The organism is Roseomonas sp. WA12, assembly GCF_054165765.1.
In genome coordinates this window covers 712,501-1,160,600 of sequence record NZ_CM135108.1, presented here as the reverse complement: position 1 = coordinate 1,160,600, position 448,100 = coordinate 712,501, and the positions used below count along the sequence as shown (strand labels likewise).

The window sequence follows — 448,100 nt, the reverse complement described above, 5'->3', positions numbered from 1 at the left end:
AGGCGGCGGCGAGGCGCTCATCCTCGATGCCCGCGCCGCCGGCCGTTACGACGGCACCGCGCCGGAACCCCGCCCCGGCCTGCCCTCCGGCCACATGCCCGGCGCCGCCAACATCCCCTTCACCGAACTGCTTGCGCCCGACGGCACCATGCTGCCCCCCGAAGCCCTGCGCGCACGCTTCGAGCGCGCCGGAGTGGATGAGGATCGCCACGTCGTCCTCTCCTGCGGCTCGGGCGTGACCGCCTGCGTGCTCGCGCTCGGCCTGGTTCGCGCCGGGCTGCCGGAAGGCGCTGTTTACGACGGCTCCTGGACTGAATGGGCGCTTCGCCCCGAAACCCCCAAGACCTCCAAGGACGCTGCCTAGATGGCCCATCGCGCCGACAAGGATCTCGGCTTCGCCACCCGCATGTCGCATCACGGCCGGGCCGGCGCGCGCGCACATGGCTTCGTCAACCCGCCCGTCCATCGCGGCTCCACCGTGCTGTTCCCGGACTGCGAATCCCGCAAGGCGGCCGGCGCCCAGCGCTACGAGCAGGTGCTGACCTACGGCACCGCCGGTGGCCCCACCCACCACATGCTCGAGGACATGATCGCCGAGATCGAGGGCGGCACGCGCGCCGTCATCGTCGGCACCGGCCTCGCCGCCTGCATGGTGCCGCTGCTGGCCTACCTGAAGGCCGGCGACCACTGCCTGATGCCCGACAGCGTCTACGGCCCCGCCCGCAACCTCGCCGATGGGCTGATGAAGGGCTTCGGCATCGAGACGACCTATTATGACCCGTTGGTGGACGAGGCCGGGCTGCGCGCGCTCCTCCGCCCCAACACGAAGGTCGTCTATACCGAAAGCCCGGGCAGCCACACCTTCGAGGTGCAGGACATCCCCGCCATCGCCCGCGCGGCCCATGCCGCCGGCGCCAAGGTGCTGATGGACAACACCTGGGGCTTCTACAACTTCCAGCCTTTCGCCCATGGCGTGGACGTCTCGATTCAGGCGCTCACGAAGTATGCCGGCGGGCATTCCGACATCCTGCTCGGCAGCGTTGCGGTGAACACGCCCGAGGACTGGTCCATCGTGAAGGGCGCGGCCAGCCAGCTCGGCCAGTTCGCCAGCCCTGACGATTGCTGGCTGTGCCTGCGCGGCCTGCGCACCCTTCCCGTCCGCCTCAAGCAGCAGGCAGAGGCGGGGCTGGAGGTCGCACGCTGGCTGGAGACGCGGCCCGAGGTGCTGCGCCTGCTGCACCCCGCCCTGCCTTCCCACCCGCAGCACGCGCTCTACGCCCGCGACTTCGCCGGCCCTTGCAGCCTGTTCGGCGTCGTCCTGCTGCCGCGCTACTCCGAAGCGGATGCGGAGCGGGTGGTGGACGCGCTCTCGCTTTTCGGGATCGGCGCGTCCTGGGGTGGTTATGAAAGCCTGGCCCTGCCCACCGCGCCCTCAATCAGCCGAACCGCGAAGGACCCGGCCCTCGGTGGGCCGGCGATCCGCATCCATATCGGGCTGGAGGATACGACGGACCTGATCGCGGATCTGGCACAGTCGCTGGATCGGCTGCCGCGCTGAGACGCTGCAAGGGCGGCAGAGGGGGAGACCGCTTCCCCCTCCGCCGCCCGCTGCGTTTCATCCTCTTCGACCGGAAGGCTCGCGCCTCTCCGCACCGACATGCCTTATCAGCCCGCCGCACGCTCCGGCCGTGGCGCCGCCTCCGCGCTCTCGGCCTTGCGCCCCAGCATATGACCGGTGGCGGCCCAGATCACCGCAATGACAGCCCCCACCACCATCGCCGCCACCGGGCTGCTCGACAGCGCATCGACTCCCGTCTTGATCCAGGAGCTGATCGCGTCGCCTCCACGATAGACGACCGTGTCGATCGCGTTTTTTGCCTTGTACTTGGTCTCAGCATCGACGGTGGTGAACAGCATCTCCCGCCCAGGCCGCACGAGTGCGTACTCGCCAACGCGCCGCAGCACCATAACGACGACCAGCACTCCGAAGGTTGGCGCGAGCGCCAGCGCGCCAAAGCCAATGGCCATACCAATTGGCACCGCCGTCAGCAGCACGCCGACGCCGAGCTTGCGCGTCAGCCGCCCGGTCACGAAGACCTGGATCAGTATCGTCAGCGTCTGCACCACAGCGTCGATGGTTCCGAAGACCTGCGTCTGCTGAACCCGACTAGGAAACGTGGCCCGGACCAGCCGCGCCTGCTCGAAGTAGAGAAAGGTAGAGACCGAGGCGAGCAGGATGACGAAGAGCGCGATGCCCAGCATGTAGGGCGAGCGCAGAACCAGCGTCAGCCCGGCAATGACGCTGCCGCGCATGGCGCGGTCCGCGCCCTCGCCCGTCGGCGTCGTCTGCCATCCCTGCGCGTCGCGCCAGCGGAACAACCAGGCGGCGCAGAGCAGCGTGCCCAGCAGCATGGCCGCCGAGAGGAACAGCAGCCCCGCCAGCCCCAGCGGCGCCACCAGCGCCGTGCTCAGCAGCGGCCCTGCCAGCCCGCCCAGACTGGCGCCGGCCGCGATCTGGCCGAAGAGGCGCTTCGCCTGCTCCGGCTGGAACACATCCGCCATCACGCTCCAGGCCAGCGAGATCACGAACAGGTTGAACACCGATAGCCAGACATAGAAGGCGCGGCCCGCCCAGACCTCCTCGGGGTCCACCAGCAGCACGAAGCCGAAGCCGATCAGCGTCACGGCCGAGACGCCGTAGCACACGGCCAGCAACTTTCGCCGCGGGACACGGGTGCTCAACCAGCCATAGATCGGCAGCACCACCAGCGTCGCTAGGAAGGTGGCAAGGAACAGGTACTGCAGGTTGTTGATGCCGCCGGCAATGCCGAAGGTTTCGCGCACCGGGCGCAGCATAAAGTAGCTGGCAAAAAGCAGGAAGAAGAGCAGGAAGCCCATCAGCACCGGCGTCAGCTCGCCCGGCTCCGTGACCAGCAGCCTTCCGATCCAGCCGCGCCCTTCCGGGCGCCGCGGCTCAGAGGGCATCGATGAACCTCTCCATGCGGAGGCGCATCGCCGCATCCGGCATGCGGCCCCGCGCGGCGGCGAGGTTGTCGTCCACATAGCGGGCCTGGGCCATGCCGGGCACGGCGCAGGTCACACCCTCATGCGAGACAAGATACTTCAGCATGAACTGCGGCCAGGTCGTCACGTCGATCTCGGCCGCCCAGTCCGGTAGCGGCTTGCCTTGCGTGGCGCGGAACACGCTGCCACGGCCGAAAGGCAGGTTGATGAACACGGCCATCCCCCGCTCCTTCGCCAGGGGGATGATCCGCTCGGCCGCGTTGCGGTTGTCCAGCGCGTAGTCGATCTGGATGGAATCCAGCGTCTCCCGGCGCATCATCGCCTCGAAGGCCTCGTACTGCCGGTCGAAAGAGGTCGTGGCGCCGACATAGCGGATGCGCCCGCCCTGCTTCAGCTCCCGGAGATAGGCGAGCTCGTTGGTGATGTCGCGCAGGTTATGCACGGCGATCAGGTCGATCTTGTCGGTCCGCAGGTTGCGGAAGGACTGCTCGATCTGCGCCCGCCCCTGCTCGATGCTGTCCACCCCGACCTTGGTGCACACGAACAGGGAGGGCCGGATGCCCAGATCCCCCATCAGCCCACCCATGATCGCTTCCGCATTGCCATAGGAGGGCGCCGTGTCCACCACCGTGCCGCCGAGCTGCTGGAAGCGGCGCCAGGTGTCGAGAAGCGGGGTGAGGTCCTCGCCCGGCTTGATCTCTTCATAGCGGCGGGCGGAGCCCAGGCCGATCACCGGGATCATCTCGCCCGAGGAAGGGATAGGCTTGCGGATCAGCGGCGCCTGCTGGGCAGCGGCTGGGCGCCCGAGTGGGGAAAGCGCGGCACCCGCACCCAGGCTTGCTCCGAGACCGGCCCCGAGGCCAGCGAGAACGCTTCGGCGGTTGGCATTCATGGCGTTTTCTCCCCATGGGGCCCGCAACCGCAGAATGCGGGCGGGACGGCGTCTGGCCTGTCGGGAGAGGAGTGTTGCGCGATTGGAAAGGCGCGGGAATGGCCCATCGACACCGACGTTGGGCCTGCGCACCCAGCACCAGCCGGGGCCAGCCCGGCGACACCTAGCCCAGGAGGTTCGGTCGAATCCGGAAGAGTTCGGCGGCCCGAACCTCCGTCAGCTCAAGGCCGGCCCGGTTACGCGGGCCGGCGCCATCCCTGGCACCAGCTCCGCGCAGTTGCCGCAGGTCCCCTCCACCTCCACCGTGGCCCGGACGGGGCTGAATCCGGCCGCACGGGCCGCGGCGGCGACCGCGGCGGCCACCGAATCGTCCGAGAGCTCGGCGGTGCGGCCGCAGCTGCGGCAGATCAGGAACTGATGGGGATGCTCGTGCTCATGGCCATGAGACGCCTCCGTGCAGGGAATGAAGGCGTTCAGCCGCTCGATCCGATGAATCAGCCCCTGGGCGAGCAGGAAATCCAGCGCGCGATACACGGTGGGGGGCGCAGCGCCCGGCCGCTCGGCCCGTAGCCGGTCCAGCAGCGCATAGGCGCCCACGGGTTGCCCGGCCTCCAGCACCATCTCCAGAACGCGGCGGCGCAGAGGGGTGAGCTGGGCGCCGCGGCGCAGACAGGCCTCTTCCGCGTCGCGGAGTGCCTCCGCGGGTTCAGCCGGCGCGTGATGGTGCTCGCCATGGGGCATCGGTGTTCGGGCAGTCCTCGGGGCGCACGGAGGACGCCGGCGCCAGCAGTCCTTATATAGGCGCCATGGCCACGCCTCCCAACCACGCACCCGCCGGCGCTTCCGGCCCCACCCTTCGCGACAGCGGGCCCCACGCCCATTCGCCCGGCAACGGACGTCCGGCCGCCCTGCCGGTCTGGCAGCCCCCCTCTCCCGAGGCCCGCGCCCGCTTCCTCGCCGCCCTGCGTCCCGACGCAAACGGCCTCGTCGCCGCCATCGCGCAGGCCGAGGGAACGGGGGAGGTGCTGATGTTGGCCTGGATGAACGCCGAGGCGGTGGAGGAAACGCTCGCGACCGGCCGTGTCACCTACTACAGCCGCTCCCGCCGCGCCCTCTGGCGCAAGGGCGAGACCTCCGGCCAAGTGCAGCACCTGCTCGACCTCCGCCTGGACTGCGACGGTGACGCGCTGCTGGCCACCGTTCACCAGGACGGGGTCGCCTGCCATACCGGCCGCCGCTCCTGCTTCTCCTGGGGCCTGCAGGACGGGGCGGTGGCGCCGCTGGAACCGGTGCTGGCCGATCCCGCCGCGCTCTACGGAGCGGCACGCGGAACGACCGACGGCTCCGGCGCGGATTGACGCTGAGGCGGGGCCGGCGCTCTCTTCGCGGACCACACGGAATCGGGGTGCTCCATGCCGCTCACCATGCCGGAGGAGCTGCTGCTTCTCATGCTCGATGACCGCAGCGGACGGCTGAACGAAATGGCCGGGCCCGCCTCGGGCTATGCCATGGGCGGCGCCATCCTTGCCGAGCTCGCCCTGCACTCACGGATCGATACCGACACCACGCGCCTCTACGTGACCGACCCAACACCGACGGGCGACCCGCTGCTCGACCCCGTTCTCCTCCGGATCGAGGCGGACACTGGGCCCTTCGCGCGGGAGCCCGGCCGGGCTCATGACAGCCGTTGGTGGATCGAGACGCTGGGCCGCGAGGCCGACAGCTTCCGGGACGCGGTTTTCGCCCGGCTGGTGGCCCGCGGCATCCTGCGCCAAGAGCAGGGCCGCTTTCTCTGGATCTTCCCCGAGCGCCGTTACCCCATGGTCTCCGACAAGGAGGAGCGGGAGGTGAAGGCGCGGCTGACGGGCGTTATCTTTAACGACGACATCCCCGAGCCGCGCGACTCCCTCCTCATCGGCCTGTGCCGCGCCGCTGGCTTGCTGCCGCTGATCCTGGCCGCGGACTCGCTTGAAGCAGCCGAGCCGCGGATCGAGCAGGTGGCGAATCTGGAGGAGCTGAGCCGTTCGCTCGGCAATGCCGTGCGCGACATCTTCATGGAGATGGCGCGCTACACGCCGATGATCTGATCAGCCGAAGCGCAGCTTCATTGCCAGAATGTAGGCCGTGAGCATCATCGTGGCCGCATTGGCGAGGATGATGCCCTGGCTGCCGATCAGCAGCCCATAGACGAGCCACAGCGCCACCCCGGTGGTGAACAGCAGCAGCATCGGCGTGGAGAAGTCCCGCGCCGATCGGCTGCGATGCGTGCGCAGCACCTGCGGCACAAAGGCGAGGGTGGTCAGAACACCCGCCACCATGCCAAGCCACTCCACCTTATCCATCAGCCCCGCTCCCCTCGCCCACGCGGATCCCCTTCCGCCACGTGCCCTGGCCGCCTATGCAACAGCCCATGTCGGAAATCCATCACGGATCCGTGGGTAACGCCACGGGCCAGCCGCCGCTCCTCTACCTCGTAGCCGGCGAAGCCTCGGGCGACGTGTTGGGCGCCCGGCTGATCGCCCGGCTGCGCGAGAGACGACCGGATCTCGCCTTCGCCGGCATCGGCGGCGAGCGCATGGCTGAGCAAGGCGTGGACAGCCTCTTCCCCATGCGGGAACTCGCGCTGATGGGGATCCTGGAGGTGCTGCCCAACCTTCGGAGCCTGGCCCGCCGCATGGACGAAGCGGTTGCCGAGATCACCACCCGCCGACCCGCCGCCCTTATTACCATCGACAGCCCCGGTTTCGCGCTGCGCCTGGCCAGGCGCGTAAAGCCCATGGGCATCCCGGTGATCCACTACGTCGCCCCCCAGGTCTGGGCCTGGCGGCAGGGCCGGGTGAAGGAGATGGCGCACCGGCTGGACCGGATCCTCGCCCTGCTACCCTTCGAACCGCCCTTCTTCGAACGGGCCGGCATTCCCGTGACCTTCGTCGGCCACCCCGTGCTGGAAAGTGGCGCCGACCGCGGCAACGCCGCTCGCTTCCGCGCCACTCATGGCATCGGACCGGAGGAGCGCGTGGTGCTCGTCATGCCCGGCAGCCGTCGCACCGAGATCCGCCGCCTGCTGCCCATCTTCGGCGAGGCGCTGCGCCTCCTCTCGGCCCGTATCCCTGGCCTGCGCCCGGTCGTCCCCCTTGCCGGCCCGGTGGAGGCGTCCGTGCGGGAAGCGGCCTCAGGCTGGTCCCCTGCCCCCATCCTGCTGCGCGGGCTGGAGGAAAAGCACGATGCCTATGCCGCCGCGGCGGTGGGGCTGATCAAATCCGGCACCTCCTCGCTCGAGGTGGCAATGGCCGGGGTGCCAATGGCGGTGGCCTATCGCGTGAACCCGGTGACGGCCGCCATCGCCCGCCGCCTGGTAAAGGTGCGCTACGCCAGCATCGTCAACCTGCTGGCCGATGCGCCAGTCATTCCCGAATTCATCCAGCAGGACTGCCGCCCGGATCGGCTTGCGGCCGAACTGGAACGCCTCCTCGCCGACGGGCCAGAGGCAAAGGCTCAGCGCGAAGGCTTCGCCCGCGTCATGTCGCTGCTTCTGCCGCCGGGTGCGGGCAGCCCCAGCGAGGCTGCCGCTCTTGCCGTGTTGGACGCGGCGCGACTGGACCGGGCATAGAAACGGGGCCGCGGCATCACACCGCGGCCCCCATTCAAGCGACCAGTGGATCAGGCGCCGGCGGGGCGCGTCGGCGTGTTGGTGCCGCCGGCCACACGGTCGTCCTCGACCTCCACCTCGGTGTGGCGAACGGTGTCGGAAACAGTCTGGGTGCGCTCGCCCGCCTCCTTGCGGATGACCAGCTCCTCCTTCACCCGAGCCTCCTTCGAGACAACCGCCTCCTCCGAGTGCTCCACCGCCTCGATGGTGCGCTCGCGGAACGCGTCGTCGGCTGCGGAGAGAGGCAGGTCGACCGCGCGGCGCTCCACCTGCACATGCTCGTCGCGCAGAGTGACGGACTCGCTCACCGGCGTCTCGACCACATAGGAACGCACCCGTACCCGGCCGCGATCCGCCTCGCGCTTGCCGACCCGGAGCTGCTCCTCGACGATCGGGATGCGCTCCTCGTTCGTGGTTGCGCCGGTGGAGACGGCGTTCATGCCACCGCTCGCGGCGCCACCCGCCGTGGCCGTCGTGCCCATTGTATTCGTGGAGGAAGCACCGGTCATCGCGGACATCGGGCCGGCCACGGGGGCCGCGCCGCCTACCGCCGGGGTGGAAGTGCCGCCCATAGTCGCCGCACCGATGGCGGCCGAGGTGTTCATCGGCATGCCCGTGCCGGCAGAGTCGTCAGTGCCGCCAGCACCGCCCTGGTACCCGGCCCAGCCGGCCGAGCGCCACTCGGCCTCGCGGGAATCCAGGTCCACGGCGCCATGCTCCTCGAACACGTCGAGCGCGTGCTCGACCAGCCCGTCATCCACCTCGGCCGAGACCACATAGCCGCCGCGGCGGATGCCCTCGGAATAGGCGTAGCGGTCCTCGTCGGGGATGAAGAGGTCGCGCAGCGAGGCCCAGAAGCCGCGGTCCTCGGTTTCCGTAGCGGTGCCGTTGCTCCCATGGAGGGAGATGCGGTCCGTCTGGATTCCGTCATGGGCGCGCAGATGGTCGACTACGGCTTGCGCGTCGGCCTGGTTGTCGAAAAGTCCGGTGATCGTCCTGGTCATGCGAAATCCTCTTAGGGGGTGAGAAGCGGGTAGGAACACGCGGCGCCAAAGCCCTAAGGCAGGCGTTCAGCTCGCCGCGTCGGAGTCCTGCTGTTCAGGGCCGGGCGAAACCCGCTCGACCGTCGCGTGCTGCACCCGGCGCGTCGCCGGTTGCTCGATTTCGACCGTCTCACTCGTGAGGTGGAGAAGGATCTCCTCCTTCAGGACAAGACGCTTCTCGACGACGAGGACTTCCTCGACGACGGGGATAATGACGACATCGCCTTCCTGCCGGACGCGCGGAACCTCGGTTATGGTCCGCCCGACCGGCCTGCGTTCCACCTCGGCATGCCGGCGGAGAAGCGTCTCGCGCAGAACCTCTTCCTCCACCGAAGTGGAAAGGGAAACCCGTACGCGCCCGGTCTCAACCAAGCGTTTACCCAGATGGAGAGTCTCCTCCACGATGGGCAGCACCGTCTCGGCGTGGTCTTCGCCCGACATCGCAACCTCATCATGGGACTTGGCAAAAACGGCCGAGTCGCAAGGCAGTTGCGGTCTGTTCCGTGACGATGACGAGGGAAGCGGCCGCTAGCGCGCGTGCCGCTTCGGCCGAGCCTTGCGCCTGAGCTCCATCAGGTCTGCCTCCTCCCGCGCCGCGCTGCGGACCACCGCCTCCTGGCCCCAGCGGTATTGCGGCGGGCAGGCGGTGCGGACGCCGTAGCGGGCCGCCGCCTGCAGGGTGAAGGAGGGATCCACCAGATGCGGCCGGGCGAGTGCCACCAGATCAGCCCGGCCCGCGGCGAGGATGGTGTTGATCTGGTCGGGGCTGGTAATGCTGCCGACGCAGATCGTGGCAACCTTGGCCTCGTTGCGGATCATGTCGGACCAGGGCACCTGGAACATGCGCCCGTAATGCGGCGCGCTGTCCGCCACTGTCTGCCCGGTGGAGACATCCAGCAGGTCGCAGCCCTCCTCGGCAAAGGCGCGGGCAATGGCAAGCGTCTCCGCGTCTGTCACCCCGCCCTCGGCCCAGTCAGTGGCCGAGACCCGCACGCTCATCGGGCGGTCCGCCGGCCAGGCAGCCCGCAAGGCCCGATACACCTCCAGCGGGTAACGCAGCCGGTTCTCCAGGCTGCCGCCATAGGCATCCTTGCGGCGGTTGGTGAGCGGGGAAAGGAAGCTGGCCAACAGATATCCGTGGGCGCAGTGGAACTCGAGCATGTCGAAGCCCGCGCGCGCGCCGCGAACCGCCGCAGACACGAAGTCGTCCCGCACCTTGTCCATCTCGGACCGGGTGATCTCGCGGGGGACCTGGCTGTTCGGGAAGTAGGGCTGAGCGCTGGCCGAGACGATCGGCCAGGCGCCCTCCTGCAGCGGCTGGTCCATTCCCTCCCACATCAGCTTCGTCGCACCTTTCTGCCCGGCATGGCCGAGCTGCAGCGCGATGCGGCCAGCGCCATGGGCGTGCACGAAATCGACGATGCGCTTCCACCCGGCTTCCTGGGCATCGTTCCACAACCCTGTGCAGCCCGGCGTGATACGGGCCTCGGGCGAAACGCAGGTCATCTCGGTGAAGATCAGCCCGGCACCGCCCGTGGCGCGCGCGCCGTAATGCATGAGGTGCCAGTCATCCGGCATGCCATCCGTTGCCGAATACTGGCACATGGGCGAGACGACGACGCGGTTGGGCAGCTCCATCCCCCGCAGCCGGAAGGGCTGGAACATGGGCGGCGCACCCTTCACGGCGGGTAGCCCCTGGGCCGCCACCTCCCCCTCGAACAGCGCGCGCGATTCCTCCACGAACTCCGGCGCGCGCAGGGCCAGATTGTCCCAGGTGATGGCCTTGGACCGCGTCATCACGCCGAAGGCGAAGCGCGTCGCCGGCATGTGCCAGAACCGCTCAAGATGTTCGAACCACACCAGCGACACATCGGCCGCGTGCTGGATCTTCTCCACCTCCTCGCGCCGGCCGCCCTCGAACCGCGCCAGCGCCGCTCCCACCGTGCCGCCCTTCTGGAAGGCCCCGTGCAGCGCGATGGCATCCTCCATGGCCAGCTTGGTGCCGGACCCGATGGAATAGTGCGCCGTCGCCTTCGCGTCGCCGATGAGCACGAGGTTCCCCTTGGACCAGCGCTCGCATCGCAGCATCGGGAACTGCCGCCACAGGCTGCGATTGGTGATGAGCCGGTGGCCCTGCAACTCCTCGGCAAAGACCTCCTCCATGAAGGCCGCGCTCTCCGCCTCGCTCATCGCGCCGAGCCCGGCGCGCTCGAAAGTCTCGGGATCCGTCTCCAGCACCCAGGTGCTGGCGCCCTTCTCGTACTGGTAGCAATGAGCGATGAAGATGCCCTCGGGCCGCTCCTTGAAGAAGAAGGTGAAAGCGTCGAAAGGCCGCGTGCTGCCCATCCAGGCAAAGCGGTTGGGCCGCAAGTCCGTCTTCGGCGCGAAATGCGCGGCGTCCCGCTGGCGGATGGCGCTGTTGATGCCGTCGCAGGCCACGATCAGGTCGGCATCGGGGAAGTCCTCGGGCACGGCCTCCCGCCCGAACTCCAGCTCTACTCCCAGCTCACGCGCACGGTCCTGCAGCAGCATCAGCAGCGTCCGGCGCGAGCAGCCGCAGAAGCCATTGCCGCCGATACGGTGGACGGCGCCTTTTGCATGGATTTCGATGTCGTCCCAGTAGGCGAAGGCGTCGGTGATCGCCTGGTAGGAGGGGCGGTCCGCGCGCTCGAAGGCGTCCAGCGTCTGGTCGCTGAAGACCACGCCGAAGCCGAAGGTGTCGTCCGCCTGGTTGCGCTCCACCACGGTGATCCACGCCTCGGGCCGGTCGCGCTTCATCAGGATCGCGAAGTAGAGCCCCGCCGGGCCGCCGCCGATGACCGCGATCCGCATGGGGAAGCCTCCTGAATGCCCGAACTGGATTTAGTTTAGGCTTCAAGCTTTCGCGGTTTCAACAGGCTTGCGGCGGCGCACCGAACCCCTTTAGGCTTCAAGCATCACGGATGGCTTGGGGCGATGGGCTTGCAAGGGCGGCACGCAATGGTGACGGGGGGCGGATCGGGCATCGGCCTGGCGATCGCTGCCGCCCTCACCGCGTCGGGCGCCCACGTCACCGTGCTTGGCCGTCGCGAGACCCCGCTGCACGCCGCGGTCGAGGCCGGCCAGGCGAGCGACTTCGCGGTCGCCGACGTCACCGCCGAGGGCGCGTTTGCCGCGGCCCTCGCCCGCTGCGGCCACCCTTCCATCCTGGTCAACGCCGCCGGTGCGGCCGAGAGCGCCCCCTTTCTGAAGACCGACGCCGCGCTGTGGGACCGCATGCTGCGCGTGAACCTGCTCGGCGCAGCCTCCGCCACCCGCGCCGCCCTGCCGGCCATGCTGGAGTCCGGATGGGGCCGGGTGGTGAACATCGCGTCTACCGCCGCCCTGCGTGGCTATCCCTATGTCGCTGCCTACACCGCGGCCAAGCACGGGCTGCTCGGCCTGACACGCGCCCTGGCGCTGGAGGTGGCGGCCAAGGGCGTCACGGTGAACGCCGTCTGCCCCGGCTTCACGGAGACCGAGATCGTGGCCGAAAGCGTCGCCCGTATCATAGCCAAGACCGGCCGGACCGAGGCCGAGGCGCGCGCCGAGCTGTCCCGCCACAACCCCCAGGGCCGCATGGTGCGCCCGGAGGAGGTGGCCGCCACCGTCCTGTTCCTGTGCGGCGAGGCAGCCAGCGCCGTGAACGGCCGCGCCATCGCCGTCGATGGCGGCGAGGTGCCATGACACCGCCCGACACCCATGTGGATGCCGAGACCGCCCTGGACCACGCCCCGGCCGGCCACAAGGACGACCTCCGCCTCTGGCTTCGGATGCTCTCCTGCGCGCGGCTGATCGAGGCTGAGATCCGCCGCCGCCTGCGGGTCAACTTCGACACCACCCTCCCCCGCTTCGATTTCCTCGCCCAGCTCGAGCGCATGCCCGACGGCCTGACCCCCGGCGAGATCAGCCGGCGCATGATGGTCACGGGCGGCAACGTCACCGGCCTCGCCGCACGGCTGGAGGAGGAAGGGCTGATCGAGCGCCGCGCCGTGCAGGAGGACCGCCGCGCCGTCACCCTGCGTCTCACCCCGCAGGGCCGGCGCGAGTTCACGCGCCAGAGCGCAGCCCATGAGGACTGGGTGGCCGATCTTCTCGGCGGTCTCTCCACCACGGATCGCGCTTCGCTGCTCCGCTTGCTCGACCGCACGCGCCGCGGCGTCCGCGCAGCCATTTTGGAGGATGGGGCATGAGCCTCGGCACGTTCCAGGCCCGGCATGTCCGGCTGAGGGTGGAGGGCAAAGTCGCGCAACTCCTGCTCGACCGTCCCGAGCGCAAGAACCCGCTGACCTTCGAGTCCTACGCCGAACTCGTGCAGATCTTCCGCACTGCAGCGGCGGACGACACGGTCGGCGCCTTCGTCATCTCCGGCTCCGGCGGCAATTTCTGCAGCGGCGGCGACGTGCACGAGATCATCGGCCCGCTGCTCGACCGCGACACCAAGGGCTTGATGCAGTTCACCGCCATGACCGGTGACCTGGTGAAGGCCATGCGCGCCTGCCCGCAGCCTATCCTTGCCGCCGTGGACGGCATCGCAGCGGGCGCCGGTGCCATCATCGCCATGGCGTCGGACCTGCGCATCGCAACCCACCGCGCCAAGGTCGCCTTCCTCTTCAACCGCGTCGGCCTCGCGGGCTGCGACATGGGTGCCTGCGCCATGCTGCCCCGCATCATTGGCCAGGGTCGCGCCTCGGAGCTGCTCTTCACCGGCCGTTCCATGTCGGCGCAGGAGGGGCAGGACTGGGGTTTCTTCGCCCGCACTGTGGAGCCGGAAGCGCTGATGCAGTCGGCCGCCGAACTCGCGCGCCAGATCACCGAGGGTCCCGGCTTCGCCAACGCCATGACGAAGCGGATGCTGGCAATGGAATGGGCCATGTCCATCGAGCAGGCGATCGAGGCCGAGGCCGTCGCCCAGGCGCTGTGCATGACGACCAACGACTTCCGCCGCGCCTACGAGGCTTTCGCGGCCAAGCGCCGCCCCGTCTTCGAGGGCGACTGATGCCCGACCGCGACTTCCTCCTCTGGCCATTTTTTGAAGCCCGCCACCGCGACTGGGCGGCGGAGGTCGAGGCCTGGGCCGCGGAAGATGCCGAGCGCCTGTCGCAGGGCGACACCGACGAGGCCGTCCGCAACCTCACACGCGCCATGGGCGAGGCGGGCCTGCTGCGCGCCGCGGTACCCGAGGACGGAAGGCTGGATGTCCGCTCCCTCTGCATCGCTCGCGACATCCTCGCCCGCCATTCCGGCCTGGCCGATTTTGCCTTCGCCATGGCCGGCCTCGGCACCGGCTCCGTCACCCTCTTCGGTGACGACGCGCTGAAGGCAGGGTTCCTCCCCTCGGCCCGCGCCGGCACGTCGCTGGCCGCCTTCGCCCTCAGCGAGCCCGAGGCAGGTTCCGATGTCGCCGCCCTCGCCACGACCGCCACCCGCGACGGCAGTGCCCATTGGCGGATCGATGGCAGCAAGACCTGGATCAGCAATGGCGGTATCGCCGGCACCTATGTCGTCTTCGCCCGCACCGGCGAGGCGCCCGGCGCGCGTGGCCTGACCGCCTTCCTCGTCCCTGCCGACACGCCCGGCCTGCACATTGCCGAGCGCATCGAGGTCTCCGCCCCTCATCCCCTGGCGACGCTGCACTTCGATGCCATGCGCATCCCCGACGCGTACCGCCTCGGCCAACCCGGTGATGGCTTCAAGGTCGCGATGGCCACGCTCGACGTCTTCCGCGCAACGGTCGGCGCGGCCGCCCTCGGCTTCGCTCGCCACGCGCTCGATCTCACCTTAGGGCGCGCCAGCAACCGCCACCTTTTCGGCGGCCCACTTTTCGATCAGCAGATGACCCAGGCCGCCATCGCCGACAGCGCCGTGGATGTGGAGACGTCCGCGCTCCTCGTCTACCGCGCCGCCTGGCTCAAGGATTCCGGCACGCCCCGCGTCTCGCGCGAGGCGTCCATGGCCAAGCTCCACGCCACCGAGGCCGCGCAGCGCGCGGCCGATCGCTGCGTCCAAATCCACGGGGGGCACGGCGTCGTCCGCGACCACCCCGCGGAAAAACTCTACCGGGAGGTTCGCGCGCTGCGCGTCTACGAAGGCGCCAGCGAAGTGCAGCGGATCATCATCGCCCGCGCGGAGCGCGACCGGGCGAAGGAGACGGCACAATGCAAACCGAAGCCATGATCGCCGACTGGTCCGGCGCCACTCCGGACCTTGCCCCCAGCGCCCATCTCGACAGCTTCCCGCGCGACAACCTTCCACCGCGCGACCAGTGGCCCGAGCTCCTTTTCGATCTGCCGGACTACCGCTACCCCACCCGCCTGAACTGTGCGGTCGAACTGCTGGACCGCAACGTCGAGAACGGTCGCGGGGATCACCCCGCCCTCATCACGCCCGAAGAAACCCTCACCTACCGACAGCTGCAGGATCGGGTTGACCGTCTCTGCAACGTCCTCACCCGCGACCTCGGCATGGTGCCGGGAAACCGCGTCATGCTCCGCAGCGCCAACAACGCCTGGATGACGGCAGCGTATTTCGCGGTGCTGAAAGCGGGCGGCGTCGTCGTCGCCACCATGCCGCTCCTCCGCGCGAAGGAGTTGGGCCAGATGCTGGACAAGGCCCGCATCACCCACGCGCTCTGCGACGTGAAGCTGCGCGAGGAAATGGACAAGGCCGCGGCCGAAGCGGCTGACCTGCGCGAGCTCGCCTACTGGGGCAATGGCGACCTCGAATCCCGCTGCGGTGCGGCCTCCCCAGACTTCACTGCCTGCGACACCGCCGCCGACGATGTCTGCCTCATCGGCTTCACCTCCGGCACCACCGGCCTGCCCAAGGGCACCATGCATTTCCACCGGGACATGCTGGCCATCTGCGACGGCTATTCCCGCCACATCCTCCGCCCCACGCCGGAGGACCGGTTCATCGGCTCCGCTCCGCTCGCCTTCACCTTCGGCCTGGGCGGCCTCGTCCTTTTTCCGTTCCGCGTCGGCGCCACGGGAATCCTGCTCGAGAAGGCCGGGCCGGACGAGATCCTCCCTGCCATCGAGAAGCACCGCGCCACCATCCTCTTCACTGCCCCCACCGCCTATCGCGTGATGGCCGGCAAGGCAGATGGCTACGACCTATCCTCCCTGCGCAAATGCGTCTCCGCCGGCGAAACCCTTCCGCGCGCCATCTTCGATGCTTGGGAAGCCGCAACCGGCCTGCGCCTGATGGACGGGATCGGCGGAACCGAGATGCTGCACATCTTCGTCGCAGCCCCTGAGGAAGCGCTCCGCCCCGGCTGCACCGGCTTCCCCGTCCCCGGCTACAGCGCCGCTGTGCTCGACGATGACGGCCGTGAGGTCCCACGCGGCACGCCGGGCTGGCTCGCCATCCGCGGCCCGATCGGCTGCCGCTACCTCGACGACCCACGCCAGGCCAACTACGTCCGCCACGGCTGGAACATCACCGGCGATGTCTACATCCAGGACGAGGACGGCTACTTTCGCTACCAGGGCCGCGGTGACGACATGATCGTGGCCGCCGGCTACAACATCGCCGGCCCCGAGGTCGAGGGCGCCCTCCTCACCCACCCCGCCGTCCGCGAATGCGGCGTGGTCGGCGCGCCGGACGGAAAAGGCGGCATGCTCGTGAAGGCCTATGTCGCCCTGAAGTCCGACTACCTGCCCGGCGAGACCATCGCGAAGGCTCTGCAGGACCATGTGAAGGCCGAGATCGCCCCCTACAAATACCCAAGGGTCATCGAGTTTCTGGAAGCCATGCCACGCACGGAATCCGGCAAGCTCCAGCGCTTCGCCCTGCGCAAGATGGCCGGCGCGTGACGCGCCCCATCCCGTATCCCGCCTCCGTCCTTCCTCCTGCCGCCTTCCGCGCGCGGGCGAAGGTCCGCTTTGGCGATTGCGACCCGGCGGGCATCGTCTTCTTCCCGAACTGGTTCGCCATGGCCAACGCCGCCATCGAGGACCTGTTCGTGCAGCGCCTCGGCATCGACTTCCACGCCCTGCACAGCACGCGCGGCATCGGCACGGGCTTCGTCCACGCCGCCGGCACTTTCATGCGCCCGGGCGTGATGGGGGACGAGGTGCATCTCACCCCGATCATTCGCCGCGTAGGCGGCGCCTCCTACGCGCTCGATCTGCATATCCATCGCGGCGAGGAAGAGCTGGCCCGGCTCGACCTCGTCACCGCCACCACCCAGCTTGCCACCCGCACCAGCACGCCGGTGCCGCCAGACCTGCGCGACGCCCTCCTCCGTTACCAGACGGAGTGCAGCGTCGCCTCCGGCCAGGAGATCCCCGCATGAGCGGCCCACTCGACACTCTCCATCCCTCCGGCTGGCCCGCCCCGCGCGGATACTCCAACGGCATGGCCGGGCGCGGGCGCGTGGTGCTCGTCGGCGGGCAGGTCGGCTGGGACGAGACGGGCCGCTTCGCCCAGGGCTTCGTCGCGCAAACCGAGAGGGCGCTGCGCAACATCCTCGCCGTGCTGGCCGAGGCCGGTGCCGGTCCCGAACATATCGGCCGCCTCACCTGGTATGTCGTGAGCATGGAGGAGTACCGGGCCTGCCTGCCGGAGCTCGGCCGCGCTTATCGTGCCGTGATGGGCCGCAACTTCCCCGCCATGGCCCTGGTCGGCGTCGTGGCTCTCGCCGAAGCCGAGGCGCGGCTGGAAATCGAGGCGACCGCAATTATCCCGGACTGATTCCTCTCCGGCGTGCATCCCGGCCCGGTGTCGCCTAAACCTCTGTCCATCTTGTGAAGGGCTGGCCTGTGCGACGGGACCTCCTCATCGACAGTCCCGCTCGCTACGGGCTGGTCAGCCGCGTGTTGCACTGGGGCATGGCGGCGCTCTTCGCGTGGCAGTTCGCGGGCATGGCGATCAAGCTCGCCCTCGGCCGTCACCCGGTCTCCGCCTTCTTCGTCGGCAGCCATGCGAGCTTCGGCACGCTGCTCATGGTTCTCGTGCTGATCCGCGGCACCTGGGGCCTGCTGAACCTGCGGCGCCGCCCGCCGCATGGGACGGGTTGGCTCGGCCGGGCGGCACAATTCGGCCACCTCACGATTTACGGATTGATGCTCGCCGTCCCTCTTCTCGGGCTGTTGCGGCAGTACGGCTCCGGCCGCGCTTTCGCAGCCTTCAGCATCCCACTCTGGGGCGCAACGGGAGAAACTCACCCATCGCTTGTCGGCGCCGGCGACGCCGCCCATGGGGAACTGGGCTGGGTCCTCCTCGCCATCGTGGCCGGGCATGTGGCGATGGTGGCCTTCCACGGGTTGGTCCTCCGCCACGCTGTGCTGCCCCGCATGGCGGGCCCGCTGCGGGACGCCCGGCTGCGCTGACCTCTCGCCGGGTCACGGCCCGCTTGACTCAGTCGCGCGGTGCGGCGCTCGCACCGGCAGGGCGCGGCACCGGCAACTCCCGCTCGGCCGCGCAGGAACACACTACCTGCCCATCGGGCAGGCGGTTCGGCACGGTCGGTTCCCCGCAATGCGGGCATTCACGGATCGGCTCCACCCCGGTCCTCCTCCTGGCCCCTCTCATTTGGTGCGAAACCCGCCCCGCGCAGGGGGACATCGCCAGGAAGGTGCGGCCGGCCCATCCTGGCGCATCAAAGGAGCGCATCCGATGCACCTTCTCCGCCGTCACCTGCTGGCCGGTCTCGCCGGCACGTCGCTGCCCCGCCTCGTCCTCGGCCAGTCTCCCGGGACAAGCCAAAGCCCCCGCACCTACCGGTTCCGCCTGGGCGAGATGGGCGGCATCGTCGTCAGCGATGGGGGGCCGCTGGCCTTTCCCCCCAGCGTCCTTTTTCCCGATGCGCCGGAGGGCGGCGCCGCGCGCAATCTGGCCGCGGCCGGCCTGACGCCCGACCTTGTCTCCATGCAACTCAACGCCGTGGTGCTGGAGTCCGGTGGCCGGGTGGTACTGATCGATACGGGCGGGGGCGCCGACCCCGGCATGCCCAGCACCGGCCTGCTGCCCGCCTCCCTCGCCGCCGCGGGGATCGATCCGGCGCGGGTGGACCTCGTCCTGCTCACCCATTTGCACAGCGACCATGTCTCAGGCCTCGTCGATGCTGCGGGCAACCCGCGCTTTCTCCGGGCCCAGGTCGCCGTGACGGAGGCCGACCTTCGCTTCTGGACGGAGGAGACGAACCGCGCCGCCCTCGGCGTGTACGGATCGATGATCGACGGCGCCCGCAGGAATCTTGGCCCCTATCGCGACCGCCTGCTGATGCTGCGGGACGGACAGGAAGTGGCACCTGGCATCACCCCGGTTTTCACCCCCGGCCACACCGTCGGCCATGCGGGCTTCCTGCTCGCTTCAAGCGGCGAGACCCTGATGGTGCTAGGGGATCTGGTGCACAGTCCGGCCATTCAGCTCCGGAATCCGGACTGGCGGCTGGCCTTCGACACGGATTGCGCGCTCGGTGCCGCCACCCGCAGCCGGATGCTGGACCGCCTCGCGGCCGATCGGACCCGCGCCCTGGGCTACCACTTCCCCTGGCCGGGCCTCGGCCGCGTCGCCCGGTCCGGCGATGGTTACGCCTGGGAGGCCGAAACGGCCTGACCCCGCCTTGAACGGGCGGGGGCACGGTGCGAATGTCCGGCCCGTCGCCGGGGGTGCCCCCGGCCCAGCCTTTTTACCCGGCGGGATAGCCCGCCCGTGACAGAACGAGGATCGGAATGGCCAAGATCAAGGTGAAGACCCCTGTCGTGGAGATGGACGGGGACGAGATGACCCGGATCATCTGGGGCTTCATCAAGGAGAAGCTGATCCTCCCCTATCTCGACATCGACCTGAAGTACTACGACCTCGGCGTCGAGTACCGCGACCAGACCGATGACCAGGTGACGATCGACGCCGCCAACGCCACCAAGCAGTACGGCGTCGGCATCAAGTGCGCGACCATCACGCCGGACGAGGCCCGGGTGAAGGAGTTCAACCTGAAGAAGATGTGGAAGTCCCCGAACGGGACCATCCGCAACATCCTCGACGGCACGATCTTCCGTGAGCCCATCATCTGCCAGAACGTGCCTCGTCTGGTTCCGCACTGGTCCAAGCCGATCGTCGTCGGCCGCCATGCCTATGGCGACATCTACCGCTCGGTCGAGATGAAGGTGCCCGGCGCCGGCAAGGTCACCATGACCTACACGCCCGAGGGCGGCCAGCCGCAGGAGATCGGCGAGTTCGCCATGCCCGCCACTGGCGGCGTCGCGATGATGATCCACAACCTGAACAAGTCGATCGAGGGCTTCGCCCGCGCCTCGCTGAACTACGGGCTGGCCCGCAACTTCTCGGTCTACTTCAGCCACAAGAACACGATCCTGAAGGCCTATGACGGCACCTTCAAGGACATCTTCCGCAAGATCTACGACGAGGAGTTCAAGGCCGAGTACGAGAAGCGCGGCCTCACCTATGAGGACCGGCTGATCGACGACATGGTCGCTTCCGCCCTCAAGTGGGAAGGCGGCTATGTCTGGGCCTGCAAGAACTACGACGGCGACGTGGAGTCCGACATCGTGGCCCAGGGCTTCGGCTCCCTCGGCCTGATGACCTCCGTGCTGCTCTCCCCGGACGGCAACACGGTGGAGTCCGAGGCCGCGCACGGCACCGTCACGCGCCACTACCGCGAGCACCAGAAGGGCCGCGAGACGAGCACGAACCCGATCGCCTCCATCTTCGCCTGGACCCGCGGCCTCGCCTATCGCGGCAAGTTCGACAACACGCCGGACCTAGTGGAGTTCGCCAACACGCTGGAGCGCGTCTGCGTCGAGACGGTCGAGGCCGGCCACATGACCAAGGACCTCGCCATCCTCATCGGCAAGGACCAGCCCTGGCTCAACACCCAGGCCTTCCTGAACAAGCTGGACGAGAACATGCAGAAGGCGCGCGCCTGAACCCCGCGCCCAAGCACAGGGCTTGCTAAGCTAGCAGGGGCGGGTGCCGAGAGGCCCCGCCCCTTCCTTTTTCTCCGGCGGTCATCCCATGCCCGGGTTCCTCACCCCCTTCGACATCCTCGCCCTCGCGGTTTTCACCCTCTGCTGGGTCGGCTACGCGGCCGTGGTAGATCGCGTGCCCTCCATCCGTCGGCTGAGCGTGATCCACGCCATGGACGAGCACCGCCGCCGCTGGCTGGTCGCCTCCGTCCCGAAGGAGAACCGGATCGCCGACGTCGCCATCGTTGGCAATCTGATGTCCTCCACCTCCTTCCTCGCCAATACCTGCATCTTCATCATCGGCGGCGGCATGGCCCTGCTGGCCTCGCCCGAGATCGGCCAGCGCGTGCTGGGCGCCATGCCCTTCGCGGAAACCCCGAGCACCGGCGGCTGGGAAGCGCGCGTCCTGCTCCTGCTGGTCATCTTCGTCCGCGCCTTCTTCGAGCTGACCTGGGCGCTGCGCCAGTTCAATTACGGCTCCATCCTCATCGGCGGCCTCGGCCAGACCCAGGCCGCCATCCGCGGCGCCGAGATCGCGGCCGAGGTGGTCAACCGCGCCGCACGGCACTTCAACACCGGCCTGCGCGCCTACTATTTCGGCCTCGCCGTCCTCGCCTGGATGGTGCACCCCTTCGCCTTCGTCCTCGCCTCACTCTGGGTGGTGTCGGAGCTGCACCGGAGGGAGTTCCGCTCCGCAGTCCAGGCCGCGCTCGCCGCCAACGGCTGACCGCGCAAATCACCCTCGCCTCCCGCGTGGCGTGAGGGCATGCTGCCCGTCCGTGAAGCCAGCCTCTCCGACCCCCACAGCAACTCCCGATGCGCTGGCCATCAAACGCGAGCGCTCAATCCTCGTGGCCTGCCTGCTCGACCTGTCGCTCATCCTGCCGTTCCTCGTTGTCGGCCTGGTGGCGAACACCCTCACACTGGTGGCGGAGGCGCTGCGCGGATCCCTGATGGTCGCGCTTGAACTGGTCCTTTTCGTCATGCTGCGCCGGATCCATCGTGGCCGCATGACCGAGTACGACTACGGCGTCGGCAAGCTCGAACAGTTCGCCAATCTCGGTATCGGCATCGCGATGGGCGCATGCGGCCTGTGGCTGCTCGTCTCCTCCGTCACGCGCTGGTGGCACCCGCCGGAGAAGGCCGCGACGGGGCTGCTCTTCGCCACCGTGCTCGCCGCTCTGAATATCGGCCTCAACCTCCTGGCTCTGCGCGCCCTGTGGCTGGCCGGGCGGGATGGCACGTCGGCGATTATGACCGTGCAGATCCGCAGCCGCACGGTGAAGCTGCTCTCCTCGGCCCTCGTCGCCACGACCATCGCCGTGAATGCCGCGGCCGAGCTGATGGGCGGCGGCCCGGCCTGGCTGGCGCCCCTGGCGGAGGCGGTGGGCACCGGCTTCGTCGGGCTGGTGATGGTGCAGCTGGCTGTCGCTCTGTGGCGAGAGTCCGTGCCGCATCTGCTGGACCGCAGCCTGGACGAGGCGCGCCAGGCCTCGATCAACCGCGCTCTCGCCCTCCACTTCGTGGAATATGACGCGCTCTTGGGCGTGAAGTCCCGCATCGCCGGCAAGCAGGCCCAGGTGGACGTCGCCCTCGGCTTCGCCCGCGAACGCCAGATCGGGGACATTCAGCGCGTAACGGACGCAGTGGCCGCCGAGATCGGCACGCTCATCCCGGGCTCGGTCGTGACCATCACCCCGGTCGCCGTGCCAAGCTGACCCTCCGGCGTCTTTCCCGGCCCTTAGGCGTTAAAATAAGGCGCAACGGCGGGAGGATCGAATGGCGCTGCTGGTTCTCGGTTGGCTCCTGCCCCCCGAGGAGCGCGAGGCCCTCCTCGCCCTGGTGCCGCCCCACTACGAGTGCGTTGTCGCGCATCATGTCACCCTCAGGCCGGGAGTGAAAAGGAACCATCCCCTGCCCCACGAGACCAGCGGCCGCGTGATGGGCCTCGCCGATAATGGACAGGGCGTGCAGGCCCTGGTCGTCGAGATCGGCGGTACAACGAACCGCCCGGACGGTTCCACCTACCACATCACCTGGTCCCTCGGGCCCGGCCGCAAGCCCGTGGACAGCAACGGCGTCATTCGGGGGCACGGCTGGACGCCGCTGGAGACCCCTCACCCCGTCCGGCTGGAACCCGCCCTCTTCGGCTCCACGCAATAGGGGCGGTTAGCCCGCCGCGGGTCCCTGCCCGGTAAAGCCAAGCTTCCGCAGGGCCGCGATCGACCGCTCCGCCGAGACGTGATGGACGAACACGCCCCCCTTCGCCTCCCAGCCCTCCCGCGCGGAGGCACGGTCATCCACGAGCACATGCCCCGGCCCGGACCAGCGCGGCTTCTCCCGGCTCATGCAGGTGATCACCGGCACATGCGCCCCCAGCATTCGCGCGACCCACTGCTTTTTCTGCGCCGGGGCCCAGGCGCCGAGCGGGAGGCCGGTCAGGATGGTCGGGTGATGCGGCTCGCAGAAGCGCCACAGCGCCTCCGCGTCATGCATGAAATCGAGCGTAGCGAAGAAGGCCGGTGCCCTGGCCAACGACGCCCACATCCTTTTCAGCGGCAGCTCCTCGGGTCGTCGGCCCGTCACCGCCTTCACGCCGCGGTCGAAGTCCGCGAGCACCCCGTCCAGGTCGAGGAACAGGTTCACCCGATCCCCCGGCCCGCACGGGCATCAGGCCGCCTCGTGCTGCTCCCGCAGCTTGAGGAATTTGAGCATCGGCCACTCCTCTTCCGCCCGGTTCCGCCGCCAGTCGCTCGTGAAGAAGGCGACCAGCGCCCCGTCATGATCTTCCGCTGTGTCATGCGGCGCGGATTGCCGGAACTTCTCCATCGCCGCCTTATCGTCTGATACGACCCAGCGCATCATCCCCCAGGGCGTCGCCTCGTAGCGGCTGGGCACCGAGTATTCCGCCTTCAATCGCTCCGCGAGCACATCCAGCTGCAGCGCGCCGACCACGCCCACGACGGGCGGCGTGCCATCCAGCGGGCGGAACAGCTGCACCACCCCTTCCTCGGCCAGCTGCTCGAGCGCGGTGCGGAGCTTCTTGCCCACCATCGCGTCCTCGATCATCACCCTCCGCAGCAGCTCCGGCGCGAAGCTCGGCACGCCCCGGAAGTTCAGCACCTCGCCCTCGGTCAGCGTGTCGCCGATCCGCAGAATGCCGTGATTGGCGATCCCCACCACGTCGCCCGGCCAAGCCTCCTGCGCCACCTGGCGGTCCTGGGCGAAGAAGAACAGCGGCGCGTTGACCGGCACCTGCTTGCCCGTGCGGGTCTGCCGTAGCCGCATCCCCTTCTCCAGCCGTCCCGAGCAGATGCGCAGGAAAGCCACGCGGTCCCGGTGGTTCGGGTCCATATTCGCCTGGATCTTGAAGACGAAGCCCGTCAGCGCCGCCTCGTCCGGCTGCACCCGTCGTGTATCGGCAGGCCGAGCCCCCGGCTGAGGCGCGAAGCGCGCCAGCCCCGCCAGCAGATGCCCCACGCCGAAATCCCGCAGCGCCGAGCCGAAATAGACCGGCGTCATCGTCCCCTGGCGGAAAGCCTCCAGGTCGAAGCTCGGGAAAGCCCCGGCCAGCTCCGCGCCCTCGCGCAGCGCCGCCGCTTCGTCGGCCGGCACCAGCTCGTCCAGCCGCGGATCATCCAGCCCGGTCAGCTTCACCGGCGCCGAGCCATCGGCCATCAAATGCAGCGTCGGGTCCAGCACGTCATAGGTGCCGAGGAAACCGCGCCCCGCCCCCACCGGCCAGGCCGCCGGTGTCACGTCCAGGGCGAGCGTCTTTTCGATCTCGTCTAGCAGCTCAAAGACGTCCCGGCTCTCCCGATCCATCTTGTTGATGAAGGTGATGATCGGAATGTCGCGCAGCCGGCACACCTCGAACAGCTTGCGCGTCTGCGCCTCGATGCCCTTGGCCGCGTCGATCACCATCACGGCCGCGTCCACCGCCGTCAGCGTCCGGTAGGTATCCTCCGAGAAGTCCTCATGCCCCGGCGTGTCGAGAAGGTTGAACACCACCCCGTCCCGCTCAAAGGTCATCACCGAGGTCGCGACCGAGATGCCGCGGTCCTGCTCGATCTTCATCCAGTCCGACCGCGTCCGCCGCCGGTCGCCCTTGGCGCGCACCTGGCCGGCCATCTGAATGGCGCCTCCGCGCAACAGCAGCTTTTCCGTCAGCGTGGTCTTGCCGGCATCCGGATGGGCGATAATGGCGAAGGCGCGCCGCCGAGCTGCCTCGACGGCCACGATATTGGCCTCGGGCGCGCGGTTATGCCCGATCCCGGCAGGGGCCGCGTCGGCGCTGGGCGAAAGGGTCTGGTCCATGCCGCCTATCTGGCCGTCCGGCGCCGCCTGCGCAACACGCAGCCCTACCCGTAGCGTCGCCGCAGCGCGTTCAGCACCACCGTCATGAAGGCCCCGAACAGGATCACCCCGGCCACCGGGCGCGGGGAGCCATCCGCCAGCAGCCCCACGGCCATGCTGCCGAGCGCCGCAACCGCGAACTGCATCGTCCCCAACAGGGCGGAGGCCGTTCCCGCCCGCTGCCCGTGCCGCGCCATGGACCCCACGGCCGAGTTGGGCAGGACGAGGCTGCCCGCCGTCATCAGCAGCACGATGGGCGGGAACACCCCCCACATTCCGCCCAGCCCCGTCCAGGCCAGCACCGTCAGGATGATCGCCGCCAGCAGCACGACCGAGGACGCCACGCTCAGCACCCGCCCCGACCCGAAGCGCCCCACCAGCATCGGGTTGAGCTGCGCCCCGCCGATGAAGCCTAAGGCCGTGCAGCCGAAGATGATGGCAAAGCCGGAGGGCGAGATCCCGAAATGCTCGATGAAGATCGCCGGCGCGCCGCTGATATAGGCGAACATGCAGAACATCACCGCCGAGCCGAGCAGCGCATGGGTGATGAACACCGGCTCCGACAGCACCCGCCCGAAGCCGCGGAACAGCGCCGCCGGCCCCAGCACCAGCCGCTTCTCCGGCGGCAGCGTGTCCGGCAGCAGCCGCCAGACGAGGAAGCAGGACAACGCCCCATAGCCCGCCATCACCCAGAAGATGGCGCGCCACCCCGTCGCCCCCAGCATCAACCCGCCCAGCGAGGGCGCCAGGATCGGCGCCGCCCCCATCACCAGGATGAGGCGGGACATCAGCCGCGCCGCCTCCAGCCCCGTCGCCATGTCCCGCACGATGGCGCGCGGGATCACCGCGCTGGCCGAGGCCCCGAAGGCCTCCAGGAAGCGGAAGGCCGCCAGCCAGCCCATGCCAGGCGCCAGCGCGCAGCCGATCGAGGCGGCGGTATAGACCAGCGTGCCCACCATCAGCGGCCCGCGCCGCCCGAAGCGGTCCGACAGCGTCCCCTGCGTCACCTGCCCCAGCGCCAGTCCCACGAACCAGGTCGCCAGCGTCAGCTGCGCGCTGCCCGGACCGGTGCCGAAATCCCGCTCCATCGCCGGAAAGGCCGGCAGGTACATGTCGGTCGAGATCGGGTTGATGGCGGTCAGGAAGCCGAGCAGCAGGGGAAGCCAGACGGGCATGGTGTCCTTCGTCGCGGTGCTCCCCTTGCTGCGCCGCAGCAGCCCGCCTGGGAAGCGCTTTCTGCGCAGCCCCGCCCAGACCCCGCACCATCGGCCCGAATTATCTTGCGAACGATTATCATTACCGGCAACCTCTCCGGGCGCTTCACCCGGAGAATCCCATGGCCACTCGCGGCCTTCCCAACTGGCCCTGGACCGACGCCGCCCCGGACGACCTACCGCCCGCCGAGGCCGTGCTGCTCGATGCGACCCGCGGCTGGGTTGAGGCGACGCGCAACGGGACGCCCACGCTCGCAGCCCTGCGCCTGCCGCTCGTGACCGAGGGGATCGAAGAGGCCGACACGGCTCTGGATGCCACGCTCCGCGCGCTTGCCTGCCCAGGCTCCATGGGCTGCCGCCTCTGCCCCCGCATCACCTCCGCGGAAGGCCGGCTGCTGCTGGGCCTAGCCCTCGCCCAGCGCGCCACGCGGCGCGAGGCCCTGGCCGCCTTCCTCCAGCTCGCGCCCCCGGCGGCGGCCTATGCGGCGCTCGGGCCGGCCCTGGCGGCTGGGTTGGTCATGCGCCGCGCAGGCCTGCTAATGGCCTACCCGTTGCGGGCGACTTCGTAGGGAAGAAAGGCCGGGAGGAATTATCCCCCCGGCCCTCTTCCATTCCTGTCAGTAGCGCTGGAACGCAGGCAGAGATCGCCCCCGAACTACCAGCGGCGGGATTGTCCGCAGTCCAGGTGGACGAAGCCGTCACGGCGGTACAGGCCGACACCTCCCAGGCCCATGGTCGCAGCAAGCCGCGCCATCTCGTAGGAATTGCGCCCGGGCAGCCGCATGTCGCCGGCCATACCGGACATGTGCAACGACACCGTCGAGACTCGCCCAGTCAGCCGCGAATTCGTCTCGGGTGTGCGATATCCACTGATCACCTCGAAGGCGTCCGTCGCGTCCATCCGGTTGGCGACGGCATTCATCACATCGAACAGCCGCGGATCCATTGGCGTGACCTCCTCGCGCGAGAGGTCGCGGAACACCCAATCCAGCCGCCGCAGCGCCTCGGTGACGTAGCGGCCATCGGCGAAATAGACGCCCGAGAAGGCATCGCTCGTATAGGCGCGCTTCACGTTCAGTCGCCGGGACCCGCGCGACACCTGCGCCTCCACGCCGCCGGCGGATGCAAACAGCCCTACCCCGGCCGCGATCAGCGAGCGCCTCCCCAACCGCGCGCCCGCACAGCACGGGCATTCCGGCTCATGCGGCCGATTGCCGCCCAGCACGCGGATCACCGCCCCGCCCCCGCGATCCGGATTCCCGCGCGGTCCATCTCCCGGACATAGGCCGCGTCCAGCCCGTAGATATCCGGCCGCACGCGCACCCGCGTCCCCTCGACGGTCGCGGTGGAGTAGTGCAGCCGCACCGGCAGCGCCCGCCGCAGCCCCACAGATTGCGTCGCGCGGCTCTCAAAGGCGCGCTGAATGCGCGCCGCGTCCCAGCCCATGCCGTCGAGAACGACATTGAGCAGGGCGTCCGGTTGCGCCAGCCGAATGCAGCCGGAGGAGAAGGCACGGTCCGGCCGCGCGAACAAGCTGCGGTCGGGCGTATCGTGCAGGTAGATGTCGTCGGAATTGGGCATGATGAACTTGATCCGTCCGAGCGCGTTGCCGTCGCCGGCGTCCTGTCGGATGAGATAGGGAAAGCGGTCCACGCGGACAGTGGACCAGTCCACGGTGGCGGGATCGACCTCCACGCGCTCACCGCCCACCACGGAGTAGAGGCGGAAGCCCTTGGCGGTCATTCCCGCCGGGTCGCGGCGGAAGCGGGGCAGCAGGTCCTCGCGCGCGTTGCGCTCGGGCACGCCCCAGGTCGGATTGAACTGCACGGTGGTCATGCGTGCACGCATGGTCGGCGTGGCACGCACGGGCTTGCCGACGATGACGTCCATCCGCAGCAGAACCCGATCCCCCTCCTGCACCGTCAGCAGGTAGTCGGGGATGTTGACCTCGATGCGCCGCTCGTCGCCGGCGCGCACGGCGTTGCGCCGTGTGTCCAGCGCCGCGCGAAGCTGCCCGACACGCGCGCTCGCCGGGCGGTTCAGCAGCCCCTGGCTGATCGGGCCGACCTTGCCGTCCACCTCCAGCCCGCTCGCCGCCTGCCAGCGCCGCACTGCAGCCTCCAACGGCGCGTCAAAGGTTTCGCCGCCATCGCGCGCTGCGGCCAGCACGGGATCCTCGGCCCGCAGCCGGGCGCGCAACGCGGGGATGCGCGAGGCATCAACCATGCCGGGCTCGATCATCCCGCCTTGCGGGATCGACTGCCACCCGCCCGCGGTCACCACGGCCGCGGCCTTCGCGAGCTCCGCCCGCAACGCGGCGGCGCCCTCCGGCAGGTTCGCGGCGCGCTCGATCACCCCGGCCGGCTCGGCCGCACCCACCAGATCAGATTGCCAGCGCGCAAAGTCCGTGGTCGCGTCGCGCTGGATGTCGCCACGATTGGCAGGCTGTCGCACACGCCCGAGCACCAAATCCGCCATCGCAGCATTTGCCGCATGGTAGACGGCCGCATGGAACGTCGCCGGCTCCGCGCTTCCCATTGCATCGGGCGGGATCGCATAGGCCACGGGATCGAGCCCATCCCCCCGCAGCTTCCGCAGCCGCGCAGCCAGGCGGAACACCGCGTCCCAGCTTTGCGGTCCGGGGCCGGCCGCAGCGGGGGACGGCTCCGCGGCACTCGCGGGCAACTGGCCATGACTGATCGCGGGCAGCAGGCCCGCCATCAGTCCGGAGAGGGCGTCGCGTCGTCGCATGGGCGGAGGCATACCCCCCGCCGCCCCCCGCTGCAAAGCCGAAACCGGAGCCTCAGCCCGAGATCAGCCAGCCGATCAACATCACGACCGCCGCGCCGATAAGCACGGCCTTCATCAAGGACAACCACTCGCTGCGGCCGCCCGCCTCCCCTTCCTCCGCATGCATCACCGGGCGCGGCGACGGATGCCGCGCCTCGGCCATCCCGGCGGGCGCCACACTGTCGAACCGCGCGGCGTTCTCGTCGCGCAGCACAGCGTCGGGGGGACGGATCGGGTTGCTGGGCATGTCGGTTCCTCAGGATCGGTGCGGCGCTCGGAGGACGGAATCTCGAAATCGTTGCGGCCCCACGCGGCCCAGAGCGGGAGACGCAGTGCGGCGAGATTTTACGTCGCGGTCGATAACGAAACGTCACAGCCGCCAATGGTTTTCCGCACGCTCTAGCTGCAATCGCCGCTGAGATCACAGACCCGCCGACAACAACCGATGGTTGCATCATGCCGCATGTAGTTCGCGCAGCTGGGCAGGATCCGTGAATTGGCCCGCTTTTGGCACGGCGAAGGGCTGCCGCATGTCGAAATGACCAGCGCTTTGCGTCACCGATCATGTGCGCAACCGGAAGCAGCGTCCATCAATCGGCTGCACGCGCGAAAAACCGCCTACAACCCCGCTTGATCCCGGCGCCCAACGCCGCGACCCTGGCGCCATGCCGCAGACGCCTCCTGGCGAAGACCTCGCCGCCGACCCCGCCTGGACCGGCGCCGCCCGCTTTCTGGAGGGGCGCGTGCCGCCCGGAATGCGAGTCGTCGCGCCCGACGCCTTCGCACCGATCCTTGGCGCATCGAGCGATCCAGATCCCGCCATCCTGCCCGACTGGGCCGTGGTGCCCGCCCGCGGCGGTCCGCCCGCCGCCTTCATTCGCCGCCTGCTTGCCGAGACGACTCCGGTCTTCGCGAATGACGGCTACGTTGTCTTCGCCCGGCGCCCCACCTTCGGCCTCGCCGATATGCGCAACGCCGCGCCGGTGCGCGCCCTGGCCGAGCGCGCCGCATCGGAACCGCCACAACCGGCCGCTGCACCCACCCCTGCCACGGCACCCGCGAGCCCTCCGCCGCCGGCGCCCAGCTACAATGAGGCGAGCCCGCCACGTGCCATCCGCCTGCCCGAGGCCGCGATGGCCCCCATCCTGCCCATTCGATCACCCGATATCCCCCGCGCCACCCTGCCGCCCGAGGCCCGGGCTCTGCAGGTTCCCTCGCGTTCTCCCGAGCCGCCCCCTGCCATCCGCGCTGTGCCGCCGCCGCTGCCGACAGCAGCCGCGCCCGTAATCCTGCCGCGATCACTGCCCCCCGAAGCGATCCGGCCCATCGTTGCGGAAGCACCCCGGGCCGCTGCACCCATCGTGCCACCCCCTGTGCCGGAGCCACCCCGGCCGGTCCCTGCCGCCATGCCGGAACCCCAGGCCCCCTCGCCCGCCGCGACCAGCGGCACGCCATGGGGTACTCTCCCCGCCCGGGTCACCACCCTGCTCGGTGATTGCGCCGGGCGCCGGGTGGGCATCGGGGGCGACGCGGACGGCTTGGCGCGCGCATCACTCCCTCCCTCTGCCCTGCGGTCAGACCTCGCGACGGCCTTGCCGGATGGTGTCCTCGACGCTGCTCTACTCCACCCGGATCAGGCCTCCCTGGCCGATCAGCTGGCGGAGGCCGCCCGCGCGCTCCGCCCCGGCGGCCTGGCACTGGTTGTCGCGGAGAATGCTGAATCCCTCGGTCGCCGTCTCGCCGAGGCGCTTGGCCGCCCCGCCGCCCCGCCCGGCCTCTCAGCGGCTGCGATCCGCGGCGCCATGCACGCGATCGGGCTGATACCCTTGCGGCTGGATGGCCATTCCCTCGACACTTGGCGCGCAACGGCTGACGCGGCCCCGCCCGGCCTCACCTCCTCCGACCCTGCCGCAGCACTGCTGGACGAAGCCGGCGAGGCCGCGGGACCGCGCCACGCCGCCTGGATCCTTTTACTGGCCCGAAAGCCCTGATCCCGGGCCCGGCTGGCGCCGTGGCCGAGCGCGTAAAGTCTCCAGTTCCCCACGAAAGAGGGCACCCCGGCACATGACCTGGTCGATCGTGGCCCATGACCCCACAACCGGCGGCTTCGCCGTTGCAGTCACGACCTGCGCCTTCGCGGTCGGCGCCTCCTGCCCGCATGTCCGGGCCGGGGTGGGCGCGGTCTCCACGCAGTCTTTCACCAATCGCTATCTCGGGCCCGCAGTACTCGACGGCATGGCCCGCGGCCTTGCTCCCGCCGCCGCCATCGAGGGCGCTCTGGCCGGCGATGAGGGCCGCCACCTCCGCCAGATCCATGCGGTGGACCGTTTCGGTCGCAGCGCTGCCTTTACGGGCCAGAACTGCGTGGATTGGGCAGGAGACCGCGCAGCGCCCGGCTTCTCGGTGGCCGGCAACATGCTCGCCGGCCAGGCAGTGTTGCACGACACCGTTGCCTCCTTCGCTGCCCATGCTGACCGGCCCCTGCCCGAGCGCCTGCTTCTAGCGCTCGAGGCAGGTGAGGCCGCTGGCGGCGACCGCCGCGGTCGCCAATCGGCCGCCCTCCGCCTCGTCACCACGGAGGATTTCCCGGATCTCGACATCCGGGTGGACGATCACCAGGAGCCGCTGACCGAGCTCTCCCGCCTGCTCGCCATCTGGCGGCGGGACCGCGCCCCCTTCCTGGAACGCCAACCACGCAAGGCGAACCCCTCCGGTTTCATCGACATGGAGGCAACCGAGGCAGCCTGGAAGGCTGCCGGCCTGGACCTTCGCTTCCGACGATAAGCAGTCACCCGGGCGCGCCTCAGGCCGCCCGGCTGTCCTGTTCGCCCACCCGCGCCTGGAACTCCGCCGCCGACATCGGCCGGCCGAACAGGTAGCCCTGCGCCTCCTTGCAGCCCTCAGCTCGGAGCAGCGACAGCTGCCCCTCTTCCTCCACGCCCTCTGCATTTGTGGTCACGTCCAGCGCGCTGCCGAGAGCGATCACCGCCCGCAGCAGCGCAACGGCCTTCGCGTCCTTGGACAGGTGGCGGATGAAAGAGCGATCCACCTTGATCTTGTCGAAACGAAAGCGCTGCAGCGTGGCGAGCGAGGAGTAGCCCGTTCCGAAATCATCCATCGCCAGACGCACACCCAGCGAGCGGAGCCGCGAGAGGATGCCCAGGGTCTCCGCGCTGTTGGCCAGCATCGCCGCCTCTGTAATTTCGAGCTCAAGCCGCTCGGCCGGCAAGCCGGACCGGGCCAGGGCTCCCTCTACCGTTGCCACGAAACTAGCCTGGCGCACCTGCAAGGCCGAGACGTTCACCGCCAGGTGCAGCGTCCCCCAGCCGCGGGCGACATGACAGGCCTCCTCCAGCACCCAGGCGCCCATTGCGACGATCAGCCCGGTTTCCTCGGCTAGCGGGATAAAGACATCGGGCCCGATCAAGCCGCGCGTCGGGTGATGCCAGCGCAGCAGCGCCTCCGCCCCCTTGATGCGCCGCGTGGCGGTGGAGACCTGGGGCTGGAACAGGATGGTCAGCTCCTGCTGCTCCAGGGCATTGCGAAGGTCCGCCGCAAGGGCCCGTCGCGTCCGCAGCCGCTCATCCATCGCCGGCTCGAAGACCCGCAGGCAGGGCCCGCCCTCCGCCTTAGCTTGGTAAAGGGCCAGATCGGCATCCTGCAGCAGTGCTTCTGGCCGCCTGTCGAAGCTGTCATGCACCATGATCGAGGCACCGATCGACAGGCCGATGATGCGGTAGGCCGTGCCCACCTGGACTGGCTCCTCCATCACCCCCAGCAGCCGCGCGGCGAAGGCAGCTAGCGCCTCGGGTCCGTCCAGCCCCGGCGCGACGAGCACGAACTCGTCGCCGCCCGTCCGCGCCAGCGTGTCCGTTGATCGCAGGCAGCCCCGCAGCCGCGACGAAACCACCCGCAGCACCTCGTCCCCTGCCGCATGGCCGAGGGTGTCGTTCACCTCTTTGAAGTGGTCGAGATCCATGGCGAGCACGATCAGCCCCGTGCCGTCGCGCCGGGCCGCGGCATAGGCCAGTTCCAACCGGTCACCCAGCAGGGCGCGGTTGGGTAGGCCAGTCAGCCCGTCAAAGTTGGCGAGCCAGCGCAGTCGCTCAGAGAGCCGGCTCCGCTCCGTGGAGGCATCCCGGAACAGGATGCAGGCATCCGTCAGCTCGATCACCTCCTGCGGGGCGCCGGCGGGCGCAGGTGGGATCGAGACGGTCAGGTCACCTTTCCCGAGGCCGCGCAGCGCCTCAGTCAACGAAGAAAGCATTGCACCCAGTCGCCGCGCCGCCCCGGCCGCAAGGGCGATCCCGAGGGCAAGGATTGCCGCCACTGTCGGGATCAGGATCCCCAAGCTCCCGCCTATGGCCAGCATGCCCGCCCGGGCTGGTAGCAACAGCAGGACCGAGGGCCGCGTGCGGGAGAGGCCCTCGGGGCTAGCGTCGGGAACGGGCGCGACACGGACCAGCCAATTCCGCCCGTCGATCTCCATGGTGCCGCTCGCGACCCGGTCCTCGGCCAAGGCGGCGAGCAGCCAGTCCGGTGCCCAGGCCGTTACCCGTCCGAGAGGAAGTGGAAGGGTGCTGACCTGCACCTCTCCATCCGCGACAAGGACCAGCCCGCCCTTCTCGGTGGCCATCAGCGCCTCGGCCGCTTCCCGGCTCAGCGCAGCGGTTATCCGCAGGAGAACCTGCCCGCCGCCGGGCAGTCCAAGGGTGGCACCGCTCTGGACAGAGGCCCGGCCGGACCCGGTGCAGCGCGTGTCCTGCGTGCATTCCCCGGATGCCGGCTCCTCGGAGATGAGAGCAGCCCATTCTGCCCTCCCAGGGCGTTCGATACGAACCTCGAGGGAGTGGATCAGCGGCTCTGCGACCCGCAGTCGCGCGAGGACCTGGCGGAACACTGCCTCGTCGAGCGCGCCCTCCCCGGCGAGGGCCGTGGATAACACTACCCCGCCCGGAATCAGCAGAGCCAGCGCGTCGAGCCGGCCGCGCACCTCCGCCATCCGGATCTCGAACCGCGCCGCTGCCATCTGGAGGGCACGCTGGTCCGTGTCCCGGTTCAGGTCACAAATAAGCCAGGTCACGGACAGCGCGGTGACAACCAGGCAGAGCAGCGAGGGTGCGGCGGACAGCACGATCAGCCGCGACCGCAAACCCTGCCGCGGGAAGATCCGCCGTGCCATCCGCCGAAATCCCGCCCAGTTCAGGGCGGGATGATGCAGGAACCCTCTTGATCGAGGGTTAAGCGCGCCGGATCAGGACGCGCGCCGAACCGGCTCTGGCCCGGGCAGCTCAACGGCGATCGCCAGGGTGGACAGGTCCCCGCCCCGCTCCAGCGAGACATTCACCCGGCCCGGATCGATCGCCACATGCCGCGCCACCAGCTCGATGATCTCCTTCTGGAGCTTCGGCAGGAAGTCGTCGCCCTTTCGGGAGATGCGCTCATGCGCGAGCACGATCTGCAGACGTTCCTTGGCCTGAGACGCCGTCTGCGGCGCCTCCTCCTGCTTGCCGCGGAAGAGTTTCAGCCAGCTCATGCAGCCCTCCCGCCGAACAGGCGCGAAAGGAAACCCTTCTTCTCGAAATCCGTGAAGCGCATGGGCCGATCATCCCCCAGGAAGCGCGCCACCGCATCCCGGTAGGCCTGCCCGGCCGGTGACGGCTCGTCCAGGATCACCGGATTGCCGGTGTTCGACGCCTTGAGCACGCTTTCACTCTCCGGCACCACGCCGAGCAGCGGGATGCGCAGGATCTCCTGAATATCCTCCAGCTTCAGCATCTCGCCACGTTCAACGCGCACCGGATCGTAGCGCGTGACAAGGAGGTGCTCCTTCACCGGATCCCGCTTCTCTTCAGCGCGCTTGGACTTGGACTGGAGCACGCCCAGGATCCGGTCGCTGTCACGGACGGAGGAGACCTCGGGGTTAGTCACGACGATCGCCTGGTCGGCGAAGTACAGCGCCAGCAGGGCGCCTTTCTCGATACCCGCGGGGCTGTCGCAGAGGATGTAGTCGAAATCCTTCGACAGTTCCTCGATGATCGTCTGCACGCCTTCCTTGGTCAGCGCGTCCTTGTCCCGCGTCTGGCTGGCCGGAAGGATGGACAGGGACTCGACCCGCTTGTCCCGGATCAGCGCCTGGCTGAGCTTCGCCTCGCCCGAAATGACGTTGACGATGTCGAACACGACCCGCCGCTCGACCCCCATGATGAGGTCGAGGTTGCGCAGCCCCACATCGAAGTCGATCACGACGGTCTTCTTCCCGGCCTGGGCCAGCCCGGTCGCGAACGCGGCCGAGGAGGTGGTCTTGCCCACGCCTCCCTTGCCGGAAGTCACCACGATCACCTGCGCCATGCGCTCATCTCCAACCCCCTCGATCCCGCCACCCGCCCCAAATCCGGCCAGCGGTCCGGGCAGCAAGCCGAAACATTGTCTTCCATCGCATGGCCGGCGGCGCCCCTGCAAAGGAGATTCCGGCCCGGCCGCGCGCTACCCCAGCTTGTCGAACCGCATGCTCTCGCCAATCAGGCAGACCTGCACCGCCTTGCCAAGCGGAGCGTCGCCCAGCCCGTCCCGCACGGCATAGTAGCCGGCGATGGAGACAAGCTCCGGCTCGAAGTTCAGCGCGAAGATCCGGGCCGAGAGGTTCTCTGACCCGCCTGCGATCGCCCGGCCGCGAAGTGTGCCATAGACATGGACATTCCCGTCCGCGATCACCTCGGCGCCGGCATTGACAGTGCCCCGGATGATCAGGTCGGAGCCCTGGGCCCAGATGCGCTGCCCAGCCCGCACCGCCTGGTCCACCACCATCGTCGGCATCCAGCCCGAGGGCGGCGGCGGCTCGGGGACCGGCAGGGGCTCGGGGGCGGGAGGGGCCGGGATGGCGGATGGTCCGGGCCCCTCGGCCGCTGCAGCGCGCAGCGGCGGCAGCCCCGCCGCCTGGGCGGCCGCCCGCAGCTCCGGTCCGCCGCCCGTCGTCCCGATCGGGGCGATCTGCACCCCGCGCAGCTGGGTCGTCAGGTGATTGAAGTCGGGCGCCGCCGCAGGGTCCAGGTCGTCCAGCCCCAGCACAATCGGGGCGTTGCGCAGGAAACCCGGTGCGCGGCGGAACTGATCGGCCAGGGCGGGTACGACCACCTCCACCCGGGGATCCAGCAGGCGTAGCACCAGCAGGTTGAAGTTGGCCCCGCGCAGCCGGAACGGCTCCAGTCGGGCTTCTGACGCGGGGGAGGACATACGGGGGCGGGTGAACCTTGGGCTGGTGAGTGGTGCGGTCACATTACAGGGAAGTTCAGTGCAGGCGAAGCCTCGCGCATTGTCCCGTGCACTCCACCCCTGGAGCGCGGCTCTGCGGCAACATAGAGAGGCTGGCGCAACGATAGGAACACAGGGCGATGAGCGAACGGAGGCGCCCGGTCCGGGCGGAGTACCGACATTTCCTTGAGATCCCCACCCGCTGGGGCGACAACGACGCCTACGCTCACGTGAACAACACCGTGTACTACTCGTTCTTCGACACGGTCGTATCCCGCTTCCTCCTCGCCTCAGGTGCCATCGATCTGAAGACATCCGCTGTCATCGGCGTGGTGGTGGAGACGGGCTGCCGCTACCTCGCCCCCCTCTCCTTCCCGGATCTGGTAACCGTCGGACTGCGGGTCGCGCGCATCGGCAACACCTCGGTCCGCTACGAGATCGGCATATTCCGCAACGACGAGGACGACGCCAGCGCCGAAGGCCACTTCATCCATGTCTATGTGGACCGGGAGACTCAGACGCGCCCGACACCCTTGCCTCCGGCACTCCGGGAGGCCGTAGCACCGCTGGTCGTCAGCTAGGGCGTTTCAGGGCATTCCAGCGGGGGAGGAGATCCTTCCGGTCGAAGCCCCTCACCTCTTCAAACCGGGTCAGCTCCCAACAGCTTCCGCGCAGGCTAAATACCTAGCACCTAACCTGCGCAGTACCGCAAAAGCGGGACCAGCGCAGCGCCCGGTTAGGGCCGCTGCTCCGGCACGAAGCGCACGCCCGGCCGCGCCAGCCCTCCTCCGATGCCGATCGGCGTCCCGTCCGCGCGCCAACAGGCGGCGCCCGCCATCATGCCGTCCGCCCCGAAGGACACAGCCCCCATCCCGCCACCCACGGTCGGAACCCGCAGCACCCGGTGTCCGCGCGCGACGAGCGCCGCCTCGGTCTCCACCGAAATCCCGGGTTCCACTTCCAGCAGATGCCCCTGCGTCCAGACCCGCGGCGCCTCCACCGCCTCCTGCAGCGGCATCCCGTGGTCCAACAGATTGATGATCGCCTGCATGGCCGAACCGAAGATTCGAAGCCCCCCGGGCAGCCCGAGCGCCACCACAGGCACCCCGTCCCGCAGCACGATCATCGGTGCCATAGAGGTGAAGACCCGCTTGCCCGGCGCAACCGAAAGTGCCCGCCCGGGATGCGGATCGAAGTTGTACATGTAGTTGTTCGCGATCATCCCCGTGCCCGGCACAGTGAAGCGGGCGCCGAACAGGCTATTGATCGTCTGGGTGGTAGAGACGATGCCGCCCAGCCCATCGGCCACGGTCACATGGGTGGTGTTGGCGGATTCCAGCAGCCCCGGACCCGGCGCCCAATCGCGCGCGCGGACCATGTCGATCTCCGCCCGCCGGAGCGCCGCGTAATCGCGTGAGGTAAGCCGCTCCACCGGCACATCCACGAAGGCCGGATCGGCGGTCGCGACCGCCCGATCCGCGAAGGCCATTTTCAACACCTCGGCGAGCAGATGCACCCCATCCGGCGTGCCTGCGCCGAGAGCACGGAGGTCGAAGCCCTCCAGCACGCCCAGCATCTGCGCGATATGCACACCGGCCGAGGAGGGCGGTGGCGGGCCGATCACTTCATGCCCGCGATAGGTGGCGCGCACCGGATCGCGCTCCATGGGCGAGACCAGCCGCAAGTCCTCAGCGGTGATCAGCCCTCCGCTCGCCTGCATATGAGCAGCGAGCGCATCACCGAGTTGCCCATCATGCAGCGCCTCGGCACCCGTCGCGCCGATGAGCCGCAACGTATCCGCGTAATCCGCGCGCACCACGCGGTCGCCGGCACGGATCGGCGTGCCCTGTGGCAGGAAGGTGGCCGCAAGCCCGTCATCCCCCGCTAGTTCCGCCACGTTGTCCGCCACGCAATCCGCGAGATAGGGCGTCGCACGCCACCCACGTGAGGCGGCGCGGATCGCAGGCTCCAGCACCTCGGCCAGCCGCATCGTCCCGTATCGCTCGAGCGTGTGGCACCAGGCGCGCAGCGCGCCGGGCACCGCCATCGCGAGCGGCCCGAGATGGTTCGTCCGGCCCACCGTCTCCTGATAGTCCGGCAACACGTCGGACACCGTGCGGTACATGTCGGGCGTCGCCGCGAGTGGCGCGGTCGACAATCCGTCCACCACGACATGGCGGCCGTCAGGCAGGCGCAGATGCGCCACCCCGCCGCCGAGAATACCAACCATCATCGGCTCGACGACCGTCAGCGTGAATAGCGCCGCGATCGCGGCGTCGACGGCGTTGCCACCGGCCAGCAGGATGTCCGACCCGGCGCCCGAGGCGAGTGGGTGATTGGTCACAACCATGCCCTTTCGGGCAGTCACCGGATATTTTTCGGTCATCGATTGTCCCCCAACCGTACTATGCAGCAACGACCCTGCCGCGTCACGGATGCGCCGGACACCTACAACCCGATCCGAAAGGGATCTGGAGGACCGGGCCGCAGCACCGCCTGTGCGCCTTCTCAAGCTTGCCAGGCGCGCCAGGGACTGGCCCGCCTACTCGGTCCGCTGCCGTCGAAGCGCGAGATCTAGCAGGAGCAGCATGACCGTCATTCCCACCAGTAGCACAGCCACTGCCGCCATGGCTGGATCGAGATTCTCGTTGATCCCGTCCCAGATCTTGCGCGGTAAGGTGAAGACGCGGCGGGAAGCGATGAACAGCACCAGCACCAGCTCGTCCCAGGAATGGATGAACGCGAAGATCGCGCCGGAGACGATGCCCGGCACGATCCGCGGCAGTATCACCCAGCGCAGCGTCTGCCCGAGCGACGCGCCCATCCCGCGCGCCGCACTCTCCAGCCGCGGATCGAAAGCCGCGAGCGCGGTAGAGACGGTGATCACCACATAGGGCAACCCCGTCACCCCATGGGCAATGACCACCCCGGTGAAGCTATCCAACAGCCCGAGCTTCGCGAAATAGCGGTACAGCCCGATGGCGTAGGCGATGCTGGGGATAATGATCGGAAGCAGCATCAGCGCCCGCACGAGATCCGTGCTGCGCCGCGAGAGGCGCCAGCAGCCGATGGCGCAGAGCGTGCCCAGCACCACCGCGAGAAGGGTGGAGGCGGTCGCGATCAGCGCCGATTGCAGGATGGCGCCCGTCCAGGCCGGCGAGGTCAGCAGTCGCACGTAATGCTGGCCGGAGATCTCGTGATAGGGCAGCGAAAGAAACCGCTGATCCGTCATCGAGACCGGCAGGATGATGGTGATCGGCAGGATCAGGTAGATCACCGTCACCCAGGCGACAGTCCCGTTGAGCCAGCCCGGCCGATACCCGCCCATGCCCTTAGCCTCCAGCCCCGAAAAGCCGCCGCAGGTTCACCAGCCGCGAGAAGATCGCCAGGGTGGTCAGGATCGCCACCACCAGCAGCGTCGCCATCATCGCTCCCAGCCCCCAGCGGATAAGATCGAGGATCTGCAGCTTGATCCACTCCGCCGCCATCAGCGTCTTGCCGCCACCGAGGATTGCGGGGGTGATGTAGAATCCGAGCGAGAAGATGAAGACGAGCACTCCCGCCGCGATCAGCCCGGGCAGCGACAGCGGCAGGAACACCCGCAGGAAGGAGGTCGCCCGCCCGGCACCGAGGCCGCGCGCGGCCGAAAGCAGGCGCGGATCAATTTCCCGCATCGCCGAGAGCATCGGGAGCACCGCGTAGGGCACCATGTAGTGCACCATGCCGACGATAATGCCGAACTCGTTCCAGACCAGTGCCAGCGGCTCATCGATCACCCCCGCCGCCATCAGCCCCTGGTTCACCAGCCCCTGGCGCCGCAGCAGAGTCACCCAGGCGAAGGCGCGTACCAGCACGCTGATCCAAAGCGGCACGAGCACGGCCAGCAACCACCAGCGCTGCGCCTTCGGCCCGGCTAAGGCAATCCGGTAGGCGAGCGCATAACCCAGCAGCAGGGCGATCGCGGTCGTCACAACCCCAATGCGCAGCGTGGTGCCGATCACCCGCTGCACGCTCTCGCTTGTCAGCAGCCGCTCGTAATTGCCCAGCCCCGGCGTCGGCTCCGTCACGCTGATGGCCAGCACCTGCAGGATCGGCGCGACATAGAAGGCCGTCATCAGCAGGAAAGCCGGCAGGATCAGCGCCCACCAGCCCGCGGCGTGACGCCCGCTCGGGCTCACGCCGCCCGGTCCTGCGCCACCGCGTCCTCAATTACCGCCACAGCGGCCTCGCGCGACCAGCCCAGCCGCACGGGAAGCCCTTCCGCCGGTGCGATCGGCGAGCGCCAGGCCGGAAGATGCACGCGAAGGGCGCCGAGATCGGGCACGTCCACGACCACAGCATAGCCGGTGCCAAGATAGGACCAGGCGGCAATACGCCCCTCCACCACATTGTCTTCCGCCCGCCCCGAGGGCGCGCCCGCGGGCGAGAGCGCGATCTTCTCCGGCCGCAGCGAGAGCAGCGCACGCCCGGTCGGCCGCGTGCCATGCGCCAGCACGCGCGTGCCGCCCCGCCGCAGCACGATGCCGCCGGCATCCGGCTCCGCATCGCCCTCGATGAAGTTCGACTTGCCGAGGAAATCCGCCACGAAGCGCGTCTCCGGCCGTTCGTAGAGCATCTCCGGTGACCCGACCTGGATGAGCCGTCCATGATTAAGGATGGCGACCTGATCCGAGAGGCTCAGCGCCTCCTCCTGGTCGTGCGTCACGTTGATGAAGGTGCGTCCGACGCGCCTGTGCAGCGCCTTCAGCTCATCCTGCAACTCCGCCCGCAGCTTTTTATCGAGCGCCGAGAGTGGCTCGTCCAAAAGCAGGAGCGCCGGGTCGAAGACCAGCGCGCGGGCCAGCGCCACGCGCTGCTGCTGCCCACCCGAGAGCTGCGACGGCCGCCGATCCGCGAATCGGTCGAGCTGCACAAGGTCAAGCGCAGCCCGCACCTTCGCATCCCGATCGGCTCGCCCCATCCGGCGCACGCGAAGCGGAAAGGCCACGTTCTCCGCCACACTCATATGCGGGAACAGGGCGTAGCCCTGGAACACCATCCCGAAGTCACGCCGCTCCGGCGGAAGCGCCGTGATGTCGCGACCATCCAGCAGGATCCGCCCTGCGCTCGGCTCCACGAAGCCCGCGATCATCATTAGGATCGTGGTCTTGCCCGAACCGGAGGGCCCCAGCAGCGTCAGGAACTGCCCGCTCGCCACCTCGAGCGTTGCGCCCTCCACCGCCGTGAAGTCGCCGTATCGCTTCGCGACCCCCTGCAGCGACAGCGCGTGCCCGGCCGGGCCGCTCACTCGGCATAGTCCGGCTGCTCGCGGTCCATCTTCCGGCGCAGTGCCTGCCAGGGCAGCCAGCCCTTGGTCTTGCTCGGCGCAAATTGGTCGCGCGCGCGACGCACCACATCCACAGGCGGAATGTCCAACGGCGCACCGCTCGACTGCGCCGCGATTTGAATACGGCAGGACTGCTCCAGATAGTACATCCAGTAGAAGGCTTCGGCGACGGTGCGCCCGGTGGTCAGTAGCCCATGATGGCGCAGGATCATGCAGCGCTTGTCGCCCATATCCCGCACCAGCCGTTGCCGCTCGTCCAGATTGTCGTCGGCCGCGATCCCCTCGTACTCGTGGATGGCAACGCGTTCGTAGAACTCGGTGCTGATCTGGTTCAACGGCAGCACGCCCCCGGTCTGCGCCGCCACAGCCATGCCGGCCAGCGTGTGGGTGTGCATCACGCAGTGCGCGTCCGGAGCGCCCAGATGCAGCGCCGAATGGATCACGAACCCCGCCGGGTTCACTGGCCAGGCCGTCTCCTGCGCCGGCGCGCCTTCCGCATCCACGAGCACGAGGGAGGAGGCCGTGATCTCCTCGAACAAGAGCCCGTAGGGGTTCACAAGGAACCGATGCCCCTCGCCCGGCACGCGCACCGAGAGATGCGTGAACACCAGATCCGTCATCCCGAAATGCGCGATCAGCCGATAGGCGCAGGCAAGGTCCCGCCGAAGTTCGGCCTCCTCGGGCACGTGGTTCGGGTCGGGCCGGACGGGCGGCGGCGGAAGCGGCATGTCAGTAGCCCCGATCGGGATCGTAGAGATTGGGAAGCGGCCCACCGGCCTCGAAGGCCGCGATCGCCTCGGCAACGTAGCGCGCCCGTTCCCGCCGGCGCGCGACGCTCGCCACATGCGGCGTGACCGTCACCTTCGGATGCGCCCAGAGCGGGCTGGCGGCCTCCAACGGCTCGGGCTCGAACACGTCCAGCACCGCGCCCGAGAGCTGCCCGGAATCCAACGCCGCCAGAAGATCCGACGTGACCACATGCGCCCCGCGCGCGGCATTCACCAGCGAGGCCCCATGCGGCAGCTCTGCCAGCAACCGTGCATCCACGATGCCCGCCGTCTCCGCCGTTGAAGGCAGCAGGCACACAAGTACCTGGCTGCGCGCGAGGAAGGCGTCTAACTCGCCCTCGCCAGCGAAGCTCTCCGCGCCCTCGACATCCTTGCGGGACCGCGACCAGCCAACCACGCGATAGCCCAGCCCGCGCAGCATCGGCACCGCGGCCGCCCCAAGCGTGCCCAAGCCCATGATGCCGACCGTCAGGTCGCGTGCTGTGTCCTCGCCCACCTTGTAGGCCCAGTGCTCCGCGGCCTGGGCCAGCGCAAAGTCGCGCCCGTGTCGCAGCAGGTGCAGGCAGGCCCAGGCGATATATTCGCCCATGCGCTGCCCCGTCTCCTCGCCACCCATCCGCACTAGCGGCACGGCGCGCGGCCAGTTCGGGTCGCGCGTGATGTGGTCCACCCCTGCGCCGAGGGAGAAAATCACCCGCAGATTCGGCAGACTGGCCAACCAGCCCGGCTCCGGGTCCCAGGCAAGCGCGTAGCGCACCTCCTCGGGCCGCAAGGCCGGCTCGTCATAGGACCGGGCCACCAGGCCCGGCCGCATCTCGCTCAGCAACTCACACCAGTTCCGGCGCACATCGGCGCCTGCAGCCTTGACCAGAAGCATTGATCAGCCCGTGATGATGTCGATCACATCGGCATTCAGCTGGGTGTAGTTGTCACCCCACCAGTTGCCGTCGAGCGTCACCTGCTGGCTCGCGTTCTCGGGATCCGTAGGGTTGAACCGCTTGAACTCCGCCGGCACCAGCGCGGCGGCGCGCGGGTTGGTCGGCCCGTTGCCGAGGAACTTCAGCAGCTCCACTTGCGGCTCGGGATGCGCCAGCATGCTTGCCAGCAGCCGCTGTGTCGCCACCCCGCCCGGCGCTCCCCGCGGGATGACAAAGATGCCAGCCTGCAACAGACCCTGGTTCCAGATGAACTTGATGCGCCCGTTGGTCTCCTGCTCCAGAACCTTCGCGCGGGTGTGCCAGATTTGGCCCATCACCGCCTCGCCCGTCCGCATAAACTGCTCGCTCTCCGAGCCGCTATTCCAGAACACCGCGTTGCGGCGGATCTCCCGCAACTTTGCCAGGCAGGCGCGGGCATCGAGTGGATAAAGATTTTGCGGGTCTTTCCCCAGCGCCATCTGCGCCGCGTCCAGCACGGCAAGCGCGTCGCGCCGCATCAGCCGCGTACCCGGGAACTTCCTGGCGTCGTAGAAATCCGCCCAGTTCTGCGGCGCCCCGTTGGGGAACTTGCTGCTGTCATAGGCGAGCACGGAGGAAAAGGAGTAGGGCGCCGCCCCGTATTCCAGCGTGAAGGCCTCCGAGATCGCGTCGCTCTTCTTCACCACGTTGTAGTCGATCTTGGTGACCAGGTTTTGCGCACCGAGCACGCGCGACGAGGAGGAGGAACTGTCGCACAGGTCCCAGGTGACGGAACCGCTGTCCACCATGCTCTTGATGCGCCCGGCCGAGGGGCCGGTGCTGTTCATCGCCACCTTGTATCCGGGGTTCGCCGCCTCGAACGGCGCGCCATAGTTGCGGGCGAAGCCCTCATTGGCGATGCCGCCCCAGTTGACCATCACCAACTCCCGCGCAGCTTGCGCGCGCGCATCGCCGGCGGACGCCAACGGCGCCAGACCCAGCGCGCCGAGCGCGCGCAGCGCCGTGCGTCGGTCTACCTTGCCTGTTTTCACGGCACGGCGCGCCAGATCGACGCAATCTTCGTGGAAGCTCTGCAGCATCGGTGCTCTCCCCTAGCCTCCACCCCCTTGCCCCGAAGGCGAGGCGGGGCGACCCTGTCCCAGCGTGAGAACGTCGTCAGCAAGTTTGATACCAGCCATTCTGACCAGAGCACGGGCCCCGACGCAATGAGCCATCCCCTCTTCGCCGAAGGGTTCAAGACCACGCCCTGGTGGTGGGAAGCCGCCGAGCCTGCGCAACGCCCGGCCGACCTGCCCGATCACGCCGCCGTTGCCGTCATCGGCGGCGGCTATGCCGGCCTTTCCGCCGCGCTAACCCTCGCGCGGCTTGGTCATCGCCCCGTCGTGCTGGATGCGGAGCGGATTGGCTGGGGCGCTTCCTCCCGCAACGGCGGCATGGTCTCGGGCGGCCTCAAGCTCGCCTCCGCCGACCTGTCGAAGGCGCACGGAGCAGAACGCGCGGCTGCCATCGCCCGCGACGCCGCCGCTTCCTTTCCTTTCCTTGAGGATCTGATCGCGCGAGAGTCGATCGCCTGCGACTACATCCGCTGCGGCCGGTTCGCCGCCGCCTGGACCCCTGCCCATTACCGCGCCCAGGCCGAGAAGGCCTCCTTCATCGAGACGGCAACCGGCCTTCCCGCCTCCATGCTCCCGCGCGAGCGCCAGCGCGAGGCACTCGGCAGCGACCACTATCATGGTGGCATGCTCGCCGCCGCAACCGGCAGCCTGCACCCCGGCAAGTATGCGCGCGGCCTCGCCAACGCCGCTGCCGCCGCGGGCGCCACTCTCGTCGACAGCACACGTGTTGAGGGCATTGCCCAGAACGGCAGCGGCTATGTCGTGAAGACCTCGCGCGGCGCGCTCCGTGCCGACGCGGTGCTCGTCACCACCAACGGCTACTCGCTGGACGACAAGGGCCGCAGCGCCATGCCCTGGCTCGCCCGCCGCCTCATCCCCGTCGGCTCCTATATCATCGCCATAGAAGCACTGCCGACGGATACCATCGACCGCCTTTTTCCTGGCCGTCGTATGATCAGCGACACGAAGCGCGTGCTGAACTATTTCCGCCCTTCGCCGGACGGCACCCGCGTTCTCTGGGGCGGCCGCGCCTCCTTCGGCCCGACCACGCCCGAGCGCGCAGCCCCCGTGCTGCACGGCTTCATGACCGATGTCTTTCCCGAGCTAAAGAACACCCGCATTACCCATTCCTGGACAGGCAACGTCGCCTTTACCTTCGACTTCCTGCCGCATCTCGGCACGCAGGACGGCATCCACTACGCCGCGGGGTGCCAGGGTTCCGGCGTCGCCATGGCGAGCTGGCTCGGCCACCGCGCCGGTCTGCGGATCGCCGGCGCCGACAACGAGCCCTTTGCCCTCGCCGACCTGCCCTTCCCCACCGCCCCAACCTATGGCGGCCGCCCGTGGTTCCTGCCCGTCGTCGGCGGCTGGTACCGACTGCGCGACCGCATGGACAGGATCGCTGCCTGATGCACCCCGACCTCATCCTCCTCAATGGCCGCGTCGCGACGATGGACGAGGCAGGCGATTGCACCGCCTTCGCCGTGCTGGATGGCAAGTTCATCGCCACCGGCAACGATGCCTCAATCCGCGCCCTTGCCGGCCCTGATACTCGCGTGCTGGACGCCAAAGCCCGCCGGGTCATTCCCGGCATCATTGATGGCCACAACCATCCCGATGCCTATGCCGTCCGCCTCCTCGGCTGGACGCTCCTCTCGCCGGACCGCATCCGCACCCGCGTCGAACTGCTCGACACGATCCGGGCCCGCTGCGCCGAACTGCCCGATGGACGCTGGTTCGCTGGCTACCGCCTGAACGAGCGCGCCTCCGGCGGCTATCCCAGCCTCGCCGAGCTCGACGAAGCCACAGGAAACCGCCCCCTCTTCATCCTCCGGACCGACGGCCATCTCGGCCTTGCCAACACTGCCGCTTTCGCCGCCTGCGGCGTGACCCTGCAAACGGACGACCCGCCCTTCGGCCGTTTCGACCGCGCCGACGGCGCCTTCACCGGCCTGGTGCGCGAAACCGCCGCCCACGTCTTCCTCAACGCCGTCCACGGCCAGGACACGGAGGAGGACATCGCGGCCGGCATGGAGATGGTGCAGGACGAATGCCTCTCCTACGGCATCACCTCTATCGCCAACTCCCTCTGCCCCTCCAAGGCGATCCGCGCCTATCAGGCGATGAAGCGCGAAGGCCGCTGGCGCCTGCGCATGGGCATCATCGCCTCTGGCCGTGAGGAGGGGCTGATCGACGCTCTGATCGCCTCCGGCATCCAGTCCGGCTTCGGCGATTCCACCCTCCGCCTCATCGGCGTGGAGTGGTGCCCGGACTGCTCCACCTCCGGCCGCACCGCCGCCTACTACGCGCCTTATCGCGGCACTCCCATTCCCGGTGAGCCCGTGCCCAACACCGGCATGCTCCTCTACGGGCTGGAAGACCTCACCCGCCGCGCCACCGCCGCTCACAAGGCCGGCCTGCAACTCCTGATTGAAGGCGTGGGCGACCGCGGCATCGACTTCGCGCTCGACGTGATGGAGGCCGCCCTCGCTGCCCATCCCGTCATCGATCACCGCATGAGGGTCGAACACTGCTGCAACGTCACGCCCGAGATCCTGGCCCGCCTCAAGCGCGGCGGCTTCGTGGACAGCTCGGCAACCGGCTTCATGGACGAGCTGGGCGAGGCCTATGTCGCCCATCGCGGCCAGGAGGAGATGCGGAACATGTGGCCGCACCGCTCCCTCATCGATGCCGGCGTCCCCGCCCCCGGTCATTCCGACTTCGCCGTCTGCCGCGTGAACCCCTTCACCGCCATGGCCGCCATGGTGAACCGCCGCACCACCTCCGGCGCCGACCTCGATCCCCGCGAGGCGATCACCCCGCGCGAGGCTCTCGCCGCCTACACCACGACCGCTGCCTGGGCGCAGCGCGAGGAGCATGAGAAGGGCCGCATCGCCCCTGGCCTGCTCGCCGACTTTGCCATCCTTGCCACCGACATGCTGGAAGGCGATCCCGGCCGAATCGCGTCCACCCGCGTTCTCTCCACGCATGTCGGCGGCGTCGAACGTCACCGGGCCTGACCGTCACCCGTCTCTCAGCCGGGGGCGCGCCTCCGCCGCGGTGTATCGCCCGGCAAACCCGTAGGGATTAGATTATGCTTACCGTCGGCGACCATTTCCCCGCCTTCCGGCTGACCGCCGTGCAGCCCGGCCCGAAGGGGCTGGACCCGAGCACCGCCTTCACCACTGTCACCGAGGCCGACGATCCCAACAGATGGAAGATCATCTTCTTCTGGCCGAAGGACTTCAGCCTTCTCTGCCCGACCGAGATCGTCGCCTTCGGCCGGCTGACCCGTGAGTTCGACGACTGCGGCGCCACCATTCTCGGCGTCTCGATCGACAGCGAGGTCGTGCATCTAAACTGGCGCCTGCACCACCCGGATCTGCGTGATCTCCCCTTCCCCATGCTCTCTGACATCCGGCGCGAGCTGTCCCAGGCCTGTGGCGTGCTCGACCGCGCCGAGGGAGTGGCGATGCGTGCGACCTTCCTCGTCGACCCCGAGGGCATCATCCGCCATGTCGGGGTGAACGATCTTTCCATCGGCCGGAACCCGCAGGAGGTACTGCGCATCCTCGACGCGCTCCAGACCGACCAGCTGTGCCCCTCCAACTGGCAGAAAGGTCAGGAATTCCTCGGGGCGTCCTGACCCCTCCGCTCGAAACCGCTTTTGCCGAGGTGGGCGGCACCATCCCTCCTCCGGACTGCAACCCTCGCGCGATTGTCACGCCGGCGGTCCTTGCCGGAACGCGGCCGCGCGTCTCCATTCCCCGCGGCGCGAACCGGACCGCAAGGCGGCGGGCGTGCCGACCGGGAGAACGCGATGACCACACGGCGCAACACCCTCGGCCTCGCGGCCGCCCTCGCCGCCATGCCGGCGCTTGCCAAGGCCCAGGGCACGATCGGCCTGGCCGAGCGGCGAGCCATCGCGGCTTATCGGCAGGAAAAGTACCCGGCGATTGAGCAGGGCATTCAGCAGGCGGCGGGTTTCCCGGTGCCGGTCGAGGTGGAGTGGGACCAGCTCACCCTGCCCGGTGACGCCCAGTACTACGCGCGGGACGACTATTTCGGAAAAACCATCTTCGAGCCGCTGACCGCCGCGCTGCGCAGCATCACGGCGGACGCGATGGGCCGAGAGGCCCTGCGCGCCAAGCTGCAGCGCATCCTCATCCGCTACGACGAGCGCACGGCGCCCGCCTCAAACTATGCGAACGGCGTGGCCTTTCAGGGCGGCGCGCTCGACATCAACTGGCGCCCTTACGCCAACACGGGCGACGTGCAGGAGCGCACCCAGGCGATCACTCAGCTGCTCGAGAAGAACATCTGAGGCGGTCCGGAGCGGGAGGCCATCGCTCCCGCTCCGGACTGCGCTTGGGTGACGATCCTGCCCTGCTCAGGACCAGAAATCGCGCCCGAGCAGACGCCGAAGCCGCCCATGGATCGCGCGCAACCGGTCCCGCGCTGCAGCGGCCTGCCCGGCCAGGACTGCCGTATCAAGGCACCGGCCGGCATAGGCTGGCGGCGGCCCCTCGCCGTCCCACTCCACCAGCCGAACGGTCCCGCGCCCTGCGATCATCCGCAGTCGCCAACCCTGCTCCAGATCGTCCAAAACCACCGCGCCCGGCGCGGCGCCCTCAGTCCTGCACAGTACGTCCAGCACCGCGAGAGTGTCGGAAAGGGTGTCATTCCACGGCCAGGACGCCACTGCCTCCTCCCCTTCGAGAATGAACGGCCGAATCGCAAAGAGGGGGGAAGCCTTCTCCAGCGCCCTGTCCTTGCCATGCGCCCGGACCACGCGGATCACCCGCTCGTAATGCTCGGCCAGTACATCCTCGCGTCCCAGCACACCCGCGCTGGCCATCCCGAACCTCGGATGCAGCGGCAGGTCCGGCCTCGGCAGCGGAACGCGCTCGGCTTCCCACTGCGCCGCGGACATCCCGTTCTCCGGCCCGACATAGACGCTCTCCGCGATGACGAAGAAGGCGTCGCAGAGCGGTGCCGGGACCGGCAGCGCCGCAACGAGCCAGGGATCGTCCTCTGCCGAAGAAGTCTCCGTATCCATGCCCTGTTCATTGCCCGGCCCGTCCGCCATCGCACCCCACGATGCGGAGAGCAGGCCATGCAACATGCCGCCCCGATCACCGCCATGTCATTGCAGCGCCGGCTCGCCCGCCATCGACCCGCGCCTCCTGACGGACAAGAAAGGGCGTGCGGGCGAGCCGGGAGCAGGACGCGATGAGAATGGAGGGGGAGATTGCGTCGGCCGCAGGGCCGAGCCGGTACTCACTGCAGGTACCAGCCCTGAGCGAGAGAGATCATGCGCGCCTCCAAGCCGTTCTCCTTCGCGGCGCAGCCCAACGGCCGGACTGGCGCCGTCGCCTGGGCGGGCTTGCAGCGGGCAGCCTGGTCGGTGCCGCCGCGGGTTTCCTTGCTGCCCACTGGGATATTGCGGCCGAGCTCTGGATCACGAGCGGGCGGACAGGAGGGGTTTGGAGCCTGGAAGGCCCCGGTATCCTTCTCGCGGTTCTCGCCGTGGTGCTGGCGACGATGCTGGCGCTCACGGTGATCCTGACCTCTCGGCAGCGTCGCGCGATGCAGAGCCTGCACGCCGCGGGCGGGGAACTCTATGGCCCGCACGAGTTGGTACTGGGCGAGCACGGCCTGCTCTGGCGCAATCCCACTCGCACCCTCCTCGTCCCCTGGTCGCGCCTCACCGGTGCGGTGAGGACAGGCGGGCTGCTCCTTCTCATCGCCGACCGGATCAGCGCCTTCTGGCTGCCCGAGGCGCTCATCGCGTCTCATCCCGACCGTGCGGGGCTCGAAGCCCTGCTCCGACAGCACACGCAGCTGCCATGACCCGCACCCGCCTGCTCTCCACCACCTTCGCGCTCTTCCTCGCACTCGCCGCACCGGTCCGGGCCGCACAGACGCTGGAGGGGCAGTGGTGGATCGTGCTCGGCAGCTCTGCCGCGCCCGAGAGCCTGCCGCGCGACTTTCCGGAGGCGAACCGCGCCGCAGAGGCAGCCCGCCGCTGCGGGGTCGAGCCGATGAGCGACTATTCTGCCAAGTTCGAAAACTTCGCGCCCGAGCTCTACGTCACCGTCGTCGGCGGTTTCACCACGCGACGGGAGGCGGAGATGATGCTGGCCCGGCTGCAGCGCTGCGTGCCCGATGCCTATCTCCGCCGCGGCGGCTATGGCGGTGAGTGACGGCCGCCGCGCCGGACGCGCCCCATGATCCTCGCGGCGCGACCTGCGATCTGGCTCGCCCCGCTCGCGATCGCGGCCTACATCCTCCGTTTCCTGTCGTCCTGGTTGCTGCTGGAGCGCGTGGGCGCGGACCGCTTCGACCCGCACGCCTTCGGGCTGCTGGGCGACGGCATGCTGCTTCTCGCGCTGACCCTGCCGCTCCTCCTCCTGCTGTGGTGGATCCTGGGGCGCCGCCGTCCTTGGCGTGGCCTCTTCGCCCACGGGCGTAGCGGGGGATGGACCGTGCTGTCCGTCCTCCTCCTGCTGCTCGTCGGCAGTCCCACGCCCGGCCAGGCCTGGGCCTTCATCATGCTGCCCTTCCGGGACCACTGGCCCGTGCTGCTGGCTGCCCTTCTCTGGTTCGCCACCTGCGCCGTGCTTCGCGCCCTGGCGGTTACGCCGCCGGAGGCCTCCCGATGACGCACGAGCAGCTGCATGGACCGACCGAGAGAGATCGTCGCGCCGCCCATGCCGCCGCGGCCCGCCACCGCCGCAATGGGCCGGCACCTCCCTGGTGGGCCGAGGACGAGGCCCTCGCCCTCGCCGCCTCAGACCCCCGCAACGGCCCCCTCACGCGTGCAGCCACCTGGCTTGCATGGGCCTACAACCGCTCACCGCTCCGCGTGTTCCTGGATTTGCCGAGCATGCCGCTCCTCATCGCCGAAGGCATACTTCCACCGGTCTGGCGCCGCCTCGCCTTCCTGCTCCTGCCGACCGACCGCGCCGCTGCCTACCGACGGGCAGCGAAGGCCGTACCGGAGCGCAATTCGGGCTGGATCGGCTGCCTCGTCGTCCTGCCGGTCTGGGTGAGCCTGGCCGCCCTCACTTTGTGGGCCCTGCTCGCCACGCTCTGACCCGTCACTGGGGCGCCAGCAAACCGCGCAACGCCCCCGGCGCCAGCAGCGAGAGCGCGTCCACCGCGAAATCCGGGTCGTCCATCTTCCCCGTCACCCGGAAGTTCGCCGCGAACAGCCCGCCATTGCGCTCCGCCGTGAACAGCCGCCCAATCCCGGGGATGCGGCCCAGCGCGCTGTTTACTGCATAGGACGGCACCACTGTTCCGCGCAGGTCCAGCCGCTCCGCCTGGCGCAGCACCCGCCCCTCGAGCGTGATCCCAAGCGAGGCCGAGACCGCCCGCGCCTCCGTCAGCGTCAACGCCTGGGGCGTGAGGGTGAAGGGCGCGCTGGCCACGGTGAATCGAAGGCCTGGCCCGCGCACCGCCTCGGCGATGCCGTAGATCGACAGCGCCTGCAGCAGCTTCCCGATGGAGGCCGCCTCCCGAACCCCGAACTCGCGCAGCTCGGCCACTCCCGTCAGCGGCGAGTCCGGCGCGTTGCCGGCCCAGGTGCCGGAAACATGCAGCGCCCCACCATCCACGGCATCGAACAGGCCGAGGTCACGCAGCAGCGTGCCGAACCCTTCCGCCCGCGCCTCCATGGCGCGCCCGGCCCCACGTGGTACGACCGCCGCCTCGAATCCGCCGCCTCCCACCCCGCGCCCGCTCGCGCCAAGTTCGCGCAGCACGCCCCGCCGGTCGATGAACACCACCGCCCGAAGCGGCGCCAGTTCCCGCCCTTCCTCCAGCCGCACGCGGTCGAAGGCGGCGTCCACGCGCAGCGGCGTGGACTCGCCGGAGCCGCCACCCTCCCCGCCCAGGTCGCGCAGCAGCCCCCGCGCATCCAGCATCGTGCCCCGCACCCGAATATCCCAGGGCTCGCCGGTCGAACCCGGAGACACCACGCGTCCCGAAAGTCGGCTCGGCCCGATCCGCGCCTCCAGCACATCCGCCGCCGCAAGCGCACCGCCACGGCCGAAGGACACCCCGCCGCGCACCGAGAGATCCGGTCCCTCGATCCGCAGCCCCTCCACCGCGACAAGCGCGTCGCCCCTCAGCCGCACCACCGCCTCCGCGCTTGCTGGCGCACCGGCGGGCTTTGCGTAGTCGAATGGCTTCAGGGCCAGCCGTGCCTCGCGCAAATCCGCCCGCAGCGCCGCCCGCGCCTCACCTGAGCGGCGACGCTCCGCCTGCACGGAGAAGCCAAGCGCTCCGCCGAGATAGGGCGCCGCATCCACCCCCAACCGCGCTAGGTCGGCCGCGGTCGCCCGCCCCTCCACCTGCACGCGTTCCGTCACCTGGCTCTGCGGTCCCGAGCGGAAATCCAGTTCCGCCTGCACCCGCCCGGGGATCGCCCCGAGCCGCGCCGTGCCGCCGACCTTCATCCCGTTCACGTCCACCGCGACGTCCAACTGCGCCCGGTCCACATCCTGCCCGGCCACTACATCGGCAATGCGCCCGTTGATGACCCGGCCCTGCACGCTGATTCGCAGCTGGTCGATCGGCAGGTCGCTGATCAGGGGTAGCCCGATCGAGAGCCGCGCATCCACCGTGCCCCCTGCCTGGCCGAGTTCCAGCGGCCGCTTCTCGAACAGATGCAGCCGCGGATGGCGCACGAGGTTGAGCACGTCGTTCAGTGGCCCCGTCACCCGCCCGTCGATCTCGGCCTTCTCGGCATCCGGCAGCGCCACGCCCAGGTCATAGATCCGGATTCGCGCCTCCGGCACCGCCAGCGCCGTGCCCTGCTGGCGCGCGGCCCGGGCCTGGATCACCACGTCCTTCTCCGAGAAGGTGACCGTCCCATCCACCCCCTCGAGCGGCGGGATCGGGCGCAGCCAATGCACCGTCAGCCCCTCCGCCCGCAGTGTGCCGCCCGCGCCGGTCAGCCGCCCGCCGGAGAAGTCGGCCGCGGCTTCCCCTTCCGCGAACCACTTGCCGTCGCGCGCCACGCCCGCCGTCAGGTTCTCGGTGATCCAGACCCGCGCCCCCTCCGCCACACCCGGCGGCCAGTACAGGCTGAGATCCGCCACGGCGATCGCGTCCAGCCCCAGATCCATCCGCCCCTGCCATAGGGCACCGCGCCGGTCGGCCCGCGCCTGGGCAGTCACACGCGGCGCGGGCCGCCCCGGCGCGCCGGCAGGCAGCGTCAACTCCAACCGCTCCAGCGCGATCTGCTGCCCATCTCCCGTCAACACCACGGTAGCCGCGTTGAACGCCGTGCGCCGGTCGCCCGAGATGATCCGCCCGGGCTCTGCGCGCAGTTCGGCGCGGCCGGAGAAGCCGTCATTCCCGAAATCGTACCGCCCGGTGAAGCGCGCCCCGAGCGCGGAATCCAGCATGGCCAGAGGCGCCAGCGAGGGCAGCGCGCCCGCAAGCGCGGGCGGGCTGACGGAATCGATCTCGACCGAAACCTCGGCCACCGGCGGCTCGCCCGAGGACCGCCCGTTGATGCGGACGGGGATCTCCTGGCCCGTCAGCCGCAGCGCACCCGACCCCGCCAGCGCCGTCTCGCCGCCCTCGCCCCGCGTGACCGTGAGATCGGCACGGTGGATCGCCCAGGCCAACCGCAGCGGTTCGTCCCGCACCTGCACCAGCGCGCCCTGCACCCGCAGCTCGCGCAACGCGACCAGGGGCGAACCTGGGTCTGGGGCGCGAAGCAGCCGCGCGATCGTCTCCGTTGTCGCCTCGGGATCCGAATCAGCCTCGTTCGCCGCCTCGGGAGCCTTCCCCGGATCCGGTACCGCACCTGGAACCGGCCCCGACGATACGCCAAGGTCGATCGACAGCGCGCCCGCCATGTCCCGCCGCAGCAGCGCCACGGGCTCTCGCAGCAGCACGGTTTCCGGTGCCACCACCCCGCGCAGCAGCGGCGGCACCGCTACCGTCACCTCCGCCCCGGCCAGGGAGGCGCGCGTCGCGCCGGCCCCGTCCACGGCCCGCAGGCCGTCCAGCCGAAGGAAAACCGGCCGCGGGGCTCCATCCTTCCAGCCCTCCCAGGCCACCCAGGCCTGCCCGAAACCGAAGCCGAGCCCAGGAGCCAGCACGCCCAGCCGCTCCGCGAGCGCCGCGTTCACCGCAGGGATGGAAGGAATAGCCAGCGGCCCCTGGGCCAGCCGCCATCCCAGCGCCGCCAGGCCCAGGCCGGCGAGGATCACCGCGAGCATCGCCAGCCGAATCACGAAGGAGACCGCCTGGATCAGCAGCCCCCCCACTTGACCGAGCAGGCGTGTCACGCGTTGCCTCTGCGCGCATGTCCGATGCCCAGCCAACCCGCCGTCGCCCGCCCACACCCCATGATCCGGCCGCCGCCGCCCGGCTGGCCGAGGATTTCACCGCCAAGGGAACGGCCGAAGCCGCCTACGCCGCCTCGCCGGCCGGCGCCGCCCTGCTCGCAGCCTTTGGCGGCAACAGCCCGTTCCTCGCTGATCTCGCGCTGCGGGAGGCCACCGCCCTGTTGCGCTTGGCCGAACGCGGCGCGGATGCCGCCTTCACGGCTGCACTCGACCCGCTCGGCCGCGCCGATCCCAGCGCCAGCTTCGCCCAGCTCGGCGCCGCGCTGCGACAGGCCAAGCGCCAGGCCGCGCTGATCGTCGCTGCCGCCGACCTCTCGGGGGAATGGGGGCTGGACGAGGTGACGGGTGCCCTCTCCACCCTTGCAGAGACCTGCATCGACCTGGCCTGCGCGCATCTGCTGCGCGAATCGGCAGGGCGCGGCGAGATCCACCTGCCCAATGCCGCGAAGCGCGACGCGCGGGCGGTGGCCAAGGGCTCCGGCCTCGTCGTGCTGAGCATGGGCAAGCTCGGCGGACGCGAGCTGAACTACTCCTCGGATGTGGATCTGATGGTCCTCTTCGATCCGGCGGCGGCCACCGACCCCGACCGCGCCCAGTCCGCCTATGTGCGTCTGGCGCGCGATCTCGTGCGGCTGCTGGAGGAACGCACGGCAGAGGGATACGTCTTCCGTACCGATCTCCGCTTGCGCCCGGACCCGGCGGCGACCCCTCTGGCCGTCTCGATCCCCGCGGCCATCGGCTACTACGAGAGCTTCGGCCAGAACTGGGAACGGGCCGCCATGCTTAAGGCCCGGCCCATCGCCGGGGACCGTGCCCTGGGCGAATCCTTCCTGGCGGAGATCCGCCCCTTCGTCTGGCGCCGCCATCTCGACTTCGCGATGATCGCGGACATTCATTCCATCAAGCGCCAGATCCACGCCGTCCACGGAAGCAAGCGCGGCGCCGGTGCCGAAATTGCGGTGGCCGGCCACGACGTGAAGCTCGGCCGCGGCGGCATACGCGAGATCGAGTTCACCGCCCAGGTGGCCCAGCTCATCTGGGGCGGCCGCGACCCCGGCCTGCGGGACCCCACCACCCTCGGCGCCCTGGCGGCCCTTGCTGCCGCCTGCCGCATGGACCGCCGCGCCGCGGCCGAGCTGGCCGATGCCTATGTCTTCCTTCGTGATGTCGAGCACCGGCTGCAGATGGTGGCGGATCGCCAGACGCACAGGTTGCCCGAGGACCCGGACGGCCTGGCCCGCATCGCATCCTTCATGGGCTACGCCGACACGGAATCCTTCTCCACCGCGTTGACCACCCATCTCCGCCGCGTAGCCAACCACTACTCCCGCCAGTTCGAGGCCACCCCTACCCTTTCCCTCCCCGACGACGAATCCCCCAACCTCGTCCTCGACACGGCGGAGGCGGACCCGGCCACGCTCGATGTTCTGAAAGGGCTGGGCTACGCCAATCCGGAGGGCGTCTCGGACCAGCTGCGCGCGTGGTACCAGGGCGCCCGGCGCGCCACCCGCAGCGAGCGCGCGCGGGAACTGCTGGCGGCCCTGATGCCCAGCATCCTCGCCGCCTTCGCCCGCCAGCGTGAGCCGGACGCCGCGCTGACCCGCTTCGACAGCCTGCTCGATCGCCTTCCCGCCGGGGTGCAGGTGCTGAGCCTGTTCCAGCGCAACCCGGTGCTGCTGGACCGCGTGGCCGGCGTTCTCGGCGCCGCGCCGGCCCTTGCTGACCACCTGGCGCGCGAGCCCTCCGCGCTGGAAGGCCTGCTGGCCGGCGGCGCCGGCACCGCGGCCGGCGCCCTTCCCGCCCTCGTCGGCGCCGCCCGCCACTACGAGGAGGTGCTAGAATCCGTCCGTCGCATCGTCACCGAGGGCCGGTTCGAGGTGGATGTCGCGGCGCTCGAAGGCAAGCTCGACGTGGACGCGGCCGGCATCGCCCGCAGCGACCTGGCCGATGCCGCCATCACCACCCTCCTCCCCCAGGTCTCGAAGGACTTCGCGACGCGCCACGGCAAGGTGGCCGGCGGCGCCATGGCGGTGGTGGCGATGGGCAAGCTCGGCGGCCGGGAAATGCTTCCCGGCTCAGACCTCGACCTCGTCCTCATCTACGACCACGCCGAGGACGCGACCGAGAGCGACGGGCCCAAACCCCTGGCCGTCGCCACCTACTTCTCACGCCTTGCCGCGCAGTTCGTCGCGGCGCTGACCGCGCCGGGCGCCGAGGGCAAACCGTATGAGGTGGACATGCGCCTCCGCCCCTCCGGCAGCAAAGGGCCCGTCGCCACCAGCATCTCGGCCTTCGAGCGCTATCACGGCCCGAAGCTTGGAGAGGGCGGACAGGCCTGGACCTGGGAGCGCATGGCCCTCACCCGTGCCCGCCCCGTCGCCGGTCCCGCCCCGCTCCGCCGGCGCATTGCCGAGTGCTGCCGCAACGCGCTGGCCACCCATGCCGGCCCGGCCGCCATCGCCGACGCACTGGCTATGCGCGCCCGCATGCTGCGCGACCTGCCGCCCGACGGCCCCTGGGACGTGAAGGCCATGCCCGGCGGGCTGGTCGAGGTCGAGTTCATCGCCCAGGCTCTGCAATGCGCCCATGCCGCCGAGCACCCGCGCATCCTCGCCTCCAGCACGCGAGACGCGCTCTCTAACCTCGCCCGCGCTGGCCTGCTGGAAACTGAGGAAGCGGCCATGCTGGTCACCGCCGAGCGGTTCTGGCGAACCCTGCAGTCCCTGCTCCGCCTCACCGTCGGACGCGTGCGGAGCGACGAACTGCCGCAGGCCTCTATCCACGCGCTCCTGCACGGCCTTGCCCCGCTCTGCTCGGCTGGCCCGATTGACCTCCCCGCCCTGCGCGCGCAGATGCGCGACACCGCGGCCGGGGTCCGACTCGCCTTCGAGCGACATATCGGCACCCTGCCGCAGAAGGGCGCTGGCTGAGGCGCCCGATGTCGTGGAGGACGGCACCGCGTGATGCGGGCCGGTGGCGTTGAAGGGGGCGAGATGATCGCGGTCGGGGACAAGGCGCCGGAGTTCGACCTGCCTGGCGCGGGCGGCAAGCGTATTAGCGCCGCCCTGCTGCGCGGCCAGCGTTATACGCTGTATTTCTACCCGAAGGCCGACACCTCCGGCTGCACCGTGCAGGCCCAGGGCGTGCAGGAAAACCTGGCAGCCCTGCAGAAGGCCGGTCTGACCGTGATCGGCGTTTCACCCGACCCGGTGAAGAAGCTGGACGCCTTCGCGGCGAAGTTCGGCCTGACCTTCCCGCTCGCCTCCGATGCCGACCAGTCGCTTGCCGGGGCCTATGACGCCTGGGTCGAAAAATCCATGTACGGCCGGAAATACATGGGAATGGAGCGCAGCACCTTCCTCATCTCCGCCGAGGGCACAGTCGAGGCGATCTGGCGGAAGGTGAAGCCGGCCGAACACGTGTCCCTTCTGCTCGGCGCCGCCTGAGGCGCCATGGACCGCCCAGCCCGCCCCGGCTAGCCTCCCACCAAACGAGTGCGGGAGCGCAGGTCATGCAAGGTAGGCCACTCGCGCTGCTGGTGACGCTCGCGGTTCTTTGCGCCGCCCTCGCCATGGGGTTGCGCCAGTCCTTCGGCCTCTATCTCGCGCCGATGACCACCTCGCTCGGCTGGTCCACCAGCGGCTTCGCCCTCGCCATCGCCATCCAGGTGCTGGTGAATGGCTTCAGCCAGCCCCTCGTCGGCCAGCTCGCGGACCGCTACGGCGGGCGCGTCGTCATCATGGGCGGCGCGTTGCTCTATGCCGCCGGCATCGCCGGCATGGCCCTCGCGCCCAGCCTGGGGATCTTCACCCTCTTCGCGGGCTTCGTCATGGGCGTGGCCGTCTCGGCAGCGGGCATGCCCGTCATCGTTGCCTCCCTCACCCGCCAGCTTCCGGATACGATGCGCGGCCGGGCGGCGGCGCTGGGTACGGCGGGCTCCTCCCTCGGTCAGTTCCTCGTCGTGCCGCTTTCCGGCGCCGCGCTGTCGGGCTTCGGCTGGCAGGTGGCACTGCTTGCCATGGCCGGGGCGGCCCTGTTGATCCTGCCCCTCGCCCTCCCCCTCGCCGGCCGGCCGCTGCCCAGGGCCGCTAGCGCCGAGCCGGAGGAGACCGCCCGCGCCGCCCTATCCCGCGCGCTGTCCTCGCGCATGTTCTGGTGCCTGTTCTTCGGCTTCTTCGTCTGCGGCCTCCACGTCTCCTTCCTTGCCGTGCACATGCCGGGCTTTGTCGCCCTCTGCCATCTGCCCCTGGCGGTTGGCGCCTGGTCCATCTCGCTGATCGGCTTGTTCAACATCATCGGCTCCCTCGGCGCGGGGGAGCTGACGCAGCGCTGGCGCCGGAGGGAACTGCTGGTTGCGATCTACGCGTTCCGCGCCCTGCTCATGGCGGTGTTCTTCATGGCGGAGAAGACCACCACCTCCGTCCTCGTCTTCTCCGCGCTGATGGGCATCCTCTGGCTCTCCACCGTCCCTCCCACGGTTGCCCTCTGCGCCCGGCTCTTCGGCACGCGCTGGCTGGCCACCATCTTCGGCCTCGTCTTCCTCGGCCATCAGGTCGGCGGCTTCCTCGGGGCCTGGCTGCCCGGTCTCCTTTTCGACCGCACCGGCAATTACGACACGATGTGGCTCATCTCGATCGCCGCTGGCGTCTTCGCCGCCCTGATCCACCTGCCGCTCCGCGAGCCTGCACCCATCCCCCGCCCCGTCCCGGCCTGACCGCTTCGCGTGAAACGATCCGCCATCGGGGTGGACAGGCGCCGCATCCTCCCCTTTCCTGCGGCCGATCGATCGGCGAGGAACTGGCACATGCGGCATGTCTGGGCGAAATGGATGCTGGTGGCGGCCCTGGCCGCCCCGCTCGCTGCGGCGGACGCGCAGCAGCCCCAGGCGCAGGCCCAGGCCGCACCGCATGCCTGGCTCTTCGGCTCCTGGACCGGCGGCATCTTCCCGGCCACGGAGACCGAGGGGGCTGACTGCGCTGCCCAGCCCACCGTCATCTTCACCCGGGATGTGGTGATGCGCGTCTCGGTGCTCGAGGTGCCCTACCGCCAGCGCCTGATCGAGACAGTGGCCGGCGGCGCCGATGCGGTCGAGTTCCGTCTCGCTCCCGCCTCCGCCTCCGTCGCCCCGCTCGGCGGCCGCCTGCCGCCCGACACCGCCTTCGGCTGCGCCAACCCGAACAATCTGCGGGTGGAGCGGCGCGGGCCGAACGAGATCTTCTTCCCCAACTGCGCCGAGTTCCCCAGCCCCCTCAAGCGCTGCACCGCGCGCTGACGCCATGCCCGGGGGTACCGGATCGGGGAATGCGCCACCCAGCGCTTCGCAGGACGACGCGCCCCCGATCCGGCTGACGGCCCACACCCTCAGCACCCCGCCGCCCGGCTTGCGCCCCGCCCCCACGCGGCGGGACTGGATGGACGCGACCCCGCAAGGCTTCGCAAACCGTTGCCTGCCGCTGACCATCGCCAATGCCCATGGCTGGGAGGTGGTCGGCGAGGCGGGGTTCGAGGCGTGGTGGAACGGCGGCCCCAACCCTGCCGACATCACAATCCGAACCGAGCGTACGGGCCGCCCCGCCCCCACCAGCCATTTCGGTGCTGGCGTCCTCACCTTCCATATCGACCTGCTGTTCCGGACCGACCCTGGCATCAGCCTCTGGGTCTCAGGCTCGCCCAATGCACCCAAGGACGGCATCGCGCCCCTCACCGGCGTGGTGGAGACCGACTGGTCGCCCGCCACCTTCACCATGAACTGGCGCTTCACCCGCCCGAACCACCCCGTCCGCTTCGCCCCGGGCGAACCCGTCTGCTTCCTCTTCCCCATCCCGCGGGACCTGGTCGCGCGCGTGGAACCCCGCATCCGGCCCCTCGCGGCCGAACCGGAACTGGACGCCGCCCATCGTGCCTGGAGCGCCTCGCGCGATGCCTTCAACGCCGCTCTGAAGCAGCCCGGCAGCGCCGCTCGCACCGAGGGCTGGCAGCGTGGCTATCACCGGGGACGCATTGCCGGTCGGGAAGCCGACGACCACCTGACCCGCCTCCGCCCCCGGGATTTCGAGCCGGGCTGAGGCCCGCGTTGCCGCCCATGCCCCTGCCCGACCTCCCGCCGGGTCCCGCCCTGGCCTTCACCCTCGCCACTGCGGCCGTCGCGGGGCTGGCTCGCGGCTTCTCCGGCTTCGGCGCGGCGCTGATCTTCATCCCGCTGGCCAGCGCCACCCTCGGCCCGCGCGTGGCCGCGCCTCTGCTGATGCTGGTGGACAACCTCACCGCGCTGCCGCTGGTCCCCGATGCCTGGCGCCGGGCCGATCGCGGCGAAGTCGCCTCCCTCAGCGCCGGCGCCCTTCTCGGCGCGCCTGCCGGCGCCTGGTTGCTGCTGCACCTGGATCCGCTTGCGCTTCGCTGGACGATGTGCGCGCTCGCCATCGCGATGCTGGCCTTGCTCGCCTCCGGCTGGCGCTACCATGGCCGCCCGGCGCTCCCGCTCTCGGTCGGGGTCGGCGCCAGCTCCGGCCTGCTTTCCGGCGCGGCCCAGATGGGCGGACCGCCCGTCGTTGCCTACTGGCTCGGCGGCGCCATCCCGGCCACGCGGGTGCGCGCCAACATTGTGTTGTTCTTCGCCGCCAGCGGACTGATCAGCGCCGCCACCTACCTTCTCGGCGGGCTGCTGACGGCCGAGGTGCTGCTCCTCTCCGCGCTGCTTGCGCCGGTTTACGGCATCGGCCTGTGGTGCGGCAGTCGCCTGTTCGGACGTGCAAGCGAGGCGGGCTTTCGGCGCGCCTGCTTCCTGCTCATCGCCCTTGCGGCCGTGATCGGGTTGCCAGTCTGGGGGTAAAGGTGACCTTGCAGAGGCTCAGCGTCCGACGCGCCGACACCCGTCACGCCGGCAAGGTCACCTCCGCCGAAAGCCCGCCCTCCGGCCGGTTCCGCAGCACCACGTCCCCGCCATGCGCCCGAAGGATGTTCCGCGCGATCGGCAGCCCGAGCCCCACACCCCCTGTCTCGCGGTTGCGGCTCGCCTCCAGCCGGCGGAAGGGCTGGAACACCGCTTCCTGGCTCTCCTCGGGGATACCCGGCCCGTCGTCCTCCACGCTCAGATGGATCTGCCCTCCCTGCGGCGGCTCCATCACCACTCGCGCAACCCCGCCATAATTCGCGGCATTGGCGACGAGGTTCGCCAGCGCCCGCTTCAGCGCGATCGGCCGCGCGCGGATCGTCAACCGCTCCGGCCCCTTGTAGCAGAAGCCATCCGCGTCCTCTTCCGGCCGCGCATCCGCCGCCTCGTCCAGCACGGTGCGACACAGCGCCGCGAGATCCAGCGGCACGGACGGCTCGGCCGCCGCATCATCCCGCGCGAAGGCGAGCGTGGCATTCACCATCCCCTCCATCTCCGCGAGGTCGGAGAGCATCTTCGCGCGCTGCTCCTCGTCGTCCATGAACTCGGCGCGCAACTTCAGCCGGGTGATTGGCGTGCGCAGGTCGTGTCCGATCGCGGCCAGCATCTGCGTGCGGTCGCCCACGAAGCGGCGGATGCGCTCGGCCATGGTGTTGAAGGCGTGCGCTGCGGTCGCAACCTCCAGCGGCCCATCCTCGGGCATGGGAGGCGCGTTCACGTCACGCCCGAGCGCATTCGCCGCCCGTGCCAGGTCCCGCACCGGCCGCGTCAGCCGCCGTGTCGCCCAGACGATCAGCGCGGCGGCCGCTGCCGTCATCAGCAGAAAGGCGATCAGGAAGGTCTCAGAATGCCAGGGCCGCAACGGCGGCATGTGGATCGTCACGTTCAGCCACTGCGTGCCATCGGGAAGCAGCATGGCCAGGTAAAGCGTCCCGAAGCGCATCCCGGCCTGCACCTCACGCGGGCGCAGCCGCGGCGGCCCGCCCAGCAGGAATTCCGGCCGCACCATCCGCAGCATCGGCGGCGGCGCCGGCAGCATTCCCATCCGCACAACCGGCTGGTCGTCGATGGCTGCGTCCAACCCCGTCGGCAGGTCCATCTCGGAAAGGAGTGAGGCCCGCCGCTCCGGCAGCGCGACGACCAGGGCGCGCCACAGCCCGAAGATGCGCGCCGACACCTCCCGCTCCGTCGCCGCGCGCTGCAGGTCCACCCGGTCCAGCGCGTGAATGGTCAGGCCCGCCGCCTGGACCGCCATCAACGCCACCAGAAGGAACACCGCCGTCCGCGCTGCCAGGGTGCACGGCAGGAACCGGCGCGCGAGCGCCTTCACGAGCCGCGCCTGCTCAAGAAGCCCGTTCCACATCCGCCGCCAGCACATAGCCCCCGCCACGCACCGTCTTGATCAGGCTTGGGTTCCGCCCGTCATCCTCCAGCTTGCGGCGCAGGCGCGAGACGGCGACGTCGATCGCGCGGTCGAAAGGCCCGGCCTGCCGCCCGCGCAGCAGGTCCATCAGCATGTCGCGCGTCAGCACCCGGTTCGGCCGTTCCACCAGCACCGTCAGCAACTCGTACTCGCCCCCGGTCAGCGACACCTCCGCCCCGTCCGGGTTCAGCAGACGCCGCCGCTGCGGCTCCAGCGTCCAGCCTCCGAAATGGATCGCACTCGGCAGCGGATCGCGTCGCGGTCCCTCGCCATGTGCACGCCGCATCACCGCACGGATGCGCGCCAGCAACTCGCGCGGGTTGAATGGCTTCGCCACATAGTCGTCCGCGCCCAGTTCCAGCCCGACGATCCGATCCGTCTCCTCGCCCATGGCGGTGAGCATGACGATCGGCACGTCCGACTGACTCCGCAGCCAGCGCGCGAAATCCAGCCCGGACTCGCCGGGCATCATCAGGTCCAGCACCACGATGTGGTACCGACCCAGCGGCCAGGCGCGCCGCGCCTCCCGCGCTTCCCGCGCCGTGGTCACGCGGAATCCCTGCTTCTCGAGGAAGCGGGCCAGCAGCTCGCGAATCTCACGGTCGTCATCGACGACCAGGATGTGGGGGGCGGGTTCCATACCCTGTTACATAGCGCGCCCCGTCCCCGTGTCGCGGGTCGCGTTGTTACAATCCATGTCGGAATGGCCCGCCGTTGCCGGGTGTTTCACCATCACGGGATCGCGGCTTGGATCGGCAGGGGTTTGCGCCCAGATGGGGGTCAACGGCGTCACCCTTCCCCCCCAAATCCGGGGCGGCGCCGCAGGAACGGCGGTGGGCGGACCCGCATCCCCCCTTGCAGCGGACCCCGCCGCCGTTCACCTCCCTACTCATGTCGCATCCGCCGGAATGGGCCCAGGCCGGCCTCCTCGCCCTCGCGCGGACTGATCCCGCTCTGGCTGCAATCCCCGACCGCTGCGGCCCCCTCCCCTGGCGCTATCGCCCGTCCGGCTTTCCCGGCCTTCTCCGTGCCATCTGTGGCCAGCAGATCAGCAACCAGGCCGCCGGCGCCATCTGGACGCGCCTGCGCAGCCTGCCCGGCGCGCTGGACCCGGCTGGGCTGTTGTTGCTGGATGACGCTTCGCTCTGCGGCCAAGCCGGCCTGTCTCGCCCCAAGGCGGCCCATGCCCGCAGCCTCGCCACCGCCATCGCCGAGGGGCAGCTACGCCTCCATGAGCTCCCGGGCATGTCGGATGAGGAGGCGGTGGCGCATCTCTGCGCCATCCGCGGCCTCGGCCGCTGGACCGCCCAGGTCCATCTTCTCTTCGCCGAGGACCGGCCGGACATCTTCCCGGAGGGTGACCTCGCCCTCGCAGCCTCCCTCACCCTGCTCCGCGGTCTGCCCGCGCGTCCCACGCCGCGTGCCCTGGCGGCAGCCGCTGCGGAATGGGTGCCGTTCCGATCCCTGGCGGCCCGGCTGCTCTGGCACAACTGGCGCCACGCCACAGGCCACCCCGGGGCAGACCCGGATGATGACGTTTAGAGGCCCAGGGCCACCACGACCTCACCCAGAGCCCAGAAGGCCGGAAAAGCAACGACGAAGGCCAGCATGGCTTCGCGCAGAGCGTCGTTCGGGACGATCGGGCGGGTTGCCGCGTGAAGGTATCTCATGAGCAGGAGTGAACAAAACATGAACGACCGAAGCAAGCAATGAGTCGCGCAGTCCTGCCCTTCGCGTATTGCAGCCCGAAACCCCTTCCCCTTCCCGCGCGTCTACAAAGGGAGTTCCGGCCAAGGTGAGCTGCCCCCCCTCGCCCGGCACGCGACTTGCTGCAACCATGGCGCGGCAGCCCATCCAGGCTGCGCCACACGGAGGACAGGGTGCCGGCCTTCGACGAAATGAATGACGGGGGCGGAATCCGCCCGGCTTACGCAGGCATCGCCCGCTATCTCGCCAGCGCCGGTGGGGCTGCCTTGGAGGCGAAACGGCGGGAGGCGGAGGTTCTGTTCCGCCGGATCGGCGTCACCTTCGCGGTCTACACCCAGGGCGGCGACCCCGAGCGCCTGATTCCCTTCGACGTGATCCCGCGCGTGATCGCCCGCCAGGAATGGGACAGCCTGCGCCGCGGGCTGGAACAGCGTGTCCGCGCCCTCAACGCTTTTCTGGCAGATATTTACGGTCCGCGCCGGATCCTCAAGGAAGGCCTGGTGCCCGCGGAACTGGTCCTCAAGAACGAGGGCTACCGCGAGATCATGGAAGGCTTCACCCCTCCAGGCGGCGTCTACACCGTCATCTCCGGCATCGACCTCGTCCGCACCGGCCCGGAGGAGTTCTTCGTGCTGGAGGACAACTGCCGCGTCCCTTCCGGAGTCTCCTATATGCTGGAGAACCGCGAGGCGATGATGCGCCTCCTCCCCAATCTCTGCTCGGCCCACCGCATCGCGCCCGTCAGCCACTACCCCGAGGAGTTGCTGGAAACCCTGAAGTCCCTCGCCCCGCCAGCTTGCATGGGCGATCCGACCGTCGTCGTGATGACGCCGGGGCCCTTCAACTCCGCCTATTACGAGCACTCCTTCTTGGCCGACGAGATGGGCGTCGAACTGGTAGAGGGCGCGGACCTCTTCGTGCGCGACGAAACGGTGTTCATGCGCACGACGGCAGGCCCTCGCCGCGTCGACGTCATCTACCGCCGCATCGACGACGAGTTCCTAGACCCCCAGGCCTTCCGTCCGGACTCCGCTCTTGGCGTGCCCGGCCTCATGGCCGCCTACCGCGCCGGCCGCGTGACGCTGGCCAACGCTCCCGGAGCCGGCGTCGCCGACGACAAGGCAGTCTATCCCTTCGTGCCCGACATGATCCGCTTCTACCTGTCGGAGGAACCCATCCTCCGCAACGTTCCAACCTACATGTGCGAGCGCGACGATGAGCGCGCCTATGTGCTGGAACATATGCATGAGCTGGTGGTGAAGCTGGCCCGCGGGTCCGGCGGATATGGCATGCTCGTCGGCCCGCACAGCACGGCGGAACAGCGCGCCGATTTCGCAGCCCGTATTCGCGAGAAGCCGGGCGACTACATCGCCCAGCCCACACTCGCCCTTTCCACCGTGCCCACGCTCTGCGACACCGGCCTGGCGCCACGCCATGTAGACCTCCGCCCTTTCATCCTCTTCGGGCGCGATCAGATCCGCAGCGTTCCCGGCGGCCTCACCCGCGTCGCCCTGCGCGAGGGCTCACTCGTCGTGAACTCCTCCCAGGGCGGCGGTACGAAGGACACCTGGGTGCTGGAACAGGACCCACCGCCGATGACGCAGTCCATGGGCCAGGGCGGGATGACGCAGAGCCTCGGCGGCATGACCCAGAGCCTGGAACCACTACAGCCTCTGAAGCCGCTTTTCGGCGAGGAGCGTGGCTGATGCTCGCACGCACCGCCGATAGTCTCTTTTGGCTCGGCCGCTACATGGAGCGCGCCGGCAACATCGCCCGCGCACTCAACGCGACGCTGCGCATGGCGTCCCTCACCGCCCCGCGCGGCACGGAACTGGCCGAATGGTCCGGCCTGCTCAGCGCGACCGGAACGGCCGAGCACTACGCGCAGCTCTATGGCGAGCCTACCCCTCCACAAGCCGTGCGCTGGCTGACGCTGGACACGCTCAATCCTTCCTCGGTCGCCGCCTGCTTTGAATCCGCGCGCCGCAACGCCCGCGCAGTTCGTACCGCCCTCACCGTCGATATGTGGGAGGCCGTGAACGACACCTGGATCGACCTCCGCAAGCTTGACCCCGGCGAGGCCGATGGCGACCGCGTCATGGGCTTTCTCGATTGGGTGATGGCCCGCACTGTCCTCTTCAACGGCGCCGCCATGGACACCATGCTGCGCGACGACGCATGGCGCTTCGTTCGCCTCGGCACGATGCTGGAGCGTGCGGACAACACCGCCCGCCTCCTCGCCGCCCGCGGTGATGCCTTCGCACCGGGCGCGGAGGAGGACGCAGCCAACTACGCACAATGGCAGGCGATGCTGCGCTCCGTCGCCGCACTGCGCGCCTATCAGCACCTGTTCCGTGAGCGCCTGCGCCCGGCCCGAGTGGTCGAGCTGCTGCTGATGCGCCCCGAACACCCGCGCTCCGTCACCGCTTGCTACGAGGAGGTGAACGACATCCTCAGCGTCCTTGCGATGCATGAGGGCGAGGATCGCGTCGCCTGTCGCCGCCTCGCCGCCGCGCTGCGCGGCCGCTGCGTCGCCCACAGCCCGGCACGGTTGATGGAGAACGGGCTCACCCCGCTGCTGACCGAGATCGTCGATGGGAATGGGCAGCTCGGCGTCTCGATCGGAAAGTGCTTCCTGGTAGGGTGATGAACGACAAGCGCGCCGTCTGAGGTGCAGAGCCTCAAATGTTGCAGCAATGGAGGTGGGGCCAAGGGAACACGTCCCCTTGCCCCACCACCATTTCGCTAGACCGCCTTCTCCCGTCGCACCCGCACAGGGATGGCCTTCGCCGCCGGAACTTTGCTGCTCTCTGCATAGTGCCAGACCGGCATCAGCGGATTGCACTCCGGGTAGTACCCTCCGATCGCGCCGCGCGGGATGTCGTAGAACACCACCTGCAGCCCGCCGACGCGACGCGGCACGTTGTCGTCCACCGCCGTTTCCAGCGCGATCGTGTCGCCCTCGCGCAACCCGAATGCCGCTGCGTCCTCGCGGTTCATCAGCACGACATCGCGCGTGCCGCTGATACCGCGGAAGCGGTCCTCGTAGCCGTAGACAGTGGTGTTGAACTGGTCGTTCGACCGCAGCGTGACGAGTTGCAGAATCTCCGGGTCATCGAGATCCGTCTGCAGGTCGGTTCGGAAGCCGGCGGGGATGTGGAAGTTTGCCTTGCCTGTCTCCGTCTTCCAGTCGCGCTGCCGCGCCGGAAGTGGCCGCGGGAATCCGCCGGGTTGGTGCACGCGAACATTGAAGTCCTTGAAGATCGAGGGATAGCTCACCTCGATCGCGTCGCGTACCCGTCCGTAATCCGCCACCCACTCGTCCCAGGGCACGCGCGCGTTGGGCGCCAGCGTCGCCTTTGCGATGCCGGCAACGATCGCAGGCTCGGACAGCAGATCGGACGAGGCAGGCGGCACCATGCCGTGCGAGCCGTGGATGTTGGTCATGGTGTCCTCGCAGGTCACCATCTGCGGCCCACTCGCCTGCTCATCGATCTCAATGCGCCCGAGGCAGGGTAGCAGATACGCCACCTCGCCGTTGATCAGGTGATTGCGGTTCAGCTTCGTCGCGATCTGCACCGTCAGCCGGATCCTCGGCCAGGCCGCCTCCATCAGCACCGTCTCCGGCACTGCGCGCACGAAGTTGCCACCGAGCGCGACGAAGGCCTGGATCCGGCCCTCCAGGATCGCCTCGCAGGCCTCCACCGTGTTCATGCCGGTGTCGCGCGGCGGCTCGAAACCGTACTGCGCGGCCAGCTCGTCCATCGGCACCAGCTCCGGCTTCTCGGTGATGCCGACAGTGCGCTGGCCCTGCACGTTCGAATGCCCGCGAACCGGAAGAATACCCGCGCCGGGCTTGCCGATATTGCCGCGCAGCAGCAGCAGGTTCACCAGCATGCGAATGCTGTCGACGCCCTTCTTGTGCTGCGTCAGCCCCATCCCGTAGATGCCCATGGCCGATTTCGCCGCGCCATAGACGCTCGCGGTGTCCAGCAGCGCCTGACGCGGCAGGCCCGACCAGCGCTCGATCTCCGCCCAATCCTGGGCTCGGCACCAGGCCGCGAAGGAGTCAAAGCCGTGGGTGTGGGCCTGGATGAAAGCATGGTCGAGCAGCGGCTGCCGCCCCGCAGCCATCGCCACATCGTCCGCCTCGATCAGCGCCTTGCAAACGCCCGCGATGGCCGCGATGTCCCCGCCCGCGCGCACCTGATGGTACTGCGAGGAGATCTTCGTCTCCTTGCGCGTCAGCATCTCGGTCGGCGACTGCGGATTGGTGAAGCGCTCCCAGCCACGCTCCTTCAGCGGGTTGAAGGTGACGATCGGCACACCGCGACGCGCCGCTTCCTGCAGCGGATGCAGCATGCGCGGCGAGTTCGTACCAACGTTCTGCCCGAAGGAGAGGATGCACTCCGTCTTCGCGAAGTCGTCGAGCTCGACGGTGCCGACCGGCGCGCCGATCGCCTGCGGCAGTGCGACGGATGTGGTCTCATGGCACATGTTCGAGCTGTCGGGCAGATTGTTGTGCCCGTACAGCCGCGCGAACAGCCCGTACATGTAGCTGGTCTCGAGCGAGGCGCGTCCCGATGCGTAGAAGACCGTGCGCTTCGGATCCATGCCACGCAGCTCGGCCCCGATCTCGCGGAAGGCGTCGTCCCAGGCCACCGGCACCCAGCGGTCTCGCGCGCGGTCGAGGCGCATGGGATGCGTCAGGCGGCCGATCTTCTCGAGGTCGTGGTCCGACCAGGATAGCAGGTCGGTGATGGTGTGCTGCTCGAAGAACTCCACCGGCACACGCTTTCGGGTGATCTCCCAGGCCGTCGCCTTGGCGCCGTTCTCGCAATACTCAAAGGGCAGCGGGTCGCGCGGCTTGGCCCAGGAGCAGGAGACGCAGGAATAGCCGGCCGGCTTGTTCTGCCGGAGCAGCACGGCATTCCCTGTCGCGATCCGCTCCTCGCGCAGCAGCCGCGTCTCGACAGAGCGGACAGAGCCCCAGCCGCCGGCCGGCCCACTATAGGGTTTGGTGCTGACCGGCCGGCTCATGCCACGGTCTCCCCCGTGTGGATCAGGATGTCCTCGGCCGCGCGCGGCTCGTGCATCGGGCAGCCGCTGCGCTCCGCCCGGAAGGAGGAGGACATTTCGTAGGCGGGCCTGCGGGCCCGGTTGATGGAACCGAGCGGCCGGTGTGCCGCCAACCCGTGCCAGGGGCTGAATGCCATGCCGAGATCGACCGCCCGTGACCGCTCCTCGTCCCAGGACGGCTGCGAGCCAACCTTGATGCGCGCCAGCGTAACGTAGGGGCTGCTCTCCTCCGGCCACTCGACCGAAGCATCCTCGATCGGCATGGCCTCAAGATCGGTGCAGAGCTGCGCCCGCAACTCCCACTCGCCCTCTCCGGTGGCGAAGAACGCCGAAATCTCTTCGCGCAGCGCTTCCGGGCGACCAGACACCGGGACCTTCGTCCCTGTGAGCGCACGAAGCGCGGAGGAGACTGGGACGACGGAGAACTTCGCCATGTAGGGGCCAAAGAGGAATGGCGTCTGGGTGAAGAAGCTGTCGCCCAGGATATGCGTGTTCGGGTGCCCGCCGAGTTGGGTGAGCGTCGCGCTCTTGCCACCCACAGCCTCGATGGCCGCTTCGGTGTTCCGCAGCACGGCGGAAATGGCCTTTTTGAAGCCCTGCGGAATGTCGGTGGTCTTGGCCAGCAGCTTTGCATTGCCGAGGAAGGCCTTGGCGGTCGGCGCGGCGAAGGCCGGGGCGTTGGCCATGACGAAGTCCTGGGTGGAGTGGCCGGCCGAGCCGGGCAGCCGCTCGCCCTCTACGCCGACGACCTTGATCGCCAGGCCGCGGGGGACGGAAACGCTGTCATCAAGCAGGTCACCGGGATTGGTGGAGAAGCGCATCACGACCGGGTACCGGCCGGGCCTGGAGAACAAGCCCTGGCGATAGACTGGGGGCATGGTGCCGAGGACATTGATCTCGCCGCGGAGCAGGCCGTGGCTCTTCGCGTGGACGCTGCGGACGGGGTAGCCGTAATCCTTGAAGGTTGTCTCGGCGATGCTGCGCATCGTCTCGACCAGCTCGCTCGTCGTTGCCCCTTCCTCCGGCTCGGCCTTCTCGAAGGCGGGTTCGTAGCGGATGGGGTCGGCTGTCATGCGTTGCACTCCTGACTGGGGGGTCAACGCAGTGGGCAGGACGGGCGTTTCGGGGCGCGCGACGCTCTGTGGCCGTGCTGCAACAGAGATCGCGGGAGTTATCACGGGGCTGTGAAGAGCCCGTGAAGTTTGGCTAGCCTTTTCGTCATGAGCACAATCCGAGCCCAGGCCATCGCTGGCCGTGTCGTTCTGGTTCATGACATGTCGGACCAGGTCGTCGTTTCCGAGTTCGACGCCGTGGAGGCTTCGACCCTGCTGCGGCAGATCGAGGACGCATTGCAGGAGGTGGTGCGCGGCCTCGCCCTTCGAGCGGGCGGGCCGCTGGCGCCGGAGGTGGTCGGCTAGGCCAGCCTCCATCCGGGCCGCGCGGGTCAGGCGGCCAAGGCGCCACGGATTGCGGCGAGGGCCTCGGCCGCCTTGTCACCCTCCGGGCCGCCGGCCTGGGCCATGTCGGGGCGGCCACCGCCGCCCTTGCCGCCGACCGCGGCCGAGGCGGCGCGGACGAGGGTGACGGCGTCGGCCTTGCCCTTCGCGGCTTCGCCGACAGCGACGACGATGCTGGCCTTGCCCTCGGCGCTGGAAACGAGGGCGACGACGTCCGCGGTGCCGCCCTTGAGGATGGCTTCGGCGAGGCCCTTCAGGTCGCGCGGGGGGACTTCGCCGAGGTCGCGGAGGGCGATGCGGAGGTCTCCGATCGTTTCCACTTCGGCGGCGCTGCCGCCGGTGGCGAGCTTGCGGCGGAGGTCAGCGACCTCGCGCTCGAGCTTGCGGCGGTCCTCCAGCAGGGCTGCGATGCGGGACGGGATCTCGCTCGCGGGGACCTTCAGGGCGGAGGCGGTGTCGCGGAGCAGGCGCTCCTCCTCCTCGATGATGCCGAGGGCGGCGGGGCCGGTGACGGCCTCGATGCGGCGGACGCCGGCGGCGACGGCGCTTTCCCCGACGATCTTGAAGAGGCCGATGTCGCCGGTGCGGGCGACATGGGTGCCGCCGCAGAGTTCCAGCGAATAGACGCCGTGCTTTGAGGTGGCCTCGGGGTCGTGGCCCATGCCGACGACGCGGACCTCGTCTCCGTACTTCTCGCCGAAGAGAGCCATGGCGCCGGCCTTCACGGCCTCATCCGGGGTCATGAGGCGGGTGGTGACCTCGCCGTTCTGGCGGATGCGGGCGTTCACCTCCTGCTCGACCCAGAGGAGGTCCTCGGGGGACATCGGGGTGGGCTGGGAGACGTCGAAGCGGAGGCGGTCGGGGGCGTTGAGGCTGCCCTTCTGGGCGACGTGGTCGCCCATGCGGCGGCGGAGGGCCTCGTGCAGGAGGTGGGTGGCGCTGTGGTGGGCACGGATGGCGCTGCGGCGGTGGTGGGCGACCTCGGCGAGGACGGGGGTGCCGGTATTGGCGGTGCCGTGCTGGACGATGCCGATATGGACGAAGAGGCCGAGCTTCTTCTGGGTGTCGCGGACGGCGATCTGCAGGTTGTCGGGGCCGGTGATGAGGCCGGCGTCGCCGACCTGGCCGCCGGACTCTGCGTAGAAGGGGGTTTGGTTGAGGATGACGGCGACTTCGGTGCCTTCGGGGGCCGACTGGACTTCCTGGCCGTTGGCGACGAGGGCCTGGATGGAGGCCTCGGCGCGCTCTGTCGTGTAGCCCTGGAATTCGGTGCCGGTGCCGAGCTTTTCCTTCAGGTCGAACCAGACGATGTCGGTGGCGGCCTCGCCGGTGCCGGACCAGGCGGCGCGGGCGCGACGGCGCTGTTCCTGCATGGCGGTTTCGAAGCCGGCGGTGTCCACCGGGCGGCCCTCGGCGCGGAGGGCGTCCTGCGTAAGGTCGAGCGGGAAGCCGTAGGTGTCGTAGAGGCGGAAGGCGATGTCGCCCGGGAGGGGCTGGCGGTCGCCGAGCTTCGCTGTCTCCTCCGCGAGGAGGCCGAGGCCGCGTTCCAGGAGTGACCGGAAGCGGGTTTCCTCCAGGCGCAGGGTCTCGGTGATCAGGGATTCGGCCTGGACCAGCTCGGGGTAGGCGGCGCCCATCTGGCGGATGAGGACGGGGACCAGGCGGGGGAGCAGCGGGTCCTTCGCGCCCATCATGTGGGCGTGGCGCATGGCGCGGCGGAGGATGCGGCGGAGGACGTAGCCGCGGCCCTCGTTGGAGGGGAGGACGCCTTCGGCGAGGAGGAAGGCGCCCGACCGGAGGTGGTCGGCGACGACGCGGTGGCTGGCCTTGAAGGGGCCGTCGGCGGGTTGCGCGGTGAGCTCGGCGGAGGCGGCGATGATCGCGCGGAAGATGTCGATGTCGTAGTTGTCGTGGACGCCCTGGAGGATGGCGGCGAAGCGCTCCATGCCCATGCCGGTGTCAATCGAGGGGCGCGGGAGGGGGTTGCGGGTCCCGGCCGGCTGCTCGAGGTACTGCATGAAGACGAGATTCCAGATCTCGATGAAGCGGTCGCCATCCTCCTCCGGGGAGCCGGGGGGGCCGCCGGGGATCGCCTCGCCGTGGTCGTAGAAGATTTCGCTGCAGGGGCCGCAGGGGCCGGTGTCGCCCATGCGCCAGAAGTTATCCGACGTGGCGATGCGGATGATCTTGCTGTCGGGGAGGCCGGCGATCTTCTTCCAGAGGTTCGCTGCGTCGTCGTCCTCATGGAAGACGGTGACGAGGAGCTTTTCCTTGGGGAGGGCGAAATCCTTCGTCAGCAGGGTCCAGGCATGGGTGATGGCCTGTTCCTTGAAATAGTCGCCGAAGGAGAAGTTCCCGAGCATCTCGAAGAAGGTGTGGTGGCGGGCGGTGTAGCCGACGTTGTCGAGGTCGTTGTGCTTGCCGCCGGCGCGGACGCATTTCTGGGCGGTGGTGGCGCGGTTGTAGGGGCGGCGCTCGGCGCCGGTGAAGACGTTCTTGAACTGCACCATGCCGGAGTTGGTGAAGAGCAGCGTGGGGTCGTTGCGGGGCACCAGCGGGCTGCTGTCCACCACGGCGTGGCCGGTGCGGGCGAAGTAGTCCAGGAAGGTGGCGCGGACGTCGTTGCTGCTGGTCATGGTGGCGCTTTTGATTCCGATTCCTCGCGGGAACGCGACCGGGGCGTTTAGCGCGCGGGAGGCGGGGGAGCCAAGCCCGCAAGGCGGCGCCTTGCGGGCTTGGATGCCCTGCCTCCCGCCAGCGGGGCGCGAAGCGCCTTCGCCCGGACGGATGCGGCGGCCGACGTCAGGGCAACGCGCAGCGTTGTCCCGCCCCGCCCGCGGTGCAGGGGATGCGGGGCGGTTGACGGGGTGGTGCTGCCCCCTGCCCTGCTCATGGCCAGCCGTACCGGACGACGCGGGGGATGGATTTGCGGCCGAGGGCGGCTTTGGCGAGCCAGGTTAGGCTTCTCAGGTGCTTCCTAGCGGCTTCGATGGCCGGTTCTGTTGCTGCGACGCGGGGTGGCGGCTCGGGTGAGCATTTCGGACAAAAGGGGGTCCGGAAGGAGCCAGGGGGGGCCGTTCAGGGCGGTGCGGAGGCCGAGTTTACGGATGAGGAGAAGGAGGGGCATGCCGCCGAGGCGCGCGGCGCGCGGCGCGCCGGGTGGCGCGGCAGATGGCGTATTCGATCTGGCGAAGGGGTGGTTGGGGGCGCAGTCGGCGAGCGCTTCGAGGAGGCGGTGCCAGAGGCCGGCATGGGTGAGGCGGCGGAAGAAGCGGGAGACGGTGTCGGGGCGGCCGTATTGAGCGGGGAGGTTCTTCCAGGGGTCTCCGGGGATGGAGGCGAGGTGGAAGATGGCGTTCATGCGGGCGCGGAGGTCGCCGATGCGGCGGCCCTGGGGGGAGCGCGTGCCACTGGAGGTCGGTTACGGGAGTGAAGAGGCGCGGGGGAGTGAGGCAGGAGGTGGTGCGGTGCATACGTAACCTCCCTAAGCGAGAGAGTGCACCCTAAAGGAATTTAGTCCTTTCGTCAAGCGTTATGTCTAGTTCAGTGGCGCTGCCCCGAACCGCTGAAAGGTGTAGATCAGGCTTGCTCTAATGGCGGTCCAGTCAGTCACGTGGTTCGCACCGAAGATTACCTCAGCCTCTAATTTATCCCCCAAAGCAATGACCATACGGCAGAATGTCCGCGAGCGGGCTAAGAGGGCATGTACCCCGTCCCGTGTTGACTGCCAGTCGGCCGGAATGGAAGGCGGCCAATCGCGAAAGCGGCACGACCCGGCCACTGCTGCCCCGTCGGCTGCTCGTCCCTGGAAAATCGCTTCGGGCCGCTCTCTCCAGTTCCGATAAACGGACCATTGCACGCCATGAAGTTCACCGGGCACTCGAATCTTGTTCCCAGGGCTTAGTTGCTGCCGCACTTCTTCTGCGTGGGTGCCCGGTGCAACAAGAGTGACGTGAACAGCATCAGGACAGTCTTGCAGCCTCAAGGCGGGACATGATCGCATAACAGCCGACATGCGATCCTGAAGTCCTGGCCAGCCGAAATAGAGGGCAGGCAGATTCTGCACATCCAGGAACGGGAAGTCTTGCCACACCGACGGTCCCAGGTATCGCAGAGGTATTCTCAGCACGGTTCCGAATGCCCGCGCGGTAACGAGGCGGTTGGGATCAGCCGGTATTTGTTGAGACAAGTGTGCTTCGCTGGAGAGACCGCATACCGTAATGACTACGGAGAGTTCAACGGGAGCATTGTTGATTGCGCTTGCACTCATATTGCGGCGGGCGAGGCCCGATCGTTCAAGGTCTTCCATGACCGCGAGCAAACGACCACCTCGACCTGAAGAACCTCCTTCTGCAACGTAAGGGGCGGCAATGGTGACTGTGCGCGCGCCTCGACGCTGTGCCTCCGCCACCGCCTGTTCGATAATACGATGTGCGTCGTCGGAGATCGCGGTGCTGTCCGGGCTGAAGCCAACTTCGAAGCGGCAGGCGGAGAGCCGCCGAGACGCCGGGGCTGCATCACTGGCGGGCGGATAGAATGGTTGGGGGGGTGTCTGGCAGGCTGCGAGTATCAGAAGCGCCGCCAGCCTCAGCAGCACCGAAGCCTTGCGCTTCTGTGGGCACCTTACCGTCGGACGACCCACCAGCGACCTCATGCCACTCCGATGCGGGTCCAGGGGCCTCAGGCTCCTGGCGGAAGGGGGTATCGGGGGAAGGCAGAGCCTTCCCCCGGGCAGTCTAGTAAGACGTTACTCCGCCGCAGCGGCGGCCTCCTCGGCGTCCGGAGCGACCATCATGGCGTTGGCGACTTGGTTGGACTGGTCGCGGATGCGCTTCTCGATGGACTCCGCCATGGCGGGGTTGTCGCGGAGGAACTGCTTGGCGTTCTCGCGGCCCTGACCGATGCGCTGGCTGTCGCAGGAGAACCAGGCACCCGACTTCTCGACGACGCCGGCCTTCACGCCGAGGTCGATGAGCTCGCCGACCTTGGAGACGCCTTCGCCGTACATGATGTCGAACTCGACCTGCCGGAACGGCGGGGCCATCTTGTTCTTCACCACCTTCACGCGGGTCTGGTTACCGACGACCTCTTCCCGATCCTTGATCTGGCCGATGCGGCGGATTTCCATGCGGATGGAGGCGTAGAACTTCAGCGCGTTGCCGCCCGTGGTCGTCTCCGGGTTGCCGAACATGACGCCGATCTTCAACCGGATCTGGTTGAGGAAGATCATCATGCAGTTGGAGCGGGCGATGGAGCCGGTCAGCTTGCGCAGCGCCTGGGACATCAGGCGGGCGTGCAGGCCGACGTGGCTGTCGCCCATCTCGCCCTCGAGCTCAGCGCGGGGGACGAGGGCGGCAACGGAGTCGATCACCAGCACGTCGATCGCGCCGGAGCGGACGAGGGTGTCGGCGATTTCCAGCGCCTGCTCACCGGCGTCAGGCTGGGAGATGAGGAGGTTGTCCACGTCCACGCCGAGTTTGCGGGCGTAGCCGGGGTCGAGCGCGTGCTCGGCGTCGATGAAGGCGCAGGTGCCGCCCTTCTTCTGGGCTTCGGCGACGCACTGGAGGGCAAGGGTGGTCTTGCCCGAGGATTCCGGGCCGTAGATCTCGATGACGCGGCCCTTGGGGAGGCCGCCGATGCCGAGCGCGAGGTCGAGGCCGAGGGAGCCGGTGGAGATGACCTCCACATCCTCATTAATCTGCTTGCCGCCCATCCGCATGATGGAGCCCTTCCCGAAGGAGCGCTCGATCTGGGAGAGAGCGGCTTCGAGAGCCTTGTTCTTTTCCATTGTGGAAGTAGCCCCTTGGCGTTCGGCGGACGCGATTTCTGCGTACCGCCGGCGGATGATTCGGTGGGTCTGGGACCCACGCCCTCACGCGCTTGTTAAACGGCCGGGGCGGTTGCGCACAAGCGCGAGCGCCGCCCTGGTCCGTGCTGTTCATATTATGTTCACCCCCGCGAAAAGCAAGACGTTTCGGGGTTCGCGGGGTGGATTTCGGGCCGGTTACGGGAGGGTGGCGACGAGGTCCACGAGCTCGGCCGGGCGGTAGGGTTTGGGGAGGAAGGTGATGCTGTCGCGGCCGAGTTCGGTGCCGAGTGCCGCTTCGGCGTAGCCGCTGACGAGGACGATGGGGAGGGTTGGGCGGTGGGTGCGGACGGCGTGGGCGAGGGCTACGCCGTCGAGGCCCGGCATGGCGATGTCGGAGACCATGGCGTCGGGGGTGAGGCCGGCTTCGATGAGTTCGAGGGCGGTGTCGCCGTCCTCGGCCTGGGTGACCCTGTGGCCGGCGCGTTCGAGGGCGACGGCGGCGAGGCGGCGAAGGGGGGCTTCGTCGTCCACGAGGAGGATGTGGCGGCCAGTGGAGATGGTGGCCGGGGATGGAGGGGGTGGGGCGGGAGTTTGTTCGGGCTCGCCCTCGTGGCGCGGGAGGTTGATGCGGAAGCGGGTGAGGCCGGGGCGGCTCTCGATCTGCATGGCGCCGCCGGACTGGCGGACGACGCCGTGGACGGTGGCGAGGCCGAGGCCGGTGCCGCCCTGGGTGGCGCGGGTGGTGAAGAAGGGTTCGAAGATGCGGGGGAGGATGTCCGCGGAGATGCCGGGACCGGTGTCGGCGATCTCGAGGACGGCGTAGCGGCCGGGGGGGAGCGGGTCGGGGGTGCCGGGCTCTTCGCGCAGGGCGACGGCGGTGTCGGTGGAGATGGTGAGGCGCCCCTCCCCTTCCCCACCGTTCAGCATGGCGTCGCGGGCGTTGGTGGCGAGGTTGAGGAGGACCTGGTCGAGCTGGACGGGGTCAACACGGACGCGGCGGCCGAGGGCGGCCTGGCGGAGTTCGAGGGTGATGCGGGGGCCGAGAAGGCTGCGGAGCATCGGGAGGGCGGCGGAGACCGCTTCGTCGAGGTCCAGCACGCGGGGTTCGAGCTGCTGGCGGCGGGCGAAGGCGAGGAGGCGGCGGACGAGGGCAGCGCCGCGGGCGGCTGCGTCCTGGGCGGGGCGGAGGTCTTCGCGGGTGGTGGGGGCGGCGAGGACGGCCGCATCCATGGCGCCGAGGATGATGGCGAGGAGGTTGTTGATGTCGTGCGCGATGCCACCGGCGAGTTGGCCGATGGCGCGGAGCTGTTCGCCGGCTTCGGCTTCCTCGCGCCGGCGGGTGCGCTCGGTGAGGTCCTCGGCGAGGAGGGCGCGGCGGCCTTCGGGGAGTGGCGCAATGCGGAGGCGGGCGAGGATGGGGCTCTGGCCTTCGGGGGCGGCGAGTTCGGCTTCCAGCGGAGCGGGGCCGCCTTCGGCGAGCCAGGCGCGGATGGCGGGCTGGGAGGCTGAGCCGAAGAGGGAGAGGACGGAGGTGGTGGCGCGGAGCGGGAGGGAGGGGCCGAGCATCTCGCGGAGCGCCGTGTTGGCGCGGAGCACGCTATCGGTTGAATCGAGGAGTGCGGCGCCGTCGGGCAGGGCGTCGAGGAGGGCGAGCAGGCCCGCGTCCAGCGCGGGTTCTTCCGCGCGGGTTCGAGACAATCCCAGGGCTCGCCGGATGCTTTCCGCCATGGTGTGCAGCGTAACGCGGTGGGTGGGCGCGTCCATCATGCCCGGATCTGTCGCGCCGGGATCTGTCATGCCGGGGGACGGGCGGTGCGGGCGCGCCAGACGAAGGCGATGATCTCCGCCACGGCCTGGTAGTGCTCGGCGGGGATTTCTGTGTCGAGTTCAAGCTTGAAGAGGGCGCGGGCGAGGGGCGGGTTGGAGACGAGGGGGACGCCGGCTTCGCGGGCCTTCTCGCGGATGCGGGCGGCGACCTCGTCGGCGCCCTTGGCGAGGATCTTCGGGGCGGCGGAGGAGCCCTCCTCGTAGCCGAGGGCGACGGCGAAGTGGGTGGGGTTGGTGATGATGACGGCGGCCTTCGGGATGGCTGCCATCATGCGCTGACGGGAGCGCTGGCGGCGGATGGCTTTCTGCTGCGCCTTCACATGCGGGTCGCCGTCCGTGTCCTTGGCTTCTTCCTTCAGGTCCTGGCGGCTCATTCGCAGCTTCCGGGTGTGGCGGAGGCGGACGAGAAAGATGTCGGCGCCCGCGAGCAGGGCGAAGGCGGCGAGGGTGGAGGTGACGAGGCGCATAGCTTGGTCGAGCACCGTGTCGAGCAATACGGGCGCGGGCTGGTGCATCACCGCTTCCAGCAGGGCGGGCGAGACGCCGGCGTGCCAGATGGCGAGGCCGACGACGGACATCTTGAGTACCGTTTTCAGGAACTCGATCAGCGACTCGGAGCCGACGAGGCGCTTCATCCCGGCTAGCGGGTTCAGGCGCGAGAACTGCGGTTTGAGGCCCTTGGCGGAGACCAGGCCGCGGGTCTGGAGAAGGGTGGTGGCGACAGCACCGAGGGCTGCGGCGCCCAGGACAGGGACGAGCAGCGTGGCGGAGGGAAGCAGGACGTCGAGTGCCTGCTCGGGCGAGAGGTCGTGGCCGCGTTCAAGGATGCCACGAAGGGCGCGGAGCAGGTCACGGCCGAGGGAGGGGAGCGCCATACCGGCGGCGAGCACGGCCAGGAGAAGGGCGGCGAAGCCCGATGCCTCGCGTGAGTTGGGAACCTGGCCATCCTCGCGCGCCTTGTCGAGGCGGCGTGCGCTCGGGGCTTCCTCGCGGTCCTCGGCGTCCTGCTCGTCCGCCACGGATCAGCGCAATCCTGGCAGGGCGGACCAGCCGGCCTGCACGGCCTCTTGGAAGGCGCCGAGCATGGACGGGGCGAGGACGGCGAGCAGGGCGAGGCCGACGAGGATCTGCCCGGGCGCCGCGATGAAGAAGATCTGCACGGATGGCGCGACGCGGGCGACGAGGGCCATGGCGAGATTGATGGTGACGGCGGCCACGACGAAGGGGCCTGCCAGGCGGAGGGCAAGGGCGAGCATGGCCGCGCCGGTTTCGGCCATCTCGCCGGCGGCGGCGCCGGCGGGCCAAGGGGAACCGGGAGGCATGAGAGCGTAGGATTCGGCAAGGGCGCGAAGGGGCAGCGCTTGGAGGCCGGTGGAGAGCACGAGCACGGCCGCGGCGAGCGTGCCGAGGCGGCCGAGGGCGGAGGCACCGCCACCCAGCGCGGCATCGGGCACAAGGATGGAGGACAGGCCGAGCAGCGAGGCGCCCGCTTGCATTGCGACGGAGAGAGCGAGCGCGAGAATGCGGGCGAGGCCGCCGATCCAGAGGCCAACGGCGAGTTCGAGGGTGACGAGCCGGAGTGCCTCTCCTGCTGAATCGGGTGCGCCGGGCAGGCCGGGGGCGAGGACTGGGAGCAGCATCGGCACGAGACCGAGGGCAAGGGCGAGGCGGACGGGAGCGGGCACGTCCTGCTCACCGACGCCGGGGAGGACCATGGCGGCTGCGCCGAGGCGGCACAGGAGCAGTACCGACTGGAAGGCGAGGCCGGGGAGCGCTTCGAGCAGTTCGGCTTCCGTCACGGGAGGCCACCGAGGGTGACCATCCGATCGAAGAGGGTGACGGTCCAGTCGCGCAGCACGCCGACCATGAAGGGGCCGAGCAACAGGATGCCGCCGCCTGCCACGACCAGTTTCGGCAGGAAGGCGAGAGAGGCCTCCTGGATCTGCGTCAGCGCCTGGAGCACCGACACGGCGAGGCCGACGACGAGCAGCGCCACGAGAAGGGGCGTGCCGATCTGCAGGCAGACCCAAAGGGCGTCGCGCACGGATTGCGCGATGATATCCGTATCCATTCTGGACTCCCCTGGCGCCATCCTGGCGCCGTCAGATCGGCATGCGCATCACGTCCTGATAGGCGGACACCACGCGGTCCCGCATGGCGACCGCGGTTTGCAGCGCCATCTCGGCCTGGCTGACGGCGAGGACGGTGTCGGTGACGCTGACCTGGCCGAGCATCGCGCCGGTGCTGGCGGCATCGGCCTGACGGCCGGACTCCACCGCGCCCTCGATGGCGCGCTTGAGGGCGCCGCCGAACCCACCCGCCTCCCCTGCCCCCATGGGCGTGGGTGCGGTGGCGCTGCGATAGGCTGCGGCGGCACCGGCGGCGCCGATCGGGGCGGGCATCAGCGTAGCGCCTCGATGGTGCGGGAGAGCATGCCGCGCGTGGTTTCGAGCACCGAGAGGTTCGCGTTGTAGGAGCGCTGCGCCTCGCGCATGTCCATCACCTCGATGAGGCTGTCGACATTGGGGGTTTTCACATAGCCCTGGGCGTCGGCGGCGGGGTGCGAGGGGTCGAAGCGGCGGGGAAACTCGCCCTGCGCCTGACCGACACGGGAGACGTTGACGGTGCGCGTGCCCGAGGCGCGGTCAAGGCGGTCGGCGAAGGTGACGGTGCGGCGGCGGTAGGGATCGGATCCCGGTGTCTCGCCGGTGCTGTCGCGGTTGGCGAGGTTTTCCGCCACCACGCGCAACCGCGTGGATTGCGCGGCCATGCCGGCGGCCGAGATGCGAAGCGCCTTGTCGAGATCCATCCGGGCTCTCCGTTAACCATTCCGCCCGAGGGCGGTGCGGAACATGCCGGTCCAGCGCTTGTGCAGGCTCATCGCCAATGCGTGCGCTGAGTCTGTGTCGGCGATCTTGATCGCCTGCTCGTCGAGCGAGACCGCGTTGCCGTCGGGCGCGACCTGCTCCGCGACGTCGACCCGGGTGCCAGTGCGGTCGGCGGCGCTGCCGGTGAGATGGCGGCCATCGGTGCGTGCGAGGGCGCCGCCGCCGCCAGCGCGCTGCAGGTGCCGGGCGAATGGCGTGACGTCCCGCGCGCGGTAGCCGGGGGTATCGGCATTGGCGATGTTGCGCGCCAGCACCTCCTGCCGGCGGTCCAGCCAGCGGAGACGCGATTCGGCCAGGGCGACCGGGTTGCTGGCAGTGGAGGTCGGGCGATCCATGGCGGGCATCTTCCGCCGACAATCCTAACGCCTGGTTGACGGCGGGGCGGGCGGCGTTAACGGGGCGGTAAGGCGGGGGCGGCACACTCGGCGGCATGGAAAGCACGCCGCAAAATGCCGTGCTCGCCGCCGTCGACGAATTGCACGGCGTGCTGAGCCTCGCCGAGGCCCTCCTGCTCGCAGGGAGGCGCCTTGATCTGCACGGTCTTGAGGCAGAGGTCGCAGTGATCTGCGGTGCCGTCGCCGCCCTGCCGGCAGAGCTGGGACAGGCAATGCGCCCTGCCCTCACCGACCTGCTGGCGCAGGTGGAGGGGTTGCATGGCCGCCTTTCCGTGGCCGTTCGATGAGAGGCGCGGCACATGCGTGGCGAGATAGCGCAGTGGGTAACCGCGGCGGGTGCGCTGGCGGTGGTGCTGGGGCTGCTCTGGATCGTGGCGCGACTGGCGCGGCGGGGCGGGCTGGGGATGTCGGGGCCACGCCGGGTGGCGGTGCTGGAGACGACGCCGATCGATTCGAGGAGGCGGGCCGTCATCCTGCGGGTGGATGGGCGGGAGGCGCTGATCGTGACGGGTGGGCCGCAGGACAGCTTCATCGGCTGGCTGTGATCACCCCGTTGCTGCTGTTGGTACCGGGGGTGGCGCTGGCGCAGTCCGTGTCGCTGGATCTTGGCGGGGCGGGTTCGGGCAGCACGGCGCGGCTGGTGCAGCTGACGGCACTGATCGGGCTGTTGTCCCTGGCCCCTTCCCTTCTGGTGATGGGCACGGCCTTCGCGCGCATCGTGATCGTGCTGTCGTTATTGCGGAGCGCGATCGGGGCGCAGGGCATTCCGCCGAACCCCGTGCTGATCGGGCTGGCGCTGTTCCTGACCTTCTTCGTCATGCAGCCGGTGGTGGAGGCGTCCTGGGCGCAGGGGCTGCAGCCGATGCTCGCGGGGCAGATGGCGGAGTTGGATGGGCTTTCGGCGACGGCGGAACCGTTCCGCAAATTCATGGTGGCGAATGCGCGGGATTCGGACCTGGCGCTTTTCCTGGACCTGGCGCAACTGCCGGCACCGGCCAATCCGGATCAGACGCCCTGGAGGGCGCTGGTGCCGGCCTTCATGGTCAGCGAGCTGAAGCGTGGCTTTGAGATCGGCTTCCTGATGTTCCTTCCCTTCCTGGTCATCGACCTGGTGGCGGCATCACTGCTGATGTCGCTGGGCATGATGATGCTGCCGCCCAGCGTGGTCTCCCTGCCCTTCAAGATCATCTTCTTCGTTATGGTCGACGGGTGGCGGCTGGTGTCCGCCAGCCTTGTGCAGGGGTTCTCGGGACCATAGCGCCGACGCGATGCGGCCGCCGTGTCTCGGCGTTCCCAATCCGCAGGCCGGGTGCACGGACAGGGTGTGTGGTGACACCGGGCAGCGGCCAGTGCGGGAACCGGTGGAACACGGCGGCCGAAGGAAGGAATACGGCCGCCGCGCTCCCGCGCTCCCAATCCATCGCGCGACACCTGCTCGTCGCAGAGGGCGATGGCCAACGGGAGCCGGTGAGGCACGGCGGCCGAAGCGGATCAGCCCTTGGCGGGCAGATGCTTCGCGATATAGGGCGGCAGGTGGAAGGCCGCGGCGTGAATCTCGGGCGTCCAGTAGCCGGTCTTGCCGAGGATTCCGGCGCGCTCGGCGCGGGCGCGGATCTCCTCGACGGCAACGCTCCGCATGGAGCCGTCCTTCGCGGCCCAGCCGAGGGTCATGTAGCCGCCGACATAGGTGGGAACGGCGGCGACGTAGGCCCAGATGTCTGCGAAGACCTTGCCACGACGGAGCGAGGTTTCGGCCAGCTCCTCCGCCTGCATGGCCGGGACGCCGCACTGGTTCACGATGACGCCGCGATCGGAGAGGAGACGCGCGGCGTTGGCGTAGAACTCGTCGGTGAAGAGAACCTCGCCAACGCCGATCGGATCGGTGCTGTCGACGATGATCACGTCGAAGCTGCCGGCCTCGGCGCGGCGGACAAAGTCGATGCCGTCGGCGACCAGTACCTCGGCCCGCGGGTCATTCCAGGCGTCGCCGGAGATGGCTGGGAGAAATTCCTTCGCAAGGCGGATCACCTCGCCGTCGATCTCGACCATGACAGCGCGCTCGACGTTGCGGTGCTCGAGCACGCGGCGCAGGACGCCGCCATCGCCGGCGCCGATGATGAGGACGCGCTTCGCGTTGCCATGGGCCAGGAGAGGCACATGGGTCAGCATCTCCTGATAGACGAACTCGTCCATCTCGGTGATCTGCACGACACCGTCGAGCAGCATGACACGGCCATGACTCTCGGACTCGAAGATCATGATGTCCTGGTACTCGGACTTCACGCGCGCGAGCTCGCGCTGGACACGGAAGCGCTGGCCCCAGGCGGGGTACAGCGTCTCGTTCACCCAGGAGTCGGTCGTCATCGGAACTCTCCGGACAAGAAGAAGGGGGCGGACCCTAGGGCCCGCCCCCGGTCACGTCTCGTGAAAGCCTGGTGTCAGGCCTGCATGCCGCGGCGGTGTTCCGCCAGCTGCACGCGCTCCGGCAGGAAGCCGCGCTTCAGCACGGGAATCGCCAGGTACGGATCGCAAACGCCGCAGACAAAGATGTCGAGCGCGGCATAGTTCTTCTCGGGCCAGGTGTGGATCGAGACATGGCTCTCGGCCAGCACGAGCACGCCGCTCACTCCGCCATTCGGCTGGAAGTGGTGGAAGTGGCCGTGCAGGATCGTCGCACCAGTCTCGATCGCTGCCTCGCGCAGCACTTCGTCGATATGCGCGGGGTCGTCGAGATTCGTCGCCCCCCACAGATCGATAATCAGGTGAGTCCCGGCGAAGCGAACGCCGTTCTTCTCGACGAAGTAGTCCTTCGTCACTTCAGTGAACTGGGCTTCGCTCGGGCTTTCGTCCGAAACCATCCCCAGCGGAGCAACAAGAAAGTCCATGGTGGGCCCCCATTCCTCGACCGGCGATGACCAGGGCGATCGTGAATTCGATCAGGTCAACGGGGGGCGGATATGAGGCAAGCCGCCCCCTATCGCAAGTGAATTTGCGCCCCCCAGGCCGAAAAAAACGCGGTTCCCCCCCGCACTGGACGCGTGGCTCACCTTGAAGTTGCTGCTGCTGTCCGGAAGGCCTCCAGCTTGTTGGGAAATCCCCGGAAAAGGTCCAGTTCGCGTTGCATGCGCGGGAGGTCGGACACGCCGCGTACGGGATCCGCGGTGAGAAGACGGACAGCTTCGGCGATCGGACCTCCACCCAGGCGGGGAAGCCAAGTGCCGCGCAGAGCGGTCAGGCGCGCCATGTCCTGGCCGAGTGCGGCGAAAGCGGCGGCGCGCAGGACCTCTCGCGCGGAGGCAGGATCCTCCGGCCTGTCGTTCGCCAGCGCGAGCAGTGCGTCGGAGGCGCCGGCCCAGTCCTGACGCTCGGCGAGGAGTGCGCCCAGTGCGGGCAGCCCGGCGGTGCCGAGAGATCGGAGGATGGACACTGCCTCCTCCCCTTCGCCCAGGGCCGCCTTTGCGCGGGCCGCGAGCAGGCCGCGCGGGACCGCTTCGTCCGGGGCAGGCGTGGCCTGCATTGCTGTCAGCGCACCGGCCGGGTCGCCGGCGTTCAGGCGGAGGGCGGCCAGGCGCGTTGCCATGGCGGGGCGCCGGGCGGGGCTGGAGCGTTCGATCGCCTGTTGAGCAAGGGCGGCACCTCGGTCGGGCAGGTCGATGGCGGCGAGGCGTTCGGCCAGGAGGGAGAGGGCCTCGGCCGCCCGGTCATCTCGCGGGAGCAGGCCGCCATGGGTTTCGGATAGGGCGACGGCCAGGGTGGGCGGCTCGTGCAGAAGGGCGTGAAGCAGCGCAGCTTCCTGGGCTGGGCGGAGCTGCTCGCCGCGATCGGGAAAGGCCTCGCCTGTCTCCTTCAACAGGTCGAGCGCGCCGCGGCCGCCGCCCGCCTGCTGGCGGAGGGAGGCGATGCGCAGCCGTGCGCCGAACTCCTCGGCATCGCCGCGCCAGGCATAGAGGGCGGCTTCCATGGAGGCGGCGGCGCCCGCGGTGTCCAGCGTGCCTGCGGCTAGGCGCAGCTCGATGGAGCGGCGGAGGGCGCGGGCGCGAGAGAGGCGGTCGCGTCCCTCGGCGACGTCGGCGTAGAGACGCAGGGCTTCCTCGGTGCGCCCCTCCGCTTCCGCGAGGCGGGCGCGGGCCAGGGCAAGGTCGGGACGGTCTCCGGCTGCCTTCAACAGGCGGGTCAGGGCAGGACGATCGTTGGCCTCGGCGAGGGCTTCGGCGGCGAGGGGAAGCAGGCGCGCGCGGACGGGTTCGGGATAGGCGAGCAGCAGCGGCAGGGTGGCGGCGAAGCCGGGGGCTGCAGCCGCGGCGTCCAGGCCGGATGCGGCGAGGGCGGCGCGCCAGAGGATCACCTCGTCCTGGGCGGGGAGGGTTGCGGTGGAGAGGCCCTGGGCTTCCGAGATGCGGCTCGCCAGGAGTGCGGCGGCGCCGTGGACCAGGAGGCTGCGCGGATCGGAAGAGGCGCGCGGGTCTTCCTGGAACGCCAGGCGGATCATGGCCTGCGCCTCCTGGGCGAGGCCGAGCGCGAGCATGCCTTCGGCCGCCGCGCGGCGAAGCGGGAGGCGTGCCAGGGGTGGCGTGGCGGCGAGGCTGGCCTGCTGGGCGCGGAGGCGTTCCTGGGCCGCGGTGGGATCGAGGGCGGGCAGCTCCATCAGGCGCGTCATTGAGCCGGCGTCGAAGGCGAGATCGAGCGTGGCGGCCCCGGTGATGCCGGAGAGTACGAAGCGGTCGGCGGTGCGGCGCAGGCCGGCGGAGTCGGCGCGCGCCAGGGCTGCGACGCCGAGCTGGGTGGGCAGGAAGTCCAGCTGGGCGAGGCTGCGGGGGGCGGGCATGGCCTGGCCGGGCTCGCGCACTGTGCCGACAAGGATGGGCAGGCCGGTTTCCGGGTCGGCGATCGGGACGGGGCGACCGGGCGAGGCGACGCGCATGACCACGCGCCCGCTCTCCGGCTCGGCAAGGATGGAGCGCTCCCGGCCGGCGGTGGGCGAGGCGGTGAGAAGCCAGCGGTCGCCGTCGCGGCGGGCGCGGAGTGCTGCTGGGGCGGCCAAGGGAAGGCGGAGGATGGTGGCTTCGGGCAAGGTGTCGACGCGGAGGGCGCCGAAGACCGGGTCGTTGCGCAACGGGGCGGCGTCGAGTGCGTGGGGCTGGTCGAGCACGACGAGCAGGGTGTCGCCGCGGCGGAGGATGGCCATGCCGGTCTCGGCCGGTAGGGGAAGCACGAGGGCGCGTCCGTCATCGCCGGAGATGGCGCGGAGCGGGAGGGCGGTGGGCTGGATGGGCTGTGACGGAGCGTTGCGCGGCGGTTCGGGTGGGGGCGGCACTGCGGCCTGGCGGGGAGCCTCGGCGAGCACGGGTGGGGGCGTGACGGGGACCACCGTGACGGGGACGGGCTGAGGCGCGGGGTCCGGCGTGCGGGCGCCGCGGCCCGCACGGGCCTGGCGCTGGGTTGGGCGGGGTCGGGCGGCGGCCTCCGGGCCCGGGGTGGGTGCGGATGCGCCGGGAACGGGCGCCGCCGCAGGGCCGTCGAGGACGTCGAGCACCAGGCGGTTGCCGAGGCGGTAGTGGCGCAGGCGGGTCCCGGGGCGGAGGGTGAGCCGCAGCCCGTCCTCCGCCCGGCTTAAGGAGAGGAGGTTGCGGGGTAGCCTGCGTGGGGCAGGAACATCCGCCTCCAAGCCCAGGCCGAGGCGTATGAGCACGGCGTCGGGGCCTTCTTCCACACGGAAGGGCGCATCGGGCGCGGCGAGGTCCAGCACGATCCGGCCGTGACCGGGATGGTCGCCCAGCCGCACGCCCACCCGGTCCGCCATGGCCGGCGAGGCGAGGAGGAGAGGGCCGCAGACCGCGAGGATCGCCGCGCCGCGCATCAGTCGAAGCTCGCCAGCAGCGCGTCGATCTCCGCCTGGGAGGAGGCGGCGGCGGCGAGCTGCGGGCCGTTGGCGAGGCGCTCTCCTTCGGTGCGGGCGGGCGCGCTGCGGGCCGGGAGGGCCTGAGACGGCGCGTAACGGCCGGTGGTCTCCCGCACGCGCTGCTCGATCTGCTTCAGCGCGTTCACCACCTTGCCGATGCGCTGGCCGGTGATGTCCTGGAAGGCGCAGGCCTCGTAAATGCGGGTGACACAGATGCCGACGGTGTCGGAGGCCTCGGGCGCGAGGGAGGGCTGAAGGTTTTCCAGCGTCTCGCAGACGTCGAGGATCTCGTTGGCGGCGTTGGCGGTGCTTTTCACCACCTCGTCCAGCTCATCGGTGGCAGCGGGGAGATGCGTGGCATCCACGTTCTCCACGCGCATCGCCGCGATCTCCTCCTTCGCGGCGGCGACCATGCGCCCGAGGGACTCGAGTTCCTGCAGCAGGGCGGCTTCAGTCTTGCCAAGGCCTGACATGACCTGGAGCGCGATCTCCGCGCGGTCGACCTTAGGCATGCGCCATGACCTTCTCGATCTTCTCGCGAAGGGTTTCCGCGTTGAAGGGCTTGACGATGTAGTTCGAGACGCCGGCGGCACGGGCGGCGACCACGTTCTCGGTCTTGCTCTCGGCCGTGATCATGATGAAGGGCGTGGACTTCAGCCGGGCATCGGCCCGCACCTCCTTCAGCAGATCAAGGCCGGTCATGGGCTCCATGTTCCAGTCGGAGATGACCAGGCCGAAATTGCCGGTGCGGAGCTTGGACAGCGCCTCCTGCCCGTCAGTAGCTTCCTCGACATTGTTGAAGTCGAGCTGCTTGAGCAGGTTCCGGATGATTCGCAGCATCGTCTTGTAGTCGTCGACGATCAGCACGTTCGTGTTCTTGTCCATCGTCATCACTCTCCTTTCAGTTGGTTCTGCTATCGGCTGCCCGGGGCTCATTCGCCCGAGGTTCACTCGAACGGAGCCGGGCCAGCTCCGCCGTGAGGCTGCGGGCCCGGTCGGGGCGCATGGCCCCGATCACCGGGGCGGCTTTCGCCTCCCGCATCCGATGGACGATCTGTACGAGCACAGGCATTTCCAAATCGTCGAAAACGGTGGCCGCATCGCGCGGGCGCATCGATTCATAGGTCTTGACCAGGCCACGCCAGCCGACCTCCTCGCGCTCGCCCCGTCCGCGATCCAGCGCTTCGAGACGCGACTGCAGCGCGGCCATCTCCTCGAGCCGCGCGGTGAGGCGGCGCTCGGCGGCGGCGAGGACGGATTCGCGCGCGGAGAGCGCTGTCTCGCGCTGCTCGATCTCGGTGCGGCGCTCGCGGAGGCGGCCCAGCACAGCGCGCTCGGCCTGGTCCACCGGGTCGGGCGCGGGTGGCATGGGCGCGGCGGCGGGCGGGGGCGGTGCGGCGCGGGCGGGGGCCGGTGGGGATGGCGGCGCGGAAGCGGCGGCGGCGGAGACGATCGCGCCGCTTCCGGGGAGGGCGCTCCAGAGAGACTGCGCCTTCACCAGGGCGAGGCCGCCGCAGGCGAGGAGAATGGCCGGCAGCAGGCGGGGGCGGGCCAGGCTGATCGCGGGGCGCTTCAGGGTGAGTTTCACCGGGCCATCCTCAAGGCCTGCAGCAGGTCGCGTTCCGCTTGGCTGCGGGGGGCGTGGCCGGGCTCGGCATGGGCGCTGGGCTGGATGCTGGCTTGAATTGCGGTATGGGCGGGCGGCACGAGGGCGCGGCCTTGGCGGACCGCGGCTTCCAGCCGGTCGGCGAGGGACTCGGCGCGCTCGGTCAGGAACCGGAGATCGTCACGCAGGCTCTCACTCGCCGCGGTCTGGCGGGACTGGGTTTCGAGCGCGGTGCGGAGGCCGGCGAGCGCGGCCTGGGCCTGGGTCGTCGCGGTCTCGAAGCCCTGGGCGCCGTCGGTCAGGGCGGCGCGGTCGCGGCGGATGGCGGCGAGGCCGCGCTCGAGACGGAGCGCGAAGGGAAGCGCGGCGAGGAGGAGGACGAGGAGCGTACCTTGCAGGGTCCATTCAAAGGCGCTCATGCGTCCACCTCCTCGCCGTTGCGCTTGAGTTCCTTCTCGATCCGCACAGCCAGGCGGTTCTCGCGTCGGCCGAGCATCGCCTCGAACATCGTGATGTCGCCGCAGCGGAGCAGGACGGGAGCGCCGGGACCGACATTCAGGGTGAGGCGATCGCCGGGCTTGAGATTCATCACGGTGGAGAGCGGGAGGGGCTGGTCGTCGAGCACCACGTCGAGCGCCACCTCGGTGTGGCGCAGTTCGTCGGCCAAGTGGTTTTCCCAGATGGAGTCACGGCCGAACTTCTCGCCCATGAACTGCTGCAGAAGCAGCTCGCGCACGGGTTCCAGCGTGGCGTAGGGGAGGAGGAGTTCGACCTTGCCGCCGCGGTCCTCCATCTCAACGCGGAGCTTGATCAGGATGGAGGCATTCGAGACGCGTGAGATGGCGGCGAAGCGGGGGTTCACCTCCAGACGCTCGAACTGGAACTCCACGGGGCAGAGGGGTTCGAAAGCGGCGGAGACGTCGCGCAGGATGACGCCGATGAGGCGCTCGACCAGGGTGCGCTCGATGGTGGTGTAGGGGCGGCCCTCGATGCGCATGGCGGCGGTGCCGCGGCGGCCGCCGAGAAGGACGTCGACTACCGAGTAGATCATCGCGCTGTCGACGACCATCAGGCCGTAATTGTCCCATTCCTTAGCCTTGGTGACCGCCAGCATGGCGGGGAGCGGGATGGAGTTGAGGTAGTCCCCGAAGCGGAGGGAGGTGATGCCGTCGATCGAGACCTCGACGTTGTCGGAGGTGAAGTTGCGGAGCGTCGTGCTCATGAGCCGCACGAGGCGGTCGAATACGATCTCGAGCATCGGCAGGCGCTCGTAGGAGACGAGGCCGCTGCCGATGATCCGCTCGATGGCGGAGCGCTGCTCGCTGACCTGCTCGCTGTCGAAGCCGAGCAGGCTGTCGATCTCGGCCTGGTTCAGGACGCGAGCGGCATCGGCGCTGGCTGCCGGGGCGGGGATCGTGTCCTCATCCTCGAGGGAGGCGCCCCAGGCGGCGGCGAGGTCGTCCTCTTCGGTGCTCGGCGGGAGGCTCACTGTACGATCATTTCGACGAAAAGGACGTCGAGCACCTTGGCGGGGGTGGCGGCGAGGGAGGCGCGGTTGCGCAACTCCTCGCGCAGGCGGTAGGTGCCCTGGCTGCCGCGCAGCTCCTCGGGGCGCATTTCCCGCAAATAGGTTTGGAAGAGGTCCAGCAGGCGGGGCATTGCGGCCTGGATGAGCGCGGCATCCCCCTCCCCACTCAACTCCAGCTTCGCCTTCAGGCGGATGAAGGTGGCGCGGCGGCCGGTGACGTTTAGGTTCGTCAGGATCTCCGGCATGTCCAGGTAGACGGGCGGGCGGGCCGGTTGCGAGGGGGCAGCGGCGCTGCCCTGGGCGACGGGGCCGGCGCTGCCGTGCGCGGAGCTGCCGCCATTGCCGTGCGCGGTGCCGTGGCCCTCCGCGGCCTGCGCAGCTGCCTCGGCATGGCCGGACGACTTGCCGAAAGGAAGCATGCCGCTGAACCACAGGCCTGCGCCTGCGCCGAGAAGCAGTATCGGCACGACAATCAGGATCAGCTTCTTCTTGCCACCCTTCTTCGGGGCGTCATCAACCCCATCCGCCGTGATCGCAGCCGCCTTGGCCATGTGATCGGGTGCTTCCTGCCGTTCCGATGGGGCGATGGTGGCGGGCGCTGGTTAACAATCCCCTTAACGGGGTTGGAAAGGACCGGCAGGTGGCAGGACTTGCCGGCCGTGGGCAGGGCGCGCCCGTCATCTCCCGTGGAAATGCTGGCACGCGCGTTGCGGAAACCCTTCGTCAAGGACGGGGCCGCATGCTGGCGTTCCGTTGGGCAAGAGGCGGACGGCGCGGATGGACAATTCTGGATACATCGCATTGTCGCGGCTGGTGGCGCAGAACCGCGCGACGGCCGTGCTGGCGCATAACATGGCCAATGCGGAGACGCCGGGATTCCGTGCGTCGCGTCCAGTGTTCGCGGACCATCTGGAGCGGCAGCGCGGGTCGCGGACGGCGCCGGGGGCGGAGTCGCTGCACTTCACCCAGGACCGGGCGACCTGGCGGGACGAGACGCCGGCACCGGTGCAGACGACGGGCAATCCGCTCGACCTCGCCATCTCCGGCGAGGGCTACTTCTCCGTCCAGACTCCGCGCGGGGAGCGGCACACGCGGGCGGGGCGTTTCGCCCTCGGGCCCGATGGCGGGATCGTGGATAGCGAGGGAAATGCGTTGCTGGATGCGGGCGGGAATCCGTTGCGGCTCGCGCCGAACGACACGCGGCTGACGGTGCGGGGTGACGGGACGCTGTCCAGCGAGAATGGCGAGATCGGGAAGATCCGGATCTCTCGCTTTGCCGAGCCGCAACGGATGCTGGCGGAGGGCGATCGGCTGCTGGCGGCGGGGCCGGGCCAGGCGCCGGAGACGATCGAGCGGCCGGCGGTGGTGCAGGGCGCGCTGGAGGGCAGCAACGTGCGCCCGGTGATCGAGCTGACGCGGCTGACGGCGGAGATGCGCGAGTTCCAGTTCATGGCGCAATTCGCGGAGAAGGAGGGGGAGCGGCTCTCGGGGGCCGTGGATCGCATCCTGCGGAAGCGCGGCTGATGCGCGCCGCGGTGGCCTGGGACGGGACACCTGGTCGTTGGTTGCGGGCGGGAGTGCGGTATGCGGCGGATGCCCCCTGCCCCGCTGATAGTCAAACCTTGCAGTGCCGGCCTTTGCCGGTGAAGGGACGCTAGACAATGCGCGCTCTGTGGACCGCCGGCACGGGCATGATGGCCCAGCAGACGAATGTCGAGGTCATCTCGAACAACATCGCGAATATGAGCACGACGGGATTTAAGCGCCGCCGTGCCGAGTTCCAGGACCTGATGTACCAGAACATGCGCCGTGTGGGGTCGCAGTCCTCGGATACAGGGACGACGCTGCCTTCGGGCGCGCAGATCGGGCTCGGCGTGCGGACGGCGGCTGTGTACCGCATTCATGAGCAGGGGAGCCTGAACCAGACGGAGAACAAGTTTGACGTCGCCATCCGCGGCAACGGGTTCCTGCAGGTGCAGCTGCCGTCGGGCGAGACGGCCTATACGCGGGACGGAACGCTGGGGCTTTCGCCGGAGGGTTTGGTCGTGACGGCGGAGGGGTATCCGGTGCTACCGGGGATCACCATTCCGCCGAACGCGACGGATGTCGCGATCAACGGCAATGGCGAGGTGCAGGTGAAGCTGGCGGGCCAGGTGGCTGCGCAGAATGTCGGGCAGTTCCAGCTGGCGATCTTTGCCAATGAGGGTGGGTTGGAGGCGATCGGGGACAACCTTCTGATGGCTTCCGCTTCGTCGGGCGCGCCACAACAGGGCGCGCCGGGTGCGCCGGGCTACGGCAACGTCATGCAGGGCTTCGTCGAGACGTCCAACGTCAATGTGGTGCAGGAGATCACGAGCCTGATCACGGCGCAGCGCGCCTATGAGATGAACAGTAAGGTCATCACGGCGAGCGACGAGATGCTCAATACCGTGGCGCGGCTGCGGTGATGGTGGTGCGGCGGGCGGTGCTGGGGTTGTTGCTGGCGGCGGCGGTGCCCGCGGGCGCCCGGGCGGACCTGGCGGTGCTGCGGCCGCATGCGGTGGTGGAGGAGTCGGTGATCCGCCTCTCCGATCTTTTCGACGAGGCCGGGCAGAATGCCGGGCGCGTTGTCGGGCCTGCACCCGCGCCAGGCCGGCGCGTGGTGGTGGAGCCCGCGCAGTTGCTCGCCATCGCGCGCGCGCACGGGGTCGTCTGGCGGCCGCTTACGGCGGCGGACACGGTGGTGGTGGAAAGGCCAGGCCGAGCGGTACCGCGGGATGAAGTGCTGGACTTGTTGCGGGCGGAGTTCGTGCGCCTGGGGATTGATCCTCAGGCGGAGATGGAACTGCCGGGGTTCCAGCCGCCGATGGTGCCGCTCGCGGCTTTCACGCAGCTCGCGCTGGAGCAACCCTCCTTCGAGGCGGCGACGAACCGCCTCTCGGCGACGCTGGTGGTGGTGGCGGAGGGTATGCCGACGCAGCGGGTGCGGCTCGCAGGCCGCGCGGTGGCGACGGCGGCGGTGGTGGTTGCGGCGCGGCGGATGGCGCTGGGCGAGGTGGTGGGGCCGGGCGATCTGCGGTTAGTGCGGCAGCGCGTGGAGCGGGTGCGGCCGGGGCTGGCGGCGGATCCGGGCCAGGTGGTCGGCAAGGCATTGCGGCGGCCGATGATGGAGGGGGCGGGATTTGCGCTCGGTGATCTCGGGCTGCCCTCGGTGATCGAGAAGAATTCGACTGTCACGCTGGTGATGGAGGGGCCGGGGATCAGCATGACGGCGCAGGGGCGTGCGATGGCGGGTGCGGCGCGGGGAGAGGTTGTCGCGGTAATGAACCTTGCTTCGCGCTCCGTGGTGGAGGGGCAGGCGATCGGGCCGGGGCGTGTGCGCGTGGCCTTCGGCAGCGCGCCGGTGAGCCGGTGATGGTTTGGGCGGCGAAGGAGGTGTCGATGCGGGCTGCGCTGTTGTTGCTGCCGCTGGTGCTGGCGGGGTGCGGGACGGCGGAGCGGCTGTCACGGATCGGGCGGGCACCGGAGATGGCGCCGATCAGCGATCCGACGCGCAGCCCGGGGTATCAGCCGGTTTCGATGCCGATGCCCGCGCCGCAGGATGCGCGCAGCCTGATGGCGAACAGCCTGTGGCGTCCGGGGAGCCGGACCTTTCTGCGCGACCAGAGGGCGGCGAGTGTGGGGGACCTGATCACCATTCTCGTGTCCATCAAGGACACGGCGAATCTGTCGAACAGCACGGATCGCAGCCGCGACAACCGGGAGAACCTGGGGATCCCGCGGCTGCTGGGGCTGGATGCATCCTATGCGCGGTTCCTGCCGAACGGGGTGGATCCGAGCAAGCTGGTGGAAGCGTCCTCGGCGACCTCTTCCACGGGCGAGGGGCGGATCCAGCGGAACGAGGCGGTGACGATGCGCATTGCGGCGACGGTGACGCAGGTGCTGCCGAACGGAAATCTCGTTGTTGGGGGACGTCAGCAGGTGCGGGTGAATCAGGAGCTGCGGGACCTCAATATCGGCGGGATCATTCGGCCGCAGGATATCGCGAGCGACAACACCGTGCAGCATGACCGTCTGGCTGAGGCGCGGATCGCCTACGGCGGGCGGGGGACGGTGAGCGACGTGCAGGCGCCACGATACGGGCAGCAGGTACTGGACGCGATCCTGCCCTTTTAGACGCAAGAAGGGCGGGTCACCCGGAGGTGGCCCGCCCTTCCAAAGGCCCGGCCTGAGAGGGCCGGGCCGTCCCTTGTGAGGGACTTACTTCTTGTCGGCCACGTCGCGGACCGTGTCCTTCACGCCACCGGCGGCGTTCTGGACCTTACCCTCGACGCGGGTCGCCGCGCCTTCAGCTTCCATCTTCTTGTCGCCGATCGCGGCGCCCACATTTTCCTTGATGGCGCCACCGGCCTGCTTCAGCGAGCCCTCAACCCGATCCTTGTCGATTGCCATGGTATCTCTCCTCGGTGTTGCTGTGGGTTAAGAACGTGGTGGCGCCGGGCTGGTTGCCGGGCGGGGTGTGGCCGGACCATGACGGATTGAAACAGGGGGCGGATCGGGGCGATGTGCGGGCGGTACCTCCTTCAGCGCAGTCCGGCGGAGTTGGCGGCGTATTACGACGTGGCGGTTGATGCGGCGGTGCCGAACTTTGCCCCGAACTGGAACATGGCGCCGACGCAGAATGGCCCAGTGATCCGGCATCATCCGGAGCGCGGGCGGCAGATGGACCTGCTGCGTTGGGGGCTGGTGCCGCGCTGGGCGAAGGATGCGAAGGACGGGGCGCGGCTGATGAACGCGCGGGCGGATGGGGTGGCAGAGAAGCCGTCCTTTCGGGATGCCTTCGCCCGGCGGCGATGCCTCGTGCCGGCGGATGGATTCTACGAGTGGCTTTCGCCAAAGGAGGCGGAGGCGAAGACGAAGTCACGGGACCCGAAGCAGCCATTCGCCGTGGCTCTGGCGAGCGGGGAGCCCATGAGTTTTGCCGGGCTTTGGGAGGGATGGAAGGATCCCGAGGGGAACTGGCTTCGCACCTATTCGATCATCACGACCGAGGCCAATGCGAAGCAGGCGCCGCTGCATCACCGGATGCCGGTGATCCTGCCGCGGGAGGGCTGGGGGGCGTGGCTGGGCGAGGAGGAGGCGCCGGCGGAGAGGTTGCTGGCGTTGCTGCGGCCCTGCCCGCCGGAATGGCTGGCCTGTTGGCCCGTGAGCAAGCGGGCCAACAAGGTGTCAGAGAACGATGCGTCGCTGATCCTGCGCGATGAGTCGGTGCAGGCGCCGCCGGGGTTGGATGATCCCTCCCCCTTTGCGGCGGCCTGAGAGAGTCCCTACCCCAACCGCGGAACCTGGGTAAGCGCGCGGGCGGCGATGGCGCGGCCGATCCGCTGGCCCTCGTTGCAGGCGAAGCGGAAATGGGCGCCGGCCCAGATGCGGCTGTCCGAGCATTCGGTGAGCATGGCTGCTAGGCTGGGGAAATCGCGGGTCGGGCGGCCCTGGCGGTCGATGGCCTGGTAGCGAGTGGGCGCTTCGCCGAGCAGGCCGGCGATCACAAGGGTTCCGGTGGTGATGTCGGCGCTGTGGCCCGATGGGTAGTCGGGATGGCCGGGGGTGTTGAGCACGGTCTGCCAGAGCGGATCGGCCGGGATCCCGGGGCTGCCGAGTCCGATGGCTGTGACCGGGCGCCAGAAGGCGTAGTAGGCCTTCTCGCCATAGACGAATACATCCGTGTCGGAATGGGCGGTGGCGAGAATGGAGGCCATGCGCGCCTCGTCCCACAGGCCGCTGCCCGGCGCGCCGCGCTGCGGGCGGGCGGCGACGCGGCGGAGCAGAAGCAGCATGAGGTTGCGGTGCAGAAGCTGCGGCACCCAGAAATTCGCGGCTTCCGCCTGAGCCTCTCGCCGCGAGGAGGAGGTGGAGCCGCCGAGGCGCCGGACCTCCTCGAGGTCGTCGCGGTAGCGCTGGGAGGTGAGGTCGGGCGGGGGCGGGCCGCGCAGGGAGTCGCGGGCCGGGAAGAGCAGGGGTTGGTTCGTGTAGAAATAGGTGTTCTGGCCGGCGGCGGAGGTGGGGCGCCAGCGGCCCTGCTGCTCGGAGACGTCGAAGAGCCGGCGTTCGGGGGCAGGGCCGGCGCTGTCCAGCGTGGCGTTGCCGATCGCGGTGCCGAGGGCGGTGCCGGCCTCGCGGGCAGGGCTGGAGGGTTCGGTGGCGGTGAGGGCCGCGAGCAGGGCATCGGCCTCGGCGGGCGGACCGCGGCGGGCGAGCACGGTATGGGCGGCGGCGGACATGGCGCAGACCGGGGAGGCGCCCGTGACGGAGCCGGCGTTGTGGGGGAGCCAGGTGGCGTAGCGGGGCTCGATTGTGTTCAGCGCGTCGTGCATGGCGCGGGCGGTGAGGGCCACGGTGTTGCTGCGGGGCCAGCCGCTTCCGGCGTTGCTGCCGATGCGGTCGGCGAGGTCCATCCAGCGGGCGGCGGGGCTTTCCGAGGCGAGGGCGGGCTCGCCCGGGCCCGCGTCGTGGCCGGCAGGCAGTGGCGCGGTGCAGGCCGCGAGTGGGAGGAGGGAGGCGGCGCCGAGCAGGGCGCGCCGGGAGGTGGCGGTCGGGGTGGGTGTCACAAAGGTCTCCCGTGCGCTTGATGGACAGGAGGCAGAGTGCCCGAATTGGGCGGCTGCCGATATCCCGGGTCGTGGCGCTGGGGCGCAACGGGCGGGGCTGACCGTTTGCGTTCCGTGGCGATTGAGGGGGACAGTCCGTCGTCGGCGGTAGGGGCCTTAGCTGCCCCGGTAGGTGGAGTAGGACCATGGGGAGCAGAGGAGCGGCACGTGGTAGTGCCCCTGCCCTGCCCGCAGCCCGACATTCAGCGTGACGATGCCGAGATAGCCGGGATCGTTGCCCCGAGAGGCGAAGTAGGTGCCGACGTCGAAGCGCAGCTCGTAGCGGCCGGGGGCAAAGGCCTCGGGCGGCAGGAGGGGGGCGTCGGTGCGGCCGTCGGCGTTGGTGATGGCGCGGGCGAGGAGGACGGGCTCGGGGTCCATGCGCCAGAATTCGACGGGCATGCCCTGGGCGGGGATGCCGTTCGCCGTGTCGAGGACATGGGTGGAGAGTGCGGAGGGCTTCATCGGCTCGGGCCTTATTCCGCCGCCAAGGCGGGGAGTTCCTGGGCGATCTCGCTCGTCAGCTCGCGTTCCTCATAGGCAAGGAGGCTGTCGAGGTGGTGGGTGGCGTCCTCGAGCCAGAAGCGGCGGCAAATCCCGTCCACCAGGCGCATGGTGCCGTATTTCATGCCGCTGATCGTGGCGCCCGACAGGCCCATGGAGGCGGTGGAGCCGTAGTTGATCATGTGGATGTGCTGGAGGAAGGGCGCGGCGCCGGGGGTTTTCTCGCGCAGGGAGAAGTCGCTGTTCAGGTAGGGACAGGCGCTGAGGGCGGGGAATTCGAGCCCCTTGGGCGGGGTGTAGGCGTCCCGCCAGAGCAGGATGTGCTGGGCGAAGGGGGCGAGCTCGGGGCGGAGCGAGAGGTCGAAGGCGGTGCCGGTGCCGACGATGACATGGTCGGTGCGGTGCTCGGCATGGGGGGTAGTGACGACGAGTTCGTCGCCTTCCTCGCGCACGGCGGTGACGGGGCTGGCCATGTGCAGGTCGAAGCGAGGGTCTTCGGCGACGCGGTTCCAGGATTCCTGAGGCGGCGGTTGGTTGAGGGCGAAGATGTGCTGCATGAACCGCCAGCGCAGCGCGTCCGGCATGGCGTAGAGCTGGCCGAGAAAGCCCGACTGCTCCATCCAGCGGAAGGGGTTCACGCGGGGCATTCTTGCGCGGCGGACGAGCATGGTGCCCTTCGCGGCGCCGGCTTCGAGCGCGGTGGCGAGGGTGTCGAAGGCGGAGGCGCCGGCGCCGACCATCAGGACGCGGCGGCCGGTCAGCGCGGCGAAGTCCACCGAGCCGGAGGTGTGGGAGACGCGGTGCGGCGGCAGCGTGTCGAAGGGGGCGGGGATGGCCCAGCCGCCCATGCCGTCCATGCCCGTCGCGAGCACCAGCTTGCGCGCGCGGATGAGCTGTTCGCCCTCGGGCGTTGAGACAGTGAGTTCGAGGGGTTCGCCCGCTTCCGTGTGGCCGATGCGAAGGAGGCGGTGGCCGTGGAGCACCGGCAGGGCGAGGGTGGCCTCGAGCCAGTCGAGGTAGCGCTGCCAATCCTCGCGGCCGATCTTGTGCAGGGCGGCCCAGGCCCCCTCCCCGTCCCGCGCCGTGAAGAAGGCGCGCGGGGTCAGGGCGGGGATGCCGAGATCGGGGCCGGTAACGTGCTTGGGCGTGCGGAGGGTGCGCATGCGGGCGAAGGTGGTCCAGACGCCTGTGCCGCCTTTCGGGGCGGCGTCGAAGATGCCGATGCGCTGGACCTGTTCGCGCAGCAGGCCGAAGGCGGTGACGAGGCCGGTCTGGCCGGCGCCGATGATGGCGACGTCGAGCACGCCTTCGCCATGGGAGGGGACCCAGGGGTGGCGGGGGTAGTCGAGGTGCTCGAGCTGGCGGCGGGCTTCCTCGGCCAGGGCTGCGAGGGCGGGGTTGGCCGGGGGTGCGGCTGTCGCGGGGCTGTCCGGCATGGTGCGTTCCGGGCTGTGGGGTGCAGAGGCGTTGCCGGGAGGGTTAGCACGCGGCGTGCCGGGCGCCCCCGGGACAAATCGGGGCCGGGCCATCGGGGACGGGCAAATCGGGGCGGCCGGGTTGATCTTGGCGGCCCCGGCACCGCAAATGCGGGACCGCCTGCCGAGAGGATTTGAGATGAGCGCCAGCACCGCCCCCAACCCCATCGCGGCCGTCGACGAGGCGCGGCAGTGGGACCGGTTGATGCAGATGGCCGCGATCGGCCCGATTACCGGTGCGGATGGGGAGCCCGGGGTGAACCGGGCCTGCCTGACGCCGCTGGACCGGGAAGCGCGGCGCCTGCTGATCTCCTGGGCCGAGGTGCTGGGGCTGACGGTGTCGGTGGATGAGATCGGCAACCTGTTCCTGCGGCATGAGGGGACCGATGCCTCCGCCGCGCCGGTGCTGACGGGCAGCCATATGGACACGCAGCCGAATGGCGGGCGGTTCGACGGCATCTGGGGCGTGATCGCGGGGCTGGAGGCGGTGCAGGCCATCCGCCAGGCCGGCGTGCAGACGCTGCGCCCGATCGAGGTGGTGGCCTGGACGAATGAGGAGGGCGGGCGTTTCGCGCCGGGCTGCATGGGCAGCATGGCCTGGTCCCGCGACAAGGCGGCGAACACCTGGGATGCGGTGACGGACCCGGATGGGGTGACCTTCCGGCAGGCGCTGGACGAGCACTTGAAGGCGGAGGCGGACATTGCCCGGCGCCCGCTGGGCGGCAAGCCCTTCGCCTATGTCGAGGCCCATATCGAACAGGGGCCGCGGCTTGAGGTGGAGGAGAAGGATATCGGCGTGGTGACCGGCATCCAGGGCAGCCGCTGGTTCGTGGTGGAGCTGCGCGGGGAGACGGCGCATGCGGGGACAGCGCCGCTCTCGCTGCGCAAGGACGCGGTGCAGGACATGGTGCGCGCCATTACGGCGCTGAACGCGCTGATGGCGGATCCCACGGATGTGCTGCGCTTCACGGTCGGGCGGATCGAGGTGTTCCCGAACACCTCCAACTCGGTGGCGGATCTCGTGCGGTTCACCATCGACTTCCGGCATCCCGAGAAGGAGATGCTGATCGCCAATGGCGATGCGATCGAGCCGACCATCCGCAGCGCGATCAAGAACTGCGAGGTGACGGTGACCGAGCGCTTCCATGCGCTGCCGGTGGAGTTCGACGCGCTTGTCGCGGATGCGGTGGAGGATGCGGCGACGGCGCAGGGGCTTTCGAGCATCCGGCTGCCGAGCGGGGCCTTCCACGACGCGCAGTTCATGGTGCCGGTCTGCCCGACGGGGATGATCTTCGTGCCCTGCCGAAAGGGTGTGAGCCACAACCCGGCGGAGTACTCGACGCCGGGGCAGCTGGCGGCGGGTGCGCGGGTGCTGGCGGCGACGCTGGTGGAGCTGGCGAACAAGGAGAGCACCGCGCCGGCCTTCTAGGGGCGGCCAGGGTCCGGGGAGCCGGGCTCTTCGTGGCGGTGGCGCAATCCCGGGTGGAGGGGGGCGATGCTGCGGGTGATCTTCGCACTGGCCGGGATCCGGAGCCCGAGGCGCGTTCTCGTGCTGCTGGCCGTGCTGATCGCCGGGGGGCTGTTCGGCTACCCGCTGCTGATCCGGCTCACCATGCCCTGGGCCAGTCCCCTCACCTCGGGTGGCATGCTCACGGGGCGTTGGAGCGGGACGGCGCGCATGCCGGGCGGGCGCTCGCTCGTGCTGTGGATGGAGATGGAGGCGAACCACGCGCGGCCGTGCCGGCGCTGTTCCGACATGGTTGGCCGGGCGGCGACCTGCGACGAGGGCGGGGCGTTCCGCGCCTATAAAATCTGGGGCAGCGTTCGGGACCGGGCTGGCGCGCGGAGCACGTTTCAGGTGAGCGCGACGGTGGAGCAGCGCGACCGGATCCGGCTGGGGTCGCTGGCGGGAGAGTGGTCCGGCGAGGTGCTGCGGGTGACGACCCGGCTCGTCGATCCCGGCATCTCCTCGTGGCGAACGGAGTGGGACGAGAGGGGGGTAGAGCGGACGACGCCGCTGGGCCAGCACCCGGATGTGGCGGCGGACACGGTCTGGACGCTGCGGCGGGAGGATGGGGCCTGGCCGGCGCGTTGCCCGGGGCGGTAGGTGAAGTGTCGGGAGCCGGGCGGCGGTGCCCGGCCCGGTTCAGGGGGCGGTCAGCTCCAGCGTGGAGTCGGTGACCACGCCCATGCAGGTCCAGTTCGCGATCTGGTTCTGCAGCCAGAGGCGCAGGGTTCGAGGCAGGGTGTGTTTGCCGTCGAGCGCGATCCAGGCGGCGTGGTTCTGGTTGATGCCGAGGCCGAGTTGGTAGGCGACGACCACCAGCTCGGAGCAATAGACGTTCTTGAGTACGCCCTGGTGGTTCTGCATGCGAGTCCGGTACTTGTTCAGCCGTTCCTGCGCGCCGGTGCCGAAGCTGCTGGTACCGGACCAGCTCTTGAAGACGGCGCGGCTGGCGCCGTATTCGGCGGCATCCCTGATCTCGCGGGCCACATTTTGGATGCTCGCCGCCTCGCGCCGCGTCAGGGCGGGGTGGCGGAAGCAGAGGGCGCGGCCGTTGCCCCAGCTTTCCCAGACGATGCCCTTGTTGGTGGCGTGGACGACCTCTTGGCCGAGGGGCATGCCCGTGGCGCTGACGTTGCCGCTGAAGTTGCCCGTGACGAGGCCGCAATGGCCGAAAAGGGGCTTGGTATCGATAAGGATGTCGCAAGGCTGCGCGGACGGCACGTTTCAACCCCGTTTCGTTCTGGAGCATGTAAAGTCGCTCAACAGGACGTCTTTATCCATCGGGGTACACGCTATCGCGGCGATAGACACACCAGGTTCTGGAACGCGGGCCGTGGGACAGAAAAAAGGCCGGCCATCCCTTGGGACAGCCGGCCCTTGGCGCCCTGATGGGGGGCCAGCGACTACTTCGGTGCGAGGACCATGATCATCTGGCGGTTTTCCAGCCGGGGCATGGACTCGACCTTCACGGCCTCGGCCATCTCGGTGCGGATCCGCTCGAGCACCTTGGCGCCTAGATCCTGGTGCGCCATCTCGCGGCCACGGAAGCGAAGGGTGACCTTCACCTTGTCGCCTTCCTCGATGAAGCCCTTCATCTGGCGCATCTTCACTTCGTAATCATGGTCGTCGATATTCGGACGGACCTTGATTTCCTTGATCTCGACGACCTTCTGGCGCTTCCGCGCCTCGTTGGCCTTCTTCTGCTGCTCGTACTTGAACTTGCCGAAGTCGGTGATCTTGCAGACCGGGGGCTCAGCGTTCGGGCTGATCTCCAGCAGGTCCATACCGACGTCGTAAGCGCGGGCCAGGGCCTCGCGCGCGCTCATCACACCCTGCATCTCCCCGTCCTGGTCGATCAGGCGGACCTGGGCGGCGCGAATCTCCTCGTTTACCCGCGGTCCGTCGCGGGTCGGGAGGGTGTTGGGCATTGGGCCTCGGGCCAGGGGTAGTCTCCTATTGTGTGTAGCGGTGGAGTTATGGTGCTGGGCGGGGGCGTCTGCAACTGCTGCGTGGGCAGGTCAAGCCGGTTTCTTGTTCCGGCGGACGAAGCAGCGCGATGGGGCGGCGGCCGGGCCGCCCCATCCCTGGCCGGGGCTCAGGCTTCGGCCGTGGTGGCGGCGCTGCCCTGGCGGTCGGGCGGTGCGGATTCGGCCAGCATGCGGGCGATGGCGTCGGCCAGCGGCAGGGTTTCCTGCTCCCGGCCGGGCAGGCGGCGGAGGACGATGTTGCGCTCCTCGGCCTCGCGCCGGCCGACGACGGCGAGGATGGGGACGCGGGCCTCGATATGCTCGGCGACCTTGCGGTTGATCTTCTCGTTCCGGATGTCGGTGCTGGCGGCGATGCCGGCGGCGCGCATGGTCTCGGCCACCTCCTCGGCATAGGGGGCGGCGTCGTCCACGATTGACGCGACGACCACCTGGGTGGGGGCGAGCCAGAGGGGGAAGCGGCCGGCATGCTCCTCGATGAGGATGCCGAGGAAGCGCTCGAAGCTGCCGAGGATGGCGCGGTGGAGCATGACCGGGCGGTGCTTGGCGCCGTCCTCGCCGACATATTCGGCGTCCAGGCGCTCGGGGAGCACGAAGTCCACCTGGAGGGTGCCGCACTGCCAGTCGCGGCCGATGGCGTCGCGCAGGACGAATTCGAGCTTGGGGCCGTAGAAGGCACCCTCCCCCGGGTTCAGCTCGTACTCGACGCCGGCGGTGGCGCAGGCCTCGCGGAGGGCGCCTTCGGCGCGGTCCCAGGTGGCGTCGTCGCCGGCGCGGGTGGCTGGGCGGTCGGAGAACTTCACGCGGAAGCTCTCGAAGCCGAAGTCGCGGTAGATGGAGGAGAGGAGCGCGACGAAGCGGACCGTCTCGGGCGCGATCTGGTCCTCGGTGCAGAAGATGTGGGCGTCGTCCTGGGTGAAGGCGCGGACGCGCATGATGCCGTGCAGGGCACCCGAGGGCTCGTAGCGGTGGCAGGCGCCGAACTCGGCCATGCGCCAGGGAAGCTGGCGGTAGCTGCGGATGCCCTGGTTGAATATCTGGACGTGGCAGGGGCAGTTCATGGGCTTCAGCGCGAGGACGCGGTCCTTCTCGGACTCATCCTCCACCGTTGCGATGAACATGCTCTCGCGGAACTTCTCCCAGTGGCCGGACTCGATCCAGAGCTTGCGGTCGAGAAGCTGGGGGGTCTTCACCTCGTCATAGCCGGCGGCGTCGAGGCGGCGGCGCATGTAGTCCTCCACCGTGCGGTAGAGGCGCCAGCCCTTGGGGTGCCAGAAGATGCTGCCGGTGGCCTCTTCCTGCAGGTGGAAGAGGTCCATCTCGCGGCCGATCTTGCGGTGGTCGCGGCGCTCGGCCTCCTCGATCTGGAGGAGGTGGGCGTCGAGCTCCTTCTGGTCCCGCCAGGCGGTGGCGTAGATGCGGGAGAGGACGGGGTTGCGGTGATCGCCTCGCCAGTAGGCGCCGGCGACCTTCTGCAGCTTGAAGGCGGCACCGATATCGCCGGTGGAGCGCATGTGGGGGCCGCGGCAGAGGTCGAGCCAATCGCCCTGGCGGTAGATGCTGATGGTCTCGCTCTCGGGCAGGTCCCGGATGAGCTCGGCCTTGAAGCGCTCGCCCCGGTCCTCGAAGAACTGGATGGCCTGTTCGCGCGGCCATTCCTCGCGCTCAAACTTCGCGTTGCGGGCGATGATTTCCCGCATCTTGGCCTCGATCGCCGGGAAGTCCTCGGGCGTGAAGGGCTGGTTGCGGGCGAAGTCGTAGTAGAAGCCGTTCTCGATCGCCGGGCCGATGGTGACCTGGGTGCCGGGGAAGAGCTCCTGCACGGCTTCCGCGAGGACATGCGCGGCGTCGTGGCGGATCATCCCGAGGGCCTCGGGATCCTTGCGGGTGATAAAGCGAAGGCGGGCGTCGGCCTCGATCGGGACGGAGAGGTCCTTGAGGGCGCCGTTCACTTCCATGGCGAGGGCGGCCTTGGCCAGGCCCGGGCCGATGGACGCGGCGACCGTAGTGCCGGTGACGGGACCGTCGAAGGATCGAACGGAACCGTCGGGCAGCGTGATCGCGGGCATGGGGGGTTTGCGGGCCTTGCAGTGAGGAAATTGGGGGCCGGAGAGGTGGCAGGCCCCTTTCACGAGGTCAAGCGTTGGGCGGGCGGGGCTGGGCTGCTTGGGAGCGCTCTCCGCCCACGGCCGCGAGCAGCGGCAAGGGAGGAGCAAGGCAGGAGGAACCGGCCGGGGCCTGTCGGGGCCCTGGCCGGCGTTACCGGGTCAGCTGGCGAAGCCGCCGTCGATCGTGTGCATCGACCCGGTCACGAAGCTCGCCTCCGGTCCCGCAAGCCAGGCGACCAGCCCTGCCACCTCCTCCGGCCGCGCGTGGCGCTTGATGGCCATGAGGCCGTGGACCAGTTCCTTCATCGGTCCCTCCGCCGGGTTCATGTCGGTGTCCACGGGCCCCGGCTGGACGATGTTCACCGTGATACCGCGCGGGCCGAAATCCCGGGCCAGGCCGCGCGCCATGCCCTGCATCGCCGACTTGCTCATCGCGTAGGCCGCGGCCCCCGCGAAGCCGGCGCGGTCGCCGCTGGTGGAGCCGATCACGATGATCCGGCCACCCTCCGGCATCTGCCGCGCCGCCTCGACCGACGCGTGGTAAGGGGCGTGCACGTTGATGCGGAAAAGTCGGTCCACCGCATCCGGATCCAGTTCCAGCGGGTCTCCCCCGGCGAAGACGCCCGCATTTACCACCATCACGTCCAAGGGACCGCTTTCCCGAACGCGGGCGATCACCGCATCACGGTCCGCGCTGTCCGTCATCACGGCGCTGGCGCCCGTTTCGGCGGCCAGACGCTCCGCCGCCTCCTTCGAGCCGGCATAGGTGAAGGTAACGGCCGCGCCCTCCCCCGCCAGGCGCCGCACGATTGCCGCCCCGATCCCTCGACTGCCGCCGAGCACCAGAACGGACTTACCCTGAAAACCGGCCATCAGGCCCTCCTTGAGGATTTACGTAGCAGGCGCTACATAATCCGCCCGCAGGTCTCGTCAAGGCGTTTTGTACTAATGACTACAAAATCAGCGCGTCCCCGTGGCCGCCCCCGCCGCTTCGACCCGGAGGAGGCCGTCGCGACGGCCCAGCAGCTTTTTCGTGCGCGTGGCTACGACGCCGTCAGCGTCGCCGATCTCACTGAGGCGCTCGGCATCAATCCCCCTAGCTTCTATGCCGCCTTCGGCAGCAAGGCCGGCCTGTATGCCCGTACTCTCTGCCGCTACGCCGGTACGGAGGGCATCGCGCTGGACGAGATCCTTCGCCCCGGCCGTCCGGTGGCCGAAGCCCTGGTCGCCGTGCTGGAGGAAGCCGCGCGGCGCTACGCCGCGGACCCTGCCGACCCTTCCGTAGCCGGCTGCCTCGTTATCGAGGGTGCGCGCTGTAACGACCCGGAGGCGCGCCAGGCAGCCCGTGCCATGACGGCCGGGGCGGAGGATACAATCCGCCGCTTCGTCGCGGCGACGCATCCGGAAGCGGCGGGGCACCTGGCCGACTACGTCGTGACCGTGCTCACAGGCCTTTCCACCATGGCGCGCGAGGGGCATGGGCTGGACCGCCTTCTCGTTACCGTCCGGCTCGCCAGCCAGGGTTTGACGGAAGCCCTTCGCGGCTGAGGCGTCGGCGGCCGCAAGTGGCGCCGGCCAGTCTCGTGCCGCATTGCTGGGCCGCTGCCCTGGATGGGCGCGGTTCCCGCGTCAGGCGCGCGTGTCACACACCAGCTCCGCAGACGGCCGCAGGTTAGCGCCCTGGCCAGATGGTGAGCGGTCCGTGGCTTCGGCGGAGCCTTCGAGGCCGCGGGCCTCCGGCAGGACGAACAGGCTGCGGCGGAGGAGCCAGGCGGTCCGCTCGAAGAGGGAGGTGATCGAGAAGAGGAGGTTCAGCGCCTCGGTCGGCAGGGCGGTGGCCTGGCGGGCTGTGCGTCTGCGGAGCTCCTCCATCATGGCGGAGCGATCACCGGCGAGAGCGGCGAGGGTTTCGGAGTCGGCCGGGTCGGCGGAGGCGATGGCGTCCTGGAACTCGGAGAGGAGGAGGTGAAGGGCTTCGGCGAGGGAGTCGGCCAGCGCGAGAAGGGCGGGATCGACGGGGCGGGCGCGAAGGCGGCCGAGGTTCCCGGCGAATTCGGCGGCGGTTTCGCGGAGCGTCGCCAAAAGGGTGTTGAGATGGCCGATGGCGACAGCGCGCTCCAGCTCCTGCCGGGGGATCGTGCGGGCCAGCAGGGATTCGAGGAAGGTCTCGATCGCGCGCTCGACCTCAAGCCCGGCGGTGGAGAGGGTCTCGGCGGGGATGGCGTCGGCGGGGGCCCCGTCCCTGACCTTGTCCAGCAGCATAGGCAGGCGGCCGGCGAGGCGCGCCTGTTCATGCAGGGCAAGGTCGAGGGCTGTCGGGGCGTCTTCGAGCGCGCTGTCGTAAAGGTAGGCGGGGCGGGACAGGGCCTCGGCGGGAGCGGCGGGGGAGAGGCGTTCGAGCAGGGCGGGCACGTGGCGGCGCAGGGGAACGACCGTGAGCGCCGGCAGAACCTGCAGGGCGACAAAGAGCAGGGCCAGGCTGTCCGCGAGGTCCATCGAGGCAGGGAGTGGGGGCAGGCCGGGGATCTCGTGCCAGAGGAGGACGAGGGCGGCGAGCTGGACGGCGCCGATGCCCTTGAGGGCGGACTGGAACAGGGCGAGGCGGCGTGCCGGGCCGTGGAGGCCGCCGGCGAGAAGCATCACCGAGAGGCCGGAGCCCAGGGATGCGCCGCAGACGGCCATGCCGGCCTGGGCAGGGTCCAGCAGCGCCACATGGGCGAGCGAGATGGCCAGGATGGTGACGGTGGAGGAGGATTGCGCCACCAGCGCCAGGGCGGCGCCGACGAAGAAGGGCGGCCAGACCGCATGGGCGGTCCAGGCCATGGCCTGGCGGACGGCCTCCGTGTCGCGCAGCGGTGCGGCGCCGGATTTGAGCAAGGCGAGACCGAGGAAGAGCAGGCCAAGCTGGAAGATGGCGCCCAGCGCCGCCTGGAGGCGTTCGCCGCCCTTGGGGCCGAGGGCGAGGGAGAGGCCGGCGACGCCCAGCAACCAGAGGGCGGCGAGGCGGATGTCGAGCGAGGCCACCAGCACCAGGGCCGCGGTGCCGAGATTGCACCAGGCGACCAGCGGGAGGGCGCGCGCCAGGGGAAGGATGCCGGCCTGCACCATGGAGGCGGTGATGAAGGTAACGGCGTTGGAAGATTGCGTTAGCGCGCCGAGGACGATGCCGGTGAGGGCGGCCGATGTGTCACCGCGGGTGGCCTGGGCGACCGCGCCGCGCAGCCGGCGGCCGGCCAGGCGGTGAAGCTGGCTGCCAAGGCTGCGAACGGCGACGAGGAAGAGGCCGAGCCCGCCGAGGAGGGAGGCGATAAGGTCCACTCTGGTTCCGGACAGGGCTGAGACGGCGGCATCATCGGTGGTTGCGGCGCAACATGCAGGCCCGCTCTGCTGGAAATCATCAAAGTTTCATTCCGAGCAGGCGCAGGTTCCGGCCGGAAAGCCAAGCTTCAGGCATGCGAGGGCGCCGAGGGTTTGCGGGGCCAACTGGTGCTCCGGCCTCACTGGTCGTCGCTGAAGGCCCGGCCTCTGCGACTTCGCTATCGGCCTATCCCGCGGCAGCCACACAAGTGAAGTGAGCGGGAGCTGGAACGGAGAAGTTCTTCTCCCTCCAGGCCTTGGTCAGGTCCGGAAAACCACGGTGCGCGACCCGTTCAGCAACACGCGATCCTCGAGCTGCCAGAGGAGGGCGCGGGAGAGGACGCGGCGTTCGATGTCGCGGCCCTGGCGGATAAGGTCGTCGGGGGTGTCGTTGTGGGAGATCCGTTCGACGTCCTGCTCGATGATCGGGCCCTCATCCAAATCCGCCGTGACGAAATGTGCGGTGGCGCCGATCAGCTTCACGCCGCGGGCATGGGCCTGGTGGTAGGGGCGCGCGCCCTTGAAGCCGGGCAGGAAGGAGTGGTGGATGTTGATGCAGCGCCCGGCGAGCTTGGCAGCGAGGCCGTCCGACAGGACCTGCATGTAGCGGGCGAGGAGGACGAGTTCGGCGCCGGACTCGCGGATGACGCGCCAGACCTCGGCCTCCTGCTCCAGCTTTGTCGCCTTGGTGACCGGGAGGTGGTGGAAGGGGACGTCGGCGAAGTCGAGGTGCTGGTAGGTCTCGCGCGGGTGGTTGGAGATGATGCCGGCGAGTTCCATGGGGAGTTCGCCGAGACGCCAGCGGTAAAGGATGTCGGCGAGGCAGTGGTCGAACTTCGATACGAGGACCATCACCTTCTTCTTCTCCGCGCGGTCTCGAAGGGTCCACTCCATGGCGAAGCGGTCGGCGACCGCTTCCAGGCCGCTGCGGAGGGCTGGGACGTCCAGCGCGTTCCCGGGGTGGTCGAGGGTGATGCGGGCGAAGAAGCGGCCGGTCTCGACGTCGTCGTATTGCTGGGCTTCGCGGATGTTGCCGCCCCGCTCGAAGATGGTGGTGGCGACGGCGGCCACGATGCCCGGGCGGTTCGGGCAGGAAAGGGTGAGAACGTGCTCGGGGCGGGGCATGGCGGACCTGGGGCTGTCGGGCGCGCCGGTGATGCCGGCGCGTGCAGCCCCTTGCCATCACGGGGGACGGGGGACCAGCCCCCTTCCCTCTCTTGCCCGAACCTCCTCGCCCGGGCGGATCAGCCGGCGGCGACGTAGTCGCGGAGGGCGTCCACCTCGTTGACCGCGGCCTCGATGCGGGCCTTCACCAGGTCGCCGATGGAGACCATCCCGGCGAGTTGGCCGTCCCGCAGCACGGGAAGGTGGCGGACGCGGCGGTCGGTCATGAGCTCGAGGGCCTGGGTGATGGGTGTGTCCGGGGTGACCGTGTGGAGGATGCGGGTCATCGCGTCCGCGGCGGTTATGCCGTCAGTCAGCCCGTCCTCGCTGGCGAAGACGCGGACGATGTCGCGTTCGGAGAGGATGCCGATGGGCTGATCCTCGCCTTCCCGCACCAGCACGGCGCCGATGCGGTGGCGGACGAGGATGTGGGCGACCTCACCCAGGGTCTGAGTGGGGCGGACGCTCACCACCTCGGCCCCCTTGCTTCGTAGGATGGACGCGATCGTCATGGCCGTCTCCGTCATCCGCGGGCGGGCGCTTTGGCCGCGCCCGTCTCTGCCATGGTGGCAGCGGATGACCGGGACATTACAAGCAGAAAAGCTGCTGCCTCACCTGTGGTTGAAGACTGCGGCCATCAAACGGCGGCGGGGGTGAGTTTTTTCTGCTCGGCGCCGGAGAGCTGGGTGCGGACCAGTTCGGCGAAGCGGCCGCCCTGTTCCACCAGCTCGTCGAAGCTGCCGCGCTCGACGATTCGGCCGAACTCGAAGACGAGGATCTCGTCGGCGTCGCGGATCGTGGACAGGCGGTGGGCAATGATGAAGGTGGTGCGGCCGGTCATCAGGGCCTTCAACGCCTTCTGCACGCGGGCTTCCGTCGCGGCATCGAGCGCGCTGGTTGCTTCGTCCAGGATGAGGATCGGCGGGTCCTTCAGCAGGGCGCGCGCGATGGAGAGGCGCTGCTTCTGGCCGCCGGAGAGGGAGGTTCCACGCTCCCCGACCCGGCTATCGTAGCCCTGTGGCTGGCGGGTGATGAAGTCATGCGCCTCGGCCATGCGGCAGGCCTCCTCGAGCTGCTCCTGCGTCGCATCGGGGCGGCCGACGAGGAGGTTCTCGCGGATGGTGCGGTTGAAGAGCATGGCATCCTGGAACACCACGCCGACATTGCGTCGCAGACTGTCCAGGCTGAGGTCGCGCAGGTCGTGGCCGTCGATGGTGATGCGGCCCTCGATCGGGTCCCAGAGGCGTTGGAGGAGGGACATGGCGGTGGACTTGCCGGCACCGGTCTGGCCGACGAGGGCCACGGTCTTGCCGGGGGGCGCCTCGAAGGAGACGTCGTTCAGGATCTTGCCGCCGCCGGGATAGCCGAAGGCGACGTTCTCGAAGGCGACCGCACCTTGCACGCGCGGGATGTCGATGGCGTTGGGGTTCTCGGGGACGCTGCTGCGGGCATCGAGAACGGCGAAGGCTTCGCGCAGGCCGGGGACCTGGATCAGAAGGCGGGCGACGAAGCCGACCGCGCCTTCGAGCCGGCCGATGAGCATCGTGGCGAAACCCATGAAGGCGACGATCTCGCCGACCGAGGCCTGACCCCTCATGTGCAGCCAGGTGCCGAGAATGAAGATGGTGATGATGGAGATGGTGCTGGCCGAGCGTGTCAGGACCGAGACGACAGCCCACCAGTTGAGCACGGGAAACTGGTGATCGAGCACCTGGCGCATGATGTCGCCGAAAAGCTTTGCCTCGGCGGCCATGCGGGTGAAGGACTGCACGACGACGACGTTGGACAGCGCGTCCTGCGCATTGCCGGCAAGCTGTGACTGGAGGCCCTCAACCTGCTCCTGGGCGTCCTGAGTGCGGGAGACGACGAAGGTCGCGACCACGATGAAGATGAGGACCAACACCAGCAGCACGATCGCCAGCCGCCAGTTCATGAAGAATGTCAGCGGCAGGAGGACGATGCCGGTGATGAAGGTGACGAGGTGTTCGCGGAAGAAGGACAGCCAGATGCCGAAAAGGTGGTCCGTGCCGACGAGCATCACCTTCATCAGCCGGCCCGAGGCGGTATCCCCGTGGAAGGAGAGCGGCATTGCCAGCACGTGCTGGAAGTAGCGGTGCATGACGGCCAGGCGGTTGCGGTGGGCCATGCGGTCGGCGAGCAGGGAGACGGCGACATTGGCGGCGATGCCGGTGAGGCCGACCGCGGTCCAGACGATGAGGAGGGAGATGGCCTGTTGCCAGACCACGTCCTGCGGCAGGCGGTCCGCGCCCGAGAGAACGTCCACCACCCGGCCGAATAGGACCGGCTCCAGGAACTGCAATCCCGCCAGCGCGAGGGAGGCGAGGGCCAGCCCGATGGCGACCCACTTGTCCGGCGCCAGGAGGCTGAGCACGCGCGCATAGGTCTGGAGGAAGCCCATACTGATCCGATCCCTCGATGCCTTCGCCAGGCCCGTCCCACCCGCAACGCCGCAGGTGGTGGCGGGATGCAGTGCGTCGCGCGGGCGATCGGACGCGCAGGGAGGGCCGCTGGCAAGGGCCGGATGGCCGTATAGAAGCGCGACTCGGTGCTCATTCCGCGGCCGGGGTCGGGCGACTCCATCCTGGGGCAGGCAGGCCGTGTCTCACGGCTCTTGCAAGAGCTGTTGGGGCACGGCACCAATCGCCGGCTCGCCGCGACTCGGAACCGGGGCAAAAGACCCCGGCGCGGACGCCATGGAGGATGTCCCCAGATGACGTTGTCTCGCCGGTTCCCGCCTGGCGCGGGCCTGTCCCGCCGCTCGATCCTTGCGGCCCCTGCCCTTCTGCTTCCCGGTCTGGCGATGCCATCGGGTGCCCGCGCGCAGGCGTCCTGGCCGGCGCGGCCGGTGCGGGTGGTGGTTCCCTTTACCCCAGCCGGCACGACCGATGTTGCGGCGCGGATCATCTCCGAGCGGCTGCAGGCACGGCTGGGCCAGCCCTTCACGGTGGAGAACCGGGCGGGTGCGGGCGGCAATGTGGGGTCCGACGTCGTCGCGAAGGCGGAGCCGGATGGCTCCACGGTGCTGATGCAGACGATCTCGAGCGGGGCGATCAACTACACCCTGTATGGCGACCGCATGCCCTACCGGCCCGAGGACCTGACCGAGGTCGGGCTGGTGATCCGGGTGCCGAACGTGATCTTCGTGACGAATTCCCTGCCCGTGCGAACGCTGCGGGAACTGGTGGCCTATGCGAAGGCCAATCCGAACAAGCTGAACTTCGGTTCCTCCGGCGCTGGCACCTCCCTTCATGTGACGGGGGAGCTGCTGAAAATGGAGGCGGGGGTGCAGATCACGCATGTGCCCTTCCGCGGCGCCGGGCCGATGCTGGCCGAGGTGATGGCCGGGCGAGTGGAGGTGGGGGTGGACAACCTGCCCTCCGCCATCGGGCATCTGCGGGACGGCCGGTTGCGGGCGCTGGCGGTGACGACGGCGCAGCGCACCCCTGCCCTGCCGGACTGCCCGACCACCGCCGAGGAGGGGCTGCCTGGGGTTGAGGCGACCGGCTGGTTCGGGATGCAGATGCCCGGGCGCACGCCCCGGCCGATCGTGGAGCGGCTGGGCGCCGAGATTGACGCCATCGTCAAGGAGCCGGCAACCAAGGCGCGGCTGGCGGATTTGGGTGGCATGATGCCGGAGTTGACGCCCGACGGGGGCACGACACCTGCCGCCTTTACCGCCTTTGTGCGGGCCGAGACCCGGAGATGGGGCGATGTGGTCCGCCGGTCCGGCGCAACCGTGGAGTAAGCATCTGATGAGTTCCGGTTTCCTCTCCCGCCGCGGCGCGCTGCTGGCCGCGCCGGGGCTGGCCGTTCTGGCCTCGCCTTCCGTGCTGCGGGCGCAGCCGGCCTGGCCGAGCCGGGCGATCCGCATGGTGGTGCCCTTCCCCGCCGGCGGGGCAACCGACCTGACGGCGCGGGTGGTGTGCGAGCGTCTGTCCGCGCTGCTGGGTCAGCCCGTGGTGATCGACAACCGGCCGGGTGCGGGCGGGAATATCGGGACCGAGATGGTCGCGAAGGCGGAGCCGGATGGCTACACGCTGCTGACCTTCACCATCGGCACCGCAAGCATCAACCAGTTCCTCTACTCGCGGCTTCCTTTCGACCCCGCGCGCGACCTGACGAGCATCGCGCTGGTGAACGAGGTGGCGAACGTGGTCGCGGTGGCCGCGGATTCGCCGCTGCGGAGCTTCAAGGACCTGCTGGACGCGGCGCGCGCCAAGCCGGGCGACCTGAATTTCGGCAGCCCGGGGAACGGGACTTCCGGCCATCTCTGCGGCGAGTTCCTGAAGTTCAAGACGGGCGTGGACATCACACACATTCCCTATCGCGGGACGGCCACCATCCTTCCTGACCTGATGGCGGGGCGGTGCCAGATCGCGATCGACAACCTGCCGGGCTACCTGCCGCATATCCAGGCCGGGCGGCTACGGGCGCTGGCCGTGACCTCGGCAGAGCGCTGGTTCTCCCTGCCGGACGTGCCGACGGTGAAGGAGGCCGGGGTGCCGGACTTCGAGGCGGTGGCCTGGTTCGGCTTCCAGGCGCCGGCGCGGGTGCCGCGGCCGGTGGTGGAGCGGCTGGCGGGCATGGTGGTGGATATCTGCAAGGATCCCGCCGTGGTGGCTCGGCTGCGGGAGATCGGCAGCAACCCGAGGCCGCTCGGGCCTGCGGAACTGGATCGCTACATCGCGGCCGAGGACGCGAAGTGGCGGGATGTCGTGAAGGCAGCCGGGGCGAAGCTGGACTGATTTCCGGCGGACATTGCTTGGTTGTTCGGGACGTCCCGGGGCGAGGAAGAAGGAAGTCTTCCTCGCCCCGGACGCCACTCATCATCTTCTATCATTGGTTGAGAATGCCTCGCTTGCAGTGCGCCTCGGGTCCGCGGCTCGAGGCGATGGCGGTGGACATGCGGGGCAAGGTGTCGAGGCGGTGTACTTGATGGCCGCGCTGGCGGGCTTCCTCGACCACGCGCTCGGTCATGGCTTGGCCGAGACCCATGCTGCGGTCGGCGGGGAGGTCATTTCGCACCAGCCTTGCGGCGCGCGGGGGCCGAGGGGGCGCCGGAGCCATCGCGGGCCATGAAAGGTTTGCTGGCTGGATCTGCGTATTTTCCGGGCAGGGCGGCGAGTTCGGCGGCGAGGTCCTGTCTGCCTAGGTCTAGCGGACGGGACACGGCGTAGGCGGCCAAGGGGTGGGCGACCTTTAGGCGGTTGTCCCTGCTTCGGGCAGCGTGGATGGTGAAGCCGGGCATGGCGGCAGAGAGGCGGGGCTGCGGAGGATCGTGACAGGACGCCCTAGAATTCGGCGTCCACCTCCAGTTCGTGGATGGGGGGTTCGGGTTCGTCCTGGGCGGCGGCGATCCATTCGGCCATGGGGGCCCACTCCATGACGGTGCGGGCGTAGGCCGCGCAGGCGCCCTCGAGGGTGACGTCATAGGTGAGGAAGCGGGTGACGACGGGGGCGTACATGGCGTCGGCGACCGTCGGGCGGTCTCCGAACAGCCAGGGGCCGCCGGAGTGGCCGAGGCAGTCCCGCCAGATCTGGAGGACTCTGTCCACGTCAGCGCGGGGGCCGGACCAGATGCGGAAGCCAGGGCGGTGGGCGCGCAGGTTCATGGGGAGCGAGGCGCGAAGGGCCTGAAAGCCGGCATGCATCTCGCCGGTGATAGAGCGGGCCCGGGCGCGGGCGCGGGGATCGGCGGGGAAAAGGCCGGTGTCGGGGCGGATCTCGTTCAGGTATTCGGCGATCGCCGTGGTGTCCCAGATCCGCAGGCCGTCATGGATGAGGCATGGGATGCGGGTGGAGGAGGCCTGCATGAGGAGCTCGGCGCGAGCGGCGGGATCGTCCAGGTCCACGCGCTCGACCTGAAAGGCGAGCCCTGACAGCCGGGCGAGGAGGAAGCCCCGGAGGGACCAGGAGGAGTAGTTGCGGCTGCTGATGAGAAGCCGGGCCTGGTCCATGGCGTCTGTCTTCCTCCCTGGTGAGCGGGCCCGTTTGTCCGGGGCCGGCGTGGCAGCATCACGGCGGGGCTTATGCCAGAACCGTTCCAGCCGGCCCGCCAGCCGGGCAAGCCGTGGGGAAAAGGTTACAATCCCGAAGGTTTATGCGGCTGGGAAGGGTCCGTCGTTGACCCCTGGGCAAGGAGCACCCACGATTATGGGACCGTGATCAAACCCAGCACCGGTCGTGACCGTTCCAGGTTCATGCGCCTGACCCGACTGCCGAACACCGTATGACCTGCCCCATCCTATGATCTATCGCATGTGGCAGGCGCAACAGGACCTGCAGTTCCCCATCCGTGCTTTCGCCGCGAGCGCCGAGCGCATGCTGCGGCAGTGGGAGCCGGTGACCACGGCCATGCCGCTGGCGGCCCCCTTCATCCGGACTGCCGGCGCGGCTTTCGAGTTGGTGGCGCATGCCCGCACCAGCCATAGCCGGCCGGCCTATGGCTTCGCCCGGGTTCGGGTGGGCAATGCCGATGTGGCCGTGACCGAGGAGGCGGTGCTGGAGACGCCCTTCGGGACGTTGCTTCGCTTCGCCAAGGACACCTCCGTCCAGCAGCCGCGGGTGCTGGTGGTCGCGCCGATGTCCGGGCATTTTTCCACTCTGTTGCGCGGGACGGTGGAAACGCTGCTGCCCGATCATGACGTGTACATCACCGACTGGGTGAATGCGCGGGACGTGCCGCTCTCGGCCGGCGAGTTCGGATTCGACGACTTCACGGACCACATCATCCAGTTCCTGGAGGTGATGGGGCCAGGGAGCCATGTGTTGGCGGTGTGCCAGCCGGCGCCCGCGACGCTGGCCGCGGTGGCTGTCATGGCGGAGGCGCGGAACCGTTGCACGCCGGCGAGCATGACGCTGATGGCGGGGCCGATCGACACGCGGGTGAGCCCGACCAAGGTGAACGTGCTGGCGCAGTCCAAGCCCATCGAGTGGTTCGAGCGGAACCTGATCGGGGTGGTGCCGGAGCGTTATGCGGGTGCTGGGCGCCGGGTGTATCCGGGCGCTATCCAGTTGCAGGCCTTCATGTCGATGAACGTGGAGCGCCATATGAAGGCGCACCGGACGCAGATCGACAACATCGTGGCCGGGAATGTCGAGGCGGCCGCGGCGCACCGGCGGTTCTACGACGAGTATTTCGCGGTGATGGATCTGCCGGCGACCTACTACCTCGAGACCGTGCAGCGGATTTTCCAGGAGCATGACCTGCCGCGGGGCGAGTTGATGCATCGCGGGCAGCGGGTGCGGCCGGAAGCGATCCGACGGACGGCGCTGCTCACCGTCGAGGGCGAGCGGGACGATATCTGCGCGGTGGGGCAGACCATGGCGGCGATGGACCTGTGCCCGAACATCCCGCTGTCGATGCGGCACCACCACCTGCAGACGGGGGTGGGGCATTACGGGGTGTTCAGCGGGCGGAAATGGGCCAGCGAGGTCTATCCGAAGGTGCGGGCGATGATCGAGGCGAACTCCTAGGGTCCAGCGTCGTCCCGGACCCATCGGTGCCTGGATCTCGGCCGGCCTGATCCGCCTTGGCGGCAGGCGCTGCCTTGGCGTGCCGGGCGGGGCCCGGCACACTCCCTGCAGGGCTGGCGGCGTGCACGACCGGCTGCGCGGGGGAGCGGAACGGGATTGAGAGTGCCCCTGTGGGTCAGCGCCCTAGCCGCGACCCTGATTGTCCAGACCGTCAGCTCCTTTGCTTCCCTCGCCGTTCCGCTGCTTGGCCCGCCGCTGATGGAGCGTGCCGGCCTTGCGCCCGAGAGCATCGGGCTCGTCTCGGCCATGACCTCGGCCGGCATCTGCTGGTGCCTGGCCTGTGGCGGGCCGATGCTCGGTCGGCACGGGCCGGTGCGGACGTTGCAAATCGGCCTGGCCTGCATGGCGGTCGGGCTTCTTGTGCTGTCGCAGCCGCTTGGGCTGGTGGGACTGCTCGGAGCGCTGGCGATCGGCTTTGGCACCGGTCACAACACACCCGCGGGCAGCCAGATCCTGGTTCGCGCAGCACCGCCGCAGCATCGCACGCTGATTTTCTCGATCAAGCAGGCAGGCGTGCCGTTGGGTGGGGCAATCGCGGGGCTGGCGGTGGCGCCGCTGGTGCTGGCGCTGGGATTGTCCTTCACGCTCTGGGCCGTGATCGGCGTCGTGCTGGTCACGATGCTGGCGGTGCAGCCCTTCCGCCGGCGTCTGGACGAGGACAGGGGAACGGCGAGGCGGGGCTGGGCACGCGCGCTGCTCTCGCCCGCGGCGGCCGCGCGCTCCGTCGCTGTCCTGCGCGCGCATCCGTCGCTGCCGCTGCTCACCGGACTCGGTGCGTCCTTCTCCGTAATGCAGTCGTGCCTGACGGCCTTTACCGCGACCTATGTCGTTGCTCGGCACGGGGCTTCCCTGGCCGAAGCAGGGCAGGTCGTGGCCGTGATGCAGCTGGCCAGCATGGCGGGGCGGGTCGCGCTGGGATGGCTGGCGGACCGGATGGGCCATGCGCTGCGGCACCTTGTTCTTCAGGCTTTCGCCTCGGCCCTGGCGGTCGGCCTGCTCGTTACGATCGGTGGGCAGAGTTCATGGATGCTGCTCGGCTGCGCGGCGCTGGTTGGCGCCACCGCCATCGGCTGGAACGGGGTGCATATGGCGGAGCTGGCTCGCGTGGCGCCGCTCGCGCAGGTCAGTGACGTGACCTCGGCCGCCAGCCTGTTCGGCTTCGTCGGCTCGATCTGCGGGCCGCTGGCCTTCACCTTGGTGGTGAGCTGGACCGGCAGCTACGTGCTCGCCTTTCTGCTAATGGCTGCCCAGCTCGCGGCCTTCGGGCTGGCCAGCGCCGTGATGCTTCTGCGGCGGCGGGCGGCCGACGGGTCGCGTTGAGGGTGGTGCGCTAGCGGCGGCTCTCGACGGGGACGTGGCGGAAGGGCAGTGCGGCGAGGTCCAGGGAGGCGGGGCCGGGGCAGTCGCATTCGACGATGAGGGAGCAGCGCTCCGCGAAAGCGGCGCGGAAGTGGTTCTTGCCCTTGTTGGCCATCAGGCGGGTCGTGGCCAGGTCGATGCCGTGGAGGGTGAAGAAGGCGGGGTCGACGGCGGCTTCCTTGCGGGTGGTAAGGATGACGCGGAGGCCGTTCGCACGGAGGACGGCGGTGGGGCCAAGATCCACGGGGGAGCCGCGCTCCATCGGGCCCTTGTTGGTAAAGCGGCCGTCGGTGAGGCGCTCGACAATGCCGGTAAAGGGGACCGGGGGGCCGAAGGTGTCGGTCACCTGCGCGCCGAGGGGGCGGGTGATGGTGGCCCCCTCCCCTGCGGCGATCGCGGCACGGACGGCGGCGGGGTCGTTCAGGAAGGCGAAGACCGTGGGGACCTCGGGCGGGTGTTCGACGAGGAGGCGGAGGAGCTCGGGCGTATCGGCGATACCGCCGGAGAAGGGGTTGTCGGCGGGGTCCAGCAGGGCGACGAGGCCGGGCGGGCCGGCGAGCGCGCGGGCCAGGGCATCGGCGGGGCTGGGCAGGGTGACGGCAAAGCGGGGGCGGCGGGCCTCGATGGCTTCGGCGATGCGGGTGGCTGCGAACTGGGCCGCGGCGGGGTCGGCGGCCCAGGCCATACCGGAGGGGCCGGCATGGGGGCTGTCGCCCCAGGCGAAGCCGCCGAAGGGGAAGGCTTCGCAGACGCTGCCCTCCTCCAGCTCGTTGGAGAGGGCCCAGACCTCGGCCATCGGGCCTTCGGCAGAGCGCATGTGGAAGGAGTGGAGGACGGCAGGGCGCTTGGCGACGGCGCCGTGCATGGGTGCGCCGCCGCCGATGCGGCGTTCCAGCATGCCGAGGGCGCGGGCGGCGGCCACGTCCATGTCAGTGTGGGGGTAGGAGCGGTAGGCGCTGGCGCCGTCGAGCAGGGTGGCGGCTTCCTCGGCCATGTTGGCGTGGAAGTCGAAGGAGGCGGTGAGCGGGATATTGCGCCCGATGGCGGCGCGGACGGCGCGGAGGATGGTGAGGTCGGCCTGCGGATCGGATTCCGTGACGCAGGCGCCGTGGAGCGAAAGATAGACGCCGTCGAAGGCGCCGGTGCGAAGCGGGGGCAGGATTTCGTTGAGCCAGGTCGCCAGGACATCGTCCGTCATGGGACCGCCGGGCTGCGCGCTGGCGCAGCGGAGGATTTCCGCGGACCAGGCCGGGCGGGCGGCGAGGAAGGCGGCAACGGCGCCGAGTTCCGTCGAGGTTCCGGCGTAGCGGGTGAGCGCCTGCTGCCCGTCCACCCATTCACGGGAGAGGAAGGCATCCATGCCCGTGGGGATAGGGGTGAAGGAGTTCCCCTCAAACCAGAGGCGGGCGACGGCGATCTTCGGCATAGGCGGAAGCTTAGCCCGGGCGCGTGGCGGGCCGCCAAGGGTGCGGGGCGCGGTCTGCGAGGCGTGGAGCGAAACGGCCCGAAATCGGGCGGGGCCACCACGATCCCGCCGCCTTCGGGGCTGAGAGTATGAAGGAACGGTGGACCGGCCTGGCCGTTACCTCAGGCCTGAACCCTTCCGAAGGAGATGTCCGTGAACCGCATGTCGAAATCCTGCCTCGTCGCGCTGGCCCTCGGCGCGAGCCTGACGGCCTGCACCAATCCCTACGATCCCGGCCAGCGCGCGGTGGGCGGCGCGGCGATCGGCGCCGGCAGCGGCGCGGCGCTGGGTGCTATTGCCGGCGGTGGCCGTGGTGCCGCGATCGGCGCGGTGGCCGGTGGCGCCCTGGGCGCGATCGGTGGGGCGGCGACGACGCCGCAGCCGGTGCAGCCAGCCTATGGCTATGCGCCTCAGGCGCCGGCCTACTATGCGGCGCCCGCGCCCGGGTATTACGCGGCTCCGGCGCCGGCGCCGGGTTACTACGTGCCGGCCGCGCCGCCGCCAGCCTATTACCGGCCGTACTAATCCCGTCCGGGGATGCTGGAGAGGGCGCTGCCCTCTCCAGACCTCGCCCGCCGGGGGCCTGAGGCCCTTGGACTCCTGCCTGGCTGCCGCGGATGGGCGAGATAAGGCGTGTTTGTTTTCAGGACACGCGCCCTGTCCTGTCAGTCGCCCCGGGTCGCGGACCTGAGGCGCATCGTTGGCGAAGCACTCGAACCTGTAGAAAAAGATGATCGGTCGAAGGCACTGTCTTCGAGCGATCTGGGGGAGGAAGAATTCCTTCGTCCTCCCCCAGATACTCAGCCCGCAAATGTATCGCACTGCCTCACATCGCCGGACTCTAGACCGCGGCGGAACCACTGGGTGCGCTGGCGGGAGCTGCCATGGGTGAAGCTCTCGGGACGGATACGGCCGCCGGTGACGCGATCGTCGCCCACGGCGGCGGCGGCGTTCAGGCCTTCCTCGATATCGCCCTGCTCCAGGATCTGGCGGGACCGGTTGGCCTGATTGGCCCAGACGCCGGCGAAGCAGTCGGCCTGGAGTTCCACGCGAACCTGAAGCTGGTTGCGCTCAGCCCCGTCGGCCTGGGCCTGGGCGCGCTGGACCTGGGGGAGGACGCCCAGCAGGTTCTGGACGTGGTGGCCGACCTCATGGGCGACGATATAGGCGGCCGCGAAGTCGCCCGTGGCGCCAAGCTGGCGCTGAAGGCGCGCCATGAATTCAAGGTCGATGTAAACGCGGCGGTCCTGCGGGCAGTAGAAGGGGCCGGTCTGGGCCTGGGCCGCGCCGCAGCCGGACTGGGTGGCGCCGGAGAAGAGGACGAGGACGGGTTCCTCGTAGCGGCGGCCGAGGCGCTGGAACTGCTCGTTCCAGACCTGCTCCGTCTCGCCGAGGACCTGGGCGATGAAGCGGCGACCCTCATCCTCGCCTGCCGGGGCACGGGCCTGGCCCTGGGCGGCGGGGGCGCGCGGCGTGCCGGGATTGCCGGCTTGGCGGCCCTCGTTCGGATCGAAGCGGCGCTCCTGGGGGGCGGTCTGGGGCTCGGGGGCCACGCCGCCGCCGAGGATCACCGAGGGATCGACGCCGAGGAGAAGGGCGACGACCAGCAGCACGACGCCGCCGATCCCACCCACTGCGATGCCGCCGCCGCGGCCACCGCCGAATCCGCCGCCAAAGCCACCACCGCTGCCGCGGCGATCCTCGACGTTCTGGCTTTCGGGTCCGTCGAGGCGCATGGCGTAATGGCTTCCTGGCTTGGGGGCGGACGGCCAACGCCGGCCCGCGGCCAGGGGTTGCGGGAACGGGCCCACCGGGCGGAACGGCGCGGCACCGTCATGGCGCCGCGCCGTGGGTCGGGCAGGCTATTCGGCGTCAGGCCTGGGCGAGGGTGAGCTTGACGTCGATGTTGCCGCGGGTGGCGTTGGAGTACGGGCAGACCTGGTGCGCCTTGTCGACGAGGGTCTGCGCCTCCTCGGGGGCGATCCCGGGCAGGGAGACGGTCAGCGCGGCCTCAAGACCGAAGCCGCCGGCGGCACGGGGGCCGATGCCGATCTCGGCGGTGACGGAGGCGTCGGACGGGATCTTCGGGCCGCCCTGGCTTGCCACGAACTTCAGCGCGCCGAGGAAGCAGGCGGAGTAGCCGGCCGCGAAGAGCTGCTCGGGGTTGTTACCGGTGCCGCCGGCGCCGCCCAGCTCGCGCGGGGTGGCCAGGGTGACGTCCAGCGCGCCATCGGCGGTGCGGGCGCGGCCGTCGCGGCCGCCCGTGGCGGTGGCGGTGGCGCGGTAGAGGACATTGACGGACATGATCGGGGGTCTCCTGCCCTGGCCACGCGGCGCTGGGCTGCCGGATCTATCGCATCCAATTCGGTCGCGCGCGACTATATCGAGCGCATGATTGCCATGTTTGGATCGCGCAACTAAGGGCTTAGGGCGCGTCGTAAAGGCAGGCGCTTCGCATGGAGGCGTCCCTGTCCGCTCGGCATTCCCCTTCCCGACTTCCCTTGCCCGGCGATCTGCTCTGCTTCTCGGTCTATGCCGCCGGGCACGCGCTGAACCGCGTGTACAAGCCGCTGCTTGATCCGCTTGGCCTGACCTATCCGCAATACCTGGTCATGCTCGGGCTTTGGGCGGAGGACGGGCTGACGGTGGGGCAGATCGGGGCGCAGCTGTATCTGGAGAGCAGCACGGTCACGCCGCTGCTGAAGCGGCTGGAGGCGGCGGGGCTGGTCCGGCGGGCGCGGGACGAGGTGGATGAGCGGGTGGTGCGGGCCTGGTTGACTGAGGCCGGGGATGCGCTGCGCGCTCGGGCCGGGGCGATCCCGGACTGCATCGTGGGCGCGACGGGGATGGACGCGGAAGGGGCCGAGCGGCTTCGGGCCGAGGTGGAGCGGCTGCGGGCGGCGCTGGAGGAGAGCGGCTGGGCCTGAGTTGGCGGCCGCCATGGTGCGGCCGGCCTTTCTCAAGGATCGGCGATGAGTTCCCGGATGCGGCCGGCCAGGGTTTCCATGGCGAAGGGCTTGGCCATGACGTGCATGCCCGGTTCCAGCTGCCCGTTCCCGAGGGCTGCATTCTCAGCAAATCCCGTGATGAACAGCACCTTCAGCCCGGGGCGGCCGATGCGGGCGAGATCGGCCATCTGGCGGCCGTTCATGCCGCCGGGCAGGCCGACATCGGTGACCAGCAGGTCCACACGCGCGTCGGAGCGGAGGACGCCGAGGCCGGAGGCGCCATCGGCCGCCTCAATGGCGGCGTAGCCCAGCTCCTCCAGCACCTCCATCACCAGCATGCGGATCGTTGGCTCGTCATCCACGACCAGCACGGTTTCGCCCCTTCCCGCACGGGGGGCACCATTGAGGTCGGGTGCGGGCTCGGGTTCCTCGGCCGGGCCGAGATGGCGCGGGAGGTAGAGGCGCATGGTGGTGCCGCGGCCGGGGGCGGAATCGATACGGACCTGGCCGCCGGACTGGCGGACGAAGCCGTAGATCATGGAGAGACCAAGGCCCGTCCCCTGCCCCAGCGGCTTGGTGGTGAAGAAGGGGTCGAAGGCCTTCCGGATGACATCGTCCGTCATGCCCATGCCGGTGTCGGTGACGCAGACGGCGACGTACTGGCCGGGCTGCATGTCCCGCTGCCCAGCGACGCGTGCGTCGAGCACGATATTGGCGGTCTCGATGTTCAGGCGGCCACCATCGGGCATGGCGTCACGGGCATTGATGCAGAGGTTAAGGAGGGCGTTCTCGAGCTGGTTGGGATCCACCAGCGTGGGCCAGAGTTCAGGCTGCGGCATGACCGCGAGCGCGATCGAGGGGCCAACGGTACGGCGGACCAGCTCTTCCATGTCGGAGACGAGGCGGTTCACGTCGGTCGGCCGGGGGTCGAGGGTCTGCTGGCGGGAGAAGGCGAGGAGGCGGTGCGTGAGGGCGGCGGCGCGGCGGGAGGCGCCCTGGGCGGCAGAGACGTATCGGTCCACGTCCTTGTAGCGGCCCTGGGCTATGCGGGTGCTCAGCAGTTCGAGCGCGCCGATGATGCCGGTAAGGAGATTGTTGAAGTCGTGCGCCAAGCCGCCGGTGAGCTGGCCGACGGCTTCCATCTTCTGGCTCTGGCGGAGGACGTCCTCGGTCTGGCGAAGGGCGGCCTGGACTTCCTTCTCGGAGGTGACGTCGCGGCCATAGGCGTAGACGAGGTCGCCCTCGGTCGAGGTGTGCCAGGAGATCCAGCGCGGGGTGCCGTCCCGGTGCCGGTAGCGGTTCTCGAAATTGGTGAGGTCGCGGTCCGACGCCGCGTCGTCCAGCCCACCCTGGGTGAGGCCTGCATCTTCCGGCCAGATGAAGTCGAGAAAGCTGCGGCCGGCGACCTCGGCGGGGTCGTGGCCAAGGATGGCGGTCCAGGCCGGGTTGACCGCGCGGAAGATACCGTTCGCGCCGATCACGACGAGAAGGTCGCGCGAGTTGCGCCAGACGCGGTCGCGCTCGGCGGTGCGGGCAGCGACCTGCTGCTCGAGGGAGGCCGCGAGGTTGCGGAGGTCGGTCTCGGCGCGGCGGCGCTCGATGGCGGAGCGGGTGCGTTCGGCGACGTTGCGGATGAAGCCGAGCTCCGCCTCGGTCCAGGCGCGGGGAACCGCATCGGCGACGAAGAACATGGCAACGGCCCGGCCGCCCTCGACGATCGGCAGGTTGACGAGGGAGCGGGCGGAGATGGCGGCGAGGCTGTCCGCCGTCCTGGCCGTGCGGGGATCGGTGCCGCTGTCCTCGATGACCACGGTGCGGCCCCTGCGGAGGTCGTCCCCATAGGTTCCGTAGCTGCTCAGCGCGTGGCGGCCGGCGACGCTCGGGATGCCCGGCGCCGCCCAGTCCGGCTCGACCGCGAGGGTCTCGCCATCATCCATGAATGTGCCGTAGCCCGCATGGGCACAGGCGAGGGTGCGGCCGAGGATCTCGGCGGCGGCGGCGGACATCGCGGGGAGGTCCCGCATGTCACGCAGTCGGTCGTCGAGGGTTCGGAGGGCGATGCGGCGGGCCTCGGCGTCCATGCGGCCGGTGACCTCGGCGAACACGACGGCGAAGCGGTCGTCCTCCAGGGCGAAGGCGTGCCCTTCGTACCAACGGCCGAGGCCGACGACCTCGCGGGTGAAGGCAGCGGGCTCGCCGGTCTCGACGACGCGGGCCATGTCGCTGACCCAGGAGTCCTGAACGCTGGGAAGCATCGTACGGAGGGTCTGGCCGATCGCCTGTTCCGGCGGGAAGCCGACAAGCGCGCCCCAGGCCGGATTCACATCGAGGTAGCGCCAATCGGTGACGCGGCCGGTCGGGTCGCGGACCAGTTCGCCGATGATGAGGCCTTCCTGCAGGCGCTCGAACAGGCCGCGCCAATGCGCCTCGCTCCGCTGGAGCGTGTCCTCGGCGGCGCGCTCCTCGGTCACGTCCCGGGCGACGCCGACGAAGCGGACGGGGCGACCCTGGTCGTCGTATTCGAACTCCGCCCGTCGGGCGATCCAGCGCAGCTCGCCCGTATCGGCGCGGCGAATGCGGTAGCGGACATCGGTCAGGGCCTCGCCGCTGCGGCGTGTGACGGCGCGGGAGACGAGTGAGGCGTCCTCCGGGACGACCAGGCGCTCGAACTCCTCGGCGGGGCGGGTGTCGGAGGGTTCCAGCCCGTAGAGGCGGGAGAATTCGGGGGTGGCGTGGAGGATGCCGTCCTCGATGCGGACACTGAACAGGCCGACGCGGCCGGCTTCTTGCGCGCGGCGGAGACTGTCATGCGCTTCGGCGAGGGCCTCGGCCGAGCGGTGCTGCTCGGTGCGGTCCCGAAGGACCTTCACGAAGCCGACCGCGTCCCCGTCCTCGTTCCGGAGCGGCATCATGGCGCCGTTGGCCCAGAAGCGGTGGCCGTCCTTGTGGAGGTGCCAGCGCTCGTCGTTGCCGCGGCCGGTTTCCAGGGCGCGGCGCATCTCATGGCCGATGCGGCCCTCGGCCCGGTCCTCGGGAGTGAAGAAGCGCTCGGCGGTCTGGCCGAGCATCTCCGCCTCGGTCCAGCCGAGGACGCGCTCGGCGCCGGTGTTCCAGCCGGTGACGCGGCCGACGAGGTCCGTGCTGACGATGGCGTAGTCGGTCACGCTGTCGAGGGTCTGGCGCTGCAATGCGGCCGAGCGGGCCAGTTCGGCGAGCGCGCGGTCGCGTTCGGCGAGAGTGCGGCGGAGGGCGATCTGGCTGCTGACCTGGGAGGCCAGGGTGCGGAGGACGAAGCGCTGCCGCTCGTCCAGCCCGCCCTCATGCGGGTTGGTATCGATGATGCAGAGGGCACCGATCGGCAGGCCTTCGGCTTCCAGCGGCATGCCGGCGTAGAAACGGATTCCCGGGGCGCCGGTGACGAGCGGATTGGCGGAGAAGCGCGAGTCCTCAGCGGCGTCCGGGATAACCAATCCCTCGGGCTCGAGCATGGCCTGGGGACAGAAGGCGATGTCGCGCGGGATGTCGCGCACGCCGAGGCCGATCTCGGCCTTTCCCCATTGCCGGTCCTCAGCGACGAGGTGAATGGCGGCCATGGGGACACCCAGCAGGTCGGCGGCGAGGCGAACGAGGTCGTCGAAGCCCTGCTCGGGAGGGGTGTCGAGGATGCCGGTGCGGTGGAGGGCGGCGAGGCGGTCCGCCTCGGTCCAGGAGGGGCCTTTCAGCGACTGCCCCTTGGGCTCCTCAGTCACGCCTGTCAGCCCTCGCTTGGCCCCGCCCTGGCCTGTGGTGGTTCGACCGGTGCGGCCCGGGGTGGCGGGGCGGCGATGGCCGGGCGGGAGGTGCCCTATCAGGCCGCCGGCATTTGTTAAAGCCTCGTTACCGGGCTGTCGGCGCGCCGTAAGCTTTCTGGCGGAACCCGGGCCTTTTCAGCCGCCTTCGGCGAGGATGGAGGCCAGGCCCTCGCGCCAGCTCGGATAGCGCCAGGCGATGCCGAGGGCCGCCTTTGTGCGGGCGTTGGCGATACGGCGGTTCTCCGACCAGAAAGAGAGGGCCATGGGGGACATGGTGGCGCGGGCGGTGTCGAAGGGGATGGCGGGGGGCGGGGCGAGGCCGAGCAGCGCGGCGGCGCCCTCGGTGACCGTGGCGCTCTCGGCGGGTTCGTCATCGGCCAGGTGCAGGACGCGGAGGCCCGGCGGGGGCGGGTTGGCGGCGGCGGCGAGGACGGCGCGGGCGATGTCGTCCCGGTGGATGCGGCCGAAGGCGTGGCCGGGTTTGAGCGTCCGGCGCGCGGTGCCGGCACGGAGGTCGTCCAGCACGGAGCGGCCGGGGCCGTAGATGCCGGCGCAGCGCAGGAGGTCCACGGCCGCCCGATCCGCGAGGGCTTCCCATTGCTGTTCGGCGGCGCGGCGGCGGATGGAGCGGGGCTGGACGGGGGCCGGCTCCGTGGTCTCCTCCACCCAGGTGCCACCGCGGTCGCCGTAGACGCCCGTGGTGGAAAGATAGCCGACCCAGCGCAGGGGGGCGGCGCGCAAGGCATCGCCATGGGCGGCGAGGACGGGATCTCCCCCCTCCCCTTCCAGAGGTGGGGCGGTCACGGCGAGGTGGGTGGCGGCGGCCAGGGCCGGGGCGGCCTCGGCGAAGGGGAGGACGGAAACGCCTTCGGGCGGGGTGGCGCGGGCCGGGTTGCGGGCGGTGGCCGTGACGCGCCAGCCAGCGGCGGCAGCGGTGGCTGCGATCGCCTTGCCGGTGAAGCCGAGGCCGATGACGAGCAGATGCCCGGGGTGATGGCGATCCATCACGCATCCATGGCGGCTGGCGTCGCCGCCCGCTAGATTGCTCGGGATGAGAATCGTTCGGCGGACCGCGATGCTGGGCCTCGGCGCGGCCGTGCTGGCCGTGGCGCTCGTTCTGTCGTTCGGGGCGGACCGGTTGTGGGACGGTGCCGCGCCGGCAGCGCCCGTGGTCGTGCCCGAGGCGTCGGAGGAGGTGCTTCCCCTTCCGCCCGAGCCGCCGCGCGTGGCGGACAGCCCGGATTACGAGGCCTGTCTGGGCAAGCTGCGGGACGACGCCCAGGGCGCACTGGGCTTCGCCGAGGGCTGGGAGGCACGCGGTGGGGGTGACGGGGCACGGCACTGTTCGGCTCTCGCCTTGTTGGCACTGGGGGAGCCGGAGCGGGCGGCTTCGCGGCTGGAGAGCCTGGCGGGGCGGGCCATGGCGGGGGCGGCGGCAAGGGCTGCGGTCTTCGGGCAGGCCGGTCAGGCCTGGATGGTCGCCGGGCAGGCCTTGCGGGCGCATGGGGCCTTCACCCTGGCGCTGGGGCTGACGCCTTCGGACCCGGAGCTGCTGGTGGACCGGGCGATCGCGGCCGGGATGCTCGGGCGGTTCGCGGACTCCCTGGCGGATACCGACCGGGCGCTGGCGCAGGACGGGCAGCGTGCGGATGCCTGGGTGTTCCGGGCGGCGGCGCTGCGGCATCTGGACCGCGCGCAGGAGGCGCTGCGCGACATCGAGCGCGCGCTGTCGCTGGAGCCGGGAAGTCCCGAGGCCCTGCTGGAACGCGGGATCCTGCGGCAGCTGCAGGGAGATGTGAGCGGCGCACGGGCGGATTGGGAGAGCGTGGTGGCGAGCAGCCCGGACAGCGCGGCGGCGGACCTGGCGCAGCAGAACCTCGCGCTGAACGCGGCGGGGCCGGCGCGCCGGTAGCCTGGGTTCCATGACGCTTCGGCTGCGGGGCGCGGGACGGAGCTGGCGTGGCGGGCGCCGTGGCAGCCAGTTACGCCTGCGACCGCGGATCCCCAGGTGGCCACACCTTTTCGTGATTGGCAGGACGCCGAAGCCATCCATCTATCCCGGAAGGCAGAACAGGATTTTACGATGTCGCTGACGGGAACTGGGCGCAGGCTCGGCGTCGCAGTGGTTGGGCTTGGCGGTGCGGTCGCCACGACGGCTGCGGCAGGGATCGAGGTGATCCGGCGCGGCGCCAACCGGCTGGAAGGCCTGCCGCTCGCGGATGTCGTAGTGCCCGGCCTTGCGGATTATCGCGACATCACCTTCGGCGGCTGGGATCTCGACGGGTCCGATCTCGCTTCGGCGGCCAGCCATCACCGCGTGCTGAGCGATGCCCAGATTGCCGAGACGGGCGAGGCGCTTTCGGCGATCCGCCCGTGGCCGGCGGTTGGCAGCGGCGAGTTCTGCCGCGGGGTGGACGGTGCGAACAAGCACGAGGCGCCCGGTCACCGCGCGGCGATCGAGGCGATCTCGGCCGACCTGCGGCGCTTCCGCGAGACGAGCAAGGCGGATGGGATCGTGATGATCAACCTCGCCTCCACCGAGCGCACACCGGGGGATGACGAGGCGCTGAACTCCATCGATGCGTTCGAGCGGGCGCTGGACCGCGACGATCCCTCGATCGGGCCGGCGATGCTTTACGCCTATGCGGCCATCGAGAGCGGCGTGCCCTATGGCAACTTCACGCCCTCGCTAGCGGCCGATGCGCCGGCGCTGAAGCAGTTCGCGAAGCAGCGGAACGTGCCCATCGCGGGCAAGGACGGGAAGACCGGCCAGACGATGATGAAGACGGTGCTGGCGCCGGCCTTCAAGTCGCGCGCGCTGCATGTGGACGGGTGGTTCAGCACCAACATCCTGGGCAACCGGGATGGCGAGGCGCTGCGTGACCCGGGCAGCCTGCAGTCAAAGCTGGATACTAAGGGCAGCGTGCTGGACAGCATCCTCGGCTACCATGTCGAGGACCATCTCGTTGACATCCGCTACTACCGGCCGCGCGGGGACGATAAGGAGGCGTGGGACAACATCGATGTCTCCGGCTTCCTCGGCCACAAGATGCAGATCAAGGTGAACTTCCTCTGCAAGGACAGCGTGCTGGCGGCGCCGTTGGCGCTGGAGATCGCGCGCGTGCTCGACCTGGCGCAGCAGCGCGGCGACGGCGGTGTGCAGGAGCAGCTCTCGCTGTTCTTCAAGGCGCCGATGGTCGCGAATGGCCACGCGCCGGAGCATGCCTTCCACGCGCAGGAGCGTATGCTGATGGACTGGCTGGGAGCGCCTGAGGGCATCGGCCAGTGAATGACGGCGTCGTGCCGGCGGCGGTTCAGCCGCCGGCACGGCTTCTCGAGCCGTTTCGCGAGCTGGGAGAGCTGAAGCGCATCCGCTCCGCGGGGCATGAGGGGTCGATCGCGGATCGGCTGTTCGCTGCGGGTTGGGGTGCGCTGGTTGGCGGACAGGACGTGTCGGCCGTCATGCGGGCGACCACGGCGGCGGCGCTGGCCGCGACGCGGCTCGGCGACATTGATCGTGACGTGCTGGCAGCCATTGGCGTGACCGGTGGTGACGCGGATGACGTGATCGGCCGTGCGGTGGAGGAGGCCGCTGCGGAGTTGCCCGCAGAGGTCGGAGCGCTGCTGCGCGGCGGGCCGCGGCTTGCGCCCGGTGCGGTGCCCGGCTTTGTCGCGAAGCTGGCGCGGCAGCCGCGGGCGGGCGTTACCTGCCCGGGCAAGCCGCGTCTGCTGCTGGAGCCGCCGGAGAACCATGCCGAGCACTGCGTGATGGTGGCGGTGTATGGCGTGGTGCTGGCGCCGATTTACGGGGCGCGGGCGGAGACGGTGTTTCTCGCCTCAATGGCGCATCATCTGCACAATGCGGTTATTCCGGATTCCGGGTTCGCGGGTGAGGTGTTGCTCGGGGCTCATCTCGAGCCGGGCTTTGCGCGGGCGACGGAGATGGGGCTGGCGGAGTTGCCCCCTGCCCTCGCCGAACTGGTGCGCGACGCGCGGGCGGTCCTGCCGGATGCGGAGACAGCGGAGGGGCGGGCATTCCATGCGGCTGATACGCTCGACCGTGTTCTTCAGATCGAGCAGCATCTGCGGGCCGGGCGGGCGAGCATGGCCTATGTGCTGGACGACATGGCGCTGGTGCATGAGGGGCCGGTGAAGGGCTTCCAGGATCGGCTGCTTGCGGCCGTAGGGCTGGCTGCGTGACGCCGGACGGGCCGCATGCGGTGCGGGACGCGGCGGGGCGGCGCTGGCCCGTGATCGACGGCATTGCCTTTGCGCGGGCATCGCGGCCTGAACTGGCCGATGAGGCGCTTGGGCGGCTGGATCACGGTGACCGGGAGGGGGCGCTTGTCGCGCTGCTCGCGGATCAGGACGACTGGTGGCGGGGGCCGGTGGCGGATGAGTCTGCGCTGCGCGCGCTGGTTCGCAACCGTGAACAGCTGACGTTGCGCGAGGCGATGGCGCATCTGGCCTGGGGCCCGGTGGGCGACTACTTCGCGCATCGCTGGAGCGATCCGACCTTTCTCGCGGGGCTTGCGCTGATGGAGGCGCATTGGACGGCGCCGGCGCGGGCTTTCGAGCTGGCCTGCGGGATCGGGCAGTATCTTCGGGCACTGTCTCAGCGGGGCGTGGCCGTGGCGGGTGCGGATGTTGTCTTTGCCAAGCTTTGGGTCGCGCGGCACTGGGTGGCGCCGGAGGCGGAGCTGCTGTGCCTGGATGCCGCCGTGATGCCGTGGCCGGTGGATAAGGGGCGGCGCTTCGATCTCGTGGCGTGCCATGATGCCTTCTACTTTCTTGAGCCGAAGAGCGAGATCCTGGCGCGGCTTCGCGGGCTGGCGGGTGACGACGGGTGGCTGGCCATCGGGCATGTGCACAACCGGGAATGGCCCAATCTTTCGGCGGGATCGGCGGTGACGGCGGAGGAGATCGCGGCGCTGTTTCCGGACGGCACTGTCTATGACGATGCGGAGTTGACGCGTGCGGCGGTGGAGCGGCGGGCCCCCTGCCCTGCCGCGCCCGACGCGCTTCGCGGGGCGGAGGCGTTTTCCGTGGTTGCGGGGCCCGGGCTCGTGCCGGGGCGGGCGGTGACGGGTGCGCTGGCGTTGCCGCCGGACGGTGCGGCGCTGCGTCGGAACCCACTGTACCAGGGCGATCGGATTGCCTGGCCTTCGGAGCGCTACCAACGCGAGTACGGGCCGCGGGCGACCTATCCGGCCTCTCCGACGGGGCCGGAGCGCGCGCGGGCGGGCGCTGCGACCGCGGAGTTGGCGATGCGGCGAGAGTTGCTCGACCTGCCGGAGCGCTGGTGATGCCGGAGGCGCCGTTGGCCGCGCGCAGCATCGGCTGGGGTATCGTGGGCTATGGGTGGGTGGCGCGCGATTACGCGGCGCCGGCCATTCTGGCGGCGGGGCATGCCGTGCGCGCGGTGTGCGATCCGATGGAGGCGGCGCGGGAGGCGGCGGGGGCCGCGCATGCCGGTGCGGCGCTGCACGCTGATGTGGCGGCGATGCTGGCCGAGCCGGATGTGGAGGCGGTGTATATCGCCACCCCGAATCATCTGCACCGGGTTGCGGTGGAGGCGGCGGCGGCGGCGGGCAAGCCGGTGCTATGCGAGAAGCCGATGGCCGCGACGCTGGCTGATGCGGAGGCCATGGCGGCGGCGGCCGCGCGCGGCGGGATTCTGCTCGGGACGGCCTTCGACCAGCGCCATCACCCCGCGCATGGGGCTATTCGTGACGCGGTCGCCGGCGGGCTGATCGGGACGCCGACGGTCATTCGCATTGCCTATGCATGCTGGCTGGGGCCGGATTGGAGCGTGACGGGCGAGGGCGACAACTGGCGGGCGGATCCGGCGCGGGCCGGTGGCGGTGCGCTGATGGATCTGGCGCCGCATGGGATCGACCTGGCGGAGTATCTGCTGGGGGAACCGATCGAGAGCATCGCGGCACTGACGCAGCGGCGGGTGCAGCCCTATCCGGTGGATGACGGCGCGCTGCTGATCGGGCGGACGGCGGGCGGCGTGCTGGTGCAGCTTCATGTTGCGTACAACTGCCCGGATGCCCTGCCGCGGCGGCGGCTGGAGGTGCTGGGGTCGACGGGGCAGATCCTGGCGGAGGATACGATGGGGCAGGATGCCGGGGGGCGCGTGACGCACACGGATGCGTCGGGGCGCGCGGTGCCGCTGGAGGTGCCGGATGCGGCGGCCTCGCCCTTCGCGCGGCAGATGGCGGCGTTCGCGCGGGCGGTTGCGACGGGCGACCGCACCACCTTCGATGCGGCACGGGACCTGCACACGATGCGGTTGCTGCACCGCGCCTATGCGGAGGACCCGGTATGCCGTTGATCCCCTGGGCCTGCGCGAATTGCGGCTTCTGGCAGAAGCATTTCGAGCCGCGGTCTTGTCCGGTCTGCGACGATACGCGCAACGACCTGCCGCATGACGGCTGGCAATTCCTTCGGGAGGAGGAAGTGGCCGCGCGCGTGACGGGCTCGTGGCGACGGCTGGACCGCGACATGGTCGCCTTCAGCACGGCGCCCCCGTTCGGGCTGAACGGGACCGGGTGGCTTCTGCTTCACGAGGACGGGAATACGGCCTTCGAGGCGGCACCCTACTACACGCCGGAGATGCTGGAGGAGATCCGGCGGTTGGGGGGCATCCGGTATCTCGCGGCCTCGCACTGCCATGGCTATGGCGCGCTGTGGCAGCTGCAGGACGTGTTCCAGCCGGAGGTGATGGCCATCCAGAAGGACGACCTTCGGATGACGAAGGCCTTCCGGGTGACCTGGCCTTATGACGACGCGCTGGAGCTGCGGCCGGGCCAGGTGCTGATGCATGTGGGCGGGCATTACGAGGGGCAGGCGGTGCTGCACGATCAGACGCGCAACACGCTGTTCTGCGGCGATGCCTTCAAGGTGGACCAGGCGCCCGATGGCGAGAACCTGGCGGTGTCCACGCACAAGGCGTTCCACAAGGACATTCCGCTGTCGCCCAACGAGGTGCGGAAGTATCGCGAGGTCGTTGCCTCTGTCGAATTCGACACGGTCTGCACGCCCTTCGAGCATGCGCGCGGGATCACCCGCGACATGGCCCTGGCCGTTCTGGACGATCAGCTGCGTGGGCCGCCCGGCGTGCGCCACATCCCCATCGAAGAGCTCCGCCAGCGTGCGGAGAGGAGCACCTCATGAGCGATGACCTGCGCGCCGTGGCTGACGCCTTCCGGGGCAGCATGCCAGAGGGGGCGCATATCTCGGTCTTCCGGATCGATCATCTGGATCGGACGGGGGTGCCGGTGGTGCAGGCCAACCTCATCCTCGAGAACGAGCCGGCGACGACCGGCTATGGCTACGGCTTCACCGAGGTTGAGGCCGAGGTCGGGGCGCTGGGAGAGCTTTGCGAGGAGGTGCATTGCGGGGCGCATGTCGCGCGCGCGGAGCGGGTGACCGGATCCTATGCGGAACTGTCGCGCGAGCGGGCGGTGGTGGATCCGCTGACGCTGTGCCTTTCGGCAGGGTCTGACTACACGCCGGAGATGGAGCTGCCCTGGATCGAGGCGCGGCGCTGGCCCTCGGGCGAGCCGGTGCTGGTGCCGCGGGAGTGGGTGGCGGCCTATCCCTATCAGCTTGGCGAGGCGCCGCGGCTGATCACGCCGATCACCAACGGCCTGGGTGCGGGGTTCGACCTGGAGCACGCGATCGCGCATGGCATCATGGAAGCACTGCAGCGGGACGGGAATGTCGTGTCCTATCGCGCGCTCGACCAGGGCGCAGTCGTCGATCTGGACGCGGTGCCGGACGCGGAGGTGAGCGGGCTTCTGGAGCGGCTGCGCTCGCTCGGGATCGGGGTGACGGCAAAGCTGGCGGCCGCGGATTTCGGCATGGCCAACCTGTATGTGGTCGGGGACGATCGCGGGGAGCCGGTGGCGCCGGTGCAGGTGACGGCCTGCGGCGAGGCAGTCTCGCCGGACCGGAACCGGACCTTGCGCAAGGCGCTCCTCGAATTCTGTGGGTCTCGCGCCCGCAAGGCGGCGACGCACGGGCCGATTCCGATGCTGCGGGAGGCGCTGCCGCTGGACTATGTCGAGCGGCAAATGCGAGTGGCGATGCTCGACGAGGAGGAGCCGCGCGCCATGGACGCCATGGTGGAGTGGATGGAGCAGGATGCGGCCGGGCTGCGGTCGCGGCTGGCGGGCAGCGTGTTCTCCGCCCGCAGTCATCGGCCCTTTTCCTCACTGCCGACCGTGCCGGCTTCGGCTGTGGTGAAATCGGAGGATCGGCTGGCGCTGCTGGTCGAGCGGCTCGGGGCGGAGGGGCTGGAGGTGCTCTATGTCGACTGCTCCAAGCCGGGCGACGTGGTGCGGGTGGTGAAGGTGATCGTGCCCGGGCTCGAGAGCGAGACGATGAGCTATCACCGCATCGGCTGGCGCGGGGTGCGGCGTCTGCGGGAGCGCGGCGATGCGCTGGTGGTCGATGCGCCGCGGGAGGGTGCGCGGCGGGTGCTGCTGCGGCCGGAGGATGAGGCAAAGGCGGGCGGGCCGGCCTGGTTCGATGCGGCGCTGGCGGATCGCATCGTGGGGTCGCTGTATCCGATGTACCGGGAGACCGGGACCTTCTCGGCGCAGATGGTGCTGGCGAAGCGTCGTGCGGAAGCGGTGCCGGCATGAGCCTGCGATACGCCTACAACACGAACGGCGCGGCCAATCACCGGCTGGCGGATGCGGTCGCGATCATCGCGGATGCCGGATATGACGGCGTGGCGCTGACGCTGGATCACCATCACCTCGATCCGATGGAGGAGGGCTGGGAGCGGCGGGCGGAGGCGCTGGCGCGCGATCTTTCGGCGCGCGGGCTGGGCTGCGTGATCGAGACAGGGGCGCGGTACCTGCTCGATCCTCGGGCGAAGCATGAGCCGACGCTGCTGACGGCGAGCGCGGAGGGACGCGACCGGCGGGTGGCGTTTCTCAATCGCGCGACCGACATCGGGGCCATTCTCGGGGCGGAGGCGGTTTCCTTCTGGGCGGGCGTGCCGCGGCCGGGGGTGGAGCACGGGCAGGCGCGGGTGTGGCTGCGCGAGGGCGTGGAGCGCGTGCTGGAGCACGCATCGTTGCGCGGGGTGACGGCGGCGCTGGAGCCGGAGCCGGGGATGCTGGTGGAGACGGTGGATGACTGGTCCGCGCTCGACCTCCCCGGGCTGACGCTGGCGCTGGACCTCGGGCACCTGCTGGTCACGCAGGAGCGGGAGCCGGCCGCAGCGGTGCGGGAGTTCGCGACGCGCCTCGGGACGGTGGCGATCGAGGACATGGCGCGCGGGAGCCATATCCACCTGCCCTTCGGTGAGGGCGACATGGATATTCCGGGTTGCCTGGACGCGCTGGAAGAGATCGGGTTCTCGCGGCTTGTCTGCGTGGAGCTTTCCCGCGAGAGCCACCGGGCGGACACGATGATCCCGCAGTCGCTGCACTGGCTGCGCGGTTGCCGCGCGGCATGAGGGTTCTGTTCCTCTCGCGGCGCTTTTTCCCGGCCATCAGCGGGATGAGCGTCTATGCGGTGAACCTGCTGCGCCAGCTCGTCGCAGCCGGGCATGACGTGACGATGGTGAGCCAGTATCGCGGCGATGCGGCAGGGACGCGCGTCTATGGCGGCGGGCCGCCGCCGGAGGTGCCGGGGGTGCGGGTGATCGGGCGGCGATCGCTCGGCGAGGAGGCGTTTGCAGAGCCAGGTGGCGCGGATTTCGAGCGCGACGTGGATGACATGGTGGAGACCATCCTCGCGGAGCACGCGCGCAAGCCCTTCGACGTGCTGCACGCGCAGTACGGTTACCCGAATGGCTGGGCGGTGCTGCTTGCGGCACAGCGGATCGGGGTGCCGACGGTGGTGTCCATCCAGGGCGGGGACGGGCACTGGGTGGGGTCGTGCTGCGAGACGCACCGGCAGGCGATGCTGCGGGTGCTGGGCCATGCGGACCGGCTGCTGATCGGCTGCGACAGCTTTGCCGAGGAGGTAGTGGAGCGGCTGGGGGTTCCGCGCGAGCGGTTCACCATCGTGCCGGGGGCGGTGGAGGTGGACCGGTTCCATCCCGCGCCGGGGCGGGCACCGGGCGAGGCGGATGATCCGGTGCGGCTGTTCTATCACGGGCGGGTTGACCGTCGGAAAGGAGCGCTCGACTTCCTCGATGCGCTGGCGATGCTGCGTGAGCAGGGCGTGCGGTTTGCGGCCACCATTTCCGGGATTGGGCCGGATCTGGATGCCTGCGTTGAGCGCGATGGCGAGCTGGGCCTGGGAACGCGGTTTTCCGGTTATGCGGATTACGATGCAGCGCCGGCGCTCTATCGGGAGCAGGACGTCTTCGTTTCGCCGACCTATGCCGAAGGGTTCTCGAACACGGTGCTGGAGGCGATGGCGAGCGGGCTTGCCTCGGTGTCCTGCGATGCAGTGGGCGTGCGGGACTGCCTGCGGCATGGGGAGAACGGACTTCTGTCGCAGCCCGGCGACGTTGCGGCGCTGGCGGAGAACCTGCGGCGGATCGTGACGGATGCGCCGCTACGGGCGCGGCTGGCGCGCAACGCGTTGGAGGAGTGCCGGCGGACCTATTCCTGGGAGGCGGTCGGGCGGCAGATCATGGGGATCTACGAGGAGGTGCGGGGCACGGCGCCGGATGTGGCCTTCGATCCCGTGCTGCCGGTGGCGGAATGCCGGTTTCGCGCGGCGCCGCATCTGCTCTGATGCCTGTCGCGCTCGCTCTCTCGCCGCATCTGGACGACGCCGCTTTTTCGGCAGGCGGGATGCTGGCGCGGCTGGCGGCCGAGAGTTGGGATGTGGTGGTGGCGACGCTGTTCACCGCCACTGTGCCGGACCCGAAGGGTTTTGCGCTGGCCTGCCAGACCGACAAAGGGCTGCCACCGGAAGCGGACTACATGGCAATCCGGCGGGCGGAGGACATCGCAGCCTGCGCCGCGCTCGGGGCGCGGGCGGTTCATCTGCCGCTGCGCGAGGCGCCGCATCGCGGGTATCACAATGCGCCCGCCCTGTTCGGGGCGCCGCGGTCGGACGACATGGCGCATCTGGACGCGCATGACGCGATCGCGCCGCTGCTGCGGGAATTCGAGCCGGCGCTTCTGCTCGCGCCACAGGCGATCGGCGGGCATGTGGACCATGTGCTGACGGTGCGGGCGGTGCAGATGCTCGACCCCCGCGTGCCCATCCTCTGGTGGCAGGACTTTCCTTACACCAATCGTGCGGACACGCCGCGCCGGCCCTTCGAGGCAATGTTCACGCGGCTTCCGGAGATTTCGTTGCCCACCGATCCTGGCGCGAAGCACGCCGCCTGCGCCTCCTATGCCACCCAGCTCGGCTATCAATTCGGTGGGGCGGAGGGGCTGGCTCGGGCCTTGGCGGAGACGGGTGGACAGGAGTTCGCGCGGGCCCAAGGCGAGGCGCCGGCGCTGGCGAGGGCGGCGTGAAGGCGCCGGGGCCCTATGCGGGCGCGCTGTCGGATCCGGCTGAGGTTGCCGCGCGTCACGCCCTGCTGCGGGATGCGCGGCATACGGCACCGATCAGTGCGCTGGCGGCGCGCATACGGGTGGCAACCGGGCGGCCGGTGCCGGAGCCGGACCCGTTGGACGGCGGGGTGAACGCGCGGCTGCTGCTGCTGCTCGAGACGCCGGGGCCGCGGGTGTCGCATGAGGATGCCATCGTTTCGCGCGACAAGCCGGGGGGGACCGGGGCCAATCTCCGCCGCTTCCTGGGTGCGGCGGGGCTAGCACGGCGGGAGACGCTGATCTGGAACGCGGTGCCTTGGATCATCCATGCGCCAGGGGCAACGAACCGGGCACCGCGGATGACGGAGCTGCGTGCGGGGCTGGCCTGGGTACCGCCGCTGCTGGAGTTGTTGCCGGCGCTGTGCGTGGCGGTGCTTGCGGGGCGGTTTGCGGCAGCGGCGGAGCCGGTGCTGCGCACGGCGCGGCCGGGGTTGCCTGTGCTGGCGATGCCGCATCCCAGCCCGACCTATGTGTGCACCAGCCCGGATGTGCCGGCGCGGATCATGGCAACGCTGGAGGCTGCCGCGGGCGTGTTGCGCGCGGCGCCAGTTTCACGCGCGGTGGTGGCGGGATGACGGCGGTGCATGACGGCCTGGACAGGATCGTCGGCGGAGCGCTGGCCTGGGAGGGGCGGATAGCCGGGCCGCCGGCGCTTTCTCCCACGCTGGCGTGAGGGATCGCGGGTGAGCGCGTGCCAGGAGGCGGCGCTTCGCAATGCGCGGGGCCGGCGGCGGGTTGCCTTCGCGGCACTGGCGCTGCTGGTGGCAGCTGTTCTGATCGGGCTGGCGGTGCGGGTGCTGGCGCCGGGCGGGTGGTCGGTTTGGGAGGTGCTGCTTCTCGTGTGCCTGCTGGCCAATACGCCCTGGATTGCACTTGCGGCGGCGACGGGGCTGGTCGGGCTCGCCGTGCGGCTGCGGAGTGGGGGGGCAGCCGCCGAAGCGGAAACGCCGGTTGCGCTGCGCGCCGTCATTGCCGTTTGCGTGCGGGACGAGGAGATGGGGGCGGTGCTGGAGCCGCTCGCGCGCTTGATGGACGGGCTGGCGCCCTGGGGGGACCGCTTCGCGCTCGCCATCCTGTCGGACACGGGCGATGCGGCGCGCGGTGCGGCGGAGGAGGCTGCGGTGTCGGCTTTCGCGGCCGGGCGCGCGCCGGGATCGGTGCTGTATCGGCGGCGCGCGGTGAATGCGGGCTACAAGGCCGGGAATGTGATGGAGTTCCTCGATCACCATGCGGCAGGGTTCGCGCTGCTGGTGCTGCTGGATGCGGATTCCGAGATGACGCCTGAGGCGGTGCTGCGCCTGGTGCGGGCGATGCAGGCGGCGCCGCGGCTGGGCATTCTGCAATCACCCATCGCCGGGCGCGACGCGGCCGCGCCCTTCGGGCGGCTGTTCAATGCCGGGCACCGCGCGGGCGGGCAGACCTGGACGCTTGGGCAGGGCTGGTGGCAGGGCGATGAGGGGCCGTTCTGGGGGCATAACGCGGCGATCCGCATCGAGGCGTTCCGCCGCCATTGCCGGCTGGATGCGCTACCGGATGGCTCGCACATTCTCTCGCACGACCATGTGGAGGCGGCGCGGCTTCACGCGGCGGGCTGGGGGGTGCGGGTTCTGCCGGATCTGCGCGAGGGCGCGGGCGGATCCTTCGAGTCTGCGCCGCCGAACCTGCTCGCCTTCCTGGCGCGGGACAGGCGCTGGGCGGCGGGGAACATGCAGTACCGGCACCTTCTGCGCGACCGCTCGCTGAGCAGTGTGGGACGCTTCCAGATGGTGCAGGCGATCCTGCACTACCTGCTGGCGCCGCTCTGGTTCGCCATGCTGCCGCTCGCGGCGCTGAATGCCGCACTGGATGCGGAGGGGACGCCGCGCGGGGCGCTGGTGGTGCTTCTGCTGCTGGGCTACGCGGCGCTGCACATGCCGCGGCTGGCGGGGCATGTCGCCGCGCTGCTGCGGGCGGCTCCGGGCACGCGTGGGGCCTATCTGTGGCTTGCGGTGCGGGAGAGCACCTTCCTGCTGCTGTTCGACCCGATCATCGCCTTTCACAACACGGCGGTGGTGCTGTCCCACGCCTTCGGCCGGTCGGGCGGGGGTTGGCCGGTGCAGCAGCGGGAGGAGCGTCGGGTGCCCTGGGCGGAGGCGGCGCGATTCCTGTGGCCGCACACTCTGGCGGGGCTGCTGGTGCTGGGGCCACTTGTCGCGTCCGGCTCGGGCTTTGCGCTGCTGCTCGGGATGCCGGTCGTGGCGGGATTGGTGCTAGCGGTGCCGTTCTGCGTTCTGACGGCAGCGCCGGATGGGGGGTGAACCCTCGGGCGGGCCGCTCATCGCGCAAGCCGGGTGGCGGTACGCGCTGATCTTCGCACTCTATGCGCAGCAGGGACTGGTCGCGGGTTTCGCGCTGACGGCGGTGCCGAACCACTTCGCGGCGCTCGGGGCCTCGGCGCAGGCGATCGGGGCGCATGTTGCGATGGTGGGGCTGCCCTGGATCCTGCAGCCGCTCTGGGGGCCGGTGGTGGACCGGTTCGGCGGCTTCGCCATGGGGCGGCGTCGGGCCTGGGTGGTGGGGGCGCTGGTGGCCTCGCTGCTGACGCTGGCCCGGCTGCTTCTGGTGGAGGATGGCGGGCTGGCGGTGCTGCCGGCGATCAGCGCGGTATTCCTGGTGCAGAGCGCCTTTGCGGCGCTCACCGATACGGCAACGGACGGCATGATCATCGACCACACGCCGGCGGCGCAGCTCGGAAAGGCCAATGCGCTCACCCGCATGGGGTTCGTCGGTGGTGGGGCCATAGGGGCGGCGCTGTTCGCCTGGATGCTGCCCGCGCTGGGACTGCACGCCTCTACCCTTGTGCTGATCGGGACGGGTACGGCCGTGCTGGGATTGCAGCTGCTGGTCCGGGAGGGCGCGGGGGATGCGGTGCTTTCGCTGCGCCGCTCGGCGGCGCGGCTGGCGGCGCAGGCCGGGTTTCCCGAGCTGCTTCGGCACTTGTTCGACGGCCTGCGCGGTGGTGGGACGCTGCTCCTTCTCGGCTTCTGCTTTGCCACCGACTTCGCCTCGGCGCTGTTCCGGCTGCCACTTGGGGTGGAGCTGATCCAGGGGCGCGGCTGGGAAGCGGAGGAGTTGTCGCAACTTCAGGCGCTGATGGGGCTGGGCACAGGGACCGTGGGGGCGCTGCTGATCGGGTGGTGGACGGATCGGGCAGGGCCGGGCACGGCGCTGGGCGTGCTGCTGGGGCTGTGCGGCACGGCGTATATTGCCTCGGGTGCCGTGCTGATGGTTCCTGACCCGGGCTGGGCGGCAGTGGCAGGGCCGATCGCGCTCGGGCTCTCCACCGTGCTCCCTGCCCTTCTGTTCGTGGCGCTGGCGCCGGCGGTGATGCGGGCGAGTCTTGGGCCGAGTGCCGCGACGCGTTTCGCGCTGTTCATGGCCACGCTGAACATGGGCGACGTGTCGGGGTCGGCGCTGGCGGGGGATGCGGCGGCGCTGCTCGGCCTTCCTGCGATCGGCCTGCTCGCGGGCGGGCTGTTCCTGGTTTTCGTGCTGTTCCGGCGGCGGCTGGCGGGCGGTTAGAGGACGTCCTCGGCGGCCGTAGCGGCCACGGGCCGGAGCGGGAGGGCGATGGCGCAGACCAGGCCCGTGGGAAGCCAGGACATGGAGACGCTGCCGCCGAGCTGGCTGCGAAGGGTACCGTTCAGCACGCGGGAGCCGAAACCGTGGCGGGTGGGCGGGCCCTCGGGCGGGGGGCCACCGGTTTCCGACCAGCGAAGCTCCAGCGTGTCCACCGGGCCGCGCCGCACCTCCCATTCCACCGCGACCTGGCCTGTGGAGGCGGACAGGGCGCCGTGCTTGGTGGCGTTGGTGGCAAGTTCATGGATGGCCATGGAAAGGGGCTGGGTGGCCTCGGCGGGGAGGATGAGGCGAGGTCCAGTGAGAGTGACCTGCGGGCCGGAGCCCTTGCGGTCCAGGAAGGCGGTGAGCTCGCCGCGGAGCAGGCTCAGGAGATCGGCGCCGGACCAGCGGTCGGCGGCCAGCAGCATCTGGGCGCGAGCGAGGGCTGCCACCCGGCCCTCAATCGCGCGGACGAAGCCGGGCACGTCCTCGGCCCGGGTCAGGCGGAGCGCAGCCTGCACCACGGCGAGCATGTTCTTGGCCCGGTGGTCCACCTCGCGGGTCAGCAGGGCCTGCCGCTCGGTGGCGCGCTTCTCCTCGTCCACATCCACGATCACGGCGAGCGCCGCGGCGACCTGGCCGTCCTCCGCGCGGACGGGGATGCCGCTGACGCGGCGCCAGCGGTCGCCATCCGGCCCGCCCGCGTGCAGGAAGTCCATGTTGAGGGCGAGCTCGCCGCGGAGTGCGCGCGCGGCGGGATAGTCCATGGGCGGGACGGGCCCGCCATCCTCGGTGGTGGCCTGCCAGGTGCCGTGCGAGGGGCGGTCCGCGGAGGGGACCAGCGGGCCGGGCAGCAGGCGCCGGAACTCCGGATTGGCGACGAGGATCTGGCCGGATGGTCCGATCAGCCCGGCGCCCACCGGGAGGTGCTGGACGACCGTTTCCATCGCATGGGCCTGGCGCAGCGCCTCCTGGGCCCGCTCACGCTCGGCGGCGGCTGCCTCGAGCTCGCGCGTGCGGTCGGCGACCCGACGTTCCAGATCCCGGTTGACGTCCCGGACCTCGGCAAGGACCCGCAGGCGGTCCACGGCCGCCGCGAGCAGGTTGGCGTAGCTGCGGAGGAAGCTGAGGTCGTTCTCGGTGAACTGGCGGGGCTCACGGCTGTCCACCTGCAGGATGCCGTAATGCGGCCTATCACGGCCACCGATGATGAGGACGTTGGCGATGGCGCGGACGCCGTTCTCCTTCAGGAAATCCGGATAGTGGAAGCGGGTTTCCTGATCGATGTCGGGGGAGATAACGGGCTCGCCCGTCTTGAGGGCGTGGCCTTCGGAGGATTCGTCCTGGAGGGGGATGCGGATCTGTCCGACGACGCCGGGCTTCCAGCCGATCCCGGCGCGCACGAGGAGGGTGCGGCGGTCGTCCTGCACCTCCACGACCTTCGCCAGGTTGGTGCCGAGCGCCTCGGCGACGAGCCGGCAGGCCTCGGTGAGGATCTCGTCCGTGTCCTCGGATTTGAGGGCCAGCTCGCCGAATCTGGCGAGCGCGGTCTGTTGCCGCAGAAGGGCCTCATGCTCTCCCGGCTGACCGGCCGGACCACCACCACTCAACGTCGCTCTCCCGAATTCCAGCCGCCTAACGTCGGTCGCGCCGTCGCGCTTCCAAGGGGGGCGGAGAGACAGGATGCCTGGTGTGGCTCCCGGGCCCGTTCAGAAGTCGAGGTCGGCGTAGTGCCCGGGCGGGGTAAGGCCGCTGACGCGGTCGGCCAGAAGGGGACGGAAGGACGGGCGGGACTTCACGCGGGCGTACCAGTCCTTCACCGCGTCGTTCAGGGCCCAATTCACGTCGCCGATATAGTCCAGGCAGGAGAGATGGGCGGCGGCGGCCAGGTCGGCCAGTGAGATCTGGCTGCCGGCGAGCCAGGCGCGGGTTTCGGCGAGCCAGCCGATATACTCGATATGCGGCTTGAGATTGGCGTAGCCGGCGCGCAGCGCCCCGGCATCGGGGTTGCCGCGGCCAAGGGTGCGCTTCAGCTGCTTCTCGTAATAGAGGTTGCGCGTCACCTCGCGCTCGAACTTGTCGTCGAACCAAGCGACGAGGCGCCGGACCTCGGCGCGCTCAGCATGCGTGCGGCCGAGCAGCGGCATGTCGGGATAGGCTTCGTCGAGATACTCGCAGATGGCGTAGCTGTCGGCGATGATGAGGCCGTTCTCCTCCTCCAGCACGGGGACGGTGCCGGCGGGGTTCATGGCCAGGAACTCCTCGCGCCGTTCCCAGATGCGCTCGGCGCGCAGCTCGGCGGGGATGCGCTTCTCGTTCAGGGCGAGGCGCACCTTGCGGCAGGCAGGGGAGAGCGGGAGGTGGTGGAGGATGCGCACGATGAGGCGTGTCTGCCACCAGCCCGCGGTGGGAGCAAGGTAGAAGGCGTGCGAAGGACGCGGCGCAAAGCCTTGTTGTGTCAGTCTTTGTGCTTTGCGTGACAGGATCGACACGCGGCTTCGGTCAGGGGCCGGCCCGCGGGCCGGCCCCGTTGGGGTTCACTCGGCGGCCAGCAGCCGGTCGGTCATCGGCTGGGGCAGCAGCTTCGCGTAGTCCTTCGGGACGACATGCCAGAAGGCCTCGCGCTCGGCATTCCAGTCATTGAGGAGGCGAGCGGCGAGGCGGGAGCCGGTTTCCTGTACGTGGCGGGCCACCAGGTCCCGCAGCACGCCTTCCCAGTGGGAAGACGCGAGGCGTGACCAGAGCAGGGTGTCGGGGTTCAGGCGGCGCTCAAAGGTGTTGTCCGCGTCCCAGACGAAGGCGTGGCCGCCGGTGAAGCCGGCGCCGAAGTTGTCGCCGACGGCGCCGAGGATGACGACCGTACCGCCGGTCATGTACTCGCAGCCATTGGCGCCGATGCCCTCGACCACCGTCGTCGCGCCGGAGTTGCGGACGGCGAAGCGCTCACCCCCCTGCCCTGCCGCGAAGAGCTCGCCCGCCGTCGCACCGTAGAGGACGGTGTTGCCGACGATGGTGTTCTCCTCCCAGACGAAGTTGGAGGAGGGGCCGGGACGGACGGTGATGGTGGCGCCTGACAGGCCCTTGCCGACGTAGTCGTTGGCGTCGCCGAGCACCTCCAGCTTCAGGCCGCGGACGCCGAAGGCGCCGAGGGACTGGCCGGCGCTGCCGCGCAGGCGGACGGTAAGATGGCCGGGCTGCAGGCCGGTCATCCCGAACTGGCGCACGATCATCGAGCTGGTCTTGGTGCCGATGGCGCGATGCGTGTTCTGGATGTTGTACTGCAGCTGCATCTTCTCCCCGCGGGAGAAGAGGGCGGCGGCGTCGCGGATCATGTCCGCGTCCAGCGTTTCCGGCACCTCGTTGCGGCCTTCCAGCGTGCAATGCGCGGGGTGGCCGCCGGCATCGGCCTGGACCAGAAGCGGGTTCAGGTCGAGGTCGTCGAGGTCCTCGGCGCCCCGGGAGACCTGCTTCAGCAGGTCGGTGCGGCCGATGATGTCCTCCAGCTTGCGGAAGCCGAGCGAGGCGAGGATCTCGCGCACCTCCTCCGCCACGAAGGAGAAGAGGGAGATGACCTTCTCGGGACTGCCCTCGAACTTTTTCCGGAGGTCCTCGTCCTGCGTGCAGACGCCGACGGGGCAGGTGTTGGAGTGGCACTGGCGGACCATGATGCAGCCCATCGCCACCAGCGACGCGGTGCCGATGCCAAATTCCTCCGCGCCGAGCATGGCGGCGATCACCACGTCGCGGCCGGTCTTCAGGCCGCCATCGGTGCGGAGCTTCACGCGGTGGCGGAGGCGGTTGAGCAGCAGGACCTGGTGGGTCTCGGATAGGCCCATCTCCCAGGGAAGGCCGGCGTATTTGATCGAGGTGACGGGCGAGGCGCCGGTGCCGCCGGAATGGCCGGAGACGAGAATGGCGTCGGCCTTCGCCTTGGCGACGCCGGCCGCGATGGTGCCGATGCCCGAGCGGGACACCAGCTTCACGCAGACGGTCGCCTCGGGGTTGATCTGCTTCAGGTCGTAGATGAGCTGGGCGAGATCCTCGATCGAGTAGATGTCGTGATGCGGCGGCGGCGAGATGAGAGTGACGCCGGGCGTGGAGTGGCGGAGCTTCGCGATGAGGCCTGTCACCTTGAAGCCGGGAAGCTGGCCGCCCTCGCCGGGCTTGGCACCCTGGGCGACCTTAATCTCGATCTCGCGGCAGTTGTTCAGGTACTCGGCCGTGACGCCGAAACGGCCGGAGGCGATCTGCTTGATCGCGGAGTTCGCGTTGTCGCCATTCGCGCGGGGCTTGGCGCGCGCGGGGTCCTCGCCACCCTCGCCGCTGTCGGAGCGGGCGCCGATGCGGTTCATGGCGATGGAGAGGGTTTCATGCGCCTCGGGGGAGAGGGCGCCCAGGGAGATACCGGGCGCGAGCAGGCGCTTGCGGATCTCGGTGATGCTCTCGACCTCCTCGAGCGCGATGGGCTTTGCCACAGGCTCGCGGAAATCGAGCAGGTCGCGCAGTGCCACGGGCGGCAGCTGGCGAACGGCATGGGTGTAGCGCTTGAAGGTCTCGTAACTGTCGGAATCCACGGCCTTCTGCAGCAGGTGGATGAGGCTGCCCTCGAAGGCATGCGCCTCGCCGCGGCGGCGGAGCTTGTAGAGGCCACCAACGGGGAGGACGACGGCGCCCGCATTCCAGGCGGCGCGGTGCATGTCGAGCACGCGGCGGGCGATGCCCGACAGGCCGATGCCGGAGATGCGGGACTGGGTGCCCGGGAAGAACTCGGCGACGAGGGCGCGCGACAGGCCGATGGCCTCGAAGTTCATGCCGCCGCGATAGGAGGAGAGCACGCCGATGCCGATCTTGGACATCGTCTTCAGCAGGCCCTTGTCGATCGCCTTGCGGTACTTGGCGACGCATTCCTCCAGGCTGAGGCCGGGGAAAAGGCCGCGGCGGTGGCGGTCGGCGATGCTTTCCTGGGCGAGGTAGGCGTTCACCGTGGTGGCGCCGGCGCCGATGAGGACAGCGAAGTAGTGCACGTCCATGCATTCCGCACTGCGGATGTTCAGGCTGGTGAAGGTGCGGAGGGAGTGGCGCACGAGGTGGGTGTGCACGGCGCCCACCGCGAGGATCATCGGGATACAGGCGCGCTCGGGGCTCTGGCCCTCATCCGAGAGAATGACATGGGCGTGGCCGGAGCGGACGGCTTCCTCGGACTCGCGGCGGATGCGCTCGAGGGCGCGGCGCAGGCCGGGCTCGCCCTCGCTCACCGGGAAGGTGGTGTCCACCTCGGCGGCGGTGTCGCGCATATAGGCGCGCATGGCGGAGAACTCGGCGTTCGACAGCACGGGGCTGTCGAGCATGAGCATGTCGCACTGGGTCGGGTCCTCGTCGAGGATGTTCCCGAGATTGCCGAGGCGCGTCTTGATCGTCATCACCCGCGTCTCGCGGAGTGAGTCGATCGGTGGGTTGGTGACCTGGGCGAAGGCCTGGCGGAAGTAGTGGTGCAGGCCGCGATACTGGCGGGAGAGGACGGCGATGGGGGTGTCGTCGCCCATGGAGCCGATAGCCTCGGCGCCCTCCTCCACCATCGGGTGCAGGATCGCTTCCAGGTCCTCGAGCGTGTAGCCCATGGAGAGCTGCCGACGGCGCAGCGCCTCACCCTCCAGCGCCGCGGTCTCGCGGCGGTCGGCCTTGACGATCTCGTCGATGCGGGTGGTGCGCGCGGTCCAGTCGCCCCAGGGCTTGCGGCCGGCGAGCATGTCCTTCAGCTGGCCGTCATCGAGGAACTGGGCGCTGTCGAGGTCCACGGCGATGCACTGGCCGGGGCCGAGGCGGCCGCGGGTGAGGACCAGGTCCTCGGGGACGCGGACCATGCCCGTCTCGCTGCCGACGACGAGCATGCGGTCGGCGGTGATGGTGTAGCGCATGGGGCGCAGGCCGTTGCGGTCGAGGCCGGCAACGACCCAGCGGCCGTCAGTGGCGGCGATGGCGGCGGGGCCGTCCCAGGGTTCCATGACGGCGTTGCAGTACAGGAACAGCTCCTGATGCGCCTGGGGCATGGTGGCGTTGCTGCCGATGCTCTCGGGGATGAGCATGGCCTTGGCCATCGGCGCGTCGCGGCCGGCACGGACGAGGAGTTCGAAGACGTTGTCGAGCGACGCCGTGTCGGAGTTGCCGGCCTGAACGACGGGCTTGATGTCCTCCATATACGGGTCGAGCAGCGCGTGGGAGAGGCGCGTCTCGTGGCTCTTCATCCAGTTGACGTTGCCGTGGACGGTGTTGATCTCGCCGTTATGGGCGAGCGTCCGGAAGGGCTGGGCCAGGCGCCAGGTGGGGAAGGTGTTGGTGCTGTAGCGCTGGTGGTAGATGGCGAAGCGGGAGATGAAGCGCGGGTCGGTCAGGTCGGGGTAGAAAACCGACAGGCTCTCGGCCAGGAACATGCCCTTGTAGATGATCGAGCGGCAGGAGAGCGTGCACAGGTACAGGTCCGGGATCTGGGCCGCGATGGCCTGCTTCTCGATCCGGCGGCGGATGACGTAGAGGTCGCGCTCGTAGAGGTTCTCGTCTCGCTGCTCGGGATCGTAGATGAGAATCTGCTCGATCTCGGGACGGGTGGCGTTGGCCTTTTCGCCGATGCACGTGACGTCGATGGGCACCTGGCGCCAGCCATAGATGCCGTAGCCGGCGTTCAGGATCTCGGTCTCGACGATGGAGCGGCACCGCTCCTGCGCGCCGAGATCGGTCTTGGGCATGAAGACCATGCCGACACCGATGCGGCCGGAGCGGAGCCTGTCGCCGCCATCGGCGACAGCCTGGGCGAAGAAGTCCTGCGGGATCTCGACATGGATGCCGGCGCCGTCGCCGGTCTTGCCATCGGCGTCCACGGCGCCGCGGTGCCAGACGGCCTTCAATGCATCGATGCCGGCCTGCACGACATCGCGGCGGGCGCGGCCGTCGAGAGCGGCGACGAGGCCGACGCCGCAGGCATCGTGCTCGGTGATGTCGATATGCGCCTCGTCGCGGAGGGCGGCGGCGTTGCGGATGTGCTGGGCGACGTAGTCGGTCATTTCGTGCATCCTCTCGTCAGAGGGTCAGGCCACGGGCGCGGAGGGCGTCGCGGTGCTTGGCAATGGCGTCCTGCGCCACCTGCTGGCCCCAGCGCATGCCGAGCGACATCAGGTTGTTCATGACCTGCGGCGTTACGGCGACCATGCGCTTGCCGATGGCGGAATCGTAGAAGGCGGTCAGCTCGCGCAGCTCGGCGGGGGTCATGGCCGTGGCCCAGGCCTCGGCCATGGCGTCGGTCATCTCGGGCTGGCGGCGGCGGAACTCGGGCATCAGCACCTCGTCCACCACGGCCATCACCTCCTGCGGGGGCTTGCCGCTGGCCTGGGCGATGGCGAGGGCGAGCTGGCGGTTCATCTGCGCCATCACCTGGTCACCCAGTGCGGTGGCGCCGCTGGCGCGAAGGAGTTCGCGGGCGGCGGCGCGGCCTTCCTCCGTCATGGGGATGGCGGGCGCGGGCGCCGTGGGTGCCGGGGTTGCGGGGGCCGGGGTTGCGGGCGCCTGGGCGAGCGCGGGGGATGCGGCCAGCAGGGCGGCCGCGAGAAGGGTAATGCGCATCATTCGGCCGCCTGGGAGAGGGTTTCGCGGGCTGCGACGTAGTCGGCGATGCGCTCGGCCACGTCGCGGCCGTCGCGGATGCCCCAGACGACGAGAGAGGCGCCGCGGACGATGTCGCCGGCGGCGAAGACGCCGGGCAGGCTGGTCATCATCGTGCGGCGATCCACGGCGAGCGTGCCCCAGCGGGACACCTTCAGGCCTGGCTCGGCGAACATCGCGGGGAGGTCCTCGGGGTCGAAGCCAAGGGCCTTGATGACGAGGTCGGCGGGCTCGAGGAAGGAGCTGCCGGGAATGGGCTCGACCTGCTGGCGGCCGGTCGCATCGGGCAGGCCGAGATGCATCTTCGTGACGCGGACGCCGGTGACCTTGCCACCGCCCTCGAAGCCCTCGGGCGCGGAGAGCCAGGCGAAGCGGACGCCCTCCTCCTCGGCGTTGTGCACCTCGCGCATGGAACCGGGCATGTTGGCCTTGTCGCGGCGGTAGAGGCAGGTGACGGAGGCGGCGCCCTGGCGAATGGAGGTGCGGAGGCAATCCATCGCGGTGTCGCCGCCACCGATGACGACGACGCGCTTGCCCTCGGCGTTGAGTGCGCCGGAATCAAACTCCGGCATGTCGTCGCCCAGGCCCTTGCGATTGGAGGCGGTGAGGAAATCCATCGCGGGGACGACGCCGGCGAGGTGGGAGCCGGGAATCTCGATGTCACGGGCCTTGTAGACGCCGGTCGCGATGAGGACGGCGTCGTGGCGCTCACGGAGTTCGGCGACGGTGACGTCGCGGCCGATCTCGCAGTTCATGTGGAAGGTGATGCCGCCTTCGGCGAACTGCGCGGTGCGGCGGGTGATGACATCCTTCTCCAGCTTGAAGTTGGGGATGCCGTAGATCATCAGCCCGCCGGCACGGTCGTACCGGTCGTAGACATGGACCTGCCAGCCCATGGTGCGGAGCTTCTCGGCGGCGGCGAGGCCAGCGGGGCCGGCGCCGATGATGCCGACGGAATGGTCCAGTTCGCGGACGGGGGTAGGCGGCTTGACCCAGCCCTTCTCCCAGGCGGTGTCGTTGATGTAGCGCTCGACGGCGCCAATCGTGACGGCCTCGAAGCCCTTCTCAATGACGCAGTTGCCCTCGCACAGGCGGTCCTGCGGGCAGACGCGGCCGCAGATCTCGGGGAAGGTGTTGGTGGCGGAGTTGACCTCATAGGCCTCCTCCAGCCGGCCTTCGGCGGTGAGCTTCAGCCAGTCCGGGATGTTCTGCTGCAGCGGGCAGTGGACGGAGCAGAAGGGCACGCCGCACTGGCTGCAGCGGCTGGCCTGTTCGGCGGCGCGGGCGGGGTCGAAGCGGGCGTAGATCTCGTCGAAATCCTCGCGCCGGACGGTCGCGGCGCGCTTCTCGGGTGTCTGCTGCGAGAGGCGGACGAACTGGAGCATGCGCTCGGCCATGGCGCGATCCTTGCCTGAACGAAATCAGGCCGAATGGGGTGGTGACGACATGCGGGCCACCGAGGCCCGTTTCGGGGGCGTTTTGCCATGCCGAAACGGGGCTTGCGAGACCTAACTGGCCGTTACGTCAGGAGCACTGACATTTTATTGCTCAGATCGTCATCGGGTTGGTTGAGAGTGGCTTGCAACAGCGCCTAATAGGTCCGAATCGGACCTTCACCCCGCAGAGGGGTCGTGGCGTTCTCCGCCGCGGCGGTAGCGGGCCAGATAGCTGGGAAGCACCACCTCCATCGCGGTGGGCTCGATCCCGAGTTCCTGCAAACCGGGGGTGCCTGATGTCGCCACGTTGTCGTGGCGAAGGAGGATGAGTTGGTCGCGGGTGAGCGGCGGGTTGGGCAGCCAGCCCGTCATGCGCGCGATGAGGCCGGCCAGCCCGGCCGGCATCTCCACCACCCGGCGGCGGCGGCGGACGATGCCGAGCATCTCCTCCATCAGGGCACGGAATGTGGCAGCGCGTGGGCCGGCGAGTTCATAGGTGCGGCCGGCGGCCTCGGGGTGGTCGAGGGTAGCCATCACGGCATCGGCGACGTCGCCGACATAGATGGGCTGGAAGCGGGTGTTGCTGCCGACGACGGGGAGAACGGGCGAGATCCGGGTCATGGCGGCGAAGCGATTGAAGAAATCGTCCTCGGGGCCGAAGACGACGGAGGGGCGAAGGATCGTAGCGGAGGGAAAGGCCGAGAGAACGGCCGCCTCCCCTTCCGCCTTGCTGCGCGCATAAAGGCTTTCAGCTGCCGGGTCGGCGCCGATGGCGGAGAGGTGGACGAGCCGGGGCGTGGGGGAATCGGTGCCTGCCCCCACTCCGTTGAGGGTGCCGGCCTTTGATCCGCTGGCGGTGGTGGCCGCGGTGGCGCGGGCGATGCGGCCGGGGAGCTCGCCATGAATGCGGGCGAAATCGCCGGGACGGCGCTCGGCGAGGATGCCGACGAGGTTGACCACCACATCCGCGCCCGCGACGGCGGTGCGGATATGGGCGTCGTCCAGCGCCCCGGCGCCGACGGGAACGATCTGGCCGGTCCTGCCCTGGGTCATGAGGCCGCGCACCGACTCCGGGCTGCGGGTGACGATGCGGACGACATAGTCCCGCCTCGCCAGGCGCTGGACGACGTGCCCGCCGATGAATCCCGTGCCGCCGAACACCACCGCAACCCGTCGCGTCATCACCGTCTCCGCATTCCCGATCCCCGAGACTTAGGCGCACCGGGGCGCCGCGCAAACCAGCGGCCTGCTAGGGATGTGGCTCGTCGGCGGAAAGCGCGGCCGATGGCGTAGGGAGGGTGCCGTCGGAATCCCGCAGAACCCGCCTTGACGACTGCCGCGCCTGCAAATAGAAGCCCGCTCCACGCCGCCGCGATGACGGAGGCGGCCGACCCCCCTGCCCAGGTGGTGGAATTGGTAGACGCGCTGGCTTCAGGTGCCAGTAACCGCAAGGTTGTGAAGGTTCGAGTCCTTTCCTGGGCACCACTCCCCGGCCAGTAGCCGGGGCGATAGAGCGGGTGGAACGCTCCCCGATGGGAACCGCCCTCTTCATGTCGAACCCCATCTATTTGCACCGGGATGACCTGCCGGACGGGCTCTCGCTCGGACCGGTCGTTGCCGTGGACACCGAGACGATGGGGCTGGATCCGCGGCGGGACCGGCTGTGTCTGGTGCAGCTCTCATCCGGTGATGGCACCGCGCATTGCGTGCAGATCCGGCCGGCGAGACTAGGTGGGCCGCCACTGCGCAACGGCCATGCGGATTGCCCGAATCTACGCGCGCTGCTTTCGGACCCCGGCGTGGTGAAGTTGTTCCACTACGCGCGCTTCGACGTGGCGATGCTGCAGATGGCGCTGGGCGTGGAGGTAGCGCCGGTGCGCTGCACGAAGATCGCCTCCCGTCTCGTGCGAACCTACACGGACCGTCACGGGCTGAAGGAGCTATGCCGGGAGCTGCTGGGGGTGGATATCTCCAAGCAGCAGCAGAGCAGCGACTGGGGAGCGGCGGAGCTGACACCGGAGCAGCTGGCCTATGCGGCTTCCGACGTGCTGCATCTTCACGCCCTCTGGGCGCGGCTGGAGGGGCTGTTGCGGCGGGAGGGGCGGTTGGAGCTGGCCGAGGCCTGCTTCCGCTTCCTGCCGGTGCGCGGCGCGCTCGACTTGCTGGGTTATGCGGAGACGGACGTCTTCTCGCATTGACCACGGGCTGCAACACTGTGGCACGATTCTTGGTTGTAGTGATTTTCCATTCGCGTTGACCGCTTCGGCGGGCGGCTCCATACAGAGGGGGTGAGCGCCCGAGCCCCCTCGCCTGCCGATGCCGTGCCGAACGGCGCCCAGGACCTTGATGGTGCCCGGGCACCAGGCGGGGCCGCGCCTGCGGGCCAGGGTCTGCACCCCGCTTCCGAGGCATCCGCTGCCTTCCCGGAGTGGCGGGAGCGGCCGGTGCCGTCCCGCGCGCGGCGGTCCTACACCAGGGGCTCGATCCTTCGGCGCCGTGTGATGGTGCGGTTCCTCAAGTACTTGCTGCCCGTGGGGGCGCTGGCCCTGCTGAGCGCCATCGTGCTGTGGCCGGAATTCGAGCGCGAGGGCGAGAATGCACGGCTCTCCTTCCGCCGGATGAGCCGGGTGGCCCCGGATTCCGTGCGGGTGGTGGACCCCCGCTACCAGGGCGTGGACGAGCAGGGGCGGCCCTTCAACGTCACGGCCTTCACCGCTTCGCAACAGGGCAGCACCAATGTGGTGGACCTGGACGCGCCGCGCGGGGACCTGATGCTGTCGGGTGGGGGATGGATGCTGGCGGAGAGCCGGACGGGCCGGTTCGACCGAACCGCGAACATCCTGGATATGCGGGGCGACGTGACGATCTGGCAGGACGACGGAACCCTGATCGAGACGCAGGAGGCGCGGGTGGACGTGAAGGGCGGCAATGCGGAGGGCGACCGCCCGATCGCAGCCCAGGGAAGTTTCGGCACGGTGACGGGCGAGGGCTTCCGCTTGCGCGATCGCGGGGCCGTGGTTGTGTTCACCGGCAATGCCCGCGCGGTGCTGGAGGGCGGGCAGTGATGCCGATGCGCAACCGCCTTCTGGCGCTGCTTGGCCTGGCGCCACTGGCCTTCGGCCCGCACGCGATGGCGCAGCCGCTGGACCTTTCCGGCGGCGGGCCGGTGGAGGTGACGGCCACCGAGGGCATCGAGTGGCGGCAGAACGAGCAGGTGGTTGTGGCGCGCGGGAATGCCCGCGCGGTGCGCGAGGGGGTGACGATCGACGCGGCGCGCCTCATCGCCCGCTACCGCCAGCGCGCGGGGACGCGGCCGGCCGCGGCGCCCGCGGCGGGTGGCGCGGCACCCGCCGATGCGCCGGCCGGGGACAGCCCGCTCTCGGGCGGCGAGATCTGGCGGCTGGAGGCGGAAGGCAATGTCCGCATCAGCAGCGCGACCGACAACGCGCAGGGCGACCGCGCGGTCTATGACATGGACCAGGCCGTCATGGTGCTCACCGGGCGCGACCTGCGGCTGGCGACGCCGAGCGACACGATCACGGCGCGGGACAGCCTGGAATACTGGTCCGCCCGCCGCATGGCGGTGGCGCGCGGGGCGGCCAAGGTGGTGACGGCCGACAACCGGCAGATCATGGCGGACACGCTGGTCGGCTATTTCCTGGAGCAGGCGCCGGCGGTGCAGCCGGCGGCGGCCCGCGCGGGTGCGGCGCCCGCGCCAGCCGGGCCAGCGATCCGTACGCCGGGCACGGCACCGGGCGCGCCCGGTGCACCGCGGCGCGTGCCTGGTGAGGGCTCGAAACTCGACCGGGTGGAGGTGTTCGGCAATGTCGAGATCCGGACCGAGGCCGAGGTCGTGCGCGGGGATCGTGCCGTGTACAGCCCCGTCTCCGGCATGGCGCGGGTGCTGGGTTCCGTGCGGATCACGCGCGGGCCGAACCAGTTGCAGGGGCAGGAAGCCATCGTGAACCTTCGCAGTGGCGTGTCGCGCCTCGTCTCGGCGCCCGGACAGCGGGTGCAGGGGCTGGTTCTGCCCTCCTCGGGGCAGGACGCGCCGGCGCCGGGCGGCGCGGCACGGCCGGCGCCCGCTGGTGCGGCGCGGCCGGCACCGGCAGCTGGAGGACGCCCGCGATGAGCGGTTCTGTCCGGTCGATGCCGGGGGATTCGGGTCTCGTCGCCCGGTCGCTCGGCAAGCGGTACAAGAAGCGGCCGGTGGTGAAGGGCGTGTCGCTCAGCCTGCGGCGCGGCGAGGCGGTGGGTCTGCTCGGGCCGAACGGCGCGGGCAAGACTACGACTTTCTACATGATGACCGGGCTGGTGCGGCCGGATGAGGGGCAGGTCTTCCTCGACGGGCACGACGTGACGATGTTGCCCATGTACCGCCGCGCGCGGCTGGGGCTGGGCTACCTGCCGCAGGAGGCCTCGATTTTCCGTGGCCTGTCCGTGGAGGACAACATCCGCGCGGCGCTGGAGGTGGTGGAGCCGGACCGCGAGCGGCGCGACGGGATGCTGGATTCGCTGCTGGCGGAGTTCGGCATCGCGCATCTGCGTCGCTCCCCTGCCCTGGCGCTTTCAGGCGGCGAGCGGCGGCGCTGCGAGATCGCACGCGCGCTGGCGACACATCCCGCCTACATTCTGCTGGACGAGCCGCTGGCAGGCATCGACCCGATCGCGGTGGGCGAGATCCGCGACCTCGTGAAGCACCTGAAGAACCGCGGTATCGGCGTGCTCATCACCGAGCACAATGTGCGCGAGACGCTGGCCATCATCGACCGCGCTTACATTCTGCATGACGGGCAGGTGCTGATGGAGGGCGACCCGCAGGAGATCGTGGCGAACGAGGCCGTGCGGCGCGTCTATCTCGGCGAGAAGTTCAGCCTGTGACGGCGGCCGGTTCCTTCGGCGCTGAAGGACCGGCGCATCCCGCTTCCCTTTGGGGGAGCGGCCGGTAGTGGTCTCCCTCTCGCCACGGCTGGACTTCCGCCAGACGCAGCAGCTGGTGATGACGCCGCAGCTGCGGCAGGCGATCAAGCTTCTGCAGTCCTCCAACCTCGAGGTTTCGGCCTTCGTGGAGGAGGAGCTTGAGCGCAACCCGATGCTGGAGCGCGAGGAGGGCAGCGCGCCCGCAGCCCCCGTCGCGGTGGAGCCGGACTGCTTCGAGGCGGCATCCTCCCCCACCATGTCGGAGGAGGCGAGCAGCCCGATCGAGGCAGACTGGTCCTCCAGCTACGAAAGCGGGGATGCGCTGTATCCCGCCTCCCGCGGCGCGCGGGCGGACGCCTGGGATGAGGACGGGCGGAGCCTGGAGGAGATCGCGGGGGAGCGCCCGCGTTCCCTGCGAGAGCTGTTGGCCGAGCAGGCACGGCTGGCCTTCGGCGATGTGCGGGACCGGCTGATCGCCGGACAGATGATCGCGCTGCTCGACCCTGTGGGGCGGCTGGCGGTGACGGACGCGGCCATCGCGCAGGCGCTGGGCTGCGAAGAGGCCGTGGTGGCGGCCGTGCGGCGGCGGATGCAGCGCTTCGACCCCTGCGGGCTGTTCTGCGCCGACCTGAAGGAGTGCCTGGCGGTGCAGCTGGCGGAGCTGAACCGGCTGGATCCCGCGATGCAGGCGATGCTGGACAATCTGGAAATGCTGGCGCGGCGGGACACGGCCGGGCTGCTGCGCGTTTGCGGCGTTGATGCCGAGGATCTGGCGGGCATGGTGACGGAGATCCGCCGGCTGAATCCCAAGCCCGGGGTGGACTCGGATGGGGATGTCGCGCCGCTGGTGGTGCCGGATGTGCTGATGCGGCGGCTGCCGGACGGCACCTGGATGCTGGAGCTGAACCCGGAGACGTTGCCGCGCGTGCTGGTGAACCGCGGCTTCCACGCGACCGCCCATACTGGCACGCGCAGCAAGGAGGACCGGGCGTTTCTCGCCGAGAAGCTGCAGGCCGCGAACTGGCTGGTGCGGAGCCTGGAGCAGCGGGCCAACACCATCCTGCGCGTGGCCGCCGAGATCGTGCGGCGGCAGGAAGGATTCTTCCGCCACGGTGTCGGTCAGTTGCGGCCGCTGATCCTGCGGGATGTGGCGGACGAGCTCGGGATGCATGAGAGCACCGTCTCCCGCGTGACCGCCAACAAGTACATTGCCACCCCCCGCGGGACGCTGGAGCTGAAGTACTTCTTTACAACTGCGATTGCCGGAACGCATGGCGGGGAAAGCTTCTCCGCAGAGGCAATCCGGCACCGCATTCGCGATATGGTGGGGGCGGAAACGGCGGAGGACGTGCTGTCGGACGACGCCATCGTCGAGCGGCTGCGGGCCGAAGGGGTGGATATCGCGCGGCGGACGGTGGCGAAGTACCGGGACGCGCTTCGCATTCCATCCTCGGTGCAGCGCAAGCGGGAGAAGCTTACGCCAACGCTCTAGGGGCGTTCGTGGCTCCAGAAGGGAGAAGAAGGTCTCCTCTCTTCACCCCCTCCTCGTGTCTCTGGGGTATGTCGGAGGCGGACACGCCGAGGCTGGAGGAGCCTCGGCGGATCAGTCCGGCCACCAACCCTCAGTGGACGAGGACGGGCGCCATCTCGTGCTGGAGGATGGCGGCAATGGCCAGGGCCTCGGTGGGGGCGGCGCCGATGGGCGTGCCGTCCGCGGCGTGGATGGCGACGGCCTGCGTGCCGTTCACCGTGACGGGGCGGATATAGGCCATCTCCTGCGCGCCGAAGCGGGCCCAGTCGACCGGGGAGAGGTTACGCAGGGTGATCGGGGTCGGGTTCATCTCTATCTCCTCGCCCGCAGCCGGAATGGCCTGCGGGCTGGTAACGCCCGTTCCGCTCCCCGGTTCGGCGGGGCGGTGCTGGGCGGGGAAGGAAGTGCGCCTGCCTGATCGAAATCAGGCCTGGGTGGATCAGCCAAGGCCGTCCATCACGGGACGGGTGCGGCCGCTGATCTGGATATTGCGGACGCGGACCTCGGGCTGGGGACGGCGGAGTTCGACATGCAGTAGGCCGTTGTCGAGCCAAGCGCCCTCAATCTCGATGCCCTCGGCGATGACGAAGGCGCGCTGGAACTGCCGTGCGGCGATGCCGCGGTGCAGGAATACGCGCCCGTCAGAATCGTCCTTCTGCCGACCGCGGATCACGAGCTGGTTGTCCTCCTGGGTGATCTGGAGGTCGTCCATGGCGAAACCGGCCACGGCCAGGGTGATGCGCAGCCGGTCGGCGGCGAGCTGTTCGATATTGTAGGGCGGGTAACCTTCGGCGTTCTTCTGCACGCGGTCGAGCATCTGCTCGAGATGGTCGAAGCCGAGGAACAAGGGCGATCCGAAGACCGGCGAGCGGGACATCTTGCGGCATCCTCCGGGAAGCGAGGCCATGAGGGGCAGCCCATTGAGGCACCGTCCCACCGTTTGGATATTGGCGATCGCACGGTGCGTTGCAAGCGGCTGGAGCCGGGGTTGCGGCCCGTTCACCTGCCCTGCACGGCGCGCATTCCGCCGGGCGCCAATCTGCCCTACATCCCGGCCGTAAGCGCCATGACCGACATCCCTCTCCTCCCCATCCTGCTCCACCCCGCGCCGATCCTGCGCGCCAAGGCCCGTGCGGTGGCCGAGGGCGACGGGGAACGGGTGCGGGCGCTCGCGCCGCGGATGCTGGCGACGATGTACAAGGCGCCTGGCATCGGGCTGGCGGCGCCGCAGGTGGGCGAGGCGCTTCGGCTGGTCGTGCTCGACCTGCAGCGGAACGAGAAGCCGGAGCCGATGGTGCTGGTGAATCCCGAGATCGTTGCCATCAGCGACGAGCGGGCGGTGCGCGAGGAAGGGTGCCTTTCCATTCCCGGCCAGTACGCGGATGTGGAGCGGCCGGCGCGGGTGAAGGTGCGCTGGCGGGAGCTGGACGGATCTCGGCGGGAGATGGAGGCGGACGACCTGCTGGCCACCTGCCTGCAGCATGAGATCGACCACCTGGACGGGGTGATGTTCACCGACCTGCTGAGCCCGCTGAAGCGGAACATGCTGCTGAAGAAGTTCCTGAAGGAGCAGAAGCTGAAGTCGCGGGAGGCGATGTGACCGCCCCTGCCCGGCTGCGGCTGGCCTTCATGGGAAGCCCGGCCTTTTCCGTGCCGGCGCTGCGGGCGCTTGTTGGCGCTAGGCATGAGGTCGCCATGGTCTATTCCCAGCCGCCGCGACCGGCGGGGCGCGGGCAGCGGGAAACCCCCTGCCCCGTTCACCAGGCCGCGCTGGAGATGGGGTTGCCGGTTCGTACGCCGGCGCGGGTCCGCAAGGATGTGACGGAGCACGAGGCCTTTGCGGCGCTGGGGTTGGATGCGGCTGTCGTGGTCGCCTATGGGCTGATCCTGCCCAAGCCGATGCTGGATGCGCCGCGGCTCGGGTGCTTGAACATCCATGCCAGCCTGCTGCCGCGCTGGCGCGGCGCGGCGCCGATCCATGCGGCCGTGCTGGCGGGGGATGCGGAGACGGGCATCACCATCATGCGGATGGATGAGGGGCTGGATACCGGGCCGATGCTGCTGCGGGAGGCCACGCCGATCGGGCCTCGCGATACGACGCCCGATGTGCATGACCGGCTTTCAGAGATGGGCGCGCGGCTGATCCTGCGGGCGCTGGCCGAGGACCCCTCCCCCGTGCCTCAGCCGGAGGAGGGCGCGAGCTATGCGCCGAAGCTGGGCAAGGAGGACGGGCGGCTGGACTGGGCCGCGCCGGCCGAGGCCGTGGACCGGCGGGTTCGGGCGATGAGTCCCTGGCCAGGCGCTTACACCGCCTGGAATGGCGAGGTGCTGCGGGTGTTATCGGCCGAGCCGGCGCCGGGGCGGGATGCGGCGCCGGGGACGGTGCTGGACGAGGCGCTGCTGGTGGCCTGCTGCGGCGGGACGGCGCTGCGGCTGACGCGCGTGCAGCGGGCGGGGCGCGGGGCGATGGAGGCCGGGTCCTTCCTGCGCGGTACGCCCGTGCCGCCCGGCACCGTGCTGGGCTGATGCCACGCTACGCCCTGCTGGTCGAGTATGACGGCACCCCTTTCGTCGGCTGGCAGCGGCAGAAAGACGGGATGTCCGTGCAGCAGGTGCTGGAGGAGGCCGCGGCGCCGCTGAATGGCGGGGTGGAGCCTGTGGTCGGCGCGGCCGGGCGGACGGATGCCGGGGTGCATGCCGAGGGGCAGGTCGCGCAGGTGGATCTGGCGGCCGACCTGCCGGTTGAGCGGGTGCGCGAGGCGCTGAACACGCGGACGCGGCCCCATCCGGTTTCCGTGCTGTCGGTAGCGCGGCCGCCCGAGGAGTGGAGCGCGCGGTTCTCGGCGGTGCATCGGGTGTACCGGTATCGGATCCTGAACCGGCGAGCGCGGCCGGGGCTGGATCTCGGGCGGGTGTGGCATGTGCCGCAGCGGCTGGATGCCACTGCGATGCATGAGGCGGCGCAGGGGCTGCTGGGACACCACGACTTCTCGGCCTTCCGCGCGGCGGCCTGTCAGGCGAAGGACGCGCTACGGACGCTGGACCGGCTGAATGTTTCGCGCTTCGGCGAGGAGATCGTGGTGCAGGTGGAGGCGCGCTCCTTCCTGCATCATCAGGTTCGCAACCTCGTGGGGACGCTGGCGCAGGTGGGGCGCGGGGCGCGGCCAGTGTCCTGGCCGCGGTCGGTACTGGATTCACGGGACCGGCAGCGGGCGGGGCAGACAGCGCCGGCGGAGGGGCTCTGCTTTGTCTCGGTGCGGTATGAACCGGGACTGGAGTGGCCGGCCTAGCGGCGGGAACTTGCGGCCCGGATCTCTGCCCATTTCGGCGACAGTGCCAATTCTGGTGATGACGGGCGCTAGGTCGCCTTGGACGGCCGCTTGAAGTTGGGCCGGATGTACACCGCTGCGAAGCCGCCCCTCTTCTGATTGCGAAAGGACGAGAAGCCCTGCTCGTCCTCCAATGGCGGATTGCCCGTCTCGCTGGTGGCCAGGACGGCACCGTGTTCGGTTGCCTGCTTCAGCCGTGCAGCGATGAGGCTGGCCTGCACGCCGCGGCCGCGATGCGATGGCAAGGTGGCGGACATGCCGCACCAGGCGGCATTGCCGGAGAGGAACATGGCGGCGGCGCCAGCCGGCTCACCGTTCAGGGTCGAGAGAAAGCAGTGCCAGCCCGGCCGGCCGACGATCGCGGCGAACCAGTCGGCGCAGGCTTCGGGGAGGCCGAACCCTGCCTGCACGGTGGACCCGAAGGTCTCCGCCTGGCCTATGCCGAGAGGGCTGACGGTCGCCTCCGTCCTGGGTGTCCAATCTGATGCTGCCGGCAGTGCCTGCACGAACTTGACCCAGCCCGCACCGGTCGCTTCCAGCCCCTCGCGGCGGATGACGTCCTTTGTAGCTCCCGTGTTGTTGGCGGGAGCGATCTGGAGTGCCCAGCCTGGAGCGGCCTTGTAATCCAGCCACTCGAGGGCGGCATCAAGCTCCTGCGGGGATGGCGGTCTCGCCGCACCGACCGCCATCGCGCGGTTCAGTTCGGTGATCGGGATTGCGGTGCAGGCCAGCAGGGCCATGGCGCCGACCGTGGTGCTCGCCAGCCCGAGTGTGGCCTTCACCTGAGCCGGTGCGGCCTCGAAGAGGTCGAGCCAGGCATCGCGCTCCACGATCTCCGTGGCCGTGCTTGCGTCGTGCGCGGCGTCCGGCTTCGAGGGCTGGCGGTCGGGGGGCTGGTTCGTCATGCCTGAGCTTCCGTCTCGAAACTGTCGTGGCCGGAGGGTCTGGCTCAGGCATCGCCGAGTGCCGGCCAAGCGGCAGGCAGAGTGATGCGGAGCCCCGGGGAAGGATGGAAGGTTCTGCGGGTGTGAGATCTCGTCAGGGCATCTAGCCCTGGCGGCGCCCCTTGATGCGGGCCACCACCATCAGCACCACGCCGAGCGCGATGATGGCGAAGGTGCCGGGGGCGGCGCGGATGGTGTCGATCAGCGCTTCAGGAACCCAGAACAAGGAGTCGAGGATCACCCGGGGGAGCCAGAGCAGGGTGTCCCAGCCGACCACATGGGCGGCGATGCCGATGGCGACGAGGAGGATGCCCAGGGACCAGAGCCGTGACGGCATCGATGACCTTTCGCGCGTCGTTCGGGCCCGCCGTTGCCAGCGGGCCCGCAGCCGGGGCTAGAGCCCGGCCTGGGTGACGAACTTGGTGACGAGATAGGCTTCCAGCGCCTCGGACCCGCCCTCGGAGCCGTAGCCGCTGTCCTTCACGCCGCCGAAGGGCACTTCGGGAAGCGCGAGGCCGAGATGGTTGATGGTCATCATCCCCGTCTCGACATTGGCAGCGACGCGCTGGGCAGTGGTGGCCGAGCCGGTGAAGGCATAGGCGGCGAGGCCGAAGGGCAGGCGGTTGGATTCCTGCACCACCTCGTCGAAGTCAGAGAACCGGTTCACCAGGGCGAGCGGGCCGAAGGGCTCCTCGTTCATGGCGCGGGCGTCGAGAGGCAGATTGGAGATCACCGTCGGCTCGTAGAAGTAGCCCTTGTTGCCGATGCGGTTGCCGCCCGTCTGCAGCTTGGCGCCGCGGCCGACCGCGTCCTGCACCAGGGTCTCGATGGTGGGAACGCGGCGGTCATTGGCGAGCGGGCCCATGGAAACCCCCTCCTCCATGCCGTTCCCGACCTTGATCGACTTGGCGTAGGTGGTGAAAGTCTCCAGGAACTCGTCGAAGCTGCGCTCCTGGATCAGGAAGCGGGTCGGCGAGACGCAGACCTGGCCGGCGTTGCGGAACTTCGACGCGGCGAGGGTCTTGGCGGCCTTCTGGATGTCGGCGTCGTCAAAGACGATGGCGGGGGCATGGCCGCCGAGTTCCATCGTGGCGCGCTTCATGTGCTGGCCGGCGAGGCCGGCGAGCATCTTTCCAACCGGGGTGGAGCCGGTGAAGGTGATTTTGCGGATCACGGGGTGCGGGATGAGGTACTCGCTGATCTCGGCGGGGATGCCGTAGACGAGCTGGACCACGCCCTTGGGAATGCCGGCATCGATGAAGGCGCGGATCAGTTCGGCGGGGGAGGCCGGGGTCTCCTCGGGCGCCTTCACGATGATGGAGCAGCCGGTGGCGAGCGCGGCAGACAGCTTGCGGACGACCTGGTTGATCGGAAAGTTCCAGGGCGTGAAGGCGGCGACGGGGCCGACGGGCTCGCGCAGCGAGAGCTGGTAGATGCCCTCGGCGCGGGCGGGGATGACGCGGCCATAGGCGCGGCGGCCTTCCTCGGCCATCCACTCGATGATGTCGCCGGCGGCCAGCGTCTCCATCTTCGCCTCGACGAGCGGCTTGCCCTGCTCGGCGGTCATCATGGCGGCGATGGTGTCGGCGCGGCCGCGCAGGATGTCGGCGGCCTTTCGCATCAGCTTGTAGCGCTCGAAGACCGAGGTCTTGCGCCAGATCTCGAAGCCGCGCTGGGCGGCTTCCAGCGCTTCGTCCAGATCGGGGATGCCGGCATGGGCGACGGTGCCGATCACCTCCTCGGTGGCGGGGTTGATGACCTCGAGCACCTTGCCCGAGCGGGAATCGCGCCACTCGCCATCGATATGAAGCTGGACCTTGGGATAGGCGGTCATGAACGTGCTCTCCGTCAGACGACGAGTTCGATGAGGAAGGGGCCGGGGCGGCTTACGCTCTGGGCCAGGAGGTCGGCCAGCGCGTCCAGGGTCTCGGCCCGCGCGGCCTCCACCCCCATGCCCTCGGCGAGCTTCACCCAGTTGAGGTCCGGATTGCCCAGATCAAGCATGTTCATCGCGGTGGGGCCCGGATTGGCGCCGACGCCCGAGTATTCGCCGATCAGGATCTGGTACTTGCGGTTGGACAGGATGATGGTCGTAACCGGCAGCTTCTCGCGCGCCTGGGTCCAGAGGGACTGGAGCGAGTACATGGCCGAGCCGTCGGCCTGAAGGCTGATGACGCGGCGCTGGCCGCCGGCGCCGATGGCGGCACCCGTGGCGACGGGCAGACCGTCGCCGATGGCGCCGCCGGTGAGGTGCAGCCAGTCATGCGGCGGGGCGGCATGGGTCTCGGGGTAGAAGCCGCGGCCGTAGGAGACGCTCTCGTCGGAGATGATGGCGTTCTCGGGCATCAGGGCGGCGACGGTGCGGGCGAGGCCTTCCGGCGTCGGGGCGCCGCGGACGGGCTCAGGGCGTGGGCCGGGGTCGGGGATGGCGGCCTGTGGGGCACCCAGCTCGTCCGCCAGGGCCTGGAGGGCGGCCTCGGGGTCCTGCTCGAAGCGGGAGAGGACATGGACCTGGGCACCCGCCGGATAGTGGATGGAGGGCTTGTTCGGATAGGCGAAGAAGCCGACCGGGGCCTTGGCGTTCACGAGGATGAGGTGCTCGACATCGGCGAGCGCCTTGATGGCGACATCGGCGACATAGGGCACGCGCTCGAGCTGCACGCGGCCGCGGCCGCGGGCGACGCGGGCGTTGGAACCCTCGGCGAGCAGCCTGGCGCCGGTGTGCTGGACGATGCGCCAGGCGAGGGCCTGGCCGTTCTCACGCACAGCCTGGCCACCGATCAGGATCAGGACGTTCTTGCCCTCCCGCAGGATGCGGGCGGCGGTGCGGACCGCGGCGGGATCGGGGGCCTGGGCCTGGGGCACGGGCAGGGCCTCGGCGACCTCGCCGCCCTCGTTCCATGAGGCGTCCGAGGGCAGGATGAGGCTGGCGATGCCGCCGGGGGCGGTGCGGGCGGCCTGGACGGCCACCGCGGCGTCACGCCCGACATCGGCGGAGGAGGAGCTGGTGCGGACCCAGGCGGAGACCGGGCGGGCCCAGCCCTCGGTATCCGCCGTCAGCGGGGCGTCGAATGGCCGGTGGTAGGTGGCGTGGTCGCCGACGATGTTGACGATGCCGGAGCGGGCGCGGCGAGCGTTGTGCAGGTTGCCCAGGCCGTTGGCGAGGCCGGGGCCGCAATGGAGCAGGGTGCAGGCGGGCTTGCCGGCCATACGCCAGTAGCCGTCGGCCATGCCGGTGACGACATTCTCCTGCAGGCCCAGGACACAGCGCATGCCCGGGATCTGGTCGAGGGCGGCAACGAAGTGCATCTCGCTGGTGCCGGGGTTGGCGAAGCAGGTGTCCACGCCGGACTTCAGCAGCGTGTGGACCAGGCTATGGGCACCATTCACGGATCGCGACTCCCCCTTTGAAAGCGGGCGCAAGTTGCGCGCGGAGGTTCCCCGCCGCAAGGGCGGCGCAGCACAAGGGCGCGCGATAGAATTGCGGGGCCGGGCCGTCATCGGATGGAATACGGGATGGACCAGGGCGGCTTCCTGCGCCTTGAGCCTTGCCCCCGAGCGCCGCCCAGAGCAATTTCCGGCCAGCGCGACGGGAGATTTTATCCATGGGCACCACCATTTCAGGCGAGGCGACGGCCGCCATCGAGGAGGGCCCGACCAATGCCGCCCTGCAGGCGCGCCGCGAAGCGGCCGTGCCGCGGGGCCTGGGCATCTCGCTGCCCGTCTTCGCCGCCAAGGCCAAAGGGTCCGAGGTCACGGATGTCGAGGGCAAGCGCTACATCGATTTCGGCGGCGGGATCGCGGTGCTGAACACCGGGCACCTGCACCCGAAGGTGAAGGCGGCCGTGCAGGCGCAGCTGGAGAACTTCTCCCACACCTGCATCCAGGTGACGCCCTATGAGAGCTATATCCGGCTGGCGGAGCGGCTGAACGCCATCGCGCCGGTGCGCGGGCCGGCCAAGACCATCTTCCTGACCACCGGGGCCGAGGCGGTGGAGAATGCGGTGAAGATCGCGCGCGCCCATACCGGGCGGCCGGGCGTGATCGCATTCTCCGGCGCCTTCCATGGCCGCACGCTTCTGGGCATGGCGCTGACGGGCAAGGTGGTGCCGTACAAGGTGGGCTTCGGGCCCATGCCCGCCGATATCTACCACCTGCCCTTCCCCGTGGCCTATCACGGCAAGGAGGTGGCGGACACGCTGGAAGCCATCGAGACGCTGTTCAAGTCCGACATCGATCCCGAGCGGATCGCGGCCTTCATCATCGAGCCCGTGCAGGGCGAGGGCGGCTTCTACCAGGCGCAGCCGGAGCTGATGCAGGGGCTGCGCGCAATCGCGGACAAGTACGGTATCCTGCTGATCGCGGACGAGGTGCAGACCGGCTTCGCGCGCACGGGCAAGATGTTCGCCATGGAGCACACCGGGGTTCAGGCTGACCTGGTGACGATGGCGAAGTCGCTGGCGGGCGGGTTCCCGCTCTCCGCGGTGTCCGGCACGGCCTCCATCATGGATGCGCCGAAGGTCGGCGGGCTGGGCGGCACCTATGGCGGCTCGCCGCTGGGCTGCGCGGCGGGTAATGCGGTGCTGGACGTGATCGAGGAGGAGGGCCTCATCGAGCGCGCCAACGAGATCGGCGCGCTGCTGGTGCGGCGCATCAAGGAGCTGCAGGGCAGCAACTCGCTGACCGGCATCGTCGGCGATATTCGCGCGGTCGGCGGGATGGTGGCGATGGAGCTAGTAGCCAATGGCGATGCCGACCGCCCGGATCCGGACCTGACGCGGGCGCTGGTGGCGCGTGCGGCGGAGAAGGGTCTGATCCTGCTCTCCTGCGGCGTGCGGGCGAATGTCATCCGTTTCCTCTGCCCGCTGACCACCTCGGACACGCTGGTGAATGAGGGCATGGACATCCTGGGCGATGCGCTGCGCGAGTGCGTAGCGGAGCGCGCGGCCTCGTGAAGGAAGACCTCCGAAGGGCGCTCCTGTTCGGGGCGCCCTGCGGGGCATTGTCGGTCATCGTCTTCCGCGATTCGACGCTGTTCCTGCTGCATCACATCGCCAAGGTGATGCCGCTGGCAGCCTATGTTCAGACGGCGGGGCCGCACGGGCTGCCCTGGCTCGCCTGGTTCTGCCTGCTTGGGGCTGCTGGTGGCGTGCTGATCGGGCTGTTCCTGCGCTGGGCGCCGCTGCCGGACCTGATCTCCGGCGCGGTGCTGGGGGTGGCGGCGGCCTATCTCGTACCGCAGCACCTGCCGCGCTCAACGCCGCCCTGGGTGCTGCCGCTGATTGGCGCGGCCTGGGGCTGGGGCACCGCCTTCCTGCTCCGGCCGCTGGCGCTGCGCGGACGCGGCTAGGTGGAGGGGGCTGACCGCCGCATTCTCGGTGTCGTGCTGGCCGGTGGGCAGGCGCGGCGTATGGGAGGTGGCGACAAGGCGCTGCTGCCGATCAATGGCCGGCCGATGATGGCCGTGCTGCTCGAGCGACTGCGCCCGCAGGTCTCCGCGCTGGCGGTCAGCGCGAATGGCGATCCGTCGCGCTTCGCCGAGGTGGCGCCGGGGCTGGCGGTTTTGGCGGATTCCATTCCTGGCCATCCCGGGCCGCTGGCGGGGATCCTGGCCGGGATGGACCATGCGGCGTCCCTCGGCATGGGTTGGGTTCTGTCGGTGCCCGGGGATACGCCGCTGGTGCCGCCGGACCTCGCGGCGCGGCTGCGGGAAGCGGCGGCGCCAATCGCCTGTGCGGCCTCGGGCGGGGACATCCATCCGCCGGTTGCGATCTGGCCGGTCTCCCTGCGCGAGGCATTGCGGGCGGCGGTGCTGGCCGGCGAGGGAAAGGTGAGCCGGTGGGCGCGGGAGCATGGCTACGCGCTGGTGGAGTGGGCCGGAGAGCCGTTCCTCAACGCCAATACGCCGGAAGAGCTGGTGGAACTCGCCCGCGCCCAGGCGGCAAGCGAGCCTGAGTTTTAGGGGGTGAGTTGTAGGGCCTGAGTTTGGGGCCTGAGAGGCCCGGTTTCATCGAGCCGTCACGGAACCGACGTTTCACACCGGGGGCCGACTGGGGAACCTGCGCCCGCCCTGCATCGTCGGGGCAGCCCAGCCACGGAGGTTCTCCCATGCGTGTCGAAGCCAGCACCGGCCCCACCTCGTCCGCCGCGCCCGCGCCGACCGACGCCCAGCGCTTTGCCGAGATCCTTGGGAACGCCCTGCGCGAGCACGCCGGCAAGAGCGGGGAGTTCCGCGTCGCCGGGGGCAACGAGACCTGGCCGCCGGTGCGTGGCACGGAGGTCGTCGGCCTGCCCGAACGCTATATGGCGGAGCATCCGGAGCTGGCCGGTGAGGCGCTGGCTTTCCGTTCGGGCGGGGAGACGACAGTTGTGCGGCGCGCCGACAATCCTGGCCTCTACGCCTACGCGGAGGCGCTGTCCGCCATTCCGGATGTGCAGCGGGACGTCATCAAGGGCGAGGGTGCGGAGGTGCTGCGCGGTGGCGACACGCTGCCGCTGGAGAAGATCTCGACCTGGGTGAGCTACGAGGGCGGGGCGCTGTGGAAGCTGGGGCTGAGCGATGGGCGTGAGGTGATGGTGCAGCGCGAGCTGACGCCGGAGCTGGCGGACAAGGTTGGCGCGACGGTGAAAGGCTGGGATGACGGCTTTGCCATGGTGGATGGTGGCCGGCAGATCTCGAAGGAGGCACTGGCGGGCGCGAAGGTGCTGGCGCCGAACGAGGAGCAGGGCTTCATCGGCATCGAGGTGGACGGTCAGCACCTGCATATCTCGCGCGACGTGAATCCCGGCCTCTACGACCGTGCTGCCGCCCAGTATGGCGAAGCGCATGCGGGCGAGGCGGCGAAGGCCGTGGACGATGCGCGGCGCGAGGGGAAGATGCCGGGCTCGGGCGAGCTGGACCTGGGAGCGCTGAAGACGAGCGAGACGGATTCCAAGGACAAGGACCGCAAGCTGACGGTCAACGAGCTGACCTGGCAGAACCTGGTCAAGAACTGGAAGTCCGGGATCGAGAAGGGCGACATCCCCGCGAGCGATGAGCGCGCGCAGCTGTACCGTGCCATCCAGGCCAAGGGCGCGTCGGAGGACGGGCTGAACATGGTCGGGCTCGACATGGCCAGCGGGCAGTCGCTGAACCACGCAACGGGCAAGGATTTCGGCACCATCGTCGATGCGGAGAAGGTGGATGCGCGGATCCCCGAGCTGATGGGGTCCGACGCCGTGGGCAAGGACCTGGCGGCGGAGCGGAAGGCGAGCCTGGGCAAGGCGGAGGGCGGCGAGGAGGCGATGCGCCGGCTGGAGCAAATGGCCTTCGGCACCGACTACATGAAGTACCTTGGCGAGTTGCGCGCGGCGGGCAAGGGCGAGGTCGCGAAGGACGACATCGCCAGCACCTTCGACGCGCTCCTCGTGATGGATCCGCAGAAGGCGGCGGGTTTCGCGCAGTCTGCGCAGGTGGATGCGCTGACGATGGATCTGGACGCGCTGATGGCGAACCCGGATCAGGTGAGCGCGGAGAACCTGACCACGGCGACGCAGGACACGGGGAAGGTGATCCTGCAGGTGATCAAGAAGCTCGGCATCGATGCCGGGCGCCGCCTCGTGGAGTCCGAGAAGTTCCTGAAGGAGGTGCTGCAGGACAAGGTGACGGCCAAGAACTTCGGCAACGCGATGCAGGAGCTGGGCGCGCTCTACTCGAAGAACGGGCAAGTCACGACTGACGACATCCAGCGGCTGATGGGCAGCGGCGGCAAGTACCAGTCGGTTGGCGAGGCCGCGGGCGGCGGCGGGTTGAAGGCGATCAGCGAGATGAACGCGAACGGAATGCTGGGCTCGGCCGGCGGGCTCGTCTCGCTGGCTTCGGGCATCTACCAGTTGACCGGTAAGGGCGGCACGCTGGCGGATACGCCGGAGGAGCGGCTGGGCATCGCCAAGGAGTTCATCAGCTTCATCGGAGCCGGGCGGCACTTCGTGAATCTCGGCACCCGGATGACGGATTCGATCAACGGGACCAAGACCAACGAGCTGCTGGGGCTCGACAAGTCGCTGCCCGATCTCTTCGGCAAGCGGTCCGAGACGATCGGCGGCGGGCTGACCGCGACGCCGGAGGTGCTGGAGGAGTTCACCCGGAACGTGAATGCCGAGATCGACGGCAGCAGCGATCCGAAGCGCGCGGCGGGCTACTTCAGGGGCATCGAGGGCGCGGACACGCAGAAGCTGATCGACGGCATGGCGAACGGCTTCCAGAAGCGGCCGGACCTGCCCGAGGGCATGAGCGGCTGGAAGCGCGGCGCCTCCGCCGTGCTGCAGGTGCTGGATGCGGGCGCCAACAGCTTCGTGGGCATCGCCGATTCGGTGATCGGCGGGCTGACAATCCGCAACGGGCTGAGCAGCGGCAGCGACGAGACAGTGGCGAAGGGCGCGCTGCAGGTGGCCTCGGGCGCCTTCGGCACGGCGGCGGGGGTCTTCTCCTTCGCGGGGCTGGGCGGGCTGAACGCGATCAAGGCGGCGGCGGCGCCCTCCTTCTTCATCTCGGCCATCCTGTCGGCGGCGACGTTGATCCCGGACATCATCCTGGACGAGAAGAACCGCAAAGCGATGGACGCGCATCGCGAGGAGCTGCAGACGCTGTTCACGGGCCTGTCGGAGGATGGGCTGCTGCGGCAGGACGGGCTGGACCTTTACCGCTACCTCGATGCCTCGATGTACACCTTCGGCCAGCGCGATGCGCCCGACGACAAGGGCATCTTCGAGTTCCGCGCGGAGGAGGTGGCGAAGTGGCTGACGGCCTGGCGCGAGGGGGAGTGGGGCGACAACACCTTCACGTCGGACGTCGTGTTCGAGGAGGTCGGGCACGAGGACTACAAGGGCGACGGCGAGAACATCTGGACGGATCTGGAGGACACCAGCGCCTCCTGAGCGGCGCATCCTGAGCGGCCCATTTTGGACGCGCGCGGCTCAGCCCGGCGGGGGCGCCGCCCAAGGGGCCGCATGCTCGAGCACCAGCGCGCCCACGGCGGGGATGTCGTCCAGCGCGGCATGCGGGAGCGGCGAAGGTGGCAGGATGTCGGCGGCGACGGCGCGGATGGCGGGATCATCGGGGTGCAGCCAGGGCTTGCCGTTGGCGGCACGATGGATCTCGATCTTGGGGTGAGGGTCGCGCTTGAAGCCCTCGATCAGGACGAGGTCCACGGGGGCGAGATGGGCGAGCAGGTCGCGCAGCGCGGGTTCGGGCGCACCGCGGAGCTCCGTCATCAGAGCCCAGCGGTTCGCGGAGGAGACGAGAACCTGGGAAGCGCCCGCCTTGCGGTGCGTGTGGCTGTCCTTGCCAGGCTGGTCGATGTCGAAGGCGTGGTGGGCGTGCTTTATCGTCGAGACAGTGAGGCCCCTTCCCTTCAGCCAGGGGATGAGGGCGGCGAGAAGAGTGGTCTTGCCCGCGCCGCTCCAGCCGGCGAGGCCGATCAGGCGCATCGGGAGGTAGGGGCCGCTGGGATCATCGGGCGGCTGTAGCGCCGGCGGAACCGGGGCGCCAGCGGGCGCCGCGGCCGCCGGTGCCGCCGATGTGCGGGGTGGCTGTGGTGACCGGGCGTGGACGGGATGCCAGCCTGCGGCGAACACAGCACGCCGAGAGGCAGAGAGAGATCGATGGCCGAGAGCAACCTCCGCGTTCTTCTGAAGGCTCGCCCCGAGGGTCAGGTGGGGCCGGAGCATTTCGAAATGGGGGAGGAGGCCCCTCCCCGGCCCCGATCCGGCGAGGCGCTGCTTCGGAACCGGTTCCTTTCGCTCGATCCGTACATGCGCGGGCGGATGAGCGCGGCGAAGTCCTACTCGGCGCCGGTCGAGATCGGGGCTGTCATGGAGGGGCAGACGGTTGCGCAAGTGGTGGAGGACCCGACGGGGCGGTTCCAGCCCGGTGACTGGGTGCTTGGGGGCATGGGGTGGCAGCGGTTCTCGGCCGTACCGGCGAGCGGGCTGCGCAAGCTGGACCCGGCAGCGGCGCCGGTGACCACGGCACTTGGCGTGCTGGGCATGCCGGGGACGACGGCCTGGGTCGGTACCACAGAGATCGCGCCGCCGCGGCCTGGGGAGACCTTCGTGGTGTCGGCGGCCTCGGGCGCGGTGGGGAGCGTGGCGGGGCAGATCGCCATGCGGATGGGCGCGAAGGTGGTCGGCATCGCGGGGAGCGCGGAAAAATGCGCCTTCGTGCGGGAGGAGCTTGGTTTCCCGGCCTGCGTGGATCATCGCGCGGCGGATTTCCCGGCGCTGCTGGCAGCGGCCTGCCCGGATGGCATCGACAGCTATTTCGAGAATGTTGGCGGCGCCGTGCAGAAGGCGGTGTGGCCGCTGCTGAACGACTTCGCGCGGGTGGCCTTCTGCGGGATGGTGGCGGAGTACAACGACGCCGAGCCGGCGCCAGGGCCGAACCTGATGCAGGTGGTGCGGAAGCGGCTGAAGCTTCAGGGCTTCATCGTGCGGGACCATCCGCGTGCCTTCCAGGACTGGCCGCGCACCGGGGCGGCCTGGCTGCGCGAGGGTTCGCTGCGGTACCGCGAGGATGTGGTGCAGGGGCTGGAGCGGGCGCCGGAGGCCTTTGTGGGGCTGCTGGCGGGGCGGAACTTCGGAAAGCTCGTCGTCGAGATAACCTGAACTCACGGTTGTGACCTGCGGCACCGCGCGGCCGGGCGCCGCGTGGTGTCTTCCCGGCACCCCGCTGTCCTGGCGTCACCTTGGTGACCTGGGATGCGGGCGGGATTAGAAGGCGCGGCCATGAAGAACGATCCCATTCTCCTCGACCGCCTCTCCGATGCCGTGGAGGCGAAGGCGCCGGCCTACACGGCGGTGTCGGATGCTATCTGGGCAGTGCCGGAGCTGCGCTTCGCCGAGACGCGCTCGGTGGAGGTGCAGATCGCTCAGTTGGAAGCCGATGGGTTCCGGGTGACGCGGAACGTCGCGGGGATTCCGACGGCCTTCATCGCGGAGGCCGGGGAGGACGGGCCGGTGATCGGTTTCCTCGGGGAGTTTGACGCGCTGGCCGGACTCTCGCAGGAGGCCGGGGTGGCTGAGCAGCGCCCGCTCGAGGCCGGCGGCAACGGGCATGGTTGCGGGCACAACCTGCTCGGCGTGGGGGCGATGCTGGCCGCCGTCTCGGCGCGGGATGCGCTGCGCGAGGCTGGGATGAAGGGGCGCGTGCGGTATTACGGCTGCCCGGGAGAGGAGGGCGGCTCGGGCAAGACCTTCATGGCGCGTGAGGGGGTATTCGACGACCTCGATGCGGCCGTGACCTGGCATCCCGGGGCGTTCAATGGGGTGATGTCGATCCGGAATTTGGCGAACTACCAGGTCTATTTCCGCTTCCAGGGCAAGGCAGCGCATGCGGCGGGGTCTCCGCATCTCGGGCGGTCGGCGCTGGATGCGGTGGAGCTGATGAATGTCGGCGTGAACTACCTGCGCGAGCACATGCCGCAGGAGGCGCGGGTGCATTACGCCATCACCAACTCCGGTGGGTCCTCGCCCAACGTGGTGCAGGCGAATGCGGAGGTTCTGTACCTCATCCGCTCGCCCCGGGTGAGCGAGGCGGCGGCGCTGTTCGAGCGAGTGAAGGCCTGCGCGGAAGGGGCGGCGATCATGACGGGGACCAAGTGGTCCTTCGAGATCGACAAGGCGTGCTCGGAGGTGCTGCAGAACCGGACGCTGGAGATGGCGCTGCACGGGAATTTCCAGGCGCTGGGCGCGCCGGGCTACGACGCGGCGGACCAGGGCTTCGCGGCGGAGATCCGGCGCTCGCTGAGCGAGGGGGACATCGCCTCCGAGGTGGCCAGCTTCGGGGCGGATCCGGCGCTGGCGGAGGTGGCGCTGCATGAGGGCGTGCTGCCCTTCGACGGCCAGCCGATCACCCAGGCCGGGTCCACGGATGTGGGCGACGTGTCCCAGATCGTGCCGACGGTGCAGGCCTGGGGCGCGTGCTGGGCGGTGGGAACGCCGTTCCACACCTGGCAGGCTGTGGCGCAGGGTCAATCCGCCCACGCGCATAAGGGGATGGTGCAGGCGGCGAAGGTGATGGCAGCGACCGCGCTGGACGGGTTCCGGGACCCGGAGCTGCTGGCGCGTGCCAAGGCGGAGTTGCGGGAGCGGAGGGGCGGAAACGCTTATGCCTCCCCAATTCCGGCGGATGTGCTGGCGCCGCCGCTGCGGGCGAAGGCGGGCTGAGGGAGGCGCGGCTCAGGTACTCAGGGCGCGGGCTTGCGGCCGGCCGTGTACGGGTCCGGCATGGGTCCGGGCATGCCCTGGGGCTCCGGCCGCGACTGGCCCCGCAGCGCATCGAAGAGGTCCGCCGCGATACCCGTGGTGTAGTTGTAGAGGTCCCGGTCCGTGCTGCCGAAGGAGGTGAGGCGCAGACGGGCCACCTGCGCGGAGACAGTGCTGAGGCAGGCCGCCTCCATGGAGGGCGGCGCGGCCAGCGTCGCGATCGCGCACCGGAACGGCGCCCGGCGCCCGCGCCCGGCCTCGATATGCGCGATGGCCGCGACGGTGCCGCGGCCGCGAAGCGTGACCTGGAGCGAGCGCACGGCCTGTCCGTACTCGCGATCCAAGACGGGGACGGCGATCCCATCGGGGCTGCCGGGGGCTGGGATCAGGTACACGTCGAGCGTGCTGCCGGAGGAGGCGCTGTAGCGCGCGATGCGGCCGGAGCCCGCCTCGGGCAGGGCGGCGAGCCGGGTCTGGTCTCGGAGCCGGTCCGGCAAACGGGCCGAGACGGCCTGAGCGGCGAGCGGCTCGGCGGGCGGCAGGGGCGAGGGCTTCGCCGCAGGGTTGCCGGCTGACGAGGCGGGCTGACCGGCGCTGGGAAAAGCTCCAGGCGCTGCGCCGGGCTCGGCGCAGGCCGCGAGCAGCAGGAGGGGCACGAGGGCACGAATCCGGGTCATGGCGCGACGGTAGCGGTGCCGCTCCCCTTATGCAGGGCTGTAGCGCCGAAGACGGCGGTCCTTAGCGCCCCGGAGGCGCCGGGGCCGGAACCGGATTGGCAGCCTCGGAGCGTTCGGGGAACAGGGGAGCGGCGGCATCGCCAGTCGGGTCCCGCGCTGCGGCGGTCGTCGCGGAGGCGACGCCGCCGGACACGCCGGCCCGGCGCAGGGCTTCGAAGAAGAAGATCGCCATATGGCCGGCATAGACGGTCCGGTCGCGGCCTGTGCCGCGGATCCCGGCCACGGTGATGCGCGCGGTGGCAAGCTGGCCGGAGACGACGGCCAGGCAGAGGGCTTCCAGTGATGGCGGATCCGCGACGGGGGCGATGAGGCAGATCGCCTCGCTGCCGGGTTCGCGTGCGCGGACTTGGACCCGCGCGAGGCCGGGTACCTCGCGCCGGCCGAGCAGCTCCGCGCCTAGGGTTCGGTTGGCGCGGCGGAGGTGCGGTTCAAGCCGGTCCGCGGGCTCGCTGTCCGCAACCCAGGCCAGGGCCGGATCGGGGGTGAGGAGCAGGGTCGTGCGGTTGCCGTTGGGCGAGGCGTAGCGGACGATGAAGCCCGGGGTGGGATCCCCGCCCTCCTGACGGTGCTGGTCCGCGACGCGCTCGGGGAGGCGTGCGGCGATCTCGGGCGCGGGCATTGGACCGGGAGCGGCGCAGGCGGCGAGCGGCAGCAGAAGGAGAAGGAGAAGGGCGCGAATCCGGTTCATCGCGGCAGGGTAGCGGGCAGCCTGCCATTTTGAAGGCGTGCCGATCAGGGATTCGGCGGACCGGCGCCGGGCAACGCGGCCGCGGGGCCTTCGGCTGCGCGGGCGCTGAGGTCGGTCTCGCGCAGCATCTTCTGCAGCATCTCGTCACCGATGTGGTTGTCCTCCCGCAACTGGAGGAGGGCGCGGCGCACGGCATCGTGGCCGCGTTGCACATCGCTCTCGCCCTCCGCCGCCTTCGAGGCGACCTCGCTGGCGATGCTCTCCTCATTCTTCTGCTCGCCGTCATCGCCGAGGGCGGCGGCGCGGACGGCGCTGCGGAGGGTCAGCCCCTGCACCGCCACCGCGCCGAGGATGAGGAAGGCAGCGACGATGAGGGTCAGGCCGCGATCTTCCATGCTTTCAGGGGCGGAGAGAGCGACGACGATGCCGAGGATCGAGGGGGTACAGGCCCAGGCCATGACTGCGGCAGCAGTCAGGCGCGTCCCCTCCTCGCTGACCTCGGGCTGGCGGTCGCGCAGTGCATCGGCCGGGGCCGGCAGGCAGGCGGCGAGGTAGGAAAAGGCGAATTGCAGGGCGAGGATCAGCAGCACCAGCAGCACGGCGGTGCCGACCATCCTCCAGACCGGCCATTGCTCCAGCGCGCCCAATGCCTCCGGCAGGGCTCGGCCGGCGAGGAGAAACAGGGCAGCGGAGAGGAGGAGGCTGACCTCCTCCCAGAAGGCTGTGGCGGAGATGCGGGCCTCGGGGGAAGTCTGCGTCTCGCCGGTGTCGCGGTTGACGTCGCTGGAGGAGACGGTAAGCGCCGCCGCGATGACGGTGGCGGAGAGCGACAGCCCGAGCCACTGGGCGGCGAGCGCGCAAAGATAGGGCAGCGCGAAAGCGATCGCGATCTCGACCGGGGCTGGCCCGGCGCGGCCGCGCAGCCAGAGGGTGGCGCGGGCCAGGGCCCATCCGGTGGCGGCGCCGGCGGCCATGGCCCAGGCAAAGCCAGCGGCGGCGCCGAGCGGCGTGGGCGGCCCGTCCTCGACCGCGCGGAGCAGCAGCATGAGGGTGCCAAGGGAGACGACGCGGGCCACGATCTCACGCACCTTCAGCGAGTCCGCGATGGCGCGGGGCACCTGCGGCCTTCCCTCGGCCTCGTGGAACAGGCGGGTGTCGAACAGGGCGCCGACGATGCCGAGCAGCAGGGCGGGCGCCCAATCCAGCCCCGGCAGCAGCGCGCGGGCCGCGACGGCGACGAGGGGGATGGTGACGGCCGAGAGGGCGATGCCGATGGCGACGCCCGTGCCGAGGGTGAAGCGCAGCAGGTGGATCGAGACGCGGATCGAGGCCGCGTAGATGACCGGCGGGAGGAACAGCGAGATCAGCAGCTGCGGGTCGACCGGCGTTTGCGGCAGGCCCGGGATGAAAACCGTGGCGACCCCGAGCGCGACGAGGAGGATCGGCGTGGGCACGCCCAGCATCCGCGCCAGGGCCAGAAAGGGCCCGATCCCGGCGATGAGGAGGGCGGCGAGTTGCAGCGTGGTCATCGGCGGAAAGGGCGCCTCGCCGTGTGCCGTGCTGCTCGTCTCATTCGCGGTTCTCCCGATGCGGGCTTCGTACCGCCCATGACATGATCTAACGCGCGGAATGGGCTCGGGTGCGGGGGCGGAGACGACGGGCTGGCGAAGGCGGTTCGGCTGGGGAATGGTCCGGCCCATGACCTCCAGACGCTCGCTTCTCCTTGCCCTTCCCGCGCTTGGTGCCGCCGGGGGGCTCGCCGGCTGCGGGACGGCGCCGGAGGTGTTCCAGGGCAAGGGCCCGCCCTTCCGGCCCGAGGAGTTCTTCGCCGGGAAGCTGCGCAGCCACGGAGTGTTCGCCACCCGTCTGGGTGCGATCGAGAGCTGGTTCACGGCCACGCTGGTCGGCGCTTGGGACGGCACGACGCTGACCTTCGACGAGCACTTCCGCTACGACGACAGCTTCGAGGACCGGCGCTTCTGGAAGCTGCGGCGCGACCCCGCCGATTCGTCGGGCCAAGCCTGGGTTGGGGAGGCGACGGATGCCACCGGGCCGGTGCGCGGCCGAGTGACGGGAAATGCGTTCCGGCTGGAACACGAGCTGGACATGCTGACGCTCTCGGGCAAGCGGCGGCGGCTGGGCTTCGACCAGTGGTTCCTGCGAACGGCCGACGACATGGCGATCTCCCGCGCCGCGGTGTCCTGGTACGGGATCCAGGTCGGTACCGCGCAGGTGGCCTTCCAGCGGGTGAGCGTGGGCGTGACCGAGGGTTCGGTGTTCCCGGGCCAGGCGGCGCGGGAGGATGTAGGGGGGCAGCAGCGCGGCACCGCGCCGGCCGTGCCGCCTCCGGCCTACCGCGACCCCGGGCGGGTGATGAACGCTCCGCCGCGCCGCTAGGGCATTCCACGGCCGGGTGGGTGGGCGCGGCCTGCTGGCGCGGGAGTGAGCGGGGGTGCCCGCGACAGGCCGCGGCAGTTGTGGCAGGCTCTGTCCATGCGTCAGTTGCTGCTTTTGCGCCACGCCAAATCCGCCTGGGACGACCCGGCACTCTCGGACCACGCGCGCCCGCTGAACGCGCGCGGGCGGCGGGCCGCCGCGGCCATGGGAGCGGCGATGCGCGGTCTCGGGCTGCGGCCGGGGCTGGTTCTGGTCTCCTCCTCACGCCGCACGCTGCAGACACTGGAGGGCCTCGGCACGCTCGACGGGGCGCCGCCGGTCGAGCCGATGGATGATCTGTACCTCGCGCCCTGGACGCGGCTGCTGGAGGCGGTGCGCGAGGTGCCGGATACGGTAGGGAGCGTGCTGCTCATCGCGCACAACCCGGGGCTGCATGACCTGGCGCTGAACCTCGCCGGGGATGTTCCAGGCGGTGAGACGGGGGTTGGCGCCGAGGCACTGACGGAGGCCTATCCATCCGCGTCCCTGGCCGATTTCTCGGTGCCGGGGAGCTGGGCTTCGCTTGGGGCCGCGGGCGCGCAGCTGGTGCGGTTCCTGCAACCGCGTGATCTGCCGGAGCTTGCTGGCTGACATCTGGCCTGGGCATGTCCAGGAGAGACACTGCCTGACGGCTTGTGCCGGGGCTGCGGGGCTTGCTAGGCAGGTCGGCGTGCTTCCCCGTCGTCGCATCTTCCGCCCTGCCCCCTCCCCCCGCGCCTGGCGGGGGCCATTGCTGCTGCTCGGCCTTGTGGCCGGCGCTTCGGTGCTCATCGGGGTCGGGGGGCCGACGCAGCTCTTCGGTAACTCTCCGGTGGAGCAGGACTGGGGCGCAGCGCCCACCGCGGTGCGGGTGGTTGATGGCGACACGCTCCGCCTCGGCGACCGGATCGTGCGGCTGCGGGGACTGGAGGCGCCGCCGCGCGGCGAGAGCTGCCGGGACTCGGGCGGGCGGGATTTCGACTGCGGGGCGGGTTCGGCTGAGGCGCTGTCGCGGCTTGTGGCCGGGCGGGGCGTCTCATGCCGGGTGCGCGGGCGGGACCGGTTCGGGCGAGGATTGGGGCGCTGCGAGCTGGCGGGGGACGGGCCGGAGCTAAACGGCGCCCTTGTTTCGGCAGGCTGGGCCCGGGCCGGCGACTCCGACCTGAGCGGGCTTGAGGCAGCGGCGCGGGCCGGTGGGCGCGGGCTCTGGGCCACAGGGGGGCGGGCGCCGCAGGGCTGGTAGAGCCGTATCTGCGACGGAGCCGCTGGGTCTGTGGGCCTGGTACGATTGCCGGATCTTGAAGCACTGGCCGCTCGTTTCGGCGAGCGTCGCATTTCGTAAGCCGGATTGCCATGCGCGGGACGCGCCGCGGACCGGCGTTCCGTCCGGAGCACAAGGCCGGGGGCGCTACCTCCGGTGGATGGACAAGGGCGCCGGTCGGCCTATCTTGCGCTGCATCATCAGAAGGGTTCGGGGCCGGCGGGCATCCGCACGGTGCCGGGCCTCCAACAATACGGCCGGTCCCGCCGGCTGCGAGGATCAACGCATGAGCGACGCGTCCACCCCGGGTTCCGTCACGATCACGCTCGACGGCACCAACAAGTCTACCAGCGCGCCGCTGGTGCAGGCGAGCGTCGGCCCGGCGGTGGCGGATATCCGCAAGCTCTATGCCGATCTCGGGATCTTCACCTTCGACCCCGGCTTCGGGATGACCGCGGCCTGCGAGAGCAAGATCACCTATATCGACGGCGACAAGGGCATCCTGCTGTATCGCGGTTATCCGATCGAGCAGCTCGCTGAGAAGTCCGACTTCGTCGAGGTGTGCCACCTGCTGTTGCACGGCGAGCTGCCGAAGGACGGCGAGCTGGCGGAGTTCAAGCACAACATCACCATGCACACGATGGTGCATGAGCAGATCCGGAACTTCTTCAACGGATTCCGCCGCGACGCGCATCCGATGGCGATTCTTTGCGGCGTGGTCGGTGCGCTGTCCGCCTTCTACCATGACAGCCTCGACATCTCGGACCCGCGCCAGCGCGAGATCGCGGCGTTCCGGCTGATCGCCAAGGTGCCGACGATCGCGGCGATGGCCTACAAGTACTCGATCGGCCAGCCCTTCGTGTATCCGCGCAACGACCTCGGCTATGCCGAGAACTTTCTCTACATGCTGAACGCGGTGCCGGCCGAGGAATACAAGGTCAATCCGATCCTGGCGCGCGCCATGGACCGCATCCTCGTGCTGCACGCGGATCACGAGCAGAACGCCTCCACCTCCACCGTGCGCCTCGCCGGCTCGACCGGTGCGAACCCTTATGCCTGCATCGCGGCGGGGATCGCGGCGCTGTGGGGCCCTGCGCATGGCGGCGCCAACGAGGCGGTGCTGAAGATGCTCGGCGAGATCAAGACGCCCGAGAACATCCCTGACTTCATCCAGAAGGTGAAGGACAAGAACAGCCATGTGAAGCTCATGGGCTTCGGGCACCGGGTGTACAAGAACTTCGATCCGCGCGCGCAGATCATGAAGGAGACCTGTCACGAGGTGCTCGCGGAGCTCGGCATCAAGGACGAGCCGCTGCTCGACATGGCGATGGAGATGGAGCGGATCGCGCTGCATGACGATTACTTCGTTTCGCGCAAGCTGTACCCGAATGTCGATTTCTATTCCGGCATCATCCTGAAGGCGATGGGCATCCCGACCTCGATGTTCACCGTGCTGTTCGCGGTTGCGCGGACCGTGGGTTGGGTGAGCCAGTGGAAGGAGATGATCGAGGAGCCCGGGCAGCGCATCGGTCGTCCGCGCCAGGTCTATACGGGCGCGACGACGCGCGACTACGTGTCGATCAACAGCCGGGGCTGAAGCCTTTAGGGCGGAGAGGCCCTTCCCCGCTGCTCGCGCACAGTGTTCGTTGCGCAGGACACACAGGCCCGTCTCCACTGGAGGCGGGCCTTTTCCTTTGAGCAGTTGGCAGCTTGAGTTGGCGCTGAACGAGCACCTTCAGGCTTCCATGACCGTCCTGTTCTTCGGCGCTTGCAGAAGCCGCGAGTTGGCGCGGCGAACGACGATTTCGTCTGCCCGGACCGGAGTTCGCAGGACGAGGCGGGTGGTGCTCTTTCCAGCCAAGCGCAGCGCTTATTCACAGTTAAGTCGCTGGCCGGGGATTTCGCTGCGGTGCTTATCCATCGGCCGCGGATTGCGTGTGCGGCGTCGAGGGGCTTCGAATGAGAAGATTACGGATGAGCACTCGCCCGGCCGTAGTATGGAATCAAAGCGATTTTTTAGTCGGTGATTCGTAGTTGTCTCGTAATTCGTTTCGACAGCTAAGTTTGGCTGTTCATCGTCTCGACAGCAGCTGCCTGCGCGACCTCATCGCGCCCGCGCTCGGAAGAAATTGGGGCTTCCCCGCTCGTGGTGCTGACGCCCGGTGGCTGGCGTAGCGGCGCTTTGATGCGCGTTGCAATCCGATTCCTGGTTTGCAGCAGCAAAGCATCAAATTGCGTATCCAAGTAGCTATCGAGGCGCGCCATTCCCTCCCGGCGTCGACCAGTCTTGGCTTCCGCAATGGCCATGTTCCGGACCAGAACGCCTCGATCAGGTCGGCGCTTGATGCCGATGCGCAGATGTTCGTAAGCCCGACGATACTCGCCGGTTTTGATCAGCAGAGCCCCCAGCCGCTCATGGTAGACGGTTTCGACTGGATTGAGACCAATGGCCTGCTCCAGACAAAAGATCGCCGCAGCCGTCTTTTCGCGTCGTGCGAGCAGTTCGGACAGGTTGGCCCAATAAGTCGGGCTGGCTCGGCGCCGCTCGCGAACGGTGCGCCGAAATTCCGCGAGGTCTTGCTGCTGTAATGGCGCCGGGTCGAGGAGGCGACGCACCAGTGTCGACAGGCTGCGCGTCTGCACCAGGAACCGGCCAGTTGGGTGGCCGGAATAGGGTGCTGCGAAGCGCCAAACTGCCCCCAGGTTTTCGAGAAGCTTCACATGTACACGGTCGCGGTTGCGCGGGTCGAAGATACAGGCAACCTCCGCTTCCGCGGCAAGCCCGGTCGCCATGTCGTCGCGCACGAAGGCGATGCCAGCGGCAGGAGCTCGCCAGCGTCGCTCGAACGGAACCTTCGAGCGGTCGATCGAGAACTGTGGCGAAATCGCGATCACACGATCTGCGCGCAGAGCACGCGAGCAGATAAGAGCGCCGTAGGCGCCCATGCTGGAGCCATAGGTGATGCGGAATGAGAACTGCGCAGTGTAGCTTGCGATAGCAGCCAGACAGTCGTCCATGTCCGGGTACTGGAACCAGTCATTGCCGGAACACAGAACGTGAACCGCCGAGACTCCATTAGACTTCAGGAAGTCTGCGGCGAAACCTGAACCTTTCAGACTTTGACCATTGGTACGAGGCACGAAGGTGATGACGATGCGGTCCGATGCCACGTCCGCGGGAACAGCTACGGCCATCAGGGTGCTGGAAGCGTACAGAACGTTTGGCATAGGCTGCGATAGTAGCAGTTGAGCGAGTGAGGGCTAGTCAGCCGTCACTCGCTGTCCGTGTTGACGGCGCGTCAGACGCTTGAGCGCGCGACACCCTGCTTCAACGTGACACGGGTTGAAGCATCTGCTGCGTCGACACCTTCTGCAGCCTGCAAACCCGGCCGACAGTTGCTTGCCTTTTTGCCGGGGTACGGAAGCAGTCAGGGAACTGGCGAAAGGCCGCCGTCCACGTTGATGGCGGTACCGGTCACGTAATCGCCGGGCTGCGTCGCGAGGGCCAGGGCCATGGCGGCGAACTCCTCAGCGCGGCCCATGCGGCCCATGGGAATGGCGCGGCCAGATTCCTCCATCCATTCCGCATAGGTCTGGTCCTCGGGGCTCGCGGCATGACGGCGAATCCATTGGTCGCTGTCGATCTTGCCGACGAGGAGGGCATTGACGTTGATGCCGTGGGGAGCCCCCTCCCCGGCCAGGATCTTGGTCAGCGAGAGGCCGGCCGCGCGGGACACTGCGGTGGGAGCGCCGGTGGGCGGCGGAGCCTTCGCGCCTGTGTTCAGCACGTTGATGATGCGGCCCCAGCGTCGCTCCTGCATGCCCGGCCAGGCGAGCCGCACGAGGCGGATGGCGGCGAAGAGCTTCAGGTCCAGGTCGGCCTGCCATTCGGCGTCGGTGAGAGACATGAACGGGCCGCGCTTCGAGGTGCCGGCGTTGTTGACGAGGATATCAATGCCGCCCAGGGCGACCTCGGCGGTGTGGTAGGCGCACTCACATCCCTCCGCGGTGGAGATGTCGGCCTGGATGGGGTGGCTGCCGGGGATGGAGGCGGCGGCCTCGTCCAGCGGGCCCTGCTCGCGGGCGACTATGGCCACGCGGGCGCCGGCCGCCGCGAAGGCGCGGGCCATGGCGAGGCCCAGGCCGCGCGAGCCGCCGGTGATCAGGGCGCGGCGGCCATCGAGGGTGAGTTGCATGACGTTCTCCCGGCCCATGCGGGCGCGGGAGGTTCGGGACGGCTTGCCGCCCCTGTCAACCGCCCGGGTTCAGCGAGGGGAGAATGGGGAGGGCGGAAGGGTGGCGCTCGGCGCGATGCTGCCGCCCCGCATGCATGCATCGGTGACCTGCTGGCGAAGGATGCCGCTATCGATGCTGATTTGGCCGAGGGGACCCACGGCCTGGTCCTCGGCAACGGCGCCGCGCATCCGGCAGCCCTCGGCCCGGGTTGCGGCCGGAAGGGGACTGGTATCCGGATTGCCGGCAACCGGCCCCTGGCCGGTGGTGCCGCCACAGGCGGCGAGGATCAGGGGCAGGAGCAGGGTCGGGAGCGCTACGCGCGAACGACTGGGCATCGGATCGCTTCTCCGGGACACGGAGAAAGGACAACGGTTGCGGAGGGGAACGGGATGCCTGGAAGGCAAGAAAAGGATGGGCGACCTACGGGGCTCGAACCCGTGACATCCACGACCACAACGTGGCGCTCTACCGACTGAGCTAAGGCCGCCATCGAGCGGGTGCCGCAGGCCCCCGCCACCGCGCCGGGGATCCCGGCCGGCGGCGCGGTTTAGGGGGTGGAGGGGGGCGCCGTCAACCGCTTCAGCCTGCGGCGCGCACCCCGGCCGAGCGCGCAGCCTTCCAGGCGGCGAGGCGGGCGAGGGCTTCGTCCAGCACGGGGTCACCCTTGCAGAAGGCGAAGCGGGCATAGTGGTTCGGGGCGCCCTCCGCCGTTCCGTCCGCGGCGTAGAAGGCAGAGACAGGGATGGCGGTAACCTTTGCGGCCTCGGTGAGGTGGCGGCAGAAGGCGACGTCGTCCCCGGTGAAGCCGAGCGGGCGGAAATCGGCAGTGATGAAGTAGGAGCCCTGGGTGGGCAGGATGCCGAAGCCGAGCTCGGCCAGGCCCTTCGCCAGCCGGTCCCGCTTGGCCTGGAGGCTGGTGGAGAGCCCCGTGAAATAGGCGTCGTCCAGGTTGAGGCCGACGGCCACGGCGCGCTGCAGGTTGGGCGGCGTGGTAAAGGTGAGGAGCTGGTGGGCCTTGGCGATGTTGGGAGCCAGCGACCGGTCGGCCGTGATGTAGCCGACCTTCCAGCCCGTGAGGGAGAAGGTCTTCCCGGCGCTGCCGATGCGCATGCAGCGCTCCCGCATGCCCGGCAGGGTCATCAGCGGGATGTGGGACCAGCCGCCGAAGGTGAGGTGCTCATACACCTCGTCGCAGACAGCATAGGCGCCGTGGCGCTGGACCAGGTCGGCGATGAAGGCGAGCTCGGCAGCGGTGAAGACCTTGCCGGCCGGGTTCATCGGCGAGTTGAGGAGGATGGCCTTCGTCTTCGGCCCGAAGGCGGCGGCGAGCTCGGCGCGGGGCAGTTCCCACTTCGGGGGCGTCAGGCGCACGAGCTTCGGGATGGCGCCGAGCATGCGGACGACGGGGAGATAGGTGTCGTAGAGCGGCTCGATGAGGACGCATTCATCGCCGGGGTCGAGCACGGCCATGAGGCAGGCGGTGATGGCCTCAGTGGCGCCCGAAGTGACGATCACCTCGGCCAGGGGGTCGATCTCGAGGCCGTAGAACCGACGGTTGGCGGAGGCGACCGCCTCGCGCAGCTCGGGCACGCCGGTAAGCGGGGGGTACTGATTGCGGTTGTCCAGCAGGGCGGCGCTGGCGGCGCGCACCACCTCCTCCGGCCCCTCGTAGTCCGGGAAGCCCTGGCCGAGATTGATGGCGCCGTGCTGCACCGCCAGCGCGGACATGACGGTGAAGACCGTGGTGCCGGTGGCGGAGAGAAGGGCGTTCTGAGGCTTGAGGGGCGTGGTCATGGTCGGGCGGCGGCTTCCGGCTGGGGCGGCGGTGGGAGCGGGCGGGCGCCGGGGCGCGGTCCCGTCTAGGATCGGTTCATGATGGGGTCGGCGGGGCCCTGGCGCAATCGCGCGGTGCGATCCCGCGCCAAGGTAGTGCCTGCAGTTTGGGCAGATTGCCCAGGCAGAGGGCGGGTGTGCGGGCGAGTTCCCCAAAATACGCCGCTGTCGTCCTTGCCCCCCCGGCACGGGCCGTGCAACGTCCGCCCGCCAGCGGCCGCCCATTCGTGCCGCGGCCAAGATGCGGGAGGAGCGGGGCGAGCCTGCCCCGCGGGACGCACGGAGCGAAAGAGTCATGGGCCGATGAAGAAGATCGAAGCCATCATCAAGCCCTTCAAGCTGGACGAGGTGAAGGACGCGCTGCACGAGATCGGGCTGCAGGGCCTCACCGTGGTCGAGGCCAAGGGCTTCGGCCGCCAGAAAGGGCATACGGAGCTCTATCGCGGCGCCGAGTACGTCGTGGACTTCCTGCCGAAGGTGAAGATCGAGGTGATCTGCTCCGACGACCTGTGCGAGCGCGCCGTGGAGGCAATCACCGCCGCCGCGCGCACCGGGCGGATCGGGGACGGGAAGATCTTCATCACCGACGTGCAGGACGTGGTGCGCATCCGCACCGGCGAGCGCGGCGAAGAGGCCGTCTGACGGGATTTCCTGCCGCGGCGTCCTGGGCTAGGCCCCGGGCGCGCGGTGGACCTGGCGGTGCCTGGCGCCGCCGCGATCAACGTGTTTACCAGGGGAACAGGACCCAGCGAATGGCGAACGACAAGGACAGCGTCTCCCGCGTAATGGAGATGATCAAGGAGAACAGCGTCGAGTACGTGGACTTCCGGTTCACGGACCCGAAGGGCAAGTGGCAGCACACCGCCCAGCACGTCTCCACCATCGAGGAGGACACCTTCGCCGAGGGCATCATGTTCGACGGCTCCTCGATCGCCGGCTGGAAGGCGATCAACGAGTCCGACATGATTCTGATGCCGGACACGCTGAATGCCTGCATGGACCCGTTCAGCGCTAAGCCGCAGCTGATCCTGTTCTGCGACATCATCGAGCCCTCGACCGGCCAGTCCTACTCGCGTGACCCGCGCTCGACGGCGAAGAAGGCCGAGGCCTATCTGAAGTCCTCCGGCGTGGGCGACACGGCGTTCTTCGGCCCGGAGGCCGAGTTCTTCGTGTTCGACGATGTGAAGTTCGGCACGGGCGGCAACTACGGCCACTACAAGCTGGAGAGCGGCGAGGGCCCGGGCGCGTCCATGAAGGACTTCCCCGAGGGCAACATGGGCCATCGCCCCGGCCTGAAGGGTGGCTACTTCCCGGTGAACCCGGTCGACAGCGAGGTCGACCTGCGCGCCGAGATGCTCTCCACGATGATGGAGATGGGCGTTCTCGGCGAGAAGCATCACCATGAGGTGGCGCAGTCGCAGCACGAGCTGGGCACCAAGTTCGGCCCGCTGCTGACGCAGGCCGACCACATGCAGATCTACAAGTATGTGATCCACAACGTCGCCCATTCCTACGGCAAGACGGCGACCTTCATGCCGAAGCCGATCTATGGCGACAACGGCTCGGGCATGCATGTGCACCAGTCGATCTGGAAGGACGGCAAGCCGCTGTTTGCCGGCAACGGCTATGCGGACCTGTCCGATTACGCGCTGTGGTATATCGGCGGCATCATCAAGCACGCGAAGTCGCTGAACGCCTTCACCAACCCGCTGACCAACTCCTACAAGCGGCTGATCCCGGGCTTCGAGGCCCCCGTTCTGCTGGCCTATTCGGCCCGCAACCGGTCGGCCTCTTGCCGCATCCCCTACGCGACGAGCCCGAAGGCGAAGCGCGTCGAGGTGCGGTTCCCGGATCCGGGTGCGAACCCGTACCTGGCCTTCGCCGCCATGCTGATGGCCGGCCTTGATGGCATCAAGAACAAGATCCATCCGGGCGAGGCGATGGACAAGGACCTGTACGACCTGCCGCCCGAGGAGCTGAAGGGCATTCCGACGGTGTGCGGTTCGCTGCGCGAGGCGCTGGAGTCCCTGCAGGCCGACCACGAGTACCTGCTGGCCGGCGACGTCTTCGGCAAGGACCAGATCGAGAGCTACATCGAGCTGAAGTGGCAGGACGTGTTCAAGTTCGAGCACACCCCGCACCCCGTCGAGTTCGAGATGTACTACTCCGTCTAAACCGTTCGGACCGCGGAGCGGTCCGGACCGGCCGGGGGTTCGCCTCCGGCCATTTCTCACCGGGTCGTCGCCTCGTGCGGCGGCCCGGTTTTTTGTTGCGCCGATTGTTGTTGCGGAAAGAAGGCGGTGACAGCGGGCCCTAGGTGCCGGCTGTACTGGCGGGCGGTGCCGTGTGCAGGGCGCGCTGGATAACGGCGGCCAGTTCCGTGATGCGGAAGGGCTTCTCCACGACGGCGCCGGCCGCGCGCTCGGCCTCAAGCGCGTCGCCGGAGGCGTAGCCGGTGGCCAGCAGCACCGCGAGGCCGGGGCGGAGCGCGCGGGCGGCGGCGGCGAGCTCCGCGCCGTTCATGACGGGCATGGCGTAGTCGGTCAGCAGCAGGTCGAAGGGCGTGGCGGCGAGGATGGACAGTGCCTCGGGACCGCCGGGGGCGTCCTCCACGGCATGGCCAAGCTCACGCAGCATCTCCGCTGAGGCGCTGCGGACCTGTGGGTCATCGTCCACGAGCAGGATGCGGGCGCGGCGGCCGTCGCTGATGGCGGCGACCGGGGGCGCCTCGTCGGCCGGGGTGGGCGAGACCGGGAGGTGGAGGAGGATCGAGGTCCCCTCTCCGGGCATACTCGAGATCTCCACCGCGCCGCCAAGAGCGCTCATCACACCGAAAACCTGGCTGAGGCCGAGGCCGGTGCCGCGGCCAACGGGCTTGGTGGTGAAAAAGGGCTCGAAGGCGCGCTCCAGCACATCCGCCGGCATGCCGTGGCCGGTATCGGCGACGGTGATGCGCAGGTAGTCGCCGGGGGCGAGCCGCGCCGGCTTCGTGCCGGGCGGGAGTGTCGCGGTGGTGATGGTGAGCGTGCCGCCCTCCGGCATGGCGTCCCGCGCGTTGACCGCGAGGTTGAGCAGGACGAGTTCGAGCTGGGTCTCATCGGCAAGGACAGGCGGCAGGTCGCCGGCGAGACGGGTGACCACCTCGACCTGACCGCCGAGGGTGCGGTGGAGGAGTTCCGACATGCGCGCGATGAGGGCATTGGCGTCCACCGCGCCGATGGCGAGCGGGGCGCGGCGGGCAAAGGCGAGAAGCTGGCGCGTGAGGGTGGCACCCCGCCCTGCGGCAACCGCAGCGTTGCGGAGCACGCGAAGCACGCGCTCGTCCTCCACGCGGCGCAGCGCGATGTCGATACCGCCGGAGATAGCCATGAGCAGGTTGTTGAAGTCATGCGCGATGCCGCCGGTGAGCTGGCCGATGGCGTCCATCTTCTGCGCCTGGTGCCGGGCTTCGGCGATGTCGCGGCGCATGCGCGACAGTTCGAGGTTCACGCGCACGCGGGCGAGCAGCTCGGCGGCGGCGAAGGGCTTCACTAGGTAGTCGTCGGCACCGGCATCCAGGCCCTGCACCTTTGCCTCTTCGCCGGCACGGGCGGAGAGCATGATCACGGGGATGGCGCGCAGGGCGGGCTCGGCGCGCAGGCGGCGGAGAAGGCCGAAGCCGTCCAGGCGCGGCATCATCACATCGGTGAGGACGAGGTCGGGTTCCCGCGCAAGGGCGAGGGCGAAGGCCTCCTCGCCGTCCTGCGCGGTGATGATGGCGTGGTCGCGGCCGAGCAGGCGCTCGACATAGGCGCGCATGTCCGCGTTGTCGTCGGCGAGGAGGATCGTCGCGGGCGGCGCGGCGTTGAGCTGGGGAGCCGGCTCTTCCGCGGGGTGTGGCCCGGACATCGGCGCGGGGTTCCCCGGAAGCCACCGCTCCGCCTCGCCAAGGAAGGCTGCGGCCATCGGGCGAGCCGTTGTGTCACCAAAGGATGCGGCGGCCGGTGCCAGGCTTTCCCGCGGGAGATGGGCTGTGCCGCTGGGGATGCGGATGCGGAAGCGCGTGCCCTCGCCCGGCGCGCTCTCGGCCGTGACGGTGCCGCCATGCAGGCTGACGAGTTCGCGCACGAGGGCGAGGCCGATGCCGGACCCCTCATGCGAGCGGGAACGGGCGCCCTCAATACGGTGAAAGCGCTCGAAGATGCGCGGGAGCTGGTCCGCGGAGATGCCGATGCCGGTGTCCGAGACCGTGAGTTCCATCCCGCCCGCGACGGGGCCAAGGGTGACCGCGATTCCGCCCGTGAAGGTGTGCTTGAGGGCGTTGGAGAGGAGATTGAGGACTGTCTTCTCCCACATGTCCCGGTCGAGGAAGACGGGCTCGGGCGGGTTTCGCGTCTCGACAGTGAAGGTGAGGCCGGCGCGTTCGATGGCGGAACGGAAGGTGCTGGCGAGCTCGGCGGTGAGCGCGGCGACGTCAATAGCAGTGAAGCGCGCCTGGGCGCGGCCGGCCTCGACGCGGGAGAAGTCGAGCAGGGTGTTCACCAGCTTCAGCAGGCGCAGACCGTTGCGATGAACCAGCTCCAGCTCCGCGCGCCGGCTTGGCAGCGCCTCGGGCGGGAGGGCGAGCATCTCCTCGACCGGGCCGAGCATCAGGGTCAGAGGCGTGCGGAACTCGTGGCTGACATTGGAGAAGAACTGCGTCTTCGCGCGGTCCAGCGCGGCCAGGGCCTCGGCGCGGGCGCGCTCCTCCTCATGAGCCCTGGCGTTACGGAGGGCGGCGGAGACCTGGCCGGCAAGGAGGCCGAGGAAGGTGCGGTAGTCCTCGTCCATTGCGCGGTTGGGATTGAGGCCTGCGACGAGGACGCCGAGCGGCGGCTGGCCGGGGGCGCCGGCCAGCGGCAGGGCGACGGCCTGGGTGACGGGATGGCCCCACGGGCCGCCGGTGACCACCGTGCCCCAGGGGAGTTCGGCATCGGCGCCGGAGAGGGGCGCGGTCTCACCCGCGGCGGCGCGGCGGAACCAGTCGGGGGCCTGGTCAGCCGGCAGTTCAGGCGGCAGGGCTGCGCCGGGAGGCAGGCCGGTGGAGGCGGCGATACGCCAGGTTTCGTCGGCGGGTTCGTCTGGCTGAGCGGACTTCGCGCGAAGGTGGATGGTGGCAAAGGGGATGTCCGTGGCGCCGTGCAGGACCTCCGCAACGGTGCAGCAGCTCTCCTCGACGCTGAGCGCGTCGCCGGTGCGTCCGGCGAGGTCGCGCAGGAGGCGGAGGCGGCGGTCGCCGATCACCTGCTGCGTCACCTCGCTGCAGACGCAGAGCATGCCGACCACGGTGCCGGCATCGTTCTCCGCCGGAGCATGCGAGAGGCTGAAATAGGCCTCCTCGGCATAGCCGGAGCGGTTCAGGAGGAGCTGCTGGGCGGGAACCCAGTTGGCCAAGCCCGTGCTCATCACCTCGGCGATCATTGGGCCGAGCGTGTTCCAGGCTTCGGCGAGGGTGATGCGGATGTCGATACCCAGCGCTGCCGGGTGCTTGTCGCCGATCACCACGGCATAGGCGTCGTTGTAGATCTGGATGAAGTGCTCGCCCCAGATGAGGATCATCGGGTAGCGCGAGGCCAGCAGCGTGCGGGTGGTGGCGCGCAGGCTCTGGTCCCAACTCTCGACAGGGCCGAGCGGCGTCGCGGCCCAGTCATGCGCGCGGCAGAGGGCGCGCATTGTGCCGGGGCCGGCGAAGAGGCGGGCGGCGGCGCCCGGCGTCAGCGGGGCGCCGTTCGTCGGCGGCGTCACTGGCCGGACTGCCACCCCGCCGCCGAGGCGATCGGGGGCCGTTCCGCCCGGGGCGGGTTGCTGCGCGGGATCATCCTGCCGAGGGGATGTGGCCGATCGGGTGGGGCGTCAACGGGATGCCGTGCGGAACAGGTAGTCGCAGCGGCCGTTGTTGGCGCCGTCGAGCGCGAGCTCGGGCGCGTCCGGCGGGCCGGCGACGGTGCGGCGCAGGACGCTCTCGCGCGTGACGGCGAAACCCGGGGCTTCGATGAGCATGCGGAAGCGCTCGCCGCCCATGGGCTCGAGCACGGTGCCCAGCAGCGGGGCGCAGACGGCCTCGGCGCCGCGCGTCAGCTGGGCGCTCATCGCGTGGGGGACAGGGGTGGCGCCGGGCAGCGCGACGAGGAGGATGGCCGGCGGCGTGGTCGGGGCGCGAAGCGGGATCTCGGACATCGGCGAGGGCGGCGGGTTCGGCGAGCAGGCGGCAAGGGCCGCCACGGCGCCAGCGAGGACGAGCATCCGGGGCATCGGGCGGTTCCTTCTTCGGTCGGATCTGGTCGGGCGCGGTTCACGTCGGCAACGCGCGGACGGGCAGGCAGCTGCGCCGAGGATAACATCGGCGGGGACAGTGCGACAAAGCCGCGCCGCGGCGGGGTGACGGGCTTGCGTTGCGGGACGTCTCAGCCCGGGGATCTCTCGGCGGCGGCCCTGTCGGCGGGTGCCTGGCCGGCGGGGGCCGCTTCCAGCCGATAGCCGAGTCCGCGTACCGTCTGGATGACCACCCCGGCCCCTGCCTGGCCCAGGCGGGCGCGGAGGCGATGGACATAGACCTCCACCGCGTTCGGCTGGACGGCGCGGTCCAGCCCGGCCAGGCGGGCCTCCAGCGTTTCCTTCGCCACGGGGCGCGGGGCGGCGCGGAGCAGGACCTCAAGCAGGGTGCGCTCGCGCGGGGGCGGGTCGAAAGGTGTGCCGGCGACAGTGAGGGCGCGGGAGAGCGGGTCGAGCGCGATGGCGCCGAGGGTGACGGGCTGGGTGCGGCCGCCGCCGCGGCGCTGGGCGGCGTTGAGGCGCGCGACGAGCTCCGCGAGCGCGACGGGCTTCACCAGGTAGTCGTCGGCGCCGAGGTCGAGGCCTTCCACCACCTCGGCCACCTCGCCGCGCGCGGTCATCATCAGCACGGGCGGCGAGCCCGGGCGGTGGCGGAGGCGGCGGACGAGGTCGATGCCGTCACCATCCGGCAGGCCGCGATCGAGCACCACGGCATCGTAGTCGCCGGTGGACAGCGCAGCCTCGGCTTCCTCGATGGATCCGCCCGTATCGGCCTGCCAGCCGGCGCGGCGCAGGCCTTCCGCCAGGAGGGCGGCGAGCCTCGAGTTGTCCTCCACCAGAAGAACGCGCATCCGGCCTCCCGTCTCATGCGGGCGGAGAGTGCTGCGCGCGGGACGGAATGCCAAGCCGGGGGGCTGCCAAGCGGTGCGGGCGGCGTTAGCCTCGGCCATGCCCGACGCCGCGTCCCTGCTCGAACGAGGCCCGATCCAGACGCCGCCGGGGCGCCCGCGCAGCCTCGTGGCCCGGCTGGCGGTCGCCTACGCGGTGATCGGGCTCGGCGCGCTCATCCTGGGCGGGCTCATCCTGCACCAGACGTTGCACTACGTCGTCTGGCTCGAGCACCAGCGCGGCATCCTGGCCGCGGGGGTGGAGGTGACCGACCGCGTGGCGCGCGAGGGGGTGGCCGGGCTGGACCGGCCGCTGGGTGGCGAGAGCGGGCGGCGCTTCGACACCGCCAGCGGATCGATGCTGTTCGCGGTCACGAATGAGGCGGGCCAGGTGCTGGCCGCCTCCCCCGGGGTTCGCGGGCAATTGCCGCGGGTGGATGCGGAAGGACGGCTGCCTGAGACATTTCAGCAAGGCCAGGACGGCACGCGGCTATGGGGCGTGACGCGCTGGATCGACGCGCCGGACGGGCGCGTGGCCGTGCAGATCGCCCAGGATATGGAGCGATCCTACATCGTGCTGGACGACGTGCCGGCGGCGGCGCTGGGGCCGGTGATGGCGGTGCTGGCGATGGGGGCTTTCCTGCTCTTTGCCGCCAATGTGGGGCTGCTGATCATCCTTTCGGCGCCGCTACGGCGGACGGCGCGGGAGGCGGAGCGGATCGGGCATGGCGGGCCGCCGCGGCTGGAGGAGGGCGAGATCCCGCTGGAGCTGCTGCCGTTGATCCAGGCGGTGAACGGGGCGTTGGACCGGCTGGACGACAGCCTGGAGTGGCAGCGCGGCTTTTCGGCCGAGGTGGCGCATGAGCTGCGTACGCCGCTGGCGATCATCCAGGCGGAGCTGGACCTGCTAGACGCGGGCGACGTGACCGACCGGCTGCGGCGCGATGTGCAGGAGTTGGCACAGCTCGTCTCCGACCTGCTCGAGGCGGCCGAGGCGGCGCGAGACGCCCCCGTGGGCGACGAGGCCTTCGATCTGGCGGAGTTGGTGGCTGAGACCGCGCGGCGCTTCGCGCCCATCGCGGCGCGGGAGGGCCACCCGCTAGTGGCGCCGGCGGCCAATGCGCCAGTCTGGGCGCGGGGCGAGCGGGATTCGATGGGGCGGGCGTTGCGGAACTTGATGGAGAACGCCATTGCCCATTCGCCCCCGGGCGGGTCGGTCACGCTGCGGCTGGGCACCCCGCGCGAGGGCATGGCGGTGGTGGAGGTGGCGGATCAGGGACGCGGCGTGCCGGAGGCGAGGCGCAAGGACGTGTTCCGGCGGCACTGGCGGGCGGGCGACGTGCGGCGGCGCGGGCTGGGGCTGGGGCTCTCGATCGTGGAGCGTATCGTGAGCGCGCATGGCGGGACGGCAGAGGTGGGGGATGCGCCCGGCGGCGGCGCGCTGTTCTCGCTGCTCCTGCCGCTGGCCGGCGAGCAGGAGGGGGCGCGGGTGGCCCCTGGTGAACGGCTCCGCCTTCCGCCAGACCCTCTTCTGCCAGAAACCTGAGCTATCTGAACCTTCCGCCTGTTTTTGGCGGTTCAGATTTGGACTGCTGGCGATCTGCCTGAGCGCTGGCCGAAAAGACGATCGCCTGAGGTTTTGGACCTCAGGCGCTCTCCACTGACGGCGGCCGGGAACCTCGGAAGCCTGGGGGATGGGCCTTGGAAGGCTGCGCCTTCCCAGGCGCTACCCGCGCCTTAGTCCTGCGCGGCGCGGTCAATGAACAGGGCGCCGCCGGTCACGATGCGGGCGCCGGGGGCCAGGCCGTCGGTGACCTGGACCATGCCGTCGGACTGCAGGCCGGTGCGGACGCTGCGGAGGACGAAGCGGTCCTCGCCGAGGGCCTCCCACAGGGAAGTGCTGGCGCCGCGGTGGATCAGGGCGCCGGCGGGCACGGCGGGGGCGTCGTTCGCCTCGCCGACCGCGATGCGGAAGGAGGCGAACATCTCGGGCTTGAGGAGACGGTCGGGGTCCTGCACTGCGGCGCGGACGGTCAGGCGGCGGGTGTTAGGGTCCAGCGCGCTGGCGACGTTCTCGACGCGGGCGTCGAAGCTACGGCCGGGGAGCGCGTCCACATTCACCTGCACGGTTTGGCCTGAGCGGATGAGGGGGGCATCCATCTCGCGCACGCCGGCAACGAGCCACATCTGGGACAGGTCGGCGATGGTGTAGATCGGGTCCGAGTTGCCGGCGTTCAGCCACTGGTTCGGGCCGATGCGGCGGAACACCACTGTCCCGGCCAGCGGCGCGGTGACGGCTACCGTGGCGTTCACGCGGCGGGTGCGCTCGATCTCGGCGATCTGCTCGGGCGTGCGGCCGAGGACGCGGAGCTTGTCGCGGGCAGCGGCGAGGGTGGTGTCGGCGGTGCGCTGGTCGGAGATGGCGTTGGCGAGGTCCGCCTGGGCCTGCTCGAGATCGCGGCGCGCGGCGGCCTTGGCGGCGAAGAGGTCGCGCTGGCGCGTTTCGTTGCGGCGGGCGAGGTCAGACCCGGTGCGGGACTTGGCGGCGGCGTCCAGCGCCGCGAGGAGGTCGTTGGCGGCGCCGGTGAGGTCGGTGGTCTCGATCTCGAACAACACGTCACCGGCCTTCACCTCCTGGCCGGGCTGGGCCAGGGCGCGGACGACGCGGCCGGTATAGGGCGAGAAGACGGGGGTGGAGCGCTCCTCGTTGAAGGCGATGCGGCCCTCGGCCACGCGCTCAGGGCGGAAGGCGCGAGCGGCGACGGGCTCGATCTTCAGGAGCTTCGTCTCGGTAGGGGAGAGGCGGAAGGAGCCGTCGGCCTGGCGACCGGTGTTGGAGGCGGCGCGGGCGGGGGAGACGATGGCCGGGGCCTCGTGCCCGCTGAACTCGGCATAGCCATAGGCCGCGACGCCCAGGGCGGCGACGCCGGCGAGGAGCATGGGCACGCGGCGGCGGCGCGGGGCGGCCGGCGCAACCGGCGCGGCCTCATGCGTGGTCGTGTGGGCGATGCTGGCGGGCCCGGTGAGCTCGGGCGGGGTCATCATGTTCAACGCCGGGACTTCCTTCGCAGGCCATCGCAAGGGCATGGGCCCAGGGACATGGACGGGGCTGGCAGGCATGCCGGGTCCCGCCATCCGGCCCGTTGGAACAGGTTATGACGCGCGCGACTTACGGGCGGCTTACAGTTTCATTTTCCGCTTCCGGGGCAGGGTTCGAGAGGGCAGATGGGGGCGGCGCGGGGTGGCCGGCGGGGTGGTTCCGCGGCCGACCGCCCTCCCCCGCCCGCCCCGCATTTGATCCCTGCCTCCCGGGAGCCGCCCCTTGCGTCACCTCGTCGCCCAGGCTCTCGAGCGTCGCCCGCTCGTGCTGCTGTTTTTCGCCGTGTTCATGATCGTGGGCGTGCTGGGCTTCCGCACCCTCAATATCGAGGCCTATCCGGACCCCGTGCCGCCGACGGTGGTGGTGATCACGCAGAATCCCGGCCAGAACGCCGAGGAGATCGAGCGGACAATTACCATCCCGATCGAGGTGGCGATGTCGGGGCTGCCGAACCTGACGACGGTGCGCTCCACCTCCCTGTTCGGGCTGTCAGACGTGCGTGTGCAGTTCAACTTCAGCTACACCTATGAGGAAGCGGTGCAGCAGGTGCTGAACCGGCTGGGACAGCTGGGCGCGCTGCCGGATGGCGCGCAGCCCGGGATTTCTCCGGCCTCGCCGATCGGCGAGATCATGCGCTACCGGCTGGTAGGGCCGCCTGGCTACCCGTTGGAGGACCTGAAGACCCTGCAGGAATGGGTGCTGGACCGGCGCTTCAAGCGCGTGCCGGGGGTGATCGACGTCACCTCCTTCGGCGGCATCTCCAAGACCTATTCGGTGCAGGTCGATCTCTCCCGCCTGCAGGCCTATGGGCTGGCGCTTCCGGCAGTGGTGGACGCGATCCGGCAGGGCTCGGTGAATGTCGGTGCAGGCACGCTGAACGTGGGCGCGCAATCCGTGGTGGTGCAGGGGATCGGGCTGATCCATTCGCTCGACGACATCCGCAACGTGGTGCTGGGCAGCCAGGGCGGGAATCCCGTGCTGGTCTCGGACGTGGCGACGGTCGGCGTCGGGAACCTTCCGCGGCTGGGCGTGGCGGGGCATGAGAACGACGACGACGTGATGCTGGGCACGGTGCTGATGCGCCGCGGCGAGCAGACGCTGCCGACCATCCACGGTGTGCAGGCCGAGGTGGAGCGGATCAATGCCGGGGGCGTGCTGCCGCCGGGTGTGAAGATCGTGCCGCTGTATGACCGCGAGGACCTGGTGAGCACGACCACGGTGAAGGTGGTGCACAACATCCTGGAAGGGGTGGTGCTGATCCTGGTAATCCAGTGGCTGTTCCTGGGCGACCTGCGCGGCGCCGCGGTGATCGCGGCGACCATTCCCTTCGCCTTCTTCTTCGCCGTGCTGATGATGCTGGCGCGGGGCGAGAGCGCGAACCTGCTCTCGCTCGGTGCGCTCGATTTCGGGCTGCTGGTGGATGCCACCGTGATCATGGTGGAGAACATCTTCCGCCACCTGCACCTGGCGCGGCACGGGCTGCGGCCGGGGGAAAAGCCGCGGCCGGTGCCGATGACGGTGCTGAAGGCGGCGAGCGAGGTGGACAACGCCATCCTCTTCTCGATCCTGATCATCATCGCGGCCTTCATCCCGCTGTTCGCCATGGGCGGGATCGAGGGACGGATCTTCGGCCCGATGGCCAAGACCTATGCCTATGCGATCGGCGGCGCGCTGCTGGCGACCTTCACCATCACCCCGGCGCTGGCGGCCACCTTCTTCAAGCCGGAGACGGAGGAGAAGGACACCTTCGCGGTGAAGGGCATCCGCTGGGGCTACACGAAGCTGTTCCATGGCGGCATGCGGCGGCGCGGGCTGACGATGGTGCTGGCGGGGGCGATGCTGCTGGGCAGCGTCGGCGTGATGTCGCGGCTGGGCGCCGAGTTCCTGCCGACGTTGGAGGAAGGGAGCATCTGGCTGCGCGCCACGATGCCGCCGACCATCTCCCTGGAGGAAGGGAACCCGGTGGCAAACCGGATCCGGCGCATCCTGATGGAGTTCCCGGAGGTGATCACCGTGACATCCCAGCAGGGACGGCCGGATGACGGGACGGACAGCGCGGGCTTCTTCAACGCGGAATTCTTCGTGCCGCTGATCCCGCAGGAGAAGTGGACAACGGCGCATACGCGGGATGCGCTGGTGGCGGCGGTTTCGCAGCGGCTGGAGGATGAGTTCGCGGGGGTGGAGTTCTCCTTCTCCCAGGCGATTTCGGACAACGTCCAGGAAGCGGCATCCGGCGTGAAGGGCGCCAATGCGGTGAAGGTGATTGGACCGGATCCGGTGGTGGCGTCTCGCGTCGCGGATGCGATCCGGCGGGAGATGTCGCAGGTGCAGGGCATCGCCGATCTTGGCGTGCTGCTGAGCGTGGGACAGCAGACGCTCTCGGTGACGGTGGATCGCGCGAAGGCGGCGCGGCTGGGGCTGACGGTGGCGGATGTGAATACCGCGATCTCCGCCGCTGTCGGCGGGCAGGAGGCGGGACGCTTCTTCGAGCCTGGCGGGGACCGCAACTTCCCGATCGTCGTGCGGCTCTCGTCCCGCTACCGCGACGGGGCTGAGGCGATCGGGCGCGTGCCGGTGGGCGGCAACGCGGTGCTGCGGGACGTGGCGCGGATCGAGATGGTCTCGGGTGCCTCCTACATCTACCGCGAGAATTCTGCGCGCTACGTGCCCGTGCGCTTCTCGGTGCGTGGACGGGATCCGGCGAGCGCGGTGCAGGAAAGCCAGGAGCGGGTGGGCCGCAATGTGGAGCTGCCCCAGGGCTACCGACTGGAATGGGTGGGCGAGTTCCGCAACCTGCAGGCGGCTGTTGCGCGGCTGATGGTGGTGGTGCCGATCGCGCTCGCGATCATCGCGGTGCTGCTCTACGTCGCCTTCGGGCGGCTGCGGGAGACGCTGATGGTCTTCGCGCTGCTGCCGCTCTCCATCTCCGGCGGCGTGCTGGCGCTGGCGGCGGCGGGGCTGAACTTCTCCGTCCCGGCGGCCATCGGGTTCCTGGCGCTGCTGGGGATCACGGTGATGGAGGCGATCATCTTCCTCTCCTACTTCAACCAGCTGCGCGAGCAGGAGGGAATGGACTGGACGCCGGCGCTGGTGCGCGCCGGGTTCGACCGGCTGCGGCCTGTCATGATGACCTGCTTCGCCTCCTTCTGCGGCCTGCTGCCGATGGCGTTGGCCTCGGGCATCGGCGCCGATGTGACGAAGCCGCTGGCCATTGTGGTGGTGGGCGGGATCGGGCTGGTGCCGATCTTCATCTTGGTGGTGCTGCCTGTCACGGTGGACCTGCTGGGGCGCAAGCGGGCGCAGCGCGAGGAGGCGGCAGAGATGGCCGCCGTCGCGCGCCCCGCGCCCGCAGAGTGAGGCGTCGGCCTCGTATGTGGCCGGGCGGTGGCGCCCGGCCAGTGATCGATGATGCCGGGCCGGTGGGGCCCGGTGCCCCTTCCCTTCCCGGGATGATGTGAAGGTCTGGGATGATGACCCGTCTGTCCTCTGGCGTGCTTCTCGCGGCGCTTGCCGCGCTTCCTGCCCTGGCTCAGGGCGTTCCCGATGCACCAGCACCCGCTGTGCCTGCTGTGGCCGGCCCCTCCCCTGCCCGGCCCGCCCCAGTGCGGCCGGTGCCAGCGGCGCCGGTTCGCCCGGCGACGGCTGCGGCTCTGCCGATCCGCGCGCCGGGGCTGACGCTGCCGGAGGCGGAGGCCATGCTGCTGGATCGCAACCTGGCCGTGGTGGCGGCGCGGCGCGGCGTGGATATCGCGCGGGCGCAGCGGCTGGTGGCGGATACCAACCCGGCCGGCAGCGTCAGCTACAGCCAGACCACCGCGCAGGTGAACGAGGGCGGGCGGTTCCGGGCCTATAATGGCGGGCGCTACGTCTCGCCGCTCAACAATGCTTCGGTGAGCCTGTCCTTCACCATCGAGCGCGGTGGCAAGCGCGAGCTGCGGCGGCGCCTGGCGGACGAGCAGATCAGCCTGGCAGAGGCGCAGGTGCTGGACTCGCTGCGCGGGCAGATCTACGCGCTCCGCATTGCCTTCATCCAGGCGCTGCAGGCGCGCGCGAACCTGCAGGTGGCGATGGCGAACCGCGGCAGCCTGAACACGACCGAGGGGCTGCTCTCGCGCCAGGTGCGCGAGGGCGCCATCCCGGAATCCGACCTGCTGCGCTTCCAGGCGAGCCGGCTGCCCTTCGAGCAGGACCTGGCGAATGCCGCGCAATCCTATGCGGCGGCGGCGGCGCAGGTGGCGGCGCTGCTGGGGCAGGATGCAACGCGCACGACGGACGCGGCCTCCCGCGGGGCGGGGCGGGATGCGGTTGCGGCCATTCTCTCGGGCATGCCTTTCGACCTGCAGGGGCGCTTTGCCGACACGCCCCCGCTGGACCTCACGCGCGAGGCGCTTGCGGATGCCCTGCCGAACCGGCCGGACGTGCTGGCGGCAACGCGCAACGTGACGGCGGCGGATGCGAATACGCGGCTGGCCGAGGCCGGGCGTTCTCGCGACCTGAGCGTGACGGGCGGGGTGACGCGCACGGAACTGAGCCAGGACCTGCCGGAAACGCGGCGGTCCCTGCGGGCGAACGACACGCTGGGGATCGGGCTTTCAGTGCCGATCTTCACCAGCCGGATCACTGAGGGGAATGTCGCGGTCGCGACCGCCCAGCGCGGACAGGCGCAGGCCCAGGCGCAGGCAGTACTGGCCGGGGCGCAGGCGGAGCTGGCGACGGCCTGGGCATCCTATGTGCAGGCGCGGGCGCTGCTGGACCTGACGACCGGGTCGGCGCTTCGGCGGGCGGAAGAGGCGTATCGCTCGACCGAGGCGGCGTATCAGGCGGGCGGGCGTTCGCTGCTGGATACGCTGGACGCGCTGCGTACTCTCAATGCCACGCGGGTGGCGGGGAATGCGGCGCGGGCGGCCGTGCTGGCTGCCCTGGCCGGGCTTGAGCAGGCGAGCGGCGTTGACGGAATCGCGCCGCGGCTGGAGCGCTGACCCGAAGGCGCGCGCCGGTCATCCATGGGTGGCCGGCGCGCCGTCTCAGAAGGGGGCGTTACCCCTCTGCCGCCAGCATCGCCGCGTCGATCTGCGAGAGAAGCTGGGGGAAGTCCACGGGCTTGGGATGGTAGTCGTCGCAGCCGGCCTCCAGCATCCGATCGCGGTCGCCGGACATCGCATGGGCGGTGAGCGCGATGATCGGGATGCGGGCGGTGTCAGGGTTCTCCCGCAGCTTCCGGGCGGCGGTCCAGCCGTCCATGACCGGCAGGTTCATGTCGAGCAGAATGACGTCGGGGCGCTCGGCCTGGGCGACGTCGATGCCCTGCTGGCCGTCATGGGCGAGCACCACGTCGAAGCCTCGGCGGCGCAGGCGCCGGGAGAGGAAATCCCATAGCTCCTCGTGGTCCTCCACCAGCAGGATCTTCGTCATGGCCCAGAAATCTCCGTATGCGCCTTCAACGGCGGCGGGGGCGGTGGGTTCCCTGGTTCCCGGCCAGCTATGTTGGCGCGGGCGGCGGCGATGCGACGCAATTCCGTCAGCAGGGCTTCCGGCGGCTCGTCATCCGCCGGCAGGACGCGGCGGACCTGGCCGCGAAGGGCTTCGAGTTCGGCCGCGGCAACGCCGCCACCGGTGAGGGCGATGACCTGGATGCTCTTCCAGTCGTCGCGCTGGCGCATCTCGTGGACAAGGTGCAGGCCATCTCCATCCGGGCCGGGAACGGCGACCAGGACGAGACCGATGGGCGGCGCGGCAGGATCGGGCTTGCCGAGGCGGGCAAGGGCCGCGGTGGAGGCATCCGCCTCCTCGACGGACCAGCCCTCGCTTTCCAGGAGGCGGCGCAGGTCGGCGCGTGGCTCGGCCTCGGCCTCCACCACCAGGGCCGTGCCAGGGGCACGGTAGCGGTCCAGCACCGTGCGCAGGCGATGCCACTGCACGGGCTTCACCATGTAGTCAGCCGCGCCGAGCGAGACGGCGAGTGCGCGTTCCTGGACGATGGAGACCATGATCACGGGGATGTCGGCCAGTTCCGGATCTGCCTTCAGGGCGGACAGAACCGACCAGCCGTCCATGCGGGGCATCATCACGTCGAGCAGGATCGCTGTGGGGTGGAGTTGCTTCGCCAGGCGCAGGCCCTCCTCGCCGTCATGCGCGCAGCGGACCGAGAAGCCGTCCCGCACCACAAAGCGGGAGAGCAGCTCGCGCGAGGAGGGGTCGTCGTCGACCACCAGCACGAGGCCGGCGGTGGCGGTGGCCTCGCCCTCGGGCATGGTTGAGGCCTCGGCCGCGGGTTCGGGGCCGGTCTCGCGCATGTCCACAGGCACGCGGATGGTGAAGATGGTGCCCTGGCCGGGCTCGCTCTCCACGTCGATGCTGCCGCCGAGCAGGGTGCAGAAGGCCTTGGTGATGGCCAGGCCCAGCCCGGTGCCACCGAAGCGGCGGGTGGTGGAGCTGTCGGCCTGGGTGAAGCGGCGGAACAGCTTGGCGAGCTGCTCGGGCGTCATGCCGATGCCGGTGTCGGCGACGCGGAAGGCGATCTCACGGCGGCCCATGGTATCCCGCCCGGCCTCGGCGGTGAGGGTAACCGTGCCGCCCTCGGTGAACTTGCTGGCGTTGGAGAGCAGGTTGATCAGGCACTGGCGCAGCTTCACCTGGTCGCTGTGCATGGCACCGATGCCCTCGGGCAGCCGCACCTCCAGGTGGTTGCCCTTCTGCGACATGAGGGCCTGCACCGTGGAGACGGTCTCGGAAACGAGGGTGGTCACCTCGAAATCCTCCGCATGGGTTTCCATGCGGCCGGCCTCGATCTTGGAGAGGTCGAGCACGTCGTTGATCAGGGACAGAAGGTGGCGGGCGTTGGCGCCGATCTTCTGCAGGTCCTTCGTCAGCACCTCGCCGCCCGAGAGGTCGGCGGCCTCCTCCTCCAGCATCTCGGAATAGCCGATCACGGCCGAGAGCGGGGTGCGCAGCTCATGGCTCATATTGGCGATGAACTGGCTCTTCGCGCGATTGGCGTCCTCGGCGGCTTCGCGGGCGAGCGTCGCCTCCTCCTGTGCCTCGCGCAGGTCGGTCACGTCGGTGTTGGTGCCGAACCAGCCGACGATGGCGCCCTCCGGATGGGCCTCATCCGGCTCGTCGCGGATGGGTACGGCACGGCTGAGGAACCAGCGATAGCCGCCATCGACGCCGCGCAGAGGGAAGCTGTCCTCCCAGGGCTGGCCCGATTCGATAGCATCGCGGAAGCGGGCGACGACGCGGTCGACATGGTCCGGGTGCTGCACGGCCATCCAGCCCGAGCCCTTCATGTCCTCGAAGCTCTTGCCGGTGTAGTCGTACCAGCGGCGGTTGTACCACTCGATCTCGCCCTGCGAGTCGGTCTGCCAGGCGAGCATGGGCAGGGAGTTCGCGAGGTTGCGGAACCGTGCCTCGCTGCGGCGGAGCCGCTCCTCGGCCCTGCGGCGGCGGGTGACGTCCATCAGGATGATACCGGCACCCTCCCCCGCCTCGGCGCCGGCGCGCGCCAGCGGGAAGAGCGTGGCCAGAAGATGGTGCTTCTCCTCGGGCCGATCGGCCCGGGCGGTCTCGATCTCGACATCGGACTGCGAGCGCCCGGCCTCAAGCACGGCGCGCAGCCGGGGCTCGATGCGGCTGCGCACCTCCGTCGGCAGCGGCGGCAGCGGGCCGGCAGGTAGGGAATCCAGGCCCATGGTGCGGCGATAGATCTCTGCCAGCGCGTTGTTGGCGTTCACCACGCTCATGTCGCGCGCCACGAAGCCAAGGCCGACGGGGGCATTGGCCATCACGGAATCGAGCAGGGCGTTGGCGCGGCGCTCGGCCCGGCGGCGGGTTACGGCGTAGGAGCCGAGCAGGGCGCAGGCGAGGAGCGCGGCCCCAAGAGAGAGGCCGCCGAGCCAGAGGGCGCGTGTGTTGCTCCGGCTGTTGAGCTGGTCCACCCGGGCGCGGGCCTGGGATTGCAGGCTGGCGACTTCGGCCCGGATATCGTTCATCGCACGGCGGCCCTCGCCGGTCTCGACGGCCGATTGGGCACCTTCCGCGTTGCCTCCGCGGCGGATGGCAACGGAGCGTTCGGCCAGTGCCTCACGCCGGTTGATCAGCTCGCGCAGCCTGGTCTCCGTAGGCAGGCCTGCGGGTCCGCGAAGCGCCTGCAGCGCGGCCATCCGCTCCTCCACCGCGGCAAGCCCGGCGGTGTAGGGCTCGAGATACTCCTCGCGCCCAACAAGAAGGTAGCCGCGCTGGCCGGTTTCCACGTCCTTGATGGCCGAGAGCACGCCCTCGAGCGCGACCACGGCCTCGTTGCCGGCGGTGATGGCGTCGGTGTCGCGGTCGTTCAGGGCGTAGCTCGTGGTGCCGGCGGCGACCGCGACGAGAGCGAGCAGGGCGGCGAGGACGGGGATGCGCGACCAGCGCCGCAAGATGCCTGCTCCGGCTTCGGGCGGCGGTGCTGTCTCGGGTGAGGCGGGTTCTGGCGCGCGGATGGGTTCGGGCACGGGGCTTCCTTGGATCGGGCGTCGCCGGGGAATGGCCCCTACCGCGCCGGCGCGACGGCCTGAGGGGCCGTTCGCGCCGGTACGGCCCGGGAGCCCTGCCGATGACATCGAGGGTGGGGTCTGCGATGACGTTCGCGCGCGCAACGCGCGGAGGGGCTGGTGGGATGCGGGGGAGCATGGCACCTCCCCGCGCCAACCCTCTTTTTGAACCGTCTGACGGAAGGCTCGATCCGCGCCGCATGGCCATGCCCGACCGCCGCCTTCCCCCTGCCGCCGCGCCGGCCCATATCGCCGGAGGGGCCGTCGGGGGACCGGTGGCCGGGGCGGCCATGCTCGTCTCGGCCGCCATCATCGTCGCCGCCCTGTATTTTGGGCGAGACGTGCTGGTGCCGCTGGTGCTGGCCGTGCTGCTCGCCTTTGTGCTGGCGCCCGTTGCGCGTCTCCTGCAACGGCTGCGGCTGGGCAAGGGTGTCTCCGTCCTCGTCGCCGTTCTGGTGGCTTTTGCGGTGATCGGGGCGATCGGTGCAGCGCTCGGCGCCCAGGCGGCGGAGCTGGTCGCGGAGCTCCCGCGCTACGCCGCGACGCTGCGGGCGAAGCTGGGTGCCTTGAGCGGGCTGGGGGACATGCTCCGGCGCGCGGAGGCGCTGCTGGGTGGGCTCGGCGTTGGCGGGCCGCTGGAGGTACCGGCGGCACCGGGCGCGCCCGTGATCGTGGCGGCGCCGGCGCGCACAGACACCGCACTGCTGAACGTGGTGGGGTCGGTGCTCGGGCCGATCCTGCATCCGCTGGCCACTGCGGGGCTGGTGATCATCTTTACCATTCTCACTCTTCTCTACCGGGAGGACCTGCGGGACCGGGCGATCCGCCTGGCCGGCGCGCGGGACTTGCACCGGACGATGTCGGCGATGAACGACGCCGCGTCGCGCCTCTCGCGCCTGTTCCTGGCCCAGGTGGCGTTGAATGCGGGCTATGCGGTGCTGATCGCCGCGCTGCTCTGGGCGGTGGGGCTGCCGAGCCCGCTGCTCTGGGGCATTCTCGCCGGGCTGATGCGCTTCGTGCCCTTCATCGGCACGCCGATCGCTATCGGCCCCCCTCTCGTACTCGCGTTGGCGGTGGAGCCGGGCTGGTCGATGGCGGCGACGGTGTTGGCGGTTTTCCTGATCGGCGGCGGCATCATGGGGCAGGTGCTTGAGCCGCTGCTGTTCGGGAAGCGGACGGGACTTTCACCTCTGTCGGTGGTGCTGGCGGCGAGCTTCTGGGCTTTTCTGTGGGGGCCGATCGGACTGCTGATCTCCACGCCGCTGACGGTCGGGCTGGTGGTGCTGGGCCGGCACGTGCCGCGTTTCGAGTTCTTCGACGTGATGCTGGGCGACCGCCCTCCCCTGCAGCCGGAGGAAAGTTTCTACCAGCGCGCGCTGGAAGGCGATGCGGACGGGCTGGTGGATCAGGCCAGGGAGATCCTCGGCGAGGAAGGGGCTTCCTTCGCGGCCTATGGCGACACCGTGGCCTTGCAGGGGCTTGTTCTGGCGCAGACCGACTGGACGCGAGAGGCGCTGGAACCGGAACGGCTGGAGGTGGTGCGCGCGCAGGTCGGCACGCTGCTGGACGACCTCTCCGATTTCGGGGTGGCGTCCGTGGCCCATGCGGAATCAGTGCCCTCGCCCTGGCGGGCGGAGGGGGCGGTGGTGTGCATCGCCGGCCGCGGGCCGCTGGACGACCTGACTGCGCGGTTGGCTGCTCTGGTGCTGCACCGGGCCGGGCTGGGTGCCCGGGCCGAGGCGAGCGCGGTGCTGGAGACTGCCAATCTTGGACGGCTGGACCCGGCAATGGTGCGGCTGGTCTGCCTCTCCGTCCTGGAGGAGGGGAACAGCGTGGCCGGGCTCCGATACTTCCTGCGGCGGATCAACCGGCAGCTTCCCGAGGCGAAGGTGATCGTGGGGCTGTGGGATGCGGCCCCGGAAAGCGCCATGCTGTCGGCGCTGCGGGAGGAAGGGCCGGCGGAGGCGATCGTGACCTCTCTCGGTGAGGCGGCGGCGCTGGGTGAGGCCTTCGCGGCGCGCGGCACCTAGCGCGCCTCCTCTCATCGGCGGTGTTCATCGGGCCCCGCGCCGGTCTAGCCTTCAGCCGTCCAGCAGAGATGGAGGCCGCGGATCATGGCCGATGCGACCGCGTTGTCCCGGCGGCTTTTCCTCGGCTCGGTGCCCGCTGCACTGGCGTCACCGAGGCGGGCCGTGGCGCAGGCCGCGGCCGGCACGACGCTGACGATCGGCGTGGGCACGCCGGCCACCTCGATGGACCCGCATTTCCACAACAACGGGCCCAACAATGCCCTGACCATGCACATCTTCGACCGGCTCGTGGAGCGCGACGGGCGGGCGCAGCCGCGGCCGGCATTGGCGGAGAGCTGGCGGGCGCTGTCGGAAACGGAATGGGAATTCCGGCTGCGCCCGGGCGTGCGGTGGCATGACGGGACGCCCTTCACGGCCGATGATGCGGTGTTCTCCTTCGAGCGCGTGCCGAATGTGGCGAACAGCCCCGGCGGATTTGGCGGCTTCCTGCGCCAGGTGGCGCGGGTGGAGGTGCGGGAGCCGTTGCTGCTGCACATCCACACGCGGCAGCCGCATCCGCTGCTGCCGCTCGACCTTGCCTCGGTCAGCATCATCGCGCGGCATGTGAACGGGACGGCGACGGAGGACTACAACTCCGGCAAGGCGGCGATCGGCACGGGGCCCTACAGGCTGGTGTCCTATGAATCCGGCAGCCGGGCGGTGCTGGCGCGCAACCCGGACTGGTGGGGCGGCGCACAGCCCTGGACGCAGGTGAACTACCGCTTCCTGCCGAACGATGCCTCCCGCACCGCCGCGCTGCTCTCGGGCGATGTGGATCTGATCGACCAGATTCCGACGAGCGACCTGGCGAAGCTGAAGCGGGAACCGCGGCTGGCGGTCTCGGAGATCCCGAGCCTCAGGACGATGTTCCTGGCGCCGATCCACGCCGCGGAGGGCAGCCATCCGCAGGTGACGGACAACAACGGCGTGCCGCTGCCGAAGAACCCCTTCCTCGACCTTCGCGTGCGGCGGGCGCTGTCGCTGGCGATCAACCGCGAGGCGCTGGCCGAACGGGTGATGGAGGGGGCGGCGGTGCCGACCGGGCAGTGGTTGCCGGAGGGAGCCTTCGGGTACAACCCCGCCGTGAAGCCGGACGGGTTCGACCCCGATGCGGCGAGGCGGCTGTTGGCGGAAGCAGGGTTCCCGCAGGGCTTTCGGCTTGTAATCACCACGCCGAATGACCGCTGGCCAAATGACTCCCGAGTGGCGCAGGCGGTGGCGCAGATGTGGACGCGCATCGGCGTGCGGGCGACGGTGGACGGCATGCCCTACGCCGCCTTCGTGCCGCGGCGGTCACGGTTCGATTTCCCGATGCAGCTCGCGGCCTGGGGCAGTTCCACGGGTGAGGCAACCAATTACCTGGTGAACATCACGGGCACGCCGAACCGGCAGCGGCTGACCGGCTCGAACAACAACTGGAAGTATTCGGACGCAGCGCTGGACGAGATGACGGCGCGCGCGGCCGCGACGATGGACGACGCGGCACGCGAGGCGCTGCTGCAGGAGGCGGTGGCGCGCTACGCGGAGCAGGTGCCCTACATCCAGGTGCTGCAGCTCACCAACACCTGGGCGGCCCGGCGCGGGCTGCGCCACGATCCGCGCATGGACGAGCGGACGCTGGCGATGGGCGTCCGTGCCGAGGGTTAGGGCCTAGATGACGACGGGCTTCACCTTCTCCAGCATCCAGCGGGCGAAGCCGGCGGCGCGGGCGTCCATATGCGGCTGGCCGATGATTTGCACGCCCATGGGAAGACCGCGCACGGCAGTCATCGGCACCGTGACGCAGGGAACGCCGAGGGCCGAGGTGGCGGCATTGTAGGCGATGTCGCCGGTCGGGCGTGGGTTGAGGGGTTCACCGGGGCGGTCGCCTTCCCAGACAGGGGCAGGACCGGGGGAGGACGGGGCAATCAGCGCATCCGCGAGCGGGGCGAGATCGGAGAGGGCGCGGCGCATCGCGTCCCGCTGGAGGAGGCGGGCGCGATAGGTTTCCAGCGTCATCTCCATGCCGCGGGCGTGACGGTTCAGAAAGCGGCGGCTGACGCCTTCCGGGTTTGACTCAATAAGGTTCTGCTGGCTCCAGCGCGTCTCGAAGCTGCCGATGTCGTTGGTGACTGCCTTGGCTTCCGCGATGCTGCGCTCGAAGGCCTCGATCGCCTGGGCGTCGGCGCGGGTGAGGATTTCCACCCCGGCAGCGCGGAGGCTTTCAAGGAGGGTTTCGAAGGCCTGGCGGGACTCCGCGTCCAGCATGGGCCAGCCCTCGGCTTCCATGACGATTAGCCGGGCGGGCTTGCGGGCGGTGGGCGGGGCGGCCGGGCCGAAAAGCGCCGGGGAGCCCGGATCACCACCGGCGCGGGTCGCGATCGCCATGGCGACCAGCCACATATCCTCGATGGAGCCGGCATGGACGCCAGCGGTGCTCTGGGAAAGCCCCTGCCGCTCGCCGCGGTTGATGGCGCCCTGGGTGGGCTTGAGGGCGATGTTCCCGCAGTAGCTGGCGGGGCGGATGATGGAGCCGCCGACCTGCGTGCCGATGGCGGCCGGCACCATGCGCGCGCCGACGGCAGCGGCCGAGCCGGAGGAGGAGCCGCCGGGGGTGTGTCTGGCATCGAAGGGGTTGGTGGTGGGGCCGGGATGGGCCTGGCCGAGCTCGGTGGTGACAGTCTTGCCGAGGATGACGGCGCCGGCATCGCGAAGGGCGCGGATCATGGCGCTGTCCCGCCGGGGAAAGTTCCCGCGATAGGCCTCGCAGCCCATCTGGGTCGGCATGTCTCGCGTCTCGATCAGGTCCTTGATGCCGATCGGCAGGCCGTCGATCGGCGAGAGCGGGGCGCCGGCCTTCCAGCGAGCGGTGCTTGCGTCGGCGGCTTCGCGCGCGCCGGCGTCGTTGATCGTGACGAAGGCCTGCACCTCTGGCTCGCGTGCGGCGACTGTCTCAAGGCAGCGCTCGAGATAGGCGCGGGGCGTGTCCGTTCCGCGGGCGAAGCCGCGGGCCGCATCGTGGAAGGTGAGCTGCCGGAAGGAGTCGGGTGCGTATGCCGACCGGTTCATGCCATCCACGTCCCATCTCCCCATGTCAGTGGCGACATTCAGGGCTCGTGCGGCGCGGCTGTCCAGCGGGCACGGTGCCGCGCCCGCCCGCCGGAAAACGGCGGAGACGGGCGCGGCGGGGTCGTCAGCCCTTCAGGCTGTCCGGCACCTTGCCGCCGTTCTCGGCCAGCTTCTGCATGACCTGCTTGTGCAGCCAGATGTTCATGGACGCGGAATCGTCGGTGCTGCCTGTGTAGCCGATCTCGCCGGCGAGCTCCTTGCGGGCGGCGAGGCTGCTGTCGAGGTCCAGCAGCTTCATCAGGTCGACGATGGAGGACTGCCAGTTCAGCTGCTGGGAGTTCTTGGACGCCATGTCGGTGAGGACAGCCGCGACGTCCACGTTCTGGGCCGGGGCGCCGGGCGCCTGGCCGGCGGCCGGGGTGCTGGGCGTGGCGGCGGGCGCGTTCATTGTGCCGATGCCGCCGGTTGTGCCGGGGGTGGGGCTGCCGGCATCGGGGCTGGCAGCAGCGGCCGGGTGGCCGAAGATCTTGGACATAATGGAGCGGAAGATGCTCATGCGAGGGGACTCCTGGCGCCGTGAGGGGCGATGCCTCAACGGCGCGGAGCGGGCGGGGTTGTGCCGCCCCGCCTAACCTTCGCTATCCCGCCCGGCGCGGTCGCGGAAATTGGCGCGGTGGAGGGGGTAGGCCGTGGTGTATTTCAGTCCCTCCATGGCGAAGCGGGAGGTGACGTTCCGCATGGGGGCGGCGGCGATCAGGCGTTTGTAGAAGGCGTCGAACTCGGACATGCCGGTGACGGCGACGCGGAGCATGTAGTCCACCTCGCCGGCCATACGGTGAGCCTCCATCACCTCGGGCATTTCGGCGATGGCCCGGGTAAAGGTGGCAAGCCATTCGGGGGTGTGGTCCCCGGCCTCGATGGCGACGTAGACAATCAGGTCGACGCCGATTTTCTGCGGGTCCACCAGCGCCACACGACGTGTGATGACGCCATTCGTCTCGAGCTTCTGGACGCGCTTCCAGCAGGGGGTTGGCGAGAGGCCCACCCTGTCGGCGAGCTGGGCGACGGAGAGGGTGGCATCGCCCTGGAGAAGGGCGATGATCTTGCGGTCGATTTCGTCCATCAGGAGGTGGCCGGCCGGCGCCTCGCCGGGCGCCGGCCCTGGCCTTTCAGCGGTGGCTCGCGTCGCCGGTGGCGGCGCTCTGGTGGATCCATTCGGGGGTCTCGACGATGTCGAGGTTCTCGAGGTTGATCACCACCTCCTCGGTGCCGGAGCGGACGAGGGCGCAGTGCAGCACATCGGTGGAGGAGGCGTTGATCTCCTGGTGCGGGACGTAGGGGGGCACCTGGAAGAAGTCGCCGGCCTTGGCCTCGGTGATGAACTCCAGCCGGTCGCCCCAGCGCATATGGGCGGTGCCCGAGATGATGTAGATGATGCTTTCCAGATGGCCGTGATGGTGCGGGCCGGTCTGGGAATTGGGCTCGATGCGGTTGGTGCCGGCCCAGAGGGCGGTGGATCCGGTGCGGCTGCCGGAGATCGCAACCTCGCGGTTCATGCCCACTGTCTCCGGCGTATCGCAGCTTTTATCCGAGCCGCGGACGTGGCGGATGCCCTTGTTGCGCCAGTCATAGCCCGGGCCGGGGCCCTGGGTATCCTGAACCGGCTTGGTGGCGATTCCGTCGGGCATGTCTGTCGTTCCCTTGGTGTCAGGCCGCGAAGACGGCCGCGTTGAAGCTGCTGTCGAAGGCAGGCGCCACCTGATGGGGGCGTGGGATGACCTTCACGGCGGCGAAGAAGTCGCTGACGCGCTGCTGGGCGGCGACCACGCCCTCATCAATAGCGACGGTGCGGGTAGCGGCGACCGCCACCACGTCCCGCCCCACGGGAAGAGGAAACCCTGTCTGGGCGCTCCAGACGCGGGCCTGCTCCTCCGGGTTGGCCAAGCCCCACTCGCGGGCCAGGCGGAGGCGGCGGAGGAAGTCTGACAGGGCGGCGCGCTTGGACCCGATCGCGGCATCAGCCGCCATCTGGTAGCTCTGGCCGCTCATCAGCCCATCCCCGTTCACGATCTCCCGCGCTCCGTCCTGGACCTTGGCCAGGGAGATATAAGGCCCCCAAGTCGCCCATCCATCAACCGCCCCTCGCGCCATTGCGGCCTTGGCGGCGTCAGGCGCGATGAAGGCGAAGCGGACGGCGTCTGCTGGCAACCCTTCCCGCTCGAGCGCGGCGAGGACGAGGAAGTGGCCGGTCTGGCCGCGCAGCGTCGCAATCGTCTTGCCGCGGAGATCGGCCAGCGAGTGCACGGGGGAGTCGCCCGGGACCACCAGCGCAGTGACGGCGCCGCCGGAACGGACGGCGGAGACGGCCTTGCCGGGGATGCCGGCGGCCACGGCCGAGGTGAAGGGGGCGTCGCCGATGCCGCCCGTGTCAATGGCGCCCGCGTTCAGGGCTTCCAGCAGCATCGGCGCGCCGGCAAATTGCGACCATTCCAGCCGGTATGGCAGGCCGTTGAGGACGCCCGCGGCCTCCATCAGCGGCTGGATGCCGCCGCGCTGGTCGCCCACGCGGAGGGTGGCGGATTGGGCGCGGGCAGTGCCGATGAGGGCGGGCGCGGCGAGGAGGGCGCCCCCGATGCCACGGAGAAGGAGGCGTCGCTGGGTCATCGGCTCAGTCCAGCAGGTCGGGTTCGAGGGCGGTGATGGAAGCGTAGAGGGGCTGGAAGGAGAGTAGGCCGCCCTTCTGGGAGCCGACCTGGGAGTGGGTGAGGCGCGCGACATCGTGCGGGATGGGGCGCGGGGTGCCGGCGGCCTCGGCGAGGAGCTGGGCGCGGGCGGCGTTGTCCATGGAGAGGTAGTACCAGGCGGTCGCCTCCACCGTCTGGCCGACGGTGAGAATGCCGTGGTTGAGGAGGATGACCGCCTTCCTGTCACCGAGCGCCGCGCCGATGCGCTCGCCCTCCGAGGTGTCGAGCACGACGCCGGTGAAGTCGTCGAACAGGGCGTGGTCCTCGTAGAAGGCGCAGCTGTCCTGGCTTATGGGCGCCAGAAGGCGGCCGAGGGAGGCCCAGGCCTTGCCGTAGGTGGAATGGGTATGGGCGGCGGCCACCACGTCGGGCCGCGCTTGGTGGAGCGCGGCGTGGATGGCGAAGGCGGCGCGGTTCACGGGCTGGGTGCCGTGGACGACCTCGCCGTGGTGGTTCACCCGGATGAGGTCGGAGACGCGTATCTGGGAGAAGTGGCGGCCGAGCGGGTTCACCCAGAACTCGTCGGTGAATTCCGGATCGCGTGCGGTGACGTGGCCGGCCAGGCCCTGGTCGAAGCCCGCACGGGCAAAGAGGCGGAAGGTGGCGGCGAGGCGCTGCTTGCGGTGCAGCCGCTCCTCCTCGATTGTGCGAGGCGGTTCGCCGTCGCGAAGGAGGGCGCCGAAGTCCTGGATGTTGGCATCCGGGGCGATGCGCGTGATCTGGTTCATGCGGGGCGGCTCCCGGCGCGGATGGCATCGTTGAAAGAGGGGTCGAGCAGGTCGCGCGCCTCGATGCGGCGGCGGACGAGGCCGGCGCGGGCATAGAGGTCGATGTTCTTCTGCTCGTCGGCGGCGACGGCGTCGTCGATGGGGACGACGCGGGTGGCGGCGCGGGCGAACCAGTGCTCGGCCACGGGGGCGGGCACGTTCATCAGGCCGGACCAGATGCGCGCGTATTCGGCGACGTTCGTATTCGCCCAGGCGCGGGCGGCGGCGAGGCGGCGGACGAATTCGGCGAGATCGTCACGGCGGGCGGCGATGGCGTCGGTGCGGGCGGCCTGGAAGCCGAGGCCGGGGGTGATGCCCTGGCCGTGGGCGACGCGGCGGGCGCCGTTCAGCACCTCCTCCTGCGAGACATAGGGTTCCCAGGTGGACCAGGCCTCCACGCTGCCGCGGGACCAGGCGGCCTTGGCGTCGGCGGGGAGGAGGAAGACGAACTGGACGGCGTCGAGCGGGAGGTTGGCGTTCTCCAGGGCCGCCAGGATCACCTGGTGGCCGATGGAGCCGCGGCCGGTGGCGATACGCTTGCCGCGCAGATCCTGGATGTTCTGGATCGGGCTGTCCTTCGCCACGAGGATGGCGAGGCCCTCGCGGTTCTCGCGCGTGGCGGCGATGGCCTTGATGGGGGCACCGGCCGCGGCACCGAAGGTGAAGGGGGCGTCGCCGACGAGGCCGGTGTCGATGGCGCCGGCGTTCAGGGCCTCCACGAGCGGGGCGGCGGCGGGGAACTCGCTCCAGGCGATGCGGTCGCCGAAGCCCTGGAGCTGGCCGGAGGCTTCCATGACAGCGCGGGCGTTGCCGCGCTGGTCACCTACGCGGAGAGGTGCCTGAGCGCGAGGGATGGTGGGGGCGGCGAGCGCGCCGGCGCCCGCCAGCAGGAGGATGCGGCGTGTGGTCATTCGGCGGCAACCTGCACGCGCCCAAGCTGGCGCTGGGCGAGGCGCTGCTGCACGAGACGGCGCGTGGCGGGCAGCAGGGAGCGGCCGTACTCCACTGCATCCTCCAGCGGGTCGAAGCCGCGGATGAGGAAGGTGGTCACGCCGAGGTCGTAGTAGTCGAGGAAAGCCTCGGCCACCTGCTCGGGCGTGCCGACAAGGGCGGTGGTGTTGCCGCGCGCGCCGGTCTCCCGCGCGATGGCGGTGTAAAGGCGGCCTTCCGGGCGGTCGCCGAGGGCTGCGGCGTCCAACAGGCGCTGGGAGCCGGCATTGGCGGGCGCGCCGTTGGCGGGGCCAAGGGCGGCCTTGCCGCGCACCTCGCGGATCCGCTGCAGGATGGACTCCGCCTTGGCCCAGGCGGCGCCCTCGGTTTCCGCCAGGATGGGGCGGAAGGAGAGGGAGAAGCGGATGTCGTGCTGGCGTCCGTGCTTGGCGGCCTCGGCGCGGACGCGGGAGACGATCTCGCGCACCTGGGCGTGGGTCTCGCCCCAGAGCGCGTAGACATCGGCGTGCTTGCCGGCGACGCGCAGCGCGGCTTCCGAGGCGCCGCCGAAATAGAGCGGGATGCGCGGGGACTGCACGGAGCGCACCTCGGGCGAGGCGCCCTTGATGCGGTAGTACTCGCCCTCATGGTCCACGGGCGCGTTGGCGGACCAAATGGACTTCAGGATGGTGAGGTATTCATCCGTGCGGTCGTAGCGCGCGTCCTTGCCGAGCCAGTCGCCGTCGCGCGCCTGATCGGTGTCGTCGCCGCCGGAGATGGTGTGGAGGGCGGCGCGGCCGTTGCTCAGCTGGTCGAGCGTGTTGAAGGCGCGGGCGGCCGTGGTGGGGGCCTGGAAGCCGGGGCGGTGGGCGACGAGGAAGCCGACCTTCTTCGTGTGCGCGGCGGCATGGGCGGCGAGCTGCAGGCCGTCGGGGCCGTTGGAATGCCAGCCGATGAGGATGCGGTCGAAGCCGGCCTCGTCATGCGCCTGGGCGGAGGCGATGAGGTAGGCGGGGTCGATGGTGGGGCCGCTAGCGGGGTGGATTTCCGACTGCTGGCGCGGCTGGATCATGCCGATGAATTCGACACCGTCCCGGGGGAGCGTGTTGAGGGTCGTCATGGCGTTATTCCCTTTCAGATCGGGAGTAGGGCGGCGCGGCCGGCGGCGAGGAGGGCGGCGTCGGGCTGGGGGGTGTGGATGCGGGCGCAGAGCACGTCGCGCAGATGGCGTTCGAGCGGGTTGCTGCGCGCGAGGGCGTGGTTGCCGCAGAGGGCCACAGCCTCCTGCACGGCGACGATGGCGTTGTCGGCGACGACCGTCTTGATGAGGCCGAATTCGGCCGGGGTGGTTGGTTCCATCGCGGCGTTGGAGACCAGGCGCTCGTTGGTGAGGATGAGCGACGCGATGTGGCCGACGGCTTCCTGCATGCGCGGCAGGGTGGCCAGCGGTTGGCCGAGATTGGCGGGGATGCGGTTGCGCAGGAAGGGGATGAGCCAGTCGCGGGCGGCGCGCGCCACGCCGGTGTAGAGGGCGGCGATGAGGAGGGTGTTCCAGGCGACGGCGTCGCTGTCGCGCTCGGTCCAGGCGTCGGGCGCGCGGAGGTCGAGGGCGTGGTCTTCCGGCAGGGCGACGTCGTTCATCAGCACGTCGTGGCTGCCGGAGGCGCGGAGGCCGGCCTGGTCCCAGGTTTCGACGATGCGGACGCCGGGCGCGCGCATGGGAAGGAGGAAAAGGCCGGTGCGCGGCGCGTCCTCATCCGTGCGGGCCCAGACGAGGCCCCAATCGAGCGCGGGGCTGCCGGTGGAGTAGATCTTGCGGCCGGTGATGGCCCAGCCGGTTGCCGTGCGGCGCGCGGTGGTGGCCGGGAGACCGCCGCGGGCGGGGGTGCCGAGTTCGGGTTCCACGCGGAGCGCGTTGATGAGTTCACCGCGCTCCAGCGCGCCGCGCGCGATGCGGGTGCGGACGGCTTCGGGGATGGTGGCGTTGCGGGCGATGCCGCGCTGCTGGATGAGCTGCATCGAGAGGATGAGCGCCGTGGCGGGGCAACCCTCGGCGATGGTGGCGACGATTCCCGCCGCGCGCTGCAGGGAGATGTCGGCCCCGCCGAGACCCTGCGGGACCGTCAGGGAAAGAAGGCCGGCCTCGCGGAGGGCGGCGATGTTCTCGTGCGGGAAGCTGCCCTCGCGGTCATGCACGGCGGCGGTGAGCGCGAAGCGGCGGGCGAGGTCGCGCGGCGTGTCGCGGGCGAGCAGGGTTCCGTCCATCACGCGCTGCGCCCTGCGCGCCAGAAGCCCCGGTCCCACAGCGGGGCGACCTCCACCTTGCGGGGGATGACGCCAATGCGGGTGAACTCGTCGGCGACGGCCTGGTGGGAGGCGATGGCGGCGTCGTCCACCGGGGCGAGGCTGCGGGGCTGGGAGACGTTGTCGAGCAGGGTGCGGATGGTGGCTTCTGGCACGTTCAGCGCGGCGGCCTGGGCGGCGGCGTACTCGGCAGGGTGCTGCTGGATGAAGGGCATGGCACGGCGGATGCGGTCCAGCAGGTCGCGCGCGGCTTCGGCGCGGGCGGGTTCATCGGCGAGGCCGGCGCGGATGAAATAGGGGTAGTTGCCGGAGAGGATGCCCTCCGCCGTGCGGAGGACGCGGGCGCCGGACTGGCGGGCGATGGGGACGGAGTAGCCGTAGATGGCCCAGGCATCGAGGGCGCCGGCGCGGAAGGCCGCGGCCCCGTCGGCAGGGGTGAGGTTCACGAGCTGCACGTCGGAGAGGGAGAGGCCCTTCTCGTTCAGCATGCGCGAGAGATAGTAGTGGGTGGTGGTGGCGCGGACATAGCCGACGCGCTTGCCCTTGAGGCCGGCGATGTCGGTGATGGTCGAGCCCTGCGGCACGAGGACGGTCTGCTCGTTCACGTCGCCGCGGATGACGGCGACGAGCCTGATGCGCGCGCCCGAGACGGCGGCGAAGGTGGGCGGGATCTCGCTGCCATAGGCGAGGTCGAGCCCGCCGGCATTGGCGGCTTCCAGCATCAGGTTGCCGGAGCCGAATTCGGACCATTCGACGCGGTAGGGCGTGTCGGCCAGGCCGGCGAGGCGGAGCAGCAGACCGTCGCCGGCCTTGTACTGCGCGACGCGGAGCGTGGTGGGCGTCTGCGCCTGCACGACCGCTGGGGCGGCGAGCGCGGCTAGGAGGGCGGTGCGGCGGGAGAGCATCATGCGGCTTCCCGGATCACCTCAGCCTCGACGCCGAGCTCGGCGAGGAGGCGGCGGCGGAGGGCGACGAAGCGGGCGTCGCCATGGCTGCGGGGGCGCGGGATCTCCACTGCGATGTCGGCGGCGATGCGGCCGGCATCCAGTACCAGGATGCGATCGGCCAGCAGGACGGCCTCGTCCACATCATGGGTGACGATGAGGGTGGTGGGGGTGTGGACGCGCCACAGGTCGAGGACGAGGGCGTGCATGCGGATGCGGGTGAGCGCGTCCAGGGCGGCGAAGGGCTCGTCCAGCAGCAGCAGGCGGGGTTCGCGGACGAGGGCGCGGGCCAGGGCGACGCGCTGGGCCTCGCCGCCGGAGAGGGTAGCGGGCCAGGCGTCGCGGTGCCGGGTGAGGCCGACCTCGGCGAGGGCGCGTTCGGCGCGGGCCTTCACCTCACGGCCGGGAAGGCCGAGGGCGACGTTGTTCCAGACGCGCTTCCAGGGGAGGAGGCGGGGTTCCTGGAAGACGGCGGCGACACGGTCGGGCAGGTCCAGCTGCGCGTCCTCCGGCGCGGGGTCCAGGCCGGCGAGGGTGCGCAGCAGCGTGGTCTTGCCGGAGCCGGAGCGGCCGAGGAGGGCGGTGAAGGAGCCGGGCTCGAGATCCAGGTTCAGGTTGTGGAGAACTGTGTTGGTGCCGAAGCGGCGGGTGAGACCCCGGACGGAGACGGTGCGGTTCTCGCTCATGTCTGTCAGGCCTTGATGAGGTTGGGGCGCCAGGCGAGGGCGCGGCGCTCGAAGGCGCGGACGAGGGCGTCGGCGCCGAGGCCGAGCAGCGCGTAGACGAGCAGGCCGACGACGATGACATCCGTGCGGAGGAAGTCGCGGGCGTCGTTGATGAGGAAGCCGATGCCCGAGGTGGCGTTGATCTGCTCGGCGATCACGAGCGAGAGCCAGGCGCTGCCCAGGGCGTAGCGCAGGCCGACGAGGCCGGAGGGGAGCGCGCCCGGGAGGATGACGTGGCGGACGAGGCCGCGGCGGTCGAGCCCGAAGACGCGGCCAGCCTCGGCCAGCTTGGGGTCTACGCCGCGGATGCCGGCGAAGAGGGTGAGGTAGACGGGGAAGGCGCTGCCCAGCGCGACGAGGGCGATCTTCGGCGTCTCGCCGATGCCGAACCAGAGGATGAAGAGCGGCACGAGGGCGAGGAAGGGCAGCGTGCGGAGCATCTGCATCGGCGCGTCCACGATCTCCTCGCCGAGGCGGGAAAGGCCGGAGACGAGGGCCAGCGCAATGCCGGTGGTGACACCGATGGCGAGGCCGGCGGCGACGCGGCCAAGGGAGACGAGGAGATGGCGGGGCAGTTCGCCCGAGGCGAGCAGTTCCCAGGCGCTGGCAAGAATGGTCGTGGGGGCAGCAAGCGTGCGCGGGGAGATGAGGCCGGCCATGGAGGCGGCCTGCCACAGCAGGACGATCGCGAGCGGGGAGGCGAAGCGACGGAAGCGGGAGAAATTCAGTCGTGGGAGGCGCGCCGCGCGGAGCGGCAGGGACGGCGCGAGGGGTTCGCGCGCGCCAAGGGCGTGCTCGGACATGGGAGGAACTCCGGGAGGTGCGAGGGCCGCTTGGCGCGGCGGCGTGCGGTGCGGCGGTTCAGCCGCGACAGCAGGCGGGCCGACAGCCTGGCAGAGCGAAGCGGAAAGGCGTGTCGATCATGAGGTTAAAGCTATGAAGGCCGCGCTCCCCCGGAAAGAGCGCGGATTCCCAAAGATTCGCGGTGCGGCAGGCGTGCTGTGCTGCGGCGAGTGGGGGAAAGGGAATGCCATTCCCCCTCCCCTGCCCTGCTGCCCTATTCGGCGTCGGGCTGGCGTTCCGGTGCGGCCGCGGCGAAAGCCGGATGCGCGTTGCTGGCGGCGGTGGCCTCGCTGATTCGGGCGAGGCGCGAGGTGTCTGCGCCAAAGCGCTTCGCGTTGCCGATCTGCGGGATGAGGCAGATATCGGCAAGGGTCGGGGTGGCGCCGAAGCAGAAGGGGCCGGTGGTGCCGGCGAGGAGGGTTTCGCAGGCCTCCAGCCCTTCCTGGATCGTGTCGCGCGCCCAGCCCGTCACCTTCTCCTCCGGCCAGCCCTCGGCCCGGAGGCGGGCAAGGACCTTGAGGTTCTGCACGGGGTGAATGTCGCAGGCGATAGCCTGGGCGAAGGCACGGATCCGGGCGCGGTCGAGTGGCGTACCCGGCAGCAGGGGCGGTTCGGGATGCGTTTCGTCAAGCCATTCGCAGATGGCCATGGACTGGATGAGCACCGTACCGTTATCGGCCTCGAGCGAGGGCAATAGGCCCTGGGGGTTGAGGCAGAGATAGTCCGGTGCGCGCTGCTCCCCGCGGCGGAGGTGGTGGAAGCTGTGCTCCACCGCCAGGCCCTTGAGGTTCAGCGCGATCCGGACCCGCCAAGCGGCGGAGGAGCGGAAATAGCCGTGCAGGCGCATCGCGATCAGTCGAGCGTAATGTTGAGGTCGCGGATGAGCGGCAGCCAGGTGCCGCGCTCGCGCTCCAGCAGCGCCTCGAACTCGGAGGGGCCACCGGTCAGGGGCTCCAGCCCGATGGCCTGCATGCGGGTGCGGACGGTGCTGTCGCGCATGGAGGCGTCGAGCTCGCGGGTGAGATGGGCGACGACGGCATCCGGCGTGGCTTTGGGTGCGACGACGCCCTGCCAGGCATAGGCCTCGAAGCCGCGCAGGTTGAGGGCAGACTGCACGGTGGGGATGGCGGGCATGTCCTCGAGCGGCTGGGCGGAGAGGACGGCAAGGGCCTTCACGCGGCCGCCACGGAGGTGTTCCGCGCCCGAGGGGTAGTCGAGCACCATCAGCGGAATGTTGCCGGCGAGCAGGTCGTTCAGCGCGGGGGCCGCGCCGCGATAGGGAATGTGGTTGAAGCGCACGCCGGTCTCGCGCGCCAGGCGCTCCATCGCCAAGTGATGCGGCGAGCCGATGCCGGGGGTAGCACAGTCCACGGTGCCGGATTTCGCGCGGGCGATCAGGGCCTGCACGTTCTCCGCGACCGGGTTCGCGCCGGTGGCAAGGAAGAGCGGGAAGCGCGCCATCAACCCGACCGGGCGGAAGTCGCGCACGGGATCGTAGGGCAGGCGCTTAAAAAGAGCGGTGTTGAAAACGAGCGTGCCGTTGTCGGCGGTCATCACCGTGTAACCGTCGGCTGGGGCCTTGGCGGTGAACTCGGCGCCGATATTCGTGGCAGCACCCGGCTTGTTCTCGATCACCACGGGCTGGCCGAGGCGCTGGGAGAGGTTGGCGCCGACAAGGCGGGCTAACGTGTCCGTGCCGCCGCCAGCGGCATAGGCGACTACCCAGCGCAGCGCGCGTTCGGGATAGGCGGCGAGGGCGGGCGAGGCGCGCAGCGCGGCAGCGGCGAGGCCGGCGCCAAGCAGGGCGCGGCGGCCGGTGGTGGTGCGGTTCATGGACGTTCCCCTTGTGGGGCCGGCTCGTGCGGCCGGCCGTTCCCGATCAGTTGGCCCGAATCAGTTGGCCGGCAGAATGGTCGCGCGGCAATCCCCGAAGCCGATGCTGGCGGCGCCGTCGCGCGCGGCGCGGGCGCGAAGGATGACCTCGTCGCCATCCTCAAGGAACCGGCGCGTCTCGCCCGAGGGGAGCTGGATGGGTTCCTTGCCGCCTTTCGTGGCTTCCAGGAGGCTGCCGAAGCCGTCCTCGCCCGGGGCGGAGATGGTGCCCGAACCGAGCAGGTCGCCCGGGTTCAGGTCACAGCCGTTAGAGGCGTGGTGGGCGACCATCTGGGCGACGGTCCAGTACATGTGGCGGGCGTTGGAGATGGCGATGCGGTGGGCGGGCAAGCCCTTTTCCCGCATGGCCGGGGTGGTCATGAAGACCTCCAGCGCGAGGTCGAAAGCGCCGTTCTTCTGGTCGGCCTCGTCCAGCAGATAGGGAAGCGGGGCCGGGTCTCCTTCGGGGCGCGCGGGCTGGGCGATGCGGAAGGGTTCCAGGGCTTCCGGGGTGATGACCCAGGGGGAGACGGTGGAGCCGAAGTTCTTGGCGAGGAAGGGGCCGAGGGGCTGGTATTCCCAGGCCTGGATGTCGCGCGCGGACCAGTCGTTCAGCAGGCTGTAGCCGGCGACATGGGCCTGGGCGCGGCCGATCGGGATGGCGTCGCCAAGGGTGTTGCCGGGGCCGATCCAGATGCCGAGCTCCAGCTCGTAATCCAGGCGCTCGCAGGGAGCGAAGCGGGGCGTGTCGGAATCGGGAGCCTTCAGCTGGCCCTTGGGGCGGCGCACATCGGTGCCGGAGACGCGCACGGAGGAGGCGCGGCCGTGATAGCCGATGGGGACGTGCTTGTAGTTCGGCAGCAGCGGGTTGTCAGGGCGGAAAACCTTGCCGATGTTCGTCGCGTGGTGGATGCCCACATAGAAGTCGGTGTAATCGCCGATCTTCGCGGGGAGGAGCAGCGTCGCGCCCTCCATCGGGTGGAGATGGGGTTCCACGGCGGCGCGGTGCTCGGGGTTGGAGAGCAGCTCCGACAAGCGGGCGCGGAGCGCCTTCCGCGGGCCTTCGCCGAGGGCGAAGAGGGCGTTGAGGGAGGCGTTGGCGGCCGCCTCGCGGATGTCGTCATCCACGGGGGCGGCGGTGAGGTCCAGAATCTGGTCGCCGATCGCGACCCCAACGCGCGCGCCGCCCATGTCGAGCGGGATGAAGGTGCCGAGCGGCAGGTTCTGGATGGGGAAGTCCGGATGACCGTTGGCGGATTCCACCCAGCTCTTCAGCGCGGGGTCGTGCGTGGCATCGGGCATGCGTGGGATCACCGCTGGTTTGGGTTGAAGTGCTTCTTGAGGCCGCGTCCGTAATGCGCGTAGTCGCGCTGGAACTGAGGGGCCTCGGCAGCGTAGCGGGTGACGCGCTGGGGCAGGCGCGTTTCCAGCATGAAGGCGAGCGTGCCCTGCAGTTTGTGCGGCTTCAGCTCCGCGTTGCTGGCACCCTCGAAGGCGGCCATGTCGGGGCCGTGGGGGAGCATGCAGTTGTGCAGCGAGAAGCCGCCGGGAGTGAAGCCGCCGCCGGGCTTTGCGTCGTACACGCCCTCGATGAGACCCATGAACTCGCTCATGACGTTCATGTGGTACCAGGGGGGGCGGAAGGTGTTCTCGGCGACCAGCCAACGATCGGGGAAGATGACGAAGTCGATATTGGCGGTGCCGGGAGTCTCGCTGGGCGAGGTCATCACTGTGAAGATCGACGGGTCGGCATGGTCGAAAAGGATCGGGCCCACGGGGGAGTAGCGGCGCAGGTCGTATTTGTATGGGGCGTAATTGCCGTGCCAGGCGACGACGTCCAGCGGAGAGTGGTCGATGTTCGTGCGCCAGAGATTGCCGCCCCATTTCACCGTGAGGGTGGAGGCGACATCACGGTCCTCATAGGCAGCAACCGGCGTCAGGAAGTCCCGCTGGTTGGCCATGCAGTTGGCGCCGATGGGGCCGCGCTCGGGCAGGGTGAAGGCACCGCCGTAGTTCTCGCAGAGATAGCCGCGGGCGGGGCCACCCGGGACTTCCACCCGAATCTTCACACCGCGGGGAATGACGGCGATCTCGGTCGGGCGGAGGTCGATGATGCCGAATTCGGTGGCGATGCGCAGCGCGCCCTGCTCGGGCACGAAGAGCATCTCGGCATCGGCGTTGTAGAAGTACTCGTCCTGCATGGAGCGGGTGACGAGGTAGATGTGGGTGGCCATGCCGGACTGGGCGGCAGCGTCGCCGGCCGTAGTAATGGTGCGGATGCCCTCGAGGAAGGACAGCTGTTCGCCTGGCACCGGGATCGGGTCCCAGCGGAGCGGGGCGAGCGGTAGCTCCATCTCGGCGCAGGGGGCGGTGCGCCACAGGCCGGCATCCACCCGCTCGAACTCGCCCCAATGCGCGACGGTCGGGCGGATGCGGTAGAGCCAGGAACGCTCATTCGTCGCCCGCGGGGCGGTGAAGGGGGAGCCGGAGAGCTGCTCGGCGTAGAGGCCATAGGGGCAGCGCTGCGGCGAGTTGCGGCCGATGGGCAGGGCGCCGGGAAGGGCCTCGGTCTCGAAGCCGTTGCCGAAGCCGGGCATGTAGCCGGTCTCGTTCGTGACCTGACTCTGCGGACGGAACGGGGCGTTCATGGCGACCTTTCCTTTCAGCGGTCCAGTTCGGCGGATTTCATCTCGGTGCCGTGCTCGAGGGACTTCCACATCTCCACGTCGCGCTCGGCGGTCCAGATGCGCGGATGGTCGATGCCCTTCGCCTCGTCATAGGCGCGGGAGACGTCGAAGGGCATGCAGTGGTCGAAGATCACCCAGTGCCCGTATTTCGGGCGCATGGAGGACATCGCCTCGTCATAGACCTGCTTGAGGGAGTGGCCAGCGGCGACACCCTTCTTCGCGATGCCGAAGAGATCGGCGGTGAAGTCAGCGGTGCCCTGCAGGCCTTCCTCAATCTGCGCGGCGGTCGTGAGCGAGTTGCCACGGCCAGGGACGAGGGCGACGGGGTTCAGCGCGCGGATGGCCTGGAGCGTGCCCGGCCAGTCGCCGAAATGGGCGTCGCCGCAATAGGGGGTGGCGCCGTACTCGACGCAGTCACCGGAGAAGAGCACGCGCTCCTTCGGCAGCCAGACCACCGTGTCGCCGGCGGTGTGGGAGCGGCCGATCTGGATGATCTGCACCTCCCGCTTGCCCATCCAGAGCGTCATCTTCTTGTGGAAGGTGACATGCGGCCAGGTGAGGCCGGGAATGCTCTCCTTGCCGCGGAAAAGGCGGGGGAAGCGGCCGATCTCGCTGTCCATGTCCTGCTGGCCGCGCTCGACAATGAGGTCCCGTGTAACGTCGGAGGCGATGATCTCGGCGCCTTCGTAGCCGGAAGCGCCGAGCACGCGGACGGCGTGGTAGTGGGAGAGGACGACGTGATGAACCGGTTTGTCGGTGACGGTGCGGATGCGGGCGATGATGTCCTGCGCCATGCGCGGAGTGGCCTGGGCGTCCACGACCAGCACGCTGTCATCGCCGATGACGACGCCGGAATTGGGGTCGCCCTCGGCGGTGTAGCCGTAGAGGCCGGGGGCGAGCTCGTCGAAGGAGATGGTCTTCTCGGCGAGGTCGTTGGTGCTGGCGAAGCCGGACATGGCGGGTTCCTTCAGGCGCTGGCGGCAAGGAAGGCGTCGCGGCCAGCGGGGGTGAGTCCCTCGCGGGCGCGGGCCATGGCTTGGCGCAGCACGGCGATGTCGCCGATGTGGTTGGAGAGGAGGAGGATCAGTCGTGCATCGACGGCACGGGCCTGATCGGGTGTGAGGTCGGCATAGGTGGCGAGCAGCGCTTCGTAGAAGTCGTCTGGCGCGGCAAGGTTAGGTTCGGTGTTCAGCATGGGGCGTGGCCGGTTGCGCGATGCAGGGCGGCCTGGACCGCGTCCGCGTTCAAGTGACGCCAGCGGGCGGCAATGTGCTGATCGGGGCGTACAAGATAGGTTGTACCGGGGCTGCCATCGTAGCGGCGCGCGGCGATGCCATCGCGGTCGTCTTCTGCCGTGATCGTCACGACGCGAAGGCCGTCGATCGCGGGGGCGGTGTCGCCGAAGTGGAGAAGCGTGAAGCCGCCACCCGCGATGCGATCGAGCAGCCAGCCATCGGCGAGCGGGGCGTCGAGGGCGGGGGCGCCGGGGACCATCGAGCTATCGAAGGCATCGGTATCGGGCGTGTTCAGCGCGCTGGCGGCATAGGTGCTGGGCAGGGAAAGGCGGCCGCTGTTCACGAGGCGGCGGGCGAAGGCGCAATCGCGGGCGAGGTCCAGCACGGCATCGCGGAAGGCACGGCTGCTCTCGTTCTTCGGGGTGATGAAATCGGTGGAGCGGGTGGAGTTGAGGATGTTCTCGTCGGCGGCGGCGACGCGCTCGGCGTCGTAGCTGTCGAGCAGGGAATCCGGCGCTTCGCCCCGCAGCACGAGGGCGAGCTTCCAGGCGAGGTTCTCGGCATCCTGGACGCCGCTGTTCGCGCCGCGCGCGCCGAAGGGGGAGACGCCGTGTGCGGCATCTCCGGCGAAGAGAACGCGGCCGTGACGGAAGCGCTCCATCCGCAGGCAGGAGAAGGTGTAGATGCTTACCCATTCGAGGGTGAAGTCCGTGTCCTTCCCGAGCAGGGCCTTCACGCGGGGGATGACGCGTTCGGGGGCCTTCTCCGCCACGGGATCGGCGTCCCAGCCGAGCTGGAAGTCGATCCGCCAGATGTTGTCGGGCTGGCTGTGCAGCAGGACGGACTGGTTGGGGTGAAAGGGCGGGTCGAACCAGAACCAGCGCTCGGCGGGAAAGTCGGCGGTCATGCGGACATCCGCGATGAGGAAGCGGTCGCGGAAGCTGCGGCCCTTGCTCTCCAGCCCCATGGCGCGGCGGATGGGGGAGCGGGCGCCATCGGCGGCGACCACGTAATCTGCGATGAGGCGGTACTTGCCTTCAGGAGTTTCGATCGTGAGCTCCACCGCGGCTTCCCGCGGCGTGACAGCGGTGACCTTGTTGTGCCAGCGAATCTCGATCTCGGGCAGCGCGCTGGCGCGGTCGAGCAGGAAGCCTTCAACATAGTATTGTTGCAGGTTGATGAACGCTGGGCGGCGGTGGCCGCCTTCGGGAAGCAGGTCGAAACTGTAGACCGGGTTGTCCCCGTGAAAGACGCGGCCGGTGTTCCAGGTGACGCCCTTCTCCACCATGGCGTCCCCGCAGCCCAGCCGGTCGAAGATCTCCAGCGTGCGCTTGGCGAAGCAGATGGCGCGCGAGCCGTTGGAGAGGGCGTGGTCGTCATCCAGCAGGAGCACGCGCTGGCCGTGCTGCGCCAGGTCGATGGCAGTGGCGAGGCCGACGGGGCCTGCGCCGACCACGATAACGGGGTGACGCGCGGGCGCGGGCGCGGACTGTTCCGGCGTGCGGCGGTACTCGAAGCGCAAGGACTGGTAATCGATCTGCACGACCCGTCCCCTCCCCTTTCGCGTCCCCTCCCAGATCGTAGCGGGCCTGCGGGGCACGGTGTTATACTCAGCGGGATATCATCTCATTTGAGACGATTCAAGAGGTGCGCCATCACGACGCCGAAATCGCCCCCGAAGGCTGCCGACCCGCTGCGCCTGGCGGAGTTCCTGCCCTACCGCGTCTCCGTCGCCGCCGAGAGCGTCAGCCGCGCTTTCGCCGAACGCTACGAGGCGGAGTTCGGGCTTTCCATTCCGGAATGGCGGGTGATGGCCGTTCTTGGGGAGGGGGAGCCGCTCTCCACACAGGCGGTGATCGCGCGTACCGAGATGGACCGCGTGAAAGTGAGCCGGGCGGTCATCCGGCTGGCGGAAAAGGAACTGGTAAACCGGGCGCCTCATCCGGAGGACCAGCGTGCGCAGATTTTGCGACTGTCGGCCCGCGGGGCGGCGCTGTACCGGCGGATTGTGCCGCGCGCACATGCCCTCCAGTCGGAACTGGCCCAGGTTCTCACCTCCGCGGAGATCTCGTCGCTGATGGGAATGCTGGACCGGCTGCATCGGCGCGCGTCCTCGCTTCTGGGTGAGGACGAAACCGGTTCAAGGCAGAACGCTGGCAGCTAATACGGCCGCTCGGGCGTTAACCAATGTGAGCTGCCGCCGTCAGCTGCCCCCTGTCAGCCTCCCCTGGGAGACGCGCGATGCCAATGCGTTCTGACCCGCAGTCCCGCAAGGGCTCGGGTGCCGACCCGTTTGACCTCTGGTTGCGACGCAGCCTGCATGAGAACTGGGATGCGACGCTCGACGAGCGCGTGCCCGAGGACCTGCTCCGCCTCTTCAGCGACGATCGGAACGAGTGGGAGTCGATGAAGACGCGCTGGTTGAAGTCGGAAGCAGGCAGTGGCTCCACGTAATCTTGAGCGGGTGGAACGCTGACCCTTCAGTGCCGGCCAGGGGCCCGGTCCGCGCGGCGTGATTTCGAGATGCGGTCGAGCATGGCAGTCGCGTGGTGGCTGGCATCGATCAGCCGCGCGGCCTCCTCCGGCACGTCCTCCAGCTCCTGAGCCGCCTCGGAGCTCTTGGCCACGAAGACGAGGGTGGCGACGACCTCCTCTAGGTCGCGCTGCGGCAGGCGTGCGGCGATAGCCGCGATGGTCATCTCCAGCACGAGAAGGCGCATATCCGAGGCGCTATGCTCGACCAAGGTGTCGGCGGATCCTGACGAAAGCGGCACGCACGACCTCCATGAAGGTTGATACAGCTTATGGTGGTGCCGCCCCGCGGTGCAAGGGCGGCGGTTGTATCAGGCGTCAGCCCGCTGTTCTGCCCGCTGCTGCTCCGCGGCCTTTCGGCGACGGGGCGACAGGCGGGAAAGAAGCGCGGTGGCGGTGGCCAGCAACGCTGCCCTGTCCGGGCTGCTACGCGGCAGAACGACCCGTTCCCCCCGGAGTTCCAGCGGGGCTTCAACCTTCGGCAGCGCGCGGCGCAAACTAGCGGCAGCGGCGGCAGGGCCGACCTCCAGCCGTGCGATCCCCAGGCGACGGCAGCGGACGCGGATTCGGGCGAGGGTGAGGAGATTGGCGACGGGTTCGGGCGCTGGGCCGAAGCGGTCGGCCAGTTCCTCGGAGAAGTCCCCGAGGGCGACAGAGTCGCCGCGGCGGAGGATAGCGGCGAGGCGGGCGTGCAACTCGACGCGGGCAGCCTCCTCCTCCACGTAGTCGCGGGGGATGGAGGCGGGGACGGCGATGGAGAGCATCGGCGTCCAGTCCTCCTCCACCGGCTCGCCGCGAGCGGTGTGCAGGGCGCGGTCCAGCAAGTGCTGGTAGAGTTCCAGGCCGATGAGCTTGAGGTGGCCGGCCTGGCTCTCGCCGAGCAGGTCGCCGGCGCCGCGCAGATCCATGTCGCGCGCGCTGATAGCGAAGCCGGCGCCGACGCGGTCGAAGGCCTCCAATGCCTTGAGGCGCTTCAGCGTAAGGGCCGACGGGGGTTCAGCGGGGTCGGTCAGCAGGATGATGGTGCCGCGCACGCGACCGCGGCCGACACGTCCACGGAGCTGATGCAGCTGTCCCAGCCCGAAGCGGTCGGCGCGCCAGACGAGCATGGTGTTGGCGCGGGGCACGTCCAAACCGGTCTCGACGATGTTGGTGGAGAGGAGGATATCCCCCTGCCCGTCCGCGAAGCGGACGAGGGCGGTGTCCACCTCCTCGGCGGGCAGTTCGCCATGGGCCTCGATGATCTCGAGGCCGGGGAGCAGGGCCTCGATGCGGGCGCGCATCGCGGGGAGGTCCTCGATGCGGGCGCAGACGACGAAGCTCTGGCCGCCGCGCCGGTGCTCGCGGGCGAGGGACTGCTGAAGAACGGCCTCGTCGAGCGCGACATGGACGGTGCGGATGGGCTGGCGCCGGCCCGGGGGCGTTGCGATGACGCTGAGTTCCTGCAGGCCGACGAGGGCGGATTGCAGAGTGCGGGGGATGGGCGTCGCGGTCATGGACAGGACGTGCACGTCGCGTCCCAGCTCGCGGATCGTGGCCTTCTGCCGGGTGCCGAAACGCTGCTCCTCATCGATGACGACGAGGCCGAGATCGGCGAAGCCAACGCCCTTCGCCGCCAGCGCCTGGGTGCCGATGACAATATGGATTGAGCCGTCGGCGATGCCCGCCTTCACCTCCTTCGCCTCTTTCGGTGTGGTAAGGCGGGAGAGCTGCTCGATGCGGATGGGCTTGCCCGCCACCTTCATGCCCGCGAAGCGCCGGCGGAAGGTGGTAAGGTGCTGGCGAACGAGGACGGTGGTGGGAGCGAGGATGGCGACCTGCTTACCCGCCAGCGCCGCGACGGCCGCGGCACGCAGCGCGACCTCGGTCTTGCCGAAGCCGACGTCGCCGCAGACCAGCCGGTCCATCGGGCGACCGGAGGCGAGATCGGCCAGCACCGCATCGATCCCCTCGGCCTGGTCTGGAGTGAGGGTATGCGGGAAGCGGGCGGCGAAGCGGTCATAAGCGCCGCCGCGGACGCGCAGCACCGGGGCGGTGCGGGATCCTCGCTCCTTTGTCATCTCGGCCAGGGCGCGGGCGGACTCCGCGATCTGAGCCTCGACCTCGGCGCGGCGCTTCGGCCAGGATTCGCTTCCGAGCCGGTCCAGCGTGACGCCATCGGCTTCGGCGCCGTAGCGCCAAAGGCGGTCCATTTCGTCGAGAGGCACGAGCTGGGTGGTGCCGCCCGCGTATTCGAGCTTCAGGCAGTCGAGCGTGACATCGGCGGCGCTGACGGCCTCCACGCCGCGCAAGGCGCCGAGGCCGTGGTCGATGTGGATCACGGCGTCACCGGGCTGCAGCGCGGCATCCGCCATGCCGAGGATCTTCTGGCGCTCGTCCTCCTGCGGGCGGGAGCGGGGCGCGCGGACGTCATTCGGGGAGATGACGACGGCGTCCGACGTGGCAAAACCGGCCTCCACCAGCCCCTCCAGCGTGCCGAGGCTGCCCGGAGGCGCAGCGACGAGTTCGGCCCAGCTCTCGAACCGCAGCGGTTCCCGATCCAGACGCTGTTGGGCGATGCGAAGCAAAGCACGGGTGCGCTGGCTAGTGCGGCCAGCAAGAGCAATACGCCGGCCGGACTCGATCGCCTCCTCTATGTACTCGAGCACGGCCTCGTCGGGCTCGCGGGTTGCGATGAAGCGGGGGATACGGCCCTCGGGTTCCTCGGGCGGTTCATCGAGTGTTGTCACCTCGCGACCGGTCAGCGCCCCAGCCCAGGCGGTGTCGTCCAGGTAAAGCTTCGCGGGTTCGGAGGCGCGGCGGACGCCTTCCTCGGGTGGGGCGAGGGCAAAGCGTGCGCGGAAGGCGTCCGTCACCTCCTCCGCGCGCTGGGCGCGGAGGGCCTCCACCTCGGGATCGAGCATCACGGGGGCGCCAGGGAGGAGGTCAAAAGGGGTGGTGAGCTCAGGGTGGATCTCGGCGAGCGCCTGCTCGATGCCCTGAGCGTGGGTGTCCTCGGAATTCTCGGGCCATACGACTTCCGACACGGGGCCGAGGGTAACGGAGTCGGTCTCATCCAGGCTGCGCTGGGTCAGTGGGTCGTAGTGGCGGATGGAGGCGATGCGGCCCTCCTCCACGGCGATGCGGCAGGGTAGTGCCCCCTCCCCCGGCGGATGGACGTCGAGCACGCTGCCGTGGAGGGTAGCCTCGCCCGGCTCGTCCACCCGATCGTCGAGGACGTAGCCGAGCTGTGACAGGCGGCGCTCAAGGGCCTCCGCGTCCACGGGCTCTTCCGTCCGGAGATGAAGCTCGGCGTAGGATGATGGCGGCGGCAGGCGTTGGGTGGCGGCGTCCAGCCCGGCGATCAGCAAGGCGGGGCGGCCGTTGCGCGACGCCATGCGGTGAAGCGCCGCCATGCGCTCCCCCATGACCTGCCGCGACGGCGAAGTACGGTCGTAGGGGAGGCAGTCCCAGGCGGGCAGATGCTCGACGAGCAGGTCGGGTGCCAGGGCGCGCGCAGCAGCAGCGATGCGGGCCGCGCGCGCGTCGCTGCGTGCAACATGGATCAATGCGCCTGCAGCGGCCGCATGCTCGACCAGTTGTGCCGCCAAGAGGCCTTCCGGCTCCGTTGCCCATTCCGCCATCGCTATCCCCTTATGCGTCGCCGAGACTACGGGCCCCTGTGGCGGTTGAGATAGCGTGGTCGCAATGGCTGGACAGTCCGGCCGACGAGAATTAATCGCGGCTCGCGCCAGCATCTCTGGATGGTGTCAGGCGTTGCTGATGCCACGTCACGGGAAGCGGACTTGAACGAGCTGGACTGGATCGAGCGCGCACCGAACGCGCCGTATTTTGTTACTTCCTCCGGGCGGAGCTGGACGCCGATCGGGCAGAACGACGCGATCACCTGGCCGGAGCTGGCCGGGCTGTTCCGCCGGCGTGACCTGGACGCGGTGGAGCAACACCTGATCCATTTGCGCGAGAGCGGCGTGACCTGCTTGCGGCTGATGCTGGAGTATGGGCACACAAACCACCGCTACCTAGAGCGGCCCGCAGGGCGCTTCGTGCCGGATATGGTGCGTCTGTGGGACGACCTGTTCGCCATCTGCCAGCGCGTCGGCATGCGCATCCTGCTGACACCGCTGGACACGTTCTTCGTGTGGGTGCGCTGGCCGACGCATCCCTACAACGTGGCGAATGGCGGGCCCTGCGCCGACCGCACGCAGATGATGGTTTGCCCGGCGACGAGGGAATTGATCAAGGGACGCCTGGCCTTCGCGACCGAGCGCTGGGGCGGAAGCGGCGTGATCTTCGCCTGGGACCTGTGGAACGAGATGCATCCGGCGCAGGGCAACAACGAGTGGGATGCCTTCCAGCGCTACATCGACGATGTGAGCCCCTTCTTGCGGGAACTGGAGACACGTCTGCACGGGCGGCCGCATCTGCAATGCGTGTCGGTCTTCGGGCCCGAGCTGATCTGGAAGCCCTGGATCGTGGAGCCGATCTTCCGGCACCCGCTGCTGGATTTCGCCAACAGCCATTTCTACGAAGAGGGCACGATCGACGACCCGCAGGATAGCGTCGCGCCGGCGCTGAGTGCGGCCCGACTGACGCGGGAGGCGCTGTCGGAAATTTCCGACATGCGGCCCTTCTTCGATTCCGAGCACGGTCCGATCCACACCTTCAAGGACAAGCACCGGAACCTGCCGGAGGAGTTCGACGACGAGTACTTCCGGCACATCCAGTGGGCGCATCTGGCTTCTGGCGGTGCGGGCGGCGGGATGCGCTGGCCAAACCGCAAGCCGCATGTGCTGACACCCGGGATGCGGCGCGCGCAGAGGGCGATGGCGGATTTCCTGCCGCTGGTGGACTGGTCCGCGTTCCGGCGGCGCAACCTGAATGACGAGATCACGGTGCGTGAGGGCGGCGTGCATGCGATGGGCTGCGGAGACGAGGCGCAGGCGTTGCTGTGGGTGCTGCGGCCGAAGCTGAAGCCGCGTCTGCAGGGACGGCGGCGTGTGGACGATAAGGGCGAGACGGCGGTGTCGCTTCTCGTGCCGGGACTTGCTGCGGGGCGCTATCGCGTGGTGCTGTGGGATACGCGCGAGGGCCGCGAGGCGGCGCGGACGGAAGCTACGGCCGATGCAGACGGGCTGGCGCTGTCCTTCACGCTGCAGGGCGCCGACTTGGCGCTCGCGATCGCGCGGGCCTGAAAGAGGATCGCCCGGCGCCGGGGTTGCCGGACCGGGCGATTGCTACGCGATGGGCGCGGCGTGGACGGAGATTACTCCGTCTCCTCGAAGGTGATCGCGACATCCGCATTGGCGGAGAGGCGGACCTTGTCACCCTCGACCTCGGCGACGAGCGAACCGGGGATGAAGTGGTGGCGCTCGTCGTTCGAGTCCTTCTTCGTCAGCTTGATGCGGTCGCCCTGCACGTGGTCGACGGTGCCGACATGCGTGCCGTCGGCGCCGATCACCTCGGCATGCTCCTTGATCTGGCTGAGATCGGTCATGGCTTTGTCCTTGCGTGGTGGTCGGGCATTCAACGCAGAAGGACCGCTGGCGTTCCCGGCGGGCGGCTCGACTTCAGCTGGGGCTCCGGCTTTCGTGTTGTGGCAGGCGCGTGGCGGTCAGGGGCGGCGTAGGAGGAAGGCGCGGCCGTCCCAGAGGGTGAATGGGCTGGTACCGGCGAGCGCGAGGGCCCAGCCGCCCTCCCCTGCCCAGCGCGCGGCATCGGCGGGATCGCGTGCGGGATCGTCGCGATAGGACAGGTTCAGGATCGCCAGGGCACCGCCGGGGCGGAGGGTTTGAGCGGCGTCCTGCAGGTGGCGCTCGGCAAGGCCGCCGGCGGCCTGGACGAGATAGGGAAAGCTGTCCACGGCGAGTATGAGGTCCAGGCTCGCGGCCGGTAGATCCAGGCCGGTGCCGGGAGTGACGGCGAAGCGGAGGTTCGGGACAGTCGCGTGGCGTCGGCGGGCCTCGGCGACCATGCCGGGGGAGACATCGAGGCCGAGGACGGTGCGGGAGAGTGGGGCAAGCGCCACGGCAACGCGGCCGATGCCGCAGCCGAGGTCGAGTACGTCGCGGTCCGGGCCGAGGAGGCGCTCGGCGTTAAGCCAGGCGATGATCTCAGCGGTGGCGGCGGCAAGGATTTCCGGGTCGCCGAGGGAGTAGGCGGCGACGCTGGCTTCGGGGGCGCGGGTGACGGCACGGTCGAACAGCGCAGCAATGCCGGCGAGCGCGGTCTCGGGAGGGGCCCCGCTGGGATCATGGTCCACCTCGCGCAGCAGGGCGGAGAGGTCAGCGAGGGATTCGTGGCGGCTGGCGAGGGTTTCCAGGCGGCGCCAGGCCTCGCTGTCGGTGCGGTGCGTGGAGACCTGCGCGGCGATGGCCTCCGGCGCGGTGCCGGCGAGGAGGAGGCGGGCGAGCGCCACCTCTGGCGAGATACGGCCGGCCAGGCAAAGGGCGACAGGATCGGTCATGGCGGGAGCAGGCGCCGGCCGGTGTTCATGCGGTCCACCCCGCCCCAGGCGTACTTGTAGGCTTCGCCGCCGCGCAGGAAATGGATCTCGCGGCGGCCCTCGGCGATGGCGGCTTCGATGGCGTGGCCGAGCAGGATCGTGCCGGGGCTCTCGAAGGCGCGGGCCTCGTCAAAGCCGCTGAGATAGAACAGCAGGCGGTCCGGGCCAGCGACCATGGCGTGGTAGACGGCGGCGATCCTATCTTCGATCCGCAGGACGAAGAGGCGGAGCGCACCGGCGGCCTGGAGTTGCGGAAGAGCTGCCTCGTGGAATGCGAGGACCGCCGGGTCGGCAAGGACACCGCCCTCCTCACCGCGACGGGTCCAGCGGGCGCGGTGCATCTCCACCAGGGCGTTCCAGGCGGGCAGGACTTCGTCATCCCCGGCGACGTTGGCAGTCCAGCCGCCGGCGCGGTCGGCGCGATGGCGGGACATGCGGAGTTTGCGGAGGGTGTTGGCGGGGATGGGGCCGCGCAAGGCCTCCACCGTGTCGGGCAGGGTAAGGACGGGGCAGGGTTCGCCACCCCAGCGCTCCTCGCGCCAGCCGGGTGGTGGAGGGGCGTGCAGCAGGGCGGCAGCGGGCGGGAGGTCCGGGAGGTCGCAGGAGGCGGCGCCGTCCTGCTGGGCGGTCGAGAGCGCGACAGAAAAAAGTTGGGCGGCAGCGTCCGGCGGGGCGTCGGGGGCGAGCAGAGCGTCGGCGTAGTCGGTGATGCCCACACCCATGGGAAGGAGCTTCCGGGCGCCGTTCTCCTCCAGCAGATAGAGGGGAAGCAGGCCGATCAGGGTGCCCGCGCCGTCGCGCAAGGTGGCGACGCGGGGGTGGCCCGTGCCGAAAGCGGCCCACCAGGGCAGGAGCCAGGCGGGGGACTGGAAGGGGGTGGCGGAGGCGCGGTGCCACAGGGCTTCCCATTCGCCGCGGAGTGGTGGGAGAGCCGTGTCGGTCTCGATCAGCGCCGGGGTCATGCGGCAAGGCCCCGGTAGAGGGCAATGTAGTCCGCGGCCATGCGGGTGCGAGAGAATCGGCGGCGGGCGGTCTCGCGGATGAGCGCGGGATCGAGGGTCGCGACGCGGGGGATGGCGGCGGCCATTCCTTCGGCATCGCGCACCAGGAAGCCGGTGCGGCCGTCCTCCACCACCTCGGGCAGGGCGCCGGAAGCGAAGGCGATGACCGGCGTGCCGCAGGCGGCGGCTTCCATCGCGACGAGGGAGCTGGTCTCGGGCGCGGTGCTGGGAATTAGCAGGCAGCGCGCGGCGGCGAGGAGGCGACGCTTGCGCGCGAAGGGGAGCGGACCGAGGAAGCGGCGATGAAGGTCGAGGCGGGGGCGGATCCTTGTCTCGAAATAGGTTTGATGTGCGGCATAGGGGAAGACCTCGCCGCCGATGAGCAAGGGGATACCGGCGGCGTGGGCAGCGTCGAGCGCGTCGTGCTGGCCCTTCTCGGGGCAGATGCGGCCGAGGGTGAGGGCAAAGCCGCGGCGGGCATGGCGGGCCTGCGCCAGTTCCTCGACGGGGACGCCGTTGGGGATAGGAGGGAGGACGGCCCCTCCCCTGCCCTGCAGCGCCGCGTGCTGCGAGGCGGAGACGGCGTGAAGCCAGGTCTTCGGGCGCGTGGGGTTCAGCGCGCCGTCCGGATACCATGACGGTGGCAGGTGCAGCGTGGCCAGCACCGGGGGGCCGGGCGGCGGGAGATAGGCGTGGAAGTCGATGCCGTGGAGGTGGACGATGTCCACGCGCTCGGCCGCCAGGGTCTCCGTAATGGCGCGGGCGGTCTGCGCCTGGGCAGCTGCCTGGGCGGCCTCGTCCAGCGGGCCGGCGGGGCGCGGGATGGGGCGAAGAGTGCCGGCGACACGCGAGCCTGCCTGCGCGACGACGATGGAGCAGTGGCCGGCGGCGTGCAACGCGCGGTCCATGGCGGAGAGGACCTGCTCGGCCCCGCCCACCGTGTCCGGGCTGACGGGGGCGAGCGGGTAGGCGACGAGGAGGATGGTGAGAGGGCGGTCGCTCATCGCACGATGTGAAGCGCTTCGGCGGCGAGGGCGCGCCAGCGCGCGCCGGTCATGCCCCAGTCGTAGCGCTCGTAGAGGAGCGTGCCCTCATGCGGCGGGGAGGTGAAGTCGTGCGGCGCGGCCGGGCGGAAGAGTTCCTGTTCGACCGGGAACTGGGCGAGAGTGGCGGATTGCGTGGCGAAGGCGTCGAGCATCGCGCGCTTGCGGGCGCGTTCGGCCTCGGTGAGGTGCAGCACCGTGGGTTCGGGGCCGGGGAGGAAGCGGGCCACGGCCCAGCCTTCCCCCGCAGCGTGGTAGAAGGGCATCTCAATCAGGGCGGCATCGACTGCGACAGCAGCCTGTGCGGCAATCAGGGCGACGGCGTCGTGGTCGGGATGGCCGCCCTCATAGGCGTGGGTGAAAACAGCGCGGGTGCCGTGTTGCGCAAGGCGCGCGACAAGGGCCTGTGTGAGAGCGGGCATGTCGAGGGACGCGGCCTGGTCGGGGGCGCCAAGAATGGTGCGGCCAGCTTGCACGTTACCAGCGGCCAGAGCCGCATCGAGTTCGCGCTGGCGGGCGGCCGCGTAGTCGGAGGCGGTGGCGAAGCCGGCGGCGTTCGCGTCAGCGAGGTTCGGCGGGGCGCCGTCCGTCACCTGCACGATAAGCAGGCTGCGGAACAGCGGCATGGTGGCACCGGCGCCAAGGGTTTCATCATCGGGATGGGCGATGACGATCGCAATGGGGTCCTCAACCTGATCGCGCCGCGCGAGGCGGGCGAGGAGCTCGGGCGCGTTCAGGCCGGCGGGCCCTTCGCGGGATCGTAGGGCGCGATGCCGCCGCCTTCCGCGTCGTCCGGCCCGCGGGCGGGATAGACGGCGCCGTAGAAGCCCTGGTCGCGCGTGCCGCGGCGGCAAACGAAAACCTCGGGCTCCGGCTCGGCTTCGATGCGGAAGCCGGCGCTGCGCAGCATGGCGGCGGAGCAGGCGCGGTTGGGGGCCCACCAATTGGTGAAATCGTTAGAGTACTCACCCTCGATGAAATGCATCTTTGGATAGCCGGGCTCGTCGAAGATGGCGGTTTCGGTGAAGGGCGGGTTGGGGGGGATGGGCGCGATCTCGTTGCTGCCACGCTGGAGCGACTGGAACAGCAGGATGTCGCCGGCGGCGTGCTCGTAGATGAGGTCGAGGGCGAGGAGCGGGTGGCGCAGGTGGTAGAGCACGCCCATGAAGACCACCACGTCGAACTTCTCGCCGAGGCGGGCGAGGTCGTAGACGGAGAGGCGGCGGAACTCGATGTCCATGCCCTCCACCTCGGCGGCGAAGCGGGCCTGGGCGAGGTAGTCCTCGTCGAAGTCGATGCCGAGCACGCGCGATGCGCCTCGGCGCTTCATCTCCATCGAGTAGAAGCCGCCGTTGCAGCCGATGTCGAGCACGGTCTTGCCGGTGAGGTCGGCGGCGAGCGCGTGGGCGAAGTTGCGGAACTTGCTGGCGGGATAGTCGCCGAGAAAGTGGTCGGGCGCGGTGCGGGTGCCGCGCAGGTTCAGGTTGTGGAACCAGGGGCCGAGCTCGGCGGCGCGGGCGGCAATGCGCTCGGGGGTCCAGTCGGTCGTGGTGGTGCTCAAGCGCTCTCTCCAGCCGTGTTGCGGCTCGTCTCGGGCACGGGTTCGTCCAGCAGGCGCGAGGCGTCGCGGTAGCCGTTCAGCGTGCCGGTATCCACGTAGCTGCTGCCCGCGCGCACGCCCCAGGCCGCGTTGCCGCGCGCGATCCAGGCGTTGACGAGGGTGCCGATGTACTCGTCCTGCCGCTCGCGCGCTTCCCACAGCGCGTGGAGCGCGTGCAGGGTTGCACCGGGCATCTTGAAGGCGCCCCAGATCCAATTCGTCGCAGCAGCCGGCCGCTTCACCTGGACCTCGCGCACGCGGCCGTCCTCATCCGTATCCACGGCATCGAACAGGTCGGGGCGCTCGACGGGGAAGAGGAGAAAGCTGAGGCGGTCGTCGGGAAGCTGGCGCAGCGCGTCGGCGGGGAACCAGACGGTGTCGGGCAGGCCGACGAGCACGCACTCGTCCTCCCGCACGAAGGGAATGGCGCGGAAAATGGCGTCGCACAAGCCGGCGGCGCGCTCCTGCACGGCATAGGCGATGTGCGCGGTGCCGTATTCGGCGCCGTAGTAGCGGAGGATGTCGGATTTCAGCGGCGAGATGACGAAGAGGATGCGGTCGGCGCCGCCGAGCACCATCCGCTCAACCAGGTGTTCGCTGACGGCGCGTGGGCGTTCCACGCCGTTCTCGTCCACACGGCTGCCGACGGGAAGGAGCTCCTTCGAGAAGGCGAGCGGCTGGATGCGCGTCCCCTGCCCTGCTGCCGGGACGATTCCCCAGGTGCGGCTCATGCGCTGCTGCCGGTCGTGACGGAAGCGGATTCGATGGCGGCTACCATCTCGCGCGCGCGCCGCTGGGCGGTGTGCTCGGCCAGCACGCGCTCACGGCCGCGGCGGGCGATGAGGGCCAGCTCCTCGTCGGAGCGGTCGATGGCGGCGAGCGCGTCCTCGGTGGTGTGGGCGATGAGGATCTCGCGGCCGGGCTCGAAGAAGGCGTCCAGCCCCTCCCACCAGTCCGACAGGATAGCAACGCCACAGGCCGCAGCCTCGAACAGGCGGCCGGAGGGGCACCAGCCGGATCGCGCCATGGCTTCGCGCGTGATGTTCAGCGTGAGGCGGGAGGCGGCGTAGAAGGCGGGGTGCTCGGGCGGCGGCAGGTGGCGGACGAACCAGGTGTTGGTCGTCCAGGGAAAGTCCTGCGGATACTGCGCGCCGCCGATGACGAAGCGGCGTTCCGGGCGCAGGCGTGCGGGCTGCAGGAACAGGCGGTCAAGCAGCGCCTGGCGGTCCGCGGCATAGGTGCCGAGATAGGAGAGCGCGGCCTCGAAGCGCGGCTCGGGCGGCGCTGGGCAATGGATGGCGGGGTCAGCCGAGCCATAGAGCGGCGCAACGCGGCGGGCTCCGAGGCGGTCCCGCAGCGCGTCGAGCGCAGCGCCTCCGGTGTAGGAGAGGACGAGGTCAAAGTCCCCCAGTCCTTCCGGGCCGATATAGCCGACGGGTTCGCCGGCGGCGATGCGGTCGAGCGTCACGGGCGTGTCGAGGTCGTAGAAGACGCGAAGGGCCCGGCTGTCCAGCACCAGCGCTGTCGCCTCCGCCGCATCGGGGCAGTAGGAGGTGACCATGCCCGCATCGGCATCGGCCAGCGCGCGGCGGGCGCGCAGCATGGCGTCCTGCCAATCCTTGTACAGGACCAGCTCGCCGCCCTCGGGCAGCGCGTGCAGGTCGCGGTTTTCCGCGTAGTAGGGGACGTCGCGCTCGAAGAAGGTGACGCGGTGGCCATCGGCGAGCAGGGCGGCGATGAGGGCTCGCCACAGCGCGGCGTGGCCGTTGCCCCAGGACGAGGAAACGGCGAGGCCGAAGATGACCAGCCTCATGCGGCAGCAGCGTTTGAAAGGGCGTGCATCGGTAAGTCCGGGAATCCAGGCACAATCCCCGCGCGGCGGACGGCCATCAAGTCACGCGGCCTTCACCATTGCGTAAGCGCCGGAGCAGGGCGCGCACCTCAAGAAGGTCGGCGGCGAGGGTCAGGCCGGTGGCACGCAGCTCGGGGCCGGGCGGCTGCGTGTCCGGCACCATCACCACCCGCATGCCGGCGGCGCGGGCGGCGGCGACGCCGGGCGGGCTGTCCTCCACGGCCAGGCAGCGGGCGGGGGAAGCGCCGAGCGTCACAGCGGCACGCAGGAACAGGGCGGGGTCGGGTTTCCCTGCCGCCACGTCGTCGCGTGTGATCAGGGCGGGAACGGCGTCTCGCAAGCCGGCGCCGGCCAGGGCTGCTTCAGCGGTGCGGCGCCCGGCGGAGGTGGCGACGGCGCAGGGCAGGTTCAGCGCGGCGAGTTCCGTAAGCAAGTCCGCAGCGCCCGGCTTGGTGCGAACGGGGCCATCGAGCAGGCGGGCCTTACGGGCGCGGTAATCGGCCAGGCAGTCCTGCCAGGGAAAGGTGGAACCGAGCCAGCTCTGAACCAGTACGCCGCGCTCGCGCGAGGAGATGCCGACGAGGCGGGCATAAAGGCCGTCCTCCAACGAGCCGCCATGGGCGATGAGCGCGGCGTGGAAAGCCTCCCGATAGGCGCCCTCGGTGTCCAGCAACGTGCCGTCCATGTCGAGCACGACGGCATCGGGCAAGCCTTGCAGCGCGGACGGCACCGGCCGGACCCCGTCGATCACGCCGCCAAGCCGCACCGAATCTTCCCACTCCATCTGCTGGGCAGAATGCGGCGACCGAGGCGGTGGGGCCAGGGGGTGCAGGTGGCGCGGCTCGTCACTTCCCTGACAGCGAGAGGCGCGTCAGCCCCTTCCCGGCACCTGCTGCAGCGCGCGGGCCGCGACCGCCTGGCCGAGACGCTGGCCTTCCTGCGTCGCCGTGCGGAAATGGGCGCCGGCCCAGATTCGGCTTTCCGAGCACTCGTCCGAGGCCGCGGCAAGGCTTGGGAAGTTTCGGACCGGCTGGCCCTCGCGATCGGCGACTTGGTAGGCGACCGGGCCGTCCCCCAGCAGGCCAGCGATGACGGCAGCGCCCGCCGCCATGTCCGCGCTGTGGCCTGAGGGGTAGTCGGGGTGGGCCGGGGTCGGCAGCAGCGTCTCCCAGCCCGGATCGGGGCGGATGCTGGGACTGCCGAGGTTAATGGCGGTGACCGGGCGCCAGAAAGCGTGGCGAGACTTCTCGGCATAGACCATCACGTCATTGTCGGAGAAGGCGACGGCCAGGATCGAGACCATGCGCGCCTCGTCCCACAGCCCGCCCGATGGGGGTTCGGCGGCAAGGCGACGCAGCAGGATGCGCATCATGTTGCGCTGCGGGGATTGCGGCACCCAGAAGCGGGCGGCGTCGGTCTGCTCGGGCGTCCGCTGCCATGAGATGGCGCCGCCAAGAGCGCGCACCTCCTCCAGATCGGTCCGGTAGCTCGCCGAATGGAGCTCGGGCGGCGGCGGGCACTGCAGCGAGTCGCGCGCGGGGAAAAGGATGGGACGGTCGAGGTAGAACAGGCTGTTGATCGGCCGGGGAGGCGTCGGGCGCCAGCGGCCCTGGGCCGTGGAGGTGTTGAAGCCACGCTTCTCCGGCGGTGGCCCCGCGCGGTCCGCGGCCGCTGCGCCGATCTCGCTCCCAAGTGCCAGGGCGGCCGAGCGGGCCGCGTCGGAGGGTTCGGTCGCCAGGACTTCGGTCATCAGGAGTTCGGCGCGGGCACGAACCGCGCCGCTCGGGTCGCTGCGCGAAAGGGCGGCCAGGGCGGCCATGGACAAGGCGACGGCGGGCGATGCGCCGGCGGGCCGGGGTTCGGAGCGGGTTGCCGGCGCCCAGCGAGCGTAGCGCGGCTCGATAGCGTTCAGCGCGTCGTGCATGGCCATCGTGGCCAGTGCGATGGTGTGGGCGCGCGGCCAGGCGGCGGATTGCGGGATTTCGGCGACTTCGTCGGCGAGGAGCATCCAGCGGGCAACGAGGCCGTCCAGCGCGGGCAAGGGCGCTGCGGCCACGGATGCGCTGGCCAGGCGCGGCGCCTCCGTCCCGGCCGGGACGCATCCGGCAAGGAGCCCGGCCGCGCCGCCCAGGAGGAGGCCGCGGCGCCCGTGGTTGCCGGGGCGAAGAACGGCTGTCATCTCCCCTCCCCGGCGCTCAACGATGGGCGGCCGGGCTCAGCGGGCGCGGGTGCGGGACTGGTCGGCGCCCGTGGGCAGCGGGGCGCCGCGCATCGGCTCGGTGCCGATGGCAGGGGCGCTGCCGTCCCGCACGATCGTGGACCCGCCGCTCGGGAGCGGAGCGCCGCGCATCGGCTCGGTGCCGATCGCGGGGGTGCCGGCGGAGGCGGGCACGCGCTCCGGCGCCGGGAGGGCCGCGCCGCGCATCGGCTCGACGCCCGGCGCGGCCGGGGGAACGGTCTGGGCGCAGGCGGCGAGAAGGCCCAGCGTGGCCGCAACGGCCGAGGCGCGCAGCAGGGAATGCGGTCTGATCATGAGGCTGATGGTCCGATGTTCCAGCGCCTGCTCCGGTGCAGTCGCATACCGGAACGCTCTCACATCCGCCGCTGGCTGACTTGGATGAAACGGCCGTCATGCCGCGAGAAAGGTCGTTTCGTTCTGCCTCCGAGAACCGCCTTGGGAGTGCCCGCGTGGTGGCCCTGGGGAGCGGAGACCGTCCCGCGCCGGGTGCCTGCTTTCCGGCGACGGGGTGACCGACCGATGCGTGCGGGCCTAGGTTCTGGCAGGGCGCGCTGTCGGAGCGCAGCAACACAGGAGGAAGCATATGCAGGACGGTCAGGCGAACCGGCGTGACGTAATGGGCTGGGGCATGGCGGCGATGGGACTCGGGCTGGTCGCCAGCGGGGCGGCGCAGGCCCAGGTGGCCGGCCAGGCAACCGGCCCTGCACCCGGCCAGGGGTCGGCCGCGTCGAGCCCGGCCTATACGGCGCGCACCATCCGCTCGCCGGATGGCGTGCGCCTTGCTGCATATGAATTCGGCAATCCGCAGGGGCCGGCGATTCTGTTCCTGCACGGCTTCGCCCAGGCTGCCCTGTCCTGGGACCGACAGCTGCGCGATCCCGCCCTGGCGCGCGAGTTCCGGATGGTCGCGATCGACCTGCGCGGCCATGGAATGAGCACCAAGCCCGAGGGCGACGCGTTCTACAAGCCCGGCCAGGTCTGGGCCGACGATGTCCGCACCGTGATCGCCGAAATGGGACTGAACCGGCCGGTGCTGGTCGGGTGGTCCTATGCCGGGCGCGTCGTGGGCGACTATCTCACCGCCCATGGCGCGGGCGCGATCGCGGGCATCAACTACGTCGATGCCAGCAGCTCGCTGGGCGATCCCGCCTTCCTCGGACCGGATGTCGGGCTTCTCGGGCCCCAGGCGATGCTGGCGCCGGCGGCGGATGCCTTCGTGGACGGCACGATCCGCTTCCTGCGCGCCTGCTTTGCGACCCAGCCGGACCCGGCGGATTTCCAGACCATGCTCGCCTTCAATATGCTGGCACCGCTTTATGTCCGTGCCGGTCTGGCGGGGCGGCCGGCGGATTATGCCGGGGTTCTGCGGGCGTTGCGGCTGCCCGTGCTGGTCTCCCACGGGGAGCAGGATCGCATCCTCGCCACACCCATGGCGCGGTTCACGGCCGCCACGGTGCCGGGAGCGCAGCTGTCGCTGTATCCGAACAGCGGCCATGCCCCGTTCTGGGAGGAGCCGGCGCGCTTCAACGGCGAACTTGCCGCCTTCGTGCGACAGGCCCAGGCCTCGCGCTAGCGAACCGGCCGGGGAAGGCCCACCACCCGCAGGGCGGCCGCAGTTTTTGCTGCGGCCGCCCTCAAATGGCTTACTCAGCCATATAGGCAGGCCGGACCCGCGTTCAGGCGTCCGAGACTGCGATGGCGAGCCTGGCAGCAGGCCGGCAGGGGACGAAGGCCAAGATGAGGACGACCATGCCCAACCCGCTTGTCCGCCTCGCTGACGAGGCAGCCAGTTGGCGCGAGCGGACCCTGGCGCCCGGACTAGAGCATCATGCCCGCCGCGCGCTGCTGGACTGGTTCGCGGCCCTCCTTCCCGGCTGCTCCCGGCCGCCCGCTACCCTGCTGGTGGCGGCACTCGCTGGCGAGCGCGGGCCGGGGCGCGCCGTCTGCTACGTGGACGGCACGCGCGGGCCATTGCGGCAAGCCGCCCTGATCAACGGCACGGCCAGCCACACGGTCGAGTTCGACGACATCTTCCGCGACGCCGGCTATCACCCGGCCTGCCCGACGATCAGCGCCGCCCTGGCCGCCGCGCAGGCCCATGGGACCTCGATGGCGGATCTGCTGCGGGCGATTATCGCGGGCTATGAGGTGGGTGCCCGCATCGGCCTGGCCGTGCAGCCCAGTCATTACCGGTTCTGGCACACCACCGGGACGGTCGGCACCTTTGGCGCGGCGGCGGCCGTTTCGGTGATCCTGGGGCTGGATGCGATGCGCACCGCCCATGCGCTCGCCACCGCCGCCACCATGGCGGGCGGGTTGCAACAGGCCTTTCGCGGCGAAGGGATGAGCAAGCCGCTGCATCCCGGCCACGCCGCGGAAGTCGGCGCGCTGGCCGCCATGGCGGCCGCGCAGGGGATGACGGGCGCGCTGGATGTGCTGGACGGGCCCGCTGGCTTCGCCGCGGCGACCAGCGAGGACACGGGCAAGTGGGAGCGCGCGCTGGCGGGTCTCGGTGAGAGCTATGCCATCGCCTCGATCACCTTCAAGAACCACGGCTGCTGCGGCCATATCTTCCCCGGGCTGGACGGGATCGACACGTTGCGGGCGGAGCACGGCTTCGGGCCCGACGATGTCGCGGCTATCCATATTGGCGGCTACGGCCCCACCAAGACGGTCTGCGACCGGCCAGAGGCGCGGACGGAGCAGGATGCGCGGTTTTCCATGCAGTACTGCGCAGCGGCGCTGCTGCGGCTGGGCGGGGTGCGGCTGGCGGCCTTCGAGCCGTCCGCACTGGCGGACCCTGCTATCCTCGCGGATATGGCGAAGGTGACGGTCTCGCTCGACCCCGAGCTGGCCGACGCCTATCCGGCGCGCCGTGCCGCGCGGGTGCGCGTCACGCTGCGCGACGGCAACGTGCTTGAGCGGCTGCAGCCCACCCGCAAGGGCGATCCAGACGCGCCGCTGAGCGATGCCGAGTTGTCGGCGAAGTTCCGGGAACTGGCAGTTCCTGCGATCGGGACCGAAGCCGCGTTGCGGCTGGAAACGGCGCTGCTGTCGGGTGATGTGCTGCCCGGCCCGGTGCCGCTGCTGGTGCCGGCACGCGCGGCCTGAATTGAGCAAGACCGATGGATCTTAGCCTGACCTAGGGAGAGCGCGTTTTCACGAACTCCTCGCGCCGTTTCGCCGAGGAGCATCTGGCCGAAGGTGCCTTGAAGCGCGCACATGCCGGGTTGGTCGTAAGACCTGGCGCGGCTGGCCGTCTCGCAGCGTCCACCCCGGCTGGCGCCACCAGGATACGCGGGCTGTGCGGGCCTCGCGGCCCGCGGCGGAACGGGCCGGCTGGGTGCGGATGCGCCCGGCCGGCCCTGTCGGCCGATCAGCTCTTGACCATCTTGGCCAAGTCGTAGGTCACGACCGCGCCCTTCTTCGGAATGCCCTTGTCGTCGAGCGGCGAGGGCGTGAGCATGATCTTGGTGAAGTTGAGTGACAGGCTCTCCGACGGGTTGTCGCCGCCCGTGGACAGGCTGTAGCCGGACACGCCGCAGTTGGTCAGCTCGTAGCTGAGAAATGTGTCGACCTTGTTCTTCGTCGTCGAAGTGAACTTGATCTCGACCTTCGTGTCGAAGGCACCGGCCAGCGCGTCCTCGTAGAGGCCTGGGGAGGCCACGTCGAAGACCTTCGTCACGGAGACCTCGCTGATGGAGGGGTTGGAGCTCTCCCGCTGCTGGCCGCCGGCGCCGCTGGTCACGCCACGGCCGACGCCGAGCTGGAACGAGCCCAGCTCGATCCAGTCCTTGAAACCTTCGGTCGTGACCTGGCCCTTAACGGCCCCGAACTTCATGTAGATCGCCATATCTCTTCCTTCCCTTGTTCGGCGCGGCTGCCCGCGACCGCGTGAGACTAGTTGACGGCGTAGGCGAACGTCCCGTCCGGCTTGAGCCCGACATGGACGGTGCCGACCTGCTTGCCCTCCGCCAGCCGGGTCAGCACTTCGGCTGACAGCTCCGGCAGGAGAGTGCGCGACAGAATGTTCTCGACGTTGCGCGCACCGGAGGAGCTTTCAGTGCAGCGCGCGGCGATGGTCTCGACCAGCACCGGATCCCACTCGAAGCTCGCGCGGTAGCTGTCGTGCACGCGGGCCTGGATACGGCGTAGCTGCATGGCCACGATCTGGCGGATAATCGCGTCCGGCAGCGGGAAATAAGGCACGATGGTCACGCGGCCGAGGAAGGCGGGCTTGAAATACTTCGCCAGCTCAGGGCGCAGCGCGTCGGCGAGGCCGGCGGCGTCGGGCGCGGTTTCCGGATCAGCGAAGAGCTTGGCGATCAGGTCGGTGCCGGCGTTGCTCGTCATGATGATGACGGTGTTCTTGAAGTCGATGTCACGGCCTTCGCCGTCCTTCATGTTCCCCTTGTCGAAGACCTGGAAGAACACGTCCTGGACGCCCGGATGGGCCTTCTCCATCTCGTCCAGCAGAACGACGCTATAGGGTCGGCGGCGCACCGCCTCGGTAAGGATGCCGCCCTCGCCATAGCCGACATAACCGGGAGGGCTGCCCATCAGGAGGGAGACTTTATGCTCCTCCTTGAACTCGGTCATGTTGATGGTCGTCATGTTCTGCTCGCCGCCATAGAGCAGGTTGGCGAGCGTCAGCGCGGTCTCGGTTTTGCCAACGCCTGACGTGCCGACCATCAGGAAAACGCCGATGGGCTTGCGAGGGTCTGTCAGACCGGCGCGGCTGGTGCGGATGGCCTGTGCCACCGCTTCGAGCGCGTGGCTCTGGCCAACGACGCGGCTCTCCATGGCCTCGTGCAGGTTCAGCACGGTGCGGATCTCGTCGGACTGCATCCGGCCGGCGGGGATGCCGGTCCAGCTCTCGACGATTTCGGCGATGGCCTGCGCGTCCACCGCGGGGAAGATCAGCGGCTTCTCGCCCTGAAGAGCGCGGACCTTCTCGCTTGTCTCGGCCAGCTTGGCGCGGTCGTCCGCGCTGTCGGTACCGGCCGCAGCTGCTTCGATGCGGCCGCGGATCTCGCCCAACTCGGTGACGAGGGTTTTCTCCTGCTCCCAACGCTCCTCGAGAGCAGCCAATTCAGCCGTGACGGCCTCGCGCTCGGCGGCCAGCTCGTTCTGCCGGGCGGTATGGTCGAAACCGCCGGCGGTTTCTCGAGCAACGATCGCCATCTCGGTGTCGATCAACTCGATTCGGCGCCGGCGGTCCTCGACCGAGGCCGGGATGGCATTCTGGCTCATCGCCACGCGCGCACAGGCCGTATCGATGAGGCTGACGGCCTTGTCCGGCAGTTGGCGCGCCGGAATGTAGCGCGCCGAAAGCTTCACGGCCGCGCTCACCGCCTCATCGAAGATGCGGATTTTGTGGTGCTTCTCGAGTGTACCCACGAGGCCGCGGATCATGCTGATTGCGACCGACTCGGTCGGCTCCTCAACCTTCACGACCTGGAAACGGCGGGTGAGTGCCGCATCCTTCTCGAAATACTTTTTGTACTCAGCCCAGGTGGTGGCCGCGATCGTGCGCAGCTCGCCGCGGGCGAGCGCCGGCTTCAGCAGGTTTGCCGCGTCGTTCTGCCCAGCCGCTCCGCCAGCGCCAATCAGTGTGTGCGCCTCGTCGATGAAAAGGATGATCGGCTTGGCGCTCGCCTTCGTCTCCTCGATCACCGACTTCAGCCGGTTCTCGAACTCGCCCTTCACGCCGGCACCCGCCTGCAAAAGGCCCATGTCGAGCGTACGGAGCGTGACGTCGCGCAGCGCGGGCGGCACATCGCCGGCGGCAATCTTAAGCGCCAGACCTTCGACGACCGCCGTCTTGCCGACGCCGGCCTCACCGGTGAGGATCGGGTTGTTCTGCCGACGACGGGTGAGGATATCCACCATCTGGCGGATCTCGAAGTCACGTCCGAGGATGGGGTCGATCTTCCCGGCCTTGGCCTGCGCCGTGAGATCGATGGTGAACTGGTCGAGGGATGCCGAGCCGCCGGGGCGCGGGGCCTCGCCGCCGCTGCCACCCGCGGCCGCTTCCGAGCCAGCGGCTTGTGTGGTGGCCTGCGCGGCCTCGGCGGTGTTGCCGCAAACATTGGCGTAGTCGCGCTTCACAAGGTCGGGCTGGATCCGCGCGAACTGGCCGGAGGCCTCCCGGGCGCGACGGGCAAGATTTTCGTCGGCGAGCAGTGCCCAGAGCAGATGGCCGGAACGGACGCGGCTCGCGCCCTGCTCGACGGATGCCATGAGCCAAGCCTGCTTCGCCATCTCGACCACCTCGGGCGAGAGAGTGGGCGCGCGGGCGTTGCCGGTTTTCATGCGATCGAGCGAGCGATTGAGATCGGGGAGGAGACGAGACATCTCGATCTCCCAATGGCGGAGAATCGCGGCAATGTCGGTATCTGCGCGATCAACCAAACCCAGAAGGACGTGCTCGATCTCGACATTGTAGTGACTGCGAGACAGGGTCAGCCCCGCCGCGCCCTCGAGCGCGCGACGGCAGGTGTCGTTCAAGCGACCGATCAGGGGCTTGAGATCGATCGAGGCCAATGTCTTATGTCCTGACGTTCCAATTCGGGACCTTACGGTGCTACAACGGTCACGTCAAAGGCATCTACGGAGCCATCCGCGTGGCGCAACTTATGGACGATTTCGACCTCGATGCGGTCCTCGCGCCGGTCAGCGAGGAAGCGCCTGCCGGAACGGATTTGCGGGAGGATTACTCGGCCAGTTCCGTTTACTTCCAGTTGCGGGATGCGCGAGCTGAGGCGCGGGATGTCGAGCGTCAAGCGGAGGCCGCCGAGGGGGACGAGGCAACGGCGCCGCAGTGGCGTACGGTACAGAGCCTTGCGCTGCGAGCCCTCACGACGGGCGCGAAGGATCTGGAGGTCGCCGCCTGGTTGACCGAGGCCCTGGTGCGGACGGCCGGACTGCGCGGGCTGAGTACCGGAGCGGCGGTGATCGCCGGGTTGGTCGAGGGCTACTGGGATGACTTGTTCCCCATGCCGGACGAGGACGGAATCGAGACCCGGGTTTCGCCGGTGGCGGGCTTGGCGGGCCAGGGCGTTGACGGCACGCTGATGCAGCCGCTCCGCAAGACCGTGCTCTTCAATCGGCCGGACGGGTCACCGTTCGGGCTGTGGCGCTATGTGTCGACGGTCGAGCTGTCGGGCATCACAGATCCGGAGAGACGCGCCGCGCGACTTGAGGCCGGCGTGCTGCCCTTTGAGGAGGTGGAAAAGGAAGCCCGGATGGCCGGGCCCCGCCACTGGAGCGGCCTGCGGTCGGAGGTGACTGGCGCGCTGGAAAGCTGGTCGGAGATGGGCAGCGCGGTGGACGCGAAAGCGGGCGCCGACAGTCCGTCCACCAGCCGGGTGCGCGAGCTGCTGAACCAACTGCTTGAGATCTGCGACCGCTTTGCGCCGCCGGTTGAAACGGAGGTCGGAGCGGAAGCGGCGGAGGCGGCTGGTAACCCGGTCGAGGCATCCGCTGGCGTGACCGCTGGCAACCCGGCCAATGCGGCCGCGGTGGCGATTGCCGGGCGTGAACAGGCGCTGCGGCAGCTGGGCGAGATCGCCTCCTGGTTCCGCAGGACGGAGCCCCACTCGCCGCTTTCCTACACGCTGGATGATGCGGTGCGGCGTGCCCGCATGACATGGCCGGAACTGCTGGCCGAGGTGCTGCCCGACCAGACCACGCGTGATGCCGTCCTCTCGGCGCTGGGCATCCTTCCTCCACCGCCCCCTGAGGAATAGACGCGACCGGAAGATGGTTGACGTTTCGATGAGCTAGCCAATAGGCTTGGCCAACCGGGCGTCACCTTGCTGTGAAGGTTCAGCGCGCCTTCCGGCATTCTGCACAAGAAATCCCGTTCCACCGCGACAACGCGGCCCTTGACTGAGGAAACCCTTCCCATGAGCGGAAGCATTCACGACAAGCTGAATCGTGTGCGTAAGCCACGCGTCCACATCACCTATGAGGTGGAGACCGAGGGCGCGCAGATCGTGCGCGAGCTGCCGTTCGTCGTGGGCGTGATGGGCGACTTCTCCGGCGACCCGACCGCGCCGCTGAAGCCGATGGGCGACCGCAAGTTCACCCAGATCGACCGTGACAACTTCAACGACGTCATGGCCACGATGAATCCGGGCCTGAAGCTGAAGGTGGACAACACCCTGGCGGGCGACGGCACCCAGATGTCGGTCGACCTAAAATTCAACAAGATCGAGGACTTCGAGCCGGCGCGCGTCGCCGCCCAGGTGCCCGCGCTCGCCGCCCTGATGGAGACGCGCGCCAAGCTGCGCGACCTGATGAGCAAGGTGGACCGCTCCGAGGAGCTGGAGACGCTGCTGGAGAAGGTGCTGCGCTCCGAGACCGATCTGCAGTCGCTCTCCGGCGAGCTCGGCATCGACAAGAAGGAGGGCTGAGACATGTCCGAGACCTCTCCCGCCGGCGGCGCTGCCGCGACCACCACCGAGGACGCCCCCGGCCTTCTCGATCAGATCCTAACCAACACGCGCCAGACCGAGCCCGACCGGGCGCAGGACCTGGTGAAGACCCTCGTCGAGCAGGCGCTGTCCGGCACGGTCACCTTCGACAAGAATTTGACCCGCACCTTTGACCAGGCGATCGCGGCGATCGACCGCAAGCTGTCCACCCAGCTGAACGCCGTGATGCACGACCCGAAGTTTCTCAAGCTCGAGGGCTCCTGGCGCGGGCTGCACTACCTCGTGCAGAACTCCGAGACGGGCACGGGGCTGAAGCTGCGCGTGCTCAACGCCTCCAAGCGCGACCTGACGCGCGACCTGACGAAGGCGGTGGAGTTCGACCAGAGCCAGATATTCAAGAAGATCTACGAGAACGAGTTCGGCACGCCGGGTGGCGAGCCCTATGGCGCGCTGATCGGCGACTACGAGTGGACCGCCCATCCCGACGATGTCGAGACGCTTCGGCTGATGTCCAACGTGGCGGCCGGCTCCTTCGCGCCCTTCATCTCCGGCGTTGGCTCGGGGATGTTCGGGTTCAACGACTGGACCGAGCTGTCCAAGCCCCGCGACCTCGCGAAGATCTTCGAGGCGCCCGAGTACTCCAAGTGGCGCTCCTTTCGCGAGAGCGAGGACTCCCGCTTCGTCAACCTTGTCATGCCTCGCGTGATCGCGCGCCTGCCCTATGGCGCCGCCACCAAGCCGATTGAGGAGTTCAACTACGAGGAGGCGCCGGCTGACGAGACCGGGGCCGCCCGCGCCATGGGCCACCACGACTACTGCTGGTCCAACGCTGCCTATGTGATGGGCGCGCGGCTGACCGACGCCTTCGCGCAGTACGGCTTTTGCACCGCGATCCGCGGTGCGGAAGGCGGCGGCAAGGTGCAGAACCTGCCGGCGCATGTCTTCACCTCGGATGACGGTGACGCGGACACGAAGTGCCCGACCGAGATCGGCATCACCGACCGGCGCGAGTTCGAGCTTTCCAACCTCGGCTTCCTGCCGCTCTGCCATTACAAGAACACGGATTACGCTGTGTTCTTCGGCGCACAGTCCGCGCAGAAGCCGAAGAAGTACGACCGGCCGGAGGCGACCTCCAACGCCGCAATCTCGGCGCGCCTGCCCTACATGATGGCCACCAGCCGCTTCGCCCATTTCCTGAAGGTCATGGCGCGCGACAAGATCGGCTCCTTCATGGAGGCGAGCAACGTCGAGGGCTGGCTGAACCGCTGGATCCAGAACTACGTCAACACCAACGAGAATGCGGGCCAGGAGATGAAGGCCCGCTTCCCGCTGCGCGAGGCGAAGGTCGAGGTGAAGGAGATTCCGGGCAAGCCGGGCTCCTACAACGCGGTGGCCTATCTGCGCCCCTGGCTGCAGATGGAGGAGTTGACGACCAGCATGCGCATGGTCGCCCGGGTGCCGCAGGCCTCCTAATGGGGCCGCGCCCCGCCTGCGCGGGCCGTGGACGATAGCCCGTCCCCTGCCCCGGTGATGAATGAAGCGGAGCCGGTCGCGGCTCCGCTTCGCGATTCTGTGCTCTCTGGGCAGTTCTTTGGCGCAAAGCATGCGATCGCCGCGGCACGGCTCGCCGACTTCGCCCATGGCGGCGGCACGGCTGGCCAGAGACTGCGGGAGTGGTTCGGCGAGGCCGCTGACCTGCTCGTCGCACGTGGCGCCGAGGCGATGCGCGTTGCGCTGGATCGCGACATCGCCGCCATCGATGCGCTGATCGGCGAGCAACTCGACGCCGTCTTGCACACGGAGCGGCTGCAGGCGCTGGAGGGGCGCTGGCGTGGCCTGGCCTGGATGCTTCGCGGTGTGGAGCCCGGGCGGCGAGTGAAGGTGCGCCTGCTCACCATCAGCTGGGCCGAGATCTGCCGGGACCTGGAGCGCGCGCTCGAGTTCGACCAGAGCAGCCTGTTTCGCCGCATCTACGAGGACGAGTTCGGCATCGCCGGCGGCGAGCCCTTCGGCATGCTGGTGATCGACCACGCCGTGCGCCACCGCCCAGGCCCGCAGGCGCCGACGGACGACGTTGGCGCGATCATGCAGCTCTCCTCCATCGCTGCTGCGGCCTTCTGCCCGGTCGTGCTGTCCCTGCACCCATCCGTGCTGGAGGTGGACGACTTCGCGCAGCTCGACACGGTGCAGGACGTCACGGCGCCGCTGCGTGGGCCGTTGCATTCGCGCTGGCGCGGCCTGTCCTCGCGCCCGGACATGCGCTTCATCGCGGTCGCCCTGCCGCGCCTTCTCGCCCGGCATCCCTGGACCGACGACCCCGCGCGCACGGACGGCTTTCGCTACCGCGAGTACGCGCCGGATGCCCGCAGCCGCTGCTGGATGGGCGCCGGCTACGCCTTCGCGGCCTGTGCGCTGCGTGCCTATTCCAACTATGCCTGGCCGGCCGACATCCGCGGCGTGGAGACCGACCGTGTAGGTGGCGGGCTGATCACCGATGTCGCGCCCGAGCCCTTCGCCAGCGGCCCACCGCTCGTTTGGCCGCGCACCGCCCTCGAGCTTCGGTTGGGAGAGCGGCAGGAGCGCGCGCTGGTTGAAGCAGGGCTGATGCCCATCTCCGCCCTGCCCTATAGCGCGGAGATGGTGTTCAGCGCCGTACGCAGCCTGCAAATGCCGACGACGCATATGGGTACCAATGCCGCAGCGGCGGACGCCAATGCGCGCCTGTCCTCGCAGATCAACTCCATCCTCTGCGCCTCGCGCTTCGCGCATTACCTGAAGGTCATGGGGCGCGACATGGTCGGCTCCTTCCAGACCGCGGATGCGATCGAGCGGCGCCTGTCCATCTGGCTGCAGAGCTACGTCAACTCCAACATCTCCAGCACCGGCGAATCCCGCGCGCGCTTCCCGCTCGTGGCGGGCGAGGTGCAGATCCGCGATCGCCCCGGGCACCCCGGAGTGTTCAGCTGCGTCGTCCGACTGCAGCCGCATTACCAGCTGGACGACGTCGCCACCTCCTTCAGCTTGGTGACCGAGCTGACAGCGGGTAGCGGGCGCTGATGCGCAGCCGTAGCGCGGGACATCGAAGGGTGAGACAGTGCCGGGCGCCCGTGCCACCAGAGCGCCGCAGAGGGGGATAGCCATGTCGTCGACCACCGGGACGCAGACGGGGGGGCAGGATGCGGGGAACCTTTTCCGTGCCGGCCATCTCTCCGAGGCCATCGCGGCCGCCAATGCCGCCGTGCGGAAATCGGCAACCGATGTAGGGGCGCGCATCCTGCTGGCGGAGCTGCTGGTCTTCTCGGGTAATCTCGAGCGGGCGGATGTCATGCTGGATGCCTCCGGCGACCTCGACCCCATGCTGGGCGTGGTGATCGCGGAGTTCCGCCAGATCATCCGCGGCGAGCAGGCGCGGAGGCAGGTGTTCCGCGACGGCCGGGTGCCGGAATTCCTCGCTGATCCCACCCCGGCGCAGCGCTCGGCATTGGCGGCGCTCACCGCCCAGCGCGAGGGTGACCTGGCCGAGGCGGGGCGGCTGGCTGCGCAGGCCGAGGCGGAACGAGTTCACCCTGCGGGCACCTCGGCCGGCCAGCACTTCGACGATCTGCGCGACGCCGATGACCTGCTTTCCACCTGCTTCGAGGTCATCACGACCACCGGCAAGTATTTCTGGGTGGCGCCCGAGACGGTGCTCTCGATCGAGTTCCATCCGCCCAAGCGGCCGCGAGACCTGTATTGGCGCCGTGCCAGCATGCAGGTCTCGAACGGGCCGGATGGTGAGGTGTACCTGCCCGCGCTGTACCCGGTGGATGCAGCCGATCCCGCCCTGACGGACGCGCTTCGCCTCGGCCGGGCCACCGACTGGCACCAGGCGGGAGAAGGTGCGCCGGTGCGCGGCATGGGCGCGGTCACGCTCCTGGTGGGCGAAGACCCGATGACGCTTATGGAGCTGGGCGCGCTGATCTTCGAAGGAACCGCATGAGCGAAGACCATCATAGTGACGCGCTAGATGGCACCTGGCGCGGGGAGCGAGGCCGGGCGCAGCTTCCGCTGCTCGACCGGCTGATCGACGCCGAGCCCGATCGGAATGAGGACCCACCGATGAGCGCCTCGGCCGCGCTGGCCGCACTGCGCACCAGCGTGCGGGCCGATCTGGAGGCGATGCTGAACACGCGGCGCCGCTGGCGGAGCTGGGACCCGGCGCTGACACAGCTCGAGCAGTCGCCGATCGGATGGGGCCTGCCGGACTTCGCCGGTGGTGCCTTCAATGATGTCCGCCGGCGGGAAGCGCTGCGGCGCGAGGTGGAGCTGTGCATCCGGCGCTTCGAGCCGCGCTTCGCCAGCGTCTCCGTTACCCTCTCCGGCCCGGCCGAGGAGCTTTCGGCGACCCTTCGGCTGCGCATCGACGCGCTGCTGCATGCGGAGCCAGCGCCGGAGGCGATCTCCTTCCAGACCTTGCTCGACGCGAACACGACGGATTTCACCGTCCTCGCGCCCGAGGGCTAGGCGCCGTGTCCGACGCGCTGCTGCCCTATTACAACCGAGAGCTGGACGCGTTGCGGCGGCTTGCTGCCGAATTCGCCGAAACCTATCCCAAGATCGCCGGACGGCTGCGGCTGAGCCGGGACGCGATCGACGACCCGCATGTGGCGCGGCTGCTGGAGGGGGTGGCGTTCCTTGGCGCCCGCGTGCAGCACCGGCTGGACGACGAATTCCCGGAGCTGACGGACGCGCTGCTCTCGGTGCTGTATCCGCACTACCTCGCGCCCATGCCGTCCTCGGCAATTGTCGGCTTCTCGGCAGATCCGGCGCTGCCGGGTTCGGCGAAGCTTCCCGCAGGGCTCGCCATCGAGACGGAGCCGGTGCGGGGCGAGCCGTGCCTGTTCCGCACCGCCTATGACGTGACGCTCTGGCCGGTTGAGATCGATGCGGTGCGCCTCTCGGGCATGCCTTTGCCGGCACCGCCGAACCCGACCGCGCCCCAGGCCTCGGGCGTGCTGCGAATCAGCCTGCGCTGCGCGGCTCCGGGGATGACCTTCTCACAGCTCGGTGTCGATCAGCTGCGCTTCTTCCTGCGAGGGGAGAACGGGGCGCAGCTGATGGAGCTGATCCTGGCGCATGGCATCTCGGTGGCCGTGGCGGACGGGCCGGCGGACCCGAATCCCGTGATCCTGCCGCCCAGCGTGCTCCAGGCCGTCGGCTTCGCGCCGGAGGAGGCGCTGCTGCCCTGGCCGGCACGTTCCTTCTCCGGCTTCCGGCTGCTGAGCGAGTACTTCGCGGCGCGCGAGAAATTCCTCTTCGTCGACATCATCAGGCTCGATGCCAAGACGCTGCTCTCGGCGGGCAACCGGATGGACATCTTCGTCTATCTCGACCGCCTGCCGCCGGAACTGGAGCGCTCGGTGGATGCCGGAAGCCTCGCGCTCGGCTGCACGCCGATGGTCAACCTCTTCCCGCAGCGCTGCGAGCCGATCGCGCTGGACGGCACCTCGATCGAGTACCGGATCGTGCCGGATGCCCGGCGCCCGGCGGCGCTCGAGGTCTGGTCTGTCGAGCGGGTGCGCGAGGGGCGGCCGGGCGGCGGCTACCGGCGCTGGGAGCCGTTCTACCGCCTCACCCGCGAGCGGTCCGGCGGGAACGAGGATGCGGAGGGGGAGCCGGGCGGGTCCTACGGCACGGCGCGGCGAATGGGGGCCGGGCGCGGGCGCGGCAGCGAGGTGTTCCTCCTGCCCCATGATCCCGCCTTCGACCCGGAGCGGGAGGGCGATGTCGTGCTCTCGGTCGATGCGCTCTGCTGCAACCGCGACCTGCCAGCGGCCCTTCCCTTCGGCGGAGGGCGGCCCAGCCTGCGCCTGGTCGAGGGGGCGGCCGTGGTCACCGGCATCACTTGCCTCACCGCGCCCACCAGCACGATGCGGATGCCTCTGCACGAGCACGGCGCGTGGCGGCTGATCTCGCATCTCTCGCTCGGCCATCTCAGTGTCGTCGGCGGGCCGGAGGCGGCTAAGACGCTGGCCGAGGTGCTGCGCCTCTATGACGGGCGGGACACCTCGGATACGCGCGCCTCGATCCGCGCCCTGCTCGACGTCACCTCCGCTCCGGGCACCGCGCGCGTCCCGGGGGCGCGCCACGGCGGTTTCTGCCGCGGGCTGGACGTGACGCTGACCTTCGACGACCAGCTCTGGACCACGGGCGGCCTCTATGTCCTCGCCTCGGTGCTCGACCGCTTCCTCGCCCTGCACACCACGGTGAACTCCTTTGTGCGCACCAAGGCGGTGCTGCGCGGGCGGCCGGGGGTTGCCGCGGCCTGGCCGGCGCGCGCGGGGCGGCACGTGCTGCTGTGAGCGCGGCCTCCTCTCCTCCGCGAAACCGTCGCAGCCCGCTCGCCCGGCTGCTCGCCGATCCGCGCCGCTTCACCTTCGACGCGGCGGTGCGCGTGCTCGGCTTCGCGCGGCGGGAGGCCAACCCGGCCGATGCCGCGCGCTTTGCCACGCCCACGGGCGCCGCCTATCCCGGCAGCGAGGTGACGGGCGTCGGCGACCCGCGCGAGGCCGCGCCGCCCGCCCTTTCGGTCGGGCTGATCGGGCTGACGGGGCCGAGCGGCGTGCTGCCGCGCCACTACTCGGACGCGGTATTGGCGGCTCAGCGAAACCGCTCCCGGGCGCTCGGTAGCTTCCTCGACATGCTGGCGCACCGGATGGTCGCGGGCTTCGCGCGGGCGGGGGCCAAGTACCGGCCCCAGCGCGCGGCCGATACGAATGTGCTGTCCCCGGGTCCCTCGGCGGCCGATGGCGGGCCTGTCGGCGCCGCGCTGCTGGCGCTGACCGGCTACGGCATGACCGGCTTCGCCGAGCGGCTGCCCACCGGCAACGCGCCGCTGCAGCACTATGCCGGCCTTTTCTCCGCCCGTCCGCGCTCGGCCGAGCGGTTGGAGGCGATGATTTCGGACTGGCTGGAGCGGCCGGTCCTGGTGCGGCAATTTGCGGGCGCCTGGCTGGCCCTTCCGGTGGACCAGCGGTCGCGTCTTCCCGTCGGCCTCTCCCCCGGCGCCTTCCATCGCCTGGGCGAGGATGCAGCGATCGGCATCCGGGCCTGGGACCAGCAGGCGCGCATCGTGTTGCAGATCGGCCCGCTAGACCTGGCGAGCTTCGAGCGCCTGCTGCCGGACGGTCCGGAGCTGCGCCGGCTGGTTTCCCTTGTGCGGGCCTTCGTGGGTTTCGAAGTCGGCTTCGCCGTGAACCTCATCCTGGAGCGGGACGCGGTGCCGCCGATGGTGGCCGGCGGCGGCGCGGGTGCCGTGCCGCGCTTGGGCTGGAACACCTGGCTGCCGGTTGCGCAAGGAGAACGGCGGCGCGTGCATGCGGCGGATGCGGTCTTCGAGGCAGAGATCGTCGAGACCCAGCCAGCGGTTACGGCCTGAGCGAGCGGGGCGTCATGAACACAGCGTATGGAGTAGAAGCGTGACGTCGGGCAGCAACTGGGGCGGCGGCTACGTCACCGACCTTGAGTATATCGAGGGCTTCTATCCCCATCAGTCGCCGGCCCAGCTCGTGCTGGCCTGCATCCTGCGTGGTATCTCGGCAGATCTGCCGGGCGCGGACGAGCCGGTGCGCTATCTCGAGCTCGGCTGCGGTCACGGGATTGGCGCACTTCTCCTCGCCGCCGCCAATCCGGCCTGGGATGTGACGGGGGTGGACTACAACCCCGCCCATATTGCCGGCGCGCGCGCCATGGCTGCCGCCGCGGGCATCACGAACATCCGCTTCATCGAGGCCGATCTGGCGCAGCTGGCCGGTAGCGAGGCCGCGCGTGCCATTCCCGACGCGGACTTCACCAGCCTGCACGGGGTGTGGACCTGGGTCGGGCCTGAGGTACGGGCGGGCATCGTGCGGCTGCTGGCCGAGAAGGTGGGCCCGGGCGGCATTGTCCATGTCAGCTACAACGCCCTGCCGGCCTGGCAGGGCGCGCTGGGCATGCAGCGGCTCGTGCTCGAGGCCGGCCGGCGGAGCGCACGGCGCAGCGATGCCGCGGTGCAGGCCGGTCTGGGTCTGGCCCGCGAGCTGAACGAGGCCGAGGCCCACTACCTGCGGATCAGCCCGATGGTGCAGCAGCTCCTGCCCGCGACGAAGGACTTGGCGCCGGAATACCTGACGCATGAGTACATGAACGAGCACTGGGCGCCCGCCTTCCACGCCGATGTGGCGGCGGCGATGGCCGGGGCGAAGCTCGACTGGGTGGGGACAGCCAACCCGCTGGAAAGCTTTCCCGCGCTGATGCTGAGCGAGGCGCAGCAGGCCCTCTACGCCCGCTACGAGGACCCGGTGATGCGGGAGCTGGTGATGGACACCTGCATGCCCCGCCAGTTCCGGCACGACGTCTATGTTCGCGGCGCACGGCGCCTGCAGGCTGGGGAGCGGGACGAGCGGCTCTCGGCCATGACCCTGCTGCCCCTCGTCTCGCCCCAGGAGTTGCAGACTTCCCTGGCCGTGCCGGCGGGGAACGCCGAGGTCGGCGATGCGCTCAAGACGCTGATGGCGGAGGTGATGCAAGGCCCCACTACCGTCGGCGCGCTGATGGCCCGGCATCCCGGCGTCAGCAACCCGGCCGAGATCGTGGCCGTCCTCGTCGGCAGCGGCCAGGCCGGCATCGGCGCGGCCACGGTCGCCTCACAGGCCTCTTCCGCGGACCGGCTGAACCGCCACCTGGGCGGGCGGGTGCGGAGCCTGGTCGGGCACCGCGGCAGCGCGGCGCTGGCCTGCTCGGTACTCGGCACCGGGTTCATCTCGCCGAAGCTCATTCAGTTCATCGCGGCGCGGCTACTCGCGGGGGAGCGGGAGGACGCGGCGGAGAGCTGGGCAACGAGGCTTTCGGCCGGGATGGACGAGGCCGGACAGCGGGAGGTGCGCGAGCTGGTCACCCGCGCCATCGACACGCGCTTGCCCCTGCTGCGCAGCCTGGGCATCGTGCCGCAATGAGCGTCCATGCCGCCCCGGAATGCGGGCGTCCCCGGTCCCCCTTCTATCCCGAGGCAGCTTGGCGAGAGGGCGCACCGGCCCCATGCGGGTCTTGGCTGCCGGCTGCGCCCCGTGGCCATTCCTGCAAGGGCGCCCACTGATGCCGGGCGAGAGGCGGCTTCTCACCCTGACAAGCCCGGCAGGTCCGGACGTGCTGCGACCGCACCGGCTGACGGGGACGGAGGGAATCAGTGAGCCCTTCCGCTTCGACGTGGTAGCCGAAGCGGAGGAGGCGATCAGCCCGGCGGACATGCTCGACAAGCCGGCCTGCGTCGCGTTGCGCCTGAACGAGGATGACACGCGCCATTTCCACGGCATCGTGGCCGAGTGCACCGCGTTCGGTCCGGAGATTGCACTCGGGTATCGCTACCGGCTGGTGCTCCAGCCGCGGCTGGTCTCAGCCGGTCTGAGCGAGGACTGCCGGATGTTCTTCGACCAGGGTGCGGATGACATCATCCGGACCGTGCTGGCCGATTGCGGCATCGACACGGTGACGTTCAAGCTGTTCGGCGCGGTCGCCCGGCGCGAGGCCACGGCGCAGTTCAACGAGACTGCGCTGCACTTCGTGACCCGACTGATGGAGGAGGAGGGCTGGTTCTACTTCTTCGACCACTCGGCCGACGATCACACGATGATCATCACCAACGGGAATGCCGGGTTTCTCACCCGGCCGAACGTGGCGCTGCGCACCGACCGGGCGCTCGGCGCGGGCGAGACCGGCGACGCCATCACCGGCTGGGAACTGCCCGTCTCAGTCACCCATGGCGCGATCACCCTGAGCGACTACGACCCCGACGCGCCGGAGAAGAGACTACAGACGAAGCAGGCCTCCCTCCTCGGCCACCCCCGCGAGTCCAAGCGTCCGGTTTTCCACTGGCCTGCGCTCACCGGCTCCACAACCGAGGTCGCGGCGCGGGCGAAGCTGCGGATGCAGGCTGCAGAGGCCGAGGTCTCGGTCGTGCAAGGCGGTACCCGCTTCGGCGGGCTGTTCCCGGGCGGGCGCTTCACGGTGGAGCATGCCTCCGGCGGTGCCGACCCCTATGTCGTCAAGCAGGTGCAGCACGATGCCTCGCAGCCCTTCGGGCGCACCGAGAGCGCCGCGGGCGAGCGTTACGACAATCGCTTCACAGCCTTCCCCTACCATGTGCCCTGGCGCCAACCCGTGACCACCGCGCGGCCGCGCATGGAGGGGTTGCACACCGCCATCGTGCTTGCGCCCGCGGGGGAGGAGATCCACACCGACGCGCAGGGCCGTATCAAGATCCGCTTCTTCTGGGACTGGCGGAAGACCGCGACGGCCGACAACAGCCCCTTCGTGCGCGTGGTGCAGCCCTGGGCCGGGAACGGCTGGGGCGGGCAGTTCATCCCGCGCGCGGGCACCGAGGTCGCGATCGCCTTCATGGATGCCGATCCGGACCGGCCGGTGGTCGTGGGCGGCTTCTACAACGGCAAGGACAGCCCGATCTTCCCCGAGGCCGAGAAGACGAAGACAGGCTTCCGCAGCCGCTCCTCCCTGAAGGGCGGGACCGACGACTTCAACGAGTTCTCCTTCGATGACAGCAAGGGCAAGGAGGTGGTGTTCCTCCATGCCCAGAAGGATCTGAAGACCGAGGTCGAGAACGACGAGACTCACACGGTGGACCATGACCGCACCGCCAAGGTGCTGGGCAAGGAAACCGTGACGGTGAAGGGCGACCGCACCCATGAGGTGACCGAGGGGCATGAGGCGCTGACGGTCAAGCAGGGGAACCGGACGGTGGTGGTCGAGACCGGCAACCAGGCCACCAACATCACCAAAGGCAACCATGCCCTGGAGATCGAGACAGGGAACCAGTCCGTCCTTCTCAAGACCGGCAATCAAACCACAAAGCTATCCACCGGGAATCTCTCGGTGGTGCTGGATATGGGCGACCACTCCACCCGCACGAAGATCGGCGACATCTCCCTCAAGGCCGATCTGGGGACGATCTCGCTCGAGGCGTTGAAGTCGATCACGCTGAAGGTCGGGCAGAGCACGCTCACGCTGGGCCCTGAAGGGCTCGAGCTGAAGGGGATGACGGTGAAGTTGGACGGGACGCTCAGCACCGAGGTGAAGGGGTTGATGCTGAAGGCGGACGGAACGGCGATGCTGACCCTGAAGGGCGGCATCACCATGATCAATTAGGCCAGACGATGCCCCCTTCCCCCGACGCCCCCGTCAAGTTCACCGGCGACCTCGCCGCCATCCTGCCTCATCTCTCGCTCGATGAGCGCGGACAGGGCGCCCTGAATGGCTGCCCCGATGTGGTGCAGGCGCTTTCCCGTCTTGAAGTCGCCGGGCTGCTGGACGAGGCGACGCGGCTGGTCGCGCACGCCCTTCCGGCGCGCGAGGCCGTTTGGTGGGCCTGCATGTGCGCGCGCCACACCGCCGCCTTCGGCGCCAATCCTGCCGAGGAGGCCGCGGCCTGCGACGCGGCCGAGGAATGGGTCCGCCGTCAGACGGACGCTCAGCGCCGCGCGGCCATGGCTTTGGCCGAAGGCCTGGGCTTCTCCAGCCCCGAATCATGGGCCGCGGTCGCCGCCTTCTGGAGTGGGGATTCCATGTCCCCGCCCGAGGCGCCCAAGGTGCCGCCGCAACCGCATTTCCGCGGTCTGGCGGCGGCCGGAAGCGTCGCGCTGTCCGCATTGCGGGGAGACGCCGCCCGCCGGCCGGCGCGGCTCGCGCGTTTTCTGCAATCGGCGCATGAGGTCAGCCGCGGCGGTGCCGGGCGGATGGAGCCGGAGCCAGGCTGATGGGCAAGCCCGCCGCACGCCTCACCGACATGCATGTTTGCCCGATGCTTACGGTCCTGGTGCCCCATGTCGGCGGCCCCATTACCGGCCCGGGATGCCCGACGGTGCTGATCGGCGGCCTGCCGGCAGCGCGGGTGGGGGATATGGTGACCTGTGTGGGCCCGCCGGACAGCATCGTCCTGGGATCCTTCACGGTGCTGATCGGCAAGCAGCCGGCGGCGCAAATGGGCAGCCTCTGCGCCCATGGCGGTACCGTGATCCTGGGCATGCCCACCGTACTGATCGGTTAGGGCCCGGCGGGCAGCACCTGCACGGTCACCGCGGTGACGTTGTCGGTGGCCCGGGCCTGCAGCGCGGCCGCGATCAGGCGATCGGCACTCCCGGCGGCATCGCCGTCGAGAAGCTCGGCCATTCGGGCATCGTCCAGGCATTTGCACAGGCCGTCGCTGCACAGCAGGAAGCAGTCTCCGGGGTGGAGCGGGCCGGAACGCTTGTCGAGGTCCAGCGTTTCGGCATCGGCGCCGACCGCACGGGTGATGACATTGGCCTGCGGATGTCGCGCCGCCTGCTCGGGCGTGATGGCACCGCTCTCCAGCAGGTCCTCCACCAGGCTGTGGTCGCGGCTGACCTGGGTCAGCACGCCGTCCCGCAGGAGATAGGCGCGCGAATCTCCGGCCCAGAGGCAGGCGAAATGGCCCTGCTGGGCGAGAAGCACGACCACCGTCGTCGCCATCAGCACACCGGGCCCGCGCCGGCCGCTCTGGGCGAGCAGATCCTGGTGCGTGGCCTCCAGCCGGGTGCGGACCTCCTGCAGCACCTCGGCGGCCGTCAGGCCGTGGGGAATGTTGCTGAGGGCCTCGGCGACGGCGGCCGAGGCCACCTCTCCCGACTGGTGGCCGCCCGCGCCATCGGCTACGGCCCAGAGGCCCAGATCGGGCCGATCCACGAAGGTGTCCTCGTTATGGGCACGCACCGCACCGGGATGGGTGACGGCCCGGGATTGATAGAACCTGGCCTGGCTTCGCCGCCGCGTGTCGTCGCTCATCCCGGCGTCCCTTCGTCCGTCATCCAGCCATCGTGGAGAAGCCCGGCAAAGGCGCGGCCCTCGGGCAGCCGGGTGCCACATGCCGCGCGGGCCGCGACCCGAGGAGCGCCCTCGGTCCACCAGGAAGCCAGGCCGGGCTCGGGTGCGTGCGCGGGCTCGACGTCGTCATCGGCGCGGTGGCGCAGCGCCTCCTCCGCCCGGTGGAGCACCTCCTCGGGGCCGAGATCCTGCTCGAGCGCATCGAGTGCCGTCTGCTCGGCCCCGGAAAGGAAGCCGTGCAGCAAGGCGGGGCGCACCGCCCAGTCGAAGGGCGCGACGGCGGCGACCGTTAGAGGGAAGTAGCGGCCGGCACAATCCACACTCGGCAGCCAGACGCCGGCAACTCCGCCCTCGCCCAGCAGCCCCGGAGGAAGGACGAAGTGCCAGATCGGCGCTTCCAGCCATGCAGCAAGCCAGGCCTCCCCAGCGATCTCCTGCGCGGCCAGTATGCCGCGCTGCAGCCAGTCATCCCAGGGGTCGACGAAGTCGCGGGGCAGGCCGGCGCGCACGAAGTCGCCGCGCGCCGGCAGCTTGCCATAGAGCCCGGCCCGCGGGCCGGGATCCACGGCTACTCCACCCGCGGGCACCGGAACTCCTGCAGCAGACCCGGTGCGAAGGGGTTGTTGACCGAACCGGCTCGGATATCGAAGGCCACCTGCCGGTCGCCGAGGCGATAGGTCAGGGTGAAGCGCTCGGGCGAGCCGGCGGGCCGCAGCGTGCCCCGGTTAAACATGCGGAACATCGCCCAGGGCCCGCTATCGGACAGCACCCCGGTCCCGCCCGCCGGCGCCGGCTCGAAGACGAGGCGGACATTCTGCATTCGCGTCGCGCCGGGCCAGGTGATCTGCGTCGTGCGCGGCGGGCCGTGGGCGTAGCTCACCGCCGTGCCGTCGAAGTCGAGCGAGACCTGCTTCGCCTCCGCGTCGAGCTGGGTGGGCGTGATGTCGAAGCGCACGCTGGGCGCTGCGGCACCGCCGGAGAAGAACAAATCCCGGATGCTCGCCGCGCGCTGGAACTGCGCGACATCGGCCTGGGAGACGGGCGCCGGCACGCCGTTGGCGGCCTGCGGACGCCAGACCGGGCCTGAGGTGTCCACATAGGGCTTGAGCTGGGTGTTGAAGAACCCGTCGATCAGCCCGCCCGGCGCGAACAACTTGCCGAAATCGTCGATCGGCGTCTCCTGCGCGCTGCTGGGCGTGAAGGGGAAGCGCCCGTTCACCGCCACGGGGCAGAGCGCCGCCGGGCCGCCCGCGCCGTTATAGGCTGCCGCGACCTGCTGGCGCGCTCCGCCGCCGCGCAGCACGTTGCCGCTGCCGGCCATGGCGAGCAGCCAGCGGGCGATGGGCTGCGGCTGGCGCTGCGCCTCGGCTCGCAACGCGAGGGTGGGGTCGGGACCGGTCGTGGTAGTGGCAGCGGGCGCGCTGCCGATAGGTGCCGCGGCGAGTTTGGCGAGTTGCTGCTGCAAGTCGTTCAGTAGCTTGAGCACTTGGTTGACCGGCGCCCCCGCCCCGCCGGCGACGAGGTCCCGCAGGGCCTGGTAGCGGCGGTCGATCTCGGAGCCGGGCGGCAGCGTCGGGGCAGCGCCGGGCTGGGCGCCGCCCAGCACGGCCGCGACACGGGCGCCCTCCCCCGCAACCACGCTGCCCGCGGCTGCCTGGGCGCGCGCCGCCAAGTCCGCAGCGGCACCGGCAGCGCCGGACGCGGCCGGCGGTGGCTCGGACAGGGTGAGCTGCCGGCCGATGGAGTCCAGCAGGCCCTTCATCGGCGATTGCGGCGAAGAGAGGATGTAGAGGTCCTGCGAGGCCTGGGTGAGGCTACGCAACGGCACCACGTCGATGTCCTGCAGCATCGCGTCCCAGGCAGCTGCGTAGTCGGCGACGTAGAGCGCGACCACGGCCTGCTCCAGCTGCTGCAGCTGCGGCCCGGCGAGTGTCACCTCGGCGTTGCGGCCGAGAACCCAGCTCTCCGACGCCACCTCCCGCACCGCGCCCGTCAGGGCGGGCAGCAACACGCGGTGGAAGCCGTTGACGGTAAAGAAGCCAGGCACGCCGGCCGCGTTCAACGGCTGGCCGGAGGGGCGGACGAAAACGTTCTGCCCGGCCGGACCCAGCGCTTCGGAGGCGCGCCAGGGCGGCAGCGCCTGGGCGGCTGCGGAGGGCTTGATGCGGGAATAGACGCGCGCGGCGAGCGGCACCCGGCTGAAGGTCGCGCGCGCCTGGGCCACCAGCTCGCCGTCGAGGGCCACCTGCGGCAGCGGACCCTCCAGCAACCGGTCGAGATGGCCGCGCAGGCTGTCGAGAATGGGGGCGTTGAACGCGCCCGGGTAGGTGTTGCGCCAATCCAACGCCATCCACTCGCGCACCAGCGCCCGGTCCAGCGGGCCCTCGTTGCCGAGCATGAGATAGACGCGGGAGGCCTCGTAGAGGAAATCCGGCCGCGTCAGATTGCCGCGCATCTGCGCTTCCAGCCGCCAGATCATGCGGGGCAGCAGGGCGTTGTTCAGGGCGTGGCGATAGACCACCTCCGCCCCCGCCTCGAGCTTGGCACGCTGTGAAAGGCCGAAGTGGGGCAGGCTGCCGGGATCGCCCTCGGCCTGTGCCAGCTTGCGGGCCGTGTCCAGCAGCGGCAGCAGCCGCGGCAGGTCGGCATCGCCGACGGGATCCAGGGTCTGCCCCGCCGCGGTCGTCTCATAGGCTGCGAGCGCCCTGGCCGTGGCATCGACCTGCCGCTGCCCATCACTGCTGGCGGCCATCAGCAGGCCGCCCGTCAGCACCACCGCGAGCAGAAGGGCGGCGAAGGAGGCGGCGCGAAGGATGAACCGGCGCCGCCGAGCCTGCGGTGGCTCGCTGACGAGCATCGCTTCGCCGAAGATCACTCCAGTGAGAAGGCGGTTCAGGAAGTAGCTGCGGCCGCGCTCAGGGCGCAGGCTCGGGGCGCGCTGCTGGTCGATGCCGAAGGAGCGGGCCATCGCACCCGCCAGCCGGTCGATCGGCGTGCCTTCCTGCGTGCCGGAGGTGAGATAGACGCCGCGCAGCAGCGGCGCCGGGTCCATGCGGGAACCGCCGAAGGCCTCCGTGAGGAAGCTCATCACCGGCTGCTCGAGGGACGCGACCTGGGTGGGGAAGCCTGCGATCAGCGCGCGGCGCTCCGGGCTGCGCTCGGCCTGCATGCGGGCGAGAAGGCGGTCGTTCAGCCGATCGACCAGCAGGCGCAGTTCGGCCGCGAAGCCCTCGGCGGGGCCGGCGCCTGCGGTGGCCTTGCCGTCATAGGCGAAGGTGGCGCCCCAGACCTGCTCGCGGCGCTCGCGGTCCAGGTCGTCGAAGAACTCGGTGAAGCCGGCCAGCAGGTCCGCCTTGGTGAGCAGGGCATAGACCGGCAGGCGGATGCCGAGCTTCTCCTCCAGCTCCTTGATGCGGCGGCGGATGGCGCGCGCATGGGCGGTGCGCTCCTCGGCCGGGGCCTGGGCGATGTCGCTGATCGCAATCGCCACCAGCACGCCGTTCAGCGGCTGGCGCGGGCGGGTGCGCTTGAGGAGGCCGAGGAACCCCTCCCATCCCGCGCGGTCCACCTCGGCGTTGGAGTCCTGGGTGGTGTAGCGGCCGGCGGTGTCGATCAGCACCGCCTCCTCGGTGAACCACCAGTCGCACATGCGCGTGCCGCCGACGCCGGCCACCGCGCCCTGCCCCATCTCGGCCGCGAGTGGGAACTTCAGCCCGGCATTCAGAAGCGCGGTGGTCTTGCCCGCGCCGGGCGGGCCGATGATGGCGTACCAGGGCTGCTCATACAGGTAGCCGCGCGTGCCGCGGGCCTTGCGCAGCAGTGCCATGGCACCGGCGAGGCGCTCGCCGAGGGCGGCGACCTCCTCGGCCGATTCCTGGCCCTTCGCGGCGCCGGCCGGCGCGGTAATGCCGACGGCAAGCGCATTGTCCCGTTTCCGCCGTCGACGGGTGATCAGCAGGTTGGTCACCGCCCAGGCCGTGAACATCAGCAGGACGATGACGAGCCGGGGAATCCAGTCCTCGAGAAGCGAGAGGAGCGGACCGAAGAACCAGACGATAAGGGCGAGCAGCGCGACGCCAACGAAACTCAGGATCCAGCGCCAGGGCAGCCCGCGCATGAAAGTCATCGCCTCAGGCTCCCGTCCGGTGCAGCACGATCTCGATCCGGCGGTTCTGCTCGCGTCCGGCAGGGGTGGTGTTGGGGGCGAGCGGATCCGCATCCGCCCGTCCCTCCACCTTCAGCCGCCCGGGATCGCCCACCGCTTCGCCGACGATTGCCGCGGCGGCACGAGCGCGGGCCGTGGATAGCTGGAAGTTCGACGGGAAGGCGACCGTGCGGATCGGCTGGTTATCGGTGTAGCCGATCACCTCGGCGGGGCCAGGCTCGGTCTTCAATGCGGCGCCGATGCGCTCCAGCACGGGCCGGAAGGCCGCCTGTACCGTCGCGCTGCCCGAGGGGAACATGCCGCGGTTGCTGATGCGGATGATCGGGGTTGCGGTGGTGCCCGCGACCGTCACCAGACCCTGGGCGATCTCGGGCGCGAGGAACTGCTTCAGCTTGTCCAGCGGGGAGGGTTCGGCGGCCGGGGGTGGCGGGGCCGGCGGCTGCACCGGGGCGGAACGCGAAATGGCCGGCATGCTCGCGGGCGGTGCGGCCAGCATGCGGGCGTAGAGGTCGTCGGATGCGGCGTTCAGGCCGGTGGAGAACCAGAAGAACATGCCGCCGATCGCCGCCAGCGCCGCAGCGCCCGCCACCCAGAAGGGCACCCGCATCCTTGCCGCACGGTAGGGGGCGGAGACGCCGGCAGTGTGCGGCGCGAGCTCCGCCGCCGCGGCCTGCCGGTGCTTGGCGATAATTGCGTAGGTTTCCTCGCGGATCGGCTCGATCCCGCCCGCGCCGCGCGGCGACAGGCGGTAGCGACCGACGAAGCCGAGCGACATGCAGAGATACATGAGCTCGACCACCGGCAGGAACTTGCCGGGGTTCTCGTTCATCTGCTTCAGCAGGTCGAAAAAACGTTCTCCGCTGCGCACCTCTTGGTGGAAGGTCGAGACGAGCGAGCGCTCGCCCCAGCCGCCGGTGCCGCCCCAGGGTGTGGCGAGGACGATGTCGTCCAGCGTCGCGCAGAGCGCGTAATGGGCGGGGCGAAGCTGCTCCAGCGGGATCTGGGCATCCTGCGCCGCCCGCTCGAAGGCACGCACCTGGCCCACCGCGCGCTCGCGCAGGTCGCCGGACGCCGGGGGCTGGGCGGTGTTACGGAGGCGGGAGATCAGCTGAAGCAGCGGAGCCGCGACGGCGACGAGCGGGTTGACGCCAACGGCGAGGTCCGTCGTGCCCTCGGCAACCGGCGGCGCACGCAAGGGCGCGGCCGGGCGGGGGGCGGTGCTGGCCGGCGGGGGCGTGGCGGCGGCGGGACGCCGTCCACCCGGCGCGGGGCGGATGACAGTGCGGTCGCTGTCATCGGGCTCGGAGAACGGATTGTCGCTCATCGCTGCCTTCCGCCCGGCCTAGCCACGAATGGCCCAGAGTTCGAGGTTGAGATTAGGGAAGTCGCCCGAGACATGGATGGCGAAGCCGCCCGAGGACTGCATCTGCTGCCAGTAGGGAGAATTTATGTCGAGTTCGAAATAGGTTGCGCCCGCATAGAAGGGCAGCTGTCGCGGCGCGACCGGCAGCGGCCGCACGGCGATGCCGGGCAGCGCGACGTTCACCAGTTCGCGAATCTGCTCGACCGCGCCGATCTTCACCTGGGAGGGGAATAGCCGGCGCAGCGTCTCCGCCGGCACGTCCGCCTGCACCGTGAGCACGAAGTTGGAGGCGCGCAGGATGCCGCGATCGGTGATCGGGCCCACGCGCACGCCGTGGCGGCGCTCCTGCAGCGGGATCGGGATGGCGTTCTGCTCGATGACAGAGGAGAGCGAGCGGCGAAGGTCGGCGACGACGGGGTCGAAGCTGCGCTGCAGGTCGGCGTGACGATAGGGCGGGTAGTTGGAGGGGCGGCGCTTCGCCTCAGTGAAGGTGGCGAAGTCGCCGGCCATCTGCACGAGCGCGGCGTAAAGGTCGGCGGGGTGAACGGCGCCCGCCTCGGCCCAGTGGCTGATCAGCTTCTGCGCGCGATTGACGGATTGCAGCAGGAGGAAGTCCGACACATCGGCGACTCCGCGGCCGCCGGGCTGCGTCAGCCGCGCCGCCAACGCCTCGCCGCGCTGATTCAGCATGCCGGCCAGTTCACTCAACAGGCCCGCGAGCGGCGGCGTGGCCGAGCACAGCAGCGCGGGGGCGATCCAGCGCTCGTCCAAAGTCACGCGGCGATCGGAGCCGACCTCGACGACGCGGGCGAGCCCGATGCAGTGGTAGCCCGCGCGGTTGTCGCTCTCGAGCATGTAGCGCATGCGGAGCCGCCCCACCTGCAGCTCGGCGGGCTGAGGCGAGCCGGAATGCGTGTCGTAGGCATCGAAGGCGCGCTGGGCCAGGCGGCCTTCCAGCACCTGGTCCGAGACCACCTCCATCGCGCCGTTCTGGCGGATAGGCAGGGCGAGATAGACGACGGCGTTGCGCACGCTCTCCCCGAGATCGAGTGGCGTCGGCTGGTCGGACTCGCCGGGCATGGAGAAGGGGGTCCCGTCCTCGAAGACGCCGCGGCCGGAGACGAGGGCGAATTGGCCGGTGGCCAGCAGGTCGCGGTTCACGACCATCTCGGTCATGCCCCAGCCATGCGGGCGCAGCGCCGCCGTGCGCTCGCGCACCAGCGTCTCCAGCCAACGATCCTGCTGCTGGAAGTGCTGGGAACGGAGGAACATGCCCTCGTGCCAGATGACTCGGTTGGTCCAGCTCATGCGGGGGCCAGCGTCGCCGTGTTGCCGGCGGTGGTGAGGAGCAACTTCGTGGGCCCGCTGGGCGCAATGGGCTGAGACACCCGCCACTTCGCGCCATCTATGTCGCGGAACAGCACGGCGACGCCGAGGAATTTCGCGGCAGGCTTCATCTCGCGCTCGATCGTGACACTCTCCCCAGGGCGCACGATGACGCCTTCCGAGCCCACCGCGTCCTCTCCCAAGGTCGCGCGCTCGCGCTCGGTAAGGGCGAAGACATCGGCCGCCTCGAACTTGCCGGTGCCGCCGAGGAAGAACAGCCGGACGGAAACCGGCACCGCGCGCCCGGTCGTGTCCGGGTTCTGGTCCGCGCCCCCTTTGATGGTGAGGTTGAGCACGGGCGGAGGCGGTGGCGGCGGCGCGCCGCAATGCGCCAGCAGGAGCGCGGGCGTAGCCAGAACCATTCGCCGCCGAATCATGGCATCTCCCCGCGGGACGAGAGCTCGTCCATCGCCTGCTCATAGGCCTTGGCGAAGCTCTTGCCGAAGACACTGTCGAAATTATCGGCCAGCGCGCCGGTGACCTCGGCATGCATGGCCTCGAAGGCGTCCCAGGCGCGGGCCTTGCGCTGGCCGGGCAGGACGGAGAAACCGCCCTTCTCCGCCTGGCGCTCGATCTCGGCCGGGGTGAAGCGCGCCAGCAGAGCGCGCACTGCCGTCTGCATGGCGGTGACGGTGGCCAGCTCGTGCAGGCGCATGTCGCGCAACGCATCGGCCATTGCGACGTCCGGCGCCACGGTGTTGCGCCGCCCGACCCCGAGCAGGGCGGCCAGCGCGTCGTCGTCTCCGGCCGAGAACTTCAGCGGGTTGTTGCCGCTCGCCCGGATCATCGTCTGCTCGATCCGGAACTCGCCTTTGATGGAGGCGCGGGCGATCAGGGCCTGGCGCAGACCGCTGACCGCTGCGCGCAGTGCCGCGCCCGCCGATTGAAGGGTTCCAGCGGGATCCGGGACGGTCTGCTCGCCAAGGCCGGTGCCCAGAAGAAAGGCGGCCAGGAGGGCCGAGTCCGACAGGTCGGGCGGTGATGCATTTGCCGGCGCGGCGGGCGCTAATGCCCGGGGCGCAGGGGGCACCATGGCCTGGGGCGGCGCGGGCGGGACGGCCCGCGAAGGCGGCGGTACGAATGGCGGCGAGGGTGCCATGGGCGTCGCCGGAAGATCGGCGACAGGAGGCGGCGACGTGTGCGGCAGCCTTTGGGGCGGGACAGGCGAGGCGAAAGGATCGGGCATCCCGGCTCCCCCGGCCGGCGTGGGGCCGACGGACAGGTCGAGGTCCCAGTCATCCGGGATGACGCTGCCGCCCGGCGGGCGGAAGGCAGCATCCAGCGCGGGGGCGTGGTCGGACTGCGTGGGTCCCGGAAAGGGATCCTCCGACGGAGACAGGGGATCGAAGTCGTCGGGAAGGCGCAGGCTGGCGCTGTCCGGCAGCGCGCCGGGCAGGCCGTCCGACGTGCCGAAGCGGTCGCCAAAGGGTCGCGGCGGCGGGGCCGGCTCGGCGAAGGGGTCGAGCATGCCCGGCGTCAAACCGCCGCGCGCGCCGCCCGCTTCGAACGGGGACGAGAAAGGGGAGAAGGTGTCGGGCCGCGCATGCTCATCCAGCCGCACTTCGATCTCGAAGGTGCCGAGGGTGATGCGGTCGCCGTCGCGCAGCGTCCATTCCTGTCCCTGACCGAGCGGTGACGGCGCGTGGTTGACGAAGGTGCCGTTCGAGCTGGTGTCCGTCAGCACCCACTGGCCGGAACGGAACGCGATCTGGCAGTGCCGCTTCGAGAGATGGCGGTCCGGATCGGCAAGAATCCAGTCATTGTCCGGGCCGCGGCCGATGCTGAACTCACCGCCCGTCACGTCGCGCCGCTCGGGAGCGACGGTATCCGGGCAGCGAATGATGAGAAGGGAGAGACTCAAGGACGGATGCGACCGCAACCGGCGCACCCGCATTCAGGACGCGTTCGTGCCATCCCAGATCCGCGGCCGGTCATTCCGCCCTCCCCACTCGTTCCGCGACCAGTAAAGCCCCGGATGTGCTGCAAAGCTAGTGCGATGCCGCTTCCGGGCCCGCACGGTTGCACCGCAGCACGTTGCGTCGATTGGCGGAGCGCACGCGCCGGTCTTATGATGCGGCCCGGGCGCATCGGGCGCCGAGAGAGGATGGGCCATGGCACTGATCCCTTCCCCCACGGTCCTCAGTACCGACGAGATGGGCCGGATCGCGCCGCCGATCATGACCTCGGTCGGCCACAATGCGATCAACAGCCCGGCCGATGTCTTCATCATCCAGTCCCTGCTGAACGAGCGCCTGCCTAAGCCGCACACGCCCGTTCCGATCACCGGGGAGGCCGATCCGGGCTTCGTGCTGGCCATCGAGGCCTATCAGGCCGTGGTGATGAACATGAACCCGCCGACCGGCCAGGTTTTGCCGGGAAGCCCGACCTACTACTCTCTCGCCGCGCGTCCGCTGGTGGATGCACCGCCGCCGCCCACCGTCCGCTTCGGGCATGTCGGCATCGTACCGCCGGAGATCGAGCAGGCCGCGGCCTCGTCACAGACACGGTGGCGCGTGCCGGCCTCCATCACCCTCGCCCAGTGGGTGGTCGAGAGCGCCTGGGGCGCCAGGATGCCGCCCGACAGCAACAACCCTTTCGGCATCAAGGCCGTGGGGTCGCAGCCCGCGGTGGAGAGCGGCACCCGCGAGGTGGTGAACGGCGCCGACCAGTTTATCCAGGCCCGGTTCCGGCGTTTCGAGAGCCTTTCGGAGGCCTTCGAGCACCATGGAAGACTCTTGGCAACGAATCGCGTGTATTCCGTCGCCATGCGCTTTACCCACGATCCCGAAGCCTTCGCGGACGCCCTGACCGGCGTTTACGCCACGGATCCCAAATATGGCTACCTGCTGAAATGGGTGATCAACAACTACGGTTTCCGCCGTTACGATCAGCCCGTCCCGCCGCCCTGAGAGCGCGCCCCTCCAGCGACGTGGGCCTGGCTCGAACGAAGCGGGCGCTGGCGCGATGACGGCTAACCCGCCCCTTTCCAACGCACTTCGCGCTATTGCAGCGCGCATAGACGCGCAGCGGCTGTCATCGGCCGCGGTGCCCGAAGAGCCGCCGCGTGAGACCTGCTTCATCGACCGGGCGGCTGGCATTCGCCGCAGCCTCGCCACCGTGCTCGGCGTACCGGCGGAAGGCGCGACGCTCGCACTTGGTACGCCCCCCTCCCCCGCCCATGCCGCTGAAGCGGAAGCACTGCTGGGGCATGCCGAACTCCACGCCGCCGAGGCGACCCGCCTGCACGCCGCTGCCGTCCTGTTGATGGTGTCGGGTGACCTCTCCGCGCTCGACCGCGTCACGACGCTGCGGGACGAGGCCCTGGCCAGGGGACGCGCCGGGCTTCTTCATTGGGAGCGCGCGGTCGCAACCCTGGCCGGAATGGGATTGGCCGGTAGCGCGGACAGCGCCCCAGCGGAGGATGCGACGCAGCAGGCCCGTCCGCTCCCTCCCGCCGCCCCAGCGGTCGGGCCGGACGACACGCAGCCGGCCGTCCGCCAGCCCCTGCCCCGCCAGGATCCGCCCCTCGCCGCTCCAACAGCATCACGGTCCACCGACACGCCGGCCGGGCTGCGCCGGCTGATAGCCGGCTCCTTCGAGTTCGGCCGGGAGAGCCTGTTGCTGGCCGGCCGTTACGACATCCGCGACGCCATCGGACGCGGCAGCTTCGGCACGGTGCTCGAGGCCTTCGACCAGAGCCTGCACCGGCTGGTGGCGGTGAAGGTGATGGCCGTGCCGCCTGGCGACGCGGAGGAACAGGCGGAACTGCGAGCTCGCTTCCGCCAGGAGGCCCGGGCGGTCGGCCGCCTGTCGCATCCCGGGATCGTACCCGTTCACGACTTCGGCGAGCAGGCCGACACCGCATGGCTCGTAATGGATCTTGTCATCGGAGACACGCTGAAATCAGTGCTCGACGCCGGCGAACCGATCCCGCACGCCGAGGCCTCGCGTATCACGACGCAGCTGCTGGAGGCGCTCGATTACGCGCATGAGCGCGACATCGTTCATCGCGACATCAAGCCCGCGAATATTCTCCTCACGGCCGATGCCGGCGACGGGCTCGGCCGGGTCAGGCTGGTCGATTTCGGCGTAGCCCGACTCGGCGATAGCAATGTGACGACGATGGGTCAGATGGTCGGCACCCTCTCGACCATGTCGCCGGAGCAGGTGCGTGGCGATGAGGTCGATCTTCGTGCGGATCTCTGGGCCGTTGGCGTGGTGCTCTACCACATGCTGACGGGCAACCGTCCCTTCCGGGGCAACCAGTTCGCACTCATGAACAGCATCCTGATGGACGAGCCCGAGCCGCCCTCCCGCCGCGCGGCCGGCGTTCCGCCAGGCTATGACGCCGTGCTGTCGCGTGCGCTGGCCAAGGCGGCAGAGGCACGCTTCCCCTCCGCCTCGGCGTTCATCGCGGCACTGGCGGAGGTGGATGGCGAACCGGCCAGCGCAGCCGAGGAGGAAAGCGAGATTGGATCGGGTGGCGTGATGGGCGCCCTGCGCCGGCGGTTTTCCCGCGACAATTGAGTTGACCCTGGAGCTGCCCTGCCAGGGGCCGCAGTCCGAGAGTTGGTCGCGGATCCGGTGCCGGAGTTCTTGCCACTGGACCCGATGTGTCGTTATGAATCCGGACGGGAACGATCCACCGGAAACCATTCCATGCCCGGGGCAAGCGTTTCCGAATAACAGACCGAAGAGGCCGTGAGATGGGGGAACGGCTGAAGACGGGGGAGGCGCGGGTGGCCGGCCTGCTCTGGCTGGCCATGGCCGGCATGGCCCCCGCCACGCTTCTTGCCCAACCCGTATCAAGCCAGTCCATCCCGGGCGTGGTCGTGCCGCCCGGTGGTACACCGATCCCGCAGATCGCCCCCGCCGCCCCACCCGAGGTCGGGCCTGGCACCCGCGTCGGCCCTGTCGTCCCTGCCCCGGTCGCCTCTGGCGCAGGAAGCGTTGCGATCCGCGGCGTGGTCTTCGAGGGAGCAACGGCTTTCCCGGCCGAGCGCCTGGCCGCTGCCACCGGCCCACTGACCGGCCCAGCAATTCCTGTTTCGGCGCTTGAGGCGGCCCGGACCGCTATCGTCTCCCTGTATCGGGAGGCGGGTTATCCCTTCGTTACCGCTGATGCCGTGGTCGGCGCGGATGGCGTGCTGCGGTTCCGCGTGACGGAAGGTTATGTAAATGAGGTGCGACTGGAGGGAGATGTCGGCCCTGCCGGTACGCAGGTGCTGCGCTTCCTCAACCGGCTCGTCGACCTCCGCCCGCTCGATATCGCGACAATGGAGCGGCAGCTGCTGCTGGCGCAGGACATGCCCGGCATCTCCATCCGCACCGTCCTCCGCCCGGCCGGCACCGAGCCCGGCGCGCTCTCCCTCGTTGCCCAGGTCTCACGACGGGCAGTCACGGGCTATGTGACCGCCGATAACCGCGGGTCCCACTTCACCGGTCCGGCGCAGTTTCTCGGCGCAGCTCAGCTCAACAGCTTCACGGAGTTCGGCGAGCGGACGGAGCTCGCGCTGTTCTATGCGGATGGCGATACGCAGCTCTTCGGCCAGGTCTCGACCGAGGCCTTCATCGGCGGCTCGGGACTGCGCGTGCGGCTCTATGCCGGACGGGGGCGCGCCACGCCCTCCGGTGCGCTGAGCGCGCTCGGCTATCGCGGCGAGACCACAGTGGGCGGCGTCGCCGTCAGCTACCCGCTGATCCGCAGCCGGTCGCAATCGCTGAACATTGTCGGCAATTTTGACGCGATCGAGAGTGAGATCGACGTGGACGGGCCCAACGGCCGCCGCGTGCGCTTCAGCGAGGATTCGCTGCGCGTGGTGCGGCTCGGCGGCGACTGGGCGGTGTTCGACCTGCTGGCGGGCGACGCGCGGCCCGCGAGCAATTTCTTCACCCTGCGCGTCTCCCAGGGGATCGACGGGCTGGGCGCGCAATCGGGCGACGGGCCCGATCCCTCGCGCGCCGGGGCGCGTGCGGATTTCACCAAGATCAGCGGCGAGGCCACGCGCACCCAGGCGCTGTTCGCGCTCGGGCCGCAGACGGTGCTTTCGCTGCAGGGCACCCTGGCAGGGCAGTGGACGAATGACGTGCTGCCGCCTTCGGAGAAGTTCTATCTTGGTGGCAACCGACTGGGCCGTGGTTACTACACCGGCGAGGTGACGGGCGACCGCGCGATCGCGGTCTCGGCCGAACTGCAGCTTTCAACCAGCTTCGAGACGGCGGCTCTCGGCTTTCCGCTGCGCCTCGATCCCACAGCCTACGCCTTCTACGATCACGGCCGGACTTTCGAGAACCTCTCCTCCGATCCCGATCGCCGCCTCTCCTCGGTAGGCCTGGGCGTGCGGATGGCGATCAATGAGAGGTTCGAGGCGCAGCTCGAGGGCGTGCACCGTCTCACGCGGCGGCCCGGCGGCAGCAATCTGCCGGCGCAGAAGGAGGACGCGCTGTTCTGGCGCGTCCTCGCCCGGTTCTGACAGGAGCCGGGACAGTGGTCATACGGAAGGGTTTGGGCAGATGAACGGCACCTCGACCTTCCGCGCCGCGCTGTTGTGCGGCACGGCCCTTGTCCTTCCTTTCGCGGCGCTGGCGCAGGCCCCCAATGCGCGGCCGCAGGGCGGGCAGGTGGTGGCGGGCAGCGCCGCCATCGCGCAGGACGCTGCGCGCACCCGCGTGACGCAATCCACCGATCGGGCGGCGATCGACTGGCGATCCTTTGACATCGGGCGCGATCACACCGTCCAGTTCCAACAGCCCTCCTCCTCCTCCGTGACGCTCAACCGCGTCACGGGGCCGGACCCTTCGCAGATCGCGGGACGGATCACGGCGAACGGGCAGGTGGCGATCGTCAATCAGTCCGGCGTGGTGTTCCACCAGGGGTCGCAAGTGGATGCGGCCGGCCTCGTTGTCTCCACCGCCAACACCACGAATGCGGCGCTCATGGCGGGTGGTCGCCTGCGCTTCGACCAGCCGGGACGCCCCGACGCGCGGATCGAGAATAACGGCAGCATCACCGTGCGCGAGGCCGGGCTCGCCGCCCTCGTCGCGCCGCAGGTGGCCAATCGCGGCAGCATCACCGCGCGCATGGGCCGCGTCGCACTCGGCGGCGCCGAGACCTCCACGATCGACCTGCATGGCGACGGGCTGATGTCGCTCGAGGTCACCTCCCCCGTGCGGCAGCGGCCCGCTAATGGCGAGGCGCTGGTGACCAACACCGGCAGCATCGCGGCGACCGGCGGCACAGTGGTGCTCACCGCCCAGGCGGTGGATGGGATCGTGCAGGATCTGGTGCGCGCGGGCGGCACAGTTTCCGCCGACACCGACGCGGCCACCGGCCGTACCGGCCGCGTGGTGGTCAGCGGCACGGGCGGCGCTGTTCGGATTGAGGGCGCGGTGACCACGACCAGCACCGCGGCCAATACCACCGGCGGCACCGTGCAGGTGCTGGGCGACCGTAGCTGGGTGGCGCCGGGCGCGCGGGTGGATGCCTCCGGGAGTGCCGGCGGCGGCACGGTGCATGTCGGCACCAACGGCCGGGCTGCCGCGGCCACGCGTCTGGCCCGGCGCACGGGCATCGCCCAGGGTGCGACCGTGCGCGCGGATGCGACAGGGCGCGGCAATGGCGGCACGGTGATCGTGAATTCGGCCGACAACACCGTTCATGCCGGCGAGATCTCGGCGCGGGGCGGCGTGCAGGGCGGCGATGGCGGCTTCGTCGAGGTGTCCGGAGGCAAGGGTCTCTCGATCACCGGGCGCGTGGATGTGAATGCGGGGCTGGGTGGGCAGGTGGGCACCTTCCTGATCGACCCGACGAATCTGACCATCGTGGCCGCCGCGGACGGCACGGGCTCGGACGACGCCGCCGCTGCGGATGGCGTGCTCGGCAGTGCCGAGACGACCGGAGACGCAACCGTCAGCAATGGATTCATCAACGCTTTCTCGGGCAACCTGCGTCTGGAGGCGACGAACAACCTCACCGTTGGCGCTGCGATCAACCGGGCCAATCCTGGGCAGCTTGTCCTGCAGGCCGGCAACACGCTGAACGTCGATGCGCCGATTACGATGCCCACTCCCGTGGTGCCGAATGGCGGTCGGCTTTCGCTCCTCGCAAGCACGTTGAACCTCAACGGGGACGTCACCCTTGGGGCGGGCCAGGACCTAGTGGTCAGCGCCTCGCGCATCACCCAGGATCCGGCAACCCGTATCCTCGCCCGCAGCCTGACCAGCCAGGGCTTTCTCGTCTCGGCTTCCCTGCCAGGGGCGAATCAGCTGCAGGTGCTGGACATGCCAGGCGGCGAGGGCGCGATCGCCGTCCGGAATATCGGCTCGCTCACCCTCGGCACCATCGGCAACCAGAGCAGCAATACCTCGGTGAGCATCGATGTGACGGGCGACATCCAGGTCGCGGGCCGAGTCCAGGGCCGCAACGCCGTCCTCGGCGGCACCTCGGTGCAGCTTCGTGCAACGGGCAATATCACCATCCCCGAATGGAACGACCCGCAGGACGTGCCGAAGTTTGTTTCCGGCAACGGCGTGCGCCTGCAAGCCGGCTTCGACTTCGCCACCGGCAGCGTCGATCCGCTTGCGGCGGGCGGGCTGCGGCTGGCCGGGCCCGTGATCGGCGGCACGGTCAATGTTGCGCCATCCCAGATCCTCTCGGTCGACAGTGCGGTCGACCTTGGCGCAGGCCGCGGCGGCATCGTCCAGACAGTTGGCGGCACCCAGGCCCCGAATGGTGGCGTGATCCGTGCCACGCGCCTGACCATGGTGTCGGGCGGCGATGTCTTCCTGGGGCTCAACCCCACCAGCTCCGCGGATGGCAACAGGATCGACGTGCTGGGGCCCTCAACCGTCGCCGGCGGGCTGAACCTTGTCACCTCACCGGAGAACGGCTTCGCCGTATCGCTGGATGGTGCGATCCGCACCGATGGCACGATGACCGTCCTGCAGCGCTCGGGCAATCTTGAGCAACTCGCCGGTTCGGTCCTGACCACGCCCTTGCTCGATGTTCGCGTACCCAGCGGCGAGCTACTCCTGACCGGCGAGAACCAGATCGCCGCGATCACGGGCCAGGCGGAATCCGGCGTTACCGTGCGCAACGCCACCAGCCTGCGGGCGACGCAGCTCAGCGCGCCCAACTCCACTGTCAGCCTCGACGTGACGGGCGACCTGCAGGCGAGCTTCGTCACGGGACGCTATGGCGTGACCGGCCTGGCCACCGGCAACATCACCGCCAACGACATTCAATCCACGGACACCGCGCTGTTCGGCGTGACGAGGGGGGTCACCCTCCTCGCCGGCTACGATGCAGGGCTCGGCGATACGAACCCGTCCAGCGCCTCTTCCCTGCGCCTCAGCGGTGAGATCGGCAACCCGGACTTCCTCGGCCAACTCTTCCTTGGCGCGGGCACGGGCGGCGTCGTGCAGACCGGCGGACGGATTTCTGGCTCTTACCTGTTCCTCTCAAGCGGGACGACGTCCAGCCTGGCCAGTGCCTCGGCCGGAACGCCGAACCACATCGAGCAGCTGAACGGGCAGCTCGGGAACCTGGTCCTCGACAACGGCAGCACCGGCCTCGTCTTCGTCTCCGGCGAGAACGGCATCGTCGGAAACATCATCGAGGTTCGCACCTCGGGCAATATCGCGGTCGGCGAGGGCACCCTTGTCAACGCCACCCAGCGTATCTCCCTGCGGGCCGGCGGCGTCGATCTGGACAGCTTCAGCAGCGAAGGCAGCCCCGGGTCGCTTTTAGCCCCCACCGTGGAACTGGCGCCCTTCGCGGTTTCGAACACCGAACTCGGGGGAGCCACCTTGCCGGACGGCGGGGTTTTCGGAGTCACCTCCGCCCTGCTCGGAGCCACCCGTGCGGATACGCTGCGCATCGGTGCGGCCAGCTTCGCCGGTGCCACGGCCACGACGGCGAATGATATCCGCCTCACCGGCACGGTGTCCTCCGCCGGGGCAATCGGCACCGCGGGCGTCAGGCTCGACCTCAATGCCCTAGGCAACGTGAGCCAGGCCGCCGGGGCGAATGTCGACGTCACCTCCCTGTCCAGCAACGTGGGTGGGCAACTGACGCTGACCAATGCCGGGAATACCGCCTCCGTCCTCGCCGACAACACCGCAGGCGTTGGGTTCGCCTTCCGCAACAGCGGCGCCTTGTCGGTCACCGGCGCGGTGCGCGCGCCGAATGTGGCTCTGACCACGGGCGGCACTCTCTCCGAAACCGTCACGGGCTCAATCGGCGGCGGCAGCCTCGCGGTGGATGCGGGGACCGTGGATTTGCGGGGCGCGAATTCTGTCACGGCCCTGAACGCATCGCGCTCATCAGGGGATTTCCGGTTGGATAATTCCAGCCCCCTCCTCACCGTACCCGGCGACAACCTCGTCCAGGCGGGCGGTGCGCTCGAGATCAACCAAGTGGGTGGGCTCCGGGTGGCGGGGGCGGTGTCCTCGACCTCGGGCTCGGTGCAGCTGACATCCACGGGCGACCTCACCGCACCGGGCAGCGTGACGGCGCTGGACGCGGTGCGGCTGCGGGCGGGCGGCAGCATCGCGCTCGAGACCGGCAGCCGCGTCGCCAGCACCGGCAGCCCGGCCGGCCTGGTCTCGGTGCTGGCCGGCTACGACACCGCGAGCGGGGCGACGAACGTCGCGAGCGCGACCTCGCTGGCCCTGGCCGGTACGCTCGGCGACGCCGATGGTCCCGGTCTCGTCACCCTCGGCGCGGGCACGGGCGGCATCGTGCAGGCGGGCGGGCAGATCGTCAGCAGCGGCCTCACCGTCACCTCGGGCGGCGACGCCCGGCTGAACGGGGCGGCGGCGCCGAACGGCATCACCGCGCTGGGTGCGAGCGGCGTGGCCGGCACCTTCCTGCTCGACACCGGCACCGGCCTCACCACCACCGGCACCGTCACCGCGGCGGGCCTCGGGCTGACCTCGGCCGGCGACATCACGGTGGCCAGCCAGCTCGCCGCCACCGGGCCCGTCACCCTCGATGCGGGTGGCGGCGTGGCCGAGACGGGTGCGGGCGCGATCGCGGCCGCCAGCCTCGGCGTGCGGGCCGGCATCGGCGCGGTGGACCTGCGCGGGGCCAACACGGTCGGCGCGCTGACCGCCTCCTCTGCCGCCGGCGACTTCCGCCTGGACAATACGGGCGCCCTCCTCACCGTGCCCGGCGGCAGCCTCGTCCAGGCGGGCGGCGTGCTCGCGATCAACCAGGCGGGCGCGCTGCGCGTGGACGGCGCGGTGTCCTCGACCAACAGCGCGGTGCAGCTGACCTCCACGGGCGACATGGCCGTCGCCGGCACCGCGACCGCGGCCGGGGCTGTGCGGCTGCTGGCAGGCGGCAACCTGGCGCTCGAGGCCGGCAGCACCGTCCGCTCCCTCAGCCCCACGGCGGGCACGGTGACGGCCCTGGCCGGCTACGACACGGCGAGCGGCGCGACGAACCCCGCGAGCGCGACCTCCCTGACCCTGGCCGGCACCGTCGGCGGCGCGCCCGTCGGCCCGGCGCAGGGCAACGCCCTCGTGCTCGGTGCCGGCACGGGCGGCATCGTGCAGACGGGCGGGCAGCTGCTCGGCCGCAGCCTCGCCCTCACCTCGGGCGGCGATGCCCGGCTGGTCGGCGGCACCGCGCCGAACGGCGTCGCCACCCTCGCCGCCAGCAGCGCGGCCGGCACCGTCCTGCTCGACAACGGCAGCACCGACCTCGTCACAACCGGCCCCGTCACCGCGGCCCGCATCGGGCTGCGCACCGCGGGCGCGATCTCCGTGCAGAGCAGCCTGGCCGCCTCGCAATCCGTCAGCTTCCTGGCCAACACCCTCGACATCCCAACCGCCTCGGGCGGCCTCGTCACCGCGCCCCTGGTCGAGGCCGCGCCGCGCGACCTCCAGGCCCTCACCCTCGGCAGCACGGCCGTGACCGCCGACACGCTGCGCCTCGGCGCCGCAAGCTTCGAGGGCGCCCCCGTCACCACCGCGACAGGCATCCGCCTGAGCGGCCCGCTCGCCACCTCCGGCGTCCTCATCCTGCAGAGCTTGGGCGACATCACCCAGGACGCCGGCACAACGCTGTCCGCCGCCACCCTGTCAGGCAGCGCGGGCGGCACGGCGACGCTGGCCAATGCGGGCAACAGCCTGCCCCGCCTCGGCAGCTTCACCGCCGGCACCGGCCTTGCGATTGCCACCGACGGCGCGCTCGCCATCACCGACGCCATCCAGGCCCCCAGCACCGCCCTCACCGCCCGCGGCGGCTCCATCGAGGAGATCGGCCAGGGGCGTATCGGCGGCGGCGGCCTCAGCCTCCAGGCCGCCGGCTCGGCCACCCTGCTGGGCAACAACACCCTCACCTCCCTCACCGCCTCCAGCACGGGCGCCGACCTGCGCCTCAACAACACAGGCCCCCTCCTCACCGTACCCGGCGACAACCTCGTCCAGGCGGGCGGTGCGCTCGAGATCAACCAAGTGGGTGGGCTCCGGGTGGCGGGGGCGGTGTCCTCGACCTCGGGCTCGGTGCAGCTGACATCCACGGGCGACCTCACCGCACCGGGCAGCGTGACGGCGCTGGACGCGGTGCGGCTGCGGGCGGGCGGCAGCATCGCGCTCGAGACCGGCAGCCGCGTCGCCAGCACCGGCAGCCCGGCCGGCCTGGTCTCGGTGCTGGCCGGCTACGACACCGCGAGCGGGGCGACGAACGTCGCGAGCGCGACCTCGCTGGCCCTGGCCGGTACGCTCGGCGACGCCGATGGTCCCGGTCTCGTCACCCTCGGCGCGGGCACGGGCGGCATCGTGCAGGCGGGCGGGCAGATCGTCAGCAGCGGCCTCACCGTCACCTCGGGCGGCGACGCCCGGCTGAACGGGGCGGCGGCGCCGAACGGCATCACCGCGCTGGGTGCGAGCGGCGTGGCCGGCACCTTCCTGCTCGACACCGGCACCGGCCTCACCACCACCGGCACCGTCACCGCGGCGGGCCTCGGGCTGACCTCGGCCGGCGACATCACGGTGGCCAGCCAGCTCGCCGCCACCGGGCCCGTCACCCTCGATGCGGGCGGCGGCGTGGCCGAGACGGGTGCGGGCGCGATCGCGGCCGCCAGCCTTGGCGTGCGGGCCGGCATCGGCGCGGTGGACCTGCGCGGGGCCAACACGGTCGGCGCGCTGACCGCCTCCTCTGCCGCCGGCGACTTCCGCCTGGACAACACGGGCGCCCTCCTCACCGTGCCCGGCGGCAGCCTCGTCCAGGCGGGCGGCGTGCTCGCGATCAACCAGGCGGGCGCGCTGCGCGTGGACGGCGCGGTGTCCTCGACCAACAGCGCGGTGCAGCTGACCTCCACGGGCGACATGGCCGTCGCCGGCACCGCGACCGCGGCCGGGGCTGTGCGGCTGCTGGCAGGCGGCAACCTGGCGCTCGAGGCCGGCAGCACCGTCCGCTCCCTCAGCCCCACGGCGGGCACGGTGACGGCCCTGGCCGGCTACGACACGGCGAGCGGGACGACGAACCCCGCGAGCGCGACCTCCCTGACCCTGGCCGGCACCGTCGGCGGCGCGCCCGTCGGCCCGGCGCAGGGCAACGCCCTCGTGCTCGGTGCCGGCACGGGCGGCATCGTGCAGACGGGCGGGCAGCTGCTCGGCCGCAGCCTCGCCCTCACCTCGGGCGGCGATGCCCGGCTGGTCGGCGGCACCGCGCCGAACGGCGTCGCCACCCTCGCCGCCAGCAGCGCGGCCGGCACCGTCCTGCTCGACAACGGCAGCACCGACCTCGTCACAACCGGCCCCGTCACCGCGGCCCGCATCGGGCTGCGCACCGCGGGCGCGATCTCCGTGCAGAGCAGCCTGGCCGCCTCGCAATCCGTCAGCTTCCTGGCCAACACCCTCGACATCCCAACCGCCTCGGGCGGCCTCGTCACCGCGCCCCTGGTCGAGGCCGCGCCGCGCGACCTCCAGGCCCTCACCCTCGGCAGCACGGCCGTGACCGCCGACACGCTGCGCCTCGGCGCCGCAAGCTTCGAGGGCGCCCCCGTCACCACCGCGACAGGCATCCGCCTGAGCGGCCCGCTCGCCACCTCCGGCGTCCTCATCCTGCAGAGCTTGGGCGACATCACCCAGGACGCCGGCACAACGCTGTCCGCCGCCACCCTGTCAGGCAGCGCGGGCGGCACGGCGACGCTGGCCAATGCGGGCAACAGCCTGCCCCGCCTCGGCAGCTTCACCGCCGGCACCGGCCTTGCGATTGCCACCGACGGCGCGCTCGCCATCACCGACGCCATCCAGGCCCCCAGCACCGCCCTCACCGCCCGCGGCGGCTCCATCGAGGAGATCGGCCAGGGGCGTATCGGCGGCGGCGGCCTCAGCCTCCAGGCCAGCGGCTCGGCCACCCTGCTGGGCAACAACACCCTCACCGCCCTCACCGCCTCCAGCACGGGCGCCGACCTGCGCCTCAACAACACAGGCCCCCTCCTCACCGTACCCGGCGACAACCTCGTCCAGGCGGGCGGTGCGCTCGAGATCAACCAGGGGGGCAACCTTACCGTGGACGGCACGGTCTCCGGCGCGACGACCCGTCTTTCGAGCCCTTCAGCCACCATCCGTGTGAACGGCAACTCGGCCCTTGCCCGGACCGGGGACCTCGTGATCGAGGCAGGTGAGTTCGGCCTGGCCGGCCTTCTGCGTGCCAACGGCGCGATCCGCATCACCGCCGGGAGTCTGGCAACCCTTGCGGGCGAGGCGGCGACGGCGGATCTGCGCATCACTGCGCCCCGCATCACCTTCGGCGGGCTGGACGCGAGAGGCGCGCAGGTTGGCCTGTTCCTTGGGGCGGCGGGCACGACCCAGGGCGCGATTGACGCGGGCGGGCTGACCTTGGCGGGCGGTGCGGGCGCGAGGCTGACGGGGACCATTGCCGGCATCCCCGGCCGGCCCGCCGCCGCCGCCGGACGACGCGCCACCCAGGACGGCACCCTGCTGAACGAGCCGCTTCCCGCCGCCGATCAGTTCCTGTTCAACGACTGCGCGATCGGCGTAGCGGCCTGCCTGCCCGTCCTGCCTCCGCTGCGGCCCGCGCCGGACATCGCCGTCGGCTCGACGCTTGCGGACAGTCCGCTTGATATCATCGAGGGGATTGACCCGTCGGCAAATGTGCCGGCGATCGACCGCCTGCGCCCGCCCGTGCCGAACATCACCATCCGCGTCGGTCGCGACCGCTCGGAGGAGGAGAACCTCGCTCCACCGAGCATCCGGCGGGAGGATTACTGACCATGCGATGGCTCTCCCTCCGTGCCGTGCTGGCGGGCACCTCGCTCGGCCTCGCGGCCTGCACTGCGCCGCCGCCCTCTGCCTATGTGGCCAGCGCATCCGGCGGCAGCGGCTCCGTCTCGCTCGGACGCAACACGGCAGGGGAGGAGTGCCGGATGGCCGCCTCGGGCAGTGGGGCCGATGTGTGGTGCGGCGAGTGGAGCAGCCCGAGCGCGCGATTGCGCGAAGTGCCTGCCGCCCCGCCGTTGCAGGTCGCCGAGGCCGCCCGTGAGGGCGTGGCCGGGCGCCTGGACTGCGCCGCCCCGCGCGGCACCTCCGTGCTCGGCGGCGAACCCGCCGCGATGATGGATTGCCGCCGCCGCGCCGGCGGCTGGCCCGCCTTCGTGATGGCGACGCAGACCGGCGGCCGCGCCTGGGTGGCCGAAGGCGTGCTGCCCGCCTATGCCGCCGCCGAGCGCGCGCTGGGCGTGATCAGCGGCCGCGTCCCGGCCGAATCCGCCCCGCTCTCCTCCGCGGCGCTCGATGCCATGGCGGCGCGGCTGGCGCGGGAGGCGTTCTCCAGCGGCGACATCAACGGGTACGAAATGCTGATGTCCGTCGGGCGCGACGCCAATCAGGCCGAGCGCTTCGTGGCCGCCGAGACCGCCTATCGCGCCGCCCTGGCCCTGCAGGAGCGCGCCCTGGGCCCGAATGCGCCGGACCGCTTCCAGCCGATGGTGCTGCTGGCCGTGCAGCTCTCCAACCAGGGCCGCTACCCCGAGGCGGAGGCGCTGTTCACCCGCGCCGCCACCCTCGTGCCCCGCGCGGCCGATCCGCTCGCCCGCGCCATGCTCGCCCATTACCGCGGCCTGCACGAGGCCAATCGCGGCCAGACTGATCCGGCCCTCGCCCTGCTCTCCCAAGGCCATGACGCCTACGCCCGCAGTGCGCCCGCCGAGGCGCGGCTGGCCGGGCGAGTGGCCGCTGCGCCCGCGCTCGTCGTCGATCCCGTGGCCGCACGCGCGCTCATCGGCATGGTGGAAACGCGGCGCAACGCCGCCTCCGTGCTGCGTGCGGCCGGGCGCAACGCGGAGGCGGAGGTCGCCTCGGCCGATGCGACGCGGCTCGCCGCCGCCGCGGGCAGCCCGGTTGGCACCGACGTGATCCAGGCCCGCCTCGCCCGCACCGGCGGCGCGGTGGAGGCCGCCAGCGGCAACACGAGTGGGGCGGATCGCAGCTTCGACCGCTCCGCCCTTCGCTTCGCGCGCGGCGTGCCGCGCTCCCGCCCGCTCGCGGACACGCTGCTGCTGCGGGCGGCCAACGCCTCCCCGTCCGCCGCGGCCGGGTTCTGCCGCGAGGCTGTTTCGATTCTCCGTACCCTGCGCGAGGGCACGACGAGCGAGCGCGTCGCGCCCTGCGTTGATGCCCTGGTCGGGCTCGGCACGCCCGAGGGCCTGTCCGAGGCCTTCGAGGCGGCACAGATCGCCCAGGGCGGCGTCACGGCCACGCAGATCGCCTCTGCCGCCGCGCGGCTGACGGCCGGCGCCCGCAATCCCGCGGTTGCCGACGCCCTGCGGCGGCGCGAGGCGGCCGATCGGGCACTCACCATCAGCTACCGCGAGCGTGACGCCGCGGCGGCGGAAGGCGGCCGCACTGATCTCTCCGCCCTGAACGCCCGTATCGCCGAGGCAGAAACCGCCGCTGCGGAGGCCGATGGTGCCGCCCAGGCCGCCGCCCCGGGCTACGCGCAACTCGTGCAATCCGTCGTCTCGGCACGGGAGGTCTTTGCTGCCCTCGCTCCCGGCGAGGCGCTGGTCGCCACCACCCTGCCCGACACGCGGCGGGGCTGGACCTTCGTGCTGCTGGACGGGACCATTACTGCGGACCGCGTCGGCGCCGAAACGCGTGTAGTGGACGGGCTCGTCGCGCGCCTTCGCGCGAGCGTCGAGGCGGGCGACGGGTCGAAGCCCTTCGCCGCTGCCGAGGCCCATGCGCTCTACGCCGCCGTGCTTGGCAGCGCCGCACCCCGGTTGGAGCGCGCGACCGCGCTGGTGGCGGCGCCGGAAGGGTCGATGCTCTCCCTCCCCTACGGCCTGCTCGTCACTGCCACGCCGCCGCGCGCGAACTCGCATGAGGGCGCGGCCTTCCTGCTCGCCAAGATGCCGATCTCGCATGTTCCGGCCCCGGCCAGCCTCGTATCGCTGCGCCGTGCCGGGCGCTCTGCGGCGCCACGACCCTGGTTCGGCTTCGGCGATCCCCGTCCTGTGCCGGCCTCCTTCGCCGCACGCACCTTTCCGGCCGCGCCGGAATGCGGGCGCGGGCTTGCTTCTCTCGCCCGCCTGCCGGCGACCGCGGTGGAACTGGCCGCCGCCGCGCAGGTCTCCGGCGCGTCGCCCTCGGATCGGCGGACGGGCGCGGAGTTCACTGCCGCCGGCGTGCGCGCAGTGCGGCTGCGCGACTACCGCGTGCTGCACTTCGCCACCCATGGCGTGCTGCCCTCCGATCTTGCCTGCCTGACGGAGCCCGCCATCATCGCCTCCACCGCGCCGAACGGACCGGATGCGACCCAGGCGCTGCTCACCTCGGGCGTCGTGCTGGATCTCGACCTGGACGCGGACCTGGTGGTGCTCTCGGCCTGCAACTCCGGTGGTGGCGCGGCGGCGGGGGAGAGCCTGTCCACCCTCGCCCGCGCCTTCTTCTTCTCCGGCGCGCGCGGCCTGATGGTGACGCATTGGTACGTGAATGACGTGGCGGCGGCGCGGGTCGCGGCCTTCACGCTGCAGAACATTCGCGAGGGGAACGCCCCGGCCGAGGCGCTCCGGCGAGCCCAGCTCGACCTGATGAAAGTGCCCGGCGCCGGTCATCCCGGGCTGTGGGCGCCTTTCGCGCTCATCGGGCCCGGACCCGGGCCAGGCACACCGCTGCGCTCGGCAGCCACCCGCACCGCCACGGCCGGCTGAGGCGCGACCGATCGCATGGCGGATGGCGCCCCCCTGCTGCTGGAACACCGGCCGGCGCCGCCCTGGGTGCTGCCGAATGCGACGGTCTTTCGTTCGGAAGTCACCTGCTCCGGATTGATGGTCGCCGTCCCCTGCCATGGCGGGATGCTGACCGCCGCAACGCTGCGCGGGCTGCTGGAGACACAGCGCGCGATGCTTACGGTCGGGCTGCCCTTCGCCTGTGCGACGCTCACGAATGAGAGCCTCGTGCCACGGGCGCGGAACACCCTTGTGGCGCGGTTCCTGGCCTCCCCGGCCTCGCATCTCCTCTTCGTCGATGCGGATATCGGCTTCGGTGCGGATGCCGTGCTGCGCCTGCTCGGCCATGGACGGGAAGTGATCGGCGGGCTGTACCGCAGCAAGCGGCTCGACGCCGAGGAATGGGTAGCCGAGTTCGCCGCCGGCCCGGACGGCGCGGTGCGAAACGAGCCTGCGACGGGTGCGGTAGAGGTGGCGAGCATCGGCACCGGTTTTCTGATGATCCGGCGCGACGCGCTGACCCGCATGGCCGAAGCCCTGCCGGAGACGCGGCACATGACGCAGGAAGGCGTTGTCCACGCCCTGTTCGACACGGGAATCGAGCCCGGCGCAGAGGGTGGCCCCGGCCGCTACCTGAGCGAGGATTACCTGTTCTGCGCGCGTTGGCGGGCGCTGGGCGGTACGGTCTGGTGCGACCCAGCCATCGGGCTGGAGCATCGCGGCAGCCTCGGCCTGACGGGCGACCCCACGTCCCTCTTCACGCCGGCATGAGCGCTTCCGGCCCTGGGGAGTGGCCCTGGCCACGCCGGCCCCCTAGCATGACCGACGCATAGGGAGGGGCCCGGTGTCACAGGCCTTGCCACCCGGATTCGGCGATTGGACCGGAGACCGGAAATACGAGCTGCGCGGCACGCTTGGCACCGGTGCCATGGGCGTGGTGCTGGACGGCTTCGACACGCAGATCGAGCGCCGCGTCGCCATCAAGGTCGTGCGCAAGCCCGAGCCCGACGACGCCGAGGCGGTGGAGGCCGCCGCCCGCTTCAAGCGCGAGGCGCAGGCCGCTGGCCGGCTCTCTCATCCCGGCATCGTCGGCGTCTTCGACTACGGCGAGAATGACGACACCGCCTGGATCGTGATGGAGATGGTCCAGGGTGGCACGCTCAAGGCGCTGATGGACCGCAACGAGCGCCTGCCGCTGCGCGAGACGGTGCGGATCATGGGCCAGGTGCTGGCCGCGCTGGCCTATGCGCATGGCCGCGGCGTGATCCACCGCGACATCAAGCCCGCCAATGTCATGCTGACCGAGGAGGGCGACGCCAAGCTCGCCGATTTCGGAATCGCGCGCATCGAGAACTCGGCGATGACGCAGGTCGGCACGCTGATGGGCACGCCGAGCTACATGGCCCCCGAGCAGCTGCGCGGCGAGGCGCTGGACGCGCGCGCCGACATCTGGGCTGCAGGCGTGATGCTTTACCAGTTGCTGACGGGGGAAAAGCCGTTTGCGGGCGGCTTCTCCGCCGTGATGCACAAGGTGCTGAACACCGAGCCGGCGCCACCCTCCGCCCTTTCCTCCTCCGTGCCGGCGGCGATGGATGCGGTGGTGATGAAGGCGCTGGCCAAGCGGCCGGATGACCGCTGGCCGGATGCGCGCGCCTTCGCCGCCGCGATCGAGGCGGCGGCTCTGCCGGGTGCTGTTGCGCCGGAGGCGGAGGACGCAACGCGGGTGATCACCGCCGCGCCGCGGCCAGCGGCGGCGCCCGCGCCTGTGGCGGCCCCGGCTCCCGCACGGCGCCCGGCCTGGGTTCTTCCCGTCACGGGCCTTGGCGCACTTGCGGTGCTCGGCGCTGCGGGGTTCCTGCTCGTGCCGCGCGGGGAGGCTCCCTCCCCGCCCGTTGTGACGGCCCAGGCCCCGGCCTCGCCGCCCGCACCCTCCGCTTCGCCCCCGGTGCCCAATACGCAGCCGGTGCCGGCCCAATCAGCACCGTCCCAATCCGTGTCGCCCCCAGGCGCTCCGGCTCAAACGCCGCAGGCCGAACCCGCACCGCCTCCGGCCGTTCCGACACCGTCCAACGCGCCCCCAATCCCCTCGACGCCAGCGCAGCCGGTTACGCCGCAGCGGCCCGCACTCCAGAACGCGCCGGACCAGCCGGCCCAAACCGCACCATCGTCCTCGCCGAGCCCTGTGACGCCGTCGCCGTCGCGCGAGCCTTCGCCCATCCTGCCGCCGACGGCTGCACCCACTTCTCCTGCTCTGCCGTCAGCAATCCCCGCGCCCCAATCGCCAGCGGCGACGCCCCAGGCGCAGCCCGAGCCGGCGCCCCGGCCATCGACCCCGCCCCTGGTCCAGGACGCGCCGGCTAACCGGCCACCCGCACCCGTCCAACCGCCGGTCGCTGCGCCGACGCCGGGCCCGCAGGCCTCCCTCGTGCCCGTTCCGCGCCCTGACTGGCGCGCGATCGCTGCGGCAGCTGTCTCCGCCGCGCCTTGCGGCCTCGTCGCCCCGCGGGTTGAGGAGAACGGCCTGCGGCTGCGCGGCGTGCTGCCGCGGCCGGATGCGGACGCCCTCCGGCAGGAGCTGGCGCGGCGGAACCTTCCCCCGGGCGCAGCTCAGCTCGAGCTCGGGATCTTCGAGGGGCCTTTCTGCACCTTGGTCGCCTCGCTGCGCCCCGTTCTGGCGGCCCCCGGTGACGCGCCGGAGGTGACGCTGGATGGAAGCCGGCCGCTCCGGAAAGGGCAGATGCTGCGCTTCGGTGTCCGCATGCCGGCTTGGGCGACGCATCTCCACGTCGCCTACGCGACGGCCGACGGCTCGATCGCACGGCTGGAGCCCGATGCCCTGGGCGCCCCGGGTTCCCGGCTGCGTCTTGGCGACCCGCGGCCGGGCTTCCCGGGCTGGGAGATCGACGAGCCCTATGGCAGCGACATCCTCCTCGTCGTGGCCTCCGAGGAGCCGCTCTTCGCCCCCGGAGCGCCGGCTGTGGAAGAGCAGGCCGCCTATGCCCAAGGCTTTGCCGCCGCTGTCCAGCTCGCTCGCGCGGCCGGGAGACGGATCGCGCTCACCCCCGTGGTGGTGGACACCGCCGCCCGGTGAGGGCACCCGACCAAAACATTGCCGGAGGCGAATTGATCCGGTGTAGCCTGAACCGCCCGGTACATCCGGGCCAAGGCTGGCCACCCGTCACCGGGCGGGCGGCCGACCAAGAGGAGACGCCCATGCTGCCTTCCCACCGCTTTGTCCGGTCGATCGGCGCGCTGTCGCTCGGCGCTGCTCTCCTCATCACGGTCGGCGGCTCGCCCGCCGCCGCGCAGTCGGCCATGCAGATGATCGAGCAGCTGCGCCCGAGCGGCGGGACGCGCGGCATCCGTATGCCCGGCGCGGAATCAGCCCCGGCCGCTCCTGCTCCGTCACAGGCGCCTGCCGCGTCCTCTCAGTCGGCCCCTGCCGCGGCCCCGCGCACGCAGGCCGCTGCCCCCGCCCGCACGCCTCCGCCTCCGGCCGCGACGACGGCGCCCTCCGGCACCCCCGCGGTCTCGATCACCGTGCAGTTCCACAGCAATTCCGCGACCCTCAGCGCTGCCGCGGAGCGCGCGCTTGCGCCGCTCGGCCAGGCGCTGTCCTCGCCGGAGCTGGCGCCCTATCGGTTCCGGATCGAGGGCCATACGGACACGATGGGCCCCGACGAGGCGAACCGTACCCTGTCCCAACGCCGCGCGGAGGCGGTGCGGGATTTTCTGATGAGTCGCTACAACGTCCCCGCCGCGAAGCTTGAGGCGGTGGGTCTCGGCGAAAGCCAACTTCTCGTCCGCACCGGTGACAACCAAGCGGAGCAGCGGAACCGGCGTGTGCAGGTGCTGAACATCGGCAGCTGAGGGGACAGGGTTTGCCGCCGTGCCCGACAACGGGGATGACGACACCGTCCTCCTAACGCCGCATACGAAGCTCGCACCGGTTCAAGCCCCGGTAACCGGGCGGGTTGGCGCGAGAGGCGGGTGGTTGCTGGCCGGGGCGGCCGCAACCGTGCTCGGCCTCGGCGCGGCCTATTGTGGCATGCTGCAGGGCCCCGGCCAGGCCGTGAGCCCTGGCGTGCCGGTGGCGGCTCAGGCACCCCCCGCTGCACCGGCGGCTCCGGCCATCCCGCTGATGACGAGGGAGGCGCTGCTGGCCTGGCAGCCCGCCGAGGCGACGCTGCTGCGTCTGGCCGACCGGCCGGCGGTGTTCGTGATTGCCTTCCCGAGCCTCGCGCAGCAGGGGCGCATGATGAACCGCCTCGCCGCGTTCATCGAGAAGGCGAAGACACCGCGCGACCGGCTGCTGGACGACGCGGCCCTGGCCGCTGCCATCGCCGAGGAAGGGATGCAGCCAGAAACCTACTACTACGGCCATGACTATAGCCTTGCCGATGTCGAGCGCTTCTTCGCCCTGGCCAGGCGTTCCGGCGTTGTACTGAACGCGGAGGAGCGGTGGCTGGAGGCCCGGCTTCCCGCGATCGGCAGCGGGCCCGGCGGCGAGCCGCGCGCCATTATCACCCTGCCCGCCGAGAGCAGCGGCTTCGACGCCTCCGCCCGCCGCGCGGTGCTGGACCACGAGGCGGGGCACGGCCTGTACTTTACCGACCTCGCCTTCGCAGCCCAGGTGCTGCGCGCCTGGCGCGAGGTGTTTACCGAGGCCGATCGCGAGGCCTTCCGCCGCTTCCTGAAGGGCGAGGGCTACGACGCCTCGCAGGAGTGGCTGATGGCGAATGAGGCGATGGCCTATCTCGTCTTCACCCCCGATGCGCGCTTCTTCGACCCCGCGCGCGACTTGGGGCTGGATGCTGCCGCGACCGAACGCCTGCGCGCCGCGATGCGGCCGCCAGCGCACTGACGCGCCGCCCTGCCACCTACAGCGTCCAGCCGCCGTCGATCACCACGGCCTGGCCGGTGACGAAGCTGCTCTCGTCGGAGGCAAGATAGACGGCGAGCATCGCGATCTCCTCGGCATTACCGAGCCGGCCCATTGCCTGGCGCGAGACGAAGGCGGCCCGCGCGGCGTCCATCCCGCCCGCGGCCGCGGCATTGGCCGCGATGCGCTCGCCGAGCGAGGGCGTGTCCACCGTGCCCGGGCAGATGCAGTTCAGCCGCACGCCCTGCGCCACCACATCCACCGCCGCCGCCTTGGTCATGCCCACGATCGCCGCCTTCGTCGCGGCATAGGCGAAGCGGTTCGGTGGCGCCTTGGCATAGCCGGCGGCGCTGGCGATGTTCACCACCGCGCCGCGGCCCCGCTCCAGCATCCCGGGCAGTGCGGCGGCCATGCCCTTCCAGGTCGCGCGGCAGTTCAGCGCGAAGGCGGCCTCCCACTCGGCATCCGTGCAGGTGAGCGCGGTATTCTGGTGAACCATGCCCGCGCAATTCACCATGATGTCCAGCGGCCCGGCGGCGCGGACCGCTTCCGAGAAGGTGGCGTCATCCAGCACATCCAGCAGCCGGGTCTCGCATCCCTCAAGGGTGGCGAGCTTTTCCGCATCCCGGTCCGTCGCGACCACGAGTGCGCCCTCGCGGATGAAGGCGAGCGCGATTGCGCGGCCGATCCCCTGCCCCGCTGCCGTGATGAAGGCGCGCTTGCCCTCGAGCCGTCCGGCCATGCCGTGTATCTCCCCGATGTCCTTGCGCGGCAGGTCAGGAGCCGCGGCGATGCCGCAGCCCCTCGTCCCGGCCCCTGCTTTCCGGCCGCCCAATCAGGCGGCCGGCACCCTGTCTCAGAACTGCGGCATCGGGGGCAGCGGGTCCATGGGCGCGTTGAACCAGCGCTGGTGGATCTTCGCCAGCTCGCCATTGTCCACGATCGTCTTGATGAAGGCGTTCGACCAGTCGCGCAGCGCCTCGTCCTGGCGGCGGAAGGCCATGCCGTTGGCCTGGGCGCGCAAGGTGAACTTCGGCTCGATCTGCAGGTTGGGATAGCCAGAGGTCAGCTGCGCGAGAACGGTGTTGCTGGCGCCGATGGCCTGGGTCTGGCCGGAGATGATCGACTGGGTCGTGGTCGCGTCGTCGTCGAAGCGCATCAGGCGGATCTCCCGCGGCGCGATGGCGGAGACGGCGATGTCCTGCGTGCTCGCGCGCGCCACGCCGACGCGGATGCCCTTCAGATCATCGGGGCCCGCAATGCGAAGCGAGCGCGGTGCGAGGATGTAGGTGCTGAGCGTGCTGTAGGGGTTGGAGAACAGCACCTGCCGCGCGCGCTCCTCGGTGATCCCGAAGGTGGCGATCAGCATGTCCACCTTGTTGGTCAGCAGGAAGGGAATGCGGTTCGGGCCGGTCACCGGCACCAGCTCCAGCTGCACGCCCATCGCCTGCACGACCAGGCGGGCGACATCCACGTCGTAGCCGGCGGGATTCTGGGAGCTGTCGGTGCCGCCAAAGGGCGGGTAGTCGGTCAGCACGCCAACCATCAGCTTGCCGCGCCGCTTGATCTCGTCGGGCGTCGCGGCCAGGGCGGAGCGCAGGCCGGGCAGCACCGCGGCGGCAGCGCCCAAGGCGGCGGTGCCGGCCAGGCGGCGGCGGGTGAAGGGGTGCGAGATGGTCATGCGAGCGTCTCCCTGTTCTGCTCCCGGCCTAACGTGTGGCCAGGGCGAGTTTTTTCTCCATCCGCCGGCCGTAGAGTGAAAGCGGCCAGCAGATGACGAAATAGGCGAGCGCCACCAGGCCGAAAATCGTGAAGGGCCGGAAGGTGGCGTTGTTGACGACCTGCGCCGCCCGCGTCAGCTCGACGAAGCCGATGATCGAGGCGAGCGAGGTCGCCTTGATGAGCTGCACCAGGAAGCCGACCGTCGGCGGGATGGCGATGCGGAAAGCCTGCGGCAGGATGATGTGCCGCATCTGCCGCCAGTAGCGCAGGCCGAGCGCGGAGGACGCCTCCCACTGGCCACGCGGCACGACCTCGATGCAGCCGCGCCAGATTTCGCCGAGGAAGGCGCTGGCATGCAGGGACAGACCGAGGGCGGCGGCCCCCCATGGGTCGATGTTGATGCCGAAGATGCCGGGGACAAAGAAGGCCAGGAACAGCTGCATGAGAAGCGGCGTGCCCTGGAACAGCTTGATATAGGCGATGGCGGCCCAGCGCAGCGCCTTGAAGCGGCCCGTGCGCATCAGCGCGATCAGCATCCCGCCCACCGCGCCACCGGCGAAGGCCGCGACCGAGAGCAGCAGCGTCCATCGCACCGAGAGGAGGATGAACCAGACCTCGTTGGCCCCGAAGCTGCGCATCAGCGCGACGCCGGCCGGGCAAGGAAGGTGCGCTCGATCCAGGCGAAGAGGGCCCAGAAGATGAGCGACAGGACGAAGTACATCGCGGTGACGACGAAATAGACCTCGAAGCTGCGGAAATTACGCGCCTGGATGTCGTTGGCCGCTGCCGTCAGCTCGCTGGCCGCGATTGCCGAACAGACGGAGGAGTTGAGCATCAGCAGGATGAACTGGCTGGTCAGCGCGGGATAGATCGCCTGCAGCGCGGGCTTGAGCACGATAAGGCGGAAGATCTGCAGCGGGCGCAGGCCCAAGGCGCGCCCGGCCTCGATCTGGCCGGAGTGGATGCTCTCGATCCCTGCGCGGATGATCTCGATGCCATAGGCGCCGACATTGATGACCAGAGCGAGCAGCGCCGCCTCATCCGCCTCCAGCCGCAGCCCGATGGCGGGCAGGCCGAAGAAGACCATGAAGATCTGGATGAGGAAGGGCGTGTTGCGGATCACCTCGATATAGGCGTCGATGATCCAGCGCAGCCATCTCGGCCCACTCGTCTTGCCCAGCGCGCCGAGCACGGCGACGACGAGCCCGATGCCCATGGAGGCGGCGGAGAGCCAGAGGGTGCGGAGTGCGCCCGCGAGCAGCTCGTCCCAAGCCTCGAAGACCTGGCTGAATTCGAAGACATAGTTCATCGACCGGCCGGCACCGTGGCGGCGGCGGGGCTTCGAGGGTTGTCTCGTGCCGTCATGGCTCCGCTCTCAAAGGTCCGCTTCCTGCCGGCCGTTCGGGCCATGTGCCGAGTCCGCGCCCCGGATGGTTCGGGCGGATGGCAGGAAAAAACCTGCTCCGGATCGCCCGCCCTGGCAAGCGGCGGCCCCTCGCCACCTTCCGGAAGGGATGCCGGCCAGCGCCTCGACTTCTGTAAGGGCCGGTGCCGAGGTTTCAGGCCTGTCATACTGCAGCAACCAAGCTGTGGCTGGATCAGGGCATGGGGCAGGAGGCCGCATGTTGAACCTGCAGGGTATCGGCGCGGCCGGAACGGCGGCCGGGCCGGATCCGGCCCAGGAAGGCCAGCAGATGGGGGGGCGTCTTGCGCAGTCCGGGGACGCGCGCTAGGCGCTGCGCCCTCCCGGCCTCTTGCTGCCCGGCGGCCGGTCTGATCCCGGCCGTGGCCAGCAATCAGGCCTGGAAAAGTCCGGACGCTTCCGGGATGATTCAGGATGGAGAGCATGGCGCCCCCGATGCCTCTCCCTTCACGACTGAACCAGCATACGCCAGGCGGCCCGGCGCAGGAGAGACCCAGATCAGTGAATGCCAACCGTTCCCAGCAGTAAACCTGATCATTGAGTGTCCAAGCCGAGGCTACGGCCAGCAAGGGGAAGAGTATTGAAGGCGATTATCCTATGTGCCGGGCAGGGCCGCCGGCTGCTGCCGATGACGGAAGGCATCCCGAAATGCCTTCTCTCCGTCGGCGGCAGAAGCATTCTCGAGTGGCAGCTGCGCGGTCTTGCTTCCGCCGACATCCAGGACGTTACCCTTGTCACCGGCTTCGAGGCGGAGAAGGTTGAGTCCGCCATCCCGATCATTGCCCCACCGGGCATGCGGGTCCGGACGAGCTTCAACCCGTTCTTCTCCGTCTCCGAGAATATTGGCAGCTGCTTCTTGGTGCGCGACCTTCTCCAGGCCTCGGACACGGTCCTGCTGAACGGGGACACGCTCTTCGAGCCCTCCGTTCTGCACCGCCTGCTCGCCGCCCCGCCCTCGCCTGTCACGGTGACCATCGACCGCAAGGCGGCCTATGACACGGATGACATGAAGGTCTCGGTGGACGGCACGCGCCTGCGTGCGATCGGCAAGACCCTGCCGGCCTCGGAGACGAACGGTGAATCGATCGGCATGCTGCGCTTCCTGGACGAAGGCGGCGGCATTTTCGCGGCCGGGCTCGATGCCGCGCTGCGCCGGCCCGAGGGAATCCGCCGCTGGTACCTCTCCGTGATCCACGATCTCGCGCAGACCGGCGCGGTGCAGGTGGCTTCCATCGAGGGCCACTCCTGGGCCGAGGTCGACTACCCGGCAGACCTTGCTACGGCGGATGCGGTCGTCCGTTCCTGGGGCGCGGCCGCCCCGGCCCGAGCCGCCGAACGGGCAGGCACCGAATGAGCGCCGCACCTCTTCCCACCCTGAACTCGATCCCCAGGCGCCTGGGCAGCTTCGCCACCCTCTCCGACGCGCTCGACCATGCGGCGGAGGGCGTAACCGGCCTCGGCTTCTACAACGGCCGCGGCGAACTGGAGAAAGCCCTGCCCTACCAGCTGCTGCGCGAGGATGCCCTCGCCCTGGCGCGCCGCATCACCCATGCCGGCCTCACGCAGGGCGACCGCGTCGCCATCGTGGCGGAGACGCATCCGGACGTCGTGACAGCCTTCTTCGCCTGCCAGTATGCCGGGCTGGTGCCGGCCCTGCTGCCGACCCCGACGGCCTTCGGCGGCCGCGAAACCTATATCGAGCACATCCGCCGCCTGACCGTGGCCTCCCAGGCCTCGGCACTTTTCGTCCCGGCCGCCTTGCAGGCCTGGCTGGCGCCCTTTGCCGAAGAGGCCGGGTTGAAGGCCTTCGGCAGCGTCGCCGCACTGCCCGAGGCCCCGGATGCCGCACCCGTCACCACGCCGAAGGATGAGGACGGGATCGCCTATCTGCAATTCTCCTCGGGCAGCACGCGCTTCCCGGTCGGTGTTGCGGTCACCCAGCGGGCCTTGATGGAAAACATCCGGGGCATTCTGCAGCACGGGCTGCAGATCGGCCCCGAGGACCGCGCCGTGTCCTGGCTGCCTTTCTATCACGACATGGGCCTGGTCGGGTTCCTGCTGGCGCCGCTCGCCGGCCAGGTGACCGTGGACCTTCTCTCGCCGCAGGAATTCGCGCGTCGGCCGCATCTGTGGCTGCGCCTGCTGTCCTCGACCCGCGGCACCCTCTCCTACAGCCCGAGCTTCGGCTACGAGCTCTGCGTGCGGCGCGGCCGGCCTGATGCGGCCACGGGGCCGGTGCTGGACCTGTCCTCCTGGCGGGCCGCAGGGATCGGGGGCGACATGATCCGCCCGCATGTGCTCGCCCGCTTCGCGGAGACCTTCGCGGCGGACGGCTTCCAGGCCGAGGCCTTCGTGCCGAGCTACGGCATGGCCGAGGCCACGCTGGCGATCAGCTTCGCCCCCCTCGGCACCGGCGTCGCCGCCGATACGCTGGATCTGGACCAGCTCGAGCGCGAGGCCATTGCCGCCCCGGCCACTGCCGAGAGCACCCGTGCCCGCACCTTCGCCCTCTGCGGCCCGCCCCTGCCAGGGACGGAGGTGGAAATCCGCGACGCTGACGGCGCGTCCCTGCCGGAGCGCCGGGTCGGCCGCGTCCTGGTCCGCGGCCCCGGGCTGATGCGCGGCTATGACGGACGGCCCGAGGAGAGCGCGGAGGTCCTCTCCCCGGACGGATGGCTGGAAACGGGCGATCTCGGCTACCGGCTGGACGGCCAGTTGGTGATTACCGGGCGGGCGAAGGACCTGATCATCGTCAACGGCCGCAATGTCTGGCCGCAGGACCTGGAATGGTCGGTCGAGCAGGCCGTGCCCACCCTCCGCAGCGGCGACGCGGCTGCCTTCGCCATTGAGGAGGAGGGGACGGAGCAGGTCGTGCTGCTGGTCGAGGCCCGCGGTGCCCCGGACCTGGCCGAGCGGGAAAGGCTCGCCGCCGAATCCGCAGGAACCCTCCGCGCCCGGCACGGGGTGGAGGCGCGGGTGGTGCTGGTGCCGCCGGGGAGCCTGCCGCGCACCTCTTCCGGCAAGCTCAGCCGCACCCTGGCGCGCAGCCGCTACCGTGACGGCGCCTTCGCGCCCCCGGCCCCGGAACTGGCTTCCAACACCCGATGACGGACGCGCCGCTCGCGGCCGTCACCGGCGGGACCGGCTTCCTGGGACGCCATGTGGTTTCCGCGCTGGCACGGGATGGCTGGCGGGTCCGCATGCTGGTCCGCGGGGAAACCGCGCCGCCGGCTGAGGCACCCTCGGCTGAGACCATGCGAGGCGATTTGGCGGATCCGGCGGCGTTACGGCGGCTCGTGGCAGGCGCGGGGGCGGTGGTGCATCTGGCCGGCCTGACCAAGGCCCGGCGGCGGGCCGAATTCCTCTCGACGAACCGCGACGGCAGTGCCCGACTGGCTGCGGCAGTCGCCGAGGCTGCGCCCGAGGCGCGCCTCATCCTGGTCTCCTCGCTTTCCGCACGGGAGCCGCAGCTTTCCGCCTATGCCGAGAGCAAGCGGGCCGGCGAGACGGCGGCACAGGCGGCGCTGGGCGGCACGGGGCGCTGGGTGGTGCTGCGTCCGGCCGTGATCTACGGGCCAGGAGACCGGGAGGGCCTCGCCCTGTGCCGGACCGTCTCAGGGCCGATCGTTCCTGTCCCGCGGGCGCCGGAACCGAGGATTGGCTTCGTCCATGCTGCGGACGTGGCCTCGGCCGTCCTCGCGCTGTGTCGCGCCGGGCCGCTTGGGACGGCCTTCGAGGTCACGGACGAGCGCCATGATGGCTATGGCTGGCGCGAGATCCTGCATTTGGTCGGTGGGCTGCTTAAGCGGGAACCGCGGCTGGTAACCGTGCCGGATGGTGTCATCCGGGCAGCCGGCGCCGCCGCCGACAGCTGGGCCGCCGTCACCGGCCACCCAGCCCTGCTCGGCCGCGGAAAGGCGCGCGAGATCCTGCACCGGAACTGGGCATCAAGCCCCGAGCGACAGCTTCCCCGCCCCATCTGGGCACCCCGTATCCCCATTCTGGCGGGGATGCAGGAGACGGTGGCCTGGTGGTCGAGCCTCGGGCTGACGGGCGCGGTGCCGCGTGGATGAGCTCCAGCCCGGTGCAGCAGGGCCGGCGCCTAGTTCCGCAGCTCCTCGCGGAACTCGGCCTCGTAGCGGTAGCGGCAGGAGGGGCGGCCGTCCCGCACGACGACCGGCGAGGCATCCTCGACCGTCACTCGCCTGCCAGCGATCTGGCCGGCCGCAAGGCTCTCGAGGGTTGCTCCCCGCAGCGCCACCTGGCCGCCCGGCGACAGCGTTCCCGATAGGAGCGCCGGCGTGACGGCCGACCGCCGGTGGCGCGAGGAACGCATCTCGACCAGCCCGTCCTCCACCCGGAACCAGACGCTATGGGTCCGGTCCCGGCAGTTCACGCCGGGGGTGACCGGCACGCCATGCCCCTGGTACCAGCCATTATACCGCGCGAGTTCCCCGACCGGCGCCGCGGGCATGGCGGCGGCCCGGGCGGGTGCCTCGCCCGGCTGGGCGCAGCCGGCGCCGAGCGACATGATGAACAGGGCGAGCGCGGCCGACCGCCACGCGCCACGGATCCGGAACCACCGATGAGCCACGCCGCCACCTCCTCCGACCAACCTGTCGTCTTCATCCATACCAACGCCAAGCAGCGGCTGGGCGCCCTTGTGTCTGCCCATTCCTTCCGCCGCAACGCTCGCGAGCCCGGAACCTTCAATGTCCGGCTGATCGAGGCCGAGGGCAGCGGGCCCCTGCGGGCAGCGGAGGGGCGAAGCTTCATCCGAGATGGGCACAGCCGCGCCTGGCATATGGACGACCTGCAATCCTTCACTCCCCTCCGCTTCGCCGTGCCCGATGCGATGGGCCATCGGGGCGTCGCCCTGGTGGTGGACCCAGATGTTTTCGCGGTTGGCGATGTTGGCGAGCTGTTCGCGCGGGACCGCGCGGGCAAGGCCATCTGGTGCCGCGCTCGCCCCGGCCATAACGGAGCGGCCGACTATCTTGCGAGCAGCGTTATGCTGCTGGATTGCGCGCTGCTGCCCCACTGGCGTTTCGAGCCAATGCTGGAGGACCTCTTCGCCGGGCGCCTGGACTATGTGGAACTGATCGAGCTGCGGCGGGAGAACAGGGAGAAGATCGGGCTGCTGGACCCGGTTTGGAACAGCTTCGACACGCTGACGCCCGAGACCCGGCTGCTGCACACCACCAAGCGCCGCACCCAGCCCTGGAAGACTGGACTGCCCGTGGATTTCACCCTGCGCGAGCGCGGCTTCGGCCCGATACCGGCATCTGTGGTCCGGCCCTTCCTGCGGTTCTGGACATCCCATGCGCGCTACCGCCCGCATCCCGATCCCCGGCAGGAGGCGCTGTTCTTCGGCCTTCTGGCGGAGTGCCTGGACGAGGGGTCCGTAACTCGCGCGGAGGTGGAGGAGGGAATCAGGGAGCGGCATGTGCGGGCCGATTCCCTGGCGCTGGTGGATCGCTACCGGGGGCAGCTTCCGCCCCGGCCGGCAGCAGCCGCCTGATCCGCGCCGCCGCCAGTGCGGCCGGGTCGGGGGCGCGTCCCCTGACCGGTGCGTCTAGCCCACCCAAGAGACCCTGATGCTCCAGCGCCTGCCAAAGGAACCAGAGGTCGCGCGGCCAGCCCGCCAGGCCATGCCGGACCAGCGCGCCCCAACCCCGGCCGGCGGCGCGCAGGAATGGCGAGGCTGGGCCATCGCCCCGATCCGCGAGGCGCAGCGTGCGCATGGCGCACAGCCAGGCGCCCCCCGGCCCTGCCACCTGAATCGGAACCAGCGTGAGGGGTTTGCCTGCGGCGACAGCGTCCGACATCATCGCCGCGCTGTCCGCCGTCACTGCAATCTCGTCCGCGAGGGCAAGCAGGCCGGAATAGGCGTTCTCCGCGCCGGCGCCGCCGAGGAAGGAAGCAGGCACGGGGGAGTTGGCGAGCACATCCCGGACGGCAAGTTCCACCACCTCGGGCGTGCGGCGGCTGCCAATGGCCAGCACGCTGCCGCCCCTGGCCCCGGCGCGGGCGATCAGGGCACGGCAGGCCGCCTCGGCCTCGGCCGGGTCGATCCGATAGGGCCACGAATTGCCGCCGAGAATGAGGGCCAGGCGCGGGGGCGGGAAATCCCGAAGCTTCTCCCGCCATTCCGCCGCAGCTTCCGCGAGGCGCGCCGGGGTTTGACGGCTGGGCGAGATGGGGGTTTCCAGCACCGTTGGCCCGGACGGGACGCCGTATTGCGGCGTGGTGAGCACGAGGTCGAAGCGCGCGGGGTCGCAGCGAGGACGGCCGATTTGCACGATGCGGGTGCGACCGCCGGATTGCGCGCGAATCCAGCGCGCCACCGGAACACTGCGCTGCCCGACGCCGATGACCACATCCGGCCAGGGCGGGGCCAGCAGCGCACGCGAGGCGGGCTTCAGGCTGGACAGCCCGATATCGCCGAGCCGGTTGGTGAGCAGGCGGAGAGCGTTGAAGTGCAGACGCAGGGGTTCCAGGCTTCCGCCGAGCGCCTCGCCCAGGGCCAGCACCTGGTTGTTGTCGCCGGTGCGGTGGCCGAGCAGCCCCCAGATGCGGAGCGGGCTGGGAGTGTTCCCAACATTCAACCTTGGGTCCAACCGGTTCTGGCCTCGTCGCGGATACACAGGATGAGAGCGGCCCGGGGCCGGGGCAAGGTATGCGCCTGAGCTATGTAGCCGGCACCGCCCTGCCCTCCCGCGTCGCCAGCGCGGTGAACGTAATGAAGATGTGCCGCGCCTTCGCCGCCGCAGGGCATGAGGTGACGCTGTATGCGCGTGGCCGGCAGGAGAATGCGGCCGAGATCTTCGCGGCCTATGGGATCGAGCCCTGCTTCGAGTTGGTACTGCGCGCACCGCCAGGCCTGCCGCTCGCCAAGAACCTGCTCTACCCCGTGCTCGTGGCGCGGGAGATGGCAGCCCGACCGCCCGCGGACCTGCTCTACGGGCGACATGCCTATGCGCTCGCCCTTGCTGCCCGGCGGAGCGCGGCGCCCTTCGCCTATGAGGCGCATACCCTACCCTCACGACGCGCCCGGCGGCTCGCGGAGTCCTGGCTGTTCCGCCACCCGCGCTTCGCCCTGCTGGTCGCCATCTCCCGCAGCCTCGCGGAGGACTACGCGATTTCCATGCCGGCCCTGGCGGGACGGCCGCTCATGGTGGCCCATGATGGCGCGGACCCGATCGCCGATCCTGGCCCGCCGCCCCAAACCTGGCCCGGCCGCCCCGACACGCCGCAGCTCGGCTATGTCGGGCATCTCTATCCCGGCAAGGGTATGGAGATGGTGGCGGATCTCGCCGCCGCGCTGCCGGAATGCGACCTGCATGCGGTGGGCGGCACGGAAGCGGACCTGGCCCTCTGGCGCTGCCGGTGCGGAGGGCAGGCCAACCTGCACCTGCACGGGCATGTGCCGCATGCGCGGGTGCCGGCCCTGCTGGCGCGATTCGACCTGCTGCTCGCGCCGCCCGCGCCGAGCGTCGCCTCGGCGGCGGGGCGGGAGATTGGGCGCTGGATGTCTCCGCTGAAGCTGTTCGAGTACATGGCGGCGGGGAAGCCCATCCTGGCCTCGGATATCCCGGCGCTGCGCGAGGTGCTGCGCGACGGCGAGACCGCGCTTCTCCTGCCTCCCGGTGACGCCAGGGCCTGGGCGACCGCAGCGCGAGGCCTACTGGCCGATCCAAAGGCGGCAGCAGCCCTCGGCGCCCGCGCACAGGCGGAGTTCCTGGCCACCTACACCTGGCAGGCCCGCGCGGATGCCATCCTGGCGCGGCTAGAGGAGACCACCGCGTGACGGCCTCGTCGGGACCGGCGGAGACCGATGCGCTGTTCCGCCGGATCATCCGGAATGCGGGGATGGTGCTGGGCGGCAAGCTGGCGACGGCGCTGCTCAACCTCGGCGCCTTTGGCATCGCCATGCACACGCTCGGGGCGGCGCAGATGGGCGTGCTGGTGCTGGTGCACGGCTTCGCGCAGACCGCCGCCTCCTTCGCCAAGTTCCAGTCCTGGCAGGCGGTGCTGCGCTTCGGGGCGGGCAGCCTCGGGCCGGAGCGACGGGCGGAGTTCCAGGCCCTGCTGCGCTTCACCGCCGGGCTGGACCTTGCCTCCTCCATCCTGGGAAGCGCGCTCTGCGCCGCGGCGGCGCTGCTGTTTGGCTCGGCCTTCGGCTGGCCCGCGGAGATCGTGCCGCTGGCGGCCTTCTATGCCACCAGCGTGGCCTTCATGGTGACGGCGACGCCAACCGGGCTGCTGCGCCTCTTCGACCGCTTCGACCTTCTGGCCCGGCGCGATGCCATGGGGGCGGGCTTCCGTCTGGCCGGGGCGGCGCTGGCAGCGGCACTTGGCACCGGCCTGCCTGGATTCCTCGGCGCCTGGTATGTCGCGACCGCGCTGGGGGGCGTGGTGCTGATAGCCGCTGCCTGGCGGGAGACAGCGCGCCGCGGGTTGCTGCGGCCGGATCCGGCGGGCCGGCGCATCGGGGCAACGCAGGCGCACCCGGGCATCTGGGGCTTTGCCTGGTCCACCAACCTGATGACCACCCTGTCGCTGGGCTCCAGCCATGTCGCGACGCTCTGCGTGGGCTGGGTGCTTGGCCCGGCCGCGGCAGCATTGTTCTCCCTGGCTCGGCAGATCGGGGAGGCGGCGCTGAAGCCGAGCCGCTTCCTGACCCCTGCCCTCTATCCCGAGTTGGCCCGGCTGGCAGCGTCGGGGGACCGGCTGACCCTGCGGCGGCTGCTCCGCCGGGGGCTTCGGCTTTCGGCTGCCCTGGGGGCCGGGCTGCTGCTGGTGCTGGCAGCGTTGGGGGAATGGCTGCTGCGCCTGGTGGGCGGGCCGGAGGGGCCGGATGCCTACCCGCTGATGCTGCTGCTGGCTGCCGCATCCTCGATCAGCTTTGCCGGCTTCGCCCTGGAACCGTTGCTGGTCTCGGTGGAGCGCCACGGCCTGGCCCTGCGCCTTCGCGCCCTGACTACAGCGGCTTACGTGCCCTTGGCCCTACTCGGTTTGTGGGTGTTCGGGCCTGTAGGGGCAGGCCTCGCCTCCATAGCGCAGGCCTTGTTCCTGCTCCTGGGACAGTCTGTGCCTGCTTGGCAATGGTTGCACCTCCCCGGAGTCCCCGACACAGAACGGAACTTGCATTAAACTTACAGGAAGCATTTAACCGAACGTGCCCGGGGGGGCATGGGCATGTAAACAGGGGACGCGGATATGCTGGATGAGCAGGCCGCCCTGCGGGAAATCACCGCAGCGCTTGAGGAGTCGGGGAAGCTGACAGGTCCGGTGACCATGGACACCAGCATCCTTCAGGACCTGAGCTTTGATTCCGTCGGTGCTATTGACTTCATCATGCTGCTCGAGACGCGGCTCGACACCATCATCCCGATGGACCGGATGGCGGAGATCGAGACCATTGGCGACCTTGTCCGCGTGCTGACGCGCACCACCGCCGCGGCCGCCTGACGCATGCTCGCCAAGTTCCGTACCCTTCGCGCCGAGCACGCGGCCGTGTCCGCGGCCGGGCGTGATCCCTTCGGCGTGGCCTTCGATGCCGTGCTGTCAGCCACCGAGGCCATGCTGGGCGGGCGGCGCATCCTGCTGCTCGGCACCAACAACTATCTCGGCCTGACCTTCGACGCCGATTGCATCGATGCCGCAGTCGCCGCGACCCAGTCCCAGGGCACCGGCACCACCGGCTCGCGCATCGCCAACGGCACCTATGGCGACCACGCTGCGCTGGAGCGCCGCCTGGCGCGCTTCCTCGGGCGCCGCTCGGCCATGGTGTTCACCACGGGCTACCAGGCCAATCTCGGCGCGCTCTCGGCGCTGGCCGGGCGCGGCGAGCACCTGCTGCTCGATGCGGACAGCCATGCCAGCATCTATGACGGCGCAAAGCTGGCCGGCGCGCAGGTGACGCGCTTCCGCCACAACGATCCGGACGACCTGCGGCGCCGCCTGCGCCTGTTGTCGGACCAGCCCGGCGAGAAGCTGGTTGTCGTCGAGGGCATCTACAGCATGCTCGGCGACACCGCGCCGCTGCGCGAGATGGTGGAAGTGAAGCGCGAGGCCGGCGCCTGGCTGCTGCTCGACGAGGCGCATTCGCTGGGCGTGCTCGGCGAGAACGGGCGCGGCCTGGCCGAGGCAGAGGGCGTCGAGCAGGAGATCGACTTCGTCGTCGGCACCTTCAGCAAGAGCCTGGGCGCCATCGGCGGTTTCTGCGCCTCGGATCTCGACGGCTTCGATGCGCTGCGCCTCTCGGCGCGGGCTTATATGTTCACGGCATCCCTGCCGCCCTCAATCGTGGCTTCCGTGATCCAGGCCATCGACGTGATGGAGGCGAACCCACAGCTGCGCGACCGGCTGCGGCGCAACGGCCAGCAGTTGCATGCAGGGCTGGCCGCGGCGGGCTTCGCGCTCGGTGCCATGCCGAGCCCGATCGTGTCCCTGCCGATGCCGGATCGCGAGATGGCCGTCATGTTCTGGAATGAACTGCTGTCCCAGGGCGTGTACACCAACCTCGCGCTCGGGCCGGCGACGCCGGGTGGCAAGCCGCTGCTGCGCATGAGCGTCAGCGCCGCGCTGACGCCGGTGCAGATCGACACCGCGGTCGGCGCCATTGCGCGCGTGGGTCAGGCCCTCGGGCTGGTGGGCGTCGCGCTGGCGGCGGCGGAATAGGCGCGCCGCTGCCCTAGCGACGGTCCCTGTCGCGGGCTTCAGACTTGTGAGATCGAGCGTGCAGAAGATCGCCACCTCCGCCCCTTCACCGACGATCGGGGCGGCGGTGAGGCACGGCTGGTCCGTGCCGCTGGTTCTGCTGGCGGCGGCCTTCCTGCTGCGGCTTCCCTTCCTGGGCAATCCGGTGATCGAGGGCGACGAGCAGTTCTACATGCTCGTCGGCGACCGTCTGCTGCAGGGCACGCTGCCCTATGTCGATATCTGGGATCGCAAGCCAGTTGGGCTGTTCCTGATCTATGCCGCCATCCGCGCGCTCGGTGGCGAGGGGATCGTCCAGTACCAGCTCGTCGCGACGCTGTTTGCTGGCTGCACCGCCATTCTCGTCGCCCGCATCGCGGCGCTGATCGCATCGCCGCGTGGCGCGGTGTTCGCGGGCGTGACCTATCTGCTATGGCTGAACGTCTTCGGTGGCGAGGGCGGGCAGTCGCCGGTCTTCTACAATCTCCCGGTTGCCGTGGCCGCGCTGCTGGCGCTGCACGCCGTCCTCAGGCCGGCGGGATGGACTCGGTTGTTGGGGCTGGGTGCCGCGGCGATGTTCGCCACCGGGCTGGCAATGCAGATCAAGTACACGGCTGTATTCGAGGGTGTGTTCTTCGGTTGCGCGCTGCTCTGGTGCGGATGGCGCGCCGGGTTCGGGCCGATGCGTCTGCTGCTTCTAAGTGGGGTATGGGTGGGCTGCGCGCTGCTGCCGACGCTGGTGGCGATGGGTAGCTACGCGGCGATGGGCGAGCTGCAGGCCTTTCTATTCGCCAACTTCATCTCGGTATTCCACCGCAACACCGCCGTGGTGGGATCCTCCCTCGGGCGGCTTGCGACCATGGCGGGGCTGCTGCTGCCGCTGGGTGCCTGCGCCGTGCTCGGGCTTCGGCTGGCGCGGCGCGAACTGGCCGCGACGCCGGACGGGCTGCGTGCCACGGGCTTCGTCGCGGGATGGGCGGTGGTTGCGGTGGCGGGCGTGCTCGTCTTCGGCACCTACTACAATCATTACGCGCTGCCGCTGCTCGTGCCGCTCTCAGTGGCGGCGGCGCCGCTGCTGGGTTCACCAGCGGCGCGGTGGCGTCGCGTCTCCGCCATGCTGGCGCTGTCGTTGGTGGGCGTCATCGCGGCCACGGCGCTGACGGTGATCCATATGCGCGCCCGAGGCGATGGTACGGAGGTGCGGGCGCTGGCGGGTGCCGCCACGCTCGCACCGGGCGAGTTCCTCTATGTGTTCGACGGCGAGACCATCCTGTACTTCCTGACCCGCAGTCCACTGCCGACGCCCTTTGTCTTCCCGACGCATCTGAACGACCTGCGCGAGGCGGAGGGGATCGGCATCGACCCCGTTGCCGAGCTGCGGCGAATCCTGGCATCCGGCCCCGCCTATATCGCCACCACGGATGGCACGCGGCCGCGGATCAATCCGGAAGCCTGGGCGGTGATGTCGGAAGCGTTGCGCGTGGGGTACGAGCCCGTGCGGAGCGTGAGGATCGGCAACCGGAACCGCGTGATGTACCGGCGCGTCGCCCCGCCTTTGAACTAGCCTGGCTTGAACCAGTCCGGCGCGCTCAGCGCACCGCGCCACGCCGACGCAGGCGCCAGAGCAGGAGCGGCGCCGCGAGGATGGGATGGCGGCGCTGCCAGGGTGTCAGTTCCACCGTCACGCCCGAATGGCGCGCGACCTTGGCGGCCAGGTAGTCCGGGCCACCATCGAAGGTAAAGGCGGCCTTGATCAGGCGCATCACGTTCAGCGCCTTGCCGCAGGCGCGACGCAAGGCCCAGGGCCGGGACCAATCGCCAACAAGACCGGGCTGCAGGCGCCCCTCCCCGTCTGGCCGGGTGGAAAGGCCGAGGCGGGACAGGGCGGCGGGAAATATCAGGCCGTACCAGTCCTCGGCGCCGGCCAGGATACGGTCCGGGCGGTTGCCGCGCTCGGCACGCAGTTCAGCGCCGTAGGTGTGGGAGAAGAGGCCGCGCCAGTACTCGGCTGGCGTTGCGGCCAGCGGTCCCAGCCGCACCGCCCAGAGCGCCGCGGTCTCCACGGCCTGCGCCACCGCCCGTTCGACGCGGTGGCGGACCGCGGGGTCGCGTGCCTGGACGAGGGTACAGGGCTGGCAGAAGCGGGCCCAGATTGTGGTGTCCACTGCTTCGGCGCGCACCTTTTCCTCAAACTGCCGCAAGCTCATCACGGCCACCTTGGCGCGAAAGGGGCCGGGGCTCTCGACCCGCCAGTGCAGGACGTTCGGCGGAAGAAGGGCGTTGAACAAGGCCGGCAGCATCCTTCCGTAGAAGGTGCGGTAATTGTCCGTTAGCACATAGAGGTCGAGCAGGCCCGACGCGTCGCCGTCTCGGCGGCAGGCGCCGTAGAACAGCACGGCCTCCACCGCCGCACCGTGCCGGGCCTGGATGTCGGCAACGATGCGTTGCGCGGCAAGCATCGCGGCGTTCGGCTTGGAGGGAAGCGCCAACTCGGCGGCGGCCAGGGCCTCCAGTGCGTCACGGTCGGCTGTCATGGCGTCACGAAGGCGACCTGGCCAGGGGCGGAGAGCACGATCCCGCCCGGACCTGGCTCGAACACCTCGCCGTCCAGCACGAACGGCGTGCTGAGCCGGACGGCCAGGCTCTTCGCCCGGCCGCTACGGTACCCGGCCGCCGGCATCCAGGGGCGTGGCCGGCCCTGGCGTGCTGCCCAGAGCGCTGCGCCCAAGCGTTTCGGTGGGGCGGCCACGTCGAGCCAGTGAAGGGGTCCCTCCCCCTCCCCCCAGAAGGGCCAGAGGCCAAGCATGAGCTGGTCGAGCGAGGTGGCCAGTACCAGGAAGCGGTGTCCTTCGAGCGCCGCTGTCCCATCTGGCGCCACCTCCATGGGCACGCCGGCGCGCAAGGGATGGCCGCGCTGCCACCCCGCCCGTAGCGCGACGCCGCCGAGGGCGAGCAGCACGGCCAGGCTGTCGTGGATGCCGCGCTGGTGCAGGGCGCGTTCGGCAAGCAGCTTGGCTTCGGTGAAGGCGGCAGCACCGAAGAGGAGGCCGCGCAGGGGCTTCGCATCCTGCGTCCCGGATCGGACGACCTCGACCACCGGCAGCAGCCTTCGGCGCAGCGTGCCCCGATCGGCAGCGTCGCGGAGGCGCCCCAGGGCCGTCCCTCCAGGGCCGGGTGTGCCGAGAACGCGGGCGGCGAGGTTGGTCTTGCCCGTGGCAAGGATGGCGATCTCGGGTGGGTGGTCGCCGAAGGTGCCGGGAAGCGCGGTCAGCACCTCGCGCAGCGTGCCGTCCCCGCCCTGCACGGCCAGGAGGTTCACGTTCTGCGCCGCGAAGTCCGAGAGGGCGGCCCTGAGTTCGGCGCGGCTCGCAGGAGCGGCCTGGGGCAGCCCGGCCGCCTGCGCACCGAGCCCGAAACGGCCCTCGCGCAGCGCCCGGCTCAACGGGTTGGTGATGAGGCCGATGCGCCTAATGTCGGCGCCTCCGGTCATCCCTCGAGCCAGGACCGCAGCGGCGCGCGGCGCTTTGCCAGCCCGGCCTGCACCGTCACCACCGCCTGTTCGATGCAGCCGAATGCGGTCCAGGCAGCGACGGCCAGGATGCCAAGGTCCGGGCGCCCGGCGAGGGTGCCGATGGTAAGCATCAGCAGGTTCGGGTTCCGCCGCGCGATCCACAGGCGGAACAGGCTGTCGAAGCGGCGCCAGACATGGATTTCCATGCTGTAGAGGGCGAGGAATAGGCCCTCCTGCAGGCGCTGCAGGATGTAGCCGCCGACGATCACGGTACCAACCGTGATCGGGTATGCCAGCGGCAGCCCGACGGCGCCGAGGCCGAGGATCCAGGCGACCCACCAGAAGGGCGGGTGAATCAGGTCGATCGCGTGGTCGAAGACATTGCCGAAGGGGGTGGAGGTGAGCGTCACCCGCGCCAGCTTGCCGTCCACGGTGTCGAGAAAGGTCATCACCCAGGCGGCGAGCAGGCCAGGCAGATAGGCGCCCTCGGAGAAGAGCCAGAGGGCGAGGAAGACGAGCACGAGGCTGGCCAGCGTGACCATGTTCGGCGTGATGCCGAGCGCGGCGCAGGCGCGCACGACATGGAAGGCCGGACGGGGCCAGACATGTTTGGTGATGGCATCGGTGACGCCCTTGTAGGAGCCGCCGAACATTTCCCATTCCACGGCACGCCGGGTCTCGGGCGCGAGGCGCAGGAGGTAGGGGTTGCCGCGCTTGCGCAACGCCTTGTTGTAGCTCCCGGCCAGCTCGGTGGGGCGTGCGGGGTTCAGCCCGGCGAAGGCGGGATCCTCGGCCCCCTGCCCGGATTCCAGCGCAGCGGCGATGGAAGCGGACTGCGTGCCGGGCGGAAGATGTGCGGCGACGGGGCGGCCGTCCTCCGGCCGGAGAAGCAGCGCGCCTGGGGCCTTTACGAGCCCGGCGACGAGCGCAGCGTCAAAGACATGATCCGCGCGGAGAAGCAGCAGGCCAGCACCGCTCTCTGGCGCGGCTCCGTTCCAGGGCGCGACATCCGAAATCCCGGCGCGGGAGAGGGCGCGGCCGAGGAGGATGGAGCCGGGCATGCTCCAAACCGGGACGTCGGATTCCCCCAGCAGCCGGGCCGCGGCTGGTGCCGGCGCGGCGGGCGGGCGAGATTGGGCCGGCCCATGTCCTTCTCCCTCGCGCACCTGTCCGATCTGCACCTGCCAATTCCCCCTGGGGCCCTGCACCCTCTCGGGCAGCTCGCGGGCAAGCGCTTGCTCGCCTATCTCGCCTGGCGGCGCAAGCGGCTGCGGGCAGTGACGTCGGAGGGGCTGCTGGCGGATGTCGCGGCGGCCGGGGTGGACCATGTGGCGGTCACCGGCGACCTGACGAACCTGGCCCTCCCCGGTGAATTTGCGGCCGCGCGGGACTGGCTGGCAGGGCTGGGAGCGCCGGACCGGCTGACGGTGGTGCCTGGCAACCACGACGCCACGGTGGCCGTGCCCTGGGCGTCCGGGATCGGCAGCTGGCAGGAGTGGATGAGCGGGGATGCGGCACGGCCTGGTGCGGAGCCCTTTCCCTTCCTGCGGCGGCGGGGGCCGGTTGCACTAATCGGGCTGTCCTCGGCCGTGCCGACCTTGCCGGGCTCCGCGGCCGGGCGGCTCGGTGCAGGGCAGCTCGCCCGGTTACCGGCGATGCTGGACCAGGCCGGGCGGGAGGGCCTGTTCCGCGTGGTGCTGGTGCATCACCCGCCCGCCCTGGGCCCGGGCGGCAGACGCAAGGCGCTGAGCGATCGGGCGGCCCTGCGCGAGGTGCTCTCTCGCCATGGGGCGGAGCTGGTGCTGCACGGGCACCACCATGTTCCGTTGGAGGACGAGCTGCCCGGTCCGGCCGGGCCGATCCCGGTGCTCGGCACGCCCCAGGCCCTGGCTACGGGGCGGGACCGGCCGGGCTGGCAGCTGCACCGCATCGGCCCGGAGGGGGCGGGTTGGCGGATCGAGACCACGCTTCGGCTGCGGGACCATGCGACTGGCGAGTTCTACGAGGCGCGCCACGGGTCCCGCTTGGTCGGATCCGGCGAGGCAGGTAAACCGGCCTTCCCTGGGCCGGGGCAGGCGCACCCTGCTCAGGGTGCTCCTGACTCGGGCCGAGGGTGAGCGCCCCTGCCGGGCTGCCGGCCCGGTAGGACGCCGTTTCGTTGCCCGTTTCACGAAGTGCAACCGCCCGCGGCCCCCGTCCGGCCCGAACTGGCGGGGTCACGGGGGGGCATTTATAGTCGTCCCGAAGCGGGTCGGGGCTGTGCCGCAATGCGGGGCCGCCTGACCGTCCCGCAATGCCGGCCTCCCGAGATCCCGCATGCCCAGCGCCACGATGACCAAGTTCGGCTATCCCGACACGCTCCTGGGCGAGACCGCGCACTGGGCCGTGCTGCTGCGCCCGCAGCAGGTCACGCTCGGCTCGCTCGTGCTGATCTGCCGCGAACCCGTGACAGCCTTCGGCGAGGTAAGCCCCGCCGCCTTCTCCGACATGCAGGGCGCCGTGGTCCGGATAGAGAGGATGCTGCGGGACCTCGTGGCCTACGAGAAGATCAACTATCTCATGCTCATGATGGTGGACCCCGACGTCCACTTCCACGTCATCCCCCGCTATGACGGCGAGCGCACGCATCTCGGCCATGCTTTCCCCGATGCCGGCTGGCCCGGCCAGCCCGCGCTGGGCGAGGCCGTGTTGCCCGATGATGCGGTGCGCGAGGACCTGCTCCATCGCCTGCGGGCCGCCTGGGTCTCTGCCGCAGCGTGAGTCAGGCCTCCGCCGCCGGCATCCGCCGGGGGCCACCGGCCGCAAGCGGGGTGGTCAGCCGCTACATGCTGCGGCTGCTGGCGAAGCCCCTCGCGGCCACCCTTCTGCTCGTCCTTCCGGCGCTGCTGATGGAGCGGCTGCTGCGGTTGTTCGACCTGCTGGCGAATGCCGGCACGCCGGCCGCGTCAATCGTCCAGCTGCTGCTCTATCTCGTGCCGCACTATCTGGGCCTGGCGGTTCCGGCGGCACTGTTCCTGGCCGTCTATGTGGTCGTCGCCCGGCTGAGCCAGGATCATGAGATGGACGCGCTGCAGGCGACCGGCTTCTCGCTCGCGCGGCTGAGCTGGCCATTCCTGGCCGTCGGGGTGCTCTGCGCCGGGCTGAGCCTGGGGCTGTACGGCTATGTGCAGCCGTTGAGCCGATACGCCTATCGCGCCGCCTTCCACACCATCACCAATGCCGGCTGGAACGCGACCCTGGTGCCCGGGGAGTTCGTGCGGATCGGGCGGCGGCTGACAGTGTATGTCGACCGGCGCGATGCGGCGGACGGGCTGCTGCACGGCGTCTTCCTGCACCAGCTGCGCGAGGATGGCGCGGAAATCCTGACCACCGCCGCGACCGGCCGGCTGCTCGTCAGCTCCGAGGAGAATGAGCTGCTGATGGAGCTGGAGGAGGGCCAGCAGGTCACGACGCTGGCGAATGGCGAGAGCTCGACCCTGGCCTTCACCAACTCGGCCCAGTCCCGTCCTTTCATCCGCCGCCTTCCCCTGTTCCGACTTCGGGGTACGGATGAGCGGGAGATGACGCTGGGCGAGTTGTGGGCGGCGCGGGACGAGCCGGAGCCGCCGGTGCCGCTTCCCCGGCTGGACGGGGAGTTGCATGGGCGGCTGGTGCGTTCCGCCTCGCTGCTGTTCCTGCCGCTGCTGGCCATGCCCATGGGGCTGGCTGCGAAGCGCTCTCGCCGCTCGGCGGGGATCCTGCTCGGGGCGGTGATCCTGGTGGTGTACCAGCAGGCGCTGCAGCTGATGGAATCGCTCGGCGATGTGGGGCGGATCGACTCGCGGCCCGCACTCTGGCTGCTGTTCCTGCTGTTCGCGGCCTTCGGCATCCTGGTGTTCCGGCACAGCAACCTGCATCCGGAGGAAGGCGCTTTCGACGGCGTGCTCGCCCGGCTGGACCGGGGCGTGGCGCGGATGGCCAGCTGGCTGCCGCGCCGGCTGAGGCCCGCGGCGTGATCATCGGGCGGTACCTGACGCGGATCTTCATCGGCCGCATGCTCGCGGTGCTGCTGGGGCTCGCGGCGCTGCTGCAGATCCTCGATCTGCTGGACAAGGCGAGCGACGTGCTGGCGCGCGGCGGGGTGGCCGATATCGGCCGATACGCGCTGCTGCGGCTGCCCAGCACGCTCGGGCGGCTGGTTCCGTTGGCGGTTCTGGTCGGGGCCATCCTGACCTTCCGCCGGCTCGCGGCCACGCTGGAAATGACCGCGCTCTGGGCGACCGGGCGGGGTGCCTGGCGGGTGATGGCGTCCCTCGCCCCGGCCTGCGCACTGGCCGCCGCCATGCAGATCGGTCTTCTGGCCGGGGTTGCGCCGCGGACGGAGCGGACCCTGGCCGATTGGTGGGACCGGCGCGAGCCGGCGGAGCGGCCCATTCAGCTGGCCCAGCGGCTTTGGCTGCACAGCGGGCCGGATATCGTCGCGGCCGATGCGGTCTCGCGGAATGGCCGGTCGCTGGAAGGCGTGCTGTTGGTGCGGCGGGATGATCAGGGGCGGGCGCTGGAGCGGCTACAGGCCCGGCGCGCCACCCATGGACCGGAAGGCTGGCGCCTGGAGGAGGTTCGTCTGATCCGGCCCGGCGAGGACCGGGTGACGGATGTGGCGGCCCGCTCCTGGGCCGACGGGCCCTCGCCGGAAACCATGCGTGACCTGGCGCGGCCGACTGACGCGCAGCCACTGGAGCGCCTGCTGGTGGCGAGGCGCGGCGAAGGGGCGGTGACCCGGGGTCCGGCCTTCTACGCCACCCGGTTGCAGGGGCTGGGGGCCATGACGGTGGCGCCCTTCATCATGCTGCTGCTCGCCCTGCCCTCGGCTTTCGGGCTACCGCGGCAGTCGAGCGGGCTCCGGCGGGCAGCGGTTGGACTCGTGCTTGGCCTCGGCTATCTCGTCGTCGCCGGGCTGGTGAACGCGATCGGCGAAGCCGGTGGGCTCGCCCCCGTCACGGCCGCCTGGATGACGCCGCTGGGATTTGCGGTGGCCGGGCTGCTATGCCTCTGGCGCGAAGAAGCTTGAGTTCCCCACCGGGCGGCTGGCCCGCGGGGGCGGAGGTAGGTTGATGTACGGTCCCTGGCGCGGCGGGCGAAGCTTCGATCTCGGGCGGATGACGCTGCGGGAACTGTTGGTGGCTTATGCTGCCCATCCGGCGGTGCATCTGTATGTGCTGCTCGCGGTCGTCAGCGCCGTGCTGGCCGTGATGTGGACACCGGCGGGCGGCGCGCTGCGGCCGCTGCTGGCCGTGGGCGCAACCTTCCTCGCCTATCCACTGGCCTGGTACCTCATCCACCGCTTCGTGCTGCATTCTCGGTTCCTCTACCGCTCACCGCTCACGGCCGCGCTGTGGAAACGGATCCATTTCGATCATCACCAGGACCCGCACCGGCTGGACGTGCTCTTCGGGGCGCCGGTGACGACGGTGCCGACGATCCTGGCTGTGCTGATCCCGATGGGATGGTTCATCGGTGGCTGGCCGGCGGTGGCCGCAGCGGTGGCGACGGGCTTCGTCATCACCTGCATCTACGAGTTCTGCCACTGCATCCAGCACCTGAACTTCAAGCCGCGCTCACGCCTGCTGCGGCGGATGAAGGAGCTGCATCTCGCCCACCATTTTCACCATGAGGGCGGGAATTACGGGATCACCAGCTTCGTCATCGACCGCAGCTTCGGCACCTATTACGCCGAGGCGAAGCAGCGCCCGCGCAGCCCGCACGCCTTCAACCTCGGCTACGACCGCGAGCAGGCGGCGCGGTATCCCTGGGTGGAGAAGCTGACCGGCTCTCCGCCGCGCGATCGTCCCGCACGGCCCGGCGAGGCGGCGTGAGCGGTTCGGCCGGTCAGGGTTCAGCCATCGAGATTGAGGCGGTTCAGGACCGAGCAGGGCTCGAGCGCTTCATCCGCCTGCCCCACGCGCTGTTCCATGCCGATCCCGCCTGGGTGCCGCCTCTGCTGATGGAGCGGCGCGACGCGCTGTCGCCGAAGAAGAATCCGTGGTTCCAGCATGGCGAGGCTGCCTTCTGGATCGCGCGCCGCAATGGGCGCGATGTCGGGCGCATCAGCGCGCAGGAGGACCGGCTGGTGCCGGAGGGGCCGAACGGGCGCCCCGCGCATTTCGGGCTGCTGGCGGCGGTGGACGATCCGGAGGTGTTCGCCACGCTGCTAGGCACGGCGGAGGGCTGGACGCGGGCACGCGGGTTGCGCCTGGTGCAAGGGCCGTTCTCTCTTTCGGTGAACGAGCAGACGGGGCTGCTTGTCTCGGGCTTTGACACGCCGCCGATGCTGCTGATGCCGCATGATCCGCCCTATGCCGGGAGGCATGTCGAAGCATTCGGCTATCGCAAGGCGCGGGACCTGCTGGCCTATGTCAGCGACCTCTCATCGCCGATGCCGCCCGCCGCGGCGCGCGCCGTCACGCGCGGCTTGCCGCCTGGGGTGACGCTGCGGCCGATGCGCCGCTCGGCCCTGCGGGAGGAGGTCGCCGCGCTGATCGACATCTTCAACGAGGCCTGGGCAGGCAACTGGGGCTTCGTCCCCTTCACGCCCGAGGAGGTGGCGCATCTTGCCTCGGAACTGCGGCCACTGCTGAACGAACGGCTGGTCTGGTTCGCGGAGATCGAGGGTCGCCCGGTCGCCTTCGGCGTGTGCCTGCCCAATCTGAACGAGGCGATCCGCGACTTGTCCGGCCGCCTGCTGCCGCTCGGCTGGGCGCGGCTGCTGTGGCGGCTGAAGGTGGAGGGCGTATCCACCGCCCGGGTGCCGCTGATGGGCGTGCGCCGGAAACTCGGTGTGGGGCTCCTTGGCCGCGTGCTGCCGATTTTTCTGGTTGAGGCCATGCGCAGGGAAGCTGTGGCGCTGGGCATCCGGCAGATCGAGATGTCCTGGGTGCTGGAGGACAACCTGCCGATGCGTCACATGGCGGAATCCTTCGGCGCGACCGTCTACAAGACCTATCGCGTCTACGAGAAGCAGCTGGACGCGTGATGACGGATGGCGTGACGGCGCTGGTGCTGGCAGGGCAGCGACGCGGCACCGATCCGATGGCCGCGGCCGCCGGCCTCTCGCACAAGGCGCTGCTGCCGGTGGCGGGCGTGCCGATGCTGTTGCGCGTGATCGCCGCGCTTCGGGCCGCGCCGGGCATTGGGCGCATCGTCGTGTCGATCGAAGCGCCTGGGGTGACGCTGGAGGGTGTCGGTGACCTTGGTGATGTCGTTCTACGCCCTGCTGGGGCGAGCCCCGCCCGCAGTGCGGCGGCAGTGTTCGAGGAGTTCGGCGCCCCCCTGCTGGTGACCACCGCCGACCACGCGCTGCTGACGGCGGCGATGCTAACGCACGCGCTATCGGCCTCCCCGCCCGATGCCGCGGCCGTCGCGGCGCTCGCGCGGCGTGAGACGGTGCTGGAGGACTTTCCAGGGACGCAGCGAACCTGGATTCGCTTTCGCGACGGCGCCTTCAGCGGCTGCAATCTTTTCCTGCTGGCGCGACCGGAGGCTAGCGGTGCGCTTCGCTTCTGGCAGTTGTTGGAAGATCAGCGAAAGAAGCCTTTGGCGATGGCGCGGATGCTCGGGCCGTGGACGCTGCTGCGTTACGTCGTCGGCTGGCTGACGCTTCGGGCGGCGCTGGACGCCCTCGAGCGACGCTGCGGCGCGCGGCTGGCCGTGGTGGAATTGCCGTTCGGCGCGGCTGCGGTGGATGTGGACAAGCCGGCTGACCTTCTCCTCGCGGAGGAGTGGTTGGCGGCACGGGATAAGCAAGCAGCGGGCTGACGTTAGGCTGCGTCGACGACAGCTGCTGGCAGACGACGCTTCGACAGGCCCACTAAGGCAGCGAGCCAGCGTCCTGCTGCGATGCCTGGCCGTTCAACATATCGCTCCGCTAATGCTGCGACAGGTATCGTGAGGGCGGTTGTAGCAAGGCCGACGAGGAGGCCCAAGCGAGCGGGTGCATTGGCGGCACCGCCCAGACATAACCAAGACCGAAGACGATCGACGAACCGACGATCGGTCCACTCAGGTACAAACTGTAGCTAATCCGCCCCAGGAATTGCGAGAAGTTGGACTCTAAGCTCGCTGAAATCGAATTGCCGTTCGAGTAGGCGAGAATGGCGACGGGCAACGCTCCTGCCAAGGTTTGGGCCAGAGACGCCATAATCTGGGCCTGGTACTCGAAAAAGCGCATGAAAATGAAAAGAAGCAGGACCGAGATCGCCTCGACCGTTCCCGCACGCTCGAACATGCGCCGGCATCCAGGTTCAGCCACAAGCATGCCAAGGCTGAAGGGAAGCACTGCTGTCGCAAGCCCCAGGTGATGGAAGCTCAACCCGTGGTTCTGCGTGGCCAGCAGCCCATATATAACGCCGCAGACCGCGCCGACCGTGAAGAAGTAACGGGTTGCTAGGGCGATCCCGAATACGACCGGGACAGCGAGCATCTCGACCTGAATCGTCCATGTCACGCCGTGCACACCGACGTCCAAGAGCACCATGTTGCGCAGGACAGCGTCGAAGGTTGGCGCGGTCCCATGGTTGAAATGAACCTGCGCCAGCGTCAGCCGGTAGATCGCGAGGACTGACACGAAGATCGAGGGCATCAGCCGGAAGACCCGACGCACGGAGAAGGCCGCTGCCTCCCTGAGGTTTAGGTTCGCACGAGCCTGCAAGGAACGAGAGAGCACGAAGCCGCTGATGATGAAGAACAGCGTTACCGCTACTTGGCCGTTGAAGAGGGTCAGCGCAGTTTTCGAGATGACCCCCTCAAGGCCGAGAAGCTGCGCAGGGGGATCGCCGACGTTGGCGTTCAGGGCAGGGCTATATTGAAGAATGGCGTGGTAGAGAATGACCGCGGCGGCTGCCCAGCCGCGAGCTCCGTCCAAGGCTAGGAAACGCTCCCCGTCCTGCAGTGTCCGCGTCATCGAAGGACTGTCCAAGCCAATGCTGATGTCCGACTTGCTCTAGCGTGCCAGACGGCGCCGGAGAAGGAGCAAGAAGGGCGGCCAAGCTTTGGAATACGCTCGCAGATGCCATGCGTGGCAATTTGGCAGTTTCAGAGATTCTCGAGACCACCGCCCTTTTCGGGCAGGCAGTTATCGGTCCCGAACATTGCTTCATAACGGCTAGACTGAGCCGAGCGGCGAAGGTTCAGCGCGTTCGGAGGGTCCGGTCCCCCATCCCTTGGTCACCTTTGCCGCGCCTATGATCCTCGTCCGGCAATTGGCCCAGCCATTGTAGTACGGGCTCCAAATTCCTGCGCCACGGAAACGCGTTGCCGACTGGATGTGCACCGGTTCTGCCGGTCACCTAGATGCTGGGCCTACACCCGAGACGGGTGAGCAGCAGTCCGACCGCGAGCAGGAGATAACACGCATTGCGTGTGGAAGCCGATACGATTGCTCGCCATGGAACGTAGCGTCGAACGATCCATTGCGGCTTCATGACAACCAGGGTCACGGCAGAAGACCGGGCCTTGGAGGAATGAAGGATGAGCGCTGTCACAAGGCTCCTTCGAGACATCGCCCTCTGGTTGCGGGCCCCGCGAGGGCTGCGGCCGGACTTCTTGAAACGCGCAAACTTCAGCGAAAGCTGATCCACCGCCGCACCAACCGATGTCCTTGAACATCGAACCCCACGGCAAGTAGCTGGTCGTCGTTACAGAGTAGCTCGGGAAGTCTTGGGATGCTGAGCGTTTCCGGAGCCGATGGCCCGGCAGACGCCTGCAATTACGTCGCTCAGCGCCACGATGCCGGCTCCGCCTCCTCGCCCGGATTGCTGAGGTGTCTCAGGCACGCACGCGCAAGCGAGCGTCACCTCCCAGGCGGGTGGCTGGCACAGCAGCTCATTGCTGGCCACCTTTCGGCAGGCGCGTTGCAAGATGCTGGGACACTACTCCGGCGTGCTTGAGCAGACCGAACGAACGTCCAGCGACGCTCATCAGCCTTGAACGGTTACTGCTGTGGAAACCGGTAACCCACAAACGAAAACGCGGCGCCGAGACACCGCGCAACGTACTGACTGACTTGACCGACGCCGGCTGGCGTCCCCAAGGGGACGCTGGAAAGCCAAGTAGATCAACGTACTGCGGAGGCAAACACGCCTCCCCTGCCCCACGGTTTTTCGGGCTTTTCCGAGAGGCTGGCAAACGCTCCTCCCTCAGAAGCAGTTGGCCCCGCCTCCGTTGACGCGGAGAGCGGGGCCGGGGTGGCTGAGCTTGCGGGGCACAACCAGGGGCAGACTAGCAAAGCCGGTCATGCCCCGGAAAGCGGATACAGCGTGCCGCTGGCAGACTTGGCCGAGGTGCGTAGGTGGATTGGCTGGCGGGAAACTCGGAGGCAGGACGGCACCCTCGGGAAAGCACCCGTAGGGGCTAGCTGGGCAGACCCCCTCAACCTCCTCACCCGCAGTGCGGCTGCCGCAAAGGGAAGCGGACTGGTTGGGCTCGTTCTTGGCCCTGATCCGGAGGGGTGGTGTGCCCCGCACCTTCCTGAGGGCTGGTCCCTGGGTGGTGTTGACCTCGACACCTGCCGCGATCCCGAATTGGGTGCCCTCGAGCCCTGGGCTAAGAAGGTCATCGCCCTCCTGGGCAGCTACGTCGAGGTGTCCCCGAGCGGTACCGGGGTGAAGGTGTTCTTCCTGTACCGGACATCGGACCTCGCCAAGTGCCGCAGCAATCGGTGGGTCGCCGAGGGTGGCGGCAGGGCGTTCAAGAGGGGCGATGGAGAGGCACACCCGCCAGCCATCGAGGTGTACCTTGCCGGCCGGTGGTTCGCTGTCACCGACCGGGGCCTGGACGGCGCTCCGGCTGAACTTCGACGGGTCGGTTACGATGCCCTTTGCGACCTATTGGGTCGGATTGGGCCCGACTTCGAGCGTGGCGAGGACCGGGTCATCCCCATGGGTGGTCCAGTCGGCGCTGTCTGGCCGCGCATTCAGGACGCGGCCGAGAAGGACGGCAAGCTCCACGACCTGCTGTATGTCACTCGTCACGACCGTCGAGATCGGTCCCGGAGTGCCATGGCGCTCGGCGCAGCCTTGGCCCGCCACAGCTTCACCTATGACGAGGTATGCGACGCCATTCGCACTTGGCCCCCCACGGTCGAGTGGTGCCGCGAGAAGGGCGATGCGAACAACGGGCGCGAGCTTCGGCGCATATGGGACAAGACCCAGACTCGTCGGCGGGAGAATCCTGGTTGGGGGGATGGCCTTGATATTGGGCCACGGGGCGAGCCGCTCCCGACCCTCAAGAATGTCCACCACGCCGTGCGGCACGCTCCGGAGCTGGCCGGGCTAATCCGCCTAGACCAGTTCTCGGGGTTCCCGCAGATCACGCGTCGGCCGCCCTGGGATGAGAAGGACGAGGGCGACACCCCTCGCCGGCTCCGGGAAACGGACCTCTCCCATCTCAAGGTCTGGCTAGAGGGCCGGCGGCTAACGGCCAGCATGGAGAACGTGCAGGCTGCCGTTGCCATGGTGGCCGAGGAACACGGCTTCCACCCCCCGCAGGATTACCTGCGCGGGCTGATCTGGGATCAGGTGCCCAGGCTGGACTTGCTGTTCCCCCGCTACTTCTTCGCCGAGGACACGCCGCTCCACCGGGCCTTCGGCCGGTTCCTGATCGCCGCTGTCGCTCGCGTCATGCAGCCGGGCGCCAAGGTGGATACGGCGCTGATCCTCGAAGGCGCGCAGGGCATCGGGAAGTCGAGCGCCGCCCGTGTTCTGGCCGGGGGTGAATGGTTCGGGGAGGACTTGCCCGAGATCGGGACCAAGGACGCCGGCCTGTATATCCAGGGCCGTTGGGTCGTGGAACTGGCCGAACTCACCAACGTCACAAAGTCCGAGGCTGACGTGGTGAAGCGGTTCCTGTCCACGTCCGTGGACCGCTTTCGAGCGCCCTATGCGCGCTCGACTGAGGACCACCCACGCCAGTGCGTGTTTATCGGCACCGTGAACCCGAACGGGCGGGGCTACCTCAAGGATGAAACCGGCAACCGGCGGTTCTGGATCGTGGAGTGCAAGGAAAAGGTGGACTTGGCCGGGCTGGCCGCTGACCGGGATCAGCTATGGGCGGAAGCCCGGCATCGGTACGAGGCCGGTGAGCTTTGGTACCTCGACTCCGACGAACTGGAGGCCGCGCAGGCTGCCGTAGCCCAGGAGCGGCGGGACACGGACCCGCTTATCGAACAGGTGCGGAAGCAGGTTGCGAGGCACGAGTACGCCGAGAAGGACGCCCTCCTGCGGCTGCTGACGACCACGCACACCTCACGAGCCGACGAGTCCAGTGAGCACACCCGACCTGCGACCAGGGCCGATGACATGCGGCTGGCGTCGATCATGCGGGACCTTGGGTGGGTCATGGAGCGGCGGCGAGGCGGAGGCGGCGAGAAGCGGCGCGTGTACGTCCGCACCGAGGCGGCCGAGCCCATGGAGGCCTCGCGGCCCCATCCGGTGGAGGGCGATGATGCGGCGTTCTGAGATGCGCGGCGCCGGTACCGAGGCGCTTTGCTCCGGGCCGAACTTTTGCTCCGGGCCGACCTTGGGCCGACCTGCAAAAGGTAGGTCGGCCCGGCATTTGCCCCGTAATTACAGGGCTTCACCCAGGGTGGCCCAACCGGGCCTACCTATCCCACAAGAGTTTACCCAGGATCTGCTGTGGTGCTGGGTGTGGGGCCAGCGGCGTGTAGGCAGTACCAGCCCCCAAGTGTGGGCCACTAGGTCGGCCCGGTCGGGCCATGTGCAGGAAACACCCGTAAATGCTGGGCGAAACGTGGGCCAACCTACCCGTTGCAAGTCGGCCCAGGGTCGGCCCGGACGGGGTAGGTCGGCCCGGAAGGTTGGCCAGCAGCGAACAGGCTGTGAACGCGGGGAGGTGCGGCCATGACCCCGCTCATCGCCAACACGCCCGCAGCCATGCGGTTCATCCGCCGGGCTCTGGAGCTGCGGCCCATCTGCGCCTCCCCGAAGTGCGAGGAGCCCTCTGTGGCGGTGGTCGCCGGTGCGAGAGGGGAGGTGCGTGTCGAATGCGTCGGCTGTCGCCAGCGGCGTGAGCTGGCAGCCCTGCCCTCGCCTCCGCCGGTCGAACGGTCCGAGACGCCTGATGCGGCCCGAGCCCGCGCGAGGGTGGCCCGCTATCGGGTAGAGGTACTGGGCAAGGTGCCCAGGGAGACAGGCACCCCCATGGGCGCTGCTGTCGCGGCCGTAGCGCCATGAGCAGCGGGTACTACGGCACCACAGCATGGCGGCGCCTGCGGGCCGTTGTGCTGGCCGCCCAGCCCGTGTGTGCCACGCCTGGGTGCGGGCTGCGGGCGACGGACGTGGACCACATCGTGCAGCGAAGCCAGGGCGGCGCGGACCACCCGTCCAACCTGCGCGGGCTCTGCTCCGACTGTCACAAGCAGCGGCGCCAGGGGGGCCAGCCCCGTGCCCGTGGCTGCGATGCAGCCGGTAAACCCAACGACTCCGGGCATTGGTGGCGGCAGGAGCAGCCCACCGCGAGCAAATCTCCCGGGGCTGGGGGGATCGACCGACCTGGGCACAAGAAGAGAGTTAGTTTCCGGCGTGGAGGGCAAAGCTGATGGGACGGCGCGGCCCCGGCGCAAAGCCCGTACGCGTGGGGGCAAACGCCCCGCAAGCCACCTTCACCCCTGAGTATCTGGGTGCCACCCGTGCCGAGCGGATGATCAACTGGATTGAGGGCCTGAAAATCACCAGCGGCGCCCATGCCGGGAAGCCGTTCCTGCTCCGCGATTGGCAGCGAACCATCATCGAAGACATTTACCGAACCGACGACACCGGCCGCCGGGTGGTGCGGCAGGCGCTCATCACCATGGGTCGAAAGAACGGCAAGACGGCGCTCGCTGCGGCTCTGGCCCTGGCCCACCTCTGCGGGCCGGAGGCCGAACAGCGGGGGCAGGTGTTTTCGGCCGCTGCCGACCGCGGGCAGGCGGCGCTGATCTTCGCTGAAATGCGCGCCTTCATCCTGGCCGACCCAGCACTGTCCGCGCGCATCGTCATCCGCGAGTTCAAGAAGGAGCTGGAAGACGAAATCACAGGTAGCATCTACTTGCCGTTGTCCAGCGACGCCCGGAAGGCTCACGGGCTTTCGTCCTCATTTTATGTCTGTGACGAACTCGCCCAATGGCCGAGCCGCGTGCTGCTGGACAACCTCCGCACCGGCACGGGCGCACGGGCCGAGCCCCTGGGCATCGTTGTCTCGACCATGAGCGCGGATCCGTTCCACGTTATGACAGAGCTGGCCAATTATGCGCAGCAGGTGCGAGACGGCCTAGTAGAGGACGCGACTTTCGCCGGCCACGTTTTCACATCGCCGCAAACCGACGATCCTTGGGACGAAGCCACCTGGGCAAAGGCGAATCCCGCCCTGGGCGACTTCCGCAGCCTGGAGGAGATGCGTTCGGAGGCGAGCGTTGCCCAACGCATCCCGGCGCGGGAGGCGGTGTTCCGCAACCTGTATCTAAATCAGCCCGTAGAAGCCGATGAGCGCCTTATACATGCGCGAGACTGGGACCCGCTGGGTGAACCGTTCGACGTTGCCGCGCTGCGCGGGCAACGCTGCATAGCCGGTCTAGACCTGGGTTCGGCGTCGGACCTGACGGGCCTCGCGCTCTACTTCCCGGACAGCGGTCACGTCCTGGCATGGGGCTTCCTCCCTGCCGAGCAGCTAGACCAGAAGGAACGGGCCGACCGAGCGCCGTACCGGCTCTGGCGTGACCAGGGTTGCATCATCTCTACGCCGGGTCGGGCCATCAACAAGGCATTCGTCGCGGCGAAGCTCCGCGAGCTTGCAGCGGACTACGACCTGCAATCCGTCGCGTTTGATCGGTGGATGTTCAAAGACCTCGAAGTAATCTGCGACTCGGAGGGCATCTGGCTTCCCTTCGAGCCTCACGGGCAAGGCTTCAAGGACATGGGCCCGAGCGTGGAGCAGTTCGAGCGGCTGGTGCTAGAAGGCAAGCTACAGCACGGCGGCAATCCGCTGCTTACGTGGTGCCTATCCAACATCACGGTGAATACGGACCCAGCCGGCGCCCGCAAGCCTGCCAAGGACCGCAGCCGGGGCCGAATAGACCCACTCGTGGCGCTCATCATGGCCTGCGGGCAATCGGCGCGAATGCCCGCAGAGCCCAGTTACGAGTTCACGGGGGTGCTGATCGACTGACGCCAAAAGAGATCACACCCACGTTAACCGCCTGATTTCCCTCGCTTTCTGTTGCTTTAGCCGAGGAAAACGCGTACAATGACTTCCATGAGCACGCCCCCGAGGAGCCACTTCATGAAATCCACCATCATTTTGCCGAAAGGCAAATTCCGCAGCAAAATCAAGATCTTGCGCGATCGTCGCTGCCTGGCAGCATCCTCCAGGCGTGGGGCCCCCTCCCCACGCCTGGAGGATGCTGCCAACGCGTGACATTACCCCGGCATTTTGTCAAATCAACTTAGCGTAGCCGACTGACTCTCAGACTTGGTGGCCAGCCTGCCATGAACCGCAGCCAGGGCTATGACGGCCAATTGTGGTTCTCCTCACGGTGACCCGCGGGCAGTCGGCGCAGTTATCGCAGAACCTGGCTACAGGTTCACCGGGGTGTTTGTGGGTTAATTGCCCACTAAAAGTCGCTCAATTCCGGAATATTTTAGAATGAGTTGCGACCTGAGTTGATCGCGTGTGGCGACATTTTCTATTTCGCTGATCATTTCTCTAGCTTCAGCGTTCAAGCGATCAAGCCGAAGCTTCTCAAAGAACTCCGCCATGGACTTCTGCGCATTAGTCGACTGCACAAAAAACAGCCCAGAAACAGCGTCGATTACAGCGCCGCTCGCAACCTTAACGATTGTTCCAGCCAAATCGCCTTGGGTGTGAGTGATGAATGCAAAGATGATTACTCCAAATCCCACAGAAGCAAATATCAAGCTAAACCAAAAACTAATGTTCGCCCTACTTAGTGCCTGGTTGTAGTAGTTCGCAAGTGCCTCCACCTCGAATGGTTTGGTAATTCCCTCCCTTGTGGCCGAAGGGGACGGGCCACCATCGGTGCCGCCCTCACGTTTAAAGACAATATGGGGAAGCCCAGAAAGCGCGCCGGCAGAGATTTTGATCTCGGCTTCAGCGACTTTTGCATTTCGCCAGCTAAGGTAAGCACCAAAAACTCCACCCGCCGCGGAAAGGAGCGCCAAAACCGCTGAGGCGTTGAAGAAGATGTCGTTTAGGAGATCTTTGAAAGTCTCAGGGCTCACGCAATCTGCTCCAGGACGGTCCGGCAAGCTTCGCACAACTCGCGCGTCCGAACGAGAGACCACGTCCTGATACCACTCCGGCAACTTATGGGCTTGTGCTGCACAATTTTGTGCGGCACTATGGCAACATGTTTGGGCGGGGGCACCGGAGCCATGCTGATGAAAGAGTTCCTCGGGCAGTACGCTGTCCGAACCTTGGGGGTTCGCCCTCAAACCGCTGAAATGATGTATCGCTACATTCAGAAGGGAATGGACGACCGGCGGGACGGCTTTCAACGGTCGAAGCCCGGCCCCGGTGGTGCCGCACGCTCAACCGCCTTCTCGTGCGCCTTCATGATCGTTGCGGCGATGAGCGGCGGCGCAAAGGTAGATGTCTTCCAGCAGGCTTGGTCGTGCTGGCTACTGCCTCCCGAGCACTCGGACAGCTCCATTCTAGGCGCCGAGATGTTTGGCGATGCCTTCGAAGCGGTTCTGGCCGACGCGCTGCATGCAAAGGCCGTCGAGCGGATCGACGTGTTCCTCACGCATCCTGCCGCCGCCATCCATTGGAGAAGCGGCAAGACTGATCATTACGGCATGTCCCATGACATCGAAATGAACGCGCGTGGCCTTACCCGCCTCGCGAGCATCGACGGAGATACGCTTCGGTCGATCGAAGCGGCCCTGCGGCCCGATCGGCTCGCCTCCAGTTCGTGATGCGGGAAGCTCACGAAGCGGTGCCGGGCAGGCGTGTTCTCCGACGCGTCGCGGCGAGGGCTTTTCTCGATCTTCACCTCGCCGCTGTCCGGCACCGCAGCACCCCCGCCCCACCTTTCATTCTGCAACCTTGGATAGGGATGGATAGCCGCTATGGCCCTTCTACGAGACCTCATGGAGCGTCGGGCGGCTGTCGCCACCGAAATGCGCTCTCTCAACGACAAGCCCGCCGGAGAGAACGGCGACCTGTCCACCGAACAGCGCACCAAGTGGGATGCTCTCAAGACCGAGCTGGACAACCTGGAACAGCGCATCGGGCGTCAGTCCACCGTGGAGGATGCCGAACGTCGTGCGGCCGGAACGCCCGTGGGCGGCACGGGTGACGACCACCTCGACCGCGCCATTGCCGGTGTCGGCCTGCTCGACGTGGCCCGCGCCGCGATGGGCGGCACCGATCAGGCCGCAGGCCGCGCCCGTGAGGTGAGCGCCGAGTTGGAGCGCCGTTCCGGTCGCCGCGCCCAGGGCATGCTCTGGCACATGGGCGCTCCAGCCGATGTGGAGCAGCGCGTGATGACGACCGCCCTCCCCGCGTCTGGCCCCGGCGGCACGCTCATCCCGACCGACTACCGGGGTGACCTGTTCATCGACCGCCTGCGTCGCTCAAACCGCGTCCGCGCCATGGGCGCCACAATGCTCACAGGCCTGACCGGCAACGTCACCATCCCCCGCCGCAAGGCCAGCGTGGTCGCGGGCTGGGTGGCCGAGAACACTGCGCTGCCAAACTCGGACCCCGCCTTCGACAGCATTACGTTGTCGCCGAAGCACTGCGGCGTGATTTCCGAATGGTCGCGCAACATGATCCAGCAGGCGAGCCCGGACGTGGAGCAGCTTGCCCGCAACGACATGGCGCAGGAGCTGGCCCGCACGCTCGACCTCGCCGCTATCCTCGGCAGCGGCACGGGCGCCGAGCCACGCGGCATCCTCAACACCTCGGGCATCGGCAGCGTCGCCCTGGGTGCGAACGGAGGCCCTATCACCTTCGACGCCCTCGCCGACCTCATGGGCGTGGTGGACGACGCCGACGCCACGGGCGGCTCCATGGGCTTCCTCACGAACACAAAGGTCCGGCGTGCCGCTGCCAAGCTGAAGGCAACGGACGGCAACCCGCTCGGCGTGCAGGTCATGTTCCAAGGCATGACCCCGACCGTTTCCAACAACGTCCCGAGCAACCTGACGAAGGGAACCGGCACGAACCTGTCACCGGTGATCTATGGCAACTGGTCGGACCTCATCATCGGCGTGTGGTCGGAACTCGACATTCTGGTGAACCCCTACGAGGCCACTGCCTACGCGAAGGGGAACGTCCAGATCAGGGCCATGATGACGGTCGATATCGCCGTGCGGCATCCGGAGTCCTTCGCCGCCATTCGGGACATCGCGGCGTGAACCCGGCGGCGCGTTTCCCGGATGGGCTGGAGCGTCGAGCAGCCACCGAGTTGCGCGCCGCCGGTCGCCGGCTGGAGGGCTACGCCGCCGTGTTCGGCTCGCCCGCCAAGATCGGCAGCTTTACCGAGACCATCATGCCCGGTGCCTTCCGGGCAGCCCTGGCGAGCCGAGCCGACATTCTGGCGTTGGTGGACCACGACCCCGGCCGCCTCCTGGCCCGCACCGCATCGGGCACGCTGCGGCTCAACGAGGACAGCCGGGGCTTGCACTTCTCCCTCGACGTGCCTGACACCGGCCTAGGCCGGGATATCCTCGCCCTAGCCGAGCGGCGCGACCTGGGCGGCATGTCGTTCACCTTCCGGCCGAAGGACGAGGCGTGGCCCGCGACCGATCGCCGGGAGCTGCGCGCCGTGGACCTGTTGGAGGTGTCCGTGGTGCAGGCATTTCCCGCCTACAGCGCCACGACCGTTGAAGCCCGGCACCGCGTCGCCCTGGGCGATGCCGCTGCCCGTCGCCGCTTCTTGGAGACGCTGTGATGGCCGAGCGCCGGACCGTCCGCCTGCGCCGCGCGGAGAGCCGCAGCATGGGGTCCAGCCCGCCGGGCTACGCCGAGGCGTTCGGCGTCCAGCCCACAGCCTCGGGCGCCTATGTCAGTCCCCATTTGGCCGAGAACCTTTCGGCCGTTTACGCCTGCGTAGCCGCCGTCTCGTCCGCGCTCGCGAGCCTGCCCGCCCTCGTTTATCACCGCACGCTGGAGGGCCGCACCGAGGCCCCGACCCATCCCGTCGCCCGGCTCCTACGCCGCCCCAACCCGGACCAGACATGGCCCGATTGGATGGAGTGGACCGTTGCCCAGGTGCTGTCGCGCGGTAATGCGCTATCCATCATCGAGACGGATGGCGCGGGTCGCCCCGTGGGGCTGCACCCTGTGCCCTGGGGCGCCGTGCAGGTGGTCCGCCTGCCCAGCGGCGCCCTGGCCTATGACGTGGCCCCCAGCGGGCCGACGCGGGCGGGTGGCAACGTGCAGCGCCGCCGATACCTGGCTGGCGAAGTGTTCCATCTCCGGGACCGCAGCGACGACGGTGTCATCGGCCGCAGCCGCGTGAGCCGCGCTCCTGACGTACTGGGTAATGCCCTTGCCTTGCAGGAGTGGTCGGGCGCGCAATGGCGCAACGGCGCCACCCCATCCGGCGTGCTGAAGTTCCCGAGCAAGATCCCCAGCCAGGACGTGGCCGACCGCATCCGCATGGGCTTCGAGCGGAACTACTCGGGCAGCCGCAACGGCGGGCGCATCATGATTCTTGAGAACGGCGCCGAGTGGCAGGGCATTAGCCTGTCACCCGAAGACGCCGAGGTATTGGGGTCCCGTCGCTTCTCCGTGGAGGAGATTTGCCGCCTGTTCCAGGTGCCACCGCCCATCGTTCAGGCTTACGAACACAACACCTTCACCAACGCGGCGCAGGCATCGCTCTGGTTCGCGCAACTCACGCTGACACCCTGGGCGCGGAAGATCGAAGCCGAGTTCAGCCGCAGCGTGTTCGGCGCTGCCAGCCGCGACACGCACGAACTGGAACTCGACATGTCGGGCCTGATGCGCGGCGACTATGTGAGCCGGTGGCAAGCTCACGAGATCGCTGTCCGCAACAATATTCTCACCGCCGACGAAGTGCGGGAGGTGGAGGGCTGGAACCCTCGCGGCGCCCAGGGTGGCGAGCAGCCTTCGGTGGGCGGGTTGTGATGGCCACGGCTCCTGCACAGCAGCGGCGCCACGAAGCCATTCCGCCCAATCTCCCGCCGGGAGCCATTGGGCGAGCAGAGGCGGCAGCGTTTGTGGGCGTGTCACCCACGCAGTTCGACGCCATGGTGGAAGCTGGCCTGATGCCTAGGGCGCGGGTGTTCTCCAGCCGTACGAAGCGGTGGCTAGTCCGAGAATTGGACCGAGCCCTTTGGAGTTTGCCAGTTGAGGATGGTGGCGAGCCCGGTGACTTCGCCGAGGACGATCAATGGGACCGCCTCATCAATGGCTAGGAAGACTCTTCCGTATCATCGGAAGGTCGTGGCACGTGGGCACACGTACCACTACTTTCGACGGCACGGCAAAAATACACCCCTGCCGGGGGAGCCGTACTCGCTCGAATTCATGCGGGCATATACCCGGCATTTGGAAGACCAGCCTGAGCCGGTTGGCGCAAGCAAAATCGAGCCCGGCAGCGTTGATGCAGCGTGTGTCCATTACTACGCCTCGACAGCCTTCAAGCGCCTTGCGCCTGCTACCCAGCAGGTGCGGCGCCGCCAGCTTGAGCGGTTCCGCAAGGATTATGGACCCGGGAAGGTCGCCACGCTCACCAGCCGCATAATCACGCAAATCGTGGAGAAGCGGGAAAGCACCCCTGCCGAGGGTAACAACCTGCTCAAGGTGCTGCGGCAGGTGTTGGAGGTGGCAGTCCAGCGCGGCATGAGGAAGGACAATCCCGCGAAGGAAGTGAAGCGCCTCCCCGAGCGAAACAAGAGCCATGAGCGGTGGTCCGACGCCGACAAGGCCGCGTTCAAGGCCCACCATCCTTCGGGCACGAAGGCCCGTCTGGCTTACGCGCTGTTCGTTACCACGGGCCTCCGCCGCAGTGACATTGTGCGGATTGGGTGGGACAATGTTCGCAGCGGCCGCATCAAGTTCGACCAGAAGAAGACAGGCAAGCCGGTCAATGTACCGATCCAGCCCGAGCTTCTAGCTGAACTAGAAAACGCTCCCCGTGATCAGCCCACCTTTATACAGACCGACTACGGCAAGCCTTTCACCCCGGATGGCTTTGGCCAATGGTTTGGGGAGCGGGCTCAGGAAGCTGGGCTCACTGGACGCACGGCCCATGGGCTGCGGCACGACCTAGGCAGCACCCTCGCCGAGAGTGGGGTCAGTCAGGCGGCTATTGCTGCTGTCCTCGGGCACGCCAGCCCAGCGGAGACGGCGCGCTACACCAAGCAGGCGGATGGAGGACGAATGTCCGATGAGGCATTCGCTGCCTATGCTGCGAAAAGCACCCCGAGTGGCAAACAGGGTACGTAGTTTGCCACCCACAACTTGGAAGGTACTGAAAACGCTATGCCCGTAGACGCCGGTGGCGTCCCCAAGGGGATTCGAACCCCTGTTACCGCCGTGAGAGGGCGGTGTCCTAGGCCTCTAGACGATGGGGACGTGGCCGTCGGGAGGCGCCTTCTATCCAGGATGCGCGGGGTGATCAAGCCGGGTCGGACGGGTTTTTTGCATCCGCGCCATTCTTCACCTCTGCAGCCCCCCTGCCCCGGCGCGCGGAGGGGTGCCGGCCGCTGCGGCAGGCATCCGAGCAGTGGCGCACAGCGTCCCAGTCCCGCGCCCATTTCTTCCGCCAAGCAAAGGGCCGCCCGCAGGTCGCGCAGTCCTTCACGGGCAGGTTGGGCTTGCGATGGGCCACGGGCCTCAATCCCCCAGGCGGATCTCGCCCAGGGCACGGCCACTGCGGGTGTCCAGGATGACCAGCCGGTCGCCATCCGGCCGCTGCACCCATACCGCCACCCGCCCCTCGATTCCGGGCGCGATTCCGGCGATCCGGCTGCCGGGTGGCTGGCCCAGCGACATGTCCTGCACCGGGCCGGACGGCGAGACGAGAGCGGGCGCGCTGGGAACGGCCTTGCCGGCGCGCTGCACGATCATCACAACGAGCGTCGCGCTGGCCGCAATGATCAGCACCCCCATGACCCAGACGAGAACCTTGAGCGCGCGCACCGAACCCTCCGCCGATCCGCCCGGGATCCTGGAATTCACCGCCACCCCCGAACAGCAGGGGGACAGGTTGGACCGGGCCTTCGCCGGCATGGGCGGTCTGTCGCGCTCCCGCGTCAAGGCGCTGGTGGAGGCCGGGCACGCGGCGCGGGACGGGGCGGAGACGCGGGACCCCTCCGAATCGCTGCGCGCCGGGGCCCGCTACACTCTCACCGTCCCGCCGCCGGAGGCCGCGACCCCCCTGCCCCAGGCCATGGACCTGGCGATCCTGTACGAGGACCGGGATCTCATTGTGCTGAACAAGCCGGCCGGGCTGGTCGTGCATCCCGCGCCCGGCAATCCGGACGGAACATTGGTAAACGCCATCCTCGCCCATGCCGGGGAAGAGCTCTCGGGAATCGGGGGAGAGAAGCGCCCGGGGATCGTCCACCGGCTGGACAAGGAGACCAGCGGGGTGATGGTGGTGGCGAAGTCGGAGGTGGCGCATCACGCCCTCTCCACCGCCTTCGCAGAGCGCGACCTGGAACGGAGTTACCTGGCCCTTGCCTGGGGGGTTCCTTCCCTTGTTTCGGGCAGCGTGGAGACGGCGATCGGCAGACATCCTGCGGACCGCAAGCGCATGGCGGTGGTGACGCGCGGCGGGAAGAACGCCCTCACTTACTACACGACGGAGCGGGCCTGGGCCGGATCCTGTGCCCTTCTGCGCTGCAAATTGGCGACCGGGCGCACCCACCAGATCCGGGTTCATATGGCCCATATCGGCCACCCACTGGTGGGCGACCCCGTCTATCTCCGCCGTACCCCGGTCGCAGCGCGCGGGTTGCCTGAGGTCGCGAGGGAGGCGCTGCTGGCCTTCCCACGGCAGGCCCTGCACGCCGAGACCCTTGGCTTCCGCCACCCCGTCACTGGCCAGCCCCTGCGCTTCACCTCGCCGCTTCCACCGGACATGGCAACGCTGGTCACGACCCTCGACGCCAGCGCATGACCCTTTTGCGGGGCTGGGATGCGGCACTACGGGGTTTAACCGTACCTGTCCGGTCTGGATTCCCTTGCGAACAGGTCGGGAATAGATTACAAGCACTTCAGTTTCGGTGACCGGGCGCCAGTGACAGGGCGCCGTCAGGTTCACTCGCCATCGTGTTTCGCACTCGCGGTAAAAACGCGGGAAAACATTGGGGGTGGCGGGCGTTCTTGATGGGCTCAGGGCCCAGCGCGCCGAGGCGAGGTACGGATTTCCCGTACCGATCTTCAGCCGTCCGCGCGCCCGCCCGTCCCGGGGGCCGCCCGGCCGGTTCAGGAGGCAGATGCATCCATGGCTTCCAGTTCGATGATACCGATCGCCCCCGAGGGCAATCTCTCCCGCTATCTGCAGGAGATCCGTAAGTTTCCGATGCTGGCGCCGGAGGAGGAACTCAACCTCGCCAAGCGCTGGCGCGACAGCCAGGATGAAGGCGCGGCCCACAAGCTCGTCACCTCGCATCTCCGCCTCGTCGCCAAGATCGCCATGGGCTACCGCGGCTACGGCCTGCCGGTGGGAGAGCTCATCAGCGAGGGCAATGTTGGCATGATGCAGGCGGTGAAGCGGTTCGATCCGGACCGTGGCTTCCGTCTGGCCACCTACGCCATGTGGTGGATCCGCGCCGCGATCCAGGAATACATCCTGCACTCCTGGTCGCTGGTGAAGATGGGCACCACCGCCGCGCAGAAGAAGCTGTTCTTCAATCTTCGCCGGCTGAAGGGTCAGATGGCCGCTCTCGAGGAGGGCGACCTCAAGCCCGAGCAGGTGGAGAAGATCGCCCGCGTTTTGCAGGTTCCCGAGCAGGACGTGGTGTCGATGAACCGTCGTCTGGCGAGCCCGGACAACAGCCTGAATGCCCCGATCCGCGCCGATAGCGAGGGTGAGTGGCAGGACTGGCTGGTGGACGACAGCGAGAGCCAGGAGGAGGAGCTTGCCGACCGGGAGGACATGACCAACCGGCGCGACCTGCTCAACTCCGCGCTCAGCACGCTGAACGACCGCGAGCGGCACATCCTGATCGAGCGCCGGCTGAAGGACGAGCCGACCACGCTCGAGGAGCTCTCGCAGCAGTACAACATTTCGCGCGAGCGGGTGCGGCAGATCGAGGTTCGCGCCTTCGAGAAGCTGCAGAAGAACATGAAGACGCAGATCGTGGAGCGGCGGCTGCAGGTGACCTAAGCGGGTCACCCGGATCGGGACAAAAAAAGGGGCGGCGGAGAAATCCGCCGCCCCTTTTTCATGCCCGTTCGGCCGGAGCGTCTCGTCCCACCAACAACAGCAATCCAGCGAGGCAGCCGATCCCCCCGGCCAGAAACACCGCGGGATAGCCGCCGAGTCCCACGATCAGCCCTGCGACAGGGCCGGACAGTCCGATCGCCACGTCCAGGAAGGCGCTGAAGCTGGCGATGGCAAGGCCACGGCTGGCTTCCGGCACGCGCCGCACGGCTTCCACCCCCATGGCCGGGAAGATGAGAGAGAAACCCGCGCCGGTCAGCGAAGCGCCTAACAGCGCGAGGGAGGCCGTCGGGGCCGTCCACAGCAGCGCCTGGCCGAGCGCCTCCACCACCAGTGACCCCGCCGCCACGCGTCTCCCACCAAGCCGGTCCGGCAGGTGGGAAAGGAAGAGGCGGACCAGGATGAAACCGATCCCGAATCCGGTGAGGGAGAGCCCCGCCCCTTCCCAGCCACGGCTGGCGAAATAGAGCGCGACGAAGCTGCCCAGCACGGCTTGCGGCGCGACGCCGAGGAGCAGCACCGCACCTTGCCGCCAGACGAGGCCGATCACGCTGAGGAAGGAGGCGCGGCGCCCCTTTGCCAGCGGCGCGATTGCCCGCTGCGACAGCGCAACCGCCAATCCGAGGAGCGGCAACAGGACAGCCGCGATCGCCACCCCCGCGAAGCCGTATGCCCCCATCACCGCGAGGCCCAGGGGTGCGCCGAGGCCGAGCGCGACGAACATGGCGATCCCCTGCCAGGTCATCACCACCCCGGTTCGATGGGCGCCAAGGGTCAGGATGCCCCAGGTCATCGCCCCGGTCAGAAAAAGGCTCTCGGCCGGTCCCATGACCAAGCGCCCGACCAGCAGCACGGCGAGCGAGGCGCCGGGATCGGTGACGAAGGTGGAGACAAGGAGGATTAGCCCGGACAGGGCAGCGAGCGGCAAGCCGATCATGACGGCTGCTTTGGGCCCGCGCCGGTCGATCAGCGACCCCGCCCATTGCCGCGTCAGGATGGTGGCCAGGGACTGCGCCCCGACCACCCAGCCGGCCGTGACGAGGGAGAAGCCCAGCCCGTCATGGACGCGCAGAGACAGCACGGGCAGCGGCATCGCGATGGCCAGGAAGCCGCTGAGGACGATGGCGAGGAAAGGCGTGAGCCGCCAAGCGGACACGGGGGATGGTTCAGGATGCATCGAAAACGCGCCTCTCGGAGGGCCGCTAGAGGCCCGTGGGCGCGTTGGATAACGCTAACGCTTGCGGCCCACGGGCATGCGAGGCGGCGCCTTCTGCCCGAGCGCCGCCTCCCGCGTCAACCGGCCTGCATCAGCCCCGCAGCCTCAGCCCGCCTGGGCGGGCTCGGGCCCGCGCGTCGGGCCCGGCGGCTTCGGCATCTCCACCGGGCGTTCCTCGGCGGCGGCGCGGTAGATTGCGGCCATCAGCTTCTGATCCTGCAGGCCCTCCTCACCCGGGGTGTGCGGCCGGCGGTCGTTCCGGACGCAGTCGGAGAAGTGGTCGATCTCCAGCGTGAACTGGTTCTTTGGCTCGATCCGGCGCTGCACGCGGGAGACCAGTTCGCCCTCCCGCTTCGACACGTACATCTGCTGCCCGTGATAGGAGAAGGCGTCGGGCATCTCGACCGTGCCGCGCTCAAAATGCAGGCGCATCGTCTTGTCGTTGAACGAGTCGTAAGAGGTCAGACAGTTGGCGATCACGCCCGAGGGGAAGCGGAGCATGAAGGAGACGCTCTCCTCCACCTCCTTCCAACGAGGATCGCCCAGCGGCGAGTAGCTGCGGGCCATGACGTCCAGCGGCTCCTCCCCCGTGATGTAGCGCGTGGCATTCAGGCAGTAGAGACCGATATCCGGCAGCGCGCCGCCGCCCGCGAGCGCGCGGTTGAAGCGCCACTGCTCGATCGTGCCGGAGGACTGCACGTTCGTCGCTTCGATGGAACGCAGCTTGCCCAGCTCGCCGCTGCGGACCAAGCGAATGGCCTCGCGGTTGTAGGGCTCATACTGGCAGCGATAGGCGATCATCAGCTTCACGCGCGCGCGCTCGCAGGCTGCCACCATCGCGGCCGCGTCCTCGGGCGTGTTCGCCATCGGCTTCTCGCACAGCACGTGCTTGCCGATTGCCGCGCAACGCTCGGTGTACTCGCGGTGCATCGCGTTCGGCAGGCCGATATAGACCGCCTGCACCGCCGGGTTGTCCCGCAGCTTCTCGAGGTCCTGGTAGGAGTGCACGTTCTCCGGCGCGATGCCGTGGCGGCGGGCCACTTCCCTCGCCTTCTCCGGGCTGCCGCTGACGAGGGCGACGGCCCTGGAGCCCTTGGCCTCGCCGAGCGCGGGCAGCATCTCCTCCACGCTGATCCGGCCGAGGCCGATGATGGCGTAGCCGATGCGTTCACCGGGCGGCACGGGGTTGGGGGCCGGCGCGGGCGGCGGCTCGGCCTCGCCCCGCCAGTTGGGGAACTGCACGCGGCCGCCGGCGACGCCACCCAGGTCGGTTTCGGTGGGCGCGGGATAGCCGGGGGCGCCGGCGGCACCAAGGGCCAGCCCGGCCGCGGTCAGCCCACCCGCGCGCAACAGGCCACGGCGGCTCGCGCCATCGGAATCCTGAGCCATCTCGTTCTCCGGTGTGAAAGGGTCGGCGGGGGAACGCCCGGGCCGGGCGGATGTTGCCCGATCACCCCCGCGGATGCCGTCCATTCGGAGAGGCGATTGGCCCTGTTGGGCGGCGCGGCCGAGATTGGGGGGATACAGGAGCCCCGCCCATGCCCGACACGATCCCCTCGCCCAAAACGTCCGCGCCGCGGCCCGCCACGGCCCCGCCCGGGCTACGGATCGGCCACACGCATCTCAAGGTGTCGGATCTCGAGCGCGCGCTCGGCTTCTGGCGCGATACGCTCGGCCTGCAGGAGACGATGCGCCGGCCCGGCGCCGCTTTTCTCGCGGCCGGCGGCTACCACCACCACATCGCCCTCAACACCTGGGAGAGCGCGGGCGGGCGAGCCCCGGCGCCCGGCACGACGGGGCTGTACCATGTCGCCCTTCTCTACCCCGATCGCGCCTCGCTCGCCCGCGCGGTGCAGGCGGTGATCGCTGCGGGCATTCCGCTGGACGGCGCCTCGGATCACGGCGTGTCCGAAGCGATTTATCTGCGCGACCCGGATGGGAACGGCGTGGAGCTGTACCGAGACCGGCCGGAAGCCGACTGGCCGCGCGGGACGGATGGCGCACTGGAGATGTTCTCGCGCCGGCTCGACCTCGCTGGGCTGCTGGCTGAGGCTTGAGGGCGCCGCCGGGCGCGCGCCCTCACAACATGCGGCTGGCGATTGGTGGCAGGTACTCATCCGTGAAGGCGCCCTCCGGCGTCGGGCGGCTTGGTAGCTTGAAGGTGTCCACCGTCGCGTCGATCTGCCGCTTCAGCCGGGCCGGCTCGACATAGGAGAGGCCGTGCTGGCGGACGGGGTCCGAAAGCAGCATCTGGTCGAAGGCGAGCTTCTGGCGCTCGGATTCGATGGCCACGTCGGTCAGGCTCTCGCGAGACTTAAGATGGGTGATGGCCTCGGCGGGGTTCCGATAGGCCCAGACCATCCCCTCGGTGAGTGCCCCGACGGCGGCCCGAATCGCTTCCGGCTTCTCGCGCCGAATGGCGCGGGTGGTGACCAGCCCCGAACCGTAGAAATCCAGCCCGGCGTCCCGGTAGTAGAAGATGCGCTGCTGCGGCAGATCCATGCCCAACGCCTTCAGCGAGAGGGCGGTGGAGGTGACGAAGCCGGTGATGCCGTCCGCGCGGCGCTGCACCAGCATCGGCTCGCGCAGCTCGGGCGAGACGCTCATCCAGTTGATCGAGGCCAGGTCGATCCCGACCGCCTGGGCGAAGACGGGGAATATCTGGCGCCCACCGTCGAGCTCCGGCGCCGCGAGGGTCCTACCGGCGAGCTGCTTCGGCTCGCGGATCGGTCCTTCGGCGCGCACGGTGGCCGAGAGGGGCGAACGGTCATACAGGACTGCGACGCAGACGAGGCCGCGATCCGGGTTTTCGGCCATGAAGCGCAGCATGGGCGTGAGGTCGCCGAACCCGAGCTCATAGGTGCCGGCCGCGATGTCGATAGGCACGCGGCCGGAGCCGTAGCCGCGGTTGATCGGCATCTCGAGGTTGTACTTGCGGAACAGCCCGTTCCGCTCCGCCGCAACGGCGAAGGAATAGGCGCCGTGCATCGCCCAATCGAGGGTGAACTTCAGGCGGTGCGGCGCTTGTGCGAGCGACAGACGCGGGCTGGCAAGAAGGCCGGCCCCAAGCCCTGCCGCGCCGAGACCCATCGCGCTCCGCCGCCCGATCATCCTGTTCATGCTGCCATCCCCTGCCCCGGGGCGGGATGCCGCCCCGTCGTTCCGGGGAGGTGATGAGCAAGAAGCGGGCCGGGTAGCCGGAAAAGGGTAAGGGCGGCGCCGCCAATACGGCGCCGCCCGAGTGCGTCAGGGGAAGGTGACGTTGGCGACGCCGCAGAGATCGACCCCGCGGCGCTCCTCGGCCGCGCGATCCTCATACTCCACGCGAATATCATAGGTGCACTCGCCCTGGGGCAGGCGGACGGCATGGGTGCTGCCGGGCGGCACCACGGCATCACCGAGCCGATCCTCGCCCCAGCTGCTGTCGGAGGACGGCGAAGCGCGCAGGATCTGGATGGTGCGGTTGGTGCGGTTGATCAGGTTGAAGGAGGGGTTGCCCTGGCGGCCGGCCTGGGCCGGGGCGCCGCGCTTGCCGCCCGAAGAGGCCGCGCCGCCCTGGCCGAAGACCACCTCGTTCAGCGGGCAGGTGTCGATGGAGCGGCGCTCCTCGGCCTGACCGCCGTCATAGACCACCCGGATGTCGTTCACGCACTGGCGGGCCGGCAGGCGCACCGGAAAGGAGCCGCCATTGGCCAGCACATTGGTGCCGAGCAGGTCCTGCCCCCAGCTGTTGACCTGGGCGGAGGAGACATACAGCTCCTGGATCGTGCGGCCGGAGCGGTTGACGATGTTGAAGCTCGGGTCGCCCTGGGCGAGGGCCGGCAGTGCCGCGAGGCCGCCGAAGAGGACCGCCAGCGCCAGTAGGCCCCGGCGCAGGGTGGGGAACGTCATGCAATTCGTCTCCGTGTGACTTCGCAAAGAATGGCCGGATCATGGCGCGGCTGACAGACAGCATTCCGTGAGCCGGCGACGGTCACGCGCCGGCGTTTCAACCTCCGGCCCGCATCCGGCCGGGGTTGAGGCGTCCCGCCGGATCCAGCGACGCCTTCACGCGCTCGGAAAGAGCTGCCAGCGCCGGCGGCTCGGGCGGGAGCACGGCCACGGCCGCGCGCAGCGGATCGGGGGCACGGAACAGGGTAAATGTGCCGCCCACGGCGGCGGCGGCAGTCATCACCGCCGCATGGAATTCGGCCGTGGCCGGTGCGGCCGCCCAGACCAGGCCGCCACCCCAGTCCAGCAGCACCCGCGCGCCGATCCCGTCCCGCAGGGCCGCGACCAGGCCGGGCGCGCGGGACGGGCGGGCCGAGAGACGCCAGACGGCCTCGTCGGGAGACGGCGCGAGCGGCGCGGCGTCGCGGATGGCCTGCCATAGAGCCCGGGACGCGTCGCCCTCAATCACCATGCCGCCGGGTAGGGCAGCGCGAAGACGGCCCACCCGGTAGGCGACGGAGGCGTCCACATCTTCCAACCGCAACAGCGCGGCGGGGCCTGCGATCCCGGCCGCACGGGCGCCTTCGGGCAGCATGGCGGCGCCGGTGATCCCATAAGGGCTGGTCAGGGCCGTCGAGAGCGCGGCGACGCCGGCCGCTTCGTCCGCGACGGGCAGGATGAGGGTGGCGGTGCGCTCGGGGGCTGGGCCGACCTTCAGGGTTACCTCCGTGATAACGCCGAGCGTGCCGTGGCTGCCCGCAAGCAGCTTGCACATATCCAGCCCCGTGACGTTCTTGTGCACCCGCCCGCCCGCGCGCAGCACCTCGCCCGCGCCATTCACGAAGCGTAACCCGAGCACGGCGTCGCGCAGCGCGAATCCGGTGATGCGGCGGGGTCCGGAGAGATTGGCCGCGACCAGCCCGCCGATGCTGGGCGGCGGCGCGTCCGGCACGCCCATCAGCCCGCGCAGATCGGGTGGCTCTGGCACCAGGATCTGGTTCTTTTCCGCCAGCGCCGCCTCGATCTCGGGCAGCGTCGTGCCGGCGCGGGCGGAGAGGACCATCTCCTGCGGGCGATAGAGCGTGATGCCCGTCAGGTTGCGGGTGGAAAGGCTGCGCGCCGCCTGCACGGGGCGCAGCATGCCGAGCGTGGTGCCGCTTCCCTCAATGGCCAGCGGGGCGGCGGCGTTGCGCAGCGCGGTGGCGACGCCCTCTTCCGTACCCGGCGCCAGGTCGGGGACAGCACTCATTCCGCTGCCTGGGGAGCCGCGACGAGCGGGTTGTCGGCGAGTGGGAAGACCTTGGCGGGGTTGAGCAGCCATTCCGGGTCGAAAGCGGACTTCACTCGGCGCTGCTGGGCGAGTTCGGGTGGGTTGAATTGCACGCCCATCAAGTCGCGCTTCTCGACGCCGACCCCGTGCTCCCCGGTGAGGCAGCCGCCGACCTCGACGCAGAGCTTGAGGATGTCGGCGCCGAAGGCCTCGGCCTTGTGGAAACTCTCTGGGTCGTTGGCGTCGAACATGATGAGGGGGTGCAGGTTGCCGTCGCCGGCATGGAACACGTTGGCCACGCCCAGGCCGTAGGATTCGCTCATCTCGCCGATGCGGCGCAGCACATGGGGCAGCTCACCGGTCGGGATGGTGCCATCCATGCAGAGATAGTCGGGGGAGATACGACCCACCGCCCCGAAAGCCCCCTTGCGGCCCTTCCAGATGGCGATGCTCTCCTCGGCGCTGGTCGCGACACGCATGGAGATGGGATCGAAGCGCGCGCAGATATCGCGGATGCGCGACAGCAGCGCGTCCTGCTCCTCCAGGCTGCCCTCCACCTCGATGATGAGCATGGCTTCGGCATCCAGCGGGTAGCCGGCATGGGCGAAGGCCTCGCAGGCATGGATGCAGGGGCGGTCCATGAATTCCAGCGCCACGGGGATGACGCCGGAGGCCATGATGGCGTCCACCGCCGCGCCCGCGACCTCAGTGCTGCCGAAGGCGGCCAGCATGGCGCGCTGTCCCTCGGCGGCGCGGAGGATGCGGACCGTCACCTCCGTCACCATGCCGAGCTGGCCCTCGCTGCCCGTGATGAGTCCGAGCCAGTCATAGCCGGCGGCATCTAGGTGCCCGCCGCCGATCTCGATGACTTCGCCCTCGATGGTGACGAACTTCACGCCGAGCAGGTTGTTGGCGGTAACGCCGTATTTCAGGCAGTGCGCGCCGCCCGAGTTCATCATCACGTTGCCGCCGATCATGCAGGCGAGCTGGGAGGACGGGTCGGGCGCGTAGAAGAACCCCCCCCCTTCCACGGCCTTGGTGATGCCGAGATTGGTGACGCCCGCCTCCACCACGGCGAGCCGATCGTCGAAGGAGACCTCCAGGATGCGGTTCATCCGCATCATGCCGATCACCACCGCATCGGCCAGCGGCAGCGCGCCGCCGGAGAGGCTGGTGCCGGCGCCGCGGGGCACCACGCGCACCCCGTTCTCGTGGCAATGGCGCAGCACGGCCGCCACCTGCTCCGTGCTCGTCGGCAGCACCACGGCGAGCGGCGGCTGGCGGTAGGCGGAAAGGCCGTCGGTCTCATAGGGACGGAGGCGCAGCGCCTCGGTGATTACGCCATCCCCCGGCACCAGGGCGCGCAACCCGGCGAGGATCTCGTCGCGGCGGGCCATCACATCGGGCTTGGGCGCGGGCAGGGAGATCATGGGCAGTCCTCCGGCATGACCTGCAGGATGGGTGCGGCGTCCCCGCGCGGCAAGCGCAGGCGCACGTCCTGCCACCCGTTCAGCCAAGACGAAAAGCCGCCGGAGGAGGTCCCTCGGCGGCTCATGCCCTGATCCGTGCCCCCGGAAGAGGCGTACCGGCCGCCCACGCGGGACAGCCGGCCCTTCGTCAGCCCTGGCGGGCCTTCAGGCGCGGGTTCTTCTTGTTGAGCACGTACAGACGGCCGCGGCGGCGAACCAGCACGCAGTTCTTGTCACGCACCTTGGCGGTCTTGAGCGAGTTGCGAATCTTCATAATTGCCTGGCCACACGTCGAGGGGCGGGGCGACGTGAGCCGTCCCCCGGGGAGAGGCGGCGGTATATGGGCCGGGGGCGGCCGGGTCAACCAGGGGGCGCGTCCTGAGAGCCTGACGGCGTTAACCTTCCGGGAACCGCTCCCACCCCAGAATGGGGGACATCAACACCCGGACCGGAGAGCCCCATGATCGCGCGCCTTCGCCACGCTCTCCGCCAGTTGCTCACCCGCCGCGCCTACTGGCCCGAGCGGCGGTACATGCGCGGCAGAGCCTAGCCCGGCGGACTGGGCAGTTCAGCCCGGCTGCCGCCCGATCAGGGCCAGCCCCTCGGCCACCGAGACGAACTCGCCGCCGCCGAAGATCCGCTCCTCCCCGAAGCGCCGGGCGAAGATGGCGCGCACGGCGGGCACGAGGGAGGTGCCGCCGGTGAGGAAGACCCGGTCCACCCCCTCGGGCCCGGTGCCGGCATCGGCCAGGGCGGCGTCAACTGCCGCCTCCATCCGCGCGAGGTCCGGGGCGATCCAAGCCTCAAAAGCAGCACGGGCGATGGGGGCCTCGATCCGCAGGTCCTCATGCTCGAAGCGGAGGACGGTTTCCTCGGCCGAGGAGAGCGCGGCCTTGGCGGAGGACACGGCGCGGTACAGCGCGTAGCCGGACTCGTCCTCGATCAGGCGGATCAGGTGATGCAGACGCTCCGGGTGCTCGGCCGTGCGGGCCACCTCCGCAATGTCGCGCAGGGTTTTGGGGCCGCGCATCAGGGGCAGCTGGTGCCAGCGCGCAAAGCTGGCGTACCAGCCCGGCGGGATGGGCAGCATCTTGCCCATCACGGCATAGTCCCCGCCCTTGCCCAGCATGGGCGAGACCACCTGGTCGATGATCCGCGTGTCGAAGGCGTCGCCCGCCAGGCCGACACCGGCATGGCCGAGGGCCGCAACCTGGCGCGGCGAGCGCGGATCGAAGCGCAGCACGGAAAAGTCGCTGGTGCCGCCGCCGAAGTCGCCCACCAGCACGGTGGAGGGGCGCTCGATCCCGGCGGCGAAACGCTGGCCGGCGGCGGCGGGCTCCAACGCCACTTCCACCGCAGGCAGGCCGGCGGCGGCGAAGGCGGCGCGCAGCCGGGCCTCGCCCAGCTCGTCCTCGGCCCCCTCCCCCGCGGCACTGGCACCGACGAAGCGCACGGGGCGGCCCACCACCACTCGCGCGCCGTCGAGCGCCGGGCCGAAGGGGGCCAGCAGCTCGCGCAGGAACAGGGCGATGAGGGATTCGAGAGTCCAGCGGCGCCCGAAGATCCGCGTCTCGATGAAGCTGCGCTGCGCCAGGTAGCTCTTCATCGACATGATGAGCCGGCTGGCGAGCGGTTCCTCGAGATAGGCCTCGATCCCCGCCGGGCCCGCCGCGTGGCGCAGTGCGCCGCCCTGCGGGTCCGACCAGAAACAGAGGACGGAGCGGAATACCTCGCCCGTGTCGTGGCGCAGCGTCACCGCCTGCCCGTCAGCGCCGAGCGCGGTGACGACGCTGTTGGTTGTGCCGAAATCGATGCCGATGACGGGCTGCATGGGGCGCTCCACGACGGGGCCGCGGGTTCAACCCCGCTCGGCCCGCCGTGACAAGCCCTCCGATGACCCCTCAGGTCACCAGGGAGTAGATCATCCGCACGGCGGTGATGCCGAGGAACACGGCGAAGGCCCGCTTCAGCGCCAGCGGCGGGATGGTGTGCGCGAGGTGCACGCCCCAGGGGGTCGCGAGCATCGAGGTCGGCACGATCAGAAGGCAGCCGATGAGGTTGACGTAGCCGAGGCTTGCCGGCGGCAGCATCGGGTTGCCCCAGCCGGCATAGATGAACCCGATGGTCGCGGGGATCGAGATGACGATCCCGAAGGCCGAGGCAGTGGCCACCGCCGATCGGATGGGCGTGCCGAAGAGGTTCATCAGCGGCACCCCCACTGTGCCGCCACCGATCCCCATCATTGCGGAGATCGCGCCGATGAAGGCGCCGAGGACGTGGCGGAGGAAGCCCGTGGGGAAGCTCTCGCGCATGCGGGAGTCCACACCCGTGAACCCCATGTTCAGCGCCACCACCAGCGCGACGGCCGCGAAGATGGCCGTCAGGGTGTAGCCGCGCACGAAGATGGCGATGACGGTTCCCAGAAGCACGCCGCCGATGAGCGAGGGGATCATCGCCTTCAGCAGCGGCACGTCCATCGCGCCCTTGGCGTGGTGCTTGCGGGCGGACTGGATGGAGGTGGGGATGATGGTGGCGAGCGAGGTGCCCACCGCCAGCTTCATCTGGATTGCCTCGGGGATGGAGAGGAAGGGGAAGACGTTGAACAGCACGGGGACGATGACGATGCCCCCGCCCACCCCGAGCAGCCCCGCCAGCGTGCCCGAGACGAGCCCGGTGGCCGCCATCACCGCCGCCAGGGCGGCGATCCAGACGGGGTCGTGCATATGGTCCATGGGCTATCCTGGCGCGGTCGGCGGCAGGTGGCGCCGCGGCCCCAGGCTGTAGGCCGGAACGCGCCCGGTGTCAGGGGGGTGGTGGCGCAGGGCAGGCGCGCGGCGCATCATCCCTGTTGTGCCCCTGATCACCGACCCCTGGTTCTACGCCCTGGCCATTCCGGGCTTCCTGATCAACGGGATCAGCAAGGGCGGTTTCGCCTCCGGCGCGGGGAATGTGGCCGTGCCGATGATGGCCGCGGTGATCCCGGCGCCACAGGCGGTGGGCATTGCGCTGCCCGTGCTCTGCGTGATGGATGTGGCGGGGCTGCGGGCCTGGTGGGGACAGTGGAGCGCGCGGGAGATGCGCGCCATCCTGCCCGGCGGCGTGCTGGGCCTCGTGCTCGGGACGCTGGCCTTCGGGATGTTCTCGGCGCGCGGGGTCAGCCTGATGCTGGGGCTGCTCACGCTCGGCTTCCTGGCGCGCGGCATCTGGCAGCGGCTGCGCGGCCTGCTGCCGCCCCCTGCCTCGCCCAACGCAGCAAAGGCCTGGTTCTGGGGCACCGCCTCGGGATTCACGAGCATGCTCGCCCATTCCGGCGGGCCGCCGCTGGCCATCTATCTCTATCCGCTGCGGCTGGACCGGCAGGTGCTGGCGGCTACCACCACCGTGTTCTTCGGGGTGGTGAACTACGCCAAGCTGGTGCCCTACTGGGGGCTGGGGCTGCTGGACTGGACGAACATCCTGACCAGCCTCGTCCTGGTGCCCTTCGCGCCGATCGGTGTGCATCTGGGCATCCGGCTGCAGCGCCGGGTCTCCGACCGGGCCTTCTACAACCTGGTCTATGCGTTGCTGGCGGTCACGGGCACGAAGCTGGTCTGGGACGGGCTTTCCTAAGGGAGGCCCTATGGAAAGGAGTGGCGGCATGGACGGGGACGGGACGGAGGCGCGGGTGCTGGGCGTGCTCGGAGGGATGGGCCCGCTGGCCAGCGCGGAATTCATGCGCCAGCTCACGCTGCTCACCCCGGCCGGGCGGGACCAGGACCACATCCCCGCCATCCTGTGGTCCGACCCTCGCGTGCCGGATCGCACCGCCGCCCGCCAGGGCACCGGGCCCGATCCGCTTCCGGCCCTGCTTCGCGGCATCCGCGGGCTCGAAGCGGCGGGCGTCGGCGCCATCGCCATCCCCTGCAACACGGCCCATGGCTGGATCGACGGCATGCGCGCTGCGACGCGGCTGCCTATATTGCACATCGTCGAGGCGGCGGCCGAGGCGTTGCGCCGCCAGGGCATCGGGCCTGGGCCGATCGGGGTGATGGGCACGGCGGCGACCCTTGCTATGGGGCTGTACCAGGAGGGTCTGCGCGACGGGGGCTGGGAGGTGTCCGTGCCTACGGAGGAGGAGATGGCTCGGCTCGTCTCGCCCGGGATTGCCCTGGTGAAGGCGAACCGCGTGGCGGACTCCCATGCTCCGCTGGCCGAAGCCGCGCGGGCGCTTGCCGCCCGAGGTGCCCGGGCCGTGGTACTCGGCTGCACGGAAATTCCCTTGGGTATCGCGGCCGGCCCCGCCCTGGCTTTCCCCGTCGTGGATACGATCGAAGCGCTGGCCTTGGCATCGATCCGCTGGGCGCGGGAGGGGATAGCCGCCTGACGCCCGGGCGCATCGGCGCGCTTGACCCGTCTATTTTATCCAATCTACGTTTCGGTGGCAGCGTAGGGGTTGATCCATGGCGAAGAAGATCGGCTGGCAGGGCGTGTTCCCGGCCGTCACCACCCAGTTCCGTGAGGATTTCAGCCTCGACATCGAAGCGACGCACCGGGTCATCGGCAACCTCGTGCGGGACGGCGTCTCGGGGCTGATCGTCTGCGGCACGGTGGGCGAGAACACCGCGCTGTCACTCAGCGAAAAGGTGCAGGTGATGGAGGCGGCGAACGATGCCGCCGGCGGCCGCGTGCCCGTCATCGCCGGCATCGCGGAGTTCACCACCGCCTTCGCTTGCGACACGGCGCGGGAGGCCGCCCGCATCGGCGTGGACGGGGTGATGGTGATGCCCGCCCTCGTCTATTCCGCCAAGCCGCACGAGACGGCGGCGCATTTCCGCGGCGTTGCCTCGGCCACCGACCTGCCTGTCATGGTTTACAACAACCCGCCCATCTACAAGAACGACGTCACCCCCGACATCCTGGCGATGCTCGCCGATGTCGAGACGGTGGTGTGCTTCAAGGAATCTTCGGGCGACACGCGGCGCTTCACCGATCTCCGCAACCTCGTCGGTGACCGCTTCACCCTGTTCGCGGGGCTGGACGACGTGGTGGTGGAGAGCGTGCTGATGGGCGCCGAGGGCTGGGTTTCCGGCATGTCCAACGCCTTCCCCGTGGAGGGCGAGACGCTGTTCCGTCTGGCGCGCGAGGGCCGCATGGCCGAGCTGATGCCGATCTACGAGTGGTTCATGCCGCTGCTGCATCTCGATGCGCGGCCGGACCTCGTGCAATGCATCAAGCTGTGCGAGCACATCATGGGCCGCGGCTCCTTCATCACCCGCCCGCCGCGCCTGGCCCTGCCGGAGCATGAGCGCGCCGAGGTGCAGGCCATAATGGAAGCCGCGCTTGCGAAGCGGCCCGTGCTGCCGGATGTGGGGCTGAAGCGGGCGGCCTGAGCCGCCACGACTGAGGACGACACGGAGCGGTTCGCAAGGACCGCTCCCAAGCAAAAGACGACACGCTGGGAGGCGCCACCCAGGCGCACGGAATCCAACGCGAAAAGGATCGACCGATGAGCCTGACCCGACGCCACCTTCTCGCCGGCGGCGCCGCCATTGCCGGCATGCCCTATATCGGGCCCGCCCGTGCGCAGGCCGCGGTGCCGCTGCGCTTCATCCCCTCCACGCCCCTGCCCTCGCTCGATCCGATCGTGGCGACGAGCTACGTCATCCGGAACCACGGCTACCTCATCTACGACACGCTTTTCGCGACGGATGAGAACTTCCAGATCCGCCCGCAGATGGTGCAGGCCTGGGAGAGCGCGACCGATGGCCTGAAATGGACCTTCCAGCTCCGCGACGGCCTGACCTTCCACGACAACACGCCGGTGCGCGCGCAGGACTGCATCGCCTCCATCCGCCGCTGGTCCGCACGCGATGCCTTTGGCCAGACCTTCGCAGGCTTCGTGGAGGGCTACGACGCGGTGGATGCCCGCACCTTCGCGGTGCGGCTGAAACGCCCCTTCCCGCAGATCACGGCGGCGCTCGGCAAGCTGTCCTCCAACGTGCCCTTCATCATGCCCGAGCGCGTGGCGATGACCGACCCCGCGCGCAACATCACGGAAGCCATCGGCTCCGGCCCCTGGCGCTTCCAGACGACGCAGTGGGTGCCCGGCCAGAACGCCATTTACGAGCGCTACGCCGCTTACAAGCCTCGCGACGAGGCGCCCTCCTGGGCCGCCGGCGGCAAGGTCGCGAAGATTGACCGCATCGAATGGATGGCGCTGACCGAGCCCGCCGCGGCGGTGGGTGCGATGCTGCAGGGAGAGGTGGACTGGTACGAGCAGCCGCCGGTGGACCTGCTGCCCGTGCTCCGGCGCGACCGCAACATCGCCATCCAGAACGTGCCGCTCGGACTCGCCCTGCTGATGCGCTTCAACCACCTGCAGCCGCCCTTCAACAACCCGAGGATCCGGCAGGCCGTAATGATGGCCATGCGCCAGACGGACTACATGCAGGCTGTGGTTGGCAGCCCCGACTACTATGCCGAGGCCAAGACCTTCTTCACCCCGGGCTCTCCCATGTCCTCCGGCGCCGGTGGGGCGGAGGCGATGCGTGGCGACCTGAATCGCGGCAAGGCGATGCTGCGCGAGGCCGGCTATGCCAACGAGAAGGTCGTGCTGCTGGCACCGGCAGACCAGCCCATCGCCTACAACCAGTCCCTCGTCACGCAGGAGCTGCTGAAGAACCTCGGGATGAACGTGGAGCTGATCTCCACGGACTGGGCGAGCTTCATCGGTCGCCGCGCCAATCGCGGCGCGCCGGACGCGGGCGGCTGGTCCGTCTTCCACACGCTGTGGTCCGGGGCGGATACGCTGAACCCGGCGTTGCACCCGCTGGTCCGCGCGAATGGCGCGACAGCCTGGTTCGGCTGGCCCGACGACCCCGAGTTGGAGTCGCTGCGCGACCAGTGGATCGCGAGCGACGACCTGAACGCGCAGAAGGCCCTCGCCGCGCGGATCGAGCGCCGCGCCTTCGAGGCGGTGCCCTACGCGCCGGCAGGCAAGGTGGAGCAGCCTATGGCATACCGGCGGAACCTGACGGGGATGGTGCTCTCCCCCGTGCAGTTCTTCTGGAACATGGAGAAGAAGTAGCGCTGACGGGCCGCCTGCGCTGCTGGGCGGCCCCTACTCGCTCGAGGCGAGCTTCAGCCCGATCAGCCCGGCCAGGATCAGGGCCGCGCTGCCCAGGCGCAACGGCGTCGCGGCCTCGCCCAGCACGGCAATGCCGACCAGGAAGGCGCCGAGCGCGCCGATTCCCGTCCAGATCGCATAGGCGGTGCCAAGGGGCAGGGTCTTCATCGCGAAGGCCAGGAGGCCGACGCTCGCCACCATGGCCACCAGCGTGAGCGCGCTCCAGCCCAGATGGGTGAAGCCGTGCGATGCCTTCATGGCGAAGGCCCAGACGACCTCGAGCAGACCGGCGAACACAAGGATAATCCAGGCCATGTCGCGGCCCCTTTCAAAGGGGACCGGGATGTCCCGGAAGGAAGAGATCAGGCCAGGGTCGTCCCTGGCCAGGAAACCGGGCGCATCATGCGCCCGGCCATATCAGTCGCAGTCGCAGCCCACTGTCGGACCGGGATCGACGCGGACGACGTGGTGGTCGATCCACTCGGCGACGAGGCGGCGCGCCTCGGTCACCGTCGCCTCCGGATGGTGGATCCGGTAGAGCGAGGTGCAGGCCCCGAAGGCGCTGAAATCATTCGTTCCGGTGTCACGCAACTCGCGATAGGCCGTGACGACGGCCCGCTCGCAATTGCGGGCGATGTAGCTGTAGTCGTGCCCCATCCGATCCGGTCCCATTCCCGTGTTGCGATGTTGTTGAGAATAACTCGCAACACCCATGCGATTTATACCGACACCTGAACATACGTTCAAGTGTCTATCCATCTGATCGACGGCGACTATCAAAGCTGCCGGTTCGATTTGTTCAGCCCTGGCCTACGATTTCGGCCAGGGCACGCCCCACCTCAACCGTGCCGGCATTGCCGCCGAGATCGCGCGTTCGCGGCCCGCCATCAGCCAGCAGTGATTCGATTGCGTCCGTGATGGCGGCCGCGGCCTCCGGCTCGCCCAGATGCTCCAGCATCAGGGCGCCGGACCAGATCTGGGCGATGGGATTCGCGATGCCCTTTCCGGCGATGTCGGGCGCGCTGCCATGCACCGGCTCGAACATTGAGGGGTGGTTCCGCTCGGGGTTGATGTTGGCCGAGGGCGCAATGCCGATGGAGCCGGCCACCGCGGGGCCGAGGTCGCTCAGGATGTCGCCGAACAGGTTGGAGGCCACCACCACGTCGAACCAGTCGGGGTGCTGCACGAAATGGGCGCAGAGGATGTCGATGTGGAACTGGTCGGTTTTGATGTCCGGATAGGCCTTCGCCATTTCGGCAAAGCGCTCGTCCCAAAAGGGCATGGTGAAGGTGATGCCGTTGGACTTGGTGGCAGAGGTCAGCTTCTTCCGAGGGCGGCGCATCGCCAGCTCGAAGGCGTATTTCATCACCCGGTCGCAGCCCTGGCGCGTGAAGACGCTTTCCTGCGTCACGAACTCCCGCTCGGTCCCGCGGAACATGCGGCCGCCAGAGGAGGAGTACTCGCCCTCCGTGTTCTCGCGCACCACGACGAAGTCGATGTCCTCCGGCGCCCGATCGGCGAGCGGGGAGCGCACGCCCGGCATCAGCCGGCAGGGGCGGAGGGAGATGTACTGGTCGAAATCCCGGCGCATCGGGATCAGCAGGCCCCAGAGGGAGACGTTGTCCGGCACGCCCGGCCAGCCGACCGCGCCCAGGAACACGCTGTCATGCTGGCGCAGCTGCTCCAGCCCGTCATCCGGCATCATCTTGCCGGTCTTCGCATAGGTCTCGCAGGACCAGTCGAAATGGGCGAGTTCCAGCTCGAAGCCGTACCGGCGGGCGGCGGCGTCCAGCACGCGCAGCCCCTCCGGCGTCGTCTCCTTGCCGATCCCGTCGCCGGGGATGACGGCGATCCGGTGCTTGCGTGCCATGGGACGTTCCCTCCGATCCTCGCCGCGGTGGTGCCCCCGAAGCGGGCGCGGGGCAAGTCCCCGGCCGTCCTGGCGCCGTCGCGCGGCGAGCCGGATCAACCCTTCGGGGCACCGGACGCTAGGGAGAGGGTGGGTTTGAGGGAGGGGAGGCGCGATTGGCGCAAGAGCATCGTCTGGTGATCCTCGGCGGCGGCGCTGCGGGGCTCGACCTCGCCACGCGCCTCTCGCGCAAACACGTCCCCGGCCTGGCCATCACCCTGGTCGACCGCGCTTCCTCCCATGTGTGGAAGCCGCGCCTTCACCAGGTCGCCGCCGGCACGCTCGACACCGCGCAGGAGGAAGTGACCTATCTCGACCACGCCGCGCGGCACGGCATGGCCTATCGCCCGGGGCTGCTGCGTGGACTGGACCGGGCGGCGCGGCATGTGGTGATCGGCACGTTGCAGGACGCCCAGGGACGCGACGAGGCGACCGCCACCCTGCCCTACGACACGCTCGTCCTCGCCATCGGCAGCCACGCCGACGACTTCGGCACACCCGGCGTGCGCGAGCACTGCGACTTCATCGACAGCCGCGACCAGGCTGAGGCCTTTCGCGCCAAGCTCCGCCGCGCCGTGATCCGCTGCCTGGACGACACCGCCGCGCCCGAGCTCTCCATCGTCATCGTGGGCGGCGGCGCAACCGGCACGGAGTTGGCCGCCGAGCTGCACCAGGCGCTGGATCTCGCCTCCGGCTACGGGCTGCCGGGGCTCCGGCAGCGCCTGCGGGTGACACTGGTGGAGATGGCGCCGCGCATTCTCGGGGCCCTGCCGGAAAAGGTCTCCGATGCCGCCACTGCGGTGCTGCGGGAACTCGGGGTGACGGTGCTGACGGGCGCCGCCGTCGCGTCAGTGGATGCCAGCGGTGTGGTACTGAAGGACGGGCGCCGGATTCCCGCCGAGATCCGCGTCTGGGCCGCCGGCATCCGCGCGCCGGAGGTGACGCGGGCGCTGGACGGGCTGGAGATTGACCGCGCCGGCCGTATCCGCGTGGACGAGTCCATGGTGACAATGACCGACCCGGCCATCCTTGCCCTTGGTGACTGCTGCGCCCTGGTTCCGGCCGGGGAGGAACGGCCCCTGCCCGCCACGGCCCAGGTGGCGCACCAGCAGGCGCGCCACCTTGCCCGCCATCTGCCCGGCCGCATCCGCAGTGGCGGGCCGATGCCGCCCTTCCGCTACGTGCAGCGCGGCGCGCTGGTCTCCCTGGGCGACTACGACGCCTTCGGCAGCCTCGGCCGGCTGGGCGTGCTGCGAGGCGCCTTCATTGAAGGGTGGCTGGCGCGGCTGAGTTACGCCCTGCTCTATCGCCAGTTCCAGCTCGTGGTGCACGGGCTGCGGGCGCCGCTGGTCTGGGCGGCGGGTGCTCTGCGGCGCCTGGCGCGCCCCTCGGTGCGGGTGGACTAGGGCTCGGGCGTCCTACCGGGCGAGGCCGGTGGCCGGCACGGAGAGCCGCACGACGAGCCCTTCCGACCGCCAGTCCTGGTCCATCCAGCCACCCACCTGGCCGCTGAGGCTGCGGCCGGCCAGCAGCGTGCCAAAGCCCGGGCGCTCGGGCGGGCCGGCCACGCGTGGGCCGCCGGTCTCCCGCCATTCCAGCCACAGCGCCCCATCATCGAGCCGGGTCTCGATGCACAGCCGGCCTTCCGTGGTGGAGAGAGCGCCGTACTTCACGGCGTTGGTCGCCTGCTCGTGCAGAACGAGGGCAAGGGCATTCGCAGCGGCGAAGCCCACCGGCCCGTCCGCTCCCATCACAGCGACGCGGGCCAGGTCGGTGCCATCGCCGATCCTCTCGGAGTAGGGCGCCAGCAGCGCCCGGATCAGGCCGTGCAGGGTGGGGGGCTGGGGCGCGGGCCCCGTGACGGGCATTCCGCCGGCTGTCGGGCCGGCGGGCAGTTCGGGCCGCACCAGGTCATGCGCCAGGGACAGCGCCCGCAACCGCGCCTGCAGCCGCCCTGCGAAGGCTGCCGCCGCCGGATCGCCGCGCGCCGTCAGCGCCGCCAGCCCGCCGGTGACCATGAAGATGTTCTTGATACGGTGGGACAGTTCCCGCGAGAGAAGGTCACGCGCCTCTTCGGCCCGGCGACGGTCCCCGATGTCCAGCACCGAGCCGATGAAGCCGGCGAAGCGCCCCTGCCCGTCCAGCCGCGGCCGGGCGGCGTCGATGACCCAGCCATAGGACCCGTCGGCGGCGCGCAGCCGGTACTCGATCTGGAACGGCCGGCCCGCTGCCATGGAGCGCGCGGCGGTGTCCGAGGCGAGGGCGCGGTCCTCAGGATGCACCATGTCCGCCCAGCCGTAGCCGAGCCCGTCGCCAGGGCTCTGGCCCGTGAAGTCGTACCAGCGCCGATTCAGGTATGAGCACCGGCCGTCCGGCTCGGTCATCCAGATCATGACGGGGACGTGGTCGGCCATGTTGCGGAACAGCGCCTCGCTCTCCCGTAGCAGGGCTGCCGTGCGGCGTTCCTCCTCCTCTCGACGCAGCCGGGTGACGGCAAGGGAGATCTGCCCTGCGGCAAGGCCCAGAAACCCCCCGTAATCCCCGGCCAGGAGCAGGTTGGGGTTGAGGCCGGCCAGGAAGACCCCCGCCACGCCGGTGCTAGTGACGAGCGGCAGGGCAAGGCCGCCCGGCACCTCGCGCGGGGTCGCGTCGCGCAGCACGGCGCTGACCGCGTCCTCCATTTCCGGCGCGACGGGATGGCCCGTGGCGGCGGCGGTGCCATGCGCCGCCACCTCGGCCAGGCCCTCCGAGCCGACGAGCAGGATGCGAGCCCAGGGCAGGTCGGCGGGATTCTGGGTGACCAGCGTCTCGAGGGCGGCGGCGCAGGCACTCTCCGGGCTGGTCGCCGCGGCGAGGCGGAGTGCCGCGCCGCGCAGTGCGTCCATGCGCCGGGCCGCCAGCACCCGGCCGGTCGTCTCGGTGACGATGCAGAGCACGCCCGCCACCGTCGCGCCCTCATGGACCGCAGAGTACGAGATATCGAAGAACACCTCCTCCAAGTAGCCGTGGCGATCGGTGAGGAAGCGGAGGTCGCGCGCGTGCAGGGTTTCCCCGCTGGTCCGCACGCCGTCGAGCATCGGGGCGAGGGTGTCCCACAACTCCCCCCAGCTCTCGCGGGCCGGGCGGCCGAGAGCACGGGGGTGCTTGTCCCCGATCGAGGGCGCGTAGGCATCGTTGTACAGGGCGACATAGTCCTCGCCCCAGAAGACCACGATCTGAGCCCGGGCCGGCAGCACCGTGCCGAGGACAGAGCGCAGCGTGGCGGACCACTCCTCGACAGCTCCCAACGGGCAGCTCGCAGCATCAAGGCGGCGGATCAGCCCCGCCACATGGCCCGCCCCGTGAAGGAAGCCGAGCCCTGCGGCTGTGGGCCCCTTCGGCCCGCACTCTAGGGTGTCGCGGCAATCGTCCCGCAAGAACCCGCCTCCCGTTATTACACACTGGAGATATCACGCCTCACGGAGCCGTGTGCAAGAATGTTCCTCTACTCGGAATACGGGCAGGGTCATCCACGCCTATGGGATGGACGGAGCCGCGCACTTCGAAGGATGGCCGGACAGTCTGGGGAGGGGAGAACCGGATTGAGACAGTGTCTGAGCGCAAGGGGCCGCGGGACGCGGCGTGGCTCCGGCCGCCGGATGGGTGCCGCGCGCGGACTGCGCCCGGTGCGCTGATGCCGCCGCGTCGGTGCCGCCCTAACCGCCCAGGAAGCGCTTGCGGACGAGTTCGGCCACCCGGCCGCTCTCATCCAGCGGGCGCCTTGGCGGGGCATGTGGGAACGCGTCCAGCGGCACGGCCTGCCCGGCGGCGATGAGGGCGGCATGCAGGGCGCGGTGGCGCGGTGCGTCCGGCGGGCTGCCGGCGATGAACACCGGGACGGCGGTCGCGAGGGCCTCAGAGAGCATGGAGACAGAGTCGCCCGTCACCACCACCGCATCTGCCGCGGCCAGGAAGGCGGCATAGGGGTTCGGCCCCGGCGCGCCCCAGTGATGCAGCAGGCCCGGCACCCTCGCTAGGCGCGCCGCCAGCGCATCCCCGGCCGGGGCGCCGGTGCGGCGGCTGGTGGTGGCCAAGATGCTGCCGGCATGGGGAAGCACGCGATCCGCAATGGCCAGGGCTTCGGCCGGCTGCATCCCCTCCCCCCTGACGGCGCCGCCGAGGAGGATCGCAACGCGGGGTCGCGGCAAAGCTTCCAGTGCGGGCCATTCCGCGCGGGCCGCGGCCAGGGTGGCAGGGGAGATCCGGTGCGTGGCGCCCAGGATGGGCAGGATGTTCGGGGCCTCGGGCGGGTCGTCATGCTGGCCGATGACCAGCAGGTCGAAGTCGCGCTCGCCGGGACCGGGGCGCATGCAGTGCACGGTGCGCGCCCCCTGGCGGCGTAACCAGCGCGAAACCGGGGCGCTGCGGCGGCCGGCGGAGATCACCAGTTCCGGCCATTCCGGTACGATTCGGGGCTTTCCCGGGCTCACGGCGAGCAGCGCCCGCATCCTCGCCCAGGGCTGCTCCAGCGCCGCGTGGCGCAGCGTCCGGCGCGATTCCGCCGTGAGGCCGAGGGGGCTCGGCCAGGAGATCGGCAGGCGTGCCAATGGCCCCCAGGCGAGGAGGATGGTGCGGAAGGGCTCGCCCAACCGTTCGGCGACGCCCAGCGCCTGGGCCGCGGTGCCGGCGCGCGGATCGGCAAGCACCCAGACGCGCGGCGCGGGGGCTTGCGGGGGGACGTCGGTCACCGGCCCGGCCGGCCCGTCTGCGCGGCAGCGCATTTACGGCCCGGCCCGGGGGGGCTAGGGAACGGCCATTCCGCGCCGGACAGGATCGAGACACACACCATGGCCCTCCAGCACGCCTCCGAATGGGACCGCGACGCGGCTCTCACCACGGCCCGCATCCTGCTCGAGATCAAGGCCGTCAACTTCCGGCCGGAAGAGCCCTACACCTTCACCTCGGGCTGGAAGAGCCCCGTCTATATCGATTGCCGCCGCATCATCTACTTCCCCCGCGCGCGGAAGACGATCTGTGACCTGGCCACCGACAAGATCGGCCGCCACATCGGTTACGAGACCATCGAGGCGGTGGTGGGCGGCGAGACAGCAGGCATCCCCTTCGCCGCCTGGATCGCGGACCGGATGATGACGCCGATGGCCTATGTCCGAAAGAAGCCCAAGGGTTTCGGCCGCAACGCACAAATCGAAGGCGACGTGCCCGAGGGCAAGCGGACCATCCTGGTCGAGGACCTGACCACGGATGGCGGTTCCAAGATCCGCTTCGCCCAGGCGCTGCGCGATGCGGGGGCCATCTGCAACGACACCTTCGTCGTGTTCTTCTACGGCGTGTTCCCGGGCGCCTTCGACACGATGAAGGCGATGAACCTCAACCTGCTGCACCTCTGCACCTGGTGGGACGTGCTCGAGGTGTGCCGCGAGCGGCCCTACTTCACCGAGGAGGCGCTGCGCGAGGTGCGCCGTTTCCTGGAGGACCCGATGAGCTGGTCGAAGGCCCGCGGCGGCATCGGCAGCGCGGAAGAGGCAGCGGCGAAGGGCATCACCGCTACCTGAGCACGTCATGCTGGCCGGTATGCCCGGCCAGCTTCAGGGAGTTATGCGGGGTGGGGCCAGGCCCACCCCGGCCGGCGATCAGCGCGCCGGGGCTGCCGGCGCGGTCGGCATCGCCATGGTCTGATAACCCTGCGGCACCTGGAACCGAGCGGCGTCCTGCGTACCGTAGCGCACCTCGGTCGCCTCCAGCCGCGAGCTGTTGCCGTTGGCCATCGAGGTCACGGCGCGCAGCATCACGCCATCATCGGTCATGCAGATGGTGCTGGAGCCCTGCGGGATCGTCAGGTCCCATTCCGTGCAGGACTGCCCGGCGACCTGAGCCGTCGCCTTGCGGGTGAACCGCGCGCCCGGCGGCACGCCCTGCGTCATCATCGCCGCGGCCTCGGCCGGCAGCGTCATCACCATCCGCTGCGCGTCCATGACCATGACCGCCGAGGCGGCGTTCTGGTCGATCAGCACCCAGCCCTGGCCGCCCGGCGGATCCACGCGCTGCTTGCCCGTGCTCACCGACCACTGCATGCGCATCTCCTGCTGGGCCGCGGCGGCACCGGCGGGGGCGCCGGGCATCGCACCGGACAGGCGGTAGGTGACGGCGACGTCGCGCGTCGGCTTCATGGCGGTAGGCGCGTTTTGCGCAAGCGCCGGAACGGCGAGCAGCGCGAAGGCGGTGATCATCGGCTTGAGCATGGCGTATTCCCTGTTTCGTATCCCGCGTGACTTGCCCGTGGCATCCCGGCCGGGCAACCGGGGCCCGGCGCACGTTTGGGCGACGGGCGCGCACGGCCCGAGCCGGGACCGGCCTGCTTGCGGCCGGAATGAGCCTCCGCTACCAAGGAAAAATCATTGAAAAACATACAAATACGTAGACATGTCGTGACCTGAACAGCTGTTCATCTGTGGCATGCTGCGTTGAGTGGAAGGATGACGATGGTGCGATCCGAGCGGCCGGTGCCGCAGGCAGTTCCCGATACGCTCAGCCTCCCCGAGGTGAACCGCAGCGTTGCCGTGCCGAATGCGGGCAGCTGGCTGCGGCGGCTGATGGCCTTCATCGGCCCGGGCTATCTCGTCGCCGTGGGCTACATGGATCCCGGCAACTGGGCCACCGCGCTCGCGGGCGGTTCGGCCTTTGGCTACACACTGCTCACCGTCGCGTTGCTCTCCTCGCTGATGGCGATTCTGCTGCAGGCCCTCTGCGCCCGGATCGGCCTGGCGACGGGGCAGGACCTGGCGCAACTCTGCCGGGACCGCTTCCCGCGCTGGGTGGGGCTGCCGCTCTGGTTCCTGGCCGAGATCGCCATCTGCGCCACCGATCTTGCCGAGCTGATCGGAACGGCCATCGCGCTGCAGCTTCTGTTCGGCATCCCGCTGCTGATCGGCGTGCTGCTGACCGCACTCGACGCCTTCCTGATCCTGTGGCTGCAGAACAAGGGGATGCGCTGGCTCGAAGCCTTCATCATGGGGATGATCGCACTCATCGCCGGCTGCTTCGTGACGCAGCTCGTGATGGCGGATCCAAACTGGGGTGACGTGCTGCGCGGCTACCTGCCCTCGACCTCGATCGTTACCAACCAGACGCAGCTCTACATCGCGCTCGGCATTCTTGGCGCCACCGTGATGCCGCACAACCTGTACCTGCACACCGCCCTCATCCAGTCCCGCGACATTCGGCGCGATGAGGAAGGCAAGCGGGAGGCGATCCGCTTCGCCACCATCGACAGCACCGTGGCGCTGACGCTGGCGCTGCTGATCAACTCCTCCATCCTCATCCTCGCGGCCGCCGCCTTCCACACCAACGGTCGGACGGAAGTGGCCGAGATCGGCGAGGCGCATGAGTTGCTGGCACCGCTGCTGGGGGCCGCTGCGCCGACCCTGTTCGCGGTGGCGCTGCTGGCCTGCGGCCTGAACTCCACTGTGACAGCGACGCTGGCCGGGCAGGTTGTGATGGAGGGGTTCCTCCGCATCCGCCTCAGCCCCGTGATCCGCAGGCTGGTGACACGGCTGATCGCTATCGTCCCCGCCGTGATCGTGACGGCGATGTACGGGGAGAGCGGGACGGCGCAGATGCTTGTGCTGTCGCAGGTCGTGCTGTCGTTGCAGCTACCCTTCGCCGTGATCCCGCTGATGCTTTTCGCGAGCGACCGGAAACGGCTGGGGGCCCTGGTGGCGCCGGGCTGGCAGCTGCTGCTCGGTTGGGCCTCGGCGGCCCTGATCGTGGTGCTGAACTTGAAGCTGCTGTTCGACTTCGTGACCGGAGACTGAGGCGCGGCTGCCGGGCTGCACGGAGCGTCGGCAGCCTTTACAGGCCGACGCTCCAGATCCGAGATTCGGCTTTAACCCTCTGATCGGGAAAGGAAAAATTCCTGGCACATGGGTTGCTAATCCTGGGCATCCTGAGATCCCGGAGAACAGCCTACCGATGTTCCAGCCCATCAAGCACGGCCTGACCGGCGCGCTCCTGGCGGCCTCTCTCGCGGTCGCGGCCGCGCCTGCCTCCGCCGGGCCTGTCATCCAGTTTGATCTGGCCGGCGCGCCTGCCTCCTCCGCTACGGCCGCCGTGGGCTCGGGCATCTGCGTCGGCTGCAGCGTCAGCACCGCGATCTCTTCGGCTCTCGACAGCCAGGTCTTCTCGCTGGAGGAAGGCCAGAGCCGGACCTTTGACTTCTTCAACGTCACGGTCGGCGGCATCTTTGCCGCTGCTGCGGTGAATGTGGCCGCCACCCTGGCCTTCGACCAGCCCTGGGGTACCTCCGTCACCGGCAACGGCTCGGGCGGGTTCGTCACCGTCTTCGGGGCCCTCAGCGGCGGGACGCTGACCTGGAGCGACCTCCCGATGACCGTGACCCTGGCCAACGGCTCCGTCTTCAGCGTTGCGTTCTCCAACATCGCCGCATTCGGCCTCGGCAACACCGCAACGGTGACGGCGACGGTGACGGCCGAGGAGGTGGCGGTGCCCGAGCCCGCCTCGCTTGCCCTGCTCGGTGCGGGGCTGCTCAGCCTCGGTCTGCTCCGCCGCCGCAAGGATGCTGCCCAGGCCGCCTGACCTGGCGCGCAGACAGTCCCTCCGCACCACCCCCTGGGCGCGGCGGCGACGACGCCAGGCATGAGCGGTCCCGGCGGGCTGGATCCCCCTCCAGCCCGCCGGGACTACCGGCGGCTCGCGAAGCCCCGCATGATCGCCCCAATGAGCGATGCAAAGCCCCTCCGCCCGGCCGTCCCTACGACCCTGGCCACCGCCCTGCTTCTGGCCCTGCCCCCCTACGCCCCGGCCGCTGCACAGGGCCGCGAGACACTCATCATCGGCCTGTCCCAGGCGACAAGCACCTTCCACCCCAACATCGAGAGCATGCTGGCGAAGTCCTATATCCTGGGCTTTGCGCGGCGGCCGATGACGGGCCACGGGCCGGATTGGCGCCCCACCTGCTTTGCCTGCGACGCCGTGCCCACCCTGGAAAACGGGCAGGTGGCCCTGGAGACCACGCCCGACGGCAAGCCGGGCATGCGGGTGACCTGGCGGCTGCGGGACGACCTGCGCTGGGGCGATGGGCGGCCGGTGACGGCCGAGGATCTGCGCTTCGCCTGGGAGGCGGGGCGCGCCTTCGAGACGGGCTTCGGAGGTGCCGAGTTCTATCGCAGCGCCTATGAGTTCCAGTCCGCCGACCCGCGCAGCGTCACGCTGCGCTTCGCCAAGGTGATGTTCGACGCGGGCTCCGCTGGCGGCTTCGAGCCCCTTCCCGCCCATATCGACCGCCCGATCTGGGAAGCCGACCGGCGCAACTACCGGTCCCGCACCGCCTACGACACCGACACGGCCAACCCCGGCTTGTGGAACGGACCCTATCGTGTCACCGCCGTGCAGCCCGGTGCGGGAGTGACGTTGGAGCGCAACGCGGCCTGGGCCGGCCCCTCCCCCGCCTTCCGCCGCATCAACATCCGCGTGGTGGAGAATTCGGCGGCGCTGGAGGCGCAGCTTCTGGCCGGGCAGATCGACATGGTGGCCGGCGAGCTGGGCTTCTCGCTGGACCAGGCCATCGCGCTGGAGCGCCGTGCGCGCGGGCGGTACCGCTTCGAGTACAGGCCCGGCTTGGTGTGGGAGCACCTGGATCTCCGACTGGACAATCCGGTGCTGGCGGATCTGCGGGTGCGGCAGGCTTTGATGCTGGCAATCGATCGCCTCCGCATCGTGCAGAGCCTGTTCGACGGCCGCCAGCCCGTCGCCGCCACCTCCATCCATCCCGACGACCCAATGATCGACAAGGCGGTCGAGCCCTGGCCGCACGACCCTTCCCGCGCGGCGGAGCTGCTGGAGGAAGCGGGCTGGCGCGCAGGGCCTGACGGCCTCCGCCGCAATGCGGAGGGCGCGAGGCTCGTCGTCGATTTGCAGACCACGGCCGGGAACCGGTCGCGGGAGACGGTGCTGCAGGTGATCCAGGGCATGTGGCGCGCGGCAGGGGTGGAGGCACGGATCGCCAACCAGCCACCGCGCGTGCTGTTCGGCGAGACGCTTTCGCAGCGCCGGTTCGGGGGCGCCGTTCTCTTTGCCTGGATCAGCAGCCCGGAGAACGTGCCCCGCACCACCCTGCATTCGGACGAGATCCCGACCGCGGCGCGCAACTGGTCCGGCCAGAACTACCCGGGCTACGCGAACCCCGAGATGGACACGCTGCTGGAGGCGCTGCCGCAGGAGCTGGATGCGGAGAAACGGCGGCCCATGTGGTCGCGGTTACAGGCGATGACGCATCGAGACCTGCCGGCCATCCCGCTCTGGCACCGCGCCGAGCCGCATGTCTGGCCGCAATGGCTGGACGGCGTGCGGCCGACCGGAAACATGTCCCCCTCATCGCTCTGGGTGACGGAGTGGCGGGTGCGCTGACGTGATGCGCATGATTGCCTGGCGCCTGCCACAGATCGTGGTGACGCTCGCGCTGCTGTCGCTCGCGGCCTATCTTGCGATCGGCGCGATGCCGGGCGACCCGATCTCGCTTGCCATGATGGCCGATCCGCGGCTCGGCCCCGCGGATGTCGCGCGGATGCGGGCGCTGCACGGGCTGGACCAGCCGCTTCTCGCGCGGTGGTGGGCCTGGGCCGTCGGCATATTGCAGGGCGAGTTCGGCTATTCGCGCCTGTTCGCCCGCCCCGCCTCGGAGGTGCTGTGGCCCGCGCTGCGCGGCAGCCTGGTGCTGCTCGGCGCCGCGCTGGCGATCGCGGCGGGCCTTGGCATCGCGGCCGGGATGCTGGCGGCGCTGCGGCCGCGCTGGCGCGGGGCGGTGGATGCCGTCGCGCTCGTCTCGCAGGCGCTGCCGGCCTTCTGGCTCGGCATCCTGCTGATCATCCTTTTCGCCGTGACCCTCGGCTGGTTGCCAGCAGGCGGCTCGCCCGACACCGGCGGGGCGTGGGAGGCAGCGCGCTTCCTCGTCCTGCCCGTGGCGACGCTCGCCATCGCACATCTGGCCGCCTATGCCCGCCATACCGCCGCCAGCATGGCCGAGGTGCTGCGCGCACCCTGGATCACCGCCGCCCGCGCGCGCGGCGCGCCGGAATCGCGCATTGCCTTTTGCCACGCCCTGCCCAACGCCGCGGTGCCGCTGCTCTCGCTCCTGGCGCTCGATGCGGGCGCGCTCGTCTCCGGCGCGCTGATCACCGAGACAGTGTTCGCGCGGCCGGGCATGGGCAAGCTGCTGACGGATGCGGTGATGGGGAACGACCACAACCTCGCCCTGCTCGCGCTGCTTTTGGTAGCGGGGACGACGCTGGTGGCGACATTGGCGGCCGATCTCGCGCAGCGGGGGCTGGACCCGCGGTTGGGAGGGGCTTGATGGGGTGCGCCGGTGGTCCCCGGAAGGCGTCGCTTCCCGGACAAACCGGGGAGCCTAAGGCTCCCCGGACCCCGCCATCTGTTCGGCATTGGCGATTCGGCAGACCTCCTGTTTCGCGGGCCTTCGTCGGGCTGAGAACGTCGCTCTCTCAGATGGAAGGTCCAGGAAACCCAGTTTCCTCGGGACAAACACGGAGCGTTTGTCCTGGGCGGATGCCGTCCTGGGAAGGCGGGGCCTTCCCTGGTGACAACGCATGACCCGCCTCCGCCTCGGCTTCGCGATCCTGCTGCTGCTGACCGCCTCCGCCTTCGCGGCGCCCTGGGTCTCCGCCTGGCTCGGCGTCGATCCGGAGGTGCCGGACCTGCTGGCACGGCAGGCCGGCCCCTCGGCCGCGCATCCGCTGGGCACGGATGAGCTGGGCCGCGACATCCTCGCGCGGCTGCTGCTAGGCGCGCGCGTGTCGCTGGCGGTGGGAGTGGTCGCGGCGCTGGCCTCCACGGCGATCGGATTGCTGGCGGGGTTGCTCGCGGCCTGGAGGGGCGGTTGGGTGGATGCGGTGCTGATGCGTCTGGCGGACGGGTTGCTGGCCCTGCCGGCGCTTCCGCTGCTGGTGCTACTGGCCGCGATGGACCCGGCGGTGGTGGGGCTGCCGCGCGGGAGTGCCCTCGCGGATGTGCTGCGGATCGTGCTGATCCTGGCGGTGTTCGGCTGGGTCGGTGTAGCGCGGCTGACGCGGGCGGCGGCGATCTCCGTGCTGGCACGGGACCATGTGCGTGCGGCGCGAGCACTGGGCGTGAGCGAGGCGCGACTGCTGCGGCGGCACGTGGTGCCGGCGCTGGGGGCGCCGCTGGCCGTGGCGGGCTCGCTGGCCGTGGCGGGCGCGATCCTGGCGGAGAGCACGCTCTCCTTCCTCGGCCTCGGCATCCAGCCGCCGGCTTCCTCCTGGGGCAACATGCTGGCGAACGCGCAGGACCTGGTGTTCAGCGCGCCGATGGCGGCGCTGTGGCCGGGCCTTGCCATCGCCCTCGCGGTGGCTGGGGCGATGCTGGTGGCGGACGGGCTGCGGGACCGGGCCTAGGTCCCGATCTCGCCGCCGTCCTTCCTCACGATGGCGATGACGGAGGGGCGCGGCGGCATGCCGTCCTGGAAGTCAGGCCAGCGGGTTGACGGAGTGTCGAAGGTGCTGCCGGCCTGCTCCGCAGGATGCTGGATGGCGAGGAAGACGGTGCGATCATCCGGACCGATCAGGGGCCCGCAGACCTCGGCTCCTTGGGGGGCTGCGTAGAACCGGCGGGTAAGCCCGCGGCCCTCGCCTTCCGTGTCGGCGGCGTAGAGGCCGTCCGCGATCTTCGCCGCGGCATCGGCGCCGTCGGTGGAGATCCAGATGCGCCCCTTGCTGTCGAAGGCGCAGTTGTCGGGGCAGGAGAGCCAGCCGGAGTCGGGGCCGACCCCGCGGTGGTAGGAGGCTCCGGCATGGGTGCCGGGCTGGCCTGCCATCAGGAACACCTCCCAGCGCGCCGTGCGGGCGGCGTGGTCGATGCGTCCGCGGCCCTCGTTCGCGCCGGTGGCGGCGGGCGGGATGATCTCGATGACATGGCCGTGCGCGTTGTTCGGGCGCGGGTTCACAGCGTCCGTCCGGCCGTCGCGCCGGCTGGTGTTGTTGGTGAGCATGACATAGACGCGGCCGTTGACGGGGTTGGTCTCCACATCCTCCGGCCGGTCCATCGGCGTCGCGCCCAGCAAGTCGGCGGCGCGCCGCGCCTCGATCACCACGTCGCCCTGGCTGTGAAAGCCGTTGGCCGGGGTGAGTGGGCCCTCGCCCTGGGTGAGGGGCAGCCACTCCATCGTGCCGTCATCCTGGAAGCGCGCGACGAACAGCGTACCGTCGTCCAGCAGGTCGCGGGTCAGGCCGGGCTCGTCGCTATTCCAGGGACGGGCGGTGACGAACTTGTAGACGTAGTCGAAGCGCTCGTCGTCGCCCATGTAGATCACCACGCGGCCATCGGCGGAGATGGCATGGGTGCAGCCCTCATGCTTGAAGCGGCCGAGCGCGGTGCGCTTCACCGGCACGCTCTCGGGGTCGTATGGGTCGAACTCCACCACCCAGCCGAACCGGTTCGGCTCGTTCGGCTCTCGCGCCACGTCGAAGCGCGGCTCGTGGCGGTGCCAGGGGAACATCGGCGTTGGCACGAAGCCGTAGCGTTTGTAGGCCGCGGCCTGGTCACCGCTCTCCACGCCTGGGCCGCCGAAATAGTAGTTGAAGTTCTCCTCGGAGATCAGGACCGTGCCCCAGGGCGTGTTGCCGCCGGCGCAGTTGTTCAGCGTGCCCAGCACGCGGGTTCCGGTCGGGTCGGCGCTGGTCCGCAGGCGCGCATGGCCGGCGGCGGGGCCGCTGATGCGCATCGGGGTTTCCGCCGTGATGCGGCGGTTCATCGCGCCGCCCGCAACCGGCACCCAGCGACCGTTCTCGCGGCGAATCTCCACCACGCTCGCACCATGCGCCATCATCTCGGTGCGCACCTGGGCCGCGCTGGTGCGTAGCCGGGCCTGGCGGGCATCACCCAGGCCGGGGAACATCAGCTCGGGGTTGGTGTACTCGTGGTTGGCAACGAGCAGGCCGTGCTCGCCCCGCGCCGCGCCCTTCGGCAGCGGGAAGAAGTCCAGGTAGTCGTTGTTGTAGCCGAACTGCAGCGCCTGCGCCTCGGGCGTATGGTTCGCGGGGTCGAAGGCAGGCGCGCCGGGCAGCACGGGGTCGCCCCAACGCAGAAGGGTTTGGATCTCGTAGCCCTCGGGGACGGCGTCGGCGGGGCCCTCGGTGTGGGGCAGGCCGCGGAAGCCGAGCGTCGAGCCCCCCGCCGGCTGCTGGCCCGTGCCCTGCGCTAGGCCGGGCCGCGGCAGGATCTGGGGAAGCGCGCCGGCCGCGGCGACACCGAACAGGCCGCGCAGCGAGGCACGCCGGGTCAGCCGGCGGCCGAGCACGGCGCCGATCGAATCCACGGGTGCAGGATTGCTGCCGATGTCCTCCAGCGCCTGTTGCGTCGGCTCCGCCTCGCCTGCCTTCAACTCGGCCATACCCATCATCCCCTGTCCCCGCTGGCCGGGCTCATAGGGAGGACGAGGGATGGCGAGGTGACGGAACGATGACCGTTCGGTGACAGCCCACCCATCGTCAGCGGGCCCCCTAGTCGTGCGACGTCTCAGGAGTTGTTGACGCTCGCTTCCGGCACGGTCTCGGGCGGCAGATGCACCCGCACCGTCGGCAGCGGCCGCGTCCAGGCCTCCACCTGCACGAGGCAGGATTGCGCCGCGCTGCCCTGGCCGAGGAGCGAGGTGCCGCAGTCATTCGTCAGCACGTTCGGGTTGCCATGAACGCAGAGTGGCCCCGCCTCCGTCTCCTGCGGGTCCCACCAGGCGCCGGTGGACATGGCGACGACACCCGGGCGAAGTTCGGCCGTCAGCACAACGCCACCAAGGCAGGCGCCACGGTCGTTGAACACGCGCACGATGTCGCCGGCCGAGAGGCCGCGCGCTGCGGCATCGGCGGGGTTCAAGCGGATCGGTTCGCGGCCCTGGATCTTGTGCGTGTCGTTCGCACGGCTGGGGTCAAGCTGTCCGTGCAGGCGCGTCGCGGGTTGGTCGGAGAGAAGGTGCAGCGGGAAGCGGGAGGTGTCGCCGCCCAGCCATTCCTCGGGCGCCTTCCACACGGCATGGCCCGGGATTCCCGCATCGCCGAAGCCTGCGATGGTTTCGGAATACAGCTCCACCTTGCCCGAGGGGGTAGCGAGCGGTGAAGTCTCCGGGTCCCTCGCAAAATCGGCGAAGGAGACAAAGTCGGTCTCCGGCCGCGCAAATTCGAGATGACCCTCGGCCCAGAAGCGGTCGAACTCCGGCACCACCTCGCCCATGGCAGCGCAGGCGCGGCGGAAGCGGTCGTAGAGATGGCGCAGCCAGGCCGACTCGTTGCGCCCTTCGGTGTATCGCTCGCGATAGCCGAGGGCGTCGGCGATGTCAGCGAAGGCGTCGTGGTCGTTCCGCGCCTGGCCCTGGGGCGGCACGGCCTGATGCATCGCGCGCAGGAAGCGGTCGCGGGAGGAGCTGGCGATGTCGTTGCGCTCGAGCGTGGTGGTAGCGGGCAGCACGATGTCGGCGTGGCGCGCGATGGCGGTCCACCACGGTTCGGAGACAACGATCGTCTCCGGGCGCGAGAGGGCGCGAGCCAGCCGGTTGAGATCCTGGTGGTGGTGGAACGGGTTGCCGCCGCTCCAGAACACCATGCGGATGTCGGGCAGCCGGATATCGCGGCCGTTGTAGCGCAGCACCTCGCCCGGCCGCTCCAGCAGCTCGGTCACGCGGGCGACGGGAATGGCGGTGCCCACGGGGTTGCGCGCGGCGGGCAGGTTCACGCTCGGCAGGTCCCGCCGCGCGGTTCCCATGCCGTTGATGCTGCCATAGCCAAAGGCAATGCCCTGGCCGGGCTTGCCGATGCCGCCCAGGACGCTGGCCAGCGCCACCATCGCCCACCAGGGCTGCTCGCCATGTTCGGCGCGCTGGGTGGACCAGGTAGCGGTGACCATGGTGGGGGTGCGGGCGGCTTCCAGCGCGAGGGCCCGGATGGTTTCGGCCGGCACGTCGCAGAGAGCGGCGGCCCATTCCGGCGTCTTCGCCAGGCCGTCCTCCGCCTCGCCCATGATGTAGGCGCGCAGCCGGTCCCAGCCGGTGGTGCAGCGTGCGAGGAAGCCGCGGTCCTCCAGCCCTGCCGCGACGATCGCCTGGATCATCGCCAGCACCATGGCGCAGTCCCCGCCCGGGCGCATCGGCACCCATTCGGCGGCAAGGAATTCGGCCGCGCTGCCGCGGTTGGGGCTGATGTTGACGAAGCGCAGCCCGGCCCGCACCGCCTGCTGCATCTGTCCGGCATATTCATGCGCCCCCGCCCCGCCGGCGGTGACGAGGCCGTTCTTCAACGGCAGCCCGCCGAAGCACAGCATCAGCCGAGCATTCGTCGTGATGCTGCGCCAGTCCGTCGCCGGCCCCGTGACGGGATCGTTGGTGCCGAGCACATGCGGCATCAGCGTCATGCCGGCGCCGTAGGAGTAGTTCGTCACCTGGTTGGTGTAGCCACCGCCCAACCCGAGAAACCGGTGCAGCTGGCTGCGCGCATGATGGAAGCGGCCGGCGGACGCCCAGCCATAGGACCCGCCGAGGATGGAGGCGTCGCCATCCTCCGCCCGGGTTCGCGCCACCTCCTCGGCAACCAGCCGCGTCGCACGGTCCCAGGTTACGGGGACGAAGCGGTCGCGCCCGCGCGTCGCGCCGCGCCGCTCACCGCGCAGCCAGCCCTCGCGCACATGCGGGCGGTCGATGCGGCTGGGCGCGTGGACGAGGTCGGGGACGGCCTCGATCAGCGAGCCGGGGAAGGGATCGCGGCTGAAGGGGCGGGTGCCCACCACGCGCCCGTTCTCGACGACGGCGTCGAAATACCCCCAATGGGCGGCATGCGGCCTGATCTCGGTCATGCCCGGCAGGATGGCGCGCAGCCCGGAGGAAGGGAACCGCCCTGGGGCATCGAAGTGCGGTCAGCCCGGAAGCGCGGCCTGCCAGTCGCGGATCGCCGGGACGGGATAGAGCAGCATGAGAACGTTCAGGGTGAGGTTGTCCCGGATTGTGGCGAGCGCCAGCAGCTCCAGCCCAATCCCAAGGCCGACCGAAGCCCACCAGGGTAGCCGCGCGGCGACAGCGAAGCCGATTAGCATGAAGCCGAGATCGGAGACGGAGTTCAGCACGCTGTCCCCCGAGTAGCCGAGCGCCGCCGTCGCCTCGCGGTAGCGGTTGATCACCATGGGGGTGTTCTCGGCCACCTCCCAGGCGGCTTCCAGCACCGCCGCCATCAGCGCCCGCGCGCCGAGCGGCGCCCGCGGCGCGAGAGGGCGGAACAGCCCGAAGAACAGCAGCCCGTGGATGAAGTGTGAGGGCGCGTACCAGTCCGCGACGTGCTGCGAGTTCTCGGCGCTGTTCACCGCGCCATGCCAGAGCTTCACCGTGCCGCAGGTGCAGATCGGCACCCGGCCCATTGCCAGCAGCACCGCCGCCATAAGGATGGCAACGGCCAGCAGGGCCAGGGGCCAGGTCGGGCGAGGCAGGATTCGCGCGGTCATCCACCCGGCTTGGCATGGCGGCGGATCGGACACCACCAGTCCACAGCCGCGCTGCGCGAGGAAAAGCGTGGGCTTGGGCCTCGCCGTTGCCGGGGCTAGAAGGTTCCGGGCCGCCGCCGGCGGCCGACGAACCAGAACCTGCCGAGGACCGAATGGCGTCGCGCGCCGCGCCCGCGCTTGGACAGCGCCCCATCGCCCCGGACCTGCGGGCCAGCGAGTTCGATGATACGCCCGGCCCAGGGGCGCTCAACCGCGGTCCACCGCGCGCCTGGTGGTGGGCGGCCACCCTGCCCCTCTCGATCGCCGCCCTCATCGCGCCGGCCGCCGCCGTGCTGCAATCCAAGGCGATGGCGCCGATCGCCATCGTCTCGCTCCTGCTCGCAGCTCTGGCGCATCGGCGGGAACGCGGGCGCTGGCCCGTGCCGCACGGCCCCGCCACTCCCGTGCTGCTGGCCCTGGCCGGCTGGGCCGCGCTCTCCGCGCTCTGGGCGCCCGATCAGGAATGGGCGCTCGCTTCTGCGGGCACGCTGGCCGGGCTGGTCCTGCTCGGCGGCGCCGGGGCGATCGTGGTGGAGGAGGAGGGGCCAGCCGCCCGTCGGGCACTCGCCTGGTGCATCCTGGCCGGGCTCGTGGCCGGCCTCGGTCTTGCGCTGCTCGACCACGCGACGGGGCAGTGGGTTCGCGCCACCGTGCGCGGGTTGCCCGGGACGCGGCCGGGCCTGGAGTTCGGGCTAAAGCCTGCCGCCTCCGTCATGGCGCTGCTGCTGCCCCTGGTGCTGCGGCCGCGCATGGCCGCGATCTGGCGCTGGCTGCTGCTGCTGGCCGGCGCTGGTGCGATCCTGCTACTGCCGGGCGATACCGCGAAGCTCGCGGCGCTGGCGGGCGTGGCTGTCGCGGCGCTGGTCACGCTGCTCGGGCGCGCGGTGTCCAGCCTCATGGCCATTATCCTGGCCGGGGCGATGCTCGCCGCGCCCCTACTGGTGCCGTTGGCGCTGCGGCCGGAGCTGGCAACCCAGGCGCCGCCGACCGCGCTGCACCGGATGCTCATCTGGGATTTCGCGCTTGAGCGCGCGGCGGAGCGGCCGCTTCTCGGCTGGGGGATGGAGGCGAGCCGCAACCTGCCCGGCGGGCGCGACAAGCCTTCCCGCGAATCGATGGCCCGGCTCGGCGTGACACCGGACGGCGAGCGGGCCTGGCTGCTGGCGCCCGGTGTGGAGCGGATGTCGCTGCATCCGCATAACGGCGCGCTGCAGATCTGGCTGGAGCTGGGCTGGGTGGGCCTCGGCCTCGCCGCCCTTGCAGTGCTGGCGATGGCATGGGGAACCGGGCCGGTGGTGGCCGGGGTGATTGCCTCGGCGGCCGTCACCTTCCTTGCCTCCTTCGGGGTGTGGCAGGGCTGGTGGATCGCGACCCAGGCGCTTGCGGCGGCTCTGGCAGCCGGGTTGGGCACGCGGAAGCTTTGAGCCGTTGCGTGTGGCCCCAGGGGCGTTGCCCCTGGACCCCGCTCGGGGAGCCTGAGGCTCCCCGGGCCTCACCATCCGTTCCGGCGTAGTGCGCCTGAGGCCTAAGACCTCAGGCAACTAAGAAGTGGGCTTGCAGGCCCAAAATACTTCCTCCCGCGCAAAATTGCTGGCCCGGTACCACCCAAGCCAGGACGCGGCGGCCGGAGGAAGCAGAGCTTCCCACGGCAGAAGCGGACTGCTTACCTCGCAAGGATCCGCCGCGCGCCCTCGGCCAGCACCCGCATCCCGAGCGCCAGATCTTCCTCCTTCGTGTCCTCGGTCCAGTGGTGGCTGACGCCGTTGATCGAGGGGACGAACATCATCGCGGCGGGCATGACGCGGGCGAGGTACTGGGCGTCGTGCCCCGCACCGGATGGCATGCGCTGCCAGCGGCCGGGGGCGAGCGCCTCGGCGGCGTCGGCCAGCGCGTCCTGCAGGCCCGGGTCGCTCACGGCCGGGGTGGAGAGGGAGACGGCTTCCAGCACCACCTGGCAGCGCTCGCGCCGGTTGCTCTCGGCAACGCAGTGGCGGAGCACGCCCTCCAGGCGCCGCAGCACCTCCACGTCCACGTCGCGGTACTGGAACAGGATCTCGGCGCGGCCGGGGATGATGGAGGGGGCGCCGGGGCTGAGCGCGATGCGGCCGGTGGTCCAAACCGTGCGCTCGCCACAGTGGCGGGGAAATTCCTCGTCGATCATGGCGAGCAGGCGCACGGCGGCGAGGCCGGCGTCCCGGCGCTCGGCCATGGTGGTGGTGCCAGCGTGGTTCTGCTGGCCCTCGATGGTGATCTTCCACTGCCAGATGGCGACGATGCCCGTCACCACGCCGATGCCGAGCTCCTGGCTTTCCAACTGGCGCCCCTGCTCGATATGCATCTCGAGGAACGCCTTGTAGCGGTCCCGCTCCACCTGCAGCCTCGGCACGCCCTCCAGGCCCACGTCCCGCAGCGCCTCGCGAAGAGTCTTCGAGCTGTAGCGGTGGATCAACCGGTCGATCTCCGACTCTTCCAGCAGGCCGGTAAAGGAGCGGCTGCCGATGAAGCTGCCGTAATGGCCCTCCTCATCGGAGAAGACCGCGACATCCACCGGCAGGCCGGAAGCGGCCAGGTGCAAGGCGGCGACGCAGCCCAGCGCGCCGTCCAGCCAGCCCGCCTCGTTCTGGCTTTCCAAGTGGCTGCCGGCCAGGAGGTGCGGGCCGGGCTTCGGGTTGCGGCCGAGGATGTTGCCGATGCCGTCGATCTCGGCCTCCAGCCCCTCCTCCCGCAGACGGCCCATGAACCAACGGCGCGCCTCCATATCCTGGGGCGAGAAGGTCGGGCGGTGGACGCCGGTCTTGAATTCCCCGAAGCGGCGCAGCGCCTGCAGGTCCGCCAGGAAGCGATCCGTATCCACCATCATGCAGGCGTCCCATGTCTCGATGTGCCGCCCCCGTTTAGGGCGGATCGGGGCGGGGCAAAATCCGGTCCGGCTAGATTCTAGCCTGGGCGGGATCGCCGAGCCGGTTCAGGCCAGCCAGTCGGATGCGGGCGGTGAGACGCCGTCCACCGTCACCTCAAACCGTTCGAAGCCGGAAGCGGAAAGGCCGAGATGGAGATCGGTGAAGGCCTCGTCCTCCCCGTGCTCCTCGGCGATCCAGCGGGCCAGGGCGGCCGCGGCCTCGCGGTTGGCGGGATCGCCCCAGTAGCCCGCATCGATTTCGAGGCGGAGCGTGTCCCGGTCGCGGCCGCCGATGAGGATGTCGGGCGCGGTCTCACGGTCGGCGAAGGCATGGATGATCAGGTCGTCGCCGGCACCGCCCCTCACGATATCCTGGCCGAGGCCGCCATCGAGGATGTCGTCCCCTGCCCCGCCGAACAGCCTGTCGTTTCCGGCCTCGCCCCGGATCAGGTCGTCCCCCGCCCCGCCCTCCGCCTCGTCGTCTTCGGCGCCGAGGAGAATCAGGTCGTCCCCGGCGCCGCCCTCCACCCGGTCCTCGCCGGCGCCGGCGGAGAGGAGATCGTCTCCTGCGCCACCAAGGATGACGTCCCAGCCATTGCCTGCCCCGATCAGGTCGTGGCCCGCTCCTCCCTCGATCCAGTTGGCGCCCTCGCCGCCCTGAATCTGGTCGTTGCCCGCCCCGCCGAGGAGCGTGTCATTCCCATCCCCGCCCGTGATCGTGTCGGCTCCCGTGCGGTCCTCGAGCCAGTCATCCCCGGCACCGCCGATGAGATTGTCGTCCCCCGCGCCGCCGGTTAGCCGATCGTTCCCCGCACTGCCCCGCAGGAATACGGGCCTGGGCGGCAGCGGTGCCGGCGGCAGCGGTTCAGGGTCCGGCGCCTGGAAGGTCGGGGGCTCAAGCGCCGGGTAGGGCGGCTCGGGCGGGGTGGGTAGCCGGGGCGTTGGCTCCGCGCGGACGGGCTCCGGCGAGACAGACGTTGGCGGCACGGGATCGGCGATGTCGGGCACCGGCGGTGCAGGTTCGCCGGGGCCACGCTCGGGGAAGGAGGGGACGGGAGGAAGGCTTGCCGGCACCTCCGCGCTGGGAGGCACCGGATCGACCGCGGTCACGAGGGTTACGGGCGTGACAGGACCCGGCTCGGGCAAAACCGCCCGCATCGCCAGCACAGCGGGCTGTTCTGTCATGGGAGGAGGACCCTCCGTCGCGAAGCTGACGGAGAGTGAGGGAGCGGGCGCCACCTTGCGCATAGCGGCACCGAGCAGGATGGCGGCGGGCAGCGGAAGGTCCAGCGGGCCCGCGCCCCATTCCTCGGACAGCGCTGCAAGGTGCATGTCTTCTACGCCGGAGAGGCCGTCGCGCTGCCAATGGGGGATCGGGGTCCGCACGAATCGTTCACCAATCGCTAATGATCTATTTTCTGAGATATCGCTGACTGTCCTTCAACGTCAGACTTCGTTACCCATTTTGATGTTCTCGTGATCGGGCACGCTTGCCCCCAGGCCGCGGACGGGCTACCCGCCCCCGCCCCACTCGACGGCCATCCCCTTGCCCCGCCCCATCACCTCGGCCGACTTTGCCTTCGACCTGCCGGAGGCGCTGATCGCGCAGTCTCCCGCCCGCCCGCGCGATTCCGCGCGGTTGCTGCGGCTGGGCGACCCGCTTGCGGACTGCAGCATCCGCGACCTGCCGGGCCTGCTGCGGCCGGGCGACCTGATGGTGGTGAACGACACCCGCGTGATCCCGGCCCGGCTCCGCGCCCGCCGTGGCGAGGCGCGGGTTGAGATCATGCTCAACCGCATGGAGGCGGACGGCACCTGGCACGCCCTGGCGCGCAATTCCCGTAAGCTGCGCACCGGCGACGTGCTGACCGTGGAGGGTGCGCCGGAACTGGCGCCGCGCGTCGTCGACGCACCGGTGGATGGCGCCGTGCGGCTCGATTTCGGGCCGGACCAGGCCGCGCTGGCTGCGGCGCTGGAGCGGGCGGGGGAAATCCCCCTGCCCCCCTATATCGCTCGCCCGGACGGCCCGAGGCCGGAGGACCGCGAGGACTACCAGCCAATTTTCGCCCGCACCCCCGGCGCCGTGGCCGCGCCCACGGCGAGCCTGCATTTCACCCCCGCGCTGCTTTCCGCCCTGGAGGCGCGCGGCGTTACCCGCGCGACGCTGACGCTGCATGTCGGTGCCGGCACCTTCCTGCCCCTGCGCGGCGAGGACCCGCGCGCCCAGCGCCTGCACGCCGAATGGGGCGAGGTAACGCCGGAATCCGCCGCCGCCATCAACACGGCGCGCGCCCGGGGCGGCCGCGTCGTCGCCATCGGCACCACCGCGCTGCGCCTGCTGGAAACGGCGGCGCAGGAGGATGGGACGATGGCGCCCTTCCGCGGGCTGACCGACATCTTCCTGCTTCCCGGCCACCGCTTCCGCGGGGCCAATCTTCTCCTCACCAACTTCCACCTGCCGCGGAGCACGCTGTTCATGCTCGTCTGCGCCTTTGGCGGAACCGAGCGCGTGAAGGCGGCCTACGCGCATGCCGTCGCGGCCGGGTACCGCTTCTACTCCTACGGGGACGCCTGCCTGATTGAGCGGGACGATGCCGAAGCCGAGCGGGCGGAGGCCGAGGCATGAGCGCGCTGTCCTTCACGCTCCTCGGCCGCGACGGCGGTGCGCGCGCGGGGATGCTGCATACCGCCCATGGCGAGGTGCCGACGCCGGTCTTCATGCCTGTCGGAACCGCCGGGACGGTGAAGGCGATGACGGCCGATGCCGTGCGCTCCACCGGCGCGCGCATGGTGCTGGGCAACACCTATCACCTGATGCTGCGCCCAGGCGCCGAGCGCGTCGGCCGGCTTGGCGGGCTGCACAAGCTCATGGATTGGCAGGGGCCGATCCTGACGGATTCCGGCGGCTTTCAGGTAATGTCCCTCTCGGGGCTTCGTAAGCTGGACGCGGACGGCGTCACCTTCCAGAGCCATATCGACGGGTCCAAGCACCGGCTGACGCCCGAGCGCAGCATCGAGATCCAGCATCTGCTGGATGCCGACGTGACCATGTGCTTCGACGAGTGCACCCCCTTCCCCGCGACCCATGAGCAGGCCGCATCCAGCATGCGGCTATCCATGAAGTGGGCGGCGCGCTCCCGCGAGGCCTTCACCCCGCGCGACGGCTACGGGCTGTTCGGCATCCAGCAGGGCAGCACCTTCGAGGACCTGCGGGCCGAGAGTGCCCGCGCCCTGCGCGACATCGGCTTTGAGGGTTACGCGATCGGCGGTCTTGCGGTCGGTGAGGGGCAGGCGGAGATGTTCCGCACCCTCGACTTCTCCGTGCCCATGCTGCCCGAGGACAAGCCGCACTACCTCATGGGTGTCGGCACGCCATCCGACATCATCGGGGCGGTTGCGCGCGGGGTGGATATGTTCGACTGCGTGATCCCCACGCGGTCCGGCCGCACCGGGCGCGCCTATACCAGCCGCGGCGTGATGAACATGCGCAACGCCCGCTACGCCGACGATGCGTCCGCCGTGGATCCGGAATGCGATTGCCTGGCCTGCACACGGCATTCGCGCGCCTATATCCAGCACCTCATCAGGGCCGAGGAGATGCTCGGGCCGATGCTGCTGACCTGGCACAACATCCGCTATTACCAGACCCTCATGGCGCGCCTGCGGGCCGCCATCCTGGAGGGTCGCTTCGAGGCCGAGGCCGCCGCGATCGCCGCCAAGTGGGAAACCACCGCACCGGCCGAGCCGCCCTCGCCGGAGGAGACCGTTTCGTGACCCATGACGTAAAGTATGATCTGTCAGGCCTGACCCAGCTCGGCCAGCAGACCGCGCAACCGGCATCCCCCGAGCAGGCGGTGCTGGAGCGCGTGCCCAACCCGCATCCCGGCACGCATTACGTCGCCCGTTTCACCGCGCCGGAGTTCACCAGCCTCTGCCCGATTACCGGCCAGCCCGACTTCGCGCATTTGATGATCGACTATATCCCCGGCGAGTGGCTGGTGGAGAGCAAGAGCCTGAAGCTCTATCTCACCTCGTTCCGCAACCACGGTGCCTTCCACGAGGCCTGCACGATCGACATCGCCAAGCGCCTGGCCGATCTGCTGCAGCCGGTGTGGCTGCGCATCGGTGGCTACTGGTACCCGCGCGGCGGCATCCCGATCGACGTGTTCTGGCAGACCGGTAGCCCGCCCGCTGGTGCATGGATCCCCGAGCAGGGTGTGCCGCCCTATCGCGGCCGGGGGTGACTGACGATCCGCGTGCTCTGATTCGCGACGAGGCCCTGCGTCTGGGCTTCGATGCGGTCGGCTTCGCGCGGGCGGAACTCGGCCCGGAGGTACGGGAGCGCCTGGCGGACTTCCTCGCGGCCGGGATGCATGGCGAGATGGGCTGGATGGAAGGCCGCGCCGATCAGCGCGCGCATCCGCAGGCGCTGTGGCCGGAGGCGCTGTCGGTCATCTCCCTCGGCCTGTCCTACGCGCCTGAGGACGACCCGCTTTCCTATCTGGCGATGCCCGATCGCGGCACGATCAGTGTCTATGCGCGCCACCGGGACTACCATGACCTCGTGAAGTCCCGGCTGAAGGCGCTGGCGCGCTGGATGGTCGCGCGGTTCGAGGCGCCCGGCGTGAAGGTCTTCGTGGACACCGCGCCGGTCTCGGAGAAGCCGCTGGCGCAGCAGGCCGGGCTGGGCTGGCAGGGCAAGCACACCAACCTCGTCTCACGACAACACGGGTCTTGGCTGTTCCTGGGCGAGGTTTACACGACGCTCGCGCTGGAGCCCGACACGGCGGGGGTGGATCGCTGCGGGTCCTGCACGCGCTGCCAGGTCGCCTGCCCAACCGATGCCTTCCCCGCGCCCTACCGTCTCGATCCGCGCCGCTGCGTGTCCTATCTCACCATCGAACATCGCGGTCCGATCCCCGACGAGCTGCGGGCGCGGCTGGGCAACCGAATCTATGGCTGTGACGACTGCCTTGCCGTCTGCCCCTGGAACCGCTTTGCCACCGCCACCACCGTGCCCGGGCTGATCGCACGGGAGGATCTGGTGGCGCCAAGGCTGGCAGAGCTGGCGATGCTGGATGAGGCCACCTTCCGCGCGCGCTTCTCCGGCTCCCCGGTCAAGCGCATCGGGCGCGGGCGTTTCGTGCGGAACGTGCTGAACGCCATCGGCAATTCGGGCGATGCGTCGCTGCTGCCGGTGGCGCTGCGGTTGTACGACGACGAGGATCCGGTGGTAGCCGACAGCGCACGCTGGGCCGCGGGCCGGCTTCAGGCGATCTCCACGGCGTAGCGATGCGCGCGGGTGTCGAGGCGGGACACGCGCAATTCAACCGGGCGGCCGGCCGCGTCGAAAGTCACGCGCTCGATCAGCAGCAGCGGCGTGCCGACCGGGCAGTTGAGTCGCATCGCGTCCTCCTCCGTCGCCGCGGTCGCCGAGAGATTCTCCTCGGACTGCACCACGATGATGCCGTGGGCGTTGCGGTAGTGAACGTAGATTTCCGATCCCAGATGATCCGGCGCGAGCGGCAGCGACAGGCCAGGGAACAGCGCGGCCGGAAGCGAGATACGCTCGGCAATGCGCGGCTCGCCCTCGAAGACCCGGCTGCGGTCGATGCGGTGCACCGCCTCGCCGGGCGAAAGTCGCAGCCGCGCCGCCTCGGCGTCCGTCGCGGGCTCGGTCGCCACGCGAGTGATCAGCGTCTCGGGCTCTACGGGCTGGCCGGCCAGGTTGCGCACGCGGAAGAACTGGCCGAGCGCCTGCTGGCTCGTCTGTTGGGCTACGAAGGTGCCGCGGCCCTGTCGGCGCTCAATCAGATGGCGCCGCTCGAGCCCTGCCAGCGCGCGCCGCAACGTGCCTGCGGATACGCCGAGATCGGCCGCAAGCTCGGGCTCGGCTGGAAGCGCCTGGCCGGATTTCCAGCTGCCGGAGACGATCCGGTCATTCAGGATCGCCTCCACCTGGACATAAAGGGGGCGGGCGTCCGGGCGACGCATCTCGTTCACGGGGCGCTTTCGCGGTTGATGGGACCGCCGCAACCTATCATCCCGCCGCACCCGAGGGCGAGAGCGTGCGCGGCGGCATTGCCGGGAAACCCTGCCGAAATGCCGTCTTGTGTCTTATACAAGACCGTGCGACATAGCGTCTCAGCCGCCGTCAAAGACGGGCCGGGTTTGGGGTAGGAAACAAGGAAACGGCGCTGCGCCGCAGGTCCAGGGGCCCATTGGCACCCGGGGACCAGCGCGCGGCGCCGTTAACCTTTTTACGTCCCCTTTCATCTCCCGACGCGCTTCTCGCCCAGGTCGCTTGCCGGCCTTCGCGGTCCTGCGCCCTCGTCCAGCCATTACAGATCGAGATCGGAATGACCGGCGTTTTACTGTATTCGCCAGTCATCGCGTCCCCGCGGGACGCCCACAGCAAGAAGAAGAACTCGGCCGAATACTTGAAGTCGAGCGTGAGAAGAAACGTCTACCCCCGATTGTGGCATAGCGAAGGCGGAAACCTTCGTTTCGTCCTCGCGTTGTCACGTTGGCGAGCCACCCCGCGGCAATTTGGGTTGCGCTGACCTGCGGGTTGCTGGTAGCGCTTTGTTCATGACGTCCGCGCCCCGAATGTTGGCCCCCCCCGGCCGACAGCTCAACGCGGCGTTCCCGTGCGCAATGCCGCGGAGCGCCCCTCCGACCCGAGCCGGGAGCCCGACCCGACGATGCCAGCGTGGCGTCGCCCGGGTCGCGCTCGCCTCGACCCTCGTGATCAGCCTCGGCTCCCTCGCCGCTGGCTGTGCGACGGCCGAGGATGGTTCCCAGACCGCCGCCCTCACGGGTGGTGAAACCCCTGTTACCGCCGAGGCAGCGCGCCCCGGCCGCAGCCTTCCTCCAGGCATTATCCTGGCCAGCACCACCCAGACCCGCCGCAGCGGGTCCCGTTCCGCCGCCGAGCGTCCCGTTGTTGAGCGCCGGGACATCGACAGCCCGCGCGCGGCCTGTCTCGACGCCGTCCGTCAGGCGGAGCGTGCCCATGACATCCCACCGGGGCTGATGGTGGCCGTTGCCCTGGCCGAGTCCGGGCTGCATGCCCACGCCATGAACATCGGCGGCCGTTCCTACTTCCCGCAGGGAACCGAGGAGGCGCGGCGGATCTACAATTCGGCCCGCCCGGGCCAGTACGTCATGGCCGGCTGCGTGCAGGTGAATGCCCGCGTCCACGCCCGCAATTCCGACTGGCCGCTGGATCCCTGGCGTTCGGCGGACTGGGGCGCCGGCTATCTTCGCTCCCACTACGACAAGTCCGGCAATTGGGCCGACGCCATCCGGCGTTGGAACGGCGGCGGGGCATCGGGCGATCGCCTGGCCTGCCGGGTGCAGGCGAAGCTTCAGGTGTCGAACCCGTCCAGCAACGTGCTCGACAGCGCCCGCTGTGGCAGCGGCGCCCGTGAGCGCCAGAACGGCGAGACCCTGCTGGAGATCGCCGAGGCGGCGGACTGAGACCGGCGGCGTGGCTTGAAGCGGGGGGCTGCGGACCAATCTGTCCCCTCCAATGGCCGCGCCCCACCCAGATCGCTGGATGACCGTGACGCCCCTCGGCCTCTATTGCGAGCCGGGGGGTTTCCATATCGACCCCTCGCGCGCGGTGGAGCGGGCGGTTGTCAGCCATGGCCATGCCGACCACGCCCGCCCCGGCCATGGCGCGGTGCTCGCCACGCCGGATACGCTCGCCATCATGCGCGCCCGCTTCGGCGAGGACCGCGCTGGCGATACCCAGCAGGCCCTTCCCTACGGCGAGACCATCACCCGCAACGGCGTGCGGATCACCCTGGTCCCGGCCGGGCATGTCCTGGGCTCTGCGCAGATCGTTCTGGAATGGCAGGGCAGCCGGATCGTCGTCTCCGGCGACTACAAGCGCCGGCGGGACCCGACCTGTGCCAGTTTCGAGCCTGTGGAGTGCGATGTCTTCGTCACCGAGGCGACCTTCGCCCTTCCCGTCTTCCGCCACCCGCCGGATTCACATGAGATCCGTCGCTTGCTCGACAGCGTGGCGCTGTTTCCCGAGCGCGCGCATGTCGTCGGCGCCTATGCACTGGGAAAGACGCAGCGGATCATCGCGCTTCTGCGAGAGGCCGGCTGGGATCGGCCCGTTTATCTCCACGGCGCGGTGGAGAAGCTCTGCACCCTCTATGAATCGCTCGGCGTGCCGCTGGGGGAGCTGCTGCCGGTGCCAAAGGGGCTGAAGCGCGGCCATCCGCCGATCCTGGCAGGTGAGATCGTGATCGCCCCGCCCTCGGCCGAGGCAACCCCCTGGGCCCGCCGCTTGGCGGAACCCGTAACTTGCGCCGCTTCCGGCTGGATGACGGTGCGCCAGCGCGCCAAGCTGCGTGGAGTAGAGCTGCCCCTCATCATTTCCGACCACGCCGATTGGGATGAGTTGCTGGAGACCATCGAGGAGGTTCGCGCCCCCGAGGTCTGGGTGACCCATGGCCGTGACGATGCCCTGATCCATGCCTTGTCTTTGCGTGGTGTTCGAGGTCGCGCGCTTCATCTTGTCGGGCGCGAGGACGAAGAGGATGACGAGGGCGCACCCGAGTCCCCCGGGGAGGAGGCCGCCCCGGCCCCCGCTGCCCCTTGAGCGTCCAGGCCTTCGCGGACCTGCTGGAACGGCTGGTCTTCACCCCCGGCCGCAACGCCAAGGTCGCCCTGATGCGCCGCTGGTTCGCCGATCAGCCGGATCCGGACCGGGGCGTTGGCCTGGCGGCGCTGACGGGCGAGCTGGTCTTCACCGCGGCCAAGCCGGGCATCGTGCGCGACCTCGTCGCCAGCCGGGTGGACCCGGTGCTGCTCGCCCTTTCCCATGATTATGTCGGCGATCTCGCCGAAACCGTCGCGCTGATCTGGCCGGAGCGGCAGGGGGTGAACGCGCCGCCGCCGACCCTGTCCGAGGTGGTGGAGGGGCTGGAACTCGCCTCCCGCGCCGAGGTGCCGGCGCTGATGGAGGGGTGGCTCGACACGCTGGATGCGGGTGGGCGGCTGGCGCTGATCAAGCTCGTCACCGGTGGGCTACGCGTCGGCGCCTCGGCGCGGCTGGCGAAGACGGCGCTGGCCGAATGGTCCGGGCAGGAGATCGGCGAGATCGAGGAGGTCTGGCACGGCGTTGCACCGCCCTACATCCCGCTATTCCGCTGGCTGGAGGGCGAGGGCCCGCGCCCCGACGCTGCCGGCGCGCCGGTCTTCCGCCCGCTGATGCTGGCACATCCGCTTGAGGCGCCCGCCGACATCGCCGCTATCGAGACCAACCCGCAGGAGTGGCGGGCGGAGTGGAAGTGGGACGGAATCCGCGTGCAACTCACCGCCGGGCCCGGTGGGCGGCGGCTGTGGTCCCGCACGGGGGAGGACATCTCCGGCGCCTTCCCCGAGATCGCGGAGGCGATGGACTTCCATGCGGTGCTGGATGGCGAGCTGCTGGTGGTGCGGGACGGCCCCGATGGAAAGCAGGTGGCGCCTTTCGCCGATCTGCAGCAGCGGCTGAACCGGAAGGTCATCGGCCCGAAGATGATACGGGACTATCCCGTCTTCGTCCGGCTCTACGACCTGCTGCTCGATGGCGAGGAGGACCTGCGCGCCCTGCCCTTCGATGCGCGCCGGGCACGGCTGGAGGCCTGGGCCGCGCAGCACGCGCCCGCGCGCATGGACGTATCGGAGCTGATCCGCTTCGGCAGTCTCGATGAGCTCTCTGCCCTGCGCGACACGGCGCGCGCGGCCTCGATCGAGGGGCTGATGCTCAAGCGCGCGGACAGCGCCTATATCCCGGGGCGCGTCAAAGGGATGTGGTGGAAATGGAAGCGCGCGCCGCTGAGCGTGGATGCGGTGCTGATGTATGCGCAGCGCGGCCACGGCAAGCGCAGCAGCTACTACTCCGACTACACCTTCGGCCTTTGGCGCACGAACGAGGATGGCACGCGGGAGCTGGTGCCGGTGGGCAAGGCCTATTCCGGCTTCACCGACCAGGAGTTGATTCTTCTCGACCGCTGGGTGCGCAACCACACCACCGGCCGCTTCGGTCCGGTGCGGGAGGTGGAGAAGAGCTTCGTGCTCGAGGTGATCTTCGACGCCGCCCAGCTCTCCTCCCGCCATCGTTCAGGGGTGGCCATGCGCTTCCCCCGCATCGCCCGGCTGCGGCAGGATAAGCCGGCGGAGGAGGCGGATGTGCTGGAGACGCTGATGGCGATGGTGGAGAACCGGCCGGCGTGATCCGGGCCGTGCTCCTGGTCGCCGCCTTTCTTCTCTCCCCTGCGGCCGCCCGGGCGGAGCGGCTGACGCTGTTCCCTGCCGGACCGGAGGAGCTTGCCGCGGCTCGGGCCTATCTCTCGGCCCTGCCTCTGCGCGGCGCGGAGCTCCTGCAAGCCGGTACGGCACGGCTGCTGCGGGACGGGCAACCCGTCGCCACCCTCGTCTCCGGCCGCGAGGGCGTCCCGGAGATGGGTCATATACGCCGCTGCTTCCTTCTCGTGCTGCGGGACAACACGGCCCTGGCGCCGCTGATGACCATCGGCTCGGGCGAGTGGGAGGCGGAGACCTGCCTTGGCGTGGCCGCGATCGGTCTGTTGCCGACGCCTCCCGGCCAGGCCTCGCGGATCGGCCTTCTCTACCACGCGGCCTCTCCAAATGCCGAGCCGACCGAACCCATTGTGCTCACTCTCAGCGAGTCGAAGGTCTCGATCGACATACGCGCCTCCCAGCGGGCCTCGGAGGCCGGTGCCGTCACGCTCGCGGCCATGCGGCGGCTCTTTGCGCCCCGCTGATGCCTAGCTCTGGGCGAGTGCCTGGCGCAGCTGTTCCTCCTGCCCGGCCAGTTCAGGCGTCATCGCCTCGCCAAAATCCTCGGCCTCGTAGAGCGGGCGGATCTCGATCTCGCTGGGTCCGGGCATCGGGTTGGGACAGCGTTTCACCCACTCCACCGCCTCGTCCACGTCCCTGACCTGCCACAGCCAGAAGCCGGCTACCAGTTCTCCGGTCGCGGCGAAGGGGCCGTCGGTGACAGTCCGGTCCGCGCCGTCGAAGGCCACGCGCTTGCCCCTCGAGGACGGATGCAGGCCCTCACCGGCCAGAAGGATCCCGGCCTTCATTAGCTCCTCGTTGAAGCGCCCCATGGCCTCCATCAGCTCGAGCGGGGGCATGATCCCCGCCTCGCTGTCGGTCGTGGCCTTCACCAGAACCATCACGCGCATTGCTGTCTTCCTCTCCGGTTCCGCCCGCACCTCCCCCTCCCCTGCCGACTCAACCATGGGCCGCCTCAGCCTTTTCGGGGCAGCCCTGCATGGCGGCGACGTCCATCCACATCACCTCCCAGATGTGCCCGTCCGGATCCTCAAAGCTGCGGCCGTACATGAAGCCGTGGTCCTGCTTGAAGCTGGGATCGGCGACCCCGCCAGAGGCTGCAGCGGCGCCCACGATCTCATCCACCGCCTCCCGACTCTCGGAGGAGAGGCAGAGCAGCACCTCGCTCGCGGCCCGCGCGTCGGCGATGGGCCGGGGCGCGAACTGCCGGAATTTGTCATGGGTCAGCAGCATGACGTGAATCACGTCGGAGAAGACAATGCAGGCCGCGGTGTCGTCCGAGAACTGCGGGTTCTTTCGGCCACCAACGGCCTCGTAGAAGGTCACGGCGCGCGGCAGGTCGGCCACAGGCAGGTTCACGAAGATCATCCGGGTCATAGTGATTTTCCCCCTCTCTTGGCGTTGCTTGCGAAGCCTGCCGCCGGCACTTATCTTTTGCAACCATGAAGTCAAAAAAAGTAACCACGCTGGCCGAAACGCAGCGCCGCCGCTGGTACGACGATGCCTGCGCGGCCGCGCATGCCCTTGATCTGCTGGGAGAGCGCTGGGCCCTGCTGGTGATGCGGGAACTGATCTTCGGCCCGAAGCGCTTCGGCGAGCTGCGCGCTGACCTGCCGGGGATCAGCGCCAATGTGTTGACGCAGCGGCTAGAAGGGCTGGAAGAGGCCGGGGTGGTGCTGCGCCGCCGCCTGCCGCCGCCCGCGAACGCCCAGGTCTATGAACTGACGGAATGGGGGCGCGAGAGCGAGCCGATCTTCATGGTGCTGGGTCGCTGGGCCGCACGCTCCCCCTTTCATGATCCCACCCTGGCCTTCAGCGCCGCCTCGCTGCTGCTCTCGCTGAAGACGATGTTCGATCCAGCCCTGGCGGCAGGGATGACGGCGCGGATTGGCCTGCGCACCGGGCGGGATACCGCCACGCTCGTCATCGCAGGCGGGCGGATTGCCATAGGGATGGGGTTGGAGAGGCCGGACGTCGTGATCACGGGCAAGCCGCCCGCCATCGCGGGCGTCATCTACGGTGGCCAGCCAATCGCGGCGATGGAGGCGGCGGGCGTGCTTTCCGTTGAGGGCGATCGCGCCGTGCTGGAACGCTTCGTCACCCTGTTCCCGCTGCCCGCAAAGGCCGCCCCGCCCGCCCCTTGACCTTCCCATGATGGGCCAGAATACACGATTTTTACTTCACTTATACTTTCACGCAACATGTAGTCTGGCCCACAAACCCAAGCATCAACTGCTTGATGCTCTTGCGGAATACTTGCCGATCAGGCGCCCTCGACGGGTAATTGGGCATAGATGGCAGTATTGGACAGTGAGTTTTTTCAGCCTGTTAGGCTGCTTGGCCTGTATTCACGCTTCAGAACGACACAGCGTTGGCGATGTCCTCAAGGTAGGCTGGCGAGTACTTCCCATAGACCCGTTCGATGATGTCCTTGGACGTGTTGGTGAAGGCCGCGATGCGCTCCAGCGGCGTGCCATTCATCACCATCCACGACACAGACGAATGCTTGAGGACATGGGGCGTAATGGGCTCGATGCCTGCGCGAGTGCAGGCCGAGATGAGGCCGCCCCTCGCCTCCTTGATCTGCTTTCCCTGGAATTCGACGACGTAGTCGGTCTTGGCGACCTTCTTCGCGGCCTTCAGGGCTTCGATGAGTCGGTCATTTCCGCTGATCGGCGTGGAACCGCGACGCTTGTTGCCGACATCGTCTCCGAAGTTGAGGGTCTCGTAGCCCTGCATGTGAAGGGTCACGTCGCTCCATTTCAGCGACAGGATCGCGGTCATGCGCTTCGCCGTGCTGAGGGCGATGAGGATGAACAGCTGAGCATGCGGAAGGGCGCTGTCCATGATCCGGTTCGCCTCCTCCTTCGTGATCCAGCGAGATCGGACGCCGCCTGAACTGAGTTCTATACGGAAGGTCGGTTCACGCTCGATGAGCTGTTCAGCAGCCGCCCAGTTCAACGCGGCGCGCAGCATCTTCAGATCCTTGTTGATCGTCGGATCGCTGATCGTTCGCCCCGGCTGCGGCTTGCCGTGTAGGACGACCGGGTCCTTGCGACGCTGGGCTGTGTAGCGATTGACGACCGTCTGCGTGACCTTGTCCGCGTAGAGGTCGCCTAGGTGTCGCCGGATTGGGTTGAAGAAGTACTTGAGAGGTGAGGCTACCAGCGGCTCCCGATAGGCCTGGAAGGCGTCGCAAACCTCCCGGATCGTGGGATGCTTGCTGGTGATCTTGGGGCGTCGGTACTCGTCCGCGAAGCGAGCGCGGAAGCCTTCGGCCTCCTTGGCGTTTTTCGTCCCAGTCGACTTCTTCTTAGCGGTTCCGTCCTCGGTGTAGCGGACGTCGTAGTAACCATCAGACCGCTTGGTGAGGCTGAAGTTAGGTGTCTGTAGTTTTGTGCGTGGCATCTCTCAAAGTTCGCTGTCGCTAGGGCGAGGTTGATCGAGCCGGATGCGGCTCAAAAAAACCTGAGAGGTCTGCCGACGGGTGACTGCCCTGCCCCCGAAGCGATGATGAAGCGCCTGCATGTCGACCCCTGCCCCGGTGCTGGACAGGCTTAAGGCATATGCCTTACGGGTCAATATCCCATATGTCTTACTGTGCGGCTTTGACGACTCCTCCCCTACCCATTAGCCCCCAGCTTATGGGGCGAAAGATGCTGTACGACGAGAAGATGGTCGCGCCGTTCCCAAAGGGGACGTTCGCGAACATGGACGCCGTCTTGAAGGATGGCGAAGCACGTACTGACCTCGTCCGAACGGCAGTCGAACGCGAAATCGAGCACCGCCGGTCCAGCAAGAAGCCGAAGGGCGCGGCTGACAAGGCCAAGTAGGGGCGCTAGATGCGCCCTGCCCTCACGTTGATCACGCGTGCCGTGCGGGTCGAGGTGTCGAACTCACAGGCGTAGGTGTGTCGCATCCAGGCGCCGAAGCCGTTCTGCATCTCGATTTCGTCTCCGATGTAGACGACTGTTCCGGCAGCTTGGTTGGCCCAGCGATAGTGAGAGAACTTCTCGATCCAGGCGGTCCACCGGTAGTCCCTGCTTGCGCTACTTTCCACCAGGGGGCGGCAGGCTGACGTCGCGGCGCCCATGTGCTTGCTGGCCCAGCACTGGAGGTCAGGGCGGCACGCGGCGTCCTGGCGGACCCTCTCGGCCTCGCGTGCCTTGGCTGCGTCGGCCTCCGCGATGGCGGCGAGGTAGCGGCGGTCAGCTTCCGCGACTGCGGCAGCCTGCTCTCGCTCGCCCCGCTTGCGATCCATCTCGGCCCGTTGCTCCGGGGGGATGTTACCCCCGACCAGAAACAGCCCGACGAGCGCTACAGGGATCATCAGGAGCTTGTAGCCACGCCCCTTCTTCGCGAGGAGAACCCCGAGGATGACGACGGTTATGACGAATATGGTAGCCGACACTTCGGAATCCCTGCGCTAGGCAGCTACAATCCATCGGAGGATGTAACGGGACAAGCGGGCGATGCCTTCCGCGATGAGGAATGGCGAAGTGTCCGGAAGACCGTTGTCCCTTGGATCATTGACGTCATCCCGCGCGACCCTGAGAGAGGGCCCGGCAGACCCCCAGCAAAAGGTCGAGCAGGTGTGGTATTACAGCAACATCAAGTGTGTCTTTTAGGAACACTTGGGATGATCAGGTCAGGTGGGTCGCTCACGCCTTATCCATATTATCACGGAGACGCTTCGCGACCGCCGCAATGGTCGTCCGGCTGCACTTGGTAGCCTCCATGATCTGCGACCACGACACGCCTTTGCCCAACATCGCCGCGATAGCCTTGTTGCGCTTCTCGTCCTCAGGGCGGCCCTTGTAGCGACCCTCGGCCTTTGCCTTGGCCTGACCTTCTGCCTGCCTACGCCGCCGGTCTGAGTAGTCCTTGCGTGCCACAGCGGCGAGCATGTCCAACATCATGGAGTTCAGCGCGGAGAACATGCGCGACGTGAACTCATCCCCCGGCGCCGCCATGGTCCAGCTGGTCGGAAGGTCCAGCGCGACAACGCGAATCTGACGGTCGCTGATCTGCCCCCGCAGCTTGATCCAATCGGCCTCAGACAGGCGGCTCAGACGGTCTACCTGTTCCGTCAGCAACAAATCTCCGGGGCGGCTATCGTTGAGCAGCCGCCACAGCTCGGGACGGTCCAGGCGCGCGCCAGACTCGTTCTCGATGTAGGTCCCTGCGACCTGAAGGCTCCTCTCCTCCGCAAAGGCTTCAAGGGCAGCACGCGCGCGAGTGGCGTCCTGATCGTCGGCCGAAGCTCTTAGATAGAGGCGGGTCAGCATGTCTCAGCCCATCGGTCTGTTTAAGATGGTCTGGATATAGGTGGTCTGTTTTGGTTGGTCAACACGAGTTATCAGACCAACTTTCGTGGCCCTTGTCGTGAGTCTGTCTGAGGTATACCCAAAACGTACCGACGAAAACCAATGCCAGACAACGCAGCGCTCCAGCCCATTAGGAGCCCGCGAAAGCATTGCGGGCGGCCTCAAGGGGAACGTGGAAGCGTTAGTTGGACTGCTTTGGGCAACGCTTCCTCAATGTCCTCACGCGCGCTGCCAATGGTTCAGAGGGGACCCAGGCCGGGTGGTAGGCGAGGCCCTAAGCACGGGACAGGTCATGGAGGGGGCGTATCCTACAGCCCTCGCGAGGAAGGCCTTGCGTCGCCCCTTGGGGCGTGATTCTCTCCCGGCAGCGACCCGCAGGGGGAGCTACCGGCCTCGCCCACGATCCTGTAGCGAAGGCCTCCCACTAAGGAACTTGAAACGGTCTCCAGCGATGTCGCGTGGAGATAACCGTTCTAACCTTGGGGGATTTTCCGCATGTCCATGACCATCACCGCTGCGACCGCCACGGTCGACCACCGCACCAAGCTCCACGACGCTGATGGACCGCTTTCGCAAGCTGCCCTCGACGAGTTGCTGGAGCTGATGCTGGTGGAGACCGGACGAGCTGCCTTCTATCAGTGGAAGACTGAGCGAGGACCGGCCTCAACGCCGTCCGCTGACGGTTCGCTAACCCATGACATCCGTCTCCGTATCACCTCAAAGCCCGCCCGCCTGGACCTCTCAGACGACGAGCTGGAGGAGCTGGTGGACGGTCCCGAGGTGCAACTCGCAAGGCTCGGAGAAGCGCTTATCGAGCTTGCGGAGGGGCGCGAGATCTTACGTGTCGAGCTGGGGTAAGGGGCTCGGAGCCTGGAACGCAAAAAGGGGAGCCGGTTGGCTCCCCTTCTTTGTTTTGGCGCACTTCCTTGCGCGGAGGAGGGGGAGGGGTAACAGCCTCCTCCTCACTTGTTACCCCGTCTGTTACCCTAAAATCCCTTGTTTTGTTGGCTTTTTCAAGAGAAGTAACAGGTAACAAAGGTAACAAGTAAATTAGATGATTCTGGGAACCCCTCCCTCTCCTCCGCGCAAGAAGGCGCCAGCCACGCAACTCGGAAAAGGATTTGTTACCCTGCTACTTTGTTACCAGCCCAGCAAACGCTGGGGTTTTTGGCAGTTTCCGCGCTTTCTGGCTGTTACCCTGACCTTGTTACCTGTTACCGGCAGAGCGCGGAGGAGGCCATTACGCCCCCTCCGACCTCCATCCTACAGCAACTCCTCCAGATCGATCTTCAGCCGATCCGCAACCATCACTCGCAGCGCGTCCAGTGGCAGGATCTTGTACCGTCTCTCGTTGACACCATCGATCTTCTTTTGCTTCGGTTCTAGGAACAGCGTGTCCCGTAGGCCCCTCCTGAATTTGGTCCGGTTCGCTGAGTAGTTCGCCTTGCGGTCTAGGATATAGCTCTCGAACCGATGGTACACCTTCTCGTCGAACTCCGAGGCCATGACCCATTCCGCTTCAGCGCCCTCGCCTTGCGGAAAGATGTCCCTGTTTCCTTCGCGCAGGAGATCGATGAAGAAAGTTTGAACCAGATCGAAGCTGTGCAGGCGCTGCTCCTGAAGCTCCCAGGTGTCAGGCGGGTTCCGAAGTAGTCCGATGTCGATTGGCCACGTCATCAGCTCCTGAACCCAGGCGGCTCGTCCTCCATTGTTCATCTCATCGATGATCGCCTGGAAGTACGCCCTGTCACCCTTATGGTCGGGGCACACATCCGTGACGAACCAGCGCCGTGCATCCGCGCTCGCAGGCACTACCCATGTCTCGTTGCTGCACATCAGAATACGAGTGAAGTTCGGCATGTTGATCGTATCGATGCCCTTCATTTCGATAGGCAGCGTCTCGCTTGTAACCATATTCTTCAGCACTCCCCCGCTCTTAGATCCTGCGAACAGTGCTTCTTCGCATTGGAGGAAAAGTGCCGTACTCAGATGTGCGTTGAAGTTCCCTAGGACATGGTGCTCGGAGCTGGCCTCCATTCTGTAGCGAGGGCCCACGATCTTCGCGAACTCCACACCCACCATGCTCTTTCCGACACCCTCCAGGCCTCTGAAGACCATCGCACTGCCGGGCTTGTGACCTGGGTTCCGCAGGATGTCCGCGAACCACATCATGACGAAGTTGAAGCGGTCCTCATCCCCCTGACACACGTTATCGAAGAGGTGTTCGCGGAACCGGGGGTATCCAGGGTAGGAGGGCTGCGGCAGATCGAAGCCCTGGAAGAGGTTATACGTCACTGGAGGAACGAACGGGGTGTGGTCCTCGGTCGGCGGCGCGAACGTCACGCCTTCAGTGTAGTTCAGCCTCTTGGGGAACTTGAACCAGAGTTCTGCCAGGGTAAGTTCCGCCCTCGTCGGGATACCGTCCTGATTGTGAATCGGGAAGGCGAAGTTGCCATACATTTTGAAGTGGGTATCGAGCGGTGTGGCAACAAACTTCTCTGCCATTAGATCGATAACACGGGGGCGGCCACCTATGTTGGCCAGCGCATAACGATCTGTTGTTTGCATCAGCATGCGGGTGATGTGTTCTAGGTTCTGTAGGCCCTTTTCCCCGTTGCCAGTGCCTAACTTCTTAACTACATAGTCCCATGTCCAGCTGAACTTATGCGCCTGGTCAGAGTCGTCCCAGAAATGGTTATTTAGCCTCTCTTCTCGGCGCTTCGGCTTAACGGCAGAAGGAATGGCTTTCGCGGGTGTACCTGTGGCCTTCTCAGTCTCAGGCGCTTCCGCCTCCGCTGTCTCACCCGCTTCCGCCTTCGCCCCCTCTGGCACCTCCTGAGCATCGGCCTGCGGTTCCGTCTGAGCCTCCACAGCAGGGGAGGCGGTAGCTTGATCACTCGCCGTTATCGTCACGGCGTCTTCTATATTTTTCATTTTTGCTAAGGCAGTCTAAGTAGCTTGGTCGCGGGCGATCCAATCCGCCGCGCGTAAGGGTGCAACTGGTCTAGGCACCGGAGACAGTAGTTTAACAGTTTCTCCTGTTATACGCTAGTATACGGGAGTATATTGCGGGTCTCCAAAAAAGGGCGTATAATAGGCACATCTTGGAGACACTATGAACTCGAATTCCCCTATCCCAGATCAGATCTACTCTGACATCGTCTCGGGCGATGCCGTCAACCTCAAGCAGGCTGCGGTTATTCTCGGCCTCAATTACCAGTTGGCGCGCAAGCGCATCTATCGTGACGGCTTGCCCGTCTACAAGATTCGCAAAGTCTGCTTCGTCCGCGTCTGTGATCTTTTTAACCCGCGTCTGCGGATTTCCTGAGTCTAGCCCAAAAAGAAAGGGCGACATGTTTCCATGTCACCCTTCTCGCACCGTTTGACCAGTTACTACTTGCTGCCTTAGCGAGTTCCACTATTATACAGGGTGGGCTGCTGCGGAGCAACTGAAGATACTCCAGTATACTCGTGAAAAAAATGAATATGAACTCTATTGAACTTCGCGAAACCCTCGCACGTATCGAGGCCCAAATCTCCGAGGCAGGAGACCGCCTCAACGCCGCTGAAGCCGCCTATTCCGCCGAGTTCCGCGCGGGCATTTCCCACGGCGATAGCTCTCCTCCGCCGGTTCCCCCTGAGCTGAACGCAGCTCGGGATCACCTCTCTCGCCTAGGTCAGATGCGAAGCGAGGCCCGCTCACTGCTCGCCGCCGCTGAAAAGCAGGAGAAGCTGGAGGCGGATGACGCCGCCCGTGAGAAGATCTGCGCCAAGGCTATCGAGCTTCAGACCGCTTCCCGGCTAGCCGATGAAGCTACCGCCGCGCTGATCGGCCACCTTCGCGCCATGTCCCGGCTGAGCCGCGAGGTGGGCGACGTCCTCACGTACGAAATGAAGAGAGAGGCGCCTCTGTTCGCCCCCGCCACCCACGCGACCAGCAAGCTCGCCCGCTTCGTCGAGAACGCCACCAAGCCTGACGCCCCAGCCCTGGAGGCAGCCGCTGAACAGGCCGTGTCCAAGTTCATCATCGAAGCCACTCGCGCGGCTGGAGGCTGAACATGACCGAGAACACCGCCCCCACGGTTCGCCGTATCATCGAAGAAACCTACGACGCTGACGGGTTCAAGGGCCAGGGAATGCGCCGTGTCCGCGAACCTGCCCCGGAAACTCCCGAGACCCCAGAGCCGCCGAAGATGGTTACGATGCCTCAGGAGTCCTTCGACCTATTCCTGAAGTTCCTTCTTCCCTCGGAGACCCCCACCAGTGCGCGGTGATTTCAGTCTCCCGGACCTCGACGGGGCGGCACCTACCCGTGCCCTCCCCTCCCCTCGCCCTACAACGCTTCCTCAGCCACCCGACAGGGCTGAGGAGGCCCCGCCCGTCGAGATCGTCGACAGCCCGCCCGTAAGGCCGCTCAGCGCCATTGAGGAGCTGAAGGCCCGCCTTCTCCCCCGCCCCGTCCCCAAGAACGTAGACGGTGGCCGCCTGTGACCGCCGAACAGCTGCGCCAAGCAGAGTACGACCTCAAGACGGCGCGGATCGGTCTTCATTCCGTTGCCTCTCTTCTCGCGGATCTCGCAACCGCACTCACTGAGATGCTGAAGGCTGAGGCCAAAGCAAAGACCCTATCGCGGCGCCGTAACCCGAAGAGCGCCGCTAAACGGCAGCTGAGCTGAGACTTCTGCGCCCCATCTGCAAAGCCAGGGATGCCGTACAGATACCCCGCCTTCCAGCGGGGTTTTTGTTTGCGGGCTTCAGAGCTGCCGAGGAGGTTCGGTGCGGGCGTGTCGGAAGGACTGGCTTCTAGGCTACGCGGCACATCGCGTGGCTCTCCTGGCCATTTCAATCGCGGATTTCCCACAGCCTTGATACCGCCAGTGCCCAACTGGTACGCCATGGGTCACAAAGTTGAATAGTAGAGAGAAGACATGCGGCGTTGCCCGGAGTGCAGAGAAGTCTTCTTGGATGAACTGATCGGCTCATCAGGGTACTGCCGCCCATGCAACAGGACGCGCTCAAAGCGTCATCGCGAGGCCAACAAGCAATCTCTTGCGGCGAAAGATAGGGTGCGGTCCGTTCTTCAAGAAGGGATAACATTTTCCAGCGACGATAAGGTAATATTTTGGAAGCGTCAGTACGGCATGTGTTTTTGTTGCTTAACCCCCATTGCTCAAGCAGAGATTGCTCAAGCCCAAGTTGATCACCTGACGCCTATTGCAAAAGGTGGAACAAACTCGACTGAAAACCTAGCGCTGGCTCACAGGGCCTGCAACTTGGAGAAGCACAATAAGACGCTCCAAGAACACTGGAAGTGGCGCTTCTCGCAAGGCAAGGATACGCTGGAGATCACGAAGCACCGGTTTGACGATGCAATGGAAGCAGCAAAATGGCGTCGTTGAATTTTTCAACTCGGGTCAACAAAAGAATGCCGAATTCTTGTCGGACATCTGTGTAATTTCTAAAGCCATGTGCCTACCTCCGATCTTCAGCGATGAAAGGCGACGGCCTTTGGGAAAGTTCAGGTCAATTTGTGTGGTGGCTATGATCGCTGTGGTGCTGTCGGTTGCTGCAGCCCCAGCAATTCCAAGTCGAGCGGCTCCAAATGTCACGCAGTCTGTTGCTAGTCGTCTTCTGCAAACCATCAACGACTTCAACACCAGTCCATTTTCCTATCAGCGGCGTGTTGGACCTTATGCTCCAATTGGTCGCCTGGAAGTGCCAATGACCGCCGCCGACCCCCGAAACCCGGTTGGAAAGGCGGGTACTAGCTACGCCACGGCTTTTTTGATATCGCCCTGTTACATTTATACAGCGCGGCACAATGTGTTCGGAGGTCTTATGTCACCGAGCGCAGCGGACGGACACAGCGTTAAGTTTTCGGCAGGCCAAGGTCCGGGGCAAAGCTTTAGGTATAATCGCGTAAACGCGACGCCTGTAGTGTGGAGCCGCTTGAGAGACGACGAAGGCCGTGACATCGAAGGGGCAGGGCAGTCGTCCGATTTTGAGATGACCGTGATGAGGCTGGAGCGGTGTGTTGGGGAGGATCCAGAAATCGGATGGGCTCAACTCAGGCCAGGTGAAACGAACGTGCCTGGCGGATCCGAAGAAAGGAACGATTTACAAATTGCAGGTTATCCTGCGGAGCGAGATCTGAATCAGCTTTCTGTGGCTGGAAACTGTGGTGCAAAAGGCGAAACCAGAGACGGGAAAGGGCGTGGTGAGGTCCGTTTGGGCGGATTTTATCACAATTGCTCAGCGCGCAAAGGCATGTCTGGAGCTCCGATTTTTTTCGTTGTCGCTGGGGTTCCGCGTGTTGTTGGCGCCCATAATGAAGAACACCGCAGGATTAATGAGCCGGGTCCAGTGCTCGTTCGCCCTGAATATTCTCTTGAGTACGCAAATGTGGCAAATCCCATGGCTAGCCAATCCGAGGAAATCTGGGACCTGACCCGAGCCGACATATGCAGGTTCGGGCGGCCTAACCCTCTAGATCAAAGTTCCGGGTCACGTCGAAGCCTAGAGCGGTGCCCGTCACCGGTTGCTCAGAGGCAGTGAGGGCACCTGGGGCTGGGTGTAACGGCTGGAGCGGCACGACGCCCCATCAGCCTTACAAGTTGCTAGGTGACGTCGCTCGGCAACGCTGTGTCTCCCTGGGGTCCGATTTGCTGTCTAAGTGCGCTTGGTAGGTGTCCACCCGCCCATGATGTCCCGGAGCAACTTGTTTTCAGCCCACTCCGCCAATGAGCGGAATGCGTTCAGCTGACCAATGGCGGCTAAGCGGACGATATAGCCACACCCGAGACGGGCGCGATCTGCATGCTCGACACCATGTGCGCCAGGCTAGGTCGTGGAGGGTGGCCCCAGGACGCGAGGGCACTAGCTCGCACAAGAGGCGGTATCGCCCTCGGGCACACTTGCCCTGCCAGCACTCCACATGCAGTTGCCAGCCCTCACACCAGTTAGCCGCTGGACTAGCCATGATGAGGCTATGGCGCCGGAAGCGGCTCATGTTGTGGGCCATGGGACTGCGTGGCTAAGACTTTGTTCCCGATTCGTTCTATGGGTCGGGCACTGATAAGCTCAGCAGGGCGCAGCTTCCACCTCTTTAGCCCAGCGATTCCACTCTTTGCATTCCATCGCAAGTTGGCGTGGTTTAGATGCCGTCCATCAGTGAAAGTCGGGAGCCCACCATGGACGAGTCCATTGCAAATCGCTCGAACGAACCGATCGACGCAGACGATCTCAAGCGGATCCGTGATACTGCCCTTAAAGAATTGACGACGGTCTTTGCTAGGGCCGAGGTTGCTGGCCTTTACTCAAATCGTATGATGCTACTTGTTTTATGTCAGGGCAGCGGTAAGCATTTCCTAGACCCTGCGTACGGCTTAAAAGATATCGATGTTTGGGCCTTCTTTGAAGCTGGCCCAGAGAAGCCATTCCCACACCGATCGATTTGGAACGCTGATTTCGGCCCATCGAAATTTGGTCGACATCCCGAAGACGTTGGGTACTCGGGACGACGTATGGATATTCAGGGGAGATCAATTCTTAGGCACGCAAACGGCTCCGCTGAGGATTCTCTGCAAGCATGGCTTAGGGGCGGAACGACCAGCGCAACACACATTGCAAAACGCCCGGTCATTGGCCTCGCTCCAGCGCCTTACCTTGCGCGTGTTCTCTGGCTTCCACCCTCCTCAGCAACGATCTAACATTTCGCGCTGTCGCTTGCTGCTATCCGCTCTGAAATTACGTGGGCTCCGAGGACGACTTGAACAGCACGCTGAAACGCTTGAAAGCACCATCCCAATTGGTGTTCAAAAGCCTCTCAAAAAGGTCCAGTTGTTGGATTGTAACTGCTTTCTCCTTCCGCCAGCGAACATAGAACAGGAATGCAGGTTCGATGATGTAAAGGATCTCCTCGCTGGGCTGCCATTCAAGAAGTGCGAAGCCTCGACGTTCCTGGAACTTTTTGAGAGCGCCAAGTGTTGAATTCACCGAGGCAAACGGAGGCACCTCGGAATTTTCGAGTCCGAGTTTGCTGAGGCGCTCGTCAATTTCAGACCGTCTAATTGAGAACTTTATCGGATCGAGTGTGAAACACAGAAGTACAAGCTCGTAGGTGCGGTACTTTCTTGTTTTTTCACGCGGCCCACGAATGAGCGTGTTGTAATAAGACTCAAATTGCGTATATTTCAACTTAGCGACGGAATGCAGCGAATCGCTCACGAGCTTGGTAGTCGTTTCAAAGGAAAGTCGTTTGCTGTCGGTGCTGAATTCTACATCTCGTGAACTGAATATCTGAAGGCAGGCTTGCTGAACGACAATTGGGAGACCAACCGCTTCGGTTGCGATCATCGATTTCTGCTTCGGCCCGATCTTAACGCCGAGATGAACAAATCCCTGAAAAACGATCTTTTCCAGATCAGGTTGCGACCAATGAGCAACGTCGATCTGCGCGATTCGCCCAACAAGATCCCTGTTGCTGTTGGCGATATCAACAGCACGGTGCGTCGTGCCGAGAACGAGTACTGACACTTCAGAGTCTATAAACCGCTTCCACTGCTGGAAGAGAAGTACCTTCTCCTTATCTTCAAGATAGTGAAAGTCCTCAATTACGAGAACATATTTCGTTGCTTTGAGTATCGGAAGCAGCAAATCCGGACCAGGTTCAGACAGAACACGCTTCTTAACCTCGGCTTCGGACCAGTCTTTACCAACAGTTCCTTTGATCCTTCCCGCCGCTTCGGCAAGCCACTTCCATCCAAGCCTACCGCCGATCTCAACCTCTCCGGCGGCCTTCGCCACTGTAGACGATGTACGCGACTCTACACGCTCGAAGTCGACTGCCTCTAGGGCCTGCTGCCAAATGGTGCTGCATGTCTTGGCCCGATCACATTGAACGATTAGCGGCAACTCGTCTCGACTTGCGAGTACTTCTCGGTACAGCGTCGTCTTGCCGGTCTTTGACGGTCCGGTAACGAGGCATAGCTGACCACTCTCGTTAAGGGCCGACCGCAGAAGCTTTTCGAGTTTTCCGCTATCACGCTGCACATAGGTGACAGTAGGCTGCCCAATCGTCTTGAAAACCTCAGAAACTCGTTCGGCGCGTGATGTCATTGGCCAGCTTCCGATCAGGCCAAAAAGTCCTCTTTGTCCCTGCCTCTTCCGACTGCCTCGCTGAGCCATTTGGGCATCCGTCCACGCCCCGACCACGTCTCGCCGGTCTCGTTGCGATACTTCGCAGCCACTGGCGCGCCCTTGTCGCTGCGGGACTTACGAACGTTGGTGCGCGCCGAGGTGATAAGGTCGCTGAGATCGAGGCCGAGTTGACGCGCCTTTGCTGTCATCTCCTCCACCAGCTGGGAGCGGGCCTCGCCCCTTTTGTTATTCAGGGCGGCCTTCGCCTCCTCGATCAGCTGCGTGAGTTCCGGGACAGTGAGCTTGTCCAGGTTGATGTCGGGCTTGGCCATGGTGGCTCCGGTACTAGGTAGCAGGGTCTTCATACCTCAAGTCTTCCGTGACGACGAGGGTTTGGTGAATGGCTCCAAGCGTAACCAGAAACGCGCCTCACGGTTTGCATTTTCGACCGTACTCGTAACCCTGGGGATGGCCACAACGTAGTCGCAGCTCGCGTACACTCAAGTTTTGGTAGAAGCGTTGGAGGGTTGTGACCCTGGGTAGGCGAGGTTTCGACGGAATGGGTATGACGTTAAGTTTCAGATTTTGAAACTTAGCTTTCGTCGCTGTGCTGGCGGCGCCCAAGGGAGGTGTTTTAGCGTAACGTTGCAAAAACCCGCCTCACGGCAGGCTCTTTGGTTCACCACTATTCGCAGCCGAACAGCGCCGAAAGGATGACATGATAGTTGTCGTCATGATCCATCGCCAGGTCCATGAGAACGGAGCGGAAGGTCCTCATTTCCTCCGTAGTAGCATAGTCGTACTTTGTGAGCTTAAGAAGTTGTGGATGCTTCGGGAGGTTCAGCGGAATACGGCCACTTGAGGCGGCGGCCCTGATTATACCCCTCCCGATACCGTTCACTAGCGGTACACGTTGCAGCTCTGCAGTGTACACCAGGCCTGACCGCGTCTTGATGTCAGTGAGAGGCTCGGGACACAGAACTGGGAAGGCAGCATTCGCGACATCACGGACAGTGAAGACGCGCCTGTTAGCCGCTTCGATGAAGGGCATGCAGCGTTCAGAAGTCGAATTCATTATAGTAGTCCTTTGTTTAATGAGGCGAGTTCGAATCGGCGCCTCAAAAAACGTCGCTGAGATCTCGGCCTCTCCTGCGAAGTGGAGTAAGTGCCAGAAGTCTCTCACGCGCTGACGCATGTCCGAATGCGTCCTCAACAAGGGAGAGGTATTCGGAGGCCCCACAAGGATGGCCTGGGGAGCATCTCAGGTAATTCAAAAGGCCGCGACTGTGGGCAGCTCCAATAAAGTACTTTTGGCCCGCGCAGACTGGGCCTGAGGCGATCATGCCGCTGACCCGCATGAGCGACGGCGCCCTTGGCGTCGAGGCTTTCGGCAACGTGAGCAACGACAACGGCGAGGTTGCTGCCGAGGTTCGGGCTCTCCGCTCGGAGATCTCCATGCTCCGCAAGGAGCGCCGCGAGGACGCCAAGCGTGCTGAGCAGCAGCGCGACGCCCAGACCAACGCTGCGGTCGAGACGGTCAAAGGCGTTGAGGCCCTTCGCATGGGGCAGAAGGTGGAGGGAATGCGGCGGAAGGCGGCCTAAGGGCCTCTTTCTCGCGTAATCCACGCGGATAACCGCATAAACCATGCGGGTATTCCTCGCGCGAGCTGAGCCATTTTCCGACGGATCTCATCGGTAATTCAGCGGGCAGATCCCCGGCAAAGGACAAGAAACCTCTGCGCCAAGCGCAGGACCAATGCCGCAAAAGGCGGACAATCTGTTGGCAAAAGATGGGGAGGAGGTTACCCTCCTCCCCGCTAGAGTACGCCTTGGCTACCTGGGGCCGTCCCTGCCGCACCGCGATGGATCAGATCGCAGCAGCTTGGGCGGCCTCTTCGTTTAACACCGTCACGCGCTGTAGCCGCTTAACCGCGCCCGGCCCGCACTTTTTTCTTACGCATCGATACCTCCGACCTACCTTCCCGGCATACGCCGACCGAAAGAATTCGTCCCTGCAAGATGTGTCGAGACATCGAACATCGTGCAGAAACCTCTGAATTCCCCCGGACCGGCGGATGCCTCTGGGAGGCAGTCCGAGCAAGATATCGCGCGGCGTTCGGAAAACGAACCCCACATGTAGTCGGTTGCCGTGGCGTTCCGGGCACGGACAGATATGACACACCTGCCAAATGACCGACGACTTGCGTGATATCAGCGAGTCGTCGGCTACAACTCCCTGTTTCAACTAACTGAAACATCTCCGTGAGGCAGAACCCTGACGACGTTTATCGGAGGAGCCAGGACAGGCCCCTGGTGCAGGGGATGAGCCTCTGTATCGTCAGTCTGCCTCTTAGGTCTCCGAGACGCTCAGGATGTGTCGAGCTTGGAAGCGGATAAGCTGCCCGCAGGCGAGGCCGTGCAGGTCGGTGCATACGAGGTTGTTGTTCACCTCGCCTTCGAACTCGGCCCCGACCTTCACGCAGTCCCCCACCTTTACGCGGGCGATGTCTTCGGCGGATGGGGCCTGGAACGAGGCCGGAAACTGGCACTGCCGCTCAGCGGCGTCGACGAGTGTGTAGTTCAGTATGTTCATGTGTTGGCGCCCTCCTTATTGGCAGCAAAAACCCGCCACAGGGGCGGGTCTTTGGGTCAGGGTCCCATGGAGGGCGCCCCTACTGTCAGAAGATCTGACAGTAGGCCGCTCCGCCACGACCGGCGCCGCTATTCTCCCTGGCGGGGATATCAGACCAGCTCGCCACGACCGGCGCCGCTACTGTCTACGCCGCCGACAGTGGATCAGCTCGCCGTCTTGCAGCCGCTACAAGACGCGCCGCCCCCTGCACCTCGCGCCCTGATATCCAAGCCTTGGATATCACCGCCCCGCCCGTCCTCCGAGACCATAACCCATTATGGTCAGGGACCCGATGCCACCCGCCTCGCCGTTGTATAAGCCGTACACATCGGACCCACCGCCACCGCGAGCCACATAACGTCGGAGCGACGCGGAGAGGCGGTCAGGCGGCGCCGCTGACAGGGGGGGCAGCGGCGCCGTTCTTGATAGACCCTCGGCCGTGGGGGAACGGCTGAGGCCTGCCAGTGGCGCCGAAGACGACGCTTATGCGACAAATCTCACGGCTTGGGACGCACGTCAATGGGCGCAGCCGTTATTGGACAGGCCTTGCCCAGTAGATCCCCGCACTCACGCGGCGGGGGCGTACCTCTCGGCCATAAAGTACTTTAGTTGCGTCGAGCATCAGGGCTCCCTCTCTGTGTTTCCTCTATAAGGGAGAAGTATTCCCAAAGAGCTGGAACCGGGCCTGGGGACGCTTCCTCCCTATAAGGGAGCGATAAGATTGGCCCTCCTCCCATCTCGTCAGGACGTCGCCCAGGGGCCTCCTCCGTGCCACCCGCTAGGGTGGTGACCTGAAGGGTCTTTAGGGCGCGCTAGGGCTGCGGGGTGGCAAAGCGATCACCCGGTAGTACGCTGCGGCGCGCCATATGCGCTGGACCCACAAGTGTTCGACAGATACCGAAGGCCCGACCGGTCCTCTACGAAGGCGGCGGATGAACGAAAGAGCGCTGTCATGAAGACGGCGCAACAGACGCGGGAGCGGATCGAGGAAAGCCGCCTGCTTCTGGAGGCCAACGAAGCGCCGCCGACAATCGCGGACATGTTCGTGCCGCTCAAGAAGCCCGAAGGCACCTAGTACCTTCGGCCTGTCTCATGAGGGCCGGGAGCGGCGAAACCAGGCCCTCAGCTCCCGCACCCCCGGCGTGAGTTGTGCCCGCCTGTCAGCCGCCCCTGGGGCCGGGCACCTAAAGTACTTTACCCCCAGGCCTGCCTGCCTCGCTGCCTCTCTATAAGGAAGCGATAAGATCGGGCCTCTCGTGACCCCTGCTCTCTATAAGGGAGCGATAAGATCTGAACCCCCTGGCGCCCCCTCTCCTGCGAGGGAGCGATAGCTCCAGGGCCCGAGTACTGTGCCACTTCTGTTCCCCCAATACGGGCATTTGCGGGCAGGCAGCGGGCGGAAGGCGCATAAAAACAACGCCCCGCCCGCCCCTTGACCTTCCCATGATGGGAACCCCCATCTGCACGGGCAGCGAAGGATCCCGCCAATGCCCGTTGCCGCCCCCTCCCGCCCCGTCACCCTGCCCGTCGAGGGAATGCATTGCGCCGGCTGCGTCGGGCGGGTGGAGCGGGCGCTCGCCTCCTTGCCTGGAGTGTCCACGGCCAGCGTGAACCTCGCCACACGTCGCGCGACGGTGGAGGGCGAGGCTCTGGATCGCGCCGCGCTACGCGCCGCCATTGCCGCCGCCGGCTTTACTTCCCCCGAGGAGACGAGCGAAATCGGGGTGGAGGGGATGAGCTGCGCCGCCTGCGCCGGGCGTGTGGAGCGGGCGCTGGCCACCCTGCCCGGGGCGGAAGCCGCGGCGGTGAACCTGGCGACCCGGCGGGCTAGCATCCGCCATTCCCCGGGTGCGGTGGACCGTGCGGCGCTGGAATCCGCGATCCGGGCGGCCGGGTACGAGCCCGCACCGGCGGTCGAGGCGCATCTCCACGAACACGCCGCCGATCTCCCCACCCGCCAGACCGACCCGGCCGAAGCCGGCGAGGAAGCCGGGCTGCGGCGCGACACGATCCTTGCCCTCGTGCTGGCGGCACCGCTGTTCCTGATCGAGATGGGCGGGCATCTGTTCCCCGCCTTTCACCATGTCATCAGCGGCACGGGCTGGAACCTGGTGCAGTTCGCCCTCGCCTCTTCCGTGCTGTTCGGCCCGGGCCTGCGCTTTCACCGCACGGGCTGGCCTGCCTTGTTCCGCGGCGGGCCGGAGATGAACAGCCTCGTCGCGCTCGGCACCTTGGCGGCCTGGGGCTATTCGGCGGTTGTCACCCTGGCGCCGTCGCTGCTGCCTGAGACGCAGCGGCATGCTTATTTCGAAGCGGCCGCGGTGATCGTGGCGCTCGTTCTGCTCGGGCGCTGGCTGGAGGCGCGCTCGCGCGGGCGTGCCTCGGCCGCGATCCGCCGCCTGCTGGACCTGCAGCCGCCCACCGCGCGTGTGGAACGCGATGGCGCCGAGATGGAGATCTCAGCAGCCGATCTGCGCCAAGGCGACGTCCTGCGTGTCCGCCCCGGCGAGCGCATTCCGACCGACGCGCTGGTGCTGGAAGGCGAGAGCCATCTGGACGAGTCCATGGTCACGGGCGAGTCCCTTCCCGTCCGGCGCGCGCCCGGCGATGCGGTGGTGGGCGGCACGGTGAACGGGGCGGGCGCGCTGCGCCTTCGCGCCACCGCCGTGGGCTCGGCCACCGTGCTCGCCCGCATCACACGGCTAGTGGAGGAGGCTCAGGGGGGCAAGCTGCCGATCCAGGCCTTGGCCGATCGCGTCACGCGCTGGTTCGTACCCGCCGTGATCGCGGTGGCGGCGCTGACCTTCCTGGGCTGGATGCTGCTGGCCGGCGGGTTGGCCGATGCGCTGGTGGCGGCGGTGTCCGTGCTGATCATCGCCTGCCCCTGCGCCATGGGGCTGGCAACTCCGGTCGCCGTGATGGTCGGCACCGGGCGTGGGGCAGAACTGGGCGTGCTGTTCCGGCGCGGGGCGGGCCTGCAGGCGCTGCGCGACGTGACGGTCGTCGCGCTCGACAAAACCGGCACGCTGACAGAGGGCCGCCCGGCGCTGACCGACCTCATTCCCGCTGCCGGTTTCAACGAGGCGACGCTTCTGCCCCTGATCGCGGGCGCCGAATCCAGCAGCGAGCACCCTGTCGCCGAGGCCATTCGCTCGGCCGCCAAGGCGCGTGGGCTGCAGGTTCTGCCCGTGACGGCCTTCCAGGCCATCCCCGGCATGGGGCTGCGCGCCGGGGTGGACGGGCACCGCGTGGAGATGGGGGCGGACCGGTTCATGGCCTCGCTCGGCCTCGATGTCTCGCCTTTCGCCGCCGACGCAGAACGGCTGGGCGAGGCTGGCCGCACGCCGATCTATACAGCGGTGGACGGGCAGCTCGCCGCCATCCTGGCGGTGGCAGACCCGGTGCGGCCCATGACGGCCCCTGCCCTTTCCGCCCTGCGCGGCATGGGGCTGCGCCTGGCCATGGTCAGCGGCGACAACCGCCGCACCGCCGAGGCCATCGCCCGCCCGCTCGGCATCGGGGTTGTGGAAGCGGAGGTGCTGCCGGAGGGCAAGGTGGAGGCCGTTCGGCGCCTGCGCGGCGCGGGCAGGCTCGCCTTCGTCGGTGACGGCATCAACGACGCCCCGGCGCTGACCGCGGCCGATGTGGGCATCGCGATCGGAACCGGGACCGATGTGGCGATCGAGAGCGCCGACGTGGTGCTGATGTCGGGCGACCCGCGTGGCATTGCCACCGCGATCGGGCTCAGCCGCGCAACGCTCGCGAATATACGCCAGAACCTCCTCTGGGCCTTCGCGTACAACGTAGTGCTGATCCCCGTCGCGGTGGCGGGGCTGCTCTCGCCGGTGATGGCCGCGGCGGCGATGGGCCTGTCCAGCGTGTTCGTGGTCGGCAATGCGCTGCGCCTGCGGCGGTTCCGTGGGGCGACAGCATGAGGATCGGGGAGGCCGCCGCCGCGTCCGGCGTCTCGGCCAAGATGATCCGGCACTATGAGGCGGTCGGGTTGCTGCCGGCTGCCAGCCGGCGGGATTCCGGCTATCGCGACTACGGAGATACTGATTTGCATGCGCTACGCTTCATCCGGCGCGCGCGCGATCTCGGCTTCTCGCTGGCCGAGATTGCCGGGCTGCTGGCGCTCTGGGGCGACCGGGGCCGGGCGAGCGCAGAGGTGAAGCGCCTGGCGATGGCCCATGTGGCGGCGCTGGAGGCCAAGGCTCGGAACCTCTCGGCCATGGCCTCAACGCTGCGGCACCTGGCCACGCATTGCCACGGGGATGCGCGGCCCGACTGTCCCATCCTGGACGAGCTGGCCGGCGAGGCGCCGGGCCATGGTGGCTGTAACATACCTGTGTGACACGGCCGTGCTTGAGGCGGTCCCTAAAGGATGCTGTGAGACCCACTTGGCCCGCGCCACGCCGGGCTCTATCCGGTGGTGAGATGAACGGATCCAAGGCTCCGCCTGCCGTCAACGCGTATGAGATGCTCGTCCAGGGCGTGGTGGACTACGCCATCTACATGCTGGACCCGGACGGGCGGGTGGTGAGCTGGAACCCGGGCGCGCAGCGGATCAAAGGCTTCGTGCCCGGCGAGATCATCGGCCAGCATTTCTCCCGCTTCTATGTCGAGGAGGATCGCGAGACCGGCCTGCCCTGGCGGGCGTTGCAGATCGCACGGGAGACCGGCCGCTTCTCCGCCGAGGGCTGGCGCCTCCGCAAGGATGGCACGCGCTTCTGGGCCATGGTGGTGATCGACGCCATTCACCGCGACGGCGAGCTGGTGGGCTACGCCAAGATCACCCGCGACATGACGGAGCAGCGCGCCGCCCAGCTTGCCGCCATTGAAAGCGAGCGGCGCTTCCGGCTGCTGGTCGAAGGGGTGGTGGACTACGCCATCTACATGCTCAGCCCCGAGGGGCGAGTGACGAACTGGAATGCCGGCGCTGAGCGCATCAAGGGCTATGCCGCGGGCGAGATCCTGGGCGAGCACTTCTCGCGCTTCTACACGCCCGAGGACGTGGCGACCCGCCTGCCCTGGCGCGCGCTTGAGACCGCGTTGCGCGAGCGCCGCTACGAGGCCGAGGGCTGGCGCCTGCGACGCGACGGCACGCGCTTCTGGGCCAATGTCGTGATCGATGCGATCCACGACGAGGCCGGCGAGCTGGTCGGCTTCGCCAAGGTCACGCGGGACCTGACGGAGCGGCGCGAGGCGCAGCTGCAGCTCGAGGCCTCGCGCGAGCAGCTGTTCCAGGCGCAGAAGATGGAGGCACTCGGCCATCTCACCGGCGGCTTGGCGCATGACTTCAACAACCTGCTGACCGGGATGATCGGCAGCCTGGAGCTGCTGAAGGCCCGCGTCGCCCAGGGCCGGATCGGCGAACTCGACCGCTATGTCAGCGCCGCCCAGGGCGCGGCCACCCGCGCGGCCGCGCTGACCCATCGGCTGCTCGCCTTCGCCCGGCGCCAAACGCTCGACCCGCGGCCGACCGATGCGAACCGGCTGGTCCAGGGCATGGAGGAGCTGATCCGGCGCACCGTCGGCCCCGGGATTCGGCTGGAGACGGCGCTCGACCCCGCTCTCTCGGGCATCCTCTGCGATCCAAACCAGCTCGAGAACGCGATCCTCAACCTGTGCATCAACGCGCGGGACGCGATGCCCGATGGCGGCACGCTGCGGATCGGCACGGCCAATGTTCGGCATGATGGCGGCCCCGCCCAGGACCACGGGCTGCCTGCCGGCCCCTATGTCTCGATCAACATCGCCGACACCGGGGTCGGTATGCCGCCCGAGGTGGCGGAACGCGCCTTCGACCCGTTCTTCACCACCAAGCCTCTCGGCCAGGGCACGGGGCTGGGCCTTTCCATGGTGTACGGCTTCGCCAAGCAGTCGGGCGGCCAGGTGCGCATCCAGTCCAAGCCCGGGCTCGGCACCGCTATCCGCGTCGACCTGCCCCGCCACCTGGGCACCGCCGAGGACGAGGAGGACCGGGCCGAGCATGCGGCGCCGGCCAGGGCCGAAGCCGGGCAGACGGTGCTTGTGGTCGATGACGAGGCCACGGTTCGGATGCTGGTGACCGAGGTGCTGCAGGAGCGCGGCTACGACGCAATCGAGGCGGCCGACGGCCCGTCCGGCCTGCGCGTGCTGCAATCGGACGTGCGGATCGACCTGCTGGTCACGGATGTCGGCCTACCCGGCGGGATGAACGGCCGGCAGATGGCCGATGCAGGACGCCTGGTCCGGCCGGGGCTGAGGGTGCTGTTCATCACCGGTTACGCCGAGGGCGCGGTGGTGGGAAACGGCCAGCTGGAGCCGGGCATGCACGTGATGACCAAGCCTTTCGCCATGGAGGCCCTGGCCAACCGTCTCCAAGCCATCATTACCGATCCGGTCGGGCCAGGGCCCGCCCGAAGCTAAGCTGCCAGGGCGGCCCCATTGCCGCCCCGGATCAAGCGCGCCGGAGCGGGGCTAGATCATTCCCGGCTTGCGGATCGGCGAGCCATCCACCAGCCGTTCCAGCCGAAAGGGCGTGGGGTCCACGATCGGCGTTGTGCCGAGGATGAGGTTCGCCGCCAACCGCCCCGCGCCGGGCCCGATGCCGAAGCCGTGGCCGCTGAAGCCGGTGGAGAGGAACAGGCCCGGCATCGCGGCGATGGGCGCGATGACCGGCACGGCATCCGGCGTGGAGTCGATCCAGCCGCCCCAGGTGGCCGCGGCTTTCGTGCCGGCCAAAGCAGGCCAGGACTTCGCCAGCTCCTCCAGCCCCGGCCCCTCCACCCCGCGGGCCGGAGCGGGGTCGAGCACGCGCATGTCCTCGGCCTCGAAGGGCGCCGGGCAGTCGAAAGACCACTTGCCAGCGAAGGCGTCCGGGCCGCGGAGGAAGGAAGAGCCGACGCCGAAGGAGACACTGTTCCAGCGGCTGGTCAGGGTGGGCCAGAACTTGCGGGCGTGGCGGATACCACCGGGCGTCACCTCGATCCGGCCGCGGTTCTTCGCGGCCACGATGTAGCCACCGTTGGAGCGGCGGCTGATGGTGATGTCGGGCGTGTAGATGCCGCCCTTCGTCACCTCCGGCGCGGGCTGGGTGAGGAAGACGGTGGAGCGGATGCTTGTCTGCGGCAGGTCCACTCCGTGGCGTCGCAGGAACATGGAGGACCAGGCGCCGCCGGCGAGCAGGACCTGTTCGGCCCGCACCCGCCCGCGTTCCGTGATCACGCCGCTGATGCTGCCGGCGGTGATGTCCAGCCCGCGCACGGCGCAGCGCTGGTGGATGGTGGCCCCGAGCCGGCGGGCGGCCTCGGCCAGGGCGGGGACGGCCTTGAAAGGCTCGGCCATGCCGTCATTCGGGGAGGCGACGCCGCCGATCCAGGCGCCGTCATTGCCCGGGGTGGCCGCGCGCGCCTCGGCCGCGGTGAGCATGCGGCTGTGGACTTGGTACTGCCTGGCCATGTCCACCCAGGCCTGCCAACGCGCCATGTCGGCCTCGCCGCGGGCGACATAGACCAGCCCGTCCCGGCGGAAGCCGAAATCGCCTCCCGTCTCGGCCGCCAGTCCGGCCCAGATCTCCAGGCTGCGCTGCATCAGCGGGATCTCGTGCTCGTCCCGGTTCTGCACGCGGCACCAGCCCCAGTTGCGGCTGGACTGCTCCCCCGCGATGGCGCCTTTCTCGATGATGGCGACGGACTTCCCCGCCTTCGCCAGGAAATACGCCGCCGTCACGCCCGCCACACCGCCGCCGATGACGGCGACATCCACCTGGGCGGGCAGGTCCGGATCGTCCTGCACGCGAGTGATGGGCGGCATGGCCATGGGCGTCTCCCTTCGGGCGCGGTTGGCCGGGCTCAGGCGGATGCCTGTACCCCGGCGGCCTCCAGCGAGGCGCGCACCGCTGCCTCCACCCGCAGCGCGGCATCCAGCGCGGCGCGGCCGGCGGCACCATCGGCCTCCACCGGCGCATCGTCCAGGCAGGCGGCGGCGAAGCTGGCATGCTCGGCCTCCAGGCTGTCGCTCTCGGCCCAGGTTGCGCGGAGGAGGCCGTGGCCGGGGATCTGTTCCAGCGCCTCGCCCTCGCCTTTCCGCACCCAGACCATCTCGCGCTTGAGGTGGTCGAGGTTGAGATAGCCGGCATCGCCGAACAGGCGCAGGCGGCGCTCCGTATGGAGGGAGACGCGGCTGGCGGTGATGGTGGCGACGGCGCCGTTGCCGAAGCGGAGGCGGGCGTTGCAGATGTCGATGGTGGGGGAGGCGATGGCGGTGCCGACGGCGTCCACCCCGACCAATGGGCTGTCCGCGAGGGCCAGGGCCAAGTCAAGGTCGTGAATCATCAGGTCCAGCACCACCGAGACGTCCAGGCTGCGGGGGCGAAAGGGGGCGATGCGGATCGCCTCCATGTAGAGAGGCCGGCCGATGCGAGCGGCAAGCCCGCGTTCCTGGCGCAGCGCGCGCATGCCGCCCGAGAAGCGCTCGAGCTGGCCAACCTGCAGAACCACGCCCTTCGCTTTGGCGAGCGCCACCATCTCGTCGGCCTGGGCCATGGTCGCGGCGATGGGCTTCTCCACTAGCACATGCTTGCCGGCCGAGAGGGCCGCATGAGCCAGGCCGTGGTGGAAGGCGGTGGGGGCGGCGACGATCACGGCATCGGCGGCCGCGATCACCTCCTCGGCCGAGAGGGTGGGGCAGCCGGCCTCGGCGGCCACCTGGGCGGCGCGCTCGGGGCTGGCATCGTGCAGGCCGATGAAATCGAAGCGCGAGGCCTTGGCGGCTTTCAGCGCGTGGAACCGGCCGAAATGGCCAGCGCCGAGGATGCCCAACCGAAGCCGCATGACCGCGTAATCCCTTCGAAACCGCGCGGCCTGTAGCAAAGAAGCGCAAGGGTTGCATCGGGGGCGGGCGGGACGCATGTTCCGCGCCTGTTTCCAGCCCATAACGCCGGTTAATTCACGGGTTCATCAACGGGGGGCCGACGGGGCCATGTTGTACTTCGCGCGGTGGAAGGTCGCCGCGATCCTGGGCGTCATCGCCCTGGGCCTGCTGCTCTGCGTTCCGAACCTGTTGCCCCGATCGGCCCTGCCGAACTGGGCGGCGCGGCAGATCTCACTTGGCCTCGACCTGCGCGGCGGCTCCTACCTCCTGCTGGAGGTGGACATGAACGCGGTGGTCCGCGAACGGGTGGAAAGCCTGGCCGACGGCGCCCGCACCCGGCTGCGCCAGGCCAATATCGGCTATCTGAACCTGGCCGGCGACCCGAACAACCGCCGCCTCTCGCTCCGCGTGCGCGACCCCGCCCAGACGGAGGCCGCCGCCGCCCAGCTGCGGGAACTGGCCAATCCCGTGCCGGTCCGCGGCTCCGCCACTGGCGCGACCGAGCCCGACATCACCGTGACCACCGCGCCGGATGGCACGGTGACGGCCGCCCTGTCCGATGCCGCCCTGGTCGCGCGGGCCGGGGGCGCGGTGGAGCAGTCCATCGAGATCGTCCGCCGTCGCATCGACGAGACGGGGGTCGCCGAGGCGCTGATCGCGCGCCAGGGGCAGAACCGTATCCTGGTGCAGTTGCCGGGCGTCGAGGATCCCAACCGGATCAAGGACCTGCTGGGCCGCACCGCCCGCATGACCTTCCACCTGCTGGACGAGAACGCGAATCCGAACGCGACGGGCTCGCCGCCGCCCGGCGTGCAGTTCCTGGCCGGCGAGACGCGCACCGGCCAGCAGCCCGAGCGCTACGCCGTGCGCCGCCGCGTGGAGGTGGACGGCGCCAACCTGTCCGATGCCCGCGCGGGCCAGGACAGCCGCAACGGCGAGTGGGTGGTGAACTTCGCCTTCGATTCCGTCGGCACCCGGCGCTTCGCCGAGGTCACGCGGCAGAATGTGGGCAGGCCCTTCGCCATCGTGCTGGACGACAAGGTGATCACCGCCCCCGTCATCCGGGAGCCGATCACGGCCGGGCGCGGGCAGATCAGCGGCAGCTTCAATGCGCGCTCGGCCAACGACGTGTCCGTGCTGCTGCGGGCCGGCGCCCTGCCCGCCCCGTTGACGGTGGTGGAGGAGCGGACGGTCGGGCCGGAGCTTGGGGCGGATGCCATCCGGGCCGGCGTCATCTCGCTCCTGGCCGGCGCAGCCTTCGTGTTCCTGTACATGGGCTTCGCCTACGGGCTGCTCGGCTGGTTCGCCAATGTCGCGCTGCTGGTGAACATCCTGCTGATGCTGGGCCTGCTCTCCCTGCTGCAGGCGACGCTGACCCTTCCGGGCATCGCCGGCATCGTGCTGACGCTGGGCACGGCTCTCGACGCCAACATCCTGATCAACGAGCGCATCCGCGAGGAGGTGCGCGCAGGGCGGACGCCGATCCAGGCGTTGGAGGCGGGCTTCACCAAGGCCTCCGGCACGATCATGGACAGCAACCTCACCAACCTGATCGCCATGGTCTGCCTTTACGCCTTCGGTTCGGGGCCGGTTAAGGGCTTCGCCGTCACGGTGGCCATCGGCACGATCGTGCAGATGTGGACCGCCACCACCCTTGTCCGCTTGCTGGTCTCCTGGTGGTACCGCGCGACGCGTCCGCGCGTGCTGCCGGTCTGAGATAGGGGAGAACGCACCATGCTCGGCTTCCTTCGCCGTCCTCTCTTCCGCCTCGTGCCGGACGACACGCGCATCCAGTTCATGCGCGGGCGCATCGCGGGTCTCGCGGTCTCGGCCATCCTCTCGATCGCCTCCGTCATCCTCGCCATCCATCCCGGGCTGGAGCAGGGGATCGACTTCAAGGGCGGCATCGTCATGGAGGCGCGCACGCCGGAGCCGGCCGATCTCGGCAGGCTTCGGGCGAGCGTCACGGGCCTCGGCCTCGGCGATGTCGGCATCCAGGAGTTCGGGGATGCTTCCACCGTGCTCATCCGCCTGCCCGTGCAGGGAGAGGAGGCGGCGACACAGCAGGCCGTCTCCCGCGTGCGCGGCGCGCTGGAAAGCGTGGCCCCCGGCACCCGCATCCTGCGGACCGAGGCAGTGGGCAACCGCGTCTCGGACGAGCTGTTCCAGGGCGGGCTGATCGCGCTCGGCATCTCGCTGGGCGCGATGCTGATCTACATCTGGTTCCGCTTCGAGTGGCAGTTCGCAGTCGGCGCCATCGCGACCCTCATCCTCGACACGACGAAGGTGGTGGGCTTCCTCGCGGTGACGCAGATCGAGTTCAACCTGACCACCATCGCGGCGATCCTGACGATCATCGGCTTCTCGGCCAACGACAAGGTCGTGGTCTATGACCGGATGCGGGAGAATTTGCGCAAGTACAAGACGATGCCGCTGCGCGAGCTGATCGACCGCTCGATCAACGAGACGCTCAACCGCACCCTCGGCACCTCCATGACGCTGTTCCTCTCGGCACTGCCGCTGGCCCTGTTCGGCGGCGACACGCTGGCGGGTTTCGCCTGGGTGATGCTGTTCGGCATCGTCGTCTCGGCCTCCTCCTCCATCTTCATCGCCGCGCCGATCCTGCTCTTCCTCGGCGAGAACCGGCTGCGGCGCGGGACGGAGGCGGCGGCCAAGCCTGCTACGCCCCGGCCGGCGCCCGCCGCGCGCTGACAGAGAGGCGGGGGTGACCACGCGCCGCGCCCTTCTCGGGGCATCGCTCCTGGCTGCCGCGGCGGCCCGGGGCGCGCGGGCGCAGATGGCCATCCCCTATGTTTCGCCCAACACCCGGCCGCGCGCGGTCACGCTGCTGGTCGGCGCGGCGGGGGGCAGCGGGACGGATCTCTGGGTGCGCGGTTTCGCGCCCTTCCTCGAGCGGCACATGAAGCAGGTGCAGGTCTCTGTGGTGAACCGCGTCGGCGAGGGTGGCCTGGCGGTGATGCGGGACCTGGCGGACGGACCGACGGACGGATCGCTTCTGGCCATCGGTATCACGCCCTTCCTCGTGGCGCGGGCGGTGGAGCGGAACGCGACCCCTCTGCTCAGCCGCCTCGCCTTGCTCGGCGCCGTGACGGAGGAGCCGGTGGCCCTCATCGCCCCTCCGGGCACGGAGTTGGAGGCGCTGCGGGCCCAGGGTGGCAGCCGGCCCATCGGCTTGCCGCCTCCGGTCAGCGCCGCCGCCATTGCGGCCGCCGAGCTGGCCCAGGCGCTGCCGATGGAGCAGCTGCATTTCCCGTCGGCCGCAGCGGCACGTCAGGCCGCGGCTTCGGGCAATGTTGCGGCGGCTTTGCTGACGGTGCCCGAGGCAGTGGCGGCGTTGCGGGAGGGCAAGATTACCGTGCTGGGCGTGGCATCGGCGGTGCGCAACCCGCAGCTTCCCGATGTGCCCACCCTGCGGGAAGTCGACATCCCGATCGAGGCCGCGCTGCGGCGAGGAATCGTGGCCCCTGTCGGGATCGGTGCTCAGCCGACTGCAAGCATCACCCGCGCGCTGCAGGCTGCCGCGGCCGATCCGGAATACCTGGCCCAGGCGGAAGCGCGGGGCATCCTGCCCGTCTTTCTGGACGGCACGGCCTGGACAGCGCTGGCCGCCCAGGATCTGGTGGAGCTGCGGCATCGCTGGGACACCGCGCCCTGGCAGGTCAGCGGCGGCTGACCCGAACCGGGGGGCGACTTGCCCCCCCCCGTCGCCTGGATCAGCGCATCACGGCGATGTCGATCACCTCGGCGGTGCCGGCGACCGGGCCGAGCGGCGTCGGCGTGCCGTTCTCCAGGTTCAGCGTGTGCAGGATGCCGCCCACGAGCAGATAGGCGGTGTTGGTCGTGCCCTCAGAAAGAATGTCAAAGGCGGACGTGGCGGGAATGCCGGTGCCGATGCGCCCGCGCATCTGCTGCACGCCGTCATTCGGCGGCGCCTGCAGGTTGAGTTGGCCGAGCACGGCGTCGATCGTCAACAGCATCGTCGCGGTCGCGCCGGCCATGCTGTTGGTGTAGGCGCCGGCGCTGATGCGCGGCATCGTATCGGCCAGCGGCGTGCCGGCCTGGTACTTCAACTGCCCGTCACGGACCACTTGTCCGTTCTCGACGTTGACGCGGAAGTTGGTGCCGGAGGTGCCCATCAGCCGCAGCCGGTCAGCAACGGGGTTGAAGTCCACCACAGCGCGACCGCCGGACTCGAAGCGCTCGTTGAGCTGGCTCACCCGGGTGGCCATTGCGGTGGACGGGTCGATCGTGACGATCTGCCCGGAATCGGTCACGCCATAAAGCTTGCCATCGGCGGGGCGCACATCGATGCCGAGCAGCGTTCCCTCGGCGCCACGCACCCGCATCGCGGGCGAGGCACGGCGAGTCTCGCTGTCGAAACGGACGAGTTGGCCGTCGGCGGTAAGGCCGAGGATCGTCGCGGCCTCGGCCATGCCGGACAGGCCGATCAGGGCAGCACCAGCAAGGGCCAGCCGGCGAATGGAACGGGTCATGCGTCTCTCCGTATCGTTGGCGGGCGCTGTGCCCTGCCAACGCGCTACGGGATGCGCCTTCCACCAGACGCATGTCCGCCCATCACGGACCTGTGAGGCTTATCAGATGCTCCTGGGCTCATGACCCCCGGACGGGTGCCAGACGCCCGATGAACAGGATCGGCCCGGTCGGCCGGCCCGTGGGCGATCCACCCGGCGGTTCCAGGCTGATCTCGATCAGCATCCCCGGTTCAGGCCGCACGAGACCGGGCGCGACGCTGGCCTGCCCGCCCTCTGGGATCAAGCCGAGCGAGATCGGCGCCGTGGCGCCGGGCGGCAGGGCCCAGAGCTGCTGCACCCGGCCGGGTTCCACCGGGCGGGGGTTCAGGCTGGCCAAGCGCAGCCCGCCACCCTCGGCTTCCACCACCCAGGCCGGCTGGTCGCGGCTGGTAAGGAGGACAGTCATCATCCGCGCCGGCTCGGCTGGGCGGAAGAAGAGGAAAGCAGCAAGCCCGGCTGCGATGGCCGAGGAGCCAAGGGCGAGGGGCTTCCAGAACCGGGCGGCGCGCAGTGGCACCACCGCCGCGGTGGAACGTCGGGCAAGGGAGGCCTCGATCCGCGACCACAGATCCGGAGGCGGAGTCACGGGCGGGGCAAGCTCGGAAAGCGGCGCCAGCCGGGCTTCCCAGGCCTCTACCGCGTCCCGCAGGCTGGAATTGGTGGGAAGAGCGCGCGTGACCTCGCCGGCCTCGCGCGCCTCAAGCGTGCCGAGAACATGCTCGGCGGCCAGGGCATCCAGCAGCTCGGGGTCGGAGGGGATCATGCGAGACACCCCTTCAGCCGCATCAGCCCGCGCCGGATCCAGGCCTTTACGGTGCCCAGGGGAATCTCCAGGCGCGCGGCGATCTGGGCGTGGGACAGGCCGTGCACGAAGGCGAGCAGGATGCCCTCACGGTTGCGCGTCTCAAGTTCGGCGAGGCAGTCCCGCAGGCGGCTGCTCTCTTGCGCCTCGGCCAGCCGGTCCAGCGCCTCCGCCGCCACTGGGGCGTCGCCCAGGGCGGGGTCATCGGTCAGTACCTCGCGTCCACGGGCGCGGGCGAGGTCCAGGGCGGCGTTGCGGACGATCGCGCCGAGCCACGAGGTGCTCTCCCCGCGCGCGGGGTCGAACTGGCCGGCACGGGAGGCGATCTTCAGCATCGAGTCATGCAGCGCATCCGCTGCCGCGTCGCGATCCCGCAGGATAGCCAACGCGATGCCGAAGAGGCGCGAGGCCTGGGCGTCGTAGAGGCGGCGCAGCGCTCCGCTGTCACCGGACGCGACGCCGCGGAGGAGGATGGCGACGTCGGACGCCATATGGGTGTCAGGCATAGGCTTCACGGTACAGGTTCACGATCTCCGACGCATCCGGCACGCGCGGATTGTTGGCAGGGCTGCCCGAGGCGAGGGCCTGGGCCGCCATGGTCTCCAGCAACCCATCCCAGCGATCGGCGGGGATGCCGTGGGAGGCCGGGGTCGGCACGGCGAGGTCGCGGTTCAAGGCTTCCAATTCCTCCACTAGGCGGACGGCGGCGGACTGATCCCCCTCCCCTTCCCCGGCCACGCCCATCACGCGCGCGGCCTCGGCGTAGCGCGGCAGCGCCGATTGCAGGCCGAAGCGAGTGACGGCAGGCAGCAGCATGGCATTGGACAGGCCGTGCGGCACATGAAAATGCGCCCCGATCGGGCGGGACATGCCATGCACCAGCGCGACAGAAGCGTTGGAGAAGGCGAGGCCGGCCAGCATGGCTCCGCGCATCATTGCCTCCCGCGCCTCCTCATCCCGCGCGCCGACGCCGCCATTTGATGCATCGGCATGGGCGCGGCGGAGGTTGGGGGCGATCAGGCGCATGGCCAGGCGCGCGTAATCGTCGCTGAAGGCATTGGCCTTCTTGCTGACGAAGGCTTCCAGGGCATGGGTCAGGCTGTCGATGCCGGTATCCGCGACCGTGCGCGGGGGCACGGTCCAGGTGAGCTGGTGATCCACGATGGCCGCGAGCGGGAGGGCACCGAGGCCTGCGATCAGCATCTTCTCGTCATTGGCCGTGTCGGTGATGACGGTAAAGCGTGTGGCCTCGCTGCCCGTGCCGGCGGTGGTTGGAATGCAGATGATGGGCACCGCGCCATCATTCGCCTGGGCGGGCACCTTGAAGGCGCGGATATGCGCGCCCTCCGGTGCCGCGGCGAGGATGGCGATGGCCTTGGCGGTGTCCATCGGGCTGCCGCCGCCGAAGCCGATCAGGCAGTCGTAGTCGCCGGCGCGGAAGGCCTGCACGCCGGCCTCCACCACCGTGTCGGTCGGGTCCGGGACGGTCTCGTGAAAGACGGCGGCAGCGATGCCGGCCGCGCGCAGCGGGGCGAGGCAGCGCTCGACCGTGCCGGAGGACGCCATCCAGGGATCGGTGACGACCAGCGGGCGGGAGAGGCCGAGCTGCGCCAGCACCTCCGCCACCTTGGACACCGCGCCGCCGCCCGAGAGGATCAGGCGTGGCGCCAGGAGTGAGACGATCATGCAGGCGTTTCCCGTTTCCTTGGGGCGCATCCTGCGTCGCGGCCCCGTGGCCGGCAACCATGCTCAGGCGGTCGGGACTCTTTCCGGCAGCGGGGCCGGTGCCGTGCGCGCAGCGAGGGCCGTCGCATAGGCGGCGAGGCGGCGGGCCGCGACCGGCGCGATGCCGCCCGCGACCTCGGCGTCGAAGCGGGGCAGGTCCTCGGCGAAGTGGCAGGCGCTGGTGTGGCCGGGGGAGATTTCCCGCAGCGGCGGATCCTGCTCGCGGCAGATAGGCTGGGCGAGCGGGCAGCGCGTGTGGAAGCGGCAGCCCGGCGGGATGGCAAGCGGGCTGGGCAGGTCGCCGCCAAGAGGCGTGACCTTGCCGCGGCGGGAGGGATCGGGGCGCGGGATCGCGGCGAGGAGGGCGCGGGTATAGGGGTGGCGCGGGTTGGAGAAGAGCTCGTGCTTGTCAGCCACCTCCACGATGCGGCCGAGATACATCACCGCCACGCGGTCGGCGACGTGCTTCACCACGGCCAGGTCATGCGCGATGAACAGGTAGGACAGGCCGAGCCGCTGCTGCAGGTCGCCCAATAGGTTCACCACCTGCGCCTGGATCGAAACGTCGAGCGCGGAAACCGGCTCGTCCAGCACCATCACCTCCGGCTCCACCGCCAGCGCTCGGGCGATGCCGATGCGCTGGCGCTGTCCGCCGGAGAATTCATGCGGGTAGCGGTCGGCGTGGAAGGCGCGCAGGCCGGTGAGGCGCAGCAGCTCCTGCACCCGCTCGCGGCGCGAGGCCGGGGTGCCGATGTTGTGCACCGTCATCGGCTCGGAGATGGCGTCCGCCACCGTCAGCCGCGGGTTGAGGCTCGCATAGGGGTCCTGGAAGACGATCTGCAGGTGCCGGCGCAGGGCGCGCAGCTTCGCGCCGCCGAGGGCCGTGACGTTCTCGCCCTTGAAGAGGACGTCACCGGCGGAGGGCTCGATCAACCGCATGGCAAGGCGCGCGGTGGTGGATTTGCCGCAGCCGCTCTCCCCCACCAGCGCCAGTGTCTCGCCGCGATGCAGGGCGAAGGAGACGCCATCCACCGCGCGCACGGCGCCGACCTGGCGCGCGAAGACCAGACCCTTCTTGACGGGGTAGTGCTTGGCGATGCCGACGGCCTCGAGAAGCGGGGATTCCTTCATGCCGCGATGTCCACGGCGAGCTCGACGGGCGCGCGGATGCAGGCGGCGCTGTGGCCGGGCGAGAGTTCGCGCAAGGGCGGGTCGATCTCCGTGCAGGCGCGGATGGCGAAGGGGCAGCGCGGGTTGAAGCGGCAGCCTTTGGGAAAGGCGAAGGGGGGCGGCACGCTGCCCTCGATGGAGAGCAGGCGCTCGCGATCCTCCTCGATGCGCGGGATGCTGCCGAGAAGCCCGATGGTGTAGGGGTGCTGCGGGTCCTCGAAGATGTCCTTCGCGGTGCCACGCTCCACCACGCGGCCGGCATACATCACGGCGACCTCATTCGCCATTTCCGCGACCACGCCGAGATCGTGGGTGATGAGGATGACGGACATCCCCGTCTCCTGCTGCAGGTCCCGCAGCAGGTCCAGGATCTGGGCCTGCACCGTCACGTCCAGCGCCGTCGTGGGCTCGTCCGCGATCAGCAGGCGCGGGGAGCAGGCGAGCGCCATGGCGATCATCACGCGCTGGCGCATGCCGCCCGAGAGCTGGTGCGGGTACTCCGCGAAGCGCCGCTCCGGCGAGGGGATGCGGACGCGGCGCAGCGCCTCGATGGCGCGGTCGCGCAGCGCGGCGTCGCTCGCCTTTGTGTCGTGCGCGCGCATTGCCTCGGTGAGCTGGTCCCCGACGCTGTGCACCGGGTTCAGCGAGGTCATCGGCTCCTGGAAGATCATGGCGATCCCGGCGCCGCGCACCGCGCGCATCTCGGCGGGCGAGAGCGAGGCGAGATCGCGCCCCTCCATCATCACGCGCCCCTGCGAGACCCGGCCGGGGCGCGGCACCAGCCGCATCACGGACAGGGAGAGCATGGATTTCCCGCAGCCGCTCTCGCCGACGATGCCCAGCGTCTTGCCGCGGGGCACGTCCAGCGTGATGCCGTCCACCGCCGCGATGTCGCCATTGCTGCTGCGGAAGACGGTGCGGAGGTCCTCGATCCGGAGGAGCGCGTCGTCGCTCAGGCCCACGGGAAGCTCGGGGGGCTGATCTTCTCCACCGGGCGATGCGCCCAGTCCTGGCCGGGCGCGTTGTCCAGCACGCGCTTCTGCGCCTCGTGCAAGTGGGCCGCCGCCTGCTCGTAATCCATGGTCAGCACCTTGCCGTCCTTCACCACGCGCTGGCCGTCGACATAGACGTCGCGCAGGGCGCGGTCCCCGGCAGCGAAGACCAGGCTGCGCATCGGATCGCGGCCCGGGCGCATCTGCGGGTGCTCGGCATTCACCAGCACGATATCGGCGCGGCAGCCGGCGGCGAGGCGGCCGATATCGTCGCGCCCGAGCGCCTTTGCGCCGCCAATTGTGGCGGCATCGAAGATCTCGGTGGTGGTCACGGCGCGCGGGTCGGTCGCCTGGGTGCGGGCGAGATAGCCGACGAGGCGCATCTCATCGAGCATGTTGTGCGGGTAGGTGTCGGTGCCGAGGCCCATGTTCACGCCGCGGCGCTTGTAGCGGCCGAAGTTCTTCATGGTGATGCCGCGCCGCGCGAAGACGGTGGGGCAATGGGCAACGGTGGTGCCCGTCTCGGCCAGCCGGTCCAGGTCGGTCTCGGTGTGCCAGCGGGTGGAGGGGTGGTCGTCGAGGAAGATGCCGTGGCCGATGATGGCGCGGTCGTTCAGCAGCCCCATGCTGTCGAGCCAGCCGATCGGGGTGACGCCGTGGCGGCGGGTGATCTCGTGGAACTCCACCACCGACTGCGCGGCGTGGATCTGCCAGGACAGGCCGCGCGCCTGGGCTTCCTGGCTGCTCTCGCGCAGCAGGCCGGGGGCGCAGGTGTCGATCTGGGCGGGGACGACCATGCCGAACAGGCGGCCGCTCTCGTGCTGCTCGGCGCGGTCGATCAGCTGCAGCGCCTCGGCCATCGCCTTCTCGCCGGCGGCCTCGTCCCACTCGTATTCCACGACATGGCCGTTCTTGGTGAACCAACGCGCCGACTTGAACATGGGCGCGATGCAGACGCGCATGCCGGATTCCGCCAGCAGGTCCAGCCAGCCCGGATGCGCCATGGAGAGGTCGGCGACCGTGGTCACGCCGGAGAGCAGCAGCTCACTTAGCGCCACGCGCACGCAGCTCGGCACCGCTTCGGAATCCGCACGGAAAATCGGCATGAACTCGTAGAGCGAGGAGTTATAGAGACCGGGCGAGCCGATCTCATCCAGCAGCCCCTTGTTCATCGGCTCGCTCGACGGGTGCGAGTGGATGTTCACCAGCCCCGGCATCACCATCAGCCCGCGGCCGGCGATCTCTTCCTCAGCCGGGCCGGTATAGCCGCGGCCGACAAAGGTGAGCGTGCCGCCCTGAAAGGCGACATCGGCGTCGTTCATGTAGACGTGGCGCTGCGCCGAGGCGTCCCAGGCGACGACGCAGTCGGCATTGCGGATGACGGTGGTGGTCATGGGACGTCCCCGGGCAAGAATGGCGGGTGGCCGCGGGATGCGGCCACCCGGATGGGCTTACCGCGTCAGGCGGATGTCGAGGCCCTTGTAGAGCCCGACACCGTAGATGCCGTGCGGGCGGACGCCCTCGGTGCGCTGAGAGGCGGCCATCCAGAGCTGCTCACGCGCGATCGGCAGCCAAACATTGGCCTGCACGATGCGGCGCTGCGCCTCACCGATGGCCTGGGTGCGCTCGGCCTCGCTCAGGCCGGTCTTGGCGATGCGGAGCAGGCGGTCAGTTTCCGGGTCGTTCCAGTTCATCCGGTTCGGCGTCGGGCGGTTGGTGCTGTCAAAGTACAGCGAGAAGCCATCGGTGGCGGAGATGTACGGGTAGGACATCAGGAAGGCGTCGAACTCCTGCGTCGCCAGCTTGCCCCAGCCCACGGTCGCGTCCCAGAGCTGGATGCGCATCTCGATGCCGACGCGGCGGAGATCCGCCTGCATCGCCTCGCCCATGCGCCGCCATTCGGAGGTCTGCAGCCCGTAAAGGAGGAAGGAGGCGCGCTCGCCATTCTTCACGCGCACGCCATCCGGCCCCGGCACCCAGCCGGCCCCGTCGAGCACACGGCGCGCCTCGTCGGCGTTGAACTGCGGCACCAGGCGCGCGGCCTCGGCGTCGTAGCCGACGGTCCGCGGGTTCAGATAGGCATCGGCCGGGTCGGCGGCGCCGAAGAAAGTCGCCTGGACCACCGCGGTGCGGTTCACGGCCAGGTTGACGGCGCGGCGGATGGCCGGGTCGTTCACCACCGGCTTGTCCACCTTGAAGCCCATGAAGAAGTCCCAGAAGTAGTTCTCCTGGCGGGTCAGGCGCACGGTCGGCACGTTGCGCAGCCCGGCAATCGCGAACTGCGGGATATACTGCGTCACATCACCCTGGCCGGATTGCAGGGCAGCGAGGCGTGTGTTTGCTTCGGGGATGACGCGCCAGATCACGCGTTCCACCTGCGGCGCGGGGTTCTGGTAGATCGGCGGGCCCCAGCGGTAGTTCGGGTGGCGCGTCAGCACAAAGTCCTGGCGCGGGGACCAGGAGCCCCAGCAATACGGGCCGGTGCCGTTGAAGCCCTGCACGCCATGGTTGGCGCCCAGCCGCTCCACCGTCGCCTGATCCACGATGGAGGCGAAGAACAGGGTGAGCTGATAGAGCAGCTCGCCATACGGCTCCTTCAGCCGGTACTCGACCGTGTAGTCGTCGATGGCGACGACATCATCGACGGGGCCGGCGCGCCAACGCACGGGGGAGCGGGTGGCGGGGTCGATCCAGCGCTTGATGGTGTAGGCGACATCGCGCGCGGTGAAGGGCTTGCCGTCGCAGAAGGTGACGTCGCGGCGCAGCCGGAAGGTGTAGGTCTTGCCGTCCTCGGACACGGTCCAGGATTCTGCCAGGCCCGGGCGGACCGTCTTTTGGTCCCAGTCGAGGGAGACGAGCGTGTCGCTCATCATGTAGACGATTTCGCCGGCGCCGCGGGCCGTCGAGCGCGGGGGGTCGTAGTTGTCCGCGTCGATCTCGCGCAGCACGACGAGGGTGTTGCGCGGGGCGGCCTGGGCCAGCGCATCGGCCACGGGTGCCGCAGCGCCGAGCGCCAGCATGCCCGTGAGTAGCCACTTCTTCATCGTGAAACCCCCTCTGTTGCGCGTCATGTACGAAGCCGGGGATCGAGCGCGTCGCGCAGCGCATCGCCCAGCACGTTGAAGGCGAGCACCACCGCGAAGATGGCGACGCACGGGATCACCGCGATATGCGGCGCAAAGAACAGGAAATTGCGCCCGTCGCTCGCCATCGCGCCCAGCTCCGGCGTCGGCGGTTGCGCACCGAGACCGAGGAAGGAGAGTGCGGAGCCGAGCAGGATCACCTGCCCAAAGCGCAGCGTAGCGAACACGAAGATGGAGGAGAGGCAGTTGGGAGCCACATGGCGCAGGATGATGCGTTTGTCCGACATGCCTGTGGCGCGCGCCGCCTCGATGTAGTCCAGCCCCATCACGGCCAGCGCGGAGCCGCGCACGATGCGCGCCATCAGCGGCACGGTGGCCACCGCGAGCGCCAGAACCACGGCGGGGATCCCCGGCCCAAAGATCGCAGCCAGCGCCAGGCCGAACAGGATGGCGGGGAAGGACAACATAACGTCCATCAGCCGCATCAACAGCCCATCTACCCGGCGGTAGAACGCCGCGGTGAAGCCGACCAGCGCTCCGACGCCGCCGCCGAGCACCACGGAAGCAAGGCCCATCAGCAGCGTGATTCGCAGCCCGTAGAGCACGCGAGTGACAAGGTTCCGCCCCTGCGCATCGGCGCCCAGCCACAGCCCGGGCGAGCCGGGCGGCTGCATGGCGAGCGACAGGTCGTTGTCATAGGGATCGGTGGGCGAGAGCACGGGGGCTAACAGCGCCGCGCCGAGCACCAGCACCACAAGGACCAGTGCAAAGGCGGCCGCCGGTTCCCGTAGCAGCCGCGCCAGGGTGCCCGGGCGCTTCGGGGGAGCTGCTTCCTGCACGACGGGGCTGTCGATCGTCGTGCTCATCAGGTCCGCATCCGGGGATCGAGGGCGGCGTAGAGCACGTCCACCACCAGGTTGATGATGATGAAGCCCAGCGAGAGGACGATGATCGTGCCCTGGGCCATCGGGAAGTCGGCCGAAAGGATGGAACCGACCGCGAGCCGCCCGACGCCGGGCCAGGAGAAGACCGTCTCCGTCACCACCGCGCCGCCGAGCAGAAAGCCGATCTGCAGGCCGATGAGCGTGACGACGGGGATCATCGCGTTGCGCAGCGCGTGGCGGGTGACGACGCGGTACTCACCGAGGCCCTTCGCGCGGGCGGTGCGCACATGCTCCACGCCCAGCACGTCCAGCACCGCCGTGCGGGTCATACGCGCGACGGGGCCGATGAAGCTGCCGCCCAGGGCAAGGGCCGGCAGGATGATCGCCTGCAGCCCCTCCTCGCTCCAGAGCGGCCCGGCGCGGCCGGTGAAGGGCAGCAGCTGCAGCTTGAAGCCGACATACCAGATCAGCACGAGGCCAAGGAAGAACACGGGGATGGAGCCGCCCGCCACCGCGAGCGCCGTGATCACCCGATCCACCAGCTTGCCACGCCAGTAAGCGCCGGCTGTTCCCATGGCGATGCCGATGGGGATGGACCAGATCAGGCTGGCGAACATTAGCTCCAGCGTCGGGCCGACCGTGTTCCCCAGCTCCTGGATGACCGGCACGTTGTTGATGATGGAAACGCCGAGATCGCCATGGACGAGGCGCCAGAGATACAGGCCGAACTGCTCATAGAGCGGCCGGTTCAGGCCCATATCATGCCGGATCGCCTCGATCACCTCGGGCGTGGCGGAAGGGCCGGCGCGCACCAAGGCGGGGTCGTTCGGCACGACCTGCATCAGCAGAAAGCCGACGAGCACTACCCCGAACAGCACGGGGATGGCCATCAGCAGGCGTTGGACGGCGTGGCGGCCCATACGGTCAGGCTGCCGGCGTGCGCAGCACGTCTGCCGCCGGGGCGCGCAGGGCGTCGTGCCGGTCGAAGATAACCTCGCCACCGCGCAGCGTGAGGTCGGCCTCGGTGGTCAGCACCTCCTCCGGAGAGATGGTGAAAATGTCGCGCGACAGCACGGCGACATCGGCCAGCATGCCCACTTCCAGCGTGCCGCGTCGGTCCTCCGCGAATTGAGAGTAGGCACCGCACCAGGTGTAGCAATGCACGGCTTCCTCGGCCGTCAGCACCTCGCTTGCCCCAAGCACCGTGCCCTTGTTCGTCTTGCGGGTGAGCATGGTGAACAGGTTGATGAAAGGATCGACTGAGGAGACCGGGCTGTCCGAGGAGGCCGCGGGGTGGTGGCCCTCATCCAGCCAGGTCTTCATCGGATAGGCGACTTCCGAGCGCTCCAGCCCGAGGTTCTTCACGTAGAGATCGCCGAACTCGTACATGAACACCGGCTGCGGCACGGGGATGATGCCGTTGGCCTTCATCCGCGCGCGCTGGCCGGCATTAAGGAAGCCGCAATGCTCGATCCGGTGGCGGCGGCCGGCAAGCGGCGCATCCCCCTCCCCCGCCTTCTCCATGCCAACAAGAACCTGCTCGATCGCGGCATCACCGATGGCGTGGATGTCGAGCTGCCAGCCCTGGCGATGATAGAGCGCGAGCAGGCGATTCATCGTCTCGTCGGGGAACATGAACATCCCCGTGCCGCCGCCGGCACTCTCCAGATACGGGTCGAAGAAGGCGGCCGTCAGCCCGCCGGCGGAACCGTCGCCGAACACCTTCACCGCGCCCCAGGCGAGCATGTCGTCCGTGTGGTCGGGGCGCAGCCCCTCGTTCCAGGCGGCCTCGGCGATCCCCTCGGGATTGCCCGCCAGCACCTGCCACATGCGCTGCATCAGCCGCCCTTCGGACAGCGCGCGGCGGTAGGCGGTGATCTCGTTCAGCCCGGCAACCATGCCGACATTCATGTCGGACGCAGTGGCGAAGCCGCGCGCGGCCAGGTCGCGCCCGGCGGCTTCGATCGCGGCGACCATCCGGTCCTCCGAGGGCAGCGGGATCGCATCCACCACCAGCCGCTTCGCGCGCTCCAGGAACAACCCGGTCAGCGCCCCGTTCCTGCGCTCGATGGCGCCGCCCTCGGGATCCGGCGTGTTGTGACCGATGCCCGCGGCCTTCATGGCGGCACTGTTCGCCACGCCCATATGGCCGCAGGTCCGCACGATATAGACGGGGTTGTCGGGCGAGACGCTGTCGAGCTCGGCGGCGGTGGGGTGGCGCCCCACATCCAGCGCGCCGTGGTCGTAGCCGCGGCCGAGCACCCAAGCCCCCTTCGGCGCCTGCTTCGCCGCATCGCCGACGCGCTTGAGCACCTCGTCGAGCGTCGTCACCTGCTCCGCGCGCAGGTTCACCTGGCTCAGGCCGAGGCCATAGGGCAGCAGGTGCATATGGGCCTCGTTGAAGGCCGGGATCGCCACCCGCCCGCCGAGCTCCAGGCGCTTCACGCCGGCGGGGGCCGCGCCCTCCACCTCATCCACCGTGCCGACAGCGGCGACGCGTCCATCGACGATCAGCACGGCGTCCGCGAATCCGCCGGCAAGGCCGCGGAAGATGCGGCCGCCGGAGAGAAGAAGAGGCTCGCTCAAGACCGGTAATCCACGCCCTGGCCCTCGATCATCGGCAGGGCGGATTCCCAGGCGAACTGGGCGTGGGTGAGTGTGTGTGGGCCATTGAACTGTGCGGCAGTCTTCAGCCGCACCTCCTCGGGCGGGAGGACAAGTTCGGCGCCGCCGGACAGCGCCGCCACCTGCGCCTGGCAGGCGCGCTCAAGATAGTAGATCTGGTTCCATGCCTCGGGGATCGTGCGGCCGCCGACCAGAAGCCCGTGGTTCAGCAGGATCATCGCCTTGTTGACCGGGCCGAGGTCGGCGATCAGCCGGTCGCGCTCGTCCAGATCCAACGCGACCCCTTCATACCCGTGGTAGGAGAGGTGGCCGTAGAACTTCAGCGCGTGCTGGCTGATCGGCAACAGCCCGTGCTTCTGCGCGGAAACGGCGATGCCCGCCGCGGTGTGGGTGTGCACCACGCAGCTCAGGTCCTCCCGCGCCATGTGGATGGCGGAGTGGATGGTGAAGCCGGCGGCGTTGACGCGGCGGGAAGCCGGCTCGCCGTCCAGCACGTTGCCGTCGAGGTCGATCTTCACCAGGTCGCTCGCGCGCATGTCGTGGAACAGCACGCCGTAGCGGTTGATGAGAAAGTGGTGCTCCGGCCCCGGGATGCGGGCGGAAATATGGGTGTAGATGAAGTCGGTCATCTTGTGGTGCGCGATCAGCCGGTAGAGCGCGGCGAGGTCGCAGCGGATGGCCCATTCCTCCGGCGCCATACCGGCGGGGGCTGCACCATCGGAGCCCGGGAAGGGCTTGGTCGCAATGTTCATCGGGTTCCTCCGTGGGGGCGGATGGTTCCCCTTCGCCGGAGGTAACGTCAACCCGGATATCGGATACGATCGCCCGGTAGCGGGCAAATCCCGCCCAAGCCGCGTGCAGATTGCCGCCTGATCGGGCGCTAGCTGCCCTTATTGCGCCGCAGCACAAGCCGTTCCGCTGGTGGGCCAATTGGCGCAGCGGTGAAAGCGGCCAGAACGTCGCTTGGCCAGGGACAGACCTTCCTCACCTCGAGATCGACGCAGAGGAACAGCAGCTCGCAGCGCGCGCTCTCGAAGCCGTCCTCTGCGTGGAACAAGCGGTGGCGGACCAGCAGGCGCTTGGCATCATGTTCCAGCACCTCGCTTTCCGCGGCGAGCGGATCGTTGAGCCGCACCTCCCGCTGATAGGCCACCCAGTTCTCGGCAGCGAAGGTGCCGAGGCCTCGCGCGCGGAACCCCTCTCCCAATCCGAGGGTGGGCCACAGCGCGTCGGTTGCCATGTCGAACACGGCGACATAGGGCGCGAGGTTCATGTGGCCGTAATGGTCCACCCATTCCGGGCGGACGCGGGCGAGCACTGACCGGGTCATACTGGCTTACGCAGAATCCATTTCGGGTTCTCGACTTCGAGCGGAATGCCCTTCTCCGCCGCGAACTCATCTGCCGCCTGCTTCACGCCGGGCCAGGGATAATCGTCCCCGATCATGATCCCGCCGGGCTTCAGAAGCGACCAGTAGCGCGCGATGTCGCGCTTCACCGGTTCGTACTCATGGGCTGCGTCGATGTGGATCAGCTCCGGCCGCAAGCGCAGTCTGGCCAGGATCACCGCCGCGTTCTCGCTCGTCTGCGGCAGCGGCACCACGCGCTCCGCATGGCCGCTCAGGACCATGTTGGAGAGGAACTGCCAGTACAGGCTCGGCCAGCCATGGACGAGGCCGAGGCTGTCCATGATCCGGTCCGCCCGCTCCCGGTCCCAGTGCTCGGGGCTGCCGAGGAACGTGTCGATCGCCAGCAGCGCCGAATCCGGCCGCGCATTGCCCATGGCGGTCGAAAGGCTCGCCACCGACTGCCCCTTCCAGACCCCGATGTCGAAGGCGAGCGCCGGGCGCACCTCCGCGACCACGCGCCCAAGCGCGGGATGAATACCGTTCCATCCCTGCAGGTCGAGCGCGCGGATCGGCGAGAAGCCCGCATAGATATCCCCGCCATGAACCGCCTCCATCAGCCTGGAGGCGGCGGGGGTGAGGGTCAGTGCGCGGGTAGACGCCTCGCTCAATGGATCTCGTCCGCCTGGGCCAGGGCCTCCCGCAATGCCGCCACCGTGAAATCGCGGGAGGCGCAGAGGTCGAGAATGACCTTCTCGCGGCGCGACAGCAGCTCGATCGCGGCAGGGATCTTCGTCACCGCGTCATGCGGGATCACCACGGCGCCGTGCCGGTCCGCATGCACCACGGCGTCGTGGTGGCAGGCCATGCCATGGACCGAGACCTCCTGCCCGTACTGCACGATATGCACATAGGCGTGGGACGGATTCACACTGCCGGCGATCAGCTGGAAGCCCTGCGCGATCATGTCGAGGTCGCGGATCGAGCCGTTGGTGACGCAGCCCTGCGAGCCCAGAGCCTTGTGAACATTGGTGTTCACCTCGCCCCAAAAGGCGCCGGTGCCGGGGGTGTCGTCCAGGTCCTGCAACACCACCACAGTCGGCAGCGCGGCCTCGCCCACATACTCGTACCAGCCAATACGGGCAGCGCGGTCCACCTCCTTGGCGCGGCCCGACGGGGCGGCGGCGCGGATCGTGCCGGTGCGCGCCAGGCCGCAGATCGGCGGCAGGCTGGTGGAGGCCGGGACGAGCTGGCGCAGGGTGAAGCCGTGCCCGCGCCGATGGGGGGCGACCATCTCCAGCGCGTTGCAGATCGTGGGCGTGTCCCAGGCGCGAAGGGCCTCGAGATCGCCGGCGTTGAACGGGTATTCGGGCATCGCATCCTCCGGTCGCCGTCCTTGTGGCGCCCGCGCGGGCCCCCGGAAGGCGAGGCGCAGCATCGCCGCAGGCTGGGCGGAGGGCAATCGCACCCCGGCGCACAGGCCCGTCAGAACCTCCGCTGGATCTGTCGCGGTCGCAGGCGCGGACGAGACGTTTCCCAGGCGACTTGTTCGCCTGCCGCCGCGGGGCGTAGCCTGCGCGCCCATGGACACCGCCCAACCCGCCCCATCGCCCGGCGATCTGGCGGCGGGCGGCACCACCACCCGCCAGGACTCGCCGCGGCCGCCCGCTGCCCCGCCGCGAAGGCTTGCCTTTCTCGGGCGGATCGGCACCCGGGCGGCGCTGATCGCGCTTCTCATGCTTGTCGTCGTCGGACTGCTCACGGGCACCGCGCTGATGCTGAGCGAGCGGCAGATCGCCATTATCGAGCGCATGGCCGGGCCGGACCAGCAGGCGGATGCGGCGGTGGATCGCTTCGCCGCCGCGGTGGCCGACTTCTCCTCGGGTATGGCGAGCGTGGTGGCGGGCGTGCTGCAGCCCCGCCCCGCCGCCTCCCGCATGGGCCGCGGCGGCGCCATCGTGCGCGAGGCCTTCGCCGAGGTGGACCGGCGGCTCGGCCCGGAGGTCGATTCCATTCTTCTTGCCGGCGCACGGGACATGGCGCAGCGGATGGTCCCGCTCACCGAACAGATCCAGGAAACCTTCACGGCTGGCCGCCGTGCTGAGTTCCCGGCCCTGCAGGAGGAGTGGCTGGACGTCCAATCCTCCTTCAACAACCTGATCATCGCCTCACGGCGCGTGGTGCAGCGACACAACGCGGAAACGCTGGATCAGGCACGCCGGCTGAGCGAGGGCGCGCGGCAGATCGTTTGGGGCGCCGGGCTCGCCGGGCTGCTCGGCTGCGCCCTCATTCTGTTCGTGCTGCTGCGGCTCATCGCACGGCCGGTCGGCCGGCTCGCGAGCAGCATGGCGCATCTCTCCTCCGGGCGCCTCGACACCGAGGTGCCGGAGGCTGGACGGACCGATCAGGTGGGCGAAATGTCGCGCGCGGTGCTCGTCTTCAAGGACAGCCTTCTCGCCGCCCGCGCACTGACGGATCAGGCGCTCGAGAATGCCCGCCGGACCGCGGTGGCAACCACCCAGGCCTCGGATGCCATCGGCCAGGTGAGCGACGGCGCCCTCACCCAGCTCTCCGAACTACGCCAGACGACGGAAGCCCTGGCCCAGACCACCGACGCCATCACCGATGTCTCCCGCTCCACCGCCGAGGCGCGTGATCAGGCAGAGCGGGCAAAGGCGGTCGTGACGGAGAACCTGGCGAAGGTGGCCACACTGATCGGTCTGGTGGACGCGGTCGGCGAGGACACCGAGCGCGTGACGCGAATCGCCGCTACGATCGGCAAGGTCGCCACCCAGACGAACATCCTGGCGATCAACGCGGCGATCGAGGCCGCGCGGGCGGGCGAGCACGGCCGCGGCCTTTCCGTCGTGGCCGAGGAGGTGCGGGCTCTCGCCGCCTCCACCGAGAACCTGGCCGCCGAGATCGCCGAGGTCGTCCTCATCGCCGGCCGCCGCGCGCGAGAAGGCAGCGGCACCGCAGCCGCCGTGGGCGAGGCGATGGACGGGCTGGAGCACATGGTCGCCGAGAGCGCGCGGCTGGCCGGCGCCATCGCGGTGGCGATGGAGCAGCAGCAGGCCACCATCGGCGGGCTCGGGGAACGCGTCGCCACCCTCAACCGGATCGGCCAGTCGAATGCGACCGCGGCCGAGGAGATCACCGTAACCATGATCGACCTCTCGCGCCTGGCGAGCGACACGCGCCGCGTGGTGGAAAGCCTCGCCGTCGCCGATCCAGGTGCCTCCGCATGAGCGCACACACGGGCGTGGATGCGGGCGTCTCGATCCTCGTCGTCGAGGATTCCTCCTTCAACCGCCTGGTCCTGAAGAAGCGCCTCGCCGAGCTGGGCTATACTCGCATCACCGAGGCGTTGGACGGCGTCGAGGGGCTCGCCGCCATCGAGCGCGGCGGCTTCGACGTGGTGCTGCTGGACCTCGAGATGCCGCGCCTCGACGGCATCGGCGTGCTGGAGGCATTGCACGCCCGTGGCGCGGCGCCCCCCGTCATTGTCATTTCGGCGCTGACGGAAATGGAGAAGGTGGTGCGCTGCATCGAGCTCGGCGCCGAGGACTACCTGCCCAAGAGCTTTGACCCGCCGCTGCTGCGCGCCCGCCTCGGCGCCGTGCTGGAGAAGAAGCGGCTGCGCGACCTCGCCGACCAGCGCCTGGCCGCGTTGGAAGCGGAGCTGGAGAGCGCCCGCGCCGCCCAGCTCGCCCTCGTGCCGCGCGATTTCGTCAGCATCGCCCCCCCGGGCTTTTCCCTGCACGCGGCGATGATCCCGGCGCGGCAGGTGGGCGGGGACCTGTATGACGCGGTCCGGCTCGGGCCCGGCCTGTTGCTGGCCACGGTCGCCGATGTCGCGGGCAAGGGCGCGCCGGCCGGGCTGACGATGGCGCGGAGCCTCGGGCTGATGCGCGCGGCCGCTGCCTTCCTCGCCGCCGGAGGCGCCGTGCCGGATCCGGCCGAGATCCTCTCCCGCGCCAACGAGGACCTTTCGCGCGAGAACGAGAGCGAGACCTTCGTGACGGTGGTGCTGGCGGTGATCGATGCCAGCACCGGCACCGGCCGAATCGCGCTGGCCGGGCACGAGCCGCCCTTCATCCTCTCCGGCGCCGGTGCGCGGGCCATGACGGGCCTCTCCCGCCAGCCGCCCCTGGGCGCCATGGAGGAGTATCCCTACCGCTCGGACCCGCTCTCCCTGGAGCCGGGGGAGGCGCTGTTCCTGTTCTCGGACGGCGTCAGCGAGGCGGAGGACGGACGGGACGGGTTCTTCGGCCGGGACCGTCTGGCCGAGGCGCTTGGCAATGTCGGCACGGCATCACCACCCCTGGTGGTCGGGGCTGTCCTGGACGCCGTTGCCGCCTATGTGGCGGGCGCGCCGCAGAATGACGACATCACCCTGCTCGCGGTGCGCCGGACCTGAGGGCAGCGTCCTTCTTGGAAGCAGTCCTGGCGACCCGGGGCTGGCTGCGCGCAGAGGCGCGGCCGGCCGGCTTGGGGACCGGGCGGAAGGCGATTGAGAGATCCTCAAGGGTTGCGGCGGGACGGCCATTCAGCAGAATGGTCGCATCAGCTGTCAGCCGCTGCGCCTCGCGCGCGATCCGCTTCAGGTCCAGCCGGTACTCCACACGCGCCACGCCGTTCCGGTCGAGGCCAGGCACCGTGCCCTCCGGCCCGACCAGCGCCGGAAGCCAGCGCAGCTTGCCCGCCCGGATCCGCTGCGGGCGGCCTTCGAAGCCCATCCACACGCCGTAATGAGCGAGGAGCTGCTGCAGCGTTATCATGTCCCCGGCGAGGCTACCTGCGGACTGCGTCGCCAGAGCTGCGCGCACCGCCCCAAGCCCATGCCGTCCGTCCTGCACGCCGAGGGCAAGGATGTCTCCCGGCCCCTCCCAAAGCGGTTCGGGCGCTGCGGCGCCCTGACCTGCTAAGGGAACGGGACTGGCATTGTCATTGGTGGTCGCACTACGGAGGCGGCTTCCCGCCCCCTCATGCGCCCGGATAGCCGCTGCAAGGCGGCAGAGTCGGACAGGCATTCCGGGATCACCCCTTCAGGTAACCATTCCGTACAGAAGTCACGGTTTCGCGATCCGCGCCATCATCAATAAGGCTGGTTCTCTGTTTACTTGGGTGGTGCGTCGCTGGCGCCACGCTCCGGCGGCGGCCTCGTCAGCCAATATTGGGATGGATTGCTTGGCGGATCGCCTGGCATGCATGCCGGCGGCCACCTCCTAGCCCCGCAAATTTTCAGAGAAGGCAAGCACCTAGAAGCTGTGAGACCTCGAAGCACCGCTCGCCTTGGCGCTTTAATCGGGATCCCGGGCTCGCAAGTTGCTTCAGCCCTCGTCAGAAAGCCCGTCGGGCTCTAGCAGCAGCACCGGCTCGCCATTGCCGAGCACGCCGACGCCGCCAACCCCGGGCAGGCGGGCGAGAGCGGGGTGCAGGGGCCGCAGCAAGATGTCCGTGCGGCGCTGCACCTTGTCCACACCGAGCGCGAGCGGCCCCGCGGCGGAGCGGGCCACCACGACCGCGCCGGGCGGCGTTTCCAGCAGGCCGAGCAGCGGCGCGAGCGCCAGCACAGAGCGTCCGTCCCCTGCGCCCTCCAGCACCGCCTCTACCCGGTTGGTCGGGATGGCATAGGGGTGGCCACCCACCTCGAAGAGCAGCACAGCCTGGGTGGCGGCGGTCAGTGGCAGGCGCAGGGTGAAGCTGGTGCCGCGGCCAGGGGTGCTCGCCACCTCCAGCGTGCCGCCGGCCCGCCGCACCGCCTCCTGCACCACGTCCAGCCCGACACCGCGGCCGGACGTCTCGGTGATGGTGGTCGCGGTGGAAAAGCCGGGGCGAAAGAGCAGAGCCTCGATCCCAGCAGGCGGAAGCGACCGCGCCTCCTCCGGCGAGACCAGCCCGCGCTCCACGGCGCGGGCGAGAACGCGGCCGTGATGGATGCCGCGCCCATCATCCGAGACGCGCACGCGGATCACCCCGGTTCGGCGGGCAGCGGAGATGCGCAGCATGGCGCGCGCCGGCTTGCCGGCAGCCTGCCGCTCCTCTGGCCCCTCGATACCGTGGTCCACCGCGTTGCGGACCAGATGCAGCAGCGGGTCGGCCAGGGTCTCGACCAGCGACCGGTCGATCGCCACCTCCTGGCCCTCCAACAACACCTCCACCACCTTGCCCGCAGGCTCGGCAACCGCGCGGGCGACGCGAGGAAGGCGGGCAAACAGGGTGCCGATGGGGACGACGCGGAGCTCCATCACCGCCTCGTCTAACCGGCGGAGGGAGAAGGACAGGCGGCTCTCCGCCTCTTCCAGCGCATCCTCGAAGCCGCGCAGGCGGTCTGAAAGCTCGGTCAGTTCCCGCCCGGTCGAGCCGTCCAGCTTGCCGGCAATGACCGAGAGGCGGGCGATCGCCGCGCGCGGGGCGCTCTCGCGTAGCGCTTCTGCCAGGGCGAGGGAGGCGGAGCGCACTTCGGATTCGAGGGAGATCAGCCCGTCGATCGTCTCCTGCCGCACGCGCATGGTGGCGCCGCCCGCGGTCGCAGGGGCGTGGGACGCCTCCTCCTCGGCGGCGGAAAGGGAGAGAAGGACGCGGCGGGAAGGATCGGCGGCGGTCGCTGCGCGGGACAGCGTGTCCAGATCGGCTGCGCTGGCCAGGAGCAATTCCAGCAGAGGCGGACTCGCCCCGGGCAGGGTGCGGCTGCCGAGAATGTCGGCCTCCGGCCGCAGAGCATCGGCGATCGCCGCTTCCAGCTCCTCCCCACCCGCGCCCCTCTGGCCCATGGCGAGGCGCGCGACATAGAGCCGGGCGCCAGCATCGAGGGCGGTCGCGGCGCGCAGCCGGGCTGTCTCGCTCAGCAGCGGCAGGAAGCTGGCGGGGATGCGCGAATCGCTCTCCGCGCCAACGATCGCCGCCGCGCTGCCCTGGGTCGTGTGGCGGATGGCCTCGGCCAGGGTGGGGCCGCGAACGCCGAGAATGGCAGCTGCATCCGGGTCGCCGGCGCGGTCGGCCAGGTCCTCGAGGGCAAGCAAGCTCCGCTCCAGCACATCCTGGCCCAGCGCGCAGGCGGCGGCGGCACCGTCCCGCGCCGCGGCGACAAGGGCGGAATGCCCGCCCGGTGGATCGGCGAGCTGGTCCGCCGCGGCGGCGAGGGCGGCAATATCCACCGCGCCCCTCGCCGCACGGGGAATTCGGTCGGCACCCGCTGCCTCCCCCGCGCGCAGGGCGAGAAGAGTCAGGCGGCGGCGCAGGCGGCCGAGGGCGGGCAATGCGGCCGGGGTAGCGGCGGCCTGAACGAGAGCATCCAACGCCTCCGCCAAGCCGGGCAGGCGGATGCTCCGGGCCGCAGCGGCGAGATCGGCTGCTTCGGTCAGTGTCCTTGCGGGGCGTCCGGCGGTCAGGTCGGCCAGGGCCGGCGCGGCGGCGGCGCAGCGGGAGGCGAAAGCGCCGAGCAGCGGATCGGCGCCGGACGCGGACAGTTGCGCGGCCGCGGGTGCTCTGGCGGTCACAGGGGCCGCTGTCCCGTCCACCAAAGCGCCGATCCGGCGCAGCAGCGCGGCATCGGCCGGCGCGTCCCGATGGGTCTCCAGCACCTGGGCGCGGAGGGTGCGGAGCGAATCCACAGCCGCCGTCAGCCCGTCCACCACCCCGCCCGCTACGGAAAGCTTTCCGCTGCGCGCAAGGCCGAGCAGGTCCTCGCAGCCATGGGCGAGGTCGCGCATCCCGCCGGCGCCGAGCACGGAGGCCATACCTTTTAGGCTGTGGAAGGCACGGAACAGCGTGTTCACCCCGTCCCCTTCCACCGGGGCGGAGAGAAGGCGCTCGATGGTGTCGAGATGCTCCTCGCTCTCGACGGCGAAGCCTTCCCAGAGGGCGTCGTCCTCGATCACGGCGCGCCCTCCGGCCGTTCGGACAGCCCGACCGCGCGGCGGGCGGCGCGGCGAATGGCCTCACCTTGGCGCTCGCCAAGATCGGGTGAGAAGGCGCCGGAGGGCTTCCCCACCACGGCGCTGGCGCCGAGCCGACGAGCCTCCACCGACACCTCGCCCCCTGGCACGGCGGCGGAGGACACCACCACCACCGCCCCGCTTCCGCGCAGAGCCCAGTCGCGCAGCACGCCCAGCCCGTCCAGCACAGGCATCTCGATATCGAGCAGGATCAGCCCCGGGTTGTCGTCCGCAATGCGCGAAAGCGCCTCCCCGCCATCAGCGGCTTCCGCCACCACGAGAAAGTCGGGATCAGGAAGAAGGCTCTCCCGCACCAGGCGGCGCATCATCGCGCTGTCATCCACCACCAGGGTACGCACGGGCGTAGCAACCTGACCGCCGTCCTCGCCCCGGGCGAGTTCCGGTGTCATCGGCGCGGCCTCGAAAGGCAGGTCTGTTCCGGCGGCGACCACAGCGCGGGCATGGGCAAGCAGGCCGGCCGCTGCCCCGGCGGGATCGAAAGGCTCAGGCAGGGGGTCCAGCGCTCGCAGGGCTTCCCGCAACGATCCGATCTCCGCACCCCCAGCCAGTCCGCGCAGCGAGTCGAGCGCTCGCCGCTGCGCCGCCTCCTCCCCGGCCGCTGCCAGGGCCGCCGCAGCGGCTTCCCATTCCGGGAGGAAGAGCGCCAGCAGCTCCGGGTCGAGCGGCGCGCTCATGCCGCGCCCGGTTCCAGGGCGGCACGGGCCGCCGTCAGGGCCCGCAGGCGCATGCCCAGCGCGACGGGATCGCCCACTCCGGTCGCCAGCCCGGCGCCGATCACCGCACCGGGCATGCCGGCCACCACGCAGCTCTCGGGCGATTGCGCCAGTACGGCCATGCCCCTCTCCCCCATCGCGGCCGCCCCGACGACGCCGTCGCGCCCCATGCCGGTGAGCACGACGCCGACCGCACGCTGCGCCACCAGGGCGGCCGAGCGGAAGAGCATGTCGGCGGAGGGATGCACCACGCCCTCCTCCCGGCCCAGCCGCAGCACGAAGCCTCCTTGCCCCCCGACGGCGCGCGCGAGATGCCCGTCCGTGCCGCCAGGGATCACCACGACTTCTCCCGGCCGCAGCGCAGCGCCATGGCCGCCCAGCACCACCGGCACCCCGCCGCGGCTGGCGAGATGCCGGACGAAATCGGGCCCGAGATCGGCCGGCATGTGCTGCGCCACGACGCAGGGCACCGGCAGCGCTCCGGAGGCCGCGAACAGCGTCGCCAGCGCATCCGGCCCGCCCGTAGAGGCGGCGAGGACGAGGATGTCGCAACCGGCCGATGCCCGGGGATGCGCGCGAAGCGTGAGCGATGGTGTTGGCGGCTGGCGGGGTATCGCAGCCGGCACACGCACCCGCTGGCCGGCCCAGTGGCGCAGCCGCGGGCGCAATTCCCGGTCGATCTGGCCGAGATCGAGGCCGCCAAGGGCCGAGCCCTTCCAAAGCACATCCGCCGCCCCGGCTGCCAGTGCCGCCAGCGCGCTGTCCGAGCCGTCCTGGGTATGCTGGCTCACCACCACCACCGCGGGCGGGTTCGGCAGTGCGGCCAAGCGGCGGGTCGCGGCGATGCCGTCCAGCCCGGGCATCTCCAGGTCCATGGTCACCACATCCGGCTGAAGGCGGGCGGCGAGCTCCACCCCCGCCTCGCCCCCACTCGCCTCGCCGACGACCTGCAGGTCGCCATCGGCCTCGATGATCCGGCGCAGGGCCATCCGCATGAAGCCGGAATCATCCACCACGAGGGCGCGGATCATGGCGCCGCCGCCCCCGGGAGCCGGTTCCCAGCGGCCGCCGCCACGGCCAGCGGCGTGAGAAGTGGCGCCAGCAGGGCCCGCGCGCGAAGAACGGGCAGCACCGTGCCGTCCAGCCGCAGCATCGCGCCGACCAACCCGTCACCGGCCACCGGGGCGATGTCCGCCTCGGGAACCGCCCGCAGACCGAGCACGGAAGTGACGGCCAGCGCCGCCGGCCGCGGCCCCTGGAGGCGCAGCATCGGCACAGCCGCCCCGCCTGCCAGAACCGGCGCGCGGCCCAGCCTCATCCCGCCATCCAGCACCGGAAGCACATCGCCCCGATGCGCCGTGATACCGGCCACGGCGCCGCCGCTGCGGTTGCGCGGGACCTGTGGAGGCAGAATGGCGGCCACGTCCTCGAGCTCGAGCGCGAAGTCCGCGGCGCTGGCGTGGGCGAGCAGGAGGGGACGGGTGGGGACGGCCCTTTCGATCGGGGGCGGCACGGCCCGCGGCGCCGCCGAGAGAAGGGCCGGTTGGAGGAGCGGTGCCGGCAGCTCCGGCGTCGTGGCCACAGGCGCCGCGCCCCGGCAGGGCAGGCCAATCCGCCGGCCGGCAACGAGGACCACCGCGAGAAGCGGCGCCTCTCCCGTCTCCGCCCCGAACTGCGCGGCGTCGATGACCAGCACAGGGCCGGCCGTGGTCCAGGCCATGCCGGACACGCCGTCGGGGGGCTCTGGGAAGAGGTGGAGGGGCGGCATGGGCAAGAGGCGATCGAGGGCGTCGGAGGGCAGTTCGATCGCGCCGCCGACCAGGGCAAGGCGGAACCCGCCCCGCATGAGCTGCGTCACGGGTTCCGTCGGCTCGACCGGGCCGGACGAGGCTGAGCGGACACGTCCACCAGCAACCGGCGCCAAACGCGGCAGCTCTACCAGCTCGGCGTCAGGTGGCGGATCCGCGATGAGGGAGTCGCCGCCGAGCAGCAGGGCACCCTCCGGACCCGGCACCAGCGCCCAGGCGCCCGCCGGCTGTTTGGCGCCCGGCAGCACCCAAGCCGGCAACGCAGCGCCACCGATCAGCCCGACATAAAGCCGCCCGCGCCCGCCCGGCAGCGGACGCAGCACGGGCGTGGCGATGGCGGAGGCGCCCTCCGGCAGGCGATGGGCAGTGATGCCCGCTGTGATCCCGGCCGCGTTCACAGACGTCTCCAGACGCCATGCGTGCCGGGTTCGGGCGCCAGGGGCAGATCGGTGTCGGGAACGTCGGTCGGGCCGAGCAGTAGCGCGCCACCCTGGGGCAGAAGCCCCACCAGGCCGTGAAGGACCGCGGACCGTGCTTCCGGAAGAAGGTAGATGAGGACGTTCCGGCACAGGACTGCGCCGAACATGCCAAGATCCGGTGGCAAATCGAGCAGGTTGGCGCGGCGGAAGGTGGGCGGCACGGGCGGGCGAGGCAGCACCCAGCCGCCCTCGCGGTCGAATTGGGTTTGGAGAGCGGGCGGGACCTCGCGCAGTGCATCCGGCGGCCCGGCGGCGTAGCGGCCGGCAGCGGCGGTGGCGAGGGCGGGGCGACAGAGATCGATGCCCAGCACCTCGGCCGGGATCTTCCCGGCACCGGCGAGCACGGCGAGGCTCCAGGCCTCCTCGCCCGAGGCGCAGCCGGCCGAGAGAAGGCGGAGCCGCCTCCCCTGCGCGGGAAGGACGGGCATCAGGGCTGCGAGGGTCAGGAGCTGCGGCGCGGCGCGGAACAGGCGGGTTTCCTGCACCGTTACGGCATCAAGCAGCGCGGCCCAGGACGGATCGTCGAGGGCTGGGGGCGATTCGAGGGCAGCGACGAGGGGGCCCGCGCGATCGAGCCGCCGCAGCAGGACGCCGGACGGAGCGAGCCCGGCCAGCGCAGCCAGACCGCTTTCCGCTCGTGCCAGTTCTGCCGCCGGGCCGTCAGACCCGGGCGCTCCATTTGCCCTCTCGGCGAGGCCGCGTGCAGCCCGGCGGAAGACGGGCATGGCGCGCCCGGCTCCGGGGTTCAGCCGGCTGCCAGAGCCTCGGCGCGAGTGCCGTGCAGGGGGATGATCTTGTCGAAGCCGGAGATCTCGAACACCTCCTGCACCGCAGGCTGCAGGCCGCAAACGGAGAAGGCGACGCCGCGGGTGCGGGCCTGCTTGGCCGCCTTCAGCAGCACGCGCAGTCCCGCGGAGGAGACGTAGCGCACGCCGGACATGTCGGCGATGAGCCCGCCGCCATCGAGAAGGGACAGCAGCTTCTCCTCTGTCGCCGGGGCGGTGGCGGTGTCGAGGCGTCCCTCCATCTCGGCGATGGCAGTGGTGCCTTCCCTGTGCTCGGCGATCTGCATGGCGTCTCCAGTGGGCCCGGCGCGGATAGCCGGCGATGCGGCGATGTTTGCGCCGCGCCCTAGCCGGCGTCCAGCACGGCCGTGACACGGTTGAGGCCGTCGCGGCGCTCATAGGCAGCCTCGCGCGTCATTCGGCGCACGAAATGCACGCCCAATCCGCCGACGTCGCGGGTTTCCACATCGGCCTCGGTGTCGGGTGAGGCGGCTGAAAACGGATCGAATGCGGGGCCGTCATCCTCGATGATCAGGTGAACCGATTCGCCCTCGCGGCGGAGATCGACGCGCAGGAGGCTCGCGCCCTTGGCGTGCATGACAACATTGGCCGCGAGTTCCTCGGTCACGAGGGCCAGATACTGTGCGGCGCGGGGCGAGAGTTCCGCATCCTCCGCAAACTTCTCCAGCCGATCGAGGAGCGTTCCCAACGCCTCGACCTCCGGCCGCATCTCATGGTGCAGCGCCGCGGCGTCCAAGCCTGCCTCCCCTAACAATAAGTGCAGGATAGAATGGCTGGCAGGGGTTGGGAAATCGTCGGGGCGGCAAGCTTGCGGAGGCCCGGCGGTTCCCCGGACGACGCTTCAGCAAGCCGATCGGAGCTAACCCTTCCGGCAGAGATTTCCACCAGTGCGGGCTTTCGGGTGCGATTGCCCTTCTACTCAGCACAACAAAGCAGAAAGGGCGGCGTCCATCTGGGAAGCCGCCCTCTTCAGGGTCACACGACCTGGGCTCGTCCAGTCGTTACATCCGCCGCCCGCCGCGGAGCTTCGGCCAGAGCGCCGCGAGCGCGATGCCGCCCAGCGCCATGAGAGGCGCCGCCTGGGTGGTGAAGCCGCTGACCGCGGACTGAGCGGCGCCGGTGAGCGCCACGTTCCGCACCGCCTGCGCTTCCATCTCCTCGCGTGCCGAGGTGCCGCGCGATGCCAGGAAGACGAGCAGACCGGCGAGGACGAGGTCTACCACCAGAACGATCAGCGCAGAGACCACCGGCCCGAAGCCGCTCCGCGCCGCGTGCCAACCCAGCACGTGCAACATCACGAAGGCAGCCAGGCCCATCAGCCCGGCCGCCGCGTAGAAGGCGGCGCTCCGGGCGGTGGCGTTGGCCTTCGCCTTGAGGCGGCGGCCTTCCGCCTGCGCCGCCATCCCGACCAGGCTGAAGGTCCGCAGCATCTCCGCGTCTCCTCAGCGACCGAGGATGCGGGCGAGGATGTACCCGGCCGCGGCGGCGATCAGGATCGACTGCGCCGGGCGCTCACGCACACGGTCGGCCACCTGCTCGTACTGCACCTGGGCCGTGTCGGCGGCGCGGGCCGCGTAGCCCTCGGCCGCGTCCATTGCCTGGGACATGTACTTCTGCCGGTCGGCGTAAAGCTCCTCGACCTGCTTGCGAAGCGCGGCGATCTGGTCGCTGGCGCTGCTCGCGGCGTCGCTCACGGTCGTGGCGGCCTGGTCAACGGCCTTCGTGGCGCTGCTGGCAACCTGGTCTACGGCTTTTCCGGCGTCGGTATTGGCGGCCATAAGTCCCTCCTGAGGACATGTCTCTGTCCCCACGCCAACGCGGCCCCAGGTGGGCGGTTGCGCCCTGCCGTTCAGGGCCGCTGGGACGGCTGGGCAACCGGCCGCGGCGGGTCGGCGTTTCATGGGCAAGGCCGTGGCAGGCACGGGCCGGGCGGAGCTCAGGCGATGCGGATCGGTCAGATCTCGATGATGGTGCTGCTGGGCGCGCTTCTCGCGGCCCCCGTGGCCTATGCCCAGTTCAACGCTGTGCTGGAGGGGGCCGGACTTGTCGCAACGGCCTTCGCACCGGACGAGTTCCAGGCAGCCGGCCTCTAGCTGCTCGACTGTCATGAGGGTGCGCCCAGGGAAAGGTCGCGCGCCTCAAGTAGCCATAGCGCGCGGCGCCGGATTTTCTCTGCTCGGGAAGCGCACGGTCCAGCGCGTGCCCGTCCCCTCCCCTTCCACACGTCCGCCGGTCAGCGGCCCGCCAAGCTGCTTGGCGAAGCCTTCCATAAGCTGAAGGCCGAGGCCGCGCGGCCGTTCCTTGCGGTCCGGAAGCCCGATCCCGTCATCCCGTACTATCAGCGTCACTTCCTGCCCCTCGGCGGAGAGAGTGAGCCAGAGCGTGCCGCGCGTGTCGTCCGGGAAGGCGTGGTCCAGCGTGTTGCCGACGGCCTCTGTCACCAGCAGGGAAAGCGACACGGCTTGATCGGTGGAGATGGCGATGTCGGCCACTTCCAGCTTCAGCGCGATCCGCTCTCCCGGCGCCTCGTTGTGCGAGGAGAATTGCTGGTTCGTCAGCTCCGTCAGGAACGGCACCAGCGAGACCGCCTCGAAGCTGTGCTGCATGTAAAGGTGTCGGTGCAGGGTCGCGAGGGCACGCACGCGGTTGCGGGCGGCCAGGAACTCCTCGGCCGCCGCCGGATCACCGATGCGGCCGGCCTGCAAGTTGAGCAGGGAGGACACGATTTGCAGGTTGTTCTTCACGCGGTGATGTATCTCGCCCATCAGCGCGTCCCGTTGCTCGAGGGCGGCGCGGAGGTCGGCCTCACGCCGGGCCAGCGCCGCGGCGGCCTCGCTAAAAGCCTGCTCGACCGCCCGCACCTCTCGCGGCTCCGTGCCCGAGGGGCTGACGCGGAAGGGATTGCCGGGCCTCCAGCCGCGAACGCGGGCGGAGAGCAGGCGGAGCGGGCGCACCATGGCGAGGTCCGCCCCCACCACGATCGCGGCGAGGCAGGCGACCAGGAAGGTGGCGAGTTCCATAATCCGCTGAATGAGGATTGTGCGTGCGGCTTCCTTCACCCCGCCAACGGGGTGGCCCACGACCAGCCGCAACCCTGGATTCAGCCGGGCGCCGGCGAAAGCGGTGCTGCCTCCCGCGGCCTCGACCACGTTCCCGCCCTCGCCGAGCCGGGCCAGCAGGGCGGGATCCAGGGCGGGGCCGCCGGATCCTGCTGGGGACAGGACCCGGCTCTCGCGATCCACCAACCAGATCATGTCGCCGGGCGTGCGGCCGCCCCCGGGCAGGGCCGCGTAGTCCCGCAGCACCATGGTCCCAATTACGGCCCAGCCCCGCTCCTCTGAGCTCGCAGGGCCGGGCACGGCCACGGGCAGAACAGGCGCGCGGCCCCCGCCGCCGGGCAGGAAGGCTCCATAGGAGGCTGTGCCGCTCGCCAGGGCCTCTCGCAGGAGGGGCTGGGGATCGAAGCCGGCCGGGAGGGCGCCACAGGCCGGGGGCGAGTCCGGGGTGGCGACGGCTAGCTCTGCGATGTCGCCGGAATGCAGGTCCACAATCCGGCGAAGGGTGGTTGTGCAACCGACAGGCTCTTCGAACTGCCGGGGATCCTGCCGAGCCAGAGCCACGAAAACCGATTCCGCATTTCCGATTGCGGCGCCGTAGCGGGCTGCCATGAGCGTGCGCAGGATCTCAACCCCACGGCGACCTTCGTCAACCGCGGCCTGATAATCCTGCAGGGAGTTGGTGATGGCGATGGAGGCGACAGGGATGCCGGCCACCATCAGCAGCACGATCATCCGACCACGAATGCCACCAAGGACGGAGGCGATGCGCAGCCGTAATTGCGCGAGCCGGGTGCGCGACGCCATGTGATGCTGCTCCTCGCCCGGCATCGCGCGGGGCGATTCAGCGGGCGGGCGCCCTATGAGTGGCGGGGCTGATTCGCGCGGCGCCGCGTCGTCCGGCACCGGTCCGTCAGCCCTGCCCGCGATCCTGTTCGATAAGACGCAAGAGTTCGTCCGGGATGGGCTCGCGCATTACGTCGTCGAACATTTGGTGCAGCCCTCGCTGCAGCCACAGGTCGAAGGCTGAATCGGGCGCGGCTTGGCCGCGCCCGTTCCCATTCACCTGATCGGGCTTTGACACAGGCCCTGACTTTCCCCGGGAATTACCTTCGTCCATCCTCAGACAGGGGTCGCAAGCCCCATCCCAGCCTCGCCCGGCGCAGTATGACGACGCGAGGCGCGAGGGGAAGAGGCGCTCTTGCGATTGGTGGACTTCGCGGCGGCCTTCGGCGCCTCGATCCCACGCTCCTCACCCGTCAGCCAGCGCTGCAGGGTCTGGCGGGCACGGAACACCCGGCACTTGGCAGTGCCCACAGCGCAATCCATCGCCGCGGCGACTTCCTCGTAGGACATGCCCTGCACCGTCACCATCACCAGCGCGGTGCGCTGCTCGGCCGGCAGGCGGGCCAAGTGGCCGCGCAGCTCGCGCATCACCAAGCTATCTTCCTGCGCGCCCGGGCGGGCGAAAGCGCTGCTCGGCACGTCGTCGATGTCGGTCGTCTCGCGCTTGCGGCGGACATCGGAGATGAACCGGTTGCGCAGGATGCGAAACATCCAGGCGCCGAAATTGGTGCCGGGGGCGAAGCTGTCCTTGGCAGCCAGTGCGGAGGTCACGGCGGCCTGAACCAGGTCGTCGGCATCGGCGCGGTTGCGGGTCAGCGCCAGGGCCTGGACGCGAAGGCGCGGCAGCGTGGTGACGAGGAGCTTGTGGAAATCGGCAGCGGTGTGGCCGGTACGCGCCTTCATCTCCACGGCCGGGGCCTCGGCGTCCTCGATGTCCATGGTCTCGGTCATAACGGTCTGGGTCATCTGGGAAGGTCCCCTCTGCTCGAACTTCACCCGACCAATGCGCCGAGGCGCAAATCGGTTACCGCTCCGTCGATCACGAAAACGCCAGGAGATTTGTGGCCTTCACCAAGTCGGGTTCAGTCGGGTTCACCGCCCTCCCCTGGGCCGCCGGCGTCGTAGCGTGCGGATAGGGCGCGGCGGCCGCGGGAGACGCGGGCCTTCAGTGTGCCCACCTGCACGCCGGCAATCCGGGCGGCGTCGTCGCTGGAGAAACCGAGGGCTCCGACAAGCACCAGGGCCTCCTGCTGCTCGCGCGGAAGATGCGCCAGCGCCCGGGCGAGGCCCATCACCTCCATCCGGTGCTCCTGGCCTGCCGGCATGCCTTCCTCCACCGTCATCCTGTCCATCGCCCGCTGGCGAACGGCAGCTCGGCGGCGATTCTCGAACCAGGCATTGCGGAGGATCGAGAAGGTCCAGGCACGCAGGCTCGTGCCGGGCTGCCATTGGGCCTCGTTTCGCAGGGCACGCAGCAATGTGTCTTGCACCAGATCGTCCGCTGCGGCCGGATCGCGGGAGAGAAACCGGGCGAAAGCTCGCAAATCAGGCAGAAGGCGTGTCAGGGCCGGGCGGAAATCCTGGTCGGTCGTCATGCACCCGGCTGAGAAAGGGCCGTGCCCCGCGTCGAGCGTATCGACGTGGTGCGCGGCGAACCCATGTATGGACCTTGTCCGGCCACGCCATCATGGCGGAACCCGACAAGGCGGCGGAGGACTATCACGGATGAATGCTGTCACGCAGGGGGAGTTGCTTCGCACCCTGCCCTTCGCCCGGCGCTATGCGCGCGCCCTGACCGGTGGCCAGGCGCGCGGTGACGCGCTGGTGGCCCAGGCGCTGCGCGCAGGCCTGCCGGGCGACGTTCCCGGGACGCTTGCGCTTTTCGCTGGGGTAAGCCGGCTGGTGCCCGACAGCGCCGGCGAACATATCAGCGCGAAGCAGCGCCAGCTTCTCCTCCTCACCGCGCTTGAGGACCTTCCGCTCAACGATGCGGCACTGGCCATCGGCGTGCCGCTGGCCGAGGGCCGCCGGTTGCTTGACCAGGCGCGAGAGGCGCTTCGGGCCGTGGCCGCGACCGACATCATGGTGATCGAGGACGAGCCGATCATCGCCATGGACCTGCAGCAGTTGGTCGAAAGCTGCGGCCACAACGTGGTGGGCATTGCGAGCGGCGAGGCCGAGGCGGTGGAGATGGCGCGCGCACTCAAGCCCGGGCTGATCCTGGCCGACGTCAATCTCGGCCCCGGTGGCGACGGAATTTCTGCCGTGCAACGCATCCTGCAGGAACAGAACACGCCGGTGATCTTCGTGACCGCCTATCCCGAGCGGCTGCTGACGGCGGAGCGGCTGGAGCCGGCCTTCATCATCAGCAAGCCGTTCGAGCCGGTGGCACTGGCGATTGCTACCTATCAGGCAGTCTCGGGCGGCGTGCCGCTCGGCTGAGATAGGCGTGGCCCGGCCGGCAATGGCCGGGCCACGCCTCCGGCCCATTAGCTACACCTGTAGGCTGGAGGCATGCATGAGCATGCAGACGGCCATGGACCAGGACCGGCTCGCAGATCACTGGAGCAACACAGGCGACAAGGTTCGGAAGTAGCGGGGCAACCTGACGGACGAGAAGATCATCCAGGCTTGGGAGGGCGCGATTTGCTGCTCAGGTCCCATCCGGGAACGCTCTGGCATTGGTCCGGACGAGGCGGAAAGCAGTTGCAGGACCGGGGGGTCTAAGAAGTTAAAGGCAACTCCGCTCAGACATTGTAGCGCGCTGCGCAACGTCTGCTGTCGCGCGTCGGCAACGGTCCGTGGCGGCGCGGCAACCGGCTCGAGCATCCCACGTTCAGGCATCGCATCCCTCTTGAAGGAACCGGATCATGCTCTATTGGACCGTCATCTTTCTTATTATCGCGCTGGTCGCGGGCGTTCTGGGCTTCGGTGGCGTGGCTTCTGCGGCCAGCGGCATCGCCAAGATCCTGTTCGTGATTTTCCTCGTGCTCTTCCTGGTCTCCCTGGTTGCGGGCCGGGGCTGGATCTGATCGGTCCATGCATCGCCGCACGGCGCTTTTGACCGGCCTTGCGACACTCGTCGCGGGGCCGGTGCTCGCACAGGGGGGTGGCGGAAGCAGCCGCTTTTGGTTCGACCCGACCCAGCTGCCATCCTTCACGGGCGTGGTGGACCGATATTTGCTGACACCGGAGGGAAAAACCGACCGCCTGCTGTTCCGGGAGGGGCCGCAGATCATCTTCCCTGAGCATGTTGCCGACGACATCATGCAGGCTATTCCCACAGGCCAGTCCATCGTCGTCTACGGCATTCGTGCACGTCGTGTTCCAGCGATCACCCTGCTCGCTTGGGCGCGTGACGGCGGGGCGCAACCGCGTTTCGTTGATCGGCCGAGCTGGATCTTTCCGGAGTACCGGGCCGCGGATGAGCGGCTGGAGGTTTCGGGCACTATCCGCACACCGCTCTATACGCCCCAGGGCGAGGTGATCGGCGCCGTGCTGGACGAGGGCGTGGTCATCCGTGTGCCGGCTGGCATCGCCCATGCGCTCGGGGATCGGCTGGCCGTCGGTCGCACCATCGCCGCCGCAGGCCATGGTGCTTCCGTGCCGGACCGAGGCAAAGCGCTGGATGCCGAACGCATCGGTGAGAGTCTCGAGAAGCTCGAGCCCCTGCCGCCGGCGGTCGAGCGGCCACAGTGATCCCATCCGCGCGGGCGTATCACGCCATGCGCGGCTGACCTCGCGGGACAGGACAGGCGAGACATCGGGTGAACGAGACATCGGGAACGGGTGTCCAGATCCAGACGGGGGCCGTCAGGGCTTTCCTTCGCCTGGCTGGCGGGTTCTTTTTACGCGAGCGTCGCGCGAAGTGGCTGGGCACTGGATTGGTGGCGCTGACGCTACTGCAGGTACTCATCCAGATACGGTTCAATCTCTGGAATCGTGACTTCTTCAACGCGCTCGAGAACCGTGACCGAGACGCCTTCCTCTGGCAGATGGTGCTGTTCCTCGGCCTGACCATCGCCTCGATGGTCACCGCAGTCTACCAGCTTTATGTGAAGCAACTCGTCCAGCTGCGCTGGCGTGAGTGGCTGACAACTCGTCTTCTGTCGCTTTGGATGACGGATGCGCGCCACTATCAACTTGAGCGCGCCGGCGAGGCCGACAACCCGGACCAGCGTATCGCGGAGGACGTACGTCTCTCCGTTGATCTAGCCGTCGACTTCGTGACGGGCATTTTCAACGCGGCGGTGATGTTAATTGCCTTTGTTGGAATCCTCTGGACGATCTCCGGGGCGCTGAATCTGAGCCTTGCCGGTCAGTCCATCACCATCCCCGGCTATATGGTATGGGCGGCGCTGATCTATGCCTCGATCGGGTCGGGGCTGACCTATCTGGTTGGTCGTCCGATGGTCGCGCTGAACTTCTGGCGCACCGCGAAGGAGGCCGACTTCCGCTTCGGGCTTGTGCGCGCGCGGGAGAGCAGCGAGGGGATCGCGCTGATCGGGGGCGAGACAGACGAGCGGCGCGGGCTGCAGCGGCTGTTTGGAAACGTGGCGGACGCTGTGCGCGGCCTAATGCGTAGCCAGCGCCGCCTCATGTGGCTCACGAGCGCCTATGGCATGCTCACTTCAGTCTTCCCAACCGTGGTAGCTGCGCCGTCCTACTTCTCCGGAGCGATCACTCTCGGCGGGTTAATGCAAATCGGTTCGGCTTTCGGATCGGTGCAGGCCTCGCTCAACTGGTTCGTGGATAACTTCCCGCGTTTGGCAGAATGGAGGTCGAGCGTTGAGCGGCTACTCTCCTTCCGTGAATCGCTTCGCGTGGTCGAGGAGATGGTCGCCGAGCCCAACCAGCCGACCATTGTGCGTACCGTAGAACCAGCCGGCCAGGAGGAGACGGTCGCCTTCCGCGACGTTCAGGTAGCCTTTGCGAACGGCTCTGTGGTGATTGCCGAGGCGACCGCGGAGATTAAAGCTGGTGAGCGCGTGCTGGTGAAAGGAGAATCCGGCACCGGGAAGAGCACGCTGTTCCGAGCCTTCGCTGGAATTTGGCCCTGGGGAAGCGGGGAAATTCGTGTGCCGCCGCGAGAGGCGACGATGTTCATGCCACAACGTCCCTACCTTCCGCTCGGCACGCTGCGGAGCGCCCTGGCCTATCCGAATGCGCCAGGTTCAGTGTCGGACGAGGTTGGCCGATCGGCACTCGACAGCGTGGGCCTGGCTCATCTGCAGGACAAGTTGGATGAGGACTCTCGCTGGGATCAAGACCTCTCCCTTGGCGAGCAGCAGCGGTTCGCCTTCGCGCGATTGCTTATTCAGAAGCCACGCTGGATCTTCATGGACGAAGCCACTGCGGCACTGGACGAGGAGAACCAGGACGCGATGATGCAACTTGTTTTAAACGAGCTTCCCAAAAGCGCATTGATCTCAATTGGACATCGTCCAGGGCTCGATGCTTTCCACGAGCGGACACTCCATCTGCAACGCGGGCCCGAAGGCACGCGGTTGGCAATACGTCCGCATGGGCGCGTACTGAAGGCGCGTACAGTGAAGATCCGAAACCCGTTCCGCACGAGGGCGCGACAAGTTCCCCCTGCCTGATGCAAGCTGGCCTACGCGCGAAACCCCCGTCCAAGGATGGGCGGGGGTTTTGCGAGGGTGCGGTGTGTTTGGTGGTGTGTGTATTTGGATGCGGGGACAGGATTTGAACCTGTGACCTTCAGGTTATGAGCCTGACGAGCTACCGGGCTGCTCCACCCCGCGGTGGTCCGGGTTTTCGTGTGAGGAAATCCCGAGGCTTGTATCCGTTTTGACTGATCTGGTCTGGTGGCCTGGCGCCGACCGACTCTCCCGCGCCTTAAGACGCAGTACCATGGGCGCAGAGGTGTTTCACGGCCGAGTTCGGGATGGGATCGGGTGTGGCAACCTCGCTGTAGGCACCAGGCCACCGGGCCAGATCAGGGGCAGGATAGTGTTCTGCCCGGACGGATGGGGTGTGGAATGGGATGGTGTGTGAGTGTGTGATGGAGTGTTGGTCCATCGCGAGAGTGCGTGTTGGTGCTGCGTGCGGTGAGACCAGGAGGTCTCATGCGGAGGGGGTAGGAGTTCGATCGGGCGATTAGGACCGCTCAGCTGCGTCTGTTACCAGACTTCCACCTGCGGCCTATCAACGTGATGGTCTTTCACGGCCCTTGGGGAGACCTCGTCTTGAGGCTGGTTTCCCGCTTAGATGCCTTCAGCGGTTATCCGTTCCGCACTTGGCTACCCGGCGATGCCACTGGCGTGACAACCGGTGCACCAGAGGTGCGTCCATCCCGGTCCTCTCGTACTAGGGACAGATCCTCTCAAGTCTCCAACACCCATGGCAGATAGGGACCGAACTGTCTCACGACGTTCTAAACCCAGCTCACGTACCGCTTTAATCGGCGAACAGCCGAACCCTTGGGACCTGCTCCAGCCCCGGGATGCGATGAGCCGACATCGAGGTGCCAAACCTCCCCGTCGATGTGGACTCTTGGGGGAGATCAGCCTGTTATCCCTAGAGTACCTTTTATCCGTTGAGCGATGGCCCTTCCACGCGGGACCACCGGATCACTAAGGCCGACTTTCGTCTCTGCTCGCGCTGTCGCGCTCGCAGTCAGGCGGGCTTGTGCCTTTGCACTCAACAGCCGATGTCCGACCGGCCTGAGCCCACCATCGCGCGCCTCCGTTACACTTTGGGAGGCGACCGCCCCAGTCAAACTGCCCACCAGGCAGGGTCCCGAACCCGGCTAACGGGTTTCGGTTAGACGCCAGAAAGGCACAGGGTGGTATTTCAAGGTTGCCTCCACCAAAGCTAGCGCCCCGGCTTCATCGGCTCCCACCTATCCTACACAGTCCCTTCCTGGCGCCACTGCCAAGCTGCAGTAAAGGTTCATAGGGTCTTTCCGTCTGACCACGGGTACCCCGCATCTTCACGGGGAATTCAATTTCGCTGAGTCCATGCTGGAGACAGTGGGGAGGTCGTTACGCCATTCGTGCAGGTCGGAACTTACCCGACAAGGAATTTCGCTACCTTAGGACCGTTATAGTTACGGCCGCCGTTTACCGGGGCTTCAATTCAAGGCTTGCACCTCTCCTTTTAACCTTCCGGCACCGGGCAGGCGTCAGACCCTATACGTCATCTCTCGATTTCGCAGAGCCCTGTGTTTTTACTAAACAGTCGCCACCCCCTGGTCTGTGCCACCCCACAACACTTGCGTGCCATGGGGTCTCGCTTATCCCGAAGTTACGCGAGCAATTTGCCTAGTTCCTTCAGCATGGTTCTCTCAAGCGCCTCGGTATACTCAACCAGTCCACCTGTGTCGGTTTCGGGTACGGTCCATAATCCCAGTGCTATTTCCCGGACCAA

Annotated in this window: 406 protein-coding genes, 4 tRNA genes and 2 rRNA genes (2 of these 412 only partly in view); 194 read left to right on the top strand and 218 right to left on the bottom strand. The window is 69.3% G+C overall.

The genetic code is table 11. From position 1 onward, the window contains the following. Together ACVBD7_RS05595 and metC are read left to right on the top strand one after the other, a co-directional pair. Window positions 1-364 carry the final stretch of a sulfurtransferase gene (locus ACVBD7_RS05595; RefSeq protein ID WP_458096516.1) on the top strand. It extends 494 nt beyond the left edge of the window, so 364 of the gene's 858 nt are visible here — the last part of the coding sequence; its start codon lies beyond the left edge, outside the window; it ends in the stop codon at window positions 362-364. Then, window positions 365-1,558 carry a cystathionine beta-lyase gene (gene metC / locus ACVBD7_RS05590; protein ID WP_458096515.1) on the top strand — a complete coding sequence of 398 codons (1,194 nt, stop codon included), beginning with the start codon at window positions 365-367 and terminating at the stop codon, window positions 1,556-1,558. A 107-nt stretch (window positions 1,559-1,665) separates the two neighbouring features. Here metC and ACVBD7_RS05585 read toward each other — a convergent pair whose 3' ends face one another. From ACVBD7_RS05585 to ACVBD7_RS05575, 3 genes are all read right to left on the bottom strand, one after another. After that, window positions 1,666-2,985, bottom strand: coding sequence for an NTP/NDP exchange transporter (locus ACVBD7_RS05585; RefSeq protein WP_458096514.1), 1,320 nt, complete (start codon window positions 2,983-2,985; stop codon window positions 1,666-1,668). Further along, a complete protein-coding gene (locus tag ACVBD7_RS05580) occupies window positions 2,975-3,916 on the bottom strand; it encodes an aldo/keto reductase (protein WP_458096513.1) in 942 nt (313 codons plus the stop codon). Before ACVBD7_RS05580 ends, ACVBD7_RS05585 begins: the two co-directional genes overlap by 11 nt. Window positions 3,917-4,132: 216 nt before the next feature. After that, on the bottom strand, window positions 4,133-4,657 hold the full coding sequence (locus ACVBD7_RS05575; RefSeq protein WP_458096512.1) for a Fur family transcriptional regulator: 525 nt from the start codon (window positions 4,655-4,657) through the stop codon (window positions 4,133-4,135). Window positions 4,658-4,722: 65 nt separating this feature from the next. Between ACVBD7_RS05575 and hisI the strand changes: the two genes are divergently transcribed. Both hisI and ACVBD7_RS05565 read left to right on the top strand, forming a co-directional pair. Beyond that, window positions 4,723-5,274, top strand: a complete 552-nt coding sequence (hisI, locus tag ACVBD7_RS05570; protein ID WP_458096511.1) for a phosphoribosyl-AMP cyclohydrolase — start codon at window positions 4,723-4,725, stop codon at window positions 5,272-5,274. Window positions 5,275-5,328: 54 nt separating this feature from the next. Continuing rightward, window positions 5,329-6,003 carry a GOLPH3/VPS74 family protein gene (locus ACVBD7_RS05565; RefSeq protein ID WP_458096510.1) on the top strand — a complete coding sequence of 225 codons (675 nt, stop codon included), beginning with the start codon at window positions 5,329-5,331 and terminating at the stop codon, window positions 6,001-6,003. Here the strand turns inward: ACVBD7_RS05565 and ACVBD7_RS05560 are convergent, their stop codons facing one another. Beyond that, entirely contained in the window at window positions 6,004-6,258 is a 255-nt protein-coding gene (locus ACVBD7_RS05560) for a SemiSWEET transporter (RefSeq protein ID WP_458096509.1), read from the bottom strand. A gap of 92 nt (window positions 6,259-6,350) precedes the next feature. Between ACVBD7_RS05560 and lpxB the strand changes: the two genes are divergently transcribed. Continuing rightward, entirely contained in the window at window positions 6,351-7,526 is a 1,176-nt protein-coding gene (gene lpxB / locus ACVBD7_RS05555; protein ID WP_458096508.1) for a lipid-A-disaccharide synthase, read from the top strand. Window positions 7,527-7,576: 50 nt separating this feature from the next. Here lpxB and ACVBD7_RS05550 read toward each other — a convergent pair whose 3' ends face one another. From ACVBD7_RS05550 to ACVBD7_RS05540, 3 genes are all read right to left on the bottom strand, one after another. Next, window positions 7,577-8,569: a DUF2382 domain-containing protein gene (locus ACVBD7_RS05550; protein WP_458096507.1), complete on the bottom strand. Its 993-nt coding sequence runs from the start codon at window positions 8,567-8,569 to the stop codon at window positions 7,577-7,579. Between the two features lie 66 nt (window positions 8,570-8,635). Further along, window positions 8,636-9,049 carry a DUF2382 domain-containing protein gene (locus tag ACVBD7_RS05545; RefSeq protein ID WP_458096506.1) on the bottom strand — a complete coding sequence of 138 codons (414 nt, stop codon included), beginning with the start codon at window positions 9,047-9,049 and terminating at the stop codon, window positions 8,636-8,638. An 87-nt stretch (window positions 9,050-9,136) separates the two neighbouring features. Further along, window positions 9,137-11,440: a bifunctional salicylyl-CoA 5-hydroxylase/oxidoreductase gene (locus tag ACVBD7_RS05540; RefSeq protein WP_458096505.1), complete on the bottom strand. Its 2,304-nt coding sequence runs from the start codon at window positions 11,438-11,440 to the stop codon at window positions 9,137-9,139. A gap of 123 nt (window positions 11,441-11,563) precedes the next feature. On the opposite strand from ACVBD7_RS05540, the gene ACVBD7_RS05535 reads away from it, so the two are divergent. The 8 genes from ACVBD7_RS05535 (at window position 11,564) to ACVBD7_RS05500 (ending at window position 17,961) form a co-directional block, all read left to right on the top strand. After that, a complete protein-coding gene (locus tag ACVBD7_RS05535; protein WP_458096504.1) occupies window positions 11,564-12,313 on the top strand; it encodes an SDR family NAD(P)-dependent oxidoreductase in 750 nt (249 codons plus the stop codon). Next, on the top strand, window positions 12,310-12,819 hold the full coding sequence (locus tag ACVBD7_RS05530) for a MarR family winged helix-turn-helix transcriptional regulator (RefSeq protein ID WP_458096503.1): 510 nt from the start codon (window positions 12,310-12,312) through the stop codon (window positions 12,817-12,819). The genes ACVBD7_RS05535 and ACVBD7_RS05530 overlap by 4 nt, the downstream gene beginning before the upstream one ends. Continuing rightward, window positions 12,816-13,625 carry an enoyl-CoA hydratase family protein gene (locus ACVBD7_RS05525; protein ID WP_458096502.1) on the top strand — a complete coding sequence of 270 codons (810 nt, stop codon included), beginning with the start codon at window positions 12,816-12,818 and terminating at the stop codon, window positions 13,623-13,625. The genes ACVBD7_RS05530 and ACVBD7_RS05525 overlap by 4 nt, the downstream gene beginning before the upstream one ends. Continuing rightward, window positions 13,625-14,803, top strand: coding sequence for an acyl-CoA dehydrogenase family protein (locus ACVBD7_RS05520; RefSeq protein WP_458096501.1), 1,179 nt, complete (start codon window positions 13,625-13,627; stop codon window positions 14,801-14,803). The genes ACVBD7_RS05525 and ACVBD7_RS05520 overlap by 1 nt, the downstream gene beginning before the upstream one ends. Then, window positions 14,785-16,443, top strand: coding sequence for an AMP-binding protein (locus tag ACVBD7_RS05515; protein ID WP_458096500.1), 1,659 nt, complete (start codon window positions 14,785-14,787; stop codon window positions 16,441-16,443). The genes ACVBD7_RS05520 and ACVBD7_RS05515 overlap by 19 nt, the downstream gene beginning before the upstream one ends. Continuing rightward, window positions 16,440-16,925, top strand: coding sequence for an acyl-CoA thioesterase (locus tag ACVBD7_RS05510; protein WP_458096499.1), 486 nt, complete (start codon window positions 16,440-16,442; stop codon window positions 16,923-16,925). The genes ACVBD7_RS05515 and ACVBD7_RS05510 overlap by 4 nt, the downstream gene beginning before the upstream one ends. Next, a complete protein-coding gene (locus tag ACVBD7_RS05505) occupies window positions 16,922-17,323 on the top strand; it encodes a RidA family protein (protein ID WP_458096498.1) in 402 nt (133 codons plus the stop codon). Before ACVBD7_RS05510 ends, ACVBD7_RS05505 begins: the two co-directional genes overlap by 4 nt. A 68-nt stretch (window positions 17,324-17,391) precedes the next feature. Further along, entirely contained in the window at window positions 17,392-17,961 is a 570-nt protein-coding gene (locus tag ACVBD7_RS05500; RefSeq protein WP_458096497.1) for a cytochrome b, read from the top strand. A gap of 28 nt (window positions 17,962-17,989) precedes the next feature. Here the strand turns inward: ACVBD7_RS05500 and ACVBD7_RS05495 are convergent, their stop codons facing one another. After that, complete coding sequence (locus ACVBD7_RS05495; RefSeq protein WP_458096496.1) at window positions 17,990-18,136, bottom strand: hypothetical protein; 147 nt, start codon at window positions 18,134-18,136, stop codon at window positions 17,990-17,992. A gap of 111 nt (window positions 18,137-18,247) precedes the next feature. Here ACVBD7_RS05495 and ACVBD7_RS05490 point away from each other — a divergent pair, with 111 nt between their 5' ends. The 5 genes from ACVBD7_RS05490 to ACVBD7_RS05470 all read left to right on the top strand — a co-directional run bounded on the left by ACVBD7_RS05490 (window position 18,248) and on the right by ACVBD7_RS05470 (window position 22,722). After that, a complete protein-coding gene (locus ACVBD7_RS05490; protein WP_458096495.1) occupies window positions 18,248-19,189 on the top strand; it encodes an MBL fold metallo-hydrolase in 942 nt (313 codons plus the stop codon). Between the two features lie 116 nt (window positions 19,190-19,305). Beyond that, window positions 19,306-20,520, top strand: coding sequence for an NADP-dependent isocitrate dehydrogenase (locus ACVBD7_RS05485; protein WP_458096494.1), 1,215 nt, complete (start codon window positions 19,306-19,308; stop codon window positions 20,518-20,520). A gap of 88 nt (window positions 20,521-20,608) precedes the next feature. Continuing rightward, complete coding sequence (locus ACVBD7_RS05480; RefSeq protein ID WP_458096493.1) at window positions 20,609-21,286, top strand: DUF599 domain-containing protein; 678 nt, start codon at window positions 20,609-20,611, stop codon at window positions 21,284-21,286. Between the two features lie 52 nt (window positions 21,287-21,338). Further along, window positions 21,339-22,277 (top strand): cation diffusion facilitator family transporter, encoded by a 939-nt coding sequence (locus ACVBD7_RS05475; protein WP_458096492.1) that lies wholly within the window; start codon window positions 21,339-21,341, stop codon window positions 22,275-22,277. Window positions 22,278-22,338: 61 nt separating this feature from the next. After that, the gene (locus ACVBD7_RS05470; RefSeq protein ID WP_458096491.1) at window positions 22,339-22,722 is read left to right on the top strand and encodes a hypothetical protein; all 384 of its coding nucleotides are present in this window, start codon (window positions 22,339-22,341) and stop codon (window positions 22,720-22,722) included. 6 nt (window positions 22,723-22,728) lie between these two features. On the opposite strand, the gene ACVBD7_RS05465 is transcribed toward ACVBD7_RS05470, so the two are convergent. The 3 genes from ACVBD7_RS05465 to ACVBD7_RS05455 are packed head-to-tail and all read right to left on the bottom strand — an operon-like array spanning window position 22,729 to window position 26,090. Continuing rightward, window positions 22,729-23,205 (bottom strand): hypothetical protein, encoded by a 477-nt coding sequence (locus ACVBD7_RS05465; protein ID WP_458096490.1) that lies wholly within the window; start codon window positions 23,203-23,205, stop codon window positions 22,729-22,731. Window positions 23,206-23,229: 24 nt separating this feature from the next. Continuing rightward, entirely contained in the window at window positions 23,230-24,876 is a 1,647-nt protein-coding gene (locus tag ACVBD7_RS05460; protein ID WP_458096489.1) for a peptide chain release factor 3, read from the bottom strand. 44 nt (window positions 24,877-24,920) lie between these two features. Next, window positions 24,921-26,090, bottom strand: a complete 1,170-nt coding sequence (locus ACVBD7_RS05455; protein ID WP_458096488.1) for a multidrug effflux MFS transporter — start codon at window positions 26,088-26,090, stop codon at window positions 24,921-24,923. Window positions 26,091-26,251: 161 nt separating this feature from the next. Here ACVBD7_RS05455 and ACVBD7_RS05450 point away from each other — a divergent pair, with 161 nt between their 5' ends. After that, window positions 26,252-26,698 carry a hypothetical protein gene (locus ACVBD7_RS05450; RefSeq protein WP_458096487.1) on the top strand — a complete coding sequence of 149 codons (447 nt, stop codon included), beginning with the start codon at window positions 26,252-26,254 and terminating at the stop codon, window positions 26,696-26,698. A gap of 86 nt (window positions 26,699-26,784) precedes the next feature. Here the strand turns inward: ACVBD7_RS05450 and ACVBD7_RS05445 are convergent, their stop codons facing one another. Genes ACVBD7_RS05445 through ACVBD7_RS05435 form a run of 3 tightly spaced genes read right to left on the bottom strand, consistent with a single transcriptional unit; the run spans window position 26,785 to window position 29,166 of the window. Beyond that, window positions 26,785-27,363: a YcbK family protein gene (locus ACVBD7_RS05445; RefSeq protein ID WP_458096486.1), complete on the bottom strand. Its 579-nt coding sequence runs from the start codon at window positions 27,361-27,363 to the stop codon at window positions 26,785-26,787. Next, window positions 27,360-28,880 carry a L,D-transpeptidase family protein gene (locus tag ACVBD7_RS05440; protein ID WP_458096485.1) on the bottom strand — a complete coding sequence of 507 codons (1,521 nt, stop codon included), beginning with the start codon at window positions 28,878-28,880 and terminating at the stop codon, window positions 27,360-27,362. The genes ACVBD7_RS05445 and ACVBD7_RS05440 overlap by 4 nt, the downstream gene beginning before the upstream one ends. A 52-nt stretch (window positions 28,881-28,932) precedes the next feature. Beyond that, window positions 28,933-29,166 (bottom strand): hypothetical protein, encoded by a 234-nt coding sequence (locus tag ACVBD7_RS05435; RefSeq protein ID WP_458096484.1) that lies wholly within the window; start codon window positions 29,164-29,166, stop codon window positions 28,933-28,935. 418 nt (window positions 29,167-29,584) lie between these two features. On the opposite strand from ACVBD7_RS05435, the gene ACVBD7_RS05430 reads away from it, so the two are divergent. Beyond that, window positions 29,585-30,910, top strand: coding sequence for a hypothetical protein (locus ACVBD7_RS05430; RefSeq protein WP_458096483.1), 1,326 nt, complete (start codon window positions 29,585-29,587; stop codon window positions 30,908-30,910). A gap of 73 nt (window positions 30,911-30,983) precedes the next feature. Beyond that, window positions 30,984-31,703, top strand: coding sequence for a DUF1028 domain-containing protein (locus ACVBD7_RS05425; protein WP_458096482.1), 720 nt, complete (start codon window positions 30,984-30,986; stop codon window positions 31,701-31,703). Between the two features lie 19 nt (window positions 31,704-31,722). Here the strand turns inward: ACVBD7_RS05425 and ACVBD7_RS05420 are convergent, their stop codons facing one another. The 4 genes from ACVBD7_RS05420 to minC form a co-directional block, all read right to left on the bottom strand. Next, entirely contained in the window at window positions 31,723-34,101 is a 2,379-nt protein-coding gene (locus tag ACVBD7_RS05420) for a putative bifunctional diguanylate cyclase/phosphodiesterase (protein WP_458096481.1), read from the bottom strand. Window positions 34,102-34,173: 72 nt separating this feature from the next. Continuing rightward, on the bottom strand, window positions 34,174-34,455 hold the full coding sequence (minE, locus tag ACVBD7_RS05415; protein ID WP_458096480.1) for a cell division topological specificity factor MinE: 282 nt from the start codon (window positions 34,453-34,455) through the stop codon (window positions 34,174-34,176). After that, on the bottom strand, window positions 34,452-35,270 hold the full coding sequence (gene minD, locus ACVBD7_RS05410; RefSeq protein ID WP_458096479.1) for a septum site-determining protein MinD: 819 nt from the start codon (window positions 35,268-35,270) through the stop codon (window positions 34,452-34,454). The genes minE and minD overlap by 4 nt, the downstream gene beginning before the upstream one ends. Before the next feature lie 135 nt (window positions 35,271-35,405). After that, window positions 35,406-36,152, bottom strand: coding sequence for a septum site-determining protein MinC (gene minC, locus ACVBD7_RS05405; RefSeq protein WP_458096478.1), 747 nt, complete (start codon window positions 36,150-36,152; stop codon window positions 35,406-35,408). Between the two features lie 158 nt (window positions 36,153-36,310). Here minC and ACVBD7_RS05400 point away from each other — a divergent pair, with 158 nt between their 5' ends. Further along, window positions 36,311-36,751, top strand: a complete 441-nt coding sequence (locus tag ACVBD7_RS05400; protein WP_458096477.1) for an acyl-CoA thioesterase — start codon at window positions 36,311-36,313, stop codon at window positions 36,749-36,751. A 155-nt stretch (window positions 36,752-36,906) separates the two neighbouring features. Here ACVBD7_RS05400 and ggt read toward each other — a convergent pair whose 3' ends face one another. The 7 genes from ggt to ACVBD7_RS05365 all read right to left on the bottom strand — a co-directional run bounded on the left by ggt (window position 36,907) and on the right by ACVBD7_RS05365 (window position 44,280). Continuing rightward, window positions 36,907-38,556, bottom strand: coding sequence for a gamma-glutamyltransferase (gene ggt / locus ACVBD7_RS05395; protein ID WP_458096476.1), 1,650 nt, complete (start codon window positions 38,554-38,556; stop codon window positions 36,907-36,909). Between the two features lie 156 nt (window positions 38,557-38,712). Continuing rightward, the gene (locus tag ACVBD7_RS05390) at window positions 38,713-39,498 is read right to left on the bottom strand and encodes an ABC transporter permease (RefSeq protein WP_458096475.1); all 786 of its coding nucleotides are present in this window, start codon (window positions 39,496-39,498) and stop codon (window positions 38,713-38,715) included. A 4-nt stretch (window positions 39,499-39,502) separates the two neighbouring features. Continuing rightward, window positions 39,503-40,348 carry an ABC transporter permease gene (locus tag ACVBD7_RS05385; RefSeq protein WP_458096474.1) on the bottom strand — a complete coding sequence of 282 codons (846 nt, stop codon included), beginning with the start codon at window positions 40,346-40,348 and terminating at the stop codon, window positions 39,503-39,505. Then, entirely contained in the window at window positions 40,345-41,457 is a 1,113-nt protein-coding gene (locus ACVBD7_RS05380; RefSeq protein WP_458096473.1) for an ABC transporter ATP-binding protein, read from the bottom strand. The genes ACVBD7_RS05385 and ACVBD7_RS05380 overlap by 4 nt, the downstream gene beginning before the upstream one ends. After that, window positions 41,454-42,224 carry a class II aldolase/adducin family protein gene (locus ACVBD7_RS05375; protein WP_458096472.1) on the bottom strand — a complete coding sequence of 257 codons (771 nt, stop codon included), beginning with the start codon at window positions 42,222-42,224 and terminating at the stop codon, window positions 41,454-41,456. The genes ACVBD7_RS05380 and ACVBD7_RS05375 overlap by 4 nt, the downstream gene beginning before the upstream one ends. Before the next feature lies 1 nt (window position 42,225). Beyond that, a complete protein-coding gene (locus tag ACVBD7_RS05370) occupies window positions 42,226-43,161 on the bottom strand; it encodes a 2-hydroxyacid dehydrogenase (protein ID WP_458096471.1) in 936 nt (311 codons plus the stop codon). Between the two features lie 3 nt (window positions 43,162-43,164). Further along, window positions 43,165-44,280, bottom strand: a complete 1,116-nt coding sequence (locus ACVBD7_RS05365; protein WP_458096470.1) for an extracellular solute-binding protein — start codon at window positions 44,278-44,280, stop codon at window positions 43,165-43,167. A 126-nt stretch (window positions 44,281-44,406) separates the two neighbouring features. On the opposite strand from ACVBD7_RS05365, the gene ACVBD7_RS05360 reads away from it, so the two are divergent. The 4 genes from ACVBD7_RS05360 to ACVBD7_RS05345 all read left to right on the top strand — a co-directional run bounded on the left by ACVBD7_RS05360 (window position 44,407) and on the right by ACVBD7_RS05345 (window position 48,640). Next, window positions 44,407-45,726 carry an NAD(P)/FAD-dependent oxidoreductase gene (locus ACVBD7_RS05360; RefSeq protein WP_458096469.1) on the top strand — a complete coding sequence of 440 codons (1,320 nt, stop codon included), beginning with the start codon at window positions 44,407-44,409 and terminating at the stop codon, window positions 45,724-45,726. Next, window positions 45,726-47,336: an amidohydrolase gene (locus ACVBD7_RS05355; RefSeq protein ID WP_458096468.1), complete on the top strand. Its 1,611-nt coding sequence runs from the start codon at window positions 45,726-45,728 to the stop codon at window positions 47,334-47,336. Before ACVBD7_RS05360 ends, ACVBD7_RS05355 begins: the two co-directional genes overlap by 1 nt. Before the next feature lie 74 nt (window positions 47,337-47,410). Beyond that, window positions 47,411-47,962: a peroxiredoxin gene (locus ACVBD7_RS05350; protein WP_458096467.1), complete on the top strand. Its 552-nt coding sequence runs from the start codon at window positions 47,411-47,413 to the stop codon at window positions 47,960-47,962. Between the two features lie 174 nt (window positions 47,963-48,136). Next, window positions 48,137-48,640, top strand: a complete 504-nt coding sequence (locus tag ACVBD7_RS05345; RefSeq protein WP_458096466.1) for a hypothetical protein — start codon at window positions 48,137-48,139, stop codon at window positions 48,638-48,640. Window positions 48,641-48,706: 66 nt separating this feature from the next. On the opposite strand, the gene ACVBD7_RS05340 is transcribed toward ACVBD7_RS05345, so the two are convergent. Then, window positions 48,707-49,375 carry a hypothetical protein gene (locus tag ACVBD7_RS05340; RefSeq protein ID WP_458096465.1) on the bottom strand — a complete coding sequence of 223 codons (669 nt, stop codon included), beginning with the start codon at window positions 49,373-49,375 and terminating at the stop codon, window positions 48,707-48,709. A 179-nt stretch (window positions 49,376-49,554) separates the two neighbouring features. Between ACVBD7_RS05340 and ACVBD7_RS05335 the strand changes: the two genes are divergently transcribed. The 4 genes from ACVBD7_RS05335 to ACVBD7_RS05320 are packed head-to-tail and all read left to right on the top strand — an operon-like array spanning window position 49,555 to window position 51,415. Further along, window positions 49,555-50,169: a hypothetical protein gene (locus ACVBD7_RS05335; RefSeq protein ID WP_458096464.1), complete on the top strand. Its 615-nt coding sequence runs from the start codon at window positions 49,555-49,557 to the stop codon at window positions 50,167-50,169. Beyond that, window positions 50,166-50,522: a hypothetical protein gene (locus tag ACVBD7_RS05330; RefSeq protein WP_458096463.1), complete on the top strand. Its 357-nt coding sequence runs from the start codon at window positions 50,166-50,168 to the stop codon at window positions 50,520-50,522. The genes ACVBD7_RS05335 and ACVBD7_RS05330 overlap by 4 nt, the downstream gene beginning before the upstream one ends. Before the next feature lie 24 nt (window positions 50,523-50,546). Then, a complete protein-coding gene (locus ACVBD7_RS05325) occupies window positions 50,547-50,981 on the top strand; it encodes a hypothetical protein (protein WP_458096462.1) in 435 nt (144 codons plus the stop codon). Next, a complete protein-coding gene (locus ACVBD7_RS05320; protein ID WP_458096461.1) occupies window positions 50,978-51,415 on the top strand; it encodes a hypothetical protein in 438 nt (145 codons plus the stop codon). The genes ACVBD7_RS05325 and ACVBD7_RS05320 overlap by 4 nt, the downstream gene beginning before the upstream one ends. A 4-nt stretch (window positions 51,416-51,419) precedes the next feature. On the opposite strand, the gene ACVBD7_RS05315 is transcribed toward ACVBD7_RS05320, so the two are convergent. Beyond that, window positions 51,420-54,629 carry a YhdP family protein gene (locus ACVBD7_RS05315; protein WP_458096460.1) on the bottom strand — a complete coding sequence of 1,070 codons (3,210 nt, stop codon included), beginning with the start codon at window positions 54,627-54,629 and terminating at the stop codon, window positions 51,420-51,422. 17 nt (window positions 54,630-54,646) lie between these two features. On the opposite strand from ACVBD7_RS05315, the gene ACVBD7_RS05310 reads away from it, so the two are divergent. The 6 genes from ACVBD7_RS05310 (at window position 54,647) to ACVBD7_RS05285 (ending at window position 61,518) form a co-directional block, all read left to right on the top strand. Further along, window positions 54,647-57,619 carry a bifunctional [glutamine synthetase] adenylyltransferase/[glutamine synthetase]-adenylyl-L-tyrosine phosphorylase gene (locus ACVBD7_RS05310; RefSeq protein ID WP_458096459.1) on the top strand — a complete coding sequence of 991 codons (2,973 nt, stop codon included), beginning with the start codon at window positions 54,647-54,649 and terminating at the stop codon, window positions 57,617-57,619. 33 nt (window positions 57,620-57,652) lie between these two features. Continuing rightward, entirely contained in the window at window positions 57,653-58,135 is a 483-nt protein-coding gene (bcp, locus tag ACVBD7_RS05305) for a thioredoxin-dependent thiol peroxidase (RefSeq protein WP_458097641.1), read from the top strand. 65 nt (window positions 58,136-58,200) lie between these two features. Then, a complete protein-coding gene (locus ACVBD7_RS05300) occupies window positions 58,201-59,403 on the top strand; it encodes an MFS transporter (protein WP_458096458.1) in 1,203 nt (400 codons plus the stop codon). Between the two features lie 90 nt (window positions 59,404-59,493). Further along, window positions 59,494-59,961, top strand: a complete 468-nt coding sequence (locus ACVBD7_RS05295; RefSeq protein WP_458096457.1) for a hypothetical protein — start codon at window positions 59,494-59,496, stop codon at window positions 59,959-59,961. Between the two features lie 4 nt (window positions 59,962-59,965). Then, window positions 59,966-60,754, top strand: coding sequence for a DUF6065 family protein (locus ACVBD7_RS05290; RefSeq protein WP_458096456.1), 789 nt, complete (start codon window positions 59,966-59,968; stop codon window positions 60,752-60,754). Between the two features lie 17 nt (window positions 60,755-60,771). Continuing rightward, entirely contained in the window at window positions 60,772-61,518 is a 747-nt protein-coding gene (locus ACVBD7_RS05285; RefSeq protein WP_458097640.1) for a TSUP family transporter, read from the top strand. A gap of 43 nt (window positions 61,519-61,561) precedes the next feature. Here the strand turns inward: ACVBD7_RS05285 and ACVBD7_RS05280 are convergent, their stop codons facing one another. Together ACVBD7_RS05280 and ACVBD7_RS05275 are read right to left on the bottom strand one after the other, a co-directional pair. Continuing rightward, window positions 61,562-62,908 carry an ATP-binding protein gene (locus tag ACVBD7_RS05280; RefSeq protein ID WP_458096455.1) on the bottom strand — a complete coding sequence of 449 codons (1,347 nt, stop codon included), beginning with the start codon at window positions 62,906-62,908 and terminating at the stop codon, window positions 61,562-61,564. 13 nt (window positions 62,909-62,921) lie between these two features. Next, window positions 62,922-63,641 carry a response regulator gene (locus ACVBD7_RS05275; RefSeq protein ID WP_458096454.1) on the bottom strand — a complete coding sequence of 240 codons (720 nt, stop codon included), beginning with the start codon at window positions 63,639-63,641 and terminating at the stop codon, window positions 62,922-62,924. Window positions 63,642-63,856: 215 nt separating this feature from the next. On the opposite strand from ACVBD7_RS05275, the gene ACVBD7_RS05270 reads away from it, so the two are divergent. Next, entirely contained in the window at window positions 63,857-64,543 is a 687-nt protein-coding gene (locus ACVBD7_RS05270; RefSeq protein WP_458096453.1) for a DNA-3-methyladenine glycosylase family protein, read from the top strand. Here the strand turns inward: ACVBD7_RS05270 and ACVBD7_RS05265 are convergent. After that, window positions 64,540-64,671 (bottom strand): hypothetical protein, encoded by a 132-nt coding sequence (locus tag ACVBD7_RS05265; protein ID WP_458096452.1) that lies wholly within the window; start codon window positions 64,669-64,671, stop codon window positions 64,540-64,542. The genes ACVBD7_RS05270 and ACVBD7_RS05265 overlap by 4 nt on opposite strands. Before the next feature lie 210 nt (window positions 64,672-64,881). Here ACVBD7_RS05265 and ACVBD7_RS05260 point away from each other — a divergent pair, with 210 nt between their 5' ends. After that, window positions 64,882-66,414: a circularly permuted type 2 ATP-grasp protein gene (locus ACVBD7_RS05260; RefSeq protein ID WP_458096451.1), complete on the top strand. Its 1,533-nt coding sequence runs from the start codon at window positions 64,882-64,884 to the stop codon at window positions 66,412-66,414. Further along, complete coding sequence (locus ACVBD7_RS05255; protein ID WP_458096450.1) at window positions 66,414-67,355, top strand: alpha-E domain-containing protein; 942 nt, start codon at window positions 66,414-66,416, stop codon at window positions 67,353-67,355. The genes ACVBD7_RS05260 and ACVBD7_RS05255 overlap by 1 nt, the downstream gene beginning before the upstream one ends. 98 nt (window positions 67,356-67,453) lie before the next feature. Here the strand turns inward: ACVBD7_RS05255 and ACVBD7_RS05250 are convergent, their stop codons facing one another. Beyond that, window positions 67,454-69,748, bottom strand: a complete 2,295-nt coding sequence (locus ACVBD7_RS05250; RefSeq protein WP_458096449.1) for an FdhF/YdeP family oxidoreductase — start codon at window positions 69,746-69,748, stop codon at window positions 67,454-67,456. Continuing rightward, window positions 69,745-70,860 (bottom strand): catalase family protein, encoded by a 1,116-nt coding sequence (locus tag ACVBD7_RS05245; protein WP_458096448.1) that lies wholly within the window; start codon window positions 70,858-70,860, stop codon window positions 69,745-69,747. The genes ACVBD7_RS05250 and ACVBD7_RS05245 overlap by 4 nt, the downstream gene beginning before the upstream one ends. Before the next feature lie 147 nt (window positions 70,861-71,007). Between ACVBD7_RS05245 and ACVBD7_RS05240 the strand changes: the two genes are divergently transcribed. Further along, on the top strand, window positions 71,008-71,205 hold the full coding sequence (locus ACVBD7_RS05240) for a hypothetical protein (protein WP_458096447.1): 198 nt from the start codon (window positions 71,008-71,010) through the stop codon (window positions 71,203-71,205). 26 nt (window positions 71,206-71,231) lie between these two features. On the opposite strand, the gene alaS is transcribed toward ACVBD7_RS05240, so the two are convergent. The 11 genes from alaS to flgB form a co-directional block, all read right to left on the bottom strand. Further along, window positions 71,232-73,880, bottom strand: coding sequence for an alanine--tRNA ligase (gene alaS, locus ACVBD7_RS05235; protein WP_458096446.1), 2,649 nt, complete (start codon window positions 73,878-73,880; stop codon window positions 71,232-71,234). A gap of 341 nt (window positions 73,881-74,221) precedes the next feature. After that, window positions 74,222-74,605 (bottom strand): transposase, encoded by a 384-nt coding sequence (locus ACVBD7_RS05230; RefSeq protein ID WP_458096445.1) that lies wholly within the window; start codon window positions 74,603-74,605, stop codon window positions 74,222-74,224. Window positions 74,606-74,782: 177 nt separating this feature from the next. Next, a complete protein-coding gene (locus ACVBD7_RS05225) occupies window positions 74,783-75,841 on the bottom strand; it encodes a hypothetical protein (protein WP_458096444.1) in 1,059 nt (352 codons plus the stop codon). Window positions 75,842-75,991: 150 nt separating this feature from the next. Next, the gene (gene recA / locus ACVBD7_RS05220; RefSeq protein ID WP_458096443.1) at window positions 75,992-77,032 is read right to left on the bottom strand and encodes a recombinase RecA; all 1,041 of its coding nucleotides are present in this window, start codon (window positions 77,030-77,032) and stop codon (window positions 75,992-75,994) included. Between the two features lie 216 nt (window positions 77,033-77,248). Then, the gene (locus ACVBD7_RS05215) at window positions 77,249-78,820 is read right to left on the bottom strand and encodes an ATP-binding protein (RefSeq protein WP_458096442.1); all 1,572 of its coding nucleotides are present in this window, start codon (window positions 78,818-78,820) and stop codon (window positions 77,249-77,251) included. 26 nt (window positions 78,821-78,846) lie between these two features. Beyond that, on the bottom strand, window positions 78,847-79,899 hold the full coding sequence (locus ACVBD7_RS05210) for an EscU/YscU/HrcU family type III secretion system export apparatus switch protein (RefSeq protein WP_458096441.1): 1,053 nt from the start codon (window positions 79,897-79,899) through the stop codon (window positions 78,847-78,849). A 3-nt stretch (window positions 79,900-79,902) separates the two neighbouring features. Next, window positions 79,903-80,679, bottom strand: a complete 777-nt coding sequence (locus ACVBD7_RS05205; RefSeq protein WP_458096440.1) for a flagellar biosynthetic protein FliR — start codon at window positions 80,677-80,679, stop codon at window positions 79,903-79,905. After that, window positions 80,676-80,951, bottom strand: a complete 276-nt coding sequence (locus ACVBD7_RS05200; protein ID WP_458096439.1) for a flagellar biosynthetic protein FliQ — start codon at window positions 80,949-80,951, stop codon at window positions 80,676-80,678. The genes ACVBD7_RS05205 and ACVBD7_RS05200 overlap by 4 nt, the downstream gene beginning before the upstream one ends. Window positions 80,952-80,982: 31 nt before the next feature. Next, window positions 80,983-81,282, bottom strand: coding sequence for a flagellar hook-basal body complex protein FliE (gene fliE / locus ACVBD7_RS05195; protein ID WP_458096438.1), 300 nt, complete (start codon window positions 81,280-81,282; stop codon window positions 80,983-80,985). Next, window positions 81,282-81,689 carry a flagellar basal body rod protein FlgC gene (gene flgC / locus ACVBD7_RS05190; protein ID WP_458096437.1) on the bottom strand — a complete coding sequence of 136 codons (408 nt, stop codon included), beginning with the start codon at window positions 81,687-81,689 and terminating at the stop codon, window positions 81,282-81,284. The genes fliE and flgC overlap by 1 nt, the downstream gene beginning before the upstream one ends. Window positions 81,690-81,701: 12 nt before the next feature. Continuing rightward, entirely contained in the window at window positions 81,702-82,103 is a 402-nt protein-coding gene (gene flgB / locus ACVBD7_RS05185; protein ID WP_458096436.1) for a flagellar basal body rod protein FlgB, read from the bottom strand. A 95-nt stretch (window positions 82,104-82,198) separates the two neighbouring features. Here flgB and ACVBD7_RS05180 point away from each other — a divergent pair, with 95 nt between their 5' ends. The 3 genes from ACVBD7_RS05180 to fliP are packed head-to-tail and all read left to right on the top strand — an operon-like array spanning window position 82,199 to window position 83,421. Continuing rightward, window positions 82,199-82,450 (top strand): hypothetical protein, encoded by a 252-nt coding sequence (locus ACVBD7_RS05180; RefSeq protein WP_458096435.1) that lies wholly within the window; start codon window positions 82,199-82,201, stop codon window positions 82,448-82,450. Between the two features lie 12 nt (window positions 82,451-82,462). Continuing rightward, window positions 82,463-82,708: a FliO/MopB family protein gene (locus ACVBD7_RS05175; protein WP_458096434.1), complete on the top strand. Its 246-nt coding sequence runs from the start codon at window positions 82,463-82,465 to the stop codon at window positions 82,706-82,708. Window positions 82,709-82,716: 8 nt separating this feature from the next. After that, window positions 82,717-83,421, top strand: a complete 705-nt coding sequence (fliP, locus tag ACVBD7_RS05170; RefSeq protein ID WP_458096433.1) for a flagellar type III secretion system pore protein FliP — start codon at window positions 82,717-82,719, stop codon at window positions 83,419-83,421. Between the two features lie 233 nt (window positions 83,422-83,654). On the opposite strand, the gene speE is transcribed toward fliP, so the two are convergent. The 9 genes from speE to ACVBD7_RS05125 form a co-directional block, all read right to left on the bottom strand. After that, entirely contained in the window at window positions 83,655-84,527 is an 873-nt protein-coding gene (gene speE / locus ACVBD7_RS05165) for a polyamine aminopropyltransferase (protein WP_458096432.1), read from the bottom strand. 74 nt (window positions 84,528-84,601) lie between these two features. Then, a complete protein-coding gene (gene speD / locus ACVBD7_RS05160) occupies window positions 84,602-85,048 on the bottom strand; it encodes an adenosylmethionine decarboxylase (RefSeq protein WP_458096431.1) in 447 nt (148 codons plus the stop codon). Between the two features lie 158 nt (window positions 85,049-85,206). After that, on the bottom strand, window positions 85,207-88,020 hold the full coding sequence (locus ACVBD7_RS05155) for a hypothetical protein (RefSeq protein WP_458096430.1): 2,814 nt from the start codon (window positions 88,018-88,020) through the stop codon (window positions 85,207-85,209). Further along, the gene (locus ACVBD7_RS05150) at window positions 88,020-88,574 is read right to left on the bottom strand and encodes a protein phosphatase CheZ (RefSeq protein WP_458096429.1); all 555 of its coding nucleotides are present in this window, start codon (window positions 88,572-88,574) and stop codon (window positions 88,020-88,022) included. Before ACVBD7_RS05150 ends, ACVBD7_RS05155 begins: the two co-directional genes overlap by 1 nt. Next, on the bottom strand, window positions 88,567-88,947 hold the full coding sequence (locus ACVBD7_RS05145; protein ID WP_458096428.1) for a chemotaxis response regulator CheY: 381 nt from the start codon (window positions 88,945-88,947) through the stop codon (window positions 88,567-88,569). The genes ACVBD7_RS05150 and ACVBD7_RS05145 overlap by 8 nt, the downstream gene beginning before the upstream one ends. Before the next feature lie 16 nt (window positions 88,948-88,963). Then, window positions 88,964-89,650, bottom strand: a complete 687-nt coding sequence (locus tag ACVBD7_RS05140) for a MotE family protein (protein ID WP_458096427.1) — start codon at window positions 89,648-89,650, stop codon at window positions 88,964-88,966. Then, a complete protein-coding gene (locus tag ACVBD7_RS05135; RefSeq protein WP_458096426.1) occupies window positions 89,647-90,087 on the bottom strand; it encodes a DUF6468 domain-containing protein in 441 nt (146 codons plus the stop codon). The genes ACVBD7_RS05140 and ACVBD7_RS05135 overlap by 4 nt, the downstream gene beginning before the upstream one ends. Further along, the gene (gene fliM, locus ACVBD7_RS05130; RefSeq protein ID WP_458096425.1) at window positions 90,084-91,157 is read right to left on the bottom strand and encodes a flagellar motor switch protein FliM; all 1,074 of its coding nucleotides are present in this window, start codon (window positions 91,155-91,157) and stop codon (window positions 90,084-90,086) included. Before fliM ends, ACVBD7_RS05135 begins: the two co-directional genes overlap by 4 nt. Continuing rightward, window positions 91,154-91,747, bottom strand: a complete 594-nt coding sequence (locus tag ACVBD7_RS05125; protein WP_458096424.1) for a flagellar basal body-associated FliL family protein — start codon at window positions 91,745-91,747, stop codon at window positions 91,154-91,156. Before ACVBD7_RS05125 ends, fliM begins: the two co-directional genes overlap by 4 nt. Window positions 91,748-91,973: 226 nt before the next feature. On the opposite strand from ACVBD7_RS05125, the gene ACVBD7_RS05120 reads away from it, so the two are divergent. The 4 genes from ACVBD7_RS05120 (at window position 91,974) to flgH (ending at window position 95,351) form a co-directional block, all read left to right on the top strand. Further along, window positions 91,974-92,720, top strand: a complete 747-nt coding sequence (locus tag ACVBD7_RS05120; RefSeq protein WP_458096423.1) for a flagellar hook basal-body protein — start codon at window positions 91,974-91,976, stop codon at window positions 92,718-92,720. A gap of 137 nt (window positions 92,721-92,857) precedes the next feature. Beyond that, the gene (gene flgG, locus ACVBD7_RS05115; RefSeq protein WP_458096422.1) at window positions 92,858-93,643 is read left to right on the top strand and encodes a flagellar basal-body rod protein FlgG; all 786 of its coding nucleotides are present in this window, start codon (window positions 92,858-92,860) and stop codon (window positions 93,641-93,643) included. Beyond that, window positions 93,643-94,590, top strand: a complete 948-nt coding sequence (gene flgA / locus ACVBD7_RS05110; RefSeq protein WP_458096421.1) for a flagellar basal body P-ring formation chaperone FlgA — start codon at window positions 93,643-93,645, stop codon at window positions 94,588-94,590. Before flgG ends, flgA begins: the two co-directional genes overlap by 1 nt. Window positions 94,591-94,616: 26 nt before the next feature. Further along, complete coding sequence (gene flgH / locus ACVBD7_RS05105; RefSeq protein ID WP_458096420.1) at window positions 94,617-95,351, top strand: flagellar basal body L-ring protein FlgH; 735 nt, start codon at window positions 94,617-94,619, stop codon at window positions 95,349-95,351. Window positions 95,352-95,435: 84 nt separating this feature from the next. On the opposite strand, the gene ACVBD7_RS05100 is transcribed toward flgH, so the two are convergent. After that, a complete protein-coding gene (locus ACVBD7_RS05100) occupies window positions 95,436-95,627 on the bottom strand; it encodes a CsbD family protein (protein ID WP_458096419.1) in 192 nt (63 codons plus the stop codon). A 111-nt stretch (window positions 95,628-95,738) separates the two neighbouring features. Here ACVBD7_RS05100 and ACVBD7_RS05095 point away from each other — a divergent pair, with 111 nt between their 5' ends. After that, window positions 95,739-96,494: an SOS response-associated peptidase gene (locus ACVBD7_RS05095; RefSeq protein ID WP_458096418.1), complete on the top strand. Its 756-nt coding sequence runs from the start codon at window positions 95,739-95,741 to the stop codon at window positions 96,492-96,494. Window positions 96,495-96,502: 8 nt separating this feature from the next. On the opposite strand, the gene ACVBD7_RS05090 is transcribed toward ACVBD7_RS05095, so the two are convergent. From ACVBD7_RS05090 to ACVBD7_RS05080, 3 genes are all read right to left on the bottom strand, one after another. After that, window positions 96,503-97,783 carry a vanadium-dependent haloperoxidase gene (locus ACVBD7_RS05090; RefSeq protein ID WP_458096417.1) on the bottom strand — a complete coding sequence of 427 codons (1,281 nt, stop codon included), beginning with the start codon at window positions 97,781-97,783 and terminating at the stop codon, window positions 96,503-96,505. 156 nt (window positions 97,784-97,939) lie between these two features. Continuing rightward, complete coding sequence (gene uraH / locus ACVBD7_RS05085; RefSeq protein ID WP_458096416.1) at window positions 97,940-98,287, bottom strand: hydroxyisourate hydrolase; 348 nt, start codon at window positions 98,285-98,287, stop codon at window positions 97,940-97,942. Window positions 98,288-98,298: 11 nt separating this feature from the next. Then, window positions 98,299-99,762, bottom strand: coding sequence for a SidA/IucD/PvdA family monooxygenase (locus ACVBD7_RS05080; RefSeq protein ID WP_458096415.1), 1,464 nt, complete (start codon window positions 99,760-99,762; stop codon window positions 98,299-98,301). Window positions 99,763-99,940: 178 nt separating this feature from the next. Here ACVBD7_RS05080 and ACVBD7_RS05075 point away from each other — a divergent pair, with 178 nt between their 5' ends. Further along, the gene (locus ACVBD7_RS05075) at window positions 99,941-101,230 is read left to right on the top strand and encodes a M20 family metallo-hydrolase (protein ID WP_458096414.1); all 1,290 of its coding nucleotides are present in this window, start codon (window positions 99,941-99,943) and stop codon (window positions 101,228-101,230) included. Between the two features lie 66 nt (window positions 101,231-101,296). Then, entirely contained in the window at window positions 101,297-101,908 is a 612-nt protein-coding gene (locus ACVBD7_RS05070; protein ID WP_458096413.1) for a hypothetical protein, read from the top strand. 39 nt (window positions 101,909-101,947) lie between these two features. Here ACVBD7_RS05070 and ACVBD7_RS05065 read toward each other — a convergent pair whose 3' ends face one another. The 4 genes from ACVBD7_RS05065 to bdcA form a co-directional block, all read right to left on the bottom strand. Next, complete coding sequence (locus ACVBD7_RS05065; RefSeq protein ID WP_458096412.1) at window positions 101,948-102,529, bottom strand: hypothetical protein; 582 nt, start codon at window positions 102,527-102,529, stop codon at window positions 101,948-101,950. A 182-nt stretch (window positions 102,530-102,711) separates the two neighbouring features. Beyond that, a complete protein-coding gene (gene infC, locus ACVBD7_RS05060) occupies window positions 102,712-103,236 on the bottom strand; it encodes a translation initiation factor IF-3 (RefSeq protein WP_458096411.1) in 525 nt (174 codons plus the stop codon). A gap of 167 nt (window positions 103,237-103,403) precedes the next feature. Further along, complete coding sequence (thrS, locus tag ACVBD7_RS05055) at window positions 103,404-105,362, bottom strand: threonine--tRNA ligase (protein WP_458096410.1); 1,959 nt, start codon at window positions 105,360-105,362, stop codon at window positions 103,404-103,406. Between the two features lie 198 nt (window positions 105,363-105,560). Continuing rightward, on the bottom strand, window positions 105,561-106,274 hold the full coding sequence (gene bdcA, locus ACVBD7_RS05050) for an SDR family oxidoreductase (protein WP_458096409.1): 714 nt from the start codon (window positions 106,272-106,274) through the stop codon (window positions 105,561-105,563). A gap of 75 nt (window positions 106,275-106,349) precedes the next feature. Between bdcA and ACVBD7_RS05045 the strand changes: the two genes are divergently transcribed. After that, window positions 106,350-106,949 carry a TetR/AcrR family transcriptional regulator gene (locus tag ACVBD7_RS05045; protein ID WP_458096408.1) on the top strand — a complete coding sequence of 200 codons (600 nt, stop codon included), beginning with the start codon at window positions 106,350-106,352 and terminating at the stop codon, window positions 106,947-106,949. A gap of 81 nt (window positions 106,950-107,030) precedes the next feature. Here the strand turns inward: ACVBD7_RS05045 and ACVBD7_RS05040 are convergent, their stop codons facing one another. The 4 genes from ACVBD7_RS05040 to ACVBD7_RS05025 form a co-directional block, all read right to left on the bottom strand. After that, window positions 107,031-108,719, bottom strand: coding sequence for a Na/Pi symporter (locus ACVBD7_RS05040; RefSeq protein WP_458096407.1), 1,689 nt, complete (start codon window positions 108,717-108,719; stop codon window positions 107,031-107,033). Window positions 108,720-109,019: 300 nt separating this feature from the next. Then, window positions 109,020-109,883 (bottom strand): formyltetrahydrofolate deformylase, encoded by an 864-nt coding sequence (gene purU, locus ACVBD7_RS05035; protein WP_458096406.1) that lies wholly within the window; start codon window positions 109,881-109,883, stop codon window positions 109,020-109,022. A 119-nt stretch (window positions 109,884-110,002) separates the two neighbouring features. Further along, entirely contained in the window at window positions 110,003-110,434 is a 432-nt protein-coding gene (locus ACVBD7_RS05030) for a CBS domain-containing protein (RefSeq protein ID WP_458096405.1), read from the bottom strand. Window positions 110,435-110,559: 125 nt separating this feature from the next. Then, a complete protein-coding gene (locus ACVBD7_RS05025) occupies window positions 110,560-112,341 on the bottom strand; it encodes a glucan ABC transporter ATP-binding protein/ permease (RefSeq protein ID WP_458096404.1) in 1,782 nt (593 codons plus the stop codon). A 312-nt stretch (window positions 112,342-112,653) separates the two neighbouring features. Between ACVBD7_RS05025 and ACVBD7_RS05020 the strand changes: the two genes are divergently transcribed. Both ACVBD7_RS05020 and ACVBD7_RS05015 read left to right on the top strand, forming a co-directional pair. Then, a complete protein-coding gene (locus tag ACVBD7_RS05020; protein WP_458096403.1) occupies window positions 112,654-113,688 on the top strand; it encodes a Bug family tripartite tricarboxylate transporter substrate binding protein in 1,035 nt (344 codons plus the stop codon). A 7-nt stretch (window positions 113,689-113,695) separates the two neighbouring features. Beyond that, the gene (locus ACVBD7_RS05015) at window positions 113,696-114,688 is read left to right on the top strand and encodes a Bug family tripartite tricarboxylate transporter substrate binding protein (protein WP_458096402.1); all 993 of its coding nucleotides are present in this window, start codon (window positions 113,696-113,698) and stop codon (window positions 114,686-114,688) included. 546 nt (window positions 114,689-115,234) lie between these two features. Here the strand turns inward: ACVBD7_RS05015 and ACVBD7_RS05010 are convergent. Then, entirely contained in the window at window positions 115,235-115,900 is a 666-nt protein-coding gene (locus ACVBD7_RS05010) for a glutathione S-transferase (protein ID WP_458096401.1), read from the bottom strand. 301 nt (window positions 115,901-116,201) lie between these two features. Here ACVBD7_RS05010 and ACVBD7_RS05005 point away from each other — a divergent pair, with 301 nt between their 5' ends. After that, the gene (locus ACVBD7_RS05005) at window positions 116,202-117,419 is read left to right on the top strand and encodes a polyhydroxyalkanoate depolymerase (protein WP_458096400.1); all 1,218 of its coding nucleotides are present in this window, start codon (window positions 116,202-116,204) and stop codon (window positions 117,417-117,419) included. 162 nt (window positions 117,420-117,581) lie between these two features. Further along, window positions 117,582-118,799, top strand: a complete 1,218-nt coding sequence (locus tag ACVBD7_RS05000; RefSeq protein WP_458096399.1) for an MFS transporter — start codon at window positions 117,582-117,584, stop codon at window positions 118,797-118,799. A 10-nt stretch (window positions 118,800-118,809) separates the two neighbouring features. Here ACVBD7_RS05000 and ACVBD7_RS04995 read toward each other — a convergent pair whose 3' ends face one another. Continuing rightward, window positions 118,810-120,264 carry a M81 family metallopeptidase gene (locus tag ACVBD7_RS04995; protein WP_458096398.1) on the bottom strand — a complete coding sequence of 485 codons (1,455 nt, stop codon included), beginning with the start codon at window positions 120,262-120,264 and terminating at the stop codon, window positions 118,810-118,812. Window positions 120,265-120,450: 186 nt separating this feature from the next. Here ACVBD7_RS04995 and ACVBD7_RS04990 point away from each other — a divergent pair, with 186 nt between their 5' ends. Further along, window positions 120,451-120,828: a YMGG-like glycine zipper-containing protein gene (locus ACVBD7_RS04990; protein WP_458096397.1), complete on the top strand. Its 378-nt coding sequence runs from the start codon at window positions 120,451-120,453 to the stop codon at window positions 120,826-120,828. A gap of 275 nt (window positions 120,829-121,103) precedes the next feature. Here ACVBD7_RS04990 and ypfJ read toward each other — a convergent pair whose 3' ends face one another. Together ypfJ and ACVBD7_RS04980 are read right to left on the bottom strand one after the other, a co-directional pair. Continuing rightward, entirely contained in the window at window positions 121,104-122,039 is a 936-nt protein-coding gene (ypfJ, locus tag ACVBD7_RS04985) for a KPN_02809 family neutral zinc metallopeptidase (protein WP_458096396.1), read from the bottom strand. 136 nt (window positions 122,040-122,175) lie between these two features. Next, window positions 122,176-122,607: an organic hydroperoxide resistance protein gene (locus ACVBD7_RS04980; RefSeq protein WP_458096395.1), complete on the bottom strand. Its 432-nt coding sequence runs from the start codon at window positions 122,605-122,607 to the stop codon at window positions 122,176-122,178. A 197-nt stretch (window positions 122,608-122,804) separates the two neighbouring features. On the opposite strand from ACVBD7_RS04980, the gene ACVBD7_RS04975 reads away from it, so the two are divergent. Then, window positions 122,805-123,230 carry a MarR family winged helix-turn-helix transcriptional regulator gene (locus ACVBD7_RS04975; RefSeq protein ID WP_458096394.1) on the top strand — a complete coding sequence of 142 codons (426 nt, stop codon included), beginning with the start codon at window positions 122,805-122,807 and terminating at the stop codon, window positions 123,228-123,230. Between the two features lie 32 nt (window positions 123,231-123,262). Here the strand turns inward: ACVBD7_RS04975 and ACVBD7_RS04970 are convergent, their stop codons facing one another. After that, window positions 123,263-127,000 (bottom strand): PAS domain S-box protein, encoded by a 3,738-nt coding sequence (locus ACVBD7_RS04970; RefSeq protein ID WP_458096393.1) that lies wholly within the window; start codon window positions 126,998-127,000, stop codon window positions 123,263-123,265. A gap of 177 nt (window positions 127,001-127,177) precedes the next feature. Continuing rightward, on the bottom strand, window positions 127,178-128,047 hold the full coding sequence (locus ACVBD7_RS04965; RefSeq protein WP_458096392.1) for an SDR family NAD(P)-dependent oxidoreductase: 870 nt from the start codon (window positions 128,045-128,047) through the stop codon (window positions 127,178-127,180). Window positions 128,048-128,093: 46 nt separating this feature from the next. Between ACVBD7_RS04965 and ACVBD7_RS04960 the strand changes: the two genes are divergently transcribed. From ACVBD7_RS04960 to ACVBD7_RS04900, 13 genes are all read left to right on the top strand, one after another. Continuing rightward, on the top strand, window positions 128,094-128,954 hold the full coding sequence (locus ACVBD7_RS04960) for a tetratricopeptide repeat protein (RefSeq protein ID WP_458096391.1): 861 nt from the start codon (window positions 128,094-128,096) through the stop codon (window positions 128,952-128,954). Between the two features lie 171 nt (window positions 128,955-129,125). After that, window positions 129,126-130,331 (top strand): inositol-3-phosphate synthase, encoded by a 1,206-nt coding sequence (locus ACVBD7_RS04955; RefSeq protein WP_458096390.1) that lies wholly within the window; start codon window positions 129,126-129,128, stop codon window positions 130,329-130,331. Then, window positions 130,328-131,242 (top strand): hypothetical protein, encoded by a 915-nt coding sequence (locus tag ACVBD7_RS04950; RefSeq protein WP_458096389.1) that lies wholly within the window; start codon window positions 130,328-130,330, stop codon window positions 131,240-131,242. Before ACVBD7_RS04955 ends, ACVBD7_RS04950 begins: the two co-directional genes overlap by 4 nt. Beyond that, window positions 131,239-132,348, top strand: coding sequence for a class I SAM-dependent methyltransferase (locus tag ACVBD7_RS04945; protein WP_458096388.1), 1,110 nt, complete (start codon window positions 131,239-131,241; stop codon window positions 132,346-132,348). The genes ACVBD7_RS04950 and ACVBD7_RS04945 overlap by 4 nt, the downstream gene beginning before the upstream one ends. Then, window positions 132,348-133,382 carry a Gfo/Idh/MocA family protein gene (locus tag ACVBD7_RS04940; RefSeq protein WP_458096387.1) on the top strand — a complete coding sequence of 345 codons (1,035 nt, stop codon included), beginning with the start codon at window positions 132,348-132,350 and terminating at the stop codon, window positions 133,380-133,382. The genes ACVBD7_RS04945 and ACVBD7_RS04940 overlap by 1 nt, the downstream gene beginning before the upstream one ends. Next, the gene (locus tag ACVBD7_RS04935; RefSeq protein ID WP_458096386.1) at window positions 133,373-134,224 is read left to right on the top strand and encodes an MBL fold metallo-hydrolase; all 852 of its coding nucleotides are present in this window, start codon (window positions 133,373-133,375) and stop codon (window positions 134,222-134,224) included. Before ACVBD7_RS04940 ends, ACVBD7_RS04935 begins: the two co-directional genes overlap by 10 nt. Continuing rightward, window positions 134,221-135,699 (top strand): YcaO-like family protein, encoded by a 1,479-nt coding sequence (locus ACVBD7_RS04930; protein ID WP_458096385.1) that lies wholly within the window; start codon window positions 134,221-134,223, stop codon window positions 135,697-135,699. Before ACVBD7_RS04935 ends, ACVBD7_RS04930 begins: the two co-directional genes overlap by 4 nt. Beyond that, window positions 135,696-136,523: a sugar phosphate isomerase/epimerase family protein gene (locus ACVBD7_RS04925; protein WP_458096384.1), complete on the top strand. Its 828-nt coding sequence runs from the start codon at window positions 135,696-135,698 to the stop codon at window positions 136,521-136,523. The genes ACVBD7_RS04930 and ACVBD7_RS04925 overlap by 4 nt, the downstream gene beginning before the upstream one ends. Beyond that, window positions 136,520-137,758, top strand: coding sequence for a glycosyltransferase family 4 protein (locus ACVBD7_RS04920; protein ID WP_458096383.1), 1,239 nt, complete (start codon window positions 136,520-136,522; stop codon window positions 137,756-137,758). The genes ACVBD7_RS04925 and ACVBD7_RS04920 overlap by 4 nt, the downstream gene beginning before the upstream one ends. Beyond that, complete coding sequence (locus tag ACVBD7_RS04915) at window positions 137,758-138,495, top strand: PIG-L deacetylase family protein (RefSeq protein WP_458096382.1); 738 nt, start codon at window positions 137,758-137,760, stop codon at window positions 138,493-138,495. Before ACVBD7_RS04920 ends, ACVBD7_RS04915 begins: the two co-directional genes overlap by 1 nt. Next, entirely contained in the window at window positions 138,492-139,148 is a 657-nt protein-coding gene (locus tag ACVBD7_RS04910; protein WP_458096381.1) for a uracil-DNA glycosylase, read from the top strand. The genes ACVBD7_RS04915 and ACVBD7_RS04910 overlap by 4 nt, the downstream gene beginning before the upstream one ends. A gap of 108 nt (window positions 139,149-139,256) precedes the next feature. Then, window positions 139,257-140,870 carry a glucans biosynthesis glucosyltransferase MdoH gene (mdoH, locus tag ACVBD7_RS04905; protein ID WP_458096380.1) on the top strand — a complete coding sequence of 538 codons (1,614 nt, stop codon included), beginning with the start codon at window positions 139,257-139,259 and terminating at the stop codon, window positions 140,868-140,870. Further along, the gene (locus tag ACVBD7_RS04900; protein ID WP_458096379.1) at window positions 140,860-142,134 is read left to right on the top strand and encodes an MFS transporter; all 1,275 of its coding nucleotides are present in this window, start codon (window positions 140,860-140,862) and stop codon (window positions 142,132-142,134) included. Before mdoH ends, ACVBD7_RS04900 begins: the two co-directional genes overlap by 11 nt. Here the strand turns inward: ACVBD7_RS04900 and ACVBD7_RS04895 are convergent. The 6 genes from ACVBD7_RS04895 to ACVBD7_RS04870 all read right to left on the bottom strand — a co-directional run bounded on the left by ACVBD7_RS04895 (window position 142,131) and on the right by ACVBD7_RS04870 (window position 152,441). After that, the gene (locus ACVBD7_RS04895; protein ID WP_458096378.1) at window positions 142,131-143,783 is read right to left on the bottom strand and encodes an HWE histidine kinase domain-containing protein; all 1,653 of its coding nucleotides are present in this window, start codon (window positions 143,781-143,783) and stop codon (window positions 142,131-142,133) included. The genes ACVBD7_RS04900 and ACVBD7_RS04895 overlap by 4 nt on opposite strands. Window positions 143,784-143,882: 99 nt before the next feature. Further along, a complete protein-coding gene (gene fzlA / locus ACVBD7_RS04890; RefSeq protein ID WP_458096377.1) occupies window positions 143,883-144,551 on the bottom strand; it encodes an FtsZ-binding protein FzlA in 669 nt (222 codons plus the stop codon). 159 nt (window positions 144,552-144,710) lie between these two features. Beyond that, window positions 144,711-149,228 (bottom strand): glutamate synthase large subunit, encoded by a 4,518-nt coding sequence (gltB, locus tag ACVBD7_RS04885; protein WP_458096376.1) that lies wholly within the window; start codon window positions 149,226-149,228, stop codon window positions 144,711-144,713. Between the two features lie 16 nt (window positions 149,229-149,244). Further along, window positions 149,245-149,787 carry a DUF2059 domain-containing protein gene (locus tag ACVBD7_RS04880; RefSeq protein ID WP_458096375.1) on the bottom strand — a complete coding sequence of 181 codons (543 nt, stop codon included), beginning with the start codon at window positions 149,785-149,787 and terminating at the stop codon, window positions 149,245-149,247. Further along, entirely contained in the window at window positions 149,784-151,220 is a 1,437-nt protein-coding gene (locus ACVBD7_RS04875; RefSeq protein WP_458096374.1) for an NAD(P)-dependent oxidoreductase, read from the bottom strand. Before ACVBD7_RS04875 ends, ACVBD7_RS04880 begins: the two co-directional genes overlap by 4 nt. 216 nt (window positions 151,221-151,436) lie before the next feature. Then, window positions 151,437-152,441, bottom strand: a complete 1,005-nt coding sequence (locus tag ACVBD7_RS04870; RefSeq protein WP_458096373.1) for a complex I NDUFA9 subunit family protein — start codon at window positions 152,439-152,441, stop codon at window positions 151,437-151,439. 216 nt (window positions 152,442-152,657) lie between these two features. Between ACVBD7_RS04870 and ACVBD7_RS04865 the strand changes: the two genes are divergently transcribed. From ACVBD7_RS04865 to rpoN, 6 genes are all read left to right on the top strand, one after another. Then, window positions 152,658-152,744: transfer RNA gene (locus tag ACVBD7_RS04865), tRNA-Leu, on the top strand. Window positions 152,745-152,791: 47 nt separating this feature from the next. Further along, window positions 152,792-153,457: a ribonuclease D gene (locus ACVBD7_RS04860; RefSeq protein ID WP_458096372.1), complete on the top strand. Its 666-nt coding sequence runs from the start codon at window positions 152,792-152,794 to the stop codon at window positions 153,455-153,457. A gap of 90 nt (window positions 153,458-153,547) precedes the next feature. Then, on the top strand, window positions 153,548-154,324 hold the full coding sequence (gene lptC, locus ACVBD7_RS04855; RefSeq protein ID WP_458096371.1) for an LPS export ABC transporter periplasmic protein LptC: 777 nt from the start codon (window positions 153,548-153,550) through the stop codon (window positions 154,322-154,324). After that, the gene (locus tag ACVBD7_RS04850; RefSeq protein WP_458096370.1) at window positions 154,324-155,391 is read left to right on the top strand and encodes an LptA/OstA family protein; all 1,068 of its coding nucleotides are present in this window, start codon (window positions 154,324-154,326) and stop codon (window positions 155,389-155,391) included. The genes lptC and ACVBD7_RS04850 overlap by 1 nt, the downstream gene beginning before the upstream one ends. Continuing rightward, window positions 155,388-156,140, top strand: a complete 753-nt coding sequence (gene lptB / locus ACVBD7_RS04845) for an LPS export ABC transporter ATP-binding protein (RefSeq protein ID WP_458096369.1) — start codon at window positions 155,388-155,390, stop codon at window positions 156,138-156,140. Before ACVBD7_RS04850 ends, lptB begins: the two co-directional genes overlap by 4 nt. Window positions 156,141-156,207: 67 nt before the next feature. Next, window positions 156,208-157,671: an RNA polymerase factor sigma-54 gene (gene rpoN / locus ACVBD7_RS04840; RefSeq protein ID WP_458096368.1), complete on the top strand. Its 1,464-nt coding sequence runs from the start codon at window positions 156,208-156,210 to the stop codon at window positions 157,669-157,671. A gap of 130 nt (window positions 157,672-157,801) precedes the next feature. On the opposite strand, the gene ACVBD7_RS04835 is transcribed toward rpoN, so the two are convergent. Together ACVBD7_RS04835 and ACVBD7_RS04830 are read right to left on the bottom strand one after the other, a co-directional pair. Beyond that, entirely contained in the window at window positions 157,802-158,020 is a 219-nt protein-coding gene (locus ACVBD7_RS04835) for a DUF1150 family protein (RefSeq protein ID WP_458096367.1), read from the bottom strand. 129 nt (window positions 158,021-158,149) lie between these two features. Beyond that, entirely contained in the window at window positions 158,150-158,587 is a 438-nt protein-coding gene (locus ACVBD7_RS04830) for an Hsp20 family protein (RefSeq protein ID WP_458096366.1), read from the bottom strand. Between the two features lie 189 nt (window positions 158,588-158,776). Between ACVBD7_RS04830 and def the strand changes: the two genes are divergently transcribed. Genes def through truA form a run of 3 tightly spaced genes read left to right on the top strand, consistent with a single transcriptional unit; the run spans window position 158,777 to window position 161,000 of the window. Next, window positions 158,777-159,310, top strand: a complete 534-nt coding sequence (gene def, locus ACVBD7_RS04825; RefSeq protein ID WP_458097639.1) for a peptide deformylase — start codon at window positions 158,777-158,779, stop codon at window positions 159,308-159,310. Window positions 159,311-159,324: 14 nt separating this feature from the next. Then, entirely contained in the window at window positions 159,325-160,236 is a 912-nt protein-coding gene (gene fmt / locus ACVBD7_RS04820; RefSeq protein ID WP_458097638.1) for a methionyl-tRNA formyltransferase, read from the top strand. Then, entirely contained in the window at window positions 160,236-161,000 is a 765-nt protein-coding gene (gene truA / locus ACVBD7_RS04815) for a tRNA pseudouridine(38-40) synthase TruA (RefSeq protein WP_458096365.1), read from the top strand. The genes fmt and truA overlap by 1 nt, the downstream gene beginning before the upstream one ends. 68 nt (window positions 161,001-161,068) lie before the next feature. Here the strand turns inward: truA and ACVBD7_RS04810 are convergent, their stop codons facing one another. The 4 genes from ACVBD7_RS04810 to ACVBD7_RS04795 form a co-directional block, all read right to left on the bottom strand. Continuing rightward, the gene (locus ACVBD7_RS04810) at window positions 161,069-161,944 is read right to left on the bottom strand and encodes a GNAT family N-acetyltransferase (protein WP_458096364.1); all 876 of its coding nucleotides are present in this window, start codon (window positions 161,942-161,944) and stop codon (window positions 161,069-161,071) included. Between the two features lie 142 nt (window positions 161,945-162,086). Next, on the bottom strand, window positions 162,087-162,320 hold the full coding sequence (locus tag ACVBD7_RS04805; RefSeq protein ID WP_458096363.1) for a hypothetical protein: 234 nt from the start codon (window positions 162,318-162,320) through the stop codon (window positions 162,087-162,089). Between the two features lie 57 nt (window positions 162,321-162,377). Then, window positions 162,378-163,817, bottom strand: coding sequence for an NAD-dependent succinate-semialdehyde dehydrogenase (locus tag ACVBD7_RS04800; RefSeq protein WP_458096362.1), 1,440 nt, complete (start codon window positions 163,815-163,817; stop codon window positions 162,378-162,380). Between the two features lie 14 nt (window positions 163,818-163,831). Beyond that, entirely contained in the window at window positions 163,832-165,373 is a 1,542-nt protein-coding gene (locus ACVBD7_RS04795) for an acetolactate synthase large subunit (RefSeq protein WP_458096361.1), read from the bottom strand. Window positions 165,374-165,588: 215 nt separating this feature from the next. On the opposite strand from ACVBD7_RS04795, the gene gabT reads away from it, so the two are divergent. The 4 genes from gabT to ACVBD7_RS04775 all read left to right on the top strand — a co-directional run bounded on the left by gabT (window position 165,589) and on the right by ACVBD7_RS04775 (window position 170,899). Next, complete coding sequence (gabT, locus tag ACVBD7_RS04790; protein WP_458096360.1) at window positions 165,589-166,938, top strand: 4-aminobutyrate--2-oxoglutarate transaminase; 1,350 nt, start codon at window positions 165,589-165,591, stop codon at window positions 166,936-166,938. Then, window positions 166,935-167,333: a hypothetical protein gene (locus ACVBD7_RS04785; protein WP_458096359.1), complete on the top strand. Its 399-nt coding sequence runs from the start codon at window positions 166,935-166,937 to the stop codon at window positions 167,331-167,333. The genes gabT and ACVBD7_RS04785 overlap by 4 nt, the downstream gene beginning before the upstream one ends. Then, complete coding sequence (gene mobA, locus ACVBD7_RS04780) at window positions 167,334-167,945, top strand: molybdenum cofactor guanylyltransferase MobA (protein ID WP_458096358.1); 612 nt, start codon at window positions 167,334-167,336, stop codon at window positions 167,943-167,945. It begins immediately after the preceding gene. A gap of 146 nt (window positions 167,946-168,091) precedes the next feature. Next, entirely contained in the window at window positions 168,092-170,899 is a 2,808-nt protein-coding gene (locus ACVBD7_RS04775) for a hypothetical protein (protein ID WP_458096357.1), read from the top strand. 39 nt (window positions 170,900-170,938) lie between these two features. Here ACVBD7_RS04775 and mobB read toward each other — a convergent pair whose 3' ends face one another. Beyond that, window positions 170,939-171,451, bottom strand: coding sequence for a molybdopterin-guanine dinucleotide biosynthesis protein B (gene mobB / locus ACVBD7_RS04770; RefSeq protein WP_458096356.1), 513 nt, complete (start codon window positions 171,449-171,451; stop codon window positions 170,939-170,941). A gap of 174 nt (window positions 171,452-171,625) precedes the next feature. Here mobB and ACVBD7_RS04765 point away from each other — a divergent pair, with 174 nt between their 5' ends. Together ACVBD7_RS04765 and ACVBD7_RS04760 are read left to right on the top strand one after the other, a co-directional pair. After that, complete coding sequence (locus ACVBD7_RS04765; RefSeq protein ID WP_458096355.1) at window positions 171,626-172,627, top strand: NADP-dependent oxidoreductase; 1,002 nt, start codon at window positions 171,626-171,628, stop codon at window positions 172,625-172,627. 120 nt (window positions 172,628-172,747) lie between these two features. Beyond that, window positions 172,748-174,187, top strand: coding sequence for a M20 family metallopeptidase (locus ACVBD7_RS04760; RefSeq protein WP_458096354.1), 1,440 nt, complete (start codon window positions 172,748-172,750; stop codon window positions 174,185-174,187). Between the two features lie 20 nt (window positions 174,188-174,207). Here the strand turns inward: ACVBD7_RS04760 and ACVBD7_RS04755 are convergent, their stop codons facing one another. The 3 genes from ACVBD7_RS04755 to ACVBD7_RS04745 all read right to left on the bottom strand — a co-directional run bounded on the left by ACVBD7_RS04755 (window position 174,208) and on the right by ACVBD7_RS04745 (window position 177,180). Further along, on the bottom strand, window positions 174,208-174,903 hold the full coding sequence (locus ACVBD7_RS04755) for a hypothetical protein (RefSeq protein WP_458096353.1): 696 nt from the start codon (window positions 174,901-174,903) through the stop codon (window positions 174,208-174,210). A gap of 61 nt (window positions 174,904-174,964) precedes the next feature. After that, entirely contained in the window at window positions 174,965-175,651 is a 687-nt protein-coding gene (locus tag ACVBD7_RS04750) for a hypothetical protein (RefSeq protein WP_458096352.1), read from the bottom strand. A gap of 44 nt (window positions 175,652-175,695) precedes the next feature. Continuing rightward, window positions 175,696-177,180, bottom strand: coding sequence for a cation:proton antiporter domain-containing protein (locus ACVBD7_RS04745; protein WP_458096351.1), 1,485 nt, complete (start codon window positions 177,178-177,180; stop codon window positions 175,696-175,698). A 169-nt stretch (window positions 177,181-177,349) separates the two neighbouring features. Between ACVBD7_RS04745 and ACVBD7_RS04740 the strand changes: the two genes are divergently transcribed. The 4 genes from ACVBD7_RS04740 (at window position 177,350) to gltA (ending at window position 180,924) form a co-directional block, all read left to right on the top strand. After that, window positions 177,350-178,048, top strand: coding sequence for a DUF3833 family protein (locus tag ACVBD7_RS04740; protein WP_458096350.1), 699 nt, complete (start codon window positions 177,350-177,352; stop codon window positions 178,046-178,048). Window positions 178,049-178,144: 96 nt separating this feature from the next. Next, window positions 178,145-178,678: a SixA phosphatase family protein gene (locus ACVBD7_RS04735; RefSeq protein WP_458096349.1), complete on the top strand. Its 534-nt coding sequence runs from the start codon at window positions 178,145-178,147 to the stop codon at window positions 178,676-178,678. A gap of 79 nt (window positions 178,679-178,757) precedes the next feature. Then, window positions 178,758-179,309 (top strand): thermonuclease family protein, encoded by a 552-nt coding sequence (locus tag ACVBD7_RS04730; protein WP_458096348.1) that lies wholly within the window; start codon window positions 178,758-178,760, stop codon window positions 179,307-179,309. Between the two features lie 304 nt (window positions 179,310-179,613). Continuing rightward, window positions 179,614-180,924, top strand: a complete 1,311-nt coding sequence (gene gltA / locus ACVBD7_RS04725; protein WP_458096347.1) for a citrate synthase — start codon at window positions 179,614-179,616, stop codon at window positions 180,922-180,924. A 461-nt stretch (window positions 180,925-181,385) separates the two neighbouring features. On the opposite strand, the gene ACVBD7_RS04720 is transcribed toward gltA, so the two are convergent. From ACVBD7_RS04720 to ACVBD7_RS04700, 5 genes are all read right to left on the bottom strand, one after another. After that, on the bottom strand, window positions 181,386-182,498 hold the full coding sequence (locus ACVBD7_RS04720) for a tetratricopeptide repeat protein (protein WP_458096346.1): 1,113 nt from the start codon (window positions 182,496-182,498) through the stop codon (window positions 181,386-181,388). 257 nt (window positions 182,499-182,755) lie between these two features. Beyond that, a complete protein-coding gene (locus ACVBD7_RS04715) occupies window positions 182,756-183,523 on the bottom strand; it encodes an SDR family oxidoreductase (RefSeq protein ID WP_458096345.1) in 768 nt (255 codons plus the stop codon). Window positions 183,524-183,592: 69 nt separating this feature from the next. Then, entirely contained in the window at window positions 183,593-183,898 is a 306-nt protein-coding gene (locus ACVBD7_RS04710) for a hypothetical protein (protein ID WP_458096344.1), read from the bottom strand. Between the two features lie 79 nt (window positions 183,899-183,977). Then, window positions 183,978-184,050: transfer RNA gene (locus ACVBD7_RS04705), tRNA-His, on the bottom strand. Between the two features lie 92 nt (window positions 184,051-184,142). Beyond that, a complete protein-coding gene (locus ACVBD7_RS04700; protein WP_458096343.1) occupies window positions 184,143-185,357 on the bottom strand; it encodes an aminotransferase in 1,215 nt (404 codons plus the stop codon). A gap of 342 nt (window positions 185,358-185,699) precedes the next feature. Between ACVBD7_RS04700 and ACVBD7_RS04695 the strand changes: the two genes are divergently transcribed. Continuing rightward, the gene (locus ACVBD7_RS04695; protein ID WP_426958096.1) at window positions 185,700-186,038 is read left to right on the top strand and encodes a P-II family nitrogen regulator; all 339 of its coding nucleotides are present in this window, start codon (window positions 185,700-185,702) and stop codon (window positions 186,036-186,038) included. A 110-nt stretch (window positions 186,039-186,148) separates the two neighbouring features. Beyond that, on the top strand, window positions 186,149-187,570 hold the full coding sequence (gene glnA / locus ACVBD7_RS04690) for a type I glutamate--ammonia ligase (protein WP_458096342.1): 1,422 nt from the start codon (window positions 186,149-186,151) through the stop codon (window positions 187,568-187,570). Window positions 187,571-187,709: 139 nt separating this feature from the next. Here glnA and ACVBD7_RS04685 read toward each other — a convergent pair whose 3' ends face one another. The 3 genes from ACVBD7_RS04685 to ACVBD7_RS04675 form a co-directional block, all read right to left on the bottom strand. Further along, window positions 187,710-191,159 (bottom strand): ATP-binding protein, encoded by a 3,450-nt coding sequence (locus ACVBD7_RS04685; protein ID WP_458096341.1) that lies wholly within the window; start codon window positions 191,157-191,159, stop codon window positions 187,710-187,712. 108 nt (window positions 191,160-191,267) lie between these two features. Beyond that, window positions 191,268-191,666, bottom strand: coding sequence for a hypothetical protein (locus ACVBD7_RS04680; RefSeq protein ID WP_458096340.1), 399 nt, complete (start codon window positions 191,664-191,666; stop codon window positions 191,268-191,270). Between the two features lie 152 nt (window positions 191,667-191,818). Further along, entirely contained in the window at window positions 191,819-192,538 is a 720-nt protein-coding gene (locus ACVBD7_RS04675) for a response regulator transcription factor (protein ID WP_458096339.1), read from the bottom strand. 97 nt (window positions 192,539-192,635) lie between these two features. Between ACVBD7_RS04675 and ACVBD7_RS04670 the strand changes: the two genes are divergently transcribed. After that, complete coding sequence (locus ACVBD7_RS04670) at window positions 192,636-194,120, top strand: sensor histidine kinase (RefSeq protein WP_458096338.1); 1,485 nt, start codon at window positions 192,636-192,638, stop codon at window positions 194,118-194,120. Window positions 194,121-194,311: 191 nt separating this feature from the next. Here the strand turns inward: ACVBD7_RS04670 and ACVBD7_RS04665 are convergent, their stop codons facing one another. Then, entirely contained in the window at window positions 194,312-195,619 is a 1,308-nt protein-coding gene (locus ACVBD7_RS04665) for an efflux RND transporter periplasmic adaptor subunit (RefSeq protein ID WP_458097637.1), read from the bottom strand. A 277-nt stretch (window positions 195,620-195,896) separates the two neighbouring features. Between ACVBD7_RS04665 and ACVBD7_RS04660 the strand changes: the two genes are divergently transcribed. Continuing rightward, the gene (locus ACVBD7_RS04660; protein WP_458096337.1) at window positions 195,897-199,031 is read left to right on the top strand and encodes an efflux RND transporter permease subunit; all 3,135 of its coding nucleotides are present in this window, start codon (window positions 195,897-195,899) and stop codon (window positions 199,029-199,031) included. A 110-nt stretch (window positions 199,032-199,141) separates the two neighbouring features. Further along, on the top strand, window positions 199,142-200,653 hold the full coding sequence (locus ACVBD7_RS04655) for a TolC family protein (protein ID WP_458096336.1): 1,512 nt from the start codon (window positions 199,142-199,144) through the stop codon (window positions 200,651-200,653). Window positions 200,654-200,711: 58 nt separating this feature from the next. Here ACVBD7_RS04655 and ACVBD7_RS04650 read toward each other — a convergent pair whose 3' ends face one another. Beyond that, a complete protein-coding gene (locus tag ACVBD7_RS04650) occupies window positions 200,712-201,086 on the bottom strand; it encodes a response regulator (protein ID WP_458096335.1) in 375 nt (124 codons plus the stop codon). Beyond that, window positions 201,083-204,163, bottom strand: a complete 3,081-nt coding sequence (locus tag ACVBD7_RS04645; RefSeq protein ID WP_458096334.1) for a response regulator — start codon at window positions 204,161-204,163, stop codon at window positions 201,083-201,085. Before ACVBD7_RS04645 ends, ACVBD7_RS04650 begins: the two co-directional genes overlap by 4 nt. 239 nt (window positions 204,164-204,402) lie before the next feature. On the opposite strand from ACVBD7_RS04645, the gene ACVBD7_RS04640 reads away from it, so the two are divergent. Together ACVBD7_RS04640 and ACVBD7_RS04635 are read left to right on the top strand one after the other, a co-directional pair. Then, complete coding sequence (locus tag ACVBD7_RS04640; protein ID WP_458096333.1) at window positions 204,403-206,232, top strand: AI-2E family transporter; 1,830 nt, start codon at window positions 204,403-204,405, stop codon at window positions 206,230-206,232. Window positions 206,233-206,316: 84 nt separating this feature from the next. After that, the gene (locus tag ACVBD7_RS04635) at window positions 206,317-207,918 is read left to right on the top strand and encodes an ABC transporter substrate-binding protein (protein WP_458096332.1); all 1,602 of its coding nucleotides are present in this window, start codon (window positions 206,317-206,319) and stop codon (window positions 207,916-207,918) included. Between the two features lie 3 nt (window positions 207,919-207,921). Here the strand turns inward: ACVBD7_RS04635 and ACVBD7_RS04630 are convergent, their stop codons facing one another. The 19 genes from ACVBD7_RS04630 to ACVBD7_RS04540 all read right to left on the bottom strand — a co-directional run bounded on the left by ACVBD7_RS04630 (window position 207,922) and on the right by ACVBD7_RS04540 (window position 225,913). Further along, window positions 207,922-209,319 (bottom strand): amidase, encoded by a 1,398-nt coding sequence (locus tag ACVBD7_RS04630; RefSeq protein WP_458096331.1) that lies wholly within the window; start codon window positions 209,317-209,319, stop codon window positions 207,922-207,924. A 124-nt stretch (window positions 209,320-209,443) separates the two neighbouring features. Further along, complete coding sequence (locus tag ACVBD7_RS04625) at window positions 209,444-209,875, bottom strand: DUF3597 domain-containing protein (protein ID WP_458096330.1); 432 nt, start codon at window positions 209,873-209,875, stop codon at window positions 209,444-209,446. A 72-nt stretch (window positions 209,876-209,947) separates the two neighbouring features. Continuing rightward, window positions 209,948-210,442 (bottom strand): Lrp/AsnC family transcriptional regulator, encoded by a 495-nt coding sequence (locus tag ACVBD7_RS04620; protein ID WP_458096329.1) that lies wholly within the window; start codon window positions 210,440-210,442, stop codon window positions 209,948-209,950. A gap of 46 nt (window positions 210,443-210,488) precedes the next feature. Then, window positions 210,489-211,007, bottom strand: a complete 519-nt coding sequence (locus tag ACVBD7_RS04615; RefSeq protein ID WP_458096328.1) for a cupin domain-containing protein — start codon at window positions 211,005-211,007, stop codon at window positions 210,489-210,491. 19 nt (window positions 211,008-211,026) lie between these two features. Beyond that, window positions 211,027-211,983 (bottom strand): ABC transporter substrate-binding protein, encoded by a 957-nt coding sequence (locus ACVBD7_RS04610; RefSeq protein WP_458096327.1) that lies wholly within the window; start codon window positions 211,981-211,983, stop codon window positions 211,027-211,029. Window positions 211,984-211,987: 4 nt separating this feature from the next. Next, complete coding sequence (locus tag ACVBD7_RS04605) at window positions 211,988-212,791, bottom strand: class II aldolase/adducin family protein (protein WP_458096326.1); 804 nt, start codon at window positions 212,789-212,791, stop codon at window positions 211,988-211,990. Further along, window positions 212,788-213,741 carry an ABC transporter substrate-binding protein gene (locus ACVBD7_RS04600; protein ID WP_458096325.1) on the bottom strand — a complete coding sequence of 318 codons (954 nt, stop codon included), beginning with the start codon at window positions 213,739-213,741 and terminating at the stop codon, window positions 212,788-212,790. Before ACVBD7_RS04600 ends, ACVBD7_RS04605 begins: the two co-directional genes overlap by 4 nt. Next, window positions 213,738-214,880, bottom strand: a complete 1,143-nt coding sequence (locus ACVBD7_RS04595) for an LLM class flavin-dependent oxidoreductase (RefSeq protein WP_458096324.1) — start codon at window positions 214,878-214,880, stop codon at window positions 213,738-213,740. The genes ACVBD7_RS04600 and ACVBD7_RS04595 overlap by 4 nt, the downstream gene beginning before the upstream one ends. Window positions 214,881-214,894: 14 nt before the next feature. Further along, on the bottom strand, window positions 214,895-216,025 hold the full coding sequence (locus ACVBD7_RS04590; protein WP_458096323.1) for an acyl-CoA dehydrogenase family protein: 1,131 nt from the start codon (window positions 216,023-216,025) through the stop codon (window positions 214,895-214,897). Beyond that, window positions 216,025-216,972 (bottom strand): ABC transporter substrate-binding protein, encoded by a 948-nt coding sequence (locus tag ACVBD7_RS04585; RefSeq protein ID WP_458096322.1) that lies wholly within the window; start codon window positions 216,970-216,972, stop codon window positions 216,025-216,027. Before ACVBD7_RS04585 ends, ACVBD7_RS04590 begins: the two co-directional genes overlap by 1 nt. Continuing rightward, complete coding sequence (locus ACVBD7_RS04580; RefSeq protein ID WP_458096321.1) at window positions 216,969-217,694, bottom strand: ABC transporter ATP-binding protein; 726 nt, start codon at window positions 217,692-217,694, stop codon at window positions 216,969-216,971. Before ACVBD7_RS04580 ends, ACVBD7_RS04585 begins: the two co-directional genes overlap by 4 nt. Before the next feature lie 5 nt (window positions 217,695-217,699). Next, window positions 217,700-218,536, bottom strand: a complete 837-nt coding sequence (locus ACVBD7_RS04575) for an ABC transporter permease (protein ID WP_458096320.1) — start codon at window positions 218,534-218,536, stop codon at window positions 217,700-217,702. Window positions 218,537-218,790: 254 nt separating this feature from the next. After that, the gene (gene maiA, locus ACVBD7_RS04570; protein ID WP_458096319.1) at window positions 218,791-219,423 is read right to left on the bottom strand and encodes a maleylacetoacetate isomerase; all 633 of its coding nucleotides are present in this window, start codon (window positions 219,421-219,423) and stop codon (window positions 218,791-218,793) included. A 5-nt stretch (window positions 219,424-219,428) separates the two neighbouring features. After that, window positions 219,429-220,409 (bottom strand): Bug family tripartite tricarboxylate transporter substrate binding protein, encoded by a 981-nt coding sequence (locus ACVBD7_RS04565; protein WP_458096318.1) that lies wholly within the window; start codon window positions 220,407-220,409, stop codon window positions 219,429-219,431. Between the two features lie 60 nt (window positions 220,410-220,469). Beyond that, entirely contained in the window at window positions 220,470-221,750 is a 1,281-nt protein-coding gene (gene fahA / locus ACVBD7_RS04560; protein ID WP_458096317.1) for a fumarylacetoacetase, read from the bottom strand. An 8-nt stretch (window positions 221,751-221,758) separates the two neighbouring features. Then, complete coding sequence (gene hmgA / locus ACVBD7_RS04555) at window positions 221,759-223,096, bottom strand: homogentisate 1,2-dioxygenase (protein WP_458096316.1); 1,338 nt, start codon at window positions 223,094-223,096, stop codon at window positions 221,759-221,761. A gap of 14 nt (window positions 223,097-223,110) precedes the next feature. Beyond that, window positions 223,111-224,091, bottom strand: a complete 981-nt coding sequence (locus ACVBD7_RS04550; RefSeq protein WP_458096315.1) for an MBL fold metallo-hydrolase — start codon at window positions 224,089-224,091, stop codon at window positions 223,111-223,113. Between the two features lie 11 nt (window positions 224,092-224,102). Then, window positions 224,103-224,330 (bottom strand): DUF2783 domain-containing protein, encoded by a 228-nt coding sequence (locus ACVBD7_RS04545; RefSeq protein ID WP_458096314.1) that lies wholly within the window; start codon window positions 224,328-224,330, stop codon window positions 224,103-224,105. Beyond that, window positions 224,324-225,913 (bottom strand): FAD-dependent oxidoreductase, encoded by a 1,590-nt coding sequence (locus ACVBD7_RS04540; protein ID WP_458096313.1) that lies wholly within the window; start codon window positions 225,911-225,913, stop codon window positions 224,324-224,326. Before ACVBD7_RS04540 ends, ACVBD7_RS04545 begins: the two co-directional genes overlap by 7 nt. Before the next feature lie 87 nt (window positions 225,914-226,000). Here ACVBD7_RS04540 and ACVBD7_RS04535 point away from each other — a divergent pair, with 87 nt between their 5' ends. Continuing rightward, complete coding sequence (locus ACVBD7_RS04535; protein ID WP_458096312.1) at window positions 226,001-226,534, top strand: MarR family winged helix-turn-helix transcriptional regulator; 534 nt, start codon at window positions 226,001-226,003, stop codon at window positions 226,532-226,534. Between the two features lie 77 nt (window positions 226,535-226,611). Next, window positions 226,612-226,824, top strand: coding sequence for a hypothetical protein (locus ACVBD7_RS04530; RefSeq protein WP_458096311.1), 213 nt, complete (start codon window positions 226,612-226,614; stop codon window positions 226,822-226,824). Window positions 226,825-226,850: 26 nt separating this feature from the next. On the opposite strand, the gene ACVBD7_RS04525 is transcribed toward ACVBD7_RS04530, so the two are convergent. After that, window positions 226,851-227,114: a hypothetical protein gene (locus ACVBD7_RS04525; RefSeq protein WP_458096310.1), complete on the bottom strand. Its 264-nt coding sequence runs from the start codon at window positions 227,112-227,114 to the stop codon at window positions 226,851-226,853. Window positions 227,115-227,213: 99 nt separating this feature from the next. Continuing rightward, complete coding sequence (locus ACVBD7_RS04520; RefSeq protein WP_458096309.1) at window positions 227,214-230,525, bottom strand: DEAD/DEAH box helicase; 3,312 nt, start codon at window positions 230,523-230,525, stop codon at window positions 227,214-227,216. Between the two features lie 162 nt (window positions 230,526-230,687). Between ACVBD7_RS04520 and ACVBD7_RS04515 the strand changes: the two genes are divergently transcribed. Further along, entirely contained in the window at window positions 230,688-232,094 is a 1,407-nt protein-coding gene (locus ACVBD7_RS04515; protein WP_458096308.1) for a hypothetical protein, read from the top strand. A gap of 71 nt (window positions 232,095-232,165) precedes the next feature. Here ACVBD7_RS04515 and ACVBD7_RS04510 read toward each other — a convergent pair whose 3' ends face one another. The 11 genes from ACVBD7_RS04510 to ACVBD7_RS04460 all read right to left on the bottom strand — a co-directional run bounded on the left by ACVBD7_RS04510 (window position 232,166) and on the right by ACVBD7_RS04460 (window position 241,433). After that, window positions 232,166-232,396 carry a DUF2171 domain-containing protein gene (locus ACVBD7_RS04510; RefSeq protein ID WP_458096307.1) on the bottom strand — a complete coding sequence of 77 codons (231 nt, stop codon included), beginning with the start codon at window positions 232,394-232,396 and terminating at the stop codon, window positions 232,166-232,168. A 117-nt stretch (window positions 232,397-232,513) separates the two neighbouring features. Next, entirely contained in the window at window positions 232,514-233,365 is an 852-nt protein-coding gene (locus ACVBD7_RS04505; protein WP_458096306.1) for a class I SAM-dependent methyltransferase, read from the bottom strand. Further along, window positions 233,362-234,366, bottom strand: coding sequence for a GNAT family N-acetyltransferase (locus ACVBD7_RS04500; protein WP_458096305.1), 1,005 nt, complete (start codon window positions 234,364-234,366; stop codon window positions 233,362-233,364). The genes ACVBD7_RS04505 and ACVBD7_RS04500 overlap by 4 nt, the downstream gene beginning before the upstream one ends. Further along, complete coding sequence (locus ACVBD7_RS04495; RefSeq protein WP_458096304.1) at window positions 234,363-235,409, bottom strand: glycosyltransferase; 1,047 nt, start codon at window positions 235,407-235,409, stop codon at window positions 234,363-234,365. Before ACVBD7_RS04495 ends, ACVBD7_RS04500 begins: the two co-directional genes overlap by 4 nt. Beyond that, on the bottom strand, window positions 235,406-236,074 hold the full coding sequence (locus tag ACVBD7_RS04490; protein ID WP_458096303.1) for a PIG-L deacetylase family protein: 669 nt from the start codon (window positions 236,072-236,074) through the stop codon (window positions 235,406-235,408). Before ACVBD7_RS04490 ends, ACVBD7_RS04495 begins: the two co-directional genes overlap by 4 nt. 107 nt (window positions 236,075-236,181) lie before the next feature. Further along, a complete protein-coding gene (locus ACVBD7_RS04485) occupies window positions 236,182-237,009 on the bottom strand; it encodes a TIGR04290 family methyltransferase (protein WP_458096302.1) in 828 nt (275 codons plus the stop codon). Next, window positions 237,006-237,779, bottom strand: a complete 774-nt coding sequence (locus ACVBD7_RS04480; protein WP_458096301.1) for a sugar phosphate nucleotidyltransferase — start codon at window positions 237,777-237,779, stop codon at window positions 237,006-237,008. The genes ACVBD7_RS04485 and ACVBD7_RS04480 overlap by 4 nt, the downstream gene beginning before the upstream one ends. Beyond that, window positions 237,776-238,861, bottom strand: coding sequence for a CgeB family protein (locus tag ACVBD7_RS04475; protein WP_458096300.1), 1,086 nt, complete (start codon window positions 238,859-238,861; stop codon window positions 237,776-237,778). The genes ACVBD7_RS04480 and ACVBD7_RS04475 overlap by 4 nt, the downstream gene beginning before the upstream one ends. 76 nt (window positions 238,862-238,937) lie before the next feature. Beyond that, window positions 238,938-239,666, bottom strand: a complete 729-nt coding sequence (locus ACVBD7_RS04470) for an HAD family hydrolase (protein WP_458096299.1) — start codon at window positions 239,664-239,666, stop codon at window positions 238,938-238,940. Between the two features lie 105 nt (window positions 239,667-239,771). Beyond that, a complete protein-coding gene (locus tag ACVBD7_RS04465; RefSeq protein WP_458096298.1) occupies window positions 239,772-241,079 on the bottom strand; it encodes a vanadium-dependent haloperoxidase in 1,308 nt (435 codons plus the stop codon). A 36-nt stretch (window positions 241,080-241,115) separates the two neighbouring features. Continuing rightward, entirely contained in the window at window positions 241,116-241,433 is a 318-nt protein-coding gene (locus ACVBD7_RS04460; protein WP_458096297.1) for a hypothetical protein, read from the bottom strand. 289 nt (window positions 241,434-241,722) lie between these two features. On the opposite strand from ACVBD7_RS04460, the gene ACVBD7_RS04455 reads away from it, so the two are divergent. Both ACVBD7_RS04455 and ACVBD7_RS04450 read left to right on the top strand, forming a co-directional pair. Then, window positions 241,723-242,712 carry an alpha/beta fold hydrolase gene (locus ACVBD7_RS04455; protein ID WP_458096296.1) on the top strand — a complete coding sequence of 330 codons (990 nt, stop codon included), beginning with the start codon at window positions 241,723-241,725 and terminating at the stop codon, window positions 242,710-242,712. Between the two features lie 176 nt (window positions 242,713-242,888). After that, entirely contained in the window at window positions 242,889-244,250 is a 1,362-nt protein-coding gene (locus tag ACVBD7_RS04450; protein ID WP_458096295.1) for an MmgE/PrpD family protein, read from the top strand. Window positions 244,251-244,515: 265 nt separating this feature from the next. Here the strand turns inward: ACVBD7_RS04450 and ACVBD7_RS04445 are convergent, their stop codons facing one another. Both ACVBD7_RS04445 and tssH read right to left on the bottom strand, forming a co-directional pair. After that, complete coding sequence (locus ACVBD7_RS04445) at window positions 244,516-244,992, bottom strand: Hcp family type VI secretion system effector (RefSeq protein WP_458096294.1); 477 nt, start codon at window positions 244,990-244,992, stop codon at window positions 244,516-244,518. Window positions 244,993-245,039: 47 nt separating this feature from the next. Further along, a complete protein-coding gene (gene tssH / locus ACVBD7_RS04440; protein WP_458096293.1) occupies window positions 245,040-247,685 on the bottom strand; it encodes a type VI secretion system ATPase TssH in 2,646 nt (881 codons plus the stop codon). Here tssH and tssA point away from each other — a divergent pair. The 12 genes from tssA (at window position 247,685) to ACVBD7_RS04380 (ending at window position 261,653) form a co-directional block, all read left to right on the top strand. After that, entirely contained in the window at window positions 247,685-248,890 is a 1,206-nt protein-coding gene (gene tssA / locus ACVBD7_RS04435) for a type VI secretion system protein TssA (protein WP_458096292.1), read from the top strand. The two genes, tssH and tssA, sit on opposite strands and share 1 nt — an antisense overlap. 159 nt (window positions 248,891-249,049) lie before the next feature. After that, the gene (tssB, locus tag ACVBD7_RS04430; protein ID WP_458096291.1) at window positions 249,050-249,559 is read left to right on the top strand and encodes a type VI secretion system contractile sheath small subunit; all 510 of its coding nucleotides are present in this window, start codon (window positions 249,050-249,052) and stop codon (window positions 249,557-249,559) included. A gap of 3 nt (window positions 249,560-249,562) precedes the next feature. Continuing rightward, window positions 249,563-251,053 (top strand): type VI secretion system contractile sheath large subunit, encoded by a 1,491-nt coding sequence (gene tssC / locus ACVBD7_RS04425; protein ID WP_458096290.1) that lies wholly within the window; start codon window positions 249,563-249,565, stop codon window positions 251,051-251,053. 27 nt (window positions 251,054-251,080) lie between these two features. Further along, entirely contained in the window at window positions 251,081-252,637 is a 1,557-nt protein-coding gene (gene tssC / locus ACVBD7_RS04420; protein ID WP_458096289.1) for a type VI secretion system contractile sheath large subunit, read from the top strand. A gap of 82 nt (window positions 252,638-252,719) precedes the next feature. After that, window positions 252,720-253,559, top strand: coding sequence for a type VI secretion system accessory protein TagJ (locus tag ACVBD7_RS04415; protein WP_458096288.1), 840 nt, complete (start codon window positions 252,720-252,722; stop codon window positions 253,557-253,559). Next, complete coding sequence (gene tssE / locus ACVBD7_RS04410; protein WP_458096287.1) at window positions 253,556-254,083, top strand: type VI secretion system baseplate subunit TssE; 528 nt, start codon at window positions 253,556-253,558, stop codon at window positions 254,081-254,083. Before ACVBD7_RS04415 ends, tssE begins: the two co-directional genes overlap by 4 nt. 5 nt (window positions 254,084-254,088) lie before the next feature. Next, window positions 254,089-255,921: a type VI secretion system baseplate subunit TssF gene (gene tssF, locus ACVBD7_RS04405; protein ID WP_458096286.1), complete on the top strand. Its 1,833-nt coding sequence runs from the start codon at window positions 254,089-254,091 to the stop codon at window positions 255,919-255,921. Continuing rightward, window positions 255,918-256,997: a type VI secretion system baseplate subunit TssG gene (tssG, locus tag ACVBD7_RS04400; RefSeq protein WP_458096285.1), complete on the top strand. Its 1,080-nt coding sequence runs from the start codon at window positions 255,918-255,920 to the stop codon at window positions 256,995-256,997. The genes tssF and tssG overlap by 4 nt, the downstream gene beginning before the upstream one ends. A gap of 40 nt (window positions 256,998-257,037) precedes the next feature. Further along, on the top strand, window positions 257,038-258,552 hold the full coding sequence (locus ACVBD7_RS04395) for a class I SAM-dependent methyltransferase (protein WP_458096284.1): 1,515 nt from the start codon (window positions 257,038-257,040) through the stop codon (window positions 258,550-258,552). A gap of 190 nt (window positions 258,553-258,742) precedes the next feature. After that, the gene (locus tag ACVBD7_RS04390; RefSeq protein WP_458096283.1) at window positions 258,743-260,755 is read left to right on the top strand and encodes a type VI secretion system Vgr family protein; all 2,013 of its coding nucleotides are present in this window, start codon (window positions 258,743-258,745) and stop codon (window positions 260,753-260,755) included. Between the two features lie 8 nt (window positions 260,756-260,763). Then, entirely contained in the window at window positions 260,764-261,363 is a 600-nt protein-coding gene (locus tag ACVBD7_RS04385; protein ID WP_458096282.1) for a DUF6931 family protein, read from the top strand. Then, window positions 261,363-261,653 (top strand): PAAR domain-containing protein, encoded by a 291-nt coding sequence (locus ACVBD7_RS04380; protein ID WP_458096281.1) that lies wholly within the window; start codon window positions 261,363-261,365, stop codon window positions 261,651-261,653. The genes ACVBD7_RS04385 and ACVBD7_RS04380 overlap by 1 nt, the downstream gene beginning before the upstream one ends. On the opposite strand, the gene ACVBD7_RS04375 is transcribed toward ACVBD7_RS04380, so the two are convergent. The 7 genes from ACVBD7_RS04375 to tagH are packed head-to-tail and all read right to left on the bottom strand — an operon-like array spanning window position 261,650 to window position 271,222. Continuing rightward, the gene (locus ACVBD7_RS04375; protein ID WP_458096280.1) at window positions 261,650-262,408 is read right to left on the bottom strand and encodes a PP2C family protein-serine/threonine phosphatase; all 759 of its coding nucleotides are present in this window, start codon (window positions 262,406-262,408) and stop codon (window positions 261,650-261,652) included. The genes ACVBD7_RS04380 and ACVBD7_RS04375 overlap by 4 nt on opposite strands. Then, the gene (tagF, locus tag ACVBD7_RS04370) at window positions 262,405-263,013 is read right to left on the bottom strand and encodes a type VI secretion system-associated protein TagF (RefSeq protein WP_458096279.1); all 609 of its coding nucleotides are present in this window, start codon (window positions 263,011-263,013) and stop codon (window positions 262,405-262,407) included. Before tagF ends, ACVBD7_RS04375 begins: the two co-directional genes overlap by 4 nt. A gap of 2 nt (window positions 263,014-263,015) precedes the next feature. Next, complete coding sequence (gene tssM, locus ACVBD7_RS04365) at window positions 263,016-266,573, bottom strand: type VI secretion system membrane subunit TssM (protein WP_458096278.1); 3,558 nt, start codon at window positions 266,571-266,573, stop codon at window positions 263,016-263,018. Between the two features lie 4 nt (window positions 266,574-266,577). Then, the gene (gene tssL / locus ACVBD7_RS04360) at window positions 266,578-267,936 is read right to left on the bottom strand and encodes a type VI secretion system protein TssL, long form (RefSeq protein ID WP_458096277.1); all 1,359 of its coding nucleotides are present in this window, start codon (window positions 267,934-267,936) and stop codon (window positions 266,578-266,580) included. Window positions 267,937-267,954: 18 nt separating this feature from the next. Beyond that, window positions 267,955-269,283, bottom strand: a complete 1,329-nt coding sequence (gene tssK / locus ACVBD7_RS04355; RefSeq protein WP_458096276.1) for a type VI secretion system baseplate subunit TssK — start codon at window positions 269,281-269,283, stop codon at window positions 267,955-267,957. Next, window positions 269,280-269,723, bottom strand: coding sequence for a type VI secretion system lipoprotein TssJ (gene tssJ, locus ACVBD7_RS04350; protein ID WP_458096275.1), 444 nt, complete (start codon window positions 269,721-269,723; stop codon window positions 269,280-269,282). Before tssJ ends, tssK begins: the two co-directional genes overlap by 4 nt. 11 nt (window positions 269,724-269,734) lie before the next feature. Next, window positions 269,735-271,222 (bottom strand): type VI secretion system-associated FHA domain protein TagH, encoded by a 1,488-nt coding sequence (gene tagH / locus ACVBD7_RS04345; protein ID WP_458096274.1) that lies wholly within the window; start codon window positions 271,220-271,222, stop codon window positions 269,735-269,737. 250 nt (window positions 271,223-271,472) lie between these two features. Here tagH and ACVBD7_RS04340 point away from each other — a divergent pair, with 250 nt between their 5' ends. From ACVBD7_RS04340 to ACVBD7_RS04300, 9 genes are all read left to right on the top strand, one after another. Further along, complete coding sequence (locus ACVBD7_RS04340; RefSeq protein ID WP_458096273.1) at window positions 271,473-272,270, top strand: glucosaminidase domain-containing protein; 798 nt, start codon at window positions 271,473-271,475, stop codon at window positions 272,268-272,270. Between the two features lie 136 nt (window positions 272,271-272,406). Then, window positions 272,407-273,888: a serine/threonine-protein kinase gene (locus ACVBD7_RS04335; RefSeq protein ID WP_458096272.1), complete on the top strand. Its 1,482-nt coding sequence runs from the start codon at window positions 272,407-272,409 to the stop codon at window positions 273,886-273,888. Window positions 273,889-274,067: 179 nt separating this feature from the next. Next, window positions 274,068-275,834: a ShlB/FhaC/HecB family hemolysin secretion/activation protein gene (locus ACVBD7_RS04330; protein WP_458096271.1), complete on the top strand. Its 1,767-nt coding sequence runs from the start codon at window positions 274,068-274,070 to the stop codon at window positions 275,832-275,834. Window positions 275,835-275,874: 40 nt separating this feature from the next. Then, on the top strand, window positions 275,875-284,607 hold the full coding sequence (locus ACVBD7_RS04325) for a beta strand repeat-containing protein (RefSeq protein WP_458096270.1): 8,733 nt from the start codon (window positions 275,875-275,877) through the stop codon (window positions 284,605-284,607). A 2-nt stretch (window positions 284,608-284,609) separates the two neighbouring features. Further along, complete coding sequence (locus ACVBD7_RS04320) at window positions 284,610-287,546, top strand: CHAT domain-containing protein (protein WP_458096269.1); 2,937 nt, start codon at window positions 284,610-284,612, stop codon at window positions 287,544-287,546. A gap of 15 nt (window positions 287,547-287,561) precedes the next feature. Next, a complete protein-coding gene (locus tag ACVBD7_RS04315) occupies window positions 287,562-288,335 on the top strand; it encodes a hypothetical protein (protein ID WP_458096268.1) in 774 nt (257 codons plus the stop codon). Window positions 288,336-288,408: 73 nt separating this feature from the next. Further along, on the top strand, window positions 288,409-290,655 hold the full coding sequence (locus tag ACVBD7_RS04310; RefSeq protein WP_458096267.1) for a protein kinase domain-containing protein: 2,247 nt from the start codon (window positions 288,409-288,411) through the stop codon (window positions 290,653-290,655). Between the two features lie 122 nt (window positions 290,656-290,777). Beyond that, window positions 290,778-291,434, top strand: a complete 657-nt coding sequence (locus ACVBD7_RS04305) for an OmpA family protein (protein WP_458096266.1) — start codon at window positions 290,778-290,780, stop codon at window positions 291,432-291,434. A 19-nt stretch (window positions 291,435-291,453) separates the two neighbouring features. Then, window positions 291,454-292,428 (top strand): hypothetical protein, encoded by a 975-nt coding sequence (locus tag ACVBD7_RS04300; RefSeq protein ID WP_458096265.1) that lies wholly within the window; start codon window positions 291,454-291,456, stop codon window positions 292,426-292,428. A gap of 16 nt (window positions 292,429-292,444) precedes the next feature. Here ACVBD7_RS04300 and ACVBD7_RS04295 read toward each other — a convergent pair whose 3' ends face one another. From ACVBD7_RS04295 to ACVBD7_RS04280, 4 genes are all read right to left on the bottom strand, one after another. Continuing rightward, window positions 292,445-293,188, bottom strand: a complete 744-nt coding sequence (locus ACVBD7_RS04295; RefSeq protein ID WP_458096264.1) for an SDR family oxidoreductase — start codon at window positions 293,186-293,188, stop codon at window positions 292,445-292,447. A 114-nt stretch (window positions 293,189-293,302) separates the two neighbouring features. Further along, window positions 293,303-294,127 carry a transporter substrate-binding domain-containing protein gene (locus ACVBD7_RS04290; protein WP_458096263.1) on the bottom strand — a complete coding sequence of 275 codons (825 nt, stop codon included), beginning with the start codon at window positions 294,125-294,127 and terminating at the stop codon, window positions 293,303-293,305. Window positions 294,128-294,155: 28 nt separating this feature from the next. Then, the gene (locus ACVBD7_RS04285; protein ID WP_458096262.1) at window positions 294,156-294,806 is read right to left on the bottom strand and encodes an amino acid ABC transporter permease; all 651 of its coding nucleotides are present in this window, start codon (window positions 294,804-294,806) and stop codon (window positions 294,156-294,158) included. After that, window positions 294,806-295,477, bottom strand: a complete 672-nt coding sequence (locus tag ACVBD7_RS04280) for an amino acid ABC transporter permease (RefSeq protein ID WP_458096261.1) — start codon at window positions 295,475-295,477, stop codon at window positions 294,806-294,808. Before ACVBD7_RS04280 ends, ACVBD7_RS04285 begins: the two co-directional genes overlap by 1 nt. 694 nt (window positions 295,478-296,171) lie before the next feature. Here ACVBD7_RS04280 and ACVBD7_RS04275 point away from each other — a divergent pair. The 3 genes from ACVBD7_RS04275 to ACVBD7_RS04265 are packed head-to-tail and all read left to right on the top strand — an operon-like array spanning window position 296,172 to window position 299,664. Beyond that, on the top strand, window positions 296,172-296,945 hold the full coding sequence (locus ACVBD7_RS04275; RefSeq protein WP_458096260.1) for a phosphocholine cytidylyltransferase family protein: 774 nt from the start codon (window positions 296,172-296,174) through the stop codon (window positions 296,943-296,945). Further along, a complete protein-coding gene (locus ACVBD7_RS04270; RefSeq protein WP_458096259.1) occupies window positions 296,942-298,699 on the top strand; it encodes a fatty acyl-AMP ligase in 1,758 nt (585 codons plus the stop codon). The genes ACVBD7_RS04275 and ACVBD7_RS04270 overlap by 4 nt, the downstream gene beginning before the upstream one ends. Continuing rightward, complete coding sequence (locus ACVBD7_RS04265; RefSeq protein ID WP_458096258.1) at window positions 298,696-299,664, top strand: NAD-dependent epimerase/dehydratase family protein; 969 nt, start codon at window positions 298,696-298,698, stop codon at window positions 299,662-299,664. Before ACVBD7_RS04270 ends, ACVBD7_RS04265 begins: the two co-directional genes overlap by 4 nt. A gap of 29 nt (window positions 299,665-299,693) precedes the next feature. Here ACVBD7_RS04265 and ACVBD7_RS04260 read toward each other — a convergent pair whose 3' ends face one another. Then, window positions 299,694-300,185 carry a hypothetical protein gene (locus tag ACVBD7_RS04260; protein WP_458096257.1) on the bottom strand — a complete coding sequence of 164 codons (492 nt, stop codon included), beginning with the start codon at window positions 300,183-300,185 and terminating at the stop codon, window positions 299,694-299,696. Between ACVBD7_RS04260 and ACVBD7_RS04255 the strand changes: the two genes are divergently transcribed. Then, on the top strand, window positions 300,177-301,112 hold the full coding sequence (locus tag ACVBD7_RS04255) for a hypothetical protein (RefSeq protein WP_458096256.1): 936 nt from the start codon (window positions 300,177-300,179) through the stop codon (window positions 301,110-301,112). The genes ACVBD7_RS04260 and ACVBD7_RS04255 overlap by 9 nt on opposite strands. On the opposite strand, the gene ACVBD7_RS04250 is transcribed toward ACVBD7_RS04255, so the two are convergent. Then, complete coding sequence (locus tag ACVBD7_RS04250) at window positions 301,024-302,199, bottom strand: mitochondrial fission ELM1 family protein (RefSeq protein ID WP_458096255.1); 1,176 nt, start codon at window positions 302,197-302,199, stop codon at window positions 301,024-301,026. The genes ACVBD7_RS04255 and ACVBD7_RS04250 overlap by 89 nt on opposite strands. A 71-nt stretch (window positions 302,200-302,270) precedes the next feature. Here ACVBD7_RS04250 and ACVBD7_RS04245 point away from each other — a divergent pair, with 71 nt between their 5' ends. The 5 genes from ACVBD7_RS04245 (at window position 302,271) to ACVBD7_RS04225 (ending at window position 307,859) form a co-directional block, all read left to right on the top strand. After that, on the top strand, window positions 302,271-303,401 hold the full coding sequence (locus tag ACVBD7_RS04245) for a glycosyltransferase family 4 protein (protein WP_458096254.1): 1,131 nt from the start codon (window positions 302,271-302,273) through the stop codon (window positions 303,399-303,401). Further along, a complete protein-coding gene (locus tag ACVBD7_RS04240) occupies window positions 303,398-304,747 on the top strand; it encodes a lipopolysaccharide biosynthesis protein (protein WP_458096253.1) in 1,350 nt (449 codons plus the stop codon). Before ACVBD7_RS04245 ends, ACVBD7_RS04240 begins: the two co-directional genes overlap by 4 nt. A 66-nt stretch (window positions 304,748-304,813) precedes the next feature. Then, window positions 304,814-305,065 (top strand): acyl carrier protein, encoded by a 252-nt coding sequence (locus ACVBD7_RS04235; RefSeq protein ID WP_458096252.1) that lies wholly within the window; start codon window positions 304,814-304,816, stop codon window positions 305,063-305,065. Window positions 305,066-305,068: 3 nt separating this feature from the next. Continuing rightward, entirely contained in the window at window positions 305,069-306,277 is a 1,209-nt protein-coding gene (gene spt, locus ACVBD7_RS04230) for a serine palmitoyltransferase (RefSeq protein WP_458096251.1), read from the top strand. Window positions 306,278-306,335: 58 nt separating this feature from the next. Then, window positions 306,336-307,859 (top strand): hypothetical protein, encoded by a 1,524-nt coding sequence (locus tag ACVBD7_RS04225; RefSeq protein ID WP_458096250.1) that lies wholly within the window; start codon window positions 306,336-306,338, stop codon window positions 307,857-307,859. 25 nt (window positions 307,860-307,884) lie between these two features. Here the strand turns inward: ACVBD7_RS04225 and ACVBD7_RS04220 are convergent, their stop codons facing one another. Genes ACVBD7_RS04220 through ACVBD7_RS04210 form a run of 3 tightly spaced genes read right to left on the bottom strand, consistent with a single transcriptional unit; the run spans window position 307,885 to window position 310,867 of the window. Further along, the gene (locus ACVBD7_RS04220; RefSeq protein ID WP_458096249.1) at window positions 307,885-308,829 is read right to left on the bottom strand and encodes a hypothetical protein; all 945 of its coding nucleotides are present in this window, start codon (window positions 308,827-308,829) and stop codon (window positions 307,885-307,887) included. Beyond that, on the bottom strand, window positions 308,826-309,785 hold the full coding sequence (locus tag ACVBD7_RS04215) for a diacylglycerol kinase family protein (protein ID WP_458096248.1): 960 nt from the start codon (window positions 309,783-309,785) through the stop codon (window positions 308,826-308,828). Before ACVBD7_RS04215 ends, ACVBD7_RS04220 begins: the two co-directional genes overlap by 4 nt. Continuing rightward, on the bottom strand, window positions 309,782-310,867 hold the full coding sequence (locus tag ACVBD7_RS04210) for a CDP-alcohol phosphatidyltransferase family protein (RefSeq protein WP_458096247.1): 1,086 nt from the start codon (window positions 310,865-310,867) through the stop codon (window positions 309,782-309,784). Before ACVBD7_RS04210 ends, ACVBD7_RS04215 begins: the two co-directional genes overlap by 4 nt. 84 nt (window positions 310,868-310,951) lie before the next feature. On the opposite strand from ACVBD7_RS04210, the gene ACVBD7_RS04205 reads away from it, so the two are divergent. From ACVBD7_RS04205 to ACVBD7_RS04175, 7 genes are all read left to right on the top strand, one after another. Further along, a complete protein-coding gene (locus tag ACVBD7_RS04205; protein ID WP_458096246.1) occupies window positions 310,952-311,923 on the top strand; it encodes a metallophosphoesterase family protein in 972 nt (323 codons plus the stop codon). Window positions 311,924-312,122: 199 nt separating this feature from the next. Then, the gene (locus ACVBD7_RS04200) at window positions 312,123-312,566 is read left to right on the top strand and encodes an HIT family protein (RefSeq protein WP_458096245.1); all 444 of its coding nucleotides are present in this window, start codon (window positions 312,123-312,125) and stop codon (window positions 312,564-312,566) included. Beyond that, complete coding sequence (locus ACVBD7_RS04195) at window positions 312,563-313,801, top strand: LptF/LptG family permease (protein WP_458096244.1); 1,239 nt, start codon at window positions 312,563-312,565, stop codon at window positions 313,799-313,801. Before ACVBD7_RS04200 ends, ACVBD7_RS04195 begins: the two co-directional genes overlap by 4 nt. Next, window positions 313,798-314,856, top strand: a complete 1,059-nt coding sequence (locus ACVBD7_RS04190) for an LptF/LptG family permease (protein ID WP_458096243.1) — start codon at window positions 313,798-313,800, stop codon at window positions 314,854-314,856. The genes ACVBD7_RS04195 and ACVBD7_RS04190 overlap by 4 nt, the downstream gene beginning before the upstream one ends. Window positions 314,857-314,899: 43 nt before the next feature. After that, window positions 314,900-315,661: a sterol desaturase family protein gene (locus ACVBD7_RS04185; RefSeq protein WP_458096242.1), complete on the top strand. Its 762-nt coding sequence runs from the start codon at window positions 314,900-314,902 to the stop codon at window positions 315,659-315,661. After that, window positions 315,658-316,818, top strand: a complete 1,161-nt coding sequence (locus ACVBD7_RS04180) for an N-acetyltransferase family protein (protein WP_458096241.1) — start codon at window positions 315,658-315,660, stop codon at window positions 316,816-316,818. Before ACVBD7_RS04185 ends, ACVBD7_RS04180 begins: the two co-directional genes overlap by 4 nt. After that, window positions 316,818-317,600, top strand: coding sequence for an NTP transferase domain-containing protein (locus ACVBD7_RS04175; protein WP_458096240.1), 783 nt, complete (start codon window positions 316,818-316,820; stop codon window positions 317,598-317,600). The genes ACVBD7_RS04180 and ACVBD7_RS04175 overlap by 1 nt, the downstream gene beginning before the upstream one ends. Before the next feature lie 109 nt (window positions 317,601-317,709). Here the strand turns inward: ACVBD7_RS04175 and ACVBD7_RS04170 are convergent, their stop codons facing one another. Beyond that, the gene (locus ACVBD7_RS04170; RefSeq protein ID WP_458096239.1) at window positions 317,710-318,744 is read right to left on the bottom strand and encodes an acyltransferase family protein; all 1,035 of its coding nucleotides are present in this window, start codon (window positions 318,742-318,744) and stop codon (window positions 317,710-317,712) included. Between the two features lie 1,618 nt (window positions 318,745-320,362). Here ACVBD7_RS04170 and ACVBD7_RS04165 point away from each other — a divergent pair. The 5 genes from ACVBD7_RS04165 to ACVBD7_RS04145 all read left to right on the top strand — a co-directional run bounded on the left by ACVBD7_RS04165 (window position 320,363) and on the right by ACVBD7_RS04145 (window position 325,250). Then, the gene (locus ACVBD7_RS04165) at window positions 320,363-322,297 is read left to right on the top strand and encodes a VapE domain-containing protein (protein ID WP_458096238.1); all 1,935 of its coding nucleotides are present in this window, start codon (window positions 320,363-320,365) and stop codon (window positions 322,295-322,297) included. A gap of 402 nt (window positions 322,298-322,699) precedes the next feature. Continuing rightward, window positions 322,700-323,032 (top strand): hypothetical protein, encoded by a 333-nt coding sequence (locus ACVBD7_RS04160; protein ID WP_458096237.1) that lies wholly within the window; start codon window positions 322,700-322,702, stop codon window positions 323,030-323,032. Further along, window positions 323,029-323,397 (top strand): HNH endonuclease signature motif containing protein, encoded by a 369-nt coding sequence (locus ACVBD7_RS04155; RefSeq protein ID WP_458096236.1) that lies wholly within the window; start codon window positions 323,029-323,031, stop codon window positions 323,395-323,397. Before ACVBD7_RS04160 ends, ACVBD7_RS04155 begins: the two co-directional genes overlap by 4 nt. Then, window positions 323,397-325,001 (top strand): terminase large subunit, encoded by a 1,605-nt coding sequence (locus ACVBD7_RS04150; RefSeq protein WP_458096235.1) that lies wholly within the window; start codon window positions 323,397-323,399, stop codon window positions 324,999-325,001. The genes ACVBD7_RS04155 and ACVBD7_RS04150 overlap by 1 nt, the downstream gene beginning before the upstream one ends. Before the next feature lie 114 nt (window positions 325,002-325,115). Next, window positions 325,116-325,250, top strand: coding sequence for a hypothetical protein (locus ACVBD7_RS04145; RefSeq protein WP_458096234.1), 135 nt, complete (start codon window positions 325,116-325,118; stop codon window positions 325,248-325,250). 185 nt (window positions 325,251-325,435) lie between these two features. On the opposite strand, the gene ACVBD7_RS04140 is transcribed toward ACVBD7_RS04145, so the two are convergent. Further along, window positions 325,436-326,074: a TRADD-N-associated membrane domain-containing protein gene (locus ACVBD7_RS04140; RefSeq protein ID WP_458096233.1), complete on the bottom strand. Its 639-nt coding sequence runs from the start codon at window positions 326,072-326,074 to the stop codon at window positions 325,436-325,438. 159 nt (window positions 326,075-326,233) lie between these two features. On the opposite strand from ACVBD7_RS04140, the gene ACVBD7_RS04135 reads away from it, so the two are divergent. The 5 genes from ACVBD7_RS04135 (at window position 326,234) to ACVBD7_RS04115 (ending at window position 331,277) form a co-directional block, all read left to right on the top strand. Further along, window positions 326,234-326,770, top strand: coding sequence for a hypothetical protein (locus ACVBD7_RS04135; RefSeq protein WP_458096232.1), 537 nt, complete (start codon window positions 326,234-326,236; stop codon window positions 326,768-326,770). A gap of 153 nt (window positions 326,771-326,923) precedes the next feature. After that, window positions 326,924-328,216 (top strand): phage major capsid protein, encoded by a 1,293-nt coding sequence (locus tag ACVBD7_RS04130; RefSeq protein ID WP_458096231.1) that lies wholly within the window; start codon window positions 326,924-326,926, stop codon window positions 328,214-328,216. Then, entirely contained in the window at window positions 328,213-328,752 is a 540-nt protein-coding gene (locus ACVBD7_RS04125; protein ID WP_458096230.1) for an HK97 family phage prohead protease, read from the top strand. The genes ACVBD7_RS04130 and ACVBD7_RS04125 overlap by 4 nt, the downstream gene beginning before the upstream one ends. Beyond that, window positions 328,752-329,954 carry a phage portal protein gene (locus tag ACVBD7_RS04120; RefSeq protein ID WP_458096229.1) on the top strand — a complete coding sequence of 401 codons (1,203 nt, stop codon included), beginning with the start codon at window positions 328,752-328,754 and terminating at the stop codon, window positions 329,952-329,954. The genes ACVBD7_RS04125 and ACVBD7_RS04120 overlap by 1 nt, the downstream gene beginning before the upstream one ends. A gap of 423 nt (window positions 329,955-330,377) precedes the next feature. Then, the gene (locus ACVBD7_RS04115) at window positions 330,378-331,277 is read left to right on the top strand and encodes a tyrosine-type recombinase/integrase (protein ID WP_458096228.1); all 900 of its coding nucleotides are present in this window, start codon (window positions 330,378-330,380) and stop codon (window positions 331,275-331,277) included. Window positions 331,278-331,330: 53 nt separating this feature from the next. On the opposite strand, the gene ACVBD7_RS04110 is transcribed toward ACVBD7_RS04115, so the two are convergent. The 3 genes from ACVBD7_RS04110 to ACVBD7_RS04100 form a co-directional block, all read right to left on the bottom strand. Beyond that, a tRNA-Glu gene (locus ACVBD7_RS04110) sits at window positions 331,331-331,406 on the bottom strand. A 43-nt stretch (window positions 331,407-331,449) separates the two neighbouring features. Further along, complete coding sequence (locus ACVBD7_RS04105) at window positions 331,450-331,755, bottom strand: DUF2256 domain-containing protein (RefSeq protein WP_458096227.1); 306 nt, start codon at window positions 331,753-331,755, stop codon at window positions 331,450-331,452. Next, window positions 331,668-331,973 (bottom strand): hypothetical protein, encoded by a 306-nt coding sequence (locus tag ACVBD7_RS04100; RefSeq protein WP_458096226.1) that lies wholly within the window; start codon window positions 331,971-331,973, stop codon window positions 331,668-331,670. Before ACVBD7_RS04100 ends, ACVBD7_RS04105 begins: the two co-directional genes overlap by 88 nt. An 88-nt stretch (window positions 331,974-332,061) precedes the next feature. Here ACVBD7_RS04100 and ACVBD7_RS04095 point away from each other — a divergent pair, with 88 nt between their 5' ends. Both ACVBD7_RS04095 and rpoH read left to right on the top strand, forming a co-directional pair. Continuing rightward, window positions 332,062-332,955 (top strand): RluA family pseudouridine synthase, encoded by an 894-nt coding sequence (locus tag ACVBD7_RS04095; RefSeq protein WP_458097636.1) that lies wholly within the window; start codon window positions 332,062-332,064, stop codon window positions 332,953-332,955. 327 nt (window positions 332,956-333,282) lie between these two features. After that, window positions 333,283-334,167 (top strand): RNA polymerase sigma factor RpoH, encoded by an 885-nt coding sequence (gene rpoH / locus ACVBD7_RS04090; RefSeq protein ID WP_458096225.1) that lies wholly within the window; start codon window positions 333,283-333,285, stop codon window positions 334,165-334,167. Between the two features lie 58 nt (window positions 334,168-334,225). On the opposite strand, the gene ACVBD7_RS04085 is transcribed toward rpoH, so the two are convergent. Both ACVBD7_RS04085 and ACVBD7_RS04080 read right to left on the bottom strand, forming a co-directional pair. Then, window positions 334,226-335,380: an MFS transporter gene (locus tag ACVBD7_RS04085; protein ID WP_458096224.1), complete on the bottom strand. Its 1,155-nt coding sequence runs from the start codon at window positions 335,378-335,380 to the stop codon at window positions 334,226-334,228. Window positions 335,381-335,545: 165 nt separating this feature from the next. Next, the gene (locus ACVBD7_RS04080; RefSeq protein WP_458096223.1) at window positions 335,546-336,829 is read right to left on the bottom strand and encodes a Gfo/Idh/MocA family protein; all 1,284 of its coding nucleotides are present in this window, start codon (window positions 336,827-336,829) and stop codon (window positions 335,546-335,548) included. A gap of 149 nt (window positions 336,830-336,978) precedes the next feature. Between ACVBD7_RS04080 and ACVBD7_RS04075 the strand changes: the two genes are divergently transcribed. Next, window positions 336,979-337,497: a VOC family protein gene (locus ACVBD7_RS04075; protein ID WP_458096222.1), complete on the top strand. Its 519-nt coding sequence runs from the start codon at window positions 336,979-336,981 to the stop codon at window positions 337,495-337,497. Between the two features lie 22 nt (window positions 337,498-337,519). Here ACVBD7_RS04075 and ACVBD7_RS04070 read toward each other — a convergent pair whose 3' ends face one another. From ACVBD7_RS04070 to ACVBD7_RS04035, 8 genes are all read right to left on the bottom strand, one after another. Beyond that, the gene (locus ACVBD7_RS04070; protein WP_458096221.1) at window positions 337,520-338,560 is read right to left on the bottom strand and encodes an ABC transporter substrate-binding protein; all 1,041 of its coding nucleotides are present in this window, start codon (window positions 338,558-338,560) and stop codon (window positions 337,520-337,522) included. Window positions 338,561-338,686: 126 nt separating this feature from the next. Further along, on the bottom strand, window positions 338,687-339,331 hold the full coding sequence (locus tag ACVBD7_RS04065) for a hypothetical protein (protein WP_458096220.1): 645 nt from the start codon (window positions 339,329-339,331) through the stop codon (window positions 338,687-338,689). Between the two features lie 97 nt (window positions 339,332-339,428). Then, window positions 339,429-340,619: an FAD-binding protein gene (locus ACVBD7_RS04060; protein ID WP_458096219.1), complete on the bottom strand. Its 1,191-nt coding sequence runs from the start codon at window positions 340,617-340,619 to the stop codon at window positions 339,429-339,431. Beyond that, window positions 340,616-342,070 (bottom strand): FAD-linked oxidase C-terminal domain-containing protein, encoded by a 1,455-nt coding sequence (locus tag ACVBD7_RS04055; RefSeq protein ID WP_458096218.1) that lies wholly within the window; start codon window positions 342,068-342,070, stop codon window positions 340,616-340,618. Before ACVBD7_RS04055 ends, ACVBD7_RS04060 begins: the two co-directional genes overlap by 4 nt. Next, the gene (locus ACVBD7_RS04050; protein ID WP_458096217.1) at window positions 342,067-342,195 is read right to left on the bottom strand and encodes a hypothetical protein; all 129 of its coding nucleotides are present in this window, start codon (window positions 342,193-342,195) and stop codon (window positions 342,067-342,069) included. The genes ACVBD7_RS04055 and ACVBD7_RS04050 overlap by 4 nt, the downstream gene beginning before the upstream one ends. Window positions 342,196-342,257: 62 nt before the next feature. Further along, a complete protein-coding gene (ykgO, locus tag ACVBD7_RS04045) occupies window positions 342,258-342,383 on the bottom strand; it encodes a type B 50S ribosomal protein L36 (protein ID WP_377050454.1) in 126 nt (41 codons plus the stop codon). A 294-nt stretch (window positions 342,384-342,677) separates the two neighbouring features. After that, window positions 342,678-343,940, bottom strand: coding sequence for an Hsp70 family protein (locus ACVBD7_RS04040; RefSeq protein WP_458096216.1), 1,263 nt, complete (start codon window positions 343,938-343,940; stop codon window positions 342,678-342,680). A gap of 70 nt (window positions 343,941-344,010) precedes the next feature. Further along, window positions 344,011-344,841, bottom strand: coding sequence for a sulfite exporter TauE/SafE family protein (locus tag ACVBD7_RS04035; RefSeq protein ID WP_458096215.1), 831 nt, complete (start codon window positions 344,839-344,841; stop codon window positions 344,011-344,013). 118 nt (window positions 344,842-344,959) lie between these two features. Between ACVBD7_RS04035 and ACVBD7_RS04030 the strand changes: the two genes are divergently transcribed. The 4 genes from ACVBD7_RS04030 to ACVBD7_RS04015 all read left to right on the top strand — a co-directional run bounded on the left by ACVBD7_RS04030 (window position 344,960) and on the right by ACVBD7_RS04015 (window position 349,175). Further along, entirely contained in the window at window positions 344,960-345,718 is a 759-nt protein-coding gene (locus ACVBD7_RS04030) for a sulfite exporter TauE/SafE family protein (RefSeq protein WP_458096214.1), read from the top strand. Between the two features lie 28 nt (window positions 345,719-345,746). After that, window positions 345,747-346,472 (top strand): cysteate racemase, encoded by a 726-nt coding sequence (gene cuyB / locus ACVBD7_RS04025; protein WP_458096213.1) that lies wholly within the window; start codon window positions 345,747-345,749, stop codon window positions 346,470-346,472. A 76-nt stretch (window positions 346,473-346,548) separates the two neighbouring features. Continuing rightward, a complete protein-coding gene (locus ACVBD7_RS04020; RefSeq protein ID WP_458096212.1) occupies window positions 346,549-347,478 on the top strand; it encodes a dihydrodipicolinate synthase family protein in 930 nt (309 codons plus the stop codon). Window positions 347,479-347,594: 116 nt separating this feature from the next. Further along, entirely contained in the window at window positions 347,595-349,175 is a 1,581-nt protein-coding gene (locus ACVBD7_RS04015) for an ABC transporter substrate-binding protein (RefSeq protein ID WP_458096211.1), read from the top strand. Window positions 349,176-349,208: 33 nt separating this feature from the next. Here the strand turns inward: ACVBD7_RS04015 and sugE are convergent, their stop codons facing one another. The 3 genes from sugE to ACVBD7_RS04000 form a co-directional block, all read right to left on the bottom strand. After that, on the bottom strand, window positions 349,209-349,529 hold the full coding sequence (sugE, locus tag ACVBD7_RS04010) for a quaternary ammonium compound efflux SMR transporter SugE (protein WP_458096210.1): 321 nt from the start codon (window positions 349,527-349,529) through the stop codon (window positions 349,209-349,211). A 102-nt stretch (window positions 349,530-349,631) separates the two neighbouring features. Next, entirely contained in the window at window positions 349,632-349,871 is a 240-nt protein-coding gene (locus tag ACVBD7_RS04005) for a hypothetical protein (RefSeq protein ID WP_458097635.1), read from the bottom strand. A gap of 142 nt (window positions 349,872-350,013) precedes the next feature. Then, the gene (locus ACVBD7_RS04000; protein ID WP_458096209.1) at window positions 350,014-351,084 is read right to left on the bottom strand and encodes a tartrate dehydrogenase; all 1,071 of its coding nucleotides are present in this window, start codon (window positions 351,082-351,084) and stop codon (window positions 350,014-350,016) included. Between the two features lie 155 nt (window positions 351,085-351,239). Between ACVBD7_RS04000 and ACVBD7_RS03995 the strand changes: the two genes are divergently transcribed. Then, a complete protein-coding gene (locus tag ACVBD7_RS03995) occupies window positions 351,240-352,529 on the top strand; it encodes an NAD(P)/FAD-dependent oxidoreductase (RefSeq protein WP_458096208.1) in 1,290 nt (429 codons plus the stop codon). A gap of 12 nt (window positions 352,530-352,541) precedes the next feature. Here the strand turns inward: ACVBD7_RS03995 and ACVBD7_RS03990 are convergent, their stop codons facing one another. Both ACVBD7_RS03990 and ACVBD7_RS03985 read right to left on the bottom strand, forming a co-directional pair. After that, window positions 352,542-354,539: a sensor histidine kinase gene (locus tag ACVBD7_RS03990; RefSeq protein WP_458096207.1), complete on the bottom strand. Its 1,998-nt coding sequence runs from the start codon at window positions 354,537-354,539 to the stop codon at window positions 352,542-352,544. 279 nt (window positions 354,540-354,818) lie between these two features. Then, window positions 354,819-355,850 (bottom strand): mitochondrial fission ELM1 family protein, encoded by a 1,032-nt coding sequence (locus ACVBD7_RS03985; protein WP_458096206.1) that lies wholly within the window; start codon window positions 355,848-355,850, stop codon window positions 354,819-354,821. 99 nt (window positions 355,851-355,949) lie between these two features. On the opposite strand from ACVBD7_RS03985, the gene ACVBD7_RS03980 reads away from it, so the two are divergent. Continuing rightward, entirely contained in the window at window positions 355,950-356,675 is a 726-nt protein-coding gene (locus ACVBD7_RS03980) for an orotate phosphoribosyltransferase (RefSeq protein ID WP_458096205.1), read from the top strand. 78 nt (window positions 356,676-356,753) lie between these two features. Here the strand turns inward: ACVBD7_RS03980 and ACVBD7_RS03975 are convergent, their stop codons facing one another. Beyond that, window positions 356,754-357,362, bottom strand: a complete 609-nt coding sequence (locus ACVBD7_RS03975; RefSeq protein WP_458096204.1) for a hypothetical protein — start codon at window positions 357,360-357,362, stop codon at window positions 356,754-356,756. A 240-nt stretch (window positions 357,363-357,602) separates the two neighbouring features. Between ACVBD7_RS03975 and ACVBD7_RS03970 the strand changes: the two genes are divergently transcribed. The 5 genes from ACVBD7_RS03970 to ACVBD7_RS03950 all read left to right on the top strand — a co-directional run bounded on the left by ACVBD7_RS03970 (window position 357,603) and on the right by ACVBD7_RS03950 (window position 363,566). Then, window positions 357,603-358,934 carry an Nramp family divalent metal transporter gene (locus ACVBD7_RS03970; protein ID WP_458096203.1) on the top strand — a complete coding sequence of 444 codons (1,332 nt, stop codon included), beginning with the start codon at window positions 357,603-357,605 and terminating at the stop codon, window positions 358,932-358,934. A 157-nt stretch (window positions 358,935-359,091) separates the two neighbouring features. After that, window positions 359,092-359,715: a PEP-CTERM sorting domain-containing protein gene (locus tag ACVBD7_RS03965; protein WP_458096202.1), complete on the top strand. Its 624-nt coding sequence runs from the start codon at window positions 359,092-359,094 to the stop codon at window positions 359,713-359,715. A 60-nt stretch (window positions 359,716-359,775) separates the two neighbouring features. Further along, the gene (locus tag ACVBD7_RS03960; protein ID WP_458096201.1) at window positions 359,776-361,545 is read left to right on the top strand and encodes a peptide ABC transporter substrate-binding protein; all 1,770 of its coding nucleotides are present in this window, start codon (window positions 359,776-359,778) and stop codon (window positions 361,543-361,545) included. Between the two features lie 4 nt (window positions 361,546-361,549). Further along, complete coding sequence (locus ACVBD7_RS03955; protein ID WP_458097634.1) at window positions 361,550-362,488, top strand: ABC transporter permease; 939 nt, start codon at window positions 361,550-361,552, stop codon at window positions 362,486-362,488. 253 nt (window positions 362,489-362,741) lie between these two features. Then, window positions 362,742-363,566 carry an ABC transporter permease gene (locus ACVBD7_RS03950; protein ID WP_458096200.1) on the top strand — a complete coding sequence of 275 codons (825 nt, stop codon included), beginning with the start codon at window positions 362,742-362,744 and terminating at the stop codon, window positions 363,564-363,566. On the opposite strand, the gene ACVBD7_RS03945 is transcribed toward ACVBD7_RS03950, so the two are convergent. The 3 genes from ACVBD7_RS03945 to ACVBD7_RS03935 form a co-directional block, all read right to left on the bottom strand. Continuing rightward, window positions 363,563-365,560 carry a PhoX family protein gene (locus ACVBD7_RS03945; RefSeq protein ID WP_458096199.1) on the bottom strand — a complete coding sequence of 666 codons (1,998 nt, stop codon included), beginning with the start codon at window positions 365,558-365,560 and terminating at the stop codon, window positions 363,563-363,565. The genes ACVBD7_RS03950 and ACVBD7_RS03945 overlap by 4 nt on opposite strands. A 125-nt stretch (window positions 365,561-365,685) precedes the next feature. Beyond that, window positions 365,686-368,004, bottom strand: coding sequence for a molybdopterin-dependent oxidoreductase (locus tag ACVBD7_RS03940; protein ID WP_458096198.1), 2,319 nt, complete (start codon window positions 368,002-368,004; stop codon window positions 365,686-365,688). Window positions 368,005-368,064: 60 nt separating this feature from the next. Next, window positions 368,065-368,643 (bottom strand): DUF2585 domain-containing protein, encoded by a 579-nt coding sequence (locus ACVBD7_RS03935; protein ID WP_458096197.1) that lies wholly within the window; start codon window positions 368,641-368,643, stop codon window positions 368,065-368,067. A gap of 152 nt (window positions 368,644-368,795) precedes the next feature. Between ACVBD7_RS03935 and ACVBD7_RS03930 the strand changes: the two genes are divergently transcribed. Next, window positions 368,796-370,106 (top strand): O-antigen ligase family protein, encoded by a 1,311-nt coding sequence (locus ACVBD7_RS03930; protein ID WP_458096196.1) that lies wholly within the window; start codon window positions 368,796-368,798, stop codon window positions 370,104-370,106. 239 nt (window positions 370,107-370,345) lie between these two features. Here the strand turns inward: ACVBD7_RS03930 and ACVBD7_RS03925 are convergent, their stop codons facing one another. Together ACVBD7_RS03925 and ACVBD7_RS03920 are read right to left on the bottom strand one after the other, a co-directional pair. Then, the gene (locus ACVBD7_RS03925) at window positions 370,346-371,542 is read right to left on the bottom strand and encodes a hydantoinase/carbamoylase family amidase (RefSeq protein WP_458096195.1); all 1,197 of its coding nucleotides are present in this window, start codon (window positions 371,540-371,542) and stop codon (window positions 370,346-370,348) included. 105 nt (window positions 371,543-371,647) lie between these two features. Beyond that, window positions 371,648-372,967: a hypothetical protein gene (locus ACVBD7_RS03920; protein WP_458096194.1), complete on the bottom strand. Its 1,320-nt coding sequence runs from the start codon at window positions 372,965-372,967 to the stop codon at window positions 371,648-371,650. Between the two features lie 172 nt (window positions 372,968-373,139). Here ACVBD7_RS03920 and queA point away from each other — a divergent pair, with 172 nt between their 5' ends. Genes queA through queG form a run of 4 tightly spaced genes read left to right on the top strand, consistent with a single transcriptional unit; the run spans window position 373,140 to window position 376,871 of the window. Beyond that, window positions 373,140-374,207 (top strand): tRNA preQ1(34) S-adenosylmethionine ribosyltransferase-isomerase QueA, encoded by a 1,068-nt coding sequence (queA, locus tag ACVBD7_RS03915; protein ID WP_458097633.1) that lies wholly within the window; start codon window positions 373,140-373,142, stop codon window positions 374,205-374,207. After that, entirely contained in the window at window positions 374,204-375,355 is a 1,152-nt protein-coding gene (gene tgt / locus ACVBD7_RS03910; RefSeq protein ID WP_458096193.1) for a tRNA guanosine(34) transglycosylase Tgt, read from the top strand. The genes queA and tgt overlap by 4 nt, the downstream gene beginning before the upstream one ends. Further along, the gene (gene queF, locus ACVBD7_RS03905; RefSeq protein WP_458096192.1) at window positions 375,352-375,825 is read left to right on the top strand and encodes a preQ(1) synthase; all 474 of its coding nucleotides are present in this window, start codon (window positions 375,352-375,354) and stop codon (window positions 375,823-375,825) included. The genes tgt and queF overlap by 4 nt, the downstream gene beginning before the upstream one ends. After that, window positions 375,780-376,871 carry a tRNA epoxyqueuosine(34) reductase QueG gene (queG, locus tag ACVBD7_RS03900; RefSeq protein WP_458096191.1) on the top strand — a complete coding sequence of 364 codons (1,092 nt, stop codon included), beginning with the start codon at window positions 375,780-375,782 and terminating at the stop codon, window positions 376,869-376,871. The genes queF and queG overlap by 46 nt, the downstream gene beginning before the upstream one ends. On the opposite strand, the gene ACVBD7_RS03895 is transcribed toward queG, so the two are convergent. Continuing rightward, window positions 376,850-377,575: a GntR family transcriptional regulator gene (locus ACVBD7_RS03895; protein WP_458097632.1), complete on the bottom strand. Its 726-nt coding sequence runs from the start codon at window positions 377,573-377,575 to the stop codon at window positions 376,850-376,852. The two genes, queG and ACVBD7_RS03895, sit on opposite strands and share 22 nt — an antisense overlap. Before the next feature lie 753 nt (window positions 377,576-378,328). Between ACVBD7_RS03895 and ACVBD7_RS03890 the strand changes: the two genes are divergently transcribed. The 4 genes from ACVBD7_RS03890 (at window position 378,329) to ACVBD7_RS03875 (ending at window position 382,371) form a co-directional block, all read left to right on the top strand. After that, a complete protein-coding gene (locus tag ACVBD7_RS03890; protein ID WP_458096190.1) occupies window positions 378,329-379,063 on the top strand; it encodes a transglycosylase SLT domain-containing protein in 735 nt (244 codons plus the stop codon). A gap of 79 nt (window positions 379,064-379,142) precedes the next feature. Beyond that, window positions 379,143-380,201, top strand: coding sequence for a ligase-associated DNA damage response exonuclease (locus ACVBD7_RS03885; RefSeq protein WP_458096189.1), 1,059 nt, complete (start codon window positions 379,143-379,145; stop codon window positions 380,199-380,201). Then, window positions 380,198-381,820 carry a cisplatin damage response ATP-dependent DNA ligase gene (locus ACVBD7_RS03880; RefSeq protein ID WP_458096188.1) on the top strand — a complete coding sequence of 541 codons (1,623 nt, stop codon included), beginning with the start codon at window positions 380,198-380,200 and terminating at the stop codon, window positions 381,818-381,820. Before ACVBD7_RS03885 ends, ACVBD7_RS03880 begins: the two co-directional genes overlap by 4 nt. Next, a complete protein-coding gene (locus ACVBD7_RS03875) occupies window positions 381,817-382,371 on the top strand; it encodes a hypothetical protein (protein WP_458096187.1) in 555 nt (184 codons plus the stop codon). Before ACVBD7_RS03880 ends, ACVBD7_RS03875 begins: the two co-directional genes overlap by 4 nt. 3 nt (window positions 382,372-382,374) lie before the next feature. Here the strand turns inward: ACVBD7_RS03875 and ACVBD7_RS03870 are convergent, their stop codons facing one another. Then, window positions 382,375-382,797 (bottom strand): YciI family protein, encoded by a 423-nt coding sequence (locus ACVBD7_RS03870; RefSeq protein WP_458096186.1) that lies wholly within the window; start codon window positions 382,795-382,797, stop codon window positions 382,375-382,377. 49 nt (window positions 382,798-382,846) lie between these two features. Then, window positions 382,847-383,284 (bottom strand): VOC family protein, encoded by a 438-nt coding sequence (locus tag ACVBD7_RS03865; RefSeq protein WP_458096185.1) that lies wholly within the window; start codon window positions 383,282-383,284, stop codon window positions 382,847-382,849. A 65-nt stretch (window positions 383,285-383,349) separates the two neighbouring features. Between ACVBD7_RS03865 and ACVBD7_RS03860 the strand changes: the two genes are divergently transcribed. Beyond that, complete coding sequence (locus tag ACVBD7_RS03860) at window positions 383,350-384,051, top strand: winged helix-turn-helix transcriptional regulator (RefSeq protein ID WP_458096184.1); 702 nt, start codon at window positions 383,350-383,352, stop codon at window positions 384,049-384,051. A 211-nt stretch (window positions 384,052-384,262) separates the two neighbouring features. Here ACVBD7_RS03860 and ACVBD7_RS03855 read toward each other — a convergent pair whose 3' ends face one another. Then, window positions 384,263-385,315, bottom strand: coding sequence for a tyrosine-type recombinase/integrase (locus ACVBD7_RS03855; protein WP_458096183.1), 1,053 nt, complete (start codon window positions 385,313-385,315; stop codon window positions 384,263-384,265). Window positions 385,316-385,563: 248 nt separating this feature from the next. On the opposite strand from ACVBD7_RS03855, the gene ACVBD7_RS03850 reads away from it, so the two are divergent. Beyond that, window positions 385,564-385,740 (top strand): hypothetical protein, encoded by a 177-nt coding sequence (locus ACVBD7_RS03850; RefSeq protein ID WP_458096182.1) that lies wholly within the window; start codon window positions 385,564-385,566, stop codon window positions 385,738-385,740. 5 nt (window positions 385,741-385,745) lie between these two features. Here the strand turns inward: ACVBD7_RS03850 and ACVBD7_RS03845 are convergent, their stop codons facing one another. Continuing rightward, window positions 385,746-386,318, bottom strand: coding sequence for a hypothetical protein (locus tag ACVBD7_RS03845; RefSeq protein ID WP_458096181.1), 573 nt, complete (start codon window positions 386,316-386,318; stop codon window positions 385,746-385,748). A gap of 250 nt (window positions 386,319-386,568) precedes the next feature. After that, window positions 386,569-387,195 carry a recombinase family protein gene (locus tag ACVBD7_RS03840; RefSeq protein ID WP_458096180.1) on the bottom strand — a complete coding sequence of 209 codons (627 nt, stop codon included), beginning with the start codon at window positions 387,193-387,195 and terminating at the stop codon, window positions 386,569-386,571. Window positions 387,196-387,729: 534 nt separating this feature from the next. Between ACVBD7_RS03840 and ACVBD7_RS03835 the strand changes: the two genes are divergently transcribed. Then, window positions 387,730-388,092, top strand: a complete 363-nt coding sequence (locus ACVBD7_RS03835) for a hypothetical protein (protein ID WP_458096179.1) — start codon at window positions 387,730-387,732, stop codon at window positions 388,090-388,092. A gap of 405 nt (window positions 388,093-388,497) precedes the next feature. Here ACVBD7_RS03835 and ACVBD7_RS03830 read toward each other — a convergent pair whose 3' ends face one another. Then, window positions 388,498-390,147: a primase-helicase family protein gene (locus ACVBD7_RS03830; RefSeq protein ID WP_458096178.1), complete on the bottom strand. Its 1,650-nt coding sequence runs from the start codon at window positions 390,145-390,147 to the stop codon at window positions 388,498-388,500. Window positions 390,148-390,349: 202 nt separating this feature from the next. Here ACVBD7_RS03830 and ACVBD7_RS03825 point away from each other — a divergent pair, with 202 nt between their 5' ends. The 5 genes from ACVBD7_RS03825 (at window position 390,350) to ACVBD7_RS03805 (ending at window position 394,943) form a co-directional block, all read left to right on the top strand. Further along, the gene (locus tag ACVBD7_RS03825; RefSeq protein WP_458096177.1) at window positions 390,350-390,562 is read left to right on the top strand and encodes a hypothetical protein; all 213 of its coding nucleotides are present in this window, start codon (window positions 390,350-390,352) and stop codon (window positions 390,560-390,562) included. Window positions 390,563-390,714: 152 nt separating this feature from the next. Further along, entirely contained in the window at window positions 390,715-391,290 is a 576-nt protein-coding gene (locus ACVBD7_RS03820) for a hypothetical protein (RefSeq protein ID WP_458096176.1), read from the top strand. A 2-nt stretch (window positions 391,291-391,292) separates the two neighbouring features. Continuing rightward, a complete protein-coding gene (locus ACVBD7_RS03815; protein WP_458096175.1) occupies window positions 391,293-391,508 on the top strand; it encodes a hypothetical protein in 216 nt (71 codons plus the stop codon). A 687-nt stretch (window positions 391,509-392,195) separates the two neighbouring features. Next, window positions 392,196-392,633 carry an HNH endonuclease gene (locus ACVBD7_RS03810; RefSeq protein ID WP_458096174.1) on the top strand — a complete coding sequence of 146 codons (438 nt, stop codon included), beginning with the start codon at window positions 392,196-392,198 and terminating at the stop codon, window positions 392,631-392,633. Between the two features lie 1,791 nt (window positions 392,634-394,424). Beyond that, window positions 394,425-394,943 (top strand): hypothetical protein, encoded by a 519-nt coding sequence (locus ACVBD7_RS03805; RefSeq protein ID WP_458096173.1) that lies wholly within the window; start codon window positions 394,425-394,427, stop codon window positions 394,941-394,943. A 37-nt stretch (window positions 394,944-394,980) separates the two neighbouring features. Here ACVBD7_RS03805 and ACVBD7_RS03800 read toward each other — a convergent pair whose 3' ends face one another. The 3 genes from ACVBD7_RS03800 to ACVBD7_RS03790 form a co-directional block, all read right to left on the bottom strand. After that, window positions 394,981-396,351, bottom strand: coding sequence for an ATP-binding protein (locus tag ACVBD7_RS03800; RefSeq protein WP_458096172.1), 1,371 nt, complete (start codon window positions 396,349-396,351; stop codon window positions 394,981-394,983). A gap of 14 nt (window positions 396,352-396,365) precedes the next feature. Continuing rightward, entirely contained in the window at window positions 396,366-396,704 is a 339-nt protein-coding gene (locus ACVBD7_RS03795; protein WP_458096171.1) for an H-NS histone family protein, read from the bottom strand. Between the two features lie 353 nt (window positions 396,705-397,057). Continuing rightward, window positions 397,058-397,423, bottom strand: coding sequence for a hypothetical protein (locus ACVBD7_RS03790; RefSeq protein ID WP_458096170.1), 366 nt, complete (start codon window positions 397,421-397,423; stop codon window positions 397,058-397,060). A gap of 290 nt (window positions 397,424-397,713) precedes the next feature. Between ACVBD7_RS03790 and ACVBD7_RS03785 the strand changes: the two genes are divergently transcribed. Next, on the top strand, window positions 397,714-397,974 hold the full coding sequence (locus ACVBD7_RS03785) for a hypothetical protein (protein ID WP_458096169.1): 261 nt from the start codon (window positions 397,714-397,716) through the stop codon (window positions 397,972-397,974). Window positions 397,975-398,722: 748 nt separating this feature from the next. Here ACVBD7_RS03785 and ACVBD7_RS03780 read toward each other — a convergent pair. Continuing rightward, window positions 398,723-398,965, bottom strand: a complete 243-nt coding sequence (locus tag ACVBD7_RS03780; protein ID WP_458096168.1) for a hypothetical protein — start codon at window positions 398,963-398,965, stop codon at window positions 398,723-398,725. 991 nt (window positions 398,966-399,956) lie between these two features. Between ACVBD7_RS03780 and ACVBD7_RS03775 the strand changes: the two genes are divergently transcribed. From ACVBD7_RS03775 to ACVBD7_RS03760, 4 genes are all read left to right on the top strand, one after another. Then, window positions 399,957-400,079, top strand: a complete 123-nt coding sequence (locus ACVBD7_RS03775; RefSeq protein ID WP_458096167.1) for a hypothetical protein — start codon at window positions 399,957-399,959, stop codon at window positions 400,077-400,079. 412 nt (window positions 400,080-400,491) lie between these two features. Beyond that, window positions 400,492-402,939 carry a heavy metal translocating P-type ATPase gene (locus ACVBD7_RS03770; protein WP_458096166.1) on the top strand — a complete coding sequence of 816 codons (2,448 nt, stop codon included), beginning with the start codon at window positions 400,492-400,494 and terminating at the stop codon, window positions 402,937-402,939. After that, the gene (gene cueR / locus ACVBD7_RS03765; RefSeq protein ID WP_458096165.1) at window positions 402,936-403,358 is read left to right on the top strand and encodes a Cu(I)-responsive transcriptional regulator; all 423 of its coding nucleotides are present in this window, start codon (window positions 402,936-402,938) and stop codon (window positions 403,356-403,358) included. The genes ACVBD7_RS03770 and cueR overlap by 4 nt, the downstream gene beginning before the upstream one ends. Before the next feature lie 83 nt (window positions 403,359-403,441). Next, window positions 403,442-405,415: a PAS domain S-box protein gene (locus tag ACVBD7_RS03760; RefSeq protein ID WP_458096164.1), complete on the top strand. Its 1,974-nt coding sequence runs from the start codon at window positions 403,442-403,444 to the stop codon at window positions 405,413-405,415. Between the two features lie 51 nt (window positions 405,416-405,466). Here ACVBD7_RS03760 and ACVBD7_RS03755 read toward each other — a convergent pair whose 3' ends face one another. Both ACVBD7_RS03755 and ACVBD7_RS03750 read right to left on the bottom strand, forming a co-directional pair. Beyond that, window positions 405,467-406,807 (bottom strand): NAD(P)/FAD-dependent oxidoreductase, encoded by a 1,341-nt coding sequence (locus ACVBD7_RS03755; protein ID WP_458096163.1) that lies wholly within the window; start codon window positions 406,805-406,807, stop codon window positions 405,467-405,469. A 32-nt stretch (window positions 406,808-406,839) separates the two neighbouring features. Beyond that, window positions 406,840-407,820 (bottom strand): Gfo/Idh/MocA family protein, encoded by a 981-nt coding sequence (locus ACVBD7_RS03750; protein ID WP_458096162.1) that lies wholly within the window; start codon window positions 407,818-407,820, stop codon window positions 406,840-406,842. A gap of 148 nt (window positions 407,821-407,968) precedes the next feature. On the opposite strand from ACVBD7_RS03750, the gene secD reads away from it, so the two are divergent. From secD to ACVBD7_RS03735, 3 genes are read left to right on the top strand one after another with little or no spacing between them, the layout of a single operon-like run. Next, entirely contained in the window at window positions 407,969-409,576 is a 1,608-nt protein-coding gene (gene secD, locus ACVBD7_RS03745; protein ID WP_458096161.1) for a protein translocase subunit SecD, read from the top strand. 18 nt (window positions 409,577-409,594) lie between these two features. Further along, window positions 409,595-410,572: a protein translocase subunit SecF gene (gene secF, locus ACVBD7_RS03740; protein ID WP_458096160.1), complete on the top strand. Its 978-nt coding sequence runs from the start codon at window positions 409,595-409,597 to the stop codon at window positions 410,570-410,572. 13 nt (window positions 410,573-410,585) lie between these two features. After that, window positions 410,586-411,554 (top strand): tripartite tricarboxylate transporter substrate-binding protein, encoded by a 969-nt coding sequence (locus tag ACVBD7_RS03735; protein WP_458096159.1) that lies wholly within the window; start codon window positions 410,586-410,588, stop codon window positions 411,552-411,554. A gap of 40 nt (window positions 411,555-411,594) precedes the next feature. On the opposite strand, the gene ACVBD7_RS03730 is transcribed toward ACVBD7_RS03735, so the two are convergent. The 15 genes from ACVBD7_RS03730 to ACVBD7_RS03660 form a co-directional block, all read right to left on the bottom strand. Continuing rightward, window positions 411,595-412,374, bottom strand: coding sequence for a DUF4394 domain-containing protein (locus ACVBD7_RS03730; RefSeq protein WP_458096158.1), 780 nt, complete (start codon window positions 412,372-412,374; stop codon window positions 411,595-411,597). 118 nt (window positions 412,375-412,492) lie between these two features. Continuing rightward, window positions 412,493-413,176: an anti-sigma factor gene (locus tag ACVBD7_RS03725; protein ID WP_458096157.1), complete on the bottom strand. Its 684-nt coding sequence runs from the start codon at window positions 413,174-413,176 to the stop codon at window positions 412,493-412,495. Beyond that, a complete protein-coding gene (locus tag ACVBD7_RS03720) occupies window positions 413,173-413,706 on the bottom strand; it encodes a sigma-70 family RNA polymerase sigma factor (RefSeq protein WP_458096156.1) in 534 nt (177 codons plus the stop codon). Before ACVBD7_RS03720 ends, ACVBD7_RS03725 begins: the two co-directional genes overlap by 4 nt. A gap of 7 nt (window positions 413,707-413,713) precedes the next feature. Continuing rightward, on the bottom strand, window positions 413,714-414,901 hold the full coding sequence (locus ACVBD7_RS03715; protein ID WP_458096155.1) for an iron-containing alcohol dehydrogenase: 1,188 nt from the start codon (window positions 414,899-414,901) through the stop codon (window positions 413,714-413,716). 63 nt (window positions 414,902-414,964) lie between these two features. Further along, a complete protein-coding gene (locus tag ACVBD7_RS03710) occupies window positions 414,965-416,071 on the bottom strand; it encodes an ABC transporter ATP-binding protein (protein WP_458096154.1) in 1,107 nt (368 codons plus the stop codon). Continuing rightward, entirely contained in the window at window positions 416,068-417,066 is a 999-nt protein-coding gene (locus tag ACVBD7_RS03705; protein WP_458097631.1) for an ABC transporter ATP-binding protein, read from the bottom strand. Before ACVBD7_RS03705 ends, ACVBD7_RS03710 begins: the two co-directional genes overlap by 4 nt. Continuing rightward, window positions 417,063-418,496 (bottom strand): amidohydrolase family protein, encoded by a 1,434-nt coding sequence (locus ACVBD7_RS03700; RefSeq protein ID WP_458096153.1) that lies wholly within the window; start codon window positions 418,494-418,496, stop codon window positions 417,063-417,065. The genes ACVBD7_RS03705 and ACVBD7_RS03700 overlap by 4 nt, the downstream gene beginning before the upstream one ends. A gap of 57 nt (window positions 418,497-418,553) precedes the next feature. Continuing rightward, window positions 418,554-420,146, bottom strand: a complete 1,593-nt coding sequence (locus ACVBD7_RS03695; RefSeq protein ID WP_458096152.1) for an ABC transporter substrate-binding protein — start codon at window positions 420,144-420,146, stop codon at window positions 418,554-418,556. A gap of 23 nt (window positions 420,147-420,169) precedes the next feature. Then, window positions 420,170-421,051 (bottom strand): ABC transporter permease, encoded by an 882-nt coding sequence (locus ACVBD7_RS03690; protein ID WP_458096151.1) that lies wholly within the window; start codon window positions 421,049-421,051, stop codon window positions 420,170-420,172. Continuing rightward, window positions 421,051-421,989, bottom strand: a complete 939-nt coding sequence (locus ACVBD7_RS03685) for an ABC transporter permease (RefSeq protein ID WP_458096150.1) — start codon at window positions 421,987-421,989, stop codon at window positions 421,051-421,053. Before ACVBD7_RS03685 ends, ACVBD7_RS03690 begins: the two co-directional genes overlap by 1 nt. Before the next feature lie 4 nt (window positions 421,990-421,993). Then, window positions 421,994-423,655: an amidohydrolase gene (locus ACVBD7_RS03680; RefSeq protein WP_458096149.1), complete on the bottom strand. Its 1,662-nt coding sequence runs from the start codon at window positions 423,653-423,655 to the stop codon at window positions 421,994-421,996. Further along, window positions 423,652-424,446 (bottom strand): class II aldolase/adducin family protein, encoded by a 795-nt coding sequence (locus ACVBD7_RS03675; protein ID WP_458096148.1) that lies wholly within the window; start codon window positions 424,444-424,446, stop codon window positions 423,652-423,654. Before ACVBD7_RS03675 ends, ACVBD7_RS03680 begins: the two co-directional genes overlap by 4 nt. A gap of 128 nt (window positions 424,447-424,574) precedes the next feature. After that, window positions 424,575-425,024 carry a thioesterase family protein gene (locus ACVBD7_RS03670; protein ID WP_458096147.1) on the bottom strand — a complete coding sequence of 150 codons (450 nt, stop codon included), beginning with the start codon at window positions 425,022-425,024 and terminating at the stop codon, window positions 424,575-424,577. Beyond that, window positions 425,021-425,710: a class I SAM-dependent methyltransferase gene (locus ACVBD7_RS03665; protein ID WP_458096146.1), complete on the bottom strand. Its 690-nt coding sequence runs from the start codon at window positions 425,708-425,710 to the stop codon at window positions 425,021-425,023. Before ACVBD7_RS03665 ends, ACVBD7_RS03670 begins: the two co-directional genes overlap by 4 nt. After that, entirely contained in the window at window positions 425,707-426,414 is a 708-nt protein-coding gene (locus ACVBD7_RS03660) for an RraA family protein (RefSeq protein ID WP_458096145.1), read from the bottom strand. Before ACVBD7_RS03660 ends, ACVBD7_RS03665 begins: the two co-directional genes overlap by 4 nt. Window positions 426,415-426,622: 208 nt before the next feature. Here ACVBD7_RS03660 and ACVBD7_RS03655 point away from each other — a divergent pair, with 208 nt between their 5' ends. Together ACVBD7_RS03655 and ACVBD7_RS03650 are read left to right on the top strand one after the other, a co-directional pair. After that, window positions 426,623-428,287: a methyl-accepting chemotaxis protein gene (locus tag ACVBD7_RS03655; protein WP_458096144.1), complete on the top strand. Its 1,665-nt coding sequence runs from the start codon at window positions 426,623-426,625 to the stop codon at window positions 428,285-428,287. Then, window positions 428,284-429,459, top strand: a complete 1,176-nt coding sequence (locus ACVBD7_RS03650; protein WP_458096143.1) for a SpoIIE family protein phosphatase — start codon at window positions 428,284-428,286, stop codon at window positions 429,457-429,459. Before ACVBD7_RS03655 ends, ACVBD7_RS03650 begins: the two co-directional genes overlap by 4 nt. On the opposite strand, the gene ACVBD7_RS03645 is transcribed toward ACVBD7_RS03650, so the two are convergent. The 10 genes from ACVBD7_RS03645 to ACVBD7_RS03600 all read right to left on the bottom strand — a co-directional run bounded on the left by ACVBD7_RS03645 (window position 429,431) and on the right by ACVBD7_RS03600 (window position 438,584). Continuing rightward, on the bottom strand, window positions 429,431-430,072 hold the full coding sequence (locus ACVBD7_RS03645; RefSeq protein WP_458096142.1) for a hypothetical protein: 642 nt from the start codon (window positions 430,070-430,072) through the stop codon (window positions 429,431-429,433). The genes ACVBD7_RS03650 and ACVBD7_RS03645 overlap by 29 nt on opposite strands. A 300-nt stretch (window positions 430,073-430,372) precedes the next feature. Then, window positions 430,373-432,922 carry an ATP-binding protein gene (locus ACVBD7_RS03640; RefSeq protein ID WP_458096141.1) on the bottom strand — a complete coding sequence of 850 codons (2,550 nt, stop codon included), beginning with the start codon at window positions 432,920-432,922 and terminating at the stop codon, window positions 430,373-430,375. After that, window positions 432,919-433,674, bottom strand: a complete 756-nt coding sequence (locus ACVBD7_RS03635; RefSeq protein ID WP_458096140.1) for a response regulator — start codon at window positions 433,672-433,674, stop codon at window positions 432,919-432,921. The genes ACVBD7_RS03640 and ACVBD7_RS03635 overlap by 4 nt, the downstream gene beginning before the upstream one ends. Further along, window positions 433,671-434,744 carry a chemotaxis protein CheB gene (locus ACVBD7_RS03630; RefSeq protein ID WP_458096139.1) on the bottom strand — a complete coding sequence of 358 codons (1,074 nt, stop codon included), beginning with the start codon at window positions 434,742-434,744 and terminating at the stop codon, window positions 433,671-433,673. Before ACVBD7_RS03630 ends, ACVBD7_RS03635 begins: the two co-directional genes overlap by 4 nt. Next, complete coding sequence (locus ACVBD7_RS03625; RefSeq protein ID WP_458096138.1) at window positions 434,741-435,919, bottom strand: chemotaxis protein CheW; 1,179 nt, start codon at window positions 435,917-435,919, stop codon at window positions 434,741-434,743. Before ACVBD7_RS03625 ends, ACVBD7_RS03630 begins: the two co-directional genes overlap by 4 nt. After that, window positions 435,916-436,725 carry a CheR family methyltransferase gene (locus ACVBD7_RS03620; RefSeq protein WP_458096137.1) on the bottom strand — a complete coding sequence of 270 codons (810 nt, stop codon included), beginning with the start codon at window positions 436,723-436,725 and terminating at the stop codon, window positions 435,916-435,918. Before ACVBD7_RS03620 ends, ACVBD7_RS03625 begins: the two co-directional genes overlap by 4 nt. A 20-nt stretch (window positions 436,726-436,745) precedes the next feature. Beyond that, window positions 436,746-437,072, bottom strand: coding sequence for an STAS domain-containing protein (locus ACVBD7_RS03615; RefSeq protein ID WP_458096136.1), 327 nt, complete (start codon window positions 437,070-437,072; stop codon window positions 436,746-436,748). 59 nt (window positions 437,073-437,131) lie between these two features. Continuing rightward, on the bottom strand, window positions 437,132-437,542 hold the full coding sequence (locus tag ACVBD7_RS03610) for an ATP-binding protein (RefSeq protein WP_458096135.1): 411 nt from the start codon (window positions 437,540-437,542) through the stop codon (window positions 437,132-437,134). 265 nt (window positions 437,543-437,807) lie between these two features. Continuing rightward, a complete protein-coding gene (locus tag ACVBD7_RS03605) occupies window positions 437,808-438,236 on the bottom strand; it encodes a hypothetical protein (protein ID WP_458096134.1) in 429 nt (142 codons plus the stop codon). 12 nt (window positions 438,237-438,248) lie between these two features. Next, on the bottom strand, window positions 438,249-438,584 hold the full coding sequence (locus ACVBD7_RS03600; RefSeq protein WP_458096133.1) for a hypothetical protein: 336 nt from the start codon (window positions 438,582-438,584) through the stop codon (window positions 438,249-438,251). A gap of 165 nt (window positions 438,585-438,749) precedes the next feature. On the opposite strand from ACVBD7_RS03600, the gene ACVBD7_RS03595 reads away from it, so the two are divergent. After that, the gene (locus ACVBD7_RS03595) at window positions 438,750-438,899 is read left to right on the top strand and encodes a hypothetical protein (RefSeq protein ID WP_458096132.1); all 150 of its coding nucleotides are present in this window, start codon (window positions 438,750-438,752) and stop codon (window positions 438,897-438,899) included. A 45-nt stretch (window positions 438,900-438,944) separates the two neighbouring features. Here ACVBD7_RS03595 and ACVBD7_RS03590 read toward each other — a convergent pair whose 3' ends face one another. From ACVBD7_RS03590 to ACVBD7_RS03575, 4 genes are all read right to left on the bottom strand, one after another. Then, a complete protein-coding gene (locus ACVBD7_RS03590; RefSeq protein WP_458096131.1) occupies window positions 438,945-440,669 on the bottom strand; it encodes a sensor histidine kinase in 1,725 nt (574 codons plus the stop codon). Window positions 440,670-440,775: 106 nt separating this feature from the next. Next, window positions 440,776-440,928, bottom strand: coding sequence for a NepR family anti-sigma factor (locus ACVBD7_RS03585; RefSeq protein WP_458097630.1), 153 nt, complete (start codon window positions 440,926-440,928; stop codon window positions 440,776-440,778). A 56-nt stretch (window positions 440,929-440,984) separates the two neighbouring features. After that, a complete protein-coding gene (locus ACVBD7_RS03580; protein ID WP_458097629.1) occupies window positions 440,985-441,611 on the bottom strand; it encodes a sigma-70 family RNA polymerase sigma factor in 627 nt (208 codons plus the stop codon). A 179-nt stretch (window positions 441,612-441,790) separates the two neighbouring features. Continuing rightward, on the bottom strand, window positions 441,791-442,303 hold the full coding sequence (locus ACVBD7_RS03575) for a sigma-70 family RNA polymerase sigma factor (protein WP_458096130.1): 513 nt from the start codon (window positions 442,301-442,303) through the stop codon (window positions 441,791-441,793). A gap of 130 nt (window positions 442,304-442,433) precedes the next feature. Here ACVBD7_RS03575 and ACVBD7_RS03570 point away from each other — a divergent pair, with 130 nt between their 5' ends. The 4 genes from ACVBD7_RS03570 to ACVBD7_RS03555 all read left to right on the top strand — a co-directional run bounded on the left by ACVBD7_RS03570 (window position 442,434) and on the right by ACVBD7_RS03555 (window position 446,311). Continuing rightward, window positions 442,434-443,150, top strand: coding sequence for a response regulator (locus ACVBD7_RS03570; protein WP_458096129.1), 717 nt, complete (start codon window positions 442,434-442,436; stop codon window positions 443,148-443,150). A gap of 428 nt (window positions 443,151-443,578) precedes the next feature. Then, window positions 443,579-443,740: a DUF1328 domain-containing protein gene (locus ACVBD7_RS03565; RefSeq protein ID WP_458096128.1), complete on the top strand. Its 162-nt coding sequence runs from the start codon at window positions 443,579-443,581 to the stop codon at window positions 443,738-443,740. 7 nt (window positions 443,741-443,747) lie between these two features. Next, a complete protein-coding gene (locus ACVBD7_RS03560) occupies window positions 443,748-444,407 on the top strand; it encodes a hypothetical protein (protein ID WP_458096127.1) in 660 nt (219 codons plus the stop codon). A 68-nt stretch (window positions 444,408-444,475) separates the two neighbouring features. Then, window positions 444,476-446,311, top strand: coding sequence for an ABC transporter ATP-binding protein/permease (locus tag ACVBD7_RS03555; protein ID WP_458096126.1), 1,836 nt, complete (start codon window positions 444,476-444,478; stop codon window positions 446,309-446,311). Window positions 446,312-446,396: 85 nt separating this feature from the next. Here the strand turns inward: ACVBD7_RS03555 and ACVBD7_RS03550 are convergent. The 3 genes from ACVBD7_RS03550 to ACVBD7_RS03540 form a co-directional block, all read right to left on the bottom strand. Then, window positions 446,397-446,473: transfer RNA gene (locus tag ACVBD7_RS03550), tRNA-Met, on the bottom strand. Window positions 446,474-446,539: 66 nt separating this feature from the next. Beyond that, a 5S ribosomal RNA gene (rrf, locus tag ACVBD7_RS03545) occupies window positions 446,540-446,654 on the bottom strand. A gap of 153 nt (window positions 446,655-446,807) precedes the next feature. Beyond that, window positions 446,808-448,100: ribosomal RNA gene (locus tag ACVBD7_RS03540) — 23S ribosomal RNA — on the bottom strand; it runs 1,445 nt beyond the window's last position.

What these genes read in the sequence shown, in the direction of transcription:
- ACVBD7_RS04640 (WP_458096333.1), top strand. Translation starts at nt 204,403, where the DNA reads ATGGCCATGCCCGACCGCCGCCTTCCCCCTGCCGCCGCGCCGGCCCAT.
- ACVBD7_RS04675 (WP_458096339.1), bottom strand. Translation starts at nt 192,538, where the DNA reads ATGCGCGTTCTTCTGGTGGAGGACAACTCGAGGCTCGCCGCCCTCCTG.
- ACVBD7_RS03805 (WP_458096173.1), top strand. Translation starts at nt 394,425, where the DNA reads ATGGACGAGTCCATTGCAAATCGCTCGAACGAACCGATCGACGCAGAC.
- ACVBD7_RS04295 (WP_458096264.1), bottom strand. Translation starts at nt 293,188, where the DNA reads ATGGCCGGACGGCTCGAGGGCAAGCGCGCCTTCATCACGGCAGCGGGG.
- ACVBD7_RS03725 (WP_458096157.1), bottom strand. Translation starts at nt 413,176, where the DNA reads ATGATCCCCTCCGACCCCGAGCTGCTGGATGCCCTGGCCGCCGAGCAT.
- ACVBD7_RS05580 (WP_458096513.1), bottom strand. Translation starts at nt 3,916, where the DNA reads ATGAATGCCAACCGCCGAAGCGTTCTCGCTGGCCTCGGGGCCGGTCTC.
- ACVBD7_RS03605 (WP_458096134.1), bottom strand. Translation starts at nt 438,236, where the DNA reads ATGCTGCGGACCTTCAGCCTGGTCGGGATGGCGGCGCAGGCGGAAGGC.
- ACVBD7_RS04530 (WP_458096311.1), top strand. Translation starts at nt 226,612, where the DNA reads ATGCCAATGCGTTCTGACCCGCAGTCCCGCAAGGGCTCGGGTGCCGAC.
- ACVBD7_RS03965 (WP_458096202.1), top strand. Translation starts at nt 359,092, where the DNA reads ATGTTCCAGCCCATCAAGCACGGCCTGACCGGCGCGCTCCTGGCGGCC.
- ACVBD7_RS04940 (WP_458096387.1), top strand. Translation starts at nt 132,348, where the DNA reads ATGCCGGAGGCGCCGTTGGCCGCGCGCAGCATCGGCTGGGGTATCGTG.
- ACVBD7_RS05575 (WP_458096512.1), bottom strand. Translation starts at nt 4,657, where the DNA reads ATGCCCCATGGCGAGCACCATCACGCGCCGGCTGAACCCGCGGAGGCA.
- ACVBD7_RS03840 (WP_458096180.1), bottom strand. Translation starts at nt 387,195, where the DNA reads ATGCTGACCCGCCTCTATCTAAGAGCTTCGGCCGACGATCAGGACGCC.
- ACVBD7_RS04590 (WP_458096323.1), bottom strand. Translation starts at nt 216,025, where the DNA reads ATGGACGGAACCCTGCTCGCCCGCGACACGCCGCGCGACCTCGCCCGC.
- gabT (WP_458096360.1), top strand. Translation starts at nt 165,589, where the DNA reads ATGGGCACCACCATTTCAGGCGAGGCGACGGCCGCCATCGAGGAGGGC.
- ACVBD7_RS04235 (WP_458096252.1), top strand. Translation starts at nt 304,814, where the DNA reads ATGCTGGATGAGCAGGCCGCCCTGCGGGAAATCACCGCAGCGCTTGAG.
- ACVBD7_RS03720 (WP_458096156.1), bottom strand. Translation starts at nt 413,706, where the DNA reads ATGGCGTCCGACGTCGCCATCCTCCTCCGCGGCGTCGCGTCCGGTGAC.
- purU (WP_458096406.1), bottom strand. Translation starts at nt 109,883, where the DNA reads ATGCCCCGCCCCGAGCACGTTCTCACCCTTTCCTGCCCGAACCGCCCG.
- ACVBD7_RS03655 (WP_458096144.1), top strand. Translation starts at nt 426,623, where the DNA reads ATGGACACCGCCCAACCCGCCCCATCGCCCGGCGATCTGGCGGCGGGC.
- ACVBD7_RS05285 (WP_458097640.1), top strand. Translation starts at nt 60,772, where the DNA reads ATGCCCCTGCCCGACCTCCCGCCGGGTCCCGCCCTGGCCTTCACCCTC.
- tssM (WP_458096278.1), bottom strand. Translation starts at nt 266,573, where the DNA reads ATGACTTTCATGCGCGGGCTGCCCTGGCGCTGGATCCTGAGTTTCGTT.
- ACVBD7_RS03755 (WP_458096163.1), bottom strand. Translation starts at nt 406,807, where the DNA reads ATGGCCATGCCGCCCATCACTCGCGTGCAGGACGATCCGGACCTGCCC.
- ACVBD7_RS05015 (WP_458096402.1), top strand. Translation starts at nt 113,696, where the DNA reads ATGAGTTCCGGTTTCCTCTCCCGCCGCGGCGCGCTGCTGGCCGCGCCG.
- ACVBD7_RS04060 (WP_458096219.1), bottom strand. Translation starts at nt 340,619, where the DNA reads ATGAGTGCTGTCCCCGACCTGGCGCCGGGTACGGAAGAGGGCGTCGCC.
- ACVBD7_RS04480 (WP_458096301.1), bottom strand. Translation starts at nt 237,779, where the DNA reads ATGAGCCGCACCTGGGGAATCGTCCCGGCAGCAGGGCAGGGGACGCGC.
- fliE (WP_458096438.1), bottom strand. Translation starts at nt 81,282, where the DNA reads ATGCCCGCCCCGATCGGCGCCGCCGGTGCCGCCGCAGCCTATCGCAGC.
- ykgO (WP_377050454.1), bottom strand. Translation starts at nt 342,383, where the DNA reads ATGAAGATTCGCAACTCGCTCAAGACCGCCAAGGTGCGTGACAAGAAC.
- ACVBD7_RS04830 (WP_458096366.1), bottom strand. Translation starts at nt 158,587, where the DNA reads ATGTCCCGCTCGCCGGTCTTCGGATCGCCCTTGTTCCTCGGCTTCGAC.
- ACVBD7_RS03650 (WP_458096143.1), top strand. Translation starts at nt 428,284, where the DNA reads ATGAGCGCACACACGGGCGTGGATGCGGGCGTCTCGATCCTCGTCGTC.
- ACVBD7_RS03935 (WP_458096197.1), bottom strand. Translation starts at nt 368,643, where the DNA reads ATGACCGCGCGAATCCTGCCTCGCCCGACCTGGCCCCTGGCCCTGCTG.
- ACVBD7_RS03850 (WP_458096182.1), top strand. Translation starts at nt 385,564, where the DNA reads ATGCTGTACGACGAGAAGATGGTCGCGCCGTTCCCAAAGGGGACGTTC.
- ggt (WP_458096476.1), bottom strand. Translation starts at nt 38,556, where the DNA reads ATGACCGAAAAATATCCGGTGACTGCCCGAAAGGGCATGGTTGTGACC.
- speD (WP_458096431.1), bottom strand. Translation starts at nt 85,048, where the DNA reads ATGGACTTTCTTGTTGCTCCGCTGGGGATGGTTTCGGACGAAAGCCCG.
- ACVBD7_RS03955 (WP_458097634.1), top strand. Translation starts at nt 361,550, where the DNA reads ATGCGCATGATTGCCTGGCGCCTGCCACAGATCGTGGTGACGCTCGCG.
- ACVBD7_RS05540 (WP_458096505.1), bottom strand. Translation starts at nt 11,440, where the DNA reads ATGCGGATCGCGGTCATCGGCGGCGGCCCGGCGGGGCTCTACTTCGCG.
- ACVBD7_RS03820 (WP_458096176.1), top strand. Translation starts at nt 390,715, where the DNA reads ATGAATATGAACTCTATTGAACTTCGCGAAACCCTCGCACGTATCGAG.
- hisI (WP_458096511.1), top strand. Translation starts at nt 4,723, where the DNA reads ATGGCCACGCCTCCCAACCACGCACCCGCCGGCGCTTCCGGCCCCACC.
- ACVBD7_RS04745 (WP_458096351.1), bottom strand. Translation starts at nt 177,180, where the DNA reads ATGACCACGCTGCAACTCGCCGCCCTCCTCATCGCCGGGATCGGGCCC.
- flgA (WP_458096421.1), top strand. Translation starts at nt 93,643, where the DNA reads ATGGTGGTGCGGCGGGCGGTGCTGGGGTTGTTGCTGGCGGCGGCGGTG.
- ACVBD7_RS04550 (WP_458096315.1), bottom strand. Translation starts at nt 224,091, where the DNA reads ATGTCCGGCTTCGCCAGCACCAACGACCTCGCCGAGAAGACCATCTCC.
- ACVBD7_RS04585 (WP_458096322.1), bottom strand. Translation starts at nt 216,972, where the DNA reads ATGATGCTCTCCCGCCGCACCGCCCTCCTAGCCGCGCTCGCCGCCCCA.
- ACVBD7_RS04995 (WP_458096398.1), bottom strand. Translation starts at nt 120,264, where the DNA reads ATGCCGAAGATCGCCGTCGCCCGCCTCTGGTTTGAGGGGAACTCCTTC.
- ACVBD7_RS05250 (WP_458096449.1), bottom strand. Translation starts at nt 69,748, where the DNA reads ATGAGCCGGCCGGTCAGCACCAAACCCTATAGTGGGCCGGCCGGCGGC.
- ACVBD7_RS04980 (WP_458096395.1), bottom strand. Translation starts at nt 122,607, where the DNA reads ATGTCCGTCAATGTCCTCTACCGCGCCACCGCCACCGCCACGGGCGGC.
- maiA (WP_458096319.1), bottom strand. Translation starts at nt 219,423, where the DNA reads ATGCGCCTGCACGGCTATTTCCGCTCCTCCGCCGCTTGGCGGGTCCGG.
- ACVBD7_RS04330 (WP_458096271.1), top strand. Translation starts at nt 274,068, where the DNA reads ATGGGGGAACGGCTGAAGACGGGGGAGGCGCGGGTGGCCGGCCTGCTC.
- ACVBD7_RS05470 (WP_458096491.1), top strand. Translation starts at nt 22,339, where the DNA reads ATGGCGCTGCTGGTTCTCGGTTGGCTCCTGCCCCCCGAGGAGCGCGAG.
- ACVBD7_RS05335 (WP_458096464.1), top strand. Translation starts at nt 49,555, where the DNA reads ATGGAGGGGGAGATTGCGTCGGCCGCAGGGCCGAGCCGGTACTCACTG.
- queG (WP_458096191.1), top strand. Translation starts at nt 375,780, where the DNA reads ATGGATCCCCGAGCAGGGTGTGCCGCCCTATCGCGGCCGGGGGTGACT.
- ACVBD7_RS04375 (WP_458096280.1), bottom strand. Translation starts at nt 262,408, where the DNA reads ATGAGCGACGACACGCGGCGGCGAAGCCAGGCCAGGTTCTATCAATCC.
- ACVBD7_RS03760 (WP_458096164.1), top strand. Translation starts at nt 403,442, where the DNA reads ATGAACGGATCCAAGGCTCCGCCTGCCGTCAACGCGTATGAGATGCTC.
- ACVBD7_RS05005 (WP_458096400.1), top strand. Translation starts at nt 116,202, where the DNA reads ATGTGGCAGGCGCAACAGGACCTGCAGTTCCCCATCCGTGCTTTCGCC.
- ACVBD7_RS04265 (WP_458096258.1), top strand. Translation starts at nt 298,696, where the DNA reads ATGACGGACGCGCCGCTCGCGGCCGTCACCGGCGGGACCGGCTTCCTG.
- ACVBD7_RS03580 (WP_458097629.1), bottom strand. Translation starts at nt 441,611, where the DNA reads ATGAAGGCGCGTACCGGCCACACCGCTGCCGATTTCCACAAGCTCCTC.
- ACVBD7_RS04965 (WP_458096392.1), bottom strand. Translation starts at nt 128,047, where the DNA reads ATGGATCGCCATCACCCCGGGCATCTGCTCGTCATCGGCCTCGGCTTC.
- ACVBD7_RS05525 (WP_458096502.1), top strand. Translation starts at nt 12,816, where the DNA reads ATGAGCCTCGGCACGTTCCAGGCCCGGCATGTCCGGCTGAGGGTGGAG.
- ACVBD7_RS05565 (WP_458096510.1), top strand. Translation starts at nt 5,329, where the DNA reads ATGCCGCTCACCATGCCGGAGGAGCTGCTGCTTCTCATGCTCGATGAC.
- ACVBD7_RS03770 (WP_458096166.1), top strand. Translation starts at nt 400,492, where the DNA reads ATGCCCGTTGCCGCCCCCTCCCGCCCCGTCACCCTGCCCGTCGAGGGA.
- flgB (WP_458096436.1), bottom strand. Translation starts at nt 82,103, where the DNA reads ATGGATCGCCCGACCTCCACTGCCAGCAACCCGGTCGCCCTGGCCGAA.
- ACVBD7_RS05125 (WP_458096424.1), bottom strand. Translation starts at nt 91,747, where the DNA reads ATGGCCAAGGCGGCTGCGATCACGGCGGATGGGGTTGATGACGCCCCG.
- ACVBD7_RS05330 (WP_458096463.1), top strand. Translation starts at nt 50,166, where the DNA reads ATGACCCGCACCCGCCTGCTCTCCACCACCTTCGCGCTCTTCCTCGCA.
- spt (WP_458096251.1), top strand. Translation starts at nt 305,069, where the DNA reads ATGCTCGCCAAGTTCCGTACCCTTCGCGCCGAGCACGCGGCCGTGTCC.
- ypfJ (WP_458096396.1), bottom strand. Translation starts at nt 122,039, where the DNA reads ATGCGCCTCGACGGACCCGAAAGCCAGAACGTCGAGGATCGCCGCGGC.
- ACVBD7_RS04835 (WP_458096367.1), bottom strand. Translation starts at nt 158,020, where the DNA reads ATGAACCCGACCCCGATCACCCTGCGTAACCTCTCCCCGGTCGACTGG.
- ACVBD7_RS04680 (WP_458096340.1), bottom strand. Translation starts at nt 191,666, where the DNA reads ATGCCCCGGATGCTCGTCCTCGCTGGCGCCGTGGCGGCCCTTGCCGCC.
- ACVBD7_RS03620 (WP_458096137.1), bottom strand. Translation starts at nt 436,725, where the DNA reads ATGCCCGTCTTCCGCCGGGCTGCACGCGGCCTCGCCGAGAGGGCAAAT.
- ACVBD7_RS04750 (WP_458096352.1), bottom strand. Translation starts at nt 175,651, where the DNA reads ATGAACCGGATTCGCGCCCTTCTCCTTCTCCTTCTGCTGCCGCTCGCC.
- ACVBD7_RS05440 (WP_458096485.1), bottom strand. Translation starts at nt 28,880, where the DNA reads ATGCGACGACGCGACGCCCTCTCCGGACTGATGGCGGGCCTGCTGCCC.
- ACVBD7_RS04665 (WP_458097637.1), bottom strand. Translation starts at nt 195,619, where the DNA reads ATGATGACCCCGCCCGAGCTCACCGGGCCCGCCAGCATCGCCCACACG.
- ACVBD7_RS04620 (WP_458096329.1), bottom strand. Translation starts at nt 210,442, where the DNA reads ATGGACGAAATCGACCGCAAGATCATCGCCCTTCTCCAGGGCGATGCC.
- ACVBD7_RS03635 (WP_458096140.1), bottom strand. Translation starts at nt 433,674, where the DNA reads ATGAGCGCGCCGCTCGACCCGGAGCTGCTGGCGCTCTTCCTCCCGGAA.
- ACVBD7_RS04080 (WP_458096223.1), bottom strand. Translation starts at nt 336,829, where the DNA reads ATGGCTCAGGATTCCGATGGCGCGAGCCGCCGTGGCCTGTTGCGCGCG.
- ACVBD7_RS04810 (WP_458096364.1), bottom strand. Translation starts at nt 161,944, where the DNA reads ATGACGAACCAGCCCCCCGACCGCCAGCCCTCGAAGCCGGACGCCGCG.
- infC (WP_458096411.1), bottom strand. Translation starts at nt 103,236, where the DNA reads ATGCCCAACACCCTCCCGACCCGCGACGGACCGCGGGTAAACGAGGAG.
- truA (WP_458096365.1), top strand. Translation starts at nt 160,236, where the DNA reads ATGCCACGCTACGCCCTGCTGGTCGAGTATGACGGCACCCCTTTCGTC.
- ACVBD7_RS04095 (WP_458097636.1), top strand. Translation starts at nt 332,062, where the DNA reads ATGGGCGGTCTGTCGCGCTCCCGCGTCAAGGCGCTGGTGGAGGCCGGG.
- ACVBD7_RS04710 (WP_458096344.1), bottom strand. Translation starts at nt 183,898, where the DNA reads ATGCCCAGTCGTTCGCGCGTAGCGCTCCCGACCCTGCTCCTGCCCCTG.
- ACVBD7_RS04065 (WP_458096220.1), bottom strand. Translation starts at nt 339,331, where the DNA reads ATGACGTTCCCCACCCTGCGCCGGGGCCTACTGGCGCTGGCGGTCCTC.
- ACVBD7_RS04040 (WP_458096216.1), bottom strand. Translation starts at nt 343,940, where the DNA reads ATGCAGCCCGTCATCGGCATCGATTTCGGCACAACCAACAGCGTCGTC.
- uraH (WP_458096416.1), bottom strand. Translation starts at nt 98,287, where the DNA reads ATGAAGCCCTCCGCACTCTCCACCCATGTCCTCGACACGGCGAACGGC.
- mobB (WP_458096356.1), bottom strand. Translation starts at nt 171,451, where the DNA reads ATGCGCCTGATCGGCCTCGCCGGCTGGAGCGGCGCGGGCAAGACCACT.
- ACVBD7_RS04000 (WP_458096209.1), bottom strand. Translation starts at nt 351,084, where the DNA reads ATGGCACGCAAGCACCGGATCGCCGTCATCCCCGGCGACGGGATCGGC.
- secF (WP_458096160.1), top strand. Translation starts at nt 409,595, where the DNA reads ATGCTCGGCTTCCTTCGCCGTCCTCTCTTCCGCCTCGTGCCGGACGAC.
- ACVBD7_RS03950 (WP_458096200.1), top strand. Translation starts at nt 362,742, where the DNA reads ATGACCCGCCTCCGCCTCGGCTTCGCGATCCTGCTGCTGCTGACCGCC.
- fahA (WP_458096317.1), bottom strand. Translation starts at nt 221,750, where the DNA reads ATGCCCGATGCCACGCACGACCCCGCGCTGAAGAGCTGGGTGGAATCC.
- ACVBD7_RS05450 (WP_458096487.1), top strand. Translation starts at nt 26,252, where the DNA reads ATGGCCACTCGCGGCCTTCCCAACTGGCCCTGGACCGACGCCGCCCCG.
- ACVBD7_RS04155 (WP_458096236.1), top strand. Translation starts at nt 323,029, where the DNA reads ATGAGCAGCGGGTACTACGGCACCACAGCATGGCGGCGCCTGCGGGCC.
- ACVBD7_RS05300 (WP_458096458.1), top strand. Translation starts at nt 58,201, where the DNA reads ATGCAAGGTAGGCCACTCGCGCTGCTGGTGACGCTCGCGGTTCTTTGC.
- ACVBD7_RS05070 (WP_458096413.1), top strand. Translation starts at nt 101,297, where the DNA reads ATGCTGCGGGTGATCTTCGCACTGGCCGGGATCCGGAGCCCGAGGCGC.
- rpoH (WP_458096225.1), top strand. Translation starts at nt 333,283, where the DNA reads ATGGCTTCCAGTTCGATGATACCGATCGCCCCCGAGGGCAATCTCTCC.
- ACVBD7_RS05340 (WP_458096465.1), bottom strand. Translation starts at nt 49,375, where the DNA reads ATGGATACGGAGACTTCTTCGGCAGAGGACGATCCCTGGCTCGTTGCG.
- ACVBD7_RS04900 (WP_458096379.1), top strand. Translation starts at nt 140,860, where the DNA reads ATGGGGGGTGAACCCTCGGGCGGGCCGCTCATCGCGCAAGCCGGGTGG.
- ACVBD7_RS04455 (WP_458096296.1), top strand. Translation starts at nt 241,723, where the DNA reads ATGCAGGACGGTCAGGCGAACCGGCGTGACGTAATGGGCTGGGGCATG.
- ACVBD7_RS04445 (WP_458096294.1), bottom strand. Translation starts at nt 244,992, where the DNA reads ATGGCGATCTACATGAAGTTCGGGGCCGTTAAGGGCCAGGTCACGACC.
- ACVBD7_RS04615 (WP_458096328.1), bottom strand. Translation starts at nt 211,007, where the DNA reads ATGCCCGACGGAATCGCCACCAAGCCGGTTCAGGATACCCAGGGCCCC.
- ACVBD7_RS05290 (WP_458096456.1), top strand. Translation starts at nt 59,966, where the DNA reads ATGCCCGGGGGTACCGGATCGGGGAATGCGCCACCCAGCGCTTCGCAG.
- ACVBD7_RS04055 (WP_458096218.1), bottom strand. Translation starts at nt 342,070, where the DNA reads ATGATCTCCCTGCCCGCGCCCAAGCCCGATGTGATGGCCCGCCGCGAC.
- ACVBD7_RS04605 (WP_458096326.1), bottom strand. Translation starts at nt 212,791, where the DNA reads ATGAACCAGATCACGCGCATCGCCCCGGATGCCAACATCCAGGACTTC.
- ACVBD7_RS04575 (WP_458096320.1), bottom strand. Translation starts at nt 218,536, where the DNA reads ATGTCCGAGCACGCCCTTGGCGCGCGCGAACCCCTCGCGCCGTCCCTG.
- ACVBD7_RS03855 (WP_458096183.1), bottom strand. Translation starts at nt 385,315, where the DNA reads ATGCCACGCACAAAACTACAGACACCTAACTTCAGCCTCACCAAGCGG.
- ACVBD7_RS04205 (WP_458096246.1), top strand. Translation starts at nt 310,952, where the DNA reads ATGTCCTTCTCCCTCGCGCACCTGTCCGATCTGCACCTGCCAATTCCC.
- ACVBD7_RS04285 (WP_458096262.1), bottom strand. Translation starts at nt 294,806, where the DNA reads ATGCGCAGCTTCGGGGCCAACGAGGTCTGGTTCATCCTCCTCTCGGTG.
- ACVBD7_RS03925 (WP_458096195.1), bottom strand. Translation starts at nt 371,542, where the DNA reads ATGATGGTGGATACGGATCGCTTCCTGGCGGACCTGCAGGCGCTGCGC.
- ACVBD7_RS03700 (WP_458096153.1), bottom strand. Translation starts at nt 418,496, where the DNA reads ATGACCACCACCGTCATCCGCAATGCCGACTGCGTCGTCGCCTGGGAC.
- ACVBD7_RS05045 (WP_458096408.1), top strand. Translation starts at nt 106,350, where the DNA reads ATGACTACAAAATCAGCGCGTCCCCGTGGCCGCCCCCGCCGCTTCGAC.
- flgG (WP_458096422.1), top strand. Translation starts at nt 92,858, where the DNA reads ATGCGCGCTCTGTGGACCGCCGGCACGGGCATGATGGCCCAGCAGACG.
- ACVBD7_RS03865 (WP_458096185.1), bottom strand. Translation starts at nt 383,284, where the DNA reads ATGACCCGGATGATCTTCGTGAACCTGCCTGTGGCCGACCTGCCGCGC.
- ACVBD7_RS05505 (WP_458096498.1), top strand. Translation starts at nt 16,922, where the DNA reads ATGAGCGGCCCACTCGACACTCTCCATCCCTCCGGCTGGCCCGCCCCG.
- ACVBD7_RS04920 (WP_458096383.1), top strand. Translation starts at nt 136,520, where the DNA reads ATGAGGGTTCTGTTCCTCTCGCGGCGCTTTTTCCCGGCCATCAGCGGG.
- minD (WP_458096479.1), bottom strand. Translation starts at nt 35,270, where the DNA reads ATGGCGCAGGTGATCGTGGTGACTTCCGGCAAGGGAGGCGTGGGCAAG.
- gltB (WP_458096376.1), bottom strand. Translation starts at nt 149,228, where the DNA reads ATGACCGACTACGTCGCCCAGCACATCCGCAACGCCGCCGCCCTCCGC.
- tgt (WP_458096193.1), top strand. Translation starts at nt 374,204, where the DNA reads ATGAGCGCGCTGTCCTTCACGCTCCTCGGCCGCGACGGCGGTGCGCGC.
- ACVBD7_RS04385 (WP_458096282.1), top strand. Translation starts at nt 260,764, where the DNA reads ATGCCCCCTTCCCCCGACGCCCCCGTCAAGTTCACCGGCGACCTCGCC.
- ACVBD7_RS04475 (WP_458096300.1), bottom strand. Translation starts at nt 238,861, where the DNA reads ATGAGGCTGGTCATCTTCGGCCTCGCCGTTTCCTCGTCCTGGGGCAAC.
- ACVBD7_RS05480 (WP_458096493.1), top strand. Translation starts at nt 20,609, where the DNA reads ATGCCCGGGTTCCTCACCCCCTTCGACATCCTCGCCCTCGCGGTTTTC.
- ACVBD7_RS04735 (WP_458096349.1), top strand. Translation starts at nt 178,145, where the DNA reads ATGCGTCAGTTGCTGCTTTTGCGCCACGCCAAATCCGCCTGGGACGAC.
- ACVBD7_RS05530 (WP_458096503.1), top strand. Translation starts at nt 12,310, where the DNA reads ATGACACCGCCCGACACCCATGTGGATGCCGAGACCGCCCTGGACCAC.
- ACVBD7_RS03570 (WP_458096129.1), top strand. Translation starts at nt 442,434, where the DNA reads ATGAATGCTGTCACGCAGGGGGAGTTGCTTCGCACCCTGCCCTTCGCC.
- ACVBD7_RS05295 (WP_458096457.1), top strand. Translation starts at nt 59,494, where the DNA reads ATGCGGCATGTCTGGGCGAAATGGATGCTGGTGGCGGCCCTGGCCGCC.
- ACVBD7_RS05355 (WP_458096468.1), top strand. Translation starts at nt 45,726, where the DNA reads ATGCACCCCGACCTCATCCTCCTCAATGGCCGCGTCGCGACGATGGAC.
- ACVBD7_RS05490 (WP_458096495.1), top strand. Translation starts at nt 18,248, where the DNA reads ATGCACCTTCTCCGCCGTCACCTGCTGGCCGGTCTCGCCGGCACGTCG.
- bcp (WP_458097641.1), top strand. Translation starts at nt 57,653, where the DNA reads ATGCGGGCCGGTGGCGTTGAAGGGGGCGAGATGATCGCGGTCGGGGAC.
- ACVBD7_RS05520 (WP_458096501.1), top strand. Translation starts at nt 13,625, where the DNA reads ATGCCCGACCGCGACTTCCTCCTCTGGCCATTTTTTGAAGCCCGCCAC.
- ACVBD7_RS04775 (WP_458096357.1), top strand. Translation starts at nt 168,092, where the DNA reads ATGCGTGTCGAAGCCAGCACCGGCCCCACCTCGTCCGCCGCGCCCGCG.
- tssA (WP_458096292.1), top strand. Translation starts at nt 247,685, where the DNA reads ATGTCTTATGTCCTGACGTTCCAATTCGGGACCTTACGGTGCTACAAC.
- ACVBD7_RS03670 (WP_458096147.1), bottom strand. Translation starts at nt 425,024, where the DNA reads ATGACCCGGTCAGTGCTCGCCCGCGTCCGCCCGGAATGGGTGGACCAT.
- ACVBD7_RS03565 (WP_458096128.1), top strand. Translation starts at nt 443,579, where the DNA reads ATGCTCTATTGGACCGTCATCTTTCTTATTATCGCGCTGGTCGCGGGC.
- ACVBD7_RS04150 (WP_458096235.1), top strand. Translation starts at nt 323,397, where the DNA reads ATGGGACGGCGCGGCCCCGGCGCAAAGCCCGTACGCGTGGGGGCAAAC.
- ACVBD7_RS04380 (WP_458096281.1), top strand. Translation starts at nt 261,363, where the DNA reads ATGGGCAAGCCCGCCGCACGCCTCACCGACATGCATGTTTGCCCGATG.
- ACVBD7_RS04160 (WP_458096237.1), top strand. Translation starts at nt 322,700, where the DNA reads ATGACCCCGCTCATCGCCAACACGCCCGCAGCCATGCGGTTCATCCGC.
- ACVBD7_RS05080 (WP_458096415.1), bottom strand. Translation starts at nt 99,762, where the DNA reads ATGCCGGACAGCCCCGCGACAGCCGCACCCCCGGCCAACCCCGCCCTC.
- ACVBD7_RS04740 (WP_458096350.1), top strand. Translation starts at nt 177,350, where the DNA reads ATGACCTCCAGACGCTCGCTTCTCCTTGCCCTTCCCGCGCTTGGTGCC.
- ACVBD7_RS04505 (WP_458096306.1), bottom strand. Translation starts at nt 233,365, where the DNA reads ATGACCGATCCTGTCGCCCTTTGCCTGGCCGGCCGTATCTCGCCAGAG.
- ACVBD7_RS05025 (WP_458096404.1), bottom strand. Translation starts at nt 112,341, where the DNA reads ATGGGCTTCCTCCAGACCTATGCGCGCGTGCTCAGCCTCCTGGCGCCG.
- tssB (WP_458096291.1), top strand. Translation starts at nt 249,050, where the DNA reads ATGAGCGGAAGCATTCACGACAAGCTGAATCGTGTGCGTAAGCCACGC.
- ACVBD7_RS04015 (WP_458096211.1), top strand. Translation starts at nt 347,595, where the DNA reads ATGAGCCTGACCCGACGCCACCTTCTCGCCGGCGGCGCCGCCATTGCC.
- ACVBD7_RS04340 (WP_458096273.1), top strand. Translation starts at nt 271,473, where the DNA reads ATGGCACTGATCCCTTCCCCCACGGTCCTCAGTACCGACGAGATGGGC.
- ACVBD7_RS03825 (WP_458096177.1), top strand. Translation starts at nt 390,350, where the DNA reads ATGAACTCGAATTCCCCTATCCCAGATCAGATCTACTCTGACATCGTC.
- ACVBD7_RS03785 (WP_458096169.1), top strand. Translation starts at nt 397,714, where the DNA reads ATGCCGCTGACCCGCATGAGCGACGGCGCCCTTGGCGTCGAGGCTTTC.
- gltA (WP_458096347.1), top strand. Translation starts at nt 179,614, where the DNA reads ATGAGCGACGCGTCCACCCCGGGTTCCGTCACGATCACGCTCGACGGC.
- ACVBD7_RS03750 (WP_458096162.1), bottom strand. Translation starts at nt 407,820, where the DNA reads ATGCGGCTTCGGTTGGGCATCCTCGGCGCTGGCCATTTCGGCCGGTTC.
- ACVBD7_RS04490 (WP_458096303.1), bottom strand. Translation starts at nt 236,074, where the DNA reads ATGCCGCTGTTCCGCAGCCTGCTTATCGTGCAGGTGACGGACGGCGCC.
- metC (WP_458096515.1), top strand. Translation starts at nt 365, where the DNA reads ATGGCCCATCGCGCCGACAAGGATCTCGGCTTCGCCACCCGCATGTCG.
- alaS (WP_458096446.1), bottom strand. Translation starts at nt 73,880, where the DNA reads ATGACCAGCAGCAACGACGTCCGCGCCACCTTCCTGGACTACTTCGCC.
- cueR (WP_458096165.1), top strand. Translation starts at nt 402,936, where the DNA reads ATGAGGATCGGGGAGGCCGCCGCCGCGTCCGGCGTCTCGGCCAAGATG.
- tssC (WP_458096290.1), top strand. Translation starts at nt 249,563, where the DNA reads ATGTCCGAGACCTCTCCCGCCGGCGGCGCTGCCGCGACCACCACCGAG.
- ACVBD7_RS05120 (WP_458096423.1), top strand. Translation starts at nt 91,974, where the DNA reads ATGGACAATTCTGGATACATCGCATTGTCGCGGCTGGTGGCGCAGAAC.
- ACVBD7_RS03930 (WP_458096196.1), top strand. Translation starts at nt 368,796, where the DNA reads ATGGCGTCGCGCGCCGCGCCCGCGCTTGGACAGCGCCCCATCGCCCCG.
- ACVBD7_RS04220 (WP_458096249.1), bottom strand. Translation starts at nt 308,829, where the DNA reads ATGACAGCCGACCGTGACGCACTGGAGGCCCTGGCCGCCGCCGAGTTG.
- ACVBD7_RS03780 (WP_458096168.1), bottom strand. Translation starts at nt 398,965, where the DNA reads ATGAACATACTGAACTACACACTCGTCGACGCCGCTGAGCGGCAGTGC.
- ACVBD7_RS04715 (WP_458096345.1), bottom strand. Translation starts at nt 183,523, where the DNA reads ATGCAACTCACCCTCGATGGCCGCCGCGCCCTGATCACCGGCGGCTCG.
- ACVBD7_RS03790 (WP_458096170.1), bottom strand. Translation starts at nt 397,423, where the DNA reads ATGCCCTTCATCGAAGCGGCTAACAGGCGCGTCTTCACTGTCCGTGAT.
- ACVBD7_RS03695 (WP_458096152.1), bottom strand. Translation starts at nt 420,146, where the DNA reads ATGAAGAAGTGGCTACTCACGGGCATGCTGGCGCTCGGCGCTGCGGCA.
- ACVBD7_RS05030 (WP_458096405.1), bottom strand. Translation starts at nt 110,434, where the DNA reads ATGACGATCGCGTCCATCCTACGAAGCAAGGGGGCCGAGGTGGTGAGC.
- ACVBD7_RS05255 (WP_458096450.1), top strand. Translation starts at nt 66,414, where the DNA reads ATGCTCGCACGCACCGCCGATAGTCTCTTTTGGCTCGGCCGCTACATG.
- ACVBD7_RS04760 (WP_458096354.1), top strand. Translation starts at nt 172,748, where the DNA reads ATGAAGAACGATCCCATTCTCCTCGACCGCCTCTCCGATGCCGTGGAG.
- ACVBD7_RS05240 (WP_458096447.1), top strand. Translation starts at nt 71,008, where the DNA reads ATGAGCACAATCCGAGCCCAGGCCATCGCTGGCCGTGTCGTTCTGGTT.
- ACVBD7_RS04050 (WP_458096217.1), bottom strand. Translation starts at nt 342,195, where the DNA reads ATGAGCCGCCGAGGGACCTCCTCCGGCGGCTTTTCGTCTTGGCTGAAC.
- ACVBD7_RS05420 (WP_458096481.1), bottom strand. Translation starts at nt 34,101, where the DNA reads ATGGCACGGCGGATCTTCCCGCGGCAGGGTTTGCGGTCGCGGCTGATC.
- ACVBD7_RS04655 (WP_458096336.1), top strand. Translation starts at nt 199,142, where the DNA reads ATGATGACCCGTCTGTCCTCTGGCGTGCTTCTCGCGGCGCTTGCCGCG.
- ACVBD7_RS05375 (WP_458096472.1), bottom strand. Translation starts at nt 42,224, where the DNA reads ATGCCGCTTCCGCCGCCGCCCGTCCGGCCCGACCCGAACCACGTGCCC.
- ACVBD7_RS04245 (WP_458096254.1), top strand. Translation starts at nt 302,271, where the DNA reads ATGCGCCTGAGCTATGTAGCCGGCACCGCCCTGCCCTCCCGCGTCGCC.
- ACVBD7_RS03860 (WP_458096184.1), top strand. Translation starts at nt 383,350, where the DNA reads ATGAAGTCAAAAAAAGTAACCACGCTGGCCGAAACGCAGCGCCGCCGC.
- ACVBD7_RS04145 (WP_458096234.1), top strand. Translation starts at nt 325,116, where the DNA reads ATGAAATCCACCATCATTTTGCCGAAAGGCAAATTCCGCAGCAAAATC.
- sugE (WP_458096210.1), bottom strand. Translation starts at nt 349,529, where the DNA reads ATGGCCTGGATTATCCTTGTGTTCGCCGGTCTGCTCGAGGTCGTCTGG.
- minC (WP_458096478.1), bottom strand. Translation starts at nt 36,152, where the DNA reads ATGTCCTCCCCCGCGTCAGAAGCCCGACTGGAGCCGTTCCGGCTGCGC.
- ACVBD7_RS04565 (WP_458096318.1), bottom strand. Translation starts at nt 220,409, where the DNA reads ATGAACCGCACCACCACCGGCCGCCGCGCCCTGCTTGGCGCCGGCCTC.
- tssL (WP_458096277.1), bottom strand. Translation starts at nt 267,936, where the DNA reads ATGAGCGACAATCCGTTCTCCGAGCCCGATGACAGCGACCGCACTGTC.
- ACVBD7_RS05010 (WP_458096401.1), bottom strand. Translation starts at nt 115,900, where the DNA reads ATGGACCAGGCCCGGCTTCTCATCAGCAGCCGCAACTACTCCTCCTGG.
- ACVBD7_RS05350 (WP_458096467.1), top strand. Translation starts at nt 47,411, where the DNA reads ATGCTTACCGTCGGCGACCATTTCCCCGCCTTCCGGCTGACCGCCGTG.
- ACVBD7_RS04850 (WP_458096370.1), top strand. Translation starts at nt 154,324, where the DNA reads ATGCCGATGCGCAACCGCCTTCTGGCGCTGCTTGGCCTGGCGCCACTG.
- ACVBD7_RS05345 (WP_458096466.1), top strand. Translation starts at nt 48,137, where the DNA reads ATGACCACACGGCGCAACACCCTCGGCCTCGCGGCCGCCCTCGCCGCC.
- ACVBD7_RS05075 (WP_458096414.1), top strand. Translation starts at nt 99,941, where the DNA reads ATGAGCGCCAGCACCGCCCCCAACCCCATCGCGGCCGTCGACGAGGCG.
- ACVBD7_RS04185 (WP_458096242.1), top strand. Translation starts at nt 314,900, where the DNA reads ATGTACGGTCCCTGGCGCGGCGGGCGAAGCTTCGATCTCGGGCGGATG.
- ACVBD7_RS05435 (WP_458096484.1), bottom strand. Translation starts at nt 29,166, where the DNA reads ATGCCCAGCAACCCGATCCGTCCCCCCGACGCTGTGCTGCGCGACGAG.
- ACVBD7_RS04520 (WP_458096309.1), bottom strand. Translation starts at nt 230,525, where the DNA reads ATGGCGGAATGGGCAACGGAGCCGGAAGGCCTCTTGGCGGCACAACTG.
- def (WP_458097639.1), top strand. Translation starts at nt 158,777, where the DNA reads ATGACCGACATCCCTCTCCTCCCCATCCTGCTCCACCCCGCGCCGATC.
- ACVBD7_RS04130 (WP_458096231.1), top strand. Translation starts at nt 326,924, where the DNA reads ATGGCCCTTCTACGAGACCTCATGGAGCGTCGGGCGGCTGTCGCCACC.
- ACVBD7_RS04305 (WP_458096266.1), top strand. Translation starts at nt 290,778, where the DNA reads ATGCTGCCTTCCCACCGCTTTGTCCGGTCGATCGGCGCGCTGTCGCTC.
- ACVBD7_RS03630 (WP_458096139.1), bottom strand. Translation starts at nt 434,744, where the DNA reads ATGATCCGCGCCCTCGTGGTGGATGATTCCGGCTTCATGCGGATGGCC.
- ACVBD7_RS03600 (WP_458096133.1), bottom strand. Translation starts at nt 438,584, where the DNA reads ATGGCCGCCAATACCGACGCCGGAAAAGCCGTAGACCAGGTTGCCAGC.
- ACVBD7_RS04290 (WP_458096263.1), bottom strand. Translation starts at nt 294,127, where the DNA reads ATGACCATCTCGCACCCCTTCACCCGCCGCCGCCTGGCCGGCACCGCC.
- flgC (WP_458096437.1), bottom strand. Translation starts at nt 81,689, where the DNA reads ATGGATCTCGACAAGGCGCTTCGCATCTCGGCCGCCGGCATGGCCGCG.
- ACVBD7_RS04595 (WP_458096324.1), bottom strand. Translation starts at nt 214,880, where the DNA reads ATGACGACCCTCAACACGCTCCCCCGGGACGGTGTCGAATTCATCGGC.
- thrS (WP_458096410.1), bottom strand. Translation starts at nt 105,362, where the DNA reads ATGCCCGCGATCACGCTGCCCGACGGTTCCGTTCGATCCTTCGACGGT.
- ACVBD7_RS04280 (WP_458096261.1), bottom strand. Translation starts at nt 295,477, where the DNA reads ATGAACTATGTCTTCGAATTCAGCCAGGTCTTCGAGGCTTGGGACGAG.
- ACVBD7_RS05400 (WP_458096477.1), top strand. Translation starts at nt 36,311, where the DNA reads ATGAGCGAACGGAGGCGCCCGGTCCGGGCGGAGTACCGACATTTCCTT.
- bdcA (WP_458096409.1), bottom strand. Translation starts at nt 106,274, where the DNA reads ATGGCCGGTTTTCAGGGTAAGTCCGTTCTGGTGCTCGGCGGCAGTCGA.
- ACVBD7_RS03895 (WP_458097632.1), bottom strand. Translation starts at nt 377,575, where the DNA reads ATGCGTCGCCCGGACGCCCGCCCCCTTTATGTCCAGGTGGAGGCGATC.
- ACVBD7_RS03870 (WP_458096186.1), bottom strand. Translation starts at nt 382,797, where the DNA reads ATGCGCGTGATGGTTCTGGTGAAGGCCACGACCGACAGCGAGGCGGGG.
- ACVBD7_RS04215 (WP_458096248.1), bottom strand. Translation starts at nt 309,785, where the DNA reads ATGACCGGAGGCGCCGACATTAGGCGCATCGGCCTCATCACCAACCCG.
- lptB (WP_458096369.1), top strand. Translation starts at nt 155,388, where the DNA reads ATGAGCGGTTCTGTCCGGTCGATGCCGGGGGATTCGGGTCTCGTCGCC.
- ACVBD7_RS05310 (WP_458096459.1), top strand. Translation starts at nt 54,647, where the DNA reads ATGTCCGATGCCCAGCCAACCCGCCGTCGCCCGCCCACACCCCATGAT.
- ACVBD7_RS05095 (WP_458096418.1), top strand. Translation starts at nt 95,739, where the DNA reads ATGTGCGGGCGGTACCTCCTTCAGCGCAGTCCGGCGGAGTTGGCGGCG.
- ACVBD7_RS04930 (WP_458096385.1), top strand. Translation starts at nt 134,221, where the DNA reads ATGAGCGATGACCTGCGCGCCGTGGCTGACGCCTTCCGGGGCAGCATG.
- ACVBD7_RS03795 (WP_458096171.1), bottom strand. Translation starts at nt 396,704, where the DNA reads ATGGCCAAGCCCGACATCAACCTGGACAAGCTCACTGTCCCGGAACTC.
- ACVBD7_RS03645 (WP_458096142.1), bottom strand. Translation starts at nt 430,072, where the DNA reads ATGCCTGTCCGACTCTGCCGCCTTGCAGCGGCTATCCGGGCGCATGAG.
- ACVBD7_RS05370 (WP_458096471.1), bottom strand. Translation starts at nt 43,161, where the DNA reads ATGCTTCTGGTCAAGGCTGCAGGCGCCGATGTGCGCCGGAACTGGTGT.
- ACVBD7_RS03690 (WP_458096151.1), bottom strand. Translation starts at nt 421,051, where the DNA reads ATGAGCACGACGATCGACAGCCCCGTCGTGCAGGAAGCAGCTCCCCCG.
- ACVBD7_RS03975 (WP_458096204.1), bottom strand. Translation starts at nt 357,362, where the DNA reads ATGCTCAAGCCGATGATCACCGCCTTCGCGCTGCTCGCCGTTCCGGCG.
- ACVBD7_RS04755 (WP_458096353.1), bottom strand. Translation starts at nt 174,903, where the DNA reads ATGACCCGGATTCGTGCCCTCGTGCCCCTCCTGCTGCTCGCGGCCTGC.
- hmgA (WP_458096316.1), bottom strand. Translation starts at nt 223,096, where the DNA reads ATGAACGCCCCGTTCCGTCCGCAGAGTCAGGTCACGAACGAGACCGGC.
- ACVBD7_RS03685 (WP_458096150.1), bottom strand. Translation starts at nt 421,989, where the DNA reads ATGGGCCGCCACGCCGTCCAACGCCTGCTGATGGCCATCCCCGTGCTG.
- ACVBD7_RS03560 (WP_458096127.1), top strand. Translation starts at nt 443,748, where the DNA reads ATGCATCGCCGCACGGCGCTTTTGACCGGCCTTGCGACACTCGTCGCG.
- ACVBD7_RS04800 (WP_458096362.1), bottom strand. Translation starts at nt 163,817, where the DNA reads ATGACCGCCTATCCCAAGGTCCAGCTTCATATCGATGGCGAGTGGCGC.
- ACVBD7_RS04635 (WP_458096332.1), top strand. Translation starts at nt 206,317, where the DNA reads ATGGCCGATGCGACCGCGTTGTCCCGGCGGCTTTTCCTCGGCTCGGTG.
- ACVBD7_RS05390 (WP_458096475.1), bottom strand. Translation starts at nt 39,498, where the DNA reads ATGGGCGGGTATCGGCCGGGCTGGCTCAACGGGACTGTCGCCTGGGTG.
- ACVBD7_RS04325 (WP_458096270.1), top strand. Translation starts at nt 275,875, where the DNA reads ATGAACGGCACCTCGACCTTCCGCGCCGCGCTGTTGTGCGGCACGGCC.
- ACVBD7_RS04765 (WP_458096355.1), top strand. Translation starts at nt 171,626, where the DNA reads ATGGCCGAGAGCAACCTCCGCGTTCTTCTGAAGGCTCGCCCCGAGGGT.
- ACVBD7_RS04630 (WP_458096331.1), bottom strand. Translation starts at nt 209,319, where the DNA reads ATGAACCGGTCGGCATACGCACCCGACTCCTTCCGGCAGCTCACCTTC.
- ACVBD7_RS04510 (WP_458096307.1), bottom strand. Translation starts at nt 232,396, where the DNA reads ATGACCGATCTCAGCCAGATCAAGGAGCATGCCGAGGTGATCGGCGCC.
- ACVBD7_RS05215 (WP_458096442.1), bottom strand. Translation starts at nt 78,820, where the DNA reads ATGATGGACGCGCCCACCCACCGCGTTACGCTGCACACCATGGCGGAA.
- ACVBD7_RS03980 (WP_458096205.1), top strand. Translation starts at nt 355,950, where the DNA reads ATGGCCCTCCAGCACGCCTCCGAATGGGACCGCGACGCGGCTCTCACC.
- ACVBD7_RS04105 (WP_458096227.1), bottom strand. Translation starts at nt 331,755, where the DNA reads ATGGGTGCAGCGGCCGGATGGCGACCGGCTGGTCATCCTGGACACCCG.
- ACVBD7_RS03710 (WP_458096154.1), bottom strand. Translation starts at nt 416,071, where the DNA reads ATGAAGGAATCCCCGCTTCTCGAGGCCGTCGGCATCGCCAAGCACTAC.
- ACVBD7_RS05455 (WP_458096488.1), bottom strand. Translation starts at nt 26,090, where the DNA reads ATGCCCGTCTGGCTTCCCCTGCTGCTCGGCTTCCTGACCGCCATCAAC.
- tssJ (WP_458096275.1), bottom strand. Translation starts at nt 269,723, where the DNA reads ATGGTTCTGGCTACGCCCGCGCTCCTGCTGGCGCATTGCGGCGCGCCG.
- ACVBD7_RS03885 (WP_458096189.1), top strand. Translation starts at nt 379,143, where the DNA reads ATGACCGTGACGCCCCTCGGCCTCTATTGCGAGCCGGGGGGTTTCCAT.
- ACVBD7_RS05100 (WP_458096419.1), bottom strand. Translation starts at nt 95,627, where the DNA reads ATGGCAATCGACAAGGATCGGGTTGAGGGCTCGCTGAAGCAGGCCGGT.
- glnA (WP_458096342.1), top strand. Translation starts at nt 186,149, where the DNA reads ATGGCGAACGACAAGGACAGCGTCTCCCGCGTAATGGAGATGATCAAG.
- ACVBD7_RS04580 (WP_458096321.1), bottom strand. Translation starts at nt 217,694, where the DNA reads ATGAGCGAGAACCGCACCGTCTCCGTCCGGGGTCTCACCCGCCGCTTC.
- ACVBD7_RS03660 (WP_458096145.1), bottom strand. Translation starts at nt 426,414, where the DNA reads ATGCCCGAATACCCGTTCAACGCCGGCGATCTCGAGGCCCTTCGCGCC.
- ACVBD7_RS04315 (WP_458096268.1), top strand. Translation starts at nt 287,562, where the DNA reads ATGGCGGATGGCGCCCCCCTGCTGCTGGAACACCGGCCGGCGCCGCCC.
- ACVBD7_RS03615 (WP_458096136.1), bottom strand. Translation starts at nt 437,072, where the DNA reads ATGCAGATCGCCGAGCACAGGGAAGGCACCACTGCCATCGCCGAGATG.
- ACVBD7_RS05320 (WP_458096461.1), top strand. Translation starts at nt 50,978, where the DNA reads ATGACGCACGAGCAGCTGCATGGACCGACCGAGAGAGATCGTCGCGCC.
- cuyB (WP_458096213.1), top strand. Translation starts at nt 345,747, where the DNA reads ATGGACGGGGACGGGACGGAGGCGCGGGTGCTGGGCGTGCTCGGAGGG.
- ACVBD7_RS03675 (WP_458096148.1), bottom strand. Translation starts at nt 424,446, where the DNA reads ATGAACATTGCGACCAAGCCCTTCCCGGGCTCCGATGGTGCAGCCCCC.
- ACVBD7_RS04120 (WP_458096229.1), top strand. Translation starts at nt 328,752, where the DNA reads ATGGCCGAGCGCCGGACCGTCCGCCTGCGCCGCGCGGAGAGCCGCAGC.
- ACVBD7_RS04070 (WP_458096221.1), bottom strand. Translation starts at nt 338,560, where the DNA reads ATGAACAGGATGATCGGGCGGCGGAGCGCGATGGGTCTCGGCGCGGCA.
- ACVBD7_RS05180 (WP_458096435.1), top strand. Translation starts at nt 82,199, where the DNA reads ATGGAAAGCACGCCGCAAAATGCCGTGCTCGCCGCCGTCGACGAATTG.
- ACVBD7_RS05200 (WP_458096439.1), bottom strand. Translation starts at nt 80,951, where the DNA reads ATGGATACGGATATCATCGCGCAATCCGTGCGCGACGCCCTTTGGGTC.
- ACVBD7_RS04255 (WP_458096256.1), top strand. Translation starts at nt 300,177, where the DNA reads ATGAGCCACGCCGCCACCTCCTCCGACCAACCTGTCGTCTTCATCCAT.
- ACVBD7_RS04925 (WP_458096384.1), top strand. Translation starts at nt 135,696, where the DNA reads ATGAGCCTGCGATACGCCTACAACACGAACGGCGCGGCCAATCACCGG.
- recA (WP_458096443.1), bottom strand. Translation starts at nt 77,032, where the DNA reads ATGGAAAAGAACAAGGCTCTCGAAGCCGCTCTCTCCCAGATCGAGCGC.
- ACVBD7_RS05585 (WP_458096514.1), bottom strand. Translation starts at nt 2,985, where the DNA reads ATGCCCTCTGAGCCGCGGCGCCCGGAAGGGCGCGGCTGGATCGGAAGG.
- ACVBD7_RS04875 (WP_458096374.1), bottom strand. Translation starts at nt 151,220, where the DNA reads ATGGCCGAGCGCATGCTCCAGTTCGTCCGCCTCTCGCAGCAGACACCC.
- ACVBD7_RS03815 (WP_458096175.1), top strand. Translation starts at nt 391,293, where the DNA reads ATGACCGAGAACACCGCCCCCACGGTTCGCCGTATCATCGAAGAAACC.
- ACVBD7_RS04210 (WP_458096247.1), bottom strand. Translation starts at nt 310,867, where the DNA reads ATGCCCGGCTCCATCCTCCTCGGCCGCGCCCTCTCCCGCGCCGGGATT.
- ACVBD7_RS04500 (WP_458096305.1), bottom strand. Translation starts at nt 234,366, where the DNA reads ATGACCCCGGCGCTGATCGAGACCGACACGGCTCTCCCACCACTCCGC.
- ACVBD7_RS04135 (WP_458096232.1), top strand. Translation starts at nt 326,234, where the DNA reads ATGAAAGAGTTCCTCGGGCAGTACGCTGTCCGAACCTTGGGGGTTCGC.
- ACVBD7_RS05425 (WP_458096482.1), top strand. Translation starts at nt 30,984, where the DNA reads ATGACCTGGTCGATCGTGGCCCATGACCCCACAACCGGCGGCTTCGCC.
- minE (WP_458096480.1), bottom strand. Translation starts at nt 34,455, where the DNA reads ATGAGCTGGCTGAAACTCTTCCGCGGCAAGCAGGAGGAGGCGCCGCAG.
- ACVBD7_RS05135 (WP_458096426.1), bottom strand. Translation starts at nt 90,087, where the DNA reads ATGAGCGCCTTTGAATGGACCCTGCAAGGTACGCTCCTCGTCCTCCTC.
- speE (WP_458096432.1), bottom strand. Translation starts at nt 84,527, where the DNA reads ATGACGACCGACTCCTGGGTGAACGAGACGCTGTACCCCGCCTGGGGC.
- ACVBD7_RS04075 (WP_458096222.1), top strand. Translation starts at nt 336,979, where the DNA reads ATGCCCGACACGATCCCCTCGCCCAAAACGTCCGCGCCGCGGCCCGCC.
- ACVBD7_RS03800 (WP_458096172.1), bottom strand. Translation starts at nt 396,351, where the DNA reads ATGACATCACGCGCCGAACGAGTTTCTGAGGTTTTCAAGACGATTGGG.
- ACVBD7_RS05245 (WP_458096448.1), bottom strand. Translation starts at nt 70,860, where the DNA reads ATGACAGCCGACCCCATCCGCTACGAACCCGCCTTCGAGAAGGCCGAG.
- ACVBD7_RS04450 (WP_458096295.1), top strand. Translation starts at nt 242,889, where the DNA reads ATGCCCAACCCGCTTGTCCGCCTCGCTGACGAGGCAGCCAGTTGGCGC.
- ACVBD7_RS04960 (WP_458096391.1), top strand. Translation starts at nt 128,094, where the DNA reads ATGAGAATCGTTCGGCGGACCGCGATGCTGGGCCTCGGCGCGGCCGTG.
- ACVBD7_RS04415 (WP_458096288.1), top strand. Translation starts at nt 252,720, where the DNA reads ATGTCGTCGACCACCGGGACGCAGACGGGGGGGCAGGATGCGGGGAAC.
- ACVBD7_RS04175 (WP_458096240.1), top strand. Translation starts at nt 316,818, where the DNA reads ATGACGGATGGCGTGACGGCGCTGGTGCTGGCAGGGCAGCGACGCGGC.
- ACVBD7_RS03835 (WP_458096179.1), top strand. Translation starts at nt 387,730, where the DNA reads ATGTCCATGACCATCACCGCTGCGACCGCCACGGTCGACCACCGCACC.
- ACVBD7_RS05485 (WP_458096494.1), top strand. Translation starts at nt 19,306, where the DNA reads ATGGCCAAGATCAAGGTGAAGACCCCTGTCGTGGAGATGGACGGGGAC.
- ACVBD7_RS05150 (WP_458096429.1), bottom strand. Translation starts at nt 88,574, where the DNA reads ATGCCTAAGGTCGACCGCGCGGAGATCGCGCTCCAGGTCATGTCAGGC.
- ACVBD7_RS05230 (WP_458096445.1), bottom strand. Translation starts at nt 74,605, where the DNA reads ATGAACGCCATCTTCCACCTCGCCTCCATCCCCGGAGACCCCTGGAAG.
- ACVBD7_RS05550 (WP_458096507.1), bottom strand. Translation starts at nt 8,569, where the DNA reads ATGACCAGGACGATCACCGGACTTTTCGACAACCAGGCCGACGCGCAA.
- ACVBD7_RS05545 (WP_458096506.1), bottom strand. Translation starts at nt 9,049, where the DNA reads ATGTCGGGCGAAGACCACGCCGAGACGGTGCTGCCCATCGTGGAGGAG.
- ACVBD7_RS04625 (WP_458096330.1), bottom strand. Translation starts at nt 209,875, where the DNA reads ATGAGCATCTTCCGCTCCATTATGTCCAAGATCTTCGGCCACCCGGCC.
- flgH (WP_458096420.1), top strand. Translation starts at nt 94,617, where the DNA reads ATGCGGGCTGCGCTGTTGTTGCTGCCGCTGGTGCTGGCGGGGTGCGGG.
- ACVBD7_RS04270 (WP_458096259.1), top strand. Translation starts at nt 296,942, where the DNA reads ATGAGCGCCGCACCTCTTCCCACCCTGAACTCGATCCCCAGGCGCCTG.
- ACVBD7_RS04545 (WP_458096314.1), bottom strand. Translation starts at nt 224,330, where the DNA reads ATGCTGAACACCGAACCTAACCTTGCCGCGCCAGACGACTTCTACGAA.
- ACVBD7_RS04650 (WP_458096335.1), bottom strand. Translation starts at nt 201,086, where the DNA reads ATGACGAAGATCCTGCTGGTGGAGGACCACGAGGAGCTATGGGATTTC.
- ACVBD7_RS03970 (WP_458096203.1), top strand. Translation starts at nt 357,603, where the DNA reads ATGGTGCGATCCGAGCGGCCGGTGCCGCAGGCAGTTCCCGATACGCTC.
- ACVBD7_RS04880 (WP_458096375.1), bottom strand. Translation starts at nt 149,787, where the DNA reads ATGATGCGCATTACCCTTCTCGCGGCCGCCCTGCTGGCCGCATCCCCC.
- ACVBD7_RS04005 (WP_458097635.1), bottom strand. Translation starts at nt 349,871, where the DNA reads ATGGGGCACGACTACAGCTACATCGCCCGCAATTGCGAGCGGGCCGTC.
- ACVBD7_RS05145 (WP_458096428.1), bottom strand. Translation starts at nt 88,947, where the DNA reads ATGGACAAGAACACGAACGTGCTGATCGTCGACGACTACAAGACGATG.
- ACVBD7_RS03940 (WP_458096198.1), bottom strand. Translation starts at nt 368,004, where the DNA reads ATGACCGAGATCAGGCCGCATGCCGCCCATTGGGGGTATTTCGACGCC.
- ACVBD7_RS03960 (WP_458096201.1), top strand. Translation starts at nt 359,776, where the DNA reads ATGAGCGGTCCCGGCGGGCTGGATCCCCCTCCAGCCCGCCGGGACTAC.
- ACVBD7_RS05175 (WP_458096434.1), top strand. Translation starts at nt 82,463, where the DNA reads ATGCGTGGCGAGATAGCGCAGTGGGTAACCGCGGCGGGTGCGCTGGCG.
- ACVBD7_RS04610 (WP_458096327.1), bottom strand. Translation starts at nt 211,983, where the DNA reads ATGACCCAGCGACGCCTCCTTCTCCGTGGCATCGGGGGCGCCCTCCTC.
- ACVBD7_RS04990 (WP_458096397.1), top strand. Translation starts at nt 120,451, where the DNA reads ATGTCCGTGAACCGCATGTCGAAATCCTGCCTCGTCGCGCTGGCCCTC.
- ACVBD7_RS03575 (WP_458096130.1), bottom strand. Translation starts at nt 442,303, where the DNA reads ATGACGACCGACCAGGATTTCCGCCCGGCCCTGACACGCCTTCTGCCT.
- ACVBD7_RS04860 (WP_458096372.1), top strand. Translation starts at nt 152,792, where the DNA reads ATGGGAACCGCCCTCTTCATGTCGAACCCCATCTATTTGCACCGGGAT.
- ACVBD7_RS04955 (WP_458096390.1), top strand. Translation starts at nt 129,126, where the DNA reads ATGTCGCTGACGGGAACTGGGCGCAGGCTCGGCGTCGCAGTGGTTGGG.
- ACVBD7_RS03715 (WP_458096155.1), bottom strand. Translation starts at nt 414,901, where the DNA reads ATGATCGTCTCACTCCTGGCGCCACGCCTGATCCTCTCGGGCGGCGGC.
- ACVBD7_RS04460 (WP_458096297.1), bottom strand. Translation starts at nt 241,433, where the DNA reads ATGATCAGACCGCATTCCCTGCTGCGCGCCTCGGCCGTTGCGGCCACG.
- ACVBD7_RS05365 (WP_458096470.1), bottom strand. Translation starts at nt 44,280, where the DNA reads ATGCTGCAGAGCTTCCACGAAGATTGCGTCGATCTGGCGCGCCGTGCC.
- ACVBD7_RS04465 (WP_458096298.1), bottom strand. Translation starts at nt 241,079, where the DNA reads ATGACAGCCGTTCTTCGCCCCGGCAACCACGGGCGCCGCGGCCTCCTC.
- ACVBD7_RS03730 (WP_458096158.1), bottom strand. Translation starts at nt 412,374, where the DNA reads ATGACCCGTTCCATTCGCCGGCTGGCCCTTGCTGGTGCTGCCCTGATC.
- ACVBD7_RS05430 (WP_458096483.1), top strand. Translation starts at nt 29,585, where the DNA reads ATGCCGCAGACGCCTCCTGGCGAAGACCTCGCCGCCGACCCCGCCTGG.
- ACVBD7_RS05155 (WP_458096430.1), bottom strand. Translation starts at nt 88,020, where the DNA reads ATGCGCGGCGCGGCGATCCTCGCGGTCTGCGGCCCTCTCCTCCTCGCC.
- ACVBD7_RS05265 (WP_458096452.1), bottom strand. Translation starts at nt 64,671, where the DNA reads ATGAGATACCTTCACGCGGCAACCCGCCCGATCGTCCCGAACGACGCT.
- secD (WP_458096161.1), top strand. Translation starts at nt 407,969, where the DNA reads ATGTTGTACTTCGCGCGGTGGAAGGTCGCCGCGATCCTGGGCGTCATC.
- ACVBD7_RS04320 (WP_458096269.1), top strand. Translation starts at nt 284,610, where the DNA reads ATGCGATGGCTCTCCCTCCGTGCCGTGCTGGCGGGCACCTCGCTCGGC.
- ACVBD7_RS04020 (WP_458096212.1), top strand. Translation starts at nt 346,549, where the DNA reads ATGGCGAAGAAGATCGGCTGGCAGGGCGTGTTCCCGGCCGTCACCACC.
- ACVBD7_RS05360 (WP_458096469.1), top strand. Translation starts at nt 44,407, where the DNA reads ATGAGCCATCCCCTCTTCGCCGAAGGGTTCAAGACCACGCCCTGGTGG.
- ACVBD7_RS05275 (WP_458096454.1), bottom strand. Translation starts at nt 63,641, where the DNA reads ATGGAACCCGCCCCCCACATCCTGGTCGTCGATGACGACCGTGAGATT.
- ACVBD7_RS03945 (WP_458096199.1), bottom strand. Translation starts at nt 365,560, where the DNA reads ATGGCCGAGTTGAAGGCAGGCGAGGCGGAGCCGACGCAACAGGCGCTG.
- ACVBD7_RS04915 (WP_458096382.1), top strand. Translation starts at nt 137,758, where the DNA reads ATGCCTGTCGCGCTCGCTCTCTCGCCGCATCTGGACGACGCCGCTTTT.
- ACVBD7_RS04695 (WP_426958096.1), top strand. Translation starts at nt 185,700, where the DNA reads ATGAAGAAGATCGAAGCCATCATCAAGCCCTTCAAGCTGGACGAGGTG.
- ACVBD7_RS03595 (WP_458096132.1), top strand. Translation starts at nt 438,750, where the DNA reads ATGCGGATCGGTCAGATCTCGATGATGGTGCTGCTGGGCGCGCTTCTC.
- ACVBD7_RS05515 (WP_458096500.1), top strand. Translation starts at nt 14,785, where the DNA reads ATGCAAACCGAAGCCATGATCGCCGACTGGTCCGGCGCCACTCCGGAC.
- ACVBD7_RS05020 (WP_458096403.1), top strand. Translation starts at nt 112,654, where the DNA reads ATGACGTTGTCTCGCCGGTTCCCGCCTGGCGCGGGCCTGTCCCGCCGC.
- ACVBD7_RS05535 (WP_458096504.1), top strand. Translation starts at nt 11,564, where the DNA reads ATGGGCTTGCAAGGGCGGCACGCAATGGTGACGGGGGGCGGATCGGGC.
- ACVBD7_RS04600 (WP_458096325.1), bottom strand. Translation starts at nt 213,741, where the DNA reads ATGACCACACGCCGCATCCTCCTGCTGGCGGGCGCCGGCGCGCTCGCC.
- ACVBD7_RS04700 (WP_458096343.1), bottom strand. Translation starts at nt 185,357, where the DNA reads ATGACCACGCCCCTCAAGCCTCAGAACGCCCTTCTCTCCGCCACCGGC.
- ACVBD7_RS04670 (WP_458096338.1), top strand. Translation starts at nt 192,636, where the DNA reads ATGCCCGACGCCGCGTCCCTGCTCGAACGAGGCCCGATCCAGACGCCG.
- ACVBD7_RS04495 (WP_458096304.1), bottom strand. Translation starts at nt 235,409, where the DNA reads ATGAGCGACCGCCCTCTCACCATCCTCCTCGTCGCCTACCCGCTCGCC.
- ACVBD7_RS03775 (WP_458096167.1), top strand. Translation starts at nt 399,957, where the DNA reads ATGAAGACGGCGCAACAGACGCGGGAGCGGATCGAGGAAAGCCGCCTG.
- ACVBD7_RS04170 (WP_458096239.1), bottom strand. Translation starts at nt 318,744, where the DNA reads ATGACGCGGACACTGCAGGACGGGGAGCGTTTCCTAGCCTTGGACGGA.
- tssK (WP_458096276.1), bottom strand. Translation starts at nt 269,283, where the DNA reads ATGAGCTGGACCAACCGAGTCATCTGGCACGAGGGCATGTTCCTCCGT.
- ACVBD7_RS04035 (WP_458096215.1), bottom strand. Translation starts at nt 344,841, where the DNA reads ATGGACCATATGCACGACCCCGTCTGGATCGCCGCCCTGGCGGCGGTG.
- ACVBD7_RS05560 (WP_458096509.1), bottom strand. Translation starts at nt 6,258, where the DNA reads ATGGATAAGGTGGAGTGGCTTGGCATGGTGGCGGGTGTTCTGACCACC.
- ACVBD7_RS05325 (WP_458096462.1), top strand. Translation starts at nt 50,547, where the DNA reads ATGATCCTCGCGGCGCGACCTGCGATCTGGCTCGCCCCGCTCGCGATC.
- ACVBD7_RS04870 (WP_458096373.1), bottom strand. Translation starts at nt 152,441, where the DNA reads ATGACGCGACGGGTTGCGGTGGTGTTCGGCGGCACGGGATTCATCGGC.
- ACVBD7_RS04935 (WP_458096386.1), top strand. Translation starts at nt 133,373, where the DNA reads ATGCCGTTGATCCCCTGGGCCTGCGCGAATTGCGGCTTCTGGCAGAAG.
- ACVBD7_RS04805 (WP_458096363.1), bottom strand. Translation starts at nt 162,320, where the DNA reads ATGCCGTCACGGCTCTGGTCCCTGGGCATCCTCCTCGTCGCCATCGGC.
- ACVBD7_RS04200 (WP_458096245.1), top strand. Translation starts at nt 312,123, where the DNA reads ATGCCCAGCGCCACGATGACCAAGTTCGGCTATCCCGACACGCTCCTG.
- ACVBD7_RS03590 (WP_458096131.1), bottom strand. Translation starts at nt 440,669, where the DNA reads ATGGCGTCGCGCACCCGGCTCGCGCAATTACGGCTGCGCATCGCCTCC.
- ACVBD7_RS05460 (WP_458096489.1), bottom strand. Translation starts at nt 24,876, where the DNA reads ATGGACCAGACCCTTTCGCCCAGCGCCGACGCGGCCCCTGCCGGGATC.
- tssE (WP_458096287.1), top strand. Translation starts at nt 253,556, where the DNA reads ATGAGCGAAGACCATCATAGTGACGCGCTAGATGGCACCTGGCGCGGG.